At 61.1% G+C, this 461,373-nt stretch carries 429 protein-coding genes, 1 pseudogene and 1 riboswitch (1 of these 431 running past the window's edge); of the genes and pseudogenes, 211 read left to right on the top strand and 219 right to left on the bottom strand.

From position 1 onward, the window contains the following. Window positions 1-296: 296 nt before the first annotated feature. The 22 genes from purF to P3T17_RS07485 all read right to left on the bottom strand — a co-directional run bounded on the left by purF (window position 297) and on the right by P3T17_RS07485 (window position 24,664). Window positions 297-1,844, bottom strand: coding sequence for an amidophosphoribosyltransferase (gene purF, locus P3T17_RS07380; RefSeq protein WP_074266598.1), 1,548 nt, complete (start codon window positions 1,842-1,844; stop codon window positions 297-299). Window positions 1,845-1,955: 111 nt separating this feature from the next. Continuing rightward, window positions 1,956-2,450 carry a CvpA family protein gene (locus P3T17_RS07385; RefSeq protein ID WP_074266599.1) on the bottom strand — a complete coding sequence of 165 codons (495 nt, stop codon included), beginning with the start codon at window positions 2,448-2,450 and terminating at the stop codon, window positions 1,956-1,958. Window positions 2,451-2,457: 7 nt separating this feature from the next. Beyond that, a complete protein-coding gene (locus tag P3T17_RS07390) occupies window positions 2,458-3,369 on the bottom strand; it encodes an SPOR domain-containing protein (protein WP_429405768.1) in 912 nt (303 codons plus the stop codon). Window positions 3,370-3,398: 29 nt separating this feature from the next. Next, a complete protein-coding gene (gene folC / locus P3T17_RS07395; protein WP_429405770.1) occupies window positions 3,399-4,712 on the bottom strand; it encodes a bifunctional tetrahydrofolate synthase/dihydrofolate synthase in 1,314 nt (437 codons plus the stop codon). Window positions 4,713-4,886: 174 nt separating this feature from the next. Beyond that, a complete protein-coding gene (gene accD / locus P3T17_RS07400; RefSeq protein WP_074266602.1) occupies window positions 4,887-5,759 on the bottom strand; it encodes an acetyl-CoA carboxylase, carboxyltransferase subunit beta in 873 nt (290 codons plus the stop codon). 82 nt (window positions 5,760-5,841) lie between these two features. Then, window positions 5,842-6,657 carry a tryptophan synthase subunit alpha gene (gene trpA / locus P3T17_RS07405; RefSeq protein WP_429405772.1) on the bottom strand — a complete coding sequence of 272 codons (816 nt, stop codon included), beginning with the start codon at window positions 6,655-6,657 and terminating at the stop codon, window positions 5,842-5,844. A 107-nt stretch (window positions 6,658-6,764) separates the two neighbouring features. Further along, entirely contained in the window at window positions 6,765-7,730 is a 966-nt protein-coding gene (locus tag P3T17_RS07410; RefSeq protein ID WP_429405774.1) for a DNA-methyltransferase, read from the bottom strand. An 11-nt stretch (window positions 7,731-7,741) separates the two neighbouring features. Beyond that, window positions 7,742-8,935 carry a tryptophan synthase subunit beta gene (gene trpB, locus P3T17_RS07415; RefSeq protein WP_074266605.1) on the bottom strand — a complete coding sequence of 398 codons (1,194 nt, stop codon included), beginning with the start codon at window positions 8,933-8,935 and terminating at the stop codon, window positions 7,742-7,744. A gap of 60 nt (window positions 8,936-8,995) precedes the next feature. Then, window positions 8,996-9,724, bottom strand: a complete 729-nt coding sequence (locus P3T17_RS07420; RefSeq protein WP_429405776.1) for a phosphoribosylanthranilate isomerase — start codon at window positions 9,722-9,724, stop codon at window positions 8,996-8,998. Continuing rightward, complete coding sequence (gene truA / locus P3T17_RS07425) at window positions 9,721-10,533, bottom strand: tRNA pseudouridine(38-40) synthase TruA (protein WP_429406450.1); 813 nt, start codon at window positions 10,531-10,533, stop codon at window positions 9,721-9,723. Before truA ends, P3T17_RS07420 begins: the two co-directional genes overlap by 4 nt. Window positions 10,534-10,541: 8 nt before the next feature. After that, entirely contained in the window at window positions 10,542-13,379 is a 2,838-nt protein-coding gene (locus P3T17_RS07430; RefSeq protein WP_429405777.1) for a FimV/HubP family polar landmark protein, read from the bottom strand. Between the two features lie 139 nt (window positions 13,380-13,518). Beyond that, window positions 13,519-14,640: an aspartate-semialdehyde dehydrogenase gene (gene asd / locus P3T17_RS07435; protein WP_429405779.1), complete on the bottom strand. Its 1,122-nt coding sequence runs from the start codon at window positions 14,638-14,640 to the stop codon at window positions 13,519-13,521. 391 nt (window positions 14,641-15,031) lie between these two features. Then, window positions 15,032-16,099: a 3-isopropylmalate dehydrogenase gene (gene leuB / locus P3T17_RS07440; RefSeq protein WP_074266609.1), complete on the bottom strand. Its 1,068-nt coding sequence runs from the start codon at window positions 16,097-16,099 to the stop codon at window positions 15,032-15,034. 73 nt (window positions 16,100-16,172) lie between these two features. Continuing rightward, entirely contained in the window at window positions 16,173-16,823 is a 651-nt protein-coding gene (gene leuD, locus P3T17_RS07445; RefSeq protein WP_429405781.1) for a 3-isopropylmalate dehydratase small subunit, read from the bottom strand. An 82-nt stretch (window positions 16,824-16,905) separates the two neighbouring features. Beyond that, window positions 16,906-18,315: a 3-isopropylmalate dehydratase large subunit gene (gene leuC, locus P3T17_RS07450; RefSeq protein WP_074266611.1), complete on the bottom strand. Its 1,410-nt coding sequence runs from the start codon at window positions 18,313-18,315 to the stop codon at window positions 16,906-16,908. Window positions 18,316-18,641: 326 nt separating this feature from the next. Then, the gene (gene gltA / locus P3T17_RS07455; protein WP_074266612.1) at window positions 18,642-19,943 is read right to left on the bottom strand and encodes a citrate synthase; all 1,302 of its coding nucleotides are present in this window, start codon (window positions 19,941-19,943) and stop codon (window positions 18,642-18,644) included. 72 nt (window positions 19,944-20,015) lie between these two features. Further along, window positions 20,016-20,285 (bottom strand): succinate dehydrogenase assembly factor 2, encoded by a 270-nt coding sequence (locus P3T17_RS07460; protein ID WP_429406452.1) that lies wholly within the window; start codon window positions 20,283-20,285, stop codon window positions 20,016-20,018. Between the two features lie 83 nt (window positions 20,286-20,368). Further along, on the bottom strand, window positions 20,369-21,073 hold the full coding sequence (locus tag P3T17_RS07465) for a succinate dehydrogenase iron-sulfur subunit (RefSeq protein WP_074266614.1): 705 nt from the start codon (window positions 21,071-21,073) through the stop codon (window positions 20,369-20,371). Window positions 21,074-21,097: 24 nt separating this feature from the next. Continuing rightward, window positions 21,098-22,873, bottom strand: a complete 1,776-nt coding sequence (gene sdhA / locus P3T17_RS07470; RefSeq protein WP_074266615.1) for a succinate dehydrogenase flavoprotein subunit — start codon at window positions 22,871-22,873, stop codon at window positions 21,098-21,100. A gap of 4 nt (window positions 22,874-22,877) precedes the next feature. Beyond that, on the bottom strand, window positions 22,878-23,246 hold the full coding sequence (gene sdhD / locus P3T17_RS07475; RefSeq protein ID WP_074266616.1) for a succinate dehydrogenase, hydrophobic membrane anchor protein: 369 nt from the start codon (window positions 23,244-23,246) through the stop codon (window positions 22,878-22,880). Window positions 23,247-23,250: 4 nt separating this feature from the next. Then, window positions 23,251-23,667: a succinate dehydrogenase, cytochrome b556 subunit gene (sdhC, locus tag P3T17_RS07480; protein ID WP_074266617.1), complete on the bottom strand. Its 417-nt coding sequence runs from the start codon at window positions 23,665-23,667 to the stop codon at window positions 23,251-23,253. 193 nt (window positions 23,668-23,860) lie between these two features. Further along, a complete protein-coding gene (locus P3T17_RS07485; protein ID WP_074266618.1) occupies window positions 23,861-24,664 on the bottom strand; it encodes a GntR family transcriptional regulator in 804 nt (267 codons plus the stop codon). Window positions 24,665-25,175: 511 nt separating this feature from the next. Between P3T17_RS07485 and P3T17_RS07490 the strand changes: the two genes are divergently transcribed. The 6 genes from P3T17_RS07490 to acnA all read left to right on the top strand — a co-directional run bounded on the left by P3T17_RS07490 (window position 25,176) and on the right by acnA (window position 33,436). Continuing rightward, complete coding sequence (locus tag P3T17_RS07490) at window positions 25,176-26,159, top strand: malate dehydrogenase (protein WP_074266619.1); 984 nt, start codon at window positions 25,176-25,178, stop codon at window positions 26,157-26,159. 181 nt (window positions 26,160-26,340) lie between these two features. Then, window positions 26,341-27,357 carry an HpcH/HpaI aldolase/citrate lyase family protein gene (locus P3T17_RS07495; protein ID WP_429405784.1) on the top strand — a complete coding sequence of 339 codons (1,017 nt, stop codon included), beginning with the start codon at window positions 26,341-26,343 and terminating at the stop codon, window positions 27,355-27,357. A 25-nt stretch (window positions 27,358-27,382) separates the two neighbouring features. Beyond that, a complete protein-coding gene (prpC, locus tag P3T17_RS07500) occupies window positions 27,383-28,570 on the top strand; it encodes a bifunctional 2-methylcitrate synthase/citrate synthase (RefSeq protein ID WP_429405786.1) in 1,188 nt (395 codons plus the stop codon). A gap of 104 nt (window positions 28,571-28,674) precedes the next feature. After that, window positions 28,675-29,190, top strand: a complete 516-nt coding sequence (locus tag P3T17_RS07505; RefSeq protein WP_074266622.1) for a hypothetical protein — start codon at window positions 28,675-28,677, stop codon at window positions 29,188-29,190. Between the two features lie 36 nt (window positions 29,191-29,226). Then, complete coding sequence (locus P3T17_RS07510) at window positions 29,227-30,678, top strand: bifunctional 2-methylcitrate dehydratase/aconitate hydratase (RefSeq protein WP_429405788.1); 1,452 nt, start codon at window positions 29,227-29,229, stop codon at window positions 30,676-30,678. Window positions 30,679-30,718: 40 nt separating this feature from the next. Beyond that, entirely contained in the window at window positions 30,719-33,436 is a 2,718-nt protein-coding gene (gene acnA / locus P3T17_RS07515; protein WP_429405790.1) for an aconitate hydratase AcnA, read from the top strand. A 131-nt stretch (window positions 33,437-33,567) separates the two neighbouring features. On the opposite strand, the gene P3T17_RS07520 is transcribed toward acnA, so the two are convergent. The 6 genes from P3T17_RS07520 to P3T17_RS07545 all read right to left on the bottom strand — a co-directional run bounded on the left by P3T17_RS07520 (window position 33,568) and on the right by P3T17_RS07545 (window position 43,651). Beyond that, window positions 33,568-34,482: a hypothetical protein gene (locus P3T17_RS07520; protein ID WP_429405792.1), complete on the bottom strand. Its 915-nt coding sequence runs from the start codon at window positions 34,480-34,482 to the stop codon at window positions 33,568-33,570. Continuing rightward, window positions 34,479-35,921 carry an ATP-binding protein gene (locus P3T17_RS07525; RefSeq protein ID WP_429405793.1) on the bottom strand — a complete coding sequence of 481 codons (1,443 nt, stop codon included), beginning with the start codon at window positions 35,919-35,921 and terminating at the stop codon, window positions 34,479-34,481. Before P3T17_RS07525 ends, P3T17_RS07520 begins: the two co-directional genes overlap by 4 nt. Window positions 35,922-36,091: 170 nt before the next feature. Continuing rightward, window positions 36,092-36,727, bottom strand: coding sequence for a response regulator (locus P3T17_RS07530; protein WP_429405795.1), 636 nt, complete (start codon window positions 36,725-36,727; stop codon window positions 36,092-36,094). A gap of 28 nt (window positions 36,728-36,755) precedes the next feature. After that, on the bottom strand, window positions 36,756-37,667 hold the full coding sequence (locus P3T17_RS07535) for an OmpA family protein (protein WP_429405797.1): 912 nt from the start codon (window positions 37,665-37,667) through the stop codon (window positions 36,756-36,758). A 345-nt stretch (window positions 37,668-38,012) separates the two neighbouring features. Then, window positions 38,013-41,939, bottom strand: coding sequence for a DUF748 domain-containing protein (locus P3T17_RS07540; RefSeq protein ID WP_429405798.1), 3,927 nt, complete (start codon window positions 41,937-41,939; stop codon window positions 38,013-38,015). Between the two features lie 293 nt (window positions 41,940-42,232). Beyond that, window positions 42,233-43,651 (bottom strand): DUF1254 domain-containing protein, encoded by a 1,419-nt coding sequence (locus P3T17_RS07545; protein WP_429405800.1) that lies wholly within the window; start codon window positions 43,649-43,651, stop codon window positions 42,233-42,235. Window positions 43,652-43,854: 203 nt separating this feature from the next. Between P3T17_RS07545 and P3T17_RS07550 the strand changes: the two genes are divergently transcribed. After that, window positions 43,855-44,496 carry an FMN-binding negative transcriptional regulator gene (locus tag P3T17_RS07550; protein ID WP_429405801.1) on the top strand — a complete coding sequence of 214 codons (642 nt, stop codon included), beginning with the start codon at window positions 43,855-43,857 and terminating at the stop codon, window positions 44,494-44,496. Window positions 44,497-44,591: 95 nt separating this feature from the next. Continuing rightward, complete coding sequence (locus tag P3T17_RS07555; RefSeq protein WP_429406454.1) at window positions 44,592-46,994, top strand: heavy metal translocating P-type ATPase; 2,403 nt, start codon at window positions 44,592-44,594, stop codon at window positions 46,992-46,994. On the opposite strand, the gene P3T17_RS07560 is transcribed toward P3T17_RS07555, so the two are convergent. Together P3T17_RS07560 and P3T17_RS07565 are read right to left on the bottom strand one after the other, a co-directional pair. After that, a complete protein-coding gene (locus P3T17_RS07560) occupies window positions 46,987-48,294 on the bottom strand; it encodes a type II toxin-antitoxin system HipA family toxin (RefSeq protein WP_429405803.1) in 1,308 nt (435 codons plus the stop codon). The two genes, P3T17_RS07555 and P3T17_RS07560, sit on opposite strands and share 8 nt — an antisense overlap. Then, window positions 48,275-48,616, bottom strand: coding sequence for a helix-turn-helix domain-containing protein (locus P3T17_RS07565; protein ID WP_143787632.1), 342 nt, complete (start codon window positions 48,614-48,616; stop codon window positions 48,275-48,277). The genes P3T17_RS07560 and P3T17_RS07565 overlap by 20 nt, the downstream gene beginning before the upstream one ends. 331 nt (window positions 48,617-48,947) lie before the next feature. Between P3T17_RS07565 and P3T17_RS07570 the strand changes: the two genes are divergently transcribed. Further along, window positions 48,948-50,924: a methyl-accepting chemotaxis protein gene (locus P3T17_RS07570; protein WP_429405805.1), complete on the top strand. Its 1,977-nt coding sequence runs from the start codon at window positions 48,948-48,950 to the stop codon at window positions 50,922-50,924. A 62-nt stretch (window positions 50,925-50,986) separates the two neighbouring features. Here P3T17_RS07570 and P3T17_RS07575 read toward each other — a convergent pair whose 3' ends face one another. Then, window positions 50,987-51,640: a glutathione S-transferase family protein gene (locus P3T17_RS07575; protein ID WP_074266649.1), complete on the bottom strand. Its 654-nt coding sequence runs from the start codon at window positions 51,638-51,640 to the stop codon at window positions 50,987-50,989. A 226-nt stretch (window positions 51,641-51,866) separates the two neighbouring features. Between P3T17_RS07575 and P3T17_RS07580 the strand changes: the two genes are divergently transcribed. Next, window positions 51,867-53,258, top strand: a complete 1,392-nt coding sequence (locus P3T17_RS07580) for a polyhydroxyalkanoate depolymerase (protein WP_429405806.1) — start codon at window positions 51,867-51,869, stop codon at window positions 53,256-53,258. 67 nt (window positions 53,259-53,325) lie between these two features. Here P3T17_RS07580 and P3T17_RS07585 read toward each other — a convergent pair whose 3' ends face one another. From P3T17_RS07585 to P3T17_RS07630, 10 genes are all read right to left on the bottom strand, one after another. Continuing rightward, the gene (locus P3T17_RS07585; protein WP_074266651.1) at window positions 53,326-53,760 is read right to left on the bottom strand and encodes a cupin domain-containing protein; all 435 of its coding nucleotides are present in this window, start codon (window positions 53,758-53,760) and stop codon (window positions 53,326-53,328) included. A 116-nt stretch (window positions 53,761-53,876) separates the two neighbouring features. Further along, window positions 53,877-54,491: a flavin reductase family protein gene (locus tag P3T17_RS07590; RefSeq protein WP_429406456.1), complete on the bottom strand. Its 615-nt coding sequence runs from the start codon at window positions 54,489-54,491 to the stop codon at window positions 53,877-53,879. Between the two features lie 137 nt (window positions 54,492-54,628). Then, entirely contained in the window at window positions 54,629-55,504 is an 876-nt protein-coding gene (locus tag P3T17_RS07595) for a 3-hydroxyacyl-CoA dehydrogenase family protein (RefSeq protein ID WP_429406458.1), read from the bottom strand. A gap of 261 nt (window positions 55,505-55,765) precedes the next feature. Beyond that, complete coding sequence (locus tag P3T17_RS07600; RefSeq protein WP_429405808.1) at window positions 55,766-56,077, bottom strand: helix-turn-helix domain-containing protein; 312 nt, start codon at window positions 56,075-56,077, stop codon at window positions 55,766-55,768. Beyond that, window positions 56,074-56,418, bottom strand: a complete 345-nt coding sequence (locus P3T17_RS07605) for a toxin (RefSeq protein WP_074266655.1) — start codon at window positions 56,416-56,418, stop codon at window positions 56,074-56,076. Before P3T17_RS07605 ends, P3T17_RS07600 begins: the two co-directional genes overlap by 4 nt. A 144-nt stretch (window positions 56,419-56,562) precedes the next feature. Continuing rightward, the gene (locus P3T17_RS07610; protein ID WP_074266656.1) at window positions 56,563-56,853 is read right to left on the bottom strand and encodes a hypothetical protein; all 291 of its coding nucleotides are present in this window, start codon (window positions 56,851-56,853) and stop codon (window positions 56,563-56,565) included. 442 nt (window positions 56,854-57,295) lie between these two features. Further along, window positions 57,296-57,454 (bottom strand): hypothetical protein, encoded by a 159-nt coding sequence (locus P3T17_RS07615; RefSeq protein ID WP_167379418.1) that lies wholly within the window; start codon window positions 57,452-57,454, stop codon window positions 57,296-57,298. Between the two features lie 210 nt (window positions 57,455-57,664). Next, the gene (locus tag P3T17_RS07620; RefSeq protein ID WP_429405810.1) at window positions 57,665-57,973 is read right to left on the bottom strand and encodes a hypothetical protein; all 309 of its coding nucleotides are present in this window, start codon (window positions 57,971-57,973) and stop codon (window positions 57,665-57,667) included. A gap of 255 nt (window positions 57,974-58,228) precedes the next feature. Further along, window positions 58,229-59,569: a hypothetical protein gene (locus P3T17_RS07625; RefSeq protein ID WP_429405812.1), complete on the bottom strand. Its 1,341-nt coding sequence runs from the start codon at window positions 59,567-59,569 to the stop codon at window positions 58,229-58,231. 120 nt (window positions 59,570-59,689) lie between these two features. Then, window positions 59,690-60,376, bottom strand: coding sequence for an MgtC/SapB family protein (locus P3T17_RS07630; protein ID WP_074266659.1), 687 nt, complete (start codon window positions 60,374-60,376; stop codon window positions 59,690-59,692). Between the two features lie 154 nt (window positions 60,377-60,530). Between P3T17_RS07630 and P3T17_RS07635 the strand changes: the two genes are divergently transcribed. After that, on the top strand, window positions 60,531-61,628 hold the full coding sequence (locus tag P3T17_RS07635) for an AGE family epimerase/isomerase (protein ID WP_429405814.1): 1,098 nt from the start codon (window positions 60,531-60,533) through the stop codon (window positions 61,626-61,628). A 36-nt stretch (window positions 61,629-61,664) separates the two neighbouring features. On the opposite strand, the gene P3T17_RS07640 is transcribed toward P3T17_RS07635, so the two are convergent. After that, window positions 61,665-63,284: a methyl-accepting chemotaxis protein gene (locus tag P3T17_RS07640; protein WP_429405816.1), complete on the bottom strand. Its 1,620-nt coding sequence runs from the start codon at window positions 63,282-63,284 to the stop codon at window positions 61,665-61,667. 248 nt (window positions 63,285-63,532) lie between these two features. Here P3T17_RS07640 and P3T17_RS07645 point away from each other — a divergent pair, with 248 nt between their 5' ends. After that, window positions 63,533-63,967, top strand: coding sequence for a PaaI family thioesterase (locus P3T17_RS07645; RefSeq protein ID WP_074266661.1), 435 nt, complete (start codon window positions 63,533-63,535; stop codon window positions 63,965-63,967). Window positions 63,968-63,971: 4 nt separating this feature from the next. Here the strand turns inward: P3T17_RS07645 and P3T17_RS07650 are convergent, their stop codons facing one another. The 9 genes from P3T17_RS07650 to P3T17_RS07690 all read right to left on the bottom strand — a co-directional run bounded on the left by P3T17_RS07650 (window position 63,972) and on the right by P3T17_RS07690 (window position 72,942). Next, complete coding sequence (locus P3T17_RS07650) at window positions 63,972-64,820, bottom strand: ureidoglycolate lyase (RefSeq protein WP_429405818.1); 849 nt, start codon at window positions 64,818-64,820, stop codon at window positions 63,972-63,974. A 45-nt stretch (window positions 64,821-64,865) separates the two neighbouring features. After that, the gene (locus P3T17_RS07655; protein WP_429405820.1) at window positions 64,866-65,609 is read right to left on the bottom strand and encodes an SDR family oxidoreductase; all 744 of its coding nucleotides are present in this window, start codon (window positions 65,607-65,609) and stop codon (window positions 64,866-64,868) included. 58 nt (window positions 65,610-65,667) lie between these two features. Then, entirely contained in the window at window positions 65,668-66,501 is an 834-nt protein-coding gene (locus tag P3T17_RS07660; RefSeq protein WP_429405822.1) for an amidohydrolase family protein, read from the bottom strand. A 6-nt stretch (window positions 66,502-66,507) separates the two neighbouring features. After that, on the bottom strand, window positions 66,508-67,548 hold the full coding sequence (locus P3T17_RS07665) for an aldo/keto reductase (protein WP_429405824.1): 1,041 nt from the start codon (window positions 67,546-67,548) through the stop codon (window positions 66,508-66,510). Window positions 67,549-67,616: 68 nt separating this feature from the next. Then, complete coding sequence (locus P3T17_RS07670) at window positions 67,617-68,939, bottom strand: UxaA family hydrolase (RefSeq protein ID WP_074266666.1); 1,323 nt, start codon at window positions 68,937-68,939, stop codon at window positions 67,617-67,619. 28 nt (window positions 68,940-68,967) lie between these two features. Then, window positions 68,968-69,291, bottom strand: coding sequence for a UxaA family hydrolase (locus tag P3T17_RS07675; protein ID WP_429289134.1), 324 nt, complete (start codon window positions 69,289-69,291; stop codon window positions 68,968-68,970). Between the two features lie 24 nt (window positions 69,292-69,315). Continuing rightward, on the bottom strand, window positions 69,316-70,359 hold the full coding sequence (locus tag P3T17_RS07680; protein ID WP_429405826.1) for an ABC transporter permease: 1,044 nt from the start codon (window positions 70,357-70,359) through the stop codon (window positions 69,316-69,318). Next, window positions 70,349-71,884, bottom strand: coding sequence for a sugar ABC transporter ATP-binding protein (locus P3T17_RS07685; RefSeq protein WP_429405829.1), 1,536 nt, complete (start codon window positions 71,882-71,884; stop codon window positions 70,349-70,351). The genes P3T17_RS07680 and P3T17_RS07685 overlap by 11 nt, the downstream gene beginning before the upstream one ends. A gap of 8 nt (window positions 71,885-71,892) precedes the next feature. Further along, the gene (locus P3T17_RS07690; RefSeq protein ID WP_074266670.1) at window positions 71,893-72,942 is read right to left on the bottom strand and encodes a sugar ABC transporter substrate-binding protein; all 1,050 of its coding nucleotides are present in this window, start codon (window positions 72,940-72,942) and stop codon (window positions 71,893-71,895) included. Window positions 72,943-73,255: 313 nt separating this feature from the next. Here P3T17_RS07690 and P3T17_RS07695 point away from each other — a divergent pair, with 313 nt between their 5' ends. From P3T17_RS07695 to P3T17_RS07710, 4 genes are all read left to right on the top strand, one after another. After that, complete coding sequence (locus P3T17_RS07695; RefSeq protein WP_074269240.1) at window positions 73,256-74,044, top strand: IclR family transcriptional regulator; 789 nt, start codon at window positions 73,256-73,258, stop codon at window positions 74,042-74,044. A 203-nt stretch (window positions 74,045-74,247) separates the two neighbouring features. Next, window positions 74,248-74,721, top strand: a complete 474-nt coding sequence (locus P3T17_RS07700) for a DUF3761 domain-containing protein (RefSeq protein ID WP_429405832.1) — start codon at window positions 74,248-74,250, stop codon at window positions 74,719-74,721. Window positions 74,722-74,839: 118 nt separating this feature from the next. Next, entirely contained in the window at window positions 74,840-75,079 is a 240-nt protein-coding gene (locus tag P3T17_RS07705) for a hypothetical protein (RefSeq protein ID WP_074266671.1), read from the top strand. 148 nt (window positions 75,080-75,227) lie between these two features. Further along, window positions 75,228-75,770: a hypothetical protein gene (locus P3T17_RS07710; protein ID WP_074266672.1), complete on the top strand. Its 543-nt coding sequence runs from the start codon at window positions 75,228-75,230 to the stop codon at window positions 75,768-75,770. Between the two features lie 173 nt (window positions 75,771-75,943). Here the strand turns inward: P3T17_RS07710 and P3T17_RS07715 are convergent, their stop codons facing one another. The 3 genes from P3T17_RS07715 to P3T17_RS07725 all read right to left on the bottom strand — a co-directional run bounded on the left by P3T17_RS07715 (window position 75,944) and on the right by P3T17_RS07725 (window position 79,231). Further along, window positions 75,944-76,177, bottom strand: coding sequence for a hypothetical protein (locus P3T17_RS07715; protein ID WP_429405834.1), 234 nt, complete (start codon window positions 76,175-76,177; stop codon window positions 75,944-75,946). Between the two features lie 147 nt (window positions 76,178-76,324). Continuing rightward, the gene (locus tag P3T17_RS07720; protein WP_074266674.1) at window positions 76,325-76,639 is read right to left on the bottom strand and encodes a hypothetical protein; all 315 of its coding nucleotides are present in this window, start codon (window positions 76,637-76,639) and stop codon (window positions 76,325-76,327) included. 222 nt (window positions 76,640-76,861) lie between these two features. Next, window positions 76,862-79,231: a GNAT family N-acetyltransferase gene (locus tag P3T17_RS07725; protein WP_429405836.1), complete on the bottom strand. Its 2,370-nt coding sequence runs from the start codon at window positions 79,229-79,231 to the stop codon at window positions 76,862-76,864. A 276-nt stretch (window positions 79,232-79,507) separates the two neighbouring features. Between P3T17_RS07725 and P3T17_RS07730 the strand changes: the two genes are divergently transcribed. Together P3T17_RS07730 and P3T17_RS07735 are read left to right on the top strand one after the other, a co-directional pair. Next, the gene (locus P3T17_RS07730) at window positions 79,508-80,377 is read left to right on the top strand and encodes a LysR substrate-binding domain-containing protein (RefSeq protein ID WP_429405838.1); all 870 of its coding nucleotides are present in this window, start codon (window positions 79,508-79,510) and stop codon (window positions 80,375-80,377) included. A gap of 138 nt (window positions 80,378-80,515) precedes the next feature. Next, the gene (locus P3T17_RS07735; protein ID WP_074266677.1) at window positions 80,516-80,884 is read left to right on the top strand and encodes a hypothetical protein; all 369 of its coding nucleotides are present in this window, start codon (window positions 80,516-80,518) and stop codon (window positions 80,882-80,884) included. An 8-nt stretch (window positions 80,885-80,892) separates the two neighbouring features. Here P3T17_RS07735 and P3T17_RS07740 read toward each other — a convergent pair whose 3' ends face one another. Continuing rightward, window positions 80,893-82,494: a peptide chain release factor 3 gene (locus P3T17_RS07740; protein ID WP_074266678.1), complete on the bottom strand. Its 1,602-nt coding sequence runs from the start codon at window positions 82,492-82,494 to the stop codon at window positions 80,893-80,895. Between the two features lie 451 nt (window positions 82,495-82,945). Here P3T17_RS07740 and P3T17_RS07745 point away from each other — a divergent pair, with 451 nt between their 5' ends. Further along, window positions 82,946-85,000, top strand: a complete 2,055-nt coding sequence (locus tag P3T17_RS07745) for an alkyl/aryl-sulfatase (RefSeq protein WP_429289143.1) — start codon at window positions 82,946-82,948, stop codon at window positions 84,998-85,000. A 33-nt stretch (window positions 85,001-85,033) separates the two neighbouring features. Further along, window positions 85,034-85,567 carry a hypothetical protein gene (locus P3T17_RS07750; protein WP_429405840.1) on the top strand — a complete coding sequence of 178 codons (534 nt, stop codon included), beginning with the start codon at window positions 85,034-85,036 and terminating at the stop codon, window positions 85,565-85,567. A gap of 123 nt (window positions 85,568-85,690) precedes the next feature. On the opposite strand, the gene P3T17_RS07755 is transcribed toward P3T17_RS07750, so the two are convergent. From P3T17_RS07755 to P3T17_RS07790, 8 genes are all read right to left on the bottom strand, one after another. Next, window positions 85,691-87,082, bottom strand: coding sequence for an MFS transporter (locus P3T17_RS07755; RefSeq protein ID WP_429405842.1), 1,392 nt, complete (start codon window positions 87,080-87,082; stop codon window positions 85,691-85,693). Window positions 87,083-87,206: 124 nt separating this feature from the next. Continuing rightward, window positions 87,207-88,646 (bottom strand): NAD-dependent succinate-semialdehyde dehydrogenase, encoded by a 1,440-nt coding sequence (locus P3T17_RS07760; RefSeq protein WP_429405844.1) that lies wholly within the window; start codon window positions 88,644-88,646, stop codon window positions 87,207-87,209. Further along, window positions 88,643-89,680, bottom strand: coding sequence for an aldo/keto reductase (locus tag P3T17_RS07765; protein ID WP_429405846.1), 1,038 nt, complete (start codon window positions 89,678-89,680; stop codon window positions 88,643-88,645). The genes P3T17_RS07760 and P3T17_RS07765 overlap by 4 nt, the downstream gene beginning before the upstream one ends. A 65-nt stretch (window positions 89,681-89,745) precedes the next feature. Further along, window positions 89,746-90,270, bottom strand: a complete 525-nt coding sequence (fae, locus tag P3T17_RS07770) for a formaldehyde-activating enzyme (RefSeq protein WP_429405848.1) — start codon at window positions 90,268-90,270, stop codon at window positions 89,746-89,748. Window positions 90,271-90,922: 652 nt separating this feature from the next. After that, window positions 90,923-91,213 (bottom strand): H-NS family nucleoid-associated regulatory protein, encoded by a 291-nt coding sequence (locus P3T17_RS07775; protein ID WP_429405850.1) that lies wholly within the window; start codon window positions 91,211-91,213, stop codon window positions 90,923-90,925. A gap of 191 nt (window positions 91,214-91,404) precedes the next feature. Then, a complete protein-coding gene (locus tag P3T17_RS07780) occupies window positions 91,405-91,632 on the bottom strand; it encodes a hypothetical protein (RefSeq protein WP_429405852.1) in 228 nt (75 codons plus the stop codon). 382 nt (window positions 91,633-92,014) lie between these two features. Further along, window positions 92,015-92,317 (bottom strand): hypothetical protein, encoded by a 303-nt coding sequence (locus P3T17_RS07785; RefSeq protein ID WP_074266687.1) that lies wholly within the window; start codon window positions 92,315-92,317, stop codon window positions 92,015-92,017. A 65-nt stretch (window positions 92,318-92,382) separates the two neighbouring features. After that, complete coding sequence (locus P3T17_RS07790) at window positions 92,383-92,919, bottom strand: BON domain-containing protein (protein WP_429405853.1); 537 nt, start codon at window positions 92,917-92,919, stop codon at window positions 92,383-92,385. 186 nt (window positions 92,920-93,105) lie between these two features. On the opposite strand from P3T17_RS07790, the gene P3T17_RS07795 reads away from it, so the two are divergent. Beyond that, entirely contained in the window at window positions 93,106-94,506 is a 1,401-nt protein-coding gene (locus P3T17_RS07795) for a GntP family permease (protein WP_074266688.1), read from the top strand. A gap of 31 nt (window positions 94,507-94,537) precedes the next feature. Here P3T17_RS07795 and P3T17_RS07800 read toward each other — a convergent pair whose 3' ends face one another. The 3 genes from P3T17_RS07800 to P3T17_RS07810 form a co-directional block, all read right to left on the bottom strand. After that, entirely contained in the window at window positions 94,538-95,002 is a 465-nt protein-coding gene (locus P3T17_RS07800) for a protein-tyrosine-phosphatase (RefSeq protein WP_429405855.1), read from the bottom strand. Between the two features lie 69 nt (window positions 95,003-95,071). Then, on the bottom strand, window positions 95,072-95,560 hold the full coding sequence (locus tag P3T17_RS07805) for a hypothetical protein (protein WP_429405857.1): 489 nt from the start codon (window positions 95,558-95,560) through the stop codon (window positions 95,072-95,074). A 224-nt stretch (window positions 95,561-95,784) separates the two neighbouring features. Then, on the bottom strand, window positions 95,785-98,205 hold the full coding sequence (locus P3T17_RS07810; RefSeq protein ID WP_429406461.1) for a YjbH domain-containing protein: 2,421 nt from the start codon (window positions 98,203-98,205) through the stop codon (window positions 95,785-95,787). A gap of 624 nt (window positions 98,206-98,829) precedes the next feature. On the opposite strand from P3T17_RS07810, the gene P3T17_RS07815 reads away from it, so the two are divergent. Then, on the top strand, window positions 98,830-99,750 hold the full coding sequence (locus tag P3T17_RS07815; protein WP_429405859.1) for a beta-1,6-N-acetylglucosaminyltransferase: 921 nt from the start codon (window positions 98,830-98,832) through the stop codon (window positions 99,748-99,750). 74 nt (window positions 99,751-99,824) lie between these two features. Here P3T17_RS07815 and P3T17_RS07820 read toward each other — a convergent pair whose 3' ends face one another. After that, window positions 99,825-100,445, bottom strand: a complete 621-nt coding sequence (locus P3T17_RS07820) for a class I SAM-dependent methyltransferase (protein WP_429405861.1) — start codon at window positions 100,443-100,445, stop codon at window positions 99,825-99,827. Window positions 100,446-100,469: 24 nt separating this feature from the next. After that, window positions 100,470-101,303: a hypothetical protein gene (locus P3T17_RS07825; RefSeq protein ID WP_429405863.1), complete on the bottom strand. Its 834-nt coding sequence runs from the start codon at window positions 101,301-101,303 to the stop codon at window positions 100,470-100,472. 410 nt (window positions 101,304-101,713) lie between these two features. Here P3T17_RS07825 and P3T17_RS07830 point away from each other — a divergent pair, with 410 nt between their 5' ends. Continuing rightward, window positions 101,714-102,625, top strand: coding sequence for a glycosyltransferase family 2 protein (locus tag P3T17_RS07830; RefSeq protein ID WP_429405864.1), 912 nt, complete (start codon window positions 101,714-101,716; stop codon window positions 102,623-102,625). 67 nt (window positions 102,626-102,692) lie between these two features. Continuing rightward, window positions 102,693-104,180, top strand: coding sequence for a lipopolysaccharide biosynthesis protein (locus tag P3T17_RS07835; protein WP_429405865.1), 1,488 nt, complete (start codon window positions 102,693-102,695; stop codon window positions 104,178-104,180). Between the two features lie 21 nt (window positions 104,181-104,201). On the opposite strand, the gene P3T17_RS07840 is transcribed toward P3T17_RS07835, so the two are convergent. The 13 genes from P3T17_RS07840 to P3T17_RS07900 form a co-directional block, all read right to left on the bottom strand. After that, the gene (locus P3T17_RS07840; RefSeq protein ID WP_429405867.1) at window positions 104,202-107,072 is read right to left on the bottom strand and encodes a DUF4838 domain-containing protein; all 2,871 of its coding nucleotides are present in this window, start codon (window positions 107,070-107,072) and stop codon (window positions 104,202-104,204) included. 6 nt (window positions 107,073-107,078) lie between these two features. Then, window positions 107,079-107,906 (bottom strand): glycosyltransferase family 2 protein, encoded by an 828-nt coding sequence (locus P3T17_RS07845; protein WP_429405869.1) that lies wholly within the window; start codon window positions 107,904-107,906, stop codon window positions 107,079-107,081. A 46-nt stretch (window positions 107,907-107,952) separates the two neighbouring features. Further along, complete coding sequence (locus tag P3T17_RS07850; RefSeq protein ID WP_429405871.1) at window positions 107,953-108,813, bottom strand: glycosyltransferase family 4 protein; 861 nt, start codon at window positions 108,811-108,813, stop codon at window positions 107,953-107,955. 182 nt (window positions 108,814-108,995) lie between these two features. Further along, window positions 108,996-109,838, bottom strand: coding sequence for a glycosyltransferase family 2 protein (locus P3T17_RS07855; protein ID WP_429405873.1), 843 nt, complete (start codon window positions 109,836-109,838; stop codon window positions 108,996-108,998). After that, a complete protein-coding gene (locus P3T17_RS07860; protein WP_429405875.1) occupies window positions 109,835-111,001 on the bottom strand; it encodes a hypothetical protein in 1,167 nt (388 codons plus the stop codon). Before P3T17_RS07860 ends, P3T17_RS07855 begins: the two co-directional genes overlap by 4 nt. A gap of 49 nt (window positions 111,002-111,050) precedes the next feature. Beyond that, window positions 111,051-113,291, bottom strand: coding sequence for a polysaccharide biosynthesis tyrosine autokinase (locus tag P3T17_RS07865; protein ID WP_429405877.1), 2,241 nt, complete (start codon window positions 113,289-113,291; stop codon window positions 111,051-111,053). Next, window positions 113,288-114,469, bottom strand: a complete 1,182-nt coding sequence (locus P3T17_RS07870; protein ID WP_429405880.1) for a polysaccharide biosynthesis/export family protein — start codon at window positions 114,467-114,469, stop codon at window positions 113,288-113,290. The genes P3T17_RS07865 and P3T17_RS07870 overlap by 4 nt, the downstream gene beginning before the upstream one ends. A gap of 117 nt (window positions 114,470-114,586) precedes the next feature. Further along, window positions 114,587-115,135, bottom strand: a complete 549-nt coding sequence (locus P3T17_RS07875) for a hypothetical protein (protein WP_429405882.1) — start codon at window positions 115,133-115,135, stop codon at window positions 114,587-114,589. Then, a complete protein-coding gene (locus P3T17_RS07880; RefSeq protein ID WP_429405884.1) occupies window positions 115,126-115,563 on the bottom strand; it encodes a low molecular weight phosphotyrosine protein phosphatase in 438 nt (145 codons plus the stop codon). Before P3T17_RS07880 ends, P3T17_RS07875 begins: the two co-directional genes overlap by 10 nt. 36 nt (window positions 115,564-115,599) lie before the next feature. Beyond that, a complete protein-coding gene (locus P3T17_RS07885; protein ID WP_429406462.1) occupies window positions 115,600-116,979 on the bottom strand; it encodes an undecaprenyl-phosphate glucose phosphotransferase in 1,380 nt (459 codons plus the stop codon). Between the two features lie 725 nt (window positions 116,980-117,704). Then, the gene (locus tag P3T17_RS07890; RefSeq protein WP_429405885.1) at window positions 117,705-118,490 is read right to left on the bottom strand and encodes an EAL domain-containing protein; all 786 of its coding nucleotides are present in this window, start codon (window positions 118,488-118,490) and stop codon (window positions 117,705-117,707) included. Window positions 118,491-118,867: 377 nt separating this feature from the next. Further along, on the bottom strand, window positions 118,868-119,125 hold the full coding sequence (locus tag P3T17_RS07895; protein WP_429289157.1) for a transposase: 258 nt from the start codon (window positions 119,123-119,125) through the stop codon (window positions 118,868-118,870). Between the two features lie 621 nt (window positions 119,126-119,746). Then, window positions 119,747-120,229 (bottom strand): hypothetical protein, encoded by a 483-nt coding sequence (locus P3T17_RS07900; RefSeq protein WP_429405887.1) that lies wholly within the window; start codon window positions 120,227-120,229, stop codon window positions 119,747-119,749. Between the two features lie 328 nt (window positions 120,230-120,557). Between P3T17_RS07900 and phaP the strand changes: the two genes are divergently transcribed. Further along, a complete protein-coding gene (gene phaP / locus P3T17_RS07905; RefSeq protein ID WP_429289159.1) occupies window positions 120,558-121,052 on the top strand; it encodes a TIGR01841 family phasin in 495 nt (164 codons plus the stop codon). A gap of 149 nt (window positions 121,053-121,201) precedes the next feature. Here phaP and P3T17_RS07910 read toward each other — a convergent pair whose 3' ends face one another. Together P3T17_RS07910 and P3T17_RS07915 are read right to left on the bottom strand one after the other, a co-directional pair. Further along, on the bottom strand, window positions 121,202-121,540 hold the full coding sequence (locus tag P3T17_RS07910; RefSeq protein WP_074266694.1) for a hypothetical protein: 339 nt from the start codon (window positions 121,538-121,540) through the stop codon (window positions 121,202-121,204). A 144-nt stretch (window positions 121,541-121,684) separates the two neighbouring features. Next, window positions 121,685-122,290, bottom strand: a complete 606-nt coding sequence (locus P3T17_RS07915) for a J domain-containing protein (RefSeq protein ID WP_429405889.1) — start codon at window positions 122,288-122,290, stop codon at window positions 121,685-121,687. Between the two features lie 154 nt (window positions 122,291-122,444). Here P3T17_RS07915 and P3T17_RS07920 point away from each other — a divergent pair, with 154 nt between their 5' ends. Then, complete coding sequence (locus P3T17_RS07920; RefSeq protein ID WP_074266696.1) at window positions 122,445-122,846, top strand: RidA family protein; 402 nt, start codon at window positions 122,445-122,447, stop codon at window positions 122,844-122,846. A 46-nt stretch (window positions 122,847-122,892) separates the two neighbouring features. Here the strand turns inward: P3T17_RS07920 and P3T17_RS07925 are convergent, their stop codons facing one another. The 4 genes from P3T17_RS07925 to P3T17_RS07940 form a co-directional block, all read right to left on the bottom strand. Continuing rightward, the gene (locus P3T17_RS07925) at window positions 122,893-123,546 is read right to left on the bottom strand and encodes a hypothetical protein (protein WP_429405891.1); all 654 of its coding nucleotides are present in this window, start codon (window positions 123,544-123,546) and stop codon (window positions 122,893-122,895) included. Between the two features lie 192 nt (window positions 123,547-123,738). Next, complete coding sequence (locus P3T17_RS07930) at window positions 123,739-127,215, bottom strand: ATP-binding protein (protein ID WP_429405892.1); 3,477 nt, start codon at window positions 127,213-127,215, stop codon at window positions 123,739-123,741. 396 nt (window positions 127,216-127,611) lie between these two features. Next, entirely contained in the window at window positions 127,612-128,190 is a 579-nt protein-coding gene (locus P3T17_RS07935) for a methylated-DNA--[protein]-cysteine S-methyltransferase (protein ID WP_429405894.1), read from the bottom strand. Then, window positions 128,187-128,375, bottom strand: coding sequence for an Ada metal-binding domain-containing protein (locus P3T17_RS07940; RefSeq protein ID WP_429405895.1), 189 nt, complete (start codon window positions 128,373-128,375; stop codon window positions 128,187-128,189). The genes P3T17_RS07935 and P3T17_RS07940 overlap by 4 nt, the downstream gene beginning before the upstream one ends. Window positions 128,376-128,732: 357 nt before the next feature. On the opposite strand from P3T17_RS07940, the gene P3T17_RS07945 reads away from it, so the two are divergent. The 4 genes from P3T17_RS07945 (at window position 128,733) to P3T17_RS07960 (ending at window position 133,384) form a co-directional block, all read left to right on the top strand. Further along, window positions 128,733-128,984, top strand: coding sequence for a hypothetical protein (locus P3T17_RS07945; protein ID WP_429405896.1), 252 nt, complete (start codon window positions 128,733-128,735; stop codon window positions 128,982-128,984). Between the two features lie 270 nt (window positions 128,985-129,254). Further along, window positions 129,255-130,241 carry a DedA family protein/thiosulfate sulfurtransferase GlpE gene (locus tag P3T17_RS07950; protein ID WP_429405897.1) on the top strand — a complete coding sequence of 329 codons (987 nt, stop codon included), beginning with the start codon at window positions 129,255-129,257 and terminating at the stop codon, window positions 130,239-130,241. A gap of 86 nt (window positions 130,242-130,327) precedes the next feature. Further along, window positions 130,328-132,037 (top strand): FAD-dependent oxidoreductase, encoded by a 1,710-nt coding sequence (locus P3T17_RS07955; protein ID WP_074266703.1) that lies wholly within the window; start codon window positions 130,328-130,330, stop codon window positions 132,035-132,037. 123 nt (window positions 132,038-132,160) lie between these two features. After that, window positions 132,161-133,384 (top strand): winged helix-turn-helix domain-containing protein, encoded by a 1,224-nt coding sequence (locus P3T17_RS07960; protein WP_429405899.1) that lies wholly within the window; start codon window positions 132,161-132,163, stop codon window positions 133,382-133,384. Window positions 133,385-133,399: 15 nt separating this feature from the next. Here the strand turns inward: P3T17_RS07960 and P3T17_RS07965 are convergent, their stop codons facing one another. Then, complete coding sequence (locus tag P3T17_RS07965; RefSeq protein ID WP_074266705.1) at window positions 133,400-133,657, bottom strand: hypothetical protein; 258 nt, start codon at window positions 133,655-133,657, stop codon at window positions 133,400-133,402. A 240-nt stretch (window positions 133,658-133,897) separates the two neighbouring features. After that, window positions 133,898-134,794, bottom strand: coding sequence for a DMT family transporter (locus P3T17_RS07970; protein WP_074266706.1), 897 nt, complete (start codon window positions 134,792-134,794; stop codon window positions 133,898-133,900). A gap of 137 nt (window positions 134,795-134,931) precedes the next feature. Here P3T17_RS07970 and P3T17_RS07975 point away from each other — a divergent pair, with 137 nt between their 5' ends. Next, the gene (locus P3T17_RS07975) at window positions 134,932-135,882 is read left to right on the top strand and encodes a helix-turn-helix domain-containing protein (protein ID WP_429405900.1); all 951 of its coding nucleotides are present in this window, start codon (window positions 134,932-134,934) and stop codon (window positions 135,880-135,882) included. Between the two features lie 34 nt (window positions 135,883-135,916). On the opposite strand, the gene P3T17_RS07980 is transcribed toward P3T17_RS07975, so the two are convergent. The 4 genes from P3T17_RS07980 to P3T17_RS07995 all read right to left on the bottom strand — a co-directional run bounded on the left by P3T17_RS07980 (window position 135,917) and on the right by P3T17_RS07995 (window position 142,481). Further along, complete coding sequence (locus tag P3T17_RS07980) at window positions 135,917-138,949, bottom strand: FAD-binding and (Fe-S)-binding domain-containing protein (RefSeq protein WP_429405902.1); 3,033 nt, start codon at window positions 138,947-138,949, stop codon at window positions 135,917-135,919. 20 nt (window positions 138,950-138,969) lie between these two features. Then, window positions 138,970-139,734 carry a 2-keto-4-pentenoate hydratase gene (locus P3T17_RS07985; protein WP_429289168.1) on the bottom strand — a complete coding sequence of 255 codons (765 nt, stop codon included), beginning with the start codon at window positions 139,732-139,734 and terminating at the stop codon, window positions 138,970-138,972. Window positions 139,735-139,792: 58 nt separating this feature from the next. Further along, window positions 139,793-141,079, bottom strand: coding sequence for an MFS transporter (locus tag P3T17_RS07990; protein ID WP_429405904.1), 1,287 nt, complete (start codon window positions 141,077-141,079; stop codon window positions 139,793-139,795). Window positions 141,080-141,260: 181 nt separating this feature from the next. Further along, window positions 141,261-142,481, bottom strand: a complete 1,221-nt coding sequence (locus P3T17_RS07995; RefSeq protein WP_429405906.1) for a pyridoxal-phosphate-dependent aminotransferase family protein — start codon at window positions 142,479-142,481, stop codon at window positions 141,261-141,263. Window positions 142,482-142,641: 160 nt separating this feature from the next. Here P3T17_RS07995 and P3T17_RS08000 point away from each other — a divergent pair, with 160 nt between their 5' ends. After that, complete coding sequence (locus P3T17_RS08000; protein WP_074266712.1) at window positions 142,642-143,367, top strand: GntR family transcriptional regulator; 726 nt, start codon at window positions 142,642-142,644, stop codon at window positions 143,365-143,367. A gap of 20 nt (window positions 143,368-143,387) precedes the next feature. Here P3T17_RS08000 and P3T17_RS08005 read toward each other — a convergent pair whose 3' ends face one another. Continuing rightward, window positions 143,388-143,696 (bottom strand): HigA family addiction module antitoxin, encoded by a 309-nt coding sequence (locus P3T17_RS08005; RefSeq protein ID WP_074266713.1) that lies wholly within the window; start codon window positions 143,694-143,696, stop codon window positions 143,388-143,390. Window positions 143,697-143,779: 83 nt separating this feature from the next. Here P3T17_RS08005 and P3T17_RS08010 point away from each other — a divergent pair, with 83 nt between their 5' ends. The 5 genes from P3T17_RS08010 (at window position 143,780) to P3T17_RS08030 (ending at window position 149,177) form a co-directional block, all read left to right on the top strand. Continuing rightward, entirely contained in the window at window positions 143,780-143,926 is a 147-nt protein-coding gene (locus P3T17_RS08010; protein WP_167379419.1) for a hypothetical protein, read from the top strand. A gap of 427 nt (window positions 143,927-144,353) precedes the next feature. Beyond that, window positions 144,354-145,313, top strand: a complete 960-nt coding sequence (locus tag P3T17_RS08015; RefSeq protein ID WP_429405908.1) for a GlxA family transcriptional regulator — start codon at window positions 144,354-144,356, stop codon at window positions 145,311-145,313. 84 nt (window positions 145,314-145,397) lie between these two features. Then, window positions 145,398-146,153 (top strand): SDR family oxidoreductase, encoded by a 756-nt coding sequence (locus P3T17_RS08020; protein ID WP_429405910.1) that lies wholly within the window; start codon window positions 145,398-145,400, stop codon window positions 146,151-146,153. A 355-nt stretch (window positions 146,154-146,508) separates the two neighbouring features. Further along, on the top strand, window positions 146,509-148,236 hold the full coding sequence (locus P3T17_RS08025; protein ID WP_429405912.1) for an IlvD/Edd family dehydratase: 1,728 nt from the start codon (window positions 146,509-146,511) through the stop codon (window positions 148,234-148,236). Between the two features lie 17 nt (window positions 148,237-148,253). Then, window positions 148,254-149,177 (top strand): dihydrodipicolinate synthase family protein, encoded by a 924-nt coding sequence (locus P3T17_RS08030; RefSeq protein WP_429405913.1) that lies wholly within the window; start codon window positions 148,254-148,256, stop codon window positions 149,175-149,177. A 197-nt stretch (window positions 149,178-149,374) separates the two neighbouring features. On the opposite strand, the gene P3T17_RS08035 is transcribed toward P3T17_RS08030, so the two are convergent. Continuing rightward, window positions 149,375-149,878, bottom strand: a complete 504-nt coding sequence (locus tag P3T17_RS08035) for a hypothetical protein (RefSeq protein ID WP_429405914.1) — start codon at window positions 149,876-149,878, stop codon at window positions 149,375-149,377. 676 nt (window positions 149,879-150,554) lie between these two features. Between P3T17_RS08035 and P3T17_RS08040 the strand changes: the two genes are divergently transcribed. Then, the gene (locus P3T17_RS08040) at window positions 150,555-151,268 is read left to right on the top strand and encodes an OmpA family protein (RefSeq protein WP_429405915.1); all 714 of its coding nucleotides are present in this window, start codon (window positions 150,555-150,557) and stop codon (window positions 151,266-151,268) included. Between the two features lie 55 nt (window positions 151,269-151,323). On the opposite strand, the gene P3T17_RS08045 is transcribed toward P3T17_RS08040, so the two are convergent. After that, complete coding sequence (locus tag P3T17_RS08045) at window positions 151,324-151,494, bottom strand: hypothetical protein (protein WP_429405916.1); 171 nt, start codon at window positions 151,492-151,494, stop codon at window positions 151,324-151,326. Window positions 151,495-152,142: 648 nt separating this feature from the next. On the opposite strand from P3T17_RS08045, the gene P3T17_RS08050 reads away from it, so the two are divergent. The 19 genes from P3T17_RS08050 (at window position 152,143) to P3T17_RS08140 (ending at window position 170,405) form a co-directional block, all read left to right on the top strand. Next, the gene (locus tag P3T17_RS08050; RefSeq protein WP_429405917.1) at window positions 152,143-153,003 is read left to right on the top strand and encodes a polysaccharide deacetylase family protein; all 861 of its coding nucleotides are present in this window, start codon (window positions 152,143-152,145) and stop codon (window positions 153,001-153,003) included. Between the two features lie 262 nt (window positions 153,004-153,265). Further along, complete coding sequence (locus tag P3T17_RS08055) at window positions 153,266-153,961, top strand: beta-ketoacyl synthase chain length factor (RefSeq protein WP_429405919.1); 696 nt, start codon at window positions 153,266-153,268, stop codon at window positions 153,959-153,961. Further along, entirely contained in the window at window positions 153,945-154,739 is a 795-nt protein-coding gene (locus tag P3T17_RS08060) for a lysophospholipid acyltransferase family protein (RefSeq protein WP_429405920.1), read from the top strand. Before P3T17_RS08055 ends, P3T17_RS08060 begins: the two co-directional genes overlap by 17 nt. After that, window positions 154,714-155,013: a phosphopantetheine-binding protein gene (locus P3T17_RS08065; protein WP_429405922.1), complete on the top strand. Its 300-nt coding sequence runs from the start codon at window positions 154,714-154,716 to the stop codon at window positions 155,011-155,013. Before P3T17_RS08060 ends, P3T17_RS08065 begins: the two co-directional genes overlap by 26 nt. 2 nt (window positions 155,014-155,015) lie before the next feature. Then, window positions 155,016-155,267 (top strand): acyl carrier protein, encoded by a 252-nt coding sequence (locus P3T17_RS08070; protein ID WP_074266724.1) that lies wholly within the window; start codon window positions 155,016-155,018, stop codon window positions 155,265-155,267. Between the two features lie 113 nt (window positions 155,268-155,380). After that, window positions 155,381-156,001, top strand: a complete 621-nt coding sequence (locus tag P3T17_RS08075; RefSeq protein WP_074269244.1) for a hypothetical protein — start codon at window positions 155,381-155,383, stop codon at window positions 155,999-156,001. Then, window positions 155,998-157,689, top strand: a complete 1,692-nt coding sequence (locus P3T17_RS08080) for an AMP-binding protein (protein ID WP_429405924.1) — start codon at window positions 155,998-156,000, stop codon at window positions 157,687-157,689. The genes P3T17_RS08075 and P3T17_RS08080 overlap by 4 nt, the downstream gene beginning before the upstream one ends. Then, a complete protein-coding gene (locus P3T17_RS08085; RefSeq protein WP_429405926.1) occupies window positions 157,686-159,452 on the top strand; it encodes a glycosyltransferase family 2 protein in 1,767 nt (588 codons plus the stop codon). Before P3T17_RS08080 ends, P3T17_RS08085 begins: the two co-directional genes overlap by 4 nt. Next, a complete protein-coding gene (locus P3T17_RS08090) occupies window positions 159,439-161,031 on the top strand; it encodes an HAL/PAL/TAL family ammonia-lyase (RefSeq protein WP_429405928.1) in 1,593 nt (530 codons plus the stop codon). The genes P3T17_RS08085 and P3T17_RS08090 overlap by 14 nt, the downstream gene beginning before the upstream one ends. After that, window positions 161,028-161,459, top strand: coding sequence for an acyl-CoA thioesterase (locus tag P3T17_RS08095; RefSeq protein WP_429405931.1), 432 nt, complete (start codon window positions 161,028-161,030; stop codon window positions 161,457-161,459). Before P3T17_RS08090 ends, P3T17_RS08095 begins: the two co-directional genes overlap by 4 nt. Next, a complete protein-coding gene (locus P3T17_RS08100) occupies window positions 161,447-162,157 on the top strand; it encodes a LolA family protein (RefSeq protein ID WP_429405933.1) in 711 nt (236 codons plus the stop codon). The genes P3T17_RS08095 and P3T17_RS08100 overlap by 13 nt, the downstream gene beginning before the upstream one ends. After that, on the top strand, window positions 162,157-164,577 hold the full coding sequence (locus P3T17_RS08105; RefSeq protein WP_429405935.1) for an MMPL family transporter: 2,421 nt from the start codon (window positions 162,157-162,159) through the stop codon (window positions 164,575-164,577). The genes P3T17_RS08100 and P3T17_RS08105 overlap by 1 nt, the downstream gene beginning before the upstream one ends. Beyond that, entirely contained in the window at window positions 164,574-165,758 is a 1,185-nt protein-coding gene (locus P3T17_RS08110; RefSeq protein WP_429405938.1) for a beta-ketoacyl-[acyl-carrier-protein] synthase family protein, read from the top strand. Before P3T17_RS08105 ends, P3T17_RS08110 begins: the two co-directional genes overlap by 4 nt. A gap of 8 nt (window positions 165,759-165,766) precedes the next feature. Beyond that, window positions 165,767-166,264, top strand: coding sequence for a hotdog family protein (locus tag P3T17_RS08115; RefSeq protein WP_074266732.1), 498 nt, complete (start codon window positions 165,767-165,769; stop codon window positions 166,262-166,264). Continuing rightward, the gene (locus tag P3T17_RS08120) at window positions 166,261-166,986 is read left to right on the top strand and encodes a 3-ketoacyl-ACP reductase FabG2 (RefSeq protein ID WP_074266733.1); all 726 of its coding nucleotides are present in this window, start codon (window positions 166,261-166,263) and stop codon (window positions 166,984-166,986) included. Before P3T17_RS08115 ends, P3T17_RS08120 begins: the two co-directional genes overlap by 4 nt. Beyond that, window positions 166,986-168,212 (top strand): beta-ketoacyl-ACP synthase, encoded by a 1,227-nt coding sequence (locus P3T17_RS08125; RefSeq protein WP_429405941.1) that lies wholly within the window; start codon window positions 166,986-166,988, stop codon window positions 168,210-168,212. Before P3T17_RS08120 ends, P3T17_RS08125 begins: the two co-directional genes overlap by 1 nt. Then, window positions 168,209-169,456 carry a beta-ketoacyl-[acyl-carrier-protein] synthase family protein gene (locus tag P3T17_RS08130; protein WP_429405943.1) on the top strand — a complete coding sequence of 416 codons (1,248 nt, stop codon included), beginning with the start codon at window positions 168,209-168,211 and terminating at the stop codon, window positions 169,454-169,456. The genes P3T17_RS08125 and P3T17_RS08130 overlap by 4 nt, the downstream gene beginning before the upstream one ends. A gap of 40 nt (window positions 169,457-169,496) precedes the next feature. Continuing rightward, entirely contained in the window at window positions 169,497-169,925 is a 429-nt protein-coding gene (locus tag P3T17_RS08135; RefSeq protein WP_429405944.1) for a signal peptidase, read from the top strand. Window positions 169,926-169,967: 42 nt separating this feature from the next. Further along, window positions 169,968-170,405: an excinuclease ABC subunit A gene (locus P3T17_RS08140; RefSeq protein WP_429405946.1), complete on the top strand. Its 438-nt coding sequence runs from the start codon at window positions 169,968-169,970 to the stop codon at window positions 170,403-170,405. 91 nt (window positions 170,406-170,496) lie between these two features. Here P3T17_RS08140 and P3T17_RS08145 read toward each other — a convergent pair whose 3' ends face one another. Continuing rightward, window positions 170,497-171,237, bottom strand: coding sequence for a class I SAM-dependent methyltransferase (locus tag P3T17_RS08145; RefSeq protein ID WP_429405948.1), 741 nt, complete (start codon window positions 171,235-171,237; stop codon window positions 170,497-170,499). 126 nt (window positions 171,238-171,363) lie between these two features. Here P3T17_RS08145 and P3T17_RS08150 point away from each other — a divergent pair, with 126 nt between their 5' ends. Then, window positions 171,364-172,605, top strand: a complete 1,242-nt coding sequence (locus P3T17_RS08150; RefSeq protein WP_429405950.1) for an NAD(P)/FAD-dependent oxidoreductase — start codon at window positions 171,364-171,366, stop codon at window positions 172,603-172,605. Between the two features lie 35 nt (window positions 172,606-172,640). Here P3T17_RS08150 and P3T17_RS08155 read toward each other — a convergent pair whose 3' ends face one another. From P3T17_RS08155 to P3T17_RS08200, 10 genes are all read right to left on the bottom strand, one after another. Next, window positions 172,641-173,021: a nucleotide pyrophosphohydrolase gene (locus P3T17_RS08155; RefSeq protein ID WP_074266740.1), complete on the bottom strand. Its 381-nt coding sequence runs from the start codon at window positions 173,019-173,021 to the stop codon at window positions 172,641-172,643. A gap of 31 nt (window positions 173,022-173,052) precedes the next feature. Continuing rightward, the gene (locus P3T17_RS08160) at window positions 173,053-173,487 is read right to left on the bottom strand and encodes a Fur family transcriptional regulator (RefSeq protein WP_429405952.1); all 435 of its coding nucleotides are present in this window, start codon (window positions 173,485-173,487) and stop codon (window positions 173,053-173,055) included. 68 nt (window positions 173,488-173,555) lie between these two features. Next, on the bottom strand, window positions 173,556-174,599 hold the full coding sequence (locus tag P3T17_RS08165) for a lysylphosphatidylglycerol synthase domain-containing protein (protein WP_429405953.1): 1,044 nt from the start codon (window positions 174,597-174,599) through the stop codon (window positions 173,556-173,558). A gap of 4 nt (window positions 174,600-174,603) precedes the next feature. Then, window positions 174,604-175,839 (bottom strand): bacteriohopanetetrol glucosamine biosynthesis glycosyltransferase HpnI, encoded by a 1,236-nt coding sequence (hpnI, locus tag P3T17_RS08170; protein WP_429405955.1) that lies wholly within the window; start codon window positions 175,837-175,839, stop codon window positions 174,604-174,606. Between the two features lie 7 nt (window positions 175,840-175,846). Beyond that, complete coding sequence (gene hpnJ / locus P3T17_RS08175; protein WP_133893937.1) at window positions 175,847-177,268, bottom strand: hopanoid biosynthesis associated radical SAM protein HpnJ; 1,422 nt, start codon at window positions 177,266-177,268, stop codon at window positions 175,847-175,849. 96 nt (window positions 177,269-177,364) lie between these two features. Continuing rightward, window positions 177,365-178,573, bottom strand: a complete 1,209-nt coding sequence (gene hpnI / locus P3T17_RS08180; protein WP_429405957.1) for a bacteriohopanetetrol glucosamine biosynthesis glycosyltransferase HpnI — start codon at window positions 178,571-178,573, stop codon at window positions 177,365-177,367. A gap of 33 nt (window positions 178,574-178,606) precedes the next feature. After that, on the bottom strand, window positions 178,607-178,957 hold the full coding sequence (locus P3T17_RS08185) for a hypothetical protein (protein ID WP_429289182.1): 351 nt from the start codon (window positions 178,955-178,957) through the stop codon (window positions 178,607-178,609). Window positions 178,958-179,375: 418 nt separating this feature from the next. Next, window positions 179,376-180,896 (bottom strand): efflux transporter outer membrane subunit, encoded by a 1,521-nt coding sequence (locus P3T17_RS08190; RefSeq protein ID WP_429405959.1) that lies wholly within the window; start codon window positions 180,894-180,896, stop codon window positions 179,376-179,378. Further along, window positions 180,893-182,131, bottom strand: a complete 1,239-nt coding sequence (locus tag P3T17_RS08195; protein WP_429405960.1) for an efflux RND transporter periplasmic adaptor subunit — start codon at window positions 182,129-182,131, stop codon at window positions 180,893-180,895. Before P3T17_RS08195 ends, P3T17_RS08190 begins: the two co-directional genes overlap by 4 nt. A 77-nt stretch (window positions 182,132-182,208) precedes the next feature. Then, window positions 182,209-185,439, bottom strand: coding sequence for an efflux RND transporter permease subunit (locus P3T17_RS08200; RefSeq protein ID WP_429405962.1), 3,231 nt, complete (start codon window positions 185,437-185,439; stop codon window positions 182,209-182,211). A gap of 181 nt (window positions 185,440-185,620) precedes the next feature. On the opposite strand from P3T17_RS08200, the gene P3T17_RS08205 reads away from it, so the two are divergent. Both P3T17_RS08205 and P3T17_RS08210 read left to right on the top strand, forming a co-directional pair. Next, complete coding sequence (locus tag P3T17_RS08205; protein ID WP_074266746.1) at window positions 185,621-186,295, top strand: heavy metal response regulator transcription factor; 675 nt, start codon at window positions 185,621-185,623, stop codon at window positions 186,293-186,295. Next, the gene (locus P3T17_RS08210) at window positions 186,295-187,683 is read left to right on the top strand and encodes a heavy metal sensor histidine kinase (RefSeq protein WP_429406464.1); all 1,389 of its coding nucleotides are present in this window, start codon (window positions 186,295-186,297) and stop codon (window positions 187,681-187,683) included. Before P3T17_RS08205 ends, P3T17_RS08210 begins: the two co-directional genes overlap by 1 nt. A gap of 23 nt (window positions 187,684-187,706) precedes the next feature. Here P3T17_RS08210 and P3T17_RS08215 read toward each other — a convergent pair whose 3' ends face one another. The 3 genes from P3T17_RS08215 to P3T17_RS08225 all read right to left on the bottom strand — a co-directional run bounded on the left by P3T17_RS08215 (window position 187,707) and on the right by P3T17_RS08225 (window position 190,143). Continuing rightward, on the bottom strand, window positions 187,707-188,003 hold the full coding sequence (locus P3T17_RS08215) for a DUF4148 domain-containing protein (RefSeq protein WP_429405964.1): 297 nt from the start codon (window positions 188,001-188,003) through the stop codon (window positions 187,707-187,709). A 119-nt stretch (window positions 188,004-188,122) separates the two neighbouring features. After that, window positions 188,123-189,484: an ATP-binding protein gene (locus tag P3T17_RS08220; protein WP_429405966.1), complete on the bottom strand. Its 1,362-nt coding sequence runs from the start codon at window positions 189,482-189,484 to the stop codon at window positions 188,123-188,125. Further along, complete coding sequence (locus P3T17_RS08225) at window positions 189,481-190,143, bottom strand: response regulator (RefSeq protein WP_429289188.1); 663 nt, start codon at window positions 190,141-190,143, stop codon at window positions 189,481-189,483. The genes P3T17_RS08220 and P3T17_RS08225 overlap by 4 nt, the downstream gene beginning before the upstream one ends. Window positions 190,144-190,258: 115 nt before the next feature. Between P3T17_RS08225 and P3T17_RS08230 the strand changes: the two genes are divergently transcribed. Then, window positions 190,259-191,047 carry a COG4705 family protein gene (locus P3T17_RS08230; protein WP_429405968.1) on the top strand — a complete coding sequence of 263 codons (789 nt, stop codon included), beginning with the start codon at window positions 190,259-190,261 and terminating at the stop codon, window positions 191,045-191,047. 207 nt (window positions 191,048-191,254) lie between these two features. Here P3T17_RS08230 and P3T17_RS08235 read toward each other — a convergent pair whose 3' ends face one another. The 3 genes from P3T17_RS08235 to P3T17_RS08245 form a co-directional block, all read right to left on the bottom strand. Further along, complete coding sequence (locus P3T17_RS08235; protein ID WP_074266893.1) at window positions 191,255-191,773, bottom strand: hypothetical protein; 519 nt, start codon at window positions 191,771-191,773, stop codon at window positions 191,255-191,257. 264 nt (window positions 191,774-192,037) lie between these two features. Further along, window positions 192,038-192,517 (bottom strand): DUF1348 family protein, encoded by a 480-nt coding sequence (locus P3T17_RS08240; RefSeq protein WP_429405969.1) that lies wholly within the window; start codon window positions 192,515-192,517, stop codon window positions 192,038-192,040. Window positions 192,518-192,534: 17 nt separating this feature from the next. Then, window positions 192,535-193,203 carry a TetR/AcrR family transcriptional regulator gene (locus P3T17_RS08245; RefSeq protein WP_429405970.1) on the bottom strand — a complete coding sequence of 223 codons (669 nt, stop codon included), beginning with the start codon at window positions 193,201-193,203 and terminating at the stop codon, window positions 192,535-192,537. A 183-nt stretch (window positions 193,204-193,386) separates the two neighbouring features. Here P3T17_RS08245 and P3T17_RS08250 point away from each other — a divergent pair, with 183 nt between their 5' ends. Then, a complete protein-coding gene (locus P3T17_RS08250) occupies window positions 193,387-194,037 on the top strand; it encodes a YceI family protein (protein WP_429405972.1) in 651 nt (216 codons plus the stop codon). A gap of 40 nt (window positions 194,038-194,077) precedes the next feature. Here P3T17_RS08250 and tdh read toward each other — a convergent pair whose 3' ends face one another. Next, window positions 194,078-195,106 (bottom strand): L-threonine 3-dehydrogenase, encoded by a 1,029-nt coding sequence (tdh, locus tag P3T17_RS08255; protein ID WP_429287429.1) that lies wholly within the window; start codon window positions 195,104-195,106, stop codon window positions 194,078-194,080. A 13-nt stretch (window positions 195,107-195,119) separates the two neighbouring features. Beyond that, on the bottom strand, window positions 195,120-196,319 hold the full coding sequence (locus P3T17_RS08260) for a glycine C-acetyltransferase (protein ID WP_429405973.1): 1,200 nt from the start codon (window positions 196,317-196,319) through the stop codon (window positions 195,120-195,122). Window positions 196,320-196,471: 152 nt separating this feature from the next. On the opposite strand from P3T17_RS08260, the gene P3T17_RS08265 reads away from it, so the two are divergent. The 3 genes from P3T17_RS08265 (at window position 196,472) to P3T17_RS08275 (ending at window position 198,798) form a co-directional block, all read left to right on the top strand. Next, window positions 196,472-197,086 carry a helix-turn-helix domain-containing protein gene (locus P3T17_RS08265; RefSeq protein ID WP_074266899.1) on the top strand — a complete coding sequence of 205 codons (615 nt, stop codon included), beginning with the start codon at window positions 196,472-196,474 and terminating at the stop codon, window positions 197,084-197,086. A gap of 144 nt (window positions 197,087-197,230) precedes the next feature. Further along, window positions 197,231-197,629, top strand: a complete 399-nt coding sequence (locus tag P3T17_RS08270) for a DUF2471 family protein (protein ID WP_429287427.1) — start codon at window positions 197,231-197,233, stop codon at window positions 197,627-197,629. 107 nt (window positions 197,630-197,736) lie between these two features. Continuing rightward, window positions 197,737-198,798, top strand: a complete 1,062-nt coding sequence (locus P3T17_RS08275; RefSeq protein ID WP_429406466.1) for a tyrosine-type recombinase/integrase — start codon at window positions 197,737-197,739, stop codon at window positions 198,796-198,798. A gap of 98 nt (window positions 198,799-198,896) precedes the next feature. Here the strand turns inward: P3T17_RS08275 and P3T17_RS08280 are convergent, their stop codons facing one another. Continuing rightward, window positions 198,897-200,102, bottom strand: coding sequence for a DNA-binding protein (locus tag P3T17_RS08280; protein ID WP_429405975.1), 1,206 nt, complete (start codon window positions 200,100-200,102; stop codon window positions 198,897-198,899). 2,009 nt (window positions 200,103-202,111) lie between these two features. On the opposite strand from P3T17_RS08280, the gene P3T17_RS08285 reads away from it, so the two are divergent. Continuing rightward, a complete protein-coding gene (locus tag P3T17_RS08285) occupies window positions 202,112-203,497 on the top strand; it encodes a replication initiation protein (protein WP_367946968.1) in 1,386 nt (461 codons plus the stop codon). A gap of 55 nt (window positions 203,498-203,552) precedes the next feature. Here the strand turns inward: P3T17_RS08285 and P3T17_RS08290 are convergent, their stop codons facing one another. Then, on the bottom strand, window positions 203,553-204,614 hold the full coding sequence (locus P3T17_RS08290; RefSeq protein WP_074266905.1) for a ParB/RepB/Spo0J family partition protein: 1,062 nt from the start codon (window positions 204,612-204,614) through the stop codon (window positions 203,553-203,555). Between the two features lie 24 nt (window positions 204,615-204,638). Continuing rightward, window positions 204,639-205,301 (bottom strand): ParA family partition ATPase, encoded by a 663-nt coding sequence (gene parA / locus P3T17_RS08295; RefSeq protein ID WP_074266906.1) that lies wholly within the window; start codon window positions 205,299-205,301, stop codon window positions 204,639-204,641. Between the two features lie 1,103 nt (window positions 205,302-206,404). Between parA and arsC the strand changes: the two genes are divergently transcribed. From arsC to P3T17_RS08310, 3 genes are all read left to right on the top strand, one after another. Further along, the gene (gene arsC / locus P3T17_RS08300; RefSeq protein ID WP_429405978.1) at window positions 206,405-206,764 is read left to right on the top strand and encodes an arsenate reductase (glutaredoxin); all 360 of its coding nucleotides are present in this window, start codon (window positions 206,405-206,407) and stop codon (window positions 206,762-206,764) included. Between the two features lie 106 nt (window positions 206,765-206,870). Then, complete coding sequence (locus P3T17_RS08305) at window positions 206,871-208,247, top strand: gluconate:H+ symporter (RefSeq protein WP_074266908.1); 1,377 nt, start codon at window positions 206,871-206,873, stop codon at window positions 208,245-208,247. A gap of 157 nt (window positions 208,248-208,404) precedes the next feature. After that, window positions 208,405-208,695 (top strand): DUF1272 domain-containing protein, encoded by a 291-nt coding sequence (locus P3T17_RS08310; protein ID WP_429405980.1) that lies wholly within the window; start codon window positions 208,405-208,407, stop codon window positions 208,693-208,695. Window positions 208,696-208,720: 25 nt separating this feature from the next. Here the strand turns inward: P3T17_RS08310 and P3T17_RS08315 are convergent, their stop codons facing one another. Next, window positions 208,721-208,930 carry a zf-HC2 domain-containing protein gene (locus tag P3T17_RS08315; RefSeq protein ID WP_429405982.1) on the bottom strand — a complete coding sequence of 70 codons (210 nt, stop codon included), beginning with the start codon at window positions 208,928-208,930 and terminating at the stop codon, window positions 208,721-208,723. Further along, on the bottom strand, window positions 208,911-209,519 hold the full coding sequence (locus tag P3T17_RS08320) for an RNA polymerase factor sigma-70 (protein ID WP_429405983.1): 609 nt from the start codon (window positions 209,517-209,519) through the stop codon (window positions 208,911-208,913). The genes P3T17_RS08315 and P3T17_RS08320 overlap by 20 nt, the downstream gene beginning before the upstream one ends. Before the next feature lie 669 nt (window positions 209,520-210,188). Here P3T17_RS08320 and P3T17_RS08325 point away from each other — a divergent pair. Continuing rightward, window positions 210,189-210,473 (top strand): hypothetical protein, encoded by a 285-nt coding sequence (locus P3T17_RS08325; protein ID WP_429405984.1) that lies wholly within the window; start codon window positions 210,189-210,191, stop codon window positions 210,471-210,473. Window positions 210,474-210,484: 11 nt separating this feature from the next. Beyond that, the gene (locus P3T17_RS08330; protein WP_074266913.1) at window positions 210,485-210,760 is read left to right on the top strand and encodes a DUF6723 family protein; all 276 of its coding nucleotides are present in this window, start codon (window positions 210,485-210,487) and stop codon (window positions 210,758-210,760) included. Window positions 210,761-211,024: 264 nt separating this feature from the next. Here the strand turns inward: P3T17_RS08330 and P3T17_RS08335 are convergent, their stop codons facing one another. Then, window positions 211,025-211,957, bottom strand: coding sequence for a hypothetical protein (locus P3T17_RS08335; protein ID WP_429405986.1), 933 nt, complete (start codon window positions 211,955-211,957; stop codon window positions 211,025-211,027). A 269-nt stretch (window positions 211,958-212,226) separates the two neighbouring features. Beyond that, window positions 212,227-214,494 carry an ATP-binding protein gene (locus P3T17_RS08340; protein WP_429405987.1) on the bottom strand — a complete coding sequence of 756 codons (2,268 nt, stop codon included), beginning with the start codon at window positions 214,492-214,494 and terminating at the stop codon, window positions 212,227-212,229. Between the two features lie 687 nt (window positions 214,495-215,181). Between P3T17_RS08340 and P3T17_RS08345 the strand changes: the two genes are divergently transcribed. The 8 genes from P3T17_RS08345 to P3T17_RS08380 all read left to right on the top strand — a co-directional run bounded on the left by P3T17_RS08345 (window position 215,182) and on the right by P3T17_RS08380 (window position 222,895). Next, complete coding sequence (locus P3T17_RS08345; RefSeq protein ID WP_074266916.1) at window positions 215,182-215,550, top strand: response regulator; 369 nt, start codon at window positions 215,182-215,184, stop codon at window positions 215,548-215,550. Further along, window positions 215,543-216,166 (top strand): chemotaxis protein CheC, encoded by a 624-nt coding sequence (locus tag P3T17_RS08350; protein ID WP_074266917.1) that lies wholly within the window; start codon window positions 215,543-215,545, stop codon window positions 216,164-216,166. Before P3T17_RS08345 ends, P3T17_RS08350 begins: the two co-directional genes overlap by 8 nt. Continuing rightward, window positions 216,163-217,098, top strand: a complete 936-nt coding sequence (locus tag P3T17_RS08355) for a sensor domain-containing diguanylate cyclase (protein ID WP_074266918.1) — start codon at window positions 216,163-216,165, stop codon at window positions 217,096-217,098. Before P3T17_RS08350 ends, P3T17_RS08355 begins: the two co-directional genes overlap by 4 nt. A gap of 220 nt (window positions 217,099-217,318) precedes the next feature. Then, window positions 217,319-218,167: a presqualene diphosphate synthase HpnD gene (gene hpnD, locus P3T17_RS08360; RefSeq protein ID WP_429405988.1), complete on the top strand. Its 849-nt coding sequence runs from the start codon at window positions 217,319-217,321 to the stop codon at window positions 218,165-218,167. Continuing rightward, window positions 218,167-219,444, top strand: coding sequence for a hydroxysqualene dehydroxylase HpnE (gene hpnE, locus P3T17_RS08365; protein WP_429405990.1), 1,278 nt, complete (start codon window positions 218,167-218,169; stop codon window positions 219,442-219,444). Before hpnD ends, hpnE begins: the two co-directional genes overlap by 1 nt. Next, entirely contained in the window at window positions 219,441-221,543 is a 2,103-nt protein-coding gene (gene shc / locus P3T17_RS08370) for a squalene--hopene cyclase (RefSeq protein WP_429405991.1), read from the top strand. The genes hpnE and shc overlap by 4 nt, the downstream gene beginning before the upstream one ends. Before the next feature lie 86 nt (window positions 221,544-221,629). Next, window positions 221,630-222,289: a phosphorylase gene (locus P3T17_RS08375; RefSeq protein WP_429406468.1), complete on the top strand. Its 660-nt coding sequence runs from the start codon at window positions 221,630-221,632 to the stop codon at window positions 222,287-222,289. A gap of 132 nt (window positions 222,290-222,421) precedes the next feature. Beyond that, window positions 222,422-222,895 carry an acyl-CoA thioesterase gene (locus tag P3T17_RS08380; RefSeq protein ID WP_429405992.1) on the top strand — a complete coding sequence of 158 codons (474 nt, stop codon included), beginning with the start codon at window positions 222,422-222,424 and terminating at the stop codon, window positions 222,893-222,895. A gap of 149 nt (window positions 222,896-223,044) precedes the next feature. Here the strand turns inward: P3T17_RS08380 and P3T17_RS08385 are convergent, their stop codons facing one another. Together P3T17_RS08385 and P3T17_RS08390 are read right to left on the bottom strand one after the other, a co-directional pair. Continuing rightward, window positions 223,045-224,151, bottom strand: a complete 1,107-nt coding sequence (locus P3T17_RS08385) for an MlaA family lipoprotein (protein WP_429405994.1) — start codon at window positions 224,149-224,151, stop codon at window positions 223,045-223,047. Further along, window positions 224,148-226,775: an MMPL family transporter gene (locus P3T17_RS08390; protein WP_429405996.1), complete on the bottom strand. Its 2,628-nt coding sequence runs from the start codon at window positions 226,773-226,775 to the stop codon at window positions 224,148-224,150. Before P3T17_RS08390 ends, P3T17_RS08385 begins: the two co-directional genes overlap by 4 nt. Before the next feature lie 177 nt (window positions 226,776-226,952). Here P3T17_RS08390 and P3T17_RS08395 point away from each other — a divergent pair, with 177 nt between their 5' ends. Then, window positions 226,953-227,558, top strand: coding sequence for an MlaC/ttg2D family ABC transporter substrate-binding protein (locus P3T17_RS08395; protein WP_074266926.1), 606 nt, complete (start codon window positions 226,953-226,955; stop codon window positions 227,556-227,558). Between the two features lie 592 nt (window positions 227,559-228,150). Further along, window positions 228,151-228,372 carry a hypothetical protein gene (locus P3T17_RS08400; protein WP_074266927.1) on the top strand — a complete coding sequence of 74 codons (222 nt, stop codon included), beginning with the start codon at window positions 228,151-228,153 and terminating at the stop codon, window positions 228,370-228,372. Window positions 228,373-228,408: 36 nt separating this feature from the next. On the opposite strand, the gene hpnH is transcribed toward P3T17_RS08400, so the two are convergent. After that, a complete protein-coding gene (hpnH, locus tag P3T17_RS08405; RefSeq protein WP_074266928.1) occupies window positions 228,409-229,560 on the bottom strand; it encodes an adenosyl-hopene transferase HpnH in 1,152 nt (383 codons plus the stop codon). 10 nt (window positions 229,561-229,570) lie between these two features. Continuing rightward, complete coding sequence (gene ispH / locus P3T17_RS08410; RefSeq protein ID WP_074266929.1) at window positions 229,571-230,515, bottom strand: 4-hydroxy-3-methylbut-2-enyl diphosphate reductase; 945 nt, start codon at window positions 230,513-230,515, stop codon at window positions 229,571-229,573. 295 nt (window positions 230,516-230,810) lie between these two features. On the opposite strand from ispH, the gene hpnC reads away from it, so the two are divergent. Then, on the top strand, window positions 230,811-231,677 hold the full coding sequence (gene hpnC / locus P3T17_RS08415) for a squalene synthase HpnC (RefSeq protein WP_074266930.1): 867 nt from the start codon (window positions 230,811-230,813) through the stop codon (window positions 231,675-231,677). Beyond that, window positions 231,677-232,852 (top strand): glycosyltransferase, encoded by a 1,176-nt coding sequence (locus tag P3T17_RS08420; RefSeq protein WP_429287407.1) that lies wholly within the window; start codon window positions 231,677-231,679, stop codon window positions 232,850-232,852. The genes hpnC and P3T17_RS08420 overlap by 1 nt, the downstream gene beginning before the upstream one ends. A gap of 88 nt (window positions 232,853-232,940) precedes the next feature. Here the strand turns inward: P3T17_RS08420 and P3T17_RS08425 are convergent, their stop codons facing one another. Together P3T17_RS08425 and hpnA are read right to left on the bottom strand one after the other, a co-directional pair. Next, a complete protein-coding gene (locus P3T17_RS08425; protein WP_429405998.1) occupies window positions 232,941-233,471 on the bottom strand; it encodes a hypothetical protein in 531 nt (176 codons plus the stop codon). Between the two features lie 102 nt (window positions 233,472-233,573). Beyond that, window positions 233,574-234,584, bottom strand: coding sequence for a hopanoid-associated sugar epimerase (hpnA, locus tag P3T17_RS08430; RefSeq protein ID WP_074266933.1), 1,011 nt, complete (start codon window positions 234,582-234,584; stop codon window positions 233,574-233,576). Between the two features lie 155 nt (window positions 234,585-234,739). Here hpnA and P3T17_RS08435 point away from each other — a divergent pair, with 155 nt between their 5' ends. Then, window positions 234,740-235,036: an acylphosphatase gene (locus tag P3T17_RS08435; RefSeq protein ID WP_429287405.1), complete on the top strand. Its 297-nt coding sequence runs from the start codon at window positions 234,740-234,742 to the stop codon at window positions 235,034-235,036. A 44-nt stretch (window positions 235,037-235,080) separates the two neighbouring features. On the opposite strand, the gene egtD is transcribed toward P3T17_RS08435, so the two are convergent. Both egtD and P3T17_RS08445 read right to left on the bottom strand, forming a co-directional pair. Next, window positions 235,081-236,049, bottom strand: coding sequence for an L-histidine N(alpha)-methyltransferase (gene egtD / locus P3T17_RS08440; RefSeq protein ID WP_074266935.1), 969 nt, complete (start codon window positions 236,047-236,049; stop codon window positions 235,081-235,083). Window positions 236,050-236,550: 501 nt separating this feature from the next. After that, window positions 236,551-237,090, bottom strand: a complete 540-nt coding sequence (locus P3T17_RS08445) for a DUF962 domain-containing protein (protein WP_429287404.1) — start codon at window positions 237,088-237,090, stop codon at window positions 236,551-236,553. 104 nt (window positions 237,091-237,194) lie between these two features. On the opposite strand from P3T17_RS08445, the gene P3T17_RS08450 reads away from it, so the two are divergent. After that, the gene (locus tag P3T17_RS08450) at window positions 237,195-237,911 is read left to right on the top strand and encodes a Crp/Fnr family transcriptional regulator (RefSeq protein WP_429406000.1); all 717 of its coding nucleotides are present in this window, start codon (window positions 237,195-237,197) and stop codon (window positions 237,909-237,911) included. 127 nt (window positions 237,912-238,038) lie between these two features. Here the strand turns inward: P3T17_RS08450 and P3T17_RS08455 are convergent, their stop codons facing one another. The 5 genes from P3T17_RS08455 to P3T17_RS08475 form a co-directional block, all read right to left on the bottom strand. Then, entirely contained in the window at window positions 238,039-238,434 is a 396-nt protein-coding gene (locus P3T17_RS08455) for a hypothetical protein (protein ID WP_429406002.1), read from the bottom strand. Window positions 238,435-238,715: 281 nt separating this feature from the next. Further along, the gene (locus P3T17_RS08460; RefSeq protein ID WP_074266939.1) at window positions 238,716-239,885 is read right to left on the bottom strand and encodes a glycosyltransferase family 4 protein; all 1,170 of its coding nucleotides are present in this window, start codon (window positions 239,883-239,885) and stop codon (window positions 238,716-238,718) included. 369 nt (window positions 239,886-240,254) lie between these two features. Beyond that, window positions 240,255-240,515, bottom strand: coding sequence for a hypothetical protein (locus tag P3T17_RS08465; protein ID WP_429406004.1), 261 nt, complete (start codon window positions 240,513-240,515; stop codon window positions 240,255-240,257). Further along, the gene (locus tag P3T17_RS08470) at window positions 240,508-241,260 is read right to left on the bottom strand and encodes a DNA/RNA non-specific endonuclease (protein ID WP_429406006.1); all 753 of its coding nucleotides are present in this window, start codon (window positions 241,258-241,260) and stop codon (window positions 240,508-240,510) included. The genes P3T17_RS08465 and P3T17_RS08470 overlap by 8 nt, the downstream gene beginning before the upstream one ends. 145 nt (window positions 241,261-241,405) lie before the next feature. Beyond that, window positions 241,406-241,765 (bottom strand): DUF3564 domain-containing protein, encoded by a 360-nt coding sequence (locus P3T17_RS08475; RefSeq protein ID WP_074266942.1) that lies wholly within the window; start codon window positions 241,763-241,765, stop codon window positions 241,406-241,408. Between the two features lie 231 nt (window positions 241,766-241,996). Between P3T17_RS08475 and P3T17_RS08480 the strand changes: the two genes are divergently transcribed. From P3T17_RS08480 to P3T17_RS08495, 4 genes are all read left to right on the top strand, one after another. Further along, the gene (locus tag P3T17_RS08480; RefSeq protein WP_074266943.1) at window positions 241,997-242,419 is read left to right on the top strand and encodes a rubrerythrin family protein; all 423 of its coding nucleotides are present in this window, start codon (window positions 241,997-241,999) and stop codon (window positions 242,417-242,419) included. Window positions 242,420-242,596: 177 nt separating this feature from the next. Next, window positions 242,597-243,934, top strand: coding sequence for a heterodisulfide reductase-related iron-sulfur binding cluster (locus P3T17_RS08485; protein ID WP_429406008.1), 1,338 nt, complete (start codon window positions 242,597-242,599; stop codon window positions 243,932-243,934). A 30-nt stretch (window positions 243,935-243,964) separates the two neighbouring features. Beyond that, window positions 243,965-244,546: a DUF3501 family protein gene (locus P3T17_RS08490; RefSeq protein WP_074266945.1), complete on the top strand. Its 582-nt coding sequence runs from the start codon at window positions 243,965-243,967 to the stop codon at window positions 244,544-244,546. A gap of 119 nt (window positions 244,547-244,665) precedes the next feature. Beyond that, complete coding sequence (locus P3T17_RS08495) at window positions 244,666-245,328, top strand: DUF4410 domain-containing protein (RefSeq protein ID WP_429406010.1); 663 nt, start codon at window positions 244,666-244,668, stop codon at window positions 245,326-245,328. A 125-nt stretch (window positions 245,329-245,453) separates the two neighbouring features. Here P3T17_RS08495 and P3T17_RS08500 read toward each other — a convergent pair whose 3' ends face one another. After that, window positions 245,454-247,151 (bottom strand): acid phosphatase, encoded by a 1,698-nt coding sequence (locus tag P3T17_RS08500; RefSeq protein WP_429406011.1) that lies wholly within the window; start codon window positions 247,149-247,151, stop codon window positions 245,454-245,456. A 238-nt stretch (window positions 247,152-247,389) separates the two neighbouring features. Here P3T17_RS08500 and P3T17_RS08505 point away from each other — a divergent pair, with 238 nt between their 5' ends. Beyond that, window positions 247,390-248,346 (top strand): IclR family transcriptional regulator, encoded by a 957-nt coding sequence (locus P3T17_RS08505; RefSeq protein WP_429406012.1) that lies wholly within the window; start codon window positions 247,390-247,392, stop codon window positions 248,344-248,346. A 194-nt stretch (window positions 248,347-248,540) separates the two neighbouring features. Here P3T17_RS08505 and P3T17_RS08510 read toward each other — a convergent pair whose 3' ends face one another. After that, window positions 248,541-249,674 carry a porin gene (locus P3T17_RS08510; RefSeq protein WP_429406014.1) on the bottom strand — a complete coding sequence of 378 codons (1,134 nt, stop codon included), beginning with the start codon at window positions 249,672-249,674 and terminating at the stop codon, window positions 248,541-248,543. A 377-nt stretch (window positions 249,675-250,051) separates the two neighbouring features. Between P3T17_RS08510 and P3T17_RS08515 the strand changes: the two genes are divergently transcribed. From P3T17_RS08515 to P3T17_RS08580, 14 genes are all read left to right on the top strand, one after another. After that, window positions 250,052-250,366 carry a non-heme iron oxygenase ferredoxin subunit gene (locus P3T17_RS08515; RefSeq protein ID WP_074266950.1) on the top strand — a complete coding sequence of 105 codons (315 nt, stop codon included), beginning with the start codon at window positions 250,052-250,054 and terminating at the stop codon, window positions 250,364-250,366. A gap of 1 nt (window position 250,367) precedes the next feature. Further along, on the top strand, window positions 250,368-250,679 hold the full coding sequence (locus P3T17_RS08520) for a recombinase-like helix-turn-helix domain-containing protein (protein WP_074266951.1): 312 nt from the start codon (window positions 250,368-250,370) through the stop codon (window positions 250,677-250,679). A 60-nt stretch (window positions 250,680-250,739) separates the two neighbouring features. Further along, window positions 250,740-251,840: a Rieske 2Fe-2S domain-containing protein gene (locus P3T17_RS08525; protein WP_429406015.1), complete on the top strand. Its 1,101-nt coding sequence runs from the start codon at window positions 250,740-250,742 to the stop codon at window positions 251,838-251,840. Beyond that, on the top strand, window positions 251,833-252,606 hold the full coding sequence (locus P3T17_RS08530) for an SDR family oxidoreductase (protein ID WP_429406016.1): 774 nt from the start codon (window positions 251,833-251,835) through the stop codon (window positions 252,604-252,606). The genes P3T17_RS08525 and P3T17_RS08530 overlap by 8 nt, the downstream gene beginning before the upstream one ends. 27 nt (window positions 252,607-252,633) lie before the next feature. Further along, window positions 252,634-253,161 (top strand): cupin domain-containing protein, encoded by a 528-nt coding sequence (locus P3T17_RS08535; RefSeq protein ID WP_074266954.1) that lies wholly within the window; start codon window positions 252,634-252,636, stop codon window positions 253,159-253,161. A gap of 137 nt (window positions 253,162-253,298) precedes the next feature. Next, window positions 253,299-254,198, top strand: a complete 900-nt coding sequence (locus P3T17_RS08540; RefSeq protein ID WP_429406018.1) for an alpha/beta fold hydrolase — start codon at window positions 253,299-253,301, stop codon at window positions 254,196-254,198. 1 nt (window position 254,199) lies between these two features. After that, the gene (locus P3T17_RS08545; RefSeq protein ID WP_074266956.1) at window positions 254,200-255,072 is read left to right on the top strand and encodes an IclR family transcriptional regulator; all 873 of its coding nucleotides are present in this window, start codon (window positions 254,200-254,202) and stop codon (window positions 255,070-255,072) included. Continuing rightward, complete coding sequence (locus tag P3T17_RS08550; RefSeq protein ID WP_429406019.1) at window positions 255,072-255,878, top strand: SDR family oxidoreductase; 807 nt, start codon at window positions 255,072-255,074, stop codon at window positions 255,876-255,878. Before P3T17_RS08545 ends, P3T17_RS08550 begins: the two co-directional genes overlap by 1 nt. After that, on the top strand, window positions 255,871-257,529 hold the full coding sequence (locus tag P3T17_RS08555; RefSeq protein WP_429406020.1) for a thiamine pyrophosphate-binding protein: 1,659 nt from the start codon (window positions 255,871-255,873) through the stop codon (window positions 257,527-257,529). Before P3T17_RS08550 ends, P3T17_RS08555 begins: the two co-directional genes overlap by 8 nt. After that, a complete protein-coding gene (locus P3T17_RS08560) occupies window positions 257,522-258,352 on the top strand; it encodes an aspartate dehydrogenase (RefSeq protein ID WP_429406022.1) in 831 nt (276 codons plus the stop codon). Before P3T17_RS08555 ends, P3T17_RS08560 begins: the two co-directional genes overlap by 8 nt. Before the next feature lie 27 nt (window positions 258,353-258,379). Next, window positions 258,380-259,885, top strand: a complete 1,506-nt coding sequence (locus P3T17_RS08565) for an aldehyde dehydrogenase (RefSeq protein WP_429406024.1) — start codon at window positions 258,380-258,382, stop codon at window positions 259,883-259,885. A 17-nt stretch (window positions 259,886-259,902) separates the two neighbouring features. Beyond that, window positions 259,903-260,868 carry a VOC family protein gene (locus P3T17_RS08570; RefSeq protein WP_429406026.1) on the top strand — a complete coding sequence of 322 codons (966 nt, stop codon included), beginning with the start codon at window positions 259,903-259,905 and terminating at the stop codon, window positions 260,866-260,868. Next, complete coding sequence (locus P3T17_RS08575; protein WP_429406028.1) at window positions 260,861-262,117, top strand: NAD(P)/FAD-dependent oxidoreductase; 1,257 nt, start codon at window positions 260,861-260,863, stop codon at window positions 262,115-262,117. The genes P3T17_RS08570 and P3T17_RS08575 overlap by 8 nt, the downstream gene beginning before the upstream one ends. 24 nt (window positions 262,118-262,141) lie before the next feature. Beyond that, the gene (locus P3T17_RS08580; RefSeq protein ID WP_429406029.1) at window positions 262,142-263,545 is read left to right on the top strand and encodes an MFS transporter; all 1,404 of its coding nucleotides are present in this window, start codon (window positions 262,142-262,144) and stop codon (window positions 263,543-263,545) included. A gap of 79 nt (window positions 263,546-263,624) precedes the next feature. On the opposite strand, the gene P3T17_RS08585 is transcribed toward P3T17_RS08580, so the two are convergent. The 4 genes from P3T17_RS08585 to P3T17_RS08600 all read right to left on the bottom strand — a co-directional run bounded on the left by P3T17_RS08585 (window position 263,625) and on the right by P3T17_RS08600 (window position 266,718). Further along, entirely contained in the window at window positions 263,625-264,086 is a 462-nt protein-coding gene (locus P3T17_RS08585) for an N-acetyltransferase family protein (RefSeq protein WP_429406031.1), read from the bottom strand. A gap of 258 nt (window positions 264,087-264,344) precedes the next feature. Beyond that, window positions 264,345-264,548: a DUF3562 domain-containing protein gene (locus tag P3T17_RS08590; protein WP_074266963.1), complete on the bottom strand. Its 204-nt coding sequence runs from the start codon at window positions 264,546-264,548 to the stop codon at window positions 264,345-264,347. A gap of 142 nt (window positions 264,549-264,690) precedes the next feature. After that, a complete protein-coding gene (locus tag P3T17_RS08595; RefSeq protein ID WP_429406032.1) occupies window positions 264,691-265,752 on the bottom strand; it encodes a DMT family transporter in 1,062 nt (353 codons plus the stop codon). A 60-nt stretch (window positions 265,753-265,812) separates the two neighbouring features. Beyond that, a complete protein-coding gene (locus tag P3T17_RS08600; RefSeq protein ID WP_429406033.1) occupies window positions 265,813-266,718 on the bottom strand; it encodes a LysR family transcriptional regulator in 906 nt (301 codons plus the stop codon). Between the two features lie 147 nt (window positions 266,719-266,865). Between P3T17_RS08600 and P3T17_RS08605 the strand changes: the two genes are divergently transcribed. After that, window positions 266,866-268,479 carry an MFS transporter gene (locus tag P3T17_RS08605; RefSeq protein ID WP_429406035.1) on the top strand — a complete coding sequence of 538 codons (1,614 nt, stop codon included), beginning with the start codon at window positions 266,866-266,868 and terminating at the stop codon, window positions 268,477-268,479. A gap of 14 nt (window positions 268,480-268,493) precedes the next feature. Here the strand turns inward: P3T17_RS08605 and P3T17_RS08610 are convergent, their stop codons facing one another. Beyond that, window positions 268,494-269,084: a DUF2878 domain-containing protein gene (locus tag P3T17_RS08610; protein ID WP_429406037.1), complete on the bottom strand. Its 591-nt coding sequence runs from the start codon at window positions 269,082-269,084 to the stop codon at window positions 268,494-268,496. Window positions 269,085-269,225: 141 nt separating this feature from the next. Between P3T17_RS08610 and P3T17_RS08615 the strand changes: the two genes are divergently transcribed. The 3 genes from P3T17_RS08615 (at window position 269,226) to P3T17_RS08625 (ending at window position 271,907) form a co-directional block, all read left to right on the top strand. After that, on the top strand, window positions 269,226-269,822 hold the full coding sequence (locus tag P3T17_RS08615) for a lipocalin family protein (protein WP_429406039.1): 597 nt from the start codon (window positions 269,226-269,228) through the stop codon (window positions 269,820-269,822). A gap of 97 nt (window positions 269,823-269,919) precedes the next feature. Further along, window positions 269,920-270,708, top strand: a complete 789-nt coding sequence (locus tag P3T17_RS08620) for a DUF1295 domain-containing protein (protein ID WP_429406041.1) — start codon at window positions 269,920-269,922, stop codon at window positions 270,706-270,708. Between the two features lie 86 nt (window positions 270,709-270,794). Next, a complete protein-coding gene (locus P3T17_RS08625; RefSeq protein WP_429406043.1) occupies window positions 270,795-271,907 on the top strand; it encodes an SAM-dependent methyltransferase in 1,113 nt (370 codons plus the stop codon). A gap of 41 nt (window positions 271,908-271,948) precedes the next feature. Here P3T17_RS08625 and P3T17_RS08630 read toward each other — a convergent pair whose 3' ends face one another. Then, the gene (locus tag P3T17_RS08630; protein ID WP_429406045.1) at window positions 271,949-272,872 is read right to left on the bottom strand and encodes a LysR family transcriptional regulator; all 924 of its coding nucleotides are present in this window, start codon (window positions 272,870-272,872) and stop codon (window positions 271,949-271,951) included. 174 nt (window positions 272,873-273,046) lie between these two features. Between P3T17_RS08630 and P3T17_RS08635 the strand changes: the two genes are divergently transcribed. After that, on the top strand, window positions 273,047-274,384 hold the full coding sequence (locus P3T17_RS08635) for an MFS transporter (RefSeq protein ID WP_429406470.1): 1,338 nt from the start codon (window positions 273,047-273,049) through the stop codon (window positions 274,382-274,384). A 26-nt stretch (window positions 274,385-274,410) separates the two neighbouring features. After that, window positions 274,411-275,463, top strand: coding sequence for an alpha/beta hydrolase (locus P3T17_RS08640; protein WP_429406047.1), 1,053 nt, complete (start codon window positions 274,411-274,413; stop codon window positions 275,461-275,463). 56 nt (window positions 275,464-275,519) lie between these two features. Here P3T17_RS08640 and P3T17_RS08645 read toward each other — a convergent pair whose 3' ends face one another. After that, window positions 275,520-276,950, bottom strand: coding sequence for a hypothetical protein (locus P3T17_RS08645; RefSeq protein ID WP_429406050.1), 1,431 nt, complete (start codon window positions 276,948-276,950; stop codon window positions 275,520-275,522). A 354-nt stretch (window positions 276,951-277,304) separates the two neighbouring features. Between P3T17_RS08645 and P3T17_RS08650 the strand changes: the two genes are divergently transcribed. After that, window positions 277,305-278,096 (top strand): class I SAM-dependent methyltransferase, encoded by a 792-nt coding sequence (locus P3T17_RS08650; protein ID WP_429406052.1) that lies wholly within the window; start codon window positions 277,305-277,307, stop codon window positions 278,094-278,096. A gap of 68 nt (window positions 278,097-278,164) precedes the next feature. Here the strand turns inward: P3T17_RS08650 and P3T17_RS08655 are convergent, their stop codons facing one another. From P3T17_RS08655 to P3T17_RS08670, 4 genes are all read right to left on the bottom strand, one after another. Beyond that, entirely contained in the window at window positions 278,165-279,100 is a 936-nt protein-coding gene (locus P3T17_RS08655; protein WP_429406054.1) for a copper resistance D family protein, read from the bottom strand. Window positions 279,101-279,102: 2 nt separating this feature from the next. Then, window positions 279,103-279,480, bottom strand: coding sequence for a copper resistance CopC family protein (locus P3T17_RS08660; RefSeq protein WP_074266977.1), 378 nt, complete (start codon window positions 279,478-279,480; stop codon window positions 279,103-279,105). Continuing rightward, window positions 279,481-280,407 carry a hypothetical protein gene (locus P3T17_RS08665; protein ID WP_429287375.1) on the bottom strand — a complete coding sequence of 309 codons (927 nt, stop codon included), beginning with the start codon at window positions 280,405-280,407 and terminating at the stop codon, window positions 279,481-279,483. Window positions 280,408-280,511: 104 nt separating this feature from the next. Continuing rightward, on the bottom strand, window positions 280,512-280,892 hold the full coding sequence (locus tag P3T17_RS08670; protein WP_429287374.1) for a DUF2946 domain-containing protein: 381 nt from the start codon (window positions 280,890-280,892) through the stop codon (window positions 280,512-280,514). Between the two features lie 407 nt (window positions 280,893-281,299). Here P3T17_RS08670 and P3T17_RS08675 point away from each other — a divergent pair, with 407 nt between their 5' ends. From P3T17_RS08675 to P3T17_RS08685, 3 genes are all read left to right on the top strand, one after another. Continuing rightward, entirely contained in the window at window positions 281,300-281,902 is a 603-nt protein-coding gene (locus P3T17_RS08675) for a cytochrome b (RefSeq protein ID WP_429406056.1), read from the top strand. Window positions 281,903-281,982: 80 nt separating this feature from the next. Continuing rightward, a complete protein-coding gene (locus P3T17_RS08680; RefSeq protein WP_429406058.1) occupies window positions 281,983-283,434 on the top strand; it encodes a glycosyltransferase family 2 protein in 1,452 nt (483 codons plus the stop codon). A gap of 129 nt (window positions 283,435-283,563) precedes the next feature. Continuing rightward, a complete protein-coding gene (locus P3T17_RS08685; protein WP_074266983.1) occupies window positions 283,564-284,751 on the top strand; it encodes an aromatic ring-hydroxylating oxygenase subunit alpha in 1,188 nt (395 codons plus the stop codon). Window positions 284,752-284,764: 13 nt separating this feature from the next. Here the strand turns inward: P3T17_RS08685 and P3T17_RS08690 are convergent, their stop codons facing one another. Further along, the gene (locus P3T17_RS08690; protein ID WP_429406059.1) at window positions 284,765-286,009 is read right to left on the bottom strand and encodes an MFS transporter; all 1,245 of its coding nucleotides are present in this window, start codon (window positions 286,007-286,009) and stop codon (window positions 284,765-284,767) included. A gap of 92 nt (window positions 286,010-286,101) precedes the next feature. Continuing rightward, window positions 286,102-286,184, top strand: a riboswitch (ZMP/ZTP riboswitch). Between the two features lie 23 nt (window positions 286,185-286,207). Here P3T17_RS08690 and P3T17_RS08695 point away from each other — a divergent pair. The 8 genes from P3T17_RS08695 to P3T17_RS08730 all read left to right on the top strand — a co-directional run bounded on the left by P3T17_RS08695 (window position 286,208) and on the right by P3T17_RS08730 (window position 296,171). Then, entirely contained in the window at window positions 286,208-286,351 is a 144-nt protein-coding gene (locus P3T17_RS08695; protein ID WP_429406060.1) for a hypothetical protein, read from the top strand. A gap of 3 nt (window positions 286,352-286,354) precedes the next feature. Beyond that, window positions 286,355-287,221 carry a tetrahydrofolate dehydrogenase/cyclohydrolase catalytic domain-containing protein gene (locus P3T17_RS08700; RefSeq protein WP_429406062.1) on the top strand — a complete coding sequence of 289 codons (867 nt, stop codon included), beginning with the start codon at window positions 286,355-286,357 and terminating at the stop codon, window positions 287,219-287,221. Window positions 287,222-287,470: 249 nt separating this feature from the next. Beyond that, window positions 287,471-288,859: a cysteine--tRNA ligase gene (cysS, locus tag P3T17_RS08705; protein WP_429406063.1), complete on the top strand. Its 1,389-nt coding sequence runs from the start codon at window positions 287,471-287,473 to the stop codon at window positions 288,857-288,859. A 146-nt stretch (window positions 288,860-289,005) separates the two neighbouring features. Continuing rightward, entirely contained in the window at window positions 289,006-290,877 is a 1,872-nt protein-coding gene (locus P3T17_RS08710) for a M3 family metallopeptidase (protein ID WP_429406064.1), read from the top strand. A 506-nt stretch (window positions 290,878-291,383) separates the two neighbouring features. Beyond that, entirely contained in the window at window positions 291,384-293,990 is a 2,607-nt protein-coding gene (valS, locus tag P3T17_RS08715) for a valine--tRNA ligase (RefSeq protein WP_429406066.1), read from the top strand. Between the two features lie 117 nt (window positions 293,991-294,107). Then, entirely contained in the window at window positions 294,108-294,467 is a 360-nt protein-coding gene (locus tag P3T17_RS08720; protein WP_429406067.1) for a VOC family protein, read from the top strand. A gap of 118 nt (window positions 294,468-294,585) precedes the next feature. Further along, on the top strand, window positions 294,586-295,518 hold the full coding sequence (pip, locus tag P3T17_RS08725) for a prolyl aminopeptidase (protein WP_074266988.1): 933 nt from the start codon (window positions 294,586-294,588) through the stop codon (window positions 295,516-295,518). A 119-nt stretch (window positions 295,519-295,637) separates the two neighbouring features. Next, entirely contained in the window at window positions 295,638-296,171 is a 534-nt protein-coding gene (locus tag P3T17_RS08730; protein WP_429406068.1) for a GNAT family N-acetyltransferase, read from the top strand. A 78-nt stretch (window positions 296,172-296,249) separates the two neighbouring features. Here P3T17_RS08730 and P3T17_RS08735 read toward each other — a convergent pair whose 3' ends face one another. Next, window positions 296,250-297,083: a class I SAM-dependent methyltransferase gene (locus P3T17_RS08735; protein ID WP_429406070.1), complete on the bottom strand. Its 834-nt coding sequence runs from the start codon at window positions 297,081-297,083 to the stop codon at window positions 296,250-296,252. A 103-nt stretch (window positions 297,084-297,186) separates the two neighbouring features. After that, complete coding sequence (locus P3T17_RS08740; RefSeq protein ID WP_429406071.1) at window positions 297,187-298,605, bottom strand: PLP-dependent aminotransferase family protein; 1,419 nt, start codon at window positions 298,603-298,605, stop codon at window positions 297,187-297,189. A gap of 529 nt (window positions 298,606-299,134) precedes the next feature. Between P3T17_RS08740 and P3T17_RS08745 the strand changes: the two genes are divergently transcribed. From P3T17_RS08745 to P3T17_RS08765, 5 genes are all read left to right on the top strand, one after another. Next, window positions 299,135-299,710 carry a helix-turn-helix domain-containing protein gene (locus tag P3T17_RS08745; RefSeq protein ID WP_429406072.1) on the top strand — a complete coding sequence of 192 codons (576 nt, stop codon included), beginning with the start codon at window positions 299,135-299,137 and terminating at the stop codon, window positions 299,708-299,710. Between the two features lie 107 nt (window positions 299,711-299,817). After that, window positions 299,818-300,279, top strand: coding sequence for a VOC family protein (locus P3T17_RS08750; RefSeq protein ID WP_429406074.1), 462 nt, complete (start codon window positions 299,818-299,820; stop codon window positions 300,277-300,279). A gap of 4 nt (window positions 300,280-300,283) precedes the next feature. Beyond that, window positions 300,284-300,622 carry an ArsR/SmtB family transcription factor gene (locus tag P3T17_RS08755; protein ID WP_074266994.1) on the top strand — a complete coding sequence of 113 codons (339 nt, stop codon included), beginning with the start codon at window positions 300,284-300,286 and terminating at the stop codon, window positions 300,620-300,622. Further along, window positions 300,619-301,122 (top strand): SRPBCC family protein, encoded by a 504-nt coding sequence (locus P3T17_RS08760; RefSeq protein ID WP_429406075.1) that lies wholly within the window; start codon window positions 300,619-300,621, stop codon window positions 301,120-301,122. Before P3T17_RS08755 ends, P3T17_RS08760 begins: the two co-directional genes overlap by 4 nt. A gap of 268 nt (window positions 301,123-301,390) precedes the next feature. Next, a complete protein-coding gene (locus P3T17_RS08765; protein WP_429406077.1) occupies window positions 301,391-301,822 on the top strand; it encodes a rubredoxin in 432 nt (143 codons plus the stop codon). Between the two features lie 56 nt (window positions 301,823-301,878). On the opposite strand, the gene P3T17_RS08770 is transcribed toward P3T17_RS08765, so the two are convergent. The 3 genes from P3T17_RS08770 to P3T17_RS08780 form a co-directional block, all read right to left on the bottom strand. Then, entirely contained in the window at window positions 301,879-302,487 is a 609-nt protein-coding gene (locus tag P3T17_RS08770) for a hypothetical protein (protein WP_143787650.1), read from the bottom strand. Between the two features lie 132 nt (window positions 302,488-302,619). Continuing rightward, the gene (locus tag P3T17_RS08775) at window positions 302,620-302,916 is read right to left on the bottom strand and encodes a winged helix-turn-helix domain-containing protein (RefSeq protein ID WP_429406079.1); all 297 of its coding nucleotides are present in this window, start codon (window positions 302,914-302,916) and stop codon (window positions 302,620-302,622) included. Then, window positions 302,917-303,468, bottom strand: coding sequence for a hypothetical protein (locus P3T17_RS08780; RefSeq protein WP_429406081.1), 552 nt, complete (start codon window positions 303,466-303,468; stop codon window positions 302,917-302,919). 294 nt (window positions 303,469-303,762) lie between these two features. Between P3T17_RS08780 and P3T17_RS08785 the strand changes: the two genes are divergently transcribed. Both P3T17_RS08785 and P3T17_RS08790 read left to right on the top strand, forming a co-directional pair. Beyond that, a complete protein-coding gene (locus tag P3T17_RS08785) occupies window positions 303,763-304,533 on the top strand; it encodes a class I SAM-dependent methyltransferase (protein WP_429406082.1) in 771 nt (256 codons plus the stop codon). A gap of 198 nt (window positions 304,534-304,731) precedes the next feature. Further along, complete coding sequence (locus tag P3T17_RS08790) at window positions 304,732-305,562, top strand: 4'-phosphopantetheinyl transferase family protein (protein WP_429406083.1); 831 nt, start codon at window positions 304,732-304,734, stop codon at window positions 305,560-305,562. A 78-nt stretch (window positions 305,563-305,640) separates the two neighbouring features. On the opposite strand, the gene P3T17_RS08795 is transcribed toward P3T17_RS08790, so the two are convergent. From P3T17_RS08795 to P3T17_RS08815, 5 genes are all read right to left on the bottom strand, one after another. After that, complete coding sequence (locus P3T17_RS08795) at window positions 305,641-308,103, bottom strand: penicillin acylase family protein (protein WP_429406085.1); 2,463 nt, start codon at window positions 308,101-308,103, stop codon at window positions 305,641-305,643. Window positions 308,104-308,212: 109 nt separating this feature from the next. After that, the gene (locus tag P3T17_RS08800; RefSeq protein WP_429406472.1) at window positions 308,213-309,040 is read right to left on the bottom strand and encodes an alpha/beta hydrolase; all 828 of its coding nucleotides are present in this window, start codon (window positions 309,038-309,040) and stop codon (window positions 308,213-308,215) included. Between the two features lie 54 nt (window positions 309,041-309,094). Continuing rightward, window positions 309,095-309,865 carry a DUF4118 domain-containing protein gene (locus tag P3T17_RS08805; protein WP_429406086.1) on the bottom strand — a complete coding sequence of 257 codons (771 nt, stop codon included), beginning with the start codon at window positions 309,863-309,865 and terminating at the stop codon, window positions 309,095-309,097. Between the two features lie 210 nt (window positions 309,866-310,075). Beyond that, a complete protein-coding gene (locus tag P3T17_RS08810) occupies window positions 310,076-310,870 on the bottom strand; it encodes a MipA/OmpV family protein (protein ID WP_429406087.1) in 795 nt (264 codons plus the stop codon). A 261-nt stretch (window positions 310,871-311,131) separates the two neighbouring features. Next, window positions 311,132-312,295, bottom strand: a complete 1,164-nt coding sequence (locus P3T17_RS08815; protein ID WP_074267004.1) for a porin — start codon at window positions 312,293-312,295, stop codon at window positions 311,132-311,134. A gap of 340 nt (window positions 312,296-312,635) precedes the next feature. Between P3T17_RS08815 and P3T17_RS08820 the strand changes: the two genes are divergently transcribed. The 5 genes from P3T17_RS08820 (at window position 312,636) to P3T17_RS08840 (ending at window position 316,573) form a co-directional block, all read left to right on the top strand. After that, window positions 312,636-313,190: a cytochrome b gene (locus P3T17_RS08820; protein WP_429406088.1), complete on the top strand. Its 555-nt coding sequence runs from the start codon at window positions 312,636-312,638 to the stop codon at window positions 313,188-313,190. A gap of 30 nt (window positions 313,191-313,220) precedes the next feature. Continuing rightward, on the top strand, window positions 313,221-313,781 hold the full coding sequence (locus P3T17_RS08825) for a YceI family protein (RefSeq protein WP_429406089.1): 561 nt from the start codon (window positions 313,221-313,223) through the stop codon (window positions 313,779-313,781). A 26-nt stretch (window positions 313,782-313,807) separates the two neighbouring features. Continuing rightward, a complete protein-coding gene (locus P3T17_RS08830; RefSeq protein ID WP_074267006.1) occupies window positions 313,808-314,392 on the top strand; it encodes a YceI family protein in 585 nt (194 codons plus the stop codon). A gap of 352 nt (window positions 314,393-314,744) precedes the next feature. Then, complete coding sequence (gene flhD, locus P3T17_RS08835) at window positions 314,745-315,065, top strand: flagellar transcriptional regulator FlhD (RefSeq protein WP_429287457.1); 321 nt, start codon at window positions 314,745-314,747, stop codon at window positions 315,063-315,065. A gap of 215 nt (window positions 315,066-315,280) precedes the next feature. Continuing rightward, window positions 315,281-316,573 (top strand): EAL and HDOD domain-containing protein, encoded by a 1,293-nt coding sequence (locus tag P3T17_RS08840; protein ID WP_429406090.1) that lies wholly within the window; start codon window positions 315,281-315,283, stop codon window positions 316,571-316,573. A 30-nt stretch (window positions 316,574-316,603) separates the two neighbouring features. On the opposite strand, the gene P3T17_RS08845 is transcribed toward P3T17_RS08840, so the two are convergent. The 6 genes from P3T17_RS08845 to P3T17_RS08870 all read right to left on the bottom strand — a co-directional run bounded on the left by P3T17_RS08845 (window position 316,604) and on the right by P3T17_RS08870 (window position 322,051). Next, window positions 316,604-317,098: a cupin domain-containing protein gene (locus P3T17_RS08845; RefSeq protein WP_429406092.1), complete on the bottom strand. Its 495-nt coding sequence runs from the start codon at window positions 317,096-317,098 to the stop codon at window positions 316,604-316,606. Between the two features lie 62 nt (window positions 317,099-317,160). Further along, window positions 317,161-318,357, bottom strand: coding sequence for an aminotransferase class V-fold PLP-dependent enzyme (locus P3T17_RS08850; protein WP_429406093.1), 1,197 nt, complete (start codon window positions 318,355-318,357; stop codon window positions 317,161-317,163). A 31-nt stretch (window positions 318,358-318,388) separates the two neighbouring features. Then, window positions 318,389-318,865 (bottom strand): RidA family protein, encoded by a 477-nt coding sequence (locus P3T17_RS08855; protein WP_429406094.1) that lies wholly within the window; start codon window positions 318,863-318,865, stop codon window positions 318,389-318,391. A gap of 106 nt (window positions 318,866-318,971) precedes the next feature. After that, window positions 318,972-319,889, bottom strand: coding sequence for a transcriptional regulator GcvA (gene gcvA, locus P3T17_RS08860; RefSeq protein WP_429406096.1), 918 nt, complete (start codon window positions 319,887-319,889; stop codon window positions 318,972-318,974). Between the two features lie 79 nt (window positions 319,890-319,968). Beyond that, window positions 319,969-321,315 carry a sensor histidine kinase gene (locus P3T17_RS08865; RefSeq protein WP_429406097.1) on the bottom strand — a complete coding sequence of 449 codons (1,347 nt, stop codon included), beginning with the start codon at window positions 321,313-321,315 and terminating at the stop codon, window positions 319,969-319,971. A 13-nt stretch (window positions 321,316-321,328) separates the two neighbouring features. Further along, window positions 321,329-322,051: a response regulator transcription factor gene (locus P3T17_RS08870; RefSeq protein WP_074267013.1), complete on the bottom strand. Its 723-nt coding sequence runs from the start codon at window positions 322,049-322,051 to the stop codon at window positions 321,329-321,331. Window positions 322,052-322,334: 283 nt separating this feature from the next. Between P3T17_RS08870 and P3T17_RS08875 the strand changes: the two genes are divergently transcribed. The 6 genes from P3T17_RS08875 (at window position 322,335) to P3T17_RS08900 (ending at window position 328,386) form a co-directional block, all read left to right on the top strand. Then, window positions 322,335-324,506: a TonB-dependent receptor gene (locus tag P3T17_RS08875; protein WP_429406098.1), complete on the top strand. Its 2,172-nt coding sequence runs from the start codon at window positions 322,335-322,337 to the stop codon at window positions 324,504-324,506. Window positions 324,507-324,518: 12 nt separating this feature from the next. Further along, entirely contained in the window at window positions 324,519-325,208 is a 690-nt protein-coding gene (locus tag P3T17_RS08880; RefSeq protein ID WP_074267015.1) for a MotA/TolQ/ExbB proton channel family protein, read from the top strand. 2 nt (window positions 325,209-325,210) lie between these two features. Continuing rightward, the gene (locus P3T17_RS08885) at window positions 325,211-325,609 is read left to right on the top strand and encodes an ExbD/TolR family protein (RefSeq protein ID WP_074267016.1); all 399 of its coding nucleotides are present in this window, start codon (window positions 325,211-325,213) and stop codon (window positions 325,607-325,609) included. A 1-nt stretch (window position 325,610) separates the two neighbouring features. After that, window positions 325,611-326,336: a TonB family protein gene (locus tag P3T17_RS08890; RefSeq protein WP_429406099.1), complete on the top strand. Its 726-nt coding sequence runs from the start codon at window positions 325,611-325,613 to the stop codon at window positions 326,334-326,336. 66 nt (window positions 326,337-326,402) lie between these two features. Further along, entirely contained in the window at window positions 326,403-327,461 is a 1,059-nt protein-coding gene (locus P3T17_RS08895) for a YncE family protein (RefSeq protein WP_429406100.1), read from the top strand. Window positions 327,462-327,678: 217 nt separating this feature from the next. After that, the gene (locus P3T17_RS08900; RefSeq protein WP_074267018.1) at window positions 327,679-328,386 is read left to right on the top strand and encodes a YceH family protein; all 708 of its coding nucleotides are present in this window, start codon (window positions 327,679-327,681) and stop codon (window positions 328,384-328,386) included. Between the two features lie 58 nt (window positions 328,387-328,444). Here the strand turns inward: P3T17_RS08900 and P3T17_RS08905 are convergent, their stop codons facing one another. Continuing rightward, on the bottom strand, window positions 328,445-328,729 hold the full coding sequence (locus tag P3T17_RS08905; RefSeq protein WP_429406101.1) for a hypothetical protein: 285 nt from the start codon (window positions 328,727-328,729) through the stop codon (window positions 328,445-328,447). Between the two features lie 53 nt (window positions 328,730-328,782). Here P3T17_RS08905 and P3T17_RS08910 point away from each other — a divergent pair, with 53 nt between their 5' ends. Then, window positions 328,783-329,943 carry an iron-containing alcohol dehydrogenase gene (locus P3T17_RS08910; RefSeq protein WP_429406103.1) on the top strand — a complete coding sequence of 387 codons (1,161 nt, stop codon included), beginning with the start codon at window positions 328,783-328,785 and terminating at the stop codon, window positions 329,941-329,943. A 100-nt stretch (window positions 329,944-330,043) separates the two neighbouring features. Next, complete coding sequence (locus P3T17_RS08915; RefSeq protein ID WP_429406104.1) at window positions 330,044-331,096, top strand: endo alpha-1,4 polygalactosaminidase; 1,053 nt, start codon at window positions 330,044-330,046, stop codon at window positions 331,094-331,096. A 45-nt stretch (window positions 331,097-331,141) separates the two neighbouring features. Here P3T17_RS08915 and P3T17_RS08920 read toward each other — a convergent pair whose 3' ends face one another. Further along, window positions 331,142-333,622 carry a penicillin acylase family protein gene (locus tag P3T17_RS08920; RefSeq protein ID WP_429406105.1) on the bottom strand — a complete coding sequence of 827 codons (2,481 nt, stop codon included), beginning with the start codon at window positions 333,620-333,622 and terminating at the stop codon, window positions 331,142-331,144. A 178-nt stretch (window positions 333,623-333,800) separates the two neighbouring features. Here P3T17_RS08920 and P3T17_RS08925 point away from each other — a divergent pair, with 178 nt between their 5' ends. Then, a complete protein-coding gene (locus P3T17_RS08925) occupies window positions 333,801-334,367 on the top strand; it encodes a cysteine hydrolase family protein (protein ID WP_429406107.1) in 567 nt (188 codons plus the stop codon). A 10-nt stretch (window positions 334,368-334,377) separates the two neighbouring features. On the opposite strand, the gene P3T17_RS08930 is transcribed toward P3T17_RS08925, so the two are convergent. Continuing rightward, window positions 334,378-335,265 (bottom strand): isocitrate lyase/PEP mutase family protein, encoded by an 888-nt coding sequence (locus tag P3T17_RS08930; protein WP_074267023.1) that lies wholly within the window; start codon window positions 335,263-335,265, stop codon window positions 334,378-334,380. 55 nt (window positions 335,266-335,320) lie between these two features. Beyond that, the gene (locus tag P3T17_RS08935) at window positions 335,321-336,643 is read right to left on the bottom strand and encodes an MFS transporter (RefSeq protein WP_429287350.1); all 1,323 of its coding nucleotides are present in this window, start codon (window positions 336,641-336,643) and stop codon (window positions 335,321-335,323) included. 505 nt (window positions 336,644-337,148) lie between these two features. Between P3T17_RS08935 and P3T17_RS08940 the strand changes: the two genes are divergently transcribed. From P3T17_RS08940 to P3T17_RS08950, 3 genes are all read left to right on the top strand, one after another. Beyond that, window positions 337,149-339,746, top strand: coding sequence for a DNA-binding protein (locus tag P3T17_RS08940; RefSeq protein ID WP_429406109.1), 2,598 nt, complete (start codon window positions 337,149-337,151; stop codon window positions 339,744-339,746). A 240-nt stretch (window positions 339,747-339,986) separates the two neighbouring features. After that, the gene (locus tag P3T17_RS08945; protein ID WP_429287348.1) at window positions 339,987-341,048 is read left to right on the top strand and encodes a catalase family peroxidase; all 1,062 of its coding nucleotides are present in this window, start codon (window positions 339,987-339,989) and stop codon (window positions 341,046-341,048) included. Beyond that, entirely contained in the window at window positions 341,045-341,578 is a 534-nt protein-coding gene (locus tag P3T17_RS08950) for a cytochrome b (protein WP_429406110.1), read from the top strand. The genes P3T17_RS08945 and P3T17_RS08950 overlap by 4 nt, the downstream gene beginning before the upstream one ends. Window positions 341,579-341,603: 25 nt before the next feature. On the opposite strand, the gene P3T17_RS08955 is transcribed toward P3T17_RS08950, so the two are convergent. The 3 genes from P3T17_RS08955 to P3T17_RS08965 all read right to left on the bottom strand — a co-directional run bounded on the left by P3T17_RS08955 (window position 341,604) and on the right by P3T17_RS08965 (window position 344,866). After that, entirely contained in the window at window positions 341,604-342,395 is a 792-nt protein-coding gene (locus P3T17_RS08955) for an SDR family oxidoreductase (RefSeq protein ID WP_429406111.1), read from the bottom strand. Window positions 342,396-342,471: 76 nt separating this feature from the next. Next, on the bottom strand, window positions 342,472-343,815 hold the full coding sequence (locus tag P3T17_RS08960) for an MFS transporter (RefSeq protein ID WP_429406113.1): 1,344 nt from the start codon (window positions 343,813-343,815) through the stop codon (window positions 342,472-342,474). Between the two features lie 118 nt (window positions 343,816-343,933). Continuing rightward, the gene (locus tag P3T17_RS08965; RefSeq protein ID WP_429287345.1) at window positions 343,934-344,866 is read right to left on the bottom strand and encodes a 3-keto-5-aminohexanoate cleavage protein; all 933 of its coding nucleotides are present in this window, start codon (window positions 344,864-344,866) and stop codon (window positions 343,934-343,936) included. 136 nt (window positions 344,867-345,002) lie between these two features. Between P3T17_RS08965 and P3T17_RS08970 the strand changes: the two genes are divergently transcribed. Continuing rightward, a complete protein-coding gene (locus tag P3T17_RS08970; protein WP_429406114.1) occupies window positions 345,003-346,028 on the top strand; it encodes an AraC family transcriptional regulator in 1,026 nt (341 codons plus the stop codon). Window positions 346,029-346,073: 45 nt separating this feature from the next. On the opposite strand, the gene P3T17_RS08975 is transcribed toward P3T17_RS08970, so the two are convergent. Next, the gene (locus P3T17_RS08975) at window positions 346,074-346,589 is read right to left on the bottom strand and encodes an AAA family ATPase (protein ID WP_429406115.1); all 516 of its coding nucleotides are present in this window, start codon (window positions 346,587-346,589) and stop codon (window positions 346,074-346,076) included. 45 nt (window positions 346,590-346,634) lie between these two features. Then, complete coding sequence (locus P3T17_RS08980) at window positions 346,635-347,537, bottom strand: DMT family transporter (RefSeq protein ID WP_429406117.1); 903 nt, start codon at window positions 347,535-347,537, stop codon at window positions 346,635-346,637. Between the two features lie 14 nt (window positions 347,538-347,551). Here P3T17_RS08980 and P3T17_RS08985 point away from each other — a divergent pair, with 14 nt between their 5' ends. After that, window positions 347,552-348,133 carry an N-acetyltransferase family protein gene (locus P3T17_RS08985; RefSeq protein ID WP_429406119.1) on the top strand — a complete coding sequence of 194 codons (582 nt, stop codon included), beginning with the start codon at window positions 347,552-347,554 and terminating at the stop codon, window positions 348,131-348,133. Continuing rightward, window positions 348,130-348,699 carry a nucleotidyltransferase family protein gene (locus tag P3T17_RS08990; RefSeq protein ID WP_429406120.1) on the top strand — a complete coding sequence of 190 codons (570 nt, stop codon included), beginning with the start codon at window positions 348,130-348,132 and terminating at the stop codon, window positions 348,697-348,699. Before P3T17_RS08985 ends, P3T17_RS08990 begins: the two co-directional genes overlap by 4 nt. Before the next feature lie 37 nt (window positions 348,700-348,736). On the opposite strand, the gene P3T17_RS08995 is transcribed toward P3T17_RS08990, so the two are convergent. The 3 genes from P3T17_RS08995 to P3T17_RS09005 form a co-directional block, all read right to left on the bottom strand. Continuing rightward, on the bottom strand, window positions 348,737-349,813 hold the full coding sequence (locus P3T17_RS08995; RefSeq protein WP_429406121.1) for a threonine aldolase family protein: 1,077 nt from the start codon (window positions 349,811-349,813) through the stop codon (window positions 348,737-348,739). A 115-nt stretch (window positions 349,814-349,928) separates the two neighbouring features. Further along, complete coding sequence (locus P3T17_RS09000; protein ID WP_429287336.1) at window positions 349,929-350,744, bottom strand: AraC family transcriptional regulator; 816 nt, start codon at window positions 350,742-350,744, stop codon at window positions 349,929-349,931. Window positions 350,745-350,879: 135 nt separating this feature from the next. Next, complete coding sequence (locus tag P3T17_RS09005) at window positions 350,880-351,821, bottom strand: aldo/keto reductase (protein WP_429406124.1); 942 nt, start codon at window positions 351,819-351,821, stop codon at window positions 350,880-350,882. Window positions 351,822-352,076: 255 nt separating this feature from the next. Here P3T17_RS09005 and P3T17_RS09010 point away from each other — a divergent pair, with 255 nt between their 5' ends. Genes P3T17_RS09010 through P3T17_RS09025 form a run of 4 tightly spaced genes read left to right on the top strand, consistent with a single transcriptional unit; the run spans window position 352,077 to window position 355,064 of the window. Beyond that, window positions 352,077-353,309, top strand: coding sequence for a SpoIIE family protein phosphatase (locus tag P3T17_RS09010; protein ID WP_429406125.1), 1,233 nt, complete (start codon window positions 352,077-352,079; stop codon window positions 353,307-353,309). A 14-nt stretch (window positions 353,310-353,323) separates the two neighbouring features. After that, window positions 353,324-353,887 carry a SiaB family protein kinase gene (locus P3T17_RS09015; protein WP_074267043.1) on the top strand — a complete coding sequence of 188 codons (564 nt, stop codon included), beginning with the start codon at window positions 353,324-353,326 and terminating at the stop codon, window positions 353,885-353,887. A gap of 20 nt (window positions 353,888-353,907) precedes the next feature. Then, window positions 353,908-354,294: a DUF1987 domain-containing protein gene (locus tag P3T17_RS09020; protein ID WP_074267044.1), complete on the top strand. Its 387-nt coding sequence runs from the start codon at window positions 353,908-353,910 to the stop codon at window positions 354,292-354,294. 11 nt (window positions 354,295-354,305) lie between these two features. Beyond that, window positions 354,306-355,064, top strand: coding sequence for a GGDEF domain-containing protein (locus P3T17_RS09025; RefSeq protein ID WP_074267045.1), 759 nt, complete (start codon window positions 354,306-354,308; stop codon window positions 355,062-355,064). A 48-nt stretch (window positions 355,065-355,112) separates the two neighbouring features. Here P3T17_RS09025 and P3T17_RS09030 read toward each other — a convergent pair whose 3' ends face one another. The 3 genes from P3T17_RS09030 to P3T17_RS09040 form a co-directional block, all read right to left on the bottom strand. Next, entirely contained in the window at window positions 355,113-355,586 is a 474-nt protein-coding gene (locus P3T17_RS09030; protein ID WP_429406126.1) for a DUF2269 family protein, read from the bottom strand. Further along, window positions 355,583-356,854 (bottom strand): SDR family oxidoreductase, encoded by a 1,272-nt coding sequence (locus P3T17_RS09035; protein ID WP_429406127.1) that lies wholly within the window; start codon window positions 356,852-356,854, stop codon window positions 355,583-355,585. Before P3T17_RS09035 ends, P3T17_RS09030 begins: the two co-directional genes overlap by 4 nt. Before the next feature lie 89 nt (window positions 356,855-356,943). Further along, window positions 356,944-357,474 carry a GbsR/MarR family transcriptional regulator gene (locus tag P3T17_RS09040; RefSeq protein WP_429406128.1) on the bottom strand — a complete coding sequence of 177 codons (531 nt, stop codon included), beginning with the start codon at window positions 357,472-357,474 and terminating at the stop codon, window positions 356,944-356,946. Window positions 357,475-357,598: 124 nt separating this feature from the next. Between P3T17_RS09040 and P3T17_RS09045 the strand changes: the two genes are divergently transcribed. After that, window positions 357,599-358,009: a thiol-disulfide oxidoreductase DCC family protein gene (locus P3T17_RS09045; RefSeq protein ID WP_429406129.1), complete on the top strand. Its 411-nt coding sequence runs from the start codon at window positions 357,599-357,601 to the stop codon at window positions 358,007-358,009. Here P3T17_RS09045 and soxR read toward each other — a convergent pair. Continuing rightward, entirely contained in the window at window positions 357,993-358,472 is a 480-nt protein-coding gene (gene soxR / locus P3T17_RS09050; protein ID WP_429406130.1) for a redox-sensitive transcriptional activator SoxR, read from the bottom strand. The two genes, P3T17_RS09045 and soxR, sit on opposite strands and share 17 nt — an antisense overlap. A gap of 181 nt (window positions 358,473-358,653) precedes the next feature. On the opposite strand from soxR, the gene P3T17_RS09055 reads away from it, so the two are divergent. Together P3T17_RS09055 and P3T17_RS09060 are read left to right on the top strand one after the other, a co-directional pair. Continuing rightward, the gene (locus tag P3T17_RS09055; RefSeq protein WP_429406473.1) at window positions 358,654-359,571 is read left to right on the top strand and encodes a questin oxidase family protein; all 918 of its coding nucleotides are present in this window, start codon (window positions 358,654-358,656) and stop codon (window positions 359,569-359,571) included. A gap of 378 nt (window positions 359,572-359,949) precedes the next feature. Continuing rightward, window positions 359,950-360,681 carry an OmpW/AlkL family protein gene (locus tag P3T17_RS09060; RefSeq protein WP_429406132.1) on the top strand — a complete coding sequence of 244 codons (732 nt, stop codon included), beginning with the start codon at window positions 359,950-359,952 and terminating at the stop codon, window positions 360,679-360,681. Between the two features lie 36 nt (window positions 360,682-360,717). Here the strand turns inward: P3T17_RS09060 and P3T17_RS09065 are convergent, their stop codons facing one another. From P3T17_RS09065 to P3T17_RS09080, 4 genes are all read right to left on the bottom strand, one after another. After that, window positions 360,718-361,104 carry an ester cyclase gene (locus P3T17_RS09065; protein ID WP_429406133.1) on the bottom strand — a complete coding sequence of 129 codons (387 nt, stop codon included), beginning with the start codon at window positions 361,102-361,104 and terminating at the stop codon, window positions 360,718-360,720. A gap of 24 nt (window positions 361,105-361,128) precedes the next feature. Continuing rightward, window positions 361,129-361,857 carry a haloacid dehalogenase type II gene (locus P3T17_RS09070; RefSeq protein WP_429406135.1) on the bottom strand — a complete coding sequence of 243 codons (729 nt, stop codon included), beginning with the start codon at window positions 361,855-361,857 and terminating at the stop codon, window positions 361,129-361,131. Window positions 361,858-361,915: 58 nt separating this feature from the next. Continuing rightward, on the bottom strand, window positions 361,916-362,569 hold the full coding sequence (locus tag P3T17_RS09075; protein WP_429406136.1) for a hypothetical protein: 654 nt from the start codon (window positions 362,567-362,569) through the stop codon (window positions 361,916-361,918). 121 nt (window positions 362,570-362,690) lie between these two features. Beyond that, window positions 362,691-362,864, bottom strand: a complete 174-nt coding sequence (locus tag P3T17_RS09080) for a DUF2934 domain-containing protein (RefSeq protein WP_074267051.1) — start codon at window positions 362,862-362,864, stop codon at window positions 362,691-362,693. A gap of 259 nt (window positions 362,865-363,123) precedes the next feature. On the opposite strand from P3T17_RS09080, the gene P3T17_RS09085 reads away from it, so the two are divergent. Further along, window positions 363,124-363,741 (top strand): rhomboid family intramembrane serine protease, encoded by a 618-nt coding sequence (locus P3T17_RS09085; RefSeq protein WP_429406137.1) that lies wholly within the window; start codon window positions 363,124-363,126, stop codon window positions 363,739-363,741. Window positions 363,742-363,807: 66 nt separating this feature from the next. On the opposite strand, the gene P3T17_RS09090 is transcribed toward P3T17_RS09085, so the two are convergent. Further along, window positions 363,808-364,116 (bottom strand): hypothetical protein, encoded by a 309-nt coding sequence (locus P3T17_RS09090; protein ID WP_074267053.1) that lies wholly within the window; start codon window positions 364,114-364,116, stop codon window positions 363,808-363,810. A gap of 136 nt (window positions 364,117-364,252) precedes the next feature. After that, window positions 364,253-364,957 (bottom strand): Crp/Fnr family transcriptional regulator, encoded by a 705-nt coding sequence (locus P3T17_RS09095; protein ID WP_074267054.1) that lies wholly within the window; start codon window positions 364,955-364,957, stop codon window positions 364,253-364,255. A 116-nt stretch (window positions 364,958-365,073) separates the two neighbouring features. On the opposite strand from P3T17_RS09095, the gene P3T17_RS09100 reads away from it, so the two are divergent. Both P3T17_RS09100 and P3T17_RS09105 read left to right on the top strand, forming a co-directional pair. Continuing rightward, the gene (locus P3T17_RS09100) at window positions 365,074-365,838 is read left to right on the top strand and encodes a class II aldolase/adducin family protein (RefSeq protein WP_429406138.1); all 765 of its coding nucleotides are present in this window, start codon (window positions 365,074-365,076) and stop codon (window positions 365,836-365,838) included. Between the two features lie 14 nt (window positions 365,839-365,852). Continuing rightward, a complete protein-coding gene (locus tag P3T17_RS09105; protein WP_429406140.1) occupies window positions 365,853-366,875 on the top strand; it encodes a 2-dehydropantoate 2-reductase in 1,023 nt (340 codons plus the stop codon). Window positions 366,876-366,878: 3 nt separating this feature from the next. On the opposite strand, the gene P3T17_RS09110 is transcribed toward P3T17_RS09105, so the two are convergent. Continuing rightward, window positions 366,879-368,315: an MFS transporter gene (locus P3T17_RS09110; RefSeq protein ID WP_429406141.1), complete on the bottom strand. Its 1,437-nt coding sequence runs from the start codon at window positions 368,313-368,315 to the stop codon at window positions 366,879-366,881. 78 nt (window positions 368,316-368,393) lie between these two features. Further along, a complete protein-coding gene (locus tag P3T17_RS09115; RefSeq protein ID WP_429406144.1) occupies window positions 368,394-369,455 on the bottom strand; it encodes a LacI family DNA-binding transcriptional regulator in 1,062 nt (353 codons plus the stop codon). A 174-nt stretch (window positions 369,456-369,629) separates the two neighbouring features. Here P3T17_RS09115 and P3T17_RS09120 point away from each other — a divergent pair, with 174 nt between their 5' ends. The 7 genes from P3T17_RS09120 (at window position 369,630) to P3T17_RS09150 (ending at window position 378,479) form a co-directional block, all read left to right on the top strand. Further along, complete coding sequence (locus P3T17_RS09120; protein WP_429406475.1) at window positions 369,630-371,159, top strand: UxaA family hydrolase; 1,530 nt, start codon at window positions 369,630-369,632, stop codon at window positions 371,157-371,159. A 99-nt stretch (window positions 371,160-371,258) separates the two neighbouring features. Next, window positions 371,259-372,545: an MFS transporter gene (locus P3T17_RS09125; protein WP_074269272.1), complete on the top strand. Its 1,287-nt coding sequence runs from the start codon at window positions 371,259-371,261 to the stop codon at window positions 372,543-372,545. After that, entirely contained in the window at window positions 372,517-373,299 is a 783-nt protein-coding gene (gene hpaI / locus P3T17_RS09130) for a 4-hydroxy-2-oxoheptanedioate aldolase (RefSeq protein WP_429406478.1), read from the top strand. Before P3T17_RS09125 ends, hpaI begins: the two co-directional genes overlap by 29 nt. A 113-nt stretch (window positions 373,300-373,412) precedes the next feature. Further along, window positions 373,413-374,726: an MFS transporter gene (locus P3T17_RS09135; protein WP_429406145.1), complete on the top strand. Its 1,314-nt coding sequence runs from the start codon at window positions 373,413-373,415 to the stop codon at window positions 374,724-374,726. Continuing rightward, window positions 374,723-375,781, top strand: coding sequence for a cyclase family protein (locus tag P3T17_RS09140; protein ID WP_429406147.1), 1,059 nt, complete (start codon window positions 374,723-374,725; stop codon window positions 375,779-375,781). The genes P3T17_RS09135 and P3T17_RS09140 overlap by 4 nt, the downstream gene beginning before the upstream one ends. Before the next feature lie 128 nt (window positions 375,782-375,909). Further along, window positions 375,910-376,992: a tartrate dehydrogenase gene (locus tag P3T17_RS09145; protein ID WP_429287321.1), complete on the top strand. Its 1,083-nt coding sequence runs from the start codon at window positions 375,910-375,912 to the stop codon at window positions 376,990-376,992. A gap of 14 nt (window positions 376,993-377,006) precedes the next feature. Further along, entirely contained in the window at window positions 377,007-378,479 is a 1,473-nt protein-coding gene (locus tag P3T17_RS09150; RefSeq protein ID WP_429406149.1) for an NAD-dependent succinate-semialdehyde dehydrogenase, read from the top strand. 82 nt (window positions 378,480-378,561) lie between these two features. On the opposite strand, the gene P3T17_RS09155 is transcribed toward P3T17_RS09150, so the two are convergent. Next, entirely contained in the window at window positions 378,562-379,845 is a 1,284-nt protein-coding gene (locus P3T17_RS09155) for a cystathionine gamma-synthase family protein (protein WP_429406151.1), read from the bottom strand. 226 nt (window positions 379,846-380,071) lie between these two features. Further along, window positions 380,072-382,363 (bottom strand): 5-methyltetrahydropteroyltriglutamate--homocysteine S-methyltransferase, encoded by a 2,292-nt coding sequence (metE, locus tag P3T17_RS09160; protein WP_429406152.1) that lies wholly within the window; start codon window positions 382,361-382,363, stop codon window positions 380,072-380,074. 109 nt (window positions 382,364-382,472) lie between these two features. Between metE and P3T17_RS09165 the strand changes: the two genes are divergently transcribed. From P3T17_RS09165 to P3T17_RS09190, 6 genes are all read left to right on the top strand, one after another. After that, window positions 382,473-383,387: a LysR family transcriptional regulator gene (locus P3T17_RS09165; protein WP_429287317.1), complete on the top strand. Its 915-nt coding sequence runs from the start codon at window positions 382,473-382,475 to the stop codon at window positions 383,385-383,387. A 33-nt stretch (window positions 383,388-383,420) separates the two neighbouring features. Next, the gene (locus tag P3T17_RS09170) at window positions 383,421-384,692 is read left to right on the top strand and encodes an HD domain-containing protein (RefSeq protein WP_429406154.1); all 1,272 of its coding nucleotides are present in this window, start codon (window positions 383,421-383,423) and stop codon (window positions 384,690-384,692) included. 154 nt (window positions 384,693-384,846) lie between these two features. Continuing rightward, a complete protein-coding gene (locus tag P3T17_RS09175) occupies window positions 384,847-386,244 on the top strand; it encodes a glutamine synthetase family protein (protein WP_429406155.1) in 1,398 nt (465 codons plus the stop codon). Window positions 386,245-386,268: 24 nt separating this feature from the next. Beyond that, complete coding sequence (locus P3T17_RS09180; RefSeq protein WP_429406480.1) at window positions 386,269-387,660, top strand: aldehyde dehydrogenase family protein; 1,392 nt, start codon at window positions 386,269-386,271, stop codon at window positions 387,658-387,660. A gap of 24 nt (window positions 387,661-387,684) precedes the next feature. After that, on the top strand, window positions 387,685-388,848 hold the full coding sequence (locus P3T17_RS09185) for an iron-containing alcohol dehydrogenase (RefSeq protein ID WP_133893896.1): 1,164 nt from the start codon (window positions 387,685-387,687) through the stop codon (window positions 388,846-388,848). 37 nt (window positions 388,849-388,885) lie between these two features. Next, the gene (locus P3T17_RS09190; RefSeq protein ID WP_429406157.1) at window positions 388,886-390,364 is read left to right on the top strand and encodes a M81 family metallopeptidase; all 1,479 of its coding nucleotides are present in this window, start codon (window positions 388,886-388,888) and stop codon (window positions 390,362-390,364) included. 2 nt (window positions 390,365-390,366) lie between these two features. Here the strand turns inward: P3T17_RS09190 and P3T17_RS09195 are convergent, their stop codons facing one another. The 5 genes from P3T17_RS09195 to P3T17_RS09215 all read right to left on the bottom strand — a co-directional run bounded on the left by P3T17_RS09195 (window position 390,367) and on the right by P3T17_RS09215 (window position 396,232). Next, window positions 390,367-391,338: a LysR family transcriptional regulator gene (locus P3T17_RS09195; protein WP_074267069.1), complete on the bottom strand. Its 972-nt coding sequence runs from the start codon at window positions 391,336-391,338 to the stop codon at window positions 390,367-390,369. A gap of 197 nt (window positions 391,339-391,535) precedes the next feature. Then, window positions 391,536-392,510, bottom strand: coding sequence for a substrate-binding domain-containing protein (locus tag P3T17_RS09200; RefSeq protein ID WP_429406159.1), 975 nt, complete (start codon window positions 392,508-392,510; stop codon window positions 391,536-391,538). A 74-nt stretch (window positions 392,511-392,584) separates the two neighbouring features. Next, on the bottom strand, window positions 392,585-393,616 hold the full coding sequence (locus P3T17_RS09205; protein WP_429287312.1) for an ABC transporter permease: 1,032 nt from the start codon (window positions 393,614-393,616) through the stop codon (window positions 392,585-392,587). Next, the gene (locus tag P3T17_RS09210; RefSeq protein WP_429406161.1) at window positions 393,613-395,133 is read right to left on the bottom strand and encodes a sugar ABC transporter ATP-binding protein; all 1,521 of its coding nucleotides are present in this window, start codon (window positions 395,131-395,133) and stop codon (window positions 393,613-393,615) included. The genes P3T17_RS09205 and P3T17_RS09210 overlap by 4 nt, the downstream gene beginning before the upstream one ends. A 217-nt stretch (window positions 395,134-395,350) precedes the next feature. Beyond that, on the bottom strand, window positions 395,351-396,232 hold the full coding sequence (locus tag P3T17_RS09215; protein ID WP_429406163.1) for an aldo/keto reductase family oxidoreductase: 882 nt from the start codon (window positions 396,230-396,232) through the stop codon (window positions 395,351-395,353). A gap of 104 nt (window positions 396,233-396,336) precedes the next feature. Between P3T17_RS09215 and P3T17_RS09220 the strand changes: the two genes are divergently transcribed. Then, the gene (locus tag P3T17_RS09220) at window positions 396,337-397,239 is read left to right on the top strand and encodes a LysR family transcriptional regulator (protein ID WP_429406165.1); all 903 of its coding nucleotides are present in this window, start codon (window positions 396,337-396,339) and stop codon (window positions 397,237-397,239) included. A 55-nt stretch (window positions 397,240-397,294) separates the two neighbouring features. Here P3T17_RS09220 and P3T17_RS09225 read toward each other — a convergent pair whose 3' ends face one another. Further along, window positions 397,295-398,029 (bottom strand): hypothetical protein, encoded by a 735-nt coding sequence (locus tag P3T17_RS09225; RefSeq protein ID WP_074267075.1) that lies wholly within the window; start codon window positions 398,027-398,029, stop codon window positions 397,295-397,297. 179 nt (window positions 398,030-398,208) lie between these two features. On the opposite strand from P3T17_RS09225, the gene P3T17_RS09230 reads away from it, so the two are divergent. Beyond that, a complete protein-coding gene (locus P3T17_RS09230; protein ID WP_429406167.1) occupies window positions 398,209-400,839 on the top strand; it encodes a penicillin-binding protein 1A in 2,631 nt (876 codons plus the stop codon). A 13-nt stretch (window positions 400,840-400,852) separates the two neighbouring features. Here the strand turns inward: P3T17_RS09230 and P3T17_RS09235 are convergent, their stop codons facing one another. Beyond that, window positions 400,853-401,629: an NAD(P)H-dependent oxidoreductase gene (locus tag P3T17_RS09235; protein ID WP_429406168.1), complete on the bottom strand. Its 777-nt coding sequence runs from the start codon at window positions 401,627-401,629 to the stop codon at window positions 400,853-400,855. Window positions 401,630-401,713: 84 nt separating this feature from the next. On the opposite strand from P3T17_RS09235, the gene P3T17_RS09240 reads away from it, so the two are divergent. The 3 genes from P3T17_RS09240 (at window position 401,714) to P3T17_RS09250 (ending at window position 403,852) form a co-directional block, all read left to right on the top strand. Next, entirely contained in the window at window positions 401,714-402,607 is an 894-nt protein-coding gene (locus tag P3T17_RS09240) for a LysR family transcriptional regulator (protein WP_429406170.1), read from the top strand. A gap of 79 nt (window positions 402,608-402,686) precedes the next feature. After that, a complete protein-coding gene (locus P3T17_RS09245) occupies window positions 402,687-403,319 on the top strand; it encodes a chromate transporter (RefSeq protein WP_429406172.1) in 633 nt (210 codons plus the stop codon). Between the two features lie 5 nt (window positions 403,320-403,324). Continuing rightward, window positions 403,325-403,852: a chromate transporter gene (locus P3T17_RS09250; protein WP_429406174.1), complete on the top strand. Its 528-nt coding sequence runs from the start codon at window positions 403,325-403,327 to the stop codon at window positions 403,850-403,852. Between the two features lie 15 nt (window positions 403,853-403,867). Here the strand turns inward: P3T17_RS09250 and P3T17_RS09255 are convergent, their stop codons facing one another. From P3T17_RS09255 to P3T17_RS09275, 5 genes are all read right to left on the bottom strand, one after another. Beyond that, window positions 403,868-404,293 (bottom strand): RidA family protein, encoded by a 426-nt coding sequence (locus P3T17_RS09255; protein WP_429406176.1) that lies wholly within the window; start codon window positions 404,291-404,293, stop codon window positions 403,868-403,870. Window positions 404,294-404,342: 49 nt separating this feature from the next. Further along, window positions 404,343-405,617: a NupC/NupG family nucleoside CNT transporter gene (locus tag P3T17_RS09260; protein WP_429406178.1), complete on the bottom strand. Its 1,275-nt coding sequence runs from the start codon at window positions 405,615-405,617 to the stop codon at window positions 404,343-404,345. A gap of 16 nt (window positions 405,618-405,633) precedes the next feature. Further along, the gene (locus P3T17_RS09265; RefSeq protein WP_429406180.1) at window positions 405,634-406,680 is read right to left on the bottom strand and encodes a purine-nucleoside phosphorylase; all 1,047 of its coding nucleotides are present in this window, start codon (window positions 406,678-406,680) and stop codon (window positions 405,634-405,636) included. 97 nt (window positions 406,681-406,777) lie between these two features. Next, window positions 406,778-407,731, bottom strand: a complete 954-nt coding sequence (locus P3T17_RS09270; RefSeq protein ID WP_429406182.1) for a nucleoside-specific channel-forming protein Tsx — start codon at window positions 407,729-407,731, stop codon at window positions 406,778-406,780. A gap of 398 nt (window positions 407,732-408,129) precedes the next feature. Further along, entirely contained in the window at window positions 408,130-409,107 is a 978-nt protein-coding gene (locus P3T17_RS09275) for a helix-turn-helix transcriptional regulator (protein ID WP_429406184.1), read from the bottom strand. A gap of 190 nt (window positions 409,108-409,297) precedes the next feature. Between P3T17_RS09275 and P3T17_RS09280 the strand changes: the two genes are divergently transcribed. Next, entirely contained in the window at window positions 409,298-410,095 is a 798-nt protein-coding gene (locus P3T17_RS09280) for a BPSS1780 family membrane protein (protein WP_429406185.1), read from the top strand. A gap of 77 nt (window positions 410,096-410,172) precedes the next feature. Here P3T17_RS09280 and P3T17_RS09285 read toward each other — a convergent pair whose 3' ends face one another. The 3 genes from P3T17_RS09285 to P3T17_RS09295 form a co-directional block, all read right to left on the bottom strand. After that, on the bottom strand, window positions 410,173-411,651 hold the full coding sequence (locus P3T17_RS09285; protein WP_429406187.1) for an aspartate/glutamate racemase family protein: 1,479 nt from the start codon (window positions 411,649-411,651) through the stop codon (window positions 410,173-410,175). Further along, complete coding sequence (locus tag P3T17_RS09290) at window positions 411,648-412,934, bottom strand: dicarboxylate/amino acid:cation symporter (RefSeq protein ID WP_429406189.1); 1,287 nt, start codon at window positions 412,932-412,934, stop codon at window positions 411,648-411,650. The genes P3T17_RS09285 and P3T17_RS09290 overlap by 4 nt, the downstream gene beginning before the upstream one ends. A 210-nt stretch (window positions 412,935-413,144) precedes the next feature. Next, window positions 413,145-414,053 (bottom strand): LysR substrate-binding domain-containing protein, encoded by a 909-nt coding sequence (locus P3T17_RS09295; protein WP_429287296.1) that lies wholly within the window; start codon window positions 414,051-414,053, stop codon window positions 413,145-413,147. A gap of 596 nt (window positions 414,054-414,649) precedes the next feature. Between P3T17_RS09295 and P3T17_RS09300 the strand changes: the two genes are divergently transcribed. Further along, window positions 414,650-415,822 (top strand): porin, encoded by a 1,173-nt coding sequence (locus P3T17_RS09300; RefSeq protein WP_074267089.1) that lies wholly within the window; start codon window positions 414,650-414,652, stop codon window positions 415,820-415,822. 113 nt (window positions 415,823-415,935) lie between these two features. On the opposite strand, the gene phnX is transcribed toward P3T17_RS09300, so the two are convergent. After that, window positions 415,936-416,739 carry a phosphonoacetaldehyde hydrolase gene (gene phnX / locus P3T17_RS09305; RefSeq protein ID WP_074267090.1) on the bottom strand — a complete coding sequence of 268 codons (804 nt, stop codon included), beginning with the start codon at window positions 416,737-416,739 and terminating at the stop codon, window positions 415,936-415,938. 37 nt (window positions 416,740-416,776) lie between these two features. Continuing rightward, window positions 416,777-417,982: a 2-aminoethylphosphonate--pyruvate transaminase gene (locus P3T17_RS09310; RefSeq protein ID WP_429406191.1), complete on the bottom strand. Its 1,206-nt coding sequence runs from the start codon at window positions 417,980-417,982 to the stop codon at window positions 416,777-416,779. A gap of 117 nt (window positions 417,983-418,099) precedes the next feature. Between P3T17_RS09310 and P3T17_RS09315 the strand changes: the two genes are divergently transcribed. From P3T17_RS09315 to P3T17_RS09330, 4 genes are all read left to right on the top strand, one after another. Next, the gene (locus P3T17_RS09315; protein ID WP_074267092.1) at window positions 418,100-418,957 is read left to right on the top strand and encodes a LysR substrate-binding domain-containing protein; all 858 of its coding nucleotides are present in this window, start codon (window positions 418,100-418,102) and stop codon (window positions 418,955-418,957) included. Between the two features lie 245 nt (window positions 418,958-419,202). After that, window positions 419,203-419,427, top strand: a complete 225-nt coding sequence (locus tag P3T17_RS09320) for a hypothetical protein (RefSeq protein ID WP_074269277.1) — start codon at window positions 419,203-419,205, stop codon at window positions 419,425-419,427. Window positions 419,428-419,590: 163 nt separating this feature from the next. After that, a complete protein-coding gene (locus tag P3T17_RS09325; protein WP_074267093.1) occupies window positions 419,591-419,980 on the top strand; it encodes a VOC family protein in 390 nt (129 codons plus the stop codon). Window positions 419,981-419,990: 10 nt separating this feature from the next. Further along, window positions 419,991-420,410: a hypothetical protein gene (locus P3T17_RS09330; protein ID WP_429406193.1), complete on the top strand. Its 420-nt coding sequence runs from the start codon at window positions 419,991-419,993 to the stop codon at window positions 420,408-420,410. A 136-nt stretch (window positions 420,411-420,546) separates the two neighbouring features. On the opposite strand, the gene P3T17_RS09335 is transcribed toward P3T17_RS09330, so the two are convergent. Next, window positions 420,547-422,274 (bottom strand): methyl-accepting chemotaxis protein, encoded by a 1,728-nt coding sequence (locus P3T17_RS09335; RefSeq protein ID WP_429406195.1) that lies wholly within the window; start codon window positions 422,272-422,274, stop codon window positions 420,547-420,549. Between the two features lie 98 nt (window positions 422,275-422,372). Here P3T17_RS09335 and P3T17_RS09340 point away from each other — a divergent pair, with 98 nt between their 5' ends. From P3T17_RS09340 to P3T17_RS09395, 12 genes and pseudogenes are all read left to right on the top strand, one after another. Then, on the top strand, window positions 422,373-422,894 hold the full coding sequence (locus P3T17_RS09340; protein ID WP_429406197.1) for a hypothetical protein: 522 nt from the start codon (window positions 422,373-422,375) through the stop codon (window positions 422,892-422,894). 45 nt (window positions 422,895-422,939) lie between these two features. Continuing rightward, window positions 422,940-423,572 (top strand): response regulator, encoded by a 633-nt coding sequence (locus tag P3T17_RS09345; RefSeq protein ID WP_429287290.1) that lies wholly within the window; start codon window positions 422,940-422,942, stop codon window positions 423,570-423,572. A gap of 702 nt (window positions 423,573-424,274) precedes the next feature. After that, window positions 424,275-424,952 (top strand): annotated as a pseudogene (locus P3T17_RS09350) (sensor histidine kinase); the annotation flags it as partial. A 379-nt stretch (window positions 424,953-425,331) separates the two neighbouring features. Further along, the gene (locus P3T17_RS09355) at window positions 425,332-425,676 is read left to right on the top strand and encodes a hypothetical protein (protein ID WP_074267096.1); all 345 of its coding nucleotides are present in this window, start codon (window positions 425,332-425,334) and stop codon (window positions 425,674-425,676) included. 251 nt (window positions 425,677-425,927) lie between these two features. Beyond that, window positions 425,928-426,518: a GNAT family N-acetyltransferase gene (locus P3T17_RS09360; RefSeq protein ID WP_429406199.1), complete on the top strand. Its 591-nt coding sequence runs from the start codon at window positions 425,928-425,930 to the stop codon at window positions 426,516-426,518. Window positions 426,519-426,650: 132 nt separating this feature from the next. Then, window positions 426,651-427,229 carry an RNA polymerase sigma factor gene (locus P3T17_RS09365; RefSeq protein WP_429406201.1) on the top strand — a complete coding sequence of 193 codons (579 nt, stop codon included), beginning with the start codon at window positions 426,651-426,653 and terminating at the stop codon, window positions 427,227-427,229. Between the two features lie 11 nt (window positions 427,230-427,240). Next, window positions 427,241-427,570, top strand: a complete 330-nt coding sequence (locus tag P3T17_RS09370; RefSeq protein WP_074267099.1) for a hypothetical protein — start codon at window positions 427,241-427,243, stop codon at window positions 427,568-427,570. Then, window positions 427,567-427,866, top strand: a complete 300-nt coding sequence (locus P3T17_RS09375; RefSeq protein ID WP_429406203.1) for a 4Fe-4S dicluster domain-containing protein — start codon at window positions 427,567-427,569, stop codon at window positions 427,864-427,866. Before P3T17_RS09370 ends, P3T17_RS09375 begins: the two co-directional genes overlap by 4 nt. A gap of 93 nt (window positions 427,867-427,959) precedes the next feature. Next, entirely contained in the window at window positions 427,960-428,676 is a 717-nt protein-coding gene (locus P3T17_RS09380) for a dienelactone hydrolase family protein (protein WP_074267101.1), read from the top strand. A 377-nt stretch (window positions 428,677-429,053) separates the two neighbouring features. Then, window positions 429,054-430,097, top strand: a complete 1,044-nt coding sequence (gnd, locus tag P3T17_RS09385) for a phosphogluconate dehydrogenase (NAD(+)-dependent, decarboxylating) (protein WP_074267102.1) — start codon at window positions 429,054-429,056, stop codon at window positions 430,095-430,097. A gap of 118 nt (window positions 430,098-430,215) precedes the next feature. Then, window positions 430,216-431,262: a phytoene/squalene synthase family protein gene (locus tag P3T17_RS09390; protein WP_074267103.1), complete on the top strand. Its 1,047-nt coding sequence runs from the start codon at window positions 430,216-430,218 to the stop codon at window positions 431,260-431,262. Between the two features lie 115 nt (window positions 431,263-431,377). Further along, window positions 431,378-432,679: a UDP-N-acetylglucosamine 1-carboxyvinyltransferase gene (locus P3T17_RS09395; protein ID WP_074267104.1), complete on the top strand. Its 1,302-nt coding sequence runs from the start codon at window positions 431,378-431,380 to the stop codon at window positions 432,677-432,679. Window positions 432,680-432,755: 76 nt separating this feature from the next. Here P3T17_RS09395 and P3T17_RS09400 read toward each other — a convergent pair whose 3' ends face one another. The 3 genes from P3T17_RS09400 to P3T17_RS09410 all read right to left on the bottom strand — a co-directional run bounded on the left by P3T17_RS09400 (window position 432,756) and on the right by P3T17_RS09410 (window position 435,119). Beyond that, window positions 432,756-433,310, bottom strand: coding sequence for a hypothetical protein (locus P3T17_RS09400; RefSeq protein ID WP_429406205.1), 555 nt, complete (start codon window positions 433,308-433,310; stop codon window positions 432,756-432,758). 257 nt (window positions 433,311-433,567) lie between these two features. After that, window positions 433,568-434,641 carry an asparaginase gene (locus tag P3T17_RS09405; RefSeq protein ID WP_429406207.1) on the bottom strand — a complete coding sequence of 358 codons (1,074 nt, stop codon included), beginning with the start codon at window positions 434,639-434,641 and terminating at the stop codon, window positions 433,568-433,570. Window positions 434,642-434,861: 220 nt separating this feature from the next. Beyond that, window positions 434,862-435,119, bottom strand: a complete 258-nt coding sequence (locus tag P3T17_RS09410) for a hypothetical protein (RefSeq protein ID WP_143787652.1) — start codon at window positions 435,117-435,119, stop codon at window positions 434,862-434,864. Window positions 435,120-435,373: 254 nt separating this feature from the next. Between P3T17_RS09410 and P3T17_RS09415 the strand changes: the two genes are divergently transcribed. From P3T17_RS09415 to P3T17_RS09435, 5 genes are all read left to right on the top strand, one after another. Beyond that, window positions 435,374-436,192: an IclR family transcriptional regulator gene (locus P3T17_RS09415; RefSeq protein ID WP_074267108.1), complete on the top strand. Its 819-nt coding sequence runs from the start codon at window positions 435,374-435,376 to the stop codon at window positions 436,190-436,192. Between the two features lie 97 nt (window positions 436,193-436,289). Next, entirely contained in the window at window positions 436,290-437,015 is a 726-nt protein-coding gene (ehuD, locus tag P3T17_RS09420) for an ectoine/hydroxyectoine ABC transporter permease subunit EhuD (protein WP_429287282.1), read from the top strand. Beyond that, complete coding sequence (locus P3T17_RS09425) at window positions 437,012-437,800, top strand: amino acid ABC transporter ATP-binding protein (protein ID WP_429406208.1); 789 nt, start codon at window positions 437,012-437,014, stop codon at window positions 437,798-437,800. Before ehuD ends, P3T17_RS09425 begins: the two co-directional genes overlap by 4 nt. A gap of 37 nt (window positions 437,801-437,837) precedes the next feature. Beyond that, the gene (locus P3T17_RS09430; protein ID WP_429406210.1) at window positions 437,838-438,695 is read left to right on the top strand and encodes a substrate-binding periplasmic protein; all 858 of its coding nucleotides are present in this window, start codon (window positions 437,838-437,840) and stop codon (window positions 438,693-438,695) included. A gap of 146 nt (window positions 438,696-438,841) precedes the next feature. Beyond that, window positions 438,842-438,964: a hypothetical protein gene (locus P3T17_RS09435; RefSeq protein ID WP_302050863.1), complete on the top strand. Its 123-nt coding sequence runs from the start codon at window positions 438,842-438,844 to the stop codon at window positions 438,962-438,964. Window positions 438,965-439,069: 105 nt separating this feature from the next. On the opposite strand, the gene P3T17_RS09440 is transcribed toward P3T17_RS09435, so the two are convergent. After that, the gene (locus P3T17_RS09440; RefSeq protein WP_429406212.1) at window positions 439,070-441,391 is read right to left on the bottom strand and encodes an FdhF/YdeP family oxidoreductase; all 2,322 of its coding nucleotides are present in this window, start codon (window positions 441,389-441,391) and stop codon (window positions 439,070-439,072) included. A gap of 172 nt (window positions 441,392-441,563) precedes the next feature. On the opposite strand from P3T17_RS09440, the gene P3T17_RS09445 reads away from it, so the two are divergent. From P3T17_RS09445 to P3T17_RS09455, 3 genes are all read left to right on the top strand, one after another. Beyond that, a complete protein-coding gene (locus P3T17_RS09445; protein ID WP_429406214.1) occupies window positions 441,564-442,979 on the top strand; it encodes a PLP-dependent aminotransferase family protein in 1,416 nt (471 codons plus the stop codon). Window positions 442,980-442,989: 10 nt separating this feature from the next. Further along, window positions 442,990-443,256, top strand: a complete 267-nt coding sequence (locus tag P3T17_RS09450; RefSeq protein WP_429406216.1) for a helix-turn-helix domain-containing protein — start codon at window positions 442,990-442,992, stop codon at window positions 443,254-443,256. Between the two features lie 153 nt (window positions 443,257-443,409). Next, a complete protein-coding gene (locus tag P3T17_RS09455) occupies window positions 443,410-443,544 on the top strand; it encodes a hypothetical protein (protein WP_297351763.1) in 135 nt (44 codons plus the stop codon). Between the two features lie 53 nt (window positions 443,545-443,597). Here P3T17_RS09455 and P3T17_RS09460 read toward each other — a convergent pair whose 3' ends face one another. Together P3T17_RS09460 and P3T17_RS09465 are read right to left on the bottom strand one after the other, a co-directional pair. Next, the gene (locus P3T17_RS09460) at window positions 443,598-443,867 is read right to left on the bottom strand and encodes a hypothetical protein (protein ID WP_074267115.1); all 270 of its coding nucleotides are present in this window, start codon (window positions 443,865-443,867) and stop codon (window positions 443,598-443,600) included. A gap of 258 nt (window positions 443,868-444,125) precedes the next feature. Next, the gene (locus P3T17_RS09465) at window positions 444,126-445,049 is read right to left on the bottom strand and encodes a LysR family transcriptional regulator (protein WP_074267116.1); all 924 of its coding nucleotides are present in this window, start codon (window positions 445,047-445,049) and stop codon (window positions 444,126-444,128) included. Between the two features lie 151 nt (window positions 445,050-445,200). On the opposite strand from P3T17_RS09465, the gene P3T17_RS09470 reads away from it, so the two are divergent. The 3 genes from P3T17_RS09470 to P3T17_RS09480 all read left to right on the top strand — a co-directional run bounded on the left by P3T17_RS09470 (window position 445,201) and on the right by P3T17_RS09480 (window position 449,039). Next, window positions 445,201-446,541 carry an MFS transporter gene (locus P3T17_RS09470; RefSeq protein ID WP_429406218.1) on the top strand — a complete coding sequence of 447 codons (1,341 nt, stop codon included), beginning with the start codon at window positions 445,201-445,203 and terminating at the stop codon, window positions 446,539-446,541. Between the two features lie 22 nt (window positions 446,542-446,563). After that, window positions 446,564-447,739, top strand: a complete 1,176-nt coding sequence (locus P3T17_RS09475; RefSeq protein ID WP_429406220.1) for an L-rhamnonate dehydratase — start codon at window positions 446,564-446,566, stop codon at window positions 447,737-447,739. A 265-nt stretch (window positions 447,740-448,004) separates the two neighbouring features. Further along, window positions 448,005-449,039 carry a GNAT family N-acetyltransferase gene (locus P3T17_RS09480; protein ID WP_429406222.1) on the top strand — a complete coding sequence of 345 codons (1,035 nt, stop codon included), beginning with the start codon at window positions 448,005-448,007 and terminating at the stop codon, window positions 449,037-449,039. An 84-nt stretch (window positions 449,040-449,123) separates the two neighbouring features. On the opposite strand, the gene P3T17_RS09485 is transcribed toward P3T17_RS09480, so the two are convergent. Further along, complete coding sequence (locus P3T17_RS09485; protein WP_074267120.1) at window positions 449,124-450,308, bottom strand: glycosyltransferase family 4 protein; 1,185 nt, start codon at window positions 450,306-450,308, stop codon at window positions 449,124-449,126. Between the two features lie 462 nt (window positions 450,309-450,770). On the opposite strand from P3T17_RS09485, the gene P3T17_RS09490 reads away from it, so the two are divergent. Both P3T17_RS09490 and P3T17_RS09495 read left to right on the top strand, forming a co-directional pair. Continuing rightward, on the top strand, window positions 450,771-451,541 hold the full coding sequence (locus P3T17_RS09490) for a transporter substrate-binding domain-containing protein (RefSeq protein ID WP_429406224.1): 771 nt from the start codon (window positions 450,771-450,773) through the stop codon (window positions 451,539-451,541). Between the two features lie 83 nt (window positions 451,542-451,624). Beyond that, the gene (locus P3T17_RS09495) at window positions 451,625-452,740 is read left to right on the top strand and encodes a succinylglutamate desuccinylase/aspartoacylase family protein (RefSeq protein ID WP_429287271.1); all 1,116 of its coding nucleotides are present in this window, start codon (window positions 451,625-451,627) and stop codon (window positions 452,738-452,740) included. Window positions 452,741-452,797: 57 nt separating this feature from the next. On the opposite strand, the gene P3T17_RS09500 is transcribed toward P3T17_RS09495, so the two are convergent. The 3 genes from P3T17_RS09500 to P3T17_RS09510 all read right to left on the bottom strand — a co-directional run bounded on the left by P3T17_RS09500 (window position 452,798) and on the right by P3T17_RS09510 (window position 455,742). Then, window positions 452,798-453,064: a cupin domain-containing protein gene (locus P3T17_RS09500; protein ID WP_429406226.1), complete on the bottom strand. Its 267-nt coding sequence runs from the start codon at window positions 453,062-453,064 to the stop codon at window positions 452,798-452,800. 130 nt (window positions 453,065-453,194) lie between these two features. Next, window positions 453,195-455,324, bottom strand: coding sequence for a phosphocholine-specific phospholipase C (locus P3T17_RS09505; RefSeq protein ID WP_074267124.1), 2,130 nt, complete (start codon window positions 455,322-455,324; stop codon window positions 453,195-453,197). Window positions 455,325-455,388: 64 nt separating this feature from the next. Continuing rightward, the gene (locus P3T17_RS09510; RefSeq protein ID WP_429406228.1) at window positions 455,389-455,742 is read right to left on the bottom strand and encodes a hypothetical protein; all 354 of its coding nucleotides are present in this window, start codon (window positions 455,740-455,742) and stop codon (window positions 455,389-455,391) included. 216 nt (window positions 455,743-455,958) lie between these two features. Here P3T17_RS09510 and P3T17_RS09515 point away from each other — a divergent pair, with 216 nt between their 5' ends. The 3 genes from P3T17_RS09515 to zwf all read left to right on the top strand — a co-directional run. After that, entirely contained in the window at window positions 455,959-457,908 is a 1,950-nt protein-coding gene (locus P3T17_RS09515) for an amylo-alpha-1,6-glucosidase (protein WP_429406230.1), read from the top strand. 139 nt (window positions 457,909-458,047) lie between these two features. Beyond that, window positions 458,048-460,771: an MGH1-like glycoside hydrolase domain-containing protein gene (locus P3T17_RS09520; protein ID WP_429406232.1), complete on the top strand. Its 2,724-nt coding sequence runs from the start codon at window positions 458,048-458,050 to the stop codon at window positions 460,769-460,771. Window positions 460,772-460,930: 159 nt separating this feature from the next. Continuing rightward, on the top strand, window positions 460,931-461,373 hold the start of the coding sequence (gene zwf / locus P3T17_RS09525; protein ID WP_074267128.1) for a glucose-6-phosphate dehydrogenase. Its footprint extends 1,144 nt past the window's final position; only the first 443 of its 1,587 coding nucleotides appear in the window; it begins with the start codon at window positions 460,931-460,933; the stop codon falls past the right edge of the window.

Below are 461,373 nucleotides of genomic sequence, written 5' to 3' on the forward strand. Positions count from 1 at the left end.
TGCCACGTTTTCCAGACCGGCGCTTAACGCGTATTGCTTGCCGTCCATCGTCAGGCTGAATGAACGTCAAATGCGCCGGCAACAAAAAAGCCCGCTTTGCGTCGGCATAAGCGGGCTTCATGTGCGGGGGAAAGCTGGAGCGGCGGCGGACGGTTGCTACATTTCCACCGTTCGCTTTAGCTGTTTTGGGTTGCCCCGCGTCCGCAAGCTGAGATCAAATCGACGCAAGCCATTATCCTAACATGCGTGGCGCGCGGCGTGCATCTGCATGGCCCGCGCGCGCCTCATGCGATGGATTACTCCACCGACAGTTGCAGGTGCAGTTGCGAGCGCGCTGCACCACCTTCCATTGCTTCGCTGGCGGTGTCGCGGTCCGATTGCGCCGATGGCGCGAGACGCGCGGTTTCAATGCGGTCGAGATACTCGGTGGTGACGTCGCCGGTGATGTAGTTGCCGTCGAAGCACGACGCTTCGAATTCCTTCAGCGCCGGGTTGATGTCGCGCACAGCCTGCTTCAGCGCCTCGACGTCCTGGTACACCAGGTGATCCGCGCCGATCATGCGTGCGACTTCATCATCGGTGCGGCCGTGAGCGACGAGTTCACCGCGCGTCGGCATGTCGATACCGTAGACGTTCGGGAATTTCACCGGCGGCGCCGCCGAGGCGAAGATGACCTTGTTTGCGCCGGCGAAGCGCGCCATCTGCACGATTTCGTGCGAGGTGGTGCCGCGCACGATCGAGTCGTCCACGATCAGCACGTTCTTGCCCTTGAATTCGATCGCCATCGCATTGAGCTTCTGACGCACCGACTTCTTGCGCACAGCCTGGCCCGGCATGATAAACGTGCGGCCAACGTAGCGGTTCTTGAAGAAGCCTTCGCGATATTCAACACCGAGCTTCTTGGCGACCTGCATTGCCGCAGGGCGCGACGAATCGGGAATCGGCATCACCACGTCGATCGGCACATCTGGCAGTTCACGCTTGATCTTCTCTGCGAGGTAGTCGCCCATGCGCAGACGCACGTTGTAGACCGGCACGCCATCGAGCACCGAGTCCGGACGCGCGAGATACACGAGTTCGAAAATACACGGATTCAGGCTCGCGTTCGGCGCGCACTGTTGCGAATGCAGATTGCCTTCGATGTCGATAAACAGCGCTTCACCCGGCGCCACATCGCGCACGAATTCGAAGCCGATGCCTTCAATGGCTACCGATTCCGACGCGACGATCCACTCCACGCCATGCGCCGTTTCCTGCTTGCCCAGACACAGCGGGCGGATACCGAACGGGTCGCGGAAAGCCAGCAGGCCGTAGCCGGCGATCAGCGAAACGATCGCATACGAACCATGCACGCGGCGATGCACGCCAGAGACCGCCTTGAACACAGATGCCGGATCGATTTGCAGGCCGGAAGTGGAGAGTTGCAGTTCGTGCGCGAGCACGTTGAGCAGCACTTCGGTATCGGAATTGGTGTTGATGTGGCGGCGGTCGACGCGGAACATCTCGTCTTTCAGTTGCTGCCAGTTGGTCAGATTGCCGTTGTGAGCGAGGATGATGCCAAACGGTGCGTTCACGTAGAACGGTTGGGCTTCTTCTTCACTCGACGCCGAACCGGCCGTCGGGTACCGCACCTGGCCGATGCCAGTGTTGCCGGGCAGGCTGCGCATGTTGCGCGTGCGGAACACGTCGCGCACCATGCCGTTAGCCTTGTGCATGTGGAAATTGCTGCCGTTCGCCGTCGCGATGCCGGCTGCGTCCTGACCGCGGTGCTGCAGGAGCAGCAGGCTGTCATAGATCAGCTGATTGACCGGAGATTGGGAAACTACGCCTACGATGCCGCACATGGCATGTCCTTCAAAGGTACGAAATTCGTGACGGCGGCCGGTGCCGGGGAAGCATCCGGGTCGCGCCGATGTCCTGCGTACTTCCTGCAACGCCTCGCCGGCTTGTGATCGTCACACACGGACGTAAGCAGCGAGTGTCTCGGGAAGCAGCGGTTTCAGTTCGTGCACGCCTTGGACCGCGTAGGGCCGCAACAAGGCGTTGCGCCAGAATTCCTGCTGGGGCAGTTCGGTCAGGCCTGCGAGGGCGACCAGAATCAGCACCAGGATGACCCCGCGAACGAGGCCGAACATCAAGCCCAGCGAGCGGTCCACACCGCTCAGACCGGACGCCTGCACGAGCCGGCTCAACAGCGCGTTGGCGACACCCACCACCAGCATCACGCCGATCACCAGCAAGGCAAAAGCCAGCAGCCATTGAGTCAAAGCGCCACCCGGCCACCTGGCGGGCATATACGGCACCACATAGCCGACGAAATGGCAGGCAATCAAAAACGCTGCAACCCAACCGATCAGCCCGAATATCTCGGACAGAAAACCGCGCCAACCGCCCCGCAGGGCCGACAAACCTATCACCGCCATTACAGCGTAGTCGAAGGCAGTGAACATCGCTGACTTACTGTGCCGAGCCGTTGTTCGAGCCCGACGTCAGGCCGGCTTCACGGACCTTCGCAATCGCTGCCGAAGCGGCGGTCCGGTCAGCGAACGGGCCTGCGCGCAGAAGCGTACGGGTCGTGCCGTCAGCCTGTTTCCTGTGCTCGATATATGCGGGCACTCCCGCTGCTTTCAACTTGGACGTCCAGGCTTTCGCGCTCGCGTCGTCCGGGAACGAACCCAGTTGCACCGCGAAACGGCTGCCCGGCGGCGAGGCCGGCGTGCCGGAATCGGCATCTGCGGCGGCCGCGTCGGGGTTGCTTGTGGTCGCGGTTGCGTTCGTATTGTTCGTGTTGGCGGCGCTTTGAGTCGGCGCAGGGGCCGGCTTAGACGGCTTCTTCGAAGCAGGCACTTGCGTCGACGCCACAGCGGACGCCTGCGACTTGCTGCTCTTGCCGGCTTGCGCCGGTGCAGCGGCCGTGCCCTGCTGCGTCATGGCGTTTGTCGGAGCGGGCGCGGCCGGAGCCGGCGCTACGCCTGAGGCTGCGAGTGCGCTATTTGTGCTATCTGGGGCCGGATTATCAGGTGCGACACCTGCCTGGGTGTCTTCATCGGCAGCGGCCGCTTTGGGCGCCGGACGGGTGGGGATATCGATGGCGATATCGTCCGTCACAGGTTTCGGATGCGAATCCAGCACCATGGGCAGGATCACGACCGCTGCCACCACCATGGCTATCGCGCCTACCAGGCGGCGACGCGCGCGCTGTTTTTCAGGCAACGTAGGGTCGAGCAGCATTGCATCGGCGTCAGGCCGTTCCGTGCGGCGGGTGGCTCGCCGCTCCACGCGCTCGCCACGGGCGGCCCGGGTGGAACTCGTATTTGCGCCACGCCGGGTAGGCGTGTCGTCTTTCTTGCCGAACGAGAAAATTCCCATGAATGGCTTGGTTCGAGGCTGCCGCCCGTTCAGTGTTGCTGCGATTTACGGTAGGCCATTACGCCGGCTACCGTATAGAAACTGCCGAAAACCACGATTCTATCATTCTCCGAGGCCCGTTTTAGCGCGTCTTGGAAAGCCTCGGCCGGCGATTCGAACCGCGTTATGCTGCTATCGGGACCATCCGTTACACCGCACTCGCGCAGGGTGGCGTCGAGAAACTCGGCGGACGCCGCCCGTGGGCTCGGCAGACCGGTTACGCACCAATGGGCGACTTCGCCTTTCAGGTGTTCGATCACGCCAGCGATGTCCTTGTCGCGCATCGCGCCAAATACGGCATACGTGTACGGAAAATAACCCATATTGCCGAGATTCTGCGATAAAACTGCAGCAGCATGTGGGTTGTGACCAACATCGAGGACGATGGCCGGTTTGCCCGGCAGCACCTGAAAACGGCCCGCCAGTTCGACGTTCGCCAGACCCAGACGGATGTCCTGCGCGGAAACAGGCAGACGGTCCCGCAAAGCCTCGAGGCCCGCCAGCGCGGCGGAGGTATTGATGAGCTGATTCGCGCCGCGCAGCGCCGGGTAGGCGAGCGCCGAGCGGCGCAGCGTGCGGCCCACATAGCTCCATTGCTGACGCTCGCTGCCGGCCTGGCCTTCATAGCGAAAATCGCGGCCGAAGAGCCATAGATCGGCGCCGATCGCTTCTGCATGGTCAATCAGCGTTTGCGGCGGCACCGGGTCCGCGCAGATCGCCGGCCTGCCGGGGCGGAAAATGCCCGCTTTCTCGAAGCCGATTTTCTCGCGCGTATCGCCGAGGTATTCGGTGTGATCGATGTCGATGCTCGTGACGATCGCACAATCGGCGTCGAGGATGTTGACCGCATCGAGACGTCCGCCGAGGCCCACCTCGAGAATGACCGCATCCAGCCCGCTCGCGGCAAACAGATGCATGATGGCCAGCGTCGTGAATTCGAAGTACGTCAACGAGACCGGTTCCGCGAGGCTCAGGCGCGCCGCTTCGACCGCCTCGAAATGCGCCAGCAGGTCGGCGTCGCTCGCCACCTCGCCGTTTACCCGCGCCCGTTCGTTGAACGTGAGGAGATGCGGGGAAGTGTGGCAACCCACTCGATAACCTGCGCGCAGCAAGATCGTTTCGAGGATCGCGCACGTCGAGCCTTTGCCGTTGGTGCCGCCCACCGTGATCACCGGGCAGTCGAACGACAGTTGCAGCGCGTCGCGCACCTTGCTGATCCGCGTCAGCCCCATGTCGATACCGACCGGATGCGCGGATTCGAGGTGCTTGAGCCAGGCGTCGAGAGTCGGGAATGTGGTGGTCATCTGCTGCGTCGGTTAGGCGGTGTTGCGAACTTGCGCGAGACCGCGATTATCCCGGAAATGACAGCGCGCCGCTTGATGACCTCTCGCGGCGCGCTGTTTTTACACTGCCGTGCTGTGTGGCACGGCATCGAAGGCCTGTGTGGCAGTTGCGTTCGTTACGTTCGCTGCGTTCGTTCAGGCTACCGCGTCAGCCGGCTGGCGGGACATCAGAGCCATCAGACGCGCGATTTCCTCACGCAGCTTGCGACGATCGACGATCATGTCGACCGCGCCCTTCGTCAGCAGGAATTCGGCACGCTGGAAACCTTCCGGCAGCTTTTCGCGCACGGTTTGCTCGATCACTCGCGGGCCGGCAAAGCCGATCAGCGCCTTCGGCTCGGCGATCACCACGTCGCCGAGGAACGCGAAGCTCGCCGACACACCGCCCATGGTCGGATCGGTCAGCACCGAGATGAACGGCAGCTTGGCGTCGGACAGCTTGGTCAGCATTGCCGTGGTCTTGGCCATCTGCATCAGCGACAACAGGCTTTCCTGCATCCGCGCGCCGCCCGAAGCGGTGAAGCAGATAAACGGCACGTTCTGCTCGAGTGCGTTCTGCGCGCCGCGCGCGAAGCGCTCGCCGACTACCGAACCCATCGAGCCGCCCATGAATGAGAACTCGAAGCAGGCCACCACGCACGGCAGCGTGTGAATCGCGCCACCCATGACGACCATCGCGTCGGTTTCGTCGGTTTCATCCATCGCCTCTTTCAGGCGTTCCGGGTACTTGCGGCTGTCCTTGAACTTGAGTGCGTCGACCGGCAGGATCTCCTGGCCGATTTCGTAGCGGCCTTCCGGATCGAGCAGACCGTCGAGGCGCTCACGTGCGCCGATGCGCATGTGATGGTCGCACTTCGGGCACACGTGCAGATTGGCCTCCACGTCGTTGCGGTACAGCACCGCTTCGCACGACGGGCACTTGATCCACAGGCCTTCCGGAATCCCTTTACGGTTTTTCGGATCGGTTTGCTTGATTTTGGGTGGCAGCAGCTTGTCGAGCCAGCTCATGGTGATTCCTTCCTGGGTCTTCGGTACGCACAACGGCGGGGATAAACCCCGCCGCAAGCCTACAGCAGACAAAAAATAACGGTTATCGGGCGGTCGCGCCAATGCCGTCGAGCGCCTCGCGGATCTCCGCGATGAAACGCGTCAGCGTCTCGGCGGCTGTCTCCGGTGCGGCTTTTTCGAGCAATTGCACGATACGGCTGCCGATCACGACGGCATCGGAGACTTCGGCCACCAAGCGCGCTGTCTGGGCGTCCCGGATGCCAAAACCGACGCCCACCGGCAGGGGAACGCGCGACTTGATGGCGGGGATTTTACTCGCGATGCTGGAAACGTCCAGATTTGCCGCTCCGGTGACCCCTTTCAACGACACATAGTAGACGTAGCCGCTGGCGATTTTGCCGACTTCCGCGATGCGATCGTCAGTCGACGTGGGGGCGAGCAGAAAGATAGGGTCGATGCCAGAAGATCGCATCTTTTCGGCGAAGATCACAGACTCTTCCGGCGGATAATCGACCACTAGCACACCATCCACGCCGGCTTGCTGCGCCGCTGCAGCGAACGCCTCAACGCCCATCCGTTCGATCGGATTGGCGTAGCCCATCAGCACCACCGGCGTCTTGTCATCGCGCTCGCGAAACCTCTTCACGTCGGCCAGCACGTGGCGCAGCGAGACGCCATGCGCCAGCGCGCGCTCGGACGAGGCCTGGATGACCGGGCCGTCGGCCATCGGATCGGAGAACGGGACACCCAGTTCGATCACGTCCGCGCCGCCGGCTGCCAGCGCGTGCATGAACTCGACAGTGCGAGCCGGATCCGGGTCGCCCGCCGTCATGAATGGGATCAGTCCTTTCTTGCCTTGCGCAGCCAATGCTGCAAATGTGTTCTTGATACGGGACATGGAAATTTTCTCGAAAATAGTTAGCTGCGCGTTCGAAGCTTTTTGGAGCCTATTCCCTGATTTTTACAACCCGTTCGGCGCTGTATGCGCGCTTAGGGGGCGTTAACTCAGGTTTCAACATCCGCAGATGCAACGGGCGTGGCGGGTTCGGTCAGCGCAACCGGCGCGGCCGCGCTGACGCGTTCACGCGCTATCGCGCAGTAACTTTCATTAATTTCATAGCCGACGAATTCGCGCCTCTGACGTGCGCAAGCGACTGCCGTGGTGCCGCTACCCATGAACGGGTCAAGCACGCGACCGCCCGGCGGGCAGCTCGCGAGCACCATCCGCTCGACGATCTCCAAAGGTTTCTGGGTCGGGTGATCGACCCGCTCGGCATGCTGCCGATGCAGGCGCGATACCGACCAGACATCCTTCGGGTTGTAGCCTTGCTCCAGCCACTTGCTGCCTTCGAACAACTTGCGCGAACGCGCCTTCTTCGTGATAGCATCGTACGGGATGCGGACGGGATCGAGATCGAAGTAGTAATCCTTCGACACCGCGAAAAAGCCGATGTTGTCGTGCACGGACGTAAAGCGACGGGTGGTGCCGCCCATGCTCGGCACGCGCCGGTCCCAGATGATCTCGTTGACCATCGTGAGACGAGTCTTCAGAAAGCAGAAGATTTCCGGCGCGTATTGCCACGTGCAAAAGATATACAGCGAACCGGACGGCTTGAGCTTCGGGATCGCCAGCTCAAGCCAGCTTCGCGTCCAGGCGATAAAGTCGTCGCCCGAACGCATATCGGAGTCGTTGCCGTAGTCCTTGCCGAGCCCATACGGCGGATCGGCAAGGATCAAGTCGATCGACGCATCCGGCAGGTTCGCCACATCGGTCAGAAAATCGCGGTTCAAGAGCTGAATACCGGCGGGCCCCACAGGCAAAGCAGCCGGAGACGCCAATGCAGGTGCCTCGGTTGCTTCGACCTGGGGCGTTTCGGCTTGAGCTGTTACAGCCTCGGCCATCGCGGCCTCAGTCGCTCCAGCCTCGGGGCCGTCGATCGCCGGTTGCGGCTCGTCGAACTCGTCGCGCATCGTCGCGGCGCTCAGAACGTGATACCCGATCGCTCAGCGACCGTGTGCATGTCCTTGTCGCCGCGACCCGACAGGTTCACCAGAAGGCACTTGTCCTTCGGCAAGGTCGGCGCGAGTTTGGCCGCATAGGCCAGCGCGTGGCTCGATTCGAGCGCCGGAATGATGCCCTCGATCCGGCAGCAATCGTGGAACGCCTTGAGCGCTTCTTCGTCGGTGATGCCGACGTATTGCGCACGGCCAGTTTCGTGCAACCAGGCGTGCTCCGGGCCGACGCCCGGATAGTCGAGACCCGCCGACACCGAATGCGTCTCGATAATCTGGCCGTTTTCGTCCTGCAGCAGATAGGTGCGGTTACCGTGCAAGACTCCCGGGCTACCGCCGATCAGCGAAGCCGCATGGCGACCCGTGTCGAGGCCATCCCCGGCAGCTTCAACGCCGATCAACTGCACTTCTTTGTCGTCGATATATGGGTAAAAGATGCCCATCGCGTTAGATCCACCGCCCACGCACGCGATTACCGCATCCGGCTGACGGCCGACCAGTTCGGGCATCTGCACCTTGCACTCATCGCCGATCACGCGCTGGAAATCGCGCACCATCATCGGATACGGATGCGGACCCGCGACCGTGCCGATGATGTAGAACGTGCTTTCGACGTTGGTGACCCAGTCGCGCATCGCTTCGTTGAGCGAGTCTTTCAGCGTTTTGGATCCCGATTCGACCGGCACAACGGTAGCGCCAAGCAGTTTCATGCGATACACGTTGGCGGCCTGCCGGCGTACGTCTTCCGAACCCATGTAGACCACGCACTCCATGCCGAAGCGGGCAGCAATGGTCGCCGTGGCGACCCCATGCTGACCCGCGCCGGTTTCCGCGATCACTCGCTTCTTGCCCATGCGTTTGGCGAGCAGGGCCTGGCCGATTACGTTGTTGATCTTGTGGGCGCCAGTGTGATTCAGGTCTTCACGCTTGAGGAAAACCTGAGCGCCGCCAAGCAGTTCGCTCCAGCGCTGAGCATGATAAATCGGGGAAGGACGGCCAACGAAGTGCTTCAGTTCGCGTTCGTATTCAGCAACGAACTCGGGGTCTTTCTGGAATTTTTCGTAGGCTTCACGCAGCTCGTTGAGTGCATGGACCAACGTTTCAGCGACGAACACGCCGCCAAATTGGCCGAAATGGCCTCGTTCATCGGGCAAGTTATACATGGTGTCACTCTTCTCAGTGTGCCGGACCGCTCGCGTCATGCGAGGCCGGCTCCGGCGCAATCACTCTGCGTCCGCCGCGCGCACTGCGCGCACGAACGCCGCCATCCGGGCGTGATCTTTCACGCCCTTGGCGCCCGCTACTTCGATGCCGCTCGAGACATCGACCGCGTACGGGCGCACGCGATGAATCGCATCACTGACGTTTTGCGCGTTCAACCCACCACTCAAAACGGCCCGACGCGCGAGCTCTGCTGGAATAAGTGACCAATCGAAAACCTTCCCGCCGCCGCCATAGCCTTCGACATGGGTGTCGAACAGAAGAGCGCTGGCAGCTGCATAGTTAAGTGCCGATTTTACCAAATCGGCTTGCTGAGTATCGGCCTCAACCCGCAAAGCGCGCAACCAAGGCAAACCCGCAACGCTGGCGAGCGCCTCGCATTGCTGAGGCGTCTCGTCGCCGTGGAACTGTAGCAGGGTGAGCGGAACGTTGCTTACCACCTCGCGCATCCACTCGGGCGACGCGTTCACGAACAGCCCTACCACCGACACGAACGGCGGCACGTCCCGCACCAGTTCGAGCGCCTGCCCCACATTGACCGAGCGCGGGCTGGGCGGATAGAACACGAGGCCGATCGCATCCGCGCCGAGGTCGATGGCGTGGGCCACGTCCTCAGGCTTCGACAACCCGCACAACTTGATGCGGGTCCGATGGGGCGCCGCGGCTTGCGTCGCGCCCTGCTGCTGGGGTGCACCGGCCGCGGCCGGCTGGTTCAAGGTGGTTGAATTCATGATTGCGCTGATTCGGTCCAAACGGTACTCCACGGCACACTGGCCGCCTGCGCAGCGGGCACCGCGAATTCCTGAGGATAGCCCACTTGCGCGAGATATAGGCCGTCAGGCATGAAAGTAGGGGCGGCCTGATTGCGATCGCGGCTCGCCAGCACATCGGCCATCCACGCCGCAGGATAGCGCCCACGTCCGACTGCCACGAGACAGCCCATCAGATTGCGCACCATGTGGTGCAGGAAGGCGTTGGCGCGGAAGCGGAAGTGGATGAAGTCGCCCTGCTGCCGCACGTCGATCTGGTACAGATGCTTGACTGGTGTTTTCGCCTGGCATTCCGACGAACGGAACGCTGAAAAATCGTTCTCGCCGATCAGATAAGCGGCGGCGGCGCGCATCGCCTCGACGTCGAGCGGCGTGTGCACCCAGCCGGCGCGTTCGGCCAGCATCGGCGAGCGGACCGGGTGGACGTACAGCGCGTAGTAATAGGTCCGCTCGAACGCCGAAAAGCGCGCGTGGAACGTCTCCGGCATCGGCTTCGCCCACTGAACCGCGACCGTTTTGGGCAGAAACGCATTGGTGCCGCGCACCCACGAGAAATCCGTACGATCCAGTTCGGTGTCGAAATGCACGACCTGTCCGAGGCCGTGCACGCCGGTATCGGTACGGCCGGCCACCACTGTCTGCAGGGGCGTCCGCGCAAATTCGCGGAGCGCTCTTTCGAGCGCATCCTGGACCGTCTTGCCGTGCGGCTGCGACTGCCAGCCGCAAAATGCCGAGCCGTCGTACTGGATTCCTAACGCAATCCGTGTCACGGCGGGCATTACGACAAAGGCCGCAGCGTCGACAGCAACGCCCGCGCTTCGCTGCGCGTGGCAGCGTCGTTCGTATCAATCACTTCCTGGATCAGCGCTCGCGCGCCGGCCAGATCGCCCAGTTCGATGTACTCGGAGGCCAGATCGAGCTTGTTGCGGGCAATCCGGACCAGATCATGCGGCGTGAACGACGGCAGCGGTTGCGCGGGACTCGGCGGCAACTCCAGATCGAAGTCCAGATTCAGCGCGCCGAAGCCGGCAGCGCCTAGTCCGGCGACGGCCGCTGGGCCTGCCGTGCCAGCAGCGATTTCTTCGGCGGCAGGGAGTGAGCCCGCGGAACCGTGCATGAAGGCGTGCTGCGCGGTGATTTCGGGCTCGACCACCGGCTGCGTCGACAGCGAAGCAGGCGGCGTTACCGGCGTGGCTGGCGATACTGGCTCGGTGCGCGGCGGCAAAGCCATGTCGAGGCTGCCGAAGGCGTCGACTGCATCGCGGGGGAAGCTGCTTGCGGCGGCCGGCTCAGCCGGGGCGTCGCTGAGGGGCTGCTCTGCCGGGGATGCGTTTTCCTCGACATTCAGCGCGTCCGGTTGCTGATCGGTATTCGCTGCTTCGTGCAGTGCCTGTTCGAATGTTTCGGGCGCGGAAGGCTGTTCGTGCGCCGATGGAGGGAATGCCTCCGGCGACAGCGATTCTCCATGCGGCACCGATTCGGATGCCTGGGGTGTCAGCGGCTCGCCCCACTCCGGCTCAAGTTGCGGCGGCGAGGGGAGCGGCTGCGGGGCTCCTGTGTGATAGAGCGACGGCTCGGCAGGATGTTGGCCGAATGACGACCCCGTTTGCGGCTCACCAAGCGGTGCCGGTGCACCGAAATCCATCTGCGGATGCGGCGGTTCGTTGCGTTCAAGCGGCGGCTCTTCGGCGGCACTTTCCTCAGAGGGATGCTCCGCGGGCTCGGTCCATTGATTCGGGCCGGCCGGCGCAGGATGGCTCGGATGCTCGATCGCTGGGTGGAACTGGTCTGGACGCAATGCGTCAGTCCCGGGTTCTATGACCGGGGCGTGATCGGCCGAGGCGGTGGTGTCTTCGAAGGAGAACGGTGCAGAAGTGTGATCGGCCGGTTCGTACGGCGCTGTTTCGCTCTCTGCTGACTTCCGTACTGCGGCCTCGTGTTCTTCCACTTCATGCGAGGCCGCTTCTTCATGAGATGCCGCGTCATGAGCCGCTGCCTCGTGCTCTGCGATCTGCCGGGCCGTTGCCTCCCGATCCGCCAATTCACGTGCAGCTGCTTCTTCGTGCGCAGCAGCCTCGCGAGCCGCTGCTTCGCGCTCTGCAGCCTGATGGGCTGCCGCCTCACGCTCCGCGGCTTCACGTGCAGCCGCTTCCTCGTGTGCCGCAGCCTCACGGGCTGCTGCCTCGCGCTCTACGGCCTGCTGGGCGGCTGCCTCCCGCTCCACCGCTTCACGGGTAGCCGCTTCTTCGCGTGCCGCAGCCTCGCCAGCTGCAGCTTCGCGCGCCGCGTACCCGCCGGCAACCACTGGGTCAGACGTGCCAATCTCATCATGCGGCGCGAAGTTATCTCGCGCCAGCACAGTCTCCGGCCCCGCCACGGCTTCAGTTTCAGACGCCCCAGCAACCTCCGCCGACGTCACGCGACTCGCACGCCGACGCATCCCGAGCGCAGCCAGCAAGGCGACCGCCGCTGCGCCGATTGCAGCGGCAAAGCCGAGGTTCACCGGGGACAAGTCGAAGCCGCCACTCTGAGTGTGCGAACTCGCCACAGCGCCCGTGCTCTGCACATGAGTCCCGCTGGCAACGACCGCCGGACTGCTCTCAACCGTCGCAGGACCGCTCGCCGAAGCAGGCTGCGCCGGCTTGCCGCCGATGCCATGCTTTTGCAATTCCAACAGCACCCGGCTCTTCAGCGCGAGCAACTGTTGCAGACTGGAAACCTGCGTCGGAGCCTGCAAGGCCTGCGGAGCGGAGGAAGGCGTAACCGGCAGCGTCGCAGACGCAGACGCCGCGGAGGCGACCGATGCGCCGGTCGCCGGCTGGATCGAGCCCGTCCAGACATGCGCACCCACCGCCTGCGAGACAGACGGCGCGACGGCTGTCGACGAAACGCCGGCAGGCGCCGAAGCCGCGCCAGACACCGCACCGGACGCGGCCATAGCGGGCCCACTGCCGGCCAACGGCGCGCTAACGCCAGCGCCAGCAGCGGTGGCCGAACTCGCCTGAACGGCCGCACTCGCCGGCCCAGAGACGGCCGGAGCAGCCTGCATGGCAGCACTCGCTGCATTCGCCTGTCCACTGGCAGGCTGCGATGCAGCGCTGACCGCAGTACTTGCCGCAGGTGCCGTGGCCGCCGTAGCGGGTGAAGCCGCCGCCGACGACGCACTCGCCGCTACAGCCGAACTTGCTGCCGCCCCCAACGGTGCCGGGGCGACCGCAGCATCCGAAGCCACGATCGCCGCGCCCGTCGCATCCAGCGCCGGAATCGTCAGCACTGACCCCAGTCTCAGCCGGCTCGGGTCGTGCGACATAAACGCGTTCGGGTTTGCGTCGAACAAGGCCTTCGAGGCGCGCGCCAGCGTCGCGCGATCGTGCGACTGCGTGGCCGCGATCGCTACGTCATTCAGCGATTGCCCCGGATGAATCGAATACTGGCTGCCGGCGGCGAGCGGCGCGGAAGCACCGGCTGGCGCGCTGGCCGCGTCGACAGTCGCTGCCTGAGCGCCGGTTGCACCCCCACCCAGGCCGCCCAGCACGAAGGCCAGGCTAGCCGCGGCGGCGAACCGGCACACACTGCTGCGCGCGATAGCGCGACGGTAAGCGTGTCGGACGGTCATCTGGACCACGGGCGCGTCAGCGCTCAGCCCTTGTTTGCGGTTGGATTGAGACAAGATTTTGGGAGCACACCAATGAAAAAAGCGCCGCGCGAGCGCGACGCTTTTTGAGTTTTTACGCGTCGTAGCCGCGTAGTTTACTTTACTTGTCGAGCAGAATGCGCAGCATCCTGCGCAGCGGCTCTGCGGCGCCCCACAAGAGCTGGTCGCCAACCGTGAAAGCCGACAGATATTCGCCGCCCATCGCCAGCTTGCGCAGACGTCCAACCGGCACCGTCAGCGTGCCCGTGACCACCGCCGGTGACAGATCGCGGATCGACGCTTCGCGCTCGTTCGGCACAACCTTGACCCAGTCATTGGCCGAGGCGAGGATGCTGCTCACCTCGTCGAGCGGCACGTCTTTCTTCAGCTTGATCGTCAAAGCCTGCGAGTGGCAGCGCATGGCGCCGATGCGCACACACAATCCGTCCACCGGGATCGAACCGGGCGTGCCCATGGCCGGCTTGCCGAGGATCTTGTTGGTTTCCGCGCCGCCTTTCCACTCTTCCTTGGACATGCCGTTGCCGAGGTCCTTGTCGATCCACGGAATCAGCGAACCGGCGAGCGGCACGCCGAAATGCTCGGTCGGCATGCGGTCGCTGTTCATCGCGGCGAGTACGCGGCGGTCGATGTCCAGGATCGCCGACGACGGATCCGCCAGATCTTCCTTGGCCGAGCCATACAGCGTGCCCATCTGTTGCAGCAATTCACGCATGTTCTGCGCGCCCGCGCCCGATGCAGCCTGATACGTCATGGCCGTCATCCAGTCGACGAGGTTTTCGCGGAACAGGCCACCCAGCGCCATCAGCATCAGGCTAACCGTGCAGTTGCCGCCGATAAAATTCTTCTGACCCTTCACCAGCGCGTTCTTGATCACGTCGAGGTTGACCGGATCGAGAATGATGACGGCGTCGTCCTTCATACGCAGCGACGAAGCCGCGTCGATCCAGTAGCCGTTCCAGCCCGCTGCGCGCAGCTTCGGGAACACGTCATTGGTGTAGTCGCCGCCCTGGCAGGAGATGATGGCGTCGCACTTCTTCAGGTCGTCGATGCTCGAGGCATCTTTGAGCTTGGTCTCGTTTTTAGCGAACGACGGCGCGTTGCCGCCCGCGTTGCTGGTGCTGAAAAACACCGGTTCGATCAGATCGAAATCGCCTTCCTGCTGCATACGCTGCATCAGGACGCTGCCGACCATGCCGCGCCAACCTACGAGACCTACGTTCATGACACTTACCCTTCGAGTGGAGGCTTCCCCGCATCTTTGCCCGCAGTGACCGCGCGGGGAAGATGGGCGGGCACGACGGACGATCAGCGAATCGTGATCGTTTTCGGGGTAATTGCTTTAATCAGCGTTTTGACGCTAATGGCGAGCTCAACCACACGGGCCGTTTTGCCGTGATGGTTAGAAATCGAGGTGATTTGGTGAGCGCTAGCCATTTCTACAGTCTACACGAAAACCGGATTTGGGCGGCCTGATTCGCCGCTTTTGCGCGCGAATGGGCCGGATTTCGGGCCATTCGCGCGTGGGCGCGTCTCGAACTTACGACATCGTCCCTACGTCTTTACGGGCCACGAAACGTTCGCGGCCCGGGTAAAACACAACGCCAACAACAGTCTTAAAGCGCGGCGACGACAGCATCGCCCATCGCCGCAGTACCGACCTGCTTGCAACCCGGCGTGAGGATGTCGCCAGTACGGAAGCCTTGCTCCAGCACCTTCTTCACGGCGGCTTCGATGCGATCGGCCTGTTCGGCCTTGTTCAGCGAATAACGCAGCATCATCGCGGCGGACAGGATCGTGGCCAGCGGATTCGCCACGCCCTTGCCGGCGATATCCGGCGCCGACCCATGCGACGGCTCGTACAAGCCCTTATTGTTCTTGTCGAGCGACGCCGACGGCAGCATGCCGATCGAACCCGTCAACATAGCGGCTTCATCGGAAAGGATGTCGCCAAACATGTTGCCGGTGACGATTACGTCGAACGACTTCGGCGCCTTCACCAGTTGCATGGCCGCGTTGTCGACGTACATGTGCGACAGCTCGACGTCCGCGTATTCCTTCGAGACATCAATCATGATGTCCTTCCAGAATTGCGACGTTTCGAGCACGTTGGCCTTGTCGACCGAAGTCAGTTTCTTGCCGCGCTTTTGCGCTGCCTGGAAAGCAACGTGCGCGATGCGGCGCACTTCCGGCTCCGAATAACGCATCGTGTCGAAACCTTCCTTCGCGCCGGCAAACGGGCCGTCCGGTGCGTCACGCAGACCGCGCGGTGCGCCGAAGTAAATATCGCCATTCAGTTCGCGCACGATCAGGATGTCGAGGCCCGAAACGATCTCTTCCTTCAGCGACGACGCACCCGTCAATTGCGGATAGCAGATCGCCGGACGGAAGTTCGCGAACAGTTGCAGATGCTTACGCAGACCCAGAATGGCCTGCTCGGGACGCAGCGCGCGTTCGAGCTTGTCGTACTTCCAGTCGCCGACGGCGCCGAACAGGATCGCATCGGCTTCCTTCGCGAGCGCGAGCGTCGAATCGGGCAGCGGGTGGCCCTTGGCTTCGTAACCCGCGCCGCCAACGGGCGCTTCTTCAAGCTCGAACTTCTCGCCGAGCACGTTCAGAACCTTGACGGCTTCCTTGACGATTTCCGGACCGATGCCGTCGCCGGGCAACACTGCGATCTTCATGCGAATTTCCTTGATTGTTTTCTTTTAAACCTGGGCACGCAAAAGCGCTAACGCCTCAAACTCAGGCGTGCACTTAACCGACGATTCGGTGGCCCAGCCACGGCTGCTTCGTCAGACGCTCTGCTTCGAACTGACGAATCTTGTCAGCGTGACGTAGCGTCAGGCCGATATCGTCGAAACCATTCAGCAGGCAGTACTTACGGAAGCCGGCAACTTCGAACGGATACTCGGTGCCGTCGCCGATACGCACGGTCTGCGCTTCGAGATCGATGGTCAGCTCGAAACCGTTGAACGCGTACGTTTCGTTGAACAGATGATCGACCTGTTGATCTGTGAGCACGATCGGCAGCAGACCGTTCTTGAAGCAGTTGTTGTAGAAGATGTCTGCGAAGCTCGGCGCGATGATCGCGCGGAAGCCGTACTGCTGCAGCGCCCACGGTGCGTGCTCACGCGAGCTGCCGCAGCCGAAATTCTTGCGCGCCAGCAGGATCGACGCGCCTTGATAGCGCGGCTGGTTCAGCACGAAGTCGGGATTCAGCGGGCGCTTCGAATTGTCCTGACCCGGCTCGCCGTGGTCGAGGTAACGCCATTCGTCGAACGCATTCGGACCGAAGCCGGTGCGCTTGATCGACTTGAGGAACTGCTTCGGAATGATCGCGTCCGTGTCGACGTTTTCGCGATCCAACGGCGCCACGACGCCGGTATGTACGATGAATTTATCCATGGCCCATCACCCACCAGAGTAAAGACCGGCGGCTGCGACACTGGGCGCGCCGCCGGTGGAATCGAAACAGAATCGCAGCGGCTTAGCCGAGCTTGCGAATATCGACGAAGTGACCTTCGATGGCAGCAGCAGCAGCCATCGCCGGACTCACGAGGTGGGTACGTCCACCCGCGCCCTGACGGCCTTCGAAGTTGCGGTTAGACGTGGACGCGCAACGCTCGCCCGGATCCAGCCGGTCCGCGTTCATCGCAAGGCACATCGAGCAGCCTGGCTCGCGCCATTCGAAACCGGCATTGGTAAAGACCTTATCCAGCCCTTCACGCTCGGCCTGCGCCTTCACCAGACCCGAGCCCGGTACGACCATCGCGAGACGGATGTTCGGCGCGACGCGGCGGCCCAGCTTGCGCACGACATACGCTGCGGCGCGCAAGTCTTCGATACGCGCGTTGGTGCACGAGCCGATAAAAATCTTGTCCGGCTTGATGGATTCGATCGGCAGATTCGGTTCGAGCGCCATGTACTTCAGCGCACGTTCCATCGCGTCGCGCTTGACCGGATCTTTCTCGCGTTCCGGATCCGGCACGCGACCGTCGATTGCGGTCACCATCTCCGGCGACGTGCCCCATGTAACCTGCGGCACGATTTCCGCAGCATTCAGTTCGACGACGCGGTCGAACTTCGCACCGTCATCCGATTTGAACTGCTTCCAGTATTCGACTGCGTGATCCCACTCGACGCCTTCCGGCGAGAACGGACGACCCTTCAAATATTCGATTGTCGTGTCGTCAACGGCGACCATGCCAGCCCGCGCGCCGCCTTCGATCGCCATGTTGCAGACGGTCATGCGGCCTTCCATGCTGAGCGCGCGGATTGTCGAACCGCCGAACTCGATGGCATAGCCCGTACCGCCTGCCGTACCGATCTTGCCGATGATGGCGAGCACGATGTCCTTCGCGGTACAACCGCGCGGCAATTGCCCTTCGACCTTCACCAGCATGTTCTTGCTCTTCTTCTGCAAGAGCGTTTGCGTAGCCAGCACGTGCTCGACTTCCGACGTGCCGATACCGTGCGCGAGCGCGCCGAACGCGCCGTGCGTGGACGTATGCGAGTCCCCGCAGACGATCGTCATGCCCGGCAGCGTAGCGCCCTGCTCCGGCCCGATGATGTGCACGATGCCCTGACGCAGGTCGTTCATCTTGAACTGCGTGATGCCGTAGGAATCGCAATTCGTATCGAGCGTGTCGACTTGCAGCTTCGACACCGGATCGGCGATGCCATGACTGCGGTCCGTAGTGGGCACGTTGTGGTCGGACACGGCCAGATTCGCGCTGATCCGCCACACGGGACGCTCAGCCAGCTTCAGGCCTTCAAACGCCTGCGGGCTGGTGACTTCGTGCAGCAGGTGACGGTCGATGTAAAGAATCGTCGTACCGTCTTCTTCCGTGTGGATCACATGTGTGTTCCACAATTTGTCGTAGAGAGTCTGTGCCATGGTATGCGGGGTAGTGATGACTGCGGGCAAGCTGTGTGTGCGATTGATTATGCCACGCTGATCTGCGATTTTGCGCACCGTATAACGGAAAAACCCAGAAAAAACAGGGAGTTGGGTGGTAGTGGCGATACCTGTATCGATGGCACCCGGCAAGGTGCGGCGCACAAAGTCACGCCTGATCTGACCCGCCATCAACCCCAAAAGCAAAACGCCCCAACGTTTAACCCGTTGGGGCGTTTCCTTAACCGCAGCGCAGCATCACGCGTAGTACACAGCAGTCTGAATCGCTTAACCGCTAACTACACTACGCGACAATCTGCACCTGCTTACCGGTCCGAAATAGCCTTCGCTTCACGCGGCGTATCGCCAACGAACAGCTGACGCGGACGGCCGATCTTCTGTTCCGGATCCGCAATCATTTCGTTCCACTGCGCAATCCAGCCCACCGTACGTGCCATCGCGAAGATACACGTGAACATCGACGTCGGGATGCCCAGCGCGCGTTGCACGATGCCCGAGTAGAAGTCAACGTTCGGGTACAGCTTGCGCGACACGAAGTACTCGTCTTCCAGTGCGATCTTTTCCAGCGCCATGGCCAGCTTGAACAGCGGATCGTCGTGCAGGCCCAGTTCTTCCAGCACTTCGTGGCAGGTTTCGCGCATCAGCTTGGCACGCGGATCGTAGTTCTTGTACACGCGGTGACCGAAGCCCATCAGCTTCACGCCCGAGTTCTTGTCCTTCACCTGCTTGATGAACTCAGGAATGTTGTCGACCGAGCCGATCTCTTCCAGCATGTTCAGCGCGGCTTCGTTCGCGCCACCGTGTGCCGGGCCCCACAGGCAGGCGATACCGGCTGCGATACACGCAAACGGATTCGCACCCGACGAGCCGGCCAGACGCACCGTCGACGTGGACGCATTCTGTTCGTGATCCGCATGCAGGATCAGGATACGGTCCAGCGCGCGCACCAGCACGTCGTTGACCTTGTACTCTTCGCACGGGTTCGAGAACATCATGTGCATGAAGTTCGCGCTGTACGACAGTTCGTTCTTCGGGTACGCAAACGGCTGGCCGATGCTGTACTTGTACGCCATCGCCACCAGCGTCGGCAGCTTCGCGATCATGCGAATCGCCGACACGTCACGGTGACGCGGGTTATTGATGTCCAGCGAGTCGTGATAGAACGCCGACAGCGCGCCGACTGCGGCCACCAGAATCGCCATCGGATGCGCGTCGCGACGGAAGCCACGGAAGAAGAAGTGCATCTGCTCGTGCACCATCGTGTGCTTCGTGACGGTCTCAACGAACTCTTCTTTCTCAGCTGCGTTCGGCAGTTCGCCCTTCAGCAGCAGAAAGCACGTTTCGAGGAAGTCGGCATTCTGTGCGAGGTTGTCGATCGGGTAGCCGCGGTATAGCAGCTCACCCTTGTCGCCGTCGATGTAGGTGATGGCCGAGTTACACGCCGCCGTCGACATAAAGCCCGGGTCGTACGTGAACTTGCCGGTCTGGCCGTACAGTTTGCGGATGTCGATCACGTCCGGGCCCATCGTGCCCTTGTAGATCGGCATTTCAACGCTCGGCGAGTTGTCGCTGAACGATAGCGTGGCTTTAACATCTGACGGGGTCATGGCACATCCTCAATCGAAGTATGGAAACAGGGTTTCGATAATTGCACGCGTGGAACAACGGACTGGCTTTACTCAAGCAGTGCGCAGCAGCTCCAGCAACCGGATCACATCCGGCTCTGCAAGGTCGCCTTCTGGTTCCTTGCGCGCGAGGAGCAAGTCCATCAGGTCGTTATCGCTCAGCTCTAGCAGGCGCGTAAGTGCGCCTACGTCGGCGTCGCTGAGGTCATGCTCGTATTTGCTGAAAAAACGCTCGAAAATCAGATCGTTTTCCAGCAGGCCGCGGCGGGCGCGCCAGCGAAGGCGCGCCCGCCGAAGCGGGTCAGCTTGATGCGAATCTTGCATGTCAGTACGCGCCGGGCCGCCCCAAGCGTACTGACCGCCCCCTTGGGGGGCAGCGAACGAAAGGGAGCGTGGGGGTTGTTTCATTAGACTGCACGGCGAACCATCAATTCCTTGATCTTGCCAATCGCCTTCGTCGGGTTCAGTCCCTTCGGACACACATCGACGCAATTCATGATCGTATGGCAACGGAACAGACGGTACGGGTCTTCCAGATTGTCGAGACGCTCGCCGGTCGCCTGGTCGCGGCTATCCGCGATGAAACGATAAGCTTGCAGCAGACCAGCCGGACCGACGAACTTGTCCGGGTTCCACCAGAAGCTCGGGCACGACGTGGAGCAGCTTGCGCACAGAATGCACTCGTACAGGCCGTCCAGCTCCTCGCGCTCTTCCGGCGACTGCAGGCGTTCCTTTTCCGGCGGCGGCGTATCGTTGATCAGGTACGGCTTGATCGAGTGATACTGGTTGAAGAACTGCGTGAAGTCGCAGATCAGGTCACGCACGACGGGCAGACCCGGCAGCGGACGCAGCACGATCTTCTGCGGCAGATCGTTCATGTTGGTCAGGCACGCCAGACCGTTCTTGCCGTTGATGTTCATTGCGTCCGAGCCGCACACGCCTTCGCGGCACGAACGACGGAACGACAGCGTTTCATCCACTGCTTTCAGCTTGAGCAGCGCGTCGAGCAGCATGCGTTCGTGCGAGTCGATTTCAATCTCATACGATTGCATGCGCGGAGCTGCGTCCTTGTCCGGATCGTAGCGGTAGATTTCAAATGTACGCTTGGCCATTTCTGAATTCCTTTGACTTGTGCCTTAGAAGGTACGCGCTTTCGGCGGCACCGATTCGACGGTCAGCGGTTGCATGTGAACCGGCTTGTAGTCGAGGCGATCGCCTTCGCTGAACCATAGCGTATGGCGCAGCCAGTTTTCGTCGTCGCGATGTTCGAAGTCGTCCTGTGCGTGCGCACCACGGCTTTCCTTGCGCGCTTCTGCCGACACCATCGTGGCGCGTGCCACTTCGATCAGGTTCGCCAGTTCCAGCGCTTCAACGCGGGCCGTGTTGAACACCTTCGACTTGTCCTTCAGATGCACGTTATCGACGCGCTCGGCCACTTCGCGGATACGCTCCACGCCTTCGGAAAGCAGCTTCGAGGTACGGAACACGCCGGCGTGTGCCTGCATCGTGGCGCGGATGTCGTTGGCCACGTTCTGCGTGTATTCGCCCGACGAGGACTTGTCGAGCTTGTCGAGACGCGAGAGCGCGAAATCAGCGGCGTCAGCCGGCAACGGCTTGTGTTCCTTGATTTCCCGCACGTGCTTGACGATATGGTTGCCGGCCGCGCGGCCGAACACCACCAGGTCGAGCAGCGAGTTCGTGCCCAGGCGGTTCGCGCCGTGGACCGACACGCACGAGCATTCGCCCACTGCGTAGAAGCCGTTGACCGGCTCTTCATGACCCTTCGACGTACCCACGACCTGGCCGTGAATATTCGTAGGAATGCCACCCATCTGATAGTGGATGGTCGGCACAACCGGGATCGGCTCTTTAATGCAATCGACGTTCGCGAACTTCAGCGCGATTTCGCGGATCGACGGCAGACGCTTCAGGATCGTCTCAGCGCCGATGTGCGACAGGTCGAGCAGCACGTGATCCTTGTTCGGACCTACGCCGCGACCTTCCTTGATTTCCTGGTCCATCGAACGCGAAACGAAGTCACGCGGCGCCAGATCCTTCAGCGTCGGCGCGTAGCGTTCCATGAAACGCTCGCCGTTCGAGTTGCGCAGAATGCCGCCTTCGCCACGCACGCCTTCGGTAATCAGCACGCCCGCGCCCGCCACGCCGGTGGGGTGGAATTGCCAGAATTCCATGTCTTGCAGTGCGATGCCCGAACGTGCAGCCATACCCAGGCCGTCACCGGTGTTGATGAACGCGTTCGTGGATGCCGCGAAGATCCGCCCTGCGCCACCCGTAGCGAACAGCGTGGTCTTGCCTTCGAGGATGTAGACGTCGCCCGTTTCCATTTCCAGCGCCGTCACGCCGAGCACGTCGCCTTCGGCGTCGCGGATCAGGTCCAGCGCCATCCATTCGACGAAGAATTGCGTCTTCGCTGCCACGTTCTGCTGATAAAGCGTGTGCAGCAGCGCGTGACCCGTACGGTCAGCAGCCGCGCATGCGCGTTGCACCGGCTTTTCGCCGTAGTTGGCCGTGTGGCCGCCGAACGGACGCTGATAGATCGTGCCGTCCGCATTGCGGTCAAACGGCATGCCCATGTGTTCCAGTTCGTAGACTGCGTTCGGTGCTTCGCGGCACATGAACTCGATCGCGTCCTGGTCGCCGAGCCAGTCGGAACCCTTGATCGTGTCGTAGAAGTGGTAATGCCAGTTGTCTTCGCTCATGTTGCCGAGCGATGCGCCGATGCCGCCTTGAGCAGCCACGGTGTGCGAACGCGTCGGGAACACCTTGGACAGCACGCAGACCGACAGGCCGGCGCGAGCGAGTTGCAGCGAAGCGCGCATCCCCGAGCCGCCTGCGCCGACGATAACCACGTCAAACTTGCGACGCGGCAGAGAATTCTTGATTGCAGCCATTCTTTTATACTCTCCAGAGAATCTGCGCAGCGTAGCCGGCACACGCCAGCAGCCAGACGATCGTCAGGGCCTGAAGGAGGAGACGCACACCGACGGGCTTGATGTAGTCCATCCAGATGTCGCGAATACCTACCCACGCGTGGTAGAACAGGGACAGCAGCGTCACGAAGGTGGCGAGCTTCATCCATTGCGTCGCGAAGATCGACGCCCAGCCGTCATACGAAAAGTCTTGTGCGCCGAAGAACCACGCGAGCAGGATGATCGTGTAGACCGCCATGATCGTCGCGGTAATGCGCTGTGCGAGCCAGTCGCGCAGACCGTAGTGCGCGCCGACGACGAGACGCTTCGGACCGATTCGGTTATTAGCTGACATTTTTTTAGAATGCTCCGAAGAGTTTGAGCGCGAATGCAATTGTCAGAAGCGACGAAACGACCAGCACGATGATGGAGGTTTGCTTGCCCTTCTCTTTCGTCGTGAGGCTGTGGCTCGTGTCCATGAACAGGTGGCGCACGCCAGCGCAGAAGTGGAACAGGAAGGCCCACGCGAGAACCAGCGTGATGAGCTTGACGATGATGTTGGAGAGGAAGCCCTTGAAGACGTCAAAGCTGAGCTCTGAAGTAAGGCTTTGATCGAAGAGGTAAAGCAGGAACGGAAGAAAAACAAACAGCAGCCCACCGCTGACGCGATGGAGAATCGACACACGCCCCGCTAGTGGGAGGCGATACGCCGTCAATATCTGCCCGATACCGATGTTCCGGAACTCCGGCCTCGGTTTTTTTACGGCTTCAGCCATGCTAGACCCCTACTATGTAGTAACACTAATCCTGAATTTTAGCGCCTTTTCATATCGCGCTGCAGCGAAAAACCCCAACGGTCCTTTCCTGCGCACGCGAGAATGGCGTTCTCAAACGGGTTCCGCGCGTTATGCCCATCACCCTTAAACACATCGATCCAGCTCGAACTTCCGGGTCTCCGACAGCCCGGTTTTAGCTGAGATCGTTCTGATAGTAGTACCCAGTTGTGACATACCATCCGCGCCGCACTTCGACAGGGCGGTCCCCATAGGTATAGGACACGCGATCCACCGACAGCAACGGAAATCCGGGCGGCACCTTCAGCAGGTCGGCGACCGTGGGGTCGGCCGCCACCGCCCGAATCTTCTCGGACGCCCGGATCATACGGGTTCCGAACTCCGTCTCAAACATCGCGTAGAGCGGACCCTTGTACTCGGAGAGCCGCTCGAGGGTGAGGCCGCGGAACACGACACCGGGCAACCAGATTTCGTCGAGAACCGTAATTTCACCATCAAACTGCAAAAGGCGCTTTATAAGCACCACTGGGTCGGCTGGTTTGAGATCGAGCTGGCGAGCGATATCGGCCGACGCGCGCAGGCGGCGGCATTCGAGCAGGCGGCTAACATGAGGGTGTTCGGCGCCGTCATCGGCCAGTAACCTGAGGAAGCGAAACTGGGCGCGATCCTCATTGTGCGTTGCAACAAAAGTGCCCTTGCCCTGACGGCGCACCAGCAGGTTATCCGCCGCCAGTTCGTCGATCGCCTTGCGCACCGTCCCCTGACTCACCTTAAAGCGGGCAGCCAGTTCAACTTCACTGGGAATGATCTCACCCGGCTTCCACTCACCCGACTCGAGGCTGTGTGTAATCAACGCCTTGATCTGCTGATACAAGGGGCTGAAAGTGGGCGATGTAGCGGGCGCAGCAGCAGCGGACGCACCCTCGCCCGGCCCCCCAGGGCCGTTAGGATTCGGAGTGCTCGCCGGGTTCGAATTCATGCGCGCATTTCATCATAAAGGCCCGTCTGCCGTCTATTACTTTCCCGGCAACAGATATGTCTTATATAAGACATAAGATACTGTTGACTTTGCGTGTGCCGACTCCTACACTCCTTGGCGAGCAAGGGTTCGAGGGTTGTTCAACGGCTTTTTCCTGGGTATCCACAGGTACTCCTGGCAGGCAGCCCAGCACCTAAAGCCGCTCTGCATCACGCTGTTGTCCCTCGCGGTCCCGCTTTCGATTCGCCGGTCTTTGTCCCGTCAGACGCTTCGGAAACACACCCTTGCAGGAGCCCGGCACCATGCAGCGGCCACCGGTGTCCCAAGCACCCGCTCCGCTGTACAGGTTTCCGGCATGGCGGTCTTGCCGCAACGCGCTTCCAGCCTCGGCTTTCGGCCTGAGGCGCCCCGCGTAACAGTGAATTCCGCCCTGTTTCACAACGCTTCGCCTAACGCGCATATAGAATGGCGTTTTCCCTAGCGTCTAACGCATCGTCCTGGAGAATTCTCAATGGCTAAGCCCGCAAAGCGCGTTGCCGTCACCGGCGCCGCAGGTCAAATCGCTTACTCCCTGCTATTTCGCATCGCCAACGGCGACCTGCTCGGCAAGGATCAACCGGTGGTCCTGCAACTGCTCGATCTGCCGCAAGCGCAAGGCGCCGTCAAAGGCGTCGTGATGGAACTGGATGATTGCGCATTCCCGCTGCTGCAGGGCGTCGTGATCACCGACGATCCCAAGGTTGCCTTCAAGGACGCTGACGTTGCCCTGCTGGTCGGCGCGCGTCCGCGTTCGAAAGGCATGGAACGTAAGGATCTGCTGTCGGCGAATGCTGAGATCTTCACGGTGCAAGGCAAGGCGCTCAACGAAGTCGCCAGCCGCGACGTGAAGGTGCTGGTGGTCGGCAACCCGGCCAACACCAATGCTTACATCGCGATGAAGTCGGCACCGGATCTGCCGAAGAAGAACTTCACCGCCATGCTGCGCCTGGACCACAACCGCGCTCTGTCGCAACTGGCTGCCAAGTCGGGCAAGCCGGTCGCTTCGATCGAGAAACTGGCTGTGTGGGGCAACCACTCGCCGACGATGTACCCGGATTTCCGCGTTGCAACGGCAGAAGGCCAGGACCTGACCAAGCTGATCAACGACGACGAATGGAACCGCAACACGTTCATCCCGACGGTCGGCAAGCGCGGCGCAGCGATCATCGAAGCGCGCGGCCTGTCGTCGGCAGCGTCGGCAGCTAACGCCGCCATCGACCACGTGCGTGACTGGGTGCTCGGCACGAACGGCAAGTGGGTCACCATGGGTATCCCGTCGGACGGCTCGTACGGCATTCCGGAAGACATCATTTACGGTGTGCCGGTAACATGCGAAAACGGCGAGTACAAGCGCGTTGAAGGCTTGGCAATCGACACGTTCTCGCGCGAAAAGATGGACGCTACGCTGAACGAGTTGCTTGAAGAGCGCGAAGGCGTTCAACACCTGCTCGGCTAAGCGCCTGATGTAGACCAGCCGGGACTCTGTTGCTTGCCGACGGGTTCCGGTTTTTTACGTCCGTATTTGATCCGAACGCGTTTTGCGCCGCTTGATGCGCTGTTTCAGCCCGTCAGGCAACACGAGGCAGAACGCGGTCGAATCCGATTCTCAACGAGCCAATACGCCCCTGACGCCGAAGATGCGCGCCCTCACACCCGCCGAAGTGCTGTTTGACGGCGAAGCGCCGCCCACAGTCCTGCCTGCCTGCGATCACTACGCCGGCAGTGAAAAGCTGATGCTGAAATCGCTCGCTTTGCAGCAGGAGTTGGGGCCGGTGTTCGACATCACGCTCGATTGCGAAGACGGCGCCCAGGTGGGCCGCGAATCCGAGCATGCGGAGCTGGTGGCGTCGCTGCTGGGCAGCGAGCACGACCGCTTCGGCCGCGTAGGCGTACGGATCCACGATTTCAACCATGCGCATTGGCGCGACGACGTGCGCCTGATCCTGCGCGCCGCCAAACGCGCCCCTGCGTATATCACCCTACCGAAGGTCCGCAGCGTCCCCGATGCCGCCGAAATGTGCGCGTACATCGAAGCGACGCGGCGTGAGCTCGGCATCGCTCAAGCCGTGCCGGTGCAGTTGCTGGTCGAAACCCATGGCGCACTGGCGCGAGCGTTCGATCTGGCCGCCCTGCCGGGAGTCGAAGCGCTCAGCTTCGGCCTGATGGACTTCGTCTCCGCGCATGACGGCGCGATCCCCGATACGGCGATGCGCTCGCCCGGCCAGTTCGATCACCCGCTGGTGCGGCGCGCCAAGCTCGAGATCGCCGCGGCCTGTCACGCGCACGGGAAGGTACCGTCGCACAACGTCAGCACCGAAGTGCGCGACATGAGCGTGGTAGCCAATGACGCCACCCGCGCCCGCAACGAGTTCGGCTATACGCGGATGTGGAGCATCCATCCGTCGCAGGTGCCGGTTATCGTTGCCGCCTTTGCGCCGCGCGACGAAGAGATCGCCACGGCCGCCGAAATCCTGCTGGCGGCGCAGGCCGCCCAGTGGGGCCCGACGCGCCATCACGACACCTTGCACGACCGCGCGAGCTATCGCTACTACTGGTCGGTGCTGCGCCGCGCGCGCTCGACGGGACGCACGGTGCCGGCCGAAGCCGCGCCGCTCTTTGCTACAACCGGTTCCACCAAAGAGTCCGCATCATGAGCGGACATACAGGAGACTGCTGGAGATGAGCGAAAAGACGCAAGCCGCAGCGATACCAGGCGAGAGCGGAGCCCCGAGCGGCTTCAAACCGAAGAAATCCGTTGCGCTGTCTGGCGTGACGGCGGGTAACACTGCCCTGTGTACGGTCGGCAAGACCGGCAATGACCTGCATTACCGCGGCTATGACATTCTCGACATCGCCAGCACCTGCGAATTCGAGGAAATCGCCTACCTGCTGGTGCATGAAAAGCTGCCCACGCAGGCTGAACTGACGGCCTACAAGGCCAAGCTGAAGGCGCTGCGCGGCCTGCCCGCCAACGTTAAGGCCGCGCTGGAATGGATCCCGGCCGCAGCCCATCCGATGGACGTGATGCGCACCGGCGTCTCGGTGCTCGGCACCGTGCTGCCCGAGAAGGACGACCACAATCTCCCCGGCGCACGCGATATCGCTGACAAGCTGATGGCCTCGCTCGGCTCGATGCTGCTCTACTGGTACCACTACTCGCATAACGGCAAGCGCATCGAGGTGGAGACGGACGACGATTCGATCGGCGGCCACTTCCTGCATCTGCTGCACGGCGTCGAGCCGTCGAAGTCGTGGGTCGAGGCGATGCACATCTCGCTGAACCTGTACGCGGAGCATGAATTCAATGCATCGACCTTCACCGGCCGCGTGATCGCCGGCACGGGCTCGGACATGTACTCGGCGCTGACCGGCGCGATTGGTGCGCTGCGCGGCCCGAAGCACGGTGGCGCCAACGAAGTCGCGTTTGAAATCCAGTCGCGCTACCAGAGTCCCGACGAAGCTGAAGCGGATATCCGCCGCCGCGTCGACGCCAAGGAAGTCGTGATCGGCTTCGGCCACCCGGTCTACACGATCTCCGATCCGCGCAACAAGGTCATCAAGGAAGTCGCAAAGAAGCTCTCGAAGGAAGCCGGCAGCACGAAGCTGTTCGACATCGCTGAGCGGCTCGAAACCGTGATGTGGGACGCCAAGAAGATGTTCCCGAACCTGGACTGGTTCAGCGCGGTGTCTTACCACATGATGGGTGTGCCGACAGCGATGTTTACACCGGTGTTCGTGATCGCCCGCACGGCGGGTTGGAGCGCGCACATCATCGAGCAACGCATCGACAACAAGATCATCCGGCCGAGCGCGAACTACACCGGCCCAGAGAATTTGAAGTTCGTGACGCTAAATAGGAGAAAATAGCGTCCGCTGTGCGCTTTCAGGGCGCGTGCAGTTCCACCCTGGCGGCTGCTCCCACCGGTAGCCGCGCACTGTTCAACCGATATTAGATAGAAAAGGCTAACTCCATGAAAAAGCTGCTGATCGCCGCCGTTGTCGGCGCCTTGTCCACGACGATGCTGATCGCCACGACGGACGCTTCCGCACAAACGGCGTCGGGCACCGCCGCGACTACCGCCAAGAAGGCCACGCCGAAAAGGCCGGCTCCGAAACGCCTGATCAAGCGTAAGCCGAACCCGAAGAAAGAAGCGCAGGTCGATCCGGTGCCGGACGGTGCAATCAAGTGGTCGTGTAACGAAGGTCTGTCGTTCGACATGAAGGGTGACATGAAGCGCGATCAGATCGTCACTGTTCACTGGGCGAACAAGAACTACAACCTGCCGCGCGAAACCACCACGACGGGCGCTGACCGCTTCCACGACGCCGCTTCGGGTCTGGACCTGGTCGTGATCCCGACCAAGGCGATGCTGTTCTCGGACAACGACGGTTCGCGTCTCGCGGACGAGTGCAAGACAGCTGAAATGTCGCAAGGCGCGCCGGCTCCGACGCAATCGAACGAGCTGATCAAGAACCCGCAGAACTAAGTTTCCCTTAGTTTCGATTCAGGAAGGAAAGCCCCGATGTCCGCTCCGATATCCAACGTACGGCCCGACCCGGACCAAGTCCTGGTCGATATCGCCGACTACGTTCTGGATTTCCCGATCGACAGCACGCTCGCGCTGGAAACGGCGCGTCACTGCCTGATCGACACGCTCGGCTGCGGACTCGAGGCACTGACTTACCCGGCCTGCACCAAGCTGATGGGACCAATCGTGCCCGGCACGATCGTCCCCAACGGCGCCAAGGTGCCTGGCACGTCTTTCCAGCTCGACCCGGTTCAGGCCGCCTTCAATATCGGCGCGATGATCCGTTGGCTGGACTTTAACGACACCTGGCTCGCCGCCGAGTGGGGCCACCCGTCGGACAACCTGGGCGGGATTCTCGCTACGGCCGACTGGCTGTCGCGTACCGCCATCGCCACCGGCAAAAAGCCGCTGACGATGAAAGACGTCTTGATCGCCATGGTCAAGGCGCATGAAATCCAGGGCTGTATTGCGCTGGAAAACTCGTTTAACAAGGTTGGGCTCGATCACGTCCTGCTGGTTAAGCTGGCTTCGACCGCCGTTATCGGCAGGCTGATTGGCCTCACGCGTGATGAGCTGATCAATGCGGTTTCCTTGGCCCTTGTGGACGGTCAGGCGCTGCGCACCTACCGCCACGCGCCGAACACCGGCTCGCGCAAATCGTGGGCCGCGGGCGACGCCACTTCGCGCGCCGTGCGACTCGCGCTGATCGCGAAGACTGGCGAGATGGGCTATCCGTCTGTTCTGACAGCGAAGACGTGGGGCTTCTACGACGTGCTGTTCAAGGGCAACGAATTCAAATTCCAGCGCCCGTACGGCTCGTACGTGATGGAAAACGTGCTGTTCAAGATTTCGTTCCCGGCTGAGTTTCACTCGCAGACTGCAGTGGAAGCGGCCATGACGCTGCATGCGCAACTGCGCGCAGCGGGCAAGACTGTGGAAGACATCAGCAAGATCACGATTCGCACACACGAAGCCGCGATCCGTATCATCGACAAGAAAGGGCCGCTGAACAATCCGGCCGACCGCGACCATTGCATCCAGTACATGATCGCCGTGCCGCTGATCTACGGCCGCCTGACCGCCGCGGACTACGAAGATTCCGTCGCGCAGGACCCGCGCATCGACGCGTTGCGCGACAAGATGAGCTGCGTGGAAGACCCGCAGTTCACCAAGGATTATCACGATCCGGAGAAGCGTTCGATCGCCAATGCACTGACGGTCGAATTCAACGACGGGTCGACATTCGACGAGGTAGTGGTCGAATACCCGATCGGACACAAGCGCCGCCGTGAAGACGGCATCCCGTTGCTGGTCGAGAAGTTCAGGACCAACCTCGCGCGCAAGTTTCCGGTCAAGCAGCAACAAGCGATTCTCGATGTGTCGCTGGACCAGGCAAGGCTCGAAGCCATGCCGGTCAATGAATACGTCGATCTGTATGTCATCTAGTTCAGTACTGTAGTTCCGCGATCAAACCAAGGAAAACACCATGGCCCACAACCTCCACAAAACGCTCAAGGAATTCGACAGCGGTTCCGGCAAAGGCAAGTTCTATTCGCTGCCGCAACTCGGCAAGGCACTGAATATCAAGATCGACCGCCTGCCGGTTTCGATCCGTATCGTGCTGGAGTCGGTGCTGCGCAATTACGACGGCAAGAAGATCGCCGAAGAACACATCACGCAACTGGCAAACTGGAAGCCGACCGCTTCGCGCGTCGACGAAATCCCGTTTGTGGTTTCGCGCGTGGTGCTGCAGGACTTTACCGGCGTGCCGCTGCTCGCCGATATCGCGGCAATGCGCGGTGTCGCGCAACGCGCCGGCAAGAACCCGAAGTCGATCGAACCGCTGGTCCCGGTTGATCTGGTGGTCGATCACTCGGTGCAGATCGATTACTTCCGTCAAAAGGATGCACTCGACCTGAACATGAAACTGGAATTCCAGCGCAACAACGAGCGCTACCAGTTCATGAAGTGGGGCATGCAGGCATTCGACACGTTCAAGGTCGTGCCGCCGGGCGTGGGTATCGTTCACCAGGTGAACCTCGAGTACCTCGCACGCGGCGTGCACAAGAAGACGGACGGCAGCGACACGGTGTACTACCCGGACACGCTGGTCGGCACGGACAGCCACACGACGATGATCAACGGTATCGGCGTGGTGGGCTGGGGCGTGGGCGGCATCGAAGCGGAAGCGGGCATGCTCGGCCAGCCGGTCTACTTCCTGACGCCGGACGTGGTGGGCGTTGAACTGAAGGGCAAGCTGCGCGAAGGCGTGACCGCAACCGACCTGGTGCTGACGGTTACCGAACTGCTGCGTAAGGAAAAGGTTGTCGGCAAGTTCGTCGAGTTCTTCGGCGAAGGCACGCGCACGCTGTCGCTGCCGGACCGCGCGACGATCGGCAACATGGCGCCGGAATACGGTGCAACGATGGGCTTCTTCCCGGTCGACGAAAAGACCATCGACTACTTCAAGGGCACGGGCCGCACCGACGCAGAAATCTCCGCCTTCGAGAACTACTTCAAGGCGCAAGGTCTGTACGGCGTGCCGAAGGCTGGCGAAATCGACTACACGAAGGTCGTCAAGCTCGACCTCGGCACGGTGGCGCCGTCGCTGGCAGGTCCGAAGCGTCCGCAAGACCGGATCGAAATCGGTCACGTAAAGTCGACCTTCAGCGATCTGTTCTCGAAGCCGGTTGCAGAAAACGGTTTTGCGAAGAAGTCCGCCGATCTGGACGCGCAATACACGACGACGAACGGTGTCAACGTGAAGAACGGCGACATCCTGATCGCTGCCATCACGTCATGCACGAACACATCGAACCCGAGCGTGCTGCTGGCTGCGGGTCTGCTGGCGAAGAAGGCTGTGGAAGCTGGCCTGACCGTGGCTCCGCACATCAAGACGTCGCTCGCCCCGGGATCGCGTATCGTCACCGAGTATCTGACGAAGACGGGTCTGCTGCCGTTCCTGTCGAAGCTGGGTTTCGAACTGGCTGCTTATGGTTGCACGACGTGTATCGGTAACGCAGGTGATCTGACGCCGGAACTGAACGAAGCGATCACGAAGAACGACATCGTCGCAGCGGCTGTGCTCTCGGGCAACCGCAACTTCGAAGCGCGTATTCACCCGAACATCCGCGCCAACTTCCTGGCATCGCCGCCGCTGGTTGTCGCCTACGCAATCGCCGGCAACATCACGCGCGACCTGATGACCGAGCCGGTTGGCAAGGGCAAGGGCGGCAAGGACATCTACCTGGGCGACATTTGGCCGACCAGCGACGAAGTCAACGACCTGCTCAAGTTCGCACTGGACGCCGAAGCGTTCCGCAAGAACTACGCACAGCTCACGAAGAAGGGCGACCTGTGGAGCAAGATCGAAGGCGAGGAAGGTCAGGTGTACGACTGGCCGAAGTCGACCTACATCGCTGAGCCGCCGTTCTTCGGCAAGGACTTCTCGATGCAGCCGGCTGACAGCATTGCAGCGGTCAAGGGTGCACGTGCACTGGGTATCTTCGGTGACTCGGTGACGACCGACCACATCAGCCCGGCAGGCTCGATCAAGGAAGACTCGCCGGCAGGCAAGTGGCTGAAGGCAAACGGCGTGCAGAAAGCCGACTTCAACAGCTACGGCTCGCGCCGTGGCAACCACGACGTGATGATGCGCGGTACGTTCGCCAACGTGCGGATCAAGAACCTGATGATCCCGGCGAAGGCAGACGGTACGCGCGTTGAAGGCGGTCTGACGATTCATCAGCCGAGCGGCGAAAACATGTCGATCTACGACGCAGCGATGAAGTACATCGACGCGGGTACACCGACCGTCGTGCTGGCAGGCGAAGAGTACGGCACGGGCTCGTCGCGTGACTGGGCGGCCAAGGGTACGCAACTGCTGGGCGTGAAGGCTGTGGTTGCTCGCAGCTTCGAGCGGATTCATCGTTCGAATCTGGTCGGTATGGGCGTGCTGCCGCTGCAGTTCAAGGGCTCGGATAGCGTTCAATCGCTGGGCATTACTGGCGAAGAAACGTTTGACGTCGAAGGTCTCGGCGACGACTTCAAGCCGCAGCAAGAAGTCACGCTGGTAATTCGCGGCAAGGACGACAAGGAGAAGCGCGTGGCAGTTCTGCTGCGTATCGATACGCCGATCGAAGTGGACTACTACAAGCACGGCGGGATTTTGCCGTTCGTGTTGCGTTCGCTGCTGGCTGCTTAACTTAACGCTTGATGCGTTAAGTAGACGTCAGACGCGAAAGCGGAAGCGGTTTGCAGGTGCTGCGTCCTTGTGGAAGGACGCAGCCGATTTGAGAGCCCGGCCTTGGCCGGGTTTTTTTATTGTCTGGCGCGTTATTGCGTGCCGCGGTCTACGTGGAAGGCAGCGGGGTCATCGGTGATCCGGCGTTGGGTCATATGGTCGTTCCAGCTGTTGTCGAGTGGCGTTGCGGCGCGAGCGGCCGGATGCCGCTGTTGGATGGACCAGTTCAGCCATGGGGTGTCGTCGGTCGATGCGCTTTCATGGGCACGCGATGCGCTGGTGGGCCATTCGGGCTGAATCGATACTGCGGGACGTGCTGCCGGATGGGTGGCGCGGTTCAGTGCGACCCGTTCGTTTACATGGGCTCCGGACAAGCGTGCCATCTTCACTCGCTTCGGCGGTTTTGTGGGCGAGGCGATGTGTGCGTCGTTTTCACGAGCGGTGAGTTGTACGGTCTGCCTCGGCACTGTCTGGATGATTTGCTTGGGCGGCGAGTTATTGATTGCGGCCGCCTTCTCCGTTTCCATGGCGGCTGGCTTACCTTCCTGTCTAACCGCCTGCAGCTTGACGTGACCCGCAGCAGCAGTGGTGCTCGCTGGAGCGACCTGAAGCGCTTTCGTCTTCTCAGCGTCCTTCATGGAACATGTAACGAGCAACCACGTGAGCGCCATCGTGCAACCGGCGAAAATCGACGCCGCGAGCAAATGATCCGAACGCGTCGAGCGCGGACGAACCGTACCCATTTCAAGATACCGCTTCGCCTCCGCCAATGCGGCGTCGTAGCGCCCAGTGTCCGCGCGTTGTGGCAGCATCTTATAAAACAGGATGTGCTTTACGCCCGGCGGAAAGGGGCCAGCCGGCCGCGGTGCCGCGGGTTGACGAACAGCGCGCTGCACGGCTTCGCGCATCACGTTCCGGTGCGACCCAAACGGTGGCGGCAGACCGTCGTACGGCCGCGGCAGCGGGATCGTCAGATCGCCCTCGATCAATGCTAGCGGTCGAGTCATTGCGAGTTGCTCCGGTGTGGCTCGACCGCCTGGTCGAGTTGCATCATCAGCGCGGCAATGCGCTTTTCGAGTTCGTCGAGCAAATGTCCCGCTGATTCGCGCTGGGTCGCGCTGGCATGCCGTAGTGCTTCCATCAGACTATGCGCGCCGACGAGACCGACTGCACCGCTCAATCTGTGCAACGAGGAGCGCATTCCGTCCATGTCGTGCCGGGTCCGCAGTCCGCGGATCTGCTGCAGATCGTCGTGCACTGATCGGCGCCAACCGTGGATGAACGCGCGGAGGTCGACGCCTTCATTCGATAGCGCGTCGAGGTAGTTGCGATCAAACGATTCGGTCGACGGGACGGGGGAATCCGCCGGAGGTTCCGCCGCAATGGGCTGTGGTGTCGTCTTCTGGAGATTTACACGGTGCGACGCGTTAAACGCTTGCGGGCGTTCAATAGTGAACGGCGCGCTGAATATGCTGCATGTGCCCCTGGCAGCGTCACTTGATACCTTGAGTTCGCCGCGCATGCATTGCGTCAGTTGCTGGCAGAGTTCCAGACTGAGAGCTTCCTCGTCACGTAACTCTTCCTCAGGCGCGGGCACGTCAAGCGACGTGGGTATGTGCATTCGCGCCGAGCAAGTGGGAGAAGCAGGCGTGTCAGCGCCTGCAGCCGTTACGCTCACGAATATTCGTTGCGAGCCGGCATTTAGCGTTTCCGCGCGTGCGATAACTGTGATCTGGCCGTGCTCAGTGATCCGCACCGCACGACTCAAGAGATGAAAAATAATCTGGCCGAGTCGGGTACCGTCGGCGAGAACTAAAGCGTCGACCGACTGATCTACGGTGATGCTCAGGCACACGCCCTTCTGCGCAGTGGTGTGAGAGAACAGCGCAGCCACCCCATCAATGAGTTCCCGCACGTCCGTCAACGTTTCATCAAAGACAACGGTGCGCGACTGGATGGGCATGGACGCGAGCATGTCCTCTAGCGCGCGTGCCCATGCGCGCACGGCAACGTGAATTTTGCCCACCAGTTTCTTCTCTGGCGGCTGCGATGATGATTCGTTGAGCTCATCCAGCAAGCTGGCCATCGCGAACAAGGGGCCACCGACGAAGTCGCGCATGGCTGCGTATACACGCTCGCGCTCCAGATTGGCGGCGACAAACGCCTGCGACGCTACACCGACCCCGGAGGCCTGCTCTCGGGACTCGACCGCTGCGAACCGGCGCTGCCATTCGTTCTCGACAGCGCGCGCGGACGAGACAGCTCGTTTGAGCAGCACACGCGTTCTGCACCATCCAACCAAGGCGATGGTTGTGAGAATCATAAGCACGGACAGCAATACGGCTAAAAATTCCCAGGCAACCGCCGCATCGCTGATGCGCAACGCTGCCAGCGGGCGGGCAATATTCGTGACATCCCATCCCGTGCCGCGAACGGCAGCCGGCATCGTGTCGGCACGCGCCGACACGATGCACAGCAACGCGAACGCAACGACGCTGCCAAATGCGATCGCATCGTGAATCGAGACCGCCCGCGCTGCGTGAGAGAAACGGCGGGCGCACGTCCGTGTGGGCACTGGAGAACCCGACCGCTTCATCATGTTCATACGCCGCCCGGTCAGTCGATCAGCTTTTGAAGGGCTGCAAATTCGATCAGCCCCGCCAACGAAGACAGACCCAACTTCTCCTGAATTCGACCTTTGTATGTACTGACCGTTTTATCGCTCATAAATAACGCATCGCCAATAGTTTTATTCGACATGCCCTTGGCAAGCATTTGCAGAATCATCAACTCCTTGTCAGAGAGCAGCTCAAGCTTCTCCTCCTCTTCACCGGCAGCCAAGGTTGGGCTTGTTCCTGTAGCCCCGATGTTCATCGGAAAAACTGTATAGGCGGCCATCACCGCTTCGACGCCGCGCATGATTTCCTTCATCTCCTGCGATTTGCCGACGAAACCCTGTGCTCCCGCACGCATGGCGCGCGGCGCAAAGGTTGAAGGGTCTTGACCCGACAGCACCAGAACGCGGATATCCGGATGGGCCAGCTTCAGCCGTGGGATGACATCGAGCCCATTAATACGCGGAATGTCCAAATCGAGTATAGCGAGGTCCGGCAAGTGCTGCCGGGCTATCTCAACGGCCGTCTGCCCATTGTCGGCCTCGAAGACATCGTTGACGCCGAGCAGTTTGGCGAGATGCATTTTGATAACGAGCCGAAATGCGGGATGATCGTCCACAATCAGGATGGTGCTCATACAGTTGTCCTCCTAACGGTATTTCGATTCAGTCGCTATTGCGCACGAAGCCAATCTCGACACGCCGGTTTGGCGCAAGACACTGTACCAGAGCGACACGATCGGTCTGGTTGCATTCCACCACTGGGCTGGCCTTGCCAAGTCCTGTGACGGTGATCGGCAAGGTCACACCGCGTTTGACCAGATAGGCCTTCACGGTCAGTGCGCGTTGAAGCGAAAGCCTCTGGTTGTACGCATCACTGCCCAAACGATCGGTATAGCCGCTAATACTCAGTCGACGAATGCCCTTCGCTTTTTGCAAGGCAGCGGCCACCCCGTTTAGCTGAGTCTTGCCACGTGGCAACAGTGCGGCGACATCGCTACCGTTGAAGCGAAACGCCGAGTCGGCTCTAAGCGTAATCGCCGGTGCGGCGACGCTTGCGGCGGGTGCGGGTGTGGATGGTTGCGCGCATTGCAGTGCTGCTTCTGCCGATTTGTGCAAATTCCCCTGAATATCGGGGAGCGCCTTTTCGGCAGCTGAGAAATTGCGGGTCCATGCGTAGTGACCGGCGAGCATCAATTCGACTTCGGCACAGGCGAGCGGCGCTTGCGCCTCCGGGCAGCGGGCGGTGACCGGATCGCTCTTGATGACGTTGACGATCTTCCACAAATCCGGACGCACCGTCGATACAGTACGCAACTCGGGATTGGCTACGGAGAGCGGCGTGTCGTTTTCCAGACCGAAGGTGATGATTGCAGCTTGACCGATGGCTTCCTCAACAAAACCCCATTGATCGTGCGCATCCCGCTGAGCTCGTCCAGCGTCGATCCAACATTGGGCCTTGGTGTGAAAGTAGCTGTTCTTGTCGGCGGGTAGGTTGTTCAGCCGCTGCTGGAGCGCGGCAAGCGCTTCGCCACCATGGCTAACCGGCGCGTAGGTGTTCAGCCATTGCGGCGTCACCGCACCCGAGGCAGTATCTTGTGCAGTGCCAAGACCAGTCTTCAGAACTGTAGGATCTTCAATGCCCAGTCGATCCCTGTCGGCCCGACTCGCGCAGCCTGTTAAAGCTAGCGCACACGCCACCATAGTTAGCTGAAATCTCATCAGTGCCCCGCGTCCAAACGCGTTTGTTTTGTAATGAGCAGGAGTATGGGGAGACGTCTACGGGCATGGAATGGGAAGAGTCTTAGAGTGGTGCCCGAAAAAGAAGAGAGCTAATGGGGCCCACCAGCGGCAGACCAGCGATGACATTGCGCAGGACCGCCACGAGCGTCGCAGCCCGGCGGTCCTCGCGACATCGGCGTATTACTTCAGGCCGAAGTCCACCCGCGTTGTGGCGCCCTTGTCCTTGATGCCTTGCGCGTCGAGTTTCGGTGCGACGATGAACACCCGGCTGCTGTCGATCTTGCCGTCGAAGTACTGCTGCACGCTCTGCGCGCGCTCCTGCGCGAGGTCGCGCAGGCTGGCATCGTTGATCGGCGCATGTTCGGCCAGGGCGCTCTTCATCTCGTCATCAGGCATGCTCTTCGTGAGGCCGACAAAATTGCGCGGCTTCTTGAAGTCGGCATCCTTATAGGCCTTGGTTAGGTACTTGTCGTAATCCTTTGGATCAACAGTGACCGTCGACAGGTCGACGCTTTCACCATTCCCGACTACGTCCTTGATCTTTTCCTGCTTGACCAGCTTCTCCACATACTCCGTGCGCAAGGCCGGCGTGTCGACGGCCGGATCGACGCGTCCGATCACATCGATCCGGATCGAAGACTTGTCGGCCAGCGCCTTTGCAATGGTGTCGAGCTTCTTTTCCGCCGCGTCCGAAAGCTTCGCGGACCCGGCATCGAATTCGACGTAGCCCATTTCCTCACCACCTCCGCCACCGAACGCGTTTGCAAGCAGCGAGAATGGCGCGGTCACAGCCCGTTCCAGCAGATTCAACACCGCATGCCAGATCAGGCCGCCGATACTGAACTCCGGATTCGACAACGAGCCGGACACCGGAATGTTCACGTCGATCTCGCCCTTCGAGTTCTTCAATAGCGAAATCGCGAAGCGCACCGGCAGCTTGGTCGCTGTGTCATTGTCGATGTGATCGCCGAACGTCAGTTGATCGATGAAGATGTGGTTGTTCGCGCTCAACTGGTCGTTATCGAGCTTGTAGTGCAGATCGACGTTGAGCTTGCCCTTCGTGATCGGATAGCCAGCGTACTTCGCCGAGTACGGCGTGAGGTTGGTCAGTTCGATATCGTGCGCGCTCGCGGTCAAATCAAGCGCAGGTTTGGCAATCAGCGGATTAACCGTGCCGCGAATCGATAGCGGGCCGTTTGCCGCGAGCTTGGCGGAAACGTCCACCGGAGCGGACGTGGTCGATTGCGTGCCGAACGCGCCAATCGTCCCCTGAATCCCCACCAGGTTGGCCGTGAAGTTCGGCTTGATGAAGTTGTCGGTATACGTCACACGGCCCTGTTGAAGCACCAATTGGCCAAAGTGCAGCCGAACCGGACTAGCGGGCGGCTGTGGCTGTGCCTGCGCCTGGCCGGCAGCAACCGTCGCACCCGAAGCTGCCTTCGCGGACGCTACACGCGGCGCCGACGCATCCGCAGACGCCACCGTGGATGCCGGCACCGACGCCGAAGCCACCGCAGGCTCCGAGGCCGGTACCACGGCCGCCACGCCAGCAGAAGCCGGCTCCGCGGGCTCAGGCGCCGTACCAGGCGTCAACGGCACCGGCTCCGTTTTGCTCTTGCTCCGCGTCAGCGATTGCGGCGTGCCGCCCCCTTCATGAGCCACCACATCCGTCAGATTGAGCTTGCCTTGCGGATCCAGCAACACACGCCCGTAGAAGTTCGAAAACGTCACGCGTCCGGCGTCGACATCGGTGCCGTGTTCGTCGTAGTTCGCCTTCAGGTTAGTCAGCGCGAGCGATCCCCAGCCCGCGAACGAGTCCGAAGTCGCCTTGTCCAGCATGCGAACGTCGACGAGCGCCGCGTTGCCGCGATACGAAGCCTTCAGCGCTTTCGATGCCTGCGACATCGCCACATCGCCCTTCATGTTCAGCAACGCGCTCGCGATCGTCGCGTTGAGCTTGCCGCCGAAGTACGGCTCGAACGCAGCGGCATCCAGCCGGTTGGCATCCACTTTCAGCGCGAGCTTGAGCGGTGTCGCCGTGACGTCGCCCGTCACGCCAAGCGTGCCCTTGCGATTGAGCGTCGCCTGCAGATCGATCGGTAGAGGCTTGCTCAGATCGTCACTGATCTGCTGCACTTTCAGTTGCAGCGGCGAAATGGCGAGCTTGACCGGACGCGGCGTGCTGTTGTCGGTGAAGTTGGCCGTCGCGTCCTTCAGGCTCAGTTCGCCAATTGTGTAATGCCACGCCGGCCCCTGTTCCTGCGCCTGCTTGGCAGCGTGGATCGCGGTGCGTTGCTGCGCCTCCTGGTGCGGTCCGGCCAGCGCAGTGAGGTCGATGCTGCCGTCCTTCATACGCTGCGCGTTGATCACGAGACCGGTCACGTCGACGGCATTGACCGCCGCATTGCGACCCGGCACGTCCACCTGCTTGACGTCCACGTGACCCTGCGCGAGCGCCACCGCCGCCTCCTTGCCGCCGCGCGCTGCCAGTTTCAGCGATTGCAGGTCCAGTTGCGTTGCGCCCACCTGGATGTCGGGCGGCGACTTCGCCCAGTTGGCGCTAAGGTTGGTCGTCACGGAAAGCGCGCCGTCGGTCACCTGGGCGGCGGTCATGCTGTCGAGATACGGCTGCAGCATCGGCAGCGGAAGCGACTTGAGGTCGATCTTCGAATCGGCGCTTTTGGTGACCAGACCGAGCGAGCCCGCCACATCCAGTGAACCCGGACTGTCCTTGAATGCCGTGCTCACCGTATAGCGTGCCGGCGCCTTAGCCATCGTCGAAAAGTCCGCCAGCGACACCGCGAGACTCTTCAGTCCCAGCGCGACCGGCCTCGACGCAGCGTCATCCTGAACGTTGACCGTGCCGTCGTTGAGCGTAAAGCGCTTGATCGCAAGGTCGAGCGGCGCAGCGGGTTTGGCTGCGCCAGCCGTCGACGATGCCGCTGCGGGCGCACTTGCACCTGCACCTGCATTCGCACTTGGGTTTGCACTGGCTGCCTGCGCCTCGCTGGCAGACACAGGCGCTGCCGCTGCCGCCGGCGGCGCAGCAAACGTCCGCTCGACGCTCAGCACACCGTCCTTGTCCCGCGCCAGATTCACGGTAGGCGTGTCGAGACGGATATCGTCGAAGTGATAGACGCTCTTCATCGGCTCAAGCGTGGCCGCCGCGACATGCAGCGCGTGCGCGGCAAAAAACGGCTGCTTCTTCTCATCGAGGACGTCGATATCGTTCAGGTCGACGGTACCGGTCACGCGTAACGAAGGCGCGTCGTCCGACATGATGAAATTGAGCTTGAGATCCGTCGAGAGCTTGCCCGCCTGCACCGTCACCGGCAACTTCTGCGGCGAGTACGAGAGCAGCTTCGGCACGTCCAGCCCATCGAACCGCAGTGACACATCCGACTCGCGCGATGCGGCGAACGGCTTGGTCTTGCCATCGATCGCAAGCGGGCTGCCGTCGATGCGCGCGCGCAGCAGCGGTTCGACAAAGATGTCGGTTTTCGACGGCAACGTGGCGATAAACGGAATGCCGAGTTTCCACTGATCGATCACGTGCTTCACGCCGAGCAGACGGTCATCGAAAGTGATCTGGCCGTTTTCGAGCCTGATGTTCGACACAGAGAACAGCGTCGGTTTGCTATCCGGCCTGGACGGCTGCTTGGCGAACTTCTCGATCAGATCCGTGAAATTGAAGCGCTGAGCGTCGTAACGAACGATGGTGAAGCGCGGTGAATCGAGCTGCACTTCATCGACAATCGGCGCTGCACGAAACAGCGAGCTCCACGACGGCTTCACGATCAACCGCGAGATATCGACGAAATCGCCCTGGCCGCCACGCTCGCCAATATGAATGCGATCGGCTTCGAGCCTGAGTGTGTACGGATTGAGCGCGATCCGGCCAATGGTCGCGGGCCGGTCGAGCTGTTTGCTAAGTTGCTGCTCGGCGATATGGCGAATCAGCGGCGGCGCCGCGAAGAAGCCAAACAGACCGAACAACACCAGGAAGATCAGCAGGCCGATCACGATACGGCGTGTACGACGCGCCTGCGCGACACCGCGCACGGCCTGCAGGGAAGATGTCAGAGTTGCTTTATTGAGGCTTGCCATGCTCGGTCATGGGTGATGCGGCGGCAAGCCCGCCGCGATAACTGGAGTCCTGCCTCGGGCAAGTATATGTCGTGAGACGTAGGCGGGATAGAAATGTAAGCCGAAAGCAAACAAACACCCGATGCGCATGGGCGCGCGCGAGCACAAAGTTTAGTCACGCGTTTGTGACAATCTTTGCAACGCTGCGAACCCGCGTTGCGGGTTCGGAAACAATTGACTTGCGGGCTACTGGACCGCGCTGCTGCGTAAGCAGCGAAGGTGTGCATCGCAATGGCGCGATGCACACCCCGTCATCATTGACGTACGACGGCCGGCGGTTGCCAGGTGCCGTCGGTGGCTTGCGGCTTGGGTGCGTAGAGTCGCAGCACGAGTTGAAGGTCGGTGCGCGGCGCCGGCAGCCAGTTGGCCGCCCGCACGTGCGCCGACGACACCACCACGTCAAGCGATCCGTCCCGGTTGCGGTGCGCGCCGTTACGATCGCCGACGGCAAGCCGTGCCGGCGCGCTTTCACCGAGCGCGCCTTCCTTCGTGTAGGCCGTGATCGACCAGAAGCCGCGCACCGGCGGCAACTGGTTCGGCGCGAAATGGATCACATACCGGTTGGCGCCATTCAACGCGTGGCCGTCGCTATCCAGCGTGACCGTGGCGCGCACTTCGTCGTCTTTCGTGCCGATACCCGGCTGCTCGTAGGCTGCGTAAGCACGTAACGCGTAATCCGGACCGTAGTTGCCGACGCCGTCACCGAACCAGCTCCAGCCGTTCACGCTCAGCAGATTCGGCGGAGGCGTCACCACACGCTCACGGCCGTCGGCCATCCCCTCGGTAATAACGTCCTTGGCGTTCGGCAGTTCGACCGGCTCACCAGGCTTCACGCCCAGGTCGGCGAGGATCTTCAATGCGTGCGGATCGTCAGGCACAGACGGGTTGTCCTGCAACCCCTGCGCAAGCCGGTTGAAAAAGCCGCTCGCGTCGAGCGCGGCGACCTGCGCGGCCGGCGACCCGGATGCCGCCAACGCCGCAGCAGCCGCCGCGTTGCCACCCGGCGCGATCGACGCCGAACGCTTATCGCTCGCGTACGCGCTCAATGGTACGAGACGCATGCCGCGCTGCAGTTTGCGCACCGCCGTGACGTCGCGACCGGCGTTCGACTGGATCCGCACGGTCACCCACGCGTTGCGGGTCGGCACGTCAACGCGTTTGACGTTCGCCGGCAAATCGCCCTGCCAGCCAGGACCGACAAAGGCGATCGCCTGCTCCCTGATCCCGCTGGATCGCGGACCGATCTGGGCGCTGGTAGACCAGACCACGTTGGTCCACATATCGAGCGCGCGGGCATCGACGTAGCGGCCGTGCGAATCGGGCAGCGTCAGGATCACGGGTTCCGCGCTCAGGTCGAGCCAGCCGCTCGAATCGAACGTGTCGATACCGGGTGTGGGCGGATTCGCCGAGCCGACCGGCGGCAACGCCTGCGCGTGGCGCAGCGCATTGAGGGGCGCCTGACCCGGATCGGTGCCGACCGCGGCATCGCGCGCCGCTTCCATCAGCACGAGCGGGTAGCCGAACACGTAGGAGTCGGCCACCTCGTCCTTGATCCAGCCGGTGGGCTTGGGTGCGTCGATATGAGTCGAGGCACAGCCGGCGAGAAAGGCGAAGCCTGCGAACGAAGCGCAGGTCCAATGAAGCGAAAACAGTGTTCGGCGATTTTTTATCATTCGTTCAGGTGGCAGAACGTTCGGTCCAGGGACAGGCGTCGGTCGGCGGCGGCTCTGCCCACGTGGTTCCCAAGCCCCCGCGAACTCGCCACATATCTCGATCCCGACAACAACGGGTTGTATCGTATCCTTGACAGCTAGCAAGCGCAAAGGCACAACCACACCTTTTGCACAACTCGCACCTTCACGCCCCCGGAGCGCCCATGTACGTCCCTGCCCATTTCGAAGAGAACCGTCCAGAGGTCCTTCATCAACTCATCTCCGATCAGCCGTTCGGCACGCTCGTGACCACCGGTCCCAATGGTCTGGACGCGAATCATCTGCCGTTCGAATTCGCACCGGCCGAAGGTTCGCACGGCAAGTTGCGGGCGCACGTGGCGCGGGCCAACCCGGTCTGGCAGGAAGTGGCTTCGCAACCGGACACGCTGGTGATTTTCCAGGGGCCGGCCGCCTATATTTCGCCGAACTGGTATCCGAGCAAGCACGAGGCGCACCGTCAGGTGCCGACGTACAACTACATGGTGGTTCACGCCCACGGCAAGATCGTCGTACGCGACGATGAAGCGTTCGTCCGCGGACTTGTGGCGCGGCTTACGCGCGCGATGGAGGCCAATGAGCCGCGGCCCTGGAAGATGGGGGACGCACCGGCTGACTATATTTCCCAAATGCTCGGGGCCATCGTTGGAATCGAGATCGAAGTTACGCGGCTGGTCGGCAAATGGAAGCTGGGGCAGAACAAGGAAGCACGCGACCGGCGTGGCGCGGTCGATGCGCTGCTGGCTAGCGGCGGCGAGGCGCAGGAGGCTGTCGCCGAGGCAATGTTGAACGCGCCACCGGCGTTTTAAATCTGGTTTGGCACGCGGTCTGGCCCCGGTCATTATTTTGGCTGATATTAGCCCTTGACCTTCCCATCATGGGAAGGTGAATACTGGGACTCATGATGCGGCCACATGCCGCCCGAGCCCAAACCATGACTGATCTTTCCATTCCCGAAGCCGCGACGCAGGCCAGCGCAGAACTCGAAATCAGCGGCATGACCTGCGCTTCGTGCTCGGCGCGGGTCGAAAAGGCGCTGGCAAAAGTGCCAGGCGTCGCGAGCGTGTCGGTCAATCTTGCGACTGAAAAGGCGACCGTCAATCTGAGCGATGCGGCCACCGGCGTCGATGCGCTCATTGCCGCGGTGACCAGGGCCGGCTATCAGGCGACACCCATTGTCGAAGAAGCCGCGCCGGCCGCGGCAACTTCCAGCGCACAACGCGCCGAGGACCGAACCCGCCGCGAACTCGTAGCCGTCGTGATCTCCGCACTGCTGACGCTGCCGCTCGTCTTGCCGATGATCGGCGAAGGATTCGGCGGCAGCTTCGCACCGCACGGCATCGGCGCGATGGTGCCCCCATGGCTACAGTTCGCGCTCGCCACGGTCGTCCAGTTTGCGTTCGGCGCGCGGTTTTACCGGGCGGCGTACCGTGCGGTGCGGGCCGGCGCGGGAAATATGGACCTGCTGGTTGCGCTCGGCACCTCGGCGGCGTACGGCATCAGCGTCTACGAACTGGTCGCCCATCCGGGCAGCGCGGCACATCTCTACTTCGAGGCCTCGGCGGTCGTGATTACGCTCGTGCGCTTCGGCAAGTGGCTGGAAGCACGCGCCAAGCGTCAAACTACCGACGCGATCCGCGCGTTGAACGCGTTGCGGCCCGAGCGAGCGCGCATCCGCGTCGGCGAGAAGGAACATGAGTTGCCGCTGGCGCAGGTTCGGATCGGCATGATCGTCGTCGTGCGACCCGGCGAACGGGTGCCGGTCGATGGCGCGGTGCTCGAAGGCCGGACTCACATCGACGAATCGCTGATTACCGGTGAGAGCCTGCCCGTGCCGAAGCAGCCGGACGACCCGGTCACGGCCGGCTCGATCAACGGCGAGGGCGCGATGACCATCACGACGAAGGCGATCGGCGCGGAGACCACGCTGGCGCGGATCATTCGCCTCGTCGAAACGGCGCAGGCCGAAAAGGCGCCGATCCAGCGGCTGGTGGACCGGGTAAGCGAGATTTTCGTACCTGCGATTCTGGTAATTGCGTTGCTCACGCTAGTCGGCTGGCTGATCGCCGGCGCGGGCGTCGAAACTGCGATCCTCAACGCGGTCGCCGTGCTGGTGATTGCCTGCCCGTGCGCGCTGGGCCTGGCGACGCCCGCCGCGATCATGGCGGGCACCGGTGTAGCTGCGCGCCACGGAGTGCTGATCAAGGACGCAGAAGCGCTGGAAATCGCGCATCGAGTGAACCTCGTCGCGTTCGACAAGACCGGAACCTTGACCGTGGGACAACCGTCGCTGACGGCGTTCGAGCCGATCGGCATGGCGCACGACGAGGCGCTCGCATTGGCGGCGGCCGTGCAGCGGGATAGCGATCATCCGCTTGCGCGGGCAGTGGTCAAGGCTTATGAGGGCACGCGCCGCGAGGATGCCGCGTCCGGCCACGCCCTTGCGGCAGTGGCCTCCGGGGCGAACTCTGAAGCGACCTCTTCCAGCCGCTCCCTCCTTGGAGCATCCTCCAAGGCGCGCGCTGTGCCGGGACGTGGCGTCGAAGCCGAGATCGACGGCCGGATTATCGCGATCGGCAGCAGCCGCTGGCTCAAGGAACTGGGCATCGTGCTGACACCCGAACTCGCCGCCCGCGCCCAACAACTTGAACACGCAGGCAACACTGTCTCGTGGCTGATGAGCTACGCGGACCATGCGAACAGCGAAGACGCCAACGCCGCGCCCGCGCGAGCACTCGCGTTGCTCGCCTTTGGCGACACCATCAAGCCGAGTGCACGCGCGGCGATCGAACGCCTCAAGCAAATGGGTATCCGTAGCGTGCTCCTGACCGGCGACAACGAGGGCAGCGCGGCCAGCGTCGCGGCGGCGCTCGGTATCGACGAATTCCACGCCCACGTGTTGCCCGAGGATAAAGCGCGTGTGATCCGCGATCTGAAGATCCGCACCGCCGGCATAGTCGCGATGGCAGGCGACGGCATCAATGACGCCCCGGCCCTCGCGGCCGCGGACCTCGGCATTGCCATGGCGACCGGCACAGACGTCGCCATGCATGCCGCGAGTATCACGCTGATGCGCGGCGACCCCGCACTCGTCGCCGACGCAATCGACATCTCGCGCCGCACCTGGCGCAAGATTCAGCAAAACCTGTTCTGGGCGTTCGTCTACAACCTGATCGGCATTCCGCTTGCCGCGTTCGGCTTGTTAAATCCCATGCTGGCAGGCGCGGCGATGGCGTTTTCAAGCGTGAGCGTCGTGACCAACGCGCTGTTGCTGCGCACCTGGCGCGGCGCAAAGACGACTACTTGATGTGCGCGAGCCCTATGTCTTTAGGGTTGCGGAAAGCGCTCGCCACCTTGTCGCATTCACTTTGCGGCACGCCATATTCGTCGAACCAGGTTCGCCACTCACGCACGACGCTCGCGATCTCATTGATGTATGCCACAGCGTCGCCGGCCAGGATACCGAACTGGCCGGCAGCAGAAAGTGCGTTCTCGAGCGTGGCGAGCCGGCCTTTCTGGCCGACGCCAAGAACCAGATGTCGTTGTGTGGCGACCTGAGGCTTCGGTACTACGTCGTACAGGTCACTCAAGCGCCAGCCGTTCCTTGCACCGTCCCAAACGAATGCATGGTTGCGCAAATGATCGTCGTCATTCGACACGAGCACATTGAACACCATCCGCTTGAAAAGCTCGACCTTATCGAGCGCAACAAAGCCGCCGGCACCATGATTGTTCAGAACCTCGGCGAGATCGGCGTACCGCGCCGCCGCCGTATCGCTCTCGTGCAGCCTTAACATGGTCAACGCGCTGACCATATGACGGCGTGCGAACCCGCCTGTTGCCAACGGTAACCGGTCGAAGCGTTCGATCAGCATCACATCGCGCCCATCGGCAAGCCGCACGTGCGCGAGATCCGGCACGCGCAGGCCGCATTGACGAGCGAGTTGCAATGTCGCCCTCTCGATCAGCGGCACGTTGAAACCGTCATTGATTGCCGGGAATTTGGCCACCCACTGCCGCGCCTTGTCGAGCACGACGGCTTTAGGCCGCGCGCCACCAAATGTTGCGCCAACCGTAAAGTACACGTCGAGATTGCGCGGTACAGGTCTGCCCTCCTGAATCATCGCGGACGCATCGAGCAGATACTTCAGGTCTTTCGCGTCGGGCAGTTTGCCGATTTGCGCCGGCGCCGTTGGCGAGTCTCGAAAATCGAGCGCTCCTGTTCTGTGCGGGCCTGCGTAGACCAGGTAGTCGGTCTCCGGCAGCGAATTCGGTTCGGCGTCGAGACTGTTTTCGATTACGCGCCGTCCCCACGAGTCGGGTGCGGAGTCCCTTATGGCGCCGAAGAGAGCGAGCCCCGCCGGCGGTTCGAACGTGACAGGCTTACCTGTTCTGTTCGCTTCGGCCAGCGCCAGGCTTTCAGGGTCGACGGCAATCGCGTTTTTGCGCTCCCGGTATCGGTTTCCATATACGAAAGTTGAACGCACGGGCCTGATACCCTGCTCATAGATGGTAAGCAGGCCGGCGGGAACGGCCCCACTCTCGCCGTCGAGACAGATGAAGACAGTTTTCGTCCAGTCCGTTACTTCAGAAGTCGTACGGATCATCCTTTACCTTGCTCCTGCGAGGCCGCTTGCGCGCCTCGGCCTTTCGTTTCGACTCCCCTACGACGTCGGCTTGCGGAAGCGACAAGGGCTCAAGCAGCCCAAGCAAGCCGGCTCGTTCCAAGGCCTGAAGCCACGCCAGAAAATTGACCGACACGTCACCTCTCTCTATTCGCATCAGCGTGCTCGGACTGATGCTGGCCCTCTCTGAAAAGTCCTGTCGACTCATGTTCCGGGCAATACGAGCCGCGGAGATTGCCGAACCTAGCGCTTCGGAGCGGCGTCTCAAGTCCGGGGAGACAAATTCCTTGTTCTGGCGTCGCATAGGTCTATGTTGACAAATTAGGCGGGTTATTTGACCAACATAGACCAAATTTTACAGTTAATCAAGTTTCCAGCCCAAACAGAATTGGTCTATCCTGACTAAATATAGGCCTTATTTTGTCAACATAGACTAAATCACTCCTCCAAAATCGTCGGGGCTGGGCTTTTCGTCTGCGCCCGCAGCTTGCGCTGTCCAGAGTTGTATCCCTCCCCGCTGCAAACGTTTTCGACCTCAAGAAATCACCTGATCTGCCGTAAAAAGAGCAAGGGCGCACTTTGTATCGGCGCACGGCTGCGCTCTATTCCTCTCATCTTCTTACCCGCAGAAACCCATGGAACTACTCTCTTTGCGTCGCGCCAGCGTCGGGGCCAGGCTCGCCATGCTTTCGTGCACGCTGGTCGCGCTGATCTTTGCCGCGTTCACGTGGGCGCTGACCCGCTCGGCCGGCGAACAGGTGAGCGAGCAGGTGCTGGCCCGTATTGCCGAGAAAGACCGCTCGATCGCCGCAATGATCGCCCTGTTCAACCAGGGTCTGTCAGCCGAAGTTGGCCGTTCGATGACACTATTCGCCAGTCTGCTGCCGGCCACGTACACGCTCGACGAATCGCAGAAAGTCGACATCAACGGCGTCGCGACACCCACCATTAAAGCCGGCGACAAAGTCCTCAATATGGACTTCGCGATCCCCGACCAATTCCTGCAAAGCAGCGGCGCCATCGCCACCGTATTCGCGCGCACCGGCGACGACTTCGTGCGCGTCACCACGTCGCTGAAGAAGCAGGACGGCAGCCGGGCCATCGGCACGCTGCTCGACCGTAAAGGCCCGGCCTACGGTCTGATCGTTGCAGGCAGAACCTTTACCGGTCTCGCCACGCTGTTCGGCAAGCGTTACATCACGCAGTACCGGCCCATCACGGACGCCAGCGGCAAGGTGATTGGCGCGTTCTTCGTCGGCGTAGACGTGGGCGCGCAGATCCAGTCGGTTCAAGACGGCATCCGTCAGCTCAAGATCGGCGACAGCGGCTATTACTTCGTGCTCGACGCGTCGAACGGTGCGGACCGCGGCAAGTTACTCGTGCATCCGGCCGCCGCCGGCCAGCTCGCCGACGACACCAACGCACCGTACAAGCAGATGCTCGACATGCAGCAAGGCCAGCTCGAATACCGCTCGGCCGACGCGGCACTCGGCGAGAGCTCGGCGCAAGACAAATACGTGTCGTTTGCCACGGTGCCGGAATGGCACTGGCTGGTGGGTGGGATTGCACCGCGCGATGAAGTGATGGCCGAGGTCAAAGCGACCCGTAACCGCTTCCTGCTGATTGGCCTCGCGCTGGTCGTCGCGTTCGCCGTGGTTTTCCTGATCGCCGTGCGGCGTCTGGTAAGTCGTCCGATCGAGGAAGCCGCCAAGGCGTCCGAGCGTCTTGCCGCGGGCGATCTGAGCGTGCGGCTCGTGGATGGGAACAACGCCCGCGCCGATGAGATCGGGCGCTTGATGCTGGCGATAGACGGCATCGGCGAGGGCATTGCGCGCATTGTGGTCCAGGTGCGCAATGCGTCGTCCGACATGACGCAAGGCACCGCGAAGATCGCCACCGACAGCGGCGATATCGCCTCGCGCATCGCCGTGCAGGCGAGCAGCCTCGAAGAAACTGCCGCGAGCATGGAACAGATGACGTCGAACGTCCAGCAGAACGCGGACCACGCCGCACAGGCCAATACACTCGTGACGAGCGCCTCTGAAGCAGCACTGGAAGGCGGCCGCGCAGTGGAACGCGTCGTCTCGACGATGGGCGACATCACGCGCTCTTCGCAGAAAATATCCGACATCACCAGCGTGATCGAGAGCATTGCGTTTCAGACCAATATCCTCGCGCTGAATGCAGCAGTCGAGGCCGCGCGCGCTGGTGAACACGGCCGGGGATTCGCAGTGGTCGCATCCGAAGTGCGTGCACTTGCTCAACGCAGCGCCGCTGCCGTGAAGGAAATCGAAGCGCTGATCGGCGAATCGACCGCGCGGGTCCAGAGTGGCTTCAAGATCGCCGAGGAGGCGAGCGCGACGATGCACGGCATCGTTGAACGGGTCGGCCAGGTGCGCGCGATCATGGGTGAAATTAGCGTCGCGTCGCGCGAACAGTCGGGCGGCATCGAACAGGTGAATATCGCCGTTACGCAGATCGGCGAAGCGACCCAACAGAACGCCGCGATTGTTGGCAACGCAGAACAGGCCGCCGCAGAACTACGCGATCAAGCCGCACGGCTCGCGCAGGTGGTGAGCGTGTTCAAGCTGGACGCAGGGCGTCGGGATTGATCCGGAGCCGTGCCGTCCGACGTGCGCTGGGCCTGAAGCGAAACGCGAAGTTGTGAGGGTGCTTAGAATTCGACGTCCAGCTCATCGATCTCGTCGATTTCCTGCTGCGCGTCGGCGATCCATTGCTGCATCTCCGGCAGCGCGAGGATGCGCTGTCCGTATTCGACGATATCCGGGTCAAGCTTGACGTCATAGGTGACAAAGCGGGTCACCACAGGCGCATACATCGCATCGGCGACACTACGTTCTCCAAACAGATAAGGGCCGCCGTATTGCTCGAGACACTCGCGCCAGATTGCGACGATCCGGTCGATGTCGGACTGCGCGCGTGCCCACACCTTGAAACCTGGAAAGTGCGCCTTGAGGTTCATGGGCAGTGCCGAGCGCAACGAACCAAACCCCGAATGCATCTCGCCGCTGATCGCCCGGCAGTGTGCCCGGGCGCGCCGGTCGTCCGGCAACAGCTTCGCATCGGGCTGCACCTCGTTGAGATACTCGGCTATCGCCAATGTGTCCCACACCTTGATACCGTCGTGAAACAGACAAGGCACGAGAATCGATGGCGAAAGCAGGAGCAGTTCGGCGCGCGCACTGGGGTCATCCACCGGCATCACGATCTCTTCGAAAGGCAATCCGCTGAACTTCGTCAGCAGCCAGCCCCGCAGGGACCATGACGAATAGTTCTTGCTGCTGATGGTGAGCGTCGTATTCGCCATACCAATCTCCTCCTAAGCGGGAGCCCTGTCTGTGCTGCCCATGGTGTCGGGTCGCCCTATGCACGCTGTGGTGCGTGCACGCACCAAACCGCGGCAAAACCAGCACCCTGCTCGCAATGGTGCAAATGCTATGCCAGCGTGGGCGGGTGCCCGGCACTGCCTGGCGCATTGGCACACGTATTGCCTCTATTCGGGCTCCTTCCTTTTGGGCATTCGTGCGAAGGCTATGAACCTGTTCGCATATCCCGCTTACCAGGCGTTTGCCGACCTGATGCTTCCGGCTCGGCACGGCGCGGCGCTTATCAATCATTCGTTGAACGCATGGCCGGCGTTCAGCGAGACGCCACACGGCCGTTCGCTACGTGCGTCTTGCGACCTGATCACGCTGGCCGGTCTGACGCACTCGAGACCACCGTTCGAGCTGGACACCATCGAGGTGGACGGCAAGCCGGTCAAGCTCGTCGAAGAGGTCGCAGCGCGCACGCCGTTCTGTTCGTTGCTGCATTTCCGCAAGGAAAAGGCCCCCACCCCCGCTCAGCCGCGCGTGCTGGTGATTGCGCCGATGTCCGGCCACTTCGCGACCCTGTTGCGGGGCACCGTCAAGACGATGCTCGCCGAGCACGACGTCTACATCACCGACTGGCACAACCCGCGCGACGTCCCGTTGTCGCAGGGACGCTTTGGCTTTGAGGAATTCGTCCAGCACATTATCGACTTCGTTGAAGCAATTGGTCCCGGTACCCATCTGCTGGCGGTTTGCCAGCCTACGGTTGCCGCCCTCGCGGCGGTGTCGCTGATGGCCGCGGACGACCATCCCGCGCAGCCCGCGAGCATGACGCTTATGGCTGGACCGCTCGATACACGCATCAATCCGACCAAGGTCAACGCGCTCGCCAAGAGCAAGCCGATTGAATGGTTCGAACGCAATCTGATCAGCGCGGTGCCGTTCGGTTTTGCCGGCGCACACCGCCGCGTGTATCCCGGCTTCGTGCAGCTCAACGCGTTCATGGCGATGAATCTTGGCCGTCACCTCGATTCGTTCGAGACGATGTATTACGAGCGCGCCAAAGGCGATCCGGCCAAGGCGGACACCATCCGGATCTTCTACGAGGAGTACTTCGCAACAATGGATCTGACGGCGGATTTCTATCTGGAAACCGTCGAGACCGTATTTCAACGCCATGCGTTGCCGCTGCATGAACTGGAGGTGGGCGGACGCCTGATCGAACCGTCGAAGATTCGCCGCACGGCCTTGTTAACCGTCGAGGGTGAGAAGGACGATATCTGCGCGGTCGGCCAGACGCTCGCGGCGCAAGATATGTGCGACAAGCTTCGGCCCTATCTGAAAACCCATCATGTGCAGACGGGCGTCGGCCATTACGGGGTGTTCAACGGCCATCGTTGGGAGCGGCATATCTATCCACGTGTGCGGGCAGTGATCTACGACAATGAGCCGCGTGCGGCCGCGGTCAGCTCACGTGCACAGGCGATCCGGCCGGTGCCTGTGGCAGCGGCGCCGATTGCCGCGCCAGCCGCATCTGCTGTAACGGCGGCGGCTACGGACGCGTCATCTTCGGGTAAAGCGTCGCTGGCATCGCCACGAAGCAACGTCGCTTGAGTTGAACCGGTAGGAGCCGCTTCGTTGCCTGCGCCCTACCGGCGGCCTGATACGATTTCTGCCTCGTTCAAGCCGTTACGCCTTTCCACGGCGTGACGGCCGGGACGTCGCACGGCCCCTCCACGTCGATCGATTTGAAATCCGCAGGCGAAACAATTTCGATGTACTCCATATCTTCGGAGTAGTCGAACAGGTAGTGAACGATGCCGGGCGCCTGATGGACGCAATCGCCGGCGGCGACAAGCGTCTCCTTCTCGCCATACATGAAGCGCGCCCAGCCCTTCAGCATGATCACAATGTGGAAATCGGCCTCATGACGGTGCCAGCCGGTGCCTTGCTCTGGTGCATGGTTCGCCTTCACGAGCTGCGCCAGAACCTTGCCTCCCGTCGCTTGCGCGATACCGAGATCGCGATAGAGAAAGAAGTCGCGCAGCCCCTGGTCCTCATACGAAGTGTCTTGCGGACGGACATGCGAAAACTGCGTGGCGAATTCGGTAGACATGATCGCGCTCCAGGAAGATGAACGGGCAAGGAAAACGGCACGGTGAGCGCCGTTTTCAAGCATCAAGCGTTCCAGCTTCGCTGGTGGCTATTGTCAAACCGGCGAACCACAATGGTTCACGCAGTCGGGCGGATCATCTGAAACATCTCGCCGATCTGCGCATAGTCGGCGCGATAGCCCGCGCGCATGATCGGCTGGGCCGCGTGCGTGTCGAAAAGACCGTCCTTGAGATAGGCATTCTGGATATGGACGCCGACCACCTGGCCGAGAGCGAGGTAGTTATCCATCGGTGTTCCGTCGAGGGAATTCAGGCGCACGATCTGTAGCAGCTTGCATTCGAGCGCTGCGGGCGATTCGCCGACGTGCGGCACCGAAACGCTGCGGCCCGGCACCGGCGTGAGTCCGGCGAGCTGGAATTCGTTGACCTCGGGGGCAACCGGTGCGGAGCTGCGGTTCATCTGCTCGGCGAGCGGCCTGGTGGCGAGATTCCAGACGAATTCGCCGGTTTCCTCGATATTGCCGATGCTGTCTTTGCGGCCTTCACTGCAGAAACCGATGATGGCCGGGAAGGTCGCGAAGGCGCCAAAGAAGCTGTACGGCGCCAGGTTGAGGTGGCCGGCAGCACTGCGGGTCGAGATCCAGCCGATCAGGCGCGGAGCAACGATCGCCTTGAACGGATCGTGCTTGAGACCGTGGCCTGTGGCCGGGTCGTAGAAGTAGGTGTCGTTCATGTTGGAGGGGGCGGTTGTCTGGAAATTTTGGGTTAATTGCATGGCTGAGGCCGGTTTCGTGTCTGGCGGCCTGGTCTGTGGAGTGGTGTCGCAAACGCTTCGGGCTTCACGGCATCGACCATCCGGATCACGGCGGATCAACCGCGGCTAATCACTTTTTTGCGTCCTTCCTTCACCTGCGCCAGATGCGCATCGTCCCAATCATAAAAGCCGGCGCCGCTGCGAACGCCTACGCGCCCCACACCGACCTGCTTGCGTAAAAGATCGAGTACGTCTTCATCTTTTGCGAGTTCAGGCATCAGGTGGGAAGCGATATCTAGGAAGGTGTCGAGGCCGCCGAGGTCGGCGCCCTCGAGCGGTCCCACGACACCCCAGCGGCGTCCAAGCGAAGCCTTCACCACACGATCCACCACCTCCGGCGTCGCAGCGCCCGAGCGCACGATGTTGAGCGCCTCACGGAGCACGGCAAACTGCAGGCGGTTTCCGACAAAGCCCGGTATCGCCTTCGTCAGCACGACCGGTTCCATGCCGATGCTGCTCATCAAGGCGACCGTCTGCTGGGTAACGTGCGGGTCAGTGAGCGTGCCGGGCACCACCTCGACGAGCGGAATCATATGCGGGGGATTCCAGAAATGCGCGATCAGGAAGCGCTCTTTGTGACGCAATGGAGCGGCGAGCTGATCGGGAGTAAAGCCGCTGGTATTGCTGGCGAGAATGGCGTCGTCAGCAAGCAGTTGAGCGAGCGACGCGTAAACGCGATGCTTCAGTTCCAGTACCTCGGGGATCGCTTCGATGACGAATTGCGCGGCTGCCATCGTTTCGAGCGTAGTGTGCGTTTCGATGCGCGCGAGGGCCGCGCGCTTGGCTGCTGCATCAATGCGGCCAGCGTCGATCAGTTCGTCGAGCACCGCTTCCGCTTTGGGCGCGACGCTGGCGAGACGCGCCGCGTCGACGTCATGCACAATCGTCCGATATCCATGCAACGCGCTCTGCGTCGCAATACCCACGCCCATCAGGCCGGTGCCTACTACACCTACTACTGCGTTATCCAAGCTGCTCTCCCGCTGGGGCGTCGATGAAAGCGTTTAAGGATAGCGCAGAGGCGGGATTTGCGACGGACGGGCTGACATCAACCTCGCTCGCTGCCTTGTGATGGCTGTCGCATCATGGCGGCGGCTCTGGCTAGATGAGTCCAGGCGAAAGCGCCAAGAAAAGCAGAGAACACGTAGCGGAAATAAAAAACCGCCCGAAGGCGGCCTAATCACTTAGGGAAGTCACAGTGCTTCGAGCAGTCTCAGTGTCTCTGGATGTTTCTCGACCAGCTTGATCAAAACGGCCGCTTGCGCATTGGGCTTTGCCTTTCCTTGCTCCCAATTCTGATACGTACGCTGATTGACGCGCAAACGTCGAGCCATCACCGCCTGCGATGCGTGTAGCGCCTCTCGAACAGTTCTGATTTCCTCCGGCGAAACGTCAAGTGCGTCAGGAATCTCGACGTCTACCGTGCGCAGCGTCAGTTTGCCTTCGCGTTCGCCGGCAAGTTCGGCCATGCCTTCCTTCAATTCGGCAAACAGGTTCCGCTTCATCGTGCACTCCGTTGCGCAATTTCGACTTCGAGCATGCGCGCCAGCTCTTTGCGCTCGTCGTTCGTTAGATCGCTCATTTCGTCTTTGTCGTAGAGCGTGAACATCCAGAATTGGAAGCCACCGACCCAATAGTAGTAAATCACGCGCAGACCGCCACGCTTGCCCTTGTTTCGCCGCTTATCGGCAAAACGAAGCTTGCGCAGACCACCCGTGCCTCTAATGACATCTCCAGCGCCAGGCTCGGCAAGCAACTCTTCTTGCAAAAACCTGTATTCATCATCCGACAGATAGTCGCTACGATGCTTCCGGAATGCCACCAACTCGACAAAAACTGCTCTCATCTCGAAATATACGCTATTTGCGCATATTTTAGCAATCTGGCGACCTGGGCGGAATTGCAAAACGACAAAGCCGGCCCCTCATCATGAGAGACCGGCCTCGTCAGACCTCACATCGGCGCCAAAGGCGCCGTTACCACCGCACCATTACTGACGGTGGTCGTCGTGCCGATACGGATCCCGATCGTGCGGGTGGTGACGCATCCAGTCGTCGTGCGCCCAGTAACGATGGCCGTCCCAATAACGGTCGCCGTGCCAGCCGATATCGATCTGCACGCCCACCGGGATCATTCGCGGTTGGTCATAAGTCGCAACCGGGCCCGGCGCCGAAATCACGACGCGGTCTGCCTGTGCGAAAGCGCTGCCTGCAGTGAGCAATGCGCCGCCAGCTACCAGAGCGGCGAGGATGGTACGCGATGTCTTGTTCAACGTTTTCATAGTGAGACCTCCGATTCAAGGTTTGCTCAGGTGCAGGCTGGCTGATCGCCACGACGCCCGGTGCCCTGCGCTTGAAAACAACTTTAACGGGGCCAAACGATTAAAGACGTGAGCGCTTGTAAGAAGAAGTATCAATATTCGGGGATCGATGAACGAGCCTTTCCGTCGGGAAAGTGCAAGCTTTTTCGCACGTTGGCGAGCCCCTCTACGCCGATCCAGCGCGCTATGGCAGTCAGTCATCGTTACATTCATTTCGGCGTTGAAATATTCAGCAATGCATTCGAAAGCCCTGTTTTTTCTTCTGACAGCTAATTCAGGCCCGTAGATGCACGAATGCCAGGCCGTAAACGAACAAAAGCCACGGCAAGGCCGTGGCTCGTATGCAGCAGCGCGCGCCAAGGGCGCGCACTCGGCGCGGCTCACCGCGCCAGACCTGAGCGAATTAGTCGCTCAGCTTGATGCCGAACAGCGTGGACTGCGCACGACGCTGACGTTCAGCTTCACGGCTACGCGCTTCGTACGAGTAATCCGAATCCATCGGCAGATGGGGCGACGCGAAGAGGTCGCTGACCTTTTGGAACAATGCAAAGATAACGCTCATGGCGACTCCCGGTTGATTGGTTGCTAGGGTTTTCCCTTAAGAAGCATTATAGGGGTTTTCCCTAGGGAAAAGCTAGTGCGTTGCAACATTTTTTGACTGTGGTCGCTTGTCGCACCCATTCGACGGGATGTTGCGTTGCGTCATTACAACAAGAAAGCTATGCCGGGGGGCAGGCGAACAACACGCGATTCGGCCCTATCAGCTCCGCGATCATTGCAGCGTACTGGGGTGCGCCTTCCTTGTCCGCGCGGTTTTCGCCGCTGCGACACGCTTGCGCGGATTGACGACGGCTGCGTCCAACGTACCCCGCGCGGCATTTTCGGTACGAACCAGCGTGGCGCTAACGACCGATACCAGCAGCGCCGGCAACGTCTTTGCGGGGTCGATCGGGGAATTCGCGGCGGTGCCGCTCGCCAGAAACTCGACATTCAATGCCCAGTGACCCTCGTGGATGCCTTGGGCGCGCAGCAGCGCCTGAATCAGTTCGTCGATTGAAAATTTGTGTTCGCTGGTCGCCATCTTGCGCTCGTCAGAAAGCCGGCCGGGGGTCCGGCCATCGTTTGTGCTTTGACAATGCAAGTTTAAATCCCGCGATTCGCCTCAGGGGGCGTGCTGGCGTCGCCTCGCCTTACCGCACCTATCATTTGCGAGCGTCGGCGCGCGGTGTCTTTGAAAGCGGCGTGGTGGCCTGGCCTTGCGAGACGACAAGAGGGGCAACAGGTTGAGCGGGCGACGGATGCCGCAAGCGGCATCGCGTCTTCCGACCCGATTCGATCAGTGGGCAGCGGGAAGCGCTTTAGGCTTGTGCGCGTGCGTGTGCGCTTTTCGCTTGCTGGCGGGTGCAGCAGCAGGCGCCGCGGTAGCAACAGCGGGAGGAGGCGTCGCAATCGGTGCCGCGGCAGTAGACGCGGCACCTGCTACCGGATTCGCCATTGCGAGGTGTGCGTCGAGCAGACTCGTCATTGCCGTCTGCTCGTTCTGCATCAACTGTTCGATACGGTGCTGCTGCGCCGTGGTTTCACGAGTCAGACGCATCAGCAGAACGGTCTGCGTGATGCCGATCGCCACAGTCATCAGCAGCGCCCCGACGACGATCGACAGCATCCATTTCATCCGGCGCGTATGGTCGGTCGCCGCGTGGCGCTGATCGGAGATCACGCCGTACAGCGCGTCGACTGTGTCGGCGAATGCCGTCGCGCGAGCCCGGTCGAGTTCCGGTGCGCTCGCCGGCGGGGTGGATAATCCCGCCGCGTCGTTGGGCAAGGGCTTGGCCTCCTCCGTCGTGGGCCCAGTCGACGCGCGATCCAATGCCTCGCCGTTCACATCCGCCGTCTCGCTGGAGGCGGTTGCTGGCTTCGCAAAGCTTGCAGCAATGCGCTGAGACGGCAAAGCCGCCGGCTTAGAGTTGTCGGCCGTGGAGGTCGGCGTAGTCGGTGGGCTCGGCGTAGTCGTGGCGATCGACGTAGCCGGCACAGTCGGGCTGAACGATGAATCGCCGCTCGGACGCCGTGCGGTCACGCTGCGCACCAGGCTCGCCGCCGCCATCGACGGTGAGACGAGCGTCGAGCTAACAGCCGGCGAGGTCTGCTGCGAATCGCCCACCCGTGCCGCCTGCCCATCCGCCACGTCTACCACTTCAGGCACCACCCCGCCAGCGCCCGCAGCATCGGAAGATAAATCCTTAGGCGCACTCACTTTCTGCGTCGGCTCGATACGTTCAAACCCGGCCAACGGCACCGCCGCATAAGCCGCTTCGGTCCTCTCACGCGGCGCACGGCGGGCCGCCCGCGCTTCGGACGAAGTGCTCGCCGCGCCCTCCAGACTGGTCGCCGCACCAACCGCAGCCAGTACAACGTCCGGCAATTCAAAGCCATGCAGCGTGCCTTGCCGGATGTCGATATTCATCGCCTCCAGCGTCGCGCGGGTGGGATCGTCGGGGAACATGTCGAGCGTGCTGTCGTCGCGCGACGCGTCGCTCAGTTGGGCTAAGCGCTGCGCCGAGCGGGCAGCGCGTGCCAGTTTATTTTCGGTCTCGGTGGAGACGGTATTGGCGCGCCGCTTCTTCGAGCCGGCGCGGGGTGTACGGGACTGCGTGGATGCTGCGGAATCTGCCATAGAGAAAGAAGCGGTCGTCGCCGGCCACCGGGCGCCGAATGCCGCTACAAAATGCCATCAGTTTTTTTCGAGAGCGCATTGTCTCACGGCCAACCGCGCCAGCTAAAGCCCATCGCCGATTTAAACCGTCGGATCGTCCTCGCGAAGCTCCTTGACGCAAGGCAGTTCACGCAAGCGATCGCGAATCGCAGCATATTCGGTTGAGGAGACCCGGTGCAGCGTGATCATCACCACATCGAACTCGGGCGCATCGTCGCTCTGTTGCATCACGAACTGTTTGACACGCGGGCTCGCCGCACCGAGCGCATCGTGCAGCGAGTGAAACGTGAGCGCACCGCGCTCGACCAGCAACGTCAGCTGACGCCGCTGCTTGACTGTGATGAAACGCCGCTCGAGCGGTTTGATTCCCGCCAGGATGATCAGGATGATGATGGTCGCCGCGATCGACGCCGTGTACATACCACCGCCCACCGCCAGCCCGATCGCCGCCACCGACCACAGGCTCGCCGCAGTCGTCAGTCCGCGCACGATCTCGCCGCGCATCAGGATCGAGCCGGCTCCCAGAAAGCCGATACCGGAGACCACCTGGGCAGCCATCCGCGAGGGATCCAGTACGACGTTCTGGGCGCCGAGCACATCGGCAAAACCGAACGCGGAGACAATCATGATGAGCGCCGAGCCGACGCACACCAGCATGTGCGTGCGCAAGCCCGCGGCCCACGACAGCCGCTCACGCTCGATACCGATGACGCTGCCAAGCGCCGCGGCCAACACCAGCCGCGAGACCAGTTCGACATTGCCCAGCATGGTTGTTCCTCCTTATCTGAAATTATTGGAACCGCATTTGAGAGGGTCGCAAACGTGCCCTCGCTGGCGGTTTGCTTTATGCTTGGACCCGCGCTGCCTTGCCGGACCCAGCGCCCGCAACCTTGTACGGCTCTACCCCAAGCAGATTCATAGCATGAACACACCCGCCTCCGCGATCACCCTTGCCGCCGCCCTGCGCGATCATTTTGCACGCGTCGTTCTGCCCATCTGGCGCGGGCCGGGCTTCAACACCGCATTGAAACTGCCGTACGAGGCAGTCAGTGCCGAAAGCCACCGCCCCCTGCCGGCCGAACGCTACCGCGCGATGGCTTGCGCACGGCAATTGTTCGTTTTCTCCCAGGCAGGTGATACGGCCCACGCCGAAGGCTTGTTCGATGCGCTCGTGCACCACTTTCAAGACAAGCAGCGGGGCGGATGGTTCTATAGCGTCGATTCAGAAGGTACGCCGCTCGATACGACCAAGGACCTCTATACGCACGCTTTCCTGGTCTTCGCGTGTGCCGAATACGGCGCGCGTTCGGGCAATCGGGATGCGCTGGACCTGGTGCACAGTACGTCGGCGCTGATCGAAGACCGCTTCGCGGCGCAGGATGGTCTGCTCAACGCCGCGTTGGACGCAACGTTTTCGACGGTAACCGGCACGCCTGTGCAAAACCCCTTGATGCACCTCACGGAAGCGTGGCTCGCCGCACGCGCAGCGACCGGCGATAGCGCATTCGATACAGCGCTGCGCAAACTGGCAGGCGCGATCGAACACACTTTCGTGCATGCGCCGACGGGCTCCATCGCGGAGCTGCCGTTAGGGGCGGATGACAATCGTCTGGAGCCGGGGCACCAGTTCGAATGGTTCTGGTTGGTCAAGCAGGCAGGTGCATTGCTGGAAGGATCGCGGCTCGACGAGGCACTCACTCGCGCCTTTGATTTTGCGCAGCGGCATGGCGTCGATCCGGTGACAGGCGGCGTCGCTGCATCGCTCGACGAAGCTGGTCGCGTCAAGGACGCGACACAGCGGATCTGGGCACAGAGCGAATATCTGCGCGCTCTAGCTACACGCAATGACGACGCGGCGCGCGCCGTCTTGCCGGGGCAAATCGAGCATTTCCAGCAACGCTTTCTGCACCCGCAAGGATGGTACGAGTGCAAAACGGCTACAGGCGAGGTTTCGCGCGCCGACATGCCGTCGACGACGCCATATCATCTCGCCACCGCGTATGCAGCGCTGCCGGCCTGACGCGGCGAGATCTGGATAAACCGAAGAAAAGCCTGCTTAAACCGCTGCACCGAACGAAAACTCCCGCTCGTGCTCGCCGCGCAACTCGTCGAACTGCTGCATCCTTAGGACGACATCGGAAATCTCGAACACCGAGACGGCCGCCTTTAGTTGCTGCGTCTGCTGATGCAACGAGGCCGCGGCCGCAGCAGCTTCTTCGACCAGCGCCGCGTTCTGCTGCGTCATCTCGTCCATCTGCACCACGGCCTGGTTGACCTGCTCGATGCCAGTGCTCTGCTCGAGCGACGATGCGCTGATCTCCGCCATCATTTGCGTGACACGCGAGATCGACTCCGAGACATTGCGCATCGCGCCGCCCGCGTGCTCGACGAGCGTCGAGCCACCCTTGATCTCCGTGACCGACTCGCTGATCAGCGTCTTGATCTCCTTGGCCGATTGCGCACTGCGCTGAGCAAGCCCGCGTACTTCGCCGGCCACCACCGCAAAGCCACGTCCTTGCTCGCCTGCCCGTGCCGCTTCGACCGCCGCGTTCAACGCGAGGATGTTGGTCTGGAACGCGATGCCGTCGATCACCGAAATGATTTCCGCGATCTTGTCCGAGCTCTGCGCGATCCCCCGCATCTTGTCGACCACCTGATTCACGACCTCGCTGCCGCGCGAAGTGGCATCCAATGCGGTCTGCGCGAGCGCGTTCGCTTCGCGCGCATGATCGGCGTTCTGCCGCACGGTCGCAGTCAACTCTTCCATGCTCGAGGCGGTTTCCTCCAGCGAGGCAGCCTGACTCTCGGTACGCGCCGACAAATCCGCGTTGCCCGTGGCAATTTCGTTAGCGCCCAGGTAAATCGAGTCAGCCGATTCACGCACCGTCTTCACTGTGCGCGCGACGCTTGCCTGCATTCTCGCCAGCCCCGAAAACAGACGGCCGATTTCGTTGGTGCCCCGCGCGGTAATCGCCTGATCGAGCTTGCCTTGCGCAATCCGGTCAAAATGGCGGCCCGCCTCTTCGAGCGGCGCAACCACGCCGCGCCGCAGCGCCAGGTAGACTGCCACCGTGCCCGCCAGCAGCAACAGCAGGATCGCCGCGCCAACACTGCGGAACAACGCAAGCCGGCTGTCGATCGACTCGAGAGAAGCCCGGTTCGCGGCGTCCGCGAACTCTACGAAGGTATGCAGTTCGCCGAGATAGGCGTCCTGGAAAGACTGAGTGGGCTGATCGAGGAAGGCCTGGATGTTGCCCGAGTCGAGATCCTGCGTCAGTTCGACCAGCGCCGAGTGATATTTCTGATAACGGTCAGTGAGCGCTGCGGCGCGAGCGCTGTTTTCGTCGCTCGTCTTGGTGGCGTTGGTAAACGAGGTGAACGACTGATCCGCCGCCACCAGTTGGTCGCGAGCGTGCTGCACGATGTCGGCCGGTTCGGCGCTGCCCTTCACCATCCGCGTGCTGGCGCGCGACAGGTTGATGCGCGCGTCCATCAGCGCCTGGGTAGTGCGATTCACCGCATCGACCTGATTCAACGCGACATTCGACAGTTCGCCAACGTCGTCATGGGTACGCGTCAACGACCAGAACCCCAAACCTTCCGTCACCAGTTGCAGCAGGCAAAAAGCGGCCAAAACACACAGCAGGCCGGATGCGACCTTGATCTTGCTAAACATCGTGAACACCTGAATTGCATTGAATGACGGGAGAACCACGACGCTGTTTACGGCAACACCAACGTTCTCTTGAGCAAAACCCGGTGAAAGACTGTCTTGCAAGCTGATTCGCGATGCAATCACTCTATTGACATTGATTTACACAATAATCCGCGCGTCATTTTTGCGATTCACCTTGACGTGGCGCGTACGGGCTTCCTAGAGTGGGTAGGGACGCCACCACGGGCATCGCCCCGAAGGATTCGACGATGACAGATCTACTGGACCGGGCACGAGGCGCACTCCATGCCCAGCCCTTCAGCATGCTCCTCGGCGCCGAGCTGATGCACACCAGTGCCAACGAGGTGACCCTATGCCTGCCGATTCGCGACGAGTTGCGGCAACAACACGGCTTCGTTCACGGGGGAGTGATCAGTTACCTGGCGGACAATGCGCTCACGTTCGCCGGAGCGCTCGCACTCGGGCCGCGGGTCGTCACGGGCGAGTACAAGATCAACTATCTGCGGCCCGCGATGAACGGCATGCTGGTCGCGCGGGCGCAGGTCGTCTATGCCGGGCGGCATCAGGCGACCTGTCAGTGCAATATCTTTGTGATGGACGGCGATCGCGAGCGGCTCGTCGCCGTCGCGCAGGGGACAATCAACCGGATCGGCGACGGCGGGGAAACGGTGCCGTCGCCTTGAGGGATTACTCTGCTGCGTAAGTCTTCTGCTGCTGCTCGCCCAGGCCTTCGATACCGAGGCGGATCGTCTGACCCGGCTTAAGATAAATCGGGTTCGGCTTGACGCCCATGCCGACGCCCGGCGGCGTGCCGGTCGAGATCACATCGCCCGGTTGCAGGCTCATGCACTGCGACAGATACGACACGAGCTTCGCGACGGTGAACACCATCGTCTTGGTCGAGCCGTTCTGATAACGGTGGCCGTCCACTTCGAGCCACAAGTTCAGGTTCTGCGGATCGGCGACTTCATCGCGCGTGACAACCCACGGGCCGATCGGGCCGAACGTGTCGAAGCCCTTGCCCTTATCCCACGTACCGCCGCGTTCGATCTGCCATTCGCGCTCGGAGACGTCGTTGATCACGCAATAACCGGCGACGTAGTCGAGCGCGTTCGCCTCATCAATGTATTTGGCCGGCTTGCCGATCACCACGCCCAGTTCGACTTCCCAGTCGGTCTTCTTAGAGCCGCGCGGGATCTCGACGTCGTCGTTCGGGCCGCTGACCGCGCTATTCCACTTGTTGAACACGACCGGCTCGGTCGGCACCGGCAGATTCGACTCGGCCGCGTGATCGGCGTAATTCAGGCCGATACAGATGAACTTGCCGATCCGGCCAACGCACGGCCCAAGGCGCGGATTGCCTTCGACCACCGGCAGCGATGCCGGGTCGAGCTTGCGCAGTTGCGCGAGACCGGCGTCCGTCAGCGTGTCGCCATTGATGTCGGCCACCACCTTCGACAGATCGCGGATCTTGCCTTGCGCGTCGAGCAAGCCGGGTTTTTCCTGACCTTTCGGCCCATAACGAAGCAGTTTCATCGTTGCACTTCCCTATCTATCCAGAGTGTTCAGTGAAAAAACAGGCTAGTTCGACCAACCGCCGTCGATCACGTGCGCCTGGCCGGTAGTAAAGCCCGACTCGTCGGAGGCGAGATACAGCGCCAGCGCCGCGATCTCTTCGGTCTTGCCGACGCGGCCCATCGGCTGGCGGGCGACGAACGCCGCCTGCACCGCGTCGACAGTGGCGCCTTGCGCCTGCGCCTGTGCCGCAATCCGCTGTTCGAGCGACGGTGAAGCCACCGTGCCCGGGCAGATCGCGTTACAGCGTACACCACGTGTGACGAAGTCTGCAGCGACGGCCTTCGTCAAACCGATCACGGCCGCTTTCGACGCGCCGTACACGAAGCGGTTCGGCACGCCCTTTACACTCGACGCCGCCGACGACATATTGATGATCGAACCGTTGCCCTTCTCCAGCATTCCCGGCAGAAACGCGCGAATCGTGTGGTACATCGCCTTGGCGTTCAGGTTGAACGCGAAGTCCCAATCTTCTTCCGTCGCTTCGAGAATCGATCCGGCATGGACGTATCCTGCGCAGTTGAACAGCACATCGATCGGGCCAAGTTCGGCGGCCAGCGCGTGGATCGCGGCCTTGTCGAGCACATCGAGCTTGCGCGCCTCGACCGGCTTGCCGGCGAGCGAATCGATACGGATATCGGTAGCGATCACCCGCGCCCCTTCGCTGGCGAAGAGTTCGGCGGTGGCAAGACCGATGCCTTGTCCGGCGGCAGTAATCAGGGCCGTCTTCCCGGCCAGTCTTTGTGTCATCTACGGCTCCAGTTGAAATGGCTTGCGAAGTTTTATACGGGATAGCTTGCCATGAATTTCACAGACGGTAGAACGCCGTCGCGTTCGCGCCGAACACCGCTTCGCGTTCCGCGTCGGATAATCCGGTGAGTAGTGTATTCGCCACCGAATGCCATAGCAGGTAGTCACCGTTCAGATCGAGCACCGGCCAATCGCTGCCCCACATCAGACGCGCCGGACCAAATGACTTCAGCAGATGGTCGACGAAGGGTTGCAACGTGGCCTCCGTCCAACCGGACGCGGCCTCAGTCGCAAGCCCGGAGAGTTTGCAATGGACGTGCGGCAAGCTGGCGAGACGTGTGATGCCGTCGGCCCAACTTTGCCAGCCTTCATGGCCGCCGTCGCGAATCGGCGGCTTGGCGCCGTGATCGACCACGATGCGCAGCTTGGGAAAGCGCTTGACGAAGATTTCGAGGGCGTCCACATGGCGCGTAAAAATCAGCGCATCGAACGCGAGGTCGTGAGCAATCAGCGCTTCGACGGCGGGTGCGAGATCGGGATTGGCGATCCAGTCGTCGTCAGCGATGTCTTGCAGCATCGGCCGGATGCCCTTGAATTTCGCGTCACGTGCGAGTTCAGCGATCAGGGCGGGTGCATCGTTGGACAACATCGGCACCCAGCCGACCACGCCCGCAATCGACGCCTCTTCGCGCGCGAGATCGAGCAGGTAGCGGGTCTCTTCAACCGTGGGCGCCGCCTGGACGACGACCGTACGCTGCACATCGGCGCGCTCACGCAGCGGGGCGAGATCTTGTGGCCCGAAGGTCCGGTACAGCGACTTCAGATCGGGCGTCAGCCAGCCATAATCGCCGCGGGCCGGATCCCAGTAATGCTGGTGAGCGTCGATGTGCATGGGTAGTCAATCCTTGGGCGCCGGCGCCCGCGGATCCAGCAGACCCTCGTCGCGCAATGCCGTCCACAGTTCAGCAGGAATCGGGCGATCGAACGAAGCGACGTTCTCGCGCAATTCTTCGACACTGCGCGCCCCGGTCAGCACGGTTGCGACGGCTGGGTGAGCGTAGGGAAACTGCAGCGCCGCCGCGGCCAAGGGTACATCGTGCGCGCGGCATACGGCTTCGAGCCGCGCCACGCGCTCGATCACTTCTTTGGGCGCAGCGCCATAGTTGAACTTAAGATCCCCTTGAACACCGCGCGCCAGAATGCCCGAGTTAAATGCTCCGCCTAACAGGATACTTACGCCGCGCGCCTCGCAGGCGGGCAACAGGTCGTCGAGCGTTGCCTGTTCCAGCAACGTATAGCGGCCCGCCAACAGCGCGCAGTCGATGTCGAAATCCGCCATCATCTCGAGAACCGCCGCGCCTTCGTTGACACCAAGGCCGACAGCCTTGACCACACCCGCCGAGCGCAATTCATCGAGCGCGCGAAAGCCGCCGCCTTCCGTCAGTTGCTTCCAGTAGACCGGATTCTTATCGCCGTGTGTGACACGGCCGATATCGTGAATCAGCAGGATGTCGATCTCGACGATGCCCAGCCGCTGCTGGCTGTCCTCGAACGAACGCAGGATGCTGTCGTGGGTGTAATCGAAGATGGCCTCGAACGGCAGCGGGTCTTGCCAGCCTTCGCTGCCGTCATACGGGTTGGTGCGCGGCACAAAGCGCCGGCCGACCTTGGTGGACAGCACATACTGTTCACGTGGATAGCGACGCAGCGCATCGCCCAGCCGGTGCTCGGCTTTCGTATGGCCGTAATGCGGCGCAGTGTCGAAGAAACGCACGCCTGCATCCCAGGCTGCGGCGACCGTGGCGAGTGCCTGTTCTTCCGTCAGATCGTGGTAGAGGCCGCCGAGCGGTGCCGTACCCAGACTGAGCCCGCTCACCTGCAGATCACGCCGGCCAATCTGGCGGCGCTTTACGACGTTCGAATCAATCGCTGCTGTCATGCAGATGTCTCCATTGTCGCGGTCGGTCCGAGTTAGCGCTTTAGCGCTTACTCGCGCCTCATGCAGTTTTAATGCGAAGCGATCTCCACCACCCGCTGCGCAGACCCCGCGCTCGACGGCAGACACGCCGGGCCAACCGGCTCGAATGTCTTGTACGTCAGGATAAACTCCTGGTGCCCAAGCGTTTCGGACTTCGATGCTACACCTTGCGCCACCGCCACCGTCTGCTCGAACACTTCGCGGCCGACCTCTTCCAGCGTGCCACGTCCTTCGAGAATCCGGCCCGCATCGACATCCATATCACCCGCGAGATTGCGATAGGTCGCCGGATTCGCACACACCTTGATGACCGGCGAAATGGCCGAGCCCACCACCGATCCGCGTCCGGTCGTGAACAGGATAACGTGCGCTCCGCAGGCGATCAGCTCGCCGATCTCGGCATTGTCGCTAATGTTCGGAAAGCCAAAGCGCGGCTCGCCATCCGGCACCACGTCGAGCAGATAAAGGCCGCCGGTCGGCGGAACATCGCCCGGTTTGATGATGCCGACAATCGGCGACGCTCCGCTCTTCGCATACGCGCCAAGCGACTTCTCTTCCTGCGTGGTCAACCCGCCGTCTGCATTACCCACGGCGAAACTGCCGTGGCCGAGAATCGAATAGTAGCGCGCGGCCTTCGCCACACAGGCGACGATTTCATCGCCCAGCTCCGGTCGCGCGGCGCGCGTTTTCATATGGAACTCGCAGCCCACCAGTTCGCCCGTTTCTTCGAAGATGCAGCTTGAGCCAGCCTCGATCAGATGATCGAACGCGCGGCCCACGGCGGGATTCGCGGTGATGCCGCTGGTCCCGTCCGAGCCGCCGCAGATCGTGCCGACCACCAGTTCGCTAAGCGCCATCGGCACGCGTTGTTGCGCCGCCAGTTGTTTGCGCGCATCGCGTACCCAGTCCACGCCATACTGGATCGTGCTGCGGGTGCCACCCTTTTCCTGGATCGTGAGCACTTCCACGGGCCGGCCGCTCTCTCGCACCACGTCCACGAGATAGTGCTTGTTCATGCTCTCGCAACCAAGCGACACAAACAGCACCGCACCCACATTCGGATGCGTAGTGAGCTGCTTGAGCATCTTTTCCGCATAGCCATTCGGATAGCAGCCGGGAAACCCGATCAGATGAACCGCCGGATCACGCTCGGCTGCGGGGTCATCGAACGCATCGAGCGGCTCGCGAAACTGTGTGACGATTTCCCGTGCCACGTGATGCGCGCATTCGACGAGATACGCGACCGCAACGACATTGCGGATGCCCTTGCGGCCGTCGCTGCGCAAATAGCCTTGCAGCATCGGCTGCGTGCCGGCGGTCGTGGAGATCGTTGCTTCGGAAGTGTCAGTCATGATCGTTCCAGCGCGGTATTGCACCGCATCAATGATGCACGAACTCGTGACCTGCATCGTGCGTGTACGTGGGCAGGTAGTCGCTTTCGAGGTTGTGGGTATGAAGATGTTCGCCGCGCGCGACGGCTCCGGTCACGTGGCCGATGACCGCGCCGTAGCGCAGCACCTTGTCGTCTTTCGCCAGCGCGCCGCGTGCGACTTTGTGACCAAGCTCGATCGTCTTGGCGAGCGTGACGCGCTCGCCTTCGATCTCAAGCTCGGTGCCGGCTTCGAGCCGCGCCCCTGCAATCAGGCAGTTGTCCTGCGGACTTAGCAGGATCAGGCGGGCGTCGGTATGCGATGGGCTGCTCAAAATTGTCTCCGCAATGGGTCCGTTTTAGTTCTGGCCTTCGCCGCTCGCGAGGCGCGCCACCATCAGCGAGCCGAGAATAATGGCGCCGTAGATGGCCTGAATCCAGAACGACGGCACTTGTGCGAGCGTCAGCAGGTTTTGCACGACACCCAGCAATAGTACGCCGGATAGCGCGCCGAGCATCGTGCCCTTGCCGCCGTCGAGCGAAATGCCGCCGATCACTGCCGCCGCGAACACGGTAAAGATCATGCCGTTGCCCTGATTCGCGTTGATCGCGCCAACGTAGCCGGTGACGATCAGGCCGCCAAGCGACGCCAGCACGCTGCCCAGCACGAACACGCCCCACGTAATGCGTTCGACGCGAATCCCGGCCGCGCGCGCCGCTTCCGGATTGCCGCCGATCGCATACAGCGCACGCCCAACACGATGGTAGCGCAGCATGAACGCGGCGACAGCGAAGGCCACTGCGGCGAGCCACACGGAGACAGGCAGCCCAAGCACGATCGTGGTGGCGAGGGTGAAGAACGACGGCGGCATATCGAACAGCGTGCCGCCCTTGGTGGCGCCTACGAGCATGCCGCGCAGCACAATCAGCATCGCGAGCGTGACGATGAACGCATTGAGCCGTAAGCGCACCACCAGAAAGCCGTTGATAAAACCAATCACCGCGCCGACGACGAGAATCGCCAACAGACCTGCCGCAGCCGGCCATTGCCAGCCAAAACCGGCGGACGCCGCCGGCATGACGAGCATCGCGCCGACAGCGGGTGCGATCCCCACCGTCGACTCGAGCGACAGATCGAACTTGCCGGTCAGCACGATCAGCGATTCGGCGAGCACGACGAGCGCGAGCGCCGCGGAGGCCCCAAGCACGCTGATCAGATTCGCCTTGGTCAAAAAGCTCGGGCTGACGAAAGCGCCTATCACAAGCAGTAAAGCAAGCGCGGGCAGCAACGCGAGGTCGCGCAGACGCGCGAGCTCGATCCGCGCCCGGCGGCTGCGCGCGGCAGGCGCGCCGGCCGCTCCTTGAGCCGTAGCGAATGCAGGGCTAGGCACACTATTCTTCATGGAGACTGACTCCTTCAACGGATGCGATCAGGTCGTGGTCCTGCCAACCCGCGGGAAATTCGGCCGCGACGCGGCCACGAAACATGACCAGCACGCGGTCACAGGTACGCAAGTCATCGAGTTCGCCGGAAACCACGAGCACCGCTTTGCCCTCTTCACGCACACGGTCCACGACAGACAGCAGCGCTTCCTTCGATTTCACGTCGACGCCGGCGGTGGGGTCGATTAGCACGAGGACGTTCGGATCGGTCGCCAAGGCGCGCGCCATCACGACCTTTTGCTGATTGCCACCAGACAGGCCCGATACGACGTGCTCAGGACCCGGCGTGACGATGCCGAGTGCCTCGATCATCTTCTGGCCGAACGCATTCTTCTTCGCGGGCGAGGCGAGCCCGAACTTGCCGAGCAGGCGCGTGATCGTCATTGAGGCGTTTTCCGCAACCGATTGCGTCAGCACCAGGCCTTCGTGATGCCGGTCTTTCGGCACGCAGCCGATACCGGCCGCCAGCGCCGCCGGCACGTCACCACGCGGCAACGACTTACCTGCTACGCGAATGTCGCCACGGGTCGGCGAGCGCAACCCTGCGATCGCTTCCGCGACACTGGTGCGGCCGCTACTCGTCGCACCAGTCAAACCGATAACTTCGCCGCGCTTCACCGTGAACGACACGTCTTCGTAATCGACGCCGCCGAGACCCGCGACTTCCAGCGCCACATTCGTATCGGCCGGTAGTGGCTCGCGCGAAGCAGCGTCGGCGACTGCAAGGCCGCCGCGCTCGCCGGTCATGGCTTCGATCAGTTGCTCGCGCGGCAACGCAGAAACCGGCGCGCTGACGATATGCCGCGCATCGCGCAACACCGTCACCGCCTGGCAGATCTCGTACACCTCCTGCAAATGGTGCGAGATAAACAGAAACGTCACGCCTTCGCGCTGCAACTCGGTGATGCGGCGAAACAGGCGTTTGATTTCATCGCCGTCGAGCTGCGCGGTCGGCTCGTCGAGAATGATGAAGCGCGCGCCATACGACAGCGCCCGCGCAATCTCCACCAGTTGACGTGCCTCGACGCTCAGATCGCCCGCGCGCGCATCTTCGCGCACGTCGATCTTCCAGTGATCGAGCAGTTCACGCGCGTCGCGGCGCATGGCCTGCCAGTCGATCATGCCGCGCCGTTCAGGCTGACGGTTGATGAACAGATTCTCCGCGACGCTGAGGTCGCGGATGATCGTGGAATGCTGATAGACGCAGGCCACACGCTCGCGCCAGGCGTCGCGGTCCGCGAGCGAAGGCGCCGGCGCGCCGCCGAAGCGCACCTCGCCGGTATCCGGCTTGCGCAGGCCGGTGAGGATCGACACCAGCGTCGATTTCCCGGCCCCGTTCCGCCCGACGAGTGCATGCGACTCGCCAGGCATCACGCGGATGCTCACGTCGTTCAGTGCGGCGTACGAGCCGAAGCGCTTGGTCACTTCCAGCGCTTCGACCATCGCCTGGCCAGAGGCAGCCGCCGCAACGCCAGGCGCGTGCATGAGCTCGCTCATTTGACCGTATTGCCCCACAGGTTCTTGTCGTCGACATTCGCCTTCGTCACGAGCGGCGCAGGCAACTGATCTTCCAGCATCCCCGGCGCGATCTGGATGATCGTGCTGCCGTGATCGGTCGGACCCGGCTTGAAGGTCTGTCCGGCGAGCGCGGCCTTGATGTAGAACAGGCCGTACTTCGCGTACAGGTCAGCCGGTTGCGAAACGGTGGCGTCGATCTCACCCTTGCGGATCGCCTCGAACTCTTGCGGAATTCCATCGTTGCTGACAATCACGACGTGTTTCGCATCACCCACCGGAAACAGCATCTGCTTGCGGCGCAGCGTCTGCAGCGTCGGCGACAGATAAACTCCGCCTGCCTGCATGTAGATCGCTTTCACGTCCGGGTTGGCGGTCAACAGGCTGTCGAGCGCGGTGGCCGCGACGTCGCCCTTCCACGCGGCCGGAATTTCCAGCAGCGAGAGCGACGGGTAATGCTTCAGGCATGTACGGAACGCTTCCGAACGGTCACGGCCGTTCACCGACGCCAGATCGCCCTCGATCTGCACGACCTTGCCGGACTTCACATGCTCGCCGATGTACTTGCAGGCCATCTCGCCGTACGCGTGATTGTCGGCGCGGACCACCATCGCGACCTTGCCTTGGGTCGGCGCGACGTCTACGGCCACCACCGGCACGTTCTTGGCGGACGCGGCGTCGAGCGCCCGGCTGATCGCGGCCGAATCCAGCGGCCCGACGACGATGCCCTTCGCACCCAGATTCAGGATGTTGTTCATATCGGTGATCTGCTGCGCAGGGTCACCGTTGGAATTGACCGGTGCGAGGATGTCGAGGCCGCTCTGCTTCGCGTAGACGGGCAGGTAGTTGTTGTACGACTGCCAGAACGGCGAGGTGAGGAGCGGCAGATCGAGACCGATCTTGCCCGAATCGGCGGCGCGGGCAGCGCCGCTTGTCACGAGGCCGGCCACGCATGCGGCCGCTACCCCAACTGATAAAGCGCCACGAATGAAGCGATGGGCCGCGCGCGGCCCCTTAGCGAACGTCATGTCTTGTCTCCTGATAGGTGTTGTTGAACTGCCCCCGCCGCTCCGCTCAGCGGCCGGCGTATCGTCCTGCGCGTTCTTAGTTCTTATCGATATTGGTGCACGACAATTCACCAATGAACGTATTATTCATATATGCATCATTCGAAGTCAAGGCATGTCCGGTGTAACAGCCGTCCGTACTTTCCCTGGCCGCACGCGCCAATTGCGCTCTACACTCACGCGCCAGATGACAATGAAACCTGCACTGCTTTGCATGGGAGCGGCGTAAGCACTAAAGCGCCAACTCAGGTCGACACATGGAACTCCACCGATGATGGATGCGGAAGAAAGAGACGACGCCGACCGTTACCGGGCGCCCGCGCTGGACAAGGGACTCGATATCCTCGAACTGCTGGCCGAGCAGAAAGATGGATTGACGCGCGCCGAGATCACCAAGCTGCTGGGACGTAATGCGAGCGAGATGTACCGGATGCTCGAGCGGCTGGTCGCCCGTCAATATGTGGTGCGTTCGGCGGGGGGCGACCGCTATTCGCTGAGCCTGAAGCTGTATGCGCTTGCGCACCGGCACCCGCCGATGAACCGGCTGATCTACGAAGCGCTGCCGCTGATGCAGCGTTTCTCGGACCGCGCGGAGCAGTCGTGTCACCTGGTGGTGTACGACCGCGGCAATCTTCTGGTGATTGCGCAGGTGGACGGTCCGGGCACGTGGGGGATGTCGGTGCGGCTCGGTTCTCGGGTCGGTCTCATCGATACCGGCTCGGGCCGCGTCATGCTGGCTTTCCAGACCGCCGAGCAGCGCGCCCATATGCTCGCCGAGCATACGAAGGTGAAAGGCGAAGTGACGATCGACGAGGAAGCGCTCGAGGCGACCTGCGAGCGGATCCGCACGGCAGGGTTCTCGCAAAAAGACAGCCAGCAGATCTTCGGCGTCACCGATGTCACGTTCCCCATCCTCGGGCCGTCCGGGCAGGCGATCGCCGTGCTGACCTGTCCGTACCTGCGGCGTATCGACGAATACGTCGCGCCCGCGCTCGACGCAGCGACCGCGATGCTGCGGGAAACTGTCGCGGCGCTGTCGATGTATCGCGAAGAAGCGAGCTAGCATCCCCCACCGGCCTGGCCTGGCAATATTTGACAGTCTCAGGGATGCGGCACGTCAGCCGATCGCGGGGCTCGCGCGTTTTATCAGGGTCGCGCTCATGCGCGTACAAAAACCGCAGCATGCACGGCTCTCTAGCAGGCCGGATTGTCTGCGCCTCCCCGATGAACGCGGCGATGCCGCGGCAGGTCAACAGGATCAAAACGATGAAAAAACTCATTCTCTCCATGGCCGCCGTGGCCGGCCTGTTCGCAGCGAGCGCGAGCTATGCGCAGGTTCCCGCGAGCGCGCCGAGCGGCACGACGGGTCTCTGCAAGGACGGCTCGTTCTATTCCGGTGCGACGAAGAAGGGTGCATGCAAGGGTCATAAAGGCGTCCAGACCTGGTACGGCGCAGCGTCGAGCGCAGCCGCGGCTTCGGCTCCGGCAGCAGCACCGGCCATGGCGCCGGCGGCAGCCAGCAGCGCCAAAGCGGCACCCTCCAAGGCGCCTGCAGCGGCCAGCACCGCCCAGGCAGCCCCTGGCGGCGGCCCCGGCCAGGTGTGGGTCAACACCAGCACGAAGGTCTACCACTGCCCGGGCGACAAGTACTACGGCAAAACCAAGCACGGCTCATACATGAGCGAAGCAGACGCGAAGACCAAGGGCTACCACGCCCAAGGCGGCAAGGCCTGCCAGTAAATATTGACCGTCGTACAATCCTGCGTCCGTACCGGAAGGGCTGCAAAGGCTCCAACGGCCGGACCCAGGATGAGGCGTATCTCGCCTTACGTTTCAAGCTTCACACCGATACATCATCATGAAGAAATCGTCTTGTTCTCTCGTTTTGCTGGCTCTTGCGCTGGCGGGTTTCGCAGGTTCGGCTTCCGCGGCCGGCTGTCTGAAGGGTGCCGTGGTCGGCGGTGTTGCGGGTCACTATGCGGGCCATCACGCGGTTGTCGGCGCGGTTGGCGGATGTATCGTCGGACACCATCTGGCGAAGAAGAAGCAGGCTGAAGAGCGGGCGGCCGCTCACGCGCAGGAAGGCCCGATTCAATAAGGCGGAGCCGCCCGGACGCACGCACAGGCGTGGAGCCCGCCAGGTCTTTCGCCACACTCACATGGTTTAAGTCGGCATGGTTTAGAATGGCGACCCTTTCAAAAATGTCGCCGCGCGGGCAACGACCTGCGCGCGCTATCGATACCTCATGGCGAAACTTCTGACCGATTCCGAATTCCAGCGTTTTTCCGAACTCCAGCAGAAGCAGGCGAGCTTCACGATCACCAGTGAAGAAGCCGACGAACTGCGCGACATCGTGGCCCGCGCGCAGCAAAAGCGCGACGACCGCGCCGCGGCCATGCAGGCGATGGAAGCGTACATCCAGCAATTCGACATCAGCCCGGACGAACTGTTTTCGCCGGAGCAGATCGGCGACGCCGCACGCACCTATGGCCTGATTCCGGCTGCGAAGAAGGAACGCGTGCTGCCGCCGTCGTTCACGTATAACGGCAAGCCGTACCAGTGGACGCGCGCGCTGCCCGACGATATCCGCGTACCGCTGTTTGACGCGTTCAAGGCGGGTCAATCGGTGAAGGACTTCATCGCGACGCCGAAGGACGCCGCTCGCTGCGCGGCAACGATTGCCCGCCTCGAACGTGAGACGGGTGCCGTGTATGCGCAGGCGTGGCTCGAAGAGTTGTCAGTGTCGCGCAGCCAGGTGGACGAGGCGGCAGGCAAACTGCCGGCCTGAGCACGCTGCCGTCATGACGACGCCGGATGAAGCTGCCATCCGGCGTTACGATCCGGCCGTCTCAGCGATGGTGATGGTCTATCTTTGCTTGACGACTGCGCCAGAACGACTTCCCAGGACTCAACATTGAGTCCCAGTCTCAACGTCATCAGGCGGCAAGGCCAGCCGAGGCCTTACGGCTTCGTGGCCGTATTGGAAGCGCCCGTTGCGGCGGATGCCTCAACCGCTGCCGATGCATGGTGCTTATGATTTTTGTGATGCTTGTGGTGATGCTTCACAGCGGACGCTGCCTCGGCCGGAGCGGCGCTCTGCTCCTGGGCGGGCGCAGCGACGGGTGCGGATGCCTGTGCAAAAGCGCCGAGCGAAAACAACCCGGCGAGAGCGGCGATAGTGATCTGCTTGTTCATCGTTAGTCCTTCCTGAAAAAATCTCGGTTGAGGGTACGACCTGATAACGGTCGTGTGTTTAACGGCCTTCTGCGGAAGCCGTTGACTCACTCATGATTTAATCTGGAATCCTTGACGATTCTTTGCAACATTGCACGCGAGATAAGCTCACGATCCAATAATCGTGATCGCCCATGCAAAGGCACACCCTGCCGGCGCTCCAATCAGACGTCCAAGCGCGCTTGCCTTGGTGAAGTCGCCAATCTGGCATTCGACACCGCCCTTCAGAATTCCCTGATGACGCAGAAGCGGTTCGACGGTGCAAACGACGGTCGCGGCAAGCCATGCAACGCCTTCGCGGCCCAACAGATGGTCCGGATCGATGAGATTGGTTAGTTGAAGCACGAAGATCGAAACAGCGCTGAAGAGAAACGCGAACAGCAGTGATTTGATGAATTGATCGGAGTCGGCGAAGTTATCCATGGGAGTATCGGTCCAGATATATCGTGGTGAGCTCAGCGATTCGGACTTGCCCGTGGGACGGCGAACGACATATGCGTTCACGCCGTGGGCGTGCTAAACGACGCCGTGATTGCGATCGCTGAAGGGAGCATAAAAATATATCGGAAGCGAGCGCGGCAAACACTCGGACGATTCTCAAAGGGACGGCACAAGAACCCGAGACGCGAGGCAATTGCTTCCGAATCAACCTTGCGCGGCTTCTGCGTCATCCAGCGCCATCCTGAACCCCACCACACCTGGATCTTCGGTGTGCGTCACCGTAAATCCACTCGCTCTGGCCAACGCGATCATCGGTCCGTTCTCGCGCAGCGCTTCGCCCACCAGCCAATGCGTGCCGCGCGAGCGCGCATAAGCGATGATCTTCTCCATCAGCAGTGTGCCGAGGTGCCGCCCCTTCTGATCGGAGCGAATCGCCACCGCGAATTCAGCGGTTTCGTTATCGGGATCCGCCACGGCGCGCACCACCCCTAACGTCCGCGTGAAACCTTCCTCGCATGGAACCGTCGCGATCAACGCCATTTCGCGGTCGTAGTCAATCTGCGTCATGCGCGCGAGTTGCGAGTGATCGAAGCTGCCTACGGCGCCGAAGAAACGCAGACGCAGATCGTCGGGCGTCATCGCTTCGACGAAGTCGTGATGAGCCGCCTCGTCTTCGGGGCGAATGGGTCGTACAGTGATCTGCAGACCGTGCCAATCGAGCGTCTCCTCGTAGCGGCGCGGATACGGCATGATCGCGAGCCGGCTGCGCTTGGCGCCGAGCCGGATAGACGGCGCGATGACAGCGACGTGCTCGCGGAATACCCGCAGCACGAGCTTTAAGCCGACTATCTCGCGTACATCGCATACCGCCTGTGAGAGCGCCGTGAAAGCCGCCAGCACCGGTTCGGGCGCAGCAACCCGCGCGTAAGGCGAGCGCATCACCATATCGCGCGCCAGCATGGGATTGAGCGGCGGCAAGCCGAAGACCCGCTCCGGCGCCGACACGCCATCCGCCAATGGCGTCGTGAAACGGAACACGGGACCAAAGTTATCGTCGTCGTGCAGTTCGACGTCGATGTCGACGATCTTGTCCTGCATCGCATCGAGCGGTTCAACATGCAACCCGAAGTGCGCGAGCAGATGTGCTGCGGGTTCCTTCGTCAACGTGTCCTCACCCGCAGCCAACGCCGCGCGCGCCTGCGCCTGAGCGGCGTCGGTCTCAGCGGGGATCTGCGCCGGCAGCCCTTCCGGCGTTTGCATCAGCAGCTCGCGCCCCAGCCGGTAATCGACCAGACGAGCGAACGCCCGGGCGAGGCGCTGCGGGGTCGTATGCACCGGAATGCCCTGCGCATGCAATGCATCGCGCGTCGCCGCGTCCACTCCGCCAAAGAAGCACGCCAGCAAACCGCGATACGCGAATCGCTGATTAGCGATCAGCGCCTGCGCGACCTCGCCGACCGGCGCGTTATGAGTCGACGCGTGAACCACGAACGCCGTCCCGGTCGCCCCTTGCTGCGCGAGAACCTGCAACGCCGTGCCGAAGTGCTCGGCACGAGCGTCGTCGCCGAGAAGCAGCGGGTTGCCCGGGACCGCGTGCGGCAACGCCTTGGTGACCTCGTCCACGGTCTCCGCGGGCCACTGCGCAAGCGTGTCACCGGCCGCCGCGAACGCATCGCAGGCGAGCGTCGCCACGCCGCGGTCGCTGGTGATCAGCGTCGCCGTCGCGCCGGCCGCAACGCGGCCAACACCGAGCGTTTCGATCTCGTCGAGCAGATCGTCGAGCGAGTCGACGCGCACCATCCCGGCGCGGCGGAACGCAGCTGTGTACAAGCCATCGGCGGGATCGGCGCGCCCCGAGCGCAGCGCAAGGACCGGCTTGTTGCGAGCCGCCGCCCGCGCCGCCGACATGAACTTGCGGGCCGCGCGTACCGTATCGAGTTCGAGCAGGATCGCGCGGGTACCTGGATCGCTCGCCAGGTAGTCGAGCACGTCGCCCGCATCCACATCCGCCTCACCGCCGAGCGCCACCGCGTGCGAAAAGCCCAGTCCACGCGCATACGCCCAGCCCAGCACGGCATTGGTCAGCGCATTGGATTGCGAGACCCACGCCACCCCTCCCGCCTTCACGAGGCGCGACGGCGCGCCCAGATGCGCCCGCAGTGCCGGCGACATCACCCCGAGACTGCCCGGTCCGACAATGCGCAGCAGATGCGGCCGCGCCGCCGACAGCGCGTGCCTGAGCGCGGTGCGGTCCTCGTCCGTGTGGACTTCCCCGACGATGATCGCGGCGCGCGTACCCAGACCGCCAAGTTTGTGGATGATCCCTGGCCACGTCGACGGCGGTGTACAGATCAGCGCCACCGTAGGCGCCTCCGGGAGGTCGCCGGCATCGGCCACGGCGGCGTGACCGTCGAGTGCGTCGTATTTCGGATTCACGGGCCACAAGGGGCCATCAAAGCCGCCGCCCAGCAGGCTCGTCCACACCATCGCACCCGTGCTGCGCGGCCGTCGTGAAGCGCCGATCACGGCAACGGATTTGGGTCGAAACAGCGCATCGAGATTGCGAACGGTCACGGGACACTCCGCGAGTCGAAAGAGGGTGCGTTCAGGAGCAACGCGCATCCCCTCAGGATAGGCGATGCCGGCACCGTTGTGCGGCGCTTCGGGTCAGGAAAGCGCACCGACGGCGCACACTGTCAGACGTGTTCCCAGGCGAGCGAATTTTGTTGCTTGTGCCCGCTCAAACACCATCCGAAATGCGACAATCCACGCCATGACAATCATTGCGGGCGGTAGGACCGCGCCAACCCGGCGCACCGCCGGACGACCAGAAAAACGGAAGGTGAAGTTATGCGGCGCTTGCCATCGCTGATTGCGTTGCGCTTCTTCGAGGAGACGGCACGTCATCTGAGTTTCAATCGCGCGGCGAGCGCCCTGTGCGTGACGCAGGGCGCTGTAAGCCGCCAGATCAAGATACTCGAGGAGTCGCTCGACGCGAAGCTGTTCGAGCGCGACCACAAGGGCATCCGCCTGACCGCGGCGGGCTTGCAGCTGCTGCCGTGCGTGTCGGAAGCGTTCGATACGATCGAGCGCGGCACGCGTCAGATCACCACCGCCAAAGGCCGGCGTCGCCTCGTGCTGTCAGTGCCGCCCACCTTCGCGACTCAATGGTTCTCGCCGCGACTTGGCTCGCTAGCGGTGGAACTGCCCGATGTGGAACTGTCCATCCGCACCGAGCCGACTGAGGATTGCCACTGCAACATCCGCTTTGGACGCGACGCACTGCCGGACGCGCATTCCGAGTTGCTGATGACGGAGCGCCATACGTTAGTGGGAGCGCCGCAGTTGCCCGGGCGCCCGCTCGACACGCTGCTCGCAACGATGCCCGCGCTGCATGTGCTGCACAACGAAACGCGGCTCGATTTGTGGCCGAACTGGCTTGCAACCGCAGGTATGCCGGCGCACCACGCTGAGAACGGCATCGAGTTTTCGAATCTGGAGCAGGCCATTCACGCCGCGCGCAAAGGCGTGGGACTGGCCATCGTCGACCGCAACATGATCGTCGAAGAACTGGCGGATGGAAGCCTGGCGCAGATCTCCGAGATCGAGGTCAGCGGCCCGTTTGGGTACTGGCTCGATATCGCGCATCGGCACGAGGCGCTCGAGCATGTGCAAGCGTTTGCCGGATGGTTACGGGAAGAGGTGTTGAAGATGGGGTGAGGAGGCAGAGCCGGCGATCGGAAAACCCTTCACTACGCTCGACACCTTATACTTTCGTTGCCGTCCATACAGCGGCAGTGGGGTTCGACGGCCGGATCTGTCCAGGACTGCCCGGAACCCTGTCCAAGGAAGCCAATCATGAATGAAAGCAAACCCCGTCTCCCGGAAGCGCTGGAAGCACCTGCCAGCGATCAGCTGCTCGACGGCATCCTCGCAAAGGCCGCCAACGCGGGGCAGCGCAACGCGGAACAGTTCGCCAAGCTCGCTGCGCTCGCCCGGGCCATCGAGCAATGCAATTCATCGCCGGCCGCGCGCGCAAAGATGCTGTTCCGCTTCGAAGAACTTGCCAGCAGCGCCGAGGCCGAGGCCAGGCTCGACGCAGAATTTTTCGAAGGATTGCGCGACGGGCAAGTCATGAAGCAGCAATTGCGTCGGGAACACGAGCAACGCGAAGAGCCTGCTCCCGAGGTCACGATTCTCGCGCCGTCTACGACGACGAAGCACTGAGGGCTGCGTTACATCGCCTTCTTGAATGGCGCGCCCGAATGCTCGCGCAATTCGTTGAAGACGATCTTCGGCCACGCCTTCTGCGCAACTTCGATCTCGGAGATGTGTGAGGCGAGATACGTCGGCGCGTTCGATGCATCGAGCGCAATCCGCGCCGCATACGCATCGGTGAAACGACGCAATTCAGCCGCGTCGTCGCAGGTCACCCAGCGCGACATCCGATAGCGCGCCGACGCCATCCGCACATCGACCTTGTACTCGGTCGACAGACGGTGCGACACCACTTCAAACTGAAGTTGGCCAACCGCACCCAGAATCATCAAGCCGCCGCCCACCGGGCGAAACACCTGAATTGCGCCCTCTTCGCCGAGTTGCTTGAGCGCTTCGCCAAGTTGCTTGGCGCGCATCGGGTCCACCACTTCGACTGTCTGGAAGATTTCCGGCGCGAAGAACGGCAAACCGACGAACTGCAGGGTCTCGCCTTCGGTCAGGGTATCGCCGAGGCTCAGTGTGCCGTGATTCGGAATGCCAATAATGTCCCCCGGATACGCTTCGCTCACGGTCTCACGACGCTGCGACAGGAACGTCACCACGTTATTGGCGCGGAACGTCTTGTTCGAGCGCGTCACCTTCAGCGCCATACCGCGTTCGAAATGCCCCGAGCAGACGCGGATGAACGCCACACGGTCGCGGTGCGCCAGGTCCATGTTCGCCTGCACCTTGAACACGACACCGGTGAATTTCGGCTCATCCGGCTCGACCGAGCGCTGCACCGCCATGCGTGCCGACGGCGGCGGCGCCAGATCGACCAGTGCGTCGAGAATTTCCTTCACGCCGAAGTTGTTGATCGCTGAACCGAACAACACAGGCGATTGCTGACCGGCGAGAAACTGCTCGCGATCGAAATCAGGCGAGGCGCCGGTGATCAGATCGATTTCTTCCTTCGCCTTGACCCAGGCATGACCGAAGCGGCGCTCGCCTTCTTCGTCGCTGAGCGCGTGGATTGTTTCGACCTCGCCGCCCGCCTTGTCCTGTCCGGCGCGAAACAGACGCACCTGATCGCGCTGCAGATCGTAGACACCCTGGAAGTCCTTGCCCATCCCGATCGGCCATGTAAACGGCACGGCGGCGACCCCCAGATGCTGTTCGATCTCGTCGAGCAGCTCGAGCGGCTCGCGCACTTCGCGGTCGAGCTTGTTGATGAAGGTGACGATCGGCGTCTTACGGCTACGGCAGACCTCGAGCAGCTTCAGCGTTTGCGCTTCGACACCGTTCGCGCCGTCGATCACCATCACGGCGGCATCGACCGCCGTCAGCACACGGTAGGTGTCTTCCGAGAAGTCCTCGTGGCCCGGGGTATCGAGCAGGTTGATGACGGCATCACCATACTCGAACTGCATCACCGAACTGGCTACGGAAATGCCGCGCTGCTTTTCGATCTCCATCCAGTCCGAAGTCGCGTAGCGATTGCTCTTGCGGCCCTTCACGGTGCCGGCAATCTGGATCGCGCCCGAAAACAGCAACAGCTTCTCGGTCAGCGTGGTCTTGCCCGCGTCCGGGTGGGAAATGACCGCGAACGTGCGGCGGCGTTTGAGTTCAGAGACTGACATCGGATCGGGCGGTCACAGATAGAGGTTCAAGCGGTATACGGGGCATCGCCGGCGCAGAACCGCGCAGGGAACGAATGATACACGTCATGGGAAACGACGTAGAGAAACGGGGGGCGACGACGGCGGCCGCAGCGGCAGTTTGCGGCGCGACGTGTCGGGACAACCACGCACGTCGACCGCCAATGTCCTGGCAGATAAGACACTGCGGCGTGAGAAACGGGTGAATCGAAAAGCACAATGATCGCAAAAGGCATAACGGCCCTGAAAACACGGCGGCGACTTGCAGATGAATCAGAGCTACATGCAATTACCGGAAGATGCAAGCAAATAACTTGTTTGCGAATTTTTACTACATCACCTAGGATTAATCGCGGTGATTGAAGGGCCTAACGATCACTAACCCCCATTGGTTCCTCGCCATGGGACCTTCGGAAAACCTGGAGGTATGTGTATGTCCGACGATAACAATCCGGCTTCCTCGACTAAACGCAGGGAATTTTTAAGAGGTGTCGCCACCGTTAGCATTGCGACGGGTTTCGGTGCAGGAGTGGGTGAGGCGTTGGCGCAAAGCCCCGCAGCGCCTAGGCCAACCGGAATTGGTTCAAAGCCGCCTACTAAAGCAACACGAGATGCCAATTCGGTTTACGCCAATCAGCTGGCATTTAACGATACGCAGGATTTTCAGGACGCCACGCGTGGACTGATTGCTACATTACCCGATCCTGGCATTATTCCCAGTTCTAAAGGGGGTGCCGCCTGGGATTTAGGCCAATTCTCATTTATTACAGGCGGACCAGAAAATAACGCACCGGATTCGGTTAATCCCAGCTTATGGCGAAACGCCAAGCTGAATATGAATCATGGATTATTCGAGGTCGTCGACGGTATCTGGCAGGTTCGCGGTTACGATTTATCGGTGATGAGTATTATTCGCGGCGATACCGGCTGGATTGTTATCGACCCGCTAATGACCGAAGATGCTGCCGTGGTTGTCTGGAAGCAGCTGGTTATTCCACACCTGGGCGATCGCCCGATTACTCATATCATTTACACCCACAGTCACGCAGACCATTATGGCGGCGTTCGCGGCGTGGTCGACGAAGCGGATATCAAGGCCGGCAAGGTAAAGATTTACGCGCCGGCGGCTTTCACTGAAGCCGCGGTGGGCGAAAACGTGATTGCCGGCAACGCCATGAGCCGGCGAGCCGCCTACATGTACGGCAATCTGCTGCCGAGAAGCCCGACGGGCGTGGTGGACGGCGGGTTGGGCAAGACGACCTCCATCGGCGCAATCACGCTCATCGTGCCAACCGATTTCGCCAACTCGACGGGCCAGAAGCTGACTCTGGACGGTATCGACATGACCATCATCATGGCGCCGGAGTCCGAAGCGCCGTCAGAGTTCATGTTCTACATCCCGAAGTTCAAGGCCTTCTGCGCCTCGGAAGACGCCACCCACACGCTGCACAACCTCTATACGCTGCGTGGCGCGAAGGTTCGCGATGCATTGCTGTGGTCGAAGTACCTGCAGGCTGCCATCGATATGTTCGGCGGCGAAATGGAAGTCCTGTTCGCCTCGCACTACTGGCCGACCTGGGGCAACGAGCGCATCGTCGACTTCCTGCGGGCGCAACGGGACATGTACCGGTATCTGCATGACCAGACCATGCGTCTCGCCAATACCGGCCTGACCCCGCTGGAAATCGCCGACACCCTGCACCTGCCCGATAGCCTCGCCAGGCACTGGTACTGTCGGAGCTATTACGGCACGGTCTTTCATGACCTGATCGCGCAGTACAACTTGCGGCTGGGGTTCTTTGACGGCGTGCCCGCCAACCTTCACCGGCTGCCGCCGGTCGACAACGGCAAGCGCTATGTCGAGTTCATGGGTGGCCCCGCAGCGGTGCTACAAAAGGCGCAGCACTACTACGACAAGGGCGACTACCGTTGGGTCGCCGAGGTGGTGAACCACGTGGTCTTTGCCGATCCAGACAACGTGGCCGCCAAGCACATGCTGGCCGACGCTTACGAGCAGATGGGCTATCAGGCCGAGTCGGCCAGTTGGCGCAACTTCTATCTGACCGGCGCAATGGAGCTGCGTAACGGCGTCCATAAGGTGCCGTTCGGCAGCTCGCAAAGCCCGGACACCATCAAGGCCATGCCTCTGGAGATGTTCCTCGACTACCAGGGTGTGCGCCTGAACGGAGCGCGCGCGGCTGGCAAGACGATCAGTTTCAATTTCGTCATGACCGACACGAATGAGAGTTATGTGGTCGGTGTCGAAAATTCCGCTCTGCATTATTCCAAAGGTAAAACTTCGGATACGGCGGATGCGTCAGTGACGATGACGCGCACTGATCTCAACGAAGTGATGATGGGTAATACGTCAATGGAGAAACTGGTCATGGCTGGTAAAGCCAAGATTAGCGGGAGTGCACCGAAATTAGGTGAATTTGTCTCCTGGCTCGATAATTTCGACTTCTGGTTCAATATTGTCACACCGTAAAAACCGACTAGCCCTAAACACGGAATCAAGACGATGTGTGCAATCTGTGAGCTGAAGATTGAATTTAATATCGGGCATCCTCAGGCGCTCACGGTAGCCGTTGCGACGCGAGAAGCAATGGATACCGGAGCATTGCCGGAAACGCAGGCCGAGGGCGCGTTGAGCAATATGAAGCTGCGATTGGCGGCTATTGATGCGCTCAAGGGCCTGCAAGACCGGTTAGAAGCCGCTGTACCGACTACGCAGTTAATGGCGCTCCCTGATTTCTATGTGCTTCTGATTGAAATCGGAACCTGGGGATTTTTCCATGCTACTGAGACTGGCTTCGACCCCGACATTCAGCCCGAACCACCCGACGTGACCTCGGAAAATCAGGCTGATCGCGATGTGGTGTTTGTTTCATCCGAAGCAACGATGCAGGCCATTATGAATGGGAAATTAAACATCGACACAGCGTTCGACGATAATCTGCTCATTCTGGATGCAAGCGAGACGCATACGAAACTACTACGATCCGTGCTTGATCGCGCGTTTCCTGTAGAAAGGGGCCGAGCAGTTAATTTCTAGAAAAGGTGCAATACCAAAGACTGTTTCTATTTCATCAGCATTGCTGTTACGGAATATGGCCGAACATTTAACGTTCGGCCATATTTTTTGGACACGATGGATTTTGTCTGAAGCAATGCAACGCTATGCGCCGCTCGCCTCATTCAACGTCAGGTGCTTCGTTTCCGGCGCCCATGCGATCGACACCACCATGCCAATCAGGAGCACTACGGCTAGCGCCATCATGGTCGCGTGGAAACCCAGCTGTGCAATGCCCAGCGGTAGCAGAAACGTCCCCACCGCCGAACCGAGCCGGCTACAGGCAATAGCGAGACCCACACCACATGCCCGCACCTCAGTGGGAAAGCACTCCGGCGGAAACACGCCCACCAGATTCGAGAACGCCGACATGGTCAGCGTGAAGATCGCGAACGCCACGATCATCGCAATCGTCGACGACTCCGGCAGCAGACTCAGCGCCACCAGCGACAGGCAAGTCACCGCGAACGAACCAATCAGAAACACGCGACGCGGCAGCGCAATGGTAAGCCAGATGCCGATCAACGCGCCCAGCACGAGGAATCCATTCAGCAGAAGATCCGCTCCAGAGCCGTCGTTCAGATGGATCGCCTTGAGGACGGTCGGCAGGAATGTGTAGACCGCGAAATAAGGAATCACCAGGCACACGAAGAACGCGCAGTTGAAGAGCGTACGGCGAATCAGATCCTTTTTGAACAGGCGTGCGAATCCGCCCTGCACTTTGCTGTGATCGTCGGCACCGTTGCCGTCGAGCGTCACGTTCGGGCCGAAGTGTTTGAGCAGGACGGCCTTGGCCTCCGCAATACGCCCTTTGCCGTGGAGCCAGCGCGGCGACTCCGGCGTACCCATACGCATTACCAGCACGATCAGCGCGGGAACGCCAGCCGAAGCCAGCAACCAGCGCCACGCATCCGGTGAAGCGTGCGCGTACTGCATGCCGAGTACGTTCGCAACGACGTAGCCGACTGTCCACACCACACTGAACGAACCGAGCAGCGTCCCACGATGTTTGCGCGGCGAGAACTCGGCCAGAATCGCATGGCCAACCGCGAAGTCGCCGCCCATGCCAAACCCGATCAACACCCGCAACACGCACAACTGCGCCGGCGAGGCCACATAGAACTGCGCGAACGCGGCTGCCGTGATGATCAAAAAGCTCAACAGGAAAATTTTCTGGCGGCCCATGCGATCCGATAGCCACCCAAACACAAGACTGCCCAGAAAGATGCCCATCAGAGCGGAGCTGCCAATCATGCCCATCCAGAACGCGTCGAGCGGCATCTGGCGATTCAGCGAGGCAAGCGCATAGCCAATCGTGCCGAGCGCGTAGCCTTCGGTGAAGTGCGCCCCAAAGGTCAGGCCGGCAATCTTGACGTGGAAGGCGTTCAGTGGAACGTCGTCGAGGGGAACACAATCATGTGCGGACGCGGTGTGGTTTGCACGCGGCGGCGTTGAGGCAAGATCAAGTGCACTTACCTGGATATCCTGAATACTCACGCTGTCTCCTCCTTGTTCGAGCAGCCGTGCGCAGCCAGCTTGTCGCCAGTCATCGCGCACGGTACTGCGTCATCCGCTTCGCGCATGCGCAACGCGAAGCGGACCGTTACAAATAATGCGACGATCAGCGACCAAGGCCGCCCATCATCATGTACTTCAGTTCCATATACTCATCGAGCCCATACTTCGAGCCTTCGCGGCCCAGGCCCGATTCCTTGACGCCGCCGAACGGCGCCACTTCCGTCGAAAGGATGCCTTCATTGACCGCCACCATGCCGCTTTCCAGGGCTTCGGCCACGCGCCACGCCCGGCCGAGATCGCGGGTGTAGAAGTACGCGGATAAGCCGAACGGCGTGTCGTTAGCCGCTGCGATCGCGTCTTCTTCCGTCTTGAAGCGGAAGCAGGCGGCGACAGGGCCGAAGGTTTCTTCGCCAGCAACCAGCATCGACTTCGATGCGTCGATCAACACCGTCGGCTCGTAAAACGTGCCGCCGAGCGCGTGACGTTTCGCGCCTGTCAGCACCTTGGCACCCTTCTGCAAAGCATCCGCGACATGGGTTTCCACTTTCTTCAAGGCGGCTGCATTGATAAGCGGACCTTGTTCGACTTCGCCTTCGAGCGCATTGCCGACCCGCATCTTCTGCACGGCCTTCGTCAGCGCCTGGGTGAAAGCGTCGTAGACGCCATCCTGCACGTAGAAGCGATTGACGCACACACAGGTCTGCCCAGTGTTGCGGAACTTTGAAGCCATCGCACCTTGCACGGCGGCTTCAATGTCCGCATCGTCGAACACGATGAACGGCGCGTTGCCGCCGAGCTCCAGCGAGAGCTTTTTCAGCGTATCCGCGGATTGCTTCGCGAGCAGCTTGCCTACCCGCGTGGAACCGGTGAACGACAGCTTGCGCACCACCGATGAGGCCGTCAGCGCCTCGCCAATCGCAACTGCATCGCCAGACACGATGTTGAACACGCCAGCGGGAACGCCGGCCTGTTCGGCCAGCACGGCCAACGCGAAAGCGGACAGCGGTGTCTCCTCGGACGGCTTGAGAACCATCGTGCAGCCAGCCGCCAGCGCCGGGCCCGCTTTACGCGTAATCATTGCGAGCGGAAAGTTCCACGGCGTAATCGCCGCGACGACGCCCACTGGCTCACGCGTCACGATGATCTTCGCTTTCGGATTCGGGCTCGGAATCACATCGCCGTAAGCGCGCTTCGCTTCTTCGGCGAACCACTCGAAAAAGCTCGCCGCATAACCCACCTCACCGCGCGCTTCAGCAAGCGGTTTGCCCTGTTCGCGCGACATCAGTTCAGCAAGCGCATCGCGGTTCTCGAGCATCAACTCGCCCCAACGCTTCACCCGTGCGCCGCGTTCCTTCGCGGTCAACGCACGCCACGCAGGGAATGCACGTTCGGCGGCGGCAATCGCCTGAGCGGTTTCAGCAGCACCGCCTTTCGCCACGTTGGCAATCAGCTCGCCGGTAGCCGGATTCGACACGGCATAGGTCTCGGCGCCTCGATACCATTCGCCGTTGATGTAATGCCCGGTACGGAGAAAATCGCTCATGCTGCTTTTTCCAGAGTTTGGGCGAACGCCGCTTGCGCCGGCCGCGGCTCGCGGGCGATGCGCTTACCTGCCGTGTAATCGTTGATGAGATCGCAAGGCGTGTAGTTGCGTTCGAGTTCGAAGAGTTCGTCGGCGGAGAGCTTGGTGTCGAGTGCGGCGAGCGCGCTATCGAATTGCGCGGGCGTATCTGCGCCGACCAGCATGCTTGCCACGCCGCCATGATTCAGCACCCACGCCTGGGCGACCTGCGCGGCGGACACGCCACGCGCTGCGGCCACTCGCGCTACGGATGCGGCAATCTCACGCGAGGCCGTATCGCCGTACATTTGCGCGGTGAAGAAGTCGGTCTGATTGCGCGTCGAGTTCGGATCGCTCGTCAGCAGACCACGGGCCAACGGACTAAACACCGATACACCCACGCCCTGATCGTCGCAATACGGAATCATCTCGCGCTCTTCCTCGCGATAGGCCAGATTCAGTTGCAACTGCATGTTGATCGGCTTGTGCCAGCCGTTGCGTTCGCATACCTGCATGATCTTGGCGAACTGCCACGTGTACATGGTCGATACGCCGATATAGCGTGCCTTGCCGGCACGCACGATATCGTTCAGCGCACCCATCGTTTCTTCGACCGGCGCGTTGACGTCGAAGAAGTGCAGCATGTAGATATCGACGTATTCCATGCCCAGACGCTTCAGCGAGCCGTCGATGCCATCCATGATGTGCTTGCGCGAATGGCCGCCGGCGTTCTGATACGTGCCCATGTCGTAGCCGACCTTGGTCGTAACGACGATCTCTTCGCGCCGCGCGATGCGCTTGAGAATGCGGCCTACGACTTCTTCACCGACACCCGTCGAATAGAAGTCCGCGAGATCGATGAAGTTGACGCCGGCTTCGAGCGCGTGGCGCACGATCGGCTCGCTTTGCGCTTCGTCGAAAATCCAGGGCTTCCAGTCGGGCGTGCCCATGTTCATCGTGCCGAGGCATAGGCGCGACACTTTCAGGCCCGATTGGCCGAGGCGAATGTATTCCATTTTGTTTGTCTCCTGATGGCGGCGGCGCTCGTGTGGCGCGAGCGGCGGCGCGCCAGTTAGCGTTTTTAGCGTTGCTTCGGCGTATAGAACGGGTTCGACACTTCGCGCGCGGCGGCAAATACTTCGTCGCGATGCGGCAGACCCTTCATTGCAGCGAGGATCGCGTTCTTGCAGGCGCGGTAGTTGTTCTCGAACACGGCGTCGAGATCGTCGGTCTTCGGGTTGACCCAGTTCGCCGACACGACAACCCAATCGTTTTCCGCTTCCGGCGGCAGCGTGCCGTTCTCGAGCGATTCAGCCACGGCCTTGGCGATACCCGCTTGCGAAGCACCCCAGGTGGCGTTGCCATGGAAGTCGCTGCCGATCTGCGCCTTGTTCACATATAACGTGAGCGGCTTGGTCGGGACACCCGGACGGGCAATGACGACGAACGGCGCGTGACCCGCAGACGGCGTCGACAGCGCGGTAGCGAACGCCTGGCCAGCCGGGCCATTACGCGGGCCGACCAGAACGTTGATGTGCGCGAGATTCACGCCCGGGCCTTCGAAGCCTTCGCCGATAAAAAGTTGCTTTTCTGTCGTTACGCTCATGTCTGTTCCCATCAAGGGTTAGGTGGATGAGCGGATTGTGCTATTCGAGATGAGCGACCATGAATCGATGTTTTTTGATCTGGGGTATGAGACGCGCTCAACTCCGGGTATACCTGCCCGCTGGCCAGACGTGAGCCGACGTGTATCGCCCGTTACGCTGCTAGACAGACTGCAATTTACGCGCGGTCTCGTGGCGCGTCGTCAAGGTCCCGACATTCTTCCCCATTCCTTAAGGTGAGGGTTTTCGGGACCTGCACAGCAAACCGCAAAAAGACCGCTTGAGGTGACGGCCAACCTCATTGCGCATGCACCGAACGTTTTGGATGTGGGACTAGTTCGAAACGAAGTGAGGAGAGCAAAAGAGCGCATCGGACATCACTCATTCACCGCAGAAAGTGCGATGAACAAATCGCGCAAAGCCTTGTCAGACAAGGTGTTCCGACTTCACAACGACGGCGTCGACGCAAACGTCAACTCGATCGAGGCTTGCGCAATCGCACCGCGAGCATCAGACAAAAACGGCTCGCAAAAGCCCACGGCAGCGAAACGCAAAATGCAGTCATCCGCGGAATCAGTGGCTGCGACCAAACGCAAAGGTGAGAGTTTTCGGGACCACCGCGGCGGTGCGAAAAATTCTCACCGCCGCATCACTTCACTCGGAGATCAGGAAGCGTTCGCGATTCTTACCCGCCAGCCAGGCCGGCGAACGCCCACGGCCACTCCAGGTTTCGCCCGTCTTCGGATTGCGGTACTTCGGTGGTAAAGGTGCCTTTTTCGGCGTTGAACGTTTGCTCGAAAAGCCAAGTTCCTCTGCGGTAATGCCGTATTCCACAATCTTCTGCTTGATATCAGCAATCGCCTGCTCAATTTCTTTTTCGCGAGCAACCGCGACTTCCTTATGAAGTTTTTCGAGCTGCGCAGTCAATTGTTTGTAAGTGGCCATGAAGAATCGCCTCCAGTCGGTTGGATAACTGCAGTGTGACCCTATCAGACCTAAAAAGTGCCGGGTAGCATCACCTGTCCGTTTGCGGATTAGATGCGTGTGAAACGCATCCTGAGTCAGCAACGCGGCAATCACCCGAGCGCCATCCGGCATGAATGATACGTAACGTTAAGTCATCGTCAGCGACGACGTTACCGCACATTGGCTGACGCGAGCGCTAATCCTTCTCGCGCCTCAAGCGCGCTCAGTGCCACATGGAGCCGTCTGACCCGGCTCGCCAGCGACGGCACCAATGCCGCGTCCGATACCGACTTGAGCCGGTTGCGCCAATACGATAGCGGAATACGGTCAGCGGCGGAAATCCGCGTAATCACGTGTTCGAGATGCTGAATGTCTTTTTCTAATTGATGGTGATTCATTACGTCTCCCCCGATATTCCCAGGTACTATCCGACCTTAAAGCATGAAGCGTGCCGTCGAGACCTGTCGATAAGGCAGCGAGGCAATAGATCGTAAGGAAAAGAGGAATAGCGGCGATAAAGTCGCTTATGTATTCCTGATTCTTCGGGGGAAAGCATTCATGGATTCGCAAAGCGCTCATGGCATCGCATCCTGAACGCCGCGGTATAGGGAATTAAGCCGAGGTCAATACGATCGCTTTGCGCGCCGCATTTATGAAGCGGAGTGGGTGGTCCGGATCGACGCGCGGCAAAAAGGAACGCTCCGGCCTGGGCGCCGCCCGAGCCGCTTACACCGCGCTTGCCGCTGCACTTCGCCCGGCATCTTCCGGGCGAACCACTCGCTACTGGACGCCCGACTTCGCAGGACACGCGTAGATCAGGCTGTGCGTGCCCTCGTCATTTGACTGACGCACCACGTCGAACTGGCCGCCGCAACTGGCGCGCGCCTGCTGCGTACACGAATCGGAGCCCTCCGGACACTGGACCAGCGTAGTGGGCCGGCCGTCAGGCAGGAACAGCGGCGGACTGCTGCTGCAACCGGCCAGCGCCGCAAGCAAGGCGAACCCGGAAGCCGCGCCAAGCGCCGCACGTTTCACGCGGATTACATGTTCCATTCGAGCAGAAAATGAGTAGCTGCGTTTCATTGAGAACCCCGGTCCCTTTCTAATTCTTTGACCCAGCGATTGTGCCATGCGCACGCTGCACTGCGTCACTTGGGAGCCGTGTCTTCGTCGGCATGGCCATTCGCCGGATCGTCAGGCGCAGCAAGCGTCTTGTAGGGAAGCGGCCCGTGGGGATCCGCGCCGATACGCATGAAAACCTGCTCGACATCGGGAATTGCTTCGAGCTCCTGTTGCAGCGCGTGACGATCGAACGAGCGCGGCGCGCAGCCGTCAACGTAGACAAAGCGACGCTGCACCATGATCCAGATACTCGTGCCGTCGAACGCGTGGGGATCCGTGAAACGCGCGTGAATCGCGTCGGCGATCGGTGCGTCGTACAGGTACGAGTTCGGCTTCGAGCATTTATGCGCAAGCCAGCAGGTTGTTCCGCGCTCGACCCGGTAGTGCGCATCGCTTTCCATCTGCGCGTGCGTCATCAGCGGCCCGAGCGGCACCGGACAATCGGCAAAGCCCTGCGAGAGAGTGAAGAACGGATCGTTGTACCAGTTCTTGAGGTCACTCTGCTGCGCATGCAGCGATATGCCAAACAGGAAAAGCAATATAGCGACAGGCCAGGTCTTCATCGCACCTCCCGACTGCTTCGAGATCGCACCAGCGCTCAACCAGCGCTCATATTGCGCAATTCCCGCATGTTGCCGGGCCGCGCGCGCGGACACAAGAGAAGTGACGCGTCCTGGTCCTCCATTGAGACGATTCGGTACAATCGGTCGCATCGGTACAAGTAGAACAACCCAGCTTTCGGAGACTCAATGTCCTTTGTCATCGTCCTCGCCGCCCTGGCGTTCCTGATGCTCGCCGCATATCGCGGCTACAGCGTGATTCTCGTCGCGCCAATCGCCGCCCTCGGCGCCGTCCTGCTGACCGATCCATCGGCGGTCGCGCCGGTGTTTTCCGGCATCTTCATGGACAAGATGGTCGGCTTCGTGAAGCTGTACTTTCCGGTATTCATGCTCGGTGCGGTGTTCGGCAAAGTCATCGAACTGTCGGGCTTCTCCGAGTCGATCGTCGCCGCCGCGATCCGCTATATCGGCCGCTCGCGCGCCAATGCGGTGATCGTCGCGGTCTGCGCGCTGCTCACCTACGGCGGCGTCTCGCTGTTTGTCGTCGTGTTCGCGGTGTATCCGTTCGCGGCCGAACTCTATCGCCAGAGCAATATTCCGAAGCGCCTGATGCCGGGGGCGATCGCACTGGGCGCATTCTCCTTCACGATGGATTCGCTGCCGGGCACTCCGCAAATCCAGAACATCATCCCGACCACCTTCTTCAAGACGACCTCGTGGGCCGCCCCGGTGCTTGGCACGATCGGCTCGGTGTTCATCATCGTCGTCGGGCTGACCTATCTGGAATGGCGCCGGCGTGCTGCGATGGCGAAGGGCGAGGGCTATGGCACGTCGCTCGTCAATGAGCCGGAACGCGTCGAATCGAAACAACTGCCGAATCCGCTGCTGGCCGTGGCGCCGCTCGTGCTGGTAGGTGTGGCGAACTTCGCGCTCACCAAGCTGATCCCGGACTGGTACGGCGCGTCATATACGATTGCGCCGGAAGTGCTGCCCGGCATTCATGCGCCAGTCACGACATCGATCAAGGCCGTCGTCGGGATCTGGGCTGTGGAAGGCGCGTTGCTGCTCGGCATCGTGATGGTCATGCTGACCGCGTTTCCCCGCATGCGCGAACGCTTCGCCTCCGGCACCAAGGCAGCCGTCGCGGGTGCGCTGCTGGCCTCGCTCAATACGGCGTCGGAATATGGCTTTGGCGGTGTGATCGCGGCGTTGCCCGGCTTTCTGGTCGTAAGCGATTTGCTCAAGAGCATTCCGAACCCGCTCGTCAATGCCGCGGTGTCGGTCAGCTCGCTCGCGGGGATTACCGGTTCGGCATCGGGCGGTATGAGCATCGCGCTCGCCGCCATGTCGGATACCTTCATCAGCGCGGCGAACGCGGCGCATATTCCGATGGAAGTGCTGCACCGGGTGGTGGCGATGGCGAGCGGCGGGATGGATACGCTGCCGCACAACGGCGCGGTGATCACGCTGCTGGCCGTCACGGGATTGACGCATCGCGAGTCGTACCGCGAGATTTTCGCGGTGACGATCATCAAGACCCTGGCGGTGTTCTTTGTGATCGCGGTGTACTACACCACGGGGCTGGTTTGAGTAGTCTCAAGCGATCCGCATTCGCCAATCTTCATACGTCATAGATCGCCTCCAGATAAGCCGCCTCCATCTTCAACCTCGACATATGCCACGCCCAGCGCTCCGCACCCTCCCGGATGTCGAGCAACGCTGCGGCGTGATGAGCACGACCGTTCATGCAAGGTTCCGGCACGTCGCCTTCCTCCAGCAGACGAAAGGTCTTGCCGTACGCTGGTGGAAAACGGCGCTCAATCGTGAGTTTCTGCCGCGAGGTCATCACGAGAATAAAAGTCGCCGCATCGATCATCCACGGGGTGACGGCGTGAGCACGGTGATGTCGAATATCGAGGCCCTCGGAGTCCATCAAATCCACGGCCTCGCCGTTCGGCGACGCTCCCTCCACGACAAACAACCCTCCGGACAGCACCCGCGTACCCGGTAGCGCGCGGGTAAGCAGCCCCTGCGCCATCGGGCCACAGCAGACATTGGCTGTGCAGATCACAAGAATGGTATTCATCAGGCCAGTCAAACTCCAGAAGGACGATTAGCTTGCTGAAGATGTCGATGCGGCTGCTGCGTCCTGCGTTCAGGTACTGCTTCCGGTTCCACCCGTCGGCGTCGTACCGCCGCTAGCGCCTTTACCCACCGCTGCACCTGCCGCCGTCACCGACGCCACCAGGGTGGCGGACGGAGATCCGTCGCTATTGATTGCGCCTGCAGCCTGCAAAGCATCGAGCTCCGAGTCGATACCCGGCTGACCCGGTGTGAACGACGCCGTCAAAAACGATGTAGTCGAGAGCGAAATGCCATACGTTTGCTCCAGTATCTGCACAACCGCAGTTTCCGCGCTTGCGATCAAAGCGCTGTTGGTCAACGCACCCTGAAACGATGAATTGCTCGAAATACCGGCGAGTAACGCCGACAACGTCGTGCCTTGCTCCGCCGCAATGTAGTCGAGGAGCAATTCGGTCAACGGCGTCACGTTGAATGTCCCGGCCCCCGAAGCAAACGAGTCAACCGTCACAGCGCCGCTGGATGCGGTAATCGCGCAAGGTCCGTCAAAGCTGAAAGTCACGGAATATGCACCATTCGCGTCCGTGGTGGTGTTTCCCGAACCGTTCTTGCACGTTAGCTTGACCGTTGCATTGGCCAACGCTGCCCCGATCGCTGCCGTGCCGCCAACCGTGCCAGACGGAGGGTTCCCGCTAGATCCTCCACCGCCGCACGCCACGATCGTACTGGTTAGGAAAGCTACAGACCCGAATTGCAACGTGCGCCGCATTGAAGCGTTAAGAAGTTTCATTCATTCTCTCCAGGAAAAGGTAATGCACAATTGACAGAACCAGGTTCTTGGTCTGCTGTTTCGTGTGAGGGATCGTCAGTCATGCCGGCAGCGCACCGTAAGCGCGCTGTCTGTGACACACTCGCAGCCGGGCTTGGCCCGCCGGGTTCGTGTGTCCCTTCGGCGGGTTGCGCGTAACGCAGATAGGCGTCACGCATGCGGTAAAGCTGTGTCGAGAAGTACTCGCCGCTGAAGCGGCCTTGATTCAACAGATACTGTTGTGCGCCATAAGCGAACGTGACGTTCTCAGCCGCATTGCCTGGCAGATAATTGGTGGAACCTGCACGCGTGCGGAAGTCGAGCCCAAAGCTCTCGTCGCCATACAACTGCGTGATGCCAGGTTTCATGCCTTGACGCGGAGTCAGCGGGAAACTCACGGTGGCGCCCACAAAGCTGCCAAGGCCGCTATGCTCTGCGTGCACACTGAACGAGACGTCGTCGAACCAGCGCGTAAACGTGACCAACGGCCCCTTGTCCCCGCCCACATAACGCGCCACGCCCGCCTCAACCCAGACGTTCCAGTCCGGCTCGACCCAGCGATACGTCAGCACCGCATTCTTCTCGGTTGGAACGGTGTCGTTACCTGGTTCGTGATGCAACCCCGCGAGCAGCAAACGAACGACGTCCGGGCGGCCCGGTACAAACGCCGTTGTTTCGTTCTCCACACCTACGTAGTCGAAATCGAACTTCCCGATCGCTGCGACGTTGAACACGCCCGGCACTATCCAGAAGCTTTGAGCCAAAGCTGCCGATGCGAGACCGCCGCGCAGGCGGTAATCGCTATAGACATGACCGTTATCCAGGTTCTCGCTGTTGAAGAGCGGCGCAATGACGCTCGCGTACAGTTCAGCGCCTCGCCAGAGAGGAACGAACCCCTGCACGTCGGCCCCGACCGAATAATCGAAGTTGCCGTACTCGGTGCCGTACAGATATCGCGTCACGGGCAAGATCTGGATGCGACTCAGACCGTGCGGACTCTCATTGCCGGACCACGCCACCGCGGAGGAGTTGTAGGTCGGGTGCATGCTCATCGTGAGCGTCGCCCCCGCGGCTAAAGCTGGACCACCGGCCATAAACCGGGCATAGGCATCGCGCTCGACACTCACCTCGCCCAGCGGCTGGTCAGCCTTCTTGATGATGACGCGGATGCGCTGGATGTCGCGTGGCGCGCTGGAACTGGCAACTCCGAGGACAATCCCTAGCGCATCAGCCTCGTTCTGGTTGTAACGGTGATTTTCGTACTCGACGATAAGGTCGCGTCCAGCGACCCCGACACGCACGCGTTCGAGCCCTGCCGCGATCAGCCGCTGTTTGATCATGTCCAGCGCATTCGCATCGAGCGCGTCGGGCAAGCTGGGCGAAGCCGACGTCCCGGCCGTCGCGGCGTCTTCAGCAACGAGGAGCCCCGGCGATGCGAGTTCAGGTACATAGTTGATCGGTGTGGTGTCGAGAGGACTGGCCGGGGTCGTTGACGCCAGAATCGGTGGCAGGCCGGTGAGCATCCTGGTGTGAGGTGTCTCTGCCTGACCCGCGTCGGCGTTGGCGTTGGCGTTGACATCGATCGGAGCCGCCGTCGACTCGTCACACAAGCCACTGTGGCAACGCGGCGCATCGAAACGCTTGCCCAACGGAATCTGGATAGCAATCGATACCGAAGTTCTTGGCGTTACACCATCAGTACTCCGCATCGAACGCATGACCGTGCCGACGATGCTCGCATCGGCGAGCCAGCGTATCTCCGGCGAGTGATAGCGTACGCCGGCATACGGGGTTTTCGAGTCGTCTTCGGCAAGCAACGAGACCCCCGTGTGCCATACCGACAGTTCCGCGCCGCCGAACAGGCCATCGAGCCGGTCACCCTGGCCATAGCCGAGTGTGAGCGTAGCGGGACCGAGTTCCTGAGAAACGACGCCGTATTTCGAGCGAAAAAAATGCGTCTGGCCACCGACGTCCGTCATGCCAAATGCAATGGCCGGCTGATACTGGAAGAACTGAGGTACTTCCACCTTCAGATCGCCCATCAGATGCCGTAGAACGAAATGGTCGGCTCCGGAAAACGGCGCGTGCACGTCACCCGTATAATTCGCGAGGCCACCGGAGACTTCGACATAAGGCAATAGCCCGACGGCGCCCCAGTAGACCTGGCTGCCCGTCGCCACATTTCCGTAGCGCGGGTCGATATAGTTGTTGTATTGAGCTTCGACAGTGCCCGTAGGCAAGACAAAACCGTATGGAATCACCAGTCCGCCGCTTTGGCCTAGCGCGTTGAGCGTCGGGTCTGCCGACCAGGCGGCTGTCGAAAACGCCAATGCTGCGCCAAGCGCAATGGTCTTAGGCCCCCGAGTGACTGCTGGTAGAGCGCACAATCGTTTAAGCATGGTTTTAGTCGTGGCGCTCATGGGCGCTTTTCTATGAATAGAACGGTAGGAAAAATGGCAGACAACCCGCACTGTCATCAAACCCCGGTCGACATGGCGAGCATCAACGCAATCAACGCTGGCGTTTACCCCTCGCCTGGCGTCTTGCAGAAGGGCGTACCGCCCCTCCTCACTTCCCCGTTGCCAAGCCGCGCCTTCAAGAGGTCGTCCATCGCCGTCCCTGTTTTTTATTGGTGGTGCTTGTGCACCGCGTCATTCGAGAGCAACTAATGTGCCAAAAATTACATAGGCGACACCGCGCGTCGTTTGGTGGACGAACGCGCGTCGGTGCCATGCCCTGAGGAAAGAGCCGGCTCTTTAGACGCGGCGTGGCGATGCGAACGAGTTCGAAACGGGTCGTGCATTACGTAACGTTCCCCGTTACAGGCGGTAACACGCAGGGAACATGACTTCACTCCGTGAGTGCTTCCAGCAGCCTCCCGCGCGATCCGCTGTCGATGATGTTGTCGTAACCATCGCCGACGTCCTTGGCATAGATCTCGCTGAACCCGTTCACCGGCTCGCTATCTGTCGGCAGTCACCGCCACCGCATTTAGCATTGCCTCTTTTCAGAAAGGCTAAACGTTGAACATCGCTTTCATGATCGTCGCGCACCACCAGTTCGCCCACCTTGATCGACTGTTAGGCACACTAAAAACTCGCGATTCGACTTGCTATCTGCACATTGACGCCAAAGTTGCAACGCTCCCGCACCTGCGCAACGATGCGGTACTAACCGCTAAAAGATTTGACGTGCAATGGGCGGGCTTCTCACAGGTCGAGGCGACCCTGGAACTGATTCGCACCGCTGCAAAGTGTGAAGCGCACGACTATTTCATTCTCCTTAGCGGTGCCGACTACCCACTCAGGCCGATTTCGGAACTCGCGGCGTTTTTGTCGAAGCATCAACAAGACTGCATCAACCTGACGGAGTTTGGGCGCCTGGGAAAATCGATCGATCGCGTGGTGATTCCGTATCTCGAACGAGGCGGTGGACGCAACGCAGGACTTGGCGCCTCGATGAGCCGCTACGCCAATCTTTTCTTCCGACTCGCGAACCGGCTTGTAGGAGCGCGCCGCAAACTGCCATGGGGCTTCGAGGAACCCGACTTTCTGGCGGGTTCGTCCTGGTTCGCGCTGAAGAAAAGCACCGTCACGGCGATCCTGAACTTCATCGACCAACGGCCGGACTTTGTCCGCTATTGCGCGCGCACCAGCTTTGCTGACGAGTTTTTCTTTCAAACCATCTTGCGCCAGTGCGGCCTGGACAAAGACTGCCGCCCTAACCTGCACTACACGGACTGGGATAAAGCTGCTCCACCCTATCCAGCGGAACTGACCGGGATACATCTCGAAGATCTGGTGCGAGGGTTCGTTCGCGAGGACGGGTATGGTCCACAACGACCTGCGTTCTTTGCCCGAAAATTCGGACCGCGGTCCAGCGCATTACTGGAGCTTCTCGACGTGCAACTGGCGGCGCAGGCCCTCGCTGCTGCAGAGATCTGATCCGGTCAAGCCTGGCCGTAGCCGCGCCAACGGTCTCCCGGCCGGACTCAGCTTGTCGCTACTCCACTCCGTGGTCATCGCCGCGATTCGAAGATGAAAAACCGGTGATACGGATTGTCGTGCACGCGATAGGTCTTGCTGAGACCGCAAATCTTCGAGAAATCGGCAACGATTTTCTCTAACGAATAATCGCGCTTATTGACTTCCCAATAGTGCTCACCATCGAATTCATGCGCCCGTGGAGCCGAAAACGGCTTGGGAAGCAAAAAGTTGATGATCCCAACCTTCGGAAGCTGAAAGGAATGAGGCCAGACTGCTTTGGAGTCCGGAAGACTGATCACGACATTCTTGCGGGTGACGCGTACCATTTCTCGGAATGCGGCCAGTGCATCCGTGTAAGGCAGATGTTCGAGCATCTGGAAAGCGCAGACGACGTCGTACGTCTTGTCCGCGAACGGCAGCGCTGTTGCCGAACCGACGTAGTCAGGCATGAGCTCCGGATCGAGATCGACGGTCTCGACCTTCAGACCGAAAACAGACGCGGTGTTTTTGAATACTCCGGTTCCAGGCCCGATCTCGAGTACATGTTCTGGGGCGAGCTTGATTATTTCATCAAGTTGATGCCATACGCTGCTCCAGCGCCTCTTATCCATGTATTGGCCAAAAGCATAGTGTGAGCGGCTAACCTGTTTCATTGATCCTCGCTGCTTTTATTCATGTCAGGTCCGCTGCAGGATGCCGAACTTTGATGCCAGCGAATGAGGGTAACGAACCATCTTCTTCGCGAGCGCTCTTAGCAGCCCCTTCGCCGTGGCGTTATGCAGCAACCCATCTGGATGACAATATTTCCTCAACACGTCCAGCTGAATGGACTCTTGCACTGTCAACTGCGCAAAGAACGCATCCATCTGTACACCTGCTGTGTGCCGCCCATACCCCGATCCTTTCGGATGCAGGATCGTAATCGACAGGTCGCGCAGCACCAGCAGGTTGTTAGCCATCGAGTAAGCGATAGCTGCCCATTCGACGCCCCAACCCATATTGTTGACGTCGTAGGCAAGTTCGCTCAAACGGCGGACCACAGACTCCGACATACTCCAAACCACCCCATCCGTATTGGCGACCGCAACCGTTTCGGCGCTATCGACGCGCCTGATTGAAACCCGCTCCGTCCCCCACGCATTAAAGTCGACGTTCGGTGCCCATACACCGACGTTGGGCTGCGTCCGGTATGTCTTTCGGCATTTCTCAACTACGGCCCTCCAATCGCGAGAGCTGGCATCCGCCTGGATTTGCAGCATCACCCCGGAGGTATGCCGACGAAGACATTCCTCGAACTTCTTTCCATAAAACCATTCGTTTGGGACTTGAATCCAATGTCCCTTTCCGGTTTCGATCGAATCGTCTTCGTTTGAGTAAATCACCGTTACATCGTCGGCAAATTCAAACACCGCATCGGCTATGTCACTTGCGCGGCGCTGCATCCCTTTCCAGCTGATGATGAATGCATGAACCCTCACGTGAGGGTTGTCGTGGCCGGCGATTTTTTTCATATCAAGTAACCAGGTGAGCGTAGTGATAGCGAACCGATCCTCATCGACACTGCACATAGCAGTGCTCACGGCGCCGGTGGGGAACGTAACCACTAAAGCTATAAGCGTGCCAGTAGCCGCGCTCGCGGCAGCGCTGGACGAATGGCAGGAACCCTTGAGTCAGAAGCGTGGTGTACCCGTAACATCGCGGGATGTTACGTCCGGGCTATCAAGACATAGGCTAAAACGGCAACACAAAGCATCGTCCTGGAGACTCAATTCCGATGGCACGCTTCTCGCTTAATCGTGATTGATCACGCGACCTCGCATTTCAGATATCCATCGTGCCCGCCAATCGCATGGGGCGACGAGGCGCAAAATAACTATCGAAATTTCGGGGAATCACGCCTGCCATGCAAACAAGCCGACCCATGCCGTTGGTGAGCGTCTATATACCCACCAAAAATCGGATTGAGCTCTTAAAGCGCGCCATCGATTCCGTTCTAAGCCAGTCGTATCCCAGCATCGAAATCGTGGTGGTGGATGACAACTCGACCGACGGTACTCGCGACTACCTGGAGGCGCTAAGCAAAACATCGCGCGTACTACCTGTTTTCATGCCGGTTAGCGTAGGGGCTTGCATTGCCAGGAACCTGGCCATCAAGGCGGCAAGTGGACACTTTGTGACAGGCCTCGATGACGATGACTATTTCGAACCCGACCGGATACAGACTTTCGTTCAAAGATGGCACGCGCTGAGCGGGGCGGAGGCCCGCATCGCGGCCCTATTCGACGGCATTCAGGTTCTTCGGACAAGCCGCCTGGATCGAACTGCATCGCCTCAACGAGCTGATCGCGACAAGCTCAAGATTCACAACGCCGTTGGAAATCAGGCCTTTGCGCCACGCGACCATCTGATCGGCGCGGGTCTCTTCGACAGTTCGATGCCATGCTGGCAAGACTGGGATCTGTGGCTACGCATGGCAAAAATGTATGGGCAGTTCATCAACTGCGGCAATTCATCTTATGTGCTGGATTTGAAAAGCACATCGGATCGAATCTCTACGCAACCCGGCTTCGTTATCCGTTATGGACTCAAGCGCTTCAGGATGAAACACGGACCGTACTCCTTGAGAGAAAGTGCCCGCATCCTCGGCGCGCTTTGCGACTACCCACAAGTGAAGCTCTCCGTTTGGGAACTCGCCCTGCTAGCCGGTTCGTTCCAGTTGCCCGCGCTAGCGCGCAAGCTTGCCCAACTTCTGCTCCCGCAATCCTTCTACTCCCGACTGCGCAATCGTTACGCTGCTGTCTCCGCCCGGACCGCCGACACGCTTGGCAGCTAGTGGATTCTCAGACCAAGGCATTGAACCGCGCCTTTCAAACATTGAGCCACACGGGGCAGAACCAGGAATGTCGAACGTCAACTACGAAATTCGAAAAAGCGTTGCAGTCAACTTCGTCGGACGGTATAGCAACATTGTGATTCAGATCGCGGTGACTGCGGTACTTGCGCGAATGCTCAATCCGGCCGACTTCGGCGTCGTGGCAGCCGTCGCGGTCCTTGTGACCTTCGTCTCCTTTATCAGCGAGATGGGGTTGGGCCCGGCCGTGGTTCAGTTCCAGGATCTGAAAGCGCCGCAAGTAGCGGGGCTTTTCTGGTTCACTGTCCTGGTGGGCACAGTCGTTGCCATCCTTTTTGCCGGCTGCGGCCCCTTGATTGCGCGCTTCTACCGCGACCCGGAATACATGCGCATTGCGCTTGCTCTGGGTCCGACCATCGCCCTCTCATGCTGGGTCATCGTTCCCCTTGCGATGCTAAGGAGAGCGCAGCGGTTCAAAGCCATCGTTTCCGTTGAAGTGACCTCCGCTGTCTTGTCGGGCATTCTCGCGGTAGTTGCGGCCTTTCACCACGCCGGCGTTTTCGCACTGATTTTGAAAAGCACCGCCTTCTCTGTATTGATGTTCGGCCTGTGTGTAGCACGCTGCAAGTTCAATCCATTCATCAGACCCAGCTTTGCTGGCATGCGGCAGCTCTACTCGTACTCGGGCTATCAGTTCCTGTTCAATCTGATCAACTATTTCACGCGCAATCTGGACAAGATCTTCATCGGTAGAATCATGGGCGCCGCCACGCTTGGAATTTACGACATGTCGTATCGGCTCATGCTAATGCCGATTTACAATCTGACCCATGTCATTGGTCCTGCGCTCCAGCCAATCTACGCCGCTCAACAGCAGGACATGCGGTCGATCTTCGCTTCGTATCAGAAGGTCATTCGCTTGCTGGTGATTGCCGGCGGCTTCGTCGGAGTGGTCTCGTTCCTATGTTCGCGCGACATCATTTACCTGTTTTACGGGAGTAAATGGACAGCTGCCGTTGACGTGTTCGCGATCCTGAGCCTTTCGATCAGCGTGCAGGTCGTTCTGGCATCGAGCGGAGCAATTTTCCAGTCCATTGGCCGCACGGACCTGCTTTCCCTCTCCGGAACACTTTCGACGCTTACCTCGATCCCCGCGATCGTGATAGGCGCGTGGTCGGGTAATCTGAAGTTGCTGTCCTGGCTTCTGGTGGCAAGCTTCATGGCCAACACAACGGTGACCTTTTTCGTTCTTGCGCGGTTGGGATTCAAACGCACCGTCTACGAATTGTTCCAGCCTTCGGCAGGCTGCATTGCTGGCGTGTTGCTGCTACTCGCCGCATCTGCGGCAGTAAAAATGAACCACACCCTCGGCGAGACAACGTCGCTATGGCTACTAGGCGTTAAGGTTCTGGCTGTGGCGGGCTCGTACTGGTTGCTGATCAACTTTACCGGAGACCTCGATTTCTTGCGAAAGGCAGTGGCGCCGCGATTCAACAAAAGGACCCGACAGAGTTCCGGCTCCGCTGTGGGGCTTTAGACTTCGGCGCGCGCACCGCGGTTATCGATGACGTATGGCAAACACGCGATCGACGCACACCTGATCGTTTGAGCCGAGATTCGCGGCTTGAACGTACACTCCACGGTCGTGATCGGTACCGTAGGCGAAAGGGCCGCCCGGCACACGAATCTCGTGGTAGTCACTTTCTTCGAGCGCTGCGCCGGGCACATAGGAGAAAAGCGTCATAGGCGGGTACGATCCCACTCGCACTCCGCCCTGACTATTTGCCCGCGGTGCGGTATTGACCCGTATGCTGACGTAGAGATCCCAAAGTCCTTCGCGTGGCAAATTGTCGAACTTGAACTGAACCGCCCAGATCGATGAATTGCCTCGCATGCACGACGCGGCGCCATCGCTCGCCGTTGCATCGGCAACGATATGCGCAGAGTCATAGAGATCCAGGCTCAAGTCCTGAAAGTCTCGCCAATCCGAATCGGCAAGACCGACTGCCAACGCGGGCCTCACTGCCACGCTACGCTCGACGCTCAGCAACTGGTCGAGCTGCTGCAAATTTCCCCCTTGCCGGAATCTCACAAGACGGCTACTGCGCACGGCTTGCTTGAACCGTGCAAGGCGGTTTGAATAATCGAGTTGCCACGTGTCGCCAGCGGAGCTCGACTCATACTCGTTACGACGCACCAGAATGACGAAATCGAGCGGCATGCGCGCTTGCCGCACCCGCTCGATCAGCAACGGATTTCCGGAGACAGCTCGTTCGGCCTGAGCTAAAAGCCGATCCGCCCGCACAACGAATTCGCGCGTGTACATCTTCATGGCAACCGGGGTCTCCTCTGCCAGCACGTCGCCACTCGTCGCGATCGCGCGATGCATCAGGTCGATATAGTCGAGGACATACGGACCCGCGTCCCCGAAATAGTCGCGACAATACTGCGCCACCAAAGCATGAACATCCTGCGAGGGATCCCACAACAACCGCGCGATCAGCCATACCCGCAGACTCGCGAACTCCGCACCCGGAGTGAACCAGCTCCCCTCCGCAAAATAACCCGTGACGTGCTTTAGCGTCGCAAGCCATCGAATGCTTGCGCCGATCGGGTAAATGTTCGGCGTCGGCTGTATCGAACCTCCGAAGTTGGTGACGTGATCCCACACGAACATATGCTGGGAAATGGCGTTCCACCCCGCCAGGCCTTTGCCAAGCTCAACGTTGCGTCCCGAATCGAGCGGTGTGCTGTAGTCCACCTGAATCGTCATCGGATAGACCAGAACATAGTCCGGGACCGACATCCCGGTTGGCGGAGCAAAGCCCCAGTGATAAGCGTCGAACGCGAATCTGGCGCCGGGCAGGACCTCGCGCACCTGCGCAGCGACGTCCATCACCATGTCCAACAGCGGAGCAGACGGATTGCCACCATGAAGATCCGCGAACGCTTTACTCGCGGGGTCCATGTCCCAACCCCAATCCATATCGTGCAGACCGAACCAGACTTTGGTGTAATCGGGCAAACGCTGCATTCTCGCGACAATATTCGCTGCCAGCACTTTGCGCACCGCCGGGTTCATCATCGCGACCTGACCGCCGGCATACCACTCCGGGTGCTCCTTTGCATAACGCTCGCGCGGCAACAATTCCCAGAACGATGCATCACCGCCTTTCGCGAGCCAGCTGTGGTCCCAGTCGTCAATGCCGGCTGGCGATGCCGAAAACGAGGGACCATGCGATTCGCCGTCGAGCAGATTGTGGGCTCGAAATGCCTTGTCCTGACCTTCGCTGCTCAAGACTTCGCGATAGGCAAAACGCGGTATCTGTCTTTCATGTGGCGCAGCCATGTTCAACGTGGTCTGCCTGGGCACGTAGATCGCATCGGGCGCCAGCCATTTGACGCCCAACATTCGATCAAGAAACCAGTTGACGCCATACATGGTGCCGCGCGATGTGTTGCCTGCTATGACCAGATTTCTGCCTGACGTACACAGAACGAAGCCGTCGTCTCCTAACGTGTCGAGGTCAGCAAGCGGACATAGCGGTTCCGTGAGTCGATTGGAGCGACCGATTACGATCAGCGGTCCAGGTTGCGGTGCGTTGTCATCCGAAATAGCTGAGAAATCTGCACCGGTGATCTGCTTAAGATAGTCAGCCAGTTCGCTTGCCGCATGCAGCGTGATCGCATCTGCATCCGCGCCAACATGGATGTGGTAACGCGTCGCGCCATCTCCCGCCAACTGCAACTGCCTGGCGGGCGCACCGCCCGAACGGATCACTGCTGCGAGTGCCGCTTCGCGGTCCGCGTCGGGGAACGGTGCCCGAGAAAAGCTTGTACGCGTTTGCGCCGCCTGTATCGCGGCCGCCGTCGTGACGGGTTCATCGGTGGCTGTGAGACTAACCTGAGCAAATTGCACAACGCCCGCAGTCCCTTTCACCTTGCGTAGATAAAGCAGTATCTGAGTTGCTTGCGGCGGTGCCTGCACGACCACGTCGTAGTTTGTCCACGGACCGCTCGCTTCGCGATCCACGATTACTGCGGCTTCAAATCCCCATGGTTGCGCGATACGCTCGACACCGCGCCAGCCCGTATCTACGTTTGGCCCTCTGAAGCTGACCTGGACAAAGGCGGAGCCTGACGGTGCGTCGACAGTACGGAGCCGCAACTGGATCCGGTAGCGCAATCCTCCTTTGACGGCAATGCGATCCTGCGCAACGAAGCCGCCCGCTAGTTCCAGTGCGTCACCGACATCCGACTGCCTGACGACTTTCGCCGCGTCGCCCCACCACCCGCTACGTCCTGCTGAGAAGTCCCCGTTGATCAACAAGGACTCTTCGGCTGCATTAACTGCCAGACAGTACGCTGCGAGCAGAAGGTAAGCGAGATATCCGGCAATACGAAGGAGCGTGATCCGGGTCGCGGCCATGCCCCTCTACCTGCCGATACCGTTGATACCTGGCGGAAAGGTCAACGGCACCCGGAATTTATTGCGGAATCGAAGCAGGCTTTGCAGATGATAGCGGCTAGCACGATTCATCAATCCACCCGCTGACTGGCGTTGATGTTCATGCACAAGACGCGCCCCTGGTACGCACACCACGCGATAACCTGAATGCCACACGCGTGCGCACAGATCGACATCTTCCATATAAAGAAAGTAAGCCTCGTCCATGCCACTCAACTCTTCGAAAATTGAGCGCCGCACGACGAAGCCCGTGCCCATCACCCAGTCGGCGTCAAACGGAACACCTGGCGCCCAGGCGTCCACCATAAGGTGCCTCTTGATGCGCTCGCGCAATATTCCCGATCTTCCGAGCGACGTACGCCGCCCTACGATATCGAGCATGCTATAAAAGCGCCTCGCCGAGTACTGGCGTGTGCCATCCGGATTGGTGAGATCAAGTCCCACGAGACCAATCGCCGGTGCCGCTGCCAGCACATCGAGCGCTCTTTGCAGACTCGCGTCGACGAAGTAGGTGTCGGGATTCAAAACGAGCACGTACTCGTGCATGCCCGCCACAACGCCAAGATTTACACCAGCTCCAAAACCGCGATTCAGGGACGAACGGACCAGACGAACGCCGGCAGGCAATTGCGCACGTAGTCGCTGATATGAATCGTCGGGCGAAGCGTTTTCGACTACCACCACGTCTTCAGGCTGCGCGATCCTTAGCGCAAGAACAGAATTGATGCAATTCAACGTGAGATCCGGTGTCCGGAAATTCACGATCACGACGTTCAAGCGAACTTGAATGCTCATACTCCCCCCGGATTTGAACAACCAGTACAAGCGCAGCAAGCAGTCTTTACGCTGCTTGAGACACGCCTTCGACGATGCTCCAATGACCAGCGGCCGTCTCGTCCCAACTAAACCGCTTCGCTCTTTCGACACCTGCGCCAACGAGGTCCTCGCGCAAGGCAGGTTCATCCGCCAGACGGTTCATTGCCGTCCTGATGTCCGGAACACTCAAAGGATTCACAAGTAATGCTGCGTTGCCCGCAACCTCCGGCATCGCTGACACCGTGGAGGTCAAAACGGGGACGCGCGACGCCATTGCCTCGACAATTGGCAGTCCGAATCCCTCGTATAGCGATATGAAAGCGACGAAGAGCGAGCCCCGATACAAGCGCGGCATGTCTTCATCGGCGACCTTTCCGATAAATTTCACAAATGGCTGTATGGACAGCTTTTCTGCAAGCCCGCTGAGGTTTTGGTCAGCGTTACCGGTCAGCACGAGGTGGACGCCCTTCTCAGGCAACGTCGATTGCGCGTAGGCCGTCATTAGACGGTCAAGGTTTTTGTAGTTGCGCCGGTTACCTGGATAAAGCACATAGGGGTAAGGAAAATCGAGCGTCAGAGTATTGCGTGTGTAGGCCTCACCCACACCGTTTGGAACCACGTGCACCCGCCGGGCGTCGATCCCGGACCACGCGAGAAATTCATTGCGAGCGCAATCCGTGCCGCACACGATCGCTGCGCAGCGCCGATACATGCGACGCAACAGCACGTCGTAGTAGGTTCGGTGCCACCGTGAATAGAAATGCCGATGCGTCAAGTCGTGCACGGTCACCACGGAAGGCAAGCCGGCCCACGCAGGCGGTACAAAGCCGGGACTCCAAAATACGCCGCCTGTGCGTCTGCTCAACAGCGCCTTCGAGATCGACATGGGTGAAAGCGGACTGCCAATTGCGCCCTGCACATCCAGCGACTCGATCGTCGCTTCACCAGGCGCCCGTTCGAGACACGCAGTCATTACATTGCCGATACCCGTCTGCGCCGGCCAACGCAGGTCCGCATAGACAGTGTAGGTACGACGTGAAGGCACGCTCAGCGAGGTAGAGGTCATTTTCATCCCCTGTCGGCCCAGCCGAGCATGCGCTGCGTTGAGGCAATCCAGTAGTAGCGGGCGCGCGCGACATCTCCATCGAACAGCGCAAGCAGACACCCTGCCATCGGCCTTGCAAGCAGGTACAGGACGAAATGCCACGGATAGCCATTCAATCCGAGCACACGGCCAAAGCCCCGGTTGTACAAGCGCCCGCGCGTGAAACTCCTTTCATCGAAGCTCTGCAGCGGTTCCGGATGCGCTATGCGCAAAGCCGGGTCGTACCGAACGGCAATGCCCGCGCGCAAAACACCCAACAGAAAATTGACTTCCTCGCCGGCGCCCCACGGCGAGCCCGATCCCACGCCCAGTCTTTCGTCGAACCTGCCAGCCGCCGCGACGGCCTGTGCACGCAGGAAAATCGTATAAGACGTCGCGCTGGTCCAGACGTTAAAGCGGTCAACCAGCGTCGTCTGATTCGCCCAGCGTCCTTGTGACAACCTGCCAGTGTGATCCACGCTGCAGCCTGTGATACCACCCAGGCTTCTGTCCTCGTCAAGCCTCGTGGCGACAAAGGAAAGCACATCCCGGGCATACCAGCAGTCGTCGTCCGGGAAGGCGATGATCTCCCCGCGGACGGCCCCAAGACCCACATTGCGAGCGCGTGACAAGCCCTTTTCAGAGCGCAGATAAACAATATCCATCTGCTCGCGAAAGCGGTTCACGATCGCTTTCACACGATCGTCCGGATTCTGGTCAACCACGATCAGTTCGAAATCGCGGCACGACTGCTCCGCTAGCGAGACGAACAGACGCTCGACTTCGACGCTGCGGCCGAGCGTGGCCATCACGAGAGAGAATTTCATACGCGTCCCCCGCGGAATTGACGTGAACGTGCGTGATGAGGGAATAAGTACGAGGCGTCGGTAAACGTAGCGGTTTCGCGTGGGACGAAGACACCGCTCCCCCAGGACACCAGATAGCCACAAAACAGGTACACCATCTCGCTTTGATGCATGGGGTTCACGAGCGACCAGGCCGCGACGGGTGCCAGGCACAACATGGTCCGCCAGCCATGTCCGGCTCCGCAAAAGAACACCAGCCATAGAATCACGCCCGGTACGCCTGCGATCAGCATCAGGTCGAGTGGCGCGCAAAAGATCGAATTCGTCCCTGCACCCAGCCCGATCACACTGACCGGCGACGAGGCGAAGTAACTTTCTACGAAACCGAAGCCGTAACCCGTCCAGTCTTTAACGACCAGCGCGACGCTCATCATGAAAGCGAGACCGCGCTCCTGTTCCAGCCGAACGTTCAGTTGATCGCCTGAGAGCGCATTGTGGAAGCGGAAATAGTAAAGCGCCGCACCTGCAGCAATTGCCGCCATCTTTAGCGCGGTGCGGCCCTTGATCTGCGTCATCAGGACGATTGCACAAGGGATCAGTTCGGTCTTGGACTCGCTGAGTAACGCGACGACTGCACTCAGCACAATGAACCACAGAGCATCGGCTTTCCCGCGCTTCGACTGGAGGAACAATGCATAGCTGCAAAGAAAGAAAAACGTGGCCAGCCAGTTTTTCTCCTTGAACGAACCATGCAAAGCGTCCTGCATGAAATCCACGGTCTTATACAGAATCGGAATGTTCAGCTTTTGAAGTGCAACCTGGTATGCCAGGAACATGAATAGCGCGATGTAACCGAACGGCAATTTGTTGCGAAGATAGTGCCTGCCAAAAGCGCGGCCGACGAGATAAAACACGGGATAGACCACCACGAACTTCGCAATCTGCTCTGCCGCCTTGATACGCGGATAGCCACTCAGTGCAGTGAGCAGGAGCGCGACGCCAATGAACAGAAAGTACGCCAGCATCTCGTGACCTTTGACGCGAATCGCCTTCCTCATGACGAGTAGCGGTATCAGCGCAACGGCCCACAGCTGACCTGGCTGCGCACCGCCGATCAGCACGAACTGCACTGACAACAGCGACAGTCCCAGCACCAACTGGATGTTGATGAGTCGTCGCGGCATGTTCGGGACACCCGAACGCGACAGAACGAGTGGGTGTCCCGTGCGATAGCTAGCGGCTTTCATACGCGTAGTAGCCCGTGCTGTAACTGCCATACCCCAGACGGCTCTGCGGAACATCGGTCAGCACGACGCCGCGAACCACGATATCTGCATTGCGGATGCGCCTTGCCGCCTCGCTAATCTCGTTGACTGTCTGCTGGCCGTGGCGTACGGCCAGCAGCGTTGTACCGACATGGCGGGCAATCAACATAGCATCGGTGACAGCAAGCACGGGTGGCGTGTCGACCACCACGACGTCGTATTGCTCTGAGAGTCGATCCAGCAGCATCTTCAGCCGCGCGCCCATCAACAGTTCAGCCGGATTGGCAGGTGCCGCGCCGCGCGGCAGAAAGTCGAGACCGGGGAGCACTTTGTGCTGGATCAGTGGATCCGCCGCGTCGCTTGCGAGGGCGTCGGCAAACCCAGGAACCAAACCCGTGCCGAAGTAGGTGTGGATATTTCCGCGCCGCAGGTCAGCATCGACCAGCAAGACCCGCTTCCCGCCAGCAGCCATGACCGCCGCCAGATTCGCGGCCAAAAATGACTTACCGACGTTTGGACGCGACCCGGTGACGAGGATGATGTTATTGACTGCGTCGAACGCGCCGAAATACAACGCCGTTTGCAAACTACGAATTGCTTCGATCGCTACGTCATCCTGAGCGGTCCGGGCGAGCAGCAGTTGTCCGGCACGTCCTTTGCGAATCTGACGCTCGATCGCGTTTTGCCGTTCGCTGTGCGGAATCACCGAGTACACCGGTGTGCCGAGAATCTGCTCGATCTGCTCCGCATTTTCAATGTGAACCTGCAGTGCGCGCCGAACAAAGGGAACCGCTACGCCGACAACAATGCCGAGTACCAACGAAATGCCCAGCACAATCAGCTTGCGCGGCTTAACGGGATCGTCGGGCCGCATCGCCCAGTCTACGACGCGTACATTGCCGAGTTGCCCCGCCTCTACCACTGCCAGCTGCTGTGAACTGTCGAGCAGGTTGGTGTACAGCTCCGTATCCACCCGCACGTCGCGCAACAGCCGCAGCGCTTCCTGCTCGGTGTTAGGTAGCGCTCCCACCCGATCAGAAAGACTCTTCTGCTCACCGGCGAGCGCAGCGATGTTGTCGGTAAGCGCAACGACAGCAGGATGATCATCAGCGAAGCGCTGCTGCATTTCGCTGCGCTTCTGCTCAAGATCTATCTGCCTGGACTTCAGGTCGACGAGCTGCCCCAGCAACAATTTGCTTTCTTCGCTCAGATCGACGGTTCCCTTGCGATTGCGAAATGCGTTGTATGCGTTCTCGGAGCTCTCGAGCCTGGCCTTCAGCGTAGGCAACTGTTTGGACAGAAAGTCGAGAGTCGACTGCGCCTCATCACGCTTTCGTTTGACGTTCTGTTCTACATAGTTCATCCCGATGCTGTTGACGATCCGGGTGATCTTGCTTTTGTCCAGACCATCGAGCGTCACACTGATCACACCCGATTGCTTAGTCTTTTCTTCAATGTCGAGTTGGTCCTGCAGACGATCAATCGTCTCGAGCTCGCGGAAATGCTTGAGCGCGAAGTGTGCTCCGGTATTGGCGACCAGACGCTCGACGCGTATCGTCACCGGCTCGTCGTCGACTTTCCCGTTGCAAGCCTGGCCGACGACACAACGAGCAATCACATCGTCATTGTTATCCCGTACTTCAAACGTATGCCCCGCACCTGCAATCAGCGTAAAAGCAGTGTCGTACGGAAAATCGAACCGGCTTACATCGATGTCCTCACCACCCCAGGAAAACCGGTTCATGCCTAGCCATGGCGCAGCCAATTTACCGGGTTTGACATGCCGTGCGATAAACGCGCCTAGCAGAGGAAAGTAGTCCGGCCTGGCGTCGACGTCGAGATGCAGGTCGCGCATAGTCTTTTGCACGACGAGTCGCGACCCGACCAGTTCGATTTCGGCTGCGGTACTCGCGGTCGTGTCGAACAGCGACGCCAGTTCACCCAGCGGCGCCTTCGCGTCGGCCGTCCCATCTTCTACCTGGATCATCGCGTCCGCGCGATAGACGGGCGTGCCGAAGATCGCGTAGCTCATCCCCAGCATAAGGATGACCAGTGCGATGATCGCGATCAGCTTCCAGTTCTGCAGCACCACTGAGACGTATTCGGAAAGCGGCGGCTCGTCGGCACTCAGGAGATCATCGCGGCCGCGATGACTGGATAATCCCCCGGACGGGAGGAGGTTTTGTTCGGGGTGGTATAGGTTATTCATCGCGCGACGACCGCTCCAGTTAAACCAGCATTGATAGCGGGCAACAGCAAGCTAAGCACGCGGCTAAGCCGTACCAGACCGTTTCCATCTATGTAGACCACATCGTTCGGGAGCAACTCGAACTGGTTGGCCAGCACCATTGCGATCGGTGAGGCCGCATCCAGGTGATAGATCTGCGGAGTCGTCGACTTCGAACCACGAATGACAAAAATCTGTCCGGCGTCTGCACTGTTATTGTTCAGGCTACCCGCCTGCGTCAGTGCGTCGCTTAGCGTCAAGGTGCCGTCGCGTAGTGGCGTCGCAAACGTCGGTTTGTTCACTTCCCCCATCACGTATGCGCCGTTCTGGTCACGGGAAGTCACACGCAACACGTCGCCATTCCTCAGCACGATCTGGGAGCCGCTGATTTTCTGGTCGCGCATCGCGGTAAGGTCGACCTGATACGACTTTCCGCCGCGGACCAGCACAAGACGGCTCTCATCGGCCGAAGGTTCAAATCCACCGGCGCGATTGACGGCTTCGTAAAGCGTCATAGGCACGTCGTTGATCGGCTGGATTCCTGGCGTATGGACCTCACCCTCGACGTAAACCTGTTTGCTACGGAACGACGCAATCCGCACAGTGACCTGAGGATTCTTGAAGTAGGTAAGCGCTCTTGTGATAGCGCTTTGAGCTTCATCCGTGGTTTCGCCACTCACTTTCAGCCTGCCGATGTAGGGAAACTGCACCTCTCCGGCACTATTCACCACGAAGCCCGCAGCCGGATCGGCAGGGCGCGCCGGCGTGCTATTGAGGCCACCGGCAGTACCGGCAGCGTCGAGTTCGGGGTGATCCCACACGGTAATCTGCAGAACGTCGCCGGGTCCAATCACGTAAGGCTGCGCCGTGTCGCTCAGCAGCGATGACAGATCCGACTCCAGTGGTGTGGCAGGTGCATCGTGAAGTTGCTGCACAAGCGAGACGTCGATCTCGCGTACCGGCACGGGGAGCTTCACCGCTGCATGGTCCGCGGTCGCAGCCGAAACCGGCAGAGTCGGGTTCGGCGACATCCGCATGCCGGGCGCGACCGCACAGGCCGCCAGCCCCGCCACCAACCCCACAATCGACGCCGCACGAACACTCCATTGCCATCGCGTTGCCCTCGATACATCCATTTTTGTTTTTTGCTTGGGTCTCATTAGATCTATCCTGAAGCTAACTGTTTCGTTCACCTGGCAGGCTGGCCGGGTGTCTGTTTGTTTTTGGCGTTTCCCTCGTTGTATTTCATTAGCAAACCTATTGATCACACCGACGACCTACCATGGAGACGGGTAAACCGATGCCCCGTCGAACGGTAAAACTCCTGGCGATGCGATCAGGCCACGGGCTGGCGACGTTTCCGGCATTGCATAAACGCTGCTTGTAGTGCTCCGACGCCCCAGCGCAGATGGCCGCTTGTCTGATTCACTCGCATTACCGGTTCCGGTTTTCGTCGTGCCGTCGTCCGCATCGGCAATCAACGCTTCGGTCGGCGTGGGCGGCTCCAGACTCTTCGCACCCGACTGTTCCGACGATGCATCGATCGGGCCGCCTAAACGGTCGAGGTAGTCGTCGTCGGCATCGTTCGGTCCACCTAGAAGCGCTTGCTCCGCTAACGGCACTTGCGGATCAGTCGCGCTTCGGCTATTCCCCATGCTGCTTCGCTGGACTGCCGTAGAAGAGGCGTTGCTGGCGGGATGCGTAGTCGCAGGCGCGAGCAACTGGGCTCGTGCCGTTGACGGCATCGCGGCAGCGAACACACATATCGCCAATGCGCTCAACCCATCGTGTATCAAACCGGTTTTCTCGAGTCGGTTTAGCCACATTTCGGTATCCTCTGAATCCAGTTCGTAACGCCACTCTCGATCTGTGCGAAACACGTCTCATATGTCTCGATGGAACCGAGATACGGGTCTAGAACATCCTGATCGTCGTGCTCGCCCAGCCTGTACACCTTGCCTCGTGCGAACGGGTATGCGCGCTCTACCGTCGTGCGCTGCATCGTGGTCATGGTCAGGATGAGTTGCGCTGCTCGTACCTGCGGCAAGCCAATCAGATTCGCCACATGGCCCCGCAGGTCGTAACCGCGGGCCGCCATCAATTTCGACGTGAACCCATCGATCGTGCGGCCCGGTATCGCCCGGGTGCCGGCCGAGACAACCGTCGCACCCCGCAGTCTCCTCGCGAGAATGGCTTGCGCCATGGGGCTACGGCACATGTTGGCCTCGCATACCACCAGGATCGAATCGAACATGACTAGCACTTCCTGTCCATAGGGCGAGCGTCACAATCAATACGCGTTCGTGTGACGGAACCCGCGCCAGATAGTCGCCGCAACAATCCGCATATCCAGCGCGAACGACCAGTTACGCAGGTAATACAAGTCATGCTCGACACGGCCTTGCATCTTCTCGATCCGGTCCGTTTCGCCGCGAAAGCCGTTGACTTGCGCCCACCCTGTAATGCCGGGCTTGACCCGATAGCGATGCATGTAGCCACTCACGACTTTCCGATAGAGCTCGTCGTGTTCGATCGCGTGCGGCCGCGGCCCGACTACCGACATATCGCCGCTTAGCACGTTGAAGAACTGTGGCAACTCGTCGAGACTGGTACGCCGCAAAAAGGCGCCGACCCTGGTGATGCGCGAATCACCGCGGCTGGCCTGACTGACGACACCCTGTTCTTCGCTGTGCACGTGCATCGTCCGGAACTTGTAGATCTGGAAGACCTTTCCGTCGGCGCCCTTGCGCCGTTGCCGGAAGATCACCGGCCCTGGTGACGAAAACTTGACCGCCGCGGCGATACCAATCAGCAGAGGCGCGAGGGCGAACAGTGCGGTGGCCGCGAAGACGCGATCGAAGATCTCCTTCTTGCCAAGCGCGTGCGACGACAACGGCGACGCAACGAGGTTGATCGCGGGCACGCCGATGAGATCGATCATCCCGCTATCGAACAAGGCGAGACCGCTGACGTCAGGCATGAAGCGGATGTTCACGAGATCGTCGCGGAACTCCTGCACGACCTGCAAAATCGTGCGTTCCTCCGACAGCGGGAGCGTCAGCCACAGTTCCTGCACGCCCTCAGAGCGAACATGGCGCGCGAATTTCGCCAGATCGTCGAACACGGGCATGCCAAGGCTGGCAAGACCGGTTTCGGGGAAAATGTCGTAGGCGGCGGAAGCGCGGAAGCCACTTGCTGGGGCAGCTTCGATATTGCGCACCATGCGTTGGCAATGCGCCCCCTGCCCGACGACCGCGACCCTGCGCAGGTTCAGACCGGCCTGGCGAACGCGCCCCAGCGCGGCGTGCACCGTCAGCCGCGAGACGATCAACGCGCCACCGGTCAAACCCGTCCAGTAAGCGAACCACAAACGTGAGATCAGATCGGTTCGGTGCAATGAAAACATCAGTACCAACGCGCACGCCTGGACGACCACCCACGCGAGTGAGATCTGGCCGGCGAGGCGCAGCATGGAGCGCCCACGCCACGACTGGTAGATACCAAAGACGGGAAACAGGGAGATCGCCAGCGCGGTAGCAAACGCGACGAAAGCGGCATCCGTGTGATGCTGCAACAGATCGTCATAGCGAATCTGCGCTGCTGTTATCGCTCCGCCAACGATCAGCGCGATATCCAGCGCACGTGCAACGAGGCCCTGAAGCCCGTGCATCTTTCGCGTTTCTTGTGCGAGGGTTGCTACGTTCATCATTTTTGCTCGGCCCTCAGGATCACCTTGACGTTTGCGGATAGCATCAGGCACGCGTTACAGAACGCGGGATAGATCCGGCGTGCGGCATTCTGTTCATGTTGCATCTGTTCATGCATGGTTAGTTATCCTCTATTAGTGGGTTTGCGATCCCCCCGGATCGATCGATAACCCCACATCAGCCCATCTTTCGCAAGGCAATACTTTCCCTGCACGCGTTAAACGCGCGCCTTAGGACATTCCGCTTCGTAGCACACAGTCACAGCTTGCCGACTGCGTCCGGCATCAAACCTTCACGTCTCTATGCCCAAGGGGAAGCCAGCCTCACCGGGCTACCTCGCCGGTTGCACTGGAACGGCACGATCCGAACGAACGCCGGAACCACACCGCATGCTTGAAAACCGACCGGTTTACCCCCGGACCTGGTCGGTCGTTTGAAACTGATACTCAATGACACCCTTACTATTTTTGTCTATCACTTTGTGCGCTGCGCCATCCTTAAAGCAGCAACTATGCCAACGAGTATTTCGCGGTACGTTGTCGCTAGGGCTTACCACCGACGTACGTCAGACGGGGCTTGGCGCCCATGTTTCGAAAAGCTCGTCAACCCAATCAACCATTGCGCGCCGTGCAGCAACGTCACCGTTACGTAACGCGGCACGTAACGACCCGTGTGGCGAATCCATTCTCTAAAGTGAAGAGACCGGCGGCATCAACTCAGACAGCGCCCGCACCGGCCTCGGCCAATGGGCACCCCGAGCCATAATACGAGGCCATTGACGCAGCCAGCGCGCCTGCTCTTCAGTCTCGACACCGTCCACTACCACGCGTATATCCAGCGACTCCAGCAGCGCTAGCAGGCCTTCAACGACCTTGCACGAACGCGTGTCGTTCGGCACCGTTGCCACCAGCTCTCGCGCCAGCTTCACGGTGTCGATATCGAGCGCACCCAGGCTCGCCAGTGATGCCCGTCCCGCGCCAAAGTCGCCATACGAGATCCCCACTCCCAGATCCCTGAGGTCCGCCGTGAGCGCCCGAATCGAAAGGACACGGGCCGCGTCCTCACTTTCCGGCAATTCGAGCTCAAGCAGATTCGGTGCGACGTCATAGAACAGCGCGATGTCGCGGATGTCCTCCGCAAAGCGCTCATGCACTGCCGCCGACGCCTGGACGCCAATCGAAACCGGGCAAGGCATCAGTCCCTGGCTAAGGCAGACACTAAGCTCACGACACGCGCGCGCAATCATGAAGCAACTCATCTCATATGCGATGTCGGACTGCTCGAGCTGCGGCATGAATACGCCAGGGAGCAGCAGCCCATAATCCGGATGCATCCATCGCACTTGCGCCTCGACATGCGACAGCTGTCCGGTGCCGACCTGGTAGGTGCCGCGAAACATCAAGTAAAACTCGTCGGCGCGCAGTCCCTGCGAGATGCGCTTCGCCAGACCATCGTGTACGTGTACGTCGTTCATCTGATTTTTCTGTTGCCCCGTGACGCCGGTCGCATAGACGGAAGGGCGCCGATGCGCAGACGGATCGTTGATTTGAACAAGGTGCATGACGCGTTATCGCTAAGAATGCTAACCAGACGACCGATTGCACATTGCGTGCCAACGCCAGGTCGAAGCGAATGGAGAACCGATCAAGGCTCGGCAAAGCCTTTGCAAAACATGGCTTTACCTTGCGAGCTCGACGTGGCGTCGAGTGCACATAAAGCTCAGGGAGAGGCTGTCATGGCCGTGTTGTTACGTCGGCCACGTTACGGTGTTACGGCCAGGCGGCGCGAACACGTACACGCGGCGCTAGCCGTCGGAAGGCCGCTGGATCGAGCAGAAATATCTCGGGAGAATCAGCCGCAGCCGCGCTGCCGCTTGCACAGAAGCTCAACGGCGCGCTGCAGTTCACCTGAGCGGCGCCACGCGATGTACTTCGCGTAGCAGGTCTGTTGCGGCGGAAAGTTCGCCGGCAACCGATGCCACTTTTCTCCGGTTTGTTGAATCCAGAGAATGGCATTCAAAATATCGCGCGCAGCGCGGCGCGGTCTCCCACGTGGCGACGGGGATTCACGAAATAGATGCTCGACGTGCATCCAGTCGTCATCGGACAAAGGAATTTCAATCACGGGATTCTACGAATGGATAGGGGATAACGCAGACTGACCTTTCCTATAGATATCGCAGCCAGATTTCTAAAGCCAGTAAAAATCGAATATCGACCCGCGTGCTGGGGTCAAGAAGCTTTCTTTGCTTACGAGATCTCGCCACGCTCGAAGGCGAGCCAGATAGTGAAACGTTTTCGTGCTGGCTTCCTCGCGCAGGTGCATTGGGACAGACTTCGATCTCGCCTGATTTTAATCCTTCGCACTACATATTTTTTTCAATGGCATGAACTCACGCGCGCCGTGTATCTTTGACTTTAGCAAGCGAACCGTCGTGTCGTCCTCTCTACGCGAAAGCGGTGTTCGACTTCGAGTCGCGGCTCGTCGGAAAGCCCACTGCCAGACGAACCGTCGTAATGGTGCGCAGGTAATCCGGCGAACCGGCTCGATTCGTTAACTCACAGCCTTCAAATGGGGGATGGGTATTTTTTACCGCAAAATGTCACAAAGAAGTAAATTATACGAATCTTTTAGAGAATGGACCAGGAGGAGTTGCATTGCAGCGACGCAGCGCGCAATGCCAAGACGCGCCGGCCCACGGTAACCGTCCGCGGGCCAGGCTGAGGAAACTCATTTACATAACGAAAACGCTTCACGGACGGCAATGTCGCCATTGCCGTAGATTCCCACCACCGTGCAGTCCGCCGCCACGCATTCATACGTGCTGTCCTGGAACGTCAGGACGTAGTGCCGATAGCCTTCTTGCGCGGCCGCCGGCCCCCACGAATCGGCCACCAGCGACGAGTTCACGATTTCATGCGCGCAATAGCCGCGTAGGCCCTGCGCGGACAACGGATGAGCGTACAGCCCTTCGTCGTTGGGTGGCCCGAACTGATGAAACGCCGCCGCCGAAAACTCCACCGCGCAGAACGGATCGTCATCTTCATCGAACGGACCGAAGCGCTCGAAATCCGTCGCGGCAATCCGATAGGCAATCACCACACGTCGTTCATTTGCGACGACAAACGGTTCCGGGGTATCGGCGGCGGGGCTAGGCACGTCGTCCAGCAGGACGACCTGGTCCTGCTGGTAAGAATCGAGGGGGCTGGTCATCGGCTTCGCTTTACTCCTGTACGCAGTCGCTTGTGAATGGGTCGCACTATGCCACGGGCGCCCCGGCGACGGCTACCGTCACATCCGCCTCGCGTCTGCTGCACGCCGGCCGCATGGGCATTTCACGCCAGTTTCAACCAATCCGCAACCCGCCATGGCGGCTGCACAGCCTTGCCTCCCCTTCTCTCGAAATTGATTGACTTCCCAAAATTACCCCGTACAATGAGTTTTTGTTGCACTGCAACAAACCACTTTCAGCCCTTGCGGCGCGCGGATTTTGTTCACTTAGAGCCGTCTCGCACTCGCCGCCTTACCCTTTGGAGCAGTGATGAGCACGCTTACCCCCCAACAATTGATCGCCGCACAGCAAGCCAGCCTGCAATCGTTTTTCGGCTTCACGAACCTGGCGTTCGCAAGCTTCGAGAAGCTGGTCGCACTGAATCTGCAAGTCGGCAAAGCATCGCTCGCCGAAACGCAGGAAATCGCAGCCAAGGCTCTCTCGGTGAAAGATCCGAGCGAACTGGTCGCGCTGTCGGCCAGCCTGTCGCAACCGGCATCGGAAAAGGCAGCTGCATACGGCCGCCATGTGCATGAAATCCTGTCGGGCGCCCAAGCCGAATTCTCGAGCGCCGCTACCGCACAGTTTCAGAAAGCCCAGAAAGACGCACAAGGCTTTATCGAAAGCCTGGCAAAGAATGCACCGGCCGGCAGCGAAGGCGCGGTAGCAGCATGGAACTCGGCATTTTCGGCTGCCAACGCTACGTACGAATCGGCTAGCAAGGCTGCCAAGCAATTCGTGGCAACCGTTTCGGCCGGCGCATAAAGCAAAGCGTCAGACGCAAACGAAATGTTCCGGTCGCTGCCCACGGGCGGCGAACCGTTGCAAAAAGCGAACTTCGGTTCGCTTTTTTTATTGTGCGAGCGTGCTGGGGCGGTTGGCGTGAGATTGACGATGAAGTCGCGGCAGCCCGCTCATGCCGGCGCAAAGATCACGGCCTGCCGGTCCTCGATATAGCGGTGCGTCCGCGTGAAGCGATAGACCTGGCCATCAGCGGTGATCCGGTTCAATCCCGGTTCGGTCAAAGCAAGCATCTCATCCGCGAGGTGGGCCGCGACCGCGTCGCTGCTCGATAGCGCATCCAGCGAGTTGGCCGGGTCTCCGATGTACACCGAGCGATGACCCTCGCCATAGCGCATCACGACCACGGATTGACCGGCATCGAGCGCCAGTTCGAGGTAGTTGGCAAGCTCCCGCAACGACGCCGGTGTGCTCGTTCGCATCGTGTAGGCTGAACCGGTTGCTGTTGTCATCGCACCGTTCCCCCGTCAAATGTGCGAGTCAGGAAACGGCAGACCCGTTTCTTCTGTCGACCCGGCACACTTCTACTATAAGCAATCGGAGCGCAACGGCAGCGCTCTTTTTTGAAGCCGGCGACAAACTAAACTGTGCGCGACTCAGAAGCGCAGGCCGTTCAGGAATTGAAACCACAGCCCGCCGAGCGTACTCCCGCTCGTGGCCGTGGCACTGTCACTCCGTGCCGAGGCGCGGTCCGCAGCCTGGGCCGACTTGTCGTTATCAGTCACCGGTCCGGTGGACGCACTTTTTTGCTGACGTGACGCATGCAGCGCCAGCACGCTGTCGGCAATCTGGCCAGCGCGGCTGGCCTCGCACTGCTGCCCGAGCAGAACGCCGAACACCACATCGCGGTTGTAGCCTTCGTCCGCAAAGCGCATCGCGAGCGCCAACAACTTCGCGTACGCCGCCTGTTCGGCTGCGCGAGCCGCTTCTTCCCGCTCGACGCGTTCCCGCTCCATGCGCTGAACGCGGGCTTCCCATGAACGCATCTTCTGGGCGAAGACGTCGTCGTAGATTTTGCGTTGCGCTGGATCGGACAGAATGTTGTACGCGTCCTTGATATCCAGAAACGCCGCGCGTGCCGTCTCTTCGGAACCGGCGTTGCGATCCGGATGCCAGCGCATGGCCGCCTTCCGGTAGGCGCGCTTGATCTCGTCTTCAGTCGCGCTCGGCTGAACGCCGAGCTTCTCGTATAGTGTTGCCATTGCTCGCCCAACCCTCCGTCACATCGCGACCCATCGTAGCATGCGCAAAATGCCTTCCGCGTGACATTGCACGGGCCCGTTTTTGGCGAGTTACTTTCGACCTCGCCGGCAAGTCCGGCTATTTCATCATCAATGATCTGAGCGGAGAAACAGCATGACGCAAGGCCCCACCTTCTGGATGATCCCGGACGCGCCGACACCCGTGGCCCCGTTTTCACACGCAGCCGAATCTGATGGATGGGTATTCGTGACGGGACAGATGCCCACTTCACCCACCGACGACGCAGCCCCGCTACCCGAGGGGGTCGTCGCGCAGACACAGCGCGTGATGGACAATCTGAAGATTGTGCTGAAAGGCCTTGGACTGGGACTCGAACACGTGCTGAACGCACGCATTTTCCTGACGGAATTCAAGCGTGACTACGCGGCGATGAACGACGCGTACCGGGCGTACTTTCCGCCCGGCGCCCTGCCCGCACGAACCTGTATCGGCGTCACAGGCCTGGCGCGTGATGCACTCGTGGAAATCGACTTCATCGCGCGACGGCCTGGTTAAAGACGGCCGTGGCGCGATAGATCGAACGAAGGCACGAAGGCGTGCCTTAAAACCGGTACGTCACGCCAACCTTCACGATTGGATAGAAACGATAACGGTCCACGGTGTTCTGCAGCGATTGCTTCTCGGCGTCGACGTTCGCCTGACCCGCTTCGGCCACGATATCGGCGGGCACATCGAAGTCCAGATGCGGCTTGCCATAGGCAACGCCCGCGTCGAAGAACATCGAAAAGCCCTTGGTGGCGAGCGGCGAATGGCCGAAGCCGATGCCAAGGTACGGACGCACGGCCGGGTAGGTGGCCTTCGCGTGAATGCTTTGACCCAGCGTCGAATAGGCGACGCCATTGATGGTGTAGGTACCGGACGGGCTGGTTGCGGTCGCATTCACATGATCGTCGCCAATCAGCAAGCCGGCGGTAAGGCGAAACGGCACGACGCTGGGCATCGGGAAGAAGTCGCCATAAAGGCCGGCATGGATGAGCGTCGCCGTTCCGTCGTAGTGCAGGTCGCCTGAGTTGAAGCTATGCGAGAAACTGACACCGTTGACTTCAGCCCGCACGTTGGCGAGTGAGCCGAGCGGATGACCGTAGCCAATACCGGCGCCTTCGGTGCCGATCTGCCCGTACACTTCATCCGCCATCGCGAGCGGTCCATAGAGGGCGGTAAGGCCTGCAAACAGAGCGACAACCAAGCGTTTCATCGTACAAGTTCCTGTGGCGTTTTATTGGACGTGGCGAGAGGACCGAGGCGGGTAGATCTACCCAGGGGACAAGGCCACATGCGTGACGCATACGGCCCGCAAACTCGTTTACGACGCGCGCACAGGAATCTTGAGGTTCAGGTTCGAAGAAGCTTGATGGGTGACACGGGAAGGCGCCGCCTGGCGCTCCCTTCAGCGCAGCGACGCCTCGTCGAGGCCGAAGTGGCTGCGCAGACCTTCATGCAACGCCAGGGCGAGACTGGCCATCTGCTCGCTCCACGGGTCTTGCTTGCGACACAGATCCTGGAGCTCACGACATTGCGTCGCGAACTGCGGTTCGCCCACGATCAGGAAACCGCCCGCGGCACTATGCGCCCAGTCGCGCAGCGCCAGGCGGTTGTGGCTCTCGACGATGGCCAACAGCTTGGGCAAATCGGTCTCGAGATGTTCCTTAAGCATGGTGACATAACGCGCTTTGGTCTGCGCGTCGAACTCGGGCGTGGGCTTGAGCGGCACCTGCGGCGCGGCGTCCGAGGCAATCGCCGGTTCGTGGGCTACCGCCGGCTCTACCGCCTCATCTGCGTCCGTACACAACACATCGAGCGCCGCTTCCAGCTCTCCAAGCGACGTGGGCTTGGGAATGTAACCGGTGAAGCCGCGCTCATCCCATTCGTCAGTTTGCTGCGTGTCGGTAACCGCGCTGAACGCGAACACCGGCAACCCGGGATGATCCCGTCGCAGCGCCGCCAGCAGTTCATAACCGTCCATGACCGGCATGTGAATATCAGTCAATACGACGTCAACTTCCGTATGCTCGAGTATCGCGAGCGCCTGGCGGCCATCGCCGGCAAGAATCGGCTCGCATCCCAGCGTCTGCAACTGTTCGACAATCAAGGACTGGTTCAGCGGATTATCCTCGGCGACCAGCACCACCAGACCCAGCAATGTGGGCTGGGGAGCTGCTGAAGGCGCAACGGTCTTCATTGTTTCCCGAGTGGATGCCGGAGCAACGGGTAGAGCGCCGACGCGCCCTGCGCCGTCTTGCGCGCCTGTTGCGGCAAGATCCGCCGCCGCGACAATCGCTGTATGACTGAACTCGCTCACTTCGAGTACTCCCTCGCTGCGCCACGTTGGACGATCAGGTCCACCGCGTGTGATCCACACGGCGTTCACTGGCCGCACCGCGCGCAACGTTGCGATTACGTCGAGTTCATACTCGCCGGTCACCACCAGCACCTCGGGCCGGTTAGTCTGTAACCACTCCTGCGCGGAGCGCGCCGAAGTAACACTGCAGCAGAACCATCCGTAAAGCCCGAGCCACTCGCCGATGAGCTGACCCGACACCGTCTCCTGACACAACACCAGCAAGCTGCCGCGACTCGCAGGCAGGGGCTGCGCGACACGCTCTTCGTCGGATGGAACCGCCATGGGAATCGAGATGCTGAAAGCGCTCCCCACCCCCTTCACGCTTTCGACGGAGATATGCCCGCCCATCAATTCACACAGGCTCGCGCAGATCGACAAGCCGAGTCCCGTCCCACCATAGCGGCTGGACGTCGTCGCTTCGCCCTGCACAAACGGGTGAAAAATACGCGACACCATCGGCGGGTCCATGCCGATCCCCGAGTCGCAAACCCGGCAACTGAGAATGCGGCGACCCTGCGTATCGATCAGCACCTCGGCGCCGAGCATGATCTTGCCGGCAGAGGTGAATTTGAAGGCGTTGCTCAACAGGTTGTTAACGATCTGCGCAATGCGGGTCCGGTCACCGCGCAAAGTCTGGATGAGTGTCGGAGAAAGGTGGGAGTAGAAACGAATCGGCCGCCCCGGCGCCATCGGCGCATAAGACAGCGCGAGATTTTCGAAGTCGTCGATGGGCCGGAAAGACTCCGTGACCAGCTTCATTTCGCCCGCGTCGATCTTTGAAAAGTCGAGGATATCGTTAACGATGCGGCGCAGCGCATCGGCCGCGACGCCGAGCGTACGCACGCGCTGCTCGTGCGCCTCCAGACCCGGCGTGCGCACGAACAACTCCAGGTTGCCAAGCAATGCGTTCAGCGGTGTGCGAATCTCATGGCTCATCGACGCAAAGAAATTCGACCGCTCGCGCATCGCCGCTTCGGTGGCGCGCTGCGCCGTGCGCAGTTGCGCCTCGAGCGCATGCTGCGAAGTGATATCGAGGATGGCGCAGAACAGCACGTCTTGACCCGCATAGCGGGCCGGCGCGCAGGTGAACTGCAGAACCTGTGCGCCCGCGCCGTCAATTTCGTCGGGTTGAAGCGGCGCGGCAAACACGACCGTCCGCGCCTCGTCGACAGCGGGCAACGCGGCCCGGAAGGCCGCGACGATATGCGTGGGCAGCGTATCCGCAGATGGCTCACGCTGGAGCCATTGTGCAGCGAGCGCATTGCCGCTGAGAATCGAATAGTCGCGTTGCCGGACGATGCACAGGCCAATCGGCGTGGCGCTCACGAGAACATGGTTGATGGCCTCGTTCTCCAGCGCGCGCGTGGCTTCATCGTAAGCAGTGCGCAGCAGGCGCAGTCCCCAAAAATGCGCGGTCAAGGCGATGCCGACCAGCAAAAGCAGCGCGCCACACGCGATCGCCGCGAATTGCCAGCCGAGGATCGCCGCCAACCCGCTCCAGGGAAGATAGGCGATCACCAGACCGAAGCCGGACAGCAGCGGCTCGCGCAGAATCGCGCCGTGGAGCGTGTATCGATACGTATCGTTCGCCATCTGCGCGGCGTTCGTCTGCAACATATGCCCGGTTTCCACAGAGACCGGACGTGAGGAAACGACGATGCGCTGATCATCAGTCAGCAGCATCAGGGTGCCCCTCGGGAAGCGTCGGGAGAGGTGCTCCACGAGCGCATCGACGGGAATGCTCATGGTCACGAGCATCGTGGGTGTATCGCCCTCGTAGTAGGCGCTGAGCGCGGTCATGACCGGCACGCCCAACTCTGTGTCCACATATGGACCCACCCACACGCGCTGGTCTCTGGCAGGCACGCGCCGGCCGGTCTGCTCCTGCAGCTGTTGCAGGAGCCTGGCGCGGATTAGCGGAACGTCGGACGGCTGCAGCGGCCGCGCGCGGCCGCCTTCCCGACCCTCTACCGACGGCGTGATCACCGCATAGTCGTCAGTCAGCCCGATCAGCATCGCGCGATGATTCAGCTCGAAGGCCCGCTGCGTGGAAAGTGTGGACTGACCCGCTTCATATAGACGCCAGAGCTTGTCGCTGAGCGACGCGCTCCATGCGTCACGCACGGCCTGCGACACGAGCAGATCGAAGTGCGATCCATCCGTGCCTGCATCGCCACGCGCCATGCCGGTTTGCCGGATTGAAGCCTCGACGCCAGCGGGGAGGCTGCGCACATCGCCGGTCTGTTGGTAGTACTGGATAGTCAGTTCGGTGCGCCGCAGAAATGAAACCTCGCCATGCAACAGCAGCGAGATTTCGGCGACGTATTGGGTGATGAGGCCGCGGCGATAGTCGAGCTGCTTGCCGGCGGCCAGCACGGCAGCCAGCGCCGCGGAGACCGCCACGATGACCATCAGCGTAAGTACCGCCGCGAGGTAGTGGTAGCGCTGACGCTGTGCGTTCTTTGCCAGCGAAGCAAAAGCTTCGGCGAGCGACGCATGGGTACGGTCGAGGGTCTTCAGCATCGGGTCACGTCGTTCGCGTCATTCGCACAGACGGGCTACCGGCGATAATGTTTGCAAGCAGCCGTGTCTGCGGCCATACCGCACTATCCGGCGCAGTGTAGCGCGTTCGACGCATCCGGCAAACGTCGTGTAGTCGGCATAGCGAAACAAACCGCCGGGCACCGTGGCGCCGGATGCCGTTTAGTCTGATAGATCGGCGTTACTCCCACCTCGACAAAGGGTTCGGCGCGGATCAGCATAAGTCCGTCAGCGCCCTGGTTGTGCGGGGTGGCTGACCCATGTAAAACGGCGTTTTAGCGGCCCGTCCCTCTTCGGACGGGCTATTTTTTGTTGCCGGGCAGATGCCGGTCGCCGCACTTCAACGCACGTCGCGAACGTCGTGCACGCCACACTGCGTTAGAAAGCGTCGTCGGCGTCCAGCAATTCGAGCTGCCGGGGGAGTTTCGATGCCGGCCGCTCGAGCGCGAGCAAAGCCGCTTTGCGTTCAAGTCCGCCAGCATATCCGGTGAGCTCGCCCGCGTTCGATATCACGCGATGGCACGGCACGATGATCGACACCGGATTACGTCCATTCGCGGCTCCCACTGCGCGCGCACTGCCGATCGGTAGCCCGAGCCGCTGCGCGAGCCGCCCATAACTCTCGATCTCGCCAAACGGAATCTTGACGAGTTCGCTCCAGACACTTCGTTGGAATGGCGAACCGGCCATCTGCAGGCGCACGGTGAACTGTTGACGCTCGCCAGCAAAGTATTCGGCGAGTTGCTCCGCGCTTTCCGCTAACACGCGCGGCGGCTTGCCCATAGATACACCAGTGAATGTATCGGCATCGCGACCGGTCACCGTGCCGCTTGCGGTGTCGACGGCGTCCAGCGGGAAGTACTTCTGGCCGACGAAGTACACGCCCGTGAGCGCATCGTCCTCGGCGCGTAGCCACATCGCGCCGAGCGGGCTCTGAATCGTCAAGTAGTGTTTCATGCAGCGTTCAAGTAGAAACGGCAATTTGCGAATCCCGACCATCGCACGGGACGCAACGGGCGGCAATAAATACCTGCCGAGGCCACCACCAGAGAGAAGCCGCCGTCAAAGCACGGGGCGGCGCCTGAGGGCGTCGGCTTACAGCAGATTTCACGGTCCCGATTCATAGCATCAATGTAGCGCATTGCCTCGCATGCCGGTCAACGGCTGCGCGGGGTGGATCGTTTACAGCACAGGTGCCTGCCTGCGGGCGGCAGAGCCGCGCGCCGCTCATTCGCGATGCTAAGCCCTAACCCGGCTACGCGTCAGGGCCATGACAATCGGGTGGAACGGTTGCACCGCAGCGGGGCACGAAAAATGCATCCGGCGACACAATGAGTCGCGTTAAACTGGCTGACACGACATCCTCGCATCGCGCATAGCAAAGCGCAGCGCGGGTTTCGGCAGTTTGTGGGATGCTATGGGTTTGGCGGTGTGCGGCACATGGTGCACCAGGCTGCCCGTACAATGGCTTGATAAACAACGGAACGAGGACAACTTCGATGCGCACTACCGGGTCTTCCGGGTCAATGGCCCTGCTCACCGAATTCGACGACGCGACGGCGCGCGAACTTCGCTCACTGCGCCTCGAGTCGACAGAAGACGGCAAGGGTATTCTTCTGATCGAAGTGGACGAGCGCAAGCCGGGCATCCACCGCGAAGTGCGTTATGAAATCACGCCGGCGGAACTGATTGCGGCCATTCGCGCGCACGGCGCCGAATTGCCGGGTGAACAACACAATCACCGGTCGTAAAACGGAGGTGGCAGCGGTACGGGTGCACGCGAACGCCGTTCACCCACCGCCCAGCCCGCTTGAGAAATTCAGCGTTGAATGACCAGCAACAAACGGCCGTCCGGAGCCTCGGCCCAATCGCGCTCCGCACCTGCCGTGCCTGACCCGGCAAAGCTTCTCCCGCTTCATCCGCGCCCCACATTACCGGACGCTTGCACGTCTCGGAAATGCGTCCATAATCCTTAAGTTACTTCTTCGCTTCCCGCCGGAAACGGTCGCGGAAGTAAGCCGATGCTACATGACCTCGTGGAGCAGTACGGGCCTGCTCTCGTCTTCGCTAATGTGCTCGCCGCATCGCTAGGGTTGCCCGTGCCCGCGATGCCCTGTCTCGTCCTGTTCGGCGCGATGGCGGCCATGCATCCGGCCACCGTCGGCACGCAGCTCGCGTCGGTGCTGATCCTCGCCATTTTCGCCACGCTGATCGGCGACAGCGCGTGGTACCTCGCCGGCCGCATTTACGGCGGCAACACGTTGAAGACGCTGTGCAAGCTGTCTCTCTCGCGCGACACCTGTGTCAAGAAGACCGAGCGCTTCTTCGGCCGCTGGGGCGTGCGCGTGCTGGCCGTGGCGAAGTTCGTGCCGGGCCTGTCGATCGTCTCCATCCCGATGGCCGGTGCGATGGGCACCACGTATCGCACCTTTCTGACTTACGACAGCATCGGCGCCGCGCTCTGGTCTGGAACGGGTCTCATCATTGGCGCCCTGTTCGCGCAGCAAATCGACATGCTGATGGCGGGCGCCGGACGCCTGGGCAAGATGGCGGGCGTGGTAATCGCCGCATTGCTGCTGCTTTACGCCACCTACCGGTGGATCCGGCGGCGCCAGCTCATCCGCAAACTGGCTACCGCGCGCATGGAGATAGATGAGCTGGGCAACCTGATCGCATCCGGCCAACCGCCGGTGCTGTTCGACATCCGTTCGCGCGAGAAGCGCAAGCTGGATCCGTTTGTGATCCCGGGCACCCAGTTTGCCGACGAGCGCCAGCTCAACGAGATCATCGCGAAGTATCCGCCGAACCAGAAACTCGTCATCTACTGTTCCTGCCCGAATGAGATTTCGGCGGCGTGGATGGCCAAACAACTCAACGAAGCAGGCTTCGCCGACGTCCTGCCGCTGCGCGGCGGTCTCGACGCGTGGCGCGACGCGGGACGGCAACTCGAGCCACTGGAAGAGGAGCCGATGGATGAAGTGCATCCCGGCGTAGCGCCGGCGGTGTAGCACGTCCGGTTCTCCAGCAGTTCGTCTGTCGCCTGCGCTGCCTCGCTGTACCCCATGCTGGATCAAACGACAGAAGGAGTGGTTTGATGGTTGAGATTCAAGAAGCCGAAGGACAACAAGCTGTGGTCGCCGACGCGCCGTTCTCTTCGTTGGCGACACGCGAACATCAGATGTTCCCCGAACTGACGTGGGAAGAAATCAAGCGGCTGAGCAAATTCGGCGAGGTGCAGCACTGGGAACCCGGTCAACTGCTGTTCGAAACCGGTCGTGTCGGACCGGGCATGTTTGTCACGCTCACGGGACGCGTCAAGCTTTTCCAACGCGATGGCCTCGGCCGTGAGCGCCTCGTCTCCGAACGTGGTCCGAAGCAGTTCCTCGCCGAAGTGGGTCAGTTGTCGGGACGCGTCTGCCTCGTCAGCGGCGTGGCATTGGAACCCGTAGATGCCTTGCTGATTCCACCTATCAAACTCCGCGCGTTGATCGTCGCGGAAGCAGAGCTTGGCGAGCGCATCATGCGTGCGCTGATCCTGCGGCGTGTCTCGCTGATCGAAAAGGGCGCTGGCGGCCCGATCCTGATCGGCAAGAGCAACGACTCGCGGCTCGTCTCGCTGCAGGGCTTCTTGTCGCGCAACGGTCATCCGCATTCGGTACTCGACGAACGTGATGAGGAGGCGCTCGGCCTGATCGAGCAGTTCGGTGCAAAGCCTGAAGACCTGCCACTGGTGATCTGCCCGGACGGTACCGTGCTGCGTCATCCGAGCGATCCTCACCTTGCAACCTGCCTCGGCATGCTGCCCGAACTCGACGCTTCGCTGATCTACGACGTTGCCATCGTCGGCGCAGGGCCGGCAGGACTCGCCACGGCCGTTTATGCGGCTTCGGAAGGCCTCTCGGTGATCGTGCTCGACAGCCGCGCGCCGGGCGGTCAGGCGGGCGCCAGTTCGCGCATCGAAAACTATCTCGGCTTTCCGACCGGCATCAGCGGTCAGGCGCTGGCCGGACGCGCGTTTGTGCAGGCGCAGAAGTTCGGCGCGCACGTCGCCATTCCGGTCAGGGTCAAAGCCCTGCATTGCGAGGAGTCGCCGCACCGGCTCGAGCTCAAGTGCGGTGGCAGCGTGAAAGCGCGCACCATCGTCATTGCCAGCGGCGCGGTGTACCGTCGGCCGGCTATCGAAGGTCTCGAGCGTTTTGACGGCAAGGGCGTCTACTACTGGGCGTCGCCGGTTGAAGCCAAGCTGTGCAAGCGCGAAGAAATCGTGCTGGTGGGCGGCGGCAATTCGGCTGGGCAGGCCATCGTCTATCTCGCCACGCATGCGGCGAAGGTGCACGTGTTGATTCGGCGCAGTGGTTTCGAAGCGACCATGTCGCGCTATCTGATCGACCGGATCCGCTCGCTGCCGAATGTGTTTGTGCATCCTCACACAGAGATTGGTCAGCTCGAAGCTGATGAGGCCGGCCTCGCATCGGTGGTGCTGAAGGAGCCGTTACCAGACGGCACGGATCGGTTCGACACACGTCATCTGTTCCTCTTCACCGGCGCGGATCCCAACACCGAATGGCTGCAAACCTGCGGCGTGCAGCTCGATCCCAAGGGCTTCGTGCTGACCGGTGAAAGAGGCCTGAACTCCACCTGCGATCTCGGCACCACGGTTGACGGCGTATTCGCGATCGGCGATGCACGCGCCGGCTCGACCAAACGCGTGGCAGCAGCAGTCGGTGAAGGGGCGGCTGTAGTGTCGCAGATCCATCAGATGCTGGCGGTGAGCGCAGAGGAGGCGGTGGCACTGGGAGCATGACGCACGACGCTTTCGCGCTAAAGTAGCGGCTATCCGGCCGGGCGACGCATCTTCGGTCAGCCTTACGCCGCTACTACGCCAGCGCGCCACTGCGCGGGCTCCATCCATTCAGCGATCGACCGCGTGAAGACTCTCCCGTTATCCGCCGCCCGCACCCTCCATCTGGCCGCGCAAGGTCTCTTGACCCCGCCGCGCCGCAAAGCCACCAAAGCCGACGTCATCGACGCGATTCGCCGCATGGCGCAGTTGCAGATCGACACGATTCACGTCGTCGCGCGCAGTCCTTATCTCGTCCTGTTCAGCCGCCTCGGTACATACACGCCGCAGTGGCTCGACGAGCATCTGGCCGAAGGCAAGCTGTTCGAATACTGGTCGCACGAGGCCTGCCTGTTGCCGATCGAAGACTACGGTCTGCTACGTCACCGCATGCTCGACCCGAGCGGGATGGGCTGGAAATACGCAGGCGAGTGGCACAAGCAGTACCGCAAGGAGATCGACCAGCTGCTCAAGCAGATTCGCGCGAATGGGCCGGTGCGTTCGGCAGATTTCGTCCGTGAGGCCGGCAAGAGTAACGGCTGGTGGGACTGGAAGCCGGAGAAGCGCCACCTCGAAGTGCTGTTTGCCATCGGCGAATTGATGGTGGCTGAGCGGCGCAATTTTCATCGCGTCTATGACCTGACCGAGCGGGTGCTGCCGGGCTGGAACGACGAACGCGATCTGCAACCGGCGGCGGCGGTCGAGCCGGAACTGTTGCGACGCAGTTGCCGGGCGTTAGGCGTGGCGCGCGCCGATTGGGTGGCTGACTACTACCGGCTGCCGCGCCGACCGTATGTCGAAGCCTTGCACGCGCTGGCCGATCAAGGAGAGCTGGTTCCGGTTCGCGTCGAAGGATGGAAGCAGGATACGTACGTGCATCAGGAGTTCGCGCCGCTGATCGACGATGCGGCGAGCGGCAAACTGACCTCGACGGTCACGACCCTGCTGTCGCCGTTCGATCCGGTGGTGTGGGATCGCAAGCGCGCCGCGGCGCTATTCGACTTCGACTATGTGATTGAGTGCTATACGCCCGCCGCCAAACGCAAATACGGCTACTTCGTGCTGCCGATTCTGAACCGCGGCAAGCTGATTGGCCGGGCCGATGCGAAGGCGCATCGCACGAGCGGCATCTTCGAGTTGAAGGCGCTTCATCTGGAACCGGGAGTACGCGTCAGCGGCCGTCTCGCCGCCGATCTGCGGCGCGCCATCCAGCGTTGCGCCGACTGGCATGGCACGCCGGAAGTGCAGATCACGTCGGCGCCACCCGAGCTGCTCGAAGCGTTAGCAGCGCAGGAAAGTGTGGAAGCCTGAATCGACTGATCAATTTCAGTGATCGAGCTTGACCCGTAATTCGCGCGCCGTTTCCAGCAGGCCTTCATAGCCGGAACGGGCGTGCTCGGGCAAATCCGGGTCGCCCACCAGGGTGCCGAGCGTCTCGATCAGGCTGTACAGCAGACCTCTGGCTGCGCCCGATGCAATGCCGCCCGAACTCACCAACTGATCGACGTGGCTGACAGCTGCGTCAAGGTGTTCGAGATCAGGCCGTTCGCCCGCTTCCTGCTTTTGCGAAACATCACGCGTCATGATGGAGCGTCTCTCAGTTGTGGCGGTGGTGGATGAATCTCTAATGTTGTTATATACCGATCAGGATCGATCGTCCATCCGCCGCACGCCACTCCCGAACGTTCTCACCTTTACGCGTTGATGCATTGGCTTGAGTGCAATCGATTCCCGAAAAGACTCACCTCAAAGAGATGAGGGTGCACGGTGCGGCTACTCAAGCCTCACCGTGGATCGCAGAGGAATCGGCGGGGAAGCGACGGATCAGGTAGCGGCGCGCCGCGAGAAGAAGCGCCGCGTCAGATCGAACGCTACGAGGTTGCCTGCCACCACGAGTACCAGACCAACGACGGCCAAAACAGTCCAGCGATAGCCCTCGAATACGGTAGAGACCGCTAACGCCACGATCGGAAACAGCACGGTGCAATAGGCGGCACGCTCCGGGCCCATGCGTCCCACCAGCATCAGATAGGCCGTAAATCCGACCACCGAGCCGAACACGGCCAGATACGCAAGCGCACCGAGATACCGCACATCCGGTTCGACGCTGAACGGCAAGCCCGCCAAAGCGCTGCCCACGGTCAGGATGCTGGCGCCGATCAGCATGGCCCAGCTATTGGTGACGAGCGGGTGCAGACCCATCGACTGCATCCGGCTCGACAGCAGGCTGCCAGTAGAAAAGCACAACGTGCCGAGCAATGCGACGCCCATCCCGAGCCACGCGGTCTGGTCGCCGAGGTGTCCGGCCATCTGCGGCACGAACAGGCACAGGATGCCCACCAGACCGAGCAGTGCACCCAGGATAACCGTGGGTTGCAGCGGCCGTCCCATGAACAGCCGGCCGTTGATCGAATTCAGCAGCGGCGCGATCGAGAAGATCACGGCAACCAGACCGCTCGGCACGACCTGCTCGGCGTAGTAGAAGCACAGAAAGTTGCAGCAGAACAGCGCCAGGCCCTGCGCCGCGAGATATCGCCAAGCGGCGCGCGGCGGCCAGATCGGCCGGCGCATGATGCGCAGCACTGCGAACAGGATCAGCGCGGCGAGCCCGAAGCGCCAGGCAATCGACACCGGCGGCGGCACCACGCCGAGTTGCCATTTGATGGCGATCCAGGTGGTACCCCAGATCAGAACGGTTAAGGCATAAAGAAACAGGTTCATGGCAACGCTTGCGGGATGGAAATCGGGGATTCGACCACCCGAGTCTGCGCCTGCGGACCAGCCACTACTTGTCCAGGATTGCGCACTTTTTGGCCGTGCGGAGCGGCGACTGCACCGTCCGCTCTATACTGTAAGCCATGCAATCCGCCACTTCTTCAGCCGTGAACACCGCCATCCAGCCCGGCACCGCGATCGACTCCACCGAGACGCCATTTGGCATCCAGTCGGTGTGTCACACGCTGCGCGACGCCAACGCGACGCTGCAGCGCTTCGCGTGGCTCGGCGATCAATTGGCGGTGGCGGAGTGGACTCGCGAGACAGAGGAAGCCGAAACCGTCTATGAAAATCCGGGCCATCACACGCTGTCGTGCTATATCGACGGCGGATATCGCACCGAGCGTCAAAAGATGCCGGGGCTGTATGGCGCGCCGACGCGGCTATGCGCGCTGCCCGGCGACCACGAATCGCGCTGGTGGGTGCGCGGCAAGATGCATTTCATGCATCTGTATTTTTTGCCCGAACACTTCACGCAACGCGCCGTGCGGGAGTTGGACCGCGAGCCGCGGGAAGTGACGCTGGCTGACCGCACCTATTTCGAAGACGCGCGCATTGCTACGCTGTGTCAGTCGTTAACCGAGGAAAGATGGGACGACGCCGATGGTCTGCTAAGGACCAATGAAACAGCGCACGAAGTATTGAGCCTGCTGCTGAAGTCGCAAGGCGTGAGCCGTACCGATGCGGAGCTCAGAGGCGGTCTCTCGGTGGCGACGCGCCGGCGGCTACGTGACTACATCGACGCGCATCTCAGCCAGCCGCTCACGTTGGGCGATCTGGCCGAAGTGGCCTGTCTGTCGGAGTACCACCTGGCGCGTATGTTTCGCACTTCGTTCGGTTTGCCGCCGGCTGCGTGGATCGCCCACCAGCGTATTGAACGGGCTCGGCTGCTGTTGCGCACCACGGCGCTGCCGCTCGCCCAGATCGCGGCGCGCTGCGGCTATGCGAACGCCAGCCACTTTAGCCACCGCTTCCGCGAAGCGGTGGGCGTGGCGCCCGTACTGTTCCGCCAGGCGATGAGCACGGCGGCGTAAGGTCAGCTGAAGCCAACTACGCCTGGCTTATTGCCTACTTCAAGGCCATCGCCAGCACACGCGCCACGTGCACAGCGTCGACGCCGGCGCCGTCGTGAATCTGATGCCGGCAACTGGTGCCGTCGGCCACCATCACCGTATCGGCGCCGATCTTGCGCACCGCCGGCAGCAACGACAACTCCGCCATCGCCTGCGAAGTCGCATAGTGCTCAGCTTCATAACCAAAACTACCGGCCATCCCGCAGCACGACGACTCGACCGTCGACACCGTCAGCTCCGGAATCCACTTCAGCACGGTTTGCACAGGCGTGAATGCGTCGAAGGCTTTCTGATGGCAATGGCCATGCACGAGGGCCTTTTGTGTCGGCAGTGGTTTGAGGTCGAGCTTCACGCGCCCGGCTTTCTGCTCGCTAACCAGAAACTCTTCGAACAGGAACGCCGACTTCGACAGCCGTTGCGCTTCCTCACCAAAACCATAGTGGAGAAACTCATCGCGCAACGACAGCAGACACGACGGTTCGAGTCCGACAATCGGCACACCGCGATCGACAAACGGCTTGAATGTATCAAGCATGCGCCGCGCTTCCTGCTTCGCCTCGTTCACTAGGCCTGCGGCGAGGAACGTACGCCCGCAACACACCGGCCGCTCGCCCTGGCGAGTGTTGAAGTGCACGGTATAGCCAGCAGCCTCCAGCACCTGTTGCGCGGCGCGCGCATTCTCCGGTTCCATGTTGTTGTTAAACGTATCGACGAACAACAGGACTTCTTTCACTTGCGCATTCGAACCAACCGGGCGAGCCGCGCGTGTCGAAGCGGCCCCTGCCAGGAACGACTTGCGAAAACGCGGCAGCGTGCGCTCGGGCGCAAAACCCACCGTGCGCTTGAACCATCCGGACAGCACCGGCACGTTCTCAGCCAACGCCATCAGCCCCGGCACCTTGCTCGCGAACGGCGCATAGCGCGGCATGAACGCGACCAGCCTGTCGCGCACACTCAGACCATGCCGCTTGACGCGCGCCGCCCGTGCCTCGATCTTGAACTTCGCCATATCGACGCCGGTCGGGCAATCGCGTTTGCAGCCCTTGCATGAGACGCACAGGTCGAGCGTTTCCTTGACGTCGTCGCTCGCTAATCCTTCTTCACCGAGTTGTCCTGAGATCGCCAGACGCAATGTATTGGCGCGGCCGCGCGTCACGTGCTGCTCATCCTTCGTCACGCGATAACTCGGGCACATGGTGCCCGCGTCGAACTTGCGGCAATGGCCGTTGTTGTTGCACATCTCGACGGCCTTGCCGAGGCCGCCAGCGAGATCGTTGCCGGTACCCGGCAGCGTTTCCTCGCCGGTAAGCGGATCACGATCGACGTTCCACGCGGACCAATCGAGAGCGGTATCCAGCGCCCGTACGCGATAGCCCGGCGCGAAGCGGAAATTGCGCGCGTCGTCCATCTTCGGCGGACGCACGATCTTGTCCGGATTGAAACGGTTGTCAGGGTCGAAGAGCGTCTTGATCTCGCTGAACGCTTCGTTCAGGCGCGGGCCGTATTGCCATGCCACCCATTCGCCACGGCACAGCCCATCGCCGTGCTCGCCCGAATACGCGCCCTTGTATTCCTGCACGAGAGCCGCGGCTTCTTCTGCAATCGCCCGCATCTTGAGCGCGCCGTCCTGCCGCATGTTGAGAATCGGCCGCACGTGCAGCGTACCGACGCTCGCGTGCGCGTACCAGGTGCCTTCCGTACCGTGACGGTGAAACACTTCGGTGAGCTTGCTGGTGTACTCGGCCAGGTGTTCGAGCGGCACCGCGCAGTCTTCAATGAAAGACACCGGCTTGCCGTCGCCCTTCATGCTCATCATGATGTTCAAGCCGGCTTTGCGGACTTCCCACAAGGCTTTCTGCTCGTTGGCATCCGGCATCTGCACGACCGAATCGGGCAAGCCGAGATCGGCCATCAGCTCGGTCAGTTGCTTGAGACCGGCCAGCTGCTCGTCGCGATTTTCGCCGGCGAATTCCACCAGCAGGATCGCCTCGGGACGACCCACCAGAGCCTTCTCTATCACCGGACGGAAGGCCGGGTTGCTGATCGCCAGATCGATCATCGTGCGGTCGACCAGTTCCACCGCCACCGGCTTCAGCTTGACGATGTGCTGCGTCAGATCCATCGCCTGCCAGAAGGTCGGGAAGTTGACCACGCCGAGCGCCTTGTGCGCGGGCAACGGCGAGAGCCTCAGCGTCAACTGCCGGCTGAACGCGAGCGTCCCCTCAGAGCCGACCAGCAGATGCGCGAGGTTGGCGAGGCCATCATCGGTATAGGCGCGCGGATTCTGGCAGTCGAACACGTCGATGTTGTAACCGGCGACGCGCCGCAACACCTTCGGCACGCGCGCCACGATCTCGTCGCGTTCGCGCGTCGCGATGCGCTTCACGCCTTCGACGATCTCCTGCAAGCGCGCCCCTTGCGGTGCGTCTCGCAGCGACCCGAAGCGCGCCTCGCTGCCGTCGGCGAGGATCGCTTCAATGGCCGCGACGTTGTGCACCATGTTGCCGTATTCGATCGAGCGCGAGCCACACGAGTTGTTACCCGCCATCCCGCCGATCGTGCATTGCGCCGCCGTCGAAACGTCGACTGGAAACCACAATCCATGCGGCTTGAGCCAGGCGTTCAGATGATCGAGCACGACTCCTGGCTCGACCGTGACCGTGCGTGCCTCCGCATCGAACGAGACGACGTTGTTCAGCCACTTGCTGGTGTCGATCACCAGCGCCTCGCCGACCGTCTGCCCACATTGGCTCGTGCCGGCGCCGCGCGCGAGCAGCGGCACCTTTTCGCTGCGTGCCACTTCGAGCGCGATGCGCAGGTCGTCCTGATCGCGCGGCACGACGACGCCGATCGGCGTGATCTGATAGATCGACGCATCCGTCGAGTAGCGGCCACGGCTGGCGGAGTCGAACAGCACATCGCCGCGCAAGGCTTCGCGCAATCGCCTGGCGAGCGGCGTTGTCATCCGGGAACTCGACGGCACCAGATGAATGGGTTTGACGAGTAAGGGGGAAGCGGCATTCGTCATAGCGTCAGCCTGAAAAAACTTTAGAACAGCGTCACACTGATTGGAGCAAGCCCTTCAATGCGACCGCTTGCCGTGCCTGCGCTCTGCGGGAAAAACATCCCCGTGTACGAGCCGGCCGTAATCACCATCTCCGGAGTGACAGCAATGCCCCGAACCACTGCACAGTGATTCACGAGCCACGTAAGCAGCCGGCGCGGGTCGCCGGCCGGATTTTTGGCGGCCTCGACCACCACGTTGCGCCCCTCGAAGCTGAACCGTAGCGACGGTGCGACAAACGGAAAGTCTTCCCGATACGGCACGAACTCGCCGACCACCAACGCGCCGTTGTTCTGCAAATCGGCGAGTTGAGCGAGCTTGTCGACGTTCGGCCATGCGGCGTAGCGGCTTGCGACGATTTCTATCGTTGTACCGAACGATCCGATACCCGCCAGCACTTCGGCTTCGCTATAAGGCTCCTGCGCCGGTTCGAAACGGCGGCCGAAACGGAACGCGATTTCCAGCTCGAGTGCGAGCGGCGTGAAGGCGTCGCGCGGCAGCCTGGCGCCGTCTTCGTAGACGTCGGCTGCGGGCAGCGGCGCACCCTGGATCGGTCCTGTTTCGGACTTCGAACCGATCTTCCAGCCGCCGATCTCCGAGCCCGACAAGCGCAGGATCTCGTGCTGGATCGCATAGGCAGCGCCGAAATCGGCCGGTATCTGTTCCGGCGGCAGGCTGTCGAGCGTCTGATGACGTGCTCGCGCTTCGGCGAGGCGCTGGCTCAAGGGGGAGGTATCGGTAAAGTTCATCTTGATTCTTGATGAGTGATTGGTTGGAAATTGCGTGACGCGAGAGCCTGTCACAGACTCAGACATTAAGGCCCGGCGCCGGTTGAGCGCCCGCTGCCGCGCTCTGTCCGAACTTGCTTTGCGGCTGCATGCGGAAGGCCAGTACGACACCGATTCCCATCAACAGCATGCTGCCGAGAAACGGCAGTTCCCAACTACCGAAGCGGTCAATCAGGAACCCGCCCACGACCGGCGAAATGATCGCGGCTAGCGCCGAGCCCGTGTTCATCATGCCGCTAGCAGTGCCTGAATATTCCGGTGCAATGTCCATCGGGATCGCCCACATCGGTCCGATCGTCATTTCCGCAAAGAAGAACCCAGCGGACAGACACGCCATCGAGACGTACAGGTTGTGCGCAAACATCAACGGCACCAGCACGATCAGCGTCAGCAGCATGCAGATGGACACCATCCAGCTACGCGCACGTTTCAGGCTGCCTGTGCGAGTGAAAATCTTGTCCGTGACGATGCCGCCGAGGGTATCGCCGAGCACGCCCGCGAAGAACACCGTCGAAGCAAACAGGGCCGACTTCTGCAGGTCGAGGTGATAGCTATGCAGAAAGTATTGGGGGATCCAGCTCAAGAACAGCCACAAGGTCCAGCCATAACAAAAGTAGACGATCGTGACCGGGGCCATGCGACGAAACAGGGCCATCCACGGCACCTTGGCAGCTCTCGGCTTGGGTACCGGAAGCACTTCGAGTTCATCGGACGTGATGCGCGGATGGTCTTTCGGATGCTCGGTGAAGGTCACCGCCCAGACGATCACCCAGAGCAGGCTGAACAGCCCACAGATGTAGAACGACTCACGCCAGCCCCAGGTGGCCATCACCAGAACGATCGCGCCGGGCGCGACCGCATTGCCGATACGCGAGGCCGCGTGTGTGATGCCCTGCGCGAAACCGCGTTTCTCTTTCGCGACCCAACGCGCCATCGCGGCGGTCGCGGCAGGAAACGTCGCGCCCTCCCCGAAGCCAAGCAGCAACCGTGCGGCAAGCAGCGATGTGAGGCCGCCGGCGAGACCGGTCAGAATCGTCGCCACCGCCCACACCGCACCGCAGCAGATCAGAGTCCGCTTCGCACCGAAGCGATCGCTTACCCAGCCACCGATGATCTGAAACACGAGATACGGATACGCAAATGCGGAAAAGACCAGACCGATCTGCGTATGTGAAAGTTGGAACTCCTTACCGAACCCAGCTGCTGCGGTACTGACGTTGACACGGTCAAGATAGGTAATGAAGTACATGATGCAGAGCATCACTAGAACGATACTGCTCGCACTGGTCACACGAAACCGCTTCATCGTCTGTCTCCGTTGCTGCGATCGACGGCGTGCCTGAAACGGCGCGCTGCGTCGTTATTTCCCTGGCGTGCGCTGCGTGGCCGTAGCGCCTTGTGGACCGCTACGGCCGCTAAGACCGTTTACTGCAAGGGGAAGACTCCTCCTCTTCCCCCCTTTACTCCTTACCCGTGATGCGGACAGCTCAAGCCGCGGCTTTCAGACCAGCCCGTTGTGCCTCGGCAGTCAACCATTCCATCGCCGCCGGCAACCCGCTCGCCGCAAGCGGCACACCCGCCAGTTTCAGGCCCATCTCGCAACCGGCCAGCGTTGCCAGCAGCGTGAGGTCGTTGCAGTCGCCCAGATGGCCGATGCGGAACATACGGCCCTTCATTTTGCCAAGGCCCGTGCCGAGCGACATGTCGAAGCGTTCGTAGATAGTCTTGCGCACCGCGTCGGCGTCAATACCTTCCGGCATCATCACACCCGTCAGCACCGGGCTATACACGGCGGGGTCAGCACACTGGATCTCGAGACCCCACGCCCGCACGGCGCGGCGGCAGGCTTCGGCGAGACGCTCATGGCGCGCGAAGACGTTGTCGAGCCCTTCGTCGAGGATCATCTCGAGCGCTTCCGACAAACCATAAAGCAGGTTCGTGTTCGGCGTGTACGGCCAGTAGCCGGACTTGTTCATCTCGATGATCTCAGTCCAGTCCCAGAAGCTGCGCGGCAGCTTCGCCTGCTTGCCGGCGGCGACGGCCTTCGGCGACACCGCGTTGAAGCTGATGCCCGGCGGCAGCATCAAACCCTTTTGCGAGCCCGACACGGTGACGTCGACGCCCCATTCGTCATGGCGATAGTCGGCGCAGGCCAGACCCGAGATGGTGTCGACCAGCAGCAGGGCCGGGTGACCGGCCGCGTCGATCGCACGGCGCACGGCGGCGATATCGGAAGTGACGCCCGTCGAGGTCTCGTTGTGCACCACGCAGACCGCCTTGATCGCATGCTGCGAGTCTTCGCGAAGACGCGCTTCGATCATTTGCGGCTGCACGCCACGGCGCCAGCCCTCTATACCTGGCAAGCCGAGAAACTCCGGCTTCAGACCGAGGTTTTCCGCCATCTTCTTCCACAGCGTCGCAAAGTGGCCCGTCTCGAACATCAGCACGTGGTCACCGGGGCTCAGCGTATTCGACAGCGCCGCTTCCCATGCACCCGTACCCGAAGCCGGGTAGATCACCACCGGCTGCTGCGTCTTGAAGATCTTCTTGATGCCCTCGAGCACCTTCAACCCGAGCGCGGCGAATTCCGGGCCACGGTGATCGATGGTGGGATAGCTCATCGCCCGCAAGATGCGGTCCGGCACGGGGCTCGGCCCCGGAATCTGCAGGAAGTGACGGCCCGCAGGATGAAAGTCGAGCTTCAGCATGGGTCTTCTCCGATTGAATTTTGCATGCAAAAAACTATATCAGACGATCGATGACTAACCCAAGGCAAACGTGGGTTGCTGACACCAGTGTTTACCCGCTATCTTACCTAAAGGGCCGGCTTCCTATAAAATCGCCTCCAATGATAGTGAGGGTTTTTGTATGCAAAATTCGGAATTTGACGCGGATACCGCCAGCAGCCCGCTGATGCCGAAGGTTGAGCGGCAACGGTTGCATGACACCGTAGTTGAGCACATTCGGCGCTTTATCGTCGAAGGCGTACTGGAGCCGGGCAAGAAGCTTAATGAGCGCGAGCTGTGCGAGACGCTTGGCATTTCGCGCACGCCGTTGCGCGAAGCGCTGAAGGTGCTCGCGGCAGAAGGGCTGATCGAGATCTGGCCGAACCGCGGCGCGTCGGTGTCGAAGATGTCGGAGGCGGAGTTGCGCGAGACCTTTGAGCTGATGAGCGGGCTCGAAGCGTTCTCGGGCGAGCTGGCGGCCGAACGTATCACCGCGGCAGAGCTAGCTGAGATCAAGGCGTTGCATTACGCGATGCTGGCGTGTCGCGCGCAGAACGATCTGGCGGGGTACTACAGCCGCAATCAGGCGATTCACGACAAGATCAACGAAGCGGCGCGCAATGGGGCGTTGCGGCAGACTTATATTTCGGTGAACCGACGGTTGCAGGCGCTGCGGTTTCGGTCGAACTTTCAGATTCCGAAGTGGGATCGCGCGGTTCACGATCACGGCGAGATGCTCGAGGCACTCGAAGCGCGCGACGGTAAAAGGCTGAGCGCGATCTTGCGGCAGCACTTGCTGGACAAGCGCGATGCGGTACTGCAGGTGCAGTCGCAGGAGGATGTGGCGGCTTCGCCGCTGAAGGCTTGAGGCGAATCTGGGGCGACGGCCTAGGCTGCTGCTACCGCTGGCGCACGTTTGATCTTCTTGGGGGCATGCTTGCGCGCGTGCCAAAGATCGTAATCTAGCTGCATGCCGAGCCACAAATCGGCGCGACCTCCACGCTCGACGCCGAGCCATTGTTCTATGCGCAGAGCCATCTCCGGCGTGATCCCGCCGCGCTCATTGAGAAGACGGGACAGGGTCACCCGGGAGACTCCGAGTTGCTCCGCTGCCTCGGTCACCGTCAGGTTCAGGGCGGGCAGAATGTCTTCGCGAAGGATGGCCGCGGGATGCGGCGGATTGAACATTTTGGACATAGCTTTAGTCACTAGTGAAATCTGATGTGCCGGACGACTCTCGCACCAATTCGTAGTAGCGGACCCGGCGAACTGATGCGCTAATGATAGTCCCTATAGTCGACCAAGATCGCATCCTCGCGCTGGGCGGTATCGCCGTCGGCGGAGCGATCTGCTTCCTCATCGTAAAGCCGCTTGCCTATCTCGACGACGACTATCTGATGATCACCGCTCCGGTACTCGCCGGCTAGATCACTTATATCGCCGGTGAAATGCTCGATGTCTCCGGTGTCATCGCTACTGTCAGTTGCGGCATGATGCTCGGTTGGTATCGGCTCTAGATTTTCTCCGCCGCGGTACGCACGCGCGGCAATGCATTCCGGCGGGTCGTTATCTACTTGACGGAAGCGTTGGCGTTCATTCTGATCGGACTATCACTGCGCGATTTTGAGGTTCCGAATCGAGGTCCCGAAAAACCTCACCTTTGACGTAACACGTGCGATATACGCACTACGCAACGCGCAAAGTCCTGGGTGTGAAATACTTCAAGGTGAGACTTTTCGGGACCACTGCAAGTGTGCGTGAAGACATCGGGGTCATCACACGAGCGTGAAGATCAAGTCCCTGGAAATCCTCACCTTTTCGACGTAGTCACAACACCATTCGAGGTCACATTCAATGCCAACCGTCGCCGTCGCGATCTTCCCCGGTGTGCAAGCGCTCGACGTCGCGGGACCCGTGGATGTCTTTTCGGAAGCCAACCTGTTTCTTCCCCCCGAAGCGCATTACCACGTGACCCTGGTCAGCGCCGAGCCAGGTGCGTTGCGCGCCTCCAATGGTATGACGCTGGTCGCAGATCGGACCTTCGAGCAGGCCGAGCAAGGCTTCGACCTGGCACTGGTGGCCGGCGGCCCCGCGCTGCCCGAGCACGAGCCCGAGCCGCGCCTGACCGCCTGGATTACCACCGTCGCCGCGCGCTGCAAGCGCTACGGGTCGATCTGCACGGGTGCCTTCGCGCTCGGCCACGCAGGCTTGCTGGACGAACGCAGCGTCACCACCCACTGGCAACACGCCGCGCAACTGGCCGCGCAATTTCCTCACGCACGCGTCGACTTCGACCGCATCTATCTGCGTGACGAACAGCTCGTCACGTCCGCGGGCGTGACGGCCGGTATCGATCTCTCGCTTGCGCTCGTCGCCGAGGATCACGGGCCACGCACCGCTCTCGCAGTCGCCAAGCGCCTCGTCGTATTTGCCCAGCGCCAAGGGGGTCAATCGCAGTTCAGTCCGTATCTGACCGCGCCTGCGGATGAAACATCGGCGGTTGCCAAAGTGCAGGCGCACGTCATGGACCATATCGGCGAAAACTTCACGGTGAAACGACTCGCGGACGTCGCGGGTATGAGCGCGCGCAATTTCGCCCGCGTCTTCGTGCAGGAGACCGGCGTGACGCCACATGAATTTGTCGAGCGCGCACGGGTGGACGCGGCGCGCAAGCTGCTCGAGAGCAGCCCGGCGGCGCTTAAGGCGATTGCCTACGACTGCGGCTTCGGCACCGCCGACCGCATGCGCATCGTGTTCATGCGGCGCATCGGCGCTACGCCCATGCAGTATCGGGAGCGCTTCCGCTCGGCGTGAACGGCGCGACGCTGCAGACTCACGGTGCATCGTGAGAAAATGCTCAGCCTCACCTCTTGCCTCAGGCGCTCGCCGCCAATCATCATGACCACATCCATTACTCGCGCCATCGTTACTGGCCATACACGTGGCGTCGGAGCTGCGCTTGCCGAACAGCTGTTGTCGCGCGACATAGCCGTGCTGGGACTTTCGCGTTCGCGCAACATAGCACTCGCGCAACGTTTCCCGCAGACACTCGAAGAAATCGAAGTCGATCTGGCGGATCCTTCGCGAGTCGCGCAATGGCTCACTGGCGACGCGCTGAGCCGCTTCGTCGAAGGTGCGCACAGCGTGCTGCTCTTCAACAATGCCGGTACGGTGCAGCCGGTGGGTCCCATCGAAACGCAGGACGCGGGCGCAATCGCCAGCGCGGTAGGCCTGAACGTGGCGACGCCATTGATGCTCGCGAGCGCTGTCGCCAAAGTGAGCGTGGCAGCAAGCGACCGGCGGATCGCGCATATCTCGAGCGGTGCGGCGCGCAACGCCTATCCGGGCTGGAGCATCTACTGCGCGACCAAAGCCGCGCTGGATCACCACGCACGCGCAGTCGTTCTCGACGCCAATCGCGCACTGCGTATCTGCAGCGTCGCGCCGGGCGTGATCGATACCGACATGCAAGCGGAAATTCGCGGCACCGGCAAAGAGCAATTCCCGTTGCGCGAACGATTCGAAGAACTTAAACGCAACGGCCAACTATCTACGCCTGCGGCGTGCGCTGCCCAGTTGATCGACTTCGTCTTGAGCGATGCGTTTGGAGAAACGCCCGTCGCGGATATCCGCGACTTGACGCAGCGCAGTTGACACTTGCACCGCCTGCGGCGTCCGGCTCCCGAATATCCTCACCATTTCGGCTGCCAGCCGCGGGCTCGCATCTCAAGCAGTGCGTCTCCGTCAGGCGATTTCTTCACCTTAAGTCACGACATCTCGCGACGCCGTCGCGCTCCCGAAAGTACTCACCTTTGACCTGGCGTCGTCGTTTCGCACCGGGCGTTCTCGCGTGACACGACGTGTCAAGGCCGAGCGAGGCAGCTTCAGATATGGGGACACCCGCACTTTGATTGACGAACCTCCGGGCCGCTCCTAAAGTTCATTGCAAACAGCGCAGCAAGCGTCGCGTTGCAAAGAGCTTGATTGAAGCGCATCAAAGGAGACACCTGTGAACAGTCCCACCAGAAAACCTCTGCGCAGCCAGGCCTGGTTTGGCAAAGCCGATAAGGATGGCTTCATTCACCGCTCGTGGATGAAAAACCAGGGACTGCCACACCATCTGTTCGACGGCCGGCCGGTAATCGGCATCTGCAATACGTGGTCGGAACTCACACCCTGCAATGCCCACTTTCGGGAACTGGCCGAGTACGTCAAGAAGGGCGTCTACGAGGCGGGGGGTTTTCCGGTGGAGTTTCCGGTCATGTCGCTGGGCGAGTCGAACCTGCGGCCCACGGCGATGCTGTTTCGCAATCTGGCTTCGATGGATGTCGAAGAGTCGATTCGCGGCAATCCGATCGACGGCGTGATTCTGCTATGCGGCTGCGACAAGACCACGCCTGCGCTGCTGATGGGCGCAGCGTCGTGCAATCTGCCGACCCTTGCCGTCTCGGGCGGTCCGATGCTAAACGGCCGCTATCGCGGCCAGACAATCGGCTCGGGCACCGGCGTGTGGCAAATGTCCGAGCAGGTTCGCGCCGGTACGATGAACATGGAGCAGTTCATTGAGGCAGAAAGCTGCATGAACCGTTCGCGCGGCCATTGCATGACCATGGGCACAGCCTCGACCATGGCCAGCATGGTCGAGGCGCTCGGCATGGGATTGCCGCACAACGCCGCCATTCCCGCCGTCGATGCGCGCCGCCAGGTCCTGGCTCACATGGCGGGGCGCCGCATCGTGGAGATGGTCAACGAAGACCTCACGATGGACAAAATCCTGACGCGTGCGGCTTTTGAAAACGCGATTCGCGCCAACGCCGCGATCGGCGGGTCGACCAATGCCGTGGTTCACCTGCTGGCGATTGCCGGACGCATCGGCGTCGACCTGACGCTGGAAGACTGGGAATACGGCTCCGATGTGCCCTGCCTCGTGAACCTGCAGCCGTCGGGCGAGTTCCTGATGGAAGATTTTTATTACGCGGGCGGTTTGCCTGCGGTGCTGCGCGAACTGGGCCACGCGGAGTTGCTTCATCGCGATGCCTTGACCGTGAACGGCCGCACGATCTGGGACAACGTGAGCCAGGCTGAATGCTTCGACCGCAAGGTCATTTTCCCGATTGAGGAACCGTTCAAAGCGAAGGCGGGGATCGCGGTGCTAAAGGGAAACCTGGCGCCCGACGGCGCTGTGATCAAACCGTCGGCGGCAACGGCGGCGCTGCTGCAGCACCGAGGCCGCGCGGTGGTATTCGAAAGCGTTGAAGATCTGCACGCACGGATCAACGACGACAACCTCGATATCGACGCCAATTGCGTCATGGTGCTCAAAGGCGCAGGACCGAAGGGGTACCCGGGCTTTGCCGAAGTCGGCAACATGCCATTGCCGCCCAAGGTGTTGAAGCAAGGCATTACGGACATGGTGCGCATCTCGGATGGCCGCATGAGCGGCACGGCCTACGGCGCGGTGGTCTTGCACGTCGCCCCGGAGGCGGCCGCGGGCGGTACGCTGGCGCTCGTGCAGGACGGCGACATGATCGAACTCGACGTAACGGGACGCCGACTCCATCTCGATGTGGACGACGCCGAGCTGGCGCGTCGCAAGGCAGCCTGGCAAGCGCCGCCGTCACCTGAGCGCGGCTGGTACAAGCTGTACGTGAATAGCGTCCAGCAGGCCAACCTCGGTGCCGATCTGGAATTTCTCGTCGGCTCGAGCGGCGCAGCCGTGCCGCGCGATTCTCATTGAACAGGTGGCTCGACGCCATGGAATCGTCCCGCACCAGCGAACCTCGAATCGCAGGCATCTATCCGATTCTCTACGCGTATTTCGATCGTCACAACCAGCTCGATCGGGAAGCCATGCGCAGACAGATGCAAGCTGTCGTCGGGGCTCGTGCGCCCGGCGTCGCCGTGTTGGGACTGGCGACCGAGGTCAACAAGCTCTCGCGCGTCGAACGCGAGCAGGTCATCCAGTGGGCGATTGAAGATAGCGGCGGCGCGTTGCCGCTCGCGGTGACTGTCAGCGGCACCTCGGTCGAGGCTCAACGCGAATTGGCCCGCTTCGCGCTCGCGCAAGGCGCAAGCTGGCTTATCCTGCAGCCGCCCTCGTTGCCGCCGGGCACCGCGCCTCAACCTGAGACTTTCTATTTCGATTTTTTCGCTGCGGTGATGGACGGCTTCGACGTGCCCATGGGCATCCAGAACGCTCCCGAATATCTCGGCGTGGGACTCTCGCCCGATAGTCTCGAACGACTCGCCGTGCGATGTCCGAACTTCCGGCTGCTCAAAGGCGAAGGGCCGTCGATCGTGCTCGCGGAGACCATTGCACGCGTCGGCCATCTGATGCCGGTGCTGAACGGGCGCGGCGGCCTGGAGTTGCTCGACAATCTGCGCGCCGGCTGCGCCGGCATGATCGTGGCGCCGGACTGCTTCGACTGGCAACAACGTGTCTACGAAGCATTTGCGAACGGCGATGTGGCTCGCGCTGAGACGCTGTATCGCGAGGTGCTGCCCGGCATCGTATTCGTGATGCAGTCGCTCGATACACTGATCTGCTACGGCAAACGGATTGCCGCGTGGCGCATGGGTTTCGAGGTACAGCACGATCGCGACACGAAGTTGCTGCCGAGCCGCTTCGGTCTCGAAGCAGCTCGGCGCTTTGCGCATACGCTCGGGCCGTTGCCGTGAGTGACGGTTGGCCGGGCCGGTTCATGGCGCGCGGCGTGCAGCGTGCGGTGATTCATGAAAACCAACTGCGTCGCACAGCGCTCGAGCGTTGGCGACATCGCTCAAACCACGCTCCCGAAAAGACTCACCTTTCGCCAGCAGCGCATTGCGACGGAAACTAAAAAGGCTGCTTTGCTGGCACCCAGCAGTCTCGCCGCTTACTGCGCCGCGTCGTGCTGCGGCGATTTCGCCGGCCGCCCTGTCTTGACCGTTTCGACGGCCGAAATCGCATCGAGCAATCGTGCAATCGGCACCCCTTCGAGCAGCAGCAGACCCGCGCGCAGCAACTCGCTCTTCTTGACGGCCACGCCCGCATCCAGACACTTCTGCTTGAGCGCTGCGAGTTTTTCGTAGTCCGACTTCGGCATGGTGAAGCTGTCGCGGACCACCTTTTCCTTCTTCAGGCGCTTTGCTTTTTGTTCTGCCGTGACGCTATCTGGCTTCGTTTCTACAGACTTGGCTGGCTTCACACGGGGAGTTTTCGGCGCCGCAGCCTTCGGCTTGGCCGGCTTGGCGGTTTTGGCCGCCCTGGCCGCTCTGGCAGGCACCGCGGGCTTCTCCGGCGCCGCAGCGGGGGCAACAGCGGGCTTGGTTCTGCCGTTTGCGCGACTCGATGCGGGAGTGGTTTTCTTGCTCGGCTTCCTGGTGCTGGGTGCGGCCATGGTTATCTCCGGGTGAGAAATACGCAAAACAGTATATATCGTTTATCCCATTTCTCCATTCACAGGGATGAAGGCCGCTACGGCAACGAAGTTGTCCACAGATTCTGTTTGCAAGGGTGTGCATAACTCGCGGGCAAGCCACGCAAGTGGTTGAAACGCATGAGGTTATGAGTCCGGCGTCAGGGATGTGCAACGCGCGCTTCGTCGAGGAGCAAATCAGGTTTGATTTTGATCGGCAAGGTGATAAGCATGCCCAGGAAAATCCTCACCGAAGATCGTCGAAAGGTGAAGGCGACACGAGCTTAAAGCCGCACCTCTTCGTTGCGAGCCTTGGCTCCCGAAAAACCTCACCTTTGGGCGCAGCTGCAATTAATCTGCATTCCCAGGTAGGCCTTTAAACAGCAATTGAGATGTCAACGGGTTGAACTCGCGACATGTTTAACGTCGCTGTGCTTTCTGCGGCAGCCCCCGAATATCCTCACCCTCGTCAATTCGGTCTCAGCCGTTTAACCATTGTTTTCAATTGCTTCAGCCCCAGCCACAGCGCCTGAGCCGAGAATCCGTAACACCGCACACGTCTCGTTACAAACCGAGAGAGCTTGTCATATGCGCTCTTTCTAGAATGCGCATGTGCCGATTTCAACCAAGGCGCCCCACAACAATCCGGAGTTGTCTCATGACGTTCCTAAAATCAAAACCGGTCGAAGACCGCGCGCGCTCCTCCCGTCAACGGGCCTCATATTCACGCGTGATGGTACGCACGCTGATCGCTGCCGCGGCGCTCGCCGCCACGGCGCCAGCCGCTTTCGCACAGGTCGTGCTCGTACCGGTTCCTGCTCCGGTTCGCGAATATGCTCCGCCGCCCCGCCCTGGATATATGTGGCACCACGGCTACTGGCAGTGGGAACATGGCCGTTATGTGTGGGTTACCGGTGGGTGGGTCACGCAACCGCGTGTTGCCTATGGTGTGTATCCGGCAACGGTGCAACCCGCGCCTGAGCCGCCCCCGCCGCCGCGCGTCGAGCGTCTGTCTGCGGACGCGCTGTTTCCTTTCGACCGGGGTGATGTCAACGACATTCGCCCCGCGGGTCTGCAAGACCTCTCGCAAATCGCGGCACGCCTGCGTGCGAATCCCTTCGGTCACGTCGAGGTACGCGGCTATACCGACCGGCTCGGGTCCGATTCCTACAACATGGAGCTATCCAGAAGGCGAGCCGAAGCAGTCAAGGCGGTACTGGTCCAGCAAGGTGTGCCGGCGCAGAAGATTCGCGCCGACGGACTCGGCAGCCAGGACCCCGTGACCCAATGCGGCAATATGGATAACGCGGATCTGGTTCGATGCCTGCAACCGGATCGTCGCGTGGAGATCGTCACGTACGTGCGAGACTAGCCGCACACACGCAGAAAGCCGGCGCAGGATGCGCCGGCCCATCCATAGCCAAGGCTTATCCTTGAGCAGTGTTGGTGGGCACCGTGATCGAGCCATGCGGTCCGCCGCCGGGACCACCCGGACCACCGCCACCGGGGCCGCCCCAACCTGGGCCCGGCCCCCACCAGCAACCGCTCAGGGTTGCCGTCAACGCAGCCAGGGCCGCTACTATCGCTAACTTTCTCATGTGTTTCTCCTTCGTGAGGTATTGCGAGCACGGATACCGTCGCTTCAGAATCCGTGAAATGCAATGCCCAGAACATATCAACCGACGAAGGATCGTGTTTGAGAACGTAGTTACAAAACCGTACAGAAGTTTGTCGTCAGCGTACGCGGGTATTCGCTGAATCACCCTTGTTTACGCACGCTTTAGCAAGACATGAGACATCGTTTGCGCAATCCGATGCTTCTACTTCCTGTTGCTCTAAGTAAGCCGATGTAAGCGCTTGAGTTCGCCTCGAGCAACAACATGCGCTGTGCGGGATCTCCTGGAACTCCTCACCTTATAAGCAGCAACTCCTGGAAGTCCTCACCATCCCGAATCCTCTCACCTTAACCAATACATTGACCAACGAGCGACCAACGTACGACGCCTTCCACCTGCAACGTACTCCCCGTTTGCACAGAGTCGAACGGGCGTAAAGTCCTGCCACAAATAAAACGGCTCTCACGCCACACCTCGTCGTCTGGCGCTACACCAATCCCCGCTCATGCAATAAACTTCGGGCTTGAGCGAATGCGCCGGACATCGCGGATCCGCCCCTTTCGCAAACGTAATTTGCGTCGGGAAGTCCACCGCGTAGCCGGCCGTCTATTAGAGAGTCGAAGAAGCAGGATGACCGAGCCCGTCTCGCGGGTGCCCCTCGGATTGGACACGACGTCCTCACGTCGCTGGCCTGTCACAGGCCACCCCAATGCATTGAAGCTGACCGCCGCCTGGCATGCCGCCGCGCTGGCCGGTTGCGCGCTCGCGCCATCATCATGGCCGTGGTGGCTTGCGGGCACCGCCATCAACCATGCCGCTGTCACGGCGGCAGGACTGTGGCCGCGCTCATCGGTGCTCGGGCCAAACTGGACCCAGTTGCCGGCGGTCGCAGGCAACGCCAACTCCATCGCGCTGACCATCGACGATGGCCCAGACCCCGTCGTCACCCCGCAGGTACTCGATCTGCTCGATCGACATGGCGTTCGCGCCACATTCTTCTGCATCGGCACGCTGGCCCGCCGTTATCCGTCGCTCACCCGCGAGATCGTGGCGCGCGGTCACGCAGTGGAAAATCATTCGCAGACGCACCGTCACACGTTCTCGGTAAAAGGTCCAATCGCACTGGCCCGGGAAGTGGCAACGGCACAACGCACGCTGACCGAACTCACCGGCGAGCGCCCGCTATTCTTCCGTGCGCCGGCGGGTCTGCGCAACGTCCTTCTCGAACCGGTGCTGCAGGCCTTCGATCTGCGCCTCGTGGCGTGGACGAAACGCGGCTTCGACACTCGCGAAACGGATCCCGGGCGGGTCCAGCAACGCCTGCTCGACAACCTCGCGGCGCGCGACATCCTTCTCGTGCACGACGGCAATGCCGCGACCGCCGCTAACGGCCAGCCTGTTCTGCTCTCTGTCCTGCCTCATGTGATTGAAGCGGCCAGGCAACAAGGGCTTCGCTTTATCACATTACGTCAGGCTTTCACCTCCGAGTAAAAAGTTCGCGACAATTCCGGCTTAATGCCAATTTGCTTCGCAGTACGCGTTAAACCTCGTCAGTATCGGCCGAGGCAGATTATTTCTATTCCCGGCCCTATATAATTCGCGCAAAATGCCGTTAACGTACCTATCGATAAACACGCTGTATCCGTGCTGCACATCGTTAGGGTCCGTAACGCGCTGTCTTTTAACGAAATTTGCCAATTCGTTCTGATGGCTAAACCCGAAGCAGTTGCAGCCTCAATATAAGAACACCGATATGCCCGATTTGCGCTGGACCATGCCGGTAGCATACTGGTCCTTCTGGTCCCCCATGTCCGCGACGAAACCCGATACAGGTTTTATTGAGCCGATGGTGCGTCGACGCCTGAGCTCCCTGTCAAAGGCGGCGCTCAAGGTAGCGCACGACTGTACGGACGGGAAACAGGCCATACGCATGGTGTTCGCATCGCGACACGGGGAGTTGCGGCGCACCACCGACATCCTGCGCAACCTCACCGCGGCCGAGCAGGTCTCGCCCAACGCCTTCAGCCTGTCCGTCCTGAACGCCATGTCCGGCATCTTCGGCATTGCGCGCGGCGACCGCTCGCCCGCGACGGCCATCTCGGCTGGCCCGGAATCGCTAGGCTACGCGTTGCTCGAAGCCTACGCGCAACACATGCAGCAGCCCTCGCCGCCAGTGCTGGTCGTCTATGCCGACGAGCCCGCCGATGCGGTGTACGGCAACGTCGCGGACGAAATCCAGGAAGGCGCCCTCGCAATCCTGGTCGACGCAGACACCGCCCAAGGTCACCTGGAATGCGCCGTCAGCGGAATGGACGAGGCAAACGGGGCCGATCCGCGCCTTTCCACACAAAGCGAGGCGCTTGTCCGCTGCCTCGACTCCCGCCAGCCCGCAGCGTGGCAAAGCGCGAACGTCAGCTGGCAATGGAGATGGCATGACCGCACGGCTTAATTACGGCTGGCGGCTCTTCGCCACGGGCATGAGCTTTGTGGTGTTCGGCATCTGCGGCATGCTGTTCTCGATCCTCGCCTATCCGCTCGTCTGCCTGTGGCCGCATGCCGCCTCCCGTCAACGTGCGGTCACGACGGTGATTCACTATTTCTTTCGGGCGCTCGTCGCGGCCCTGAAGTGGACCGGCGTGATGGAACTCGAAGTCGAAGGCGTGGCGAGATTGCGCGCCAGCGGCCCGGCCATCGTCGTGGCCAATCATCCGACGTATCTCGACGTCGTAGTGCTGCTCTCGCTGGTACCGTCGGCCTGCTGCGTGGTGAAGAACGCACACTGGGGTAATCCCTGCTTCTGGGGCATCGTGCGCGCGGCCGCTTATGTGAGCAATGCAGACCCGGTCGAATTTGTCACGGACTGCTCGCGCCAGCTCGCCGCGGGCCATACGATGATCATTTTCCCCGAGGGCTCGCGCAGTCCCGCGCCGAACCGGTTGCACGCGTTTTCACGCGGCTTTGCCTATATTGCGCTGGATGCGGGAGTGCCGATTGTCCCGGTCCTGATGAATTGCGATCCACCGGCTTTTACGAAGGAAATGCGCTGGTACGATGTGCCGCCGCGTCCGTTCCGTATCAGCGTGAACGTGCTCGATCCCGTCGGGGCCGAGCAGCTCGCGATTCAGGATGAACCGCCGTCCCTTGCAGCACGAAGCGTGACCCATGCTATCGAGAAGCACATTACCCAGCACCTGTTCGACTATGGATTCTTTAAAACTGGAAATTAAGCAGCTCCTGATCGAAGCGTTCGATCTGGAACACCTGACGCCCGCGGATATCGACGACGACGCGCCGCTCTTCGAAACGGACGGCGTCGGACTGGATTCGATCGACGCGCTGGAGATCGGCATCGTGCTGCGCAAGCAATACCACCTGGTTATCAGCGCAGATGACCCGCGCATGCGCGATCACTTTCGCTCGGTCAGCAGCCTGGCGGCGCTGATCGCCAGTCAGCAGGATACGGCCGCCGCAGTCGGCGCAACCGCAAGCACAGGGGAATAATCGTGACCGAGGCAGAAATTCTGGAGCGCATTCGCGCCATTTTCAAAGAGAACTTCGCTATTGAGCCGGCACGTGTGACGCCCGAAGCGCATCTGTTCGAAGAACTCGATCTGGACAGCATCGACGCCGTCGACCTCGCGATCAAGCTGCAGGAAATGACAGGCCGCCGTATCAAACCGGAAGAGTTCAAGCAGGTCCGCACGGTCGGCGACGTGATCAGTGCGATCGAATCGCTGCTCGCGGCACAGGACTGATGCTGTCCGTCCCCTCGTGCAAACAGCAGGCCGTCGAAGCTGCCGCGCACGATACCGAGGCTGATGAGGACCTCGCTGCACCGGCGAAGGTCGCCGTGCCTGGCGAGGGAAAAATGCGTGGCAACCGGAGTGGCAAACCAGGCGGGAAATTCAGCGGCCCGCTGAGCATCGCCACCAAGCTCGCTTACCCGCTAGTCATCCTGTGCGCCTGGCACTGGGATGCGCCGCGCTACGTCGGCTGTATGCTGTTCGCTCTGCTCTGGCTGCAACGTTGGGCCGGCACAGGTACATTCGCGAGCTCGCTGCGGCGGCTAACGCCGGTCGACTGGTGCGTCGCCGCGGTGCTCAACGTCGCGTCGGTGGCGATCGTGTGGACCAACAGCGAACTGCTGCTGCGGCTCTATCCTTCGCTTGTCAATCTTGGCCTGCTGGTCGCATTCGGCGCCACACTCGTCGACGGCCCGTCGATGGTCGAAAAATTCGCCCGTCTGCACAATCCCGATCCGACTCCGCAAGTGATCCGCTATACCCGTCGCATCACGCAGCTCTGGTGTGTGTTTTTCACGCTGAATAGCGCGTTCTCCGTCTATACCGCATTGTGCTGGCGGCGCGAAGCCTGGTCGCTGTATAACGGTGCGCTCGCCTATGTGCTGATCGGCGTGCTGCTGCTAGCCGAGATCGCGTGGCGCCGCTTCGTCATGCTGCCGAGAGCCGCGGGTTCGGGGGCATCATGATCGCGCTGCATGACCTGCTGGTCTCGGCGCGCGCCGATCACACACCCGTGTGCCGCGACGCCGACACCGTCCTTGATTTCGCTTTCTTCCGGGCCCGCACGTTGCGGCTCGCTGCCGCGCTGCGGGCGCAGCCGGCAAAGCGCTACGCGTTGTGTCTCGACGATCCGTTCGACTTTGCCTGCACGCTCTTCGCGTTGCTCGCGAGCGGCAAAGAGCCGGTCATTCCGGCCAACGCCACGCCGGGGTATCTCGCGGATCTGGCCGATGCCTACGACTGCCTCTTCACGGCGACCGATCTGGCGACACTGGAACATGAAGCGGTGCGCCAGGATGAACCAGCTGACACGTGGGCAATCGATCCGGTCGCTCGCCTGACGCTCTTCACATCAGGCAGCAGCGGCGCGCCGAAGCCCGTTCACAAGACGCTCGCCCAGTTCAACGCTGAAGTCCATACGCTTGAAAAGCAATGGGGAGACATGCTCGGCGAGGCGACGGTTCTGGCGAGCGTTCCGCATCACCACATCTACGGGATTCTGTTTCGCGTGTTCTGGCCGCTGGCGGCCGGACGTGCATTTGATCGCACCGTCAGCACCGACCCGCAGGCGCTCCAGGCACGCATCACCCAGTGCGGCGCGGCAGTCGTCGTGTCCACGCCGGCGCAACTGTCGCGTTGGCCCGATCTGCCGGCCTTCGCGACACTGACACCGGCGCCGCTCGCGTTCTTCTCGTCGGGCGGCCCACTCGCGGCCGAAACGGCGCGTCAATACGCCGAGCGTTTCGGCGCCGCGCCGCTCGAGGTGTACGGCAGCACCGAAACCGGCGGCATTGCGTGGCGCCAGCAGGACAAGTCGGACGCGTGGCGGGCGATGCCCGGCATTCTGGTCCAGCGTGCCGAAGATGGCGCACTCAGTGTGCGTTCGCCGCACCTCGGCCACGACGAGTGGCACCGCACCGACGACGAAGCTGCCTTCGACAGCGACGGCCGCTTCCGTCTGCTGGGACGCCTTGATCGCGTCATCAAACTCGACGGCAAGCGCCTCTCGCTAGCCGAGCTCGAAGCGCGTATCGCGCAGCATCCGTTCGTCGCGCAAGTTGCGGTGACGCGGCTCACGAACGCCTCGCGCGAACGGGCCGGCGCTGTCGTGGTGCTGACCGAAGCAGGCATTGAAGTATTGCGCACGAGCGGACGCGTGGCGCTTGTGAAAACCTTGCGCCGGCATCTGGCCGCGTATTTTGATCTCGTCGTGCTGCCGCGTCACTGGCGCTTTCGCCTCGCCTTGCCGTTCGATGCACGCGGCAAGCTTCCGGCCGCCGCGCTCGCCGCAACCTTCGAGGCGCGCGCGGACGGTGTCGAAGTGCTGGCCGAGGCTCGACAGGGCGACGTGTTCTTCTACGAACTGCACGTGCCACACACGTTGGTCCACTTCGCGGGGCACTTCCCCGGCTTGCCGATCTTGCCCGGTGTCGTACAGGTCGACTGGGCCATCAAGCTCGCTGCAGTCCAGGTGCCCGCTGCGACCAATGTCGCTTCGATAGACCGCCTCAAATTCATGGCGCCGGTGCCGCCCGGCGCGCAGCTCAAGCTGACGCTCACGCACGATGCGTCGCGTCAACGAATACAGTTCAATTATCGTCTTGGCGAGCGCGACTGTGCCTCGGGCGCGATCGTCTACAGGGAGCCTGCATGAGCAACGCTGCCTGCATCGTGATCCCTATCTATAACCACAAGGACGCGATTGGCGCGACTGTGGCGAATCTGGTCGTGCACGGCCTGCCGCTTTACGTCGTCGACGACGGCAGCGACGAGGCGACCCAGCAGGTGCTCGCCGCACTGGCGCAGCAACACGCTGACCAACTCACACTATTGCGTCTGCCGGTAAACGGCGGCAAAGGCGCGGCGGTCATGGCCGGTCTGCGCGCCGCACGCGCGGCAGGCTACACGCATGCCTTGCAAATCGACGCCGACGGTCAGCACGATGCCGCCGACGTACCGCGTTTTCTCGACGCCTCGCAGGCCAACCCGCGCGCGGTGATTCTCGGCCGGCCGGTGTATGACGCGAGCGTGCCGAAATCGCGGCTCTACGGCCGCTATGTGACGCATGTCTGGGTATGGATCGAAACGCTCTCGCTCACAATTCAGGATTCGATGTGCGGGTTCCGCCTGTATCCGCTCGACATTGCTTGCGCGCTGATCGACAAGGTAAAGCTCGGCACGCGCATGGACTTCGACATCGAAATCCTCGTGCGTCTGCACTGGCGCCGCGTCGAATTCATCGCGATTCCAACGCCCGTGACCTATGCGACGGACGGGGTGTCCCACTTCGACGTGCTGTGGGACAACGTGCGGATCAGCCGCACGCATACGCGGCTCGTCGCCGGGATGCTGTGCCGTTTGCCGCTACTGCTGCTGCACAAGGTGCTGCCGCGGCAAGCCGTTAAGGCCGACGACGACGCCAGCGCGACAAGCGCTACCGGTGCCAACGAACGCAACGAGGCGAACGAAGGCCATGCCACCTGGTGGCGCATGGCCGAACGCGGCAGCCGCCTCGGCATGATGTTGCTCGTGCTCGGTTGCAAGACAATTGGCCCACGGCTCACCGCGTGGTGGCTGCATCCGATCGTCGCGTACTTCCTGCTGACTGGCCGCCCTGCGCGCGAAGCGTCGCGGCGCTACTTCGAGCACCTTGCACAGGCTTCGCCACAGCAGGAAACCCCACATCCGGGATGGCGCTCCGCATACCGCCACATGCTCGCGTTCGCGCAGTCCGGCTTCGACAAACTGACGGCGTGGTCGGGCCGGATCGCACCGGCGGACTTCAATTTCGACGATGCCCGTGCACTGGACGACCTGCTCGCAAGCGGCCGCGGTGCGCTCGTCATCGGCTCGCATCTCGGCAATCTGGAGATGGCCCGCGCGCTTGCGGTACGCGGCGCGCAAACCAAGGTGACAGCAGTCGTCTATACGGAGCATGCGCGCCGTTTCAACAGCGTTCTAGCTTCGGCGAACCGCGAATTCACGCAGCATCTGCTGGAAGTGAACGACTTCGGCCCGGAAACCGCGATGATGATGCAGGAGCGGGTGGCGCGCGGCGAACTGCTAGTGATCGTAGGCGACCGCACGCCTGCCCGCCAGATGGGCCGGACCACAACCGCGCAGTTTCTCGGCGCGAGCGCGCCCTTCGCTCAGGGGCCCTACGTGCTCGCGCATGCGCTCGAGTGTCCCGTCTATCTGTTCTTTTGCCTGAAGGAGCGCGGCGGCTACCGCTTGTATTTCGAGCCGTTCGCCGAGCGCATCGAACTGCCGCGCCGCGAACGCGAGCGGCACATTTCCGCGTGGGCCCAACGTTATGCCACACGCCTCGAGCACTATTGCCGCAAGGCGCCCTATCAATGGTTCAACTTTTTCGATTTCTGGGCGCGCCCCAGCGGAGGCGCACATGGCCGAAAATGATTTGACTCAGGACATGAGACAAGTGACGCGAGCGGAAGCGGGACCCATCACGATCGGCGGCCGACGGCTGACGATCGAAGAGGTGGTCGCCATTGCACAGCAACGTGCACCGGTCGCTCTGAGCACCGATCCTGCCTGGCGTGACCGCATCGCGCGCGGCGCTGACTTCCTGCGCCGCCATCTTGCCGCAGGCGCGACCGTCTACGGCGTCAACACCGGCTATGGCGATGCCTGCGTGGTCGACGTGCCGATGGAGCTGGTCGAAGCCCTGCCGCTTCAGCTCACCCGCTATCACGGCTGCGGCATGGGCCGGCACCTCGATGACGACGAGACGCTCGCGGTCATCGCCGCTCGCCTCAATTCGCTTGCCTACGGCTTCTCCGGCGTGCGGCCGGTGCTGCTCGAACGTGTCGCGGATCTGATCAACCATCGCGTGCTGCCGCGTATTCCGGCCGAAGGATCGGTTGGCGCAAGCGGCGATCTCACGCCGCTGTCGTACGTCGCGGCGGCACTCGTGGGCGAGCGCGAGGTGCTGTTCCGGGGCCGCCTGCAAGAGGCGCGGGAAGTGTGGGCCGAACTCGGACACGAGCCGCTCACGCTCGCGCCGAAAGAAGGCCTCGCGCTGATGAACGGCACTGCGGTGATGACGGGGCTCGCGTGTCTCGCGTTCGCGCGTGCCGCGCATCTGACGCGGCTCGTTGCGCGCCTGACCGCACTGTCGACCATCGCGCTCGACGGTCGGGCCGCGCATTTCGATCCGTTGCTGTTCGAAGCCAAACCGCACGCCGGCCAGGCCGGAGCCGCCGCCTGGATTCGCGACGACCTCACCGGCCGCGATGACACGCCGGGCCATCGTCTGCAGGACCGCTATTCGATCCGTTGCGCACCGCATGTGATCGGCGTGACGTGTGACGCACTGAGCTGGATGCGCCGCGATATCGAGAACGAGCTGAACAGCGCCAACGACAACCCATTGATCGACCCGGACAGCGAACGTGTGCTGCACGGCGGCAACTTCTATGGCGGTCACATCGCCTTCGCGATGGACGCGTTGAAGACCGCCGTGGCCAACCTTGCCGATCTGATGGACCGGCAACTGGCCTTGCTCGTCGACGACAAGTTCAACAACGGGCTGCCACGCAACCTCTCCGGTGCAACCTCGGCGCGCGCGCCGATCAATCACGGCTTCAAGGCCGTGCAGATTTCGTCGTCCGCATGGACGGCCGAAGCGCTCAAGCAGACCATGCCCGCGAGCGTCTTCTCGCGTTCCACCGAAGCGCACAATCAGGACAAGGTCAGCATGGGCACGATCGCCGCACGCGATTGCCTGCGTGTGCTGGAACTGACCGAGCAGGTCGCCGCGGCGCATACGCTTGCCACCGTGCAGGCGGTCCGTCTGCGTCTGCGGATCAACGATGCGACGTTCGTCCCGCATCCGCTGCAAGCGTTTGTGGAGAGCGTGAGCGCAAGCTCGCCTTTCGTTGACGAAGATCGCGCGCTCGAGGCGGACCTGCGCGCCCTGACCGCGCGTATCGCTGCATGCAAGCTGGTCGAGCACCCTGGCGGAGGCGCGCAATGAGCGATTTATCCAAAGTTCTGACGGCGAGCGCGGCAGTGGAAGTGCCGTTTCACGATGTCGACGCGATGAACGTCTGCTGGCACGGTCACTACCTGAAGTACTTCGAAGCAGGCCGCGCTGCGCTGCTGCGGGCATTCGATTACGACTACCCGGAGATGCAGGCGTCCGGTTATCTATGGCCTGTCGTCGAAGCACATCTGAAATACGTGCGCCCGGCCCTTTACGGCCAGAAACTCGAAGTACGCACGCGACTGCTGGAATACGAAAACCGCCTGAAAATAGGCTATGAAATCGTCGATCTGGCATCCGGCACGCGATTGACGAAAGGCTATACGACGCAGGTCGCGGTCAACGCAGCCACTCAGGAATTGCAGTTCGTCTCGCCGCCTGTCGTCTTCGAAAAGCTGGAGCGCGTATGGGCACGTTGAGACCACGCGTCGCACATGTGACGCTGGTAGCGGCGGCGAGCCTCGCTCTGCAGCTCCTGGTGTCACCGGCACGCGCCGCCGCTGCTGCGGCCGCGCCGCCGACCGCCTCCGAAGCCTCGGGCTCGACTCAAAGCACCAATCTCGTATCGCAGATCGCCGCGCAGTTGGGGCGCGCAAATGGCATCCGCGCGCGCTTCACCCAGACGCAAACCCGTGCGGCGCTGAAACAGCCGCTGGTCAGTTCAGGATCTCTGCTGCTGATGCGTGGACGTGGGGTCGTCTGGCACGTCGAGACGCCGTACCAGGCAACCTATCTGATCACCGATGCAGGCGTGAGCGAAGTCAACGCCGCTGGGCAGCGCGTGACGGGAGCCAGCCCTCACGGCGCGTCAGGTCCGCACGGCGTCGCTGAGGTGTCGGGGATGATGCGCGCGATGCTCGGTGGCGATCTTTCGGCGCTCTACTCGCAATTCGACGTGCAAGCAGTGGGCACGTCGGCGCTGTGGCAGATGCAACTCACGCCCAATCAACCGCAGCTCGCCCAGGCGATCAAGGAATTACAGATGAGCGGCGGCAACTATCTGCGCACCTTGCGCATTACGCTCGCGAGCGGCGACGTCACCAGCCTGGACTTCACAGACAGCACGCCGGTGACCGACCTGACGCCCGCCGAGAAGCAGTTGTTCGGAGCGCCCTAGTGGACGTATTGCACACGCGAAGCGCGAAACAGGCATGGGGCATGCGCGCCGCGTGGCTGGTGTTCGCGCTCGCCGCGGCGGTGTACTGCGGCTGGCGCTTCGCAGGCCCGTCGCCGCTGCAGACGAATCTGCTTGCGTTGCTGCCGGCCACGGAGGCGGACCCGGTCGCAGAAGAAGCCGTCGACAAGCTCGCCGCCGCGCTCGGCGACCGCACGGTATTGCTGGTCACGAGTGGCAACGCGGCTCATGCGAAGGCTGCCGCAAAGCAGTTGGGCGCGACGTTGTCCGCGACTGGCGCGTTCCGCTCCGTGACGGCGACCTTGCCGCCATTCGATATGTCGCAGATCGGCGCGCTGTACATGCCCTACCGCTTCGGCTTGCTCACACCAGCTGATCGCACGCTGCTGGCCGGCGCACCGCAGAATCTGCACGACATCCTGCAGCGCCGCCTCTACGCGCCCGCTGAAGGCGGCCTCGCCACTCAACTCGGGGACGACCCGTTCGGCTGGCTTGAGCACTGGCTGGATGGTTTGCCGCTCGCCACCTCGAATCTGCAGGTCGAAGACAGCCTGCTGGTCTCGCATCGCGGCGCGTCGACAAGCGTGTTGGTGATGGCAACACTGCCCGGCTCCGCCTACGAAACGCAGACCCAGCGCGCGGTGCTCGCTGCTGTCGCACACGGTGAAGCAGAACTGAAGCAGACGTACCCTGACGTCACGCTCGCGAGAACCGGAGCCGTGTTCTACGCCCAGGCGGCGCGCGGCGCCTCCGAACATGAGATGCACGCCATCGGCCTCGTATCGATGTGCGGCATCGCGCTGCTGATGCTGTGGATCTTTCGCTCGCCACGGTTGCTGCTGCTCGGTTTCGTTTCGACAGCGCTCGGCATTGTCGGCGCCCTCGCGGTGACGCTGCTCGTCTTCGGGCAACTGCATCTGCTGACGCTCGTCTTCGGCGCGAGCCTGATCGGCGAAGCGGTCGATTACTCGATCCAGTATTTTGTCGTCTATCTGGGCACGCAACGCGGCTGGGATTCGCAACGCGGCGCACGGGCAGTTGCGCCCGCGCTGAGTGTTGCGCTCGCGACGAGCCTGCTTGGTTACGCGATCCTCGCCTGCGCACCGTTCCCCGCGCTCAAGCAGATTGCGTGCTTTGCGATCGCAGGGATTTCGATCGCCTTCGCTTCGGTCCTGTTGCTGTTGCCGACGCTGCTTACCCGCGCACCGGCTCGCAGCCCGCAATCCGCGTTCAAGGCCGCGGCACGTCTCCTGAAGAAATGGCATGCGCTGATCGGCGGCCGCCGGGCTGTGTGGCTGGCTGCGTTGTTGATAATCGCCTGCGCGCCGGGCTGGCTGCAACTGAGAAGCGATGACGACATCCACCTGCTGATCCAGCGCGACCCGACGCTCGTCGCCCAGGAGCGCGAAGTCGCTCGCGCAGTGGGCGTCGACAATACGGCGCAGTTCTTCGTGGTGCGTGGCGAAACGCCGGAGATCGTGCTGGAACGTGCCGAAGCGCTCGGTACGAAACTCGATGCGCTGACTGGAACGTCGAGTGCGGGGAACTGGCAATCGGTGACGTCATTCGTGCCGTCCGCGCAGCGGCAACAAGCCGATCACGCGCTGCTGGCCGCCCACGTGTTCAATGACCCCGCGGCCTTGCGCACGATGCTGCTGCAGGCCGGGTTTCGCGACGAAGTCGTGGATACCTGGCTCGCGGACTACGGGAAATCAGCCCCCTCTGTGCTCACCATCGACAGGTGGCTCGCCGCTCCATGGTCGCAGCCGTTCCGTCATTTGTGGCTCGGCGAAACGCAGACGACACCCCGCGCTTTCGCCGCGGTCGTGATCCCGCAAAGCGTCACAGCGGCTAACGAGCCCGCACTGCTCGACGCCGCGCACGCAGTCCCGGGCGTGAGTTTCGTCGACAAGGCTGCGAGCGTGTCGAAGCTGTTCGGCGAATATCGCGTCGATGCCGCCGTCTGGCTCGCGGGCGCGCTGCTGCTGGTGCTGATCCTGCTGATGGTGCGCTACCGGGCGAGCGGCGGCCTCGCCGTGACGCTGCCGGTGTTGCTGGCGGTTGGCGTCACGCTCGGGGCGTTTGGTTACGCGCACGTCCCGTTCACGCTGTTCAACTGGCTTGCGCTGATGCTCGTGCTCGGCGTAGGCGCAAACTATGCCGTGTTCCTGCGTGAAGGCACCTTGCGCGTCGATGCAGACCCCGGCGCGGTGTGGACCGGCGTGCTGCTGTCGTCGGCGACGACGCTGCTATCGTTCGGCATGCTCGGCATGAGCTCGATGCCGGCGTTGCGCAGCTTCGGCGCGACGCTGTCGCTGGGCATCATGGTGTCCGTGCTGCTCGCGCCCATCGGCATTCCGTCGAAACAACAAACATCTCGCACTGAGGGAGAACCGGCGTGAGCACGTCACGTGTTTATCTGCATGCGCTCGGCATGATCAACGCACTCGGCAACGACGTGCCGTCGATCGTCGTGGCGCTCGCTAACGGACAGGCTCCCGGCATGGGTACGCTGCGAACCCGCCTCGGCGAGACCTTCGTCGGGCGCGTCACGAGCGCATTGGAGCTCGCGCCGCCCGCTGCGCTCGCATACTACGACTGCCGCAACAACCGTTTGCTACTGGCCGCGCTCGCGCAGATCCGCCCTGCCATCGAAGCGGCGCGCGAACGATACGGCGCCCGCCGTATCGGCGTGGTGCTCGGCACCAGCACGTCGGGCATCAGCGCAGCCGAAGCCGCTCTGACGCAACACGCGGAAACGGGTGAGATGCCTGCCGGCTTCGACTATCGCCAGATGGAAATCGGCACGGCTGCGCCGTTCGCCGCTGCGGCGCTCGGCGTAGAAGGACCGGCGTTCACCGTATCGACGGCCTGCACCTCGGGCGCAAAGGCCGTGATCTCGGCACGCCGGCTGCTCGAATTGAACCTGTGCGACGCAGTCATAGCCGGCGGTGTCGATTCGCTCTGCGAACTGACAGTTCAGGGTTTCGCCTCGCTCGAATCGACCAGCGTGACACGCATGAATCCACTGAGTCGCAATCGCCGCGGGATCAATATCGGCGAAGGGGCAGCAGTATTTCTGATGAGCCGCGACGAAGGACCGATCGTGCTCGCGGGCGCCGGCGAATCGAGCGACGCGCATCACATCTCAGCGCCTGATCCGCAAGGCGTCGGCGGTGAACAGGCGTTGCGCGCCGCGCTCGATGATGCAGGTCTTGCGCCGTCGTCGATCGGGTACGTGAACCTGCATGCAACGGCCACTCGCAAGAACGACCAGATGGAAGCGCACCTGATGGCGCGGGTCTTCCCCGGCGGTGTCGCAGCCAGCGGCACCAAACCGCTCACCGGCCATCAACTCGGCGCGGCGGGTGCAAACGAACTCGGCTTCGCATGGCTCACACTCGCGCGCGACGACGTCGCATTGCCGCGTCATCTGTGGGATGGCGAGGCCGATGCGGAACTGCCGGTGCTCGACCTCGTCGAGACAGAACGTTTTTTGCCGCGCCATGCGGGCGCACAATACGTGATGAGCAATTCTTTCGCGTTCGGCGGCAGCAACGTCAGCGTGATACTCGGACGGTGAGCGACGTCATGATCCAGTCCAATCCACCCAGTCAAAACGTCGAAGGCGAAGCGTTTCCGCCTGTCGAGGACATCTTGCCGCACCGCGGGACAATGCGCCTGATCGATGCGGTGCTGGCATGCGACGACGAATCGCTGACGGCCCAGGCACACGTAGAAAGCGACGCGTGGTACGCCAACGCAGACGGCGCGATGCCCGCGTGGATCGGCATCGAACTGATGGCGCAAGCCATCGCGGCGCACGTCGGCTTGCTCGAGATGCGCGCGGGTAACAAGATGCGCCCCGGCGTGCTACTCGGCTCGCACCGCTACGAAGCACACATCCCGGCATTTGCGCGCGACGCGCTGCTGCGGATCGAAGTCAAAGAGCTATTGCGCGGCGAAGAAGGCCACGGCGCCTATGAATGCGTCATCCGGCACGATGATCTCGTGGGTGCCGAAGCCGTCATCAAGGTATTTCGGCCGCGCGATTTTCAGTCATTTATCGAAGAGGGTTTCAGGTCATGAGCAGGCGTGTTCTCGTTACCGGCGCAAGCCGTGGAATTGGCCGCGCGATCGCCTATCAACTGGCCGGCGACGGCTTTGCGGTGACCGTTCACTGCCGTACCGGACGCAGCGAAGCCGAAGCGGTCACCGCGGGCATCGCCGCACAAGGCGGCACGGCGAGCGTATTGCAGTTCGACGTGCGCGATCGCGCTGCGTGCCGCACCGCCCTCGAAGCGGACGTCGATGCACATGGCGCCTACTACGGCATCGTCTGCTGCGCAGGCGTGACCCGCGACGCGGCCTTCCCTGCGCTTACCGACGAAGACTGGGACATCGTCATCGAGACCGGTCTCGATGCGTTCTACAACGTCGTGCATCCGCTCACCATGCCGATGGTGCGCGCGCGCCAGGGTGGGCGGATCGTAACCGTCGCGTCGGTTTCCGGTGTGACCGGCAATCGCGGCCAGGTCAACTACAGCGCGGCGAAGGCCGGGCTCATAGGTGCGACCAAAGCGCTTGCGGTCGAACTCGCAACCCGCAACATCACCGTCAATAGCGTGGCGCCGGGCCTGATCGACACCGGCATGCTCGACGAACTGCCGCTCGAGCATGCGCTGAAAGCCGTACCGATGAACCGCGTCGGCCAGCCCGTCGAAGTGGCGGCGGTGGTGGGCTTCCTGATGTCCGATGCGGCCTCCTATATCACGCGCCAGGTGATCGGCGTCAACGGCGGGATGGTGTGATGAAGCGCGTCGTCATAACGGGAATGGGCGGTGTGTCCGCGTTCGGCAGCCAGTGGGACGACATCGAGGCGGCCCTGAAGCGCGGCCAAAATGCCGTGCGGCGCGTGCCGGAGTGGGATTACTTCCAGTCGCTGCACACTCGGCTCGCGGCTCCGTTGCCGGGATTCGTCACGCCCGAGCACTATCCGCGCAAAAAGACCCGCTCGATGGGCCCGGTCTCGAAGTATGCGGTGCGCGCGAGCGAACTGGCGCTGGGCGATGCAGGCCTGCTCGACGAACCGTCCATTAGCGATGGACGCATGGGCGTCGCCTATGGCTCGTCATCGGGCTCGGTCGATCCGATCCGGGCGTTCGGCAAAATGCTCGACACCGGCTCGATGAGCGACGTGACCTCGAACAGCTATGTGCAGATGATGCCGCACACCACGGCCGTCAACGTCAGCCTGTTCTGGGACCTGAAAGGACGCATCGTGCCTACGTCGTCGGCTTGCGCGTCGGGCAGCCAGGCGATTGGCTACGCGTATGAAGCGATCGCTCAGGGCAAGCAAACGTTGATGCTGGCGGGCGGTGCGGAAGAACTGTCGGGGCCCGCGGTCGCCGTGTTCGACACGCTCTATGCCACCAGCACCCGCAACGACGAACCGCATCTGACGCCGCGCCCCTTCGACGTGAAGCGCGACGGTCTCGTGGTGGGCGAAGGTGCGGCCACGCTAGTGCTCGAAGAATACGAACACGCAGTGGCTCGCGGTGCGCGCATTCACGCGGAAATCGTCGGTTTCGGCTGCAATTCGGACGGCGCGCACATGACGCAGCCGACCGCCGAAACCATGGCGATCGCCATGAAGCTTGCGCTGCAGGACGCTGCCGTGCAGCCCGAAGCAATTGCCTATGTGAACGCGCACGGCACCTCAACCGATCTGGGCGACGTCGCGGAAAGCCTTGCCACCGCGCAGGTCTTCGGCTCACGCATGCCGATCAGTTCGCTGAAAAGCTATATCGGCCATACGCTCGGCGCGTGTGGTGCGATCGAGGCGTGGTGGACCATCGAAATGATGAAGCGCAACTGGTTCGTTCCCACGCTCAATCTCGACAACGTCGATCCGTCCTGTGCGGCACTCGATTACATCGTGGGCGAGGGCCGCACGCTCGAAGCCGAATACGTGATGAGCAACAACTTCGCGTTTGGCGGCATCAATACTTCGCTGATCTTCAGGCGCGCCGGATGAGCCAGGCGACACATACCGCGCGTGGCCTGCGCCGCGTCGTCATCACGGGCATGGGCATCGTGTCCTGCCTCGGCAATACGCTTGACGACGTATCGGCGCGCTTACGAACGGGACGCTCCGGCGTCTCGCGCATCGACGCGTGGCGCGAACGCGGGTTTGGCAGCCAGGTGGCGGGCGTTGCATTGGTGGAAGGCGAGCCACCCTTCGAACGCAAGCTCGAACGCTTCATGGGCGACACCGCCCGCTTCGCGTGTCACGCAGTACGCAGCGCGCTCGACGATGCCGGGCTCAATCCGGCCGCCCTGCATTCGCCGCAAGCGGGCGCTGTGATCGGCTCGGGCGTCGGGACCATGTCGACCTACGATGTCTCCATGGCGATCGCCACGGCGCGCGGGATAGACCGCGTCCCGCCGTACACGGTGCCGCAATGCATGGGCAGCACGACGTCCGCGAATGTGGCGCACGTGTTTGGGCTTGAGGGCACGACTTACTCGCCGTCGTCGGCCTGCACGACATCGGCGCTCGCGATTGGCCAGGCACTGCAACTGATCCAGACGGGCCGTCAGCAGATCGTTCTCGCGGGCGGAAGCGAAGCGTTGCACGACAACATGACGCTGATGTTCGATGCCATGGGCGCGCTGTCACGAGGCTCCAACGATGACGCCGAACACGCATCGCGTCCCTACGATGTCGCGCGTGACGGCTTCGTGATGGCCTCGGGCGCAGGCGTATTGCTGCTCGAATCGCTCGAGCACGCGCTCGCGCGCGGTGCGCGCATCCAGGCAGAGCTGATCGGCTTCGGTCATTGCACCGACGGCGCCGATATGGTCGCGCCGCGCGCCCCCGGCATTGCGCGTGCGATGCGCGAGGCGCTCGATGAAGCCGACGTGCGTCCCGACTACATCAACACGCACGCCCCTTCGACCCCGCGCGGCGACCTCGAAGAACTACATGCGTTGCGCGCGGTATTTGGTGGTGAGGTGCCGCCGTTCTCGTCGACCAAAGGATTGACCGGCCATCCGCTCGGCGCCTGCGGTGCGCACGAAGCGGTCTACACGTTGCTGATGATGCGGGACGGCTATATCGCAGGGACCCGTGACATCGAAACGATTGATCCTGCCGTAGGGGACATGCCGCTCGTCCGGACGTCGCGCGAAGCGCGCGTCGAGACGGCCATGTCGGTTTCATTCGGGTTCGGCGGCAGCTGCGCGAGCCTGATATTTCGCGCCTGGAACGGCGCATGACGTTTCCGCTGACTTTAACAATTAACAAAGGAAAAACACCATGAGGAATGGTCTCGTGCTCGGGGCACTGGCTGCGGTAGTGATTACGCAAGCCGGATGCGCGACCCAGGTCAGGTCGGTGCCGTTGCAATCGGCCCTGCAGCAGCCCGCTGGAGGAAGCAGCGTTGCTGTGTATTTCGGTTCGCAGGCACATCCCGCCGTACAAACCCAGCTTGGCGAAGCAAAGTATTCGGTGCGCGTGGCCCGCGGTGAAGGCAGCCAGGACGACTCCTGCAGCAGAGCGCTGGCAGAGGCTTTGACGAAGCTGCGCGCCGATGCGCAAGAACATGGCGCGAACGCCGTAGTGGATGTGCAAACGCGCTTCCATACCACCGAGACCAGCTCGGCCACCGATTTCACCTGTGGCGTGAGTCCAAGCGCTGCAGCCGTCGCCGTGCGCGGCAATCTCGTCGTGCTGCAAACCAACTAACCACCTTACCCACCACCGTACTAACTAGAACGAGGAGCCTCCATGAAACTCCATCTCATGCTTGCCGCGTTGTGCGCCACACTGGTTACGTCACACGCATTCGCTCGGGACACCGTCGCCAGCTATCCGGTGGATGCTGCCATTGCGAGCGAACCGGGCAAAGTCACGCCGGACGTCGCGCTGTACTTCGCCGGTCAGAGCCATCCGGCAGTCGCAAAGTCGTATGGTTCGTTCGCCACGAACAAGAAGACCAATGCGTTCGGCAAGAGCGATCTGCAAGCTTGCCAGCACGTGTTCCTCTCTGCCGTGATCGAACTGCAGAACCGTGCGCGCCAGGAAGGCGGCAATGCGGTCATCAACATCAAGAGCAACTACAAGAACGAACTGACGGAAAGCCCCACCGAATTCACCTGTGGCGCAGGTGCGGTGATCGCCGGCGTAGCGCTGGTGGGCGATGTGGTGACGTTGAAAGGGCGGTAAAAGAAGGTATTGGCGAGGTGTTGGCCGGTGGCGGCAAGCGGAGAAGTGTCCGTTTCCCGCCCCGCCTTTGGCCGTGCAGGTGCGGTGCGCGTCAGCTCGCTTTAACGGCCGCAACGTTGACCAAGGTCTCGCGGCGCTTGCCGGGTTTCGGACGATGCAGGCCGAGCCGCTCGAGCAGACCGAAGTCCGTCGCTCGACTCCACCAGAGGTAAGGCAGCGAAACATTGCGCGTCGTGAAAGCGAAGCCCGCCTGGCGGATCATGTCGAGGTAGCCGTCGGCACTCTTCTGCACATGCATAGGATGACGGAACAACAGGCGGATCACCCAGGACTTGATGTAGGCGTCGGTAGATTCAGCGAACAGCAGCACGCCGCCCGGTTTCAACACCCGGTGGAATTCGGCTAGCGCACGTTCCTGCTCGACGAGGTGATGAAACGTTTGATGGCAGAACACGATATCGACGCTCGCACTGGGCAGCGCAAGCTGCGCGCAATCGCCGTGCAGCACCTCGATGTCGGTCGAGCCGCCGGCACTCGTGGCCTTGCAAGCGCGGGCGGCTTCTGCGGCGAGATCGAGCGAAGGTGTATGGTAATCGATGCCGACGATGCGGCTCGGGCGAAACGCTTCGGCTAGCAGACGGAACGAAATGCCCTGTCCGCACCCGACGTCTGCAATAACGGGTGCGTCAGGCAGCGGCGTGTCGATCAGACCCTTCAGGTCGTTGATCGCGACACGCAGGACGTGATGCTCCCAGGTATGGGTGCGCAGGAACCAGATTCCGAAGGCCGTTTCATGCACGAACGGCACGCGGGACAGTTCAGATGACGACATATGTTTCACCTGGCAATTCTGAATTTTGATTGAACGCAAGCCATTGTAATGGCAAGCGGGAGAATAATGGCTCTGGGCCCGTGCGGGCGCAGTTCACTTCACTTTAGATAACCGTTTGAGGAAAGATTGAATTCCCTTCCATCGAGAAACATCGTCGACGTAGCGATCATCGGTGCGGGTCCCGCCGGCGCGGTCGCAGCAGCTTTGCTGAGGAAAGCGGGCCGCTCGGTGCTCGTCCTCGAGCGGCAGCATTTTCCCCGCTTTTCGATTGGCGAAAGCCTGTTGCCGCAAAGCATGGCCTACCTCGAAGAGGCCGGCATGCTCCAGGCGGTCGTGCAGGCAGGCTTCCAGCACAAGAATGGCGCGCATTTCATCTGGCGCAACAAGTCATCTGCGTTCGACTTCCGCGACAAGCATACGCCGGGCTGGGGCACGACATACCAGGTCGAGCGCGCTGTGTTCGACGACATTCTGATCCGCTGCGCCGCGGAACAGGGTGCCGACGTGCGCTTCGGACATACGGTCCGGGCCATGCAAACCGGCGACGCGCCAGTGCTGGACGTGGTCGATGAGGAAAACCAGGCATATCAGGTACAGGCCCGCTTTGTGTTCGACGCCAGCGGGTTTGGCCGCGTGCTGCCGCGCCTGCTGAATCTCGAGGCGCCGACGCGCATGCCGACCCGCGCGGCCATTTTCACGCACGTGCGCGACGGCCTGACGCTCGACGCTACCGATCGCAACAAGATTTGCGTCGCCACGCATCCGGACCGCCGCGACGTCTGGTTCTGGATGATTCCGCTAGCAGGCGGGCGTTCTTCGGTGGGGTGCGTCGCCGAAGCTGAGTTCCTCGACGGTCCCGAGGAAGAGCGCGACGAGAAACTGCGTGCGCTACTGCAACAGGAGCCGACTTTCGCGAGGCTGATCGGCAATGCGCCTTTCCTGATGCCGGTGCGACATATTGGTGGGTACGCGGCGAACGTGGAGCATCTGCACGGGCCGGGTTACGCGCTGCTTGGCAATGCGGGCGAGTTTCTGGACCCGGTGTTCTCTTCCGGTGTGACGATTGCGCTGCGTTCGGCGCATCTGGCAGTGCAGACGCTCGAGCGTCAGCTGAACGGCGAGCAGGTCGACTGGCAGGCCGAGTACGACATACCGCTGCGTAAGGGCATCGATACGTTCCGTGCGTTCGTGGAGCGGTGGTACACGGGCGCGCTGCAGGACATCATCTTTTATCCGCGTCAGACGACTTTGATTCGCCGCATGATCAGTGCGATCCTGGCTGGGTATGCGTGGGATGAATCGAATCCGTATGTCGCCGACCCTGTACGGCGGCTGGATGCGCTACATGAGATCTGCCTGACGCATTAAGGCATTAGGCGGGTGAGCGAGAAAAACTCCGGGCACTATTGATTTTTGTCTTTGTACTCGGAGTATTTTCTCGAGTCGCCACGCACCTGGTCGGCGGGATATTTCGCACGGTTGAGGGCCATCTTCTCCAGCACTGCCTGAAAAAGATCCACCTCCATCTTGTCGGCGAGGCGAACGAGGTAGACCAGCACGTCCGCCATTTCGTGGCGAATAGCGGTCAGCTTCGCTTCGTCGATTTCATGTTTGTCCCCCGAAACAAGCCACTGAAACGGTTCAAGCAGCTCGCTCGCCTCGACGCTGAGCGCCGTTGCGAGATTCTTCGGAGTATGGAATTTGTCCCAGTCGCGTTCGTTCACAAATTCACGAACGAGGTCGCGCAATTCTGTTAGGTCACTTCGCGATTCAGGCTTGTTCACGGTAGATCCTGTTCGTATCGCGCCGGCCGGTTCAGCCCTTGCGCCTGCGAGCCTCCTCACAGTCAGGACATTCGCCGTAGACAATCGCAGACGCACTGGCGTAGGCAAACTGGTGCTCGGCCGCCATGGACCGATACGCGGCTTCTATCGTCGCGTCGTAGGCGTCACGAATTGTACCGCAGCGATTGCAGACGAGATGATAGTGAGGCGTTCCGCGATTCAACTCGTAAATGACACGCGAATCACCGAGTAAGGCACTCGTGATCAAACCCATCTCGAGCAGATGCGACAAGGTCCGGTAGACGCTCGCCAGGCTGAATGATTCCGTGTCGGCGGCTAGCCTGCGGTAGATCTGATCCGCCGAAAAATGCTCGACGGGGTTGTCGCGGAACAGGGTTAGGACGGCGACTCGATTGGGTGTCGCGCGTATCCCCGCTCGCGACAGCTCAGCATAGACAGTTCTCATCTCATGGCGCCGAAACAGACGGCGGTATCGTGCACCGCGGATGCTTAAGGTTTGCTTAAGGATGCCACTTAGGTTCGCGAGTTCCCGATGTCGTTGCGGCTGTTCGCTGTCGCCGTTGTCGATAGCGCGTTGACCAGTCGGCCGCGCGCCTCGCCGGAAGACTCGGCAATCTGCCAGGCAAACAAACCCGGCACGAAAATCAGCAGATCGCGAATCCGTCGCGCGCCCGCGAGTGCGAGGCAGGTTGAAGGATCGAGACCGAGTGCCCCGCCGATCAGGATGAAGCCGCCTTCCTGCACCCCTAGGCCTCCGGGCACAAAAAAGGCCGCACTGCTAACCGCCTGGATCAGCGATTCGATCACTACCGCCTCGGTGAAGCTGACCTGCGCGCCAAGAAAATGCAGCGCGAGCCAGATCTCCAGCGCGGTCAATACGCACTGCAACGGTTGCCAGAAGAAGAGGTAACGCAGCACCACGCCACGGCGGCGCCAGATCAGTTTGATCGACTGATCGATCTGCGCCGACTGACCGACGAGCGCGGCCAGCTTGCCGCTGGTTACACGGTTGAGCACACGTGTGATGCGTTCGAACGGGCTTGCATGCTGCACCAGCGAAAACAGCACCAGTAGCGGTGTGAGCGCGACAATGCCCCAGGCCAGATCGGCAGCGAGACGTAGCGTGCCGGATGCCGCATGCGCGAACAGAAAGCCGATGCCCACCATCGTGAACATCAACTGGCTGATCAGCGTGAGTTGCATGTCGACGACGAGACTCGCTGCCGCGGTCGAGCCACGCAGGCCACGCCGCCGCATCATGCGGAACGAGACCACCTCGCCGCCGATGCGCGCCACCGGCAACATGCTGTTGACCGATTCACGGATCCAGACCAGCTGCAACATGCCCGCAACGCTCGGGCGGTTTGCGCCGCGGATGAGGCTTTGCCAGTCACGTGCGTTGGCAAGCATCGGCAGAACATGGGCCAGTCCCGCCAGCACCAACCCGGCGCCAGCGGCACGCATCAGCCCAAGCACTGCACCCGGGTTGTCATGGACGACAAGCCAGAGCGACGCAATCAAACCCGCCAGTGCAGCGAAACGACCCAGATGCTTCATTACGCTACTCGTCCTGAACCGGCGACAGCAAACCATCGCCGTCCACCTCGAAACTGAAACCTCGCCAGATCACCCGCGTCGAAAAGAAACTCGTCACGAAGATCAGGAACGACACGATGTCCCATAACGGCAGCAGCCATAAGTCGCTATACGCCTGCCGCAACGCATGGTCCGACTGTACCTTCAACGCTAGCCGCGCGAGCAGCGCCGCCGCCACAAGCGGCCACGCCCACGCTGCACCGCCCGAGAATGCTGTAGCAAGCAATGCAAAAGCGAGTGGATGCATCAACGACGAACCCAGATGGGCAACCGGGGTGATCGTCCGAATCGTCCGGCTCCACCGCAGCTCATGCGCAATCAGCTTGGTGACGCTGCTTTCCACGCAGGCGTGCGATACCGTGAACGGCGGGATCACCACCTTCTCGCCGATCATCCGCACCGCTTCGCCGATCGCATGATCTTCCGCGAGGTGATGCACGAACTGCGCGAAGCCGCCGATCTTCTCGAGCGTTTCGCGTCGCATGGCAATGGTCTGTCCAAAGCACGGCCGCGCCATCCCAAACGCCAGGCCCGTCACGACGCCGGGAAGAAACTGATAGTTAGTCGCTTTCGCCGACAGCCGCGGCCAGAAACCCGGATCTGGTTGACCCCGATAGACACAGGTGACCAGTCCCACGCCAGGCTTCTGCAACTCACCGATCACATTGCGCAGATAGCTCGGGCTTACACTCACGTCGCTATCCGCAAACACCAGCACATCATGCTGCGCCTCGGGCAGCATGTTGAGGATGTTGCTCATCTTGCGGTTGGGTCCGTACAGGCGCGCATCGGCCACAACCGTTATGTGCGCTTCGGGATGCAGCAGACGCAGTTGTTCGACAGTCTGCAGCGCCGGATCTTCCGAGTCGTGCACGCCGAACAGAAATTGCAGCGGACCCGGGTAATCCTGCTGGCAGAAGCTCGACAGGTTGCTGAGCAAGGTCCACTCGTCGCCATGCAACGGTTTGACGATGGTGACAGGCGGAAAGCTGGTGGGCTCTGAGGTGGTACGGGCAAAGAAACGTCCAATCAGCGCGCCGGCCAGCACCGTATAAACGATGCCGAACACGGCGCCTGTCCCACACAGAAACGCTAGCGCCATAAGGATCAGATGCTCCCCGCGCAGCGCACCCTCAACAGCGATCAGTCCGCTTGCGACCAGCAGACCGATCAGGCAGGCAAACCACACCAGAGACTTCATCGCCGCATCACGCTTCGTGAGCGCGCAGGAAGCGGAAAAACTCCACGCCTTCGCGCAGACGCCGCTTCATCATGTCCCAGCTCAGCAGCATCTCGCGCACGATCTCCCAGATCTTCGAGGGCCGGAAATAGAAGCGCTTGTAGAAGCTCTCGACGTGGTGGTAGATCTCTTCACGCGATAGGTGCGGATAGCCGATCGCCGCGAGCTGCACCCCTTCCTTGCTCACCAGGTTGATCACCTTGTTCTCCTGCAGCCAGCCGTTTTCTACCGCCTGGTTGTAGAGCGTCGTGCCCGGATAAGGTGCCGCGAGCGACACCTGGATCGTGTGCGGGTTGATTTCCTTTGCGTACTCGATCGTCTTTTCGATCGTCTCCTGCGTCTCGCCCGGCAGCCCCAGGATGAAGGTGCCGTGGATCTTGATGTCCAGCTTGCGGCAGTCTTCGCTGAAGCGTCGTGCGATGTCCGTGCGCAGGCCCTTCTTGATGTTCAGCAGGATCTGGTCGTCGCCCGATTCATAGCCCACCAGCAGCAGACGCAGGCCGTTTTCCTTCATGATCTTCAGCGTCGCGTACGGCACGTTGGCCTTTGCATTGCAGGACCATGTCACGCCGAGCTTGCCCAGCCCGCGTGCGATCTCTTCGACGCGCGGCTTGAAGTCGGTGAAGGTGTCGTCGTCGAACATGATCTCCTTGACTTCGGGCATGTTGTCACGGATCCACTTCACTTCTTCGAGCACGTTCTCTACCGAGCGCGTGCGGTAGCGGTGACCGCCCACCGTCTGCGGCCACAGGCAGAACGTGCATTTCGAGCGGCAGCCGCGGCCCGTGTAGATCGACACGTACGGATGCTTCAGATAGCCGATGAAGTAGTTCTCAATCTTCAGGTCACGCTTGTAGACGGGCGCCACGAACGGCAGTTCATCCATGTTCTCGAGGATCGGGCGCGCCTCGTTGTGCTCGATCGAACCGTCCGCAGCGCGATAGCTCAAACCCTGGATCTGCGCAAGCGGTTTGCCCGCCGCCACTTCCTGGCAGGTGAAATCGAATTCTTCACGGCAGACGAAATCGATCGCTTCGCTTGCAGTCAGCGAGTTGTGCGGATCGACGGCTACTTTCGCCCCCACCATGCCGATCATCACCGACGGTTTGCGCTTCTTCAGATCCTGCGCAAACATCGCATCCGTTGGAAACGACGGCGTACTCGTATGAATGATGACGAGCTCATACTGCTGCGCGATATCAAGCGAAGCCTCCACCGAGAGACCATCCGCCGGCGCATCGAGCACGCGGCTGTCCGGCACCAGCGCCGCGGGCTGCGCGAGCCATGTCGGATACCAGAACGAACGGATCTCACGCTTCGCCTGATAGCGCGATCCCGCGCCGCCATCGAAACCGTCATACGACGGGGCCTGCAAAAACAGCGTCTTCATGAATGATGCTCCGGCAATTTGCGTTGAATCCGATAACTGATCGAATGAGAAAAGTCGCAGCGGCGCGACGGCGCGCCGTGACTTGAATGGGATGCCTTACCGGTCATCGAAAATCTCCATGATCGGTACTCCTGGCCGCGCCACGCGATTGAGGACCGGCATCCGCGCACCGCGCCATACGACGTGGGAGCCGAACACCGCGCCCAGCCATTGCAGCGCGAGCAACATGTCGCGCAACGGCACAAGTGGCAGGTCACGCCAGAATGTGCGCGACCAGCGAGCGCTGCGTGCATGCAAAAGAATGCGAGCAATGCAGCCCGTAGCGGTGCCAATCGAGGCCGTGGTCGCCGCGAAAGAATGCGTTGGAGCGGCATCCGCTGCGGTGAGCGAGAGAGTCAGCAGCGTGCTGGCGAATAACCACGGCGTGGTGAACGTGACGAACAGAAACGCGAATCCCAATGGATTCACGGAGCGGATCGTGCGCAGCCAGCGCATCTCGCGCAACCACAGGGTCGTGAAAGCAGGCTCGATCACGTCGGTGGCTACCATCACCGGCGACAACACGGTGTTCAGCCCAAGAGCGCGCGCGTGTTCGGCCAGCCAGTAGTCGTCGGCGAGGCAGTCTTTGAGCGTCTCGAAGCCGCCAATACTCTCAAGCGTCGTGCGCCGCAATGCTAGAGTCGCACCAAAACCAAAGCGGCGCGAGCCGCCCGCATGCGCGACGCGCACCGACGGTGCGAACCATTCGTTGATGAACAGGGCCCCCACCCGCGGCCAGAATCCGCCGACGCTCTGCGCGCGATACAGGCAGGTGACGACTCCCGTATCGATGTTCGCAAGCGGCGCTGTCACGGTGTCAAGGTAGTCGGGCTTGACTGCTATATCGCTATCGGCAAGCACGATCACCTCATGACGCGCCCATTGCACCATGTTGATCAGATTGCTGACCTTAGGATTGCGGCCGTGCACGCGAGAATCGATCACGAGCTTGATGTCGCACTGCGGATACGCGGCCTGCAGACGTCGCACCACGCCGATTGCCGGGTCGACCGGTGAGCAGACACCGAACAGCAACTGAAAGCACGGATGCGCCTGCTCACAGAACGTCACGAGGTTTTCGTACAGACGCGGCTCGGTTCCGCACAGTGGCTTGAGCACGCTCACAGAGGTCCAGCCGACGCGACGCGAGTTCTGGCCTTTGCTGAAAAACGGCATGGCAAAGACGGCGATCAACGAATAGGAAGTAGCGATCCAGCACAGGGCGAGCAAAAGCCACTGTGAGACAGAAACGGGATGTTCCATCATCGCTAAAAGGATCCGCCCATGAAGCCGCCTCCGCTAACACGTAGCCCACGCAATCGGCCTTCGATTAAACCGAAGGTGCAGGATCACCAGCATCCGCACCGGGCAGACCGGAGAAACCGAAGTGGTGTTGGAGTGCGCGTCGGTGACGGTGGCGTAGTCGAGAGACAGCGCCGAGAGGAATGCAGCGCGGGCAATGCGCTTGACGACCAGTACGATGCACACAACGCTCGCCACAGCCACGAGACGAAAGGGCCCGGATGTGAACACAGCTTCGGGAACGCCAAAGAGGCCAATAGACAGCAGTGCCACCATTTGTATCGCTGCGGCGGCAAGTGACGCTGTCAGCAGGTAGGCACGCAGCATTGCGGTCGTCGCGGGTGTCATGGCGCAGTTCGTCGATACAGGAGGAGGAAATATCGAAGGCGCTTTCATTTTCCTTGTGGCGATCGATCAGCAGATGCACGTGGTTTGGATTCAGGTCGCATCTAATACATACATGCGTTGTGAATCGATACTACCGGTCCAAAGCTGAAGGGAACCTTAAGCAAACGCGCCCGATCTGTTTTAAGTGTCCTACGCTTTCACTGTCCTGACATGATTACTGCAACGTAAACTTAAGCACGCGTTTCGCCGCTTTAGCGATACCGTTGCGCGTAATTCATTCGCAAGCTCCACCACACGAATTCTCCCTGTTGAAGATGACGATTTTGGATTTGCTTCGAATCTTCAGCACAGAACTCCTTAAGCGATTGAGAAAGTACGGAAAGCTTTATGTTGGCTTACGCCTGCGCGCTCAAATGAATCACCACGTTCCGCCAAGCGCCTTGACCAGCCACACGCTTGCATCCATCTGTCGACGCTCGAGGTCGACAGCAGTTCGCTCGTTCGCCAACGCCGTGCTCTGTGCGGTGACAACCTCCAGATAGCCTACGGTTCCGATCCTGTATTGGTCTAACTCAAGCTGCAGGGTCTTTTGGGCCGACGCGACAGCTTCATCCTGCTTACCGGCCTCCTGCTGCAAGATGCGTAGTGACGCCAGGTTGTCTTCGACCTCCTGGAAGGCAGTCAACACGGTCTGACGGTAGTCGGCCGCGCTCGCATCGTATTGCGCCTGAGCCTTCTCGGTCATCGCACGACGCCGGCCGCCGTCGAACAACGTGCCGACCAGCGCCGGCCCAACAGCCCACATGCGCGACGGTGCCGTGAGCCAGTTGGTAAGCGTCGAACTCTCGATGCCGCCAGTGGCCGATAGCACCAGATCGGGGAAGAACGCGGATTCAGCAACGCCGATCTGGTCGTTGGCCGCTGCGACACGCCGCTCCGCGGCGGCGATATCGGGGCGGCGCTGAAGCAGCTCGGAAGGCAGTCCGACAGGAATCGTCGGCGGTGTGAAATTCGCCGCCGCCGGCGGCAGACTGAACGTCGACGCCGGTACGCCGGTCAGCGTGGCGATCGCGTGCTCGTACTGCGCGCGGGCAACACCGAGGTCGATATCCTGTGCCTCGGTCGCCTGCAGTTGCGTCTCGGCCTGGGTGACGTCCGCCTGCGACGATACGCCGACCGCGAAGCGGCTTTTAGTCAGATCGAGCGTCTGGCGATAGTCCGCAATGGTCTGGTCGAGCAACTGCTTCGACGCGTCGAGTCCGCGCAAATTGAAGTAGTCGACGGCGAGTTCGGCGTGCACGCCGAGCCGAACGCTCTCGAGATCAGCCGCGCTCGCTTGCGCGCCGGCCCGCGCGGCATCGTTTTCGTGCGCGATTCTGCCCCACAGGTCGGGCTCCCAGCTCGCATCGAGCGCAACGTCGTAGTCGCCGAATGTCCTGCCGGCCGTCTGCTGGTGGCCGATCACGTTGTCCGAATCGTGCAGGCTGCTCGCGCTTGTCCCCGCACCGATCGTCGGCAGGTAAGCAGCGTGAGCGGATTCGACCATCGCGCGTGCTTCCTGCAGTTGCGCGACGGCTTTCTGGATCGTCTGGTTCGACACGCTTACACGTGTTTCGAGTGTGTTCAATTGAGGATCGCTGAAGCGTGTCCACCATGCGCCGCGTGCCTCGTTATCGGCTGGCGTCGCTTGGGTCCAACCTGGAGTCGCTTGCGCCGGTGCTGTGGCGGTTTGGCTGGCACGAGTTGAGACCGCACCGCTGCTGGGGTCTGGCGTGCCGGCGTTTTCCTTATACGCTGCAGGAACGACCACCGAGGGACGCACGTAGTCCGGACCGATCGAGCAGCCTGCCATGCCCAGCATACTCGCCGCGCAGATAGCACCGAGCAGCCGCGAGCGAAGCCCACGCAGTCGCGTAAGGTCGAGCGATACCGGCATCATGACTGGCCCCCTGTGCCATGCGAGGGCGCCGCCGATGAGCCGGTACCGCTGCTGGAATTGGCGCTAGAAGAAACCCGCACGGCCTGGCCATTGGTAATCGAGTCGGACGGATTAAGGATCACCCGGTCGGTCGCTGCGAGCCCTGAGGCCACTTCTATACGCGTGCCAAAATCGCGACCGGGTTTGATGGTCTTCAGTAGTACGTGACGTTGCTCGTCGACGGTGGCCACCTGCAAACCCTCCGGCCGATACAGCAGCGTGTTCACCGGCAGCGACAAGCCCGGCTGGGCGGCCTTCAGCGACAGATGCACTTGCCCATACGAACCCGGCAGCACCGCGCCATTCGCGTTGGGCACGTCAACTTCGATACGCAGCGTGCGCGTGACGGCATTGATCGCCCCCGCATTGCGCGCCACCGTTCCGGGCAGGCAACGCCCAGGGATTTGCGAGACTTCGAGGCAGGCCGACGTGCCGTCGAGCGATGTGCCGGCATCGTTCTGCGGCACATCGGCGTACACACGCAGCACGCCAGTTTGCGCCAGATCGAACATCTCTTTGGCGGGGCCGCCAGCGCTGCCCGCGTCGATCAACGCGCCGACATCGATATTGCGCGCCGTAATCACGCCGTCAAACGGCGCATAAACCTTCTCATAAGATTGCAACTGCGCGAGGCGGGCCACGTTCGATTGCGCCGCAAGCAGCGCCGCATGCTTCGCCTGTGCGTCGCTGTCTTTCATGTCCGTATCCTGTTGCGAGACCGCGTGTGTCTGCACCAGTTGCTGCCAGCGCGTCGCGCTCAATTGCGCAAACTGATCGTTCGCCTGCGCCTGTTGTTCATCGGCGCGTGCCTGGCGCAGCGCGGCGTCCACCTCGGGTGCATCGATCGTGGCCAGCAGTTGCCCGGCTTTCACATGGGTGCCGATATCTGCGTACCAGGCCTTCAGATAACCGTCGGTGCGCGCGAAAATCGGCGTCTGCTGATACGCCTCGATATCGCCCGGCAACACCAGCGTCTGGTTGGGCGGCGCGATGGTGGGCAGCGTAACCTGCACCGTGGGTACCGCGAGCGCGGCGGTCTGCGCTTGCAACGCGGCGCGCGCATTGAGCCGCGGCACGATGCCCACGGCAAGCGCAACGGCAAAGCCGGCTACGAGCAAAACGACACGCACGGCGCCGCGCCGGTGCTGAGGCGCACGCCGGCTGTCCGGTGCGGTCTGGGGGGTTTGAGTGGACATGCGGCGTACTCCGGTCAATTCAAGTCAGATCAGGTTCTGGACATTCGGCAGCGGACCCAGGCAAGGTGCGGAGCCGTTCATTTGAGAAGATCTAGTTCGGCTTGCGTCATGCCGCGTGGCTCGCGTTTCGCGAGCCAGCCGTGCACCAGGGAAAAAACGACCGGCAGGAACATCAGCGTCGCGATCGTGCCGATCATCAGGCCACCGATCACGGCGCGGCCGAGCGGCGCGTTCTGTTCACCACCGTCGCCCATGCCGAGCGCCATCGGCACCATGCCGATCATCATCGCGAGCGCCGTCATCAGCACTGGACGAAAGCGCCCCGCGCCCGCCGCCAGTGCCGCCTGCAACGGCGCCATGCCCTGCGCCAGCCGCTCGCGTGCAAAGCTCACCACCAGAATGCTGTTGGCCGTCGCCACGCCGATACACATCATGGCGCCCGTCAACGCGGGCACGCTCAGCGTGGTATGCGTGAGGAACAGCATCCAGACGATGCCTGCCATCGCACCCGGCAAACCGCAGACGATCACGAGCGGATCGATCCACGACTGGAAATTGATCACCATCAGCAGATACACGAGCAGCACAGCGAAGGCGATGCCCGTTGCGAGGCCGCTGAACGAGCTTTCCATGGTCTGAACCTGACCGCGAATCACCACGCGCGCACCGCGCGGCAAGTTCGCTTTGGCGGCATCCACAATGCGCGTGACGTCCGATGCCACGCCACCCAGGTCGCGTCCCTGCACCGAGCCGTAGATATCGATCACCGGTTGCACGTTGTAGTGCGTCACCACGGCTTGCTGCGTCGCGCGCGAGAACGTGCCGAGTGTGCCCAGAATCCCGTTGACCTCGCCTGCGTTGCTGCCTGAGCCGCCGGTGCCCGGCGTGAACATCGAACTAAGCGGAATATTGGCCAGCGCCTGCAGCGAATTGATGTCGTACTGCGGCACCTCCGTCGTTACCGGATAGCTCACACCGTTTTGCGGGTTGAGCCAGAAGTTCGGCGACGTTTGCGAACTGCCAGACAACGCAATCAACAGGCTGCGCGCGACGTCCTGCTGCTGCAGTCCCGCCTGCAGCGCCTTGGTGCGGTCCACATCCACGTTGATCGCGGGCTCGTCGTCCGGTTGCTGGATGCGCAAATCGACGAGTCCTTTAACGTTGCGAAGTTTGTTCAGCAACGTGTCGGCAAACGCGCGGTTGTCGTCGAGGTTGTTGCCCACCACCTGAATGTCGATCGGCGCCGGCAGTCCAAAGTTGAGGATCTGACTCACCATATCTGCCGGCAGAAACGAAAACGTCACTGCGGGAAACTGCTCGCCAAGCGACTGCCGCAGCTTCGCCACATATTGCGCGGTCGGCTTGTGTTTCGCGTTCAGCGTGATCAGGATGTCGGCATCGGCGCTGCCGATCGGCGCGGAACTGCTATACGAGAGGTTGATGCCGCTGGTCGGCAGGCCGATGTTGTCGACGATGGTCATCAGCTCGTTTGCGGGAATCACCGTGCGGATGCTGTTCTCGATTTCGTCGGCAAGACGCGCGGTCTGTTCGATACGTGTGCCGGTCTTCGCGCGCATATGCAAGCGAATTTGCCCCGAGTCGATTTGCGGAAAGAAGTCGCGGCCAAGGAACGGCAGCAGCGCAAGCGAGCCGATACACACCATCAGAAAACCCGCGATAAAGCGGCGTGGTGCAGCAAGTGCTGCCTCCAGCAGCCGCTCGTAGCGGCCGCGCAGCGCTTCGAAGCGCCGTTCGAAGCTTTGCTGGAAGCGCACCAGACGGTTCGCGGGTCGTCCGTGCTGCGTGCCCTCGTCACCCGGCTGATGCGCGCCGCGCAGCAGATACATCGCCAACGTCGGCACCAGCGTGCGCGACAGAAAGTACGATGCGAGCATCGCGAACACCACGGCTTCGGCGAGGGGCGTGAACAGATACCGGGCCACGCCGGATAAAAGCAGCATCGGCACGAAGACGATGCAGATCGACAACGTCGAGATCAAGGTCGGCACGGCGATCTCGCCTGATCCTTCCAGAATCGCCTGCAATAACGGCTGCCCCTGTTCGATGTGATGCGTCATGTTCTCGATCGCAACCGTCGCATCGTCGACCAGAATACCCACCGCCAACGCCAGGCCGCCGAGCGTCATGATGTTGATGGTCTGGCCGAGCACCGACAGCATGATCAGCGACGAGATCATCGCCAGCGGAATCGAGATCGCGATGATCAACGTGGCCCGCCAACTGCCGAGAAACAACAGGATCATCACCGCCGTCAGGCCGGCAGCAATCAGACCTTCGCGTATCACACCCTGTACCGCCGACTTGACGAACACCGACTCGTCCGTGACGGTCTGGATATCGAGCGCCTTTGGCATCTGCGAGCGGATCCGCGGCAGCAGGCTCTTGATGTTGGCAATGATATCGAGCGTCGAGACGCTGCCGCTCTTTTCCACCTCGAGCAACGCGGCGCGCTTGCCGTCATGACGCACGATATTGGTCTGCGGCGCATAGCCATCGCGCACGGTTGCGACGTCGTGCACATACGTTACCGTGCCATCGGGTTGCGTACGGATGGGAATGTCGTTCAGTTGCGCTACCGAAAGCGCCGCACCGTTCATGTTCACGTTGTATTCGAACGTGCCGATCTTCGCCGTGCCGCCCGGCAACACCAGGTTCTGTGCGTTGACCGCATTGACCACGTCGGTAGGTGTCACGTGGTGGGACTGCATCGCCTGTGGATCGATATCCACCATGATCTGGCGCACCTTGCCGCCGTACGGAATCGGTACGGCGGCGCCCTGCACCGTCGCCAGTTGCGTGCGAATAAAATTGTTGCCGAGGTCATAAAGCGTCTGTTCCGGCAGGGTCTTGCTCGACAGTGCGAGTTCCATGATCGGCACAGTCGACGCGTTGAACGTCAGCACCATGGGCGGCAACGTGCCGGGCGGCATGACCTTCAGCAACGACTGCGCGCTCACCGACGCTTCCGTCTCTGCTCGCGTGATGTCGGCACCGGGATGGAAGAAGACCTTGACGACGGCCACGCCGTTGAGCGACTGCGATTCGATGTGCTCGATATCGCCGACGTCCGAGGTCAGCGCGCGTTCGTACGGCGCGACGATGCGGTGCGCCATATCCTCAGACGTCAACCCGCTGTAGCTCCACACGACGCTGATCACGGGGATGTCGATGTTCGGAAAAATATCGACGGGCGTACGCAGGATCATCAGTGGTCCGATGATCACGAGCAGCAGCGCCAGCACAATAAACGTGTACGGGCGGCGGAGAGCGATTTTGACGATCCACATGAGAAGACGACGCCTGAAGGGGAGCAATAGACGCAGTCTAGGGAGCAGGGTTTTGCGTCGGGATTGCGCCTGGATGACAAACTCGTAATGAACTTCGGGCCGCCGCGCGGGTATCATCGAAACCATCCGCTGGGCGCAACCTGGCGGCAAACCGCGAGCAACCCGATGGAAGGCGACTGCGATGAGAGTCCTCGTAATCGAAGACGAACCGAAGGCCGGCGACTACCTCAAGAAGGGCCTGGAGGAGTCGGGCTTTGTGGTGGACGTGGCACGTAACGGTGTCGACGGCCTGCATCTCGCGCTGGAAGAGTCTCATGACGTGATCGTGCTCGATGTGATGTTGCCGGGCATGGACGGCTGGCAAGTGCTGCAGCAATTGCGCGGCCGCAAGGACACGCCGGTTCTGTTTCTGACAGCGCGCGACGAGATCGAAGACCGCGTGCGTGGCCTTGAGCTAGGCGCCGACGACTATCTGATCAAACCGTTCGCCTTCGTCGAGCTGCTCGCACGGGTACGCACGCTGGCACGGCGTGGCCAGGCCCGCGAGAGCGACACGCTGACGATCGGCGACCTCGAGATCAACGCGAGCCAGCGCAAGGTACGACGTGCAGGCCAGCGTATCGACCTGACGCCGCGCGAGTTTGCGTTGCTGCATCTGCTTGCGCGGCGCAGCGGCGAAGTATTAAGCCGCACGCAAATCGCTTCATATGTGTGGGACATGAACTTCGATAGCGACACGAATGTTGTCGATGTGGCGATCCGCCGCCTGCGTTCGAAGATCGACGATGACTATCCGGTCAAGCTGGTGCATACCGTGCGCGGCGTCGGTTACGTGCTCGAAGTGAAGGACGCATGATGCAACGGCTCTCGTTGACTGCGAGGCTGGCTGCCTGGTTTGCGCTGATCACCGTGCTGGTCTTCGGCGTCGGCGGTGGTGTGCTGTATCAGGCGCTAGCAAAGCAGATTCGCGCCCAGGACGACTTCGACCTGGTGCTGACGGCCCGGCATCTGCGGCGCCTTGCAGCCGAGCTGGATTCACCGCAGGGCATCAAACTGCATGAGTCCAGGCTCGATAGCCTGGTGCTCGGCAATCAGGCTTTCTTCCTCAGAATGCAGGACTCGAGTGGTCGCGTCCTGCTCGAACGTAATCCCTCGCACTTTGCGATCGACGATCTGAAGGAAGTGAAACCGTTGAACCGGATTCTCGAGCATGACGTGCAGGAATGGCATACCCCCGATGGCCTGACAATGCGCGGCGTTGCCACGGATATCGCGCTGGCCGACGGTTCGGTGGTCGATGCGGTAGTCGGACGCGAAATGAGCGATCGCGAAGCGTTACTGGCCCGCTACCGCAACACGGTATACCTGACGACGCTGTGCGCACTCCTTGCCGCGGTTGTGCTCGGTTACGTCGCGGTACGCAACGCGTTGCGCCCGCTGCGTGACATTGCCGGCAGCGCTACCCACGTGACGGTGGGCAAACTCCATACGCGCCTGCCCTCCGGCAATGTGCCGCGCGAACTCGCGGCGCTGATCGATGCGCTGAATTCGATGCTCGCACGCCTCGAACTCGGCTTCCAGCGACTCTCGCAGTTCACGGCCGACCTCGCGCACGATCTGCGCACGCCGCTCGGCAACATGCGCGGTGCGAGCGAAGTAGCGCTTGCGCGCCCGCGCTCGACCGACGAATATCAGGCGTTGCTGGTATCGAATATCGAGGAATGCGAACGACTATCGCGAATGGTCGAAAACGTGCTGTTTCTCGCTCGCGCCGACAATCCGCAGTACGTGACGACGGCCATGGATTTTCCGGTGCGCGACGAGCTGCTGCGAGTGGCCGACTATTTCGAAGGCATAGCGGAAGATGCCGGCATTTCGATTCAGGTGACGGCGAGCGGCCAGTTGCATGCCGATGTCGATCTGTTCCGCCGCGCCGTCAGCAATCTGCTGGCGAACGCACTGCGTTATACGCCGCGTGGCGATACGTTAACGCTTTCGACAAGGGAGACCCCGGAGGGGATGATGGTCACGGTCGCCAATCCCGGCACACCGATTCCTTCGGAACATCTTGGACGGCTGTTCGACCGCTTCTACCGCGTCGACGGATCGCGCAGCAATTCATCCGGCTCAACCGGACTAGGACTTGCAATCGTGCGGACCATCATGGAACTGCACGGCGGCAGCGCCACTGTCGAAAGCGACGCGGCGGCCACGCAGTTCCATTTGCACTTCCCGCGGCAGTGAGTGAGCGTTGCGCGCATTCTGGGTCAGTTAACCGCCATGTTGACGCGATTATCCAGATGACGGGCCTGAAATTCGGCGCGATTTTGCGCGATCTCATGCGGCGTCGGCGGATAGTTGGTCTTCGACACGGGAATCGTCCCTTGCTGTTCGGCCTGGATCAGCTCCGCGCGGACCTCGGCGCGCGTCTTGCCAGTGTTGACTGAGACCGCCGGTGGGGTCGTGGCGCCGGTGGCATACGTACTCTGCGCGAACGCTGATTGACCGAAAGGGATCAGCGACACAACGACTGCGGCAAGTGCGGCATATCGGGTAAGTTTCATGGAAGGCTCCTGAGGTGGGTTGTGCCGGCTCGCGCTTGTATCGCTCCCGGCCCGTTTCACGTAGCAGCGAGGCTACGAACCCATTCTCGGGCGCCGCGGTTTGCGCCGAGGTGACGCGTTCATGACGGATTTGTCATTTCGCGCTCAGCCACGCGCATAAATCCGCTCACCGAAACTGTCAGGCCTCCGACCCCAACGTTGTTACGCAATGAGAGGGTCAGCTGTTGCCGTTGCGCAATGCGGGCGGCAATGGCGAGTCCCAGTCCGCTGCCCGTGCCCTTGGCATGCTCGCCGCGATAGAAGCGGTCAAGCACCCGCCCCAGGTCCTGCTCCGGAATGCCGGGGCCGTTGTCCACCACTTCAAGGCCGAGGCGCTCTGACGTGCGCGTGAGCACAACATCGACCTTGCCCCCTTGAGGCGTGTAGCGGATCGCATTGTCGATCAGGTTATTCAGCAGTACACCCAACGCGTGCGGATCAGTCAGCACGTTGCACGCATCCTCGCGCGTGACCGGTTGCCGGAACTCGAGGCCCAGGTCAATCTGCTTTTCGTCGGCGAGCAGCGAGAAATCGCTGACCGCCTGTTCTCCAAGTCTGCGCAAACTGACGGATGCGCCAACGCTGGTAGACTGCGCGTCCTCGCGTGCGAGCGTCAGCAATTGCTGCACGAGCCGGATCATACGATTGAGTCGCCTATCGATTCGCTCGAGCGTCTGGCCATCGTCCTTCAACGTGCCGTTGTTCGAAGCGGCCTGCAACTGCAGTTTCAGCGCAGCAAGCGGGGAGCGAAGCTCGTGGGCTGCATCGGCGATAAACGCGCGCCGCGCCTCCGCCGCAACGTTCAGGCGGAGTAGCAAGTCGTTCAATGCCTCGACTAGCGGCCGGACTTCCACGGGTACCCTGCCGTCGAGGCGCAGCGGTTCGAGTGAATCCAGCGAACGCGTTGCGAGAAGACGCGACAGTCCGCCGATTGGCGCAAGGCCCCACGCGACGACGAACAGCACCAACAGGATCGTCACGGGCACGAACACGCCCAGCGGCCACAACGTGTGCAGCGCAAGTTGCAATGCCAGCGCTTCCCGAACAGAGACCGGTTGCGCGACCTGGATGAAGCGATCGGCCTGTTGCAACCCGAATACGCGCCATTGACCTTCGCTGCGGTCGATGGTGCGAATACCGGCCGGCAGACGCGTCAGGACAGCCGACTCTCGCGAGTGATAGACAAGCCTACCGTCCTCGTCCCATATCTCGATGAGAATACGGTCGTCCGAAATGCCTGCGGCCTCTTCTCCTTCCCTCTCGACCGTCTCCGCCGCTTCAACGTTCGCGGGCAGCGACAACGCGACGGTACGCAGTTCATAGTCGAACAGTTCGCCGGCCTCGTCGCGGGCCGTATGAAAGATCGCCAATGCGGCAATCCCGGAAGCAGTGGCGAGACCGCAGATGAGCCAGCCGAGCAGCCAACGGCGGATCGACTTCATCCGAGCCTCTTCAGCCGATAGCCGACGCCGCGCACCGTCACGATCTGCTCTGTGCCAATCTTGCGCCGCAGGCTGTGCACGTGGACTTCGATCGTGTTGCTGCCCACTTCGTCGCCCCATCCATAGAGCTTGTCCTCGAGTTCCGCTCTGGTGAAGACGCGTGCAGGCTCTTCGATCAGCGCCTGCAGCAAGCCGAATTCGCGCGGCACCAGCGTCACTGGAGCGCCGCTTTTCCTCACTTCATGAGCGGCGGGGTCGAGGGTTAGATCACCGTGTGCATAGATCGGTTGCTTCTGTCCGGTGCGCCGGCGCAGCAACGCGCGTGCTCGCGCTGCCAGTTCGTCAAGATCGAAAGGCTTGATCAGGTAGTCGTCTGCGCCTGCGTCCAGACCGCGAATCCGGTCGGTCACCGCGTCGCGCGCGGTCAGGATGATGACGGGCGCCTCACCGCCTTGTCTGCGATAGCTGCTGAGTAAATCGATGCCGTTTTTCCCGGGCAAACCGAGGTCCAGCAGGACGAGGTCATATACGTCGTTACCTAGCGATAGCTCGGCGGCCCGTCCGTCCTGTGCCCAGTCGATTGCATAGCCCTCGCGCCGCATCGATTCGAGCACGGTCTCCGCAATCATTTCGTCGTCTTCCACCAGAAGCAGACGCATCGCGCCCCCTGCGTTGTCATCCTGGTGTCATTGTCGCGCATCTGGCCTTAGGTCTGCCTTAAGCCTTCGTTAAGCGTTCGTTCAATATCATCCACGTTCAACGGAGGAATGCGCGATGAAACCGGACGCTGTGAGTTTTGCGAGGCACGCTGTCAGCAAGGTTCCCGAAGTGACTTTGGGCTTCTGGGTGATCAAGGTCGCGGCCACCACGCTGGGAGAAACCGGCGGCGACTGGGTGTCGATGTCCCTGAATCTTGGCTACCTGATCGGCTCGGCAATCTTCCTCGTCCTGTTCATTGGCCTCGTTTGTGCGCAGGTAAAGGCGCAGGAATTTCGTCGCTTCCTGTACTGGGCAACCATCGTCGCTACGACGACGCTCGGCACGACCATGGCGGACTTCGCCGATCGCTCGCTCGGGGTCGGCTATCCAGGGGGCACCACAATCGTCGTGATATTGCTGATTGCCAGTCTGGCGATATGGTATCGATCGGAGGGAACAGTCTCGGTCGAGAGCATCGTTACGGGCAAGGCGGAGTGGTTTTACTGGATCACGATCCTGTTCTCGCAGACACTCGGAACGGCGCTTGGGGACTGGGTAGCAGGTGAAGACCGCGGTGGTCTCGGTATCGGATACGAATACGGAGCCATGCTCTTCGGCGCGGGACTGGTCATCGTGATGGGCTTATATTGCTGGACGCGTGTGTCCCGGACCGCGCTCTTCTGGGCCGCGTTTATCTTGACACGGCCGCTAGGCGCAACGTTGGGGGACTTCCTCGATAAGCCTGTAGCGGAGGGTGGCCTTCACATTAGCCGGCTCTATGCGTCCGGGATTCTGCTGGCTTTTATCGTGGTGTGTATTGCGTTGATACCGCAGCGCTCGGCGAGGCGGAGTACCGCGGTGTAGGCATTCGTTCTCCTCAACCACACACCTGTTCGCAATCTCCTTTGCTGTGGCCTGGACGCTCACAGCGAGATTTCAAGGTGAGGACTTACAGGATGGTGAGGAGTTCCAGGAGATAGCAGGGAGTGGTGAGGTTATACGGGATGGCACACCTATCGTGGCTTTGTCCAACACGGCGACGTCGAAACTCGATCGTTCCGCAAACCCGCCTCAAAACTTGTACTTCACCTGAAACCCAATGGTGAACGGCAATTGATCGGATGGAATCGGTGGGATAAAAATCAGGTTCGCCCCTACCCGCTTGTAGTCGAACATTACGATCGGCGCCGCCACCGGACCAACCGTGTGATTGCGGCCCAAACCCCAGTTGCCATAGTTGTAGCCCGAGATAATGCCGCCGATCACCGCGAGTCTGACGAAGCCCCAATGCGCAAACTCCGGCGCCCACAGGCCGCCGCCATAGTACGAAGGGCGCCGCAGCGAGTTGCGAAAGCCACCTGCCGTTACCCCCCATTCGCCGTTGAACCAGCACTCGACGCCAAGGCCGGGATTGAACTCGTTGAAGTGGGTGCCGGGATCAGGATCGATGTGATACGAACCGAGCATCGCGTCAAACCATACTCCACCACCGCACCAGTCCGCCGCGTGAGCGGTGGATGCCACCGCAAAACTGGCGACGAGCGCCACGAGCGAGCGCCGGATGTTGTTGCTGGTCTGCCGCAAATGCATATCTTCTCCGCCACCGGTCGAGCGCCGGCGTATTGAATGTGCTGGTAATTATCGGGTTGGCCGTCCGTCGCGCACTGTACCTCAACCCGTACGGTCAGTGTTGAGGCGACGCTCGGAAAGATGGGCACGCAGCCTGCGCAGCCGCGCCCAGTCAGCACAATAGCGGAAAGCAGTGGCAGATCGGTGAACGCCCTCAGGCGCTCACCTTTGAGTAGCGGGCCGCGTGCTCATGCGGCCTTTGTCTGAAGTGTCGCTCGCTCGCGCTCACAGCCCCAGGTCCGAGAGTCCCGGATGATCGTCTGGACGGCGTCCCAGCGGCCAATGGTAGAGACGGTCCGCTTCGCGAATCGGCAGATCGTTGATGCTCGCGTGGCGACGCGCCATCAGGCCGTGCTCATCGAACTCCCAGTTTTCGTTGCCGTATGAGCGAAACCAGTTGCCGGCGTCGTCGTGCCACTCGTACGCAAAACGCACGGCGATGCGATTGTCCGTGAAAGCCCACAACTCTTTGATCAGGCGATAGTCGAGCTCCCGCGTCCATTTGCGGCGCAGCAGTCCGACAATCTCCGCGCGGCCCGTCACGAATTCGGCGCGATTGCGCCACACGCTCTGCGGCGTGTAAGCCAGCGATACGCGTTCCGGGTCGCGGGTATTCCAGCCATCTTCGGCACCACGCACTTTCTGGATCGCGGTTTCGCGCGTGAAAGGCGGCACAGGGGGACGGGGTTCGATTGGGTCAGCCATGGTGATTGCTCCAAAGGTCAGGTGGGCGCACGTCGGGCAGGCGGTCGTGCGTGGGTGGATTCCGGGTTCTGCACGCTCGGCGCGTTTATCGCGTTGAGCAAGTGTTCTGCGGCCGCGCGTGCATCCAATGCCGCGTCGGGTTCGCCGCTCACCAGCGCCACGCCAATGGCGCCGTCTATCAGGATCAGCCACTGACGCGCGAGGCGTGCCGCTTGATCACTGTCTGCGACGTTGCGCTCGGCCATGTATTCGTCGCACTGCGTTCGCACGAAGACCAGCAGGCGTTCTTTGTGCTCGCGCGCGACGACGCGGATTGGATCCTCCGCACCGGCGATTTCGCCCGCCGCATTCAGAAACGCGCAACCGTGGAAATCCGCCGAGGCGAACCACTCGCGCAATACGTCGAACATGCCGAGCAGACGCGTGCGCGTGCTCTCTCCATGGCGCAACGTGCCCTGGATAAACCAGTTCATCCAGCGTTCGTCGCGTCGCTCGAGCGCTGCGGCGACCAGCGCATCCTTCGATCCAAAGTGCGTGTAGAAGCTTTTGCGAGCCGTGCCGGACTGCCGGACGATCGCGTCCACTCCGGTTGCGTGGATACCGCCGGCGTAGATCAGCGCCTCTGTAGCGTCGAGCAGGCGTTCACGTGCGCTGCCGGAGATGAGCGGTTCAGTTGAAGTAGCCATGGACGAAGGGTAGAACGATCATTCTCCTTCGTCAAGAAAAATTCGCCCCTGGGAATTTTTCTGCCGTCGGCAGCGTTAACCTGAAAGTGCACCGTAAGCGCCCGGTCGATGAACGAATGAACGCTTGGGCGTGGGCGTACGGTTTGCGTTATCCTGGCGTGGGCCGAATCAGGGAGCAAAACGATGAAGAAGGACGCTGTTCGCGCAGCTTTGGTGCGCGCGTTGTCGATTGCGGCGATCGCTACGGCCGCCGCGTGTACGCCGTTGCAGGTCGTCACGCACTCGGTCACGCAGACCGAAGCGAGTGTGCCGACCGGCCAGTACACGCTCGACCCGCATCACTGGAGCGTCACGTTCGATGTCGAGCATCTGAAGTATTCGCGCTTCACGATGCGGTTCGACCGCGCCACCGCCCAGCTTGACTGGAACGCGGGCGGCCTCGACAAGAGTTCGGTGGACGTGAACATCGACGCTGCCAGCCTCGACACCAACGTGCCGCTACTCGACAAGCAGGTCAAAAGCGACAGCGTGCTCGACGTGACACAGTATCCGCAGATCCACTTCGTCAGCACCGGTTTTGAGCGGACCGGCGACGCGCGCGGCAAGCTCACCGGCAATCTGACAATCCATGGAGCGACGCAACCGGTGACGCTCGATGTGGTGTTCAACGGCTTCGGCCCGGATCCACTCACCAAACAGGACACGCTCGGCTTTTCCGCCGAGGGCACGTTCAACCGGTCGAAGTTCGGGCTAGCGACGTGGTATCCGGCCGTGGGCGACGACGTACACGTGCGGATTCAGGCGGAATTCGTCCGGCCGGCCGCGGGCGCCTGAGGGGCGCCGCGCGGTGCGGTGCGGCGTGGTGCAGTAGAAGTCACACGGTCCAGTCTAGAATCACCTTGCCGCTCTCTCCCGAGAGCATCGTGGCAAAGGCGCGCTGATAATCGCTGACAGGGAAGTGGTGCGTAAGGATCGGTGACAGGTCCAGCCCGCTTTGCAGCATCGCGACCATCTTGTACCAGGTCTCGAACATCTCGCGGCCGTAGATGCCCTTGATTTCCAGACCCTTGAAGATCACCTGGTTCCAGTCGATCGCCGTCTGCGCAGGAGGAATGCCGAGCAACGCAACCTTGCCGCCGTGATTCATGGCTTCGAGCATGCTGGTGAATGCACTTGGCACACCTGACATTTCGAGGCCGACGTCGAAGCCTTCGGTCATGTGCAGATCGGCCATCACGTCGCGCAGCGATTCGCGCGAGACGTTCACCGCACGTGTCGCGCCCATCTTGCGAGCGAGTTCGAGACGGTAATCGTTGACGTCGGTAATCACGACGTTGCGCGCACCGACGTGTTTCGCAATCGCCACCGCCATGATGCCGATCGGACCTGCACCCGTGATCAGCACGTCTTCACCAACCAGGTTGAACGACAGCGCTGTATGCGTCGCGTTGCCGAACGGATCGAAGATCGCGGCGAGGTCATCGGAGATTTCCGGCGGAATCTTGAAGGCATTGAATGCCGGAATCACCAGATACTCCGCGAATGCGCCTTCGCGATTCACACCCACGCCAACGGTATTGCGGCACAGATGCCGGCGTCCCGCGCGACAGTTACGGCAGAAACCGCAGGTGATATGGCCTTCGCCCGAAACGCGATCGCCGATCGCAAAGCCGCGGACTTCCTGGCCCATTTCGACGATCTCGCCGACATACTCGTGACCGACGTGCATCGGCACGGGGATCGTCTTTTGCGCCCAGTCGTCCCACTTCCAGATGTGAATATCCGTACCGCAGATGGCCGTGCGCTTGATGCGGATCATCACGTCGTTATGGCCGACTTCGGGCTTGGGCACATCCGTCATCGTCAGGCCGGGAGCGCGTTCGAGTTTTGCGAGTGCTTTCATATGCGCCTCCTAGTCAGATGATGCCGAGCGAACGGCCGACGCGTGCAAATGCATCCACGGCGCGGTCAATCTGTTCGGACGTGTGCGCGGCGCTCATCTGCGTGCGAATGCGCGCGCGGCCCTTCGGCACCACCGGGAACGAAAAGCCGATCACGTATACGCCTTCTTTCAGCAGTTCATCTGCCATGCGTGAGGCAAGTTGCGCGTCGCCGAGCATCACCGGGATGATCGGATGTTCGCCCGGAACCAGCGTGAAGCCGAGTGCGCTCATCTTGCTGCGGAAATGCGCGCCGTTCGCCCGCACGCGATCACGCAGTTCGGTGCCTTCCGCGCTCGCGAGCAGTTCAAGCACCTTGAGCGAAGCGGCAGCGATACTTGGCGTGAGCGTGTTGGAAAACAGATAGGGGCGCGAGCGTTGCCGCAACAGTTCGACGATCTCCTTGCGTGCCGCCACATAGCCACCCGATGCGCCGCCCAGTGCCTTGCCGAGTGTGCCCGTGATGATGTCGACGCGCGACAGCACGCCGCAATGCTCCGGTGTGCCGCGGCCGTGTTCGCCAATGAATCCAACCGCATGCGAATCGTCCACCATCACCAGCGCGCCGTAACGGTCGGCCAGATCGCAGATGCCGGCGAGGTTGGCGATGATGCCGTCCATCGAGAACACGCCATCCGTCGCGATCAGCTTGAAGCGCGCGCCGGCGGCATCGGCTTCTTTCAGCTTTGCTTCCAGATCGGCGAGATCGTTGTTCTTGTAGCGAAAGCGCTTGGCCTTCGACAGCCGCACACCGTCGATGATACTGGCGTGATTCAACTCGTCGCTAATGATCGCATCCGATTCGTCGAGCAACGTTTCGAACAGTCCACCGTTTGCATCGAAACAGCTCGAGTAGAGAATGCAGTCGTCAGTTTGCAGGAACGCGGCGAGCGCCTGCTCCAGTTCCTTGTGAACGGTCTGCGTGCCACAAATAAAACGTACCGACGCCATGCCGAAACCATCGCGATCGAGTCCATCTTTGGCGGCTTCGATCAGGCGCGCATCGTCGGCAAGACCTAGATAGTTATTTGCGCAGAAGTTCAGGACGTCGGTGCCGTTTGCGAGCCGCACGTCAGCCGATTGCGGGCTGGCGATTACGCGCTCAGTCTTGTAAAAACCGTCGGAACGGATCTGCTCGAGCGTGCTGCGCAAATGGGCGAGGTAGGGTTCACGCATACATCGGGCTCCTGTAGGGGCGGTGGACCGCGTGGCCGTGATGTTCGGCACTGTGGCGGCCTGCTATAGTCGGATAATGGTTTTATCGAACAATTTCGATTTTCCGAACTTAAGTTCGGTATGTCGAACAACTTTAAACGATAGGTCAAAAAATGGCAAGTTCGGGAACCCGGCGCGCAGCAACCGGCGCTGCACCCACTTTAGCCCAAACTGTCGCGGCACCGCCGCGGGTAGGCGAACAGATCCAGCGGCTGCGAAGCGAACGCCGCATGACGCTCGATGACCTGTCGCGCGCGGCCGGCGTGTCGAAGTCGATGTTGTCGGAAATCGAGCGTGACAAGGCCAATCCCACCATCGCGGTGGCATGGCGGCTAACCAACGCTTTGGGCGTCAGTCTCGATTCGCTGTTCGCGCCGCAGAAGGCGCCCGAGGCGATCGCCGTTTCGGGTCCGCACGAAATTCCGACGTTGAGCGGGCACGACGCTAAATATCAGTTGCGCGTGTGGGGGCCGATCGAGCTGGCGGGCAAGTTCGAGTGGTACGAGTTGACGCTGCAGGCTGGCGGAGCGCTGGTCTCGAATGCGCATGAACCGGGCACGCGCGAACATTTGACTGTGCTGCATGGGTCGATCGAGATCGAGGCTGCCGGTACCACCAGGCGGTTAAAGGCGGCAGATACGGCACGCTACGTCGCAGACGAACCGCACGCTATCCGCAATGCCGGGAAAAGCGAGGCGAAGGCTTTACTCGTGGTGATTCATGGATAGTCGGCGGGCACGGCCGCGCTGTACCTCCTCCAGTCCTGATATGCGGGCGGAATGAACACACGCGCTTGAGTACTTGGCCGTTCGGCCGAGGTTGCTTTGGGTACTGTATATTTGTACAGTATACGCAGACTGACCGGAGCCGAAATGAACGAACTCACATCTCATCATGCCGACCAAGGCCTGGCTGCGCTGCGTTTCCAGGCCGCGGCGCGCGATCTTGAACACATCGTCCGCAGCGTCGCTGCTCGGTATATCGTCCAGCAAGTACCGTTAACCTGGCGGCTACTGCACGCCATCGAGGCGGAAGCGCTCGCTGACCTTGGTTTCGCCGGCCGGCACGACGCGCTGATGCTTGGGTTGTTCCAGCGTCCTTCTGCGCTTCCTTATCCGGAAACTGACGAGCCTGTGGATTTCGGCGCGTCGAACGCTTTGCCAGCCGTGTTCGCGTTTGCGGTATGTGTATATGAAGAGGCCTATCGCAGGGCCGCGCAAGCGGCGCCCACTCGCGGCGCGCCTCGCCGCGCACGGGCGTGGGGTGGGTGAGTCCCAAGGACCGGGTGGGTCCGCCTTGGTTTATCTGTTAGACACGTTTGTTTTCGGTCTGGAGTAGACTGACCTACAATGATACGCAACTAACAGTAGATCATTTCATGGCCTCTCCCCACTCGCCCGGCTCCGCCGACCGAGACATCCCAGCTACCGATCTCTTTGACCAGGAACGCGAAGACTGGCGTCGCGATCCTCGCATCGCCTTCGACGCATGGCTCGCCAAACAGCACTTTCGTCGATCTTCGGCCGAGGTGTACCAGGCACAGTGGGGACTCTTTCTTGACTGGCTAAAAGTTAGGCATGCCAATCTGATCACCGTCGACGGAAAAACCATTGCCGACTTTGTTGCCGGACTGGCAATCCGAAAACCGCAGCGTGTACGGTATTTACGTTTGATCGAACGGGTGCTCGACCACGTTCGTGAGATCGAATCCGCTTCAACGAACCCCGCGCGATTTATCGCGCAGGACGGCGAGGCCGCCTGGCGCAATGCACGCGACAACGAGCCCACGGGTTTTCTCACTACCCACGAGCGAGCACTACTGATCGCACATCTGTTCTCGCCGGTGACCGACCTCACTGCGGCTCAGCGTTGGAGGGAACGTCGCGATCGGGCGTTGATTGCTGTGTTTCTTGGTGGAGGATTGAAAACCGGTGAAGCCCGAACGCTTACGGTTAGTTGCGTTGTAGCGGGGTCGCCTTGGGTCATAGTCGAGTCACCCAATCCAATGATGACCCGGCGCACACGGTTATCGCCATTTGCTATCGCTGCGCTCGACGCATGGCTCGCGGAGCGGCGCCTGTGTGAACTCGCCGGCAATCTCGTATTTCCGGCGTCTCCCTCTGGACGGCCAATGCACAAGGCAACGATGCTGCGTTCTATCGATGCATTGATCGACGCTGCCGGCTTCGCCGAGTCGCGCGAATCGCGGGCAAGTCCACAGACCTTACGCAATACCTTCGCCGCCGATCTGTTTGAGACGGGCGTCGCGCCGGATCTGGTGGGTGAGTGGTTAGGATTTATGCAGCCGGTTTCCGCGGCTCGACTTCATCGGGCATGGAAGGCATGGTCGGATCAGCAGAAAATTCCGACCTCCGACGAGGCAGATTCCACCGGGCCCTCTGGAAGGACAAGTCCGCGTGGCGGGCCTTCGACTGGTTAACAGTGTGAAAATCAGCCCGGAAAGGCTCACCTTTCCGGTCCCGAATTACCTCACCTTTCGCCGGATGCCGAGATGACCACGAGGTGAAGTGAGTGCGGTTACGCTACGGAACTCACCGGCCTAACGGCTAAAAACCGCGTGACGGCCTCGAGCCGTGAATGTCCGAGCCCCGACGAGTGCTCACACTCGGGACACTGAAGTTCGAACCGGTGATCGACTTCAGAGAGCTCGGGTTCACCTTCCTCGCATTTTGGACAACGCAACGGAAGCGTGACATGACCGTCGGCAACCGTGCCGATCGTCGCGAGGTCATCGGCACTCAAGCGGCCGGTATTGGCAAGCGTGCACAACAGGGCGGCGACTTCCGGATCTACGCCTTGCTGCGCGCGTAGCAGTGCAATTTCACCCGTCAGCGCATCGAGCTCGTCGGACTGTTCGCGCAGTTGAGCGTCCAGCCGGTCGCCTCGCGCTTTTGCCGCAGCGATTTGCTGGATAAACTCGAATTCTTTCCGGCTGGCATCGCGAACGCCGGACTGGTAGGTCGCCGCCATGCTACGTAACGAATCGAGCTCAACAAGCATGGGCTTGACGCGGCGCTCGGCCTCGGCCACGGCGTCCTTGATCTGTTGCGCGTAATGCTCGGTGCTTTGACGCAGTTCGATATGCAATGTATCGATGCGGTCGCGCAGCGCGGCGTTGGTGGACTGCTCCGTTTCGAGACGTTTGCGGAGAGCCTCGTTTTCGGCGTCGAGACGCTGGACGCTTGCCTGCAAACTGTCCTGATGAACACTGCCGTGGGTATTGGCCGTGGCCAGCTCCGCTTCGAGCATCCGAACCCGTTCCCAGGCGGCATCAGCACGTGCGTCACTTCGACGAATCGCATCTTCCGATGCCTGCCGGCGGATCTCAGCCTCTCTCGTTTCGCGTTCCGCGGCGGCAATCTGTGCCTGGATGTCCTCGCGTTCGCCGTCGAGGGTCGAGCGCGCGTGTTCGATGGCTTCCTCGAATAACGCTCCGAGTAATTCACCCGCGCGATCTTCAAGTGCTTTCGGGATAGTTCCAGCACCGATTCGAACACGGGATGCACCGCGAATCCGTTCCCAGAAGCTATCAATGTCTTTGGGGATATCGCTGGCACTTCCGGTTTGGGTCAGATCCCGGACCGCTGCCATGGACGGCCGAATGCCCAGATCAAAAAACAGACGCTTGCAGGCATGAAGCGATAATTCTTGCCGGCGTGCGCCGCTCTCACGCATCGATTCCAGCTCCCGGCGGATCGCCTGACGCTCTTCGTCCAGATTCATTTACACCTCGAGGTTGCCCGATTTCGATGAATCATAACAATTTACGTAGCATTTGCTACAAGTTTATCGGGGTGCGATGCATTCTTGCTGATCGGTGACTGATTTGGTGGAAGTGAACGCTGCCGTAGTTGCGTTGGGTGGAATTTCCGTGAAACAAAACTAAGAATAGCCAATAACCCATTGGATAGAAAAGAGTTTTTTACCTTTTAAGTCATGCAGAGACTGTTTCACGAAGCGGAATGCGGGGCGGGTGTGCGATTCCGGTTTGTCCGAAGGACGCGCGGGGTGGAAATTCTTGAGAGTAATAAAAGTAAACACCCTTGAACCCTTATTAAAAACGTTAACGCCACGGCAGAGCCTTACCAGGCAAGGGTTTGCGGGTAGTCAGGTGAAGCTTTACGGGAGACTGGGTGAGGAGTTGCGGGATGGTCGGGTGATGGGGTTCAGGGACCGGGGTGAGGACCTGCGGGACAGTGAGTGAGCGGCTTCAGGAGACGCTTACAAGACGGCATCTGATGATAGGTGAGGTTTTGCGGGACCTGGCTGGCCGTGCAGGCCCACTGGACGTAAAAATGATCTCACAGACCCGAGTTCGGTGCGGTGAGCGCTTTCGGGAGGGCTTTTTGTCCCTCTTTTTGACGCAGATTTGGGGCGTCGGAAGCACTCGGTGAGACAACGCAGGAGAAAACGCGTATCCAAGGTGAGGCTTTTCGGGGAATCGCCTGCTTTTATGCCCGAATTTTGTGCACTGATTACCCTACGGTGAGGGTTTGCGGGAGCTACTCCACATGTTTGAGCCCTTGAGGTGCCGAAAGAGCCGGGCGAGAGACTTCGAGGTGCCAAGGTGAGCCTATACGGGAGGCTGCCAAGGGGAGCTGGATGATGATCGGAAAACTCACCGCCAAGCCATAAGGTGAGTGTTTTCGGGATTCATCCGGATGCGAAAAATCCCTCCAGGTGAGGTTTTTCGGGAGGAAGTTTGTGGTTACTTCCGTGGAAAAGCCTACACAGCTTGATTGGTGAAGGAGGATCGCAACGCCTTGATTCGTCGATGGTGAGGTTTTACGGGAGAGTGCTGCGATGCTGGAATCTGATAACGGTTGTTCGGACAGAAGCGTTAAGGTGAGGTTTTGCGGGACCCGATTATTTCAAGCGTTACTCGACGTAGTTTCTCTAACTGTATGAAAGTATTATGTTTTTTACCGATATCGGGGATGGGTGAGACTTTTCGGGAGCCTGAAACGGTGCTGGTGCACGCTAGCCATCGAGCTGAAGGCAAAGGGTGATTAAGCTCAAAGGTGAGGACTTTCGGGAGTGTTTCGATGCCCTGCTCCTATGCGATTTGCTGTAAGCCGCGTGTTTTCGCGGGTTCACGAGAGGGCTAAGGTGAGGGTTTTCGGGGGAGGTTGGAAAATGATTGCGTCCGCAGAGGCATCGCCGTTCTGTTCATAAGAGCGGCGACCCCGTCTGCATCTGGCGGGATGGCGTTGGATGCTGCTTCGATCCGGCTAGCAGCGGGCTTCGGTGCGATCGAGCGTCCTGCCTGTCCTGCTTACAGTGCCGGGGAGCGCGCCGTCTATGCACGGCCGGATGGCGGCCTTGGCGCCGCTCTCAAGTCTTTCCGTGGACGGGCGCGTGCGGGAGTGCTTAATATCGCCGCCCGGTTATGGTGCGCTTGCCACGATGTGAGCACTTCACCCTCGGACCACTCTTCCGGCGGGATGAAAACCTGGGACCAGGCGCCCCCCCCCCCAGGAGTGCGAATCAAGTCGTGAATTTACGACTTTTTTTATGGTGAGCCGATACGGGAGCGAAACCCTCCCTTTCGCAACGCACCATGGAACAGGTGGCTTTTGCCTGGCCCGCGACGAGCAACGAACCCCGCGACCTGGCCTTAAACAGTAGAGGTGAGGGTTTTCAGGAGTGAATCGAGGTGAGTCGCGATCCGTAAACTCACTTCACCGGGAATGGTGAGATGGCCCCTATAGACGTGCTTCACCACAGCCGGTATGCTTCCGCCAAATCCCTCCTCGACCCGACGCATGGCCACGACGAAGCGCGCGAAGAAGACTGATGTGGTGAGCCCGAGCTCAGCCGAATTGCGCAAAGCCGTCGAGGCGATCGCGATTCAGCCCAAGAGCGGGAAGATCACCCTCCTCACCCGAAAGCTGTTCAATGTTCTGCTTGCTGTCGCCCAGCAGGCAGACGAGTCCGGCGACACCTACCGCGCTTTGCTTTCGGACATTGTCGCCAACTCGGCATTCGACTCGAACGATACCGCGCTGGTCAAAGAACACCTGCGGCGGATGGTGTCAGTGCAGGTGGAATGGAGCACCGGCACCTCCAGTCAGAAGCCCGGCCGCAAATGGGGCATCTCGACGCTAATCGCAGACGCGGAAATTCTCGAAGATCCGACTACCCGGCGCGTATGGGTGGAATTCTCGTTCGCACCCAAGATCAAGAAAAAGCTGCTCGACCCTGTCCAGTACGCGCGGTTGAGTCTGCAGTTCCAAAGCCAGTTGCGAAGTAGCGCGGGCTTGGCGCTATATGAGATCTGCGTGCGCTATCTGACCAATCCGAGTCACCTCACGATGCGCGAGTCGTGGGAATGGTGGCGCCCAATTCTCTCCGGCACGCCCGACACCGAAGCGGGAGACGAGGCAAAGCGCGAGTACAAGTACTTCAAGCGCGACTACCTGCGGCCGGCTATTGCCGAAGTCAACGCGGTCACCAACATCTTTGTCGAGCTGATCGAACATCGGGAAGGTCGTCGCGTCGCCGAGATCCAGTTCCGCGTGACGGAGCGTAAGCAGCCGATGCTGGCGCTCGACGAACATCCGAACGTCTTCGACAGTACGCTCGTCGACCGCATGGTCAAGATCGGAATTCCGCTCAAGGAAGCCCAGACGCTTTACGCGGATAGCGAGGAAAACCGGATTCGCGCCGCGTTGCAGATGACGGAACAGCGCATGCGCAGTACCTCGCTGCCACCGGTACGGAGCGCGCCGGCGCTTTTCAAGGATGCATTGAAGAAAGGCTATGCGCCGCCAGTCGAATCGCTGGTGTCGGGCAGCGCCGGCAAGGCGGCGGTGGCAGCGCCGGCGGACGATCTCAAGGCGCGCCTGCTTGGCGAATACTCGGGTTATCGTCGCAAGGAGGCGCGGGCGCTCTACGATGAACAGGGTGAAAACGAGCGGGAAATTGCGCGCCGGTCGTTCGAGGACGACGAGTTGCCGGGTCTTGGTTCACACATGCGCGACGACTGGCGCCGTCGCGGACTCGACTCGAAGATTGTTGAAACCGCGTTCTTCGACTGGCTGGCCCGCAAGACCTGGGGTGAACCAACCGATGGCGACCTGCTCGCTTTCACCTTGAGCCAGTCCCGCGCCGCGTGAAGCCTGCTAGCTGCTAATTGCCAGTGCGGCGTCGTTGCGACGCCGCACTAACAGGTTACTTCGGCAGCAACATCTGCTCGATCTGCCTTAGGATGTCGTCGCGCTTTTCCTTCGACAGACCCTTCAGTCGGAGTTCGATACGGTCGTCTCCATACGACTTCAGATCTCCTACCGACACGCCATCCAGCTTGATCTCAAGACGCTGCGCGTAGCGTTGTCGTCCCGCCGGTTTGGTGTTTTCCTGCGCGCTGGCTCGCCCTTTCACGATGTCGGCAACCTGGCGCGTGCTCAGATCATCAGAGAGGATCTTGTTGATCAGACGCAACGTGGCGTCCGAGCCGCGAGCACCGTGGTATCGGCCAACCTGATAGGCCATGTTCGATCCGAAGCGATCCGTTCTTGCGACCATTTCCTGCATCACTACCTCTGGCAACTTGGCAATGGACAAGGCCACCGCGACAGTCGACTCATCCAGTCCCAGATGCTCGGCCAGTTCCTTCTGACTCTGGAAGTACTTTTCGTCCAGAAAACGCTTCCAGACGACCGCGTTGTCGAACACTGTCTGCGAGTCGCGCTGAACGTTGAGATCGTAACCGAGCTTGTAGCTCTCGAGACCGATCGGCAGATCGATGACGATTGCCTTCACCGACTCCTTGTTGGCTTCCTTGAGCGCACGCACCCGTCGTCCGCCATCGCTCACGAAATACGTGCCCGGGTTGTCGTAGTCGGGGATCACATGGATCGCCTGCTGCTGGCCCTGCTTTGCCAGATTGACCGCCAACTCGGCGATCGATGTCTTCAGATAAAAGTGGCGCGGATTGAACGGACTGGGCTTGATCGCCTTCAACGCGATCTCAATCACCTGCCCGGGACGATATCCATTCTCGACGCGCCACGCACGGTACGCGGCAGATTCATTCAGCGTTTCCGCCAATTCGGCTTCGGTAGCGGGCGGTGCGGAGACGGGCTGACTCGATCGGCCCGCGATGTTGCTCACCTTCGGAGCATTTTGCACCAGGCCATCAATGGCGTTGAGGCGGTCGAGGGCAGTCCGCTTCTCGCTGGTCGTCGTGTCCGGACGTGCTTGAAAGCCTTTGGCGAATTGGGAGGGTTTCATTCAGTGTCCTTTATGCGCATAAATTCAGGGGAGCAGGGCGGCGATCTCGTCGGCGAACGCACGTACTTCGGCGGCCGCGAGCTTGGCGCCGCGGTCATTCATCTGCAGCACAGTCTGCCCGAGCGCCATGGCCTGCTTATAGGCTTCGCGGGTAGGTATCTGGGTCTTGAGCAGCGGAAAACCTAGTTCTTCCAGCGCACGCTTGAGTTCGCGGGTCAGCATCCGCTTCTCTTCGGTCTTGTTGAGCAGAAAGACTGCGCGCAGGTCTTCGTTCATTGACTGGGCTTGCTGGATCAGCTTGACCAGTCCCACGCTCGACCAATAATCGGCCGGGGACGAAGAGGTCGGGATGATGGCTACGGTAGCGGCGAGCAGGACGACGCCGGAGACTTTCTCGGTGATGGATGGCGGGCAGTCCACGACGATGATGTCATAGTCGCCGACGAACTTCTTGATCTCGCGGTGGATCTGGCCACCGAACTCGGAGAGGTTGACGACCGGAAAAGGGATGCCCGATTCACTGTCTGATGATGCGCTCGTCCAGTGGACCAGAGTGTTTTGCCCGTCAGCGTCGACGACGAGGACCCGCTTACCTTTCTCATGGAAGGCAGCGCCGAGGTGCATCGCGATTGTGCTTTTCCCGACTCCACCCTTCTGTTGAGTTACCGCGATGATTTCTGCTGCCAATCTTCACCTCTCTTTTTAGACGCTGATGGATTTTACCTTGATGAATTTGTATTTCAATCTGTTTTGTCGTTAACGTGTGACGCGTTAGCCATTCGGCCGAGGTTTATGCGCATAAAGAGGCCGGTTGATTGGCGAGTGGGTGGTGGAAGCGTGTCGCAACAGGAATAGGACGGATAGTTGCGAGGTCCGTTTGCGTGAATATGACGTCGTGCTGTGGCGGTTACGTGGCGGTGATCGGGGAAGTCGATTGGGGAAGTCGTGTGGGGCCGTGTCCTGACCCAGCTCGATCAATATCGGGAACGGTTGGAGGCGCCGGCGAAAGATTGCCTCCGCGCTCGGTGATATCTGGGAGCAGATTGCTATGACTTAGCGGCTGGCTTGGGCCTACTGCTCCTTGCCGGTGGGGAGGGGGTGATCGCGCAGGGCATGGACTTTATGCGCACAAACAGGCCGTTCCGGTCGGCCGCATGATGTCACGGCGACGGCCTCAGGCGTGAGTCAGGCGGCAGGCACACCACGGTTCGCAAAGAATGCGGTCCGATCGCCATGTCGAGCGACGCATCCTCGCCGGGGTGAAAGCGCAGGACAATCGCTATGCCCTAACTGCTCACCCGAGCGTGTGGTCGTTCGCCAGCGGGGCCGAGGCCATTGAGCGACGGGCGCCGACTTTATGCGCATAAACGCGATCCACCGCAACCGGCTACGAGAATCGGGGGGCTGCCGTCGCAGGCGTAAATCGCCCAGCGGACGTAAGGTGCTCCCAGCCTCGTTCGACCATTGCTCGGGCAGTACACCTCTCACTGTCAATGTCACACCGTCCCGGCTACGTAACAGCGAGGCTTTACCCACCCACGAGCCCTTCCACGGGTCGCATTCCCGACACCTCACCCATAAGCGGCCCAGAGCCCAACCAACATCGCACGACGGCCACTAAGCTAGCCACCAACATTTCGCAAAAAAACCGTATAAACAAAACTTCGCGATTGAATCTACACCTACCCCGCCAGCCAACCCCACCCATCCACAGCCTTAATTTCACCTCACAATCAACGCTAAAATCGCCACCGCTCTCCAGCCAGCCCGCATCCAACCAAAACACCACCATGATCACGATCTATCACAACCCCCGCTGCTCCAAATCACGAGCTGCAGTCGACCTGATCACCAACAGCCTCAACGTCGCAAGCGAGCCCATAGAGATCGTGGAATATCTGAAGCACCCGCTATCCTCCGCGCAACTGAAAACACTGAACGCAATGCTCGGTTGCCCCGTCCGCGAAATGCTGCGTAACTCCGAGAGCGTCTACGAAGAACTCGACCTTGACCGCACCGACCTCTCCGACGATCAGTTATACGAAGCGATTGAAAAACACCCCATCCTGATGCAGCGTCCGATCGTCGTTCGCAATGGTCGAGCGATCATCGGACGGCCACCCGAGAACGTCGAATCGTTGTTCGTGTGAATCCCCCACTTACGCCCGGCTCCGCTACGCCGAACTGCTGACGCCCGCTACAATCGCCGTCATCCGCGCGTGGCCGCGGAGGCGTCAATCAACACAAAGGGACATCGTGCATTTACCGACAACACTCGCGCCGTGGTCGCCCCACGACACCCAACTGATCCTGTCGTGCGTACTAGGGCTTGCGCTGATCATCGTTTTTATCAGTGCGCTCAAACTGGCACCGTTCCTGTCGATACTGGTCGGCACGTTCGCTGCCGGGTTTGCCGCCGGCCTGCCGCTCGAAGCGGTGGCAGGTGCTTTCAGCAAGGGAGCGGGCGCGCTGCTTGGAGATGTGGGGATCATCATCGCGCTGGGGGCGATGCTCGGCGCGTTGATGGCCGAGTCCGGCGCAGCGGACCGGCTCGTCTCGACCATCCTCAAGCACTCCACGCCGCGCTCACTGCCGTGGATGATGGCACTGGTGGCGATCATCATCGGGATGCCGCTGTTTTTTGAAGTGGGCCTGGTGATGATGGTGCCGATCATCTTCGTGATGGCGCGGCGCTCCCAGCAGCCGATCCTGCGCATCGCAATTCCCGCCCTCGCCGGCATGACCACGTTGCACGCGTTGCTGCCGCCGCACCCGGGTCCGTTGATCGCCGTCAGCGCCCTGCACGCGGATCTCGGCCTGACACTTGGGTTGGGTCTGATCGTCGCCATTCCGGCGGTGATTTTGGCCGGACCGCTCTACGGCATCTGGTTGTCCGGGCGAATGGACGTGGCCGAGCCGGAGGAAATGGGCAAACTGTTCTCCGCGCAGACCGATACGGCCGAACCGCCCAGCTTCGCCATTTCGCTGATCACGATACTGTTGCCCGTCATTTTGATGTTGGGGCGCACCGTCGCGAAACTCGCGCTGCAACCGGAGACGTTCCTCTTTAACGCGCTTAATTTCCTTGGCGAGCCGCTAATTGCCCTCGGGCTCACGGTGCTGTTCGCCATCGTGGCGCTCGGCTGGTCGCGAGGCATGCCGCGCGACCGCGTGAGCGGCATCCTGCGCAAAAGCTTGCCGCCGATCGCGGCGCTGCTTCTGACCATCGGCGCAGGTGGAGGGCTCAAGCAGGCGCTCGTGGTCGCGGGCATCAGCACGACTATCGGCAAGATCGCGGTCGGCGCGCACCTGCCTTTAATCCTGCTCGCCTGGCTGATCGCCGTCGCGTTGCGCCAGGCCACCGGTTCGGCCACCGTCGCCACGACGACGACGGCCGGTATCGTCGCGCCGGTCGTCATCGGCCTCAGCCCGACGCACAATTCGCTGCTGGCGCTCGCTATTGGCGCGGGTTCGGTGTTCTTCTGCCACGTGAACGACGCAGGTTTCTGGATGGTGCGTGAATATTTCGGATTGAAACTCAAGCAGACCGTTTTCGTCTGGTCGATCCTGCAGACTATTGTGTCAGTGGTTGGACTCGCGCTGACGCTCTTGATGTGGAGTGTCCTGACCTAAGCCGGATCGCTACCGCGTCCACACGCCGTGGCAGTACCTTGGTACCCGCCTGCCGCAGGATGGGCACCTCGCCTGCCCTGCAGCAGCACCTACACTGTCTCGTATCGAAGGGCGCTGCGAGCGCGCCTTTTTCTCTCTCTCAACATGGGAGCATGCGATGCTGGAACTGAGACCGTCCTGTGAAGGATGTGGCAAGTCATTGCCGCCGAATGCGCCCGACGCGATGATCTGCAGTTACGAGTGCACCTTCTGCGAAAATTGCGCGCTAGGCACGCTCGGCAACGTGTGTCCGAATTGCGGCGGCAATTTCCAGCCCCGGCCCATCCGTCCGCGCGCGATGCTCGCCAAAAATCCCGCAGGCGCGCAGCGGCATCCTGCACACATCAACGAAGCCGGCCACGCGGCCTTTCTCGAACGGTATCGCGCGATCCTGCCCGGCGAGCGCTAATCCGCTGCGGTCGCTTGCCGGCGCGTCAATCGTCAGAATGGACCTCACCGGCTCCATCGAGCCCGCTTAACTCGCGCGACGCCGTCCGCAGCAAACTGATGTGTTTGCGGTAGTTGCGGCAGCCGCTGCAGATTGGAAGATGCAGGCCGACCGCGATCCACTCGCCGGCCCTCAATGGCCGATCGAGCGCGTCGGATAGCAGTCGCGTGATGTGCTTACATTTCCCCATTCGCATCTTCTCCGGAAAGGCCCTTTTCGGTCAGGCAGGTGCGCAGCCGTAGCCGTGCGCGATACATCAGGACGCTGCAGTGATTGGCGGTTATCTGCAATTCACTACATATCTCTTCAGTGTCCAGATCGAGGAATTCGCGCATCATGAACACACGGCCGATATGTTCCGGCAGATGATCGAGGCACATCTCGAAGAGCTGCCAGAATTGCTGCTGGCGTAGCGCGGTCTCGGGCGTCGGCCATAGACGCGGTTTGGCCTCTTTCGACCAGTGGCCGTTGTCCTTGAAAAGCTCGCGGTCGAGCAACGCTTCGTCGTCGAGTTCGGAGTCGAGCGCTGACAGGTTCACCGTGCGTTTGCGGGCGCGCAGGGTGTCGACCAGTTTGTGCCGCAAGATCCCGAACACCCACGTCTTGTGCTCCGATTGCGCGGCGAATCGATCCGCTTGCGACCACGCCGCGGCGAGCGCTTCCTGGACTGCGTCTTCGGCGGCGGCTGCATCGCGCAGCTGCAGTCGGGCGAAGCGCAACAGATCGCGCCGCAGTTGCGTCAGATAAACCGGGTCGTCGAAACCCCGCTCCGCCGTTTGCCTCATGCCCGGTCCCACCGCCGTACGGCGCCCGGGCAAGCATCAACTGGATCCCCAATCGGGCCCGGCGCCGCTTTAACGCGTCTGTTCGGACGCGCTGCAAGATCGATGGTGTTCATGTGTGGATATTTTGGGGTATCGAAGATGGCGCGTGGCGCTCATCTTCGCGCTCGCTTCTGCTGTAGCAGACGGAAGTTCAGCATGGATTTGCCTGCAGCGGCGACGTAAACCCAGATAAGTCGGTAAAAGCGCGCGTTTATGACGGCGGCATCGGCAATATTGAATGTTTTTTCTTTGAACGGGGCGCTCGAACATTTTCGCCGCGAGGCAACGATCCTCGCGCGGTGCGCCACCATTCAAATGTACCGCGTCATTTGGGTGCATACGTGCTACAGTGGCTCAACCGCTTGTTAGTCTCTCGCGCGCTTGCGCCGACCCCCTCACGTCTTCGCTTTATCGCGCTTCCCGGATCGATCAGGATCCCTCTTTAAGTCACTACGCGTGGCCGCTGCTCCAACGTAACGGAGGCGACCTTCGTTTGCGCGTATCGACATCCCTGCGCCAGTCGCAGAACCGTTTGCCGCAGAAACCGCAGTCGTGTGTTGTGAGTCGCGCAAAAGGCGGCGTCCATACCGCGATCGCCACCCGGCAAAACACTTACGGGAGACAACTACCATGAACAACATCATCAGAAGCTACCGCGGACTCGAGATTTATCCGTTGGTTTATCCGCATCAACCTCGGGGAGCAAACGGCACGCGTCACTACGATGCGGGTTTCGATGCCGCGGTGAAGATCTGCCGGCGCGGCAATGACGACACGATGACGACGAGCCGCGTATTTCGCGTGCCAAGCCGCTCGCCCTTCGGCACGACGGGCGATGCGCGGATGGCCTCGGCAAGTCACGCGGAACAGGTCATCGACGGCATGATTGCCGGCCAGTCGATCGTTGGGTTGTGAACGGCGTCCCGATGGCCTATTCCACTACCACCGCCCGGCGCCAGCCGCTACAGGACCAGCCGGATCGCCCTGGCCGGGAGAATTATCACGTTGCGGTATCGTCGCGCCGTACGTCGAGCGGGACTGTGCCGACGCTTAAGGTCACACGTTTGAGCGATGGGCGGGCGATCTACCCGTTCCAGGGCCATGCGGACATGCCGTTTTTCGAAGACGCACAAGCTGCGGAACTGTACGCGCAAACGTACGGCTTGCAGCTTGTGGATGGGGATATCGCCGTACCGGAGTAACCGCGGGCGAAAGAAAACAGACGCTATTCCGGCGTCTTGCTGGTTGTCGGCATGACCGGACGATAGCGGCATTTTTCCGCTCCGTCGCACTACCGCACCGCGCTCCGGCAGCGGCCATTTGCCTTAATTCGTCTCAGACCGGAGACGTGCTTGACTGCAAAGGCAAAACCTCCACTTATCCACAAGGTTATTCAGCGAAATTGTGGATAACTTTGGAGGCCGCAGGGTTATCCACCGCGACCCCCCACGAAGCGCCTTCACGCGTCACACGTGATGGTGTCCCGTCACGCGATCCCAGCCATGCCGCACCGCTGCCTTGAACCGTTCCCACGTATCGGTCGCGGCCGGTGACGTGGTCTCCCAGTGGCGCCGGGCTTCCGGCTCGACGTCGTCCCAGGGGCGGTCGCGAAAGCGCGCGTCATGGGCAATCGTCGCGCCGTAGCGATACGCGGGCACGTAGTCCTCGTAGCGAGCTTCCTCGCTCGCGTACTGCTCGTCGTAGTGATTGCGGAAGTCTTCTTCATACTCGAGAAACTCGTCCGGAATCGTCTCGCCTTCGACGGGTTCCGGGCGTCGCGCGGCCGGCGCCACATCCACCGGCGTGAATACGGCGCCAAACCCCGGCGCGCTGCCAGCGGCAATGGTGTTGAGCGTGGCCGCTTCGCTGAGCGGCCGCGCCGTCAACGGCTCGTCGACTAGCGGGTCGGCAGGCACGGGCGGCACGCCTCGCCGTGGATCTCCCGGGGCGACGCTCGCAGAGGGCGGCGTATTGACGCCGCCTATGCCGAGTTCGTCGAGTACCGAGTTTTCCCGACGGGCGGCCGGTTCGTCCCGTTCTGTGTCCCAGCCCGGTTGGCGCTCACCGATGTCGGTGGCGCCCAGCCGTGCCAGGGTGCTGCTGGCGAGCTCCGCGTGCGACTCGCTGGCAGCGTTGACGCAAACCAGCACCGCACCGCGGCGCACGGCGTCGGTATAGCGCTCTGCCTCCGGCGCGCGCGGCTCCTTGGCAAACAGGCTGGAGATGAAGCGCTCGATATTGGCCAGCACGCCGGCGTTTTCGACTGCGTCGGTCGCAGAGGGCACCGGGTTGGCCTGCAACTCGATGGCGTTATAGGCGAAACCCGTTTGCACGAGCGTGTCGCGCGCGCTCTCCGCCTGGGCGTAAGTGCCGAATAAACCAATCACGGTATGTCGCATGGTTGTCTCCCGACGTTTTACTGACGGCCGCCGCGATAGCGCGGAGCCTTCTACTGGTCGAGACGCGCAACGATCGTGCCGGACCCTCACGCAGCGTCAGGCGGCGCGTCTGCACAGCCATGTGCCACGTGGGTTAGAGAGTTAGAGGCGGTGGCCGGCAGGCTGGCAAGGCGCTTCTTTTACAACAACTGGTAATTCGGGCCGTGCGTGCTGCGCTGCCGAAAATTCAAAGTCCGGCGTACCCAGCGTCGAAACCCGCCATGGCACGGTCAATTCGCGGAATGCGCACTGTTCTGTGCCAGATCGTGCTGGATATCCTGCAGCAGCTTGTCGAGGAGGGCGATATCGAACGGTTTGGACAGTACCCGAACGTCGACATGTCGTGCGCGGTCGAGTTCTTCCGCATAGCCGGTCACGAGAATGACCGGCAGGCGGGTTTCGAAGGCCTGAACTGCTTCGGCCAGGTCGATACCGTTCGTCGTACCGGGCATATGGATGTCGGAGATCACCAGGTCGAACGGCAGCGGATCGCCGGTGCGCTTCTGCCTGGCGTGCGCTTCGTCGAACAGGCGCAGCGCGGTATCCGCGTTGAACACGCAGGTGACCTGGTGGCCCATCATCTGCAGCAAGGCTTCGGTGCCGGCGGCGACCTCGTCGTTGTCTTCGACCAGCAGGATGCGCAAGCCTTGCGGCGTGCCCGTGTCTTCGACGTTCGGCTCGACGGGACGTTCGACCTCCGGCAGCGCCGCGGCACGCGGCAGGTACAGCCGCACCGAGGTGCCCGCGCCGATCGCGCTGTCGATCGCGGCGAGGCCGCCCGAGCGCTCGCAAAATGCGAACACCTGCGGCAAGCCCAAGCCGGTGCCCATGCCTTTCGGCTTGGTCGTGAAGAGCGGCTCAAAGGCCCGGGCGAGTACGTCCGGCGGCATGCCGACACCGGTATCTTCGAGCGAGAGTTGCACGAAATCGCCCGTCAGCGGAAAGCCGTCTTCATGACGGAAGGTAATGTTGGCTGCCCGGACGGTGAAGCGGCCGCCGTTGGGCATGGCGTCGCGCGCGTTGACGGCGAGATTGATCAGCGCCAGTTCGAGTTCTGCGACGTCCACGCGCATCGGCCAGACGTCGGTGCCGATGTCCATCACGAGCGAAACTTTTGCGCCCAGCGACGCGCGCAGCAATTCGCGACAGGCCGGCAGCCAGCGCTCGACGGCGAGCGTCTCGTTGCGCAACGGCTGCTTGCGCGCCACGCCGAGCAACTGGCGCGTGAGCGACTGACCGCTCTTGAGCGCCCGCTCGATGGCGGAGAGCTCGCGATCGAGCCCCGGCGCGCCGCGCCGCCGCGCGATCTGCACATTCGCCGAGACGATCATCAGCAGGTTGTTGAAGTCGTGCGCAACGCTGCCCACCAGATTGCCGAGTGCTTCCATCTTGCGCGACTGCCGGTAGGCGGATTCGATCGAGCGCCGCATCGAAGCCTCGGCCTGCCAGCGCTCCCACGCTTCCTCTTCCGCACCGAGACGCCGCAGCGATAACCAGATCACGCACCACAGCACGATGGATGGCGTGAACATCGACAGGATCAGGACACTCAGATGGCGGTACCAGGCCGCCCAGATCGCCGACGTGCGGTAGCCGCACGACACGTAGACCGGATAAGCGCCGACGCGCCGGTACGCCACGATCAGGTTGTCGTTGGCGAACACCGAGTGCAGCCGGACCACCCCGGCGTGGCTGCCTTGAGCCAAGGCCTGGCTGAGCTGCGTGTGGGGCGTGATCATGGCCGGCTGGCCAGGCGCCGGCGGGTAATGGGCGAGAACCGAGCCGTCGGCGCGGGTCAGGCTCATGGTCATCGGCGTATTGGTGCCGCCGAGCAGTTCCTGATAGAAGGCGATGAAGTAGCCCGGCCGCAAGGCGACCGAGACCACCCCGGCGAAGCCGCCGTCAGCGTTGCGCCGCGCGACGCCCGTGTTGAATACATTTTCGCCGGCAACCTGGCCGACCATATCCTTCGAGACGTGTTCGAGCACCTTGCCGTCGCGAATGCCGGTGAAGTCGTCGCGGTTAGCGATCGACACGGCTGGGGGCGGATTGAACCGGCTGCTCGCGAGGAGCGAGCCGTCCTCGCCGAAAATCGACACCGCTGCGACCTGGGGGTAACCGCCGCCCATGGTGCGTAGCTTGTCATGGATCTGCGCTTCGTCCGCGCGAATACCGTTGTCGTCGAGGCCCTGCACCAGATCGACGACGCGCGCGTCGAGCGCTTCGTTCATGTCGAACACTTTCAGCGCGTGTTCTTCTCCGACGCGCACCGTGTGCACCGTCAGATCGGTCGCGTCGGCTTCACGGGCGTGCAGATCGCTGACGGCCATGGCCGCCACGTAGACGCACGGTAGCACGATCGCCGCGATCAGCAGGGCGATCAGCGTCATGCGCCGGACGTGGAAATTCTGCTCCGGGACGACCGGGAACAGCGCCTCGTCTTCGCGTTCAGCGGAGAGGCGACTCGCGTCGCGCGGGTCGGACCGGTCGGATGTCATCTTTAATACCGCTACTGTCGTCTGGGACGGAAAACCTTACGCCTACCATCATACGAGAACCCGGAATTTGCCGGGAAGGATTGTCGAAACCGGTAACAATAGACCTCGGGAATGATGCGAAAGTTTTTTCTCCAAACAGCGAAGAATCCAGAAGCGCAAACGTACACAAAAGCATAAACGGGTCATAGCTTGCGTTTGAGGATATATAAAACCCACAAACTGTCATATGGTGAGTGATTTCTGTTCGTTAAATCCATATTGGCGAGTTGCCTTTTCGCTGGAATAATTTAAGAATCCTGCCACGATAAAAAGTGCGTCCGCCATGCTCGGACGTCTTTGCCGCGAGGGCCAGCCCGAGAACGCATTGCTAGCGTGACGGAGGGAGTTCGCGGAAACGCGCGCGACAGGCTGGGGTACGCCTTCATCCATTCGGCCGCGCAGAACCACCTTTGGGGTAGGCTCGAACATGCCGGTCATCGCTATCGTCCCGCGTGCGCACGCGCGCATCCGCATCGTTCCCATCGCACGCGCAACTGCGTGTGCCGTCCCTTGCTGTTCGTCATTCACGCAATTGGTAGTCCCGCTCGCGTCGAGGCATGCTTCGGCCGGTCTGTGTCCGGGCCGCTAAAGAAACTTTGATCCAGGCCGTTAATCCGACCGAGCCCATTCCGTTTTCACCCTCCCGCCATGTCATTGCCCATTGTGATCGCCGACGATTCGTTGCTTGCCCGCAAGGTGCTCACAAAGGCGCTGCCGCCGCAGTGGGATGTGGACGTCAGCTACGCATCCAATGGGCGCGAAGCGCTCTCGCTGTATCGCGAAGGCAAGGCGTCCGTGATGTTCCTCGACCTGACGATGCCGGACATGACCGGCTATCAGGTGTTGGAGGCGCTGCAGCATGAGGACCTGAACACGTTCGTGATCGTCGTGTCGGCCGATGTGCAGCCGATGGCCCAGGCGCGCGTGCGCAGCCTGGGCGCCATTGCCTTCATCGCCAAGCCCGTCACTCCCGAGGCAGTACTACCCATCCTCAAGGAGTACGGGTTGTATGAGTGAGCCAGTCCTCAACGAAGATCGGCGCGACGCGCTGCAGGAAGTTGCGAACCTTGCGATGGGCCAGGCCGCGACGCGGCTCGCACGCCTGCTCGATACGTTTATCGAGCTGTCCGTGCCGCGCGTGCAGGTGGTCGAGGTAAGCGACGCGGCTGCGGCGCTGCGCAAGATGACCGGCATTCAGGAGACCGTGAGCGCCGTGCGCCAGGGTTTCCGCTCCGACATCAAGGGCGAGGCCCTGGTCATTTGCCGCAGCGGCAGCATCGACCAGCTGTGCGCGCTGGTGAACGACCCGTATCCGCGTTCGGCCTACGAGGCCGTCAGCCAGCAGGAAGTAATCTTCGACGTCGCCAATGTGCTGATCGGCGCTTGCGTTTCGTGCATCCTTGAGCAGCTTGGCCGCACGCCGGTATTTTCGGCGCCGGGTCTGCTCGGCGAGTCGATGTCGCTCGAGGACGTGTTTCAGCCCGGTTTGCTCGGCTGGGAAGTCGCGTTGCTGGTCGAAGTCAACTTCGCGCTCGAAGACCAGAGTTTCCGCGCCCACCTTGTCATGCTGATGGCCGAAGAGTCCATCGTGCACATGAATGACGCGCTCGACGCGTTGCTGTCCAGTCTATGAATGTCTCCGCTTCGCTAAGCGATCTCGTTGTCGAACGCGTCGGTTTCGGAATTTTCGTGCTTGATCGCGATATGAACGTGCTGATGTGGAACCGTTTCATGCAGGATCACAGCGGTTTATCGGCCGAGAAGGTGGTCGGCAAGTCGATTTTCGCCAATTTTCCCGAATTGCCGCGCGTGTGGCTGACCCGCAAGCTGGAGAGCGTGTTCCAGCTCGGCAGCTTCGCGTTCAGTTCATGGGAGCAGCGGCCCTATCTGTTCAAGTTCGACCACGACCGGCCCATTACCGGCGGCGTCGATTTCATGCAGCAGGACTGCACCTTTATGCCGCTCACGCGCGACCGCGAGGTGGTGGCCGTGTGCGTGACCATCTCCGATGTAACGCACGTGAGCATCGTGCAGCGCGAGCGCGAAGAGGCGGTTGCCAAGCTGCAGGAGTACGCGGACCGCGACGGCCTGACCGGCATCGCGAACCGTCGCTATTTCGAAGCGCGCCTGCGCGACGAGTACACGCGCTGGCAGCGCTACGGCGGCGATATGTCGTTGCTGCTGTTCGATCTGGACCACTTCAAGAAGATCAACGACCAGTTCGGCCACGGTGTTGGCGACACGGTGCTGCGCGAGATGGCGCAACGGGTCGCGCAGGTGGTGCGAGTGCAGGATACGTTCGGCCGCTTCGGCGGCGAGGAATTCGCGTTGCTCCTGCCATGCACGCCGCTCGAAGACGCGATGCAGGTGGCCGAGAAAATCCGTCATACGATTGGCGACGAGCCGGTCGAGGTGCAGGGCGCCCAGGTGCCGGTGACGGCGAGCGTCGGCGGTGCATCGGCGCGGGTCGGCGTGCCGAACTATGACGTGCTGATCAACGAGGCCGACGCCGCGCTCTACAGCGCCAAGCGTCAGGGCCGCAACCGCTCGGTCGCCTTTATCTGACCGGTCTGGCGCGGCCTGCCGCCGCGCCGCCTTGTCATCCGCAAGATTGGCCGATTGCGCCCTCAAACTGCGCCGTCTCGCAAAGATTGTTATACTTTTCGCCGTTTCCGGTATCCCTTGCCGGTGTTATCGCGCGTGTCCGCGCGCGCGGCCTGCCCTCTGGGCGGGCACGCTCCCGATTTCTTGACCGCCTCCAGAGGGCCCCTCAGCGGAGATCGTCTTGGCTGTTTCCAATCTTGTCGTGGACGATACTGAAACCGACGCCGCTGCCGCCACGTCAGGCAGCTCGTTTTACCTCGCGATGCGCATCCTGCCAGCGGCGCAGCGCGACGCGATGTATCAGGTCTACGCTTTTTGCCGCGCTGTCGACGATATCGCCGATAGCGACCTGCCGCGCGCCGAGCGTTCGGCTGGACTCGAGCGCTGGCGCGCCGATATCGACGCGTGCTATGCCGGCGCGCCGCGCGCTTCGTTGCGCGCGTTGACGCGGCACATCCACACGTTTCACCTGCAACGCGAAGACTTCCACGCCATGATCGACGGTATGGCGATGGATGCCGCCGAAGACATCTGCGCGCCGGACGACGACACCCTCGACCTGTATTGCGACCGTGTCGCGAGCGCCGCGGGGCGTCTGTCGGTGAGGATCTTCGGGATGCCGGAGGAGCCAGGCCGTCAGCTGGCGCATCACCTGGGCCGGGCGCTGCAGCTGACCAACATCCTGCGCGATATCGACGAAGACGCGGATATCAACCGCTGTTATCTGCCGCGCGAACTGCTCGCGCTCGAAGGTATCGCCACGACGACGCCCGCGATTATTGCCGACGATCCGTCGCTGCCGCGCGTCTGCTGCAAGCTGGTGAAGCGCGCGCGCGAGCATTTCGCCCAGGCCGACGCGATCATGGACGCCTCGCCGCGCAATCACGTTCGCGCCCCGCGCATCATGTCCGGGGTCTATCGCTGTCTTCTCGATCGCACCGTTGAACGCGGCTTCGATCTGCCGCGCACCAAGGTCAGCAAGCCTAAGGCGCGTCTGTTGTGGATCGTCGCCCGGTACGCGTTTTTCTGATGCCGAAACTTGTCCACGTGATCGGCGCGGGTCTCGCCGGTCTGGCCGCCGCCGTGCAATTGCAGCGGCGCGGCGCGCAGGTCGTGTTGTACGACGCGGCCGGGCAGGCGGGTGGACGCTGCCGCTCCTGGTACGATCGGACGCTCGGTGCGACCATCGACAGTGGCAATCATCTGGTGATGTCGGGCAACGACGCGACGCTGAATTACGTGCGTGCGATTGGCGCGTTCGACGAGCTGGTCGGGCCCACTCAGCCCGAATACCCGTTCATGGACCTGGCGACACGGGCGCGCTGGACCGTGCGTCCGTCGGCTGGACTCTTGCCGTTGTGGGTCTTCGATCAGGCCGCGCGGGTGCCCAATACCCATCCGGGCGACTATCTGATGCTCGCGCCGCTGCTGTTGGCGAAGCCCGGCCGGACGATGGCGCAGACCATGCGCTGCGACGGAGTGCTTTGGGACCGCTTGCTGCGGCCGCTGCTCCGCTTGATGCTCAACCACGAGCCGCGCGAGGCGAGCGCCGAACTGGCCGCCGCGATGATTCGCGAGACGCTTGCGGCTGGTGGTCAAGCGTGCCGGCCGCTGCTGGCGCGCAATGGCTTGAGCAGCGCCTTCGTCGATCCGGCGCTGCGCCTGTTGCAGCATGGCGGGGCGGCGATACGGCTCGGCGCGCAACTGAAGGAAATTGTGTTTGCGGACACGGGCCGGGTGAACGCGCTGGAGTTTGCCGAAGTCGACGGCAATCAGCGCGTCGAACTCGACGATCCGGCGGCGGTGGTGCTGGCGGTACCGCCGGATATCGCGCAGACGCTTGTGCCCGGTCTGCAGGCGCCGCGGCGCTTTAGCGCGACGCGCAACGTGCACTTTGCCGTGGAACCGCCGTTCGGGGTGCCGCCGCTGATGGGGCTGCTCAACGGCACGGCCGAGTGGCTGTTCGCATTCGACGGGCGTCTTTCGGTGACGATTAGCGGTGCCGACCGCTTGCTCGACACCCCGCACGAAACGCTTGCGAAGACGGTCTGGGCCGAAGTCGCCCAGGCCGCGAGCCTGCCGCTCGAACCCATGCCGGCCTGGCAGGTCGTGTCTGAACGCCACGCAACCTTTGCCGCGCTACCGGGCGAAGAAATGCGCCGCCCCGGCACGCGCACCCGCTGGAAAAACCTGACGCTCGCGGGAGACTGGACGGCCACTGGCTTGCCCGCGACGATCGAAGGAGCGATCCGCTCTGGCCAGAAGGCCGCGGATACGCTGCTGAACGAACCGATGGAACGCAGATGAACGATTTTTCCCTTGCCCAGACGACGGGCGCCAATCAAGACGATTCAGCCGATTCTCCTGACGCAGTCGTCTCACCTGACGCGTCCGGGATGGCCGCTGTTTCGCCCGCGAGCGAGCCCGACGCTGCTGCGGCTACCGCCACTGCAGGCGTTGGTGCCGCTACACAGTCCGCCACCACGCTGGACGCCGCCGTCACCCGCGCGACCGACGCGATTCTCGCGGCGCAGCGCCCCGATGGCCACTGGGTCTATGAACTCGAAGCCGACGCGACGATTCCTGCCGAATATGTGCTGCTGACTCACTACCTTGGCGAAGAGCCGAACGTGGAACTCGAGCAGAAGATCGCGCGCTATCTGCGCCGCATCCAGTTGTCGAACGGTGGCTGGCCGCTCTTCACGGATGGCGCGCTCGACGTCAGCGCAAGCGTGAAGGCGTACTTCGCGCTGAAGATGATTGGCGATCCTGAGGATGCCGATCATATGCGCCGCGCCCGCGAAGCGATTCTCTCGCACGGCGGCGCAGAAGCGTCCAACGTCTTCACGCGCGTCCTGCTCGCGCTGTTCGGCGTGGTCTCCTGGTATGCAGTGCCAATGATGCCGGTCGAGATCATGCTGTTGCCACAGTGGTTCCCGTTTCATCTGTCGAAGGTGTCGTACTGGGCGCGTACCGTGATTGTGCCGCTGCTCGTGCTCAACGCGAAGCGCCCGGTGGCGCGCAACCCGCGCGGCGTGCGTATCGACGAACTGTTCCGCGGCGCGCCCGTCACAACCGGACTGTTGCCGCGTGCCCCGCATCAGCATCAGGGTTGGTTCACCTTCTTCCGCGGCGTCGATAACGTGCTTCGCCTAGTCGACGGCCTGTTTCCAAAGTACACGCGCGAGCGTGCGGTCAAGGCGGCCGTTGCCTTTGTCGACGAGCGTCTGAATGGCGAGGACGGACTCGGCGCGATTTTCCCGGCGATGGCCAACTCCGTGATGATGTACGACGTGCTGGGCTACCCGGCCGATCACCCGAGCCGCGCTATCGCTCGTCAATCGCTCGACAAGCTTCTCGTCATCAAGGACGACGAAGCATATTGCCAGCCGTGTCTGTCGCCGGTGTGGGACACCTCGCTCGTGGCGCACGCGCTGCTCGAAACCGGCGAGCCGCGCGCCGAACAGGCCGCCGAGCGCGGTCTGCAATGGCTGCGTCCGCTGCAGATTCTCGATGTGCGCGGCGACTGGATCTCGCGCCGCCCTGATGTGCGTCCCGGCGGCTGGGCGTTCCAGTATGCAAACGCGTACTACCCGGACGTCGACGATACGGCCGTGGTGGTGATGGCCATGCAGCGCTCGGCGGCGCTCACGGAGTCGAACGTCGATGATGCAGCGATTGCCCGCGCCCGCGAATGGGTGGTCGGCATGCAGAGCAGCGACGGCGGCTGGGGCGCATTCGAGCCGGAAAACACGCAGTACTACCTGAACAACATTCCGTTCTCCGATCACGGCGCGCTGCTTGACCCGCCCACTGCGGACGTGTCGGGCCGTTGTCTGTCGATGCTCGCGCAACTGGGCGAACTGCCGGCCAACAGCGAGCCGGCTCGCCGCGCGTACGACTACATGCTCAAGGAACAGGAGTCGGACGGCAGCTGGTATGGCCGTTGGGGCATGAACTACATCTACGGTACGTGGACGGCGCTCTGTTCGCTGAACGCTGCCGGTATGGCGCATGACGACCCGCGCATGAAGCGCGCCGCGCAGTGGCTGGTGTCGATCCAGAACGACGACGGCGGCTGGGGCGAAGACGGCACCAGCTACAAGCTCGATTACCGCGGCTACGAGCGCGCGCCGAGCGTGCCGTCGCAGACCGCGTGGGGCCTGCTCGGGCTGATGGCGGCGGGGTGCGTCGAACATCCTGCGGTGGCGCGCGGCATCGAGTATCTGTTGCGCGAGCAGCGCGAACACGGTCTGTGGGATGAAGCCCGCTTTACCGCCACCGGTTTTCCGCGTGTGTTTTATCTGCGCTATCACGGCTATCGCAAGTTCTTCCCGCTCTGGGCACTGGCGCGTTACCGGCAACTGAAACGTGACGGGCTGACGCGCGTTACGGTCGGGATGTAATGGTGTCTACGTCTTCTGGTTCTAGTCAGTTGTTCCCTTCATCCAAGGCAGGCGGAAGCAGGCTGCCCGTGATCGCGGTCACGGGCATGGCTTTCGAGGCGCGCATTGTGCGTGGCGAGGGCGTCGAGGTGGTGTACGCGGCGCGCGCCGATCTGCTCGAACGGGCGTTGCGCGCCGCGCTTGCGCGCGGCTGCTCGGGCATCATCAGCTTCGGTACGGCGGGCGGGCTCGCGCCGGATCTGGAACCGGGCGCGCTGATCGTGGCGGATGCCGTAGATGGTCCGCACGGGCGTTTCCCCACCGATCCGCGTTGGTCCGCGCAACTGGCTGCCGCGCTGGCGGCTACGCCGCTTGGCGCGACCCTGCACCGTGGCCTGATGGCTGGCGTGATGGCGCCGCTCACGGGCGCCGACGATAAAGCCGCCTTGCATCGCTCCAGCGGCGCGCTCGCTGTAGATATGGAATCGCATATCGCGGGCGCCATCGCCGCGGCTCAGGGCCTGCCGTTCGCAGTCTGCAGGGCGATTGTCGATCCGGCGCGGCGTACGTTGCCTTCGGCCGCCACGGCCGGCTTACGCGACGACGGTAGCACGGCGATTGGGCCAATCCTGCGCGAACTGCTGAAGCAACCTTCCCAACTCGGGGCCCTTTTACGGGTGGCGACCGACGCCCGTGCGGCCCGTACGGCGCTGGTTCAGGCGCGGCAGGCGCTAGGTGCGGCCGAAGCGTTGCAGCCAGGTGTGTGAAGCGGGGCCAGATGTCTGCGCCCCCTTGCCGTGTGGAATAAGGGAAAACCCTTAATTTTGGTATAATCTAGGTATTAACCCTAGGTTCCGGCTGCGATGCCGGCCCGCATCACCTCACGGAGGGGATACCAAATGAATTTCCACACCAGAAAATGGGTCAAGCCCGAAGATCTGAATCCGAACGGCACGCTGTTCGGTGGCAGCCTGCTGCGCTGGATCGACGAAGAAGCGGCCATTTACGTCATTTGCCAGCTGGACAACCAGCGCGTGGTGACCAAGCTCATGTCGGAGATCAACTTTGTCAGCTCGGCGCGCCAAGGCGACATCATCGAACTGGGCATTACCGCGACGCACTTTGGCCGGACTTCGATCACGCTGCGCGCTGAAGTCCGCAACAAGATCACCCGCAAGAGCATCCTGACGATCGAAAAGATCGTGTTTGTGAATCTCGGCGAAAACGGCGAGCCGGCTCCGCATGGCCGCACGCAGATTCGCTTCGCAGATGAGGCGTTTGAGCGCTATCGCTCGAGTTTGGCTCCGGCGGCCCAGCCGACGGCGAGTGTCGAAGATGCGGCTGCCGGCGTTGAAGCCGATACGATGCATTGAAGTCAGGCTGGGGCGTCTTCTTACGCTCGTCACCAGAAGCGAAAAATGAAACAGCCCGACCGGCGTTGATAGCCGGTCGGGCTGTTTCGTTTAGCGCTGGCGAAAGGACGGCGACAAACCACTTGCCTTGCCCAGGCGAATGCGACTAGTTACTGCCTCAGCGGAACCGGCGCGGCGGCGCCGGAAGCTGCTGCTGCGGCTGCCGCGCCAGATGCCGCCGGAGCCGTGGCGGCCTTCGCCGAGCTTGCGCCGACGGGAGCCGACGCGCCATTGACTGGTGCGGCCGGTGCCGACGAATCACCTGGGTCAGTGTAATTCGGTGCCCCTGCGGGCGCTGCACCCGATGCGCCATTAGCCGGCGCGGCCGGTGCCGATGAATCCCCCGGATCCGTGTAGTTCGGCAAGCCGGCGGGTTCCGTGCCCGAAGCGCCATTGACCGGTGCTGCCGGCGCCGACGAATCACCCGGGTCGGTGTAGTCCGGCAGACCAGCCGGCGCCGTCCCAGATGCTCCTGTTGCCGGCGCCGCGCCCGCACCGTCTGAGCCCGGATCACCATAGTTCGGCAGCGGAGCGGGCGTCGAACTCGAACCGCGCAACAGCGACTGGCGCTGCTGCGTATACGCGTCGCGAACGAACGAATATTTATCGAGCGCGGCAGCCTGCAGCAGGTCCGACGCACCGAGCAGATCGGCACGCGCGCTGATGAACTGCGCGATATACATCGGATTGCGCACGGCCGGCTTCAGATAGTGGATCACGTTAAAGCGGAAGTCGACGATATAGCCCGTACTGTCACGCACTGAGCTCGGTCCGAACAACGGCAGCACCAGATACGGACCCGCAGGCACGCCCCAGCGGCCAAGCGTCAGCCCAAAGTCTTCATGATGCTTCGGCAACCCCGCCGGCGTGGCAAAGTCGAGCAGACCGCCGATCCCGAACGTCGAATTCATCACGAAGCGCATGACGTCTTCGGTCGCATCCGTGATCTTCAACTGCAGAAGGTTGTTGGCGGCATTGCCCAGGTCGCCGAGATTGGAAAAGAAGTTGCTGATCGCCTGACGGACCGGTTGCGGCGTGACCTTCTGATAGCCCTTTGCAACGGGCTGCGCGATGGTCCGGTCGAGCGCATCGTTGAACTTGAAAATCTGCCGGTTCATCGGTTCCAGCGGGTCGCCCGGCTTGCGGTCGGGACCCGTCGCGCACCCTGCAAGCGCACCTGCAACGAGCAGGGTCAGGGCGGTGGTTCGCATCTTCATTTGGTGATTCCTTGCTTTTCTTTCGATGCGCGACGCGCGCGCGGCTTACCCATCAGGACGGGCTGAAACACCACTGCGCCGATCAGTGTGCACAACAGCGATAGTGCGAGCAACCGCCCCATGCTCGACGTGCCCGGATGATGCGACAACCAGAGGCTCCCGAACGCCGTTGCGGTGGTGGCCGCGCTGAACATCACGGCGTGCGTGAGACTCGACTGCAGCAGACCCGTTTGTCCGTTGCGCCACGCCATGACGAAGTAGATCTTGAACGCGACGCCTACGCCGAGCATAAGCGGCAACGCGATGATGTTGGCGAAATTGAGTGGCATGCCGAACACAACGCACAACTCAAGCGTGACCAGTGCCGACACCAGCAGCGGAATCAGCGTGCGCAGCACGTCGCTGAGTCGCCGCAACGCGAGCCATAGCAGGATGGTGATGGTCACCAGTGCCCACGCAGCGGCTTCCAGGAACGCCTTGATGATTACGTCTGCGGAATGCAGGATCGAGATGGTCCCGCCGATCGCGTCCGGCTCCGTCGTCTTCACCGCATGGGCGAAGCGTCGCAGCATCGCATCGTCGCCTGGGTCTGCGCCTGGCGCGACCTTGGGAGCGATGTCGACCAGCGCGCGGCCGTCGGCCGCGACCCAGTCGCGCGAGATTTCGGGCGGCAAGGTGGCAAGCGTGATTTCGCTCGGCTGCAGCAGTTCGGCGAGTTGCTGCAACGCGATCTTCAGCGTGCTGGACATCGCAGTTTCTGCGCGGTCGCGCGTGGCGGCATCTGCGGCGGCGAGCTTCTGCAGCGTCGTCGACAGATGCTGGGCCTCGGCCGCACCGGGACCGGGATGGTCCTCCGCGGCAAGCGACAGCTGGTTGGCCGCTCGCTTCAAGGCGGCAACGCGCAACGCATCGCTCGACGGCGGCGCGGGCGTTTGCGTCAAGGCGGGCAACAGCTGCTGCGCAGCGCTATTGATGAGCAGAAGCTTTTGGGACTGGTCGGTCGGAATGAAGGTGCTCAGTGTCGTGACGAGGCCCACCTCCGGCAGTGTCCTGAGATGCGCCGCGATCTTGTCCGCGTCCGCGAGCGATGGCGTCAGCACGTGCACGTTGTTGACAGCGGCCTCGGGCGAATCCTTCAGCGAGAGCAGTGTCGCCATCGATTCCGTATGCGGGTCTTTCAGATGCAGCGGGTTGAAGTCGAAGCGCAGATGAGTCAGCAACGGCATCGCACCGACGACAACCACGAGGGTGCCGATCAGGACGGGCTTGCGGTGACGGTCGAGGAAATCGTCGACGGGTGCCAGTTGCTTGAAACCTGGCGAAGCGACTTCACCAGGTGGATTGAAAATCTTCAGGAGTGCCGGAAACAGCGTCATGTTGGTCCCATACGCGACGAACATGCCGACGCCGGCGATCTGCCCCAGCTCCGCCACGCCGCGGTAGGCGGTGGGCAGGAACGAGAAGAACGCTTCGGCCACGGCGACCGCGGCGAGCGTCAACGGTACGCCGATGGTATGCGCGGTGTTGACGAGGGCGGCGGCCAACCGGTCATCGCGATGGCGCTCCTCGCGGTACTTCACGCCGAACTGGACCCCGAAGTCGATCCCAAGCCCGACGAACAACACCATGAACGCAACGGAAATCATGTTGAGCGCGCCGACCATCATCAGGCCGAGCGCGGCGGTGATAGCAAGACCGACGAACAGCGTGATGAGCACGGCGACGATCATCCGGCCCGAGCGCAACGCGAGCCACAGGATCACGAGGACCACGACGAAAGTGATGATGCCGTTCAGCGCGGCGCCATCTTGCACTGAAGCCAATTCTTCGTCGGAGAGCGGTTGTTCGCCGGTCAGACGGATCGACGCGCCGTAGTGGGCGTTGAGATCGAGCGACGCGGCCGTGGCGCGGATGGCGGCGGAGGCGCGGGCGCCGGGTTCGAGCGCACCGTAGTTGACCACCGGCTGCACGGTGATGAAGGCGCGCGCCGGGTTCGTGCTGATGTCCTTGTCGACCAGCGCGCGCCACGAGAAGGCGGCGGGCTGGCCGGCGAGCACACGGTCGAGCACGGTGGTGCTTTGCGAGAGCAGATGGCTCATATCGCTGAGCTTGACCTGGCCGAGCTGAAGCGGCAGCAGCAGGCTGGTGGTGAGGACCCCTGCAAGACCGGTCAGACTGGGATCTTTGGCGAGCGCATTGACGAGGGGACGCGACTGAACGAGTTGTCCTGTGGTGGACTGGACCTGGTCGAGCGACAGAAACAGCAAGCCGTTGTGCTCGAAGAACGAACCGCCGGCCGGTTGCGTGACGGCGACGAATTCCTTGGGCTGCTTTTTCAGCGCGTCGGTGAGAGCGTTCGCAGCGGCATCGGCGAATTCGGGGGCACGCGCTTCGACGACCACCAGCACGGTTTGGCCGCGTTGGGGGAAGGCGTTGTCCATGGCGTCGTCGAGGGACGACCAGGCCTTGTTGGTTTCGACGAGACGGCTGATGTCTGTGTTGATCTTGAAGTGATGGACGACGTAATAGCTACTCAGGACCGCGAGGATGAGCGATATGAGGATGACGCGCAGCGGGCGGCTGACCGACCAGGCGACGAGGCGGACGATAGATGACTTCAGCATGTAGGCGAGTGGGGCCCTGTCACAGATGGCGTTTTTGGCATAAGGGCATAAGTATACCGACGTAGGGCCAATTGGCTCAGGTTGTGGGGCACGGACGAAGCACCAAAATCGGTATACTGGCTTTCAGCGTGGCCCAGTGGGTCATCCAGTGGTCATATTTACTGTCCTGATGAGCTTATGAAACGTTATCTGTCTGCTTTTCTGGCAGCGGCGGTGGTTTCCACCGCGGCTTTTGCGCAAACCGCGCCTGACGCGGTGGTAAAGAATGCTGTTGAAGGCACGGTCAGCGCGATGAAGGCCGACCCGCAGGCGCGCGGCGGCGACATGGGCAAAATCACCCAGGTGGTGGTAACACATTTCGTGCCTGCAACGGACTTTCAGCGTACGACGCGGATTGCTGTGGGCAAGGCGTGGACGACGGCATCGCCGGAGCAGCAGAAGCAGTTATACGAGCAGTTTCAGACGTTGCTGGTGCGGACTTATGCTGCTTCATTGGCGCAGTTAAGGGATCAGGATGTGACGTTCAAGTTCGCTCCTGCGAATGTTGGCGCTGGCGGTAAGGATGCTGTTGTGCAGTCGCACGTGTTGAGCAATGGCGGGGATGATTCGGTTGGGTATCGGATGGAGAAGACCGATTCCGGTTGGAAGGTTTACGACATCGATATGATGGGGGCATGGTTGATTCAGGTTTATCAGACGCAGTTTGCAGATCAGCTCGCTAAGGGTGGGGTTGATGGGCTTATTAAATTTTTGACTGAGCATAATGCTCGGAGTGCGGGATAGGGCTTTGGTTTTTTTTGCCTGCGGCGCCTTGGTTTTTTGGTTTTACCGGGGTGTTGGCCTTTCCTTGCTTTGTTATCGGTCTATTAGCTTCGCCCCTGTGCGGGGCGGCACTTACTTTCTTTGCCGCCGCAAAGAAAGTAAGCAAAGAAAGCGGGCTTGCAACCGCCAGTCTGTAGGTGTCCACCACTGGCATGAAGCCGAAGTGGTCCGCGCACGCAATGTGCCCTCACGCCACCCCCGTTAGTGACAAGGCAGTCATCCGTTCCAGCGTCGCGCTACGCGCCCCGCCGTTGGGCATAACGCCCTTCTCATGCTCTGTAGGGATGCTGACTATGTTGGGTGGACCTGTTTGGTGGACTGAGAAGTTCCTTCACCTCGCGTCCGGGAGCGGCGGAATGTGCGGCGTTCTTTGCGTTCCAGCGACCCCCGCCTTCCTTTGCAAACCCATCCGCGACGCACGTAGTGCGGAGTGGGGTGGATGAGTGCTTTGTCACTAAGTGTGGTGGTGCGAGGGCACGGTGCGTGCGCGGACCGCTCCGGGTTAGCTTGAGTGGTGGACACCTAAAGGCTAGCGGTTGGAAGCCCGCTTTCTTTGCTTACTTTCTTTGCGGCGGCAAAGAAAGTAAGTGCCGCCCCGCACAGGGGCATCGCTAATAGACCGATAAGACAGCAAGGAAAGGCCAACACCCCAGTAAAACCAAAAAACCAAGGCGCCGCAGGCAAAAAAAGCCCCGCAAAGAGCGACAAAAAAAGCAAAAAGCGCACCGTCAAAAACCCGATGCGCTTCAAGCAACAACTAAGCGGAAAACAGTAAAACCAAGCCCCGCGAAGGGCCCCAAAGCGGGCAGCTTTAATGAGCCGTAGCAGTCTGGACCTTCTTCCCCTTACCAGCGCGCCCAATCTCCTCAAGCTTGATCTCGACATGCCGCGAGAAAACAAACTCAGCAGGCCTTTGCTTATCCAGAGGAAGATCCTTGGCAAACGCGCCTGAAGTCTTAGGCCCGCGCAGCGAAACCCCAAGAGCCTTCAGCGGATGGGTAACCGTATCCATGACGGCGGTAGCCTCAAACCCACAGTGCACCATGCAGTCAGCACACTTCTCGTAGTTACCCGTACCGTACTTCTCCCACTCCGTCGTCTCCATCAGTTCCTTGAAGGTCTTCACATACCCTTCGCCGACCAGATAGCACGGCTTCTGCCAGCCAAACACCGTACGCGCCGGATTACCCCACGGCGTGCACTGATACGTCTGATTACCGGCCAGGAAATCGAGGAACATCGCCGACTGGCTAAACGACCAGTTCTTGCCGTTGTTGCCGCGCTTGAAAATCTCGCGGAACAGATGCTTCGTCTTGTCGCGGTTCAGGAAGTGCTGTTGGTCCGGCGCGCGTTCATACGCGTAGCCCGGCGAGACGGTGATGCCGTCCACGCCCATTTCCTTGACCGTATCGAAGAACTTGGCGACGCGCTCCGGCACAGCGTCGTTGAACAACGTGCAGTTGATGTTCACACGGAAACCGCGGCGCTTCGCTTCCTTGATCGCGGCCACTGCCTTGACGTACACACCCTCTTGCGACACCGAGTGATCGTGCGCCTGCTCGTCGCCGTCCAGATGCACCGACCACACGAAGTACGGGTTCGGCTCGTAGTCGTCCATCTTCTTTTCCATCAGCAGCGCATTCGTGCAGAGATACACGAACTTCTTGCGCGCGATGATGCCCTTCACGATCTGCGGCATTTCCTTATGCAGGAGCGGCTCGCCGCCTGCGATGGAAACGACCGGTGCGCCACACTCGTCCACCGCGCCCAGACACTCTTCGAGCGACAGACGCTGGTTCAGAATAGGATCCGGATAGTCGATCTTGCCGCAGCCATTGCAGGCAAGGTTGCAGCGGAACAGCGGCTCGAGCATCAGCGCCAGCGGATAGCGCTTATTGCGCGACAAATGCTGACGCATGATGTATGCGCCAACCCGGACTTTCTGGAGCAACGGAATAGACAAGGTGTCCTCCTTAAACTTCGCGTGCGGCGAGTGGTTGCGTCAACTTCGACGGCAACTTGAATTCAACTTTCTCTTCTCGGCCAGCCATCGTCGTAACGTCGACAGGCCCCAATGCGCGTAGCGCATCGATTACGTTTTCAACCATTTCCTCAGGCGCCGAAGCGCCCGCTGTGATGCCGACCGTCTGCACATTCGCAAACCACTCCGGCTTCACTTCCGAACCGTCCGCCACCAGATAGCTCGGTACGCCCGTCTCGCTGCCAATCTCGCGCAGCCGGTTCGAGTTCGAACTGTTCGTTGCGCCCACCACCAGCAATACATCAACCTGCGTGCTCAACTCGCGCACCGCCGCCTGGCGGTTTTGCGTCGCGTAGCAGATGTCCCGTGTGTCCGGACCCACAATGTTCGTGAAGCGCCGCTGCAACGCGTCGATGATGCCGCGCGTGTCGTCCACCGACAACGTCGTCTGCGTCACATACGCAAGCGGCGCGTCCTGCGGCAGATCCAGGTGCGCGACCTCGGCCTCGCTCTGCACCAGCAATACCTTGCCGGGGATCTGGCCAATCGTACCTTCGACTTCCGGATGGCCCGCGTGGCCGATCAGGATCAGCGTGCGGCCGGCGCCCACGTATTGACGCCCCTGCACGTGCACCTTGGTGACGAGCGGACAAGTGGCGTCGAGCACGTCGAGGCCGCGTTGCTCCGCGGCGCGCTCGACGGTCTGAGCCACGCCGTGCGCGCTGAAAATCGCCACGGCGCCTTCCGGCACCTCATCGAGCTCTTCGACGAACCGCGCCCCTTTCTGACGCAGGTTGTCGACCACGTGCCGATTATGGACGATTTCGTGACGCACATAGACCGGTGCGCCGTGTTGCTGCAACGCGCGATCGACGATTTCGATCGCCCGGACCACCCCCGCACAAAAGCCACGGGGTTGAGCAAGGATGACTCGCATAGGCTGCCGAACTCCGACTGACGCTGGTTTCGATGAAGTCGGTAAAAACGACTTTGTCGCCGCGACCATGATATTAATTGATGTCTTAAACCAGCGTTAAGCCGGTAGACGAAAACCAAACGCGCATTCTAACGCTATCGGGCTTGCTTTGCTCTGGCCAGGGCCGGGTCGAGTGGGCTGTAAGCGCCGTGCCGCAAGATTTGCGCGCTGCAGTCCCAGTGCGGAACCCTTAAACTATGTGGCCCTGCGGTGCATGCTTACAACCGCATTACCGAATGGATTCGAGGCTCGTTGCGTGGAAGCCGACCACTACGAAAACTTACCGATCGCCGGCGCATTGCTGCCGAAGAGGTTGCGGACCCCGGTCGGCGTGATCTATCAGGTTGCCCGTACGGCCGCTGACATCGCCGAGGAAGGCGACTGGAGCGCCGCCGAGCGTCACACGCGCCTCGCCGACTTCCGGGCCGGTCTCGACGCCGTGGCAAGCGGCCGGATGGCGCCGGTTCATCCGCTGCTGTTCGGCAAGCTCGCTGGCGTGGTTGCACAGTATAAACTGCCGCTCGCACCGTTCTACGATCTCGTGGCCGCGCTCGACCAGGAGATCGACACCACCCGCTTCGCTGACCGGTCGGCTCTGCTCGACTATTGCCGCCGCTCCGCGCACCCGGTGGGGCATCTGATGCTGCATCTGTTCGGCGCTGCGAGCCCGGCGAATCTGGCCGACTCCGACACGATCTGCACGGCGCTCCATCTGATCAATTTCTGGCAGAACGTCGCGATCGACTTCAAGAATAGCCGCGTCTACCTGCCGCAAAGCGACCTCGCGCGGTTCAATGTCAGCGAGTCGCAAATCGGCGGCGGCGTGGTCGACGATAGGTGGCGCGCGTTGATGGCTTATGAAGTGGCCTACGCCCGCGCAATGCTGGTCCGAGGTGCGCCGCTCGCGCTGCGCATTCCAGGGCGCGCGGGAATCGTTCTTTGCGGCATCGTCCATGGTGGCTTGCGCATTCTGGAGCGCATCGAGCGGGCGGGCTACGATGTGTTCCGCCATCGGCCAGCGCTCGATGGCTTCGACTGGTCTGTTGTCACGGCGCGCGCGCTCGCGATGTGGCTGTCCCGGCGCGTCAGCGTGCGCGCCACTTCGATTGAGGGCAACGCGTAATGCAGGTGGTTCTGTTCGTTCTGTCGTGTCTTTCGCTGCTGATCTGGTGTGTGCTGCTGTTTTTCCGCGGCGGCTTCTGGCGCGCGCGTCCCGCGGCTCCGCTCGCGACCGCACCGCGCGACGCATGGCCGGCGGTCGCCGCCGTGGTACCGGCGCGCAATGAAGCCGATGTGATCGCGCAGGCGGTCGGTACGCTGCTCGCCCAGGAATACCCCGGTCCTTTCCATGTGATCGTAGTCGACGACCACAGCACCGACGGCACCGCCGACGCCGCTCGCGCGGCCGCGCTGCAGTTGCAGTGCTCCGACCGCCTCACGGTGCTGACGGCCAAGCCTTTGCCGCCGGGTTGGTCCGGCAAGGTATGGGCGCAGTCGCAGGGTATCGAGGCGGTGCGCACGCTGGGTCTGCCGGCCGACTTCCTCCTTCTGACCGACGCCGATATCGGCCACCCCACCGACGCCGTCACGCAGCTCGTTGCGCGAGCCGATGCGGAGAAGCGCGACCTGGTCTCGCTGATGGTGCGGCTGCGTTGCGATTCGCTTTGGGAGAAGGCGCTGATCCCGGCCTTCGTGTTTTTCTTCGCCAAGCTGTATCCGTTCTCGTGGGTCAACAACCCGCGCAACAAGACCGCGGCGGCGGCCGGCGGCTGCATGCTGGTGCGGCGTACGGCGCTGGAAGAAGCGGGCGGTATCGAGTCGATCCGCGGCGAACTGATCGACGATTGCAGCCTTGCCGCGCGTATCAAGCATCGCGGTGAGGGGCGTCATCCGATCCGGCTGGATGTGGCGGCGCGCAGCGTCTCGCTGCGTCCCTACGACAACTCGGGCGAGATCTGGAACATGATTGCGCGCACGGCGTTCACGCAGTTGCGCTACTCGGGATGGTTGCTGGCAGGCACGCTGGCGGGCATGACGATCATCTACCTGATCCCGCCCATAGCGGCACTCTTGCTCGGGCCGCTGGACTGGCCCGCCTGGCTCGCCTGGGCGGCGATGTGCTGCGCGTATGCGCCGATGCTGCGCTACTACGGCCGCTCGCCGCTGTGGGCTCCGTTCCTGCCGCTGGTGGCGCTGTTCTATGTCGGCGCGACGTTTGCGTCGGCCGTGCGTTATTGGCGCGGAAAGGGCGGTCAGTGGAAGGCGCGTGTGCAGGCGCCGGTGCAACAGGACCGGTGAGCGCAGCAGCGGACTGGATGCCGCGCGGCGGTACCTGTTGGCTCACCGCCACGCCGCATCAAGGCAAGCGTCTCACGCCGCTGTCACCTTACCGTTGCGTAAGCAGCGCGTACATCTGAATGACGTTGGCCGGCGAGAACGTGAACGGCACCCAGCCGTGGCCGGTATGCCGCACGATCAGCAGGCGGTCACCGTTCGACTGTTTCTGTACCGCCATGACCGGGTTGCGGGTCGATGCGAAGCGCCAGCCGGCTGGCACGCCCATCGGCGGCTCGGGCGTCATCGAAGCGCGTGCATTCGCCAGCTCCTCGATCAGCTGACCCACCTGCTCGGGATGCAGCGAGACGGTCTTGCCGGCGATCGTCATCGTGATGACGTTCTGAGCCGGACGGCCAATTGAAAGAGTGGGCTTCTCTTCAGCAGCTGCCTCTTGAGCTGACGCGTCTTCGCTTGCCGAAGCCGCTGTTGGCGCGACTTGCTCAGCCTGAGGCGCGGGCGCCTGGGACGCTGCGTTTGCTGCGGATGTCTCGGGGATGTTCTGGGCCTGCGGGGCCACGACAGCCTGAATGAGCTGAGCGACGCCCACTTCAAGCGCGCCGAGCTGTTCGTGAAGGTTCATGCGAGGATTCTCTGGTAAGACCCGCGATTTTACCTGTTGCGCGCGGGCTTTAACCCGCCGCGGGTCGCGCGACGTTGTAACAAAGTGCGTGCGGGTCCGGCCTCACGCCTTCAGATACCCCGCCTGCCTGAACCACTCGAGCGCATCGGCCAGACCCTCGCGGTAAGGTCGTGCGCGATAACCGAGTTCGCGTTCCGCCTTCGCGGACGTGAAGTACATCTTGTTCTTCGACATCTTCAGACCGTCGACGGTCACAAACGGTTCTCGCTTCGTGATTTTCGCCACCGCTTCGGCGCCCATCGCCAGCGGATAGAGCGGCCAGCGCGGCAGGCTGATGGTTGGGGCTTTGCGTCCAGTGAGCGCGGCGATATCGGCGAGCATCGCCTGCAGCGGCAGGTTCTCGCCGCCGAGGATATAGCGCTCGCCGATCTTGCCGCGTTCGAGCGCGAGAAAGTGGCCGGCCGCGACGTCGTCGACGTGCACGAGGTTCAAGCCGGTGTCCACGAAAGCCGGGATCTTGCCGAGCGCCGCCTCGACGATGATGCGCCCGGTCGGCGTGGGCTTCACGTCGCGCGGGCCGATGGGCGTCGAAGGATTGACGATCACTGCGGGCAGGCCGTCTTCGGCAATCATCCGCTCGACCGCGCGCTCTGCCAGCACCTTGCTGCGCTTGTACACACCGATCGCCTGCTCGGCCTTGAGCGGCGAAGTCTCGTCGGCCGACTGGCCGGAGCTCGTGACCTTCAGCGTCGCCACGCTGCTGGTGTAGACGACGCGCTCGACGCCTTCCTTCAGCGCCGCACGCATGGTCGCCTCGGTGCCTTCCAGATTCGAGCGTTCGATCTCGCCCGGGTCCGGCGCCCACAAACGGTAGTCAGCCGCGACATGTAGCAGATAGCGCACGCCGCGCAGCGCGGCGCGCATCGACGCTTCGTCGCGCATGTCGCCCACGACGATTTCGGCATCGAGCGCTTCGACATTGCGGCGCGGACTGGTGGCGCGCACCAGCACGCGCACCCTGAAACCTTTCTGTTGCGCAATGCGCGCCACCGCCGAGCCGACAAAGCCGGAAGCGCCGGTGACGAGTACGAGATCGCGATTCTGATCCATCATTCTTTTTCAATTCCCTGCATGGCGGTCGTCGGATTGTACGTGGCGCGTGCAGAGCGTGTCGCATTGCGCTGACTTCTTACGGGTGATGCCGTGCAAGCAATCTCGCCACGAGACGACTAGAATGCCCGCTTGAAAGTTTGCTTTGAGAGGACGGCATGACAGGCCCGGATCTGGATTCGCGGATCGAAACGTATTACGTGCGGGTGCGCGGCGTCGTGCAGGGCGTGGGTTTTCGCCACGCGACGGTACGCCAGGCACACGCGCTCGGTATCAAAGGATGGGTGGCGAATCTCGACGATGGCTCGGTCGAAGCCATCTTGCAGGGAACGGCCAATCAGGTCGACCGGATGCTCTCGTGGTTGCGCCATGGGCCGCCGGCCGCCCGCGTGAGCGAAGTGGCCGGCGAAGAGCGGTCAACGGAAAAGCGCTACGAGCGCTTCGAACAGCACTAGGCTGAGCGGTCGCGGTTAAGGGTGGTTACCAGGCCACCCGTTTCTTACCGTGCGACCAGCAGGCTCTCGGCAAATCCCCACTCCCGCTCGACCCACTGATGACTGCACGCGAAACCGGCATCATCGGCGATCGCGTGGACTTCCTCAGCGCGGTACTTGTGGCTGCTTTCGGTCCAGATGGTCTCGCCTTCTTCCAGCGTCACCGTCAGTTGCGCGGCCCGGACATGCGCAGTGACGGCGCGCCGTGCGCGCAGATGCATTTCGATGCTGCGCGCGTCGGGATTGAAACGCGCCACGTGTTCGAACGCATCGAGCGGGAAGTCGCCGCCCAGTTCGCGGTTGATCCGCGCGAGCAGGTTCAGGTTAAACGACGCAGTGACGCCAATCGGATCGTCGTAGGCCGCGACCAGCACGGGGATCGGCTTCTCGAGATCGGTGCCGAGCAGCAACGCGTCGCCGGGGGCCAGCATGCTGCGGATCGAACGCAGGAAGCGTGTTGCCGCGAGGCGGCTGAAATTGCCGATCGTGCTGCCGAGAAACAGCACAAGCAGCCGTTCGCCCGAAGCGCGCTTCTTGCTCACTTCTGCGAGGCCCGCCAGATAGTCGCGCTCGTAACCGACGATCGAAATGCGTTCGATGTCGCCCAATTCGCGCCGACATAATTGCAACGCAGCGCGCGAAATTTCAATCGGGAAGTACGAAGTGGGGCGCTTTTTACACAGCGCTTCCAGAATTCGGCGCGTTTTGCGGCCGCTGCCGCTGCCCAGTTCGGCAACGGTGACGTCGTGCGGAAGTTGCTCCACGATCTCCGCTGCGTGCTTTGCGAGCAGTCGTTCTTCGGCGCGCGTCACGCCATATTCGGGCAGCACGGTGATCACTTCGAACAGCGCGGAGCCGACTTCGTCGTACAGGTACTTGGACGGTAACTCCTTTTGCGGCGCGTGTGTGAGGCCGGCGCGGACTTCATTGGCGAACTCGGGCGAGACTTCATGCGATAGGGCTGGCTGAGTCATGCTTGCTCCAGTTTTCACGTTCTTCTGACGATTATCTGTCTGGGTAGAGTGTTCACGGGCGCGACACGGGAGGCGTCGCACGCGTCAGGAAGGAGCGGACCGTGGGTCCGCATGGACGGCGATTTAGCCGGGCTAGCCGGGGTGATCAAGCAAGAAGCGCGCTTGCACGCTGTTACGCGGCGGCGCGCCGTGTCATTGGCGCAATGGTGGATCGGCCTACGCGTGAAGTTATGTTCTAGTCCATCGCAGGCCATCGCGCACGAACTAATTATGCGCGGAGGCGCCTGGTTTTGCTGGCAACGCGTCTGGCGTCCAGGAGGCCGGCTCGTGGCACGGGAATCATCAAATTGAAATGAAGCTTGCGTATCGGCGTGATGAGCGGAGTTGCGGTGCGTGCCAGCGCAGTTCGCACGACGCCGCCGGGCATTCCGTCCGATGAATGCCCGCGAGGCGGGAAGATTGGCATCGCGACGAAACTGGCATCGCGTTTGGGTGTCAGCGTCAATGATGCGCGGCGGCGCGGTCCGGGTTGATGCGGGTCGGGCCCACTTCGGCTTCGATTGCTTCGCGTAGCGCAGGACGCCAGCCGAATTCAAACAGCGCTTCAGCTAGCACGAACAGCGGGCCGATCAGCAGGCCGATGACATCGTCGACGAAGGCCGGCTTACGATGCTCATACGCCATGTGACCGACGAACTGAAACACCCAGCCGACGACGAATAGTCCTATACCGCTGGCCAACCAGGTGAGCGTGGATTGCGCGGCGAGCCATTGACCACAGATGAGGCAGAGTGCCGAGAAGATCGCCATCATCACGCCCAGCGGCACATCGAGCACGAGGTAGTAGAGCGTGCCCCCTACCAGCATCACCCACGCGGGCGAGAGCTGCAATGGCAGCGCGGCAAACACCCACGCGGGGCGGCTCGACAACACTGCGAGCGCCAGCACGATCATCGGAATGCCGATGAAATGCGTGGCGATGTTGCGCCGGTCGCGGTGGTAGGCGGCGTACTGGGTCAGTTGTTGGGTCAGCGTTCTCATGGGTGCCGTTCCTGGATCAAAGCCATCATAATCGCGCTCAAGCGGTTCTGAAACCTTCGGGTAGCCGACAATCACCGCACTCCAGTCCAGCATGGTGCCAGCCTATGAGTTCGCCTTCGCCCCTGAATGATCCGCTTGCGACGCTCGAACGTAGCGCGTGGTTCCGTGCCGCGCCCGAAGCGTTGCGCACACAACTGGTTCAGCTAGGTCGCGTTGAGCGTCTGCAGACAGGCGAGCGGCTCTTCAGACGCGGGGATCCTGACGACGGCCTCTACTGCGTGCTGGATGGCCTCATGCGCATCAGCGCGGCGAGCTTTGCCGGTAAAGAAGCACTGCTTGCGGTGATCGAACCGGTCAACTGGTTTGGCGAAATCGCGTTGTTCGACGGCCGCGAACGCACGCATGATGCATACGCCGAGCGCGAGTCCGTGCTGTTTCATTTGCCGCGTGCGGAACTGGCTGGGCTGCTCGAACGTGCGCCGCAGTACTGGCATTGCTTCGGTCTGCTGTTGACGCAAAAGCTGCGCCTCGCGTTCGACGCAATTGAAGAGGCGGCGCTGTTGCCGGCGGCGCAGCGCATCGCGCGTCGCTTGCTGCTGATGGCGGGTGGCTACGGCGAACCGGGTGTTTTGCGGCGCGTGCTGAAGGTGCCACAGGAAGATCTCGCGATGATGCTGGCGTTGTCCCGCCAAACCATCAACCAGATTCTTAAGCAGTTCGAAGCACAGGGTGCACTGCAACTGCGGTATGCTGAAATAGAAATCGTCGACGTCAAGATACTCGCGGCGCTCGCCGATCCTCATGCGAATCAACGTTCGTAGATTCAATCATGTGCGATCGCCCTACGTAAAAGCAAAAAAGGCGAGTCCGTAGACTCGCCTCCCCAACGGCATATTCGGCTTCGACTATAAGACCCCGGCGGCCGGATTATGTCGGCGACCGATCACCCTAGTTGGTTTTGGTAGCGTCGGTCTTTGCGCCGTCTGCCTTCACCGGCGCAGTGCTGGCCTCCTTGCTGCTATCCCCTGCGGCCTTTGTTTTTTCGGCATTGGCAACCGAGGCGTGCTTCTTCTTGCTGACCTGATGCGCCTTGGTCTTTTGCGTGTGAGTGGGCGCGGTCTTTTTGGCGTGAAGCTTTGCTTCGGTCTTTTCGGTGGAAGCGCTGTCTTGCTTCTTCGAGATGTCGGTCTTCGCTGCGTCCTTAGACGCCGCGCCGCCAGCTTTGAGATTTGCCTGGCCAGCCGCTTGAGTTTGTTGATCGCCTGACATCGCCGGTGCAGCGGTTTGTGCAAACGCCGTCGAAACGAGCAGGGTGGAAGCGAGGGCAGCAAGAATCATCTTCATGGTTTAACTCCGTGTGTCGCGGCTGAAAAGGTTCAGCGCTGCCGGTTTAACGCTAGCCGGATCACAGGAGTTGACGCTGCTCTGGTGACAAAACGTAACGACGGAAACAATCGCTTCTCACGGACGATGCGTAAGCGTCGAAGCTCACGCATATGAAGATTTAAGTTTTCCTTAAGAAATGTGAGAGGCGAGTGTGCGTACGATGTGAAGCACGCTCGTGACCATGACGCCGGAGCGTGGCAACACTTGATTAGATATGCTGACCGGTACCGGCGTGTTGCTCAGAACTTCTCTATGGCGTCGCGGTAGACTCCCGCGATTTGCGGCGCGATCACGGAGTGGTCGAAGTGCTTGCGCGCGTAGCGGCGGCATGCGTCGTGGCTCGGGGTGAGGCGTACGCCGAGTAGCGCATCGGCGATACCGCCGCCAAGCGCCATGTGGTCTCCGGACTGCACCACCAGATCATCCGATAGTGGCGCCACGGCGTTCGCAGCGCCGCCTTCGGAGGTCACCAGAACCGGCGTGCCAGTCGCCAGCGATTCAATGGCCGTCAGCCCGCAGTCTCTCATGTTGACGGTCGGCACAACCGTGAGGTCTGCCGCGCGGTAATACTCGGGCAAGACGTCATCCGATACGAAGCCGGCGAGCCGAACATGTTCCTCAAGACCGCGCGCGATGATGCGCCCGTAAAGCCGGTTTTGCTCGGGACCCATGCCGGCCATCACCAGAAGTACCTCGGGCACACTCCTCTTGACGATAAAGATCGCGTCGACCAGCTCGTCGAGGCCGATGCCCGGGACCAACGGCCGCGCGCACAGCAGAATCGGCCGGTCGTTCGGCAGACCGAGGCGCTTACGCGCCTGCCTTTTGGTGAAACGTAACGCAAAGCGCGAGGTGTCGACGCATCCTGGCACCACGCTAATCGCTTCTTCCGGCACCTGGTAGCGCCTGTGCAGGACGTCACTGGACTCCTGCGACAGCACGATATGGCGAGTAGCGCCGCCGTACACCATGCGCTCGAGGCCGTAGCGTATCGGCCCTAACAACGCGGCCCCGCGTTCGGTCCTATGTTCGTCGACCCAGGAGCCGTGAAAATGCACGACACGCGGTATCTTGCCGAATTTGCCCAGGGTCGGCGCAGCCTGTGACGCAAAGTGCAACGCAACCACGTCAGGTTGACGCACCGGTTCAAGCGCGCCTTTAGGAGGGGCGCGGCGTAAAAGTTTGGCTAGGCTCGCCTGCGCGTTCGCGAACGTCTGCACGATGGCGTTCGATGGCGCGGTTGAAACGGGCAGCGGTGGGAGCACCGGCGACTCAGCGCTCGGATCGTGTACGTTGACGCCATGACTGGGCAGTGCTGCGGCCAGGGTCTGGAGCATCCGGTCGAGACCATCGGCCCTGGCCGACGGACGGTGCATGCCAATCTGCAAGGAATCAATCGGTTCGCTCATGATGGCGCTCGCGCTAACGATTGCGCGACTGCAGCGCAAATGTTTTCCGGTACGAGACACGTACGCTTCTGGAACGAACGGACACCAGTGCCGTATTTCCGGCTACCCGGATTGCCTACCTGCCCGACGTCCACGAGGAACTGCGGATCTTTCCGATTCATGACTGCCCCTGCGGCTTGTTTGGTGCGGCGCGCCCGGTTCAGGCAGCGCTAAGTCGTTGTGCGTGCACGGTACGTCTGCAAATCGCGTATTTCTGTGTGCTAGCGCACCCAACGCCTGGCAGGAGGCTAAGGTTCTTACAAATTGTTACGATGTCGATCGTCTTATCGGCTGCTTTGGCCTGACATGGCCGGTTTCGCCAGAAATCCGTCAATTGAATGGATTGTCGGTGACGGCGGGTTTTGCGTCCGGTTCGTCCTTGATCCGCTCAGGTAAATGAGCTTGGGCCTGCAATGTTTCGACAACCCGATCCAGCGCCTGCTTCAAGGCAAGCGCAGCCTGCAGACCGCGTCGGTCTTTGGTCAACTCGAGCGTGCCGCTCAGCGTGACACGCGTCGTACCGTTGCTGACGGTCAGCGCGTCGCCCTCAATGTTGAGTACGTCGTTGTCGTTCTCGAATGCGTTAAACACCTTTGAGTCCTCCTGGTCGTTGATCCTTCAGTGACTCGGGAATGCCTGGAAAGCGGATCCCGCTCATCGTTTCGAGTTCGTGCACGGTTTTGATGTCGTAGCGATTCGTCGAGATGTTGTCGACCACCACCGCGAATGCCATCTGCCTCGACGGCACATACACGACCTTGAACAACTGCGTCGGCACGAAGACTCTCGTGGGTCCGATGGTTTGCAATTGCTGGCCATTGAACATCGGGCCGGTCACGACATAGGTGTCGTCGTAGCGGAAGGCGATCCCACGTACCGAGGTTTCGATGCGCGCCCACAAACGCTGATTGTTCTCGCGATTCTGCGGTACGACATTCGCCAACGTAAACGACTGTGCCATTGCCTGCGGATTCCAACGGTTCCCGGCGGGACTCATGTGACCACGGTCATAGCCACTGCGCTTGTAATCGTCGAGGGTCGCGCCCTCACCATCCGGCAGACGTGCGTCCGGAAAAAACTTGTTGGTGCGCACCATGTCCTGCGCGGCATCCATATGCGCACGGGTCAGATGTTCTGCAGACCAAAGCGGTCCATGCGTGATGCCCGAATGCAAGACCGCGAAGTCGGAGTAACAGAGCATGCGCGTCTTCGGTGCCATCCTCGCATTGGCCAGTACGGGCCATTGCGCGTTGGGCGTGAAGTCGGTGCAGGAGGAGGGTGCAGCAATCGCGTGAGCCGCGACGGCGAACAACAGAGAGGCAAACCACTTCTTCATGGGTGAGGTATAGGACGAACGAGGGGGCAAAAGTATAGCGTCGTGCGTGAGGTTCGCGCGAGCAAACCGACGCATCGACGCGTGGGATCAGAAGTGACGCGAAGCAACAGAAACAACAACCCGGCCGCTCAACCCAAACTCAGCCCTAGCTATCGAACACCCGATGTTCCGCGCGCGTGGGCTGACGATCGACAGCTTGCAGACGCCAGTAACCATTAGTGGGCGCACGCGCCGGCACACACGTCCACGCGGCCGATCCCTGCGCCGAGCTGACGCGTTGCTTGCGGTCCACGTGCAGTCCGCGCAGCGTGCAAAGCGGTGCGTCGGTGCTGGGCGCGCAGAGTGTCGTGACGCCGTCGGCGTCGCGCAGTTCGCCCCAAGGGGGCAGATCGATCCCTTGATGCGCTTCTCTCGACCACCGGCGCTCATCGGTGTCGAGCCATAGCACAGCGTAATCGTGACTGACGGTGGGATCGGAACCGTTGATGAGAATGGTCAGGCGCATGGCAGTTCCGTTTACAGAGTGCGAAGTATCGCCTTAACAGTCTAGACCGGACTTCGCGTTATGCAAGGCAAACGGCTATCGGCGGCATTGAAAAACACAATTGGGGAACGTCTTGTCCAGCTTCTAGATTTAAAGACACGGTGCAGTTATGCGCGTCTGCCCGGGAGGTGACCGGACGATCGCTCGTCCATCGTCGCGCACCCCACATTACAGGTTTGTATGGAGGCTCAGATGTCGCAACTCAAGGGTTCGAAGACCGAGGAGAACTTGAAGGCAGCATTCGCCGGCGAATCGCAGGCGAACCGTCGTTATCTGTATTTCGCAGCAAAGGCCGACGTCGAAGGCCAGAACGATGTCGCGGCGCTATTTCGCTCCACCGCCGAAGGCGAGACCGGTCATGCGCACGGGCACCTCGAATATCTCGAAGCGGTAGGCGACCCAGCCACGGGACTACCGTTCGGCTCGTCGCGGCAAAATTTGCAAGCGGCGATTGCCGGTGAAACGCACGAATATACCGATATGTATCCGGGCATGGCGAAGTCGGCACGCGAAGAAGGCTTCGACGAAATCGCCAACTGGTTCGAGACGCTCGCAAAGGCCGAGCGCAGTCACGCGAACCGTTATTCGAAAGCGCTCGAAGCACTGGTTGACTGATACGGCGCGCTACGACAGCCCGGCACGCATCGGCGCGAGCGCCGGCCCTGGTTAGACAGGCAACGAAAGCCTGCGGCACGGTCCGCAGGCTTTCGTTCTTGTGGGCGCGCCGCATGGTGCGGTGCACCGTCGGCTACCAAACATAAAAGCAAACCCGCATTCAAGGAGTTCGACTCCATGCCCCACAAAGAAGGCAGCCTCGAGGCGCCCACCCGGCATCCGCTCGACTGGCTTTCGGAGGCGTTCTACGATCAGGACGCGCTTGACCAGGAACTGGCGCGCGTCTTCGATATCTGCGCGGGGTGCCGCCGCTGCGTCTCGTTGTGCGGTGCGTTTCCAGCGCTGTTCGATCTGGTCGACGCCACCGACACCGGCGAAATACACGAGGTCGATAAAGCCGAGTTCGGCAAAGTGGTCGATCAGTGCTATCTGTGCGACCTGTGCTACATGACGAAGTGTCCATACGTGCCGCCGCATCCGTGGAACGTCGATTTTCCGCACCTGATGCTGCGCGCCAAGGCGATCGACTACAAAAGCGGTGACGTCAAGCTGCGCGACAAGTTTCTCTCGAATACCGACGCGCTCGGTCACCTCGCAGGCATTCCGGTGGTGACCCAAACGATCAACGCAGTCAATCACACCGCTGCGGCGCGCGGGATGATGGAGAGCGCGCTTGGCGTAGACAAGAACGCCTGGTTACCGAATTTCGCTCCGCGCAAATTCCGCAGTGCCGCAAAGAAGTCTCGCACCGCTGCCGTGCGCGATGGCGAGCGCACGCCCGGCAAAGTGGCGATTTACGCGACCTGTTACGTGAATTTCAACGAACCGGGGATCGGTCACGATCTGCTCGCCGTGCTCGCGCACAATGAAATTCCTTACGAACTGGTGAAGAGCGAAGCGTGCTGCGGCATGCCGTTGCTCGAACAGGGCAATCTGCAGGGCGTCGCCGATAAAAAGGCCAAGAACATTCCTGTGCTCGCGAAATACGCTCGCGAGGGCTACGCGATCATCGGCGCGATTCCGAGCTGCGTGCTGATGTACAAGCACGAACTGCCCTTGATGTTCCCCGACGACGCCGATGTCCGCGCCATCAGCGAGGCCTTCTGGGATCCGTTCGAATATTTCGTGTCGCGTCATCGCGATGGACTCCTGAAGACCGACTTCAAGAACCCGCTCGGAAAAGTGGCGTATCACGTGCCGTGTCATGCGCGGGTGCAGAACATCGGCCGCAAAACGTCCGAGACGCTGGCGCTGGTCCCCGATACGCAGGTCACCGTAGTCGAGCGCTGTTCCGGACATGCCGGCACGTTCGGCGTGAAGAAGGAGTTCCACCGCACGGCGATGCAGATCGGCACGCCGGTTTTCAAGGCGATGGCGCAGCCGCACCCCGATTACATTTCATCGGATTGCCAGCTGGCCGGCCATCATATCGAACAGGGGCTCGACGAAAGCGGCTTGTCGAAAGGACAGCTTGCGCATCCGCTGACGTTGCTGCGCAAGGCGTATGGCCTCTGATACCCCCTCACTGACTGGAAGGACACCGAGATGAGCATCGCCCGTAACTCGCTGCTGTCGCTCGAAAACTATTCGAAGTCGCGTATCGCGATGCGCGCCAAGGTGATCGAGCACAAGAAAGACCGTACGGTCGCGCTCGGCAACCACGTCACGTTCCTGTTCGAAGACGAAACCACGATCCGTTATCAGATTCAGGAGATGCTCCATATCGAGAAAATTTTCGACGAGGACGGCATTCAGGGCGAACTGAACGCCTATTTGCCGCTGGTGCCGGACGGCAGCAATCTGAAGGCGACAATGCAGATCGAATACGAGAACGAGATCGAGCGGCAGGCGGCGCTGGCGCGGCTGATTGGGATTGAGGACCGCGTGTTCCTGCAGGTGGAGGGCGAGCCGCCGGTCTATGCGATCGCCGACGAGGACCTGGAGCGCGAAAACGAGCAGAAAACTTCGGCCGTGCATTTCGTTCGTTTCGAGCTGACGCCCGCGATGAAAGCGAAGCTACGCGACGGCGCGGCGCTGCAGATCGGCTGCGATCATCCGAATTATCCGGTGCCGACCGAGGCTATCGAGCCGAAGGTGCGGGCGGCGTTGATGAAGGATCTTGCGTGAGGGGCCCGACGCAGACCCTAGGGGTTTATCCCTTGCGCAAATAAGTGCGTGCCAACCTTACCTGGCAAGCTTGGCCATGTAGGATAGCGGCGTCAATACGACGATCGCGGAGGCGCGTCATGCTACGTCGATGGATGCAACCCGCCGTCGTGGCGGCGTCGCTCGGTACGCTTGCCATTGCCAGTTGCGCCGCTGACAGCGCGCCGCTTCCGCCCCCGATCGTCTATGTGGCTGACTTCGATCTCGACGTCGCCAACGTCAAGCCGGACAGCGGCCCTGGCAGCCGACTGCGGCGCTTTGGCAGTGCGTTGCCGAGCGGTCCCCTACGCTCGTCGAAAGATCCGCAAACCCATGCCAAAGAGATCGTCGCCGAAATGGCGGAGAACCTCACGGATGATCTGAGCAAAGCCGGGATCGACGCGCGCCGGATGCCACCCGGCGCGGCGTTGCCGGCTACGGGCTGGCAGGTGCGCGGCGTGTTTCTGAGCGTCGACGACGGTAACCGCCTGCGTCGCGCAATGGTAGGTTTCGGTGCGGGCCAGACTGACTTTCAGGTGGCCGTTTCGCTCGACGATCTGTCGACGCCCACTCTCCCACCGCTCTACGAGAGCACCGAACAAGGCTCGAGCAAAGATAAACCCGGCGCCGTCATCAAGCTCAATCCGTACGTGATTGCCGCGAAGTTCGTGATGGCCGGCCAGGACGAGAAATCCACGATCAAAAATACCGCACAGCAGATTTCGGACTCGGTGGTGGAGAAGTTGAAGGCCAAAGCGCAGTAAGGGCGGAACGGGGTGTCGCGAAGGCACGCGGCTGCAGCCTCCGAGGTGAGTGCCTACTTACGCCAGACGGGCCGCCCGACGGTCCCGCCACCAGCATTGGCAGGACCGCCACACGCCTTTGCCAATCAGGCTAGATTCAGCGTCCCCGTCATATCGCCCAGCGGCGCCAAGCCGTTTTGCGCGAACGCACGATCGCGCGCCACCACCCCGTCGAGCGGCCTCAGTCCGTGCACCCGCGTGATGAAGCGCAGGATCGAATTGGTGTCGTAGACGGTGTGATCCACATAGCCCTTCTTTGCGAGCGGCGAGACGACCAGCGCCGGAATCCGTGAGCCCGGACCCCAGCGGTCGCCCTTCGGCGGCGACACCGGATCCCACCAGCCGCCGTTTTCGTCGACGGTGACGATCACCACCATGTTGTTCCACTGCGGGCTGCGCTGCAGATGGTCGATCACCGTGGCGATATGGCGGTCGCCCGATTCGACGTCCGCATAGCCCGCGTGCATGTTCAGATTGCCTTGCGGCTTATAGAACGTGACGGCCGGCAAACGCCCCGCGTCGATATCGGCGAGCAGGCGATTGGTCGACGCGTCGTCGCCCACGCCCGCGTCGCGCAGATGCTGGCGGCGCGCCTCGGTTCCCGGCGCATAGCTGACGAAGTAGTTGAACGGTTGATGGTGATACTGGAAGTCGGGCACATCGCCGGTATCGTGATGATCCATCGCGTACTGCCACGCACCCGCGTACCACGCCCAGTCGACGCCCTTATCCGACAGACGATCGCCAATGGTTGCGTAGTTCTGCGGCGGCAGCACGCGCGGATTGGACAGATCGGCCATCGACTTGTCGCCGCCCGGCGCGGGCGGCACGAAGCTCGGCTGATACGGCGGCGCCATCGTGTTGACAGCGTAACCATCGGGCGTGAACAGGCCGTCGTTGACGAACTTCGGCGGCCCATCGAGTGCGGAAGCAGGCGAGTGCGCCGCCACCTTGAGCGCTGTGCCGGCCGGATCATCCCCTTCGACCACCGAGACAAACTGCTTCGCCGCGCTGTTATGCACATCCGGCACGAGCGGCGCCTGGGCGGAAATCAGGAAGATGTGGTTCAGCCACGAGCCGCCGAAGGCCGCCATAAAGAAGTTGTCGCACAGCGTGTACTGCTGCGCGAGATTCCAGATCCGCAACGTTTCGGCGGAACTGCGGTAATGCCCCATCACCAGACCGCCCGAGTCAGCCCAGGCGACGAACTGGTTGTTGCGCCCGGCGTTGATCTGCATCTGGTTCTGATAAAAGCGGTGCCACAGGTCGCGCGTGATCACGCCGTTTGGCAAAGGCGCGCCCTGTGCATCGGTGATGCGGAATGGCTTGTTGTTCAGACCGGCGATGTCATGCTCGCCAATCATGTAGCGCTTGCCGTCCACTTCCTGAGCTTGCGGCACGAGGCCGCCCCAGATTTTCGGCAGTTGCGGCAACGGCGTCTTGCCGTCGCGATCGAGTTGCACGTAGCGCTCGGCCGGTACGGCATCGAGCGGATGCTGCACGCCCGGGAAATTGCCATACAGATTGGCGAAGCTGCGGTTCTCGGCGTAAATCACCACGATCTGCTTCACCTGATCGTGCAACGCGGCGTCGAGCCGCAGGTCGGCGGCACTGCGCGGGGTGGCGGCTGCCTGCTCTTCCGTGGTGCAGCCGGCGAGGGCGAGTCCCAGCCCCACCGCCGCGATGCCGGTGAGGACCCGGCGCCGCTCGGGGTTGTCAGGGCCGTCGTCGCCGGCAAACTCCGCGTTCGCATGCGGCAGGGGCAAATCGTCTTTTTCGTTCATTGGTATGGCTCCTCAGGTCTGGTTCGCTCCCGCGTGCCGTTCGCACACGTCGACGATCCGCAATGATCGCTCGCGACGTCGTCATTTTGTGTGTCAAACGAAAGACACGGCTACAGATAGCGGTTCGACTTCGGCGACATCGTACGATGCCAGAATTCGCTTCATCCGGCCAAATTCGCCCGTGACGCTTCGCGCTATCATGCTGTCCATAGACGATCAGCACGAACCACAGCCGGACATGGCAAAAGAAAACATGACAGGAGCGGGACGCAAGCAGGCCAGGCCGCGCGGCGATGCGCCAGCCCCGCACGAAGAGGCCGCAGCACCCGTCGACCTGACCGACACCGCCGACGACGAGAGCGCCGGTGGCTCGACCTACCTCGTCCCGGGTCTGGAGCGCGGGCTGCGCATTCTTGCGGAGTTCAGCGCGCGTGAACCGGTGCTGGGTGCGCCGGAGTTATCGAAGCGCATCGGCATTCCGCGTACCACCACCTTCCGCTTGCTGCAGACGCTGGAAGCGCTCGGGTTTCTCGAGCGCGTGAACGGCGACCGCCATTTCCGGCTGAGCGTGGCGGTGTTGCGGTTGGGCTTCGAATATTTGAGTTCGCTCGAACTGACAGACGTGGGCACGCCGCTGCTCGAGCGCTTGCGTGACGCGACGGGACTCAGCGCGCATCTTCTGATCCGCGATCAGCGCGACGTGGTATTCGTTGCGAAAGCCCAGGCGCACGATCCGATGTTCAGCTCGGTCAAGGTGCATGTCGGCACACGTCTGCCGGCGCATGCGACTGTGCATGGCCAGGTGTTGATGGGCGATCTCACATACGACGAACTGCGTCAGCTTTATCCGGAGCCGCAACTCGAGCGTTTTACGGATCGCACGCCGGCCACTGTGGAAGAACTCAACGAGCGGGTGCGCGAAAGCGCGGCGCAGGGCTATGCGGTGAGCGAAGCTTCGTTCGAGCGAGGCATTTCGGTGGTGACGGCGCCGGTGCGTGACCAGACTGGCCGCATCGTGGCGGCTTTGACGGTGACGGTGCCGCGCTCGGATATTGGTGACGCCAGCGAACGCGAGCCTCTGATCGCGGCGGTGTGCAACGCGGCTGTTGAGTTGTCGACACGTCTCAATTACCGTCCGCCCGCGGACGATCCGACCGCGGTCGAGGCACGCCGCAGGACTATCGCGGCGAACTAGGCGAACTAGGCGAACCGGGCGAACCGGGCGAACCGGGCGAACCGGGCGAACCGGGCGAGCGACGCCGCAAAGCGCTGCGGCCGGCTGCAGGGCAACCGGCCGCTTACTCCACTCTCTAAAGAAAACGCCCGGCCGCCCCAGATTTTCTCGACCACATCGGCGGACCTGCCACGTAGTGACAAATCCGGTAGCACTCAGAACGAGTGGTGAATGCCCGTCAGAAACACCGTCTGATTACGGCTATCCGAGACGCCTGCCGTGAAGAACGCCGCGTCCGTATTCGACCCCGCACGCTCATACAGCGCATTCACATAGATCTGCGTCGACTTCGACAGCGCATAGATATCGCCGATCTCGAACTGCGTCCAGCGATGACCATCGAAGCTCGTCGTCGCCGCGCCGCCCGCTACGCTGTTAAACGGCGTGAACTGATAGTTCGCGCCCGCATCGTAGCTCTGATACGTGCTCGAGTAGCCGGGCGACTCCAGCTTCACACGCGTGTACAGACCATGCACCAGCAGGTTGCCGAACTGGTAGGACGCACCTGCACCCATGTTCTCGACATTGTCGGCCGTGTATGCCGTGGCTGCGACACCCTGGAAGTTCGTGATGCCGGTCGTGACGATCGACGGCGTGCGGTCATGTTCATTCGAGTAGACCGCGCCAGCATTGAACGGCCCGTTTTTGTAGCTGGCCTCGAAGCTCAAGGTGCGACCGGTCGCGAAGTTCGTCGTATTGCCCAGCCCCATCATCGCGCCGACCGTGAAGCCGGCAAAGCTGGTTGAGCGGAACTTCACCGAGTTGTTGAACGGCACGACACTCGTGTCTGCCAGCTCATCGATATTGCCCGGGTGGAATGCATACCAGCTCGCGGCGAGATAACCCGTGCTCAACGGACCCAGCACATCGAAGTTAAACGGCGTTTGGTGACCGAGCGTCAGCGTTCCGATCTGATCGGAACTCAAACCGACATACGCCTGGCGATTCCACAATGTTCCGGGCGAAGCCATTGCCCCAGTCGTCGTATAGAAGCCGTTTTCCAACTGGAAGATGGCGTGCAGACCGCCACCCAGATCCTCTACTCCCCTCAGACCCCAACGGTCAGGCTGCATGTTGCCCTGCTCTGCGATCCATTTCGAACTTCCGCCGGCATTGCTGATGTACGCGACTCCGGCATCGAGACTACCGTAAAGCGTGACACTGCTTTGTGCCCACGCCCCTGTCGTGGCGCACATCGCTGTAAGTGCGACTGCAATGATTCTTTTCACCGTTGGTTCTCCTAATCGTGTGACGAATGGCTGGATCCCATTCCGCCGTCCGTAGTGCATTGAGTGAGGGAGCGTTGGTCCTGGTTTATGCGCCAAAACTTTGCTTCTTATTTGTTCCACCTATGGGCATATGTATCGCCTATGGAAAGTATAGGGTCTCCAGAAGTGGTCAAAATAAATTTTCGAGCCCCGAGGAAACCCGAATGCCGCAGGAGGGACGGTTTCAGTCGTGGACAAAAAAGCCTTACGGAATAGGCACGTAGGCTGACGCTCGTGGTCAGGTGAGGAAGGGAACGGTGTCTTTCCTCCGCCACATCAGTGTTTTCCCCTAACGCCGCAGATTTTTATTTTTTCTCGCTCAGACGGCTCCTATAATTGTCCATACACGAACTGATGTTCCTTGTATGGAACATTCGGGATTCAGGAGAAGGTAGCACATGACTGAAGAATGGCGTTGCGCCGGACATGCCGGCGACCTGTCCGAAGACGCGCCGCTCGAGTACAAGCTCGAAGGCACGGAGATCGGCATCTACAAGGTGGGCGATGCGCTGTACGCGCTGGAAAACGTCTGTCCCCACGCGTACGCGTTGCTGACGCAGGGATTTGTCGACGGCGATACCGTCGAATGCCCGTTGCACGAAGCCGTGTTCCATATCCCGACTGGCAAGTGCTTGAAAGAGCCGGGCGGCCGCGACCTGAAGGTGTATGCGGTTCGTCTCGCCGGTGAAGAAATCCAGATCAAGGTGGAATGACATGCGAGAGCAAGCGGTGAAATTCAATCCCTCCCTGAAGCCGTGGCTCGCGCCGCAGCCGAACAACGTGGCAGGCAAAGGCGTCATCGAAAAGCCGGGCGAGGCGCAAAACCTCGTGTGGCAAACCCGCAAGGCCGAACCGACGCAATACGAGAACGACTTCGGCGATGCGCTCGAGAAGGTGTTCGATGCGGGTGCGGTGGAGTTGCAGGACGTTGTCGACGGCTTGAACCGCATCGGCTTCCGGACCCCGGAAGGCGCGGCGTGGACCGCCGAACGCCTGACCGCCGAATTCCGCCTGCTCGCCGAATAGGCGCGCTACCCAGACAATCTTGCGAAACCGTCGCACCGCCTACGCATCTGGAGTCTTTTCATGACGTCCCCCACACCCCATCCCACCACGGACCACGGCACGGCCGATCCGCTTCAGGCTTACCTCGACCTCGGTCTGCGCAATTACTGGTATCCGGTCGCCCCGAGCTGGCAAGTCGGCAATGCGCCCATCGGCCTGACGCGCCTCGGCGATCAGATCGTCCTGTGGCGCGATCAGGAAGGCCGTGTCCATGCACTCGAAGACCGCTGCCCGCATCGCGGCGCGCGTCTGTCGTTGGGCTGGAATCTTGGTGGCAGCGTCGCGTGCTGGTACCACGGCATTGAAATCGACGGCGGCGGCACGGTTACCAAAGTCCCGGCCGTGTCGAACTGCCCGCTCGAAGGCCAGAAGTGCGTGAAGTCGTATCCCGTGCAAGAACATGCGGGGGCTATCTTCCTGTGGTTCGGCGACGACGCTCACAAGGAACCCGCGCCACTCGTTTTGCCGGAAGAACTGGTGAACGAAGAGTACGCGAGCTTTCTGTGCATGTCGAACTGGAAGTGCAATTACCAGTACGCGATTGACAACGTGATGGATCCGATGCACGGCGCCTATCTGCATGCGACCTCGCACTCGATGGCCGAAGGCGACAAGCAGGCCGACATGCGCGTGCGCAAGACCGATACCGGTTTGATGTTCGAAAAGGTCGGCCAGCGCGACGTCAATTTCGACTGGGTGGAGCTCGGCGAAACCGGTTGCCTGTGGATGCGCCTCGCGATTCCCTACAGGAAGAAGTTTGGCCCTGGCGGTAACTTTGGGATCATCGGCTTTGCCGTTCCCGTCGACGAGAGCAACTGCCAGGTTTACTTCTGGCGCACGCGCAAAGTATCCGGATGGCAGCGCGACGCATGGCGTTTCATGTACCGCAACCGCCTCGAAGGTCTCCATTGGGACGTGCTGGAACAGGACCGCTATGTCCTCGAGAGCATGGCGCCGGATGCACGCGAACACGAATTTCTTTATCAGCATGACGTCGGCATGACGCGCGTGCGTCGTATGTTGCGGCAGCGCGCGCAGCAGGATTTCGATGCACTCGCCGCGCACCGTGCGCAAGCGGCCACTGCCACGACGGGTACAGCAGCAGGGCATAGCCATGCATAACGCCAACGCTGCGCCCGCGGCACTCACCGGCCGACGCGTGATTGTCACGGGCGGCGCGCGCGGTCTTGGCGCGGCGTTTGTGCGCTCGCTGGTGCAGGCCGGCGCGCAAATCGTGTTCGGCGATGTTTTGCACGACGAAGGTCGTGCGCTCGCCAAGACGCTGCAAAGCGAAGGTCACGGGGCGCACTTCCTGCCACTGGACCTCGCCGATCCATCGAACATCCAGAGCTTCGTCGTCCAGGCGGTGAAGCAGCTCGGAGGCCTCGATGCGCTCATCAACAACGCAGCAATCACCAACTCCGGCGGCAAGCTGGCCGGCGAACTGGCGGTCGATACGTGGGATGCGGTGATGAACGTCAACGTGCGCGGCACGTGGCTAATGAGTACCGCGGCGCTGCCGCATCTGCGCGACTCGTGCCGCGGCAGCATCGTCAATATCGCTTCGGATACGGCGCTGTGGGGCGCACCGAAACTACTGGCTTATGTCGCCAGCAAAGGTGCCGTGATCGCGATGACGCGTTCGCTGGCGCGTGAATTCGGCGCCGACGGCATCACGGTCAACGCGATCGCGCCGGGGCTGACCGAAGTCGAGGCCACCGCCTACGTGCCGGCCGAACGTCACGAGTATTACCTGAAAGGCCGTGCGCTGACCCGCGCCCAGGTTCCCGACGATGTGACGGGGCCGGTCCTGTTCCTGTTGTCCGATGCCGCACGCTTCGTGACCGGCCAGTTGCTGCCGGTGAACGGCGGCTTTGTGATGAATTGATCTTGTCTTGACCGAAAGGAGAAAGAGATGGCGGACACCGATTTCGAACGTAAGTCGTGGGATCAACCCGCGGAAGCCAGTTTTGCGCAATGGATGGACACACGCGTTGCACGTCTTGAAACCCGTCGCTACGACTGGGACGCACTGAAGTTTCAGGCCGATTACGACCCGAAGTATCGCCGGGCGCAAATGCGCTATGTCGGCACGGGCGGCACGGGTGTCGCGAAGGATGTCAACACGGTGCCTGCAGGGGGCTTCACGTTCTCGACCATGGTGATCCCGGCCGGCAATATCGGGCCGAGCCATATTCATATGGACGTCGAAGAAATTTTCTTCGTGCTGCGCGGCAAGATGAAAGTGATCTGCGAACGCGACGGCGAGACCTGGGAATCGGTGCTCGGCGAACGCGATCTGATTTCGGTGCCGCCGGGCGTGTATCGCACGGAAGTGAATATCGGCGAAGAGGATGCGCTGATGTGCGTGATGCTCGGTTCTCCGAAGCCGATCACGCCAACCTATCCGCCGGATTCGCCGCTTGCCAAGCTGAAGCGATAAGCGACAAGCACTTGGGTGCGAAGCGCAGGGTGGTTGCCCGTTCGACGCTTTGCACTAGCCATACCCACGCGACGACCCTGTGCACCGCACCGTCGCCGCACTGAAGTCACCTTACTTTGCACTTGCAGATAGAAACCATGTCCGCTGTCCCGTCTGTTACTGCCGATCTCGCTGCCTCGCTGGAAGCGCGTCTTGCGCGCTTTCCGCTGCAGCAGGCCGTTACCGCGGCGACGCAGACCGTGGGTTATCGCGAAGCGCGAGAACCGGCTTCTGTGCGCGACGAGGCGTTGCCGCTCGTGTTGCTGCACGGCATCGGCTCGGGAGCAGCGTCGTGGGTGCAGCAGTTTGAAGCGCTCGGTGCGACGCGGAACGTGCTTGCCTGGGATGCGCCGGGATACGGCGTATCGACGCCGGTCCTCCCAGCTTCGCCCCACGCGTCGGACTACGCAGACGTCCTGCGTGGCTGGCTCGACGCGCTCGGCGTCGCGCGTTGCGTGCTGGTAGGGCATTCGCTGGGCGCGATTGTCGCTGGCGCATTTGCCGCTGCAAATCCGCAGCGTGTCGCAGGCCTTTTGCTGCTGTCGCCTGCTGGCGGTTACGGCGCGGCCACAACAGACGTACGCGAAACAAAACGCGACCAGCGTCTTGCGATGCTCGCCGAACTCGGCCCCGCAGGTCTCGCCGAAAAGCGCAGTGCGAACATGCTGTCTGCGCACGCCGACGAGACAGCCCGTGCATGGGTGCGCTGGAACATGGCGCGCATCGTGCCGCAAGGTTACGCGCAAGCGACACATCTGCTCGCCAATGCCGATCTTGCCGCCGACCTCGCGCGCTTTCACGGACTCGTCAACATTGCTGTAGGCGCTGAAGACACCATCACGCCGCCGTCCGCATGCGAACGGCTGGCCCTCGCGGCACGTACGTCCTTGCAGATCGTGCCGCGCGCCGGTCACGCCGGCTATATCGAAGCCGCTGACGCGTACACCGCGATCATCGACACGTTCTGCCGCGCGAGCGCGGCACCACGGAGCCACTGAAATGACGCCCGACACGATCAACGCCGAGCGCGCAACCGACGACGACAACGCCGAACCCGGCTACAAAGTGCCCGGTCTCGAACGCGGTCTGAAGATCCTGACTGAGTTCTCGCCGCGCGAGCCGGTATTGGGCGCACCGGAGTTGTCCCGGCGCTTGAAGATTCCCCGCACGACGGTCTTCCGTCTGCTGCAGACGCTCGAATCGCTCGGTTTTCTAGAGCGAGCCGATAAGGACCGCAACTATCGCCTGGGCGTTGCGGTGCTGCGCCTCGGCTTCGAATATCTGAGCTCGCTCGAACTGACGGATCTCGGCTTGCCGATCATCGAGGCCTTGCGCAACGACACCGGTCTGACGAGCCACATCCTGATCCGTGACGGACGCGACGTGGTGTTCGTCGCCAAGGCGCAAAGTCACACGCCGATCTTCAGTTCGGTGAAGGTCAACGTCGGCACACGCCTGCCCGCCCATGCGACGACGCACGGCCAGGTGCTGATGGGCGATCTGACGCTCAACGATTTACGCGCGCTGTACCCCGAGCCGAAGTTGCATCGCTTTACCAAACTCACACCCGAAACGGTCGAAGAGTTGTACGAACGAATTCGCGATGACGCGCAGCGCGGCTTTGCGATCAGCGAATCGTCGTTCGAACGTGGCATTTCGGTCGTAACGGCGCCGGTGCGTAACGACACGGGCCGCATCGTCGCCGTGATCACCACGACGATTCCGCGGCCGGAGATCGATGCAGCGCTGCTCGACAGCGGTCTGATCGACAAGGTGCGCGGCGCCGCTGACGAACTCTCGCAACGCCTGAACTACCGTCCCAAGAACGGGCCGGCCGCGGGCAGCAAGTACATGAAGGCATTGGGGCTCTAATGATCCAGATCGATTTGAGCGGTCAGGTAGCGGTGGTGACGGGGGGCTCGTCCGGCATTGGCCTCGCGACCGCCGAACTGTTTTTGCGTGCAGGTGCATCGGTCGCCATCTGCGGACGCGACGCCGAACGCCTGGCGCATGCGGAGACGGCGCTGAAGACGCAATTTCCGTCTGCGCAACTGCTGGCAACGCGCTGCGATGTGCTCGACGCAGAAGAAGTCAACGCCTTCGCGCAAGACGTGCGGCGCCGTTTCGGTCGCGCTGACATGCTGGTGAACAACGCTGGCCAAGGCCGCGTCTCGACCTTCGCCGACACCACCGACGACGCCTGGCGCGAAGAACTCGACCTGAAATATTTCAGCGTGATCCGCCCGACTCGCGCGTTCCTGCCAATGCTGCGCGACGCGGCTGGCATGGGCAACGCGTCGATCGTCTGCGTGAATTCGCTGCTCGCGCTGCAGCCGGAGCCGCATATGGTGGCGACTTCCTCGGCACGCGCGGGTTTGCTGAGTCTCATCAAGTCACTAGCGGTCGAACTCGCGCCGCAGCGTATTCGCGTGAATTCGATTCTGATCGGCATTGTCGAATCGGGCCAATGGCGCCGCCGCTTCGAGACGCAAGCCGCGCCGGGCCAGAGTTGGGAAGACTGGACGGCAGAACTCGCACGCAAGAAGAACATTCCGCTTGGCCGCTTCGGCCGTCCCGAAGAGGCCGCACAGGCACTCTTTTATCTGGCTACTAATCTGTCGTCCTACACGACAGGCAGTCATATCGATGTCTCTGGAGGCAATGCACGACATGTCTAATAAAACCACCGTCGGCGAGCTGATTGCCGCCTTTCTCGAGCAATGCGGCGTTCGCACGACGTTCGGCGTGATTTCGATCCACAACATGCCGATCCTCGACGCGATCAACAACCGCGGCAAGATCCGTTATGTTGGGGCACGCGGCGAAGCCGGTGCGGTCAACATGGCCGATGGTCTGGCACGTGTGTCCGGTGGCCTTGGCGTCGCGTTCACCAGCACGGGTACTGCAGCCGGCAACGCAGCAGGCGCGATGGTCGAAGCGCTGACCGCTGGCACGTCGCTGCTGCATATCACTGGCCAGATCGAAACCGAATACCTCGACAAGGACCTCGCGTATATCCACGAAGCGCCGGACCAGTTGTCGATGTTGTCGTCGATCTCGAAGGCCGCCTACCGCGTCCGCACTGCCGAGACCGCGCTCCCGACGATCCGCGAAGCGGTGCGGGTCGCGCAGACCGCGCCGAGCGGCCCGGTGAGTGTCGAGATTCCGATTGACATTCAGGCGGCAGAAATCGAATGGCCCGCTGACCTCAGCGCGCCGCACGTGACGACGCTCACGCACGACAGCAAGCGTGTCGTGCAACTCGCCGATGCGCTGGCCAAGGCCACGCGTCCGCTGCTGTGGCTTGGCGGCGGCACGCGGCACGCGCGGGCAGCGGTTGAGCGTCTGGTGGCGCTGGGCTTTGGCGTCGTGACCAGCGTGCAGGGCCGCGGCATCCTGCCGGAAGATCATCCGGCGACGCTCGGCGCGTTCAATGTGCACGCATCGGTGGAGAGCTTCTACAAGACTTGCGATGCGGTCCTTGTGGTCGGTTCGCGTCTGCGTGGCAATGAAACGTTGAAGTACAAGCTCGCGTTGCCGCAGCCGCTATACCGCGTCGATGCCGACGCACTCGCCGACAACCGCGGCTACCGCAACGATCTGTTTGTGCATGGCGACTCCGCTGCGGTTCTGGAAGAACTCGCGACGCTGCTCGAAGGCCGTCTCAAGGTGGATCCGAAGTTCGCTGCCGATCTGGCCGCTGCCCGGGAGATCGCCGTAGCGGATGTAGGCAAGGGTCTCGGACCGTACAAGCGCCTCGTCGATGCACTGCAACGTTCGGTGGGCACAGACTATAACTGGGTGCGCGATGTGACGATCTCGAACAGCACGTGGGGTAACCGCCTGCTGCAGATTTTCACGCCGCGTGCGGGGGTGCATGCCTTGGGCGGTGGTATCGGTCAAGGGATGCAGATGGCAATCGGTGCGGCGCTGGCGGAAACAGCGGCGAAGACGGTGTGCCTCGTCGGCGACGGTGGTCTGATGGTCAACGTCGGTGAACTGGCGACGGCCGTGCAGGAAAACGCCAACGTCATGATCGTGCTGATGAACGACCAGTGTTATGGCGTGATCCGCAACATCCAGGACGCGCAGTATGGCGGCCGCCGCTGCTTCGTCGATCTGCATCAACCGGACTTCGCGCAGTTCTGCGAGAGCCTGAAGCTCACGCATTACCGCATCAAGTCGCTCGACGACGCGGACGAGATTATCCGCGAAGGTCTGGCGAAGACGGGCCCGGTGCTGGTTGAAGTGGACATGCTGTCGGTCGGTTCGTTTGCCACCGCGTTTGCCGGCCCGCCGGTCAAGAAGCAGGAGCCAGAACATGCATGATCTTCGCCACGCGGGACATCATGCGCCCGTCGACGTTGCGATGATCGGCTTCGGGGCGATCGGCCAGGCGGTGTATCGCTCCGTTGCAGCGGATCCGCAAGTGCGTGTGTCACATGTGATCGTGCCCGAGCGGCATGCGGCGTCGGTGCGCGAGGTGGTGGGCGCGTCGGTAGATGTGGTGTCGTCGGTGGCCGCGCTGAGCAGCCGCCCGCAGTTCGCGCTGGAATGCGCGGGCCACAGTGCGTTGGTCGACCACGTTGTTCCGTTGTTGAAAGCGGGCACCGATTGCGCAGTGGCTTCTATCGGCGCGCTCTCGGACGTACTGCTGCTCGACGCTCTCTCTGCCGCTGCGGACGAAGGCGATGCCACGCTGACGCTGTTGTCCGGCGCCATTGGCGGCGTAGACGCTTTGGCCGCGGCGAAACTGGGTGGTCTCGACGAAGTGCTGTACACGGGTCGCAAGCCGCCGCAGGGCTGGCTCGGCACACCCGCCGAAGAGATATGCGATCTGCAGAGCCTGACGGAAGAGCGGATCATTTTCGAAGGTAGCGCCCGCGAAGCGGCACGGCTTTATCCGAAGAATGCCAACGTGGCGGCGACGATCGCACTGGCAGGTCTCGGCCTCGATCAGACCATTGTGCGTCTGATCGCAGACCCTGCGGCGACGCGCAATGTGCACCGCATCCTGGCGCGCGGCGCATTCGGCGAGATGTCGCTCGAAATGTGCGGCAAGCCGTTGCCGGACAACCCCAAGACGTCCGCGCTAACCGCGTTCAGCGCGATCCGTGCCCTGCGCAATCGCGCGGCGCGTTGCGTGATTTGATGAGAAGTAACTGAGCGGATGACCGACATGACTCACTTCGATACCAGCCTCGTGCCCACCGGCGATATTTTCATCGGCGGCGAATGGCGGCAAGGGCGTGGCAACCCGTACAAAAGCCTGTATCCGGCGGATCAGTCGGTCAACATGGAAATCTCGACGGCCAGCGCCGACGACGCGCGCGATGCGGTCGAAGCCGCGGACATTGCATGGCGCAAAGCGGATTGGGCCGGTCTGAAGCCGCATCAGCGTGCCTTGGTTCTGTACCGTATTGCCGATCTGATCATGGCGCGTCACGAAGCACTGGCGCATCTGCAGCGGCGCGATAACGGCAAGCCGATCGGCGAAACACGTGTACTGGTGGCGAGCGCCGCCAACACGTTCCGCTATTTCGCTGCGTGCCTCGAAACGCTCGATGAAGAACTGACGCCATCGCGCGGCGACTACATGACCATGAGCGTGCATGAGCCGATAGGCGTGATCGCGGCTATCACTCCGTGGAACTCGCCGATCGCATCGGATGCGCAAAAGCTTGCTCCTGCGCTTGCGGGTGGCAACGCGGTGGTGTTGAAGCCCGCTGAAGTGACGCCGCTGGTCTCGCTCGCGTTGGCGCGCATCTGCGAAGAAGCGGGCGTACCGAAGGGCGTATTGAGCGTGTTGCCCGGTAAAGGTTCGGTAATCGGCGATGTGCTGGTGCGTCATCCGCTCGTGAAGAAAGTGTCGTTCACTGGCGGGACCGAGGTGGGACGTGGCATCGCGCGCATCGCCGCGGACAAGCTGATGCCGGTGTCGCTGGAACTGGGTGGCAAGTCGCCAACCATCGTCTTCGAAGACGCGGATATCGATCACGCGGTGAACGGCGTGCTGTACGGCATTTTCAGTTCGTCGGGCGAGGCATGCATCGCGGGCTCGCGGTTGTTCGTGCATCGCCCGATCTACGACGCGTTCATGAAGCGACTGGCCGAAGGCGCACGCAGGTTGCGCGTGGGCGACCCTTCGAGCCCGGAAACACAGATGGGCCCGTTGATTACGCCAGCGCATCGCGAATCGGTGGAGCGTTATGTCGCTTTGGGCCTGGAAGAAGGTGGACGCCTGTTGTGCGGTGGCGAGCGTCCCGTCGGCGACGGACGCGAACAAGGCAACTTCTATCAGCCCACGATTCTCGAAGGCCTGTCGAACAGCGCCCGTATCTGCCAGGAAGAAATTTTCGGACCGGTGCTGGTCGCCATGCCATTCGATGACGAAGCCTCGCTAATCAAGCAGGCCAACGACAGCGTGTTTGGCCTTGCTGCCGGCATCTGGACGCGCGACTACAAACGCGCCTGGCGCGTGGCACGCGCGCTCGAAGCGGGCACCGTGTGGATCAACACCTACAAGCTGTTCTCGATCTCGACGCCGTTCTCCGGCTGGAAAGAGAGCGGGATGGGTCGCGAGAAAGGGCGTCTCGGCATTCGCGAGTACATGCACCAAAAGAGCCTGTACTGGGGCTTGAACGACGCACCTTTGGCTTGGGCCAATGCGCCCCAGACGAATTGAGAAACAAGAGGCACGACATGACGATTCTCGGCATTGAACAGATTACCTACGGTGTGACGGACCTCGAAACCTGTCGGCGCTTTTTTGCCGACTGGGGTTTGAAAGAGACTGCGCACGACGAAACCCGCGCTCGCTTCGAATCGCTGAACGGCTGCACGATTCTGGCCGTGGATTCTAACGATCCCTCGCTGCCGCCCGCTTTCGAAGAAGGTCCGACGCTGCGTGAGGTGACGTGGGGTGTAGCGACGCGCGCCGAACTCGACGCGTTGCGCGGCCGCTTTACAGGTCAGCCAGGACACTTCGAAAACGACGACGCGGTGGGTTGCATCGACCCGAACGGCATGGCGATTCGTGTGGAAGTCACCCGCAAGCGCGACGTCGAAACGCATGGCTCACCTTCAAACGTGTGGGGCCAGACGTTACGCGTGAATCAACCGTCGCCGATCTATGAGCGAGCTGAACCGGTGGAAGTGGGGCATGTGGTGTTCTTCACCAACAACCTTGCCGAAACGGAGAAGTTCTATCAGGAACTGCTCGGCTTCGAGATGTCGGACCGTTACCCGGGACGTGGGGCGTTTCTGCGCTGCGCGCCACATGGCGGACATCATGACCTGTTCCTGCTGGCGTTGCCGAACGGCAAACGTGGCCTGAATCACGTGGCCTTCACCGTGCGCGATATTCACGAAGTGTTCGGCGGCGGCATGCATATCAGCCGCTGCGGCTGGGACACGCAACTTGGGCCGGGGCGCCATCCGGTGTCGTCTGCTTACTTCTGGTATTTCCAGAATCCGGCTGGCGCGCTCATCGAGTACTACGCGGATGAGGACCAACTGACGCCCGAGTGGCAACCGCGCGATTTCGAGCCGGGGCCGACCGTGTTCGCCGAATGGGCGATCGATGGCGGCATCGACGGCAACACGCGTCGCCAGAAGAATGCGAAAGCGCCGGAGGGCAAGTTCATGACGGAGCGCAAACATGACTGACGCCGCTGCATCAAGCGCACACGCGAGCCTGGAGGCACCACGCACGATCGTCGTGATCGGCGGTGGCCAGGCGGCCGGATGGGTCGTGAAGACCTTGCGCAAGGAGGGTTTCGACGGTCGCCTCGTGATGATCGCTGATGAGATCCACTTGCCGTATGAGCGTCCACCGCTGTCGAAGGCGGTGCTGGCGGGGGAAGCGGATATCGACACCGTGCGCCTCGTCAAGCCAGACGACTTCGACGCCCTGAACATCGAAGCGTGGCAGCCGGATACGGCTACGTCGATTAATCGCGAGCAACGCATCGTGCGCACGCTGTCGGGCCGTGAAGTGCAATACGATCGTCTCGTGATCGCCACGGGCGGAGCAGCGCGACGCTTGCCCGATGCGCTGGTGAAGACTTCCAACATCGCTTACCTGCGCACGCTCGATGAAGCGGTCGCGCTCGGCGAACGGTTGCGCGCGAGCCAGCACGTGCTGGTGATTGGCGGCGGCTGGATCGGGCTGGAAGTGGCGGCAACTGCACGCAAGCTTGGTGTTGCGGCAACTGTCGTCGAAGGTGCGCCGCGTCTGTGCGCCCGCTCGGTGCCGCCGGCCATTTCCGAGTTCCTTGTTGAACTGCATCGGGCCAATGGTGTGGACGTGCGCCTCGATTCAGGCCTTGTATCGCTCGACGATCACCCTGATAAAGCCCACGGCGTGCGTGCCACGCTGGCCGACGGCACCACGCTTGATGCTGATTTCGCCGTCGCGGGTATCGGTCTCACGCCGCATACGGCGCTCGCGCAAGCGGCAGGCCTTGCGATTGCCGATGGCATCGTGGTCGACCATTTCGGCGCAACTTCCGACCCGCGCGTCTTTGCATGCGGCGACGTGGCGAACCATCCGAGCGCGTGGCTGAAGCGTCGCGTGCGGCTCGAATCCTGGGCGAACGCGCAGAACCAGGCTATCTCCACGGCGAAAGCCTTGCTTGGCACGTTCGAGCCGTATGCGGACATTCCGTGGTTCTGGTCCGATCAGTACGACGTGAACCTGCAGATCCTCGGCGACATTCCCAACGACGCGCAGCTCGTCGTACGCGGCGATCTGCCAGGCAAACGCGCCACGCTCTTTTACGTGGAAGACGGTGCGATACGCGGGGCGATTGCGATCAACACGCCGCGCGATCTGAAACTCGCGCGCAAATGGATGAACCAGGGCCGCACGGTCGACCTTGCAACTCTCACTGACGCCAGCACGGCGCTCGCGTAACTCTTTTCGGACGGCGACAACGGCATGAGAACCATCGACAACACCATGGGGGACCGCAGCAGCGCCGGTGTCTCAGGCCCTGTGACCCGGGGCTCGATCATTGCGCGTCTGGAACGCTTGCCGGGCAATGCGATGCAGGTTCGCGCGCGAATCCTGATTGGACTCGCGACGTTCTTCGACGGCTTCGATGTGATCGCCATCGCTGCTACGTTGCCAATACTGATTCAGAAATGGGAGCTCACGCCGTGGGAGATCGGTTTTCTGATCGCGTCGGGATCAATCGGGCAACTGTTGGGCGCGTTCGTGTTTCCTTGGTACGCCGAGCGTAAGGGGCGCGTGCGCGCGATTGCGTTAAGTTCGGGGATCATCGGCGTGACGAGTATTGCGTGCGGATTCGCGCCGACGTTTGTTGCGTTCGTTGTGCTGAGGATCGTCCAGGGCCTGGGCCTGGGTGGCGAGTTGCCGGTGGCCGCGACGTATATCAACGAAATCAGCCGCGCGCATGGCCGTGGGCGCTTTGTGCTGCTGTATGAGATCGTGTTTCCGGTGGGTTTGCTGGCGTCGAATGCGCTGGGCGCGTGGATCGTGCCGCGCGTTGGCTGGCAGGCCATGTATTTCATTGGCGGCTTGCCGCTGATCCTGTTTTTCGTGCTGCGCAGACTGGTGCCGGAATCGCCGCGCTGGCTAGCTGAGCGCGAACGCATGGCCGATGCGGATGCAGCGGTGCTGGCCTTCGAACGCGCGACCAAGGGACCGCTGGCGCCGGTTGAGCATGCAGTCGAATTCGAAGCGATGGCGAGTCGGCATCCTAAGCGCCGCATCGGCGATCTGTTTGGGCCGGCTTATCTGAAGCGCACGTTGGCGGTGGCGATGCTATGGGTGACGTGCGGATTTATTCAGTACGGGCTTTCCACTTGGCTGCCCACGATCTATCGCACGGTTTATCACGCGCCGTTGCAACTGGCGCTGAACCTTGCGGTGGCGGCTTCCGTACTCGGTGTGATTGGGTCGCTGACCTGCGCATTGCTCGTCGACAAGGTGGGGCGCAAGCCGATCATCAATCTGTCGTTTGTGTTGTGTGCGATTTCGCTGGCGCTGGCCGGTGTGTTCCACGATTCGTCGGTGTATGTGGTGGCGACGTGTTGTGCATTTGCGCTGGGCTTCCTCGCGTGCGGGTTTATCACGGCGTATGTCTATACGCCGGAGTTGTATCCCACTAGCATCCGTGCGTTTGGCTGTGGAGTTGGCGGTGCCTGGCTAAAGGTGGCGGCGATCTTCGCGCCGGCGATCGTTTCGAAGACGATGGTGGGTGGTCATCTCGACGTCGCGTTTTACATTCTCGCGGCCGTGCCGTTCCTCGCCGCGCTCACGGTGCATTTCCTTGGAATTGAGACGAAGGGGAAGGTGTTGGAGCAACTGGAGGCTTAGCGGCTCTTGTAGCTCGGCGCGCTAGCGTAACGGGAAGCGCGCATCGTTCCGGCAAGAAGCCGTGCGATGCGCGCTCTCGTTACAAAGCCTTTCTGTACACCACAAACCCCGACCGGTCAGCGACACGGTCATACAGCTTCATCGCCGTCTGATTCGTCTCATGCGTTTGCCAATAAACGCGACTTGAACCCGCCGCTTTCGCGTGTTCGTAGACGGCTTCGATCAGCGCTCGCCCGACGCCTTTGCCGCGCTCGCTCTCGAGCGTGTAGAGATCCTGCAGATAGCAGATGGGTCCGGCCATCGTGGTGTGTCGATGATAGAGATAATGCACGAGACCGACCAGCTGACCGTCGCGCTCGGCGACCATCGCATGCATGGGTTCATAACCATCGAAAAAACGCGACCACGTGAGAAGTGTTATTTCGCGGGGCAACGCTGTCTCGCCGGAACGTCCGTAGAAGGCGTTATAGGCGTCCCACAGCGGCAGCCATGCCGAAAAGTCGGCGTTGGTTACTGGACGGATCTGGATTGATTGAGTCATGCACAAAGCTCCTCGGCTGGGCGTCGTGAAACAAAGCTTCACGACCACCGTCAGCTTAAGAACTTTGCGGCACTATTGTTAGCTCCACGGTTCAGCAATAACCTGGAGCCACGCACTTGCGCTGAGGCCCGCTAACGTGAGATTTCCGGAGCTTGTGCTGCGCCCGCATGCGCCTAGGCACGTCGCACGCGAACGCACGACATGAACGGCGGAACGATCAATCGAGCGAAGAAGCCGGCGCGAACCGCGGCGTTGGTGTTAGTTCTTCCGGCTTCCTGAATGTCGCAGCGTGTCGCGCACCTTCTTGGCGACCAGCAGCGGCATGTAATCGAACACTCGAGCATCAGTCTTATAGTTGGCCAAAGTATCGGCGTAGATCTTCGAGACCGTTTCCGTGGGGGTATTGGTTTCCGCGGCGATGGCCTGTACAACTTCGTCAACGTTGGGCTGGGGCTGAGCCATTGAGGTTCTCCGGGTTTGGCAGGGGGAAGTGCAAACGGCAGGAGTTCCATTACAGGACGAGCTTGGCCAGGATGCCAATTGAATCGTCCTATCGCGCTTTCGGATCTGGAAAGGGAGCGATCGCAAACCGCGATCGCTATGCTCAATGTGAGTGCCGATGATGAATATCTGGGAAATGCGCATGCGTGTGCGTGATTGGTGCATGCCGGTGTGGATGCACATGCGGTTCCTCGCCGTCCCATTCGAAATCGTGTTCGTGCTGATGATGTTCGTCATGACGGTGCCGGTGGTTATGCTCCAGCACCTGGTGCGTATGCGGATGGTCGTGCCGTTCGCGGATATGCAGCCAGATGCCGAGAGCCATCAATGCCGCGGCGACCCAGAACAGCAGCGGCGGCATTTCGGGCCACAGAATCAGCGAGATCGTCACGCCGAACAGCGGCGCCACTGAAAAATATGCGCCGGTGCGCGCCGTACCGAGATTGCGCAGCGCCACCACGAACAGCACCAGACTGACCCCGTAACCGGCGAACCCGGTCACCATCGCGGCCGCCATGATTCCGGCATGTGGGAGTTGAGCGCCCAGCAGCAATGCAATGACGAAATTCACCGACCCTGCGGTCAGCCCTTTCAGACAGGCGATGACCATCGCATCGTTGGTGGAGACCTTGCGCGTGAGATTGTTGTCGATTGCCCAGCACGCGCACGCCGCGGCCACCAGCAGGGCGCCGAGCGGCACGCTTGTCGCGCCGGGGTGCCATGACAAGGCCACACCACCCGCCACGATCGCCACCATGCCCAGAAACACCTGGGCATCGACGTTCTCGCGAAACACGATCCATGCGATCAGCGCGGTGAAAACACCTTCCAGATTCAGCAGCAACGAACTCGTGGCTGCCGGCGTCGCGTTCAGGCCGAGCATTAACAGAGCGGGTCCCGCGACGCCGCCCGTGACGATGGCGCCGAGCAGCCACGGGACTTCGCGCAAATGGATCTGTCCTTCGTTGGCTCGCTTGTCGTTGCTCAGTCTCAGCTTGCGTACGAGGATCGTGATAGCCAGGCCAACGCCGCTGCCGAGGTAGAAGAGTCCCGCCACCATAAACGGTGACAGGGTGCCGAGCAGCGCCTTGGCAAAAGGCGTCGTCGCACCGAACAAGGCGGCAGCGAGAAGGGCGGTGAACGGTGCGTTCAAACGTGCTGACATGGTTTTTGTCGCGACGAATCGGGCAATCAGCTTAAGGTGCTGGCGGCGCCGCGTCGAGTGCTAAGCAGTTCTGGCTGGTTCGGGAAACAGGCGCTCAGAAAGAAAATCGACCCAGACCCGCAGTTTGGGCGACAACTGTCTGCTCGATGGCCATAGCACCGAGAATTGTCCGGCCTGCGCGAGGTGGTCCGCCATGACCGATTGCAACGCGCCGCTTTGCAAGGCGTCGCGCGCGAGAAACTCGGGCATATAGGCGATGCCAAGCCCCAACTCTGCCGCTGCCCGGAGCGCCTCCATGTTGTTGCAGGTCAGCGCGGTCGGAAAGCGTGTGACCGTGTCTTCCGGCAGATCGCGAAAGCGCCACGGCTCCAGTTTTCCCGAAGTCGGAAAACGAAACCGCAGGCAGGCATGCTGCGCCAGATCGGCCGGCACCTGCGGCACGCCGCGCCGCTGTAGATACGTCGGCGACGCGCACAGCACAAAACAGAACGGCCCCAGCCGCTTGGCCATCAGTTGCGAATCGTCGAGCGGCCCGCTGCGGATCGCGGCATCGAAACCGCCTTCGATTACATCGACCAGACGGTCGTTAAAGTCCAGTTCGAGATCGATCTCCGGATAGCACGCCGCGAACTCCGGCACGATCGGCAGCAAAAAACGGTAGCCGATGGTCGGCAGGCTCACCCGCAGACGGCCGCGCGGGGTCGCTGTGGCTTGCAGCATCATCGTTTCGGCGTCGTGCACGGCCTCGAGAATCTGACGGCAGCGCTCGTAGAAGCGCTCGCCGTCGTCCGTCAGGCTGACGCGCCGCGTGCTTCGCTGCAGGAGTCGCACGCCAAGATGCTGCTCGAGGCGCGCCACGCTTTTGCCAACCGCCGACGCAGACACACCGAGCCGCTGCGCGGCGCCGACAAAGCTCGAAGCCTCCGCGGTTCGCACGAACGCGATCATGCCGGTCAGGTTTTCCATGGCGTCATTCGAGAGTTTTTGTCCGGATTGATCCGACTTTAGCAGTATTTATCACGTTCGAGTCCGTAACTAGACTTGCCTGACCCGTTTTCCGTGTGCGTCGGAAATCGCCAGTCCTCGGTGCCCTGTCTATCCAAAGGAAGCGTCATGTCTGACTCGATCGATCACACCGCCTCGCGAGGCGCCGCCGTGCTTGCCGCGGTTTGCGTCGCGGCGGTTATCCTGCCGCTCAGTTTCTCGGCGGGCGCCATCGCGACACCGGCAATCGGCCGCGCTCTCGGTGGCGGTCCGGTAGCGCTGAACTGGATTACCAATGCGTTCATGCTCGCGTTCGGCAGTTGTCTGATGGCGGCCGGCACGCTTGCCGATCGCTTTGGCCGCCGCAGCGTGTTTCTCTGCGGGGTGAGCGTGTTCTCGCTGATGTCGATGCTCCTCGCGCTTGCTCCTGGCATCGTCTGGGTCGATCTGCTGCGGGCAGCGCAAGGGGTGGGCGCCGCCGCTGCGCTGGCGGGCGGCTCGGCGGCGCTCGCGCAGGAGTTCGACGGCCACGCCCGGACCCGCGCGTTCAGTCTGCTCGGCACCACCTTCGGCGTCGGCCTTGCGTTCGGACCGGTGCTGGCCGGCGGCCTGATCGAACTGTTCGGCTGGCGCGCGGTGTTTGTTTCGACCGCGCTGCTCGGCGCGATGTCGCTGCTGCTCGCGGCACCCGGCATGCCGGAGACGCGCGATCCGCACGCGTCCGGCGTGGACTGGCCAGGCATGGCGAGCTTTACGGCGGCGCTCGGGCTGTTCACGGTCGCGATTCTGGAGGCGCCGGATATCGGCTGGGGCCATCCGGCAGTCGGTTCGCTGTTCGCGGCCGCAGCCGGGTCGCTCGTGGCATTCGTGCTGATCGAGCGGCATACCGTCCGGCCGATGCTCGACCTCTCGTTGTTCCGCTATCGCCGTTTCGTGGGCGTGCAGTTGCTGCCGATCGCGACGTGCTACTGCTTCGTGGTGCTGCTGGTGATCTTGCCGATCCGCTTTGTCGGCATCGAAGGATACGCGCCACTTAATGCCGGCTTGATGATGACTGCGCTTTCGGCGCCGATGCTGGTCATGCCCGCAGTCGCCGTGCGCCTGACCCGGCACGCATCGCCGGGGCTGATCTCCAGCCTGGGTCTGCTGATTGCAGCAGCGGGACTGGTTTGGCTCGGCGGCGTACCGGTAGGCGCAAAACCCGCTGCGCTGCTGGTGCCAATGGGTGTGATCGGCATTGGTACGGGGTTGCCATGGGGATTGATGGACGGTTTGTCAGTTAGCGTGGTGCCGAAGGAGCGTGCCGGCATGGCAACCGGCATCTTCAGCACGACGCGCGTGGCCGGCGAAGGACTTGCTCTGGCAATGGTCAGCGCGGCGCTGGCTGGCATCGTGGCGGCGCGCCTTACGCCGGTTGTCGCCGCGTTGGCGCCCCTTGCACCTGGCCACAAGTTAATGGCCGCTGGTGGCGGTGCGCCGCGCACGGCGATTGATCTGGCAGCCCAACAGCTTGCCACCGGTGACCTGAGCGGCGCGTCGACGCTATTGCCTGGGGTCTCACTAGCGATGCTCCGTCAGCACTATGCAGATGCGTTTCATCTGTTGACGTATGGGTTAGCTGCCATCACGGTATTGGCGGCGCTGGCAACATTGCGCTACCTCGGCCTGGGCGATCGGCAGGGGGCGTCGGTCGCGACCACCGCGACCTCTGCAACCACCGCGACCTGCGACGACGCGCGCTGATTCACCACGGTCGTTCAATCCGCGACGTGCACGCCATCCCAACGCCGCGCTAGCCCCAGCATTATCGGCATCAACACCGCCCATCCTGCCCCGAGCGCCGCGAACGCAAGCATCGGGTCGGGAAAGCGCACCGCGCCCAGCGCTGCGCCGGCACGAAACGACAGCGGTCCGGCCAGCGCGCCCAACAGGGCAGCCAGCAGTGGGCGATGTTTCAGCCAGCCGAACACGACGTTGAACTGGACCGCGAACAGAGCCCATAGCGCGAGGAGCCACCACGGCGCGGTGCCGGGAATCAGCACGCCGTTCGGATAGACGAGCAGCCCTGTCTCGACGAGGACACTTTCCCAGACCGCCCCGATCAGCACGGCCGCAGCCACCAGCTTGAGTTCCTGCGCAGGCGCGGGCACCTGGCTGGCGTGCCAGACGACCGTGGCCATCACGAACAGCACGCCAATCCACGCCAGCCCGTGCGCTGCGCTCATCACGCAGACCATCCAGCCGGCCTGACAGACGATGAAATACAGCCACGCCTTTGGCGCGCCAGCGCGCGGAGTTCTGGCGCCGGCGTTAGCGTTGGCGGCCCGGTGAAGATCTCCAGATGACATGCGATGGCACCGTCCACGTGGTCTCATATCTCTGCTTACGCGGCAGGGCGCCGGTTGGATTCAGACGCGAGGGAGCGGTAAGCGCATCCAGCGGAGCGCGTCGAACGTAATACCTATATCGCCACGACACCCGAGGTCACCATGCGCCGCTTTGCCTGCGCTGCCGCCGCCGTTTTTCTGCTGTTCATGCTGAACGGCTGTTCCGGCGAGCCGCCCAATCCCAACCCGCGCGCCAGTGTGCCGCTTCAGACCGTGCCGGTCGATCTGCCGCGCTATATGGGCCGCTGGTACATCATCGCCAACATTCCCTATTTTGCCGAGCGTAACTTCGTGGGCGCCTATGCGGAATGGAAGTTGCGGCCCGACGGGAAGATCGACGATTCGTACCTCGCGCACAAAGGCAGCTTCGACGCTCCGCTCAAGCACTACCAGTTCCTCGATACGCCGGTGCCCGGTAGCGGCGGCGGTGAATGGAATGTTCAGGTGTTCTGGCCGGTGCGATTCAAGCAGCTCACGTTGTATGTCGACCCCGACTACCGTTACACGATTCTCGGTTATCCGGGCAAGAACCTCGGCTGGATCTTTTCGCGCGACCCGGACATGAGCGACGAGACCTATCACGCCATGCTGGCCAAGCTCGACGAGATGGGCTACGACACTTCGCGTTTCAGGCGTGTGCCGCAGCGGCCCGAGCAGATCGGTATGCCGGGCTTTTGGTCGCCCGGCGACAAGAACTAGCACTGCCTTCGTGGATGCGGCGTGCTCGGGCCGCGGAGCCGCATCCACTGGGCATTTGTCTGCGTATAAATCTGCATTGCCAATGAATGAGGATGTCATGCCGCCTGTCTTCGCCGCCGTGATTGCATTGATCGGGCTTGTGCTGGTGTTTTCCGCCGTCTGGGCATGGCAGCTGAAGTCGGAAAACGCGGGCATGGTCGATCCGGTCTGGGCGTATTCGCTCGGCGCAGTCGCGGTTTTGTATGCCGTGCTGGGTAAGGGTGATTCTTCGACCCGCGTGCTCGCGGCGCTCGGCGGCCTCGTGTGGGGTGTGCGGCTCGGCACACACCTATGGCGCCGCAACTTCGGGCAGCCGGAAGATGCACGTTACCGGCGCTTTCGCGAGGAATGGGGCGATGCCGCGCCGCGCCGGATGTTCTGGTTTTTCCAGTTGCAGGTCGTGATCTCGATGTTGCTTTCCCTGGCGTTTCTGGTGCCCGCTTACCGCACGAGCGAACCGTCGACCGTCTGGCTCGTTCTGGCCGCGGCGGTGTGGATCGCTTCGGTTGTGGGGGAGGCGATCGCGGACCGGCAACTTCAGCGTTTCAAGAGCGATTCATCGAGCCACGGCAAGGTGTGCCGCGTCGGACTGTGGAATTACTCGCGACATCCGAACTACTTTTTCGAATGCGTGCACTGGGTGTCGTACATCCTGCTGTCGATCGGCTCACCGTGGATTTGGCTAACGCTGTTGCCGCCGATTCTTATGGCGTGGCTGTTACTCAAGCTGTCCGGGATTCCCTTGCTTGAAGCGAGTCTCGCTAAAACCCGCGCCGGTTACGCGGAGTACATGCGCACGACCAATGCGCTGATCCCATGGCCGCCGCGGCGCTCGCCGCGGGACTAACTGCGTGACGGAGTCGATGACACCACAACAAGACCTACGAGTCGCCGTTCGCGTCGACGTCGTGACCGCAAAAGGAGCCAGCCGATATGAGCCTCTCGACCCTTGACCCCACCCTGCCGCAGCCGCCAGCTTCGGCTCCCGCAGCCCCCGATGACGGCTGGCTGATCCGTTGCTGCGAGCGCCGCTGGCTGCCCGATCCGCTGATCCGCCTTGGCATGCGTCAACTGATGGGCCAACGTCTGCGCGACGAAGCCATCAACGACGGCGAGTTGCGGGCACGCCGGCTCAACCGTCTGCTCGATGACCTGCGAACGAGTCCAATCGCCATCGAAACCCAGGCCGCCAACACGCAGCACTACGAAGTACCCGCGTCGTTCTTTCACGCGCATCTCGGCCCGCACCTGAAGTACTCTTGCTGTCTCTATCCAGAGGGTAAGGAGACGCTCGCGCAGGCCGAAACCGCAATGCTCGAACTCTATGCAACCCGCGCCGAACTGACCGATGGTCAGCGTGTGCTCGATCTGGGCTGCGGATGGGGTTCCCTGTCGCTGTGGCTCGCGGCGCGTTACCCGAATTCGCAGATCGTCGCGCTCTCGAACTCGCTCGGCCAGCGTCTGTTCATTGAAAGCTGCGCGGCGGAACGCGGCCTGACAAACCTCAAGGTCATTACGAGCAATATCGTTGACTTCGAGTTTTCCGAAGCGCAACTGGCGGGCGGTTTCGATCGCGTATTGTCGATCGAAATGTTCGAGCACATGAAGAACTACGGACTGCTACTCGCCAAGATTGCGCGCTGGATGCGCGACTCCGCGAAACTGTTCGTGCATATTTTCGTGCACCGCACGCTTGCCTACCATTTCCAGGTAGAGGATGGCAGTGACTGGATGTCGAAATACTTCTTCACTGGCGGCACGATGCCATCGGAGAATCTGCTGCTCAATTTCCAGGACGATCTGCGCGTGGAGCGGCAATGGTGGGTAAGCGGCACGCATTATGAGCGCACTGCAAACCACTGGCTGACCGCGCTCGATGCCGCGCAAGACCGTGTGATGCCCATGCTCGTCGATACCTACGGCGCGCGCGATGCCGCTATCTGGCTACAGCGCTGGCGCATGTTCTACATGGCTGTAGCGGAGCTGTTTGGCTATGCGAACGGCAACGAGTGGGGCGTCGGGCACTATCGCTTCGAAAAGCGCTGAGCAGCGGTAGGCCACTAGCGACGCAGTGGGCGAGGCGTTGTCTAAACTTCCTGCGCCTGCGCAAATTCAATCACCGTCTGCGCGAAACGCACCGCCGCCGGATTGCCGGCATCGCGGTGCGTGACCAGATGCAACGGCGCCGTGATGGCCGTGTCGCTATCAATCGGGCAATACACCACGCTCTCCTGCTGGTAGCGCTGCATCGACGCGGGCACCAGCGTCACGCCCGTACCGGCTGCTACGAGGTTGATCGCGCTCAGCATGCGCGGCACCTCGCTGGCGACGCGCGGCGTGAAGCCCGCCGCTTCGCAGGCGTCGATGAAATCCGAATACATGCCGCGCGCACCGGGTCGGCGCACAAAAATAAACGGTTGATCAGCCAGCGAATCGAGTGCGACGGGACGCATCCGGCCCGACTTGGCGCGTCCTTGCAGCAGGCGATGTCCTAACGGCAGCACCAGCACCATGCTTTCTTCGAGCAGCAGATCGAAGCGCAACTCGTCGGGCGTGTCGCTTGGTTTGCGGAGGATGGCCGCGTCGATGCGGCCGCTCACCATCCGCTCGATAATTTCCGCCGCGTTGATTTCGTTGAGATCGATGGCGATGTCCGGACAGGCGTCACGGAACGCGCGAATCGCAGCCGGTGCCAGCGGGTGAAATGCCGATGAACTGGTCAGGGCGATCCGCACCGAACCAATCCTGCCGTCCGCGATGCCTTTGCCTTTGACGACGGCCTGATCCAGCGCCTGCAGCAGGGCGCGCGCATCGTCGGCGAAGGACGTACCCGCCGAGGTCAGCTCGACGCCGCGTGCTACCCGCGTGAACAGCGGAAAGCCGATTTCACTTTCGAGCGCCTGAATCTGCTGCGACAGCGGCGGTTGCTGGATATGCAGTTTCGCGGCGGCACGAGTGAATTGCCGCTCGTCGGCCACCGCCAGGAAGTAACGCAGATGCCGCAATTCCATCGCAATGCCTCGTATATGTGAAACGTATGGCAGGGGTATTTGATTGGTATTTTACATTTACCGCGATACTCCGTACGCTTGAGGCATAAGCGCAACGACATTGCACGGACCAGAGTAAGCACCAAGAGTCAACTCTGGTCGACACATATACGTCTCAGGAGACCCATGGACTCGATGCTTTCCGGCGCGGCGACCCCCGCCCGACCAGCCGCCGTACCGGCGGCCGCGCAGGTGCGGCGTGCCGTGATCGCCTCGGTGATCGGCAACGGTCTCGAGTGGTTCGATTTTCTGATCTACGGTTATTTCGCCAAGACCATCGCGCATGTGTTCTTTCCGGTGGACAACGTGCTGCTGTCCACGGTGCTGACGCTGGCGACCTTTGCGATCGGCTTCATCGTGAGGCCGATTGGCGGCATCGTGTTGGGCGCGTACGCGGACCGGGTGGGGCGCCGCCGTACCTTATCGCTGCTGATTCTGCTGATGGCTGCCAGCACGCTGCTGATGGGCCTGACACCGGGTTACAGCAGCATCGGCATTGCTGCGCCGTTGCTGGTGCTGCTATCGCGCGTGCTGCAAGGTCTGTCGGTGGGCGGCGAGTTCGCCACAGCGGCGGCGATGTTGTCGGAATACGCGCCGCGCGGCAAAAAGATGTTTTACGGCAGTTTCCAGATGACGTCGCAGGCGTTTGCGTTGCTGCTGTCGTCGGCGTGCGGCTATCTGCTGACGACGCATCTCGACCGCGCGTCGCTGGAAACGTGGGGTTGGCGCGTGCCGTTTCTGCTCGGCGCGCTGATCGGGCCGATCGGCTTTTACATTCGGCACAAGGTGGCCGAGTCACCCGAATTCGTCGAGATGCGCGAGCGGCTCGGCCATGCACCGCGTCAGTCGATCCGCCAGTTTCTGCGCGAGCGTAGCGATGCATGTATGTGTGCGACGGGCGTGATCATCGTCGGCGCGGCGACCAACTATCTGTGGCACTCGTTTTTGCCGCTATATGTCGAGCGCCAACTGCATTTGCCGTTGAAGAACGCGTTGCTGGGTACCGCCGTGTCTGGTCTGATCAGCATCATTGCATATCCGCTGGCAGGCAAACTCGCGGACCGTGTCGGTGCATGGCGAGTGTTCTTCCCGGTGGTGGTGCTCTGGGCCTTGATCGCGTATCCGCTGTTCGCGTGGGTGGTCGCGCAGCCGACGCCAGAGCGCCTCTTCACCGCGCAGATGATCGCCACGCTGGTGTTGAGCATCATGTCGGGCCCGCATCCGGGGATGTTGACGCAGCTCTTCCCGACCTCGACGCGTTCTACCGGGGTGGCGCTGTCGTACAACATTGCGGTCACGCTGTTCGGCGGCCTCGCGCCGTTGATCGTGACGACACTCATCAGCTTCACTGGCTCGAACCTGGTGCCGGCCTACTTCCTGATTTTTGCGGCGATCGTCTCGCTGTTGATGGTGGGCCTGAGCCGGTCCGGAAGACACCTGTGGCGCGATCCCGATGCCGTTCCGCAAGAATAATTTCATTCCTTTACTTTGATTCGAACATGACGTCTTCAGGTCCCGGCGAACGGGTACGACCGCGCAATGAATACCCAGTGCGCGAGGTGGCCGGCGCACGCTTGCGTGTTACGACGGCGCGTGGCTCCGGCACGATGCCGGTTTATCGCTCGGCAGACGAGGCGTCGGACGCGCGAGTGAGTCGCGTCGTCATCGTGCTACATGGCCGGTTGCGTGACGCGGATGCGTATCTTTTGTCCGCACAACGGGCCTTGGCTGCGGCTGACGTGGATGCTAGCGACACGTTGCTGATCGTGCCGCAGTTTCTGGCGAGCGCCGACATCGTCGCTCATGGTCTCGATCCGGAAACGCTGCACTGGGACTGGACCGGCTGGATGGGTGGCGATGACGCGGCAGGTCCCGCGCCGATCAGTTCGTTCGATGTGCTTGATAGTCTCGTCGAAGAGGTGGCGGATCGCTCGCGATTTGCCTCGCTGCGGGAGGTGGTGATTGCGGGGCATTCGGGCGGTGCACAGGTGGCGCATCGTTATGCGGTGGTGGGACGCGCGGCGGCGCTGCTTGAAGAGCAGGGCGTTCATTGCCGCTATGTGATTGCGAATCCGTCTTCGTACGTGTATTTCGACAAGCTTCGGCCGGATGGTGACGGCGGATTCAGTCCTGCCGATGAGAGCGCTTGCGCCGGGGTCGATACGTGGAAGTACGGCATTTATCAGCCTCCGCGTTACGCGAGCGGCGATGCGTCGTTTGATGTGCTTGAGCAACGTTACGCTCGTAGCGATGTGATCTATCTGCTCGGGGAGGGCGACTGCGATCCGCAGCATCAGGCGCTCGATCGTTCGTGCGCGGCAAATGCGCAAGGGCCGCATCGGCTGGCGCGTGGACTGGCTTACTTTGATTACTTGTGCCGTCGGCATCCGCAGCTTGCGCATCGATGCTGGCAGGTGCCGGGGGTCGGGCATAACGGGCAGGGGATGTTCAATTCGGCTGAGGGGTTGCTGGCGTTGTTCGATGCGAAGGCGCGTGCGGATGGGATGGGGGAGAGGCAAGGGCCTTCGACCGAGGACGGTGCGGCCGAGTGAGCGCGTTGCGGTGTGGCTTGGCACGCTGCGATCCATACTGCGTGTGGCGCACCCTGCTACCTCCAATGCGAATCTACCGGCTCGCCCAGCCATTCCCTCAACGCGTCTCGCACCTCTTCGATAACTGGATCCCACTGCCCTAACTGGCGTTGACGGAATAGGCGCATGGATGGATACCAAGGGCTATCCGTGCGGTCGGCGAGCCACCGCCACTCAGAATAGCCGGGCAGAAGCACCCATACGGGCAGGCCTGCGGCGCCGGCAAGATGCGCAACGGACGAATCTACAGTGATAACCAGATCCAATGTCTCGAGTATGGCGAGCGTGTCGGTAAAGTCCTCAATCATTGGCCCCAAGGCGTGTACGTCGAAATTGTCGGCCAACGATTTGCGTTCCGCCTCAGCGTCGTCCTTTTGGACAGAGAACCACGTTATTGAGGGTAATTCAAACAATGGCCGCAGCGCGTGCAGCCGAATAGACCGGAAGCGGTCATTGGCCGTGTTAGGACTACCTTTCCAGACGAAGCCGACGCGTCTGGATTTCGCATTTTCCTGGAGCGGGGCGGTCGACTCGACGTATGCGCGCCAATGTTCGCGTCGCTCATGTGTTGTCGTGAGATACGGCATTGCAAGCGGGAGCATTGATACCTCCAACTCCATGTATGCCGGTATCTTCATCATATAAGACCAGTATGCATACGAGCCACCTGGTACGGCGGGATAGGAATAGACGGTTCGCACGCCCGCCATGCCAGCAGCAATTCCGGCTAGTGGTGGATCGACGAGTACGTCGACTGTCGCACCTTGTTGGTGTAGCCATTCCGCGAATCTAAGGAACTGGATCTGGTCGCCATATCCTTGGTGGAGTACGTACAAAAATTCGCAACCCACTAGCGGCTCGCCATTCCACTCAGGGAAATCCGGACGGAACAATTGGCTGCTTATCGACGGATACGTATAGAAAATTTTATGTCGCTTCCAGCCTTCTTTGAAATCACCAAGGGCAAGCTGGACGCATGAGAGGAAGTACTGCACACACGTTCCCGCGTTATCAGGCCAAAGGCGAGCCGCTTCCATGGCATACGGAAGACATTCTCTGGGCAGTCCGCACATCCACAACACCCTGGCCGCGTTGTAGTGCAGAAAATGGTTTTCGGGGTCGATGGATAACCCCTGTTTGGCGAGTCTGAATCCATCGGCATAACGGTCGTTCTGGTTCAGTGCGCTGGAAAGAAGCGTGAGTGCTTCGACATCGTTCCAGTAACGGCTGCTCAACTGATTGACTGCACCTTCAATTTCGCCTTCGAGGCCCGTTTTGATCAGAGCGGAGATTCGCTCCAGTTCGTTTTGCAGGCTCGCGTCACTGGAGACGGAAGCGGGCTCGTGTGATCCATGCCGCCGACACACGGACATACTTCGCGTGCGACCTGTCCCGCTGATGATGTGTTGAAAACGAACCTGTCCGGTTTCCAGCGAATCTTCCCTCATCTTTACGTCTCTCTCAGTTTTTTGGTAAGTCGTTATAAGGAAAGCTAACATTCAAAAATGCGTGTGAGCGTTCGCAATAAAAGAGTAAGCGCTTGGAAACCGGGGAGCTAGCAGACGCCGCTGCTTTGTGTGAAAGGTAATTTACCGGCAACGTCAGGAAAGGCGGCGCACCACTCGCGATTTGCGGCAGGCGGTTGAAGAGAGCCTCACAACGTTCTGGCTCGCGAGTCTGTCCGGGAGCCCAAAAGAATGAAATGCACTACGCCGGTCTCGACATCGAACGCGGCACGGCGTCATACTCTGAAACTGCCTGCTCCCTCCATGTCCTGTTAGCTCGGTTTCCCCAACCCGCCCATGACCACACCCATCCCCTTCGTACCCGACCGCTTCAAGAACAACGCCGCTCACTACCTGAGCGGCCGCCCCGCTTACTCACCGCGCCTGATCCGCCGCGTGGCCGAAGCCTGCAAGCTCGACGGCACGCAACGCCTGCTCGACCTCGGCTGCGGACCGGGGCAACTCTCGCTGGCATTTTCATCATGGGTGGACTCGGGCGTGGCGCTCGACCCTGAACCCGAAATGCTGCGCATCGCCTCGGGACTGGGACTCGGCGTTGCCGCAAACATCGAATACCGGTTGGGCAGTTCCTACGATCTCTCGCCAGAGTGGGGCCGTTTTCAGATTGCCGTCATCGGCCGCGCTTTTCACTGGATGGACCGGCCCGATACGCTCGCGCGTCTGGACAAGCTGATCGACCCATCGGGCGCCGTGGTGCTCTTCGGCACCTCGCATGCGAACGACGCGTCGACGCCATGGCTCGACTCGTACCGCGCGTTGCTCGACGAATACGCGCAAACCGATCCGGCGCGCGAGCAGCGCAAATCCGATAGTTGGGAGAGTCACGAATCCGTCTTGTTCAAGTCGGCGTTTGCTTCGCTCGAACGCGTGTCGTTCATCGAGAAGCGGCGCGTCGCGCTGGAATCGTTGATTGCGCGAGCGTTGTCGATGTCGAGCCTGTCATCGGAGCGCCTCGGTGCGCGGCTCGACGAACTGGTGACGCGTTTGCGATCTCTGCTTGAACCGCACGCCGCGGAGGGCTGGCTTGATGAGCGAGTGGAATCGATCGCGCTGATTGCGCGTCGTTAAGTTGGCGTAGAGGAGGGACGGATGCACCAGCGCGCCATCGAAGCGCTAGCGCATCCGCAAACCATGGTCTAGCCGCCCGAGGGCGACGTGTGGCCCAGTACGCCTGCCACGATCAAGATCGCCACCATTGCGACGGCTTCGACGGCGAGCAGCCGGTCGAAGCTGCGCTGCGCATTGCGATAGGCTTGTCCATCACCGGTCACCGTGTGTTGCAAGCGTGGTAGATGGATCATCCGGTTATAGGCACCGAGCAATACCGCCAACGTGACGAGTATCAGCTTGAGAGTCAGCACGCGTCCATACACCACGTCGAGCAACGGCGTAGTCAGATGCGCCGTGTCCTGCGTAGCGTTATAGATGCCGGTCACGATCACAGCTGCGAGCGCGCCGGTTGCCAGATGCGACAGGTACGTGCAGAACTTCACACGGTTGCCAGGCGCGACATCCGCCACCGCTGTCGCCGCTCCGGCACCTCCACACCACAACAGCGGCGCCGCGACAATCACACTACCTGCCCACAACGCAGTCGCCGCGAGATGTAGCACATGCACGGCTTCGCGCGGGGTGAAATCGCCTGCGTCCGCGGCGTGACTGGCTGCAGCTTTCCCCGCCACATAGACGACCATACCCGCTGCCGTTAGCCACCACGCCGCATGGCTATGACGCGCGCTGCCGAAACTTGCGAGCACCACGCCGGCAAAACCCACCGACCACGCAATCCCGAAGTGCGATTGCGTCAGCACCGCGCCCACCACGGGACCAGCCTCACGCAACGGCGTACCGCTCATCACAGCAGCCTCCAACCACAGGTACAGCACGCAGGCGAGCGAGAGTGCGCAGAGTGCCGCCAACCGCGAGCGTCCCAGCCCGGTAGCAGACGCCATGGCGCGGGTGTCATCCACCCGTGCCAGCATCGCACTGCATACGAGCGCCCCGACCGCCACCGCGAACAGCACGTCTTGCGCAGCTTCGACGACGATCTGTACGACGACGAGCGGATCCACCGTTACTTCACCGTGAAGGTGTAGTGGCCCTGCGTACGGTGGCCATCTTCCGCGACCGCCACCCACGCGACCGTGTAGTCACCCGGCGTGAGCGGGTTCAGCGCGACCGACATATGCTTCTTGTTCGCCGGATCGACCACGGCCTTCGCGCTTGTCACGGGCTTGCCCTGCGCATCGGTCACGGTGATCGCGCTGAAGGCCGGCTCGAGGCCATCGTCGAAATCGATCGCCACGTCCTTTTGCGAGGTGGTCACGGTGGACCCGGCGGACGGCGCCTGGTGAGTCGGGTATGCATGAGCGTGCGCGAGCTGCGCGACGGTCAGCGTCAGCGCGGCAACGAGGCCGCGCGCCAGAGATGAGTTCAGGAGAGTGTTTTTCATTTAGTTGAAGAGCGGCTTGCCAAGAGAGTTAGGGAAGATGTCGTCGAAGTACAGGTGCGCATCGAACAGCACGCCCACGTGATTGCCGGTCAGGTGATTGACCGGAATCTGCGCTTCGATGCCGAACTGGCCGTAGCGGTTAAGCCAGAGAAAGCCCGGGTTGATGGTGCCGGTGGTTTGACCGGCACAAGCGCCCGCCGTACAAGTGCTCATCGGCGCTTCGACGACGAGCACCATGTTCTTGAAAGGCTGCGGAATGCCGAGATCCTTTACCTGGCTTTGCAGATACGGAATGCTGTATTGCAGCGTGAAGCCCCAGCCGAATGAATTCGGCCCGTTGGCGGACGACGCCGTGGTGAGGTTCGGTCCGAGTTCGCCGGTGATCGCGAACGGCCGCAGATAGCTGAGCGAGGTGGGCAGATCGCCGAAGCCCTTGCCGAAGTAAAAGTCCGGCGTGAACGTCGAAAACGAGTTCCCAACCGACCTGGAGCCCGTGCCACCGATCTCCGCCTCGAGCCCGATCGACGCCATGAATTCATGCCGCGCGTTCGCGTAGAGCAGATATTTCGCGCCTATGGTCACGTTGTCCCAGCCCTTCGTCGAGCCGCCGTTCGGGTCGTTCTGGCTGACGTAATCGCTCGAAACGCTGAAGGCCAGGTTCTTCGTGATCAGCTTGTCCCATTCATAAGAGACCGTATTGACGTTCATGTTGTCACCGTTGTCGTCCGGACTCTTGATGTGACCGAACTGGGTGTCGAATTCATCCCCGACGCCGGGGTCGTCCACGGTCAGCGTGGCGGGAAAGACGCGGTCACCCACTACCGCGTGAGCAGAAGCCGCCGGCGAACCGGCGAGGCAGGTGGCGCCCGCAGCCGCCATCAAAGCGGCGCGTGCCGGCGCCGCGTGTCGTTTGAAAAACGTACGCATGATCTAATTCTTCTCCTAATTGTCTTGATGCTGCGCCGCGTGGTTGTGCGGCGACATCCCGCGACTGCTTGCGCAGCGCGGATGCGGTTCAGGTACAGAACACGTCAGGAGAGAACGGGAGGCGCGCGCGGCTGGGCCGCGGTATAAAAGAGGGGGACGTGGACGGCGTCGCGCGTGACGGGAACCGGTGCGCGCGCAACCGATAGTTCGGCCACGAACACCGTAGCCGTGCCGGGCAGCACCGGCACGTGGGCCAGCATGCCGCAATACGCACAGGCCTGCCAATGCCAGGTAGGCGAAGGCGACGACTTGTCCGTCTTCTCGACCTGGCTGTTATCCGGGTCCGCCGAGCAGTAAGTGGCCAGCGCCTGGCCAAGTCTGTCGTGTGCCGCGAGCGCCTGCGAAACGGTCGGCGCAAGCGTGCTCATCAGGATTGCAAGCAATCCCAACAAACTGCCGATTTTCTGAAGGCGGAGGCGAAGCATGCTGTGCGTCGAGCATGAGAAGGGGCGATGATTGGCGCAGATTATGCCATGCAGGCGGCCGCGAACCTATGTGTAAACCACATGCCCGGCATCTTTACTCTGCGCATACTGGCAGCTGGCGGCAATGCGTCGCACGCGAGATGTGTGGCTGCCGCACGCCTGATGCAATTTCGTAGGAAGATTGCGATTTTCGCCACGGTTCGTCTGATTCGGGAAGCGGCACAGCGCCGTTGAAACGAGCAGAAATCTGCCTATAAGGGCATTCTGGGAATAAATCGCCGCGCGGCGACGTTAGCACTATTAGCTGCGATGACGTTGCATTCAGGCGTCGGCGCTTTTGCCCGGTTCACGGCCATTTAAATTTCAAAAAGCTTTCGCATAAGCGCACCTTTCGGACGGAATTACCGATGAGCACTCAGGCAAACTCTCCGCTAACCGACGCCAGCAGCGTGCAGGCGGTCTCTCACTACACCCGCACGGCAATGGTCCTGCACTGGATCATCGCGATCCTGATTATCTGCAATGTGGTGTTGGGGTTGAGCGCCGATTCGCTGCCCGACGACTGGGTGCGTCCCGTGGTCGACACGCATAAGTCGATCGGCATTACCGTGCTCGGCCTCGTGCTGCTGCGCATCCTGTGGCGCGTCTCGCATAAGCCGCCCGCGTTGCCGGCCGCGTTTCCCGCATGGGAGCGGATCGCCGCCCATGTCGCGCATTTTCTGCTTTACCTGTTGATGATCGGCCTGCCGCTTTCTGGCTGGCTGCACGACTCGGCATGGAAGGACGCCGCGACGCATCCGATGCGTTTGTTCAACCTGTTTCCGTGGCCGCGTATCGGCTACGTGATGAACCTCGATCCGACGCTCAAGGAATCGTTGCATGACCGCTTTGGCGCGCTGCATACGTGGCTCGGCTACGCGCTTTACGCCCTGCTGGCGATGCACGTAGGCGGTGCGCTCAAGCATGAGTGGATCGATCGCAAGTCCGTGCTAAAGCGCATGATCCCTTGAGGAACGCGTCTTCGCCAAACGACTCTGACCCACAAGCTCAACCATTCAACCACGCAGTATCGACAGATTCAGCCGCTATTTTGAAGAGAACTCTGGAACAAGCCTTGGCGCTCGCTTCGCCCCGTATCGTGCCTCGCCCGGCCACATTGTCGAGTACGGTGATCCATCTCAGCGTCGTGGCGCTGTGGCTGCTGCTGTTCGCGCGGGCGTTCTTTCTGCAGGGCGTGGTGGCATGGTCGACGGGGATTGCGTACGTGCTTTACGACACCCTTCTGCTCGTATTCGTCGCAGTCAAGACGCTACCGCTCATGCGGCCGTTGGCACCGCTCGATCCGGCTTCGGATCGACGCAGTTTGCCCAGCATGGGCGTGATCGTCGCCTCGCATAACGAGGCAGCGGTGCTGCCGATCACGCTGGCTGCGTTGCTGCGGCAAACGCACGGCCCGGAGCAGATCGTGATTGCCGACGACGGCTCGACCGACGATACCGCCGCGCTCCTGACCGGACGCTTTGGCCTGACGGCGGCGCCGGATGGCCACCTGAGCGCGCCGAGCTCGCTGCATCCGAACCTGTACTGGCTGCGCGTGCCGCACGGCGGCAAGGCGCGGGCGCTGAACGCCGCCATCACGGAGATGACCACCGACACGGTCATGACCGTCGACGCCGACACGCTGCTCGACGACGACGCCACTTACGCCATGCGGGCGGCCTTCGCGAGCGAACCGAAGCTGGTGGCGGCAGCGGGCATCCTCGTGCCGGTCTGCGGCAAGTCCTTTTCAGGCCGCGTGTTCCAGTGGTTCCAGACCTACGAGTACATGCGCAACTTCATTGCCCGCTTTGCGTGGATGCGTGCCGACAGCCTGCTGCTGATCTCCGGCGCATTTGCCTCGTTCAAGCGCGAGGCGCTGGTCGAGGTCGGCGGCTTCGACCCGCAATGTCTGGTGGAGGACTACGAACTGATCCACCGGTTGCGTCGCTATTCGGTTGATCACGGGCTCGGCTGGGATGTGCGCGTGGTCGGCGATGCACAAGGGCGAACCGACGCGCCCGGAACGCTCGGCAGTTTCCTGCGGCAGCGGCGCCGCTGGTTTGCGGGCTTCCTGCAGACGCAGTACTGGAATCGCGATATGACGGGCAACCCGCGCTACGGCACACTCGGCATGCTGATGCTGCCGGTCAAGGCGATTGACACGATGCAGCCCATCTACGGGTTGACGGCCTTCGTGTTGCTGCTCGCTTTCCTTGTCGGCGGCCATGGGACGCTGGTGCTGTCGATTTTTGGCGTGATCGGCGCGAAAATCGCCATCGACCTGGCTTTCTACGTCTGGTCCATCCATCTGTACCGCCGCTGGACGGGTCAGCGCGTCGGCTCTAGCGTGGGATTGGCGCTGGTCGCCGCAATAGTCGAGCCCTTCACATTCCAGTTGCTCCGCCACACTGGCGCCCTGCTGGGATGGCTGCACTTTTTACGTGGTGGCCGCGTCTGGGGCGTGCAGCGACGCTCAGGACTGGTCGCACCCGACGAAAGTTGACGGCAGGCGGGAAACCCCAGGTATTGTCAAAAACATCAATTGCGCACCTTCTAGTAGACTGACTCCCCATGTCGGCCCCAATCCTGTTGGGGGCCCATCCAGATTTCAGACTATAAGGAGGCGTCGCCCATGCATGGAGTTCCTTCGCTGGATAGCAGCACTATCGATGCGCCTGTCGACGCTATTGCCGATGCATCTGACGAAGTATCTTCCGCGGCATTCGTCGAAGCGCGCCCTGACGCGCCTGTTCGCGATTTGCGTCGAGTTCCGATCCACCCCGATTACTGGTATCCGCTTGCCTGGTCGCATGAGGTCAAGCGGGGCAAGGCGCACGGCGTAACCTTCGCAGGCGAGCCGATCGTACTGGTGCGCACCGAGTCGGGCGTCACGTTTGCGCTGGAAGACCGCTGCGCGCATCGCCAGGTGCCGCTGCACGGCGGCGTGGTGGACGGCGAAAACATCCGCTGCTGTTATCACGGCTGGACCTACGATTGCACGGGCCGTTGCGTCGATATTCCCTATCTCGGCCGTGAGCGGCTGCCCAACGGCGTGCGCTCGTACCCGTGCCGCGAGGAACAAGGGTTGATCTTCGTGTTCCCGGGCAATCCTGCGCTGGCTGAGGAGCGCCCGTTGCCGCCGCTCGCCTCGCTTGGCGACAAGGCGTACAAGACGCGCCGCTTTGGCCGCGAAGTGAAGTGCCACTACTCGTTCATGCACGAAAACCTGATGGACATGAACCATCAGTTCCTGCACCGCAAGCAGATGGGGCAGATGCGGGCGCGGTCGCTGGGACGGCGTCGCGGCGAGGGCTGGGTCGAGGTGGACTACACGTTCGCGCGGATGGCCGGCGAGCAGCCGATCGGCGAAGCGCTGGTGTTCGGCCAGAGCCGTAAAGGCACGCAAGGCGCGGACAAGGACGTGATGACCATCCGCACCGAATATCCGTACCAGACGCTGCAGATCCGCACGTCGGATTCGACGCTCGTGATGAACCTGTGGATCGTGTATGTGCCGGTCGATAGCGAGCAGCGCGTCAACCGCACCTTCGGCCTGCTGTCCATCCGCAAGCCGGGCATTCCGGTCCTGCTCGATATGGCGTGGCCGCTACTGGTGTGGTTCACCGAGCGGATTTTCAAGGAAGACCGCTGGATCGTCGAGCGCGAACAGGAAGCGCACGACCGCCAAGGGGCGGACTGGAACCACGAGGTGTTTCCGGTCATCAACGAACTGCGCGCACTGTTGCGCGAGTGCGGCGCGCCGCCGGCAGCGGGCCATTTCAAAGGTGTGCGTATCGGGCCGGCCGAAGCAACGACCTAAGGCGACGGCGGGCTCACTCGCTTTCCGCGATGCCCGCCTTGGACAAGCCTGATTCACTCTCCGCGCGGGCTGTGCGTCTGCGCTGCAGCCATGGCTCCGCAATCGACGCCACAGCGCCGATTGCGCCCATCGTCAGCGAGAGCGTCACGATCAGCAAACCCGTATGGGCGCGGCTGGCGAACACCCCTACCAGCAATCCCGCCAGCGGCTGGGTCATATTGTTCAGCAGGATGATGACGCCCGTGGTTTTGCCGTAGTCCTTGGGCGGAATGATCTTTTGCCGGGCGCTTCGAATGTAGACGTTGAACATCTTGTCGAAGCCGGTGATCAGCACGAAGCCCACCGCGTAGCCCCACGGGCCTTGGCTCGCGCCGGCCAGCACGCCTCCCAGGCAGATTGCCAGAAACGCCAGCAGACCCAACGTTTTCCTCGAAAACGAGGCGCGGGCGATCGTCACCAGAATCAAGACGGTGGCGATTGCGCCGATGGTTTGCAGCACCGCGTAAAAGCGTCCCGATTGATGGTGAATGCCGGTGACCATCGCAGCGGATGTGGCCAGCGTCACACCGATGACCAGGTTCTCGGCGGCGGCCAGCAGAATGACCTTCGTCAGACCGGGTAGGCGCACGACATGCTGTACTGCGGTTCGCAGCGGTTGGGTCCAGTGGCCTTGGGGCGGTTCTGCTGCGATAGCCTGAAAACCGCTCATGCGCTGCCACAACACAAACGACGCGTCGGCGATCAGGAACAGCACTCCGGTGGTGACCACGACGAACTCCCAGCGCCACCAGCCGAGTAGCAGCGCCGCTGCCATTGGGCCGAGTACGACGCCGAGCTGATCGGCCAATTGGGAGACCGCCAGCACGCGCTCGAACTTATGCGCCTTGAAGATTTGCGGCAGCATGACTTCGCGGGCGACGAAGCCTTGGCTCGTCAGGATGCCGCAGCAAGCGGAGAGCGCAATCAGCCAGCCGATCCCGCCGAAGGCCGCGTAACCGATGACCCCTGCGATACAGACTACGGCACGATAGGTCTGGCTGATACGCATCAGCTTGAGCGGGGAGAAGCGGTCGCTGAACGCGCCGAAGAGCGGGAAGAACAGATAGCGCGGCAGCGCTTCGACTAAAAAGGCGATACCGGACCACGACACTTTCTGGGTCGTCTGGAATACGACTAGTGGTACCAGGAACAGCAGAATCTGGTCGGCCAGCCGTGCAAAGAAGAGCGAGCAGAAAAATGCCTGATGGTTGACGCGCACGGTTCTTTACCTGTTGGTCACGGTGCTTCGCAGGGGTGGCGCGAGTGTGACGGGCAGACTGAAGGATAACCGGTGTTAGCGTGAGTTATCATAGGCGCCTACGCGACTGGCGAGAGAAGATGGATCACCATCGGGAAGCGTAGACGTCACACCGCCGTTCGCCTGGGCATCTTGATCGTTCTCTTAAGGAGACTTCCGATGACTGCCCCGAGTATTGCCATTTCCCTCGCTTCATTTCTATTGCCCGCATTCCATCGTCTGCGCGGCGTCGTATTTCCCCGGTATTGCGTCCATCTTTTGCAGCGTAGCGGCTATTACAGCGCGACCACCGTGTGGAGCTGAGCCATGAACAATCCTCTGAATTGTGTGATCCTGGACGGCAAGGCGCTCGCGGCGCTGGGCGAACAGTCTTTGTCCGCACGCGTAGCCGCGCTCAAGACAAACAACGGCGCCCAGACGCCCATACTCGCCACCATTCTGGTCGGCGACGATCCGGCTTCCGCTACCTATGTGCAGATGAAGGGCAACGCGTGCCGGCGCGTCGGGATGGATTCGCGTCTGGTCAAACTGCCTGCCAGCAGCACCACGGACGAGGTTCTCGCCGAGATCGAAAAGCTCAACGCCGATCCTAACGTTCAAGGGATCTTGTTGCAGCATCCCGTGCCCGCTCAAGTCGATGAACGCCGATGTTTCGATAGCATCTCGATTCTCAAGGACGTCGACGGCGTGACGAGCCACGGCTTTGGCCGCATGGCTCTGGGCGAACCGGCGTTCGGCCCCGCGACGCCAACCGGCATCATGCGGCTGCTCGCGTACTACAAGATCGAGCTGGCCGGCAAGCGCGCGGTCGTGGTGGGCCGTAGCGCGATCCTCGGCAAGCCTATGGCGCTGATGCTGTCGAATGCGAACGCGACCGTCACCTTGTGTCATTCGAAGACGCTTGATCTCGAGGCCGAGGTACGCCGCGCGGAAATCGTCGTGGGCGCGGTGGGCAAGCCGAGGTTCATCCCGAGTCGCTGGATTAGCGACGGTGCTGTCGTGATCGATGCCGGCTACCATCCTGGCGGTGTCGGCGATATTGATCTCGATGGGCTTACGAGCCGCTGCGCGGCAGTGACGCCGGTGCCGGGCGGCGTGGGTCCGATGACGATCGCCACGCTGATCGCGCAGACCGTCGATGCCGCCGAGCGGGCAATGCGCGGCGAAGATTAGCGCGGCGAAGGCTAGCTCGCAGCCCGTCAAACCGATTGACCAAAAAATAGACGCGCGTTAGCATCATTCTATGAACGCCTCCGCCCTCTTCCTCGTCCGCTGCAAACACGCATGCTGTCAAAGCCTGCCAGAGGGAGCTTGCGTCTAGCGCGTTGGTTTGCGTTACGTTCAAGCTGGTTCCTGATGGCCACCCGTTGAAAGACTGGTGGCTTTTTTGTTTTTCGCCTTCCAAATCATACGGAAACTTCGATGTCTCTCGCCCTGTACGACACCTGGTCGCGCACTGTGCGGCCGTTCACAGCTCTGCAACCCAGTCACGTGGGTCTGTATTGCTGCGGACCTACGGTGTACGACCATGCGCACATCGGCAATCTGCGGACATATGTTTTCGAAGACGTGCTGCGACGAGTTCTTGAGCTAAACGGCTACAAGGTGCGGCACGTCGTCAATATTACTGATGTCGGCCATCTTGTCTCCGATGCCGATGAAGGTGAAGACAAGATGGAAAAGGGCAGCCGTCGCACGGGCGAGTCTGCATGGGAGATTGCGGAACGCTACACGCGTGCGTTCATGAGCGACTGGCGGGCGCTCAACCTGCTGGAACCCACGCTGTGGTGCCGCGCGACGGACCACATCGCGGAGCAGATCGCCTTCGTTGCCGAACTGGAACGCACCGGTTACACGTATCAGACGAACGACGGTGTGTACTTCGACACGAGCCGGCAGGATGACTACGGCTATCTGGCGCGCCTCGATCACGCTGGTTTGCAGGCTGGCAAGCGTGTTGCGCTAGGAGAGAAGCGCAGCGCGACTGACTTTGCGTTGTGGAAATTCAGTCCATCTGGATCGACGCGGCAAATGGAATGGGACAGCCCGTGGGGTCGCGGCTTTCCGGGGTGGCATATCGAGTGCTCGGCGATGTCCGCCAAGTACTTGGGACCTTGGTTTGACATTCATTGCGGTGGAGAAGACCACATCGCCGTGCATCACAGCAATGAGATTGCGCAAACGCAAGCTCGACACGGGACGCGCTCAGCCAACTTCTGGATGCATGGACACTTTCTGACCTTGGATGCCGCCAAGATGTCCAAGTCGAGTGGGGACTTCTTGCGGCTGCAGAGCTTGATCGACCGCGGGATCGATCCTTTGGCCTACCGCTATCTTTGCCTTGGTGCGCATTACCGTAGCAAGCTGCGTTTCAATCATGAGGCACTTGAGGCCGCGCAGGCGGCGTTGGACAGGCTGCGCAAAGCCTATACGAGCTGGCCCGTCGGCGGCACTGCAGATGAGGATTTTGTGGCGCGCTTTAACGCAGAGGTCAATCAGGATCTGAATCTTCCGCGGGCGTTGGCCGTGCTGTGGGAACTGGTCAGGAGCGAGCTGCCCGATGAAACACGTCGGGCCACCGTTGATGTCTTTGACGCGGTGCTCGGGTTGCAGTTGGCTGAGTGGCGGGCGGATACGTTCGAAATTCCAGCGGATGTTGCTGACCTGGCGCGTCAGCGTGAGGAGGCACGCGCACGCAAAGACTGGCCCGAGTCGGACCGTCTGCGCGACGTATTGAGAGCGAAGGGCTGGCAGATCGAGGACGGTGTGGATGGACAGCGTTTGAGTCCGCTGGATGCTAAAGGCGCTTAGAGAGCGCAGCGCAAAGCCAGGCTCTCGCGACACCGCTTAGCAAGTCAACTGTATGCCGACTACGCTACGATGAATGCGGAACATTGCGCTCTCCCTCGCCGCTTTTCCGGGCCACACAAAACAACGCCTCTAGTGATGCTTCGTACATGAAAAACGCTCGCACCTTCTTCGACCAGATCAATCAGGATTATCTGCAGATTCATCGGAAGGAGGGCGAGCTTTTCTGGCTGACCCACACGGGCCAAAGCGATGAACATGACGCGCAGCGTGCGGCTGGTCTTGCACGCAAGACCTTCCTCGCCGACTCTCGGCTCCTCGCGCAGACCAGAGAACATCTTGCGAGGGTTGAAGCCGCCCAGCAATCCGCTGAGCGCGACGCGTTGGTGAGCGGTTTGCGTGGCTGGGTCGCCGCATTCGAAGGCAATGCGATGGGCAGCGAGCGTGCGTCTACTTTGCTTGCCGAACTGATCGCGATGGACGCCGATCTGTTTGCGCGCCGCCAAGTCTACAAGATGCATCACATCGGCGTGTCGGGCCGCACTGAAGAAGCTTCGCCCGCTGCGTTGCGTTCAAACCTCGCATCAAACCCGGACGAAGCCTCGCGCAAAAGCTCACACGAGGCACTGTCTGGACTCGAACGCTGGGTGCTGGAAAACGGCTTTCTCGAGATCGTGGCGAAGCGCAACGAATTGGCGCGTGAACTCGGATATCGCGACTTCTTCGATTACCGGTTGCGCACCAATAGCGGTATGAGCCCGGAACAGCTCTTTGCGATCTTCGATGAATTTGAACGGAATACGCGCAATACGCATTTTGCTTCGATGGATCGCCTCGTCAGCGAGTACGGCGACGAAGTCCTGCAGCCGCACAACCTGCCATTCAGAGTTCGCGGAGGCGCCGCGCTCAAGGCGGATGCTTACTTTCCCTTTAGCAAGGCGTTGGAGCGTTGGGCTGAATCGTTCCGGCGTCTTGGCGTTTCGTATCGTGGCGCACGCATCGAAATCGATCTGCTGGACCGGCCGGGGAAGTTCACTACCGGCTTTTGCGCGTCGCCCGTAGCCAGTTATCACGACGACACTAACGGTTGGGTGCCTGCCGACGTCCGCTTCACCTCGACGGCCCGTCCGCAACAAGCGGGCGCAGGACTGCGGGGGATCAACGTGTTGTTTCACGAAGCGGGACACGCCGCTCACTTTTCGAACGTTGCGCTCAATTCACCGTGTTTTTCGCACGGCTTTGCCCCGACCACACCGGCATACCTCGAAGCCCAGGCAAAGTTCTTCGAAGCGCTGCCGGGTGACCCTTGCTGGATCCGACGCTACGCGCGCAACGCGGACGGCGAGCCGATGCCTGACGAGATGATCCGTGAGCGGGTCGAGTCGAACCGGGCTTTCCTCGCTTACAACGAACGGCGCGACCTGGTGCCGACTTACTTCGAGCAGGCCCTCTATGCCATGGACGATGCAGAGCGCACCACGGAGTCCGTGCTTGATCTGGAGCGCTCGTTGACGCAGCGCATGCTCGGTGTTTTGAGTAATACCGTCTATGTGCTGGGTATGCCTCACCCCCTCTATCACGACATGGCCGTCTACTACCATGGCTATCTGCTGGCGAAGATGGCCGCGTCGCAGACCCGCGCTTATCTGACTCGCACGCTCGGCTATATCGTCGATAACCCGGAAGTGGGTCCCTTGCTGGTGAAGCATTGCTGGTCTGCCGGCAACAGTCTCACGCTCGATCAAACGCTGCGCAATATGACCGGGGAGGGTTTGACGTCGGCTTATCTGGCAGATGAATGCAACCGTTCACCGCAGGAAGCTTGGGCACTCGCGCAGGAGGCCATCGAGCGCACGGATCGGGCACGGGCAGCGCAGACCGAAACCAGTGGCGATCTCGATGCATCGATTTCGATCGTGCACGGTGCGCAATGCATTGCTACCAATGAGGAATCTTTACCGGTGATGTATGCGGCATTTGAAGCGTGGATCGAGGATATGGCGACACACGACGTCACATAAGACTTGTGCCAATCTCAATGATCGATTATAAAAACATATCCCGACCACAAGTCGGGACACACCTTATCTAACGTTCACTCGCGGAGGATGCTATGTCACCGTTAAACGTAATGCCGCACTGATTTACCTCATCCCCTCGCAGCACGCGCAGCTTTTCATACGCTCGCCACGGCTGCTTCGAGCATTTCGCCGTACCTGTTCTCGCTTCTTTCCCTCGCTTCACTCCGCGTCCGTCGGCCTTTCGGTGTTCTCCGAGGCATCGCTGCTGCATTTCGCGCTATGGAGCGTTCGTGAGCCTGCATCGGGCGTTCCTCCGCCTCGATCGCGCTGTTCGTAAGCCACGTCGCTTAAACACATAGCCTGGCCAAAGACGTACCAAGGCCGCACCGCTCGCGTGTATGCTGGATTCGTTCGTGATCCCTGTCCGGGTCGCGCGGATTCGTGCGTTCGTGTGTGGCCTTCGATATGCACTGCAACCCGAATTTCCTATCGACAGCGAAGCAGCGATGAAACCTTCATCTTCCTTATCGGCCACCGAGCGTCGTCGTCCGACACGACGCCACGCCGCTCCACGCGTGCCCGAGCGGCCTGGTCTCGACGCACTCGAAGCGCGTTGGGCAGAGCATTGGCAAGTGCAACAGCTCAATGCCTTCGACCGCACGGCGCCGCGCGAAAACGTGTTCTCGATCGATACTCCCCCGCCCACGGTGTCCGGCTCCCTGCATGTGGGGCACGTGTTCAGCTATACGCATGCCGACATCATCGCTCGTTATCGGCGCATGACGGGCAAGAGCGTGTTTTATCCAATCGGATGGGACGACAACGGCCTGCCCACGGAGCGGCGCGTCGAGAACTTCTATGGCGTGACGTGCGATCCGGATGCGGCGTACGAACCGCACTATCGCGAGCCTGCTACGCCCGCCACGCGTCGCTCGGAGTTTGAGCGGATCAGCCGGCGTAACTTCATCGAGCTTTGCCACAAACTGACCGCCGTCGACGAACGCGCGTTCAGAGAACTGTTTGTGCGTCTCGGGATTTCGGTCGACTGGAGTTTGACCTACGCCACAATCGACGATCGATCGCAACGCACAAGTCAGTTGGGATTCCTGCGCAATCTGCAGCGAGGCGAGCTGTACAGTCAGGACGCACCGTGTTTGTGGGACGTGACTTTCCAGACGGCAGTCGCACAGGCTGAACTCGAAGACCGTGAGCTTGCAGGTGCGTATCACGACCTGCGTTTCGTCGATGGTCTAGGTAATGCGTTGATCATCTCTACGACGCGCCCGGAGTTACTGCCGGCATGTGTCGCTTTGGTGGCGCATCCCGATGACGAGCGCTATCGCCATCTCATCGGAACCAAGGCGCGCGCGCCCCTCTTCGATATCGAAGTGCCGGTGCTGGCGCATCCGCTCGGTGAGCCTGAAAAAGGCACCGGACTGGCGATGATCTGTACGTTCGGCGATGTCACCGACGTGATCTGGTGGCGCGAACTCAATTTGCCGACACGCTGTGTGATAGCCAAAGATGGTCGCTTGCAGAGCGAGACGCCAGATTGGCTCGCATCGCCGCACGCGCGCGATGCTTATGCCCGCCTTGCGGGCGCATCTGTTCCTCAGGCACGCAACCGGATGGTTGAAATGCTGACGGAAAGCGGCGATTTGCTGGGTCCGCCGCGACCGCTTACGCACAGCGTCAAATACTTTGAGAAGGGGGACCGTCCGCTAGAGATCATCGCAACGAGGCAATGGTATCTGCGTAGCGGCGGGCGCGACAATGTGCTGCGCGAGGAACTCCTTGAGCGAGGCGCGCAGCTCTGCTGGCATCCAGGGCACATGGCCACGCGCTATGGCCACTGGGTCACAGGCCTGAATAGCGATTGGTTGATTAGCCGCCAACGGATCTTCGGTGTGCCAATTCCGCTTTGGTATCCGCTCAATGCAGCGGGCGAACCGGATTACAGCACGCCGATATGTCCGGATGCGGCGTCATTGCCGATCGATCCGAGCTCACATGTGCCACCGGGTTATACCGAGGCGCAACGCGGCCAACCGGGCGGTTTCGTGGGAGAAGCGGACATCATGGATACATGGGCAACCAGTTCGCTGACGCCGCAGATTGCAGGCGGTTGGGAGCAGGCCGACGGATGCTTTGCGAATATCTTCCCGATGGACCTGCGTCCCCAGGGACATGAAATCATCCGCACGTGGCTGTTCTATACGGTGGTGCGGAGCGGCTTCGAAGCGCAGAGCGCACCTTGGCGGCACACGATGCTTTCCGGTTGGGTTCTCGATCCGGATCGCAAGAAGATGTCGAAATCGAAAGGTAACGTGGTTACGCCACTGTCGCTGCTCGATACTTACGGCTCCGATGGTGTGCGTTACTGGGCAGCGTTGGGCGGTCCGGGTACGGATACCGCTTTCGAAGAGAAGCAGATGAAGGTGGGCCGTCGGCTTGCACTCAAGCTGTTGAACGTTTCGAAGTTTGCGCTGGGCTTCGATGGCGAGCCGGATGGCGCCATCACGCATGGACTCGACCGCGCCATGATGCTGCATCTCGCCGCTGTGGTTGATCATGCGACGGCTGCGCTGGAGGCGTTCGAGTACAACCGGGCCATCGAACGCATCGAAGCCTTTTTCTGGTGGTATTGCGACGATTACGTCGAACTTGTGAAGGGCCGGGCATATGGCAGTGGATCGCAAGCGGCGTCGGCACGCAATGCGCTGGCGGCTTCGCTTTCTGTGGTTCAACGGCTGTTGGCGCCGTTTCTGCCATTCGTCACGGAAGAGTGCTGGTCGTGGTGGATGGAGGGATCGGTTCATACTGCGCCGTGGCCTACGATGGATATGTACTTCGGCGCATCGAGCCGCTCGAAAGACGATTCGTTTGATGAGCTCATCTTTGCCGCTTCCGAAGTGCTAAGCGCGATCCGCAAGGAAAAATCTGAGGCTAAGTTGTCGATGAAGGCCGAGGTCGAGTGGGTCCGCGTGGAAGGCCCGCCGGCCTGCCTTGAGCTGCTTAAGATCGCTGAAAGCGACTTGTGCAACGCCGGGCAGGTCAAGCAATTTGAAATGAGTGAAGCGCCCGCATTTGGCGTGAGAGTGGAGCTATCCTAGTGAAGGGTTGCGACGCGGTACAGTCGTATTTTGTATGAAAACGCTGCGCCGCCTCGCGCCGATTCCGATCTTTAGCCGCATCGAACAACCCAACGGGAGAAACACGTGGACATCTCCATGAGCCGGTTAATACTCTACGTGCACGATGTCGAAGCACTGAAGTCGTTTTACGAAGCGCATTTCGCGTTACCCATCGTTGAAGAGATTCCCGGCGAATGGGTTGTCCTCAAAGCGGGTGCGATTGAACTCGCGCTACATCTTGTGGGTGAGCCGTATCGCAACACGACGGCTAAGCACGTTCACTCGAATGCCAAGATGGTCTTCTCTGTGCCATCGGGATTGAACGCGTTGCGCGACAAGCTCGTTGCAGCAGGCGTCAACATGCGCGAGCTGAAACGCTACGAAGGTTTCCCCTATTTGCTTTGCGACGGAGAAGATCCCGAGGGAAATGTGTTCCAGTTATCCCAGGCGGACTAGCGGCCGAGCCGCGTCCGCATCCGAAACGAGTAGCCGGGTTGAAGTTCATCGGGCAGAATCTATTGGATGCGCACGCGGCTCGCCGCAATGCACCGGCATCCACACTCTGGAATCAAACATGTACCCATCAATTGAACCCTACAAGCACGGCTTTCTCGATACCGGTGACGGTCATCAGGTGTATTGGGAGTTGTGCGGCAATCCGAACGGCAAGCCGGCGGTGTTTCTTCACGGCGGCCCCGGCGGCGGATGCAGCCCGGAACATCGCCGTCTGTTCGACCCGGCGCGCTACAACGTGATGCTGTTCGATCAACGCGGTTGCGGCCGCTCCAAGCCGCATGCGAGCCTGGACAACAACACGACGTGGGACCTGGTCGCGGATGTCGAGCGCTTGCGCGAGATGATGGGCGTCGAGCAGTGGCTGGTGTTCGGCGGATCGTGGGGCAGCTCGCTCGGTCTGGCCTATTCGGAGACGCATCCGCAGCGGGTCAGCGCGCTGATCGTACGCGGCATCTTCACGATGCGTCGCGCCGAACTGCTTTGGTACTACCAGGAAGGTGCGTCGTGGTTGTTCCCGGACTTGTGGGAGGGCTTCCTCGCGCCGATTCCTGTCGAGGAGCGCGGCGATCTGATGGCAGCGTATCGTCGCCGCCTGACCGGCACGGATGAGGCCGCGAAACGGGAGGCCGCGCGCGCATGGAGCTTGTGGGAAGGCCGCACGATCACATTGCTGCCCAGCCCCGAACTGGAGGAGCATTTCGGTGAAGACGATTACGCGCTCGCTTTCGCGCGCATCGAAAATCATTACTTCGTCAATGACGGGTTTGTGGAGGAAGGGCAGTTGCTGCGGGACGCCCATCGCCTCGCCGATATCCCCGGCGTGATTGTGCAGGGGCGGTATGACGTGGCGACGCCGGCGCGTACCGCGTGGGATCTCTCCAAAGCCTGGCCGAAGGCGGACTTCCAGCTGATTCCGGATGCGGGGCATGCCTACAATGAACCGGGCATTCTAAAAGCGTTGATCGCAGCGACAGACCGGTTTGCACGCTGAGCGGACTTAAGCCGAAAGCAGGTGTGCGCTGTCCATCGATGGCGTCGGACAGTGCATAGCCGGCCGTAAGCAGAAAATTCACTCTGCACCAGGAAATCCAACATGGCGGAGCGGCACGAATGAATGCATCGGGGGTCTCATATCAAGTCGTCAGTCCTGCTGACCAAGACGCTTACAAGCAGTTCATGACCGATTTGTTCGATGAAGAACTGGAGACGTTGCCAGATCGGTTGGCGACCGTCAGCGATCAACAGTGGGCCGAGTTCATCAAGCGTCGCGCGGGCGAGCATTCGGTGTTGTACGTCGCGCGGCACGAGGGACGACTGGTAGGCGGGGGCGGTGTCGGGCGGATCGAACAACCGAGCCGCGAACATACGGTGGGGCTAGCGCTCAACGTCGCGCGGGAGTATCGCGGTCAGGGAATCGGTCGGGCATTGTTAGTGCATACGCTCCTATGGGCCGCCCGCGCTCCGTCTGTTGAGCGCATCGAACTCGAGGTAACCGCGAACAACGCGTCGGCGATTCACCTTTACCAATCGGTCGGCTTTGTTGTGGAAGGCGTGAAGCGCGATGCACTCAAGAAGGGCGAGCGCCTGATTGACCTTGTGCAGATGGCCATAACAGGACGCGACGTGCGATTGCCGAAATGCTAAGGATCGCGCTCGCTGTGCAACGGCCTCAGGTTGCCTGATCCCGTTGCGCAGTGAAGCCAGAAAGTCGCAGGACTTTTTCTACTTTGCCCTCGCACGAATCAACCGAACCCCCCAGCCGGTGCGAATGGTCCCGTCGCTCTGTTGCAAGCCGCTTAGCGCTTCCAGGAGCTCCTCCCGCAAGCGTGCCTTAGCCGGCTCGGATAGCCGGTCGATAGTGTAGGTCTCAGTCAGCGACTCCCATAGCTCGTCAGGGTTTGGTTCCCAATCCACATCCAGATCTTCGAACTGCAGGTCTTCAAAGTCCCTCGAGAGCAACTCCGTCCATCCCTCTACGGTGTGGGTGCGTGCATCGCCGAACGGCAACGGCGATGCATCTTCCCTGAGGATCGGCAGCAGAACTTTGTGCAGGACCTGATTCGCCTCACCGAGCAGAAACGCTCGCCCAACCACGGTCGCAAACTGACCGTGCGGACGAAGCACGCGGCGGACCTCCTTGATAACCTGCTCGACGTCATCCATCAGCATGATGGCCATGTGCGACAGTAAGCAGTCGACACTGCCCGTTTCGATGGGTATTTCCTGCGCACGCTCTTTTAACAACTCGACTTCCTTAGGGAGCGTTGCTCGTGCGACGTCCAGTTCGCCCTGACTCATGTCTACGCCAATCAGCCGCAGCGACGACTGTTGCCGGTCCGACAGCAGCTTGAGCAGATATCCATCGCCGCAAGCGAGATCGAGGACGGTCAGCGGCGCAGCCGATGCCGGCACGCATCCAGCAAGCGCGGCATAAGAGGATGCATATTCGGCCACGCTCGAGCGGGCACGAAGGTGACCAAATGCTGCGCTCGTGGCGCCGGCCTGACGTTGATGGAAGTCCTGCAGATACGACTCGACGGGGGATAGCACGCTCATGCGATGAGACTCCACGGAAATATGCTTGATGCTTGGTCGACGGAAGCGATCGGGTCGAGCGGTGGGCAATTATCGACCACCTTCGACTTTCACATCGCCATCATTATGCGGTGCGCAGTTGCGCCAGCTCTTCCGATATCAGCTGACCCAGCGCAGCGATATTCCGTTCAGTACGATCAGTCAGTGGCATGCCCATATTGAGCCGCAAACAATGATTGAGACTGCCGTCGGTGCAAAAAAGCTGGCCTGGCGCAAAAGCAATACCAGCCGTTAGCGCTCTGCGCAACAAGGCGACGGAATCGAAGCCGCGCGGCAATTCCACCCATAGCCAATGGCCGCCTGAAACTGCATGGCTACAGGCTTCCGGAGGAAAATGACGTTGCACGGCTGCCCGGTACATTTTTGCATAGGCTGCCAGCGTCTGACGCAAACGTCGCAAGTGCGGCTCGAACAGACCACTGCCCATAAATGCAGCCAGCGTGTGCTGAAACAGCGGCGCCGGCTCCGGCATAAATTCAAGCTCCCTACGCAAGTTAGTCACCGCGAAGCCCAGAGACATGCCGGGGCTAATCAAGTCGCTCAGGTTCGTGATGTAGTGAACCAGTCCGTCTTGATCAAACGCCTTGAAAGGTAACGGACGGCTCTTGCCGAAATACAGCTCCCCGTTGTGGTCGTCCTCGATAAGCGGCACGCCATACTTTGCAAGCAACCCGACCGTGCGGCGCTTCGCGTCGTCGCTCATGAGTCCGCCGGTGGGATGCGAAAAATTCGCGGAGAAGATACATGCCGCCACCTTCTCCCTTTTCAGCACGAAATCGAGCGTATCGGTGGAAAGACCGTGCTCCGGATGGGCCGGTATTTCGAGCACATTCAGTCCCATCGCATCGAGGTCCCATAACAGCCTCATGGAGGTTGGGGAAGCAATCGCCACTGTATCGCCGGGTTTGATTAGCACTCGCAACAACGCGCGGTGGCTGAATTTCCCGCCAGACGTGATGGTGATGTCTTCAGTACGCCAGTTGAGGCCCATCAACCGTCCCCGGCGTGCTAGCTGTTCAGCGAGCGGCGATTCGGCGCACATGTCTCCCAGGGTAAAGAACGAAGGATTACGGCGGGCTTGCGCTGTCATGATGCGTTGCAGGGCAACGACCGGATACAACTCAGGATCTATCACGGCAAACAACATGGGCTGTTCGTGAACGTGCAGCCGGTCGAGTTCTCGTAGCAAGGCGCGTTGCGCTGGCAGTGCGGGTTGTGTGGCCACCTCGGGCCGAGGCTGCGACGACTGGCCAACGATTGCCTGACGTTCCCGAACGTAGAAGCCTGAACGCGGGCGCGCCGCGATCAGGCCCGCGTCTTCAAGCAAGTACAGGGCATGCGTGACCGTGGCGCTGCTTCCCTTGAAGCGCGAGCATAGGGCGCGGATGGATGGCAACTTGTCGCCGGGGCGAAATTCACCTGCGCAGATTTCTGCGTGCAATTGGCTGGCAAGTTCGCCATAACGAGTCGTTCGATCCCACATCCGCTGTCCACCTGTTTTGGAAGCACAACCAATTCTAACAGTGCCCAACACCGGTAAAACAGGCTTCGACTCGAAGTAAGGCGCGTCACCCAGCAGGCATCTCAACTGTACCGATTGACCAAGGGATACAGACAGGAAAAACGACGCAGTGCGCCGGTTCAGATTGCTACGCCTGGTCCTATCGCGCGGCCTTACCGATGCGCAGAATGATCCCATGACACCTTCCGGGGATATTCACAATGAACCAGCAGCCACTTTGTTCAAACCAGGACCACGCAACACTGGAAGATCCAGTCCGGGAATGTCTGCATCAGGCAGCCCGATTACTGCGACTCATCCGGCATTTCCTGCGTAGTCAATGGCAATCGTCTTTAAACCGGGTTGACGCAGAGCCGGAAGATTCAGTTCAGGAGCGCCTCGATCAGTCGGCCCGATTGCAGCGGCTGATACGGCATCTCTGGCGCTAGTGGCATTGCGCGAGGCCTCTTGCTGTATTCAAGGATAACTAAATAATAAGCGCATTCATCTTATGCTCTCTAAACTTGAAGAAACGACACCGGCTACCGTTCTGGGTGGAAAAATTCGCGCGTTACGGCAGCGGCTAAAACGCACACTCGACTACACGGCGGGCGCGGCGGGGATTTCGAAGCCTTTTCTTTCGCAGGTTGAGCGTGGGTTGGCCAAACCGTCAATCACATCCCTGAACGGGATCGCCAGCGCGCTCGGCGTCGCCGTGCAGTACTTCGTGGACACACCTGGCGAACAACGTCCGGTGTGCCGTGGCGATCAGCTGAAATTCTTCAGGTTTGCAGAGTCGCCGAACCTGTTTGCGCAACTCACGCGTGGATCACCTTCCCAGCAACTCGAGGCTATCCTCGTAAGATTCCCGCCCGAGCAAAGGCGACCTACGGATATGCCAACCAGTGCAGCGGAAGAGCTTCTGTACGTGATATCCGGCGAGGTGTCGCTGACCCTGGAGGGCGAGACGTTTGTCTTGCAGGCCGGAGACAGCGCCCATTATCAATCTACGTTGCCACATGGATGGATCAACAGTAAGCGCATAGAAGCTCTGGCACTTTGGGTTGGTACGCCGAAGTTATTTTAGAGGGGTCCGGTCTGGTCGATCATCCTGGTAACGGTCACCCTTGACATTCTCACTTAATAAACTAATATGTTAAATATTAACCCGTTAGTTTATGAAGGGAGGCTGCCATGAGTGAGGCACTGTCACGTCCGTCCTTGGGCGCTGCGGTCTACTATGACGATCCGCTGGCCGCGCTGGATTGGCTCGAGAAGGCCTTCGGCTTCGAACGTCAGTTTGTCGTCACGGACAACGACGGCCAGCTCGCCCATTCGGAAATGCGGTTTGGCGACAGCTATGTGATGGTGTGCCGTGCATGGGCGGAGGACATGGCGAGCCCGAAGTCCATAGGCGGGAGAAACACTCAATCCGTCCATGTGCAACTGCGCGATGGCATTGACGAGCATTGCGTCCGGGCGCGCGCAGCCGGCGCTGTGATTACACGTGAACCGGCGGATCAGTTCTACGGTGACCGCGTCTACGCGGCGCGTGACCCTGAAGGACACGCGTGGAGTTTCGGCCAGACATTGCGCGAGGTATCGCGTGAAGAGGCCGAGCGAGTGAGTGGCCACAAGATCGACGGGTGGGTGTGAGCCGATGGCACTTGCTGCAAGCGCGTCGCTGGACCGGACGCTGTCCGCGCTAGCCGATCCTAGCCGGCGCCAGGTGGTCGATCTGCTCAGCGAGAAGCCGATGCGTGCCGGCGAACTTGCTCAGGCCACCGGTCTGAGTCCGCAAGCGATGAGCCGGCATCTGCGCGTGTTGCGCTCGAGCGAACTGATCGAGGAGTCGCACGATGGCATCGACGCACGCGTGCGTCTCTATGTGCTGAGGGCCGCACCGATGACCGAGCTCAAAGCGTGGCTCGAAGCGACCGAGCAATTGTGGTCATCGCAATTGCTCGCGTTCAAGGCACATCTGGAGGCACAGCCGTGAGCTCGCGCGTGCAGGTGTCGGTCCGCGTATCCGCAGCTCCGCACCGGGCCTTCGATGTCTTCACGCGAGACATCGCCTTGTGGTGGCGGCCCAATTCGCTCTTCCAGTTCACTCCGCGGGGCGCGGGTACGCTGTCGTTCGAGGGTGGTGTCAATGGTCGTTTGATCGAGACGCAGACGGATGGCAGCGTGTTCGAAGTGGGGCGCGTCACGGCGTGGGAGCCTGGTGTACGGCTCGCGTTCGGCTGGAGTCAGGCGAGCTTCTCCGCTGATCAGCGGACTCATGTCGAGGTGCGCTTCGAGGCGGTAGGCGATGAGACCCGCGTCATCGTCGAGCATCGCGGCTGGGATACGGTGCCGCAAGATCACGTCGCACGTCATCACTTCCCCGATGGCATCTTTCTGCGGCGTCATGGCGAATGGTGGCAAGTGCTGCTGGGTTCTTACGGTGCGCGGATGAAGCACGACGGATCTTTTGTTGCATCGCCGCCTACCGCGTGATCCTCGCCGAACATGGAAGCGCGTTTTCGCACAGCCTGTCCCGAGCTTTTAGCTAATGGGAGGAAACAGTGCATCTCTGCAGTGTAGCTAATGCGCTATCCGGGGAAGGCGATAATGATGGTCCGCCATGAGGGCTGTGGATTGCTCGCAGCGACCGTGCGAATCACCCCTTTAGCGCTGAGTTCGTCGCGCTTGCGTTGCGTCCGTGTCTGCTTCGTTAAATGCAAAGGGCTGGCGAAAACGGCCGGCCACCGGGATACCGTTTGTTATGTATAAGAAGGGCGTAGCCTTAGAGATTCAGTTTTCCTCCGAGCGACTCAACGATGGCGCTGGCGATCCCTACTGGATCGATCTGACGCAGGCGGAAGCGCAGTCGCTTCTGCAAACGCTTCAGGCGCATCTAGCTGTCAGTAGCGCAGGGACCACGGCGCCGCTCGTCGTGAGCCTCGACGATTCGAAATCTATGCACGCGGTGGCATCCGAAGATGCATCTGTATTGCCCGCTACTGCTCAAGACGCTCAGACGCGCGATGAGTTCAAGCAGTGGGTGTGTGTGATTTGCGGCTGGATCTATGACGAAGCGGCTGGCTTGCCCGAAGAGGGCATCGCCGCTGGAACGCGCTGGCCCGATGTGCCTGCCGACTGGCGCTGCCCACTGTGCGACGTGGGCAAGGAAGATTTTGCGTTGGTGGAGTTTTAAGCAAAGGGGCACGAATACCCGTACTCGATGGAATATCTCGGAGACTTCAAGGTCCGCTAGCGAACTTCGTTCGCCAGTACTCCTTGGCGTTCAACCACTCCGCCTGAACTTTTGCCAAGATGGCCGCGCAGGGAAGTATAGAGTGCGCTGATCCAAAGGATCGCTCCAGTGGCGAACTCGCCGGAAGGGTAGTTGGGACCGCCGCCGTTCATCCACGGGTAGGCCAATGCTACGACGATAAGCGCGATACCTGTGACGTAATGCCGGGGAGCGTGGAAAATTCGCGCTAGCGGAATCAGGTGCAGGCCGACGATGAGGACCACCGCAGGCGTACTCCATTCGGGATGCCCAAGCGCACTCAAGATGAAACTCACCGCGAAGACCGCAAGCCATTGCACGAGGTTGACCCACCTGAAGACGCGCTGCCGCGCCTTGCGTGCTTCGGGTTCTGCATTCATGTCGACATGCGGACGGAACGCGCGAAAATCGCACATAGCCCACAGAAAGAGGGTGCCTCCGGCCAGCACGATTAGCCCGAGCATCGGCCAATCTACTCCATGTGTTTGCAGGCACCACCCTGTCATCCACAGCGTGCCAAATCCGGCAAAGAACATCTGACCAACTGCCGAGCCGGTTCTGTGAGCGTAGATGGTGTTGTGTCCCACGAATATCCCCCGACAAAGGTGTGCGCACGAATTTCGCTAAAGAAGTCGCGGCGTCGCTTAACTGATTAGAGCCAAGGCGACGCTGGCGTCGCCCAACCTGGATTGCCTGCTCCGGTGTGTCTACCGAACGCATCAAGAAATACCGTCGAGAATGCCTCGCAGATAATCCACATAGCGTTCGAATGCCCGCCTTCCTGACGTGGTCATGGCCACACGCGTGCGCGGCTTTTTGCCGACGAAGTCTTTGGTGATCTCGATGTAACCACTCTTCTCCAGAGTGGCGAGATGCGCGCCGAGATTGCCTTCTGTTGCATCGACGATGGCGCGCAATCGCACAAATTCAATCGCCTCTCGGTTCGGTAATGCTTTAAGCGCCGCCATGATCTTGAGCCGAACCGGTTGATGGATGGTTTCGTCGAGCTGATCCATTCACGCGGCCCTCAGCCAGGCGCCAGCCAGTATCAACGCGCCGCCGCCGACCACCGCCATCCACAGGAGGAAGTAGGCAGGAAGCAGGTAGTAGCCGACGAGCGTGAGCACGGCGAGGGCCAAACCTGTGACCGCGAGGCGCGATCCGATCCAGAGGCCGCTCAGAAAGTAGAACAACGCGACGATCAACGAGATCAATACGGCCGACTTCTCGCCGGTGGCTGGCTGAAAGACGTTAAGCACAGCGATGTAAAACACCACAACGGCCAACGCCGACGCGAGCCAGCGCCACGACTTGTCATTGGATGCGTCCTGTTTGCCTCTTCTGCCAAGGAAAATGCAACCGCCTATGCCGATTACGTCCAGCGGGATCCAGATCTGCGAAGCGCGTGTGGGGAAAAAATGGGTCACAGCGAAGCCGACTAACCAGATCACACCCCAAAGCATCAGCATGGGCGCGAACTTCTGATAGCTATACAGCTGGCTGCTGCGATGGCTGACAGCCTCGACTTCGCGCAAGGCCTGTGATGCCTGCTCAGATGAGAGTGACATGATGGCTCCAGAAGGGTTTATGTAGAGTACTCTATACGGCAGAGTATAAAAGTGCAAGTAGTTCGTTTGCGGGGGTCGTAGGGGTGATGTGGTGATCAGTGGTATGCGCCGTCGGTGCGCGGCGCATACCACTGCCGGTCGGTTGCAAGGTCATTTGATAGAGTGGCGAGGTCACGTTAAACCACTGGCGGCTATCGAATGTTTTGCACACGATAGCCGCGCGCCTCGTTCACCATGCCCCCGAACCAGCACCCACGGTCGCAACGCACCCACCTACAAGAAGGAGTTTCCGCAGTGACCAACGATCCGGCATCCGCTACCGCCCTGACGCCGCAAAACATCTACGACGATACGACGTTCTTCGAAGGCTACAAGGCGCTTCGCGACACCGACACCGGCTTGAACGGAGCCCTGGAAATCCCTGCGTTGCATCGTCTGTTGCCCGAGCTTTCCAACTCGCATGTACTCGACCTGGGTTGCGGCTTCGGCGAGTTCGCGCGTTTCGCAAGCGCACAGGGAGCGGCCTCCGTGACCGGCGTCGATATCTCCGCGCGAATGCTCGAAGAAGCCGTCCGGCGAACGAGCGATCCGTCGGTGAGTTACGAACGCTGCCCTATCGAACAGTATCGACCCGCAGCAGATTCATTCGACCTTGTCGTCTCCTCGCTTGCGCTGCATTACGTCGAAGACTATGCCGGCGTGGTCGAGCGTGTATTTCAAGCCTTGAAACCGGGTGGCCGCTTTGTATTTTCCGTGGAGCATCCACTCTGCACCGCCTACCCGGCAGGCTGGGTTCGGGATGACGAGGGGCACCGGCGATATTGGCCGGTCGATCACTATCGCGAGGAAGGGAAGCGAGACACGCGCTGGTTTGTCGATGGTGTCATCAAGTATCACCGGACCGTTGAAACCTACGTCAACACGTTGATCCGCGCCGGGTTGCTGCTCGAGCATCTTGGCGAGCCGGGGCCTACTGCGGAGGCATTGAAAGACCGCCCCATGCTGGAAGCCGAACGTCGCCGGCCGCCCTTTCTGCTACTGCGAGCCTTGCGGCCAACGGGCTGAAAAGTAGGAACCGCCCGCGTCGCATGTCGAATTCAATCCATTCAGCATAATTGCAAATGCGAATCATTTGCAATTATGCTGAAACTGTCCGATGATTGAGCATGCTTCACAACCGTGATTCTTTTGCGCATGCTTTCATCCGTTTCAAACGCCCACTCCGATCGCACCGTGTCATCGCATGCACTGACGAGTCTTAGCATGCCGTCTGACTCGTCAATTGCAAACGTGGACGAGGCGGACTCGTTGGCCCGTCCATCCGGGTCCGCTCAAACCATTCGGCGCGCTGCGGAACTGGAGTTCATCCCCCAGCGCCTCGCTTACCGGCTGGCCGCTGACGTCGCCTATCCCAACGACGGCGAACTGCTCTTGTGGCGTTGTCGTTCGGAATGGCACTTTGTGTCCAAGGACGCGGCGTACGCCCGTCTGTCGCAAGCCGAACTCGCGCGGGTCAAGAGCCACCCGAATCCCGCATTGGGCAAGCGCTTTGTCGTGGGTCGCGCCGCGATGCGTGAGATTCTGGGCGACATGATCGGCTGCGCGCCCGCGGAGGTCGATCTGGTAGAGGATGCGCAGGGTCAACTGCGTGTTGCCAACGTCGGCGAGCGCGAGCCTATCGAGATCGCCATTGCCTATGCCGGAATCTGGATCGTGATCGGCGTGAGCAACAGCCCGCTCGGCCTCGCGACGAGTGTGCCGACGCTGCCTGATAACGCTGCGAGCGGCCATCCTGACGGCGACACAGCGTCGTCCCGTCGCGAGAAAATGTCCCGGTCAATCGAGACGCGAAGCCACGTGCGTCATGCGAGTCTCACGTATGCCATGGGCGCGCAATTGATGAACGCCGACGCCCACGTACTGCAGCAAGATGCGGCTACTTTCTTCGTCGATGCGCCCGACGCGCGTCGCTGGCAGATCATCGACTTGCCGATGCCGGGCATCATTAGCGCGGCAGCTGCGGTCGCTCAACCGGTGACGCGGGTTCATGCGTTCGGCTGGATGGGGCGCGATGGCCGGGCAATCGCTGAGTAAGTTGCGCGCTAACACCAACGTTCACTCGCACCGTCCGCGGTACTGCAACTTTTCAGCAAAACCTCCCCGCAGCAAGACTCAGCGCGCCGCCGCACCGTCCGCCGCCGGCGCCGTCAGCACCTGAGTGACCAGCGCCGGATCGTGCGCAATTGCTTCCTCGCTAAACGGCACCCGCATCCAGTGTTTGCTCGCGTATTCGCGGGTCCCGTCGGCGTAATGCGGCGAAGCGGGATCGTCCGATTCCGATGACGCGAGCAGCGTATCGGCCACAACCTCTCCTTGCTCGAACCGCACCACCTGCAGGTAGCTGTTGCCGTTCGGATTGACGTTCATCGAGTCGCCACGGGTATCGAACGGATGCTGCGCGCAAGCCGCCGTGAAGTACCCTTCCGTGTCGCAGCCGCCAAAGAGCGGAATGCGCTCGTCGTTGCGCTGCACGTAGAGCGCCGCGCTGCGCGGTGCATCGATGGCAATGCCGGCATTGTGCATATCGGCGAGGGCGGCTTGCATTGCCGTCGCGAGTTTCGCATGGTCCACCGCGATGCCGGCCGGTGTGGTCAACGGCTGTTTCGGATCGAACGGCACGGTGTACAACTGCGCCGCCGGGATATCCCTGAGATGCTCCCAGAAAGCGTTCCACAACGTTGCGCCGCGGGCGTCGGCATCGGCAGTATCGTTCCATGCCGCGAGAACAGCACAGGCCTGTTGCAGATCGTTTGCGTTACCTGTCACGCAAAGACGGTCGAGCACCGGCTGCTTGAAAAGGATCGCTGACATCGAGCGGCTGTCCAGTGCGGCGCGTTGCAGCGCGCCCGGCGATACGCCAGCCGGATCGGCCTGCAGTTGCGCGGCAATCGTGTGGCCGAGGCGGGTGCGCATAGACTGCGCCGCATCGGTTGGGCCAATCACCCGCGCGTAGCCGGTCAAGGGCTCAGCCGGATTGCTGAGCCAGAAGCTGCCATTGAAATTGCCCACATAGTCACGTCGCAACAGGCTCGGCATCTGCGCGACCGGCATCGCGCCAGGCTGCACAGCACTTCGGTCGAGCTGCCAGTCGCAATCACTGCGTGTACCGTCAAGCACGGGCACGCCCGGAATCGCTTGGGCGAACGCCTTGCCGATGGGCGGCGTGCAGCGCTCCACGAGACTGTCGGGCGCATTCGGGATGGCGCCGATGTCCGCGTACCAGACGCGCGGATCGCCGCGACCAATGGCAAGCGTATTGACCCAAGGCACCGCAGCATTCCGTTTCTGGATGCGGATGAAGTCATTGAGCGAACGTGCCTGATTCCAGTCAAGGAAGTTTTCGAAGACGCGGAAGTTGTCCGCGTCGATGTCGCGCAGGGCGAACGCTTGCTGTGTGTTCCATGCGAGTGCCGGCGACATCGAACTCAGGTTGAGCATTGGCCCAAACCGCGAACGGTAGAGCGTCCGGGTGACTGGATGCACCGTGCCGTCGTCGGAGCGGACCTCAACGGTGACGCGAGTCGGCGTCATCGCTTCCACCTGTCCGTCGTACCGATACGACGTCGTCAAGCCCGGCACCAGGCTCAACTGAAACAACCCGAACCGCGACGCGGTGGACACCGTATGCGTCCACGCAACGTCCCGGTTGAAGCCGATCTCGATCACCGGTGAACCGAGAAACGACACACCGCTGACATCGAGCTTACCAGGGATGGTCAGTTGTGCCTGGTAGAAGCGGGCCGGCCCGCTCCAGAACCAGTGCGGGTTACCGAACAGGATAGCGCTGCCATTGTGAGTGGCATCAGCACCAAACGCGAGGCCGTTGCTGCCCACGCCAGCGTGGCCGCCGAAATCCATCAGCGGAGCGGTGGACGCCAGGCTCTGCGAATCCGGCGAGCCATGCGGCGAAGTCGCGGATGCCATCGGCTTTGCGCTGCCGGGCGTAGCGCCCGGCGGCTGCGCCGTAGCAATCGCGGACACAAAACGGCCCGCACCGGCTGCCAGGTTAGCCGTATACAGACGCCGGTAGATATCCGCCGTGCTGATCTTGCCGACCCACGGCGCCGAGCGGCAGGCCGCATGCGCCCCGACGAATTCGCCCTTGGCAAGCTCATCCACATAGCGGTTATAGCCGCTCGCGAAGCCGTCTATCAGCGCGCGCATTTCCGGCGTCTGGCTGTTGCGGTATCGAGCCACGGCTGCACCGTCGTCGATGAAGCGGAAGAAGAAATCGGCGTCGAGATTGGACGGCTGGCCGAACGTGTCATCGTTGGACGGCCGCGCCTTGGCGCCGAAGTAGCGCGAGCGCTCGCCCCGATAGGTGACGAAGGCATCGGCCATCGTGCACAGATTGTCCTGCGCCTGCACATAGCCGTATCCGTAGCCGAGGCTGCCCCAGTCATCTGCCTTCAGATGCGGAATGCCGAGCGCAGTGCGGCGAATCTCGACCTGGTATGCCGGTGTGGCGGCGTCGGCGTGCGACTGGATGTCTGTAGAAGGCGTGCTGCAACTGAGCAACGCAAGGACAAAGGGAAGAGCAAGCAACAGGCGGGCGCCGCGGGTGAGAGAGGGCATCGGACGCATGGAATGGTAGCTGGGCGGGACCTCATGCTAATGCGAATGAGTCGCAATTACAAGCCTGCGGTGACTTAGATTCCTTTCAATCCACCACGAAACCGCGTTCTCAGCTTCCCAGCGCCGCCAGTTGCCGCAGCCGCCGCGCGAGCGCCTTGGAGACGACCTGGGACTCCGCACCGCTGCCAATGCCGCGGGCGGCTTCGCTCTCGCGCAGGAACGCAGTGGTTTCGGACGCCACGATTTCACGCTCGTTGTCCGAGGTGATCATGTGATACGAGTCGTCGAGATAGATCGTGCGCAGAAACGGCGAGGCAATTTTCGCTGCAACGTCATGCGCGTTGCGCGGATTGGCCGTTTCATCGTCGATAGCATGAATGATCAGGCAGTCGGTCGTGATGCCAGCGAGGCTCGCGCGAACGCGTTTTGCAAGCCGGCTCGCCTCGCGCAACGCGGGCAGCGAGATCGTAGACGGCCCGACCTCGCTGATGCCATTGCGCTGCATGGCGCGCGCGATCTTCGCGCGCAAAGCCTCGTTGCGCAGACCGAACGGCGAGGCTTCGCGATAACGCCAGCGACTGCGCAGCGGCGTGTAGTAGGCCCAGCCGAGTAAAAACCGGTACCACGGTATCGCCCAACCGTCGTACGAGAGGGTGACCGATAGCAGAACGACTGCGTGGGCCGTCGGCCGTTTGCCGACCACGGCCAGCGCGAGCGCCGCGCCTACCGACAAGCCGCATACCGACACCCGCGCATACCGCTCGGCCAGCAAGTCGAACTCACGTACGGCAGCGTCGACCCAGGCTTGCATGTCGCGTTCAGTTGAGCCCGCGCTGTAGCCATCCAGAACTGGCGCGAAAGTGGTAAATCCTTCGGTGTTCAAATGACGTGCGAGAAAGCGCATTTCGAGTGGCGAACTCGAGAGGCCGTGCAGCATGAGCACGGCGTGCTCACCGCCTTCCTGGAGGATGTGTCTGGCTTGATCCAATGCTTAAGCCTCGATTCGCAGGACCAGAAAGTCGCCGGCATGCGTCGTAAAACGCTCCCCGACGCAGTCGACAGGCTTATACGTGTGGTCGCCGCTCCTGATTCGCAGGCGATGACTGCCAGGCGAAAGGCTGTTCTGGAGGCGTTCGATATCCGCGGGATGCACGGCCGAAAAGCGGCTGCCTGGCGCCGAAGTATGCGGCAGGGCGTGTACTGTGCCAGCCGCGTGATCCGCATCCGGACGCAACGACGCTTTCCGGTCGAGCGCCTGGATCAGGATGATGGAGTCGTGATAGTGCGGCAGATGGCGCAACAGCCGATGCGTTTCGTCGATCGTGCGAAGCCGCAGCGCGCGATTGTTATCCGCGCGCAGCAGCATTTCATACCGCGATTTGGCCACTGACGCGAACATCTCCGCGCGAAACTGTGCCCGGCGCAGGCGCTCGATCAGACAGATGATGAGAAGCGTCACCGAAGGATACGAGACGACGAGCGTCACGTCGCTGTGATCGAAAACCGAAAAGTCGGCATACGGCGGCACAAACAGATAGTCGGCGATGACCAGTCCGACGAGCATGACGGTCAAGGCGGGACCTAGCCCGAAAAAATATTCGATGAGCGCAGCGGCGACGCAGAATAATGCGCCCGGCATTGCGGGGCCGACGAACGGGCTGAGTAGCATGCGTACTCCGCTTGCTGCCGCCAAAGCGAGAAACGCGGCAAGCCAAGCCCGGGAACCGCGTGGGGCCCACCTTTTGGCGTTTTGAATTTTCACAGCACTGCGTGCTTCATGGCACGCCTAACTTATTGATTGGGGGGCAATGGTATCGCATTCGATGCCGGAGGACATGGGCTCTCACGTGAGATTTTCGCGGAAATGCAGGACATCTGGCTCTTTTCTATCCCTCTCTGCCTGTTGCGCATGTATGACATCTATTCGAAAGGTTTGGGGGTACTCAGCAATTCGCGCCGTGGAGAATACGCGTCAAAACGTGTACGTCAGCGCGAAGGTGTCTGTATTTTGCTGTACACGCCGCGTGATCGGACTCGACGCGGCGTTTCCATATAGGCGCGCGAATTTCAGTTCGACCGTGGCAATCAGCGATTTGGTGATCAGATAATCGGCCTCGGCGGTGATGTAGCCGGTGGCCGCGCCGGAATGCGCGTCGTGGACCGGCAAACCGGAAGCTGCGCTTTGACTCTGCGTGATGCCGAAAAATGTCTGCTGATACGTTCCGTTTGTCCACGTGACACCGGGACCAGCGGTCAGAAACAGCTGTTTGCCGATGGGCAGCGTGACCGTGGCATTGGTATCGACCACCAGCCCTTCACGGTTCCCGCCAATATCCTGGGCCGCAGAGTTCGACCACGTGAACGCCGATTGCGTGTAGTTGAGGAAAACCTTGGCTCGTGGCGTCGTGGGCACATTGCGTAGCCCATGCAGGTGGGCGTCTTCACTCGTCTCGCGTTCGGTGAAATCGTACTGCAGCGCCAAGCCTGCGCTCCAGTTCGCGTTGTTAACCAGATACACGCCCGCCAGCATGTCTTCTTTGGCAAAGAAGCGATTCTTGTATTCGATATCGAACGCTGGATAAGGCCTGAGGCGCATGAAGTTTGCGCCGGGATACGCGGGTTCCCACTGCGCTTCGGCGCCGAGCGTCACGGTCCAGTCTGGCGTCGGCGCGGCGTTAGTCGTGGCTTGCTGCGCGAACGACACGACGGGCGTCAGAAAGGCGGCAAGCGCCATCAGGCCAGCGCCAAGTTGGGGTGACGAAAACATAAAGCCAGTTCAGAGAAGGGAAATCTGAGGCGGGACGCTGCGGTAAACCGGTGGGGTCTTTTGCTTTGGGCCTCGTTACGTAGCCCGGAATATTCTGGGCGCGCGTGATTATGAGGCATGCCGAGCAATCTCGCACGTCCCCTGCGAATGCACTGAACGGGCTGGATGAATACGAAGGTTTGTGTCGGAGGTGAGGTAAGCGGTGGGCGATGAGCGAGGCCGCGCTTGCCGCGCGGCCTCCGTCTTTCAAATACCTTCTATTTAGAACTGGTGACGCAAGCCGACCGTCACGGCCACTTGCGTACCGCTCGACGAGGGCGATAGCGTGTTGATCGATGCGTCGCTGAGTACCGAGCCAGCCGGTGCACCGTGGACGTGCTGATAAACACCTTCGAGGTAGACGTCGGTGCGCTTGCTCAACGAGTAGTCGGTTTGCAGCGTGAACTGATTCCATTCCGGCGATGCGCTCGTGCCGCCGTTGCTGAACGAGCCGTCCGTGAACGTGTACGCGCCGGCGATGCTCAAACTCGGGGTCAGCGCGTAATGCGCGTTCACTTCATAGTTGTCGAGTCGCAGGCCGCCACCCAAGGCGACGAAACCATCGCCGCCGGCAAACACGCTCGACATGTTGTCGATCTGAGAATGGGTCCAAAGGAGGCCAACGGTGGCCGAGCCGAACGTATAGTTGCCGCCTGTGCCCCAGATGCGCTGGCGTTGCGCCACGAAATCGGCGCTGCCGTCATCGAGCGCCACCGCGCCGTTCTGATTCGTGCCGCTGACGCCGCCGCCTGCGTTGTTCAGTTCCAGGTAACCCGCAGCGAGGTTGAACGGGCCGTGCGCATACGTCGCGCCGAAGCCATACACGCGGTTGTTCGAGAACTCGCCGGCCTTGTTGCTAAACCCGTACATGCCTTCGACGGTGACGCCGGCGTAGGTGTTACTCGTGAACTTCACCGCGTTGTTGATGCTCATCGAATCCGCAGCGAGGTTGTCGTTGTTGAACGGATGCGCAGCGAGGTTGCCGCCGTAGGTGCCGCCGGCAGACGAGATCGGCCCTAGCACGTCGTTGACGGTGTCGAACTGGCGGCCGAACAAAACGGTGCCGAACTGGTCGCTTTGCACGCCCACATACGCCTGCTCGCCAAATGCATCGCCCGCGTTAAACAGGCTGCCGCTATTGAGGTTAAAACCGTTTTCCAGTTTGAAGATCGCATGCAGTCCGCCGCCGAGATCTTCGGAGCCTTTAAGGCCATACACGGTGTTTTCCGTCGAGGCGCTGGTTTCTTGCCAGTTGTTGTGGCCGCCCTGGTTGTTCGTGAACACAAGGCCCGTATCGATGACGCCGTACAGGGTGACGCTGCTTTGCGCGTGGGCGGTCAATGCAAATGCGCCTGTCAGCGCAAGTGCCAGTAAAGACTTCTTCATGCTTTTAAGCTCCGTGTTGTCGCGGGACTGCGAGGGTCAATCGCCCGAAGCGGCAATGCGGGCTTGGCGCCGCGGAGAGAAATTCGCATACGAAAACTCAATAATCGATTGCCGGTCGGGTCTAATAATTGAGAACCGGATGCTACGGGTTTGGAGATAAAAACGTTGTATAAAGTGCAGGTTCGAGCCGTGGAAGTCGTCGATTAACGTCGCCAGCACAACAATCTGTTCACTTTCAAGCCGCTATTCAGCATGATTTCGCACTCCTAGAATCGCATCCCAATGACCTGTTCGTTTCCTGTGTGGACGAACTGCCCTCAAGACGCCAGACGGGATGACGATGACGACAGTTCCTCCATTCAAGCAGCGGTACAGCGCAACTGCGATGAGCCTTCACTGGCTGATCGCCTTGCTGATCGTGGCCGGCTTCTATCTGGGCTGGATCATGACCGACATTCCCGGCTTCACGCCCACCAAGCTCAAGTACTTTTCGTGGCATAAGTGGATCGGCGTGACGGTGTTCATGCTTGCCGTAATCCGGCTGGCGTGGCGCCTGACACACCGCGCCCCGGAACTGCCGCGGGGCATGCCGCCGTTGCAGAAGCTGGCGGCGGAGGTGGCGCACGTGATTCTGTACGTGCTGATGTTCGTGATTCCGGCGTCGGGTTATCTCTACAGCTCTGCCGCCGGAATTCAGGTGGTTTATCTGGGTATCGTGCCGCTGCCGACGCTGATCGGGCCGGACACCGCGCTCAAGATCGTGCTGAAGACCATCCACATCTGGTTGAACTACACGTTGCTCGTGATCGTGGCCGCTCATACGCTGGCTGCGCTGAAGCATCACTTCATCGATCGTGACGGCCTGCTGGCGCGTATGATCCCCTTTCTCAAGTAGCCTTAGGGTTAAGGCAGATTGAAGGCAGACATGAAAACTCCTTTCCTTCGCTGGTTAGTCGCAGCGACCGCAGCGACTTCGCTGTTCCTCGGCGTGGCGCATGCGCAGGTCGATACGTCGAAGAGCACGGTAACCGCGACCTCGAAACAGATGAACGTGCCTGTCGAAGGGACGTTCAAGAAGTTCACGGCACAGCTCGATTTCGATCCGGCCAAGCCGGCGGCGGGCAGCGCCAGGCTGTCCATCGACACCGCCAGCTACGACCTCGGCGACGATAGCTACAACCAGCAGGTGCGCGGCAAGGAATGGTTCGACACTGCGCACTATCCGAACGCCACCTTCGTCTCGAGTGCGATTGCGCCGGCCGGCAGCAACCAGTTCAACGTTAGCGGCACGCTGACCATCAAGGGCAAGTCCGCAAACGTCACGGTGCCGGTCAAGGTTACCCAGCAAGGGTCGACCCAAAGCTTCGACGGCGCATTGCCGATCAAACGCAGCCAGTTCGAAATCGGCACGGGTGAATGGAAAGACACCTCGGTTGTTGCCGACGAGGTCGTGATCAAGTTTCACATCATTGCAGCCAAGAAATGAACCGCAAACCTCCCAGGAGAATCACTTTGAAAAAGCAACTTTTAGCCGTAGCAGTCGCCGCCTTGGCAGTGGGTGCATCGTTTAGCGCGATGGCTGCCGACACCACCTATACGCTCGACCCGACGCACACTTCGCCGAGCTTCGAAGCCGACCACTTTGGCGGCGTCTCGATCTGGCGCGGCAAGTTCACGAAATCCACCGGCACGGTGACGATCGATCGTGAAGCGAAGACGGGCACGCTGGAGGCGACCATCGACATGACTTCGGTGGACATCGGTAACGACACGCTGAACACGGAACTGAAGAGCTCGAAGTTCTTCGACGCGACCCAATTCCCGACCGCGGTCTACAAGGGTACGTCGATGAAGTTCAAGGGCGATGTGCCGGTTGAAGTGATCGGCGAGCTGACCCTGCACGGCGTGACGAAGCCGCTGAACCTGAAGATCGAATCGTTCAAGTGCTTCCAGCACCCGATGCTCAAGCGCGAAGTGTGCGGCACGGAATCGACGGCGACTTTCGACCGTTCGGACTTCGGTATCGACTTCGGCAAGACCTACGGCTTCAAGATGGCGACCGTCCTGCACATTCAGGCGGAAGGCGTGAAGCAGTAAGCAGGCTTTGCCCCGCCAGACGACGGCGGGTTGCATCGACGTGACGACCCGGTCCCATGTGGCCGGGTCGTTTGCATTTTGGGCGCTTGCTCGTCACGAGGCAGGCCTTCTTTAGCGGCTCGTAAGGCCGCGTAATGGTCGACTGACGATCTACCTTTCGGAAAATTTCGCGAACATTGTCTTCGTGGAAGGGCATCCCTACACTCCACTCAAACGTATCAAAATGTAACTTTGTGTTTCTGCTGGTAAATCACAGCGAGTTCGGCCGTGCGTCTGCCCCACTGCACAAGGCTTTAGCGCGCCAGACGATTGCCGGCTAGAAATGAAGTGGATGTTTACCGGAGGGCGAAAGATCATGAGCGACGGCGAAGCGCAGGGTTTCATCAGGGAAGTCAATCTGTCGTACATCATGCTGGCGCAACGCATGCTTCGTGAGGACAGGCTGGTCGGCATGTTTCGGCTGGGGCTGTCCGCGCAGAGCGCGGAGCTTCTGGCGACCCTGACGCTGGCGCAAACGGTCAAGCTTGCCGCCTCCGACCACGTGCTCTGTCAGTGCCGTTTCGACGACCACACGATCCTGTCCACCCTGACGCAGTCCGGAGGCCATGTGGACGTGACGCCCGCCCACACGGCCATCCTGCTCGCCAGTCAGAAAGCGGCACAGTTCGTTTAAGCCGGCTTCCGATTGCCCCTTTACCTTACTGCGGCGGCCCGGTGGCGGGGTCAATAACGCCGTCGTCGCGACGCGCGGGATGTCCAAACGCCTTACGCCGGCTTATCCGCCTTCAACTTTTCCCTGTTTGCAGCCGTTATCACCGTTAGGGCCTCTACGCCGCCGCTTGCCAGCGATCGGACAGCGTGGCGCAGGTTCGCTAACCGGTAACCCGCATGAATGACATGTCGCACGATGCTGCCGCGTTGTCCCTGATCGCGATGACCTCGTATCTCGGACGGCAGCCGATCCTCAACCGCGAGGGACAACTCGTCGCTTACGAATTGCTGTTTCGGCCGTTCGCTTTCTCCGATAACGCCGAACCCGCCGACGGCACGCCGCTCGACGAGACGCGCGCCACCGCCGACATCGTCATTGAGACGCTCGGCGAACTTGGCATGGAAAGCGTATTGGCCGGCCGCGCCGGCTACATCAACGCGGGGCGCGACTGGCTGATGAACGAGATGTTCAGCCTGCTGCCATCCGCTCACTTCGTCGTTGAAATTCAGGCAACCGCGCAGTACGACGATCAACTGGTTCAACGCATCAAGGCGCTGACGCGATCCGGCTACCGCTTCGCCATGGAGGATGTTCGCGAGGCCGCCTTGGGCCACGCGGAGGTGTTCGACTGCGCTGAAGTCGTCAAGATCGATGTGCCGGACTGGACTGCGTCGCGACTGGCGCCGTTCGTTGCTGCAATGCACCGCGCCGGCAAGCGCGTCGTAGCGGAAAAGGTCGAGACACCGGACGACTACCGGTGGACCTACGAGGCCGGCTGCGACCTGTTTCAGGGCTACTACTTCGCCCATCCCCATCTGCTCGCGGTGCGCAGGATTCCGCCGCTGCGCCAGGCGCTGGTCAAACTGCTGGTGATGCTGGGCGCCGAGCCGCCGCTGCCGACCCTGGAAGACGAGGTCAAACGCAATCCCGCACTGACGATGCAGCTGCTGCGCTTCGCCAGCTCGGCGCATCACGCGTTGACGCGACGGCGCCTGCGGATCCGCGATGCGGTCCAACTGGTCGGCACCGACTGGCTGCGCCGCTGGGCCCTGCTCGCCCTGTACACGGACGGCAATAGCCGGTCTGTCGCATCCAATGCACTGGTGCAACTGGTCGGCACGCGGGGGCGCTTCATGGAACTGGCCGCGCGCAGGCTTAGGCCGCACGACGAGGAGTTCGTCGACAACGCATTCATGACGGGCATGACCTCGCTGTTGCCTGCCGTGCTGCAGCGCAACCCCGTCGATCTGTTTTCTGAACTGCAGTTGGCGCAAACGGTGCGCGAAGCCATCCAGACGCGGGCCGGCCTGTTGGGTCAACTGCTCGCGTGTGCGGAAGCCATGGAGAGTCCGGCTGCGGCGGCAAGGGTGACGCAGATGTCCGAGGATCTCGCGCCGCTCAATGCCGCGGCGGTCGCGCTGCTGTCCGCCGCCGCGGCCAACTGGATGGCCGACCGAACCCGTTTTTGACGGTTAGCGTGGCCGCAGGCGGCGTGTCGCTCAGGACTTGCTGCCGGACGGCTTGCCGTCATGCGGACCCATGGGACGCGTCGGCCAATCGACCCAACGGTCTGGGCGAGTGGCTTCGTGAGCCTCATGCATCGGATAACGAATCCGGTTTTCCTTCTTGTCGGTTTCTCCGACCACCAGCAGCCGCACGTCCTGATCCGTGTTGTTGATGAAGGTATGGCAAATCCCGGTACCCGCCGGAAACGCCACCGAGTCACCGGGCTTGAGCGGATGCAGATGACCATCGAGCCACACATCCGGCGTGCCCTCTATGACGAAGGCGAATTCCTCTTCGGCACTTTCCGCATGCGGATACGAGGTTCGACGTCCAGGCGGCACGCGCACATGGTGAATGCCGATGCGCTGAAGTCCAAGCTTCCTGGCAAGCGGCGCACCGATGGCAAGTAGCTCGGTACTGCCCTTGTAGTGGGCATCGTCCGGGTTTTCCAGTTCGCTCCAGTGGCGGATGAACTCGGGTCGCTCCATTGACGTCTCCTTGTATTGGCGTGCGTGATAGCGTCGCCGCGTTGTGTCGCGTGAAGCGTGCCTTAACGGACGAGCGTGCGCAAGCTCCCCACCAGCTTGCCTATCTCCGCCTCGGTGGTCAGGTAACTGACGGAAGCGCGCGCTATCTGGGTGAGACCTCGCGCGTTCATATCGAACGGTGTGTAGCCCACGCCGTTGCTGCCGATGGCCACACCTTGCGCCGCCAACGCACGTTGCACCTCTTTGGCATCGATACCGGCCACGCCGAAGGCCACCAGCCCCGAACGTTCGCGTCCCTGATCGAGGACCGTCACGCCGTCGATCTGCGCGAGTTCGGCGCGCAGCGTCTGCGCGACGGCGTCGATGCGTACGCGGATGTTTTCAACGCCGATATCCAGCGCCTCCTGCAGCGCATTGGCCAAACCGCAGCGCAGCGCAGACGCGACTTCGACAGATTCGAACCGCGCTGCGTCGCTGCGCACGACAGGTTCGCCGTCGTCATCGAGGGGCGCCGTTTGGGTGTCGACGTAGGCCGGTGTGAGCCGAGGCAGAAAGTCTTGCCGTACGTACAGCAACCCTGTGCCACGCGGACCGCGCAACGCCTTGCGGCCCGCGCCGGTCAGCACGTCGCAACCGAGTTGCTCCACATCCACAGGTATTTGTCCGACCGCTTGCGCGGCGTCGATGAAGTAGGCGATGCCATGACGTCGCGCGATTTGTCCGATGGCGGCGGCCGGGTTGATGAGGCCGCCGTTGGCCGGCATCCACGTCAGCGCGATCAGGCGCACCCGTTTGTCGAGCATCGCCTCGAGTGCCTCGGGATCGACCTCGCCGCTTTCATCGGAAGGGATCACCTCGATCGATGCACCCGCACGCGCTGCCGACAGGCGCATGCTGGCCAGGTTGCCGCCCCACTCGTGACGCCCAACCAGAATGCGATCGCCGGGCTGCCATGTGCCCAACGCGGCGAATGCGCTGCCCCAGGCCTGCGAGTTGCCCGTCGTCACGGCGATCTCCGCCGGTTGCGCGTTGAACAACTGCGCAGCGAGGGTACGGGCACGCTCTATTTGCGCGCGCGCTGCGACACCGGCTTCCATGGGTCCCATGGTCGCTTCGCGCCACAGATGGGCGTGGACTGCTTCCAACGTCGCTGCGGACGGCAGCGATGCGCCAGCGTGGTTGAAGTGCGTGGTGTGCTGCGTGCCCGGCGTTTGGGCGCGCAATCCGTCTACGGTTGCGTCGGTGAGGGGGGCTGACATGACTTGAAGGTTCCAGTGATGCAGGATGGGTTCAGGGTTGCTTCAACGAGACGACTGCTTCGACTTCCACGGCCACGCCGGACGGCAGCGATGCAACACCCACGGCGGCACGCGCGTGGCGGCCGGCGTCGCCGAACACTTCTACCATCAGATCCGAGGCGCCGTTGGCGATGGCGCTCTGACGGTTGAACTCCGGCGTGCTGGCGACGAAGACACCGAGGCGTACGATGCGAGCCACGCGATCGAGCCGGTCGCCCGTGGCCGCCGCAAGCTGCGACAGTATGCCAAGCGCGGCGAGCCGTGCTGCCTGCACGCCCTCGTCGTCCGAGATATTGTTGTCACCCAGGCGGCCGACGTAAGCAGGCTTGCCGTCCTTACGCGAGATCTGACCGGAAATGAACAGCAGCGAGCCGTCCTGCACGAACGGGACGTAGTTGGCCGCAGGCGCGGCGGCGGATTCGAGCGTGATACCGAGTTCGGCTACACGGGCAGAGATCGAGAGGGTCATGTCGTGTGCGTCCTATGAATGGGTGGATGGACGTTCCATCCTATGGCGGCTATCGTCGGCTGACGAATGAATTCTTGCCGGCCACGCATGAGCGAAACTAATGCGTTCAGTTTATCGGGTCTTGCGCCGCGGTCTGCATCAGCCAGTCGCGGAAGGCCGTTGCAGCCTCAATCTCGCCCTTCGCTGCGCGCGGCGTGACGAGCCACCAGCCGATGCGCGGATCGTCGAGTACCGCATCAGGCACTGCCTGCACCAGTGCGCCGCTCGCCAGTTGCGGAGCAATCAGGCGATGCCGGCCCATGGCGACACCTTGTCCTGCGAGGGCCGCTTCCACGACGATGTTGTAGTCGTGCAGATGCACTGTCTGTGCACCGCGCAGATCCACGCCGAAGCGGGTCCCCCATGCTTGCCATTCGAAGGGCAGTTTGGCGTGTGACGCGAGCAGCGGATAGCGCACCAGGTCTTGCGGCTTGCGGGGACGGCGCGTGCCGCCGAGCAGGGTGGGAGACCACACCACCGAGAGCCGTTCCGGCATGAGTTTGCGTGCGCGTACGTCGGCCCAGCCGCCGCGGCCGTAGCGGATGGCCAGGTCGACTTCGCCGCCGGGGACGTCGGCGAGCGCGATATCGGGCCGCAATTGCAGTTCGATGCCGGGATGCGCTGCCGAAAACGCCGGCAAGCGGGGCGCGAGCCAGCGTGTGGCAAACGAAGCCAGCAAGCCGACCGTTAGCTTGATCCGCGCGGTAGTGGTTGCACGCGTTTCCGCGGTGCCGGTGCGCAAGAGTTCAAAGGCGGCATGCACTTTTGCAAAGTAGGCCTGCCCTGCTGTGGTCAGTGCAACTGCGCGCGTGCGCCGTTCGAAGAGTGTTACTCCCAGTTCGCTCTCGAGCTTCTGGATGTGATGGCTAACCGCGCTTTGCGTGACGAACAGTTCCTGCGCCGCCAGGCTGAAACTCAAGTGCCGCGCGGCGGCTTCGAAAGCGCGCAGAGCGATAAGCGGCGGCAACGGTCGCGTGGAAGGCATGAGACTCGAAAGAGGGCGTAGGGGAGTGCGTCATGCTACGCCTCGCAACCGACCGCAAGCAAGGTGACCTGTGATTCGATTACCGCGCCAGCACATTCCCCCTGAAACGCAGCACCATCCTGCATCCCGGCTGGTTATCGTGGATCTCCACGTCGGCGTCATGCACCCGCGCAATGGCCGCCACGAGGCTCAAACCGAGGCCGTGACCGGCCGGCGCCTGGGCTTGCTGGCTAGGACTGCGATAGAACGGCCGCAGAACGGCTTCGCGCTCGCCGGCTTCAATGCCGGGACCTGAGTCGGCCACGTGCACGATGGGTTCGCCTGCCTCCATCCTCGTTTCGACCGAGATTGAGCCGCCGCCAGGGGTGAATTTCAGTGCGTTGTCGAGCAGGTTTTCGATCGCGCCGAACAGCAGATCGATATCGCCCCGCACCTGGACGGGTGCGGGCGCGTGCACCGACACCGTCAGACCGCGGTCGTCCGCTACCGGCTCGTACAGATCCACGACGTCGCGGATCACGGTGTCGAGCGACACATCGCCAAAGCTCGCGCGCCGGCCGTCGGCTTCGATCTCCGCGATTCGTAACAGGGCGGTAAAGCGATTGAGCACGACGTCCGATTGCACGAGGGCCGCATCGACCGCACTTTCGTAATCGTCGACGCTATTTGAGCGCCGGCGCGCACGCTCAAGCCCTGCGCGCAGATGGGTCATCGGCGTTCGCAAGTCGTGCGCGATCCCGGCACATACCCCTCTGACTTCGGCAACCAGCCGCTCGATCTCGTCCAGCATCGTGTTGACGATCTCCGCCAGGCGATCCAGATCGTGATGCGTGCCGCGGGTCGGCAAGCGCCGGTTTAGCTGCCCCGCCATGATCTCGCGTCCAGTCAGGCTGATAGCGCGGATGCGGCGATTGGACATTGCATTGAGCGCCGCGCCGCATCCCACAGCAAGGATGATCGTGAGCGTCAGACCGATGCACAGCATTTTCAGCAGCGTGTGATCGAAATAGCGGATCTCATCGATCGAGTGTCCAACGACGACGCGCACGCCGCTAACGGTGGGCACGATGATGCCGCGAAAGTGTTCTGTTTCGGTGCGGTCACCCTCGCGCACGATCTGCGCGTAGTTGAACGGCTTACCGTCGTGCGCTGGCGGCAGGACGTGGATGTTACCGGCGAGCCACGTGCCGTCTGTGTCGAAGACGCCATAGGGACGACTGCTTGCCACATCGCGCCGGCTCAACGCATCGATGTTCGCGATCGCCTCGTCGCGGCCGATGGAATGGAACTCGGCCACCTCGCCGAGCAGGCGCTCATCGACCTCGTGCACGAGGTAACTGTGGGTCGCCCAGTAAAGCATCGCGAACAGCACGATCGCCGAGGTGATGAACACCGCCAGCAGCCAGCCGACGCTGCTCAGATGCATGCGTGTTCGCCGCTTACTCGCCGGCGTGGAGGATATAGCCGACATTGCGCACCGTATGAATCATCACCGAGAGCCGCCCGTTCAGACTGATCTTGCGGCGTAGTTGACCGATATGCATGTCGATCACGTTGGTCTGGGCGTTGAAATGGTAGTTCCACACGGACTCGAACAGCATCGCCCGCGTGACCGGTTGTCCGGCGTGCCGCATCATGAATTCGAGCAACTGGTACTCGCGCGGCTTGAGCTCGATCACCTCACCGGCACGTTCTACCTGATGCGTGCCCATATCGAGCACGAGATCGCCGACGCTCAATGCAGACGGCTCCTTGGATGACGAACGGCGGCGCAGCAGCGCATTCAGGCGTGCGGTGAGTTCGAGACTGTCGAATGGTTTGGTCAGATAGTCGTCGCCGCCGGCGCGTAGACCTCTCACACGCTCATCCACCGCGGACAGTGCACTGAGGATCAGCACGGGCGTTTCCTTGCCGACATTGCGCAGGGTGGAGAGGATCGACAGACCGTCGATATCGGGCAGCATGCGGTCGAGCACGACCGCGTCGAAGTCGCCATCTAGCGCGCGCAGCAGGCCGGTGTGCCCGCTCGCCACGCTATCGGCCGCGAAGCCATAGTCTTCGAGTGCTGCTGCGACTTCGAGGCGCACACGCTCGTCATCTTCGACGATCAGAATCCGAGGTCTGCGCCCCGCCGGGTAAGAGGCCGATGCATCACTTTCCAAGAGAGCGTTTTTCCGATTGATCGTGTGGCATGAAGGAGGACCGGCGCCTGGACGAAAGTGCCCATCCTAACGTGGACAAATGAATGCGTAGTGTACGGAAACTTACAAATCTAAGCGCACGTCTGCGCCGTTTTGTTTGCAGCACAGCTTGTTGGGTATCCGTAATAAGAACTTTAACTTCGTAAGTTACCCATCACTCGGTATTAATGCGCTATCGATAGCATCCCGCCTTGTCTGCTCCATCGCTCCCACCGCTCTATTCAAAAACAAGGATGCATGAATCATGCAACGGGTACGTTCAAAGCTCAATCAGAAGCCTCTGACGCAATTCGTTCTCGCGACGCTCTGCGCCGCCGGAACACAGATCTCGCATGCGCAGGCAACCGGCGATCTCGGTTCGGTACAAAGCACGGCCGTGTCGTCGTCCGCTAACAGCACGCCTGCTACGACGAATGTGGAGTCGGCGCCGGCCCAGGCGCCCTCGCAGGGTTCGCTCACGACTACCGAACCGAAGTCGATCATCAGCCAGCACTATATCCAGAACAGCACGGCACCTACGTCGAACTACAGCGACATCATTCAGATCGCGCCGAGCGTGTCGAACATCGATCCGAACGGCGCGGGGTTGATGGAATCGCAGAGTCTCTCGATTCGCGGCTTTCAGGACGGTCAGTACAACGTGACATTCGACGGCATCCCGTTTGGCGATTCCAACGACTTCACGCACCACTCGACGTCGTTCTTCTCGAATCAGGTGCTGGGCTCGATCAATATCGACCGTGGTCCGGGCGACGCCTCGCAGATCGGTTTCGCAACCTTCGGCGGCACGATTGGGCTGGACTCGAAAGATCCGTCGCTCACGCCGTCGTTTTCGGTGCTGGGCTCATACGGTAGCTGGAACACGTGGACCGCCGGTGCCGAGATGAACACGGGCGACATCCAGCAATGGGGCGATGCCCGTGCGATGGTCGGCTATACGCAAACCAATAGCGACGGCTACCTGACTGATTCTGCGCAACGTCGGGAAAATGTCTACTTCAAGCTCGAAAAGCCGCTTGGCGACGACACGCTGGTCACCTTTTTCGCCACCTACAACAAGATCCACCAAAACGTGCCGCTTGGCGCGACCGCCCAGCAGATCCAGGATTTTGGCCCGAACTTCGGCGTGAACAACAATCCGGCGAGCCAGGCGTACTACGGCTACAACGTCGATCTGATCAATACCGACTTCGAATACATCGACGTTAAAACGAAAGTCGCCCAATGGGTGATCGATAACAAGGTGTACACATACGGCTACTACCATAACGGCTTTAACGGGCTCGATCCGAACGGCGAAACCCCCAATGGTACGAGCCTCGGGCCGAACGACGTGCCGGGTCAGGAGATGAACAACAATTACCGCGCGTGGGGCGACGTCCTCACCGCCGAGCGGAAGATCGGCCCAGGCACGCTGCAGCTGGGCGCCTGGGTCACACATCAGTCCAACTTCCGCGACAACTTCAATGTGGACGACTCGCTGAACTTCGCGTTCCTGTCACAGAACTTCACGATGACCGATACGCTGCTGACGTTCGAGCCGTATCTGCAGTACGCATTGCAACTGCCGTATGGTTTGACGGTGACGCCGGGCGTGAAATACGTGTCGTTCAACCGGCAAATCGATTCGCCGATGAATCAGGGCTCAGGCACTCCGGTGGACTTCGGTCATACCTGGTCGAAGGTGTTGCCCTCGCTCACGGTACATGATCAGATTACCTCGGACTGGAGCGCGTATATCCAGTACGCGCAGGGCTTTCTGGCGCCGAACCTGAATGTGTTCTATGTGCAGAGCCCGACGGTTTCTGGCCAGCCCGATCCGGAGCAGACGGATAACTATCAGATCGGCACGACCTTCAAGACGAACCGTTTGACCGTTTCGGCGGACCTGTACTACATCAACTTCCGCAATGCCGTGACGAGCCGCACGGTGGGCGACAACACGATCTTCACCAATGCCGGTGGCGCGGTCTACAAAGGCTTCGAATCGGAAGCGACGTTCTCGCTCGGCTACGGCTTCAGCCTGTACGCCAATCTGACGTTCAACTCGGCCAAGCAGAAGAGCACCGGCGACTGGATGCCGAATGCGCCGCAACAGACCGCCGCGGCTGGCGTGCTGTATGAGCATGGTCCGCTGGCCGGCTCGCTGATCACGAAGTTTGTCGGTCACCAGTTCGGCGATACGGGCGACACCCAGCCGATTGGCGGTTTCACCGTGACCAACTTCTCGGCCGCCTACACGATCAAGAACCTCGCGCCGTGGATGCATGACACGCGTATCGGCTTCCAGATCGACAACCTGTTCAACCGCACCAGCATCGATGCGCTGGCAGGCTTTACCGCTGCCGACAATACCCCGCTGTACTGGACCATCCCGGGCCGTGCATTTATCGGCACGCTGTCCACCGATTTCTAACAGGAGTTTTCCATGACCGTCGACACTCTGCTGCACCTCGCGAACAATTCGGGCGGTGTCCTCTACGTCATCGCTGCCATGCTGTTCGTTGCCCTGACGATCATTATCGAGCGCAGCTGGTTTTTACAGCGCGCTGCCGGCAATAGCCGCGCTGCGCTCGAACAGATCGACCGGCTCGACCAGTTCAATGCGACGACGCTGGGCGCCTGCGCCGAGCAGTTCCACTCGTTGCCGACGGCCACGCTATTCGCCACCGCGGCCCGTCTTGCCGGGCACGCCTCGCGTGAAGACCTCGACGCATGCCTCGAGGAAGCGATCATGCGCGAAGCACCGCGTATCGACCGCTTTCTCTGGGTGCTCGACACGGTGGTCACTTTGGCGCCGCTGCTTGGGTTGTTCGGCACGATCGTCGGCATGTTCAACGCGTTTCAGGTGCTCTCCAATCCCGGCAACGCACCGACCCAGGTGACGGGCGGCGTCGCCGAAGCGCTGATCGCGACAGCCTCCGGGCTGTTTGTGGCGATGATCGGTCTGGTGTTTTTTAACGGCTTGCACAATCGCGTGCGGGGCGTTGTGCATCAGCTCGAGACCGTGAAGGCTGCGCTCGTCAATCGCCTGGCTGGAACGTCGCAAGAAGCCTCGAAGGCCGTGCGCGAAGCACCGCGCGCCGTGGTCGGAAAACTCGCGTCGCAGGGAGCGTGACGATGAAGTATTTCGAAGCGCGCAAGGCTCGCATCGAGATCATTCCGATGATCGACATCATGTTTTTTCTGCTGGTGTTTTTCATCATGATCACGCTGCACATGATTCCGAATGCCGGCTTGCGCACGCAGTTGCCGACGAGCAGCACGACACAGTCTTTGCCGCCGCCGAAGGTGACTGTCACGCTCGCCACCGACGGCAGCCTCTCTGTCGATGGCCGCACTTTGAGCCCTGCTGAACTGACGGCAATGCTGGCGGCGCGAGCGGATGCGGCACACACCGTGGTGACGATTGCCGGCTCGAAACAGGCGCAGATCCAGAAGCTCGTCGCGGTCATGGACGCCTGCCGTGCGGCAGGCGTCTCGCAGATCGCGCTGGCTGCGCAACCCGTGGCGAACTGACATGGCGACTGTCTCCGCCCCTGAGGTTGTGCGGGAACGGCCGCGTCTCGCGTCTGCTGCGGCGTTCGCACTGCTTGCGGAAGTGTTGCTGCTTGGCGGCGGCGTTGTGCTCCTGACGCATCGCTCGCAGCCGGCACCCGAACGGCCGCCGACGTTGCTGACGCTGGCGGCGCCCGCGCTTGCTCCCGTCCCGACGCCGCAACCTGCTGCGAAACCGCTGACTCCTCCGAAGCCGGAGACGCCCCAGGTCACGCACCCGGTTGTCCCGCCGCGTCACGTCCAGCATGTTGTGCATGTTGCGCCGCCCAAGGCCGCGCCCGTTCCAGCACCGACGCCTGCCCCGGCGCCGATGCTGCCGTCCGCGACACCGACCGAAGCTCCGCCCGCGCCGCGTCCGCCTCCGCCACCGCCGGCTGCCGCACCCGCTGCGACGGCGCCGAACGCAAGCTTTGAGGGTGCGCTGCGCGCGGCGATTCAGGCGGCGCTGCGTTATCCGGAGTCGGCGCGCATGGCGGGCATGTCCGGCCGCACACGGGTCGCATTTCAGTATCGCGACGGCGTGGTGTCCGATGTAAGCGTGGTGGTATCGAGCGGCATCGGGCTGCTGGATCGTGCCGCGCTGGCTGCTGTGCGGGATGCGACGTATCCCAAACCCGAGCCTGCATTTGTGGGCAAAACGCTGTCCGAGCAGTTATGGGTCACCTTCAACCTCAACGACCACGATTAGTAATCGTTCGTCCGGTTGGCCCTATCTGAAACAGCCATAAACAAAATCCACTGGAGTCGACTGAAAGTGAAACAAGGAAACGTTCTGAAGAGCCTTCTTGCCGGCGCGCTAGCGTCAATGCTGGTAGTGGCGGGAGCCTGTGTCGCCGCGGAAAGCGCTCATACGCAGTTCGAAATAACTCAACACTACGCTCTAAGCGGCGCGGATCACTGGGATTACGTGGCATACGATCCGGTGCGCCACCATCTGTTCGTCAGTCGCGACACCCATGTACAGGTAGTCGATACGCGCACCGGCAAGCTGTCTGGAGAGATCGAGAACACCGACGGCGTGCACGGCTTCGCATTCGTACAGGATCGCAAGCTCGGCTTCATTACCAACGGCCGGGCGAACACCATCACTGTCATCAACCTGGATACGCTGAAGGTGATCGACACGATCAAGGCGGCAGGCCCCGACCCCGACGGCATCCTGTACGTGCCGGCGCTGCAGCGGGTGTTCGTCAGCAACGGGCATGACAACAGCGTGAGCGCAATCGATGTGGCAAGCCGCAAGGTGGTCGCGACCATGCCGGTGGGCGGCAAACCGGAGGCGCTCGCCGCGGATAACCACGGGCACGTCTTCGTCAACGTCGAGGACAAAGGCGAGATCGTCGAGATGGACGGCAACGCTGGCGCAGTGCTTACGCACTGGTCGATCGCGCCGTGCGAGGAACCGACCGGGCTCACCATCGACACCACGCAGGAGCGCCTGTTCACCGTTTGCGCCAACCAGCGCATGATGGTGATCGACTCGACCACAGGCCGTCACGTGACGGAGGTGCCGATCGGTGGTCACCCCGACACCGCCGCATTCGATCCCGCCTTGAAGCTGGCGTTCAGCTCGAATGGCGCGGACGGCACGCTGACGATCGTTCACGAGGACGATGCCGATCACTATACGGTGGTGCAAAACGTTCAGACGCTGGAAGGCGCAAAGACGATGGCGCTCGACGCCAAGGCTCATCGCGTGTATCTGGTGTCGTCTAAATTCGGCCCTGCGGAGGTGGCGACGGCAGACAATCCCCATCCTCGTCCTGCGGTGATTCCGGGGACGTTTGAAGTGTTGGTGGCGCAGCGTAAGTAGTGGCTGAAGACCGCCGGGCAGCCTCGCCCGGCGGGCCTAGTCGTCTGGGGGGCGCACCTCATTCGACAACCTGGCGTGCAACGCGGGGCGCAATACATGACGCGAACCCGTCGCGCAGACGCCCCCATGCCGGATATCATAGTGATCTTCGCCCGACATTCCCGTCAGGCTCACGATCAGGGTGGCCCGTCTGGCGCTGCCCGAAGCGAAGTCATCTATGAATACCACCCCTGACGCTATCCCGCGCCCCGCCATGCGTTCCCTGACGCCCATCGAAGCGCGCGTGCTGGGTGTGCTCGTCGAGAAACAGCACACGGTGCCGGACACCTATCCGCTTTCGCTCAACGCGCTCACCGCCGGTTGCAACCAGAAAACCGCGCGCGCTCCGGTGATGAACGTCAGCGAGGCCGAGGTGCTCACCGCCATCGATAGTATGAAACGCCTCAGTCTCGTGCTGGAAGGCAGCAGCAGCCGCGTGCCGCGTTTCGAGCACAACATGAATCGCGTGCTGGGCATTCCGAGCCAGTCCGCCGCACTGCTCACGGTGTTGATCCTGCGCGGTCCGCAAACGGCCGCGGAATTGCGTCTGAACAGTTCGCGCCTGCATGACTTCGCTGATATCTCGTCGGTTGAAGTGTTTCTGGATGAACTTGCGGCGCACGAACCGGCGCGCGTGGTGAAGCTGCCGCGTGCGCCGGGTGGACGAGAGCATCGCTGGGCGCATCTGTTGTGCGGAGAAGTCAGCGTGAGCGAAGAGGCCGCGCGTGGCGGCGTTGCGGAAGACCCGGCGGCATTCGCCGAGGTCGAGACACTGCGAGCGGAAGTGAAGCGTCAGGGCGAGGAGCTGGTGCGCCTTCAGACGCTCGTCGAGCATATGGCTGCGGAACTGGGCATCAGCCTCGATAAATTCTCGCGCGAGCCCTGACCGTCGGCGACGCTCAGCAATTCTTTGCGATTGTTTGCAATTTGCAACTCAGCGCAACTCAGTCGCCCGGAAAGTCGCCGAAGGGGTTTTCCGCTTCCTTTGCTTCCGCGCGCAGATTGTACTCAGCGCGTACCGCCTGGAGCACTGCTGCAATGTCCCGCTCGAATCCTGCGGCGTTGCCGAAGTGCTTCATATCCCAATTGCAGCCGGTTTTGTCGGGCTCTTGCAGCTGCGGACGGGGAACGCGAATCTTGACGCCGTCTTCGACGACTTCCTGAAGACGATGCAGTCGCCGGTTCACTTCCTGCTGTAGCTGGGACGCGTTGAGTGTCTTGCGTATCATGTTGAAATTCGCCTCGAAATCTCAGGCTATATGGTACCGGAGGAGACATCACCATGAACACATTCCGCTTTCAGACCGTGCCGACGCTCGTCGTCGAATATGGCGCCACACGTCGCCTCGGCAGTTTGCTGCGTGAGCAGTTTCCGGCACTGACGCGCCTGTGTGTCGTCACGGATAGCTTTCTGCATCGCAGCGGTCTGTTGAATCCCGCGCTGGCCGATCTCGCCGCCCACGGCTGGCAGGTCACCGTGATCGACGATGTGATCGCCGATCCGCCCGAACATATCGTGCTGGAAGCCACTTCGTGGGCGCGTGACGCAAAGGCCGAGATTGTGCTGGGCCTGGGCGGCGGCTCCTCGATGGACGTGGCGAAGCTGCTGGCCGTGCTGGTGCCGCAAGACCAGCAAACGCTCGGCGAAATGTACGGCGTCAACAAGGTCGAAGTGGCGCGCTTGCCGCTCGTGCAGATGCCCACGACGGCAGGCACGGGCTCCGAAGTGACCGCGGTTTCGATCGTCACCGTTGGCGAAGCGAAAAAGATGGGCGTCGTGGCGCCGCAGCTGATCGCCGATTTGGCGATCCTAGACGCAGAACTCACGCTCGGATTGCCTGCCGCTGCGACCGCGGCGACCGGCATCGATGCGATGGTGCATGCCATCGAGGCGTACACCTCGGTGCGTCTGAAGAACCCGATCTCCGACATGCTTGCCGTGAAAGCGCTCCAATTGCTGTCGAGCAATCTGCTGCCTGCCTGCGAGAATGGCCAGGACCGCGCGGCGCGCGAGGCGATGCTGCTCGGCGCGACGTTTGCCGGTCAGGCCTTTGCCAACTCGCCGGTGGCGGCGGTGCATGCGTTGGCCTATCCGATCGGCGGTATCTATCATGTGCCGCATGGTCTTTCCAACGCACTCGTGCTGCCGCACGTGCTGCGCTTCAACGCGGAGGCGGCGGCGCATCTGTACGCCGAACTAGCCGGTGTGATCGTGCCGGCAGCGAGCGGTAGCGATGCTAGCCGCACCCAGGCCTTGATCGAGCATGTAGAACACCTGATTGCCGCGACGGGGATACCTGCGACGCTGCGGGCGGTGGGCATCGAACGTAGCGGTCTCGAACGGATGGCCAGCGACGCGATGCTACAGACGCGCTTGCTCGTCAATAATCCCCGGGTCGTTTCGGAGGCCGATGCATTGGCTATCTATACTTCTGCATTCTGATTCACCCGAGTTGCTGAGGCCGCCCGCGCACTGCTACATTTGCGGCGCGCGGCGACCCGCCGCGCATGCCACGCTGTAGAAAACTCCAACCAGATAAATCATGCGCTCACTATTTGCTCGCTGCTTCTTTGGGGCTGTTTTATTCCTCGCGGCATTGTCAGGCGCGTGCGGTGGCGGCGGAGGCGCACAGAGCGCTTCCGGCAGTTCCACCGGCAGTGCCGGCACGACTTCCAGCGCCACCAGTGCGGTCACGCTGAGCGGCTCGACCAACGTGTCGATTGCGGCCGCGCGAAACCTTCCGGCCTCTGCGGTGTGGGCGGTGTACTACGGCACCGCGGCACAAACCAATCCTACCCAACTGGCTTCGAGCTTCAACGTGATCGTCATCGACGCCGATCCGGGCACGGGCAGTCCCAACTTCACGCCCGCGCAGATTACCGCGCTCAAGGCAAAAGAGGCGAAGGTGCTCAGCTATCTGAACGTCGGCGCCTGCGAGACCTGGCGAACCTACTGGACAACGGTGCCGGCCGGCTTCGAGTCCTGCGGCGCGAATACAGCGGCCCAGCTCGGCCAGTACAGCGGCTACTCGGACGAATACTGGATGAACGTCGGCAATGCAGCCTATCAGAACCTGATCGTCAACTACGTTGCGTCGCGCCTTGCGGCGACGGGTGTCGATGGATTCATGCTGGATAACATCGAAATCGTGGGCCACGGCGCGAATGCAGCGCAGGGCCCGTGCGATGCCGCTTGCGCGCAAGGCGGTCTGGACCTGGTCGCGCAGCTGCGCACGGAATTCCCAAATCTGACGATCATGCTGAACAATGCGCCGACCTCGGCCCTCAGCGGTTCAAGCGGCGGCGTGTCGTTCCCGATGCTTGTGGACGGCAACTTCGCCGAACAGGTATTCCTGCCGTCGCTGGATAGTTCGCTGTTGCAAGAGCTGCAGACGTGGAAGAGCACGGAGGCGAAGTTGCCGCGCAGCGCGTTCTTTACAGGGACGCTCGACTACGTCAGCAGTTGCTCGGACAGCACGGACGCGCAAAACGGCTGGAATGCCAGCGTCGCGGCCGGGTTCAGTCCGTCGATCGCCACCTCCGCGCTTGATCAGGTTTGCTGGTGGTCGTTCTTGCCGGCAGTGACGTCGAACTAAATTTGGGCGGTCCGCATCTTCGTTCGCTCGAAGATTGCTGCGCGGTCAATGCACCTGTGGCACGAGTTCAAGCCGGTGCACCGTAGCACCCGGCAAGAACGGCGTGGTGTCGCCATGTACCCACGCCTCATGTCCCGCCAGAAAGTACGGCGAGAGCGGATTGCCGGACTGCCCGCCCGGCATTTCGAAGATACCCTCCTGCTCGCGTCCCGGCGACACGATCATCCGCTCGGACGCTCCGAACGAAGGTGCCTGCACGCGCGGCATGTTGAAGTCGCCCGGCAGCGGATCGCGTGGCGCAGCGAGCCAGCCGCGTATCCACGGCAGCCAGCCTGGGACGATCCGCGCGAACGGATGTTCGATGGCCGCGCGGTTGCGATCGCCCCAACGCGCATCTGATACGTTCACGTCCGGTGGCAACTGGTCGATTGCGTGGTCGACACGGTTGAGCATGAAGGCACGCCAGTTGGCGACGCCATCCGGCACCCATGCCTGATGGGCGGCGAGCGCTTCCATGACCGCTTCGTAGCGTGAACTTGCAGCGCGAAAACCCGTCTGCGGGTTGTCTGCGTTATTGCCAAAGCTCGCCGGGATATCTTTGTCGAGCTTGCCGAACCATGCGTCGTACAGCGAGAAATAGAACGCGCGAACGAGACGGTAGCCAATGGCGTCTGCATCGGCGCGGCCGTTCCATGCGAGCACCTGACTGCGGAATTCGGCGCGCTGCGGATGGTCGCGCAACGCATCGGCATCGAGCGCAGAGAGGGCGAGACGGCGCCAACTGTCTATCCATAGCGCGCGGTCGTCGGTCTGGATAGCCAGCATGTCGTGCTCGTTTGCATGTGGCAGCGCGAGCAGGTCATCGCGAATCTGCGACGCACGCGCACCGAGGTCGGCGCCGGCATCGCCAAGCAGCCCCGCTTCGGTGGGTGGCAGCGTATGGTTGTTCGCGGTCCACAAGCGTCCAAGCGGCGGGGCGATTCGCGAGGGGTAATTCGCCGGTTCGAGATAGCCTTGCCAGCCCTGGTAGGTGGCGGAATCAAAGGGCAGATCGTCGAACGAGTTGCTCGTGGCTGTCGCGCCGCTGGTCCAGTGCGGCAGCGGTCCGGCCAGCGTCCAGCCTATGTTGCCGTGCGAATCGGCGACCATGAAGTTCTGCGTTGGAATGCCGCTGGTTTGCGCCGTATGCAGCGCGTCCTCGACGCTGGTGCTGTCTTCGAGTCGCTGCAGGTTGACGTTGACGGCCTGCGCGTCGTGGGCAACCCAGCGCAACGCAAAAGTGTGCGAACCGACCACGATCTCGGGACCCCATTGCGTATCGGCGACCGCCAGGTCGACCGACGCGCCACCCTTCACGTCGATGCGTTCGTGATGCACCGTTGCGCTTTGCCAGCTGCCGTCGGGAGTCTTGTATTGCAGCGGATCAGCGGGGTTGCGCTGCAGTTCGATCAGGTCGATGAAGCGGCCGTAGCTGTTGGTGAAGCCCCAGGCAATCTGCCCGTTGCTGCCGGCGATGACGAGCGGCGCACCAGGCAGGCTGACTCCGGTTATGTGCCGCGGATGCCCGTCCGCACCTGGCCACGTGAGCGACAGGCGATACCAGATGTTGGGCAGCGAGAGCCCCAGGTGCATGTCGCTCGCGAGGAGCGCGCCGCCTTGCGCGCTGTGTGCGCCATCGACCGCCCAGCCGTTGCTGCCGATCATCGAATTGCCGGCCATCAGGTCACTATAGGCGAGATCGGTCGCAGGCAACGCAATGCTTGCGGTCTTCGACGCGCGGAGCCAGTCGGGGCGAGTGGCTGGCGGTGTCGCGAGGTCGACGGGGGGAGGCTTGGCGACGTCGAACGGTGCGTCCCAATGACTAGTTGCTGGCAGCAGGAACGCGAACAGATCGGCGGGCACACGCTGGCGCAGCGCAGCGCGCGAAAGAATGCGGCTGACCTCGCCTGACTGGAGGTCGAAGTACATCGCGTAGACGACGAGGAGGGTATCCTCGGGCCGCCAGGCGGCCGGCTGGGTACGCAGTACCCAGTATTCGAATGGACGCGAAGCGAGCGACGCCAGGCCGTCGTTGACACCCGCTGTGTAACGATCGATCAACGCGCGCTGGTCGGCGGGCATGGCGTCGATCAGCGCGTGGGCGCGTTCGCGGAAACGGTTCGGCCGGTTGCGGCGGTCGAGGTCGAGCGCGGGCGCCCCGACTAGCGCGGCCATCTCGCCTGCCGCGACGCGGCGCAGCAGGTCCATCTGGAAGAAGCGATCCTGCGCGTGCACGAAGCCGGTGGCATAGGCTACGTCCGCCCGTGTATTGCCATGCAGGGTGGGTACGCCGAGCATATCGCGTTCGACCGTGACCGCGGCGGAGAGGGCTGCTGCGTTATGCGTGCCGTCGAGTTGCGGAAGGCTGGCGCGTAGCGTCAGCCAGGCCGCGAGTACGATCGCGGCGAGGATCAGGACGAGGACGTAGAGCGAGCGAAGCAACCAGTTGGCGCGCGGCTGTCGGAAGGAAAGGCTCGGGCGATTCATCGCTGATGACGAATGTTGTGGTTGCGGTTAGATGGCGCGGGCACGTGCACCGATGGCGTATGACCATAGCACGGGCAGGTTTTTCGGTGTGGTAGGTTCTTGATGCAGCGGGTCCTGTTCGTACGAGACTTTTCCCTGGCTATACTTCATTCTCCCGGTTCAATTAAGGGTGTGGTCTATGCGCACATCTTCGACCCAAGGCGCCGTGCTCCTTCTGATCGACCTGCAAAAGGCGATTGATCATCCTGACTGGGGTGTTCGGAACAACCCTTCTGCTGAGGCGCAAATCGGCCGACTGTTGACTCGCTGGCGTAAAGAGAAGTGGCCGGTATGGCATGTGCGGCATGATTCCCTTGAGCCTGCTTCCCACTATCGCCCTGGACAGTCGAGCCACGATTTCAAACCCGAAGTCGCTCCGTTACCCGGGGAGCCGGTTATTCCGAAGCGCACCAACAACGCGTTCATTGGCACAGGTCTGGAGGATCGCTTGCGTGAGGGCGGCCATAGAGTGCTCGTAGTTGTCGGCGTGATTACAAATAACTCCGTCGAAGCCACGGTGCGCATGGCAGGTAATCTCGGCTTCGAGACCTACCTTGTCGAGGATGGCTGCTTTACATTCGGCCGCGCGGCCTGGAACGGCCGCATGTGGAGCGCGGAAGACGTCCACGCCATATCGCTCGCAAACCTGCATGGAGAATATTGCACTGTGGTCTCTGCCGACCAGCTGCTAAACGACGCGGCTTAGGCGTGCACGGTCAGTCGTTATCTGCGGCGTATTGTTTGTCGAGGCGATCGAAGAGCGGCTTGTCGACCAGGCGCTGGCGCTCGTTGAACGGAGCCAACAAGGTCGGGTCTTCGTCGAGCTTGCCTTCGTCGCGCAGCACGGCAAGTGCTTTTTGCATGCCGAGCACGGCGCTCTGCAACGCTGCATTCGCATACAGTACGATGCCGAACCCCAGCTCCGCGAGTGCGCTCTGCGGCATGACCGGGGTTTTGCCACCCACCACGATGTTGATCAGCTGAGGTGTGCTCAACAGGGTCGGCAGGCGTTTGATTTCGTCGAAGGTCTCGACCGCCTCGACAAACAGAATGTCCGCACCCGCCTCGGCAAAACGATGCGCGCGTTCGATGGCCGCCTCGAAGCCATGAACAGCGCATGCATCGGTGCGCGCAACGATCTGGAAATTTGCATCTTCACGCGCGTCGACAGCGGCGTGTAGTTTGCCGACCATCTCGCTCGTCGAAATCACGGCCTTGCCTGCGAAATGGCCGCATTTCTTGGGGCTGACCTGATCTTCGAGCTGGATCGCGTCGGCGCCGGCCCGCTCGAGCGTCCGCACCGTTTGACGCACGTTGAGCGCGTTGCCAAAGCCAGTGTCCGCATCGACGACAAGCGGCAGATCCACGGCGTCGCGAATCCGTGAGGTGTGTTCCGCAATGTCACTCAGGCCGATAAAGCCGAGGTCGGGCAAGCCGAACGACATGTTCGTGACGCCCGCGCCGGTGATATAGAGCGCGCTGAAACCGGCATCCGCGACGACGCGTGCGCTCATTGCATTGAAGGCGCCGGGCATGAGCAGGGCGCGGCGTTGCTGGACGGCCTCGCGAAAGGCGGCGCGCCGCGCCGCGGATGACTGTGACATGGCTGATCTCCCGGAAGATGGAGAATGAGTATGCAGGATTTACGCCTATCCGGCATCAGGCAGCGGGTTCGATCCCCTCATCGATAATCGGCCGGCGGGCCATGAACCAATAGAACAGCGCCGCACAGCCGGCAATGATGCCGCCCGAGATGAAGGCGAGGGCATACGAACCGGTGCGGTCGACGATAAACCCGGCCACGACCGGTGAAAAAGCCCCGCCAAAGTAACCGCCGAAGTTCTGGATTGCGCTCACCGACGCGACCATCGACGACGGTGCGATATCGGCTGCGAGGGCCCATGCCGAGCCAACCACGGCAGACACGAAGGCGAGACCGACGGTAAACAACGTCAGCGTCACGTTGAGGGAGTGAGTGAAGGGCAACGCGACCGCGCACACGGCGGCGCCTGTCGCGCAGCAGGCAATCAGTAACCGCTTGGCATCGATCGGCGCCGCGAGATGGCGATCGACGATTTTCTTCGCCAGATAGCCGACCGCGATCTCGCCGACCGCGCCGCCGGCCCACGGGATGCCCGCATACACGCCCAGTTGTGCGAACGAGATGTGAAAGCGATCGAGCAGATACAGCGGTAAAAACACCAGAAAGATGTTCCAGAGCCAGATGGTGCAGAAGTAGCCGAGGATCATTCCCCAGACGCTGCGGCGCGTGAACAGCGAACGCCACTTGACTGACGACGTCGTCAGCGAGCGTTCATGACCGCCGCCACCCGCTTCGATGTAGGCGCGTTCTTCGTTCGAGAGACGCCGGCTGTCCACCGGGTTGCGATACAGCATCAGGAACAACAGGGCAAACGCGATGCCGAACGCGCCTGTCACGTGGAACAGCGAGCGCCAGCCGAATGCGATCATCAGCGCGACGAGCATGGCCGGCGCAAGCGCCGGTCCCCACTTTGACGACGAATCCCACACGCCGGTCGCAAAGCCTCGCTCCTTGGCCGGAAACCATGCCGCGGTGATTTTCGCGGAGGTCGGCCAACACGGTGCTTCGCCGACGGCAAGCAAGGCGCGCATGACCAGCAAGCCGGACATCGAACCCACTACACCCGTTAGCCACGTCGCGACGCTCCACCAGATCATGCCGAGCGCGTACGCGCGCTTCGCGCCGAAGCGGTCGATCACCCAGCCTGCGGGCAATTGCATCACGGCATACGTCCACGCGAACACGCTTCCGAGCAGGCCGATCTGCGTGCGTGTCAGGCCGAGTTCGTGAATCATGCCGGGCGCGGCGATCGACAGGCTCGCGCGGTCCATGTAGTTGATGATGCCGCCGATCAGCAGCCAGATCACGACATGCCAACGGTAGTTGAGGCGGGTGGTTCCTGCCGCAGCAGCGGATACGTGAATGCTGGGTTCGTCCAAAGCTTGTCTCCGTTCGCATGGCCTTTGGCGGCCATTCATTGTCGTTACCGGCGTCTGTTCCGGCATTGTGCAACGCGAGGTGGATTCGCGTGCGCAAAGCGACCAGTGTACGGACGGAAACCGGCTGGCTCCAATCAGCAAACCGTATGGGCCGATACCGTTTGCGTTATCGGCCCCCGGTGCTTGGTCCCGCTCACGCGACTTGGTCGCTTTCGGACAAGAAATGCGTGATCTGGCGGGCGGGAATGGCTAGGGAAAAGACTTTGTGGTGCGGCGGGTATGCCTATAAAGTATGCCCGTCGGCCCTTCGACAGGGCCGCTGGCTGGCACAGGCGGACGAGGAAGCCACCAGGCAATCAGGTGAAAAGAAGAAGGGAATTCGTAAGGTTTTCGGCCTTTGAGGCAAACTCACGGCAAACGTTATTTCCTTTCATCGGATACGTTGTTGATCGTAGTAACGTATCGGATTATCTTTCGCCCGCTTACATCGATTTTTGAGGCGCTTATGTCCACGGACGCAGACACAATCACCGATGAACAGGTTGCAGCAATCGCGGACCGCATGGTCGAAGAAGGCAAACGGGTCTCCCCGGTAACGATCTGGTCGGAGGTTCGCGGAGGATCGCTGGTTGCGATCGTCGCGGCCTTGCAACGCTGGCGCGAAGCGCGCGAGGACAAAACCCTCGAACTGCAACTGCAGACCGGCTTGCCGGGCAGCCTCGCTGAAACCGTGATGAGCGCCGCCTCCCGGATCTGGACCGCATCCCAGGAGACGGCAGAGCAGGCGTTTAACCAGCGCCTGACGGTAATGGGCCAGCATCTGGATTCTGCCTTCGCGGATCGGGACGAGGCGCACGCTGAGTACCAAAAGATGTTCGAAGAAGTCGAGGCGCAGCGCGAGCGGCTTGGTGCCCTGACGAATGCGCTGAGCGCTGCGGAACAGACCGCCGCACAACTGGGTTCGGAACTCGCGGCGGCGACGAGTCGCGCCGAGGCGGCTGAGGCGCGCGTCGAAGAACTCGCACAGCGTGTGTCGATTGACGAGGCCAGCCTGGAAGCGACGAAAATATCGCTCGACGAGGAGCGCGCAGCGCGCGAGGAATTGGCCTCAGTTGTCGCCAACAAGACCGATGAGATAGTGCAGATCAGCCAGGAGCGTGATTCCGCGCGCCAGGAAGTTGCGACGTTGGGTGAGACCTGTCAGGCGAAATCGCAGGAAGCGGAAAGGTGGTCGCAGGAGTCGAGCGAGGCCACAGCGCGCGCCGAGTCGGCTGAGGCGCGTATAGCGGAGCTGGTGCAGCAGGCATCGGTGGACACGGCGAATCTCGAAGCCACGAAGGCGTCGCTCGACGAGGAACGCAAGGCGTGCGAAGACCTGGTGGCGGTGGTCTCCAGCAAGAGCGACGACATAGCGAGGCTCACTCAGGAACGCGATGACGCACGGCAGGAGATCGCGGCTTTGAGCGCCACGTGCCAGGCGAAGTCGGACGAAGTGGAGCGGTTGTCAGCGGAATCGAGCGCGGCTTCGTGGCGTGCACAAGCTGCCGAGGCGCGTATCGAGGAACTTGTGCAGCGGGCGTCGGTGGAAGAGGCGAATCTGGAACTCACCCGGACTTCGCTTGAAGAAGAACGCAAGGCACGCGAAGCGTTGGCGGCGGCTCTCGCAAGCAAGAGCGATGAGGTCTTGCAAACTGCTCAGGAGCGCGATGCTGCGCGGCAGGAAGCTGCCACGCTGACCAATGCCTGTCAGGCGAAGTCAGACGAAGTGAACCGGCTGCTAAACGAGTCAAGCTCACTGGCATGGCGTGCGCAAACCGCGGAAACGCGTATCGAAGAGCTCATGCAGCGCGCGTCGGTGGAAGAGGCCAGCCTTGCCGCTACACAGACGACACTTGAAGAAGAGCGCAGGGCGCGTGAAGAGTTGGCCGCGGTTGTCTCGGGCAAGAACGACGAAATAGCGCGGATTAGTCAGGAATACGATGCACAGCGGCAGGAGGTCGCGACGTTGCGCGACACGTGTCAAACGCAGTCATCCGAACTGAACCGGTTGCTGCAGGAGTCAGGCTCGCTCACGTCGCGCGCCCAGGCAGCCGAGGCTCGCGTGGAGGAACTTGCCCAGCGTGTGTCGGTGGAAGAGGGCAATCTGGAAGCCACCAAGGCCTCGCTCGAAGATGAACGCAGAACACATGACGAATTGACTGCGGTTATTGCCAGCAAAAACGATGAAATAGCGCGGATCACTCAGGAGTACGAGTCAGCACGGCAGGAGGTCGCAACGCTAAGCGCCGCTTCTCAGGCGAAGTATGACGAAGCGAACCGGCTGTCTGATGAACTCAGTGCGACCTCTTCTCGCGTTGACGCCGCCACCTCGCAGGCGAACGAGAGCTTCGCGCGACTCGCCGCGCTGGAGATGGAACTGAACGAGGCGCGCGCGGCACTGGCGGCGGAACGCGAAAACGCTGCGGCGCGAATCGATGGGGCATCGGCTCAGATCGACGAATTGCGGCGCATCACCGATGAACTCGACGAGACCCGCAAGCAGGTCAGCGCGTTGAGCGAAGCGAAAACGGCAACTAGCGCGGAACTGGACCGGCTTTCGCAGGACGCCTCTGCCGCGCGGGAGCGGGCCGAGGCGGCCGAACGGCATGCAGCGGAACTGGAGCAGCGTCTTGCGGAGCAGGCCGATGCTGCCGCCAAAGACGATCAACCTGGGCGGCCAACCGGCACGCCATCGGACGGCACGGAGAGCGCGGACGAAGTTGGCGCGTTGCAACGCCAGATATCGGCCCAGGCCAAAGCCCACGCAAAGGCGCTCAGCGAACTGCGCACTAATGCCGAACAATGGGTGGCGCACGCGAAGGAGCTTCGACAACGGCTTGGCCAGGCTAGCGAGAAGATCTTGTTCATCGATGCACGCAGCACCGGAGAAGTTGCGCTGGTACGGCGGCTCTCGTCGGAACTGGAACGGCTCAAGCCGGATCACGAGTTGATCGCACGGGATGCGCAGCAACGGCTGATCGGCGCGACGATGGCCCAGCAACTTGCGCAGAAGGGCTACCGGTATGACCCGAGTACGGCGGTCATGTCGAAGGTGGAAGGCTGAGGGACGGGCCCATGCTGTCAACGCAGGTTGACGCAAGGTCGGGAATTTTGTCCATACTATGCGGATGTCTTCGCGGGGACGCTAGTCTTAGGGGTGTCTGTTAGCCGGGCCGGCCGCTCATGGCGGGTTCGCGGACTGCGACACCCGCACGCCAACGTGGCGCGGTCCACAGATCAATGGCACTATTGTCGCCGCACTGCTAGATTTCTACTCAGCCGAATCACTGTTCGGGAGAGATCGATGGCCGACCGACCGACTTCCAACGCGTCCACGGCGCGTTCGCTGGTCCTGATTGCAGTCGTGGTGGTCGTGCTGGTCGCGGCCTTCGCCTTTACGGCCGGTTGGCTATCGCCAGACCGCCTGACGCCGGCTAGGATCGTCAACGCCCTGGCGCCACCGGGCGGCGCGGCGCTCGGCTTCCGGCGCAATCACGCCAAGGGCATCTGTTTTACCGGCACTTTCGAATCGAATGGCACGGCCGCGGCGCTTTCCAGGGCGCCGATGCTCGCGGCCGGCTCGTTCCCTGTCACCGGGCGTTTCAATCTGGCTACAGCGGACCCCAAGGCGCCAGACGCCACGGTGCGGGTGCGGGGCCTCAGTCTGCGCATCGTCGCACCGGATGGTAGCGAATGGCGCACCGCCATGATCGACGCGCCGTTCTTCGCGGTCTCCACGCCGCAGGCCTTCTACGGTCTGCTAAAGGCTTCGGCGGACAAGAGCGATCCGGATGCCATGAAGAACTTTATCGCCGCGAACCCGGAGTTCGGCAATTTCGTCGCGTGGGCCGGCAGCGCGCCATGGACGGGTTCTTTTGCGCAAGAGCGGTACAACAGCCTCAATAGCTTCATCTTCACCAATGAGGCGGGACAGGACCAGGCCGTGCGCTGGTCGTTCGTGCCAGCGGCGCAACCCGAGGCTGTCTCCCCTGACCAGTTGAAGGCGCGTGGCGACGGCTTCCTCGACACGGATATCACGCAGCGGGTGCATAACGCGCCGCAACGATGGACGCTCGTCATCACCGTGGCCAATCCTGGCGATCCGACCGCCGACCCCACCAAGGCCTGGCCGGAGGATCGACGCAAGGTGGAAGCGGGCACGCTGGTGGTGAGCGCCATCGAGCCCGAACCTGACGGGCCGTGTCGCGATCTCAACTTTGACCCCACCGTCCTGCCGCCAGGCATGCACGTGTCGGACGATCCGTTTCCGGCCGCCCGCTCAGCCGCCTATGCCGTCTCGTTCGACCGGCGGACCGCTGAGGATAAGGACTATCCGCACACCCCAGCGGCAGGAGCCACGCCATGAATCCGATCCATGATCGCTTCACACCGTTGCAGCGCGCGCTTCACTGGCTCATGGCAATCTGCATTCTGGCGATGTTGTTTATCGGTGTCGGGATGGTGTCGACTGTCCGCCCCGACTATCTCTCGCTGGTATCTATTCACAAGCCGCTGGGTATCGTGATTCTCGTGCTGGCGCTGGTTCGTCTCGTGGTCAGGTTGGCGTATGGCGCGCCTCCGCTGCCGGCCTCGATGCCGGAACCGATGAAACTCGCCGCGCGCCTTTCGCATCTCGCGTTCTATCTGCTGATGATCGGGCTGCCATTGATCGGATGGGGCATGTTGTCGGCCGCGGATTATCCCGTCGTGGTCTTCGGGGTACGTCTGCCATCGTTCCTGCCGCATAGCAACGGCTTGCACACACTGCTCTGGAACGCACACAGGGCCCTCGCGCTATGTTTCTTTGCGCTGATCGTTCTGCATCTGGCAGCGGCGCTGTTGCACGCGCTGGTTAGACGTGACGGTGTCTTTGAGGCGATGGCGCGCTGGCGGTGAGGCGCTTATAGAGGGCGATCAGGCGTCAAAGATACTCGACGTTCCCGTCGACGCTGATTGCCTGACCCGAGATGTTGCGGCCTGCGGGCGACGCCAGGAAGAGCGTCAACGCGGCGATGTCCTGGACTGTCACCATGCGTCTAAGCGAGATCTTCTCGAGGTATTCGCCTTTCATCGTGTCGAAGCTGACGCCGAGAGCATCCGCACGCGCGGAGATGACGCGATTCATGCGTTCCCCTTCGACGACGCCTGGCAGGATCGCATTGACGCGCACGTTGTTCGGCCCAAGTTCGATTGCCAAAGATTTAACCAGGCCGACGATGGCCCATTTGGTGGACGCATAAGGCGTGCGATACGGATAGCCCAGTCGTCCCGCCACCGAAGACATCGCGATGATGCACGGGTCCGACGATGTTTTCTTTAGCACCGGCACCGCTTTCCTGAGGAAATAGTACTGGCTGTTGAGGTTCGTCGTGATGGTGCGGTCCCATTGGTCCGCGTCCATGTCTTCCACGGCCCCGGTCGGTCCGGCGATTCCCGCGTTGTTGATGAGGATGTCCAGGCCGCCGAGTTTGGCGTGTGCGTCGTCGACGATCCGGTCCACCTGTTCACGGTCTGCAACGTCAGCAATGCCTACATGGAGTTGCGGATTGTCGGTTTTCGCCTTGTCGACGGCTGCGGGGTCGATGTCGCAAATGTAGACGTTGGAACCCACTTCCAGAAACGCCTGCGCGATCGCAGCGCCGATGCCAGTCGCTGCGCCCGAAATCAATACGCGAAGTCCGGGGGACGGTTTGAGAAGGTCAGCTGTCCTCATACATTTCCTTGATGGTGAGCGTTGATCATCGGGGTAACGCGCATCGCTTCAACGCGATGCGATGCGGGTCCCAGGCTCATTGTTCTACATTCAACAGGGGTTCGCTCAGACTGGCCGTACGCCCTTCGGACTGGATCGCTTTTGCCAGCATTGGCACGATGATAAGTCCCAGAACCGACGCGCCGACGATCACCGAAAAGCCTGACGCACTTTTCCCGGATGCGCTTTCCGCCAGTCCGAAAAGATACGGACCTACGAATCCGCCAGTCAATCCGAGGGTGTTGATAAAGGCCAATCCTGCGGCGGCCTGAATGCCGTGCAGCCGTTTCATCGAAATCGCCCAGTACAAAGGCAACACACCACCTGCGAAGAAAGCCGTCGCGACGAAGAGGGCAAGTTGCACCGGCAGCCAGTCCGACGAGATGAACAGGATCGCGCTGACAATCAGGCCGGCGGTCAAAACGGCGAGATAGATGCAATCATGGGTCACCCGGCGATGAATGCGCGGCAGTATCAGGACACCAAGCAGAAAGCCGATGCCGACACTGCTCGATAGCACCCCAATCATTAACGGAGACTTCACGTGCATTTGCTGGATCATCGCCGGAGTGAAGAAGACGAGACCGACAAACGCCACCTGATTCAGGAAATAGATTAGCCCGGTAAGCACGGTAGCGGGGCTTTTCAACGCTGCGACCCAATCGTCTGAAAAGATGCTGGCGTGTGCGGCATCCGGAATTGCGCGTGCCTCGAGAATCCGCGCTTCGTCATTCGACAACCAGCGCGCGTCCGACGGTTTCTCCGGCAGCTTGAACCACAGAATCACGCCGACGACGATCGTAGGGAGTCCTTCGAGTAGAAATAGCCACTGCCATCCGTGCAGGCCGGCGAAGCCGTCCATCTGCATGAAGGCGCCGCCCACCGGATTGCCTATTACCAGTGCAAGAGCAGGCGCGACGTAAATCCACCCCACAGCCACCGAACGGTCTTTCGGCGCGAACCACAGCGTCACCATGTACATCAGCGCGGGAAACAGACCCGCTTCGGCGATACCGAGCAACACGCGGATCGTATAGAACGACCATTCGCCCTGCACGAACATCATCGCAGCGGACAGTGCGCCCCATGTGACCGCAATTCGCGCTATCCAGCGGCGCGGCCCGACTCGATGAGCTGCAAGATTGCTTGGCACTTCGAGCAGTGCATATCCGATGAAGAAAATGCCTGCACCCAACCCATATGCGGCGGCACTGATGCCCAGATCGGCAGCAAGCCGTGCCTTCGCTAGCGACACGTTCGTGCGATCGAGGTACGACATGAAATAGATCGCGCACATGAGCGGGATCAGCCGCAACATCGCCTTATGCGTCGCGACGCGGTGTAGTTCGCTACTGCTGCCACCCGTTGTTGGGGTTGCCATGATGTCTCCTCCGGGGATGATTGTTCATCGTTGTTTTTGTTAGCTCTGAACGATCGGCGTGATCTCCGACGCCGGCACACTGCTGCATTCAACTACTGCTACTGCTAAAAGGCCGCGCTCAAAAGTTGACCTTGTCAGCGCCTTTCAGACCAAGCATTTGTCGCGCTTCTGCTGGTGTAGCGATCTCGAAGGAAAGCTCTTCGAGAATGCGTCGAATCTTGCGCACCTGCTGAGCATTTGTTTCGGCTTTCACGCCCTTCGAAAGAAAGACGCTATCTTCCAGGCCGACCCGGACGTTTCCACCCATGATCGCGCCCATCGTCACGAAAGCCATTTGATGGCGGCCTGCGCCGAGAATTGAAAACTGGTAGTTTTCGCGCCCGAAAAGACGGTCTGCCGTGGCGCGCATGACTGTCATGTTCTCCGGCTCGGCGCCGATTCCACCGAGAATCCCGAACACCGACTGAATGAAAAGCGGTGGTTTGACCAGACCCTGATCGACGAAATGTGCGAGGTTGTACAGGTGACCGACGTCGTAACATTCGAACTCGAAACGCGTGCCGTGCTCGCCCAGTTCGAGCAGGATGCTTTTGATGTCCTTAAAGGTATTGCGGAAGATCGTGTCTTCCATCCCTTCGACGTAGTCCTTCTCCCAGTCGTATCGCCACGACGAGATTCTCGCGGCGATCGGGTGAATCGAGAAGTTCATCGAGCCCATGTTCAACGAGCACATCTCCGGCTTGGCGAGTCGCGGATAGGCGAGCCGGTCCGCGAGTGTCATCTTGGTGCTGCCGCCGGTCGTGATGTTGATAACCGCATCGGTCGCTTCGACAATTGCCGGCACGAATTGCCTGAACACATCGGGCGATGGCGTCGGGCGGCCATCGCTGGGGTCGCGCGCGTGCAGATGGAGAATTGCGGCGCCGGCCTCGGCAGCCTCGATCGATTGAGATGCAATCTGCGATGGCGTCAACGGCAGATATTCAGACATCGACGGCGTATGCGTTGCACCGGTAATCGCGCATGAAATGATGACTTTGCGATTGAGCAAGCGTGTCTCCAGAATCGTTGGCTGGCCAATCGATGGAGTGGCCTGTTGTGATATCGATACTAGTGGGATACGATTGCGCCCGTAAGGTCATTTTCGGACAGCTGGATGTGGTTGCAGGACATTCTGAGGTGAAGCGGTGTCATCGAAACTGCCGTTACTGAACGAGCGCATCTACGCGCCTTACAAGATCGCCGCGCTGGTCGAAGTGCTCAGTGAGCAGGGCATTGCGCCCGAACAGAGCCTGAAAGACAGCGGGGTCGACGCCGACAAGATTTACGACGCCTCGGCGTTGACTTCGGTCCGGCAATACGTTGCTGTCTGCAGAAATGCGATCTTGTTGGGGTGCAGTTCCGCGACGCCGTTTATCACCGGGTCGCGATTGCACCTGTCCGCTTACGGGATGTACGGCTATGCGCTGATGTCCTGCCTTTCCCTGCGCGACTATTTCCGGCTCGGCGTGAAGTACCACCGGCTTGCGACACCTACGCTCACCATCGAATGGACCGAGTATGCCGACGAGGGCATCTGGACGTTTCCCGATGCGTTTATCTCCACGCCCTCACGCGAGCTGGGTCAGTTCCTGATCGAGCAACAGTTCACGCAGCACGTGACCCATTTACAGGACGTTGCCGGTCACACCTGCCCACCGACCAAGGCATGCTTTGCGTATCCGGCGCCCGCGCACGCGGACATCTATTCGGAGTACCTGGGTTGTCCGTGCTACTTCGATCAACCGCAATGCGAGCTTCATTACGACAGTGGCATCCTTGAACAAAAGCCTCAGCTAGCGCATCGGCTAACGGCGACGCTATTGCAGGAAACGTGTGACAGGTTGATTGGCCAGGCGAAGACTTCGGTGGGTGTTTCGGGTGAGGTCTATCAGGTGTTGATGCGTAAGCCCGGCGAGTTTCCGAGCATGGAAGTCGTCGCGGATGCGTTGAAGATGACCAGCCGGACCTTGCGGCGGCGTCTCGAAGCTGAGGGCACTTCGTTTGTGGCGATTGTTGATGACGTACGTTGCTCGCTCGCGACCGAGTATCTGAAGACGACCAGTATGAGCACCGACGATATCGCGATGTTGCTCGGGTTCAGCGACCCTGCGAATTTTCGGCGGGCGCTGAAACGGTGGACGGGGAAAGGGCCGGGCGAGTTGCGTCGATAGGTCTTGCGTGATCGAAAATGCGAATCCATTCGTGCGACGAGGAATTTAAATTTTCTGAGGCGGCATCGACAGACGACTGACGATGGTCTCGACAGCCTGCTCAATCGAAACGTTAGCCGTGTCGACTACGAGATGTTCCGATTCCCATGGATCGTATTGACGTTCAAGTACGTTTTTCCATGTCGGTAGCTTATGACCGGGAATACCGGCGTTTCGTCCCTCGACTCTTTGACGGTGCGTCGCGGCATCCGAACAAATTACCTCAATCTCGAAGATCGGCACATCTGCCTCGAGCGCAACGTTTCTCCATGCGCTACGCGTAATATGCAACGAGTTGACCGAGTCTGCGACGACAGTCAGGCCGAGGCGTAGATTGTCGGCCGCGACCGCATATGCCGCGAGATAGCCGGCAGGTCCAATATCCGCGCCGGCGTCCCCAGATGCGATAAGTGCCTGTTCCAAGGTATCAATGCGTAGATATACCGCGGCGAGTTTGCGGGCGAGCGCTTGCGCGATCGTCGTCTTTCCGGTTCCCGGCAGACCTCCGAAAGCAATCAACATTGCGATGTTCCCTGTGAGTTAGTGCGAGGCGGCTAGGTGCCCCATTCAAGCCAGCGGCCCCTCTTTATCTTTCCGCCGCGCCGCGACCGCAATAGCGCTTCCAACGATGAGCGCAATTCCCGCGAACGACAGCGGTTGAATCGTCTCGCCCCAGATGACGTAACCGAACAGCGCCGCCCATACGATGCTCGTATAGTTATACGGCGCAAGCTTCCCAGTGTCCGCCTGGCGAAAGGCGACCGTCATCAGGAGTTGTCCTGCGGTCGCGAACGCACCGAGGAGTGCCATGACCAACAGCGCCTCCACGGACGGCGTTCGCCAGCCGATTACGAGGGTAAAGCCGGTAACAAACGTCCCAACAAGAGTGAAAAACAGAACCGTTGTCGCCGAATCGTCGGTAGACCGTATGCGCTTGATCTGAACGATAGATAACGCACCGAAGAAGGCGCTCAGGAGCAGGAACGTCGGACCGAGCCAGCTCGAAGGACCGCCGCCCGGACGCACCACGAGCAGCACACCGCAGAATCCAACGAGCGCTGCTGCAACTCCGCTTGCTGTCCACCGCTCTCTCAAGATCAGCGGCGCGAGCAGGATGACAATCAACGTCTCCGAATACGCGAGCGCCACCGCTTCGCCTAATGGAACGTAAGGCAAACCGGCAAAGAAGAATCCTGAAGCGCCGAGAAGCGTAAGCGCACGCAGAGTCTGACCTTTGACATCGATATTGGCCAAACGCTCAGCTAGTGAAATGCGACCCCGGCAGCACATCGCCACTGCCGGCACCAGGCCGAACAGCATCCGGAAGAATGTCACTTCATTAGCCGGATATTGCAGCGCAACCGTCTTCGCCAATGCATCCACCACAGCAAAGCAGAACATCGAAGCAAGTATGCTGACGACGCTGTTCAGCGGAAGAGGGTTGGCGCCTGTTACGCTGGACGATGGCATAGCGGTACGGAAGTATGAGCGTGTCGGTATCATCTCATACGACTGAGCACCGCCCTTTTGTTGCATTTAGAATTACCGCTCTCACTTCGACGGTTCACCTGATGCTAACAATCCGCCGGCTCGCCAACGAGTCGCACGACGACCGCGCCAATGTGCTGCGCATTTTTCTGGAATCGCCCTCGTACACCGAACTGGTTGAAGGTCGTTTGCCCTCTGCAGAAGATGTCGAGGACTTCTTCTATGGCAAACCGGACGCCAAGGATGTGGCGGACAAATCGGTGTTCGGCTTCTATGTTGGGTCGGAGATGATCGGGTGTGCTGACGTGATTCGCGCGTATCCGACTGATGACTGTGCGTGGATCGGGCTGCTGTTCTTTTCTGAAGCGCAGCAGCGTCGAGGTCACGGCACAGGCGCATTGGCGTTGATAGACGCGATGGCGCATGAGTGGGGTTACCGCAGATTGCAGCTCGCAGCCATTTCAACGAACCCGGGTGGATTAGCTTTCTGGCGGCGTGAGGGCTTTGAAGAGATCCGTCGCACGACCAATCAGCGATTCACCGGCGAAGTCATCGTCATGGAACGAACTATCAAATGAGTGCGACCCTGGAGCACCGTTTGATTCAGGTTACGAGAGCGAATCAATGGAACTCGCTAATTCTTGATCGGGCGGTACAACTCGGCTTTGAGGATTGGTGGCTGACGGCTGGCTGCATTGCGCAATCCGTTTGGAATATTGCTTGCGCACGAGATATCCATGTAGGCATTCGGGATTACGACCTGTTCTACTACGATCCGGATACGTCATGGGATGCGGAAAACGAGGTCATTGGCAATGCGAGTCGCATATTCGCCGACCTCCCCGTTGAGGTGCAGGTACGCAATCAAGCGCGTGTTCCACTTTGGTATGGGCAGAAGTTTGGAATCCCGTTTGGCCCTGTAAATAGGGCTTCGGATGGCATAGATCGATTTCCGTGCGCGACGACTGCGGTTGGGGTCAAGCGCCGGCAAGGAGAGTTTCAAGTCTATGCGCCTTTTGGCCTGACGTCTCTGTTCGACGGCATATTGAGGCCCAATCACGCACTTTGGATACCTGAGGTGTACGAAGAGAAAGCCGCGCGTTGGCAGCGCGAGTGGCCGTATCTTCGGCGAGAGCCTTGGTAGGCGGCCATGAAATCCGTTGTCCGTCTTCGCACAATCATCATCGACCCGCGTAATGACGTGTCACATGCGCAAGCAGGTTGTCGACATCCTCAGCCGTGGTAGAAAACGACGTCACGAAGCGGACGACGTTGGCTTTCCAGCGATCGTAATAAAACTTGAATCCTGCCTGAAGTAGCGACTCGATCACCGCTGACGGCAATCGGCAAAACACGATGTTGGCCTCGGGCTCGCCGAGCACTTCGATGCCGCTCAACCCCGCGAGTCCCTGGATCAGGCGCTGCGCAGCGTCGTTGGCCTGGCGTGCGTTGCGCAACCAGAGATCGTCGGTCAAGTATGCGTCTATCTGGGCCGAAAGAAAGCGCATCTTCGAGAACAGATGGCCCGCACGCTTGCGGCGGTAGCCCATTTCGGGCGCAAGGGATGCATCGAACAGCACGATCGCTTCCGCTGCGAACACACCGTTCTTGGTTGCACCGAACGACAAGGCATCGACCCCGGCTTTCCATGTCATTTCCGCAGGCGAGCAGCCCAGCGAGACCAGTGCATTGGCAAATCGCGAGCCATCCATATGAAGTTTGATGGAGGATGTCTTGCAGACCTCCGCCAGCGCTCCGATCTCGTCGAGGGTGTAAACGCCTCCTTCTTCCGTCGCCTGTGTGATGCTGACGCACGATGGTTGCGTCGAATGGACGTCACCCACTTTCACGCGAGCCGCGCTACCAAGACTTGTGGGGTCGATCTTCGCGGATGGGCCGTCCACCGCGACCAGCTTCGCGCCATTCGCATAGAACACGGGCGCGCCGCACTCGTCGTTGTTGATATGGCTCGCCGGATGGCAATAGATGTTGCCCCACGGTGGCGTCATCGCGCTCAGGCACAGCGCGTTGGCGGCGGTGCCGGTGGGCACCAGAAACACGTCGACTTCGCGCTCGAAGATTTCGCTCAACTTATGTTCGACGCGAGCCGTGAGGTCATCTGCTCCATATGGGCTCGCTTGCCCGGTGCTATTCGCCAAGATGGCTTCAATGACCTCCGGCGACGCGCCCGCGATGTTATCGCTCGTGAATCCCATAGCCGGCGTCCGGGCGCCGTGCGACCGATTACTACTGTCCATTGTCGTTTCCTTAACTCGACGGGCGGAGAACTTCCTCCCTGATTGGCGCATCGTATGTCGAGTGAGGTTGCTGGACTTGTAAAAAATTGATCGATCGTCAAGCCGTGGGCACGCTTCAGGCCCTGTAGTTCGACGGCGCGGCGCCGTAGGCCTGACGGAAAGCGCGATTGAAATGGCTTTGATCGTAAAATCCGACTTCCTGAGCGACGGTTGCGATTGCCTGTGAGCTTCGGGACAAAAGCGCGCAAGCTCGCTCGAGACGAAGACGGAGCAACCACGCGTGGGGCGTCATCCCGACGGTCTGCTTGAATTGCTTGAGGAACTGGAACCTGCCGAGCGAGCAGAGTGCGGCCAGTTCATCCAGCGTGATCTTGTCGCCGAGGTGGTTGAAGCAGTAATCTTTGACGCGTTCCCACTGAATGCGCGAAAGCGAGCCGCGTACCGTTTCAGGCACGATCGTGCGCGATTGGCTCAACAGACGTTCCAGCAACGTGAGCCATTCCGTCTGCATCTCAAGACTGCTCGCAGCGTTACACCACCTCATCTCATTGTGCAGGCGCAGGAGATGGCCAGCTAGCAGCGGGTCTTCGAGTAAGGCGCCTGCGAATTCCGGTGTGCGGTGAAGGCCGCCGATTTCCTCTGCCACGCTGGCGAGGAGTTCCTGTGAAAGGCGGAATGTCCTGAGCGTGGATTGGCTGCCATCTGCCGTGACGCCATCGTGGATCTCGCCTGGCGGCATCAGAACCACTGTCCCGGGTCCGTGCAGGACAGCCTTTCCGTTAACCCTCTGGCGCTGAACCCCGTCCGTCACCAGCCCCACATGTAAATCGAGGTGGAAGTGGCGGTCGAAACTGAAATCCGTGAAGCGTGCGGTACTCAGCACCAGGCCGGGTATCTCGGACACTTGCTGGAACTGGGCATACTCAGTCATGGAAAAGGGAGCGATGACGCGTGTTGTCGGGCGTTAGTAAAGTATAACGCCGCAAATCTCACCGCGAGGCCACGCCACGTCACGCGATCTGGCTGGTACGAATAGCGTATTCGATGACCTGGAAGTCGCCTTCGTTTATTGCGTGCGGCGCGGAATGAAACCCGGGCTACCGGTCTTGACGACTTCGTTGAACCTCTGCCGCGTCTCAATCCGGTTAATCTCGTCGAACGCGTCTTCGGGAAGTGCGGAAACATCCAGATTCTCTTGCGCGCGTGCTGCAGTTTTCGGGGTGGTAAGCAAAGCCCCACCACGTTGGATTGCCCACGCAAGCAGTACCTGGGCTGGCGTCTTTCCAGTTCGCGCGGCAATCTGCGAAATGACCGGATCCTCGAGCGGTCCCGGCCTGATTCCGTGACCTAGTGGCGCAAAGGCCAAAAACACGATCCCATGCTCTTTGCAGAACTCCAGGAGTTCGGTTTCCGGGAGATACGGATGTGCTTCCACCTGTACCGCCGCTGGCTTGATTCGTGCCGATTCATAGAGCGGCCGTAACTCGTCCAGACCGATGTCAGATAGTCCGATAGCCCCGCATCTTCCATGGTCGACGAGCTTTTCCATCGCGCCCCATGTGTCCAGCAAAGTCACGCCTTTGTCGTAGATGACATTACCGTTCGCATCGCGCGGGTCCTGCTCATCTCCCGGTTGAAATGCAAACGGAGTGTGGATCAGATAGAGATCAAGGTAATCGAGGCCGAGCCTTTCAAGGCTTGCGTTGAAAGCCGGTTCGACTCGCTCGGGCCGATGATTGGAATTCCACAATTTTGTGGTCACGAAGATGTCTTCGCGCGCGACTCCTCCGGCGGCAAGCGCTGCGCGCAGCGCTTCGCCCACCTCGCGCTCGTTGCGGTATCGCTCGGCACAGTCCAGGTGTCGATAGCCCGCTTCCAGCGCGTCTCGGGTAGCGCTGATAGTGACAGCGGGATCGGGAATCAGCGTGCCAAATCCGAGTGCGGGCATGCGACCGCCTCCATGATTGAGCACCAGCTTTTTGCTCCGGAAATCGGAAGACTCGAGCATGATGACACCTCCGCACAACTTCACATCCCGCGATGTATAACCTGCACTTGTTGTAATTGTGGCGCAGGAGTCGTTTCGTCGATCAAGTGTAGCAAATGACGGTCAAAGCCAAAGGAAAACGTTTGCCACGGGCCTTCCGGCCCGCTCGCGTTTTTTCGGGGTTTTTAGCAGGTTTCCTTTAATGGTCTGGCGTAACGAAACTGTCATAAAGACCCTTTAGCGTGCTTGATTTCTCGTTCAACCGGTAGTCGTGAAATGCACCCCGCGCTTGCGCAGTTTCGTCGTCCCGGCGTGCCAGGAAACCCGCGTTGCGCCGGCGACCTGTGTCAGGAAGTCCCCGCCATCGATGCGGCCGATTCGAACTCCCTGGCAATGGAGATTTTCTATTCGCGGGGCGACATGGTCAGTTTGGCCGTTCTGGAGGGCGATCGCCCCATCGGTCTGATCAATCGCGATATTTTCCTGTCGCAGATGAGCAAGCCGTTCCACCGCGAGCTTTACAACAAGAAAAGCTGCATCGCGTTCATGGACAAGGATCCGCTCATTGTCGACGCGGATATGAGCATCGAAGCGCTGACGTTCAAGACGGTCGAGGTAGGTAACAAGGCGCTCTCCGATGGATTTATCGTGACGCGACAGGGCCGGTTCGCCGGACTGGCTAGCGGCTTTCAGTTGTTAGGCGCCGTAGCCGAGATGCAGGCGGAAAAGAACCGGCAAATCATGCAGAGCATCGAATATGCGAGCGTGATCCAGCAAGCGATGTTGCGCGCTTCGCGCGACGCGTTGTCGTCCATGTTGCCCGATGCCGAACTGGTATGGGAGCCGCGTGATGTGGTGGGCGGCGACTTTTATCACTTTGCTTCGTTCCCCGATGGATGGTTTGGCGCTGTTGCCGACTGCACCGGACATGGCGTGCCGGGTGCTTTCATGACGCTGCTTGCTTCGGCCTCACTCTCGCAGGCGCTTGAACGAATCGGACCACGTGATCCAGCCGCTCTTCTCGCAGCAGTCAATCGCAACGTCAAGGGATTGCTCGGTCAAGTAAATGGGGCAGGCGAGTCGCCGCAGTCGAACGATGGCCTCGACGCAGCATTCTTCTGGTTCGACGCTGCACAGCAGCGACTCTATTTTTCCGGTGCACGCATCGCCCTTCATGTTTTGCGGCCGGATGCCGATAACTTCGAGAGCATTCCGGGCGAACGCATGGGCGTAGGGTATGTCGACAGTCTGGCGGACTATACGTGGGCGCTGAACGCAGTCGCGCTTCCGCACGGAAGTCTTTTGTTCGTTTCGACAGACGGGTTGATCGATCAGATTGGCGGTCCCCGAAAAATTGCTTTTGGGAGGCGCCGCGCTCTCGAGTTCATTGTCGAGAATCGCGCGCAACCATTGTCCGGCATATGTGAAGGTTTGCAGCGCGCGCTCGCCGACTGGCAGGGCGCACAATCGCGTCGCGACGACGTAACGCTATTTTTTGCACGCGCTTAGGGTAGTCCATGAATATGTTTGAACTCTTAGAACAGGATGCTGCCTTTTTCGAACTTGCTCAGAGGCGCAACCTGCTTTTTTATCACAAGGGCTACTTCTCCCATAGCATAGTCGCGGCGATGAGTGAGGTCGTGAAACTGCAACTGGAAGTGGCCGGCATCAACGCGCCGACCCGGCGCAAATTGTTTTCGTCGTTTATCGAACTCTCGCAGAACATCATTCACTATTCGTCCGACTCGCTCGCCGAGGGCGGCGGGACCGGCGGAGCCATCCGTGAAGGCGCGGTGTGCATCACGACGGACGGTGAACGTCATCTCATGTTATGCGTGAATCCTGTTGCGACGTCGGCTGTGAGCCATCTGCGCGAGAGGCTTGAGCCGTTGTGCAACATGTCGCTTGAAGAAATCAAGCAGGCGTACAAAATATCGCTGCGCTCCGATACGCCAGAAGAGAGCAAGGGCGCGGGGCTCGGGTTTCTGACAATGGCTCGCGACGCGAGCGCTCCGCTGGAATTTGCCTTTTATCCGCGTGTCGATGCCCCTGAAACCACGCTGTTTTGCCTCAAGACCATCATCTGACCAAGGGACGAGTCGGCACCATGGACAACCTTCATATCGCGGCCACGAGTACGTCGCCGGAAATCGATTTTCAATTTGACCAGAACGTTCTGACGTTCAGGGGCGAGTCTTACCCTGAGAACGCAGCCGCGTTTTATGCTCCGGTGATCGAGCGGCTTCGCGCGTACCTTGCGGGTTGCAGCGATGCCGTCATCACAGTGGAAGTCACGCTGACTTACTTCAACAGTTCGAGCACGAAGATGCTGTTCAGCGTGTTCGACGCGTTGGATCAGGCCGCTTCATCTGGGAACCGCGTGGTGGTGAGATGGTTCCGCGACGCCGAGGACGAAACCATTCTCGAGTTTGGCGAGGAACTGCAAGCCGATTTCACGGCAATCGAGTTCAACGATTGCCCGGTTGCGACGTAAGGGCGGCCACGGTGGGCTCAACTTCCTCATCGGACGCAGCTGCGAACGACGCTCCGGACCTGTTTAAGACCGAGAGCGAGGCGCTGGAGAAGGCGCGCGCGATCCATGCGAACGCCGACGCCGACGCGGAGCAGTGTCGTCTGGCGCTGGCTGAGCTGATCGGAAATTTCGAACGCCTGATGCGCGAGACGCGCCGCCTGATTGGCCGCAGCGACCGCGCCGAGCGTGAGATGCATGCACTGACGCAACAGCTGCAATATCGTGCGACGCACGATGCGCTGACCAATGTATTGAATCGTAGCGCCGTGATCGAGCGGACGATCAAAGCGCTGCGCGCCGATCGGGCTGTGATGATCCTGCTCGATATCGACGACTTTAAAAAAGTAAACGACGACTACGGACATCCTGTTGGGGACGCGGTGATACTCGGCATTGTCGATTGTTTGCGGCGCATCGTTGGTGAAGAGGGTGTTATCGGTCGCGTCGGCGGTGAGGAATTTACGGTGTTGTTGCCGGGGTATGGACTCACCGACGCATTGCAACTGGCGGAGAAGATGCGCGGGGCGATTGGTAGCCACGTCTTCCCTGCGCCGGTGAATCGTCGTATTACCGCGAGTTTTGGAGTCAGCGCAAATTCTGCTCGCACTGACTTCGATACTGCATACGGGCTAGCAGACTCCGCCTTGTATAAAGCGAAGCGAGGCGGGCGGAATCGCGTGGAGTTTGCTAATCCGCAGGTGGTTTGTCCCGCGATGCCGGGTGGGGATTGAAGGGGAAGTTGTCGCGGCAGGTAGCGCAGCGACTTTTGGCTTCCGAGGCTACAAGGCCGGCTTGAATACCATCAACCAGTAAACCGCTAGCATCGCGGCGAACGCCGGATAGCCTAGCCACTCCCACCACGTCGAATACTGCCAATATTGTGGCGGCAGAGCGGTCGCGCCATTTGCGTTCGCGGAAGCAGCTATCTTCGACATGACCAGTTGCAGCCAGACGACCGGCAACCAGCATGCACCGGTTAGCAGATACAGCCCGATCGCCGCGACTATCCACGGTGTCTGCATAGACCAGCCCGCAGTATGTGCCAGCCATAAGCCGGACAGCGGCTGAAAAATGACGGCAGGCGTGGTGAACCAGAGGTCGGCTCGCACCACCAGTCGCGAAACGGTTGCAATTGCAGGTACGCAACGAGTACGGTTCGCAAAGTAGAGATAGAACGCCGTGCCGAAGCCGGTTCCCACCAGTAGCACCGACGACATGATGTGCAACGTCTTGATCGCAAGATAGAGGTTCATGGCCGTGTTTCTTCACAGAGTAGTACGAGCAAAAGCGCCAGGATCGGCACATTCTTCAGGATCGGGCCGAACGGATGCCAGAGAAATTCAGGCAACGCCGCGGCGATGAGAATCGAGTACACGCTGATTAGCGCGATCTGTATGGCCCACAGACGCCGTCCGGGGCGCACAAGCGTGGCGATGCCAAAGACACCGTCTAGCGCTGCTGCGAGATAAAGCGCGGCCAAAGCCATGCCGCCGTGTAGGTGCACGCGCGCAAGCAATGCCAGACTCGCCGCTTGCGGATAGATAAAAGCGCTGCAGATGGCCGTCCAGATCCACGTAATCGCCAATGCGCCGCGTAACATGGCGGGCCGCCACATTGCGAATGCCGCCTGGCGTAACGGGATTGCGTCGGCAGGTGCGATGAAGACTTCGAGGCCTGCGGGCGGACGGCCTAACGCCTGGATCGTCGGCGCGACGTTGCCGGTGCTTCCCATCTGAAGCATTCGCCAGGTGTCACGGGTCAGCATCGAGTGGGGCACGCGGTCGAGAAGCGCGGCGCCTGCATCTATCACCATAGCGGGAATGCTAATGCGCCATGCCAGAGGCAACGCCATAGACGCACGATACGTGGCGAGCATCTGCCTATACTCGAGCTGGGTACCCCCGACCAGGTCGAGTATTGGTTGATCCATCGCGGCGCTCCTCAATGCGCCTTCTTTAAGCAGCCGCACAACGATTTCCGCGAGTTCGTCGACATGGATCGGTCGCATCAGTTGATGGCCGCCGGCAGGCAAAGGATGAACAGGCAGTGCCGCTATGGCGCGAAAGAAGCGCGACGACGCGCCGGTCGTGCCGTAGACCAAGGCCGGCCGGAGAATGTGATGCGCCACCGGCGACGATCGCAGGTACTCGTCAGCGGCACGCTTGCTCGCGAAGTAGTGGGTGCCGCCGTTCTGTGCCCCGAGCGCGGATATCTGAACGATGTGTTGCACACCCGTGCGAGATGCCGCTTCGAACAACGCGATTGGCGCACGACGGTGGATGTGGTCGAAAGTCTGATCGCCCCGTTCGACCAGGATGCCGACCGCGTTGATCACGACGTCGACGCCTTGCAACCTGGGTAGCCAATCACCCGGCTCGATATCGGCTGTGTAATCGATTTCGACTTCATCTTCGCTTGTGGCGTGTCTCACGCCTCTGAGCACGTGATGTCCTTCCTGCACGAATGCGCTGCACAGGGCTCGCCCGACGAAGCCGTTCGCACCGCAGATCAGGATTCTCATGGCCGTTTTCTCTCTTAGATACTGTTATTTCTGTATAAACAGAAATAACTGGGCAAAAAAACGGGCGATCGTGTCGCCCGTCGGTTCTGTTAACTCTTCGTGCGCCGTACTGTACGGCTGATCTTCGCGCCCACGCCAAGTGTTTTCATTAGCGTTTCGGGCTTCATCCGCAGCATCTCGTCGGACCATGTGGTGAGCGTTTCGAGAAACTTCAACGTCTCGCGAATGCGCTGTTCCGTCTCACGGCTTTCGTCGGCAATCTCCGGACTGACCAGACTGTCCCGCAGCATGGTCAGCGTTGGATCGATCTCGCGTTGCCGACGGCCTTCCACGATCAGCTTGAACAGTTCCCAGATGTCCGTGGATGTCTCGAAGTGGTCACGGCGATCCCCCATGACATGCACGACCTTGGCGAGGCGCCATGACTGGAGTTCTCTCAGACTCGTACTCACATTGGAGCGGGCGACGCCGAGTGTATCGGCGATTTCGTCTGCTGCAATTGGGCGGCCGAGCAGATAAAGCAGCGCATGAATCTGCGCGACGGTGCGGTTGACGCCCCAGCGCGAGCCCATTTCGCCCCAGTGGAGGATGAATCGTTCGGCAATTGGTGTGAGTTCCATGTCAGGAACTTTATGGACTTCAGTCATTTCTGTCAAGAGAGAAATAACGCTTGACGGTGGATTCTTGCCGGATTAATTTCTCTTTAAACAGAAATGACGGAAATGACCAACAGAGGAAGATGCCATGAAGAGTGCTGCCTTGACGCTCTACATAGACGGCAATTGTCCGTTCTGCGTTGCCGAGGTCACGCGACTGCATGCGTGGGATCAGCATGGCAGGCTCGCGTTTGTCGACATCGCGGAACCCGGCTTCGATCCGGCGCCCCTCGGAGTGGATCCGGCCGCCCTCAACCGGCTGCTGCATGGACGCACCGTGGAGGGCCAGTGGGTCGTGGGGATAGACAGCATGATCGCCGCCTATACGCTGGTCGGCAAAGGGTGGCTGATCTCGCCGTTGCGCGTACCCGTTATGCGTCCTGCATTCCGAGCCTTCTACCGTGCATTTGCCCGAAACCGAATGACCATTTCCAGGCTCGGCCTGAAAATCCGTCCTGCATGCACGGACGAAAAGTGCGCACTCAAGATTGGCCTTTAGCCTCGGCCAGCACCGCACGCGAAGTGTCGCCCAGTAGATAGCGGGCACCGCTGCCGCGCCGTCGGGCGACGTCTTCGGGGTTGTAGAGCGAGCAGGATTTCAACGACAGGCATCCGCAGCCCACACAGGACGCAAGCTGATCGCGCAAGGCGATCAGTCCGTCTATGCGCTCCTGGAGCAAAGGCTGCCACGCCCGTGAGAGGCGCTCCCAATCCTGTTTGGTCGGAGTGCGCTGCCCGGGCAACGCGTCAAGCGCGGAGCGGATCTCCGCCAGATTCAATCCAACGGCCTGTGCGGCGCGGATGAACCCGACCCGGCGCAGCGTCTCCCTTCGATACTGCCGTTGACCGCCGTCCGTTCGGGTGCTGCTAATCAGCCCCTGTTCCTCGTAGAAGCGGATCGCACTTGTCGCCACGCCGGAGCGCTTCGCAAGCTCGCCGATGGTGATTATCGTCTCGTTCATGACGTTCCCGGGTATTTGCTCTTGACTTCAAGTTTACTTGAACTTTCACAATGGGACCTCCTTCCTTTGACTGAGAGACAGTCACATGTACAGCGACTCGGTTCGGCTCAAGTTGAGCGAGCTTCTGGATGCGAACGCACGTTTCGACCTTGCCGCAAGAGGTACAACCAATCACTGCCCAATGGCGCTTGTTGCCTTGGCGGAAATGGGGGCGTCGCCAGATCGACTGCAAGTGTTCTTCGATATGTGGGAGCGCGAGTACGCCTTGAGCGCACCGCCTGTTGACGCGACTATCTCCCGTAACGATTGGAAGCGACACGTGGGCGAACGTGAGGCATTCGGTGCTTTACGACTTTGCTTCTTGGACTGGATCGTAGACGCCGGTACTGTTCCGGTAATCACGGCAGTGCTGCAGGCGGTTCCTTTCGCGCCTGCTACGCAGGCCTTTCATTCGCTTATCAGGCTGGCCTACGGCATCGAAGCGGGGCATGCCGGCGAGATTGCAGCGGGGCTGGCGTCGTTGATTTCGTCGCATATGCCTATTGACGTTAGCCTGGACAGAAATCCGAGGGCTGAGAGTGCCGAAGCTGGATTCGATCATGCCGCTAGCGCATTAAGCGGTACGGTGTTCGCCGGTAGCTCGATCACGGTACGCTTGCGCGCCGTTGCAAGCGATGTGCGGTTTGGCACGGCGGTCCTTGCGCCTCCCGCCAGTGCGGCCTTGCTGGACGATCTGGCGCGAGCGACGATTGCCGCATACTGGCGCAAACCTGACTTCACATTGCTGCACACGGTCACGGCAACGCGCGCCGCGCGAATCGTCTTTGCCGAGCTTCACGAAAGCCTCGTCGAGCAATTGCTGCCCGGCTTATGGGTTGCGCTAAGCGCAGCTTACGCAATGATCGGCAGACCAGCCAACACGGAAACGAGCGTTCCGAATAGCGCCGCTGACTGGAGCGAGTTGTGCCAGATGGCGGTCGCCTCGGACGATGATCATGTGATCAAGATGACGTACACATGTCTTTGCGAGGACCGTCGCCAGCCGTCGCCACTTTATCTCGCTTCGGCAGCGAGGCTGTTTGAGCCGTCGAAAGCTTAGCGTCGACGCTCGAATGCAGGTAAGAAAAGAGAAGGGAGTCGAGGCCAACATCTTCGCGCTAGCCCTTGCATACCGAGTTTCTGCTGCGGTTAAATGACATTGCGTTGTCATGTTCCAGGTGACGCGACGACGCAAAAGTATTTTCTTCCACAAAAGGCAACCGGAAGCCCGCTCTAACCAGCGGGCTTTTGGCTTTGTCCAGTCGCTGCGTTGAATGAGATCACACATATTCAAAGCATGCCGAACTAATTCGCCAGCGCAAAAATCCTTACCAAATTTCAGAGACAACATTCGACAGATAGGATAGCGAATCGAACGAGCGTACGCATAGAATCGCCTCTGATTTATCAAAAAACTGACCTAACCGGAGGAGACAAGATGAGGAAGATTCGCGTGATCGCGCTGGCGGCTGCATTGTTGGCGAGTACTGGTGCACATGCGCAAAGCGCTGGCGATTTTGTCGCGAACCTGGGATGGTTCCATCTCTCGCCGCAGGACTCGAGCAAACCGCTTACGGTCAATGCCCTTGGCACGAGCGTGACGGAGAGTGGTACGGGCGCGTCGGTTGACGACTCCGACACGTTCGGCATTACGGGCACCTATTTCATTACCGATCATATCGCCACCACCGCAGTATTCGGCATACCGCCAAAATTCCATCTGAGCGGCACCGGGTCGCTTGCGGAGCTTGGGCAGCTCGGCTCGGCCTACGAATGGAGTCCGACGCTGCTCCTGAAGTACTATTTCAACGACGCTCAGAGTCACTTCCGGCCATACCTTGGCGCAGGTGGATCGTACGTCTGGTATAGCGGCGTGAAATTGAGCCAGGCCGTGTCGAGTGGCAGCTTTCTGTACTCGAGCACCTATGGAACTGCGCTGGAGGGAACTACGACAGCGAAGCTGAGCAGTTCTTTTGCGCCGGTCATCAACGCGGGGTTCGCCTATAACATCGACAAACACTGGTCGGTGGATGCGTCGTTGTCGTATATGTGGCTATCGACGCGAGCCACTTTAACGACGCACACGGCGGAGGCCGGGACTGTGACGAGCACCACGAAGCTCAAGCTCAATCCCATCATTTCGTTTGTTTCTATCGGGTATCGCTTTTAACGGCGCTCCACATTGCCGGTCGCAATGTGGAGCAGATTATATTTGCGCTTCGATCGCGCTTTTGTCGATCACCGACCATACCTGCGCGATCTTTCCGTCGCGGAACGCGTAGAAGACGTTCTCCGTGAAAGCAATTCGCTTGCCGTCGATGTGCAATCCGAGGAAAGTGCCCTTGGGAGAGCAGCTAAAGCGCAGACGGCTTGCGATAACCGGAGGTTCGGTTACCAGCAGTTCGATATCGAAGCGCAAGTCCGGAATGTCGCGAACGTCCTGCTCCAACATTTCGCGGTAACCCGACAAGCCAAACGGTCGGCCGTTGTGGATGACGTCGTCGCCGACGAACTGGCCTAGCGACGACCAATCCCGTCTATTCAGGCAATCCAGGTAGTTCCGGTAGAGGGTACTCAGGTCTGGCTCGTCCACAGTGACCTCCTTGTCGCTTGACGGCTAGGTAGGGCATCCCAGCTTCGTAGCCAGATCGTTCATATCCGATGCTACAAAGTCCCACGCCTGTGTGGGATGCAGGTCGCTCTGTTGAGCGGGTCCGTGTTCGGTTGGTCGTATGACGAATGCTGTCTTTAGCCCACACTGTCTCGCTGCGGCCAGGTCACCGTTGTGGGCTGCAACCATGCAAACCTCGGCGGGTTTCAGACCAAGGATTTCGACGGTGTCGGTATAGACTTGCGGCGACGGCTTGTATGCCCGAACGACCTCCGCGCCGAGAATCGCGTCCCAAGGAAGGGCAGCCCGTTTGGCCATATCCACCATCAGCCGGATGTTGCCATTCGAGAGCGGCGCGATCATGAAGCGGCGCTTGAGTCTTAGCAGTCCCTCGACGGAATCGGGCCATGGGTCGAGCCGATGCCAGGCGTGGTTCAGTTCGTCGAGTTCATCGTCAGGAATTGAACTCAGATCGATTCCATAGGCGGCCATTGCCTTGGCCAGGTTTTCCTTATGCAATACATCGAGCCTGACGAATGGGCGCCGTCCGCTTCGTATCTCTTCCATTGCCGGTGTGTACTCACGCCGCCACGCGTCTGCAAATTCAAACGGGTCAATCGCCAGGGCGTGTCGGCTGAGGAATGGGCCTACGTCGCGAGCGACACCATTGCGCCAATCGACAACCGTTCCGAACACATCGAACACGAGTGCCTTGATTTCAGGGTGGTCCGCCATCTCGTCTACCTCGTAACCAGTGCGATACAGCAAGTTCAGCCAGCCGTTTTGTCTCCAGTTATCTTTCGCGCTTCCTTCGATATATCATCATCGCGCCCACGCCTAATACGACAATAACGAACAGAAGGCCAGGAACGATGAAGAGCGGACTGGACGAATTCCCGGTTGCCGTAACGGTGTTCGCGGATGCCGCACTGACCTCAGCCGGGGCGGACGCAGCCGCCGGAACCGACTGCGGCAGCGCCACGCCATAAGCGCTTCCCTGGCGTGAGACGGGGACACTCGACGCTTGCTGGCTTGCCGCAGAGGCGACTTGAGCGGCGACCTGAGAGGCGGGCAACGCACCTGACGCAGGCCCAAGCGCTTCCGATGCGGTCATGACAGGCGCCGCGACGATATTCGCGGGACTTTTGTCGACGGTGCTGTTCGCTTCAGCGAAAACGCCATCAATGCAGTGCACGTCAGTGCAGGCGTCGCGCTTTTGTTTCCAGGCGGCAACATCGCTCGGCGTCAGCTTTCCCTCTTGCAGGAGCCTTTGCTGCTGCTCATAGACGTCATCGTACTCATGATTCAGAATCGCGTGGTCGCAAATGATCCGCTGAGCGGGTTGGCGCGTGCTCTCGCACTGGATGTCGGTGGCCCACGAGCTTGCGCTAAACAGCATGCAGGGAATCAGAACAGCGAGTTTGATGGTGCTTGCGGGTAACGGCAATTCAGCCCCTCCGAATGCGTGATGGGTTGATGATACTCTGGACTTCGCCGCTTATTGATTGGCGCCTCAGCGTTCGCACCAAGGCTGACTTGCGCTAGTCGGACAATAAGACGTTCGCACCTCAGACGTCGTTTGGCGTCACGGACGGTGGCTCGTCCTGTGCTTTGTCCTCACCGGCCAGTTGCCTCTGCGCTTTTAGCCAGTACTCGTCAGACTTGCCTTCCGGACTGCCGTCTTTCTCCCAGAGGTAAAAGGCAAGCGTTCTGATCTGCTCTTCGGTAACGGGGAAGTCCATTTAAGCCTCCGGCTTGATACGGTTGGATTGATTTGCGCGCTGTTATTGCTGCACGGCGTCGGTGTCAGTCCGTAGCAAACGCTGTGCCGCAGTGCGGAAATCGCCCCCCGCCTATGCCTGGTCGGCGTGTCCTGCTGTGACGCTCACCTGTCCGGAATTGACTTTGCCGGGCAAATTGGATTCCGCTACTATGCATGTCAAAAGGGGCAGGCTCGCGACGCGACTACCCCGCGATGGCACATTGGTAAAGTGACTCGTCATGCCACAACCCTCGATACGGCTCGCACGCCCGACCTCCACCGCCGACTCGCTGTTTGCGCAGCTTAGGGCACGCATTTTCCTTCTCGGTGCCTTTGTCGGTTCGATGTGGGTGATCTTTTTTCTGTCGGCCGCGTTGCCGTTCCTGCAATTGAATCGACACGGAGTGGTGCCGCGTACACTCAGCGGGTTGCAGGGCATCCTGTTCGCTCCGTGGTTGCATGCAAACGTGATGCATATCGTGTCGAACACGGGTCCACTGATCATCCTGGGCTGGCTATGCATGTGGCCGCGCATCGTGAACTTCTGGCAGGCGACAATCGGCGCGATGCTTGGCGCGGGCCTGTGCGCCTGGCTGCTCGGTGCGCCTTACACGGTGCATATCGGCGCTAGCGGTCTGGTGTTCGGCTACGCTGGCTATCTGGTTGCGCGGGCTTACTACACGCGGCAGATCCTCGCGATGCTGGTGGCGCTGTTCGTGGCAGGCAGCTACGGGCTGACTATGTTCTTCGGCGTGATGCCGGTTTATCCCGGCGTGTCGTGGCAAAGCCATCTTGGCGGCGCGCTCGGAGGAATTCTTGCTGCTCGCGCAGCGGCTCGCAGTTTGCGACGCTCGTGAGCCTGGAGGTCTCGCCCGAACAACCCTCGGCGACGTGCCGGATTCAATCGATCGGCGCAGAGCCGGTCACGATTTCCCTTTGAGGGTAAAGGGAGCTAGCAGCGACTGCACATCGACCTGTTGGCCCTGGAGCATGAGCAGTCTTGCGTGGAGCACCGTGTTTTCGAGGACCAGCTTGGCCGTGCTTAGCAGGTATAGCGCGTGAACGTCGGAGACCGACATGCCTGCTTCGACCAGATGGTGACGCTCGACTAGCGAACTCATCACGAGACGTCTGAGTTCCTGCTCACCAAACGGGAGGTCCGCGTAATCGATGGGATCGTCAGCTTCCACTTCCCGCAGCATGTCAACAAGCGTTTCTGTGCTCACTTCCATGTCGGCTCCACGTAGTCGTGTCGATTGAGATCAGCTTAACCAAACTATAAGCTGCGCGAAAGAGTTTTTTGCGGGCATATTGGGCTTGAAGTCTTTTCGAGCGGACGTAGGGCATACGCAGCGACATCGACATCCCTCACGTCTCGAGATCCCCAAGACTAGCCGCCCTCAACCGGTCAAAATCAAGAATAGTGATCTCCCCGGATTTCAGACTCACTATCCGTTGACTCTCCAGATTCTTGAGCAACTGATTCGTGGTCTGTCGCGACAGCGACACCATTGAAGCGAGACTGTCTTGCGAGAGCCTTATCCTGTTCTGCGCCGCATTGAGACCGCCATACCCGCCCGCAATCGACAGCAAGCGGTTCGCCACGCGTTGCGCTGCCGGTAACAAGGTCATCGCTTCAGCGTTGTCGAACGAAAGCCGGAGCCTTTGAGCCATCAACAACGCAAAATCGCGCCAATAGCGGGGCGCAGTGTCGAGCAGGTCTTTCAGCGCAGCCTCGGGCACGTGCAGCAGAAGCGTCCTGCTAACCGCGGTGGCATTGTTCGGACGTGGCAACCCATCGAACAGCGAGATTTCTCCCACCCACGCAGTCGGTCCTAATACGGCAAGCAACGCCTCCTTCCCATCCACTCCGACTGTGCCGATAGCAAGCGCGCCGCCGAGCACAGCATACAGACCGTAAGACTGTTCGCCACGCCGATACAGGACTTCACCCCTTTCCAGCGTCACCAGGCTGGCGTGGCTGACCAGATAGTCCCGCAATTCGACGGACAGGCCGCGGAACCACGGCGTCGTTTCGAGTTGCGTCCGGTAGCGGTTCTGGCTGGATTCCATTGGCGCGTCGACCTGTCGTGTACCCGACAGATTTTAGGCCGGTTCGCGAACATCATGGGGACTCGCCGTTGTCCCGGGTTATCCCATGCTTGAATCATCGAATAAGGAGTGTCGACGTGGCCTCATCTAATCTCAATCTGAAGAACGAAGTTTCATCTGCCGAATGGGAAGCGCGAGTCAATCTCGCGGCGGCGTATCGCCTCGTAGCGCTGTTCGGGTGGGACGACCTGGTGTTTACGCACATCTCGGCGCGCGTGCCCGGTCCCGAACACCATTTCCTGATCAACCCGTATGGCCTGATGTTCGACGAAATCACCGCGTCGTCGCTGGTCAAGGTGGACCTCAACGGCCGCAAGGTTGTCGAATCGCCTTATGACGTCAACCCGGCTGGCTTTACGATCCATAGCGCTGTGCACGCGGCCCGCGAAGATGCGCTGTGCGTGATGCACACGCACTCGGTCAACGGCGTTGCAGTGTCGGCGCAGGAAGCGGGCTTGTTGCCGCTCTCCCAGCAATCGCTTGGGGTGCTGGCATCGCTTGGCTACCATGACTACGAGGGCATCGCACTTAACGAAGCCGAGAAACCGCGTCTCGTTCGGGATCTCGGAAGCAACACGTATTTGATGCTGCGCAACCACGGCCTGCTGACGGTTGGCGCTTCGCCGGCGGACGCCTTCGTCGCCATGTATTTCTTTGAGGCATCCTGCATGATTCAGGTACGTGCCCAGTCGGGTGGCGCAAAGCTGACTCCGATCCCCCAGTCGATTCTCGCCGGCATCAAGGAACAGATCCGGGCGGTAACGAGCGGCACGCCAGGAGCGCTGGCATGGCCAGGCCTGCTGCGCCGGCTTGACCGTCGTAGTCCCGGATACGCTGACTAACCGTGAGAACCAGCATGGCAAAGATCTTTATCTACGGCGCTGGCTCGATTGGCTGCTATGTCGGCGGACGACTTCTTGCCGCGGGCAGCGACGTCACCTTCATCGGACGTGCGCGCGTGGCCGACCAGTTGCGCGATCGAGGCATCACACTGTCGCGGCACGACGATAGCCGCTGGCATGCGCCACCGGAGCGGATCGACGTATCAACGGACGCGGCGAGCGCCGCCGCCGCCGATCTCGTGCTTGTCACCGTCAAATCTGCCGCGACGCCTACGGCCGCAGCAGAGCTAGCCGGTGTGCTCCGCCCCGGCACGATCGTTGTGAGCTTCCAGAACGGCGTTGGCAACGCGGACGTGTTGCGTGCCGCGCTGCCACAGCACACGGTGCTCGAAGGGATGGTGCCATTCAATGTCGTCGAACGCGGCCCAGGTGCGTTTCATCAAGGCTCGGGCGGCGAACTGGAGATCCGGCATACGCCGGCCACGCAGCCGTTCGTCGAAGCATTCAGGAATGCAGGACTGCCGCTGATTCAGCACGACGATATGCTGCCCGTGCAATGGGCCAAACTATTGCTCAATCTTAACAATGCAATAAATGCGCTCGCGAACCGGCCTCTCAAGGAAGAGCTTTCGCAACGCGCGTACCGGGTTTGCCTCGCTATGGCGCAGGAAGAAGCGCTCGCGCTTCTGAAGCGGGCCGGCATACGGCCAGTCAAAGTGACGCCGTTTCCCGCCACGTGGATACCGCCTGCTCTTCGCTTGCCTGATGCATTATTCGAACGCGTTGGTCGCGCGATGCTGACGATCGATCCCCTCGCGCGTTCGTCCATGTCCGACGATTTGGAGGCAGGGCGCGCTACGGAAGTTGACTGGATCAACGGCGAAGTGATGCGCCTCGCGCAACGTCTGGGGCAAACGGCGCCGGTGAACGAACGACTCTGCCAGCTCGTGCACGAAGCCGAGCGAGCCGACGCACGCCCTGCATGGTCAGGAAAAGCGCTGTTAGGCGAGTTGCGAACTGCGGCGAAAGCCGCTTAGCCGTCAAGATTTGCCGACGCTCCGTCGATGCCCGCTGACGTGTTCGCCCGCGTCGGGGGCTAACGTAAACACATCGAATATCGCAATCACGCTTAACGCTGCCACCATCAGAAAGGCGATGCTGAAATCTGCCGGCACTAATGTTTGAGCGTCGTGGCCGTGCCACCACGAGGCGATTCGCAGCGCGATTGCGCCGGCTGCGACGCCCATCCCCATTGTCATCTGACTCATCGTGCTCGATAAGGTCGAGGCGCCGCTCATCTGCGGTTTTGGAACGTCAGCGAAACCGAGCGTATTGATGGCGGTAAATTGCAACGAACGTGCGACGCCGCTGACGAACAGTGCGCCGAGAATCCATCCATACCCCGTGGTCGGCCTTAGCAGGCTCATGCTTGCGAGTGTGACTGCGGCAAACGCGCCGTTGTAGACGAGCACGGTCCGGAAGCCGAAACGCTGCAGGATTTGCGTCGTAACGAGTTTCGTCGACAGATTGCCCGCAAACACAGCGAGCGTTAGCAAGCCCGACTGAAACGGGTTCATGCCAAAGCCAACCTGAAACATCAAGGGCAACAGAAACGGCACCGCGCCGATCGAGATCCGGAATAGCGAACCGCCGGAGATCGCCACCACGAACGTCTTGATCCGGAACGCGGACACATCGATCATCGGATGCGCGGTGCGGCGAAGATGGAACCAGGCTACCGCGCAGGCCACGAAGCCGACCACGAGAAACACCAGCGACGAGTGCCAGGACGTGTCGGCGCGGCCGATTGCCTCCATCGCATACATGACCGAGGTGCCCGCAACGCCGGTCAGCACAAAGCCCAGTAAGTCGAAAGGGCGGGAAGCCGTGTCGCGCTCCGCGCTGAGGAAACGCCAGGCCAGCGCCATCCCTATCAAGCCCAGCGGCAGGTTCAGATAGAAAATCCAGCGCCACGTGAAGTATGTCGTGATGAATCCACCGAGCGGTGGCCCGAGGACCGGCGCGACCAGCCCCGGCCATGTGATCACCGAGATCGCGCGCACCAGCTGTTCCTTGGGCGTGACGCGCAGCACAGCGAGACGTCCGACTGGCACCATCATTGCGCCGCCTATGCCCTGCAAGATGCGTGCGCCAGTGAATTCGACGAGATTGCCGGTCAGGCCGCAGAGTATCGATGCACCGGTGAAGATCGCGAGGGCCGCGGTGAAAACGTTGCGAACGCCGACGCGATCGGCAATCCATCCACTGATCGGAATAAATACGGCAAGCGTTAGCAGATAAGACGTGATACCGATACTTAGTTCTACTGGCCTGATGTGAAACGACTGTGCCATCTGCGGCAATGCGGTGGCGATAATTGAGCCGTCGAGGTTTTCCATGAAGAACGCGGCAGCGACCAGCGACGTGACCAAAGTGGAACTACCGTGGCGCACGGAACCGGATGGCGAAGTCGACATCGGCCAACACTCCTGAATGGCGAACTCAAGCAATGAAGAAGGTATGAACAGGGCGGTGCTGCTTTGGCGCCGACGGCGTCAGGTGCTATCCCGCTCGATCAGATTAAACCCGACGTCGACCATCTGCTCGGTGTCCGGACCGTTTTCAATCCGGTTGACGAGCATGGTCGCCGCAAGCGAACCGATTCGCGTGCCGTCGATTCTCATGGTCGACAAAGGCGGCGTGGTGTCTCTGGCAAAATTCTGGTCACCGTAGCCAATCACACGCAGCCGTCCAGGCACTGCTATGCCCTGGCTCTCGGCTTCCATCAATACGCCCAACGCAAGGCTATCCGCGCCGCAGAAAACGGCGTCAATATCGGCATCTTTTTCAAGCAAGTCCTTCAACGCCCGCCGCCCGTCGCCGAGATTTGCCGGTGACTCGATCGTCACCACGGGGATGGCGGGGCTCGTCTTGGCGCCACCGAACGCTTCAAGGAACGCTTTGGTGCGAGCCTGCGCGCGCTGGTCGCTGGGTGTGAAGACAGCGGGGCGCCGCGCGCCACGTTTCTTCAGGAATTTTGCCGCGGCTTTGCCAACCTGCTCATGCGAAAAGCCGACCAGCATGTCAATCGGCTCGCTCGTCAGATCCCAGGTCTCGACAACCGGGATGCCGCTCGCATGCAGCTTCTGCCGCGCACTCTGGGAGTGAACGACGCCGGTCAGCACGATGCCGGCCGGCCGGCGGCCAATCACTGCATCGAGCAGCGCGTCCTCGCGCGACTCGTCGTAGCCGCTTTGCCCGATCAGCAACTGATAGCCCGACGCGGCAAGCTCGCTTGTGAGGGCCTCGACGGTCTCCTGAAACACGCTACCGCCCATCGCGGGGATCAGCGCGACGATGAGATCGCTGCGTGTCGATGCCAGCGATCCTGCGATGAGATCAGGGGTGTAGCCGGTTTGCCGGACAGCCTCGCGGATGCGTTCCAGCGTATCGACCGAGACCAGTTCCGGCGTATTCAGTGCGCGTGAGACGGTCACCTTGGTCACGCCGACGAGCGTTGCAAGATCGCTGAGCGTGACGCGCCCGGAGTTCTTGCGGGCGCGCCGCGAGGCGCTTCGTTCGACAGGGGCAAGCAGGGAAGTAGGCGTTTTGCTCACGTCGTTGATCACTCGGGCCCGAAAAAAGTTGCTGGTAATTGTCTCAAAAGCATACTACCATGCGCCCTATGTTACCGGTTACATAAACCGGTAACATTTGTCCGAAGATAAGCGGAGCAGGTGCCGCAGGACTTGCAGAGACAGGAGACGTGTATGTCGCAGGCTGGTGAGATGATGGTGAACGAGCCGCTAATCCGGCTTAACGCCGCGGACAATGTACTGATCGCGCGCGAAGCGTTGTCCATCGGGCAACAGCTTTCCATTGGCGATGCGGCCATCCGCATGCGCGCCCAGGTTGCCGCGGGTCATAAAGTGGCGGCGCAACATATTCCGCGAGGCGCGGCCATCCGCAAATACGACACCGTCATTGGCCGGGCCGCTCGCGACATCGAGGCGGGTGATCACGTCCATACGCACAACGTCGAGTTGATCGATTTCGAACGCGATCCGGGTTTCTGCCTGGATGTGCGTCCCGTCGAGTACATTGCAGAAGCCGAACGGGCAACCTTCAACGGTATCGTGCGACCCGATGGGCGCGTCGCCACGCGCAACTTCATCGGCATTCTGGCCTCGGTCAACTGCTCTTCTACCGTCATCAAGAATATCGCCGCGTGGTTTACGCCTGAGCGGCTCGCACGTTACCCGAATGTCGACGGCGTGGTCGCCTTTGCGCAGACCAGCGGCTGCGGGATGTCTTCGCCTAGCGAACACTTCGATGTCTTGCGCCGCACGCTCGCCGGCTATGCGCGTCATCCGAATCTTGGCGGCGTGCTGATCGTCGGGCTAGGCTGTGAGCGCAATCAGGTCGGCGCCTTGCTCGAATCGCAGGGGCTTCAGGCCGGTGCCGCGGTCCACACGCTGGTCATGCAGGACGAGGGCGGCACCCGTGCGACGATCGCGGCAGGGATCGCTGCCATAGAGCAGATGCTGCCGGCTGCGAACGATATTCGCCGCAGTCCGGTGCCCGCGAGTCACATCAAGATCGGTCTGGAATGCGGCGGCTCCGACGGCTTTTCCGGTATCACGGCGAACCCGGCCCTGGGCGCGGCGATGGATATTCTGGTGCGCCACGGCGGCACCGCGATCCTTTCCGAAACCCCCGAAATTCATGGTGTCGAATACATGCTGACGCGCCGCGCGGTGACGCCGGAGGTCGGCCAGAAACTGCTCGACCGGCTTACGTGGTGGGAGCAGTACACGCGCGGCCACAACGGCCAGTTCAATGGCGTCGTAGGACCGGGTAATCAGCAAGGCGGACTCGCCAACATCTTCGAGAAATCGCTTGGTTCTGCGATGAAAGGCGGGACGACGCCGCTGCAGGCCGTCTACGAATATGCCGAGCCGATTGATCGCGCCGGCTTCGTCTTCATGGACTCGCCCGGCTACGACCCCGTCGCGGTGACCGGGCAGATCGCCAGCGGTGCAAACCTGATCTGCTTCACGACCGGCCGCGGCTCCATGTTCGGTTCGAAGCCCGCGCCCACGATCAAGCTCGCAAGCAACACGCCGATGTTCGAGCGGCTGCGCGACGACATGGATATCAACTGCGGACTGATCCTCGATGGCGAACGCTCAGTCGAAGAAATGGGCGAGGACATCTTCCAGCACATCCTGCGGGCCGCATCGGGCGAACGTACCCGCAGCGAACTGCTCGGCCTGGGCGATCACGAGTTTGTGCCTTGGCACATGGGCATCGTGAGCTGAAGCGCCGCCTCGCATCAACAACAAAATCGGAGACAGAGATTGAGCCAAGCGTTGCAACAGGAGCCCCGCAGCAAAGTGCGCTGGGTGGTGGCTGGCCTGATGTGGTCAGCCATTGCGATCAACTATATTGACCGGACGGTGCTATCCGCCGCGGCACCCCATCTTCAGTCCGAGTTCCATCTTGGCGCCATGGAGATGGGCATCGTGATGTCGGCGTTCTTCTGGTCCTACGCGCTGCTGCAACTGCCCGCAGGCATGCTTGCCGACCGCTTCGGGCAGAAGATCGTACTGGGCATGGCCGTATTCTGGTGGTCGCTCGCGACGGCCGTGACCGGACTCGCCAGCGGTTTCAAATCGCTCGTGGCGCTGAGGGTGATGCTGGGTGTGGGCGAAGCGGGCTCCTATCCGAGCAATGCGGGCATCGCGACGCGGTGGTTTCCGCGCCAGGAGCGCGCCACCGTCGCGGGCATCTTCGATAGCGGATCGAAGCTTGGCGGCGCCATCGCGCTTCCGTTGATTGCCTGGCTGCTGGCGGTCTTCGACTGGAAAGTCACGTTTGCGATTACCGGCGCGCTTGGGCTGGTCTGGTGCGTGGTCTGGGTGTTGGTGTTCAAGAACTCGCCGGCCGATCATCGGCGTGTCAGCGCATCCGAACTCGCCTACATTCGCGCCGATGAAGAAGCGCCGCGCCAGAACGGTGCCGCGCTTGCCGATGTTCCCTGGTACCGACTGTTCGCACACCGGAACATCTGGGCCATGTGTATCGGCTTCTTCATGATCAACTACAACTCTTACTTCTTCATCACATGGTTGCCGACGTATCTCGTCAAGGAACGTGGCATGAGCATGATGGAAATGGGCTTCATGGCTTCGTTGCCGCTCATTCTTTCGATGGTCGTCGAGATCTTCGCAGGCTGGGCCTCGGATCGCGTGTATGCCTCGGGACGGCTCTCGCTCACGGCAACCCGCAAACTGTTTCTCATCATCGGCCTGTTGATGGCGTCGAGCATCGGCTTCGCGGCATTCGCCGCGTCACCTTTGGTGGCGGTCGCGTTGCTCTGCGTAGCGAAATCGGGCACGACCGTCGCTGCATCCCAGGTCTGGGCACTGCCCGGAGATGTCGCGCCACGCAACATGGTGTCACGCGTTGCGGGTATCCAGAACACCGTTTCGAACATGGGCGGCGTAGTCGGCCCGGTTGTCACGGGCGCGATCGTGGGTTCAACCGGCTCCTTCGTTGCGGCATTGCTGTTCTCGTCGGCGCTGATCGTGATTGCAATGCTCAACTATCTGTTCCTGCTCGGCAAAGTGGAACCCATCCAGTTCAATCAAGTCCCCATGGAGGCTAGAAATCGTGATGAACGCAACGTCGACGTCCGTGCTTAATCCGTTCAAGACGGCGCTCGCAAACGGCCAGAAGCAGATCGGCTTCTGGCTTTCGATGGCCGATTCCTATCTGGCCGAAGTCAGCGCGACCGCTGGCTTTGAATGGCTGTTGATCGACGCAGAGCACGCCCCGAACGACGTGCGCAGCATTCTTGGGCAATTGCAGGCCGTTGCGCCTTATCGCGCCGAACCCGTCGTGCGTCCTGTGAACGCCGATCCGGCGTTGCTCAAGCGCTTGCTCGATATCGGCGCGCGCAACCTGCTGATTCCGATGATCGATACCGCCGATCAGGCTCGCGCGAGCGTCGCCGCTGTGCGCTATCCGCCGCACGGAATTCGTGGCGTGGGCAGTGCGGTGGGACGTGCGTCGCGCTGGAGCTCGCGTGCCGACTATCTGGACATTGCGGACAGCGAAATCTGTCTGCTCGTGCAAGCGGAGACCGTCACGGCGCTCGAGAATCTACAGGCGATCTGCGAGGTCGACGGTGTCGATGGTGTATTCATCGGCCCGGCGGATCTGGCAGCGTCGATGGGATATCGCGGCAAGCCCACTCATCCGGAGGTACAGAAGGCGATCGAGGGGGCGATTCGCACCGTCGTCGCTTCGGGTAAGGCAGCCGGCACGTTGACATCGGACCAGACACTCGCGCGCCGCTATCTCGAGCTTGGCTGCACATTCGTCGCGACCGGTGTGGACATTCTCATGTTCGCGAACGCGGCTCGCAAGCTTGCCCGGGAATTCATCGAGCAATGAACCATGGCGCACGGACCCGGCAAGCCTAAGCATGGGCCGTGCAAACCAGAGCGATAAAAGCGGGGCGTAAAGCCCCGTATCACGTCGGACTTTGACCCATCAGGAGACAATCCATGCCCCACAACGCAATGGAGCCCGCTACCTTCGCGGAAGGGGCGACACATTCGAATGCAGCTTTGCTCAGGAAGCATTGGCACATTATTTTCGCCGCGACAGCAGGCTGGGCGCTCGACGCGTTCGACTTCACTATCCTCCTGTTTCTGATTCCGCATCTGCGCACGGTGTTCGACGTGGGTCTGCCTGCGATGGCGTTCATCGTCACCGCCACGGGTTTCGCCAAGATCGCTGGCACGATTGGGTGGGGACTCGCTGCCGATCGCTTTGGCCGAAAGTTCGCGTTTATGGCCGCCGTACTATGGTTTTCGTGCGCCGCCGGCTTGAGTGGGCTCGCATGGAGCTATGCGTCGTTCATGGCGTTACGCATCCTGTTTGGCCTCGGGTTCGGCGGTGAATGGACGGCCTCCGTATCGCTGTTGATGGAGACCGTACCCGAAAAAATCCGTCCGCTTGCCTCCGGCATCATGGTCGCGGGCTACGAGTTCGGCTACATGCTGGCGGCACTCTCGTTCCATTTTGTGTTTCCGGTGCTCGGCTGGCGCTGGATGTTTTTTATCGGCGTAGTGCCTGCACTGCTTACGCTTTTCCTGCGTCGTAACGTCAAGGAATCGGACGACTGGGTGCGTCAGCAGCAACACAAAAAGGAAGGTCGAAAGTTCAAGCCGTTCGTATTCAATCCTGCTGTCGCGCAGGCCTGGGCGTTTTCGGCAGGCATCAACTTCATGCTTTGGGCCGTACAGGTGCTTTATCCGACGTTCCTGCTCACGACTCAACATCTGGACTCGGGTTCGATATTTCCTTTTATCGTGGCTTATTCGGTCGGCTCGGTGATTGGCAAGCCGCTTTCAGGTTATGCGGCGAGCCGTTTCGGCGAGCGCTTGACCATCATTGTCTTCATGACGATCGTGATTCCGTCCACGGTCCTCTACACGCTTGTTTCCGATCACTTTCAGCTGGGTGCCGGCGCATTTCTGATGGGCATGTTTGCGAACGGACTATTCGGCATCCTGCCGCTCTATCAGGCGCGGCGTTTCCCGGTCGCAGCTCGGGCAACTGGCATCGGCATTAGCTACGCGATGACTTCGGTGAGCGTGGCTGCGCCCTACGTGATCGCGCTTGTGACGCCATCGCTCGGACTCAGATTTTCGATGGCGTCGTTTATCGCCGCAGGGGCGTTGTTGATCATCGCCATCAGCGTCTTCAATACGTCGCGCTGGATGCCCGACGAGGAAGTTGGTCCAGAGACCCGGTCAGGTCTGGATGGTGCCGACGAAGACGCGAGGTTTGCCATAGGAGATGTAGTGAGATGATGCGGTCAAGCAGTGCCCGGCGGTGGAATCAACGGCCGGAGGATTCGAACTGGGGCGACTTCGGTCCCGACGATCAACTTGGACGGCTCAATCTGCTGACGCCAGAGAAGGTCCTCCAGGGCATACGAGAAGTCAGTGAAGGTCGCGTTTTCTGTCTGAGTTTGCCGCTCGACTGTCCGGGCGGGACGGCGCTTAATCCGCGCCGTCAACCGCCCCGCATCGAGCCGACGCGCCGTGGCAGCCGCCCGAACATGACGTACCCGCTGTCGCGCGATAACCCCCATCTGCTGGATGTCATCTGCGACGACACGGTCCATCTGGCGCTCCAGTACTCGACGCAGTGGGACAGCCTCGCGCATATGGGGCAGTGGTTTGATCTCATGGGCGATGGTGTGCCGGAAATGGTCTTCTATAACGGCTTTCGCGCGGGAGAGGATATCGTCGGGCCGATCGATTACCGGAATGGTAACGAACGTGTCGTGGAGCATCCTGTGGGTGCCAAGCGCCTCGGGATCGAAAACATGGCTGCGACGGGCGTGCAAGGACGCGGCGTCATGATCGACCTCAAGCGTCATTTCGGCACGAAGAAGGTCGCTGTTGGTTACGCCGAGTTGAGCGAAGCGATGGACGCTCAAGGCGTGGACGTCGAGCCAGGCGACATGGTCTGTCTGCGTACCGGTACGGATGAAGCGTTGATCGAAATGGCTGGCAACCCCGACATGAACCGTCTGAACCAAAGTTTCGCTGCGCTCGACGGCCGGGACGAGAAATTGCGCGACTGGATTGTCGAATCCGAAGTGGTAGCGCTGATCTCGGACAACGCCGCTGTGGAGATGTTGCCGCCCAAAGCCGCTGAAAGTGATCGGTATACCTCGCATCCGTTGCATGATCTCTGTCTGTTCCGGCTGGGCGTGTATCTCGGCGAATTGTGGCATCTGAGCGAACTTGCCGACTGGTTGCACGCAAACGGACGCAGCCGGTTTCTGCTTACCGCACCGCCGCTGCGTTTGCCGGGCGCAGTGGGCTCCCCGGTGACGCCTGTGGCCACCGTGTAGGGCAGTTGGCAGCGTGATTCTCGCGTTAGAGCGAAAATGAATCCCGAGGCCCCATCTTTTGAAAGAGAAACCTGCGCAATTCGCCGGGTCGCTCAATGGACCATTCGTTATCTGCAGAGGAGAGTCACATGAACAAGCCGTACCGCATCGCCGTCATCCCCGGAGATGGCATTGGCAAGGAAGTGATGCCGGAGGGGTTGCGCGCGCTGGAAGCCGCCAGCAAAAAATTCGGTATCGCGCTGGAATTCAAGCACATCGAATGGGCAAGCTGCGACTACTACGCGAGGCATGGTCAGATGATGCCAGACGACTGGAAAGCGCAACTGCAGCCCATGGATGCGATTCTGTTCGGTGCGGTCGGCTGGCCGGAGACGGTGCCTGACCATATCTCGCTGTGGGGATCGCTGCTGAAGTTCCGGCGCGAATTTGATCAGTACATCAACCTGCGTCCCGCGCGTCTCTTTGCCGGCGTGCCTTCACCGCTCGCAGGGCGCAAAGCAGGCGACATCGATTTCTGGATCGTGCGCGAGAACACCGAGGGCGAGTATTCGTCGGTGGGCGGCGTGATGTTCGAAGGCACGGACCGTGAGTTCGTGCTGCAGGAGTCCGTGTTCACGCGTCACGGCAGCGAGCGCGTCCTGAAGTTCGCATTCGACCTCGCGCAACGGCGCGAACGCAAGAAGATCACCGTCGCGACGAAGAGCAACGGCATCGCGATCAGCATGCCATGGTGGGACAAATGCGCCGCCGGCATCGCGGCGCAGTATCCGGATGTGACGTGGGACAAGCAGCACATTGACATTCTCTGCGCGCGCTTCGTGCTGAATCCGGACCGCTTCGACGTGGTCGTGGCCACCAATCTGTTCGGCGACATCCTGTCCGATCTCGGTCCCGCGTGTACGGGGACGATCGGCCTCGCGCCCTCGGCGAACATGAATCCCGAACGCACGTTTCCTTCGTTGTTCGAACCGGTTCACGGCTCGGCGCCCGATATCTTCGGCAAGAACATCGCCAATCCGATCGCGATGGTCTGGTCGGCGGCGATGATGCTCGACTTCCTCGGCAACCACCAGGGGGCCGAGCGTGAGGCTCACGATGCGATGCTCGCCGCGATCGAGGCGGTGCTCAAGGAAGGTCCGCTTACTGGCGATCTCGGTGGCCGGGCCAACACCACGGAAGTGGGCAAGGCGATTGCCGAACGGCTCGCCTGAACAAGGAGATTTCGATGGCAACGAAATTTGAACTGAGCGACCTGATCCGCACCGAGCATTTTATCGACGGCAAATGGGTCGCTTCTATTGGCGGCAAGCGCTTCGACGTGACGAACCCGGCGACGGGCGAGGTGATCGCCACTATCGCTGATGGCGGTGAGGCCGACGCCCGCGCCGCTACCGACGCCGCCGCGCGTGCGTTCCCCGCATGGCGCGATGCCCTGCCGAAGGATCGCGCGGCCGTGCTGCATCGTTGGCACGCGTTGATGCTCGAGAACGCCGACGTGCTTGGCCGCCTGATCTCGCTCGAGCAGGGCAAGCCGTTCGCGGAAGGACGTGGCGAAGTGCTGTACGGCGCATCGTATGTCGCGTGGTTCGCGGATGAAGCGACGCGCATCTACGGCGATCTGATTCCGCAACAGCAGCGCGGCAAGCGGATGAGCGCGGTGAAGGAGCCGGTTGGCGTGGTCGCGGCCATCACGCCGTGGAATTTCCCGCTCGCGATGATCGCGCGCAAGATTGCGCCTGCACTTGCTGTGGGATGCACGGTGGTTGGCAAGCCCGCTGAGGACACGCCGCTCACCGCCCTCGCACTCGTGATGCTGGCGCACGAAGCGGGCGTACCGCCCGGCGTGCTTAACCTGATCGCTTCATCGCGCGAGAGTGCGGTACCTGCGGTGGCGGATTGGTTGCACGATGGCCGCGTGCGCAAGATTACCTTCACGGGTTCGACGCCAGTTGGCAAGTATCTGGCGCGCGAATCGGCCGAGACGCTCAAGAAGCTCTCGCTCGAGCTGGGGGGCAACGCACCGTTCATCGTGTTCGACGATGCAGACCTCGACGCCGCGGTTGAAGGCTTGCTCGTGTCGAAGTTTCGCAATGGTGGCCAGACGTGTGTATGCCCGAACCGGGTGTACGTGCAGTCGTCGGTGTACGAGAAGTTCGGCGATATGCTCGCCAAACGCGTCGCCACGCTGAAGGTCGCGCCGGCCACCGACTCCGCCGCGCAGATCGGTCCAATGATCAACGCACGCGCTGTCGACAAGATCGCACGTCACGTCGACGATGCTGTTTCGAAAGGCGCACGCACTCTCACCGGTGGGAAGCGCCTCACAGCGTTGGGTCCGAACTACTACGCACCTACCGTTCTCGCCGATGCCACCAGCGAGATGCAGCTAAGCTGCGAGGAAACCTTTGGCCCCGTCGTACCGCTGTTCCGTTTCGAGGATGAAGCAGAAGCGATCCACGCGGCCAACGACACGCCGTTTGGGCTCGCATCGTACTTCTACAGTCAGGATGTGCGCCGCATTGACCGCGTCTCACGACAGCTGGAAGCGGGGATCGTCGGCATCAACGAGGGCGCGATTTCGAGCGAGGCCGCGCCGTTTGGTGGCGTGAAAGAATCGGGCTATGGCCGCGAAGGGTCGAAGTATGGTCTCGATGACTATCTGTCGATCAAGTATCTCTGCCAGGGTGGGCTTGATTAACTAATGGCATTCTTCGGTTCTGGCCCGTAGCAGGTGCCAGAACCGGAGCCCAACGACGCTCCGCAGCCGTGCGCTGCGCGACTCAGCAGTGTTCCAGCGCGTAAGACAGATCGGCGATCAGATCGTCAGGATGCTCCAATCCAACGGACACGCGAATCAATCCCTCCGACACGCCTGCCTTGGCGCGTGCCTCTGCTGGCACGCCGGAATGTGTTGTGGAAGCGGGATGACAAATCAGCGACTCCGTGCCGCCCAGGCTCACCGCCGACTTGAACAGACTCAAACCGTTGATGAGTTTGAACGCCTGCTCGCGACCGCCGTTGAGCACGAAGGCAAACGTCGACCCAGGTCCGCTGCACTGACGCTGATAAACCGCCTGGTAGGTCGGATCTTCAATCAGTTCGGGATGCAAAACTTTCACTGGATGATACGGATTGCTCGCGAGCCATCGCGCGACGGCGCTGCCGCTGCGCGCGGCCTGCTCCATGCGCAGCACGAGGGTTTCCATGGAACGTGTGATCATCCATGACGAGTGCGGATCGAGTTGCGAGCCGAGCGCGCTGCGAATCGAGCGCACCTTCGTGATCAGACTACGGCTACCGGTAACGCCGCCCGCGACCAGATCGCTATGACCGCCGATGTACTTCGTCAACGAATACACGTTGAGGTCGATACCTTGCTTCACTGGCTTCTGATACAACGGACCCAGCAGCGTGTTGTCGCAAACCGAAAGCGGACGATAGCCGTGGCGCGTTTCGAACGCATCGATTTCGCGACGCAATCCTTCCAGGTCGAACAATGCGTTGGTCGGGTTGGCCGGCGTCTCGATGTAGCACATTCGCACGTTGCCCTTTTTCGCCGCGGCTTCGAGCGCGTCGCGGATCGCCTCGACCGAAAGCCCATCCTCGATTACTTGCGAAGTGATGCCCCATTCAGGCAGAAACTTTGAAATGAGCGTTTCAGTCCCGCCATAAAGCGGCACGGACTGAACCACACAATCGCCCGGTCGCAGAAACGCCAGCAGAATTGCCGCAATCGCAGACATGCCGCTCGACGTCACGACAGCGGACTCCGAGCCATCGAGCAACGCTAGTCGATCTTCGACAATCTCGAGATTCGGGTGATTGAAACGGCTATAGACGAGGCCCGCGCTTTCGCCTTCGGGCGAGGGTTTGCGGCCTGAGACCATATCGAAGAAGTCGGCGCCGTCCTCGGCAGTGCGGAACGCAAACGTCGACGTCAGGAACACGGGCGGCTTAACCGATCCTTCCGAAAGGAACGGATCGTAGCCATACGACATCATCTGGGTTTCTGGGTGCAGATCGCGATCGGCGATCTTGCGCTTGTGATAGTTGCCATAGGCCATGCTTTGCTCCATGTGATGTCGTAGGGAAGGTAGAACGGTGGTTGCTGTCCCAGCGCGCATTTCGCCGAAAGAGGATCGCTCTTTTTGGCTTGCGCGTGATCATGCTACTCCATGGCGGTGATTTGTAGCGAGGAGCGTGCCTGTAAACGACGGCCGGCCACCTGAAGGTGGCCGGTTTCGGTTTCCCCGCCATTCAAACATGGCGGGGACTCAAGGAAAGGAGTGCTTAAACGGAAGCGCGCAGCTTCTTCGCCGCTGCCACCATGTTGGTCAGCGCCGGAATGACTTCTTCCCACTGACGCGTCTTCAGACCGCAATCCGGATTCACCCACAGGCGTTGCGGCGGAATGCGTTCCGCTGCTTTCTTCATCAGTTGAACGATGTGTTCTTTGGTCGGGATGTTCGGCGAGTGAATGTCGTACACGCCCGGGCCGATTTCGTTCGGGTAGTTGAAGTTGTCGAAGGCGTCCAGCAGTTCCATGTCCGAGCGCGAGGTTTCGATCGTGATCACGTCGGCGTCCATATCGGCGATGGACGAGATGATGTCGTTGAACTCCGAATAGCACATATGGGTGTGGATTTGCGTTTCGTCATCCACACCATTGGCGGTGATACGGAACGATGCTACTGCCCAGTCGAGATATTCACCCCATTGCGATTTACGCAGTGGCAGACCTTCGCGCAGAGCTGCTTCATCGATCTGGATCACGCGCACGCCGGCCTTTTCGAGGTCCAGCACTTCTTCGCGGATCGCCAGAGCCAACTGATAGCACGACACCGAACGCGGCTGGTCGTCACGCACGAACGACCAGTTCAGGATCGTGACCGGGCCGGTCAGCATGCCCTTCATCGGCTTGCTGGTGAGCGACTGCGCGTACTTGATCCACTCGACCGTCATGGCCTTCGGACGGCTGATGTCGCCGAACAGGATGGGCGGCTTCACGCAACGCGAGCCATACGACTGCACCCAGCCGAACTGGCTGAACGCGTAGCCGTCGAGCTGCTCGCCGAAGTATTCGACCATGTCATTACGCTCGGCTTCGCCGTGCACCAGCACGTCCAGACCCAGAGCTTCCTGCTCGCGCACGCTACGTTCGATTTCGGCGCGCATCGCAAGCTTGTAACCGGCTTCATCCAGCGCACCGCTTTTGAACTGGCTGCGCGCATGGCGGATCGTGCCGGTCTGCGGGAACGAGCCGATCGTCGTGGTCGGGTAAGCGGGCAGGTTTAGCAACGCGGCTTGCTTGTCAGCGCGTGCCGGATAGGCGTTCTTGCGCTGGCCCAAGGCCGGATTGATCTTCGCGAGGGCGGCTTTGACAGCGGGGTTGTTCACGCGCGGCGATGCGCGGCGAGCGGCAATCGCGGCACCGTTAGCCGCCAGCTCTGCTTTCACAGCGTCGCGACCGTTGTTCAGCGCGGTAGCCAGCACCTTCAGTTCGCCCAGCTTTTGCAGCGCGAAGGCGAGCCACGAGCGGACTTCCGCATCCAGCTTCTGTTCGCTTGCCAGGTCCACCGGCACGTGCAGCAGCGAGCACGACGGTGCGATCCAGAGGCGCTCGCCCAGTTGCTTCGCGACCGGCTCGAGCCAGTCCAGCACGCTGTTGAGGTCCGTCTTCCAGATGTTGCGGCCGTTGATCACGCCGAGCGACAGCACGCGGTCCTGCGGCAGTTGTGCGATCACACCGTCGACTTCGGCGCGCGCATTGATCGCATCCAGATGCAGGCCTTGCACCGGCAGCTTCACAGCCAGCGAGAGGTTGTCGAGCAGCTGGCCGAAGTACGTCGCCAGCAGCAGCTTGACCTTGCTGTTTGCGAGAGCCTGGTAGGCGGTGACATACGCTTGCTGCCATTCAGCAGACAGTTCGGTCACGAGAATCGGCTCGTCAATCTGCACCCATTCGACACCTTGCGCTGCCAGCGTGGCGAGCAGTTCAGCGTAGACTGGCAGCAGACGCGGCAGCAGGGCGAGCTTGTCGGAATCGTCCTTGGCCTTGCCGATTGCCAGATAGGTCACGGGGCCGATGATCACCGGCTTGGCCTTGACGCCTTGTGCCTTGGCTTCGCCCAGTTGTTCGAGCAGACGCGATGCATCCAGTTTGAATCCGGTGCTGGCGCTGAACTCGGGGACGATGTAGTGATAGTTGGTGTCGAACCATTTGGTCATCTCACCGGCGGCAACGCCACCGCAGCAGGCAGCGTGGTCTTCGGCACCTTTGGCCGAACGGCCGCGGGCGACGCGGAAGTAGTTGTCGAGGGTATCGCCATGGAAGCCTTGCACCCGTTCCGGCAGGTTGCCGAGGGTGAAGCTCATGTCCAGCACCTGATCGTAAAAGGCGAAATCGCCGACGGCCGCAAAGCCTAGGCCGGTCTGGTTCGTCCAGTGACGCTCGCGCAACTGCGCGCCCAGTGCCTTCAGTTCACCGAGCGAGGACTCGCCTTTCCAGTAGGACTCGAGCGCGAACTTCAGTTCGCGCTTTGCGCCGATACGGGGAAAGCCTAGATTGTGTGTCGTTGCCATCGTGTCGCCTTGATTCGGTCGGTTGCGGATCGGAGCATCCTAACGAAGGCGTCTTATGAAGTAAAATGGTGATAATTCACCTAACCATTAGTTTCGCTCATGTGCAATCATGCTTGAGAGAGTTCATCTGGCCATCGTCCAGGCCGTGGACAAGCACGGCTCGCTGACCGCGGCGGCGGAGATCCTGTGCGTCACGCAATCGGCACTGAGCCACTCCATGAAGAAACTGGAGCAGCAGCTGGGGACGGATATCTGGTTGCGCGAGGGGCGTAGCCTGCGTTTGACCCAGGCCGGTCAATACCTGCTTGCGGTAGCTAACCGCCTGCTGCCGCAACTGGATCTCGCCGAGGAGCGCCTCAAGCAGTACGCACAGGGCGAGCGGGGCGCGCTGCGTATCGGCATGGAGTGTCATCCCTGCTATCAGTGGCTGCTCAAGGTGGTCTCGCCCTACCTCGCGCGCTGGCCGGACGTGGATGTCGACGTCAAACAGAAATTCCAGTTCGGCGGGATTGGCGCGTTGTTCGGCTATGAGATCGACCTGCTCGTGACGCCGGATCCGCTCTACAAGCCGGGTTTGCGCTTCGAACCGGTGTTCGACTATGAGCAGGTGTTGGTGGTGAACCGCGAGCATCCGCTTGCCAACGTCGAGTATGTGAAGCCGGAGCAGTTGACGCGAGAAGTGCTGGTGACTTACCCGGTAGAGACCGACCGGCTCGACATCTATAATCAGTTTTTGATGCCGGCAGGTGTCACGCCTCGTCGCCATAAGGCGATCGAGACCACCGACATCATGCTGCAGATGGTGGAAAGCGGCAGGGGCGTCGCGGCGTTGCCGCGCTGGCTGGTGGAAGAATATGCCGGCAAGATGAATCTTGTGCCTGTGCGGCTTGGGCGGAAAGGCATCGCCAAGCAGATTTTCCTGGGCGTCCGCGAAACCGACATTGAAATCGATTACCTCAAGGCCTTTATCGAGCTGGCGCGCATGCCGGCGGTGGCTTTGACTGAAACACAGGACACGCCATGACACAGTCTCCCGAACGCACCGCGCTCTATGCACATGCTGCTACGCGACCCCATCCACGGTGATATCGAACTCGGCAGCCTCGAGACCGCGATTCTCGATCTGCCGGTGATGCAGCGGCTGCGCGGCATCAAGCAGCTTGGTACGGCGCACCTGGTTTATCCCGGAGCGTTGCATACGCGCTTCGATCATTCCGTCGGCGTCTGCGCGGTAGCGCATCGTATCGTGGCGAGTCTGCGTCGCTCGGGGCTGCAGGTTCCCGCCGAACTGGAAGATGCGATTGGCGTTGCCGCGTTGCTCCACGACGTCACGCATGTGCCGTTCGGCCACACACTGGAAGACGAGCGCCGGCTCTTCGCGCGGCACGACAAAGGCTCGCGCCTCGCGGACATGTTCGCGGGCGAGCTTGGACATGCATTGGACGGCCTGGGCATTCGCGATGCCGTGGGCAGTCTGCTTGGCCTGCCATCGCCTGAAAGCGTGCCTCATTGGGCAAAAGACATTGTCTCGGGCAGCATCGACGCCGACCTGCTCGACTATCTCCGCCGCGACAGCTTCTTTGCCGGCCTGTCCCACGATTACGACGACCGGATCTTCCGCTGCTTCGCCGAGCACGACAACCGTCTCGTGATCCGACTCGCCAAGCATGGCATGGACCGTTCCGACGCCCGTTCGGAAATCATCGGCGTGCTCCGGCTGCGCTACTTCCTGACCGAGCGTGTCTACTACCACCATACCAAGGTCGTGGCGGGCGCGATGATTTCGAAATCGGTGGAGATCGCGCTCGATCATGGCGTACTCGTCGAAAGCGATCTGCTTGAACTTAACGACTGGACATTGCTGGACCGTCTGGCGCGTTGCGGTATCGCGGATGCCGCCGCCCTCGCGCGCCGTACGTTGAATCGCGATCTGCTCAAACGCGGCTACGTGGTCTCTGGCCGCAGCGTGCCGCCCGCACTGCGAAAGGATTGGGTGGCGCGGTATCACGTGTCGCACACGCAGCGCGCGCAAACCGAGAGGGAGCTGGCAGAGAAACTGCGCGTGCCTTTCGCGGACGTCGTGTTGTACTGTCCGGCATTGACCGCCATGAAGGAAGCCGCCGTGCCCGTCGAAACCAGTCGCGGCCTCGAGCTTCTGAACGACGCCGGCAGCGGCACCACCACGGAAATATGCGCACTGCAGGACCGGTATGCGGACCTCTGGCGCTTCTACGTATTCGTTCCGGCAGAGGCGGTCGGGCGCGCCGCGCCGATTGCCGCTGAGATGTTCCAGACGCCGTGTGAACTCCACATGGCGGCCCGCGTTTGAGAAAAACGCCGCTCGCATGTGACCTCACAGCGCCGAGCATTACCGTAGCCGATCATCGCCATAAAGAATAACGATTGTTGTTGATCTGGAATTTTCTCGTTTCTAGGATGGGTCACCGTAACAAGTACAAGCCGGCAACGCGGGGAGACTGAATATGGACGCGCAGGTGAAGCCAGAACGAGCAATCAGGACAGTAGAAGATGCGATTCGCCTGGTGGAGGCGAGCCGGCTGACGCATATCAAGGTCGGTTTATCCGACGTCGACGGCATTCTGCGCGGCAAATATCTGCGTAAGGATAAATTCCTCGGGGCCCTGCGTTCAGGTTTCGCATTCTGCAATGTCGTACTGGGCTGGGACGTGGATGACCAGATGTACGACAACACGAAGTATACGGGCTGGCACACCGCTTATCCGGATGCCCTGGTGCGCATCGTGCCGGAGAGCTGCCGGCGTTTGCCGCTTGAACAGGGCGACGGCGAAGACATGTTGTTTTTCCTGTGCGAATTCGTAGAGGATGCCGAAGCAATCTGTCCGCGAGGCTTGCTGAAGCGCGTATTGAAGCGCGCAGCGGATATGGGCTTCGAAGCTTTTTCTGCACTCGAATATGAATTCTTCATGTTCGACGAGACGCCTCATTCGGCGCGTGAAAAAAATTATCGTGGCCTGAAAAACTGGACTCCTGGAAACTTTGGTTATTCGGTTTTGCGCAGCACGGTTGAGGGCGATTTCTACCGGCAATTGCTCGATTTGTGCGAGCAGATGGATATGCCGATCGAGGGCCTGCATACCGAAACCGGTCCAGGCGTGCTGGAGGCCGCCCTCGCGGTGGACAACGCGTCCGATATGGCGGACAAGGCTATCCTGTTCAAGACCTTTACCAAGGCGCTGGCCCAGAAGAACAATCTGATGGCCACCTTCATGGCGAAATGGTCGCACGACCATCCGGGACAGAGCGGTCACATCCACGTCTCTTTGCGTGAGATCGGCACCGGCAAGTCGGTGTTCCACGACGCAGGTCGTCCTCACAACATGAGCGCGAAGCAGGCCAATTTTATGGCGGGCGTACAGCGCTATCTGCCCGAATTCATGTCGATGTTCGCGCAGACCGTGAATAGTTATTCGCGTCTGGTGCCGGGCTACTGGGCCCCGCTCGATGCAACCTGGGGCGTGGAAAATCGAACCACGGCGTTGCGGCTGATCCCGGGCTCTGAGAAATCGCAGCGCGTTGAAGTCCGTATCGGTTCGGCCGACGCGAATCCCTATATCGCGCTGGCAGCCGCGTTGGGCGCTGGTTTGCGTGGTATCGAGCAGGGCCTGGAGCCAGAACCGATCGTCCAGGGCAACGCTTATACGCAAGAGTTTCCGGCCCATCTGAGATTGCCCAACACCCTGTGGGATGCCGCACAGCGACTGCGCAACTCCGAAGCCGCGAAGGCCCTGTTTGGCGAAGCGTTCGTCGAGCACTTTGTCGCCACTCGCGAATGGGAAGAGCGGCAGTTCCGTCGGCACGTGACCGATTGGGAGTTGGCACGTTACTTCGAGATTATCTGAGTCCAGGAATCCAGGCCCACCATGATGAAAGATGAGTTGATTACCATTAGCCCGATTGACGGCAGCGAATTCGTGCGCCGCCCTTATGCGAGCGAGTCGCAGATCGGGGAAACGCTGCAGCGTGCGCAGCTTGCCCAGAAGGCATGGGCTGCAACGCCGCTCTCGGAGCGGCTGGCACTCGTTGGCCGTGCTGTAGATCACTTTGTCGAGAACAAGGCAGCTATCGCCGAAGCGATTACCCGACAGATGGGACGTCCGCTACGCTACACCGCCGGTGAGGTAGACAGCTTCGCCGGGCGGGCGCGCCATATGATGGCGATTGCAGAAGATTCATTGAAGCCCGTTCAGGTGGAACCGCAAGCCGGCTTTACGCGGTTTATTTCGCGTGAACCGGTTGGCGTGGTGTTGACTATCGCGCCGTGGAATTACCCTTTGCTGACGGCGGTCAACAGTATTGTGCCGGCCCTGCTCGCAGGCAACACGGTGATTCTTAAGCACTCCGATCAGACGCCGTTGTGTGCCGAACTGATCCATCAAGCTTTTGTTCAGGCCGGAGCACCCGAAGGTGTATTCCAGTATCTGCATGTCGACCATGAACGTGTGCGTCGCTTGATACGCTCGAACGAGATCGGCTTTGTCTGCTTCACCGGTTCAGTTAGCGGCGGTCGGATCGTCGAGGAAGCGGCAGCAGGGCGCTTTATTGGTGTTGGGTTGGAGTTGGGCGGTAACGATCCGGCCTATGTGCGAAGCGACGCCAAGCTCGATCATGCAGTGGAGACGCTCGTCGACGGGGCCTTCTTCAATTCAGGCCAGTCGTGCTGCGGCATCCAGAGAATCTATGTGGCTCAGCCTCTGTACAAGGATTTTGTCGAGCGTGCGGTGGCGCTGACGAACCAATATGTATTGGGCAATCCGCTCGATGCGCAAACCACGTTGGGCCCAGTGGTGCGAACGTCGGCAGCGGATGGGGTGCGTTCAGTGATCGCCGAAGCACTCGCCAAAGGCGCCAAAAATCTGATCGCCGAAAGCCAGTTCGGCATGTCGCGCACTGGTACGCCGTATGTGGCGCCGGGTGTGTTCGTGGATGTCGATCACGGCATGACGCTGATGAACGACGAATGTTTCGGCCCGGTGGTGGGCATCATGCCTGTGTCGGGAGATGATCGGGCCATCGAACTGATGAACGACAGCCCTTACGGTTTGACCGCAGCTGTATTCACGACCGACGAAGAGGCCGCGCTATCGATCGGTCGGCGCGTCGAAACGGGTACGTTCTTTATGAACCGCTGCGACTATCTCGACCCGGCGCTCGCCTGGACCGGCGTGAAGAACACGGGCCGTGGTGCGACGTTGTCGGCGGTCGGTTACGAGCACCTGACGCGACCCAAATCTTTTCATCTGAAAACCGGCCTCTGACCGAGACCTTCGAAGGAATTTCGTATGTCACTTCCCTCCGTGAACTGGAATTACCCGACTGCGGTGAAGGTCGGTGCTGGCCGTGTGCGCGAATTGCCGCAATGGTGTGAGAGCCTCGGCATGCGCCGGCCGCTTCTGATCACCGATCCGGGCCTGGCGGCGTTGCCGCTCATCGGTAGCGTGCTCGATCACTGCCGGTCCGCCGGTCTCGAATGCGGGCTGTTTCACGATATCAAGGGCAATCCGACCGGCAAGAATGTCGATGATGGCGTGGCGATCTTCAAGGCCGGCGGCCATGACGGTGTGATCGCCTTCGGCGGCGGCTCGGCCCTCGACGCGGCTAAGGCCGTAGCGCTGATGGTTGGGCAAGAACGTCCGCTGTGGGATTTCGAGGACGTCGGCGATAACTATCTGCGCGTCAACGTGGCCGGTATGGCGCCGGTGGTGGCGGTGCCGACTACTGCCGGAACCGGTTCGGAAGTGGGACGCGCCTCGGTGATCACCGACGACCACGCCCACGTGAAACGGATCATCTTTCACGCGAAGATGTTGCCTGCGGTCGTTATTCTCGACCCCGAGCTGACAGTTGGTCTGCCTGCAAAGCTGACGGCAGCGACTGGCATGGATGCGCTCTCGCATAACCTCGAAGCCTACTGCTCGCCGTTTTATCATCCGATGGCCACGGGCATCGCGCTCGAGGGTATTCGTTTGATCAAGCAGTTTCTGCCGCGTGCGGTCAAGGATGGCCACGATCTCGAAGCGCGTTTGCAGATGCTGGTGGCGTCGAGCATGGGCGCTACGGCGTTTCAGCGTGGTCTCGGCGCAATGCATGCGCTGGCCCATCCGCTCGGTGCGTTATATGACGCTCACCATGGCATGCTGAACGCCATTCTGATGCCGTATGTGCTCAAGGCCAATGAGGCCGTCATCGCCGAGCGGATTGAATTGTTGGCGCGCTACCTTGAACTGGCGCAACCGTCGTTTGCATCGTTCCTCGACTGGGTGTTGGCGATGCGCGAATCGCTGGGCATTCCCCATACGCTGAGTGAGATCGGCATCGGTGCGCAAGACGCGGCGAAGGTGGGCGAAATGGCGGTGGTCGACGGGTCCGCCGGGACTAACCCGATTCAGTTTAGTGCTGCAGACTACAGCCGCATTTTTGTAGCGGCAGTAGAAGGCATGTTGTAACGCCAGTCGCAACGAGTCGGTGTTATTGGGGGATGGCGTGGCAAGAATCGGGATTGGCGGCTTTCTACACGAGACGAATACCTTCGCCGCCAGCCGCGCGCGCTTCGCTACCTTCGTCGAAGCGGACGCGTGGCCCGGTTTGCTGGTTGGCGAGGAGATGTTCGGCGCGGTCTCGGGCGTGAATCTGGCAATCGACGGTTTTATCCGCGCTGCGCAGACCTCGCATGAACTGGTGCCGCTATTGTGGGCTTCGGCAAATCCAAGCGGCCCGGTAACGGAAGACGCATTCGAAGCGATTGCCTTCATGCTCGACCGGATGATCCGCGATGCGGGTCCGCTAGACGCGCTGTTCCTCGATCTGCACGGCGCGATGGTGAGTGAACATCTGGAGGACGGCGAGGGCGAGTTGCTCCGGCGCTTGAGGCGAAGAGTCGGCGCCGCGCTTCCGATCGTCGTCGCGCTCGATTTCCACGCCAACATCACGCCCGCCATGTTCGAACATGCGAGCGGCCTGCTGGCATACCGCAGCTACCCGCATGTCGATATGGCGCAGACCGGGCAGCGTGCGCGGGAGTTAATGGACCGGTTGCTGGGCGGCAGAGTGCTGCACAAGGGCTACCGCCAATTGCCCTTCCTGATTCCCATGCCTTGGCAAAGTACCTTGGCTGAACCGATGCGCAGTCTGGTTGCGCTCGGTGATTCGCTGGCATCGGAACAGGTTTTTTCTGCCGAGTTTGTGCCGGGCTTTCCACTTGCCGATATTTATCACAGTGGGCCGAGCGTGATCGCGTATGGTCACGATCGCATGGCGGTCGAGCGCGCGGTCGAATCGTTGACGCAAGCTGCTTTCGCGAGGCAGGCCGATTTCGGTGGCCGTTTATATGCGCCCATGGACGCGGTTGCGTATGCGATTGAGCAGGGACTACGTGGGGAAGCCGGCACCATCATCCTGGCCGATACCCAGGATAATCCTGGCGGCGGGGGGAGTGGCGATACGACCGATATCCTTCACGAACTGTTGCGGCAAAACGCGCCGCGTGTTTGCGTCGGTGTAGTGTACGACGCGGCATTTGCCGAAGCGGCGACGTATGCTGGTATTGGCGCTGTGATCGAGGTCCCGCTCGGCGCAGCGAGTGGCATCGGGGCGCCGCCGCTGCAGGTGCCGTTTGAGGTGCTTGCGCTGGGAACAGGCCGTTTCACCGGCACAGGACCGTTCTACCTTGGCTGTCATATGGATCTCGGGCCGATGGCTCGGGTGCGTTGCGGTGGCCCCCTGGGCATCGAGGTCGTGGTATCGAGCCGCAAACAGCAAGCTGCCGATCGCGCCATGTTCCGCCATCTCAGCGCTGATCCGGCTGACTACCGCATTCTGGTTCTAAAGAGCTCGGTTCATTTCCGGGCCGACTTCGCCGAGCTTGCGGACGAAATTCTGGTGGTGGCCGCGCCCGGCGCCAATGCCGCAGACTTGCGCCAGTTACGCTACGAAAAACTGAGGCCCGGCGTCACGCTGCTTTAAAGTCAGCCCAACACGATAGACGGCAGCAACCACGGCGCGTTGGCCTCGATGATTGGCAAGAAGCGATCCTTTAGCAACTGCACGCTGTCCTGAGCGAGTTGCTGCGGTAGCAGGCCTAGATCGTCTTGACGGGCAACCATGGTGAGTTCGCGAAAGAACTCCTCTCCGGGAACTGGCGCCAGGCGAAACGCCTGGGAGAACTGCCTATCTGCGGTCAGCCCCGATTGCAGCAGACACAGTGGCGTCGTGATGGTCCAGCCGGCATTGGCCATCACGAGAGACATGATCGCGAACGTGTTGTCGAGTTGCAGGCGCACGGGTGGCCGAAATCCCCATTTTTCCAGCTGCGTTTCGATACTTCGGCCTATCACGCTGGTATTGCTGTAGCGAATGAAGTCGTCTCTGACCTGCAGGCTGCGCAAAGAAGGAACCGCTCCTTTGAAATTGCTGGGCAACACCAGAACAAAGGGCTCACGCAGAATGCGCTGGCGGTACAGCGAAGGGTTTTTCGACACCACGTCATCGGAGATGATGATGTCGACCTTTCGCGCGAGCAACGCTTCGGCATGCTGATGCGATAGGCCGGTCACCATCGACCAGTTGGCGGTGCGTTGCCGTATTGCGGCCAGCAACTCGGCGCCGATGCTGGTGGCCATGGAATCGACCAGTGCGATGCGAATGTGTTTGAGCGGTTCGCCGTGGGGCTTGTGGAACTCCTGACTCAAATGCCTGGCGTCGTCCAGCAGCGTAAGCGCGCGGTTATAAAACTGACGACCCACAGGTGTGAGCATCGGGGGACGCTGCGAGCGATCCAGCAATTGCAGATTGAGCGCCTGCTCCAGGTTCGATAACGTTTGAGAGACGGAGGACTGTGTGATTTTGAGCCGCTGACCGGCAGCCGTCATGCCACCGGATTCGACGATAAGCACGAAGACCTCGAGCGCCTTCAGATCGAAATTGATTCCATTTTGCATAAGACCGGCTGAATCGCCACGGGAGGTGGTCAGGAGCGGGTGAGGGGCGTGACGCTTCCAGGTAGTGTACCCGCCGTTAGCGATGGTAGAGAAATGTGGAACCTAAAGCGTGAAAAAAATGGATGTCCTTTGATCGCCTTGCCGTGCTGCAGCAAGGCGACCGATCTCGGAGTGCGTCATTCAGACTAAAGCCGGAACTAGAACTGCTCCTTGCCGAAAAGCGACTTCGCATTGTTCTGGTCGATACGCTGGGTCGGCACCGTGACATTGCGTGGCACCTCGGTCGCGCAATCGATCAGGATCTTCTTGGCAAGCTCGAGCGCCTGCGCGGCTCCCGTGGGATAGGTGTAAGTCGCAGCCCATTGACCGTCCGCGACCGCGCGCATGCCGCCTGACGGCCCCGGCAAACCATCCGTGCCGATGATCTTCACCTGATCGGTCTTGCCAGCTTGCTTCGCTGCGATATATGCCCCCGCTGCCGCGAGATCGTTGCTGGTGTACACTAGCTTGATGTCCGGATGCGATTGCAGCATGGCGGAGAAGACGGTCACAGCCTGGTCTTCCATCCAGTCTACGGGCTGCACCGCGACGAGCTTGATCTTGGGATTCGCGGCAATGCCAGCCTTGAATCCTTCGAGTCGCTCAATGGCGGGCGACGAACTCGGCAGACCTTCGAGAATCGCCGCTTCGCCACCATCGGGCAGTAACGTCTTCGCTGCCCACTCGCCCGCTTCTTTCGCGATCTGACGGTTGTCCCCGCCCACGAAAGCCGTGTAGTTGTCGCCTGTGGTCTTGCGGTCGAGTTCGATCACGGGCACGCCGGACTTGTAGACGGCCGTTACGGCAGGCGTGAGCGGCGCGGCCTCGAACGGCGAGATCATCAGCAGATCGACGTGCTGGGTCTGGAAGTTCTCGACCTGCGACACCTGCGTGTTCACGCTGGCCTGTCCGTCCGCGATCACGAGCTTGAACTTCGGGTAGTTCTTCACGAGGCGCTCGAGCTCGTGATTGACGTGCTCGCGATACGGCTCCTTGAAGTTGGCCTGGCTAAAGCCGATCACGTAATCGTTATTCGGCCCGCACTCTTTCGCGAGCGGCGTACCCGCAGCCCACGCGCCGGAGGCGACAGCCGCGCCGGCAACAAGCAAAGTCGTCTGCAGAAGTGTTTTCATGTGTCCGTCTCCAAATCGTTTTGAAAGATGCCGGACGCAACCCCGATCTTCGCCGCCGGGAGCCGCGCGAGAGACTACCGCTTCGAACCTCCGCGGCCGACGACGTAGGTTTGCAGTGCTGCGGCGATCACGATGATTGCGCCCGTCGCGAGAAGCTGCATGGCGGCACTGACGTCATTGAGCTGCAGGATATTGGCGAGCGCCCCCAGCATGATGGCGCCTGCAATCGTGCCGATCATCGAACCGGCACCGCCGAACAGGTCGGTGCCGCCGATCACGACGGCGGCGATCGCGTTGAGCTCATAGCCCAGGCCGTCGTTAGGGCTACCGAATGAAAACTGTCCCGCGTGAACGATGCCGGCAATCGCGGAGGCGAAACCGGTCAGTGCGTAGACCGAGATCTTGATCGCGCTGACCGGAATGCCGGACAGACGCGCCGCCTTCTCATTGCCGCCGACAGCGACGACATAGCGCCCATAACGCGTGTTGTTAAGCAGGAACGCAGCGATGACCGCGAGAACCACGAACACCAGTGTAGCAACAGGGAAAACACCGCCGATTCTCTCGCCGAGCACCCCGAAGGCCGGTGGCGCGTTGCCAGGGCCCACGCCATATTGGATGTTGATGAAAGCGTTATTGGAGGCGATCAAAGCGAAACCGCGCGCTGCCTGCAGACCGGCGAGCGTGACGATAAACGCCTGAATGCGAAACGCGGTAGAGATGGCTCCCTGAATGGCGCCGAATATCACTCCCGTCACGATGACCAGTGACAGCGTGCTCCAGAGCCCCCAGCCCTGGTTGATAAACAAGGTCGCGGTCAATACCGAGCAGAGTCCGAGCACCGCGCCAACGGAGAGATCGATGCCGGCCGCGATAATCACGAACGTCATGCCGAGCGCAAGAATGCCGGTTTCGGAGATCGACCGGATGATATTGGCGATGTTGTCGGGCGCAAGAAACAGGATGTGGCCGTGCCTGCGCGGCGAACAGATAATGCCGGCGGCCATCACGAGTATGAGTCCCAGCAGGCTCTGAAACCGGACTAGATAAGTGAGCAGGCCACGTGGACGGTCTCCGGCTGTCGTGGATGTCGGTGTCGTGCTCATGCGGCCAGTCCCTCCCCTTCACTGACGCGCCGGATCGCCTCTTCGCTGGGATTCGGGCCGAATTCCTGAATCGTCTGTCCCGCGTGCATCACAATGATCTTGTCGCACAGGCCGATCAGCTCCGGCAGTTCCGAGGACGCCACCAGCACGCCAAGCCCCTGTTCCGCGAGGCTGCGCAAGCGCCGGTAGATTTCAGCCTTGGCGCCGACGTCGACGCCGCGAGTCGGTTCGTCGAGCAGCAGCAAGCCTGGATCGCTCATCAGTTCCTTGGCGAACACGACCTTCTGCTGGTTGCCGCCCGAGAGGTTGACGACCTTGGCTTCGGGGCGCCGCGGACGTACGTCGTAATCTTCGAGGGCGCTGATCACCTCGCGCCGTTCGAGTGCACGTGAGACGAGGCCAAAGGGCGTGACGCGCTTTAGCGTCGACATTACTGTGTTCTGCGCGACGGTGTGATTGAGGATCAGTCCGGTGCCGCGCCGGTCGTCAGTGACATAAGCAATTCCCGCCTGACGGGCGGCCTTGATATGGCCGAGTGCAGTTGGCCGGCCACGCACTTCGACGAGTCCACGCCAGTGTCCACTTGTGCCGAAGCCGTACAGGGTCGACAGGAGTTCTGTACGTCCCGCTCCCATGATGCCCGCGAGACCGACAATCTCGCCCTCGTGGACGGTCAGCGAAACATCGCGCGGCACCTGCCAGCCGACACGCGGGATGTTGGACTCGAAGGCAGCGTGTTCGAGTCGCAGGATCGGTGCCCCTATCTTTTCTGAGCGCGGTGGGAACAGATCGGAGAACGGGCGCCCGACGAGAAGCTGGACAAGCGTAGCTTGCGGCGCATCCGGGGCAGTCGTGCCGACCACGGCGCCGTCGCGCATCACCGTCACGCGGTGCGCGATGCGCGTCACCTCCTCAAGCCGGTGAGAGATATAAACGATCCCAACGCCGCGTTCGGATAGCTCTTTCACGACGGAGAAGAGATGGTCCGCTTCGACAGCCGACAAAGCGGCGGTGGGTTCATCCATGATGAGGATGCGTGCATTGGCCGACAAGGCTTTGGCGATCGCGACAAGCTGGCGCTCGCCCATCCGCAGGCTCGAAACCGGCAGACTGGCATCCAGCGACACGCCTGCATGAGCCAGCAGATCCTGCGCTTTGCGCCGCATGGCGGCGCCGGCCAGCACGCCCCAACGGGTCATCTCGTTGCCGAGGAACAGATTGCCCGCGATGTCGAGGCCCGGAACCAGATCGAGTTCCTGCGGGATCATGGCGATTCCCGCAGCATGGGCGTCGTGAGGGCTCGCGAAGTTCAGCGGATTGCCGTCGAGTTTGATGACGCCTGCATCGGGCCGAACTGCGCCCGACAATACCCCCATCAACGTGGATTTGCCCGCGCCGTTTTCGCCGAGCAGAACGTGCACCTCGCCGGCCGCGACGTCGAAATCGACCCCCTTCAGCGCATGAACACCGCCGAAGCGTTTGCGGATTCCCAGTAATTCCAGGTGGCAAGCCGTCATGGCATGCCGGCGCGAGCTTGACGTACGGGCATACGCAGGTTCTTTTCCGGTGTAGGCGGGCGTCCCCAACGCAGGGGTTCGTTAATTCCTTACTTCCCCAACAAGCCTACGAAAAGCTAAGCGCTCCTACAAGCGCTTGCTTCTCGATACTTACCCTGATATTTGGCAAGTGCCCCGGTTGTCCGAGGCATTGCGTTCAGTTCATTAAACCCTGCGCTTAATGCGCCCCGCTTACCTGACGGATCGTGTCCAGTTCAGCGAGCACCGTTTCGGACAGCTTCAACTGCCCCGCCTGCAGGTTTTCTCGCAGATGCCCGACCGACGAAGTACCCGGAATCAGCAGAATGTTAGGCGAACGATGCAAGAGCCACGCGAGCGCGACCTGCATTGGCGTTGCACCAATCGATTCCGCGACCTTGGACAACCCCGACGACTGAATCGGCGTGAATCCGCCAAGCGGGAAGAACGGCACGTACGCGATGCCCTTGGCGGCGAGTTCGTCGACCAGCGCGTCGTCTTCGCGCTGCACGAGGTTGTAATGGTTCTGCACGCAGACAATCTCCGCGATGCCCTGCGCCTCGGCAACCTGCGTCGAGGTCACGTTGCTCAGCCCGATGTGGCGAACCAGGCCTTGACGCTGAAGTTCGGCCAATGCTTCGACCTCCCTGGCAATCGAACCTTCCGCAGGACCGTGGATCTTGCCCATGATCCGCATATTGACGACCTCGAGCGTGTCGAGACCCAGATTGCGAAGGTTATCGTGGACGCCGCGTTCGATATCTTTCGGGTCGGTTGCTGCAAGCCAGGCGCCGTCGTCGCCACGAACCGCGCCCACCTTGGTGACGATGACGAGATCGTCCGGATAAGGGTGAAGCGCTTCGCGAATGATCTGGTTGGTGACATGCGGCCCGTAGAAATCGCTCGTATCGATGTGGTCGACGCCCGACGCAATGGCTTCGCGAAGCACCGCGATGGCCGCGTCACGATCCTTCGGGGGACCAAATACGTTGGGTCCCGCAAGCTGCATGGCGCCGTAGCCCATCCGTTTGACGGTGCGGCCGGCAAGCTTAAAAGTGTCTACAAGGGTAGGTGTAGTCATAACGCCCTCCTTTGGCGAGTGATGGGACGCAGTATGGTCGTGATTGCGTTGTTTGAAAATCCGATCTAAATTGCACGGGTTGTTCAAAATTTTGCACAATCGCCATGGAATTGAATGATCTCGCCGCTTTCGTCTCTGTGGCGCATGCCGGGGGTTTTCGCGACGCTGCGCGCATCAGTGGCGTGTCGGCGTCGAGCCTGAGCATCGCCGTGCGCCGGCTTGAGACGAAGTTCGGCCTGCGTTTGCTCAACCGGACCACACGCAGTGTGGCGCCGACTGAGGCGGGGCTACGCCTGCTCGAAACGCTGACGCCCCTGTTCAGCGAGATGGAAGCGGCGCTGGATGTCCTGAACGGGTTTCGTGAGAAGCCGACCGGCACGCTCAAGCTCAACGTGCCGTCGAGCGCGGCGCGGATTGTCTTGCCCAGCGTCATTGCGTCGTTTCTGAAGGCCTATCCCGACATCCGCGTGGAGGTTGTGGTGGAGGACGGCTTTGTCGATGTGCTTTCGATCGGCTGCGACGCGGGTATTCGCTACGACGAGCGGCTTGAGCAGGACATGATCGCTGTGCCGATCGGACCGCGTGTGCAGCGTTTTGCTACGGCCGCGGCGCCGGAGTATCTCGATGTACATGGGAGACCCGAACATCCGCGCGAACTGCTTTCGCATGCTTGCCTGCGTGGGCAGTTTGCTGGAGGGGCGAAACCGACCTGGGATTTTGAACGGGACGGTGAGGTGGTGCGGTTGGATCCGTCGGGGCCGCTGCTTGTCCGGCCGGGGGCTGCAATGGACCTGGCGATCAGCACCGCGGTGGCCGGGGTAGGGGTGATTCACCTGTTCGAGGATATGCTGCGCCCGCATCTCGAGAGCGGAACGCTCGAGCCAATTCTGGAGCCGTGGTGGCAGAGTTTTCCGGGGCCGTTTCTCTACTACCCGGGGCGGCGGCATTTGCCGGCGCCGTTGCGGGCTTTTGTGGATTTTTTGAAGGCGGGTGAGGGATCGAACTAGCGCTCACCCGAGCTTCATTCCACCCGTCATATCAGCCAATGGCTAAGGAAAGCGGCTACTGCGTGGCGTGCTTGAACGATTCCAGTTCGCTCGTAAACCGTTGAGTCCTGACGCCGTTGCTTCCGTAGTACTCCTCGACGGACTTAACCCAGCGGCCGGTTTCGGGCACGTACCAGAACGCCTTGTAGAGACGGCCAGTGACCGCCGTCGGCGCGGCCTTGCGGGTCTGCGCTATAACGGTCGTTCCTCCCTGCGTGGAGAAGGCGCCTCCCGTTGCCGATTGAATCGGTGCAGTCTCCGCGGTCCAGTCTCCTTCGGCTTCGACCTTGATCGCGTCAAACTTTCCCGCGGGCACTTCTACGGATTCGGGGCCGACCACCTTGAACCGGCTGTCGAACGACTCCGATGCGTGCTGCACATTCGGATGCGCCTCGGTGTATTTCACTTCCCACGTCTTGCCGACGGTCAGCGGGAACGATAAAGGCCGATTGACCGTAGTTTCGGAGCCGTTCACGTTACGCGAACGGCTCCAGTCCGAGCCCGCGATCAGTTCTTTTGCGGCCTGGGTCGTGCCAACCTGCTTCGTTTCGAAGTAGATATGATCGGACGTGGTCCGCAGTACGACGATCTCGTCATGACTCTGGTGCCAGCCGTTAGGGCCGTTCTCGATCGTATTGACATACGTCCAGGTGTCGCCCTCGCTGAGTTTGGGGGCAGCGACGGACTCTGCGTGCACAAGCGTGGGAGCAACAAGGGAAATCAGCAGCAGGATGGTTCTTGTCGTTTTCATGGTCTTTGGTTTTTCTCAATTGGTCTGCCGGACGATTCTAGTTACCCAATCTTTCGGTTAGCATTCAGGCCGGTTTTACCAAAACCGCTGTTCCCGATCTCTTTCCACATCTGCCAGAACCTGGGCCCACATACGCGGTTTGATACCATTCACGCTTTTCAAGATGGGCCGAAACCAGCGTGAGTCGCCAATTTGTATCGTCCGTACGTGAATTCTGCCGCCTGTGGGCCGGCCGGCTTGCACGTTTGCTGGGGGCCACCCTTCTTCTCGTCGTGGAGTTGATCGGGTTCGCCGCTCGCCTGCTCAAACCCTTGCTGGTCAAGGTGCTGTTCCATCTACGTCATCCGACGCGGCGCGGTGTTCTGCTTACGTTCGCCACACCGCCCGCGCTCGTGCTGCTGTATGTGATTGTGCTGATTCCGTTCACGCCGAGCATTAGCGATATCCGCAAGGCGCGGGTCGACCAGCCGGCGCAGATTCTCTCGGCCGACGGCAAGCTGCTCGCTGAATTCAAGCCTTCGAACCGCGAATGGGTTTCGCTGGCCGATATCTCGCCCCACATGGTCGACGCACTGATCTCGACCGAAGACCACCGCTTTTACCAGCACCATGGTATCGACTGGCGGCGCACGGGATCTGCGGCATTGCACACGTTCGGCGGCGACCGCCAGGGTGGTTCGACGATCACCCAGCAACTGGCGCGCAATCTCTATCCGGACGAAATCGGCCGCGCTCCGACTCTCACGCGCAAAGTGAAAGAAGCGATCACCGCGCTAAAGATCGAGGCGGCTTATAGCAAGGACCAGATTCTCGAAACGTATCTGAACACGGTGCCGTTTCTGTACAACGCGTACGGCATCGAAATGGCTTCGCGCACGTACTTCGGCAAATCCGCGGATCAACTGGATATTCTGGAAAGCGCCACGTTGACCGGCATGTTGAAGGGCAACAGCTATTACAACCCGGTGATCAATCCGGACCGCGCGCTGGAGCGCCGCAATACGGTGCTCGCGCAGATGGTCAAATACGGCCGTCTTTCGCAGACGACCTACGCAACATTGAGCCGCAAGCCTCTGCGCGTCGATTTCGAACGGCAGATCGAACCGCCGGGACCTGCTCCGCACTTCGCGCAGCAGTTGCGTAAGTGGCTGATCTCGTGGGCCGATCGCAACGACTACAACATTTACTCAGATGGACTAATTGTTCATACGACGATCGATTCGCGTCTGCAGTCGATGGCGACCGCGGCGGTTGTCTCGCAGGGCAATGCGTTGCAATCGGTCGCCAATGGGGCGTGGAGCGGACGCTCCGGCTGCTCGCCGCAAAGCGATCTCTTCAAGAGTTTCATCCGCGAGACGCCGGATTACAAGGCTGCGATCAGCGCCGGTCAAAGCGACGACGATGCGCTTCAGCATCTGGGCGCTGACCGTACATTCGTGCGCACGCTGTGCCACGATAAGACCGAAGTGCAGGCAGGTTTCCTCGCCATCGATCCGCGTAACGGGCAGATCAAGGCATGGGTGGGCAGCCGCGATTTCACTGACGAGCCGTTCGATCACGTTCAGCAGTCACGGCGTCAGCCCGGTTCGACGTTCAAGCCGTTCGTGTACGGTGCCGCTTTCGCAGATGGCGCGAAGCCCACGGACACCTTCATCGATCAGCCGATCGAAATCCCGCTGAAGGGCGGCGAGATCTGGCGTCCGAACGACGATGCGCCGCCGAGCGGCAAGCCGATGACACTGCGCGATGCGCTCGCTTATTCGCGCAACCGCATCACCGCGCAGTTGATGGAGCAGGTTGGGCCGGACAAGGTGGTTCGGCTCGCGCGCGCGATGGGCGTGCGCGACAGCGAACTCGCCCCTGTGCCGTCGCTTGCACTGGGCACGAGCCCGGTGACGATCAAGGAAATGGTCTCAGCGTATGGCACGATTGCGAACGACGGCGAGTATCTCGAGCCGCGCATGGTGACGAGCATCGAGGATCACAATGGCAACGTGCTCGCGCAATTCGAGCCCGCTTCGCCGGAGCGGGCGTTGTCGGCTGCGGCGGATAGGACGCTGCTCGATGTGATGCGCGATGTCGTGAATCGCGGTACTGGTGCCGCTATCCGTTCGCGTTTCGGCATTCGCGCGGATGTGGCGGGCAAGACCGGCACGACGCAGGACAATGCCGACGGCTGGTTCATCCTGATGCATCCGCAACTGGTGGCGGGTGCGTGGGTTGGCTTCGACGACGGGCGTGTCACGTTGGGCAGCAATTATTGGGGCGAAGGCGCGCATACCGCGTTGCCGATTGTCGGGGATTTCTATCAGCGTGCGCTGCGAGCGCGGCTGATCGATTCGCGAGTGAAGTTTGCGACCGAGGTGCAGCCGAGTCTGTTCGATGAGTTCCGCGACAAACTGAATGCGTGGGTGAGCTATCTGTTTGCATCGAAGCCGAAGACGCAAACTGCGTCTGCACCGGTGCGTCATGTGGCACCGAAGCCGGCGCCAGTTACTCCGCCTTCGGCATCTGTGCCGTCATCCGCATCGTCGGGGACGTCTGCGGCCCTATCGGCTCCTGCAGCTTCAGTGCCGCGTGAAGTGCCGCCTTTGCTCGGCGCCCCTGGCGCAGCTGCATCGGCGCCTGCGGCTGCTTCGAATTCTGGCTCGAGCGCTATACCTCCTGCAGCGGTACTCTCACCGGCATCGGCCGCCGAGTTGATGGGCGTGCCGCAACGCAACGGCGGTTTCCCCGTTGAAGGGCCAGGTTCGTCGCCTACACCCTCGCCGGATGTACCTGAGGGCGATTCTGGGTCGAGCAGGCAGTGAGCCCCGCGCACTTCTACGCGATGTGCGCGGCGAAGCCGACCTGTTCAGGAGCAATCTCAGGTCGAAGCGTGCATTCGGGAATGTCGTATTCGCCTGCATTCTGCTGGCGATACGGTATCGGGTTCGTATTCCAAAGGTCGTCGAGACGTTGTCCGAGTTTGTCGCAGGTTTCCAAAAACCGTTCGTCGTCCATACGGCTGGTCCGATAGACGACGAACGGCGGCAACACGTCGAAGCCGGGGTAATACAGTATCCCGTGCTGAATCGGGAATAACACGTCGTCGATGGGTCCGTTGATACCTCGCGGGCCGTAGTGCGATTCCCATCCACCAGTGGTGACGATCAGCATCGCCCTCTTGCCCGTCATCGAACCTTCTCCGTAGCGATCGCCCCAGTGAGAATTGGAATGTTCTCCTACTCCATACGCGAAGCCATACGCATAGACGCGCTCTACCCAGCCTTTCAGGATCGCCGGCATCGAGAACCACCACAGCGGAAACTGCAGGATGAGTGCATCCGCCCAGCGCAACTTGTTCTGTTCCAGGACAATGTCCTGACTCTGCCTACCGCTCTCGAACGCAAGTCTGGACTCATGCGACGGATCAAAACGCGTACCGGCTGGCCGATCGATGCTGTCGTCCTGGTCGAGCGACGCTTTCCAGTTCATTGCGTACAGGTCTGATACTTGTACCGTATGCCCCGCATCTTCAAGACGCTTGATCGAGAAGTCCTTGAGCGAACCATTCAATGATCGAGGCTCGGGATGGGCATACACGAGAAGAATATTCATGACTTGGCCTCCATTGCAAAGAGAGGCAGGATAGGTCTCGGTCGGGTATATTGGAAATGAATTTCCAATATCACAGGTATTACCGTGAATAATCTCAGGCGGCTGGACCTCAACTTGCTAGTCACGCTGGATGTCCTGCTCTCGGAACACAACGTGACGCGTGCAGCTGAGCGGCTGAATTTTTCGCAACCATCGGTCAGCGTACATCTCGCCAAGCTAAGGGATATCTTTGGTGATCCACTGCTGTTGCCGGGGCCGCGCGGCATGCGGCCCACCGCGCGGGCGGAATCGCTGCGCGAGCCTTTGCGGCAGGCGCTTGAAGCACTGGAGAGAACAGTCGCCCCAGCCAGCCCCTTTGATCCCGCCACGGCGAGTCATACGTGGCGCGTCGCCGCGGCCGACTACGGGGAATCGACGATCCTGCTGCCGGTGTTGGCCGGCTTGCGCTCGGCGGCCCCTGGCACCCGGCTGGCGGTTGTGGAGATGTTTCCGTCGCGCATTGCCAGACAAGCGGAACGGGGGGAGATCGATCTTGCTTTCCATACCAGCGAGGGGTCACCCGCCGGATTGCATCGCCGGGTGCTGTTTGCGGAGCGGTACGTGCTGGTCGGTCGTGCGGGACATCCGCGCCTGAAGCGGCGGCCAACGCTCGCGCAATTCTGCGAGCTTGAGCACGTAATCGTGTCGCAGGACGGCGCCGGGTTCCGTGGCGTTACCGACGAAGTGCTTGCAGAAGCAGGAATGTCACGCCGGGTTGTGCTTTCGGTCCCGCATTTTCTCTTCATGATGTCGGTTTTGGCGAGCACAGACCTCGTCGCGATGTTGCCATCGCGCCTGACTCGCAATACGTCAACGTTGCGCGTGGTCGAGCCGCCGCTGGAGGTATCTGGCTACGAGATGGCCATGCTTTGGCATGAGCGCTCCCATCGCGATCCTGCGCATCGATGGTTGCGCGATTACATTGCGGATTCAGTGTGATCTGCGTCGCTGCGGCACGGAATATGCCGTTGCTATTATCTCCCGCACCGCAAACAAACCGCCCTGAGTGGAATGTCCAATGAACGCACCGATCTCCGATGATGGAAATAGCCAACGTTCCGGCCCGCGCGCCGACGCGCCCTTCGCTTCGCCTAAGCCGACTTTAGGCGAATTGTTCGGTGCGTTCTTCATGATCGGGCTCACTGGCTTCGGCGGTGTGTTGCCCTGGGCGCGCCGCATGCTCGTCGAGCGCCGTGGCTGGTTGACTGATCGCGAGTTCGCCGAAGTGCTACCACTGGCACAGCTCCTGCCTGGACCGAACGTATCGAACATCGCCACCATCATCGGACGGAAGTATCACGGCGCACTCGGCGCGGTGACGGGTGTATGCGGGCTTTACCTTGCCCCTACGATCATCACCGTAGGCGTCGGCTACGCTTACGCAAGCTGGGGTAACGCGGCCGTTACGACACACCTGCTCGCAGGCTTGATGCCTGTAGCGACGGGTCTGGTGATTGCGACGGTGCTCAAGCTGCTTGTGAGCTTGCCACGTGACCTTCGGAACCTGGTACTGGTGGTCGCGATGTTTGTCGCGGTCGGCTTGCTGAAGCTGCCACTGCTGCTGGTTCTCGCGGTGCTTGGCCCGTTTGGCTCGTGGCTGATGTGGCGTGCGCTGCGCGCCGAGGCTTCAACGAAGCCTCGCGCGGAGTAAGCCTGATGACCTCCAGACTGACCGATCTCGCGCTCCACAGTGCGCTGTGGTCCGTCCTCGCCGTGGGCGGGATGAACTCCACACTGGCCGATATTCAACGTTACGCAGTGGATACGCGTCACTGGCTCACTGCCCAGCAGTTCGTCACGTTCTTTTCGGCCATGCAGGCGGCGCCGGGTCCTAATGGCATGGCGGTCTCGCTGATCGGTTTTCAGGCAGCCGGGCTGGCTGGCGCGCTGGTCGTGACGATTTCCATGATCGTGCCGTCCGCGTTGCTCGCTTACTTTGTGAGCGGCTGGGTCGAACGGCGCAACGATTCACTTGTTGTGAAGGCGGTTCGCCGTGGTCTCGCGCCTGGGACAGTGGGTCTGCTCGCTTGCGCATCCTACGTTTTCGTTCGGGAAATCGACGTCAATATCGGTCGTGCCGTGTTGACGATCGTGACGGTGGTCGTCGCTTATCGCACGCGGTTCAACCCGATCTGGCTGGTTGCGGTGGGTGCGGTGTTGGGGCTGGCGGGGTTCGTCAAATAGCGGGCAAGGTCAAGGTCAAGGCGTGTCGGAAGCGGGGTGCCGAAACCTCTCCCGCGGAATTTCCGCAATCGCGGCGATTTCGATCATCAGTTCCGGACGATACAGTCGCTCAACCTGAACCGTGGTGGTGACAGGAAACGGTGCGGCGAAAAACTCCTTGCGGATATCTCCTGTACCCATGAACGCATCGATATCCGTTGCGTAGTGCACCAGTGATATCACGTCGGCCATTTGTCCACCCATGACCGCTAAAACATCGCGGATGTTCTCCAGCACCTGGCGCGTCTGCGCGCGCATATCGTTGTGGCCCACCACCTGTCCGTTTCTGTCGAGCGAGATCTGACCTTTCAGGTGCACGATATGGCCGTCACCCTGGATGACGGCCATCGAGAACGCGCCAAACGGCGACCATAATTCGGGCGGATTGAAGGCCTGCACCATTGTCGAACTCCGTTGACGGATTGCGCCCGGAGATTATGCCCCGTCCCGCTCAGTGCAACGAAAAGAACAACCCCGCAATCGCAGCGCTCATCAAATTCGACAACGTACTCGCCGTAAGCGCTCGCAGTCCATGTCGCGCCACTTCAGAGCGTCGCTCAGGCGCCACCGCACTGAAACCCCCAGCCAGAATTGCGATCGAAGAGAAATTCGCAAAGCCGCACAGCGCGAACGACACGATCGCAATCGTCTTCGGATCGAGAATCTGCAGTCCCGCCGCGGCGACCTGGACGCTGTCCTTCAGGTACGGGGAGAGGTCGCCGTAGGCAACGAACTCATTGAGAATCAGCTTCTCCCCGATAAAGTTGCCGGCAAGCGGCGCATCGTGCCACGGCACGCCGATCAACCAGGCGAGCGGCGCCAGAAGCGTGCCGATGAGACCCTGAAGCGTCACATGTGCGAAGCCGAACAGCGCCGCGATGCCTCCGACGGACGTGTTGACGAGCGCGATGAGTCCGATGAACGCAATCAGCATCGCTCCGACGTTGATGGCGATTTTCAGGCCAATGGTTGCGCCAGAGGCGGCCGCTTCGATGACGTTGGTCGAACCCTTCTCGTCGAAATCGAGCCCCTCTATCGCCGTCTGGCTCGGCTCGACAGTGGGATACAGCAGCTTGCCGAACAACAGGCCGCCTGGGACCGCCATGAACGACGCGGCCAGCAGGTACTCCATCTTCACCCCGAGGCCGGCGTACGCGGCGAGCACAGAACCCGCAACGGAAGCCATGCCGCTCGACATCACAGCAAAGATCTCGGCACTGGTCATCTGCCGGACGAACGGCTTTACCAGTGCAGGCATTTCGCTTTGACCGAGGAAGATGGTTGCAACCGCCGAGCAGGCTTCAATGCGGCTCACGTCGAGCAACTTTTCCAGCGCGATGCCGACGACGGTGACGATCCACTTCATGATCCCGACGTAATAAAGCACTGCGATCAGTGCTGTCACGAAGATGATCATGGGCAGCACACGTAGCCCAAATACGAAGCCACCCGCGCCGAAGAGCTCGAACATCTTGTTGTCGACCAGACCGCCAAAGATAAACGACACACCATGGTTGCCCATTTCGAGCACCCGGTTGACTCCTGCAGCGGCTGCCGCAAGGGCAGTGCGTCCGAAGGGTACGAACAGCACCAGTGCACCGATTGCCAACTGGGTCGCAAGCGCGGCGACCAGGGTGCGCGGCCGAACCGCGCCGCGATTGTTCGACAGCAAATAGGCGATCAACAGCAATATCAACATGCCACAAAGGCTGCGGACAATATCCACGTGGTTCCCCTCGAATTTAGTTGGCCGGCACGCCGTCTTTCCAGTGCGGCCAGTCCTTGACGATCGCATTCACGAGCGGCGATCCGGCGAGATACAGGTTGTTCAACGCCGGGACAAAGCCTCCCTGATTCTGGTAATCGAGCAGGTTGTCGACGTTCGATACGCCTTGCGGAGGCCGGTCGAAGTCCGAGCCGGCGCGCAATACCGCCACACGTTGCGTGTCGGCAAGCCCGGCAGATGCCGCGCGTTTGATGACCTCGAAAGTGGCGTTATCCTCCTGCTGCGTCGTGCAGTACACGCCCTTGCCGTCGGTCAGGAGTTTGGTCCAGTCGCGAGCGCGCTGTCCGATGGCATTCCCGGAAAACCAGGTATCGCCCGCGAGGGTGTCACACTGAATGACACTGGGGGGTTGATTGGCGGGCGCGCTCGAGTATTTCGCGCGATACGCTGCAGCCTGCGGGCTGTCTGTCAACGTCACGTCGCGCGAAAGACCATAGGCCTTTTGCAGTAGCGCCTCGTTCAGTTGAAACACTTCGGTGCGGTAGTCCAGCGGCGGCTTTTCATTTTCGCTTTTGGTATTGATGCCAAGGTAGCCGGACTTCCAACCTGGCGGAATTTCACGTGCATCCAGTTCCCACTGAATGCCGAAGTCCACCAGGTAGCGCGCCCATGCGGCTGAGCCGAGGGTGCCCTGCGCCGGGTCGATGCCGGCGATACCGGATACAAGGAAGTACGTCTTGCGCAAATCGAACTGTTTCGAGTACACGAGCGCGGACATCGACGCCGCCGCATTCGTGTGCCCCATGCCGGTCGTCAGGACACAGACGCCGTCGTGGGTGCAGTGGACTTCGGGATAGTCGGGGGACAGCCCCGGCACCTGGATGCTCTCCATCGGGCCGAGGTGGTCCAGCCACACTTTGCCCTCCGGTCCAAACATGGAGATGATCAGAACCTTGACCGGGCGCGGGTGATGCGCGTTGTCCCCGGCGGCATGCACGCCGGCAACCAGCGACACGGCGAGTCCCAGTCCGGCGAGCATCCGTAGAAATTTCGTCTTCAACATGAGATCTGTATTCCTAATGGGTTGTTCAAACTTGTCCGGCGTCTGCGATTTCGCTCATGGTGCGATCGTCGATCGCGCCGGATCATGCAGCATACGATCAGAACTGATAGCCGACACTCGCGTAATAACCCCAACCGGTCGCGCGGTTGGCAAACGGGCCATTCCCGAAGTCGAGATCGCTACCAGACCATTGGCCGCCATCGTGGAAGTACCGGGCTGCGGCCCAGAAGCGCCAGTGCGTGAATGAATAGAGCAGCACGTTCGTTTCGACGAAGGCCGTGTCCGTGCGGCTGGTGCCGCCGGTCTCCTCGCGCAGCTTCGAGCCGAAGTCATAGTTGAAGAAGCCGACGTACGTCAGATTGCCGCCATGAAAGCTTCCGAGCGGATAGATGTATTTCATCTGGGCGCGATAGCCGTCCCACGAGTTTTCATTCGCCGCACCGTAGTTCTCCCATTGCCTGCGCACGTAGAGATTTGCGGACAGGATCAACGGCGTGTGCGTGTCGATATCCGTGCCGATGCCGCTATACAGGGTGTTCTGACGGCCGCCGATGTTGTAGCCCTCGTCATAGATCCAGTCGAACGCCAGATACCATTCCTTGAACGGACCAAAACCGAGGTGCCTGCCGACGAGGTCGTCGATCGATACGCGCGGTTCCTGCTCACTGAACAGGGGAGAGCCGCGGTCCCACATGCCGGTGTCATGCGTACTGCCTACTCCGAACACCTTTGGTGCATCGATATACCCGTATAGGTCGAACGGGCCTTTTCTGCCGAAGTACTCGTACTCCAGATACATGTCGTTGGTCTCATAAGGTCCGAAGCGGATGTTTTTCGAACCGATCACGCCGAGACTCTGATGAAACCATGACGATAGATAGGGAGACGCGGCGGCCAGTTGCGTTGCGGTATTGGGGACGATGGTGCCGCTTTCCGCGAGAGTCGGGTCGGTAGACTCGTCGGCCCTGGCTGTTTGAACTACGAAGAGGCTGACCGACATGAGCGCTGCGATCAGGGCAGCAAGCTTGCAATGGCGCTTCACGGCAGCCATCCACTTATTTCCAGCTATTTCATTTGGATGCCTAATTGTTATCATCTGATCGAATCCTTACCGTTATTAATATTTACGATGACTGCTGCCGTGCAAGTCTCTTCAGTCCTTGGCAGAAGCACCGCTAGATTGCACAGGCTGCATGCTTCGAGTGCGCTCACGCCCCAATGTCGACCAGTTGGTCAGGTTAAGCGCACGCTATGCATGTAGGCGGCGATTGAACGCACGAAGCATGCCAAAGTTGTCTGGTTGGTCAGGATTCAGGATTGAGGAACTACGCGCCAGGGAAATCCTGAAGGCATCTGATGGATAGATGCGAAATGGATAGGTGAGCGTGAGATTAGCGAGTGCTGGCGGACTCGTTGCGGGCGACCTGGGCGCGTAATGGCCGTCGTGCCCTAATGTGCTGCTTTTATGGCTCGTCCCAAAGTCCGGTCGATGCGCGCGTTCATTGATCGCAGGAACTCTAAAAGCTCGGGAGGCTCCTGGATATCGTATTCGACTTCCAGCGTGCACAGCCAGGATGCGATCGTGTGCAGATCATGCGCTCCCGTATGCACGATGCAGCGCTGCGAATCGAGCGGTGCCAGTTGCCCTACGAGTGGACAGATGCTTTGGGCGAGCGCCTGCATCGGCGCGTGAAGGATCACCTTGGCGCGCACCGGGTAAGCCGCCGTTGAAACCGAGCGCGAGACATAGGCAGCCAGATCACCCTTGTCCGGCCCATTACGAGGTTCGAAACGCGCTCCGCTCGAAATCGGCGGAACTACCCGGTCGACACGGAATGTGCGCCAGTCTGCCCGGCTGACGTCCCAGGCAACGAGGTACCACCGCGACTCCGCGTTGACCAGGCCTTGAGGTTCGACCGTGCGCTGGCTGACCTGGGCTTTGCCATCCCTATAGTTGAATTGCAATTGCTCGTGGTCCGCACACCCGCCGGCTAGCGTAGCCAGCACGGCCTGGTCGACCTTGGGGCCCGTCTGGGCCAACTTCTGGATAGATGCGAAAAAAGCCCTCGCCTTGCGGTTGTGGCCTGGAGGCATCAAATGCTCCAGCTTGACGAGGGCGGAGAGCGCCGACTCTTCGACGTCTTCCACACCGCTAGCAGCAAGCGTTCGCAGCGCCAGCGAGACGGCCAGTGCTTCGTCCTCCTCGAACAGCAAGGGCGGCAGGGTGGTCCCCGCTTCCAGGCTATATCCGCCATCCGGCCCCGGCGTCGCGCCGATCCGGTAGCCCAGACCGCGCAAGTGGTCGACGTCGCGACGCACGGTCCGCTCGGTGACGCCAAGGCGCTCGGCCAGCACGGCACCGTGCCACGACGGGGAACTCCTGAGCATCCCCAGCAGACGCAACAGTCTCGTGGAGTTTTGCAACATTTCGGCGTCGCCCTTCGTAGATGCGGACAACCTTTGTCCGCAATGATCCGTAGATTAGCAGTAACAGCAGGCCAGGACGATACCCGTGGATGCTGGGGAAAGAAGAGGCAATACCCGGATGGCGATGAACCTGATTTTCAGTTTGTAGGAGTACGAATAACAACGCTTCGTTTTCACTGAGGAAACTGTCATGAACATCGATTTTCCGAGCGACGTTTCTAAGCAAACGCGTCTTCATCGTCTGTCGGGACTACCTTTTTCCGGTGGGAGGGAGGTCAACCCTCTGCATATTTCCGATTGGCTGAGGAGTGGCGTGCGCGTCGCGAGCATGCAACCGGTGCTGTGGCTTAGCGTGTTGCTGGTCTGCGCCGATCTCGCGACGTTGCTGGGGTTTGTGCCGCAGTTGTATCCAGTGGCGGTGCTGCTGGCGCCACTCGTGATGGGTGGGTTGATGTTCGTGCAGGACGGCGCTAGCAAGGGGCAACCGGTGTCGCTGCGCGAGACGTTTGCGGCGCTGATTCGGCGCAGCAACGCGTTATGTCTGATCGGTTTGTATGGGGCGGCGATCGTTGCTATCGGCTATGTGGTTCTGCTGGCAACGTTCCATCTGTCTTTGAACGTGTCGGTTACGGCGAGTGGGGTGCATAACGTCTCGATCAGCTTTGGCGGCGACCATGGCGTACGCGGTGCGCTCGAATCGCTGCTGGGGGTGTCCATTTTCGCCGTCGCGATTGCTTCGGCCTGCTTTGCCCCGGCTCTGGTGATCTTGCACAACATGACGCCGCACGGAGCAATGCTCGCAAGTCTGAATGGCGCGGCGCGCAACTGGCCGGTGATGGTGATGTACTTCGCGGCGATGACGGTGGCCGTGCTGTTCGCACCGATGGTTCCGCTGATGTTGCGTGCGTTGGTGTTGACGCCGTTGTTGACCGCATTGCCGCTGCTGTCGATTTATGGCGCTTACAGGGACGTGTTTTTGGGGCGATGAGCGGGGCGTGGGCGGTGCTTGATGTTCCTGGCGAGCCATTGTCCGGGGGATACTCAATCCCCTATGGCTCTCCCACCCTAAGCCCGCACCACCCCCATCTCCCCACGCGCATAAGCCACACAGCGCCGTGCAAGGATTTCAGTCGGATCCACAAGCCTCACAGCCCGACCGCCACCCGAATATATCTTCGCCTCAGGCAGCAGCAAAGGCAATTCAGTACACCCAAGAAGAATTACCTCAACGCCGCGCCCGCTTAGTTCATCGACAGCTGCGCGAATATCGTCGAGGCACTCGCCAGTAGTAAACCCCGCCTTAACACCACACTCCCCATAAATCGCATTCATCACCCGCATCTGCAGATCATCGCTCGGAACGATCTGCCTCAGCCCACGCGCCTCGAATGCTTTTTTATAGACCCCACTCCTGATAGTCCCAGTAGTAGCAAGCAACCCAACCTCACGCAGATCGGGAAACGCCAGCTTCAGATATTCGACGCTCACCGTCAGCATATTGACGATCGGTACGTTCAGATACGGCTGTATCCGTTCGACAAACGCATGAGCGGTATTGCAAGGGATGGCGATAATGTCGACCTCCCCCGCTTCCAGCTTCTTGCACGTCGCGTACAACGACACCGTCGGGTCCTGCCCGCCACCCAGCAGATTCTCCGTGCGATCCGGAATCTGCGGGTTCTGTTCAACGAGCAGTTTGATGTGTTCCTGATCACGCGTCGCCGGCGTGCTACGCACCAGCTTTTGCATGAAGTCAACGGTGGCAGCAGGACCGACACCACCCACCACACCAACCTTGAACGCACGGTTGTTGTGGCTAAAGGATTGCCCTACAGACGCGTATTGCGCGTACACCAGGTTCGAATCGACGATCGGGACATCCAGCGCCGCAATCTGACTCAACACGAGACCAATTTCAGTCATCCCAGGCAAAATCACGTCCGCCCCCTGCGCGATCAGTTCCTGACACGCCTCGCGCAATAGTTCGACGGGCCGTCCACCAAGGTTGCCGCTCTTGATCCCAGCCTCGCCATAGACAGCTTCGGTGACGGGATCCATATCAGCTGAACTACGCTGACGCGGATGCAGCACTTCGAACTCCGGTGCCCGGAAGTACCGCTCAAAAAGCCCCTCGTCGCGAATGTAGTCCGAGGTCAATACACCCACGCGCCGCGCCGATGGAAACGAGCGAGCTACATGGCAACGCAGCGCATCCAGCATGTCGACGATCTGCACCGACGTGTTCTCCTGCAACTCATCGATGAACGTGTGGCTCAAAAAGCAAGGCAGAAGAACACTCGTGACGCCGCGCTTTTCGAAATCGCGGATCATGTCGAAGATATACAGCTTCCGCTCTGTCGTCGCGGCGCGAGATGGGCTTGCATTGCGAAACGGACGCTGTTCGAACAGGACGTCGAAGTGCTCCGCATCACTATGCGCGGGACTTGCCTGAATCAGCTTGAAAAGTACATCCGCGCCGGCGAGCGGCCCAAGCCCGCCGATCACGCCAAACACCCGCCTGTTAGCTAACTTCCTTGCTGTCATTGGACTTCGCTCTGAAGTTGTTCAAACTGCGGGGTGGGAGCGACAATTTCGCTGCTGCTGCGGCGCGCCTCCCATTTTGCGATCACGGCAGTCGCCACGCTGTTGCCGATCACGTTGGTCATCGTGCGTCCCATATCGAGAATCTGGTCGATCGCGAGGACCAATACGACCCCCTCGGCGGGCAAGTGGAACAGCGGTGCCACAGCTGCGACCACCACAACCGACCCTCGCGGCACGCTCGCCATGCCCTTGCTGCTTAGCATCAACACTAGCAGCATGAAGATCTGCTGCGACAGCGGCATGTCGATACCGAAGGCCTGGGCAATGAAAATTGCCGCAAACGATTGATACATCATAGACCCGTCGAGGTTGAATACGTAGCCCAGCGGTAGCGTAAATCCAACTACTTTCTTGTCGATGCCGAATTTCTCGAGTTGCTCGGTCAGGCGGGGATAGGCCGCTTCACTGCTGGCGGTCGAAAACGCTAGCATGGCCGGTTCGCGCACAGCCTTGAGCAAGCCTCCGATCTGCTTGCCCAGAAACAGGTAACCCACGCCAATCAGGAGCGTCCACAGCAGCAGAAGACCCAGGTAGAACGAACCAATCAGCTTACCGTAAGTAAGCAATACGCCCAGGCCGCGCAGCGTCACGGCGGACGCGATCGCACCGAACACCCCAAACGGCGCAGCGCGCATGACGTAATCGGTGAGTCGCAGCATCACGGGTACCATGCCGTCGATTGCCTGCACAACCACCTTTACGCGTGCGTCGTGCTTTAGCGCGCCTAGCCCCAGGCCGAAGAACAGCGAAAACACGAGTATCTGCAAGATGTCGTTGCGCGCCATCGCATCTAGCAGACTGGTCGGAAACGCGTGGGTAATGACGTCCTTGAAGTTCAACGCGGCGGTATTGAGGCCGGTGTTCACGTCGCTGCCGCTCACCACCATGTGCAGCGCTGCGCCCGGTTGCAGAGCATTGGCGAGTACTAATCCGAGGGCGAGCGACACGAGCGACGCACAGATAAACCAGCCGACCGTACGCAGTCCAATGCGCCCGACCTCCTGACCGCTCTCCATGCCAGCCAGTCCGGAAACGAGCGTGGCGAAAACCAGCGGCGCGATGATCATCTTGATCAGCCGCAGAAAGATATCCGTGATGATCGAGAAATAGCCGGCCAGGGTTTTTGCCGAGTCAGCATCGGGGGCGCCGGCGTGACACACGTAGCCTGCTGCGACGCCGAGCACCATGCCGACGGCGATATAAAGCGTAAGGCGATTTTTCATAGCTGTCCTTTTTTTCGTCGACTAGGACGAACATCCGCTTCCGCACGGCTTCCTATACAAAAGCGTGCATATCGCCTTCTCGCGCGACCGAATCGCGGTGATGAGAAGACTTGGACGGATACTAGAGACGAAAAAAATGAACGTGATGCGGGCTTGACATTGCACTATGCGGCAGCCGCATAGATATCGCGAAAGGAGCCCTGGCGTGCCTCAAGCCTCGATGCGGGACTCCAGGTATTCCCAGATGTCCTTCACGAGAGGCATCTCGTTGTTGCGATCGCGGTAGAGGCGCAATTGCAGATCGAGTTGCCACGTACGGTCGCCGGCGGTCACGAGCGTGCCGCTATTCAACTCTGTTTCGATCAGGCTACGCGGTAGCCAGGCGATGCCTTCGCCGTTAAGCGCGAGTTTCTTTAGCACATCCGCCATATCTGATTCGAAGTGCGGAGTCAGTGCTGGATTTTTGGTCGCCCTGTGCAGCAGCAGGTGCAGGCAACGGGCAAAGTAGGTGGTCGCGCTATAGCCAATCAACGGTAAGGGACGGCCCGGCGTCCCTGGAAGACGGAACGACGGTGTCGAGCGCTGGCTGGGTGCGCAGACGGGCAGGAAGACGTCGTGTCCGACGGTGAGGTGAGGATAGCGCGTGGCGTCGAGATGCAGGGGCAGGTCAGGGTGCTCGTAAGCAAGCATCAGCTCGCAGTTACCGTTCACCAGCATCAGAATCGAATCGTGGACGTTGGTCGGGACAATCCTTACACGCAGTCCGCTAAAGCGGCTTTGCAGCGAGCGCAGCCAGTCCGGCACAAAGCCAACGGAGATGGCGTGGCCGGCGGCGATCTGCAATCCGGTCCCGGGCATGCGCTGCTCGCTGCGGATGATCGCCCGCGTGTCGAACAGCTTGCCCAACATGTCCTCAGCGGCTTCGCGGAACAACGCGCCAGCGGGCGTGAGCGTGGGCGGATAGGTGCTGCGGTCGATCAGTTCAGCGCCGATCCACTGTTCCAGCGCCTGAATGCGCCGGCTGAGCCCGGATTGGGTGACATTGCGCACTTCCGCCGCGCGCGAAAAGCTCTGGTGCTGCGCGAGCGCGATGAAATCCTCGATCCACTTGACTTCCACGTTAGCTCCTCGACAACGTGTGAACTGGCTGGCCTGCCAGACTCCCCGTCGACCGATTCTAGCGTCGCCATTTTTTATCGCCAACCGACTGTGGACGCCACGCGTCGGTGCGTAGAGCGACTTTTTCTGCGCGATAGATCGGTAAAACTAAAGCGCGTATCTGATAACGTCTTTCGAGTTTTCAGAGTGCATGTGACGTATTAAATACGCGATCAAAATGACGGCTTGCTGAACGAGATTTCGCGGCGCGAGATTCGGTTCCAGACGAAGTATTCACATGTGGCAATCATCCAACACCTGCCAAATAAATCGCTGCGCAGGAGATGGAAAAAAACCGGAGGTCCCTTCTGCGTGGGGTTCCCAATCCTTTCAGGTTGCTGAAAGATAGAATTTCAATATGGGTCTGTTTTTTATCATGAAACCATCAGATATATTTGCGCCGCGGTAGTCGATCAGGTCTGTAAAAATCAACCAGCTGTTATCCGGACATTAATGTCGAGTTGAAAGTACAGGCTTTGAGCGCAATAGCCTTCGGTTTGCGAATCGCCTCGCAGGATAGTAAATCGAGACCAATATCTTTAATTGGATAAATTTTCATGAAAAAAACAATTCTTGCGGTCGCGTCTCTCGCAGCCATGACGTCGATCGCCCATGCGCAAAGCAGCGTCACCTTGTACGGCGCGCTCGATACGAGCATTGCGTACTTCGGCAACCAGCAGGGCACCAACCATTCGGGTGGGACCTTCGAGATGGCGGCAGGCAATATTTCGCCTAACCTGTGGGGCTTGAAAGGCACGGAAGATCTGGGCGGCGGTTTGTCGGCCATCTTCAAGCTGGAAAGCGGCTTCAACATCGACAATGGCCGTCTCGGCCAGGGTTCGCGCATCTTCGGCCGTACCGCGATGGTCGGTTTGACGGGCGACAACACCGGCACGATCTCGCTCGGCCGTCAGTACGATCCGCTGATCGACCTGATCCAGCCGCTGACGAACGACGACACCTTCGGTCCGACCTTCGCCACGCCGGGCGACATCGACAACTACGACAATAGTTATCGCACCAACAACTCGATCAAGTACACCACGCCGAACTACGCAGGTCTGCAGGGTTCGGCGATGTACGCGTTCGGTGGTGTGCCTGGCAGCACCGCGAGTGGCCAGACCTACGCGGCGGCTCTCGCGTACAACCACGGTCCGTTCGGTTTCGCCGCAGGTTACTTCCACGCCAATAGCGATCACGGCACGGCAGCATCGTTCGACGGCCTGAACCCGGATGCAGCCAGCTTTGCGGTGGATTCAGAAGCGATCTCTGGTGGGTTCGTCTCGGCGAACTCGATGCAGATCATCCGCGCCGCGGGCGATTACGTGTTCCGGAATTTCACGTTCGGCGTTTCGTATAGCAACGTGCAGTACAACAACTACACGACTTCTTTCGGTGACCAGAACAACACGAAGTTCAACACGGGCCAGGCGTTCGTGAACTATCAGCTGACACCGGCGATGGTTCTTGGTGTGGGCTACGACTACACGAAGGGCAGCGGCAACAACGTGACGGTGTCGTATAACCAGTTCAGCTTCGGCGCCGACTACTTCCTGTCGAAGCATACGGACATCTATGCGCTGGCCGGTTATCAGAAGGCATCGGGCAATACGATCAGCGCATCGTCGGGCGACGTGGTCGCAGCGGTGGCGTCGATGGGCGACTTCGGTAACGATGCGTCCACCAACAAACAGGCTATGGGCATGATCGGTATCCGTCATAAGTTCTAAGCTGCGGTTTGCAGATAGCGGACATCGAAACGACAAAGCCCGCCTGGGTTATCCAGGCGGGCTTTGTTACTGATGCGGAGTGCCTAATGGACCTCAGGCGTCCTCACGAACTCTTAAGGCCGTTCCCCGCGCGCCAGTCTTGCCTCGATGTCGTACACCACCGGCATCAGATCGGCGACGCTGTCGACCACATAGTGTGCGCCTGCATTGCTCAAGCGTTGGGTTGCCGCGGCGCGGCGTTGGGCAAATTCCTGAGGCGCCAGCGCCTTCACATCGGCTTCGGCCATCCCGAACGCATTGCCGCTCACGGCCACGCCTACCGCCCACGTTCCGCCGTTGATGCCTTCTTCGATGCCCACTTCGGTATCGTCGACCTTGATCGCATTCTTCGCGAGCCATACGCCGAGTTGCGGCAACGTCTTGTAGATCATGTACGGCGAAGGACGTCCCTCCGGCGTATCGCCGGTGCAAACGAGGCTATCGGGTGAAAACCCCTGCGCAGCAGCGCCCGGCGTGATCTCAGCCATGATCTCGCGCGTGTAGCCCGTCGTCGTACCGATGCGGATATCCTCAGAACGCAGCGCCGTCGTGACTTCCGCGACGCCCGGGATCACCTGGCTATAGCTTGCGGCTACCGCGATGTTCTTCGGCACGAAGACGTCGTAGACGGCGTCGATATCCCGCTCGGTCGGCGCGCGGCCGTATTTGTCGGCCCACGCCTGCGACACCCTCGGCAGGGCCATCAGCGCGGCGATATGCGGACGCTTGGCCATACCCATCGGCCCGCGCGCCTCGTCGATGGTGATCGACACGCCGAACTGTTCGAATGTCTCGACAAACGCACCCATCGGCGCCAGCGAACCATAGTCGACCACGGTTCCGGCCCAATCGAAGATCACTGCTTTTACGTGTTTCATTGATGTCGCATCCTGAGAAGAGTCTGGGCCGTCGATTTCAAACCTGTTCGGCGAGCAGGTGGCGTTCTTTGAGCGCGGCGGCCGGGGGCGCGGCGTGCTCCACGCCCATCGTGCGCAACGCCTGAGCGCTCGCTACGACGACGCGTCGCATGACATCCGCATCCACCTGACCGATGCATCCCACGCGGAAGCTGTCCACCACGGTCAGCTTGCCCGGGTAGATGATGAAACCTTGCTGCTTCATCAATTCGTAGAACTGCTCAAACCGGAACGCCGGATCCGCGGGTGCAAAGAACGTCACGATGATCGGCGAGCGCCAGTGCGCGTCGAGCAGCGGTTCGAAGCCGAGTTCCTGCATGCCGGCGACCAGCACATCGCGGTTGTTGGCGTAGCGTGCCAGCCGGCCAGGCTGACCGCCTTCGATGGCGTGCAGCCTGAGCGCCTCGATGAATGCCGCGACGGTGTGCGTGGGCGGTGTGAAGCGCCACTGTCCAGTGCGGTTCATCACGTCCCATTGGTCGTACACGTCGAGGCTCAGCGAATGGCTGCGGCCCTTCGCCTCCTGCAACGCGCTCTTGCGCGCGATCACGAAGCCGAAGCCCGGTACGCCTTCGATGCACTTGTTTGCCGACGAAACGAACGCTTCGCACTGCAGATGCCGCACATCGAGCGGCACTGCGCCGAACGCGCTCATGGAGTCGATCAGCAGCTTGCGGCCTTTCTTTGCTGTGGACGCAGCGATTTCTTCGAGCGGGTTGAGAATCCCCGAGCTGGTCTCGCAGTGCACGGCGACAACGTGTGTGATGCCTGGTTCGGCGTCGAGCATGCGCTCGATTTCGCTGCCGCGCGGCGGCAGATAGTCACCCTTGTCGAGCACGGTGCAACGGCGGCCCAGATAGCCAAGCGTGGTGGCGATGCGCTTGCCGTAGGCGCCGTTCGCCAGCACCAGCGCATGTCCGTCACGCGGGACCAGGCTGCCGAGCATGGCTTCGACGCAGTAGCTCCCGCTGCCCTGCAGCGGCACGCAATCGTAGTCACCGGCGGTGTCGCCGGCGATTTCGAGGAGGCGGCGGCGAAGCAGCGCGGTCATCGCGCGGAAATCGCCGTCCCACGATCCCCAGTCGCGCAACATCGCTTCCTTGGTCGAGAGCGCCGTGGTAAGCGGCCCCGGCGTCAACAGATACGGCTCCCCTTTGGCGGGGGCGGCGCACGAAGTAACGGAATGGTCGACTGGGGTGTCCATGCTTGACGTCCGATGAGGATCTCAGTGCTTGGCAGAGTACAGAATCCGGGTTCATCGGTAAAATCGATATAATCGATGTGTGTATCACCAAAACTTATAGTCGAGGACGAGGCGCAGATGCAATACGCTCAATTGCGGGCGTTTCACGCGGTCGCGGAGCACGGCGGGTTTTCGAAGGCGGCGCAGGCGTTGTCGCTGACGCAGCCGGCCATTTCCGATCACGTGCGGCGGCTCGAGCAGGATTTTGGGGTCAAGCTGTTCGATCGCGGGCCTCGTGGCGTCGAGCCGACCGAGCTTGGACGGCGCCTCTTCAGTGTGACGCGGCAGATGCTTAGTTGCGAGCGCGACGCTCGTCAATTGCTCGATTCCGCGGGCGGACTGGCTTCCGGCACGCTGTCGCTCGTGGCGGACGCGCCTGACCTCGCGGTCAAACTGATCGGCGCGTTTCGCAAGCAGTACCCCGGCATTGTGGTGACGCTGTCGATCGCGAACGCAGCCGAGTGCATGCAGCGCGTGCTATCGAGCGCGGTGGACGCGGCCATTACCGCCGCGCCGCAGGTCCACAGCCGGCTCGAATCGCGCGTATTGCGGCGCGATCCACTGGTCGCGATGGTGCCCGCCACAAGTCCAATCGCGAAGAAGCGCAAGCTGACCTACGCTGAGTTCGTCAAGGAGCCTGTGATCTTCCGGGAAGCGCAATCGGTGACGCAGCAGTTGCTTGAGATCGAACTGGTGCGACAGTCGTTGCAGGTCGAACCGGTGATGTACGTGGACGGCCGAGAGGCGCTAGAGGAAGCGATCGCGCAGGGCATGGGCGTGGGCGTGATCGCGTCCGCGGAATTCAACGAATCGCGCCGCATCAGAATGATTCCGCTGCAGGACTGCCAGGTCGAGATGATCGAGTCGCTCACGCGGCTTGCCGAGCGGCCCGCGTCGAACCTGCTGAATGCGTTGTTCAAGACCGAACTTGAGTAGCGCGGCGTGTCACATCGAATGGAAAATGTAATCTCGATGCGACTGCGTGGTCTGCTCAATTTGATGGCGTGCATGCTACGCGATTAGCGGTTTGCGATGATCCGGCAATGCCGCGTCTGAAGCGCCGGAAGTTGACAATGTTTTACAGCTTTGCCCATTCTGAGATGCTATCGTCGTTGCGGATGGCGTGCGGCGAACTGCCATCAGCGAATTCATATCGACCTTCAACATATACGGTGATTGCCATGGGTATTCTGGATACGGTAGGTGAGATTGCAGGCGCAGTCGTGGCAGTAGAAGCAGCTGAAAAAGTCGATCCGGATGCGGGTCTGCTGACAAAAGGCATCGCAGCAGTCGCCGGCTTCAAAGGCGCTGGCGCGCTGGAGTCGCTCGCTGAGAAGAAAGAAGGCGAGGGCAGCGAGCAACAGGCGTCCGACACGGATGCGGACAGCGCCGCTCCGCAAGCCTGAGTTTGAGTTGAGTTGTTCCCAGACCGGTCGCTCGCTCGAGCGGATGGTCTGGCGCCTGATCGCGTCACATGCCGCTCAGTGATAGAGTTTCGTCTCCGATCTACCGTTTTGGATGGCGCAAAGCCAGTGCAGGTTGTGACCGGCTCGCCAGGGAGGAGACAGCATGTCCGTTCTAGGCTTCAGTCACTACAACCTTCGGGCCAGCCGCGCGGTACTCGATACCCTGCGCAATTTTTATATCGAGGTGGTCGGGTTGCAACCCGGCACCCGGCCGCCGTTTCAGAACTTTGGATACTGGCTTTATATCGGCGACGAGGCCGTGCTGCACCTTTCCGAAGCCGACGCGGACGAAGTACGTCCTCCCAACGTGACCAACACGTTTGACCACGTCGCATTCACCTGCCGCGACCTGCGCGGGTTCGAAGCACATCTGACTGAACTGAAGATCCCATATCGGCAAGACGATGTGCCGTTAACCGGGCAGCGGCAGTTGTTCTTTAAAGATCCAGCGGGCAACGGGGTGGAATTGAACTTCGCGCAGAGCGATCTTTGAAATGCCTGCCATGGAAAATACCTGGCAGTTCCAACTAAGAATCGCTGTTTCCCCTGAGCTTGCGGCGAGCCTGCGCGGCGATCCCGCGAGCCAATCATACGCACTGCTTGGCGATGTTCTGCGAAAATACAACGCGTCGTTGAAGTGTCAGTTCGATGCGTTTGCTGACTACGTTAGTGAGGCCGAAAAACGCGGCGTCGAAAATTATCCACTCTATCTTTGGACCAAAGAGACCATCGAGAAGCCTGAGAAAAAGGCCCGCTATCTGCGATCCTTTACGCTCTACGTAGATGGAGAAGAGGTCTACAGCAAGGAGCGCGCCGATCCTTTGCAGGCGGAACTCGACGCCCTTGTCGGCCTTGGCGGGATAGAGAGCGTGGTGAAGTTCGATACCAATCCGGCGAACAACCCGCAGCCGCCCGCGCGGTGACAAGGGCGCGTCTGGTCCCGCATGGACCTGCCGTCCGGCACCCCACAGATGTTAAAAAAGCGGCGTCGTGCAACGCACGACGCCGCTAAAGGTTCTGGCGCTTTACGAGGGCTATACCAGAACCTGAGAGAACGGTTTAGAAGGTCGCCCAGTCCGCATCCGCCGTGGCGGCGCCTGCCGTGTCCGGGTGTTTGTCTGCAGTAGCGGGGCGATCATCTGCCAATCTTGCGGGCGTTGCCCGATGCCTGGTGACAACGCGTGAAGGCGCCGGGCGGGGCCTGGTTTGCGGAATCGTCCTGATCGGTGCGGACGTCCCGGTGTCGGTCAGCTTGAATGCCGAGACCGCATCCTTTAGCCTGTTAGCCTGCTCTTCGAGCGACTGGGCCGCCGCTGCCGCCTGTTCGACGAGCGCTGCATTCTGCTGGGTGACTTCGTCCATCTGGCCTACAGCCTGGTTCACCTGTTCGATACCGCGGCTTTGCTCTTCGGATGCGGCCGTGATCTCGCCGACAATGTCTGAAACCTGCTTGATCGCTTGCTTGACCTGTCCCATGGTCGTGCTGACTTCGGTCGCCTGCTTCGCGCCGTCCTGAATCATCGTGACGGATGAGCTGATCAGTTCCTTGATTTCCTTAGCTGCTGCGGCCGAGCGTTGAGCCAGACTACGCACTTCGCTGGCGACTACGGCAAAGCCCCGGCCCTGTTCGCCGGCGCGTGCAGCCTCGACGGCTGCGTTCAACGCCAGGATGTTGGTCTGGAATGCAATGCCTTCAATCACTCCGGTAATCTCGGAGATCTTGGTCGAACTGCTGCTGATCTGGCCGATGGTGCCGACCATTGTCTGCACAGAGTCGTTGCCGGTATCGGCCATGTCCGTGGCCCGGGTTGCCAGGGTGTTCGCCTGGCGTGCATTGTCCGCGTTCTGCTTTACCGTTTCGGTCAACTGCGTCATGCTCGCCGCCGTTTCTTCGAGCGACGCCGCCTGTTCTTCCGTGCGCGAAGAAAGATCGGTGTTGCCGCTCGCTATTTCTCGCGCCGCCACGCTGACCGATTCGGTGGACGTCTTGATTCCGCGTACGGTATTGCTAAGATTCCGGTCCATTTTGCCGAGCGCGTCGAGAAGCTCACCGAATTCGCCGCGTGAGTCGCTCTCGATGCGGTTGTCCAATTGCCCGTCGGCGATGTGGTTTGCTGCGTCGATCGCTTTTCGGAGAGGTCGCAAGATCACGCGCAACAGATAGACCGAGACGCCAATTGCAACGACGAGACCAATACCCACCAGGACGATGGCGATCGACAGCAATGTTCTATACAGCGACTCGCCGTCGTCGGAGTACTGCTTCGCTTCCTCTACGTTGATCTGCGAGTCATCCCTGAGCAGGCCGGCGACCGCATCGGCCGCGTCGGCGCTCCGGTTGATCACGTCGCCGGCGGCATCGAAGTTGCCTGCCTTGAAATCCGAAAGGGCTTCGTTGGTCTGCGCCTGCAAGTCCTTCAGGCCACTCGCGATCTGGTCTGCAACCGCACGTTCCTTGTCGCCGGATACGCCTGCCGGATAGTATGAGGACCACTGCTTGTCGATAATGGCCAGATCGGCCTCGACGCTCGTGGCGTTTTTCGCTACATTTTCAGGCGACCTGGCCACCTGCATGCGCCGAAGCTTGGCGCGGATATCCAGCTCCGCGGCGCGCACATCCGAAAGCTGGGCGATCGGGAGCACGGCGGTGGAGAAGGTATCACTCATGTTCGAGTTCAATCTGGCCAGTCCGTTTGCGCCGGACAAGCCGACCGCGATATTCACGGCGACGCATGCGCCAAGCGACACGATGATCTTGAACCTGATGGTGTGGACGAACTTGTTCACTTCATTTCCTGTAAGAAATCACTTCGAATTCCGCAGCGTTTCATTCGACATCAAGGCGTCTGCTGATCCAGCAAGTCTCTACAGGTATACGGTTTCAAATGATCGAAGCTAAAGGGCTTTTCGCGTCAGGCGTTGCTGGAATTCTTGTAGGGATTTTCCGCCTAAGGATTTCCTTACCTTCGGTTCAGCGTCCCCGTCGCGCAATTTCCACGCTTCCTGACTGCGCCGGTCGGGCGCACCGCCTAGTATCAGTTATCGAAAACCAATCAGTGGTGGCGACCATGATTTCTCGCCTGTCCGAACGTGAAAATGCGATTGAGCATATCAACGCGATTTGCCTGCGCCTGTTTGATATCTGGTGCCAGCGTCGAAGCACGACCGCGCTGACTTATCTGCTGCACTGCTGGCCGCTCATGGATAGCCGGCCTGCGACAGTCCGGCGTCTCCACAAGACGCTATCGGAACTGCGCAGGACGCACCTTGAAACGATCGACGCCGAGACCGAGCAGGCGCTGTTCGAACTGGCAGACTGGACAGACGAAATTCTGCAGGACGCACCATTGCCGGATCGCAGCCCGCCAATGGCTAACAGGGAACTCGTGCACGCAATCTCGGGTTAAGGTCAAGCTGACCGGACATATTCCGCCGGCTGGCGGATCAAATTGATGATAAAAATATTGATTGCGGATGACCACGCGATTGTGCGCGGGGGATTGAAACAGATTATCGCTACCACCGACGATATCGTCGTGACCGGAGAGGCGGCGCAAGGCTCTGAAGTGGTCGACAAGCTGCGTATCTGCGAAGTAGACCTGCTGCTGCTGGATATGACGATGCCTGGCATCAGCGGCGTCGATCTGATCCGGCGGGTGCGCGTCGAGCAACCTGCGTTGCCGGTGCTGGTGCTGAGCATCCACAACGAGGCGCAGGTCGTATCGCGTGCTCTGCGTGCCGGTGCGACGGGCTATGTGACGAAAGACAGCGACCCCGATGTGCTGCTGGCCGCGATTCGCAAGCTGGCTGCGGGTGGTCGTTTTATCGACCCGAAGCTGGTCGACGCGATCATCTTCGAGACGCACTCGGGCGACGCGCCGCCGCATGAGGTTCTGTCCGACCGCGAATTTCAGGTGCTGCAGATGCTGGCCGCAGGCACAAGCATCAACGAGATTGCCGAGACCCTCGCGCTGAGCGCGAAAACCATCAGCACGCACAAGATGCGGCTCATGCAAAAGCTCGGTCTCGCCAACAATGCGGAATTGATTCTTTATACGGTCAGACACGGACTCGCTGCTGAATAAGCGGGTTCGCGCGTAGCGCGCGGCACGGGGTGTGCGTTTCGTGGAGCCGGTGCTCAAGGGTAGCAATGCGCCCTAAGCCGGCACCTCCGCCATATCCCGGTGTTTCTCGCGAAGAATGGTCAAGCAACAGAATTCAATCGGGCCACCTCCACTGGCCGTGAAGGGCCGGGCATGAAACGGCTCGTGGATATCCCACAGTACCGACTGGTCGAGCGCTTGCGTCGCAGCGTTGCGCTGAGGCTGTATGTCGTCGCCTTCGCGTTTGGCTGCATCGTGACCGTGAGTTCGACTGCGCCACAGTTGTATCGTGATCACCGCACTGGCGTCGAGTTCGCGCGCGCGGCGGCGAAACTCTTCGCGATCCAGGGTGCCGGCATCTTTTCGGTGGCGTTGCTGGTGGCCTGCGCGGCGGATCGACTTATCGTGCGGCATCTGCGCGTAATTGCGCTAGCGGCCCGCAGCGGAGACTATCGCGAAGCGCCACGCCCGCGCCCGCTCGCGCTTGCACGCCGCCGCACCACGACGCTCGACGAACTCGACCGTGTCGTGTTGGCCCTCAACGCATTGAGCACGCACCTGTATTGCTCGCATCTGATCCGCGATGAACTCGAGGCGCGCGTAGCTCAACTCGCCACACAACTTGCTCGGGCAAAGGATGATCTGAACGCACAGACGGATGAGCGCGTGCGTACCAGGGCGAATCAACAGGAACTGCTCGAGTCGCGTGAGAAATTACGTGAGTTCGGTGCGTACATGGAAGCGACGCGCGAAGACGAGAGAAAACGCATTGCCCTGGAAATCCACGACGAGTTGGGGCAACTGCTGACGGCGCTAAAGATGGACGTGTCGTTGCTGAAGATGCGTTTGAGCGCACCGGATCTGCTCGAGAAAGTGGCCGACATGCACGTGCTCGTCGACCGGACGATCTGGATGGTGCGCAACGTCGCCAATCATTTGCGCCCTGCCGCACTCAATTTCGGTCTTGCCTCGGCACTCGAATGGCTTGCCGAAGATTTCGCGCGGCGCAACACGATACCGTGTCTGTTTCGTATGAACGGCAGCGAGCCGGTGCTTCCCGAAGCGCATGCAACCGCAGTGTTTCGCGTCGTTCAGGAATCGCTCACTAACGTGGGCCGCCATGCCCGGGCTTCGCACGTCCATGTCACGCTCACGCGCACCGAACGTGGCTTCGATCTGCACGTCAACGATGACGGCTGCGGATTCGAGCCGGAGACGGCGCGCAACGGCTATTCGTATGGACTTTTGAGCATGAGCGAACGTGCCCGTCTGATTGGGGCTTCATTGCGGATCGACAGCGCGCCGGGTGCGGGCACCACGGTGTCGGTGAACGTTCCACTCCACGTTGGAAGGCTCACGTGACCGGCAGAATATCAAATACGCATATTGTTAAATCGGAGTAGGCATTTCCTGATTTGCAGTAAGGATATCCCGAATCATATTTCCGCTTATATGAGGATTTCCCAATTTAACTCGTAAAATTCGCCATATTGCATATTATTGGCTTAAGAGTTGTACTGGTTCGTCGTAAACATGATCGTGGAGTCAGGGCCTGCCAGAGGGCTTGGCATATGGGATCGACCGGGTAGGGCCATTTTGCATTGCAGCCTTCCGATAGGCAATTGGGATATGCGGTAAAAAATACCGAAATCATTGATTCGATTATGTAACAGTTGAATCGATTTTGCCGGTGAACGTATGTTTTATAGAAACAGTTTCATCTTGATGGGGAATCAGCAGCATGCAAGACAGACGAGAGATCGATCCAGCTTCGCCCGGAGATAACGGGCTGGTCGAGCCCACGCAGGGGCAGCAAGGCGACGACGAGTTGATTGATCTGCTTGCCACCTTGTCCAAAACCAACGGCAACGCGGTGATCCAGCAAGGCGCACGGATTGCGGTGATCGGCGAATTGCTGGCGGCGTTGCTGAGTCATCTGCCCCAAACGATGCGTAACGAAGTCGACAAGTCATTCCGTGACAGGGTCGAATTCCTGTTGTCGCTGGCCGACGATAGCCGTTTGCCGGAACAGTATCAGTCGGCGCTGCTTACAGAAGTCAATCGCTACCTGTATGCAAGTAAATAGCGTGCAGCGTCCTGCTGTATGGCTTTCTCATCTCCCGTCTAATTGACACTCCCCCCGAAGCTTCTGCGTGCGCGTTAGGCGATATGGCACGGCGCTCCGCCGCGCAAAGCTTCCGTGGAGTGTGCCGACTGAAGACTCGAAGATTCCGTGTTTCCCTCGACGAATGGAGCGACACCGCGCGCAAGTGCAAGTTTGCCGATCCGTTTCCAGAGTGGTGACACTGAAGAGGAACAGATTGATATCCTGTGCGGATGACCACACCCTTTCCCAATCTGCACCTCCCTGCGACGGCGCGCCTCCAGCTCCGTCCGCTCGACGTTTCCGACACGCAGCGCATCTTTGAAATCTGGTCCGATCCGGAAGTGATGCGCTTCTACGACGTGGCGCCGCTGACCCGCTTCGAACAGGCCGAGCACGTGGTGGCGAGGCTCATGCAGGACACGGCTGAACAAACGGGCATCCGCTGGGCGATCGTGTCCACGAACGGCGGATGCGTCATCGGGACCTGCGGATTCCGGCTCAACTTCGCGTTCCGATCGGCAAGTCTCGGCTTCGAACTGGAGCGCCGGTACTGGCGTCAGGGCTTGATGCGCGAAGCGCTCGATGCCGCAATCACCTACGCCTACGATCAGCTCGCGATGAACCGCATCCAGGCGACAACGGACCTGGATAATCACGCGTCAGCGGGGCTGCTGGCAAGCCTCGGGTTTGTCGAAGAAGGCGTAATGCGGCAATGGGGCTACTGGAAAGACGCGTTTCACGACGTGCGTCTGCTGTCGCTGATCAAGTCGGATCGTCGCGAGTGCTGCCAGCCGGCGCAGACCTCTACCAACGGCGGGTGACCGGCTGACCGCTCAGCCGCCTGAGCGGACCGGCACCTAGGCTTGCGGGACTTATCAACCCCGGCTCGCGCCAGAAAACGCATTATTTTCTGCCCGCCACAATATCCCCGCTCCCCAGTCGTCTACAGACGTATGGAAACGCCGCCGCCCCCGGACCCGATGCTCGAACGAGACAACGACCTCACTGCAACCATTTTGCGTGAGCGTACGCGGCTTGGGCATTTCATCCGGCGCCGGGTGCGTGATCCGAGCGACGCGGAAGACATCTTGCAGGATGTCTTTCATGAGTTCGTGCAGGCCTACCGGCTACCCGCGCCGATCGAACAGGCCAGCGCCTGGCTGTTCCGCGTGGCGCGCAACCGCATCATCGACGTGTTTCGCAAGAGGCGGGAACTGCCGTTGGTCGAAGCCGCCACAGAGCCGGATGACGAAAGCGAATACCGGCTCGACCTTGCGCTGCCGTCACAGGATGCCGGCCCGGAGGCGGCCTATGCGCGGTCGGTGCTGCTCGATGCGCTACAAGCCGCGCTCGACGAACTGCCGGCCAATCAGTGCGACGTTTTTGTCGCGCACGAGCTCGAAGGGCGCAGCTTCAAGGAACTGGCTGGCGAGAGCGGCGTCAGCGTGAACACGCTGCTCGCACGCAAGCGTTATGCGGTGCTGCATCTGCGTGCCAGCCTGCAAGCCGTGTATGACGAACTGGAAATTTAAAGGAGCAGGTGATGAGATTCAAAGTGAGATGCTTCGGCAAAGCACTGCTGGCCCTGGTGGCGATCGCGGTGCTTGGATGGATCGTGATGTCGCTATGGAATTGGGTGATCCCGGCGATATTCGTCGGCGGCCGTTCGATTGATTTTCTGCACGCGATAGGTTTGCTGGTGCTGAGCCGCATCCTGTTCGGCGGGTTCCGCGGCCGTGGCGGCTGGCACGGCGGTGGACGCGGACATTGGCGCCGCTGGGAGCGCATGACGCCGGAGGAACGCGAGAATTTCCTCAAGGGCTTCTCGCCCCGGGACCGCAGGGCGCAGTCGCAGGAGGACAACCCATCGTGAGCAAGACATCGACAACTGCCGCCTGCAAGCAGGCACCGGGCGTGATTGCGCCGGTGGTCGACTTCAGGCGTTGCGAAGGGAAGGGCGATTGCGCGGTGGTTTGCCCTGAGAACGTGTTCGAGATTCGTAAGATCGACGCTGAAGATTACAATCAGTTAGGTATGTTGAATAAATTCAAGCTGCGGGTGCACGGTCTGAAGGTCGCTTATACGCCGAATGCGGATGCATGCCGTTCCTGCGGGTTGTGCGTGACGGCTTGCCCGGAGCGGGCTATTACGTTGGCACGGGTGAAGTGACGTGAATTGTGACATTCGCAACCTGCACCGCCCGCCAGCGTCCCCGCACGACAAACGCTATGCTATGCGTTTCGCCCAACCGAGGACCGCTCGATGACACATTCACCAGGATCCATGATTACCTTCCGCCGTCCCGATGGAAAGGATGTTGAAGGTTATCTCGCCAAGCCGCAGAACCCCGTAGGCGCTCCCGCCATTGTTGTGATTCAGGAATGGTGGGGCTTGAACGACCAGATTCGCGGCGTGGCCGACCGCCTTGCGCAAGCCGGCTATCTGGCGCTCGTTCCCGATCTCTACCGCGGCAAGATGACGGTCGAGAAGGAAGAAGCGCACCATTTGATGAGCGGCCTCGACTTCGGCGACGCCGCTTCCCAGGATATTCGCGGCGCCGTTGAATACCTGAAGCAACACGCGGACCGTGTGGCCGTCACCGGCTTTTGCATGGGCGGCGCGCTGACGCTGCTGGCGCTCGGCCAGATTCCCGAATTGTCCGCCGGGGTGGTATGGTACGGCTGCCCGCCGCTCGACTACATCCAGGCTGACAACATCAAGGTGCCGGTGCAAGCGCACTGGGCTACGCAAGACGCGTTTTTCCCGCCCGATGCGGTCGAGGCGGTCGAAGCCAAGCTGCGCAACGCGAAAGTCGATCTCGAGTCGTACCATTACCAGGCCCACCACGCGTTCGCCAACGAGACGGCGGTCGGACCCGGCCGTATCGCGGAGACCCAGTACGATCCGGTCTGGGCTCAACTGGCCTGGGACCGCGCTCTGACTTTCTTTGGCCGCACGCTATGGCCGCAGAAGGCTTAAGCTAGTCCAACTTTCGGCGGCGGCGAGCCGCATCATTCTTCAGCACGCTCGCCGCAGCATTGAACGCCTTCCGTCCTCCCCCTGTCTCACTGTTGCGCTGACCCGCAATCCGGCGCATTGCGTCTCCTTGGCGCATCGGCATCCCCGGCAAGAACTGCGGCGCGCCAGACTTCTGCCGGGAATCGTTCGGAAAAAGATTCCCTGCAAAAGCGGCAAGTGACGACTAACGTACTACGGTACGACCGCGCAGAATCCCCGTTTTCGCATGTGAGCTTCGTTGCTTCGTAACGCAGCGCGTACAGCGGCGGTTCTGCTTCACAACTGCTTGAACGACCGCGGCAGCAGCCAGCGCGGTATCGCAACGTAAGGAGTGAGAGATGCAGCTAGGCATGATTGGATTGGGGCGCATGGGCGCCGACATGGTGCGGCGTCTGACCGCCGGTGGTCAGACCTGCGTGGTCTACGACGTAGCGCCGGCGGCGGTGGAGAAACTCAAGCAGAGTGGCAGCGGCATCGAGGGAGCCTCGTCCCTCGAAGATCTGGTCAAGCAACTGGCGAAGCCACGCGCCGTCTGGTTGATGGTGCCGGCCGCGGTGGTCGATTCGACGCTGGCGAAACTGACGCCCTTGCTCGAGCCGGGCGACATCGTGATCGACGGCGGCAACTCGTTCTATCACGACGACATTCGCCGCGGCAACGAACTCGGTAGCAAGAAGCTTCACTACGTGGACGTCGGAACGAGCGGCGGCGTGTTCGGCCGCGAGCGCGGCTATTGCCTGATGATCGGTGGCGAGACGCCGATCGTGGAACATCTCGCGCCGATTTTCTCGACGCTGGCGCCGGGACCGGGCGCGGCCGTCCCGACACCGGGACGTCCCAAGGACGCGGGTACGGCGGATCAGGGCTATCTGCATTGCGGGCCGCAAGGCGCCGGCCACTTCGTCAAGATGGTTCACAACGGCATCGAATACGGGATCATGGCAGCTTACGCGGAGGGCTTGAACATCCTCCACAACGCCAACGCCGGCAAAAAGACTGCGGAAATCGATGCGGAAACCTCGCCGCTGCACGGCCCGGAGTTCTATCAGTACGACCTGAATTTGCCGGAAATCACGGAGGTCTGGCGCCGCGGCAGCGTGATCGGCTCATGGTTGCTCGATCTGACCGCTGCATCGCTGGTCGGCGACGCAGGCCTTGAACAGTACTCTGGGCGCGTGTCGGACTCGGGCGAGGGGCGTTGGACCGTTAACGCGGCGATCGACGAAGGCGTACCGGTGCCCGTGCTGAGCGCGGCCCTGTTCGCCCGCTTCAGTTCGCGCGGCGAGGCGGATTTCGCTAACCGCGTGCTGTCGGCAATGCGGCACGATTTCGGCGGCCATATGGAAAAGGCGGCCGCCAAGACCGGCAAGCCGATCGCATAAGAAACCGGCGCCCGCCGCGAGGCCAGCAGGTCCGCGCGGCGGCGCCGACGGGTAGGTCGCGTTTTGCAGGATACAATTCGGCAGCGCCCAAATTGTCCCAAACCGACCTAATCCATTCATGCTGAATCCTACCCGGACCTATCTCCTGGGTCCGCTGCTAAAGGGCGTTTCTCGCTCCTTTTACCTCACGCTGCGTATCTTGCCTGCTGGAATGCGCGACCCAATCGGCCTCGCGTATCTGCTCGCGCGCGCCGCCGATACGATCGCGGACACCTCGCTGATTCCGCCGGAACAACGTCTGGAACTGCTGCTGTCGCTGCGTGCTCAGGTCAACGGCGCGGCTGACGAAGGCACGTTTTTGCAGCGGATGTCCGTCGAAGTGGCGGGCCAGCAGACGCAATCGGATGAGAAGGTGTTGCTCGAATCGCTCGGACCGGCGCTCGCCATTCTGTCGCAGTTGAACGAGTCGGATCGCGCGGCCGTACGCGAGATTGTCTCGACGCTAACGGAAGGCATGGAGTTCGACCTGCGCACGTTCCCGGACGAGCGTTCCGGCCAGATTGTCGCGCTTGAGCATGTCTCGGAGCTGGATCGTTACACCTATCTGGTCGCGGGCTGCGTGGGCGAGTTCTGGACCCGGATGACATACGCGCACCTGCCGGGGACGCTTAAAGCCGAGCCCGAAACGATGCTCGCACGTGGAGTCCGGTTTGGCAAAGCGCTGCAGATGACCAACGTGCTGCGCGATTGCGGCAAGGATCTGCGGATCGGCCGCTGCTACCTTCCCACCGAAATGCTGGATCGCTTCGGCCTCGCGCCGCAGGACCTGCTGGAGCCCGGCAACTCGGTCCGCGCGCAACCGTTGCTATTCGAACTCGTGCGGATGTCGTTGGCACACTTCCGCGAGGCCGTCGACTACACGCTGGCGATCCCGCGCCTGTCCATTCGCTTGCGCCTGGCGTGTCTGTGGCCGGTGCTGATCGGTCTGGAGACGTTGCTCCTGCTGGTTCAAAACGAGGCGTGGCTCGATCCGGCGAAGGTCTCCAAGATCCAGCGCAGCAAGGTGTATGAGGTGATCGGATATTCGACGGCGCTAGCGGCCTCGAATAGCGCGCTGCGCCGCTGGACTGGGAGCCTGATTGAGCGGATCGAGGCGCGCCTGTAAAGCTGACAAGGCCAAACCGGCCTTTGCAGAAAATCACGTTTTCCGGTCAAGCGTGCGCGCTCGCGCGGTGGCATGATATCGACCTCACGTCCCCTTCCATACGCCTGCGCCGAACATGTCGAACCTGATCGTTCATGGCGGTCTCCCGCTCCGCGGCGAGATCGAGCCATCCGCCAACAAAAATGCCGTCCTGCCGATCCTCTGCGCCACGCTGCTGACCAATCAGCCCTTGCGTCTGATCGGCGTCCCCGAGATTACCGACGTCAAGAAGATCCTCGAGATTTTCCGCACGCTCGGCAGCGAAGTGTCGATGGATTTCCAGACCGGCATTCTCGAGCTGCATCATCACGCCACCACGTTCGATCCTGTTACGCACAAGCTGCCGGAGGAGATGCGTTCGTCGATCATGCTCGTGCCGCCCTTGCTGGCCCGTTTCGGCGTGGCGCGTCTCGAGAACGACGTGAAGGGTTGTACGCTCGGCGTGCGCGAGATCGATCCGCACGTTGAGGTGTTCGAGCGCTTCGGCGCGCGGGTGACACGAACGGCCGAGTCGCTGATCGTGCGTGCCGACTCGCAGATGAGCGCGAATCACCACTGGCTGGATTACGCGTCGGTCACCACCACCGAGAACTTCGTGCTGTGCGCTGCGTCGGCAAGCGGCACGTCGACGCTCGTGAATGCCGCGTCCGAGCCGCACGTGCAGGAGTTTTGCCGTTTCCTCGCGATGCTGGGCGTCGAGATTGACGGCATCGGCACATCGCGCCTGAGCGTTTCGGGCGGCGGCAAACTCGGCGGCGGCGAATTCCGCTTTAGCGAGGATTTCCACGAAATTGCCACGTTTCTGGCACTGGGCGCGATCACCGGCGGCGACATCGTAGTCAGGAATACCGCGCCTGAGCAGTTTCCGCTGATCGACCGGACGTTCGCCAAGTTCGGCGTCGACGTAGTGCATCGTGACGGCTGGTCGCGTGCATTCCGCGAGGGTCCGTTGCGGGTGCGTCGGCCTTTCACACAGAACATTCTCACCAAGGTCGAAGCGGCGCCCTGGCCTTATCTGCCCGTGGATCTGCTGCCCATTTTCATCGCGCTCGGCGTCAAGGCCGAAGGCAGTGCGATGTTCTGGAACAAGGTCTATGACGGCGCAATGGGCTGGTCCGTCGAGCTTTCCAAGTTCGGCGCTCACGTGTTCCTGTCCGACCCGCACCGCCTCATCACGTTTGGTGGCCTGCCGTTGACGCCGGCCAGGGTCGAAAGTCCGTACATCATTCGTGTCGCCATCGCACTGTTGATGGTCGCGGCGAGTATCGAGGGGCGCTCGGAAATCATGAACGCGTTGCCGATTCGGCGCGCGCATCCGCACTTCGTGGAAAACCTGCGCTCGGTAGGCGCAAACGTGGAATGGACCAGCAGCGAGTAAGTACGCCGCTACTGTGCTGAGGGCCACTGGCCGACAATCACCGCCGCGTATCGTCACGCCCGGCTCGGCGCCGATTTCACTGTACGGCGTAGCCCTTTCCCTGCATACAACCGGCGTAGGCGCGCCAGTAGCGCGTCATTGGCGGCTCGGGCGGTGGCATTGGCGGCGGTTTAACCTCCGCCGCGGTTTGCGGGTCGCTGGCACCGCCTAATTGCGGGACGCCGTTCTTGTCGGTTTTCGGCATCGGTTCGCTCGCCTGCGCCGTGGTGGCCGGCATACCGCTGGCCGGCATCGCAGTGGCCGGCATGCCGGTAGCCGGCGAAGCGCCTGTGGTTGTCGCACTGGCCGACGCGAGGGATGTTCCGCTAGCAGGCAGCGGCGGTTGCGATACCACGCCGCCTCCGCCTATTCCGGGGGCGCCGGACGCGAGCTTGGGCGGCATTGCAGATTGCGCTTGCCGCGTGATGTTGACGTTGGTTTGACGGCTGGCCATGCCGTAGCACGTGGCGGCGTCGGCGTTCTGCTGCCAGGGGCTCTGGCTGCGAATCGGATAAACCACCGGCTGCCACGCCGAGGCGGCACCGCTCAGCGTGAGCAGCGTCAGGCCCATGATGGGTAGGGTGATTTTCATCGCGGAGCCTCCTGGTGCGGTCTCGCTGCAATCCGTGTCTGGATCCACTGCCCCAAGTGGCGTGCTGCGACGTGGACCCATCCCCCTATGCGGCTCGCGCTCGACCGGCGATAGATTTCAATCGAGCGTAACACCGTGCTCTGACGGCACGCGCTGCGAAATATCGGCTCTGTCGGCCATTCTGAAGCTCAATTAGGGCAGGGTGATCCCTCGCGCGGGTAGGGTTCATTGGGACGGCACGGCTGGCCGTTCAGCCCTTATTGCTTCGCGCCAACCGGTTCGAGCGCGACCGATAGCGCGAGGCGCCCGGTTTCCACGCCCATCGTATTGCGCATGGGCGGCGCACGGAACGATTCGAGCTGGGCGCGCTGCGCAGCTGTGCCGATGTCGAGTTGCGTCAGCAACTGTGCCACCACGGCGTAAAGCACAGTCGTATTCCCGTCTTCGACTTTGACGGCAATTCCCAATGCGCCCTTGGCGCCAAGCCGCGCCGTCTGCTCGTTCGGCCGCACGCCGATGGCGTAGCTTGCCTCGGCGCCGAGCTTGCCGACCAGCGTCCCATCGAAGCTGCGCATCAGCGCGGTACAGAAACGTCCTTCGCCCGCGACCATTTCCGGGTACCGGGTCATCGCGCGGTAGATGCGCGCAAGCGCCGCGCTGCGCGCAGATGCTTCAGACGATTGAGCCGCCGCGTCGGCGAGCTTTGCGTAAAGCCGTGCGAGACGCTCGAGCGGGAAAGCGGGCGTGGGCAGATTGCAGCCGTCGACAGCCCACTGGACCGCCTCGTCGGGCAGATCGCAGACATCGGCGACGGTGTGCTTCACGCGAAGCTGCAGCGGATGATCGGCCTTGTGATAGTCCTGCACGTCCGCGCCGATCGCCTGCGCGCCCGCGAGCATGCCGGCGTGCTTGCCGGAGCAGTTGCTGCATACCGCACCCGGCGTGAAATCGCGCTTGATCCACGACCGGTAAACGGCGTCGGATATAGGCGGATGGCCGCCGCAACGCAGGTCGGCTTCGCTCGCATTGGCTTTCGCAATCATCTGCCGTGCGCGTTCAATATGCCGGTCCTCGCTATTGTGCGAGCCGCACATCAGCGCGAGGTCGGCCTCTTCGAAGCCGAAGCGTTCGAGCGCGCCGGTTTCGAGTACCGCCAACGCCTGCGCGGGCTTGGCTGCGGAACGCGCCAGCGTCATGCGCGAAGGGTCGCCAAATCCGTAGAGCAGACCGCCCTGCGCATCGACCACTGCCACATGTGCAACATGCGTGTTTTCGATCGCGTCGCCACGATAAGTCGTAGCCGCAACCGGCCCATTTACGCGCCCAGTCATTGATGTGCTCCTGATAATCATCGGAATGCTGTCGATTTTACTTTTTATATTGCGCAGACCAAACCGGACCGCGGCTTGAGGCGGAAATTCGCTATGTCATTAGCATGTCAGCAAATGGACGTAACAATGCCGGCGTGGCGTTGCAGTCTTCGTGGATACCCGACAATGGCGCGCGGATCGTACGATCAATCCGGGGTGACTTGCCGCAGATGTAGATGGCCTAGTCCGACAGGCCGGCAAGAATGCGGTCGATTTCGCCGAATTGTGCCGGCGACAATTGATGATTCTCCATGACGCTGCGCAGGCGCTTGCGCCAGTAAGCGCGCGGCAACCCGGACTGGTCGAGGTCGGACGCCGACAAGCGCCCAAGCACGAGTTTGATATGCGCGAGTTCGCTGTGGACGAGTTTCGCGGAGTGTGCGCCTGACATTTTCGACTGCCCGTCGATGCACAAGCCTTCTTCAGAGACTATTCCCATGGTCCTTGCCGCCGAGCTGTGTGACGCCGCGCAAAAAATCCCCGGAACGCGGCGCCTCTCGAATTCGGCCTCCTGTCGCTATTTTTGTGGCGAGGCGAGCCGCGAATCCGGAGCGCCAGATGCTGACCGATTAATCGTTCGGCACTACCGAACCACGTTCGGCAATAAGTTCATCTTAATTTCCGATTTAGTGACTGTCAATATGAGATGTGGGATGCTACCGGGTAGCTTCATCAACGGAATCAAAACAGAAAATGACAGATGCAGTTCAAACTGCTGAGGACCGATACGCGCTACGCAGTGTCAATCGCGCGCTCGATGTCCTGGAGGCCTTGGGGAAGGCTGCCAGCGAAGGTATGACAGTCGCTGGGGTCGCCGAACAGATCGGGGTGTCGAAGAGTACGGCGTTCGCGCTGCTGCAGACGCTCCTGATGCGCAATTTCGTGACCGACGTCCGCCTCGGGGGCTCGCGCCGCTACCGGTTGGGGCTTTCGCTCGTCTATCTCGGCGATCGCGCGGCGGAAGATATCGGCGTGTCGCAACTGGCCATGCCGGTGCTGCGTGAGCTCACCGAACTGACGGGACTGACGTCACGCCTCGCGATCCTCGATCAGGGCTACGCGGTCGCGATCAACCGCGTCGACGCGCCCGGTATTCTGCGGATCGCGTCGGCGCTTGGGCAACGCGAATTGCCGCATTGCTCGGCGCTTGGCAAATCGCTGATGGCCCTGCTGCCGCCGGCAAGGGTGGTCAAACTGCTGGCGCAAACCGGCATGCCGCGCCGCACCGAGTACACCCTCGTGACACCCGCCGAACTGATGAGCGACCTGATGCTGGTCGCCGAGCGCGGCTATGCCTTCGATAACGAAGAGGACAACATTGGTGTGGTGTGCATCGGCGCGGCCATTACCAATCGCGAAGGCGAGGGCGTCGCCGCGATCAGCGTGACCACGCTGAAAAGCGGTTTGAGCGATGAGGACCTGCATGAGTTGGGTCGGACGATCCGCAGGCATGCAGACCGCGTAAGCAAGATGCTGGGTGCCGAGGTGGATCCGGAAGTCTACGCGGTGTAAATAACCAGGCCACGACATCGAGCGTATTGCCCGGAGCGCGACACCGCAATCAGGGTGGGAGGGTTGCGCGCGTCAGGCTTCGGCACGAAGGAACCTCATGCTGACAGAATTTCTTGCCCTGTTCGACTTGCACGGCGTGGGCGACTACCTGCCCGCGTTGCTAAAAGGCGCCGCCACCAGTCTGGCGCTGACTGTTTGCATCACGTTGATCAGCTTGCCACTCGGACTGCTGATCGCACTCGCCAAACTTGGCCGCTCGCGGCTGCTGCGGTGGTGTGCTTCGATCTATATCGAAGTGATTCGCGGAACGCCCGCGCTGCTGCAACTTTTCTATATCTACTTCGTTCTGCCGTCGTTCGGTATTCGCTTCGATCCGTTCGTGGCCGGAGTCATCGGGCTGTCGATCAACTATTCGGCTTATCTGGCCGAGGTGTATCGCGCCGGCATCGCTGCGGTTCCGCGCGGCCAGATCGAAGCCGCCAAAGCGCTCGGCATGTCGCGCCGCAAGATGCTGCGTCTGATCGTGCTACCTCAGGCCATCCGCGTGGTGATTCCGCCGCTCGGCAACTACGGCATTTCGCTGTTCAAGGACACCTCGCTGGTATCGATTGTCACCGTCAAGGAATTGATCTTTACGGGGCAAATCATTTCGTCGACGAATTTCCAGTACGCCACGGTGTTCACCATCATTGGCGCGATTTATCTGGCGTTCTCTTACCCCAGCGCGCTGGCGGTGCGCTGGCTCGAACGGCGCATGAATGTCGGTAACAAGGCGAAGCCCATAGATCATGGCGCTCCTGATGCCACGGTGGGTACGCCATGATCCGTCTTGACGGTGTGAACAAGCGCTTCGGCGACCACCATGCGCTGAAGGACGTATCGCTTAGCGTCGCGAAGGGTGAGGTGCTGTGTGTCGTCGGACCGTCGGGGTCGGGCAAGTCGACGATGCTCCGCTGCATCAACCATCTGGAAACCGTCGACAGCGGCACGATCTATTTCGATGAAGCACCCGCTTACCAAGGCCTCAGTAACGGCCGCCGTCGTGCCGATAGCGACAGGGAGGTTGAAGCGATTCGGGCCAAGGTCGGCATGGTGTTTCAATCGTTCAATCTGTTCTCGCATCTGAGCGTGATCGAAAATATTACGGTTGCGCCCGTTCATGTACTGGGTCGTTCGTTATCCGATGCAACGCAAGCCGCGTATGCGCTGCTGGACAAGGTCGGCCTGCGCGCGAAAGCGAACGACTATCCGCACGAGTTGAGCGGTGGCCAGCAGCAACGCGTGGCGATTGCGCGTGCGCTCGCCATGCAGCCTGAAGTCATGCTGTTCGATGAGGTCACGTCCGCTCTCGATCCCGAACTGGTGGGGGAGGTCTTGCGCGTGATGCGCACGCTTGCCGACGAAGGCATGACGATGGTCGTTGTCACTCATGAAATGGGATTCGCGCGTGAGGTAGCCGACCGGATCGTCTTCATGGCCGATGGACGGATCGTTGAAGAGGGGCACCCTGCGGCGTTCTTTGCGGCGCCTCAGCAAGCACGCACCCGGGATTTTCTGCGTTCGTTGTGGGAACGGAACCGGCAGCTCGGCGGAACAGCCAGCCTGTAGCACTCCAAACTTAAGACCAACGATTCAGGAGTTTTCCATGAGAGTGGCGACGCTGATGCTTGCATCGATAGTGACAGGCTTGCTGTCCGTCTCTACAGTCTGGGCCGCCGACGAAGCCGCGACCAGCAGCGCGCGTTTCGACGGCGGCGACGGCTCTTACCGGCGTGCCGTCGAGAATGGCATTACCCTGGTTATTGCAGCCGACCCCCCGTCGACGTTCCAGGACAACAAGACCAATAGCTTCGACGGTGCGGACGTGCGCATCTTCCGCGAAATCACCAAACGCCTCGGGATCACCAAGGTGAACTGGGATATCGTGCCCTTCGACGCGCTGATTCCCACCTTGCTGTCCGGGCGGGGCGATGTGATCGTCGATAACCTGCATGAGACGGAAGCGCGGTTGCGCGTCGTGGCGTTCACGAGTCCGGCCTACTGGTACGGCTCGGGCATCGCAGTCGCGCGCGGCAATCCCCTGAAGATCCACAATTGGGCCGACTTCGCAGGCCATACTGTGGGCACGCTGCGCGGCGGCATCAACCACGAACTGCTCAGCCAGCGTACCGATCTGAAGGAAATGAAACTGTATGCGAGCAACGAGGCGGAATTCGCTGACCTGATGGCGGGACGCATCGACGTGGCGATGGAAGATGGCATCAAGATCTCACAGTTCCTTGAGGCGCATCCCACCGTCGCGATGGAGATGGTGCACGACTACCAGCCGCGTCCCAAGGAATATGGCTACGCTCGTTACACGCTGCGCAAGAACGATGTAGATCTGAACAATGCGGTCTCGCGTGCGCTCGATGAAATCCGTGCAGACGGCACGCTGGGAACGATCATCAGACAGTTCGGCTATAGCGACCGCAATCTCTGGTACTTCCCGGTCAAGAACTGAACCGCAAGGGGGCGGCAATCCGCCGCCGCCCGCAAAAAACCGGCTGTCCCGAACCAGGACGTACAATCACGCCTTCGCAAAACGTCCAGCTCTCGCCGGGCGCCGCGCGGCGTATGCCGTTCCTTGAATTGAAACCAGAAATATTCGTGACTTCTTCCTCAAACTCCTCGTTGTCCCGCTCGCGTAAATCGCTGACCATCATCCAGACGCTCGTCATCGTCGGCACGGCTGGACTGATCGGCTCCTTGCTGGTCAAACTGCTGGTCTAGTTTTGCCAAAGCACGAAGTGAAAAGGCAAAAGGCCGTTCCGACTCATATCGGAACGGCCTTTTCTTTTGCTTCAACCGGGAATCAGGCGGCGTTCGATCTCAGGCTCAGGCGGCCACCGCTTCCAGCTCTTCCACTGATGCCGTGAGCAGCACCGGGATTGATTTCGACGTCGGCGTACCAGCGCCGTCTGCGACCGACGAAAGCGGCACCAGCGGATTCGTCTCCGGATAGTAGGCTCCGAGGCAGCCACGCGGGATGTCGTACTCGACGAGCAAAAAGCTGTTCGCCCGGCGCTCGATGCCGTCGTCCCACACGCTCGTAATGTCCACGCGCTGGCCGGACACGAAGCCGAGCATCGCGAGGTCGTCCTTGTTGGCGAACAGCACGCGCCGCTGGCCGTAAACACCGCGATAGCGGTCGTCCAGACCGTAGATCGTGGTGTTGTACTGGTCGTGGGAACGGGTGGTCATCAGCGTCATCAGGCGCTCGCCATGGCGGCTGCGGGCGCGGTGAATCGGCGTGTCGAAGGCAATCGCGTGCACGAGGAACTGCGCCTTCATGCTGGGCGTGTTCCAGATCCGGTCGCGCGAGGCAACCCCGAGGTGGAAGCCACCAGGATGCTTGAGCCGCTCGTTGTAATTCTCAAAGCCGTCGAACACTTTTTCGATGCCATCGCGGATCAGCGCGTAGTCATTCATTTGCGCCAGCCAGTCGACCTTGCTGCTGCCGAGCGTCGCGTCCGCCATGCGCGCCACGATGGCGATTTCCGACAGCAGATTCGGCGAAGCCGGCTTGTTCATGCCGTACGAGATGTGCACCATGCTGAACGAATCTTCGACGCTCACGCCTTGTGCCACGCCGTTCTGCATGTCGATCTCGGTGCGGCCGAGCGTCGGCAGGATCAGCGCTTCGCGGCCGTGCACGAGGTGGCTGCGGTTCAGCTTGGTGGTGATATGCACGGTCAGGTCGCACGAACGCATGGCTTCCCACGTGCGCGGCGTATCCGGCGTCGCAATCGAGAAATTGCCGCCCAAGCCGATAAACACCTTCACCTTGCCGTCGAGCATTGCCTGAATCGAATTCACGACGTCGAGGCCGTGTTCGCGCGGCGGCTCGAAGTCATAGACCTTGCCGAGGCGGTCGAGGAACGCCTGGGTCGGACGCTCTTCAATCCCCACCGTGCGGTCGCCCTGAACGTTCGAGTGACCGCGCACCGGGCACAGACCGGCCCCGCGCTTGCCGATCATGCCGCGCATCATCATCAGGTTCGACAGGAGCTGAATTGTCGGTACCGAATTCTTGTGCTGCGTAAGGCCCATGCCCCACGTGGAGATGACCGCTTTGCCCTTGACGTAGATGTCGGCGAGCTTGAGCACGTCCTCCATCGGCACGCCCGATTCGGCGACGATGGCGCCCCAGTCTTCCGCGCGCAGATCGTCGGCGAAGGCGTCGAAACCTACCGTATGTTCGGCGATAAACTCCACGTCCAGCACGCGTTCGCCGCCGCTCGCGAGCGCCGCGTCGTCCAGCTCGATCACGCGCTTGGCGACGCCCTTGATCAGCGCGAAGTCGCCGCCCACCTTCGGGCGAATGAACACCGAACTGATCTTGGTGCTGCCCATGGTCAGCATTTCGACCGGATGCTGCGGGCTGGCGAAGCGCTCGAGGCCGCGTTCCTTGATCGGGTTGATCGACACGATCGTCGCGCCGCGCTTTGCGCACTCGCGCAGTTCGCCGAGCATCCGCGGATGGTTGGTGGCCGGGTTCTGGCCGAAGATCAGCAGCGTGTCGCTGTGCTCCAGGTCGTCCATCGTGACCGTGCCCTTGCCGACGCCCACCGTGCCCGGCAAACCGCGGCTGGTGGCCTCGTGGCACATGTTCGAGCAGTCGGGGAAGTTGTTGGTGCCGTACATGCGCACGAACAACTGGTACAGAAAGGCGGCTTCGTTGCTGGCGCGCCCCGAGGTGTAGAAGGCGGCGCGGTCGGGATCGTCGAGCGCTTTCAGATGACGCGCGATCAGTTCGAACGCCGCATCCCATTCGATCGGCACATAGCGGTCGAGCAAGGCGTCGTAGACCATCGGGTCGGTCAGGCGGCCGTGTTGTTCGAGTTCGTAGTCCGACTGTGCCATCAGTTCTTCGATGGTGTGCTGCTCGAAGAACGCCGGTGTCACGCGCTTGCTGGTGGCCTCGGCGGCCACCGCCTTGACGCCGTTTTCGCAGAATTCGAAGGTGGAGGCATGTTCGCGGTCCGGCCACGCGCAGCCCGGGCAATCGAAGCCATTTGGCTGGTTCTGCTTGAACAGGGTCTTGTAGTTGACGCCAGCGACCCTTTCCTTGATGAGATTGATGGCGACGTACTTCAGGGCGCCCCAGCCGGCGGCGGGGTGGGTGTACGGTTCGATGCGCGCTTCGGGTTTTTTCATGACCTTGCTGCCGGTGAACAGGCGGATTTGCCGATAAACCGAAGCCTACTGTGTTCCGAAAAGTTGGCGGAACACAGAAAACGGGAAATGGGAGGGATACAGTTTTCGGCGATTTGGCATAAACTGCGGTCATTTCCTTTGCCACGCGCCGCCCGCCCGGCCGCCTCGTCCCTTGAAGCTCTACGAAAAACTCGCCGATGAAATCGGTGCGGCCGTACGCCGCGGCGTGTTCGCCGCCGGCGAGCGGATCCCGTCCGTGCGCCAGGCGAGCCAGCAGCACGGCGTCAGCATCAAGACCGTGCTGCACGCCTACGCGTTGCTGGAAGGCCGCGGCCTGATCGAGACGCGCCCGCAGTCGGGCTACTTCGTGCGTGAGCTGGCAGCCCCGCCGCAGACCGTGCGCGATCACGCGGCGACACCGCCCGCGCCCGCCTCGGAGGTCGACGTGAGCCGGCTGGTGCTGTCGACCTTGCGCAGCATCCGTGCTCACGACGCTGTACCGCTCGGCTCGCCGTATCCTGATCCCACGCTGTTCCCCTGGCGGCGCATCAACCAGTACGCCAACGCGATTGCCCGGCGTCACGCGAGCTGGAACCTGATCGACGACCTGCCGCCCGGCAATCCCGAACTGATCCGCCAGATTGCGCGGCGCTACGCGGAAAACGGCGTGCCGGTGGATCCGAACGAGATCATCGTCACGCTCGGCGCGACCGAGGCGATCAATCTGAGCCTGCAGGCGGTGGCGAAGCCGGGCGATACGGTGGTTGTCGAGTCGCCGACTTACTACGCGATGCTGCACGCCATCGAGCGTCTCGGCATGCGCGCCATTGCGGTGACGACGCATCCAACCGACGGGATCGACGTCGAGGTGCTGGCCGGCCTTATCGACAAGCAGAAAATCGCGGCATGCATGGTGATGCCGAATTTCCAGAATCCGCTCGGTTTTCAGATGCCGGATGAACGGAAGAAGCAGCTCCTCGACCTGCTCACGCAACACGATATCCCGGTGATCGAGAACGACGTCTATCAGGAGCTCTACTTCGGCGACGCGCGGCCTTCCACGCTCAAGCAGTACGACACCAAGGGACTGGTGTTGCACTGTGCTTCGTTTTCGAAGAGCCTGACTGCGTCGTACCGGATCGGCTGGGCGATGCCGGGCCGTTACCGTGCGCAAGTGGAAAAGCTCAAATTCCTGAACACGTTGACGACGCCGTCGGTGCCGCAGGTGGCCGTGGCCGACTATTTGCGGCAGGATGGATACGACCGCCATTTGCGCCACGTGCGCAAGTTCTACCATCAGCAGGCTCGCTTGATGAGCGCGATGGTGCTGCGTTTCTTTCCGTCCGGTACGCGCGTTTCCGCGCCGCAGGGCGGCTACGTGCTGTGGGTGGAAATGCCGGAACGCGTCGATTCGATGCGGCTCTACCGGACCGCGCTTGCGCGCGGCATCACGGTCGGGCCAGGCTACATGTTTTCGACCCGCAACGATTTTCGCCACTTTATCCGGCTGAATTACAGCTATCCCTGGACTGCGCAGACGGAAGCGGCGCTCAGGACGCTGGGCGGCCTTGTTACAGAGATGGCCTGAGGGGGCTCCGATGAACGACGAAGTTGATCCGATGCTGGTAGCAATATTGATGCAGCTGTGGCGCGCGGAGCACGAGACGCCCGGCCGCGACTGGTCGCTGGCGAAGCTCTCGAAGCAGGCAGGTGTGCCGATGAGTACGCTGCGGCGTCACCTGACGGCGCTGGCCGACGGAGGCATCGCCGAGACGACTTTGAACGAGGAAGGCACCGGCACCGCGCGATTGAGCGACGCGGGGCGGAGTTTGTGCGCTGATCTGTTCCGCGATCCGGCAGAGTGAGCGAACTGGCGTGCCGGCAGCGAGCTTTCAGGCAAGCGTGATATTCTGCAACTGGTTGTGTAGCTAATCATATGGGGGTCGTAAGCGCGTTCCCTACGCCCTCATGATTAAACACGACAGAAACCAGAGCTCCGCCGTTGCGGCTATTTCATCATGAAGCGAATTGCAGCCTTTACTCTTGCCACCTGGTCCGCCGCGGCCATTCTTTACTTTGGCCAGCACTCTGTCGCGCTGATTGCGCTAAGCGGAGTGGTCGTGCTGGGCGGTTTCGACCTGCTGCGTCCTTAGCACGGCGGGCACTCCGCACGCGTACGGGCCGTCACTTACCGCTCATTCGCCCTTCACTCGCCGCCACGCAATTTGACGGCGATTTCGTGCCACTCGCGCACTCCGTCTTGCAGCTCGCTGCATAGTTGCGCGTCAACTTCGCCCAGTCGCTTCCATAGCTCGTTCAACTGCTTTTCCCGCAACTGGAATACCGCCGCAGCGGCCATTTTCCTGCTACCCCGCAAGCGTTTTTCGGCATCGAGGCATTCCAGGTAGAGTCGCGCCACTTCTGGATCTGCCAGATCGACCGGGCGCAGTTCGACACTGCTCAAGCGTACGTTCATGATTCCCTCTGATATTTTTTATCGCCGCAACTGACCAGCGAGAGGCTGGGTGAGCGGTCAATCGCGCCGTGACGAAGCGGCGTCGTTAGTGGTGCTAGGCAGTATGCAGGGTCCGTGCTTGACGTTGCAAGGGCAAATCCACCGATTCAACCGTCCTTGAAGACGCAAACGTTTTACTTCGTACGGTAGCGCGCATTTCGTCATGCGCGTCGCATGTCGTGGCTTGTGATGTTCTCATTTCATTAAGCCAGCCGCAGCTTAAGCCGTGCGAATTGCGTCGATCACGAGTTGCGTCGCGGGACGGATCCGGCGGTTCTTCCTGAGGATCAGCCCATAGGGGGCGAGGCGGCCGCGCAGCGGTGTGGCGAGTGCGGCCATGGTCCCCAGATCGACGTAGTACTGCGCTACGGAAGTGGGCAGCACTGCCAGCATGTCGGAGTCGAGCAGGAGTGACAGCGTGGTCAGGATCGACGAAGTCTCCACCGTGCTGATGGGAGGCGCCACGCGCGACTCGCGAAAGGTCTGGTCGATGATCTGCCGCATCGGACTGGGATGCGGCTGCACAATCCAGGGGTATTTCGCCAGTTCGTTGAGCTTCGGACGAACCGTTGCGTGCGCAACCGGATGATCAGGCCGCGCGACGATCGACAAGGCCTCTTCACCCAAGGTTTCGAAACTCAGGTCGAGCGCAGGAAAGCCATCGGGGATGCGCCCAAGCATGATGTCCAGCTGGTCCTGCTGCAGCGCCTGCACGAGTACGTCACTGGTATCGATCTGCACCGAGATCTGCAGGCGCGGATGCGCAGCCTTCAGCGCAACGATGGCGTGTGTCAGTAGTTCGGGTGCCGGCGCCATCACTGCACCGATGCGCACCTTGCCGATATCGCCAGCCTCGATTGCCGCCAGTTCGTCGCGCAATTCATCGAGGTCTTCGAACACGACCCGCGCGTAGCGCATCACCGCTTCGCCGAAGATGGTCGGCTCCATGCCGCGCGCGTGCCGCACGAACAGCGAGACGCCAATGGTGTCTTCGAGCTCTTTGAGCGCCTTGGTGGCGGCGGGCTGCGTCATCGCAAGCTCGTCAGCCGCGCGACGGAGCGACTCCGTTTCCGAGAGCGCCACCATCAGTTGCAGGTGACGCAGGCGCAGCCGTTTGCGAATGGTCGAGGCAGGCGCAATCATGCGAGCGATAACTCCAGGGAATAGGCCGATTCGATTAATTCACTAGTCAGTTATCGCATAGTTTCGCACACTAGCGAAGCTTAAGCGCTACCGGAGGCGTCCGCGCAACGACTGCGTGCGGCGCACAAAACAAGACTCAGGAGACGAATCAATGAACGCGACAAGCGGCATGGCGCTCGAGAGCGCCATCGCGAAGGCACGTACGAGACTGCTGCCTTTCCTCGTGCTGATGTACATATTGGCTTTTATCGATCGCGCCAACGTCGGCTTTGCGAAGAACGTGCTGCAGGCCGACACGGGCCTGAGCGATGCGGCGTTCGCCTTCGGCGCCGGCATCTTCTTCATCGGCTATGCCGTGTTCGAAGTGCCCAGCAACCTGTTGATGTACCGGCTCGGTGCGCGTGTCTGGATGAGCCGCATCATGGTCACCTGGGGGCTTGTCTCGGCGTGTACCGCACTGGTCCACGACGCATCGAGCTTCTACGCATTGCGGGTCCTGCTCGGTATCGCTGAGGCAGGCTTCTTCCCCGGCATCATCCTGTTTCTGTCCAGCTGGTTTCCGGCAAACACGCGCTCGCAAACCATGGGCGTGTTCTATTTCGGCTTTCCGCTTGCCATGCTGTTTGGCAGTCCGGTATCGGGCGTGTTGCTCGATATCTCCAACCCGTTCGGCTTGCATCCTTGGCAGTGGCTGTTCGTGGTGGAGGGTATCGCTGCTTCCGCGGTCGGCGTGATCGCATTCTTCTATCTGACCGACCGTCCCGCCGATGCCCGCTGGCTCGATACCCCGCAACGCGATGCATTGGTTGCTGCCTTGCGTGTGGAGGACGAGCATAAACGCGCACATGGTCCCGCCTCGGTGCTGGCGGCACTGCGCGATCCACGGGTGCTGTTTCTCAGCCTCATTTACTTCGCTGTCCAGATGAGCGTGTACGGCGTGGTCTTCTACCTGCCCACCCGCATCGCCGGCCTGACTGGCGGCCACGTCGGCACGAAGGTCGGTTTGCTGACCGCCATCCCGTGGATCGCGGCGATTGTTGGCACCTTTATTGTTACGCGCACAGCGGACCGCCATGGCCATCATCGTAACTGGGCCGCGGCGATGCTCACGCTCGCGGCGCTCGGCATTGCCGCCTCCGCGGTGACCTCATCGGTCGTACTCGCGATTGCCGCGTTTTGCGTCGCGGCAATCGGTTTCGTCGCCGTGCAGCCGCTTTTCTGGACTTTGCCGACGGGCTACCTCGGTGGCGCGGCTGCCGCGGGCGGAATCGCACTCATCAATTCGATTGGCAATCTGGGCGGTTTCGTCGCGCCGAATCTCAAAGCTTTTGCCGAGCGCCTCGTAGGCTCGCCGCAGGCCGGCATGCTTTCGCTGGCGGTGGTCGGCCTGATTGGCGCCGCGTTGATGCAGTGGTTCAAGTCCACCTCGCCGGAGACCGTTCGCCTGCCTCAAGAATCCACCGCATCGCTTGGCAAACGGCCGAGCCACTAATCTTTCCAAGGAGTTGACGTTTATGAAGATCAAACACATCCGTACCCGCGTCTTTGAATGGAAAGGCAAGGTCGTGCCGCCGCAAGCGCATTTCTGCACCAACGCGGTCGATATTCTCTTCGAGCGTGGCGATGCAATGGGCTCGTTCCGTTTTCACGGCTGGCTGGTGGTGGAAGTGGAGACCGACGATGGCATCGTTGGTATCGGCAACTGCGCGCTCGCGCCGCGCGTGGCCAAGCAGATTATCGACGAACATCTCGCCCCGATTGCGCTCGGCGAAGACCCGTTCGACAACGAATACATCTGGCAGAAGATGTACCGCCGTACGCTAGCCTGGGGCCGCAAGGGCATCGGCATGGCGGCGATCTCGGCGATCGATATCGCGCTGTGGGACATCATGGGCAAAGCAGTCAACAAGCCGGTGTTCAAGCTGCTCGGTGGGCGCACCAAAGAGAAGATCTGGTGCTACGCCTCCAAGCTTTATAACAACGACGATCGTGATGCTTTCCTCGGCGAAGCAAAGGGCTATCTCGAGCAGGGCTTCACTGCGATGAAGATGCGCTTCGGCTACGGTCCCAAAGACGGCCCGAAGGGTATGGCGAAAAATATCGAGCAGTTGCGTCTGTTGCGCGAACTCGCGGGCGATGAGATCGACATCATGGTGGAGTGCTACATGGGCTGGACGCTCGAATACGCGCGCCGCATGCTGCCGCGTCTCGCCGAATTCAATCCACGCTGGATCGAGGAACCGGTGATTGGCGACGACGTCGAGGGATATCAGGAACTGAAGAAGATGAACATCATTCCCGTCTCGGGCGGCGAGCATGAGTTCACGATCTACGGCTTCAAGGACCTGCTCGAACGGCGCGCGGTGGACGTGATCCAGTACGACACGAATCGCGTCGGCGGCATTACCGCTGCGCGCAAGATCAACGCGATGGCCGAAGCGTGGTCCGTGCCTGTGATCCCGCACGCGGGGCAGATGCACAACTATCACCTGACGATGTCCACGACGGCGAGCCCGATGTCGGAGTTCTTTCCGGTGTTCGATGTGGAAGTGGGCAATGAACTGTTCTACTACATTTTCGAAGGTGAGCCGCAGCCGGAAAATGGCTTTCTGCAACTATCCGACGAAACGCCTGGGCTTGGCATTACGCTAAGCGACAAGTATCTCAAGGACTTCAATATCATCGGATAAAGCGTAGAAATCGGCCTCACACCGGTAACCCTTTCGACCTAAGTGGGCTATCGAGCAGAACACTTTTCCGAGACCTGCCTTTCTCCATACGAGTCCACTGTTTTTACTCGATTTTGGCGTGAAAGTACTACCAAAGTGCGAATAGACTCGCCGTAGTCGGCTCGAACCGCGCGCATTCGTCTGAGCGAAACAATGCGTCTCGCGGCTTGGGGGGAAAGGCAAACAGTATCAACGGGGATCGGGCCCGGAACCATGTGAGTTGCCGATGACAACCGTACGAGACTCAGCGGTGCCTCTTGAACGCGTGATACGCAGCACCCCCGTGGTGCCGTCTGTCACCGCGTCGGCGCGCTCGGTCGAAGCATCGGTTGCTCGATCCATTTTCCACGAACCCTGGTGGCTCGATATCGCGACCGGCGGTAACTGGAGCACGGTGAAAGTCGTGCGCCGCAACGAGGTGCTCGGCGAATTGCCTTATTATCCGACCCGCATGGGGGTGTGGCGGATTTCGCATCTTCCGCCGCTCACGCGGACGCTGGGTCCGGTCATCAAACCCATGGGCCTCGACCGCACGCACGAGCAGCATCACCGGCTGAGCGTCACCTCGGAGCTGATCGATCAACTGCCGCATTTCGACAGCTTCTTCCAGTTGTTCGATCCACGCACTGAAGATGCGCTGGCGTTCGCCTTACGCGGATTTACCGTCTCGGCGCGCTACACGTTTCAGATCGCGCCGGATTGCACGGTGCCCGAGACCTGGGCTCGTCTGCATGGCAAAACCCGCAATGTCATCCGGAGTGCAGAGCGAAATCTCACGGTCGCGCCCATCGCGACACCTAGCGAATTCCTGCAGTTCTACGAAGCAAATCTGCTTGAACGTTCGCGCACGAATGCCTACGGATCGACCGTTATGCGGCAACTGGTCAACGCGTTCGTCGCTCGCAAGGCGGGCCATCTGCTGGGGGCTTATGGCCCGGGTGGGCGGCTGGTTGCAGCTATCGGTCTGGTGTGGGACCAGCATTCGATGTATTACCTGCTCTCGTCGCGTGCCCTTGGCGCGCATGGCGGGTCGATCAGCCTGCTGATCTGGATGGCGATCCAGCATGCGCTCGAGCGCAAGCTGACGTTCGATTTCGATGGATTTTCCAGCCCCGCCACCTTCAACTTCCTGGATGGCTTCGGTGGAGAGCTGAAGCAACGGCTTGGGGTGGAACGGCTGAGTACGATGTATTCGGTCGCGCGAATTCTCAAGCGCCGCATTGCGCCGGGTTCGGCGGCCGTGTTCGCGCCTAATCTTTGAGTATCGCGCTGTTCGTCTAGTGGCTTCGTTGCGTGCGTGACAAGCCACGCAACGAACGGCGATCCAGTGCCCCTGTTCGCGTTCCTAGGCCGCTTCCTGCGTGCGGCTCGCCGGGCCGATCATCGCTTCTGCCAGTTCGATGGTATTCGACGCGAACAGCGCCGGCGTCCAGCGCTTCGCTGATGCCAACGCGTTGGCGGAGAAGCGTTCGCGCAACTCGCTGTTCGTGCCCAGCTGCATGATCTTTGCCGCTAGCGCCGATTCGTCATCCGGCTCGACGATAAAGCCGTTGACGCCGTCCTGCACCAGTTCGTTCGCCACACCGCAAGCGTGTGTGACGATGGCCGGGGTGCCGGCCGCAAAGGCCTCGTTGATACACAAGCCCCACTGGTCGAACTTGCTGGCGAGCACGACGAAATCCGCCAGCGCGTAGAGCCCCGGCATATGGGGATTCGGCACGGAACTCAGAATGAGCACATGTTTGGCCAAGCCGAGCCGGTCGATCTGCTCCAGCAGTTGCGCCTTGCATGGACCTTGCCCCACCAGCACGAGAGAGATGCCGCGCAGGTGCAGTCCCGCGTGGAAGAATGCGCCAATCAGCAGATCGATATTCTTGCGCGCCACGAAGCGGCTGACGCACAACACGTAGCGCGGCGGCAGCGTAAAGCGTGCGCGAATCTCGTCTGCCGCCGAGGCGGCCTCGCGGGCCATTCTGGAAAAGTACTCCACGTCGATCACGTCGAAGCCCACGCGCGAGCGTTCCATTGGGATACCCAAAGATTCCGCGTAGACACGGTGTTTTTCACCAGCGACAAGGGCCGCGTCGAACCTCGACACCAGCAGACGTTTCGCACGTTCCTTGATGGTGTAACGTTTGCCGTCGTCGGCTTTCGAGTCCGACATATAGATCAGCGAGAAACGGCGCGTCAGTGCTTTGAGCACGCACAGCACGATCGAATAGTTCGTGTTGTAGCCCAATGTGACGACGACGTCCGGAGCAAACTTGCGGAAGACCGCGAGCAACTCAGCCGCCACTCGGAAGGTGTGACCATCGCCTTCGCCCGCGTCCTTGATCAACGTGACGCAGTTCGCAGGATGGGTATTGAAGAAGGCCGCGCGGCGATCCTGAGGGAAGCCGTACACGCCGGATTTGCCGAATACCTCGACGAGAAATACTTCGTGGCCGCGGCTGTTGGCAAGACGGAGAAGCGCTTGATACCGGGGCACATGGTAGTCACCCAGATTGCCGACGACGAATAGGACTCGCATGGAAGGGCTAACGGATCGGGATAAGGTTGGCAGGATGCTCATGGCGCAAGCATGTCACTTGTCTCCTTGACCGATTGAGGCGATCGGAGTGTTTTGCGACTACGTTGCCGGTTAAGCGTAGTGTCCTTGTGGGCATCCTAACCTGCTGGCGGCCTTGCCCAAAGAGTTGTCCGGGGACGGCGAGGGTTTGGCGGACAAGTCAGAGTGGCGGACCCCATTTCTCGACGGGACGCTTACGGATCGCGCCCATTCGCCGCTATCCCGCCCGCGCACGGGTAGTGCGGGACGAGACAGGTAAGACCTGGCGCCATGGGTGATCGCTAAATGTGATCGCGATAGCCCCGGAGGGCTTCTTTGACACGCCAACGAGGGTTAGCATGACGCCTGCCAGACGCCACGCGGTCCAGCCGCACGTCATCCGCTCCTTTCCGACAAGCTCTCCGAACCGGACCGCCTCTCGCCATGAAGACCCCGTTGATGATCCTGACCGCCGCGCTGACTGTCAGCAGCGGTGCGTTTGCTGCTGATAGCGCCACGTTGCGTCTCGGCATTGACCCGAGCTATCCGCCGATGGACTCCAAGGCGCCGGACGGCAGCGTGAAAGGCTTCGACGTCGACCTCGGCAATGAAATCTGCCGGCGCATCCATGCCAGATGCGAGTGGGTGGAACTGGAGTTCTCCGGGATGATCCCGGCACTGCAGGCGCGCAAGATCGACGCGATCATGTCGTCGATGGCGATTACCGAAAAGCGCCAGCAGCAGATCCTGTTCTCGTCGAAACTGTTTCAGTTCAAATCGCATCTCATTGCGAAGCAAGGCTCGGGATTGAGCGACGCGCCGGCGTCGCTGGCGGGCAAGCAGATCGGCGTGCAGTCGGGCACGCAGTTCGAAACCTATGCGCAAGCCCACTGGGCGCCCCATGGCGTGGGCGTGGTAGCGTATAAGAGTCAGGACGAGGTCTTTGCGGACCTGGTGAATGGCCGCCTCGACGGCGCCCTGCTGGGTACGGTGGAAGCGGATCAAGGCTTTCTGCGTACACCGGCCGGCAAGGGCTTCGCGTTTGTCGGGGCACCGCTGTCGATGGGCGACCATGGCACAGGCATCGGTCTGCGCAAGGACGAAACAGCCCTGCAGGCGTCGATCAATGACGCGATCGCTTCGATGTTGAAGGACGGCACGTATGCGAAGATTGCGCACAAGTACTTCGACTTCGATCCGTACGGCAGCGATTGAGCATCGATCGCTGCGCTCGCGCCGCTGCACAGACATAGAACAGTCATAGATAACGTTGGTCTCTCCGCATTCGCGATACGCTCATGAAGAAACAATCGATCCCTCTGCTGTCCGCCGCCATTGGCACTCATCGTGAACTGGTGAGCTTTCACTTTGGACCCGAGGACAGTGGTCAGAAAATCTACATACAGTCGACCCTGCACGCGGACGAAACACCCGCGATGCTGACGACGGTCCTGTTGAAGCGGCGTCTGCTCGAGCTGGAGGCGCAGGGCGCGCTGGCTGCGGAGATCGTAGTGGTGCCGGTGGCGAACCCCGTCGGGCTCGGCCAATACGTGTTGGGCCAGTTTCTCGGCCGCTTCGATCTGGCCAGCGGCAAGAACTTCAACCGCAATTTCCTGATGTTCCCGCGTCTGCTTGAACGCGCCAAGGAGTCGCTCGGGGCGGACCCGGTGGCGAACATCCAGATCGTTCGGCAACTGATGAACGCGGAGCTGAACGAGCAAAAACCGCTGACCGAGTTCGAATCGCTGCAAGTGGCGCTGCAAAAGCTTTCGTTCGATGCGGATGTCGTGATCGATCTACATTGCTCGCTGGAAGCCGTGATGCATCTGTACACGAGCGAGGTGGGTTGGCCCGATTTCGAGCCGCTTTCGCGCTATCTCGGCGCACGCGCTTCGCTGCTCGCCACGGACTCGGGCGCTGCAGCGTTCGACGAGATGTATAGCCTGTTGTGGTGGCAACTGCAGCAGAAGTTGCCGGCGCATCAACCGGTCGGTACCGGCACGGTTGCGGTGACGGTGGAATGCCGCGGACAACGGGACGTCTCGTACGCAGTGGCGCAGCAGGATGCCGATGCGCTGGTCGATTACCTGATGTGGCGTAAGGCGATTCGCGGCGAGCCGAAGGCACTGCCCGAACTGCTCGCGCCGGCCACGCCGCTCGCGGGCAGCGAGCAGTTCTATGCACCGGTGAGCGGAATACTCGTGCACCGCGCGAATATCGGCGACAGCATTCGTGCGGGCGATCCGCTATTCGACATCATCGATCCGCTGACCGACGAGACGACCACCATCAGCAGCAAAACAGATGGCATTTTCTATATGCGTCGTGCGATCCGCTTCGTGACAGCGGGCGCGCCGCTGGGCCGCGTGACGGGAACGAAGCCGCTGCGCACCGGCGTGCTGCTGGGTGCGTGATTCGTCCGGGGAGCGGGGGCGTTACCTATGATGCGTTAACGCGTTACTCGATACGCGTTATTTGCGGCCTACCAGATACTGCACGCCCGCCGGTCCATAGCGCTCTGAATGCGCGATGTGCGCCGGCAGATGGAACACGTCGCCCACCTTGTAGAGCCGCTCTTCATCTCCAACGCGCAGGCTGATTTCGCCTTCGAGAATCAGCGCTTTCGCTTCGAACGGGTGCTCGTGCACATCGAGCGCGCCGCCGGGCTCGCGCGTCACGGTGACGAACTCCCTGAATCCCTCTTTTTCGAGGGTGCCGACAAAGGCTTCGCGTTCCATAAAACCTCCATGGTGATATCAGCGGTGCTGCGCGCAGCCGCACTGCTGAACGCGCCGGGCAACGACCGGCACACGCCGCTTAACAACAGCGACGCGTGCAAGTTCGTTGCCCGGCGGCACCTCAGCGGTTTCAGACTACCGTCAACGTCGGCGCGATAGCGGCCGGGTCGCTGATACTCGGACGGCCGTTTTCGACGTGGCCGGCGAGGCGGCGGCTGTAGCTGGCGTCGTCATTGCTGCTGACAGTCAGATCGTACCAGTGGTGGCTCGACGCCAGCACCCATGCTTCCTCGATCTCCGCGCCGGCCGGCACGATCACCTGACGCGGACGCGCACCGTACGCATTGTCGATCACCGTCAGGCGCGCGGTGCCTTTGCCCTTGTTGGTGAACTTCAGGTACACGTTGCCGTTTGCCACGTCGTAGTGCGTGCGGACTTCCGGCAGCGACGGCTTGTTGTTCCTGCTCTGCGTCTCGACGGCATTGCCTGCAAACTTGCGGACAAAGCCATTCGGGCCGAACGCTTCGAACGTGTAGACGCCGATCGTCGAGGTCAGATCGAAAGTCTCCGTCAACGACTTGCCTGCTTCGACCGTATAGCGCCACGGGCCGTCGGTGCGGTTGGTGGCATAGACGTAGAAGTGCGCACCGTGCGTGCCGGTGTTGGCGAGATCGATCGTGAAGGTGTTCTCCTTGACGTCCACCTTGCCATTCACGTGCAGCTCATACGGCAGTGCACGGGCAAAACGGATACCCGACTCCTGCGCGTCGAACGGACCCGGCGTGGCCGGCACGACCGGCGCCGGATTCACGGCGCACTGGTTGTTGGCCATGTTGATGTAGTTGCTGGTATCCGGCAGCGGCGGCATCGTCGCATCCGGCGTGCGGAAGTCGAACGCCGTCGTCAGGTCGCCGCATACGGCGCGGCGCCATTCCGTGATGTTCGGTTCCGTGACGCCGAAACGCTTCTCGATGAAACGGATCACCGACGTGTGATCGAACACCTGCGAGCAGACAAAGCCGCCCTTGGTCCAGGGCGAGACGATCGTCATCGGCACGCGCGGTCCGAGGCCGTACGGCAGGCCGTCGGCAGTGTAGCTGCCGCCGCGCAGCGGATTCACCACGTTGTGGATTTCGCCGGCCACACTGACCGTCGACTGACCTTGGGCTGCAGTCGTTGCCGGTTGCGGCGGCACGAGGTGATCGAAGAAGCCGTCGTTCTCGTCGTACATGATGAACAGGACGGTCTTGCTCCAGACTTCCGGATTCGACGTCAGCGCTTCGATGATCTGCGAGGTATATTCCGCGCCATAAGCGGGCGTGTAGCTCGGGTGTTCCGAGTACGCTGCCGGCGGGCACAGCCACGATACCTGCGGCAGGTTGCCTGCGAGCACGTCGTTCTTCAGATCGACAATCGTGCGCACTGTCTGTGCGCGCTCGTAAAGTGCCGAGCCCGGTTGTGCGTTGATGAAGTTGACGAAGTTCTGCAGGATGTTGGTACCGTAGTTGCCGTTCAGCGGATCGGCGCCGGTCAGCCCTTGCTGGTAAACCTGCCACGAAATGCCCGCAGCCTGCAGACGTTCCGGATACGTCGTCCACGAGAGCAGTGCGTACTTCGGCGGGCCATCGCCGTCCACGTAATCGTTGTTGTCGAGCAGCGGTCCGCCCATCGTGCCGCTCGGGTCGACCATGCCGGTCATCAGATACGAGCGGTTCGGGTGTGTCGGGCCGGGCATCGAGCAGAAGTAGGCGTCACAGATGGTGAACGCGTCGGCTAGTGCGTAGTGAAACGGAATGTCGCTACGCAGGTAGTAGCCCATCGTCATGTCGGTCTTGTACTGCGGCCACTGGTTGTACGCGCCGTTGTTGATGGCATAGTGCGTCGGGTACCAGTTGTGGTCGAGATCGCCGATACATTGTGCGCTGGTGGTCTGCGTGTTCAGGTGGAACGGCAGAACCGGTTGCGCCGCGTTCTCTTTCGACGGCTGATACCACACCGGCTGTTGGCCGCCCGGCAGCGGAATCGGGAAGCGGTCGTTGTAACCACGTACTCCGCGCATGTGGCCGAAGTAGTGGTCGAACGAACGGTTCTCTTGCATGAATACCACGATGTGCTCGACATCCTCGATCGTTCCGGTGCGCGAATTGGCCGGGATCGCCAATGCATTGCGGATCGATTCAGGGAATGCGGCCAACGCGGCGGCGGCACCGGCGGATGATGCAACGGTCTGCAGGAAACGGCGACGGCTGTTTGAGGTCATTGGTTATCACCTTCTGCGGGGGGAAAGAATAGCGCGTCTCGATGCGCTGGGGGTAATCCGTTGGTTAATTGCTGTGGCCACTCTGGTCGCTGTCGCCGGGCGCATAGCGCAGCACGGGAGTAACCTGCTGGCTGTCTCCTGCGAGGCTTGCTTCCACGCTTTGCACAGCGCTGTCCGATGCGGCGGTGGTACCAGGTGTAGCGGCGCCTGCTAGCGCGGCTGACGCGCCCCATGCGGGAGGCGTCGCCGCCAGGTTTGTCTGAGGAGCTGAGGGTGTGGCCGCGGGTGTGACTGAACTGGTTGCGGCGTTGCTTTGACCGACGCTTGCCGAACTGCTTTCGTCCGGACCACAGGCGGTCAACAAAACGGTTGTGAGTGCAACGACTACGGCCGTGGCCGCGACCTGGAAATTTCGCATGTCTGCATCCTCGTTCGGGGTAGCGGGATGCAGTCTCCAGTGACTTGAAGAAAATATTATGAAATACGGTGTAACGTTTGCGCGCTGCGAATTTGATGGCTATTTGTTGGAATTCGGAAAGTGATTAGAAATTATGGCGAACGCCTATCTGGCGATTTTTCCTTGCTGTTTCATTAAATCGGTAAGATCGAAGCAGTAAAAACGGCGGATGTAAAAATGACGCGCATCGAAAAAACTTTCGATTCCTTCCAGCTCGAATACGAGTGGCTCGAGGCGGACGGCTTCGGCGGTTTCGCATCGGGAACAGTCGGCACGGCGCGGACGCGCCGCTATCACGCGCTGCTGCTGACGGCGATGCATCCACCTGGCGGGCGCGTTGCACTCGTCAATGGTGTCGAAGCGTGGCTCGAAGCAGACGGCAAGCGTTATCCGCTCACGATGCAGCGCTATGTACCAGACGTGGTGTATCCCGATGTGTCATCCAGCCTGCTCGGTTTCGATACGCAACCTTGGCCGACGTGGCGTTTCCAGCTCGACGGCGAAGCGGTACTGATCTTTGAGGTCTTCGTTGCGAAGGCGAGCTGCGAGACGGTCCTGCGTTGGCGTCTTGCGCCGGGCAGTGCTAGCGCAGAAGCCGCAAGCCGTTATACGTTGAACGTGCGGCCGCTTTTGTCGGGACGCGACTATCACGCGCTGCATCACGAAAACGCCGCGTTCAACTTCAATGCACAGACGGATGATGCCCGCGCCAAGGTGAGCTGGCAGCCATACGGTGACCTGCCGGCGATTCACGCGTCGACCAACGGAACGTACACTCACGCGCCGGACTGGTATCGAAACTTCTGCTATGTACGCGAGCGCGAACGTGGCCTCGATTTCAGCGAAGATCTTGCGACGCCCGGTGTGTTCACTTTCTCACTCGCCGACGGTGCCGCACTGATGATCCTGCGTGCAGGCCCGCAAGCCGATGACACGCCGGCTGTCGAACGGGCGCAGGCGCTGGCCGATGGCGAATTTGCGCGTCGCAGCGCATTCGCCTCGCAACTGCATCGCTCTGCGGATGCTTACCTCATCGCGCGTGAAAAAGGCAGCACGCTGGTCGCGGGCTTCCCGTGGTTTACCGATTGGGGCCGCGATACGTTCATCGCGATGCGCGGCTTGTTGCTGGCATCGGGCCGTCACGAAGCGGCAAAGTCGATCCTGCTCGAGTGGGCCAGCACGATCTCCGAAGGCATGTTGCCGAATCTCTTTCCCGACTACGGCAGCACGCCCGAATACAACGCCGTCGATGCATCCCTATGGTTCGTGGTTGCGGTGCACGACTACCTGGCCGCGGAGCACGCTTGCGACGACACACGCAAGCGTCTGCAGCAGGCGGTCGAGGAGATTCTCACGGGGTACAGTCGTGGCACCCGTTTCGGCATCCGTGCCGATGACGACGGTCTGCTCCGCGCCGGCGTGCCAGGTGTGCAACTGACGTGGATGGATGCGAAGGTCGGCGACTGGGTCGTGACGCCGCGTATCGGCAAGCCGGTTGAAGTGCAGGCGCTGTGGATCAACGCGCTGCGCATTGCTGCGAAGTGGAATCCACAGTGGCAGGAACCAGCGGCACGTGCCTCGCAAGCATTTGCACAGCGCTTCACGGATCCGTCGAGCGGTGCTTTGTTCGACAACGTCGACGCGGACCACGTGCCGGGCAAAATCGATCGCTCGATCCGGCCGAACCAGATTTTCGCGGTGGGAGGCTTGCCGTTTCCGCTGCTCGAAGGCGCTGCGGCACGTGCGGTGGTCGAACAGGTCGAGACGCACCTGTTGACGCCGCTTGGCCTGCGCACCCTGGCGCCGTCCGATCCCGCCTATCGGGGACGCTACGCGGGCGGCCAGGTCGAGCGTGACAGTGCTTATCACCAGGGGACAGTGTGGCCCTGGCTGATCGGCCCGTTCGTCGAGGCATGGTTGCGCGTGAATCAACCGGCCGAGGGTGCGCGGGCGCAGGCGCGCACGCGCTTTCTTGCGCCGCTGATCGAGTATCTCGACCGCGACGGCCTCGATCACCTCTGCGAGGTGGCCGACGGTGATGCACCGCATCATCCGGGCGGCACGCCGTTTCAGGCGTGGTCGCTGGGGGAATTGCTGAGGGTGAAGCGGATGCTGGCGAATGGGTGAACCGCGAGGCGGACTGCGGAGCAGGCACGGGACAAGCTCCGGATAGGCCCCGGATAAAGCCCACGCCGGCGCACCCTTTGAGCAAAACGCGCTAGGATGTGAGTCCCACCGCCAAGCTCGAAAAGCAAGGGACCGCTCCATGCCGCCGCTGCGTGCCGCCAATCTGCTCGCAACCATCGAAGGCACCCGCCTGCACTCAAGGGAATGCGCCCGCTGGCAGCGCTGGGGGCCCTATCTGAGCGAGCGCCAGTGGGGCACCGTGCGCGAGGACTACAGCCCGAACGGCACCGCATGGGACTATTTTCCCCACGACCATGCCCGCAGCCGCGCTTATCGCTGGGGCGAGGACGGCATTGCCGGCTTCGGCGACGACAAGCTGAACTGGTGCGTCTCGCTGGCGCTCTGGAATCGCCAGGATCCGATCATCAAGGAACGCCTGTTCGGCCTCACCAACTCGCAGGGCAATCACGGCGAGGACGTCAAGGAACTGTATTTCTACCTCGACGGCACGCCCACCCACTCTTATATGCGGATGCTGTACAAGTATCCGCACGCTGCGTATCCGTATGACGATCTGGTGCAGGAGAACGCGCGGCGCGGCGCCGATATGCCCGAATACGAGGTGCTCGATACCGGCGCATTCGACGACAACTGCTATTTCGACGTGCAGGTCGAATACGCGAAGCACACGCCCGAAGACATCGTGATGCGGGTCACGGTCGAAAACCGTGCCGACAAGTCTGCCCCGCTAGATGTGCTGCCGCAGATCTGGGCGCGAAATACGTGGTCGTGGAAAGAAACGAAGGACCGTCCATCACTTTCGAAGCAAACAGCGAACGGCGCAACGTCTCTGCTGGGGCGCCAGCCGGGACATGATCCGTTTGTGGTGACCGCGTGGTCGAAAGACGCGCCTGAACTGACGTGGCTGTTCTGCGAGAACGACACCAACGTCAAACGCCTCTTCAATATGGACGGCGCGGGTCCGTTCAAGGACGGCGTCAACGATTACCTCGTGCATGGCGACGCGCAAGCGGTACGGTCCGACACCGGCACCAAGGCAGCGGCCCACGTGCCGCTCGAACTCCCGCCCTACGGCCGCGCGGTGATTTATATGCGCTGGCGTCCCGAGTCCGCACCGGATGACGTGCCGCTCGATGTCGACGCGCTGTTTGCTCGCCGTCTTGCCGAAGCCGACGGGTTTTATGCGGCGTTGCAGCATGAAATCCACGATCCCGACGCGCGGCTCGTGCAGCGGCAGGCGCTCGCCGGCATGCTGTGGTCGAAGCAGTATTACCAGTTCGACGTCCAGCGCTGGCTGGATGGCGATCCGGCGCAGCCCACGCCTGACGCAAATCGCAAGCGCGGCCGCAACGCCGACTGGCGTCACCTGTGCAATGCGGACATCGTCTCGATGCCCGACAAGTGGGAGTACCCGTGGTACGCATCCTGGGATCTCGCCTTCCATGCCGCGGCCTTTGCGCTCATCGATCCTGAGTTCGCCAAGCGGCAGTTGCTATTGCTGGTCAAGGACCGTTATCAGCATCCCAACGGACAGTTGCCGGCCTACGAGTGGGCCTTGGGCGACGCCAATCCGCCGGTGCACGCATGGGCCGCGTGGCGCGTCTATGAAATCGACCGGGCGCTGATGGGCAAAGGCGATCGCGATTTCCTCGAGTTGGTGTTCCACAAACTGCTGCTGAATTTCTCGTGGTGGGTGAACCGCAAGGACGCCGACGGCCGCAATATTTTCCAGGGTGGCTTTCTTGGGCTGGACAACGTCGGCATCTTCGATCGCTCGTCGCCGCTGCCGACCGGCGGTCACATCGATCAGGCCGACGGTACCGCGTGGATGGCGGCGTATGCGCTCGATCTGATGCGCATCGCGCTGGAACTGGCTTTTGCCAATCACGTGTTCGTCGATATCGGCGTGAAGTTCTTCGAACACTTCCTGTATATCGCCGAGGCAGTCAGTTGCGACGACGACTGCGAGACCGGCTTGTGGGACAGCGCCGACGAATTCTTCTACGACAAGCTGAGACTGCCCGACGGCACCAGCGAGCCGATGCGGGTGCGTTCGATCGTCGGTCTGATCCCGCTGTTTGCGGTGCATGTGCTCGAGGAGCGCCTGCACGGCAGTCTACCCGGGTTGCGGGAGCGACTGTTCTGGTTCCTCGAGCACCGTCCCGATCTGGCCAAACTGGTGTCGCGCTGGGATGAAACTGGCAAGGGCAACACCCTGCTGCTGTCGCTGCTGCGCGGACACCGGATGAAGGCGTTGTTGCGGCGTGCCCTCGACGAATCAGAATTTCTTTCCGATCACGGCGTGCGGGCACTCTCGCGGGTACACCGCGACGAGCCGTTCGTCTTCAGACACAACGGCGACAGCTTTTGCGTTAAATATCTGCCGGCCGAATCGGACTCGCGTGTATTCGGCGGCAATTCGAACTGGCGCGGACCGGTCTGGATGCCAGTCAACTACCTGCTGATCGAGTCGCTGTACGAGTTTCACCGCTACTACGGCGACGATTTCCGCGTGGAGTTTCCGACCGGTTCCGGCCAGAAGTTCTCGTTGCGCGAAATCGCCGATCAGCTCGCACGGCGTGCCACTACGCTATTTCTCAAGGACAGCAACGGCGAGCGTCCGGTGATGGGCGCGTATCCGCTGCTGCAGGCCGACCCGCGTTCGAGCGATCTCGTGCTGTTCCACGAATACTTTCACGGCGACAATGGCCGGGGCGTCGGCGCTTCGCACCAGACCGGCTGGAGCGGGCTCGTTGCGTTGCTGCTGCAGCCGCGTATGGCGGGCGAGACGGGCGAAGTGCCGGCCACAACGGACGCCGAGGCTGCCTTGGTCACCAAGTAGGTTCTGCAGCAAAACGAAGGGGGAGGGCAGGGTTAAGCGTATTACAGTCACCCTGCAGACAGACGATTCGTAACTGATTTTGAACTGTGCGGCGGCGGCCCTGGTCTTTCTTCTATTGCCACGTCTGTTCCACTGGCTTACTTCGATCAAGTGAACCCTATGTCGACTCCTTCGAATGCACCTGATTCAAGTTCCTCCTCTGCGGGCGCGCAGTCTTCCACTCCTACCGTACCGGCAGGCAAACATCCGGCGCCGCCGTGCACCCTCGTGATCTTCGGTGCAGGCGGCGATCTCACCAAACGCCTGCTGATGCCCGCGCTGTACAACCTGACTGTAGACGGCCTGCTGGATCCGCAGATGAAGATCATCGGCGTGAATCACGGCCAGGTCGAAACCAGCGCGTGGCGCGACGATCTGTACAAGGCATTGCAGCAGTTTGCTGCCGACAAGGCCAGCACCTTCCACACCTCGAAGCTCGACGACAAGGCGTGGAGTTCGCTGGCGCAGCGCCTCGAATATATGGCGGGCGAATTCGAAAGCGACGACACGTTTTCCGCCCTGAAACAGAAGCTCGAAAACACGCCTGGCGGCAACGTAGTGTT

Source organism: Paraburkholderia sp. GAS82 (genome assembly GCF_050436285.1).
GTDB lineage: Bacteria > Pseudomonadota > Gammaproteobacteria > Burkholderiales > Burkholderiaceae > Paraburkholderia > Paraburkholderia phenazinium_B.

Coding starts and splice junctions, on each gene's coding strand:
- purF (WP_074266598.1), bottom strand. CDS start 1,844: ATGTGCGGCATCGTAGGCGTAGTTTCCCAATCTCCGGTCAATCAGCTG.
- P3T17_RS07385 (WP_074266599.1), bottom strand. CDS start 2,450: ATGTTCACTGCCTTCGACTACGCTGTAATGGCGGTGATAGGTTTGTCG.
- P3T17_RS07390 (WP_429405768.1), bottom strand. CDS start 3,369: ATGGGAATTTTCTCGTTCGGCAAGAAAGACGACACGCCTACCCGGCGT.
- folC (WP_429405770.1), bottom strand. CDS start 4,712: ATGACCACCACATTCCCGACTCTCGACGCCTGGCTCAAGCACCTCGAA.
- accD (WP_074266602.1), bottom strand. CDS start 5,759: ATGAGCTGGCTCGACAAGCTGCTGCCACCCAAAATCAAGCAAACCGAT.
- trpA (WP_429405772.1), bottom strand. CDS start 6,657: ATGTCCCGTATCAAGAACACATTTGCAGCATTGGCTGCGCAAGGCAAG.
- P3T17_RS07410 (WP_429405774.1), bottom strand. CDS start 7,730: ATGCGCGACGAGTTCGACGAGCCGCAACCGGCGATCGACGGCCCCGAG.
- trpB (WP_074266605.1), bottom strand. CDS start 8,935: ATGTATAACTTGCCCGATGAACGAGGCCATTTCGGCCAATTTGGCGGC.
- P3T17_RS07420 (WP_429405776.1), bottom strand. CDS start 9,724: ATGAATTCAACCACCTTGAACCAGCCGGCCGCGGCCGGTGCACCCCAG.
- P3T17_RS07430 (WP_429405777.1), bottom strand. CDS start 13,379: ATGACCGTCCGACACGCTTACCGTCGCGCTATCGCGCGCAGCAGTGTG.
- asd (WP_429405779.1), bottom strand. CDS start 14,640: ATGAACGTAGGTCTCGTAGGTTGGCGCGGCATGGTCGGCAGCGTCCTG.
- leuB (WP_074266609.1), bottom strand. CDS start 16,099: ATGAAGATCGCAGTGTTGCCCGGCGACGGCATCGGTCCGGAAATCGTC.
- leuD (WP_429405781.1), bottom strand. CDS start 16,823: ATGGATAAATTCATCGTACATACCGGCGTCGTGGCGCCGTTGGATCGC.
- leuC (WP_074266611.1), bottom strand. CDS start 18,315: ATGGCACAGACTCTCTACGACAAATTGTGGAACACACATGTGATCCAC.
- gltA (WP_074266612.1), bottom strand. CDS start 19,943: ATGACCCCGTCAGATGTTAAAGCCACGCTATCGTTCAGCGACAACTCG.
- P3T17_RS07460 (WP_429406452.1), bottom strand. CDS start 20,285: ATGCAAGATTCGCATCAAGCTGACCCGCTTCGGCGGGCGCGCCTTCGC.
- P3T17_RS07465 (WP_074266614.1), bottom strand. CDS start 21,073: ATGGCCAAGCGTACATTTGAAATCTACCGCTACGATCCGGACAAGGAC.
- sdhA (WP_074266615.1), bottom strand. CDS start 22,873: ATGGCTGCAATCAAGAATTCTCTGCCGCGTCGCAAGTTTGACGTGGTT.
- sdhD (WP_074266616.1), bottom strand. CDS start 23,246: ATGTCAGCTAATAACCGAATCGGTCCGAAGCGTCTCGTCGTCGGCGCG.
- sdhC (WP_074266617.1), bottom strand. CDS start 23,667: ATGGCTGAAGCCGTAAAAAAACCGAGGCCGGAGTTCCGGAACATCGGT.
- P3T17_RS07485 (WP_074266618.1), bottom strand. CDS start 24,664: ATGAATTCGAACCCGGCGAGCACTCCGAATCCTAACGGCCCTGGGGGG.
- P3T17_RS07490 (WP_074266619.1), top strand. CDS start 25,176: ATGGCTAAGCCCGCAAAGCGCGTTGCCGTCACCGGCGCCGCAGGTCAA.
- P3T17_RS07495 (WP_429405784.1), top strand. CDS start 26,341: ATGCGCGCCCTCACACCCGCCGAAGTGCTGTTTGACGGCGAAGCGCCG.
- prpC (WP_429405786.1), top strand. CDS start 27,383: ATGAGCGAAAAGACGCAAGCCGCAGCGATACCAGGCGAGAGCGGAGCC.
- P3T17_RS07505 (WP_074266622.1), top strand. CDS start 28,675: ATGAAAAAGCTGCTGATCGCCGCCGTTGTCGGCGCCTTGTCCACGACG.
- P3T17_RS07510 (WP_429405788.1), top strand. CDS start 29,227: ATGTCCGCTCCGATATCCAACGTACGGCCCGACCCGGACCAAGTCCTG.
- acnA (WP_429405790.1), top strand. CDS start 30,719: ATGGCCCACAACCTCCACAAAACGCTCAAGGAATTCGACAGCGGTTCC.
- P3T17_RS07520 (WP_429405792.1), bottom strand. CDS start 34,482: ATGACTCGACCGCTAGCATTGATCGAGGGCGATCTGACGATCCCGCTG.
- P3T17_RS07525 (WP_429405793.1), bottom strand. CDS start 35,921: ATGCCGGCTGCCGTTCGCGGCACGGGATGGGATGTCACGAATATTGCC.
- P3T17_RS07530 (WP_429405795.1), bottom strand. CDS start 36,727: ATGAGCACCATCCTGATTGTGGACGATCATCCCGCATTTCGGCTCGTT.
- P3T17_RS07540 (WP_429405798.1), bottom strand. CDS start 41,939: ATGGCAAGCCTCAATAAAGCAACTCTGACATCTTCCCTGCAGGCCGTG.
- P3T17_RS07545 (WP_429405800.1), bottom strand. CDS start 43,651: ATGATAAAAAATCGCCGAACACTGTTTTCGCTTCATTGGACCTGCGCT.
- P3T17_RS07550 (WP_429405801.1), top strand. CDS start 43,855: ATGTACGTCCCTGCCCATTTCGAAGAGAACCGTCCAGAGGTCCTTCAT.
- P3T17_RS07555 (WP_429406454.1), top strand. CDS start 44,592: ATGCGGCCACATGCCGCCCGAGCCCAAACCATGACTGATCTTTCCATT.
- P3T17_RS07560 (WP_429405803.1), bottom strand. CDS start 48,294: ATGATCCGTACGACTTCTGAAGTAACGGACTGGACGAAAACTGTCTTC.
- P3T17_RS07565 (WP_143787632.1), bottom strand. CDS start 48,616: ATGCGACGCCAGAACAAGGAATTTGTCTCCCCGGACTTGAGACGCCGC.
- P3T17_RS07570 (WP_429405805.1), top strand. CDS start 48,948: ATGGAACTACTCTCTTTGCGTCGCGCCAGCGTCGGGGCCAGGCTCGCC.
- P3T17_RS07575 (WP_074266649.1), bottom strand. CDS start 51,640: ATGGCGAATACGACGCTCACCATCAGCAGCAAGAACTATTCGTCATGG.
- P3T17_RS07580 (WP_429405806.1), top strand. CDS start 51,867: ATGAACCTGTTCGCATATCCCGCTTACCAGGCGTTTGCCGACCTGATG.
- P3T17_RS07585 (WP_074266651.1), bottom strand. CDS start 53,760: ATGTCTACCGAATTCGCCACGCAGTTTTCGCATGTCCGTCCGCAAGAC.
- P3T17_RS07590 (WP_429406456.1), bottom strand. CDS start 54,491: ATGAACGACACCTACTTCTACGACCCGGCCACAGGCCACGGTCTCAAG.
- P3T17_RS07595 (WP_429406458.1), bottom strand. CDS start 55,504: ATGGGCGTGGGTATTGCGACGCAGAGCGCGTTGCATGGATATCGGACG.
- P3T17_RS07600 (WP_429405808.1), bottom strand. CDS start 56,077: ATGAAGCGGAACCTGTTTGCCGAATTGAAGGAAGGCATGGCCGAACTT.
- P3T17_RS07605 (WP_074266655.1), bottom strand. CDS start 56,418: ATGAGAGCAGTTTTTGTCGAGTTGGTGGCATTCCGGAAGCATCGTAGC.
- P3T17_RS07610 (WP_074266656.1), bottom strand. CDS start 56,853: ATGAAAACGTTGAACAAGACATCGCGTACCATCCTCGCCGCTCTGGTA.
- P3T17_RS07615 (WP_167379418.1), bottom strand. CDS start 57,454: ATGAGCGTTATCTTTGCATTGTTCCAAAAGGTCAGCGACCTCTTCGCG.
- P3T17_RS07620 (WP_429405810.1), bottom strand. CDS start 57,973: ATGGCGACCAGCGAACACAAATTTTCAATCGACGAACTGATTCAGGCG.
- P3T17_RS07625 (WP_429405812.1), bottom strand. CDS start 59,569: ATGGCAGATTCCGCAGCATCCACGCAGTCCCGTACACCCCGCGCCGGC.
- P3T17_RS07630 (WP_074266659.1), bottom strand. CDS start 60,376: ATGCTGGGCAATGTCGAACTGGTCTCGCGGCTGGTGTTGGCCGCGGCG.
- P3T17_RS07635 (WP_429405814.1), top strand. CDS start 60,531: ATGAACACACCCGCCTCCGCGATCACCCTTGCCGCCGCCCTGCGCGAT.
- P3T17_RS07640 (WP_429405816.1), bottom strand. CDS start 63,284: ATGTTTAGCAAGATCAAGGTCGCATCCGGCCTGCTGTGTGTTTTGGCC.
- P3T17_RS07645 (WP_074266661.1), top strand. CDS start 63,533: ATGACAGATCTACTGGACCGGGCACGAGGCGCACTCCATGCCCAGCCC.
- P3T17_RS07650 (WP_429405818.1), bottom strand. CDS start 64,820: ATGAAACTGCTTCGTTATGGGCCGAAAGGTCAGGAAAAACCCGGCTTG.
- P3T17_RS07655 (WP_429405820.1), bottom strand. CDS start 65,609: ATGACACAAAGACTGGCCGGGAAGACGGCCCTGATTACTGCCGCCGGA.
- P3T17_RS07660 (WP_429405822.1), bottom strand. CDS start 66,501: ATGCACATCGACGCTCACCAGCATTACTGGGATCCGGCCCGCGGCGAT.
- P3T17_RS07665 (WP_429405824.1), bottom strand. CDS start 67,548: ATGACAGCAGCGATTGATTCGAACGTCGTAAAGCGCCGCCAGATTGGC.
- P3T17_RS07670 (WP_074266666.1), bottom strand. CDS start 68,939: ATGACTGACACTTCCGAAGCAACGATCTCCACGACCGCCGGCACGCAG.
- P3T17_RS07680 (WP_429405826.1), bottom strand. CDS start 70,359: ATGAAGAATAGTGTGCCTAGCCCTGCATTCGCTACGGCTCAAGGAGCG.
- P3T17_RS07685 (WP_429405829.1), bottom strand. CDS start 71,884: ATGCACGCGCCTGGCGTTGCGGCGGCTGCCTCTGGCCAGGCGATGGTC.
- P3T17_RS07690 (WP_074266670.1), bottom strand. CDS start 72,942: ATGACGTTCGCTAAGGGGCCGCGCGCGGCCCATCGCTTCATTCGTGGC.
- P3T17_RS07695 (WP_074269240.1), top strand. CDS start 73,256: ATGGATGCGGAAGAAAGAGACGACGCCGACCGTTACCGGGCGCCCGCG.
- P3T17_RS07700 (WP_429405832.1), top strand. CDS start 74,248: ATGAAAAAACTCATTCTCTCCATGGCCGCCGTGGCCGGCCTGTTCGCA.
- P3T17_RS07705 (WP_074266671.1), top strand. CDS start 74,840: ATGAAGAAATCGTCTTGTTCTCTCGTTTTGCTGGCTCTTGCGCTGGCG.
- P3T17_RS07710 (WP_074266672.1), top strand. CDS start 75,228: ATGGCGAAACTTCTGACCGATTCCGAATTCCAGCGTTTTTCCGAACTC.
- P3T17_RS07715 (WP_429405834.1), bottom strand. CDS start 76,177: ATGAACAAGCAGATCACTATCGCCGCTCTCGCCGGGTTGTTTTCGCTC.
- P3T17_RS07720 (WP_074266674.1), bottom strand. CDS start 76,639: ATGGATAACTTCGCCGACTCCGATCAATTCATCAAATCACTGCTGTTC.
- P3T17_RS07730 (WP_429405838.1), top strand. CDS start 79,508: ATGCGGCGCTTGCCATCGCTGATTGCGTTGCGCTTCTTCGAGGAGACG.
- P3T17_RS07735 (WP_074266677.1), top strand. CDS start 80,516: ATGAATGAAAGCAAACCCCGTCTCCCGGAAGCGCTGGAAGCACCTGCC.
- P3T17_RS07740 (WP_074266678.1), bottom strand. CDS start 82,494: ATGTCAGTCTCTGAACTCAAACGCCGCCGCACGTTCGCGGTCATTTCC.
- P3T17_RS07745 (WP_429289143.1), top strand. CDS start 82,946: ATGTCCGACGATAACAATCCGGCTTCCTCGACTAAACGCAGGGAATTT.
- P3T17_RS07750 (WP_429405840.1), top strand. CDS start 85,034: ATGTGTGCAATCTGTGAGCTGAAGATTGAATTTAATATCGGGCATCCT.
- P3T17_RS07760 (WP_429405844.1), bottom strand. CDS start 88,646: ATGAGCGATTTTCTCCGTACCGGGCATTACATCAACGGCGAATGGTAT.
- P3T17_RS07765 (WP_429405846.1), bottom strand. CDS start 89,680: ATGGAATACATTCGCCTCGGCCAATCGGGCCTGAAAGTGTCGCGCCTA.
- fae (WP_429405848.1), bottom strand. CDS start 90,270: ATGAGCGTAACGACAGAAAAGCAACTTTTTATCGGCGAAGGCTTCGAA.
- P3T17_RS07775 (WP_429405850.1), bottom strand. CDS start 91,213: ATGGCCACTTACAAACAATTGACTGCGCAGCTCGAAAAACTTCATAAG.
- P3T17_RS07780 (WP_429405852.1), bottom strand. CDS start 91,632: ATGAATCACCATCAATTAGAAAAAGACATTCAGCATCTCGAACACGTG.
- P3T17_RS07785 (WP_074266687.1), bottom strand. CDS start 92,317: ATGAAACGCAGCTACTCATTTTCTGCTCGAATGGAACATGTAATCCGC.
- P3T17_RS07790 (WP_429405853.1), bottom strand. CDS start 92,919: ATGAAGACCTGGCCTGTCGCTATATTGCTTTTCCTGTTTGGCATATCG.
- P3T17_RS07795 (WP_074266688.1), top strand. CDS start 93,106: ATGTCCTTTGTCATCGTCCTCGCCGCCCTGGCGTTCCTGATGCTCGCC.
- P3T17_RS07800 (WP_429405855.1), bottom strand. CDS start 95,002: ATGAATACCATTCTTGTGATCTGCACAGCCAATGTCTGCTGTGGCCCG.
- P3T17_RS07810 (WP_429406461.1), bottom strand. CDS start 98,205: ATGCTTAAACGATTGTGCGCTCTACCAGCAGTCACTCGGGGGCCTAAG.
- P3T17_RS07820 (WP_429405861.1), bottom strand. CDS start 100,445: ATGAAACAGGTTAGCCGCTCACACTATGCTTTTGGCCAATACATGGAT.
- P3T17_RS07825 (WP_429405863.1), bottom strand. CDS start 101,303: ATGAAAAAAATCGCCGGCCACGACAACCCTCACGTGAGGGTTCATGCA.
- P3T17_RS07830 (WP_429405864.1), top strand. CDS start 101,714: ATGCCGTTGGTGAGCGTCTATATACCCACCAAAAATCGGATTGAGCTC.
- P3T17_RS07835 (WP_429405865.1), top strand. CDS start 102,693: ATGTCGAACGTCAACTACGAAATTCGAAAAAGCGTTGCAGTCAACTTC.
- P3T17_RS07840 (WP_429405867.1), bottom strand. CDS start 107,072: ATGGCCGCGACCCGGATCACGCTCCTTCGTATTGCCGGATATCTCGCT.
- P3T17_RS07845 (WP_429405869.1), bottom strand. CDS start 107,906: ATGAGCATTCAAGTTCGCTTGAACGTCGTGATCGTGAATTTCCGGACA.
- P3T17_RS07850 (WP_429405871.1), bottom strand. CDS start 108,813: ATGTCGATCTCGAAGGCGCTGTTGAGCAGACGCACAGGCGGCGTATTT.
- P3T17_RS07855 (WP_429405873.1), bottom strand. CDS start 109,838: ATGAAATTCTCTCTCGTGATGGCCACGCTCGGCCGCAGCGTCGAAGTC.
- P3T17_RS07860 (WP_429405875.1), bottom strand. CDS start 111,001: ATGCCGCGACGACTCATCAACATCCAGTTGGTGCTGGGACTGTCGCTG.
- P3T17_RS07865 (WP_429405877.1), bottom strand. CDS start 113,291: ATGAATAACCTATACCACCCCGAACAAAACCTCCTCCCGTCCGGGGGA.
- P3T17_RS07870 (WP_429405880.1), bottom strand. CDS start 114,469: ATGAGACCCAAGCAAAAAACAAAAATGGATGTATCGAGGGCAACGCGA.
- P3T17_RS07875 (WP_429405882.1), bottom strand. CDS start 115,135: ATGTGGCTAAACCGACTCGAGAAAACCGGTTTGATACACGATGGGTTG.
- P3T17_RS07880 (WP_429405884.1), bottom strand. CDS start 115,563: ATGTTCGATTCGATCCTGGTGGTATGCGAGGCCAACATGTGCCGTAGC.
- P3T17_RS07885 (WP_429406462.1), bottom strand. CDS start 116,979: ATGCACGGGCTTCAGGGCCTCGTTGCACGTGCGCTGGATATCGCGCTG.
- P3T17_RS07890 (WP_429405885.1), bottom strand. CDS start 118,490: ATGAACGACGTACACGTACACGATGGTCTGGCGAAGCGCATCTCGCAG.
- P3T17_RS07900 (WP_429405887.1), bottom strand. CDS start 120,229: ATGACCAGCCCCCTCGATTCTTACCAGCAGGACCAGGTCGTCCTGCTG.
- phaP (WP_429289159.1), top strand. CDS start 120,558: ATGAGCACGCTTACCCCCCAACAATTGATCGCCGCACAGCAAGCCAGC.
- P3T17_RS07910 (WP_074266694.1), bottom strand. CDS start 121,540: ATGACAACAGCAACCGGTTCAGCCTACACGATGCGAACGAGCACACCG.
- P3T17_RS07915 (WP_429405889.1), bottom strand. CDS start 122,290: ATGGCAACACTATACGAGAAGCTCGGCGTTCAGCCGAGCGCGACTGAA.
- P3T17_RS07920 (WP_074266696.1), top strand. CDS start 122,445: ATGACGCAAGGCCCCACCTTCTGGATGATCCCGGACGCGCCGACACCC.
- P3T17_RS07925 (WP_429405891.1), bottom strand. CDS start 123,546: ATGAAACGCTTGGTTGTCGCTCTGTTTGCAGGCCTTACCGCCCTCTAT.
- P3T17_RS07930 (WP_429405892.1), bottom strand. CDS start 127,215: ATGCTGAAGACCCTCGACCGTACCCATGCGTCGCTCGCCGAAGCTTTT.
- P3T17_RS07935 (WP_429405894.1), bottom strand. CDS start 128,190: ATGAAACACTACTTGACGATTCAGAGCCCGCTCGGCGCGATGTGGCTA.
- P3T17_RS07940 (WP_429405895.1), bottom strand. CDS start 128,375: ATGCGCTACATTGATGCTATGAATCGGGACCGTGAAATCTGCTGTAAG.
- P3T17_RS07945 (WP_429405896.1), top strand. CDS start 128,733: ATGCGCACTACCGGGTCTTCCGGGTCAATGGCCCTGCTCACCGAATTC.
- P3T17_RS07950 (WP_429405897.1), top strand. CDS start 129,255: ATGCTACATGACCTCGTGGAGCAGTACGGGCCTGCTCTCGTCTTCGCT.
- P3T17_RS07955 (WP_074266703.1), top strand. CDS start 130,328: ATGGTTGAGATTCAAGAAGCCGAAGGACAACAAGCTGTGGTCGCCGAC.
- P3T17_RS07965 (WP_074266705.1), bottom strand. CDS start 133,657: ATGACGCGTGATGTTTCGCAAAAGCAGGAAGCGGGCGAACGGCCTGAT.
- P3T17_RS07970 (WP_074266706.1), bottom strand. CDS start 134,794: ATGAACCTGTTTCTTTATGCCTTAACCGTTCTGATCTGGGGTACCACC.
- P3T17_RS07975 (WP_429405900.1), top strand. CDS start 134,932: ATGCAATCCGCCACTTCTTCAGCCGTGAACACCGCCATCCAGCCCGGC.
- P3T17_RS07980 (WP_429405902.1), bottom strand. CDS start 138,949: ATGACGAATGCCGCTTCCCCCTTACTCGTCAAACCCATTCATCTGGTG.
- P3T17_RS07985 (WP_429289168.1), bottom strand. CDS start 139,734: ATGAACTTTACCGATACCTCCCCCTTGAGCCAGCGCCTCGCCGAAGCG.
- P3T17_RS07990 (WP_429405904.1), bottom strand. CDS start 141,079: ATGAAGCGGTTTCGTGTGACCAGTGCGAGCAGTATCGTTCTAGTGATG.
- P3T17_RS07995 (WP_429405906.1), bottom strand. CDS start 142,481: ATGCTGAAGCTCGACTTTCATCCTGCGGGCCGTCACTTCCTGCAGATT.
- P3T17_RS08000 (WP_074266712.1), top strand. CDS start 142,642: ATGCAAAATTCGGAATTTGACGCGGATACCGCCAGCAGCCCGCTGATG.
- P3T17_RS08005 (WP_074266713.1), bottom strand. CDS start 143,696: ATGTCCAAAATGTTCAATCCGCCGCATCCCGCGGCCATCCTTCGCGAA.
- P3T17_RS08010 (WP_167379419.1), top strand. CDS start 143,780: ATGATAGTCCCTATAGTCGACCAAGATCGCATCCTCGCGCTGGGCGGT.
- P3T17_RS08015 (WP_429405908.1), top strand. CDS start 144,354: ATGCCAACCGTCGCCGTCGCGATCTTCCCCGGTGTGCAAGCGCTCGAC.
- P3T17_RS08020 (WP_429405910.1), top strand. CDS start 145,398: ATGACCACATCCATTACTCGCGCCATCGTTACTGGCCATACACGTGGC.
- P3T17_RS08030 (WP_429405913.1), top strand. CDS start 148,254: ATGGAATCGTCCCGCACCAGCGAACCTCGAATCGCAGGCATCTATCCG.
- P3T17_RS08035 (WP_429405914.1), bottom strand. CDS start 149,878: ATGGCCGCACCCAGCACCAGGAAGCCGAGCAAGAAAACCACTCCCGCA.
- P3T17_RS08040 (WP_429405915.1), top strand. CDS start 150,555: ATGACGTTCCTAAAATCAAAACCGGTCGAAGACCGCGCGCGCTCCTCC.
- P3T17_RS08045 (WP_429405916.1), bottom strand. CDS start 151,494: ATGAGAAAGTTAGCGATAGTAGCGGCCCTGGCTGCGTTGACGGCAACC.
- P3T17_RS08050 (WP_429405917.1), top strand. CDS start 152,143: ATGACCGAGCCCGTCTCGCGGGTGCCCCTCGGATTGGACACGACGTCC.
- P3T17_RS08055 (WP_429405919.1), top strand. CDS start 153,266: ATGCCCGATTTGCGCTGGACCATGCCGGTAGCATACTGGTCCTTCTGG.
- P3T17_RS08060 (WP_429405920.1), top strand. CDS start 153,945: ATGACCGCACGGCTTAATTACGGCTGGCGGCTCTTCGCCACGGGCATG.
- P3T17_RS08065 (WP_429405922.1), top strand. CDS start 154,714: ATGGATTCTTTAAAACTGGAAATTAAGCAGCTCCTGATCGAAGCGTTC.
- P3T17_RS08075 (WP_074269244.1), top strand. CDS start 155,381: ATGCGTGGCAACCGGAGTGGCAAACCAGGCGGGAAATTCAGCGGCCCG.
- P3T17_RS08080 (WP_429405924.1), top strand. CDS start 155,998: ATGATCGCGCTGCATGACCTGCTGGTCTCGGCGCGCGCCGATCACACA.
- P3T17_RS08085 (WP_429405926.1), top strand. CDS start 157,686: ATGAGCAACGCTGCCTGCATCGTGATCCCTATCTATAACCACAAGGAC.
- P3T17_RS08090 (WP_429405928.1), top strand. CDS start 159,439: ATGGCCGAAAATGATTTGACTCAGGACATGAGACAAGTGACGCGAGCG.
- P3T17_RS08095 (WP_429405931.1), top strand. CDS start 161,028: ATGAGCGATTTATCCAAAGTTCTGACGGCGAGCGCGGCAGTGGAAGTG.
- P3T17_RS08100 (WP_429405933.1), top strand. CDS start 161,447: ATGGGCACGTTGAGACCACGCGTCGCACATGTGACGCTGGTAGCGGCG.
- P3T17_RS08115 (WP_074266732.1), top strand. CDS start 165,767: ATGATCCAGTCCAATCCACCCAGTCAAAACGTCGAAGGCGAAGCGTTT.
- P3T17_RS08120 (WP_074266733.1), top strand. CDS start 166,261: ATGAGCAGGCGTGTTCTCGTTACCGGCGCAAGCCGTGGAATTGGCCGC.
- P3T17_RS08125 (WP_429405941.1), top strand. CDS start 166,986: ATGAAGCGCGTCGTCATAACGGGAATGGGCGGTGTGTCCGCGTTCGGC.
- P3T17_RS08130 (WP_429405943.1), top strand. CDS start 168,209: ATGAGCCAGGCGACACATACCGCGCGTGGCCTGCGCCGCGTCGTCATC.
- P3T17_RS08135 (WP_429405944.1), top strand. CDS start 169,497: ATGAGGAATGGTCTCGTGCTCGGGGCACTGGCTGCGGTAGTGATTACG.
- P3T17_RS08140 (WP_429405946.1), top strand. CDS start 169,968: ATGAAACTCCATCTCATGCTTGCCGCGTTGTGCGCCACACTGGTTACG.
- P3T17_RS08145 (WP_429405948.1), bottom strand. CDS start 171,237: ATGTCGTCATCTGAACTGTCCCGCGTGCCGTTCGTGCATGAAACGGCC.
- P3T17_RS08160 (WP_429405952.1), bottom strand. CDS start 173,487: ATGAGAACTGTCTATGCTGAGCTGTCGCGAGCGGGGATACGCGCGACA.
- P3T17_RS08165 (WP_429405953.1), bottom strand. CDS start 174,599: ATGAAGCATCTGGGTCGTTTCGCTGCACTGGCGGGTTTGATTGCGTCG.
- hpnI (WP_429405955.1), bottom strand. CDS start 175,839: ATGAAGTCTCTGGTGTGGTTTGCCTGCCTGATCGGTCTGCTGGTCGCA.
- hpnJ (WP_133893937.1), bottom strand. CDS start 177,268: ATGAAGACGCTGTTTTTGCAGGCCCCGTCGTATGACGGTTTCGATGGC.
- hpnI (WP_429405957.1), bottom strand. CDS start 178,573: ATGATGGAACATCCCGTTTCTGTCTCACAGTGGCTTTTGCTCGCCCTG.
- P3T17_RS08185 (WP_429289182.1), bottom strand. CDS start 178,957: ATGACACCCGCGACGACCGCAATGCTGCGTGCCTACCTGCTGACAGCG.
- P3T17_RS08190 (WP_429405959.1), bottom strand. CDS start 180,896: ATGATGCCGGTATCGCTCGACCTTACGCGACTGCGTGGGCTTCGCTCG.
- P3T17_RS08195 (WP_429405960.1), bottom strand. CDS start 182,131: ATGTCCACTCAAACCCCCCAGACCGCACCGGACAGCCGGCGTGCGCCT.
- P3T17_RS08200 (WP_429405962.1), bottom strand. CDS start 185,439: ATGTGGATCGTCAAAATCGCTCTCCGCCGCCCGTACACGTTTATTGTG.
- P3T17_RS08205 (WP_074266746.1), top strand. CDS start 185,621: ATGAGAGTCCTCGTAATCGAAGACGAACCGAAGGCCGGCGACTACCTC.
- P3T17_RS08210 (WP_429406464.1), top strand. CDS start 186,295: ATGCAACGGCTCTCGTTGACTGCGAGGCTGGCTGCCTGGTTTGCGCTG.
- P3T17_RS08215 (WP_429405964.1), bottom strand. CDS start 188,003: ATGAAACTTACCCGATATGCCGCACTTGCCGCAGTCGTTGTGTCGCTG.
- P3T17_RS08220 (WP_429405966.1), bottom strand. CDS start 189,484: ATGAAGTCGATCCGCCGTTGGCTGCTCGGCTGGCTCATCTGCGGTCTC.
- P3T17_RS08225 (WP_429289188.1), bottom strand. CDS start 190,143: ATGCGTCTGCTTCTGGTGGAAGACGACGAAATGATTGCGGAGACCGTG.
- P3T17_RS08230 (WP_429405968.1), top strand. CDS start 190,259: ATGAAACCGGACGCTGTGAGTTTTGCGAGGCACGCTGTCAGCAAGGTT.
- P3T17_RS08235 (WP_074266893.1), bottom strand. CDS start 191,773: ATGCATTTGCGGCAGACCAGCAACAACATCCGGCGCTCGCTCGTGGCG.
- P3T17_RS08240 (WP_429405969.1), bottom strand. CDS start 192,517: ATGGCTGACCCAATCGAACCCCGTCCCCCTGTGCCGCCTTTCACGCGC.
- P3T17_RS08245 (WP_429405970.1), bottom strand. CDS start 193,203: ATGGCTACTTCAACTGAACCGCTCATCTCCGGCAGCGCACGTGAACGC.
- P3T17_RS08250 (WP_429405972.1), top strand. CDS start 193,387: ATGAAGAAGGACGCTGTTCGCGCAGCTTTGGTGCGCGCGTTGTCGATT.
- tdh (WP_429287429.1), bottom strand. CDS start 195,106: ATGAAAGCACTCGCAAAACTCGAACGCGCTCCCGGCCTGACGATGACG.
- P3T17_RS08260 (WP_429405973.1), bottom strand. CDS start 196,319: ATGCGTGAACCCTACCTCGCCCATTTGCGCAGCACGCTCGAGCAGATC.
- P3T17_RS08265 (WP_074266899.1), top strand. CDS start 196,472: ATGGCAAGTTCGGGAACCCGGCGCGCAGCAACCGGCGCTGCACCCACT.
- P3T17_RS08270 (WP_429287427.1), top strand. CDS start 197,231: ATGAACGAACTCACATCTCATCATGCCGACCAAGGCCTGGCTGCGCTG.
- P3T17_RS08275 (WP_429406466.1), top strand. CDS start 197,737: ATGGCCTCTCCCCACTCGCCCGGCTCCGCCGACCGAGACATCCCAGCT.
- P3T17_RS08280 (WP_429405975.1), bottom strand. CDS start 200,102: ATGAATCTGGACGAAGAGCGTCAGGCGATCCGCCGGGAGCTGGAATCG.
- P3T17_RS08285 (WP_367946968.1), top strand. CDS start 202,112: ATGCTTCCGCCAAATCCCTCCTCGACCCGACGCATGGCCACGACGAAG.
- P3T17_RS08290 (WP_074266905.1), bottom strand. CDS start 204,614: ATGAAACCCTCCCAATTCGCCAAAGGCTTTCAAGCACGTCCGGACACG.
- arsC (WP_429405978.1), top strand. CDS start 206,405: ATGATCACGATCTATCACAACCCCCGCTGCTCCAAATCACGAGCTGCA.
- P3T17_RS08310 (WP_429405980.1), top strand. CDS start 208,405: ATGCTGGAACTGAGACCGTCCTGTGAAGGATGTGGCAAGTCATTGCCG.
- P3T17_RS08315 (WP_429405982.1), bottom strand. CDS start 208,930: ATGCGAATGGGGAAATGTAAGCACATCACGCGACTGCTATCCGACGCG.
- P3T17_RS08320 (WP_429405983.1), bottom strand. CDS start 209,519: ATGAGGCAAACGGCGGAGCGGGGTTTCGACGACCCGGTTTATCTGACG.
- P3T17_RS08325 (WP_429405984.1), top strand. CDS start 210,189: ATGAACAACATCATCAGAAGCTACCGCGGACTCGAGATTTATCCGTTG.
- P3T17_RS08330 (WP_074266913.1), top strand. CDS start 210,485: ATGGCCTATTCCACTACCACCGCCCGGCGCCAGCCGCTACAGGACCAG.
- P3T17_RS08335 (WP_429405986.1), bottom strand. CDS start 211,957: ATGCGACATACCGTGATTGGTTTATTCGGCACTTACGCCCAGGCGGAG.
- P3T17_RS08340 (WP_429405987.1), bottom strand. CDS start 214,494: ATGACATCCGACCGGTCCGACCCGCGCGACGCGAGTCGCCTCTCCGCT.
- P3T17_RS08345 (WP_074266916.1), top strand. CDS start 215,182: ATGTCATTGCCCATTGTGATCGCCGACGATTCGTTGCTTGCCCGCAAG.
- P3T17_RS08350 (WP_074266917.1), top strand. CDS start 215,543: ATGAGTGAGCCAGTCCTCAACGAAGATCGGCGCGACGCGCTGCAGGAA.
- P3T17_RS08355 (WP_074266918.1), top strand. CDS start 216,163: ATGAATGTCTCCGCTTCGCTAAGCGATCTCGTTGTCGAACGCGTCGGT.
- hpnE (WP_429405990.1), top strand. CDS start 218,167: ATGCCGAAACTTGTCCACGTGATCGGCGCGGGTCTCGCCGGTCTGGCC.
- shc (WP_429405991.1), top strand. CDS start 219,441: ATGAACGATTTTTCCCTTGCCCAGACGACGGGCGCCAATCAAGACGAT.
- P3T17_RS08375 (WP_429406468.1), top strand. CDS start 221,630: ATGGCTTTCGAGGCGCGCATTGTGCGTGGCGAGGGCGTCGAGGTGGTG.
- P3T17_RS08380 (WP_429405992.1), top strand. CDS start 222,422: ATGAATTTCCACACCAGAAAATGGGTCAAGCCCGAAGATCTGAATCCG.
- P3T17_RS08385 (WP_429405994.1), bottom strand. CDS start 224,151: ATGAAGATGCGAACCACCGCCCTGACCCTGCTCGTTGCAGGTGCGCTT.
- P3T17_RS08390 (WP_429405996.1), bottom strand. CDS start 226,775: ATGCTGAAGTCATCTATCGTCCGCCTCGTCGCCTGGTCGGTCAGCCGC.
- P3T17_RS08395 (WP_074266926.1), top strand. CDS start 226,953: ATGAAACGTTATCTGTCTGCTTTTCTGGCAGCGGCGGTGGTTTCCACC.
- ispH (WP_074266929.1), bottom strand. CDS start 230,515: ATGCGAGTCATCCTTGCTCAACCCCGTGGCTTTTGTGCGGGGGTGGTC.
- P3T17_RS08420 (WP_429287407.1), top strand. CDS start 231,677: ATGCAGGTGGTTCTGTTCGTTCTGTCGTGTCTTTCGCTGCTGATCTGG.
- P3T17_RS08425 (WP_429405998.1), bottom strand. CDS start 233,471: ATGAACCTTCACGAACAGCTCGGCGCGCTTGAAGTGGGCGTCGCTCAG.
- hpnA (WP_074266933.1), bottom strand. CDS start 234,584: ATGATGGATCAGAATCGCGATCTCGTACTCGTCACCGGCGCTTCCGGC.
- P3T17_RS08435 (WP_429287405.1), top strand. CDS start 234,740: ATGACAGGCCCGGATCTGGATTCGCGGATCGAAACGTATTACGTGCGG.
- egtD (WP_074266935.1), bottom strand. CDS start 236,049: ATGACTCAGCCAGCCCTATCGCATGAAGTCTCGCCCGAGTTCGCCAAT.
- P3T17_RS08445 (WP_429287404.1), bottom strand. CDS start 237,090: ATGAGAACGCTGACCCAACAACTGACCCAGTACGCCGCCTACCACCGC.
- P3T17_RS08450 (WP_429406000.1), top strand. CDS start 237,195: ATGAGTTCGCCTTCGCCCCTGAATGATCCGCTTGCGACGCTCGAACGT.
- P3T17_RS08455 (WP_429406002.1), bottom strand. CDS start 238,434: ATGAAGATGATTCTTGCTGCCCTCGCTTCCACCCTGCTCGTTTCGACG.
- P3T17_RS08460 (WP_074266939.1), bottom strand. CDS start 239,885: ATGAGCGAACCGATTGATTCCTTGCAGATTGGCATGCACCGTCCGTCG.
- P3T17_RS08470 (WP_429406006.1), bottom strand. CDS start 241,260: ATGAAGAAGTGGTTTGCCTCTCTGTTGTTCGCCGTCGCGGCTCACGCG.
- P3T17_RS08475 (WP_074266942.1), bottom strand. CDS start 241,765: ATGCGCCTGACCATTCTCATCAACGGTTCCGATCCCACCGTCAGTCAC.
- P3T17_RS08480 (WP_074266943.1), top strand. CDS start 241,997: ATGTCGCAACTCAAGGGTTCGAAGACCGAGGAGAACTTGAAGGCAGCA.
- P3T17_RS08485 (WP_429406008.1), top strand. CDS start 242,597: ATGCCCCACAAAGAAGGCAGCCTCGAGGCGCCCACCCGGCATCCGCTC.
- P3T17_RS08490 (WP_074266945.1), top strand. CDS start 243,965: ATGAGCATCGCCCGTAACTCGCTGCTGTCGCTCGAAAACTATTCGAAG.
- P3T17_RS08495 (WP_429406010.1), top strand. CDS start 244,666: ATGCTACGTCGATGGATGCAACCCGCCGTCGTGGCGGCGTCGCTCGGT.
- P3T17_RS08500 (WP_429406011.1), bottom strand. CDS start 247,151: ATGAACGAAAAAGACGATTTGCCCCTGCCGCATGCGAACGCGGAGTTT.
- P3T17_RS08505 (WP_429406012.1), top strand. CDS start 247,390: ATGGCAAAAGAAAACATGACAGGAGCGGGACGCAAGCAGGCCAGGCCG.
- P3T17_RS08510 (WP_429406014.1), bottom strand. CDS start 249,674: ATGCACTACGGACGGCGGAATGGGATCCAGCCATTCGTCACACGATTA.
- P3T17_RS08515 (WP_074266950.1), top strand. CDS start 250,052: ATGACTGAAGAATGGCGTTGCGCCGGACATGCCGGCGACCTGTCCGAA.
- P3T17_RS08520 (WP_074266951.1), top strand. CDS start 250,368: ATGCGAGAGCAAGCGGTGAAATTCAATCCCTCCCTGAAGCCGTGGCTC.
- P3T17_RS08525 (WP_429406015.1), top strand. CDS start 250,740: ATGACGTCCCCCACACCCCATCCCACCACGGACCACGGCACGGCCGAT.
- P3T17_RS08530 (WP_429406016.1), top strand. CDS start 251,833: ATGCATAACGCCAACGCTGCGCCCGCGGCACTCACCGGCCGACGCGTG.
- P3T17_RS08535 (WP_074266954.1), top strand. CDS start 252,634: ATGGCGGACACCGATTTCGAACGTAAGTCGTGGGATCAACCCGCGGAA.
- P3T17_RS08540 (WP_429406018.1), top strand. CDS start 253,299: ATGTCCGCTGTCCCGTCTGTTACTGCCGATCTCGCTGCCTCGCTGGAA.
- P3T17_RS08545 (WP_074266956.1), top strand. CDS start 254,200: ATGACGCCCGACACGATCAACGCCGAGCGCGCAACCGACGACGACAAC.
- P3T17_RS08550 (WP_429406019.1), top strand. CDS start 255,072: ATGATCCAGATCGATTTGAGCGGTCAGGTAGCGGTGGTGACGGGGGGC.
- P3T17_RS08555 (WP_429406020.1), top strand. CDS start 255,871: ATGTCTAATAAAACCACCGTCGGCGAGCTGATTGCCGCCTTTCTCGAG.
- P3T17_RS08560 (WP_429406022.1), top strand. CDS start 257,522: ATGCATGATCTTCGCCACGCGGGACATCATGCGCCCGTCGACGTTGCG.
- P3T17_RS08565 (WP_429406024.1), top strand. CDS start 258,380: ATGACTCACTTCGATACCAGCCTCGTGCCCACCGGCGATATTTTCATC.
- P3T17_RS08570 (WP_429406026.1), top strand. CDS start 259,903: ATGACGATTCTCGGCATTGAACAGATTACCTACGGTGTGACGGACCTC.
- P3T17_RS08575 (WP_429406028.1), top strand. CDS start 260,861: ATGACTGACGCCGCTGCATCAAGCGCACACGCGAGCCTGGAGGCACCA.
- P3T17_RS08580 (WP_429406029.1), top strand. CDS start 262,142: ATGAGAACCATCGACAACACCATGGGGGACCGCAGCAGCGCCGGTGTC.
- P3T17_RS08585 (WP_429406031.1), bottom strand. CDS start 264,086: ATGACTCAATCAATCCAGATCCGTCCAGTAACCAACGCCGACTTTTCG.
- P3T17_RS08590 (WP_074266963.1), bottom strand. CDS start 264,548: ATGGCTCAGCCCCAGCCCAACGTTGACGAAGTTGTACAGGCCATCGCC.
- P3T17_RS08595 (WP_429406032.1), bottom strand. CDS start 265,752: ATGTCAGCACGTTTGAACGCACCGTTCACCGCCCTTCTCGCTGCCGCC.
- P3T17_RS08600 (WP_429406033.1), bottom strand. CDS start 266,718: ATGGAAAACCTGACCGGCATGATCGCGTTCGTGCGAACCGCGGAGGCT.
- P3T17_RS08605 (WP_429406035.1), top strand. CDS start 266,866: ATGTCTGACTCGATCGATCACACCGCCTCGCGAGGCGCCGCCGTGCTT.
- P3T17_RS08610 (WP_429406037.1), bottom strand. CDS start 269,084: ATGTCATCTGGAGATCTTCACCGGGCCGCCAACGCTAACGCCGGCGCC.
- P3T17_RS08615 (WP_429406039.1), top strand. CDS start 269,226: ATGCGCCGCTTTGCCTGCGCTGCCGCCGCCGTTTTTCTGCTGTTCATG.
- P3T17_RS08620 (WP_429406041.1), top strand. CDS start 269,920: ATGCCGCCTGTCTTCGCCGCCGTGATTGCATTGATCGGGCTTGTGCTG.
- P3T17_RS08625 (WP_429406043.1), top strand. CDS start 270,795: ATGAGCCTCTCGACCCTTGACCCCACCCTGCCGCAGCCGCCAGCTTCG.
- P3T17_RS08630 (WP_429406045.1), bottom strand. CDS start 272,872: ATGGAATTGCGGCATCTGCGTTACTTCCTGGCGGTGGCCGACGAGCGG.
- P3T17_RS08635 (WP_429406470.1), top strand. CDS start 273,047: ATGCTTTCCGGCGCGGCGACCCCCGCCCGACCAGCCGCCGTACCGGCG.
- P3T17_RS08640 (WP_429406047.1), top strand. CDS start 274,411: ATGACGTCTTCAGGTCCCGGCGAACGGGTACGACCGCGCAATGAATAC.
- P3T17_RS08645 (WP_429406050.1), bottom strand. CDS start 276,950: ATGAGGGAAGATTCGCTGGAAACCGGACAGGTTCGTTTTCAACACATC.
- P3T17_RS08650 (WP_429406052.1), top strand. CDS start 277,305: ATGACCACACCCATCCCCTTCGTACCCGACCGCTTCAAGAACAACGCC.
- P3T17_RS08660 (WP_074266977.1), bottom strand. CDS start 279,480: ATGAAAAACACTCTCCTGAACTCATCTCTGGCGCGCGGCCTCGTTGCC.
- P3T17_RS08665 (WP_429287375.1), bottom strand. CDS start 280,407: ATGCGTACGTTTTTCAAACGACACGCGGCGCCGGCACGCGCCGCTTTG.
- P3T17_RS08670 (WP_429287374.1), bottom strand. CDS start 280,892: ATGCTTCGCCTCCGCCTTCAGAAAATCGGCAGTTTGTTGGGATTGCTT.
- P3T17_RS08675 (WP_429406056.1), top strand. CDS start 281,300: ATGAGCACTCAGGCAAACTCTCCGCTAACCGACGCCAGCAGCGTGCAG.
- P3T17_RS08685 (WP_074266983.1), top strand. CDS start 283,564: ATGCATGGAGTTCCTTCGCTGGATAGCAGCACTATCGATGCGCCTGTC.
- P3T17_RS08695 (WP_429406060.1), top strand. CDS start 286,208: ATGACTGCCCCGAGTATTGCCATTTCCCTCGCTTCATTTCTATTGCCC.
- P3T17_RS08700 (WP_429406062.1), top strand. CDS start 286,355: ATGAACAATCCTCTGAATTGTGTGATCCTGGACGGCAAGGCGCTCGCG.
- cysS (WP_429406063.1), top strand. CDS start 287,471: ATGTCTCTCGCCCTGTACGACACCTGGTCGCGCACTGTGCGGCCGTTC.
- P3T17_RS08710 (WP_429406064.1), top strand. CDS start 289,006: ATGAAAAACGCTCGCACCTTCTTCGACCAGATCAATCAGGATTATCTG.
- valS (WP_429406066.1), top strand. CDS start 291,384: ATGAAACCTTCATCTTCCTTATCGGCCACCGAGCGTCGTCGTCCGACA.
- P3T17_RS08720 (WP_429406067.1), top strand. CDS start 294,108: ATGAGCCGGTTAATACTCTACGTGCACGATGTCGAAGCACTGAAGTCG.
- pip (WP_074266988.1), top strand. CDS start 294,586: ATGTACCCATCAATTGAACCCTACAAGCACGGCTTTCTCGATACCGGT.
- P3T17_RS08730 (WP_429406068.1), top strand. CDS start 295,638: ATGAATGCATCGGGGGTCTCATATCAAGTCGTCAGTCCTGCTGACCAA.
- P3T17_RS08735 (WP_429406070.1), bottom strand. CDS start 297,083: ATGAGCGTGCTATCCCCCGTCGAGTCGTATCTGCAGGACTTCCATCAA.
- P3T17_RS08740 (WP_429406071.1), bottom strand. CDS start 298,605: ATGTGGGATCGAACGACTCGTTATGGCGAACTTGCCAGCCAATTGCAC.
- P3T17_RS08745 (WP_429406072.1), top strand. CDS start 299,135: ATGCTCTCTAAACTTGAAGAAACGACACCGGCTACCGTTCTGGGTGGA.
- P3T17_RS08750 (WP_429406074.1), top strand. CDS start 299,818: ATGAGTGAGGCACTGTCACGTCCGTCCTTGGGCGCTGCGGTCTACTAT.
- P3T17_RS08755 (WP_074266994.1), top strand. CDS start 300,284: ATGGCACTTGCTGCAAGCGCGTCGCTGGACCGGACGCTGTCCGCGCTA.
- P3T17_RS08765 (WP_429406077.1), top strand. CDS start 301,391: ATGTATAAGAAGGGCGTAGCCTTAGAGATTCAGTTTTCCTCCGAGCGA.
- P3T17_RS08775 (WP_429406079.1), bottom strand. CDS start 302,916: ATGGATCAGCTCGACGAAACCATCCATCAACCGGTTCGGCTCAAGATC.
- P3T17_RS08780 (WP_429406081.1), bottom strand. CDS start 303,468: ATGTCACTCTCATCTGAGCAGGCATCACAGGCCTTGCGCGAAGTCGAG.
- P3T17_RS08790 (WP_429406083.1), top strand. CDS start 304,732: ATGCCGTCTGACTCGTCAATTGCAAACGTGGACGAGGCGGACTCGTTG.
- P3T17_RS08795 (WP_429406085.1), bottom strand. CDS start 308,103: ATGCCCTCTCTCACCCGCGGCGCCCGCCTGTTGCTTGCTCTTCCCTTT.
- P3T17_RS08800 (WP_429406472.1), bottom strand. CDS start 309,040: ATGCTGCACGGCCTCTCGAGTTCGCCACTCGAAATGCGCTTTCTCGCA.
- P3T17_RS08810 (WP_429406087.1), bottom strand. CDS start 310,870: ATGTTTTCGTCACCCCAACTTGGCGCTGGCCTGATGGCGCTTGCCGCC.
- P3T17_RS08815 (WP_074267004.1), bottom strand. CDS start 312,295: ATGAAGAAGTCTTTACTGGCACTTGCGCTGACAGGCGCATTTGCATTG.
- P3T17_RS08820 (WP_429406088.1), top strand. CDS start 312,636: ATGACGACAGTTCCTCCATTCAAGCAGCGGTACAGCGCAACTGCGATG.
- P3T17_RS08825 (WP_429406089.1), top strand. CDS start 313,221: ATGAAAACTCCTTTCCTTCGCTGGTTAGTCGCAGCGACCGCAGCGACT.
- P3T17_RS08840 (WP_429406090.1), top strand. CDS start 315,281: ATGAATGACATGTCGCACGATGCTGCCGCGTTGTCCCTGATCGCGATG.
- P3T17_RS08845 (WP_429406092.1), bottom strand. CDS start 317,098: ATGGAGCGACCCGAGTTCATCCGCCACTGGAGCGAACTGGAAAACCCG.
- P3T17_RS08850 (WP_429406093.1), bottom strand. CDS start 318,357: ATGTCAGCCCCCCTCACCGACGCAACCGTAGACGGATTGCGCGCCCAA.
- P3T17_RS08855 (WP_429406094.1), bottom strand. CDS start 318,865: ATGACCCTCTCGATCTCTGCCCGTGTAGCCGAACTCGGTATCACGCTC.
- gcvA (WP_429406096.1), bottom strand. CDS start 319,889: ATGCCTTCCACGCGACCGTTGCCGCCGCTTATCGCTCTGCGCGCTTTC.
- P3T17_RS08865 (WP_429406097.1), bottom strand. CDS start 321,315: ATGCATCTGAGCAGCGTCGGCTGGCTGCTGGCGGTGTTCATCACCTCG.
- P3T17_RS08875 (WP_429406098.1), top strand. CDS start 322,335: ATGCAACGGGTACGTTCAAAGCTCAATCAGAAGCCTCTGACGCAATTC.
- P3T17_RS08880 (WP_074267015.1), top strand. CDS start 324,519: ATGACCGTCGACACTCTGCTGCACCTCGCGAACAATTCGGGCGGTGTC.
- P3T17_RS08885 (WP_074267016.1), top strand. CDS start 325,211: ATGAAGTATTTCGAAGCGCGCAAGGCTCGCATCGAGATCATTCCGATG.
- P3T17_RS08890 (WP_429406099.1), top strand. CDS start 325,611: ATGGCGACTGTCTCCGCCCCTGAGGTTGTGCGGGAACGGCCGCGTCTC.
- P3T17_RS08900 (WP_074267018.1), top strand. CDS start 327,679: ATGAATACCACCCCTGACGCTATCCCGCGCCCCGCCATGCGTTCCCTG.
- P3T17_RS08905 (WP_429406101.1), bottom strand. CDS start 328,729: ATGATACGCAAGACACTCAACGCGTCCCAGCTACAGCAGGAAGTGAAC.
- P3T17_RS08910 (WP_429406103.1), top strand. CDS start 328,783: ATGAACACATTCCGCTTTCAGACCGTGCCGACGCTCGTCGTCGAATAT.
- P3T17_RS08915 (WP_429406104.1), top strand. CDS start 330,044: ATGCGCTCACTATTTGCTCGCTGCTTCTTTGGGGCTGTTTTATTCCTC.
- P3T17_RS08920 (WP_429406105.1), bottom strand. CDS start 333,622: ATGAATCGCCCGAGCCTTTCCTTCCGACAGCCGCGCGCCAACTGGTTG.
- P3T17_RS08925 (WP_429406107.1), top strand. CDS start 333,801: ATGCGCACATCTTCGACCCAAGGCGCCGTGCTCCTTCTGATCGACCTG.
- P3T17_RS08930 (WP_074267023.1), bottom strand. CDS start 335,265: ATGTCACAGTCATCCGCGGCGCGGCGCGCCGCCTTTCGCGAGGCCGTC.
- P3T17_RS08940 (WP_429406109.1), top strand. CDS start 337,149: ATGTCCACGGACGCAGACACAATCACCGATGAACAGGTTGCAGCAATC.
- P3T17_RS08945 (WP_429287348.1), top strand. CDS start 339,987: ATGGCCGACCGACCGACTTCCAACGCGTCCACGGCGCGTTCGCTGGTC.
- P3T17_RS08950 (WP_429406110.1), top strand. CDS start 341,045: ATGAATCCGATCCATGATCGCTTCACACCGTTGCAGCGCGCGCTTCAC.
- P3T17_RS08955 (WP_429406111.1), bottom strand. CDS start 342,395: ATGAGGACAGCTGACCTTCTCAAACCGTCCCCCGGACTTCGCGTATTG.
- P3T17_RS08960 (WP_429406113.1), bottom strand. CDS start 343,815: ATGGCAACCCCAACAACGGGTGGCAGCAGTAGCGAACTACACCGCGTC.
- P3T17_RS08975 (WP_429406115.1), bottom strand. CDS start 346,589: ATGTTGATTGCTTTCGGAGGTCTGCCGGGAACCGGAAAGACGACGATC.
- P3T17_RS08980 (WP_429406117.1), bottom strand. CDS start 347,537: ATGCCATCGTCCAGCGTAACAGGCGCCAACCCTCTTCCGCTGAACAGC.
- P3T17_RS08985 (WP_429406119.1), top strand. CDS start 347,552: ATGAGCGTGTCGGTATCATCTCATACGACTGAGCACCGCCCTTTTGTT.
- P3T17_RS08990 (WP_429406120.1), top strand. CDS start 348,130: ATGAGTGCGACCCTGGAGCACCGTTTGATTCAGGTTACGAGAGCGAAT.
- P3T17_RS08995 (WP_429406121.1), bottom strand. CDS start 349,813: ATGGACAGTAGTAATCGGTCGCACGGCGCCCGGACGCCGGCTATGGGA.
- P3T17_RS09000 (WP_429287336.1), bottom strand. CDS start 350,744: ATGACTGAGTATGCCCAGTTCCAGCAAGTGTCCGAGATACCCGGCCTG.
- P3T17_RS09005 (WP_429406124.1), bottom strand. CDS start 351,821: ATGCTCGAGTCTTCCGATTTCCGGAGCAAAAAGCTGGTGCTCAATCAT.
- P3T17_RS09010 (WP_429406125.1), top strand. CDS start 352,077: ATGCACCCCGCGCTTGCGCAGTTTCGTCGTCCCGGCGTGCCAGGAAAC.
- P3T17_RS09015 (WP_074267043.1), top strand. CDS start 353,324: ATGTTTGAACTCTTAGAACAGGATGCTGCCTTTTTCGAACTTGCTCAG.
- P3T17_RS09020 (WP_074267044.1), top strand. CDS start 353,908: ATGGACAACCTTCATATCGCGGCCACGAGTACGTCGCCGGAAATCGAT.
- P3T17_RS09030 (WP_429406126.1), bottom strand. CDS start 355,586: ATGAACCTCTATCTTGCGATCAAGACGTTGCACATCATGTCGTCGGTG.
- P3T17_RS09035 (WP_429406127.1), bottom strand. CDS start 356,854: ATGAGAATCCTGATCTGCGGTGCGAACGGCTTCGTCGGGCGAGCCCTG.
- P3T17_RS09040 (WP_429406128.1), bottom strand. CDS start 357,474: ATGGAACTCACACCAATTGCCGAACGATTCATCCTCCACTGGGGCGAA.
- P3T17_RS09045 (WP_429406129.1), top strand. CDS start 357,599: ATGAAGAGTGCTGCCTTGACGCTCTACATAGACGGCAATTGTCCGTTC.
- soxR (WP_429406130.1), bottom strand. CDS start 358,472: ATGAACGAGACGATAATCACCATCGGCGAGCTTGCGAAGCGCTCCGGC.
- P3T17_RS09055 (WP_429406473.1), top strand. CDS start 358,654: ATGGCGCTTGTTGCCTTGGCGGAAATGGGGGCGTCGCCAGATCGACTG.
- P3T17_RS09060 (WP_429406132.1), top strand. CDS start 359,950: ATGAGGAAGATTCGCGTGATCGCGCTGGCGGCTGCATTGTTGGCGAGT.
- P3T17_RS09070 (WP_429406135.1), bottom strand. CDS start 361,857: ATGGCGGACCACCCTGAAATCAAGGCACTCGTGTTCGATGTGTTCGGA.
- P3T17_RS09080 (WP_074267051.1), bottom strand. CDS start 362,864: ATGGACTTCCCCGTTACCGAAGAGCAGATCAGAACGCTTGCCTTTTAC.
- P3T17_RS09085 (WP_429406137.1), top strand. CDS start 363,124: ATGCCACAACCCTCGATACGGCTCGCACGCCCGACCTCCACCGCCGAC.
- P3T17_RS09090 (WP_074267053.1), bottom strand. CDS start 364,116: ATGGAAGTGAGCACAGAAACGCTTGTTGACATGCTGCGGGAAGTGGAA.
- P3T17_RS09095 (WP_074267054.1), bottom strand. CDS start 364,957: ATGGAATCCAGCCAGAACCGCTACCGGACGCAACTCGAAACGACGCCG.
- P3T17_RS09105 (WP_429406140.1), top strand. CDS start 365,853: ATGGCAAAGATCTTTATCTACGGCGCTGGCTCGATTGGCTGCTATGTC.
- P3T17_RS09110 (WP_429406141.1), bottom strand. CDS start 368,315: ATGTCGACTTCGCCATCCGGTTCCGTGCGCCACGGTAGTTCCACTTTG.
- P3T17_RS09120 (WP_429406475.1), top strand. CDS start 369,630: ATGGTGAACGAGCCGCTAATCCGGCTTAACGCCGCGGACAATGTACTG.
- P3T17_RS09125 (WP_074269272.1), top strand. CDS start 371,259: ATGTGGTCAGCCATTGCGATCAACTATATTGACCGGACGGTGCTATCC.
- hpaI (WP_429406478.1), top strand. CDS start 372,517: ATGAACGCAACGTCGACGTCCGTGCTTAATCCGTTCAAGACGGCGCTC.
- P3T17_RS09135 (WP_429406145.1), top strand. CDS start 373,413: ATGCCCCACAACGCAATGGAGCCCGCTACCTTCGCGGAAGGGGCGACA.
- P3T17_RS09140 (WP_429406147.1), top strand. CDS start 374,723: ATGATGCGGTCAAGCAGTGCCCGGCGGTGGAATCAACGGCCGGAGGAT.
- P3T17_RS09145 (WP_429287321.1), top strand. CDS start 375,910: ATGAACAAGCCGTACCGCATCGCCGTCATCCCCGGAGATGGCATTGGC.
- P3T17_RS09150 (WP_429406149.1), top strand. CDS start 377,007: ATGGCAACGAAATTTGAACTGAGCGACCTGATCCGCACCGAGCATTTT.
- P3T17_RS09155 (WP_429406151.1), bottom strand. CDS start 379,845: ATGGCCTATGGCAACTATCACAAGCGCAAGATCGCCGATCGCGATCTG.
- metE (WP_429406152.1), bottom strand. CDS start 382,363: ATGGCAACGACACACAATCTAGGCTTTCCCCGTATCGGCGCAAAGCGC.
- P3T17_RS09165 (WP_429287317.1), top strand. CDS start 382,473: ATGCTTGAGAGAGTTCATCTGGCCATCGTCCAGGCCGTGGACAAGCAC.
- P3T17_RS09170 (WP_429406154.1), top strand. CDS start 383,421: ATGCTGCTACGCGACCCCATCCACGGTGATATCGAACTCGGCAGCCTC.
- P3T17_RS09175 (WP_429406155.1), top strand. CDS start 384,847: ATGGACGCGCAGGTGAAGCCAGAACGAGCAATCAGGACAGTAGAAGAT.
- P3T17_RS09180 (WP_429406480.1), top strand. CDS start 386,269: ATGAAAGATGAGTTGATTACCATTAGCCCGATTGACGGCAGCGAATTC.
- P3T17_RS09185 (WP_133893896.1), top strand. CDS start 387,685: ATGTCACTTCCCTCCGTGAACTGGAATTACCCGACTGCGGTGAAGGTC.
- P3T17_RS09195 (WP_074267069.1), bottom strand. CDS start 391,338: ATGCAAAATGGAATCAATTTCGATCTGAAGGCGCTCGAGGTCTTCGTG.
- P3T17_RS09200 (WP_429406159.1), bottom strand. CDS start 392,510: ATGAAAACACTTCTGCAGACGACTTTGCTTGTTGCCGGCGCGGCTGTC.
- P3T17_RS09205 (WP_429287312.1), bottom strand. CDS start 393,616: ATGAGCACGACACCGACATCCACGACAGCCGGAGACCGTCCACGTGGC.
- P3T17_RS09210 (WP_429406161.1), bottom strand. CDS start 395,133: ATGACGGCTTGCCACCTGGAATTACTGGGAATCCGCAAACGCTTCGGC.
- P3T17_RS09215 (WP_429406163.1), bottom strand. CDS start 396,232: ATGACTACACCTACCCTTGTAGACACTTTTAAGCTTGCCGGCCGCACC.
- P3T17_RS09220 (WP_429406165.1), top strand. CDS start 396,337: ATGGAATTGAATGATCTCGCCGCTTTCGTCTCTGTGGCGCATGCCGGG.
- P3T17_RS09225 (WP_074267075.1), bottom strand. CDS start 398,029: ATGAAAACGACAAGAACCATCCTGCTGCTGATTTCCCTTGTTGCTCCC.
- P3T17_RS09235 (WP_429406168.1), bottom strand. CDS start 401,629: ATGAATATTCTTCTCGTGTATGCCCATCCCGAGCCTCGATCATTGAAT.
- P3T17_RS09245 (WP_429406172.1), top strand. CDS start 402,687: ATGAACGCACCGATCTCCGATGATGGAAATAGCCAACGTTCCGGCCCG.
- P3T17_RS09250 (WP_429406174.1), top strand. CDS start 403,325: ATGACCTCCAGACTGACCGATCTCGCGCTCCACAGTGCGCTGTGGTCC.
- P3T17_RS09255 (WP_429406176.1), bottom strand. CDS start 404,293: ATGGTGCAGGCCTTCAATCCGCCCGAATTATGGTCGCCGTTTGGCGCG.
- P3T17_RS09265 (WP_429406180.1), bottom strand. CDS start 406,680: ATGTTGAAGACGAAATTTCTACGGATGCTCGCCGGACTGGGACTCGCC.
- P3T17_RS09270 (WP_429406182.1), bottom strand. CDS start 407,731: ATGGCTGCCGTGAAGCGCCATTGCAAGCTTGCTGCCCTGATCGCAGCG.
- P3T17_RS09275 (WP_429406184.1), bottom strand. CDS start 409,107: ATGTTGCAAAACTCCACGAGACTGTTGCGTCTGCTGGGGATGCTCAGG.
- P3T17_RS09280 (WP_429406185.1), top strand. CDS start 409,298: ATGAACATCGATTTTCCGAGCGACGTTTCTAAGCAAACGCGTCTTCAT.
- P3T17_RS09285 (WP_429406187.1), bottom strand. CDS start 411,651: ATGACAGCAAGGAAGTTAGCTAACAGGCGGGTGTTTGGCGTGATCGGC.
- P3T17_RS09290 (WP_429406189.1), bottom strand. CDS start 412,934: ATGAAAAATCGCCTTACGCTTTATATCGCCGTCGGCATGGTGCTCGGC.
- P3T17_RS09300 (WP_074267089.1), top strand. CDS start 414,650: ATGAAAAAAACAATTCTTGCGGTCGCGTCTCTCGCAGCCATGACGTCG.
- phnX (WP_074267090.1), bottom strand. CDS start 416,739: ATGAAACACGTAAAAGCAGTGATCTTCGATTGGGCCGGAACCGTGGTC.
- P3T17_RS09310 (WP_429406191.1), bottom strand. CDS start 417,982: ATGGACACCCCAGTCGACCATTCCGTTACTTCGTGCGCCGCCCCCGCC.
- P3T17_RS09315 (WP_074267092.1), top strand. CDS start 418,100: ATGCAATACGCTCAATTGCGGGCGTTTCACGCGGTCGCGGAGCACGGC.
- P3T17_RS09320 (WP_074269277.1), top strand. CDS start 419,203: ATGGGTATTCTGGATACGGTAGGTGAGATTGCAGGCGCAGTCGTGGCA.
- P3T17_RS09325 (WP_074267093.1), top strand. CDS start 419,591: ATGTCCGTTCTAGGCTTCAGTCACTACAACCTTCGGGCCAGCCGCGCG.
- P3T17_RS09330 (WP_429406193.1), top strand. CDS start 419,991: ATGGAAAATACCTGGCAGTTCCAACTAAGAATCGCTGTTTCCCCTGAG.
- P3T17_RS09340 (WP_429406197.1), top strand. CDS start 422,373: ATGATCGAAGCTAAAGGGCTTTTCGCGTCAGGCGTTGCTGGAATTCTT.
- P3T17_RS09345 (WP_429287290.1), top strand. CDS start 422,940: ATGATAAAAATATTGATTGCGGATGACCACGCGATTGTGCGCGGGGGA.
- P3T17_RS09355 (WP_074267096.1), top strand. CDS start 425,332: ATGCAAGACAGACGAGAGATCGATCCAGCTTCGCCCGGAGATAACGGG.
- P3T17_RS09360 (WP_429406199.1), top strand. CDS start 425,928: ATGACCACACCCTTTCCCAATCTGCACCTCCCTGCGACGGCGCGCCTC.
- P3T17_RS09365 (WP_429406201.1), top strand. CDS start 426,651: ATGGAAACGCCGCCGCCCCCGGACCCGATGCTCGAACGAGACAACGAC.
- P3T17_RS09370 (WP_074267099.1), top strand. CDS start 427,241: ATGAGATTCAAAGTGAGATGCTTCGGCAAAGCACTGCTGGCCCTGGTG.
- P3T17_RS09380 (WP_074267101.1), top strand. CDS start 427,960: ATGACACATTCACCAGGATCCATGATTACCTTCCGCCGTCCCGATGGA.
- gnd (WP_074267102.1), top strand. CDS start 429,054: ATGCAGCTAGGCATGATTGGATTGGGGCGCATGGGCGCCGACATGGTG.
- P3T17_RS09390 (WP_074267103.1), top strand. CDS start 430,216: ATGCTGAATCCTACCCGGACCTATCTCCTGGGTCCGCTGCTAAAGGGC.
- P3T17_RS09395 (WP_074267104.1), top strand. CDS start 431,378: ATGTCGAACCTGATCGTTCATGGCGGTCTCCCGCTCCGCGGCGAGATC.
- P3T17_RS09400 (WP_429406205.1), bottom strand. CDS start 433,310: ATGAAAATCACCCTACCCATCATGGGCCTGACGCTGCTCACGCTGAGC.
- P3T17_RS09405 (WP_429406207.1), bottom strand. CDS start 434,641: ATGACTGGGCGCGTAAATGGGCCGGTTGCGGCTACGACTTATCGTGGC.
- P3T17_RS09410 (WP_143787652.1), bottom strand. CDS start 435,119: ATGGGAATAGTCTCTGAAGAAGGCTTGTGCATCGACGGGCAGTCGAAA.
- P3T17_RS09415 (WP_074267108.1), top strand. CDS start 435,374: ATGACAGATGCAGTTCAAACTGCTGAGGACCGATACGCGCTACGCAGT.
- ehuD (WP_429287282.1), top strand. CDS start 436,290: ATGCTGACAGAATTTCTTGCCCTGTTCGACTTGCACGGCGTGGGCGAC.
- P3T17_RS09425 (WP_429406208.1), top strand. CDS start 437,012: ATGATCCGTCTTGACGGTGTGAACAAGCGCTTCGGCGACCACCATGCG.
- P3T17_RS09430 (WP_429406210.1), top strand. CDS start 437,838: ATGAGAGTGGCGACGCTGATGCTTGCATCGATAGTGACAGGCTTGCTG.
- P3T17_RS09440 (WP_429406212.1), bottom strand. CDS start 441,391: ATGAAAAAACCCGAAGCGCGCATCGAACCGTACACCCACCCCGCCGCC.
- P3T17_RS09450 (WP_429406216.1), top strand. CDS start 442,990: ATGAACGACGAAGTTGATCCGATGCTGGTAGCAATATTGATGCAGCTG.
- P3T17_RS09455 (WP_297351763.1), top strand. CDS start 443,410: ATGAAGCGAATTGCAGCCTTTACTCTTGCCACCTGGTCCGCCGCGGCC.
- P3T17_RS09460 (WP_074267115.1), bottom strand. CDS start 443,867: ATGAACGTACGCTTGAGCAGTGTCGAACTGCGCCCGGTCGATCTGGCA.
- P3T17_RS09465 (WP_074267116.1), bottom strand. CDS start 445,049: ATGATTGCGCCTGCCTCGACCATTCGCAAACGGCTGCGCCTGCGTCAC.
- P3T17_RS09470 (WP_429406218.1), top strand. CDS start 445,201: ATGAACGCGACAAGCGGCATGGCGCTCGAGAGCGCCATCGCGAAGGCA.
- P3T17_RS09475 (WP_429406220.1), top strand. CDS start 446,564: ATGAAGATCAAACACATCCGTACCCGCGTCTTTGAATGGAAAGGCAAG.
- P3T17_RS09480 (WP_429406222.1), top strand. CDS start 448,005: ATGACAACCGTACGAGACTCAGCGGTGCCTCTTGAACGCGTGATACGC.
- P3T17_RS09485 (WP_074267120.1), bottom strand. CDS start 450,308: ATGCGAGTCCTATTCGTCGTCGGCAATCTGGGTGACTACCATGTGCCC.
- P3T17_RS09490 (WP_429406224.1), top strand. CDS start 450,771: ATGAAGACCCCGTTGATGATCCTGACCGCCGCGCTGACTGTCAGCAGC.
- P3T17_RS09495 (WP_429287271.1), top strand. CDS start 451,625: ATGAAGAAACAATCGATCCCTCTGCTGTCCGCCGCCATTGGCACTCAT.
- P3T17_RS09500 (WP_429406226.1), bottom strand. CDS start 453,064: ATGGAACGCGAAGCCTTTGTCGGCACCCTCGAAAAAGAGGGATTCAGG.
- P3T17_RS09505 (WP_074267124.1), bottom strand. CDS start 455,324: ATGACCTCAAACAGCCGTCGCCGTTTCCTGCAGACCGTTGCATCATCC.
- P3T17_RS09510 (WP_429406228.1), bottom strand. CDS start 455,742: ATGCGAAATTTCCAGGTCGCGGCCACGGCCGTAGTCGTTGCACTCACA.
- P3T17_RS09515 (WP_429406230.1), top strand. CDS start 455,959: ATGACGCGCATCGAAAAAACTTTCGATTCCTTCCAGCTCGAATACGAG.
- P3T17_RS09520 (WP_429406232.1), top strand. CDS start 458,048: ATGCCGCCGCTGCGTGCCGCCAATCTGCTCGCAACCATCGAAGGCACC.